The sequence below is a fragment of the Pseudoalteromonas sp. ABV4_021 genome (genome assembly GCF_056159365.1).
The window spans coordinates 2,390,891-2,852,263 of sequence record NZ_JBSWVB010000001.1 but is presented as its reverse complement, the minus strand read 5'-3'; the positions used below and the strand labels follow the sequence as shown (position 1 = coordinate 2,852,263).

Annotated in this window: 405 protein-coding genes, 4 tRNA genes, 6 rRNA genes, 1 other RNA gene, 3 pseudogenes and 2 riboswitches (2 of these 421 only partly in view); of the genes and pseudogenes, 268 read left to right on the top strand and 151 right to left on the bottom strand. The window is 40.9% G+C overall.

Annotated features, from left to right (window positions below; translation table 11 throughout):
• Both ACXAFE_RS13200 and ACXAFE_RS13195 read right to left on the bottom strand, forming a co-directional pair.
• Window position 1, bottom strand: a 1-nt sliver of a protein-coding gene (locus ACXAFE_RS13200) for a putative bifunctional diguanylate cyclase/phosphodiesterase (protein ID WP_475153356.1). It extends 2,222 nt beyond the left edge of the window; a 1-nt sliver of its 2,223-nt coding sequence is all that appears in the window; its start codon straddles the left edge of the window (only 1 of its three bases is visible, at window position 1); its stop codon lies off the left edge, out of view.
• Window positions 2-258: 257 nt separating this feature from the next.
• Window positions 259-1,146, bottom strand: a complete 888-nt coding sequence (locus ACXAFE_RS13195; protein WP_475153354.1) for a DMT family transporter — start codon at window positions 1,144-1,146, stop codon at window positions 259-261.
• Between the two features lie 338 nt (window positions 1,147-1,484).
• On the opposite strand from ACXAFE_RS13195, the gene ACXAFE_RS13190 reads away from it, so the two are divergent.
• From ACXAFE_RS13190 to ACXAFE_RS13180, 3 genes are all read left to right on the top strand, one after another.
• Complete coding sequence (locus tag ACXAFE_RS13190; RefSeq protein ID WP_336435743.1) at window positions 1,485-1,751, top strand: hypothetical protein; 267 nt, start codon at window positions 1,485-1,487, stop codon at window positions 1,749-1,751.
• 67 nt (window positions 1,752-1,818) lie between these two features.
• The gene (locus ACXAFE_RS13185; RefSeq protein ID WP_475153352.1) at window positions 1,819-3,048 is read left to right on the top strand and encodes an efflux RND transporter periplasmic adaptor subunit; all 1,230 of its coding nucleotides are present in this window, start codon (window positions 1,819-1,821) and stop codon (window positions 3,046-3,048) included.
• A 9-nt stretch (window positions 3,049-3,057) separates the two neighbouring features.
• A complete protein-coding gene (locus ACXAFE_RS13180) occupies window positions 3,058-6,159 on the top strand; it encodes an efflux RND transporter permease subunit (protein ID WP_475153350.1) in 3,102 nt (1,033 codons plus the stop codon).
• A 59-nt stretch (window positions 6,160-6,218) separates the two neighbouring features.
• Here ACXAFE_RS13180 and ACXAFE_RS13175 read toward each other — a convergent pair whose 3' ends face one another.
• On the bottom strand, window positions 6,219-8,933 hold the full coding sequence (locus ACXAFE_RS13175) for a choice-of-anchor B family protein (RefSeq protein ID WP_475153348.1): 2,715 nt from the start codon (window positions 8,931-8,933) through the stop codon (window positions 6,219-6,221).
• A gap of 97 nt (window positions 8,934-9,030) precedes the next feature.
• Between ACXAFE_RS13175 and ACXAFE_RS13170 the strand changes: the two genes are divergently transcribed.
• The 11 genes from ACXAFE_RS13170 to ACXAFE_RS13120 all read left to right on the top strand — a co-directional run bounded on the left by ACXAFE_RS13170 (window position 9,031) and on the right by ACXAFE_RS13120 (window position 21,659).
• Window positions 9,031-9,672 (top strand): MbnP family protein, encoded by a 642-nt coding sequence (locus ACXAFE_RS13170; RefSeq protein ID WP_475153347.1) that lies wholly within the window; start codon window positions 9,031-9,033, stop codon window positions 9,670-9,672.
• A gap of 1 nt (window position 9,673) precedes the next feature.
• Window positions 9,674-10,783: an MbnH family di-heme enzyme gene (locus ACXAFE_RS13165; RefSeq protein ID WP_475153345.1), complete on the top strand. Its 1,110-nt coding sequence runs from the start codon at window positions 9,674-9,676 to the stop codon at window positions 10,781-10,783.
• 88 nt (window positions 10,784-10,871) lie between these two features.
• Complete coding sequence (locus ACXAFE_RS13160; RefSeq protein WP_475153342.1) at window positions 10,872-11,918, top strand: proline racemase family protein; 1,047 nt, start codon at window positions 10,872-10,874, stop codon at window positions 11,916-11,918.
• Window positions 11,915-13,006 carry a M24 family metallopeptidase gene (locus ACXAFE_RS13155; protein ID WP_475153340.1) on the top strand — a complete coding sequence of 364 codons (1,092 nt, stop codon included), beginning with the start codon at window positions 11,915-11,917 and terminating at the stop codon, window positions 13,004-13,006. Before ACXAFE_RS13160 ends, ACXAFE_RS13155 begins: the two co-directional genes overlap by 4 nt.
• An 11-nt stretch (window positions 13,007-13,017) precedes the next feature.
• Window positions 13,018-13,959 carry a bifunctional Delta(1)-pyrroline-2-carboxylate/Delta(1)-piperideine-2-carboxylate reductase gene (gene lhpI, locus ACXAFE_RS13150; RefSeq protein ID WP_475153337.1) on the top strand — a complete coding sequence of 314 codons (942 nt, stop codon included), beginning with the start codon at window positions 13,018-13,020 and terminating at the stop codon, window positions 13,957-13,959.
• A gap of 13 nt (window positions 13,960-13,972) precedes the next feature.
• Complete coding sequence (locus tag ACXAFE_RS13145) at window positions 13,973-14,365, top strand: DUF3592 domain-containing protein (protein ID WP_475153334.1); 393 nt, start codon at window positions 13,973-13,975, stop codon at window positions 14,363-14,365.
• Between the two features lie 35 nt (window positions 14,366-14,400).
• Window positions 14,401-14,943 (top strand): transporter substrate-binding domain-containing protein, encoded by a 543-nt coding sequence (locus ACXAFE_RS13140; protein WP_475153333.1) that lies wholly within the window; start codon window positions 14,401-14,403, stop codon window positions 14,941-14,943.
• A gap of 18 nt (window positions 14,944-14,961) precedes the next feature.
• Complete coding sequence (locus ACXAFE_RS13135; protein WP_475153332.1) at window positions 14,962-15,195, top strand: hypothetical protein; 234 nt, start codon at window positions 14,962-14,964, stop codon at window positions 15,193-15,195.
• Window positions 15,196-15,393: 198 nt separating this feature from the next.
• On the top strand, window positions 15,394-17,991 hold the full coding sequence (gene acnB / locus ACXAFE_RS13130) for a bifunctional aconitate hydratase 2/2-methylisocitrate dehydratase (RefSeq protein WP_475153611.1): 2,598 nt from the start codon (window positions 15,394-15,396) through the stop codon (window positions 17,989-17,991).
• Window positions 17,992-18,187: 196 nt separating this feature from the next.
• Window positions 18,188-20,935: a metallophosphoesterase gene (locus tag ACXAFE_RS13125; protein ID WP_475153331.1), complete on the top strand. Its 2,748-nt coding sequence runs from the start codon at window positions 18,188-18,190 to the stop codon at window positions 20,933-20,935.
• Window positions 20,936-21,044: 109 nt separating this feature from the next.
• Window positions 21,045-21,659, top strand: coding sequence for a paraquat-inducible protein A (locus ACXAFE_RS13120; RefSeq protein ID WP_475153329.1), 615 nt, complete (start codon window positions 21,045-21,047; stop codon window positions 21,657-21,659).
• Here the strand turns inward: ACXAFE_RS13120 and ACXAFE_RS13115 are convergent.
• Window positions 21,656-22,252: an FMN-binding negative transcriptional regulator gene (locus ACXAFE_RS13115; protein ID WP_475153327.1), complete on the bottom strand. Its 597-nt coding sequence runs from the start codon at window positions 22,250-22,252 to the stop codon at window positions 21,656-21,658. The two genes, ACXAFE_RS13120 and ACXAFE_RS13115, sit on opposite strands and share 4 nt — an antisense overlap.
• Before the next feature lies 1 nt (window position 22,253).
• Window positions 22,254-22,835 (bottom strand): GNAT family N-acetyltransferase, encoded by a 582-nt coding sequence (locus ACXAFE_RS13110; RefSeq protein ID WP_475153325.1) that lies wholly within the window; start codon window positions 22,833-22,835, stop codon window positions 22,254-22,256.
• A 105-nt stretch (window positions 22,836-22,940) separates the two neighbouring features.
• On the opposite strand from ACXAFE_RS13110, the gene pdxR reads away from it, so the two are divergent.
• On the top strand, window positions 22,941-24,404 hold the full coding sequence (pdxR, locus tag ACXAFE_RS13105) for a MocR-like pyridoxine biosynthesis transcription factor PdxR (RefSeq protein ID WP_475153322.1): 1,464 nt from the start codon (window positions 22,941-22,943) through the stop codon (window positions 24,402-24,404).
• On the opposite strand, the gene ACXAFE_RS13100 is transcribed toward pdxR, so the two are convergent.
• The gene (locus ACXAFE_RS13100) at window positions 24,381-24,776 is read right to left on the bottom strand and encodes a hypothetical protein (protein WP_054978179.1); all 396 of its coding nucleotides are present in this window, start codon (window positions 24,774-24,776) and stop codon (window positions 24,381-24,383) included. The two genes, pdxR and ACXAFE_RS13100, sit on opposite strands and share 24 nt — an antisense overlap.
• A gap of 71 nt (window positions 24,777-24,847) precedes the next feature.
• Here ACXAFE_RS13100 and ACXAFE_RS13095 point away from each other — a divergent pair, with 71 nt between their 5' ends.
• Window positions 24,848-25,897 (top strand): flavin-containing monooxygenase, encoded by a 1,050-nt coding sequence (locus tag ACXAFE_RS13095; RefSeq protein ID WP_475153318.1) that lies wholly within the window; start codon window positions 24,848-24,850, stop codon window positions 25,895-25,897.
• Here ACXAFE_RS13095 and ACXAFE_RS13090 read toward each other — a convergent pair.
• Together ACXAFE_RS13090 and ACXAFE_RS13085 are read right to left on the bottom strand one after the other, a co-directional pair.
• Window positions 25,865-26,614: a helix-turn-helix domain-containing protein gene (locus tag ACXAFE_RS13090; RefSeq protein ID WP_475153316.1), complete on the bottom strand. Its 750-nt coding sequence runs from the start codon at window positions 26,612-26,614 to the stop codon at window positions 25,865-25,867. The genes ACXAFE_RS13095 and ACXAFE_RS13090 overlap by 33 nt on opposite strands.
• A complete protein-coding gene (locus tag ACXAFE_RS13085; protein ID WP_475153314.1) occupies window positions 26,611-27,966 on the bottom strand; it encodes an MBL fold metallo-hydrolase RNA specificity domain-containing protein in 1,356 nt (451 codons plus the stop codon). Before ACXAFE_RS13085 ends, ACXAFE_RS13090 begins: the two co-directional genes overlap by 4 nt.
• 165 nt (window positions 27,967-28,131) lie before the next feature.
• On the opposite strand from ACXAFE_RS13085, the gene ACXAFE_RS13080 reads away from it, so the two are divergent.
• Together ACXAFE_RS13080 and ACXAFE_RS13075 are read left to right on the top strand one after the other, a co-directional pair.
• Window positions 28,132-28,365: a hypothetical protein gene (locus tag ACXAFE_RS13080; protein ID WP_010561556.1), complete on the top strand. Its 234-nt coding sequence runs from the start codon at window positions 28,132-28,134 to the stop codon at window positions 28,363-28,365.
• A gap of 413 nt (window positions 28,366-28,778) precedes the next feature.
• The gene (locus ACXAFE_RS13075; RefSeq protein WP_475153311.1) at window positions 28,779-31,643 is read left to right on the top strand and encodes a TonB-dependent receptor plug domain-containing protein; all 2,865 of its coding nucleotides are present in this window, start codon (window positions 28,779-28,781) and stop codon (window positions 31,641-31,643) included.
• A gap of 97 nt (window positions 31,644-31,740) precedes the next feature.
• Here ACXAFE_RS13075 and ACXAFE_RS13070 read toward each other — a convergent pair whose 3' ends face one another.
• On the bottom strand, window positions 31,741-32,385 hold the full coding sequence (locus ACXAFE_RS13070; protein WP_475153309.1) for a DUF2959 domain-containing protein: 645 nt from the start codon (window positions 32,383-32,385) through the stop codon (window positions 31,741-31,743).
• A 76-nt stretch (window positions 32,386-32,461) separates the two neighbouring features.
• On the opposite strand from ACXAFE_RS13070, the gene ACXAFE_RS13065 reads away from it, so the two are divergent.
• Together ACXAFE_RS13065 and dtd are read left to right on the top strand one after the other, a co-directional pair.
• Window positions 32,462-33,355, top strand: a complete 894-nt coding sequence (locus ACXAFE_RS13065) for a virulence factor BrkB family protein (RefSeq protein WP_051320887.1) — start codon at window positions 32,462-32,464, stop codon at window positions 33,353-33,355.
• A 1-nt stretch (window position 33,356) separates the two neighbouring features.
• Window positions 33,357-33,794, top strand: coding sequence for a D-aminoacyl-tRNA deacylase (dtd, locus tag ACXAFE_RS13060; protein ID WP_475153307.1), 438 nt, complete (start codon window positions 33,357-33,359; stop codon window positions 33,792-33,794).
• Here dtd and ACXAFE_RS13055 read toward each other — a convergent pair.
• Window positions 33,783-34,451, bottom strand: coding sequence for a polyamine aminopropyltransferase (locus tag ACXAFE_RS13055; protein WP_475153304.1), 669 nt, complete (start codon window positions 34,449-34,451; stop codon window positions 33,783-33,785). The two genes, dtd and ACXAFE_RS13055, sit on opposite strands and share 12 nt — an antisense overlap.
• Window positions 34,452-34,576: 125 nt before the next feature.
• Here ACXAFE_RS13055 and ACXAFE_RS13050 point away from each other — a divergent pair, with 125 nt between their 5' ends.
• Window positions 34,577-35,476: a bifunctional GNAT family N-acetyltransferase/hotdog fold thioesterase gene (locus tag ACXAFE_RS13050; protein WP_010561564.1), complete on the top strand. Its 900-nt coding sequence runs from the start codon at window positions 34,577-34,579 to the stop codon at window positions 35,474-35,476.
• 31 nt (window positions 35,477-35,507) lie between these two features.
• Here ACXAFE_RS13050 and mgtE read toward each other — a convergent pair whose 3' ends face one another.
• The 12 genes from mgtE to ACXAFE_RS12990 form a co-directional block, all read right to left on the bottom strand.
• On the bottom strand, window positions 35,508-36,869 hold the full coding sequence (gene mgtE / locus ACXAFE_RS13045; RefSeq protein WP_475153302.1) for a magnesium transporter: 1,362 nt from the start codon (window positions 36,867-36,869) through the stop codon (window positions 35,508-35,510).
• Window positions 36,870-36,992: 123 nt separating this feature from the next.
• Window positions 36,993-37,265, bottom strand: a complete 273-nt coding sequence (locus ACXAFE_RS13040) for an HPr family phosphocarrier protein (protein WP_475153299.1) — start codon at window positions 37,263-37,265, stop codon at window positions 36,993-36,995.
• 15 nt (window positions 37,266-37,280) lie between these two features.
• Window positions 37,281-38,129, bottom strand: coding sequence for an RNase adapter RapZ (gene rapZ / locus ACXAFE_RS13035; RefSeq protein WP_475153297.1), 849 nt, complete (start codon window positions 38,127-38,129; stop codon window positions 37,281-37,283).
• A gap of 15 nt (window positions 38,130-38,144) precedes the next feature.
• The gene (gene ptsN, locus ACXAFE_RS13030; RefSeq protein ID WP_010561568.1) at window positions 38,145-38,600 is read right to left on the bottom strand and encodes a PTS IIA-like nitrogen regulatory protein PtsN; all 456 of its coding nucleotides are present in this window, start codon (window positions 38,598-38,600) and stop codon (window positions 38,145-38,147) included.
• Window position 38,601: 1 nt separating this feature from the next.
• Window positions 38,602-38,889 carry a ribosome hibernation promoting factor gene (gene hpf / locus ACXAFE_RS13025; protein ID WP_038638076.1) on the bottom strand — a complete coding sequence of 96 codons (288 nt, stop codon included), beginning with the start codon at window positions 38,887-38,889 and terminating at the stop codon, window positions 38,602-38,604.
• A gap of 22 nt (window positions 38,890-38,911) precedes the next feature.
• On the bottom strand, window positions 38,912-40,408 hold the full coding sequence (locus ACXAFE_RS13020) for an RNA polymerase factor sigma-54 (RefSeq protein ID WP_475153294.1): 1,497 nt from the start codon (window positions 40,406-40,408) through the stop codon (window positions 38,912-38,914).
• Between the two features lie 78 nt (window positions 40,409-40,486).
• A complete protein-coding gene (gene lptB, locus ACXAFE_RS13015; RefSeq protein WP_010561571.1) occupies window positions 40,487-41,212 on the bottom strand; it encodes an LPS export ABC transporter ATP-binding protein in 726 nt (241 codons plus the stop codon).
• Window positions 41,209-41,727, bottom strand: coding sequence for a lipopolysaccharide transport periplasmic protein LptA (gene lptA / locus ACXAFE_RS13010; protein WP_475153292.1), 519 nt, complete (start codon window positions 41,725-41,727; stop codon window positions 41,209-41,211). Before lptA ends, lptB begins: the two co-directional genes overlap by 4 nt.
• Before the next feature lies 1 nt (window position 41,728).
• Window positions 41,729-42,280: an LPS export ABC transporter periplasmic protein LptC gene (gene lptC, locus ACXAFE_RS13005; RefSeq protein ID WP_010561573.1), complete on the bottom strand. Its 552-nt coding sequence runs from the start codon at window positions 42,278-42,280 to the stop codon at window positions 41,729-41,731.
• Entirely contained in the window at window positions 42,280-42,852 is a 573-nt protein-coding gene (gene kdsC / locus ACXAFE_RS13000; RefSeq protein ID WP_475153288.1) for a 3-deoxy-manno-octulosonate-8-phosphatase KdsC, read from the bottom strand. The genes lptC and kdsC overlap by 1 nt, the downstream gene beginning before the upstream one ends.
• On the bottom strand, window positions 42,849-43,811 hold the full coding sequence (locus ACXAFE_RS12995; RefSeq protein WP_475153286.1) for a KpsF/GutQ family sugar-phosphate isomerase: 963 nt from the start codon (window positions 43,809-43,811) through the stop codon (window positions 42,849-42,851). Before ACXAFE_RS12995 ends, kdsC begins: the two co-directional genes overlap by 4 nt.
• 9 nt (window positions 43,812-43,820) lie before the next feature.
• A complete protein-coding gene (locus ACXAFE_RS12990) occupies window positions 43,821-44,804 on the bottom strand; it encodes a calcium/sodium antiporter (protein ID WP_475153284.1) in 984 nt (327 codons plus the stop codon).
• A 162-nt stretch (window positions 44,805-44,966) separates the two neighbouring features.
• Between ACXAFE_RS12990 and mlaF the strand changes: the two genes are divergently transcribed.
• Genes mlaF through murA form a run of 7 tightly spaced genes read left to right on the top strand, consistent with a single transcriptional unit; the run spans window position 44,967 to window position 49,571 of the window.
• Window positions 44,967-45,776, top strand: coding sequence for a phospholipid ABC transporter ATP-binding protein MlaF (mlaF, locus tag ACXAFE_RS12985; protein WP_475153282.1), 810 nt, complete (start codon window positions 44,967-44,969; stop codon window positions 45,774-45,776).
• Window positions 45,769-46,548: a lipid asymmetry maintenance ABC transporter permease subunit MlaE gene (gene mlaE, locus ACXAFE_RS12980; RefSeq protein ID WP_010561578.1), complete on the top strand. Its 780-nt coding sequence runs from the start codon at window positions 45,769-45,771 to the stop codon at window positions 46,546-46,548. The genes mlaF and mlaE overlap by 8 nt, the downstream gene beginning before the upstream one ends.
• 10 nt (window positions 46,549-46,558) lie before the next feature.
• Window positions 46,559-47,074 (top strand): outer membrane lipid asymmetry maintenance protein MlaD, encoded by a 516-nt coding sequence (gene mlaD / locus ACXAFE_RS12975; RefSeq protein ID WP_475153280.1) that lies wholly within the window; start codon window positions 46,559-46,561, stop codon window positions 47,072-47,074.
• A gap of 20 nt (window positions 47,075-47,094) precedes the next feature.
• On the top strand, window positions 47,095-47,754 hold the full coding sequence (locus tag ACXAFE_RS12970) for an MlaC/ttg2D family ABC transporter substrate-binding protein (RefSeq protein WP_021032995.1): 660 nt from the start codon (window positions 47,095-47,097) through the stop codon (window positions 47,752-47,754).
• A gap of 3 nt (window positions 47,755-47,757) precedes the next feature.
• Complete coding sequence (locus ACXAFE_RS12965; RefSeq protein WP_054978164.1) at window positions 47,758-48,042, top strand: STAS domain-containing protein; 285 nt, start codon at window positions 47,758-47,760, stop codon at window positions 48,040-48,042.
• A 5-nt stretch (window positions 48,043-48,047) separates the two neighbouring features.
• Window positions 48,048-48,302, top strand: coding sequence for a BolA family protein (locus ACXAFE_RS12960; RefSeq protein WP_475153274.1), 255 nt, complete (start codon window positions 48,048-48,050; stop codon window positions 48,300-48,302).
• A 9-nt stretch (window positions 48,303-48,311) separates the two neighbouring features.
• Entirely contained in the window at window positions 48,312-49,571 is a 1,260-nt protein-coding gene (murA, locus tag ACXAFE_RS12955) for a UDP-N-acetylglucosamine 1-carboxyvinyltransferase (RefSeq protein ID WP_475153271.1), read from the top strand.
• A 71-nt stretch (window positions 49,572-49,642) separates the two neighbouring features.
• Here the strand turns inward: murA and ACXAFE_RS12950 are convergent, their stop codons facing one another.
• The 3 genes from ACXAFE_RS12950 to ACXAFE_RS12940 all read right to left on the bottom strand — a co-directional run bounded on the left by ACXAFE_RS12950 (window position 49,643) and on the right by ACXAFE_RS12940 (window position 52,816).
• Window positions 49,643-50,719, bottom strand: coding sequence for a trypsin-like peptidase domain-containing protein (locus ACXAFE_RS12950; protein ID WP_475153267.1), 1,077 nt, complete (start codon window positions 50,717-50,719; stop codon window positions 49,643-49,645).
• Window positions 50,720-50,874: 155 nt separating this feature from the next.
• The gene (locus ACXAFE_RS12945) at window positions 50,875-52,239 is read right to left on the bottom strand and encodes a DegQ family serine endoprotease (protein ID WP_138629503.1); all 1,365 of its coding nucleotides are present in this window, start codon (window positions 52,237-52,239) and stop codon (window positions 50,875-50,877) included.
• 118 nt (window positions 52,240-52,357) lie between these two features.
• On the bottom strand, window positions 52,358-52,816 hold the full coding sequence (locus ACXAFE_RS12940; RefSeq protein WP_475153262.1) for a ZapG family protein: 459 nt from the start codon (window positions 52,814-52,816) through the stop codon (window positions 52,358-52,360).
• Between the two features lie 106 nt (window positions 52,817-52,922).
• On the opposite strand from ACXAFE_RS12940, the gene zapE reads away from it, so the two are divergent.
• On the top strand, window positions 52,923-54,017 hold the full coding sequence (gene zapE, locus ACXAFE_RS12935; protein ID WP_475153260.1) for a cell division protein ZapE: 1,095 nt from the start codon (window positions 52,923-52,925) through the stop codon (window positions 54,015-54,017).
• A gap of 46 nt (window positions 54,018-54,063) precedes the next feature.
• On the opposite strand, the gene ACXAFE_RS12930 is transcribed toward zapE, so the two are convergent.
• On the bottom strand, window positions 54,064-54,621 hold the full coding sequence (locus tag ACXAFE_RS12930; protein ID WP_475153256.1) for a hypothetical protein: 558 nt from the start codon (window positions 54,619-54,621) through the stop codon (window positions 54,064-54,066).
• Between the two features lie 541 nt (window positions 54,622-55,162).
• Here ACXAFE_RS12930 and ACXAFE_RS12925 point away from each other — a divergent pair.
• The 10 genes from ACXAFE_RS12925 to ACXAFE_RS12880 all read left to right on the top strand — a co-directional run bounded on the left by ACXAFE_RS12925 (window position 55,163) and on the right by ACXAFE_RS12880 (window position 64,844).
• Entirely contained in the window at window positions 55,163-55,705 is a 543-nt protein-coding gene (locus ACXAFE_RS12925; RefSeq protein WP_475153254.1) for an SEL1-like repeat protein, read from the top strand.
• A 396-nt stretch (window positions 55,706-56,101) separates the two neighbouring features.
• A complete protein-coding gene (locus ACXAFE_RS12920) occupies window positions 56,102-57,256 on the top strand; it encodes an IS30 family transposase (protein ID WP_475146905.1) in 1,155 nt (384 codons plus the stop codon).
• 330 nt (window positions 57,257-57,586) lie between these two features.
• A complete protein-coding gene (gene rplM, locus ACXAFE_RS12915; RefSeq protein ID WP_010561590.1) occupies window positions 57,587-58,015 on the top strand; it encodes a 50S ribosomal protein L13 in 429 nt (142 codons plus the stop codon).
• A 12-nt stretch (window positions 58,016-58,027) separates the two neighbouring features.
• Window positions 58,028-58,417, top strand: coding sequence for a 30S ribosomal protein S9 (rpsI, locus tag ACXAFE_RS12910; RefSeq protein ID WP_010561591.1), 390 nt, complete (start codon window positions 58,028-58,030; stop codon window positions 58,415-58,417).
• A 224-nt stretch (window positions 58,418-58,641) separates the two neighbouring features.
• Window positions 58,642-60,717, top strand: coding sequence for a TonB-dependent receptor plug domain-containing protein (locus ACXAFE_RS12905; protein ID WP_475153249.1), 2,076 nt, complete (start codon window positions 58,642-58,644; stop codon window positions 60,715-60,717).
• A gap of 414 nt (window positions 60,718-61,131) precedes the next feature.
• On the top strand, window positions 61,132-61,722 hold the full coding sequence (petA, locus tag ACXAFE_RS12900; RefSeq protein WP_010561593.1) for a ubiquinol-cytochrome c reductase iron-sulfur subunit: 591 nt from the start codon (window positions 61,132-61,134) through the stop codon (window positions 61,720-61,722).
• On the top strand, window positions 61,722-62,987 hold the full coding sequence (locus ACXAFE_RS12895; RefSeq protein ID WP_010561594.1) for a cytochrome b: 1,266 nt from the start codon (window positions 61,722-61,724) through the stop codon (window positions 62,985-62,987). Before petA ends, ACXAFE_RS12895 begins: the two co-directional genes overlap by 1 nt.
• On the top strand, window positions 62,984-63,721 hold the full coding sequence (locus ACXAFE_RS12890) for a cytochrome c1 (protein WP_040641442.1): 738 nt from the start codon (window positions 62,984-62,986) through the stop codon (window positions 63,719-63,721). The genes ACXAFE_RS12895 and ACXAFE_RS12890 overlap by 4 nt, the downstream gene beginning before the upstream one ends.
• Before the next feature lie 77 nt (window positions 63,722-63,798).
• On the top strand, window positions 63,799-64,422 hold the full coding sequence (gene sspA, locus ACXAFE_RS12885) for a stringent starvation protein SspA (protein ID WP_010561596.1): 624 nt from the start codon (window positions 63,799-63,801) through the stop codon (window positions 64,420-64,422).
• On the top strand, window positions 64,422-64,844 hold the full coding sequence (locus ACXAFE_RS12880; protein WP_010561597.1) for a ClpXP protease specificity-enhancing factor: 423 nt from the start codon (window positions 64,422-64,424) through the stop codon (window positions 64,842-64,844). Before sspA ends, ACXAFE_RS12880 begins: the two co-directional genes overlap by 1 nt.
• A 65-nt stretch (window positions 64,845-64,909) precedes the next feature.
• Here ACXAFE_RS12880 and ACXAFE_RS12875 read toward each other — a convergent pair whose 3' ends face one another.
• Genes ACXAFE_RS12875 through ACXAFE_RS12845 form a run of 7 tightly spaced genes read right to left on the bottom strand, consistent with a single transcriptional unit; the run spans window position 64,910 to window position 71,039 of the window.
• The gene (locus tag ACXAFE_RS12875; protein WP_475153243.1) at window positions 64,910-66,172 is read right to left on the bottom strand and encodes a TRAP transporter large permease; all 1,263 of its coding nucleotides are present in this window, start codon (window positions 66,170-66,172) and stop codon (window positions 64,910-64,912) included.
• Window positions 66,159-66,623, bottom strand: a complete 465-nt coding sequence (locus ACXAFE_RS12870; protein ID WP_158683613.1) for a TRAP transporter small permease — start codon at window positions 66,621-66,623, stop codon at window positions 66,159-66,161. Before ACXAFE_RS12870 ends, ACXAFE_RS12875 begins: the two co-directional genes overlap by 14 nt.
• A complete protein-coding gene (locus ACXAFE_RS12865) occupies window positions 66,613-67,578 on the bottom strand; it encodes a TRAP transporter substrate-binding protein (protein ID WP_475153239.1) in 966 nt (321 codons plus the stop codon). Before ACXAFE_RS12865 ends, ACXAFE_RS12870 begins: the two co-directional genes overlap by 11 nt.
• A gap of 44 nt (window positions 67,579-67,622) precedes the next feature.
• Window positions 67,623-68,186, bottom strand: a complete 564-nt coding sequence (gene dolP, locus ACXAFE_RS12860) for a division/outer membrane stress-associated lipid-binding lipoprotein (RefSeq protein ID WP_010561601.1) — start codon at window positions 68,184-68,186, stop codon at window positions 67,623-67,625.
• Window positions 68,186-68,773, bottom strand: a complete 588-nt coding sequence (locus ACXAFE_RS12855; RefSeq protein WP_010561602.1) for an SIS domain-containing protein — start codon at window positions 68,771-68,773, stop codon at window positions 68,186-68,188. Before ACXAFE_RS12855 ends, dolP begins: the two co-directional genes overlap by 1 nt.
• Window position 68,774: 1 nt before the next feature.
• Window positions 68,775-69,146: a YraN family protein gene (locus ACXAFE_RS12850; RefSeq protein ID WP_475153236.1), complete on the bottom strand. Its 372-nt coding sequence runs from the start codon at window positions 69,144-69,146 to the stop codon at window positions 68,775-68,777.
• A gap of 15 nt (window positions 69,147-69,161) precedes the next feature.
• Window positions 69,162-71,039, bottom strand: coding sequence for a penicillin-binding protein activator (locus ACXAFE_RS12845; protein ID WP_475153233.1), 1,878 nt, complete (start codon window positions 71,037-71,039; stop codon window positions 69,162-69,164).
• A gap of 63 nt (window positions 71,040-71,102) precedes the next feature.
• On the opposite strand from ACXAFE_RS12845, the gene rsmI reads away from it, so the two are divergent.
• The 3 genes from rsmI to rnpB all read left to right on the top strand — a co-directional run bounded on the left by rsmI (window position 71,103) and on the right by rnpB (window position 74,009).
• Window positions 71,103-71,984: a 16S rRNA (cytidine(1402)-2'-O)-methyltransferase gene (gene rsmI / locus ACXAFE_RS12840; protein WP_475153231.1), complete on the top strand. Its 882-nt coding sequence runs from the start codon at window positions 71,103-71,105 to the stop codon at window positions 71,982-71,984.
• Between the two features lie 75 nt (window positions 71,985-72,059).
• Window positions 72,060-73,559 carry an OmpA family protein gene (locus ACXAFE_RS12835; RefSeq protein WP_475153227.1) on the top strand — a complete coding sequence of 500 codons (1,500 nt, stop codon included), beginning with the start codon at window positions 72,060-72,062 and terminating at the stop codon, window positions 73,557-73,559.
• A gap of 72 nt (window positions 73,560-73,631) precedes the next feature.
• An RNA gene (gene rnpB, locus ACXAFE_RS12830) (RNase P RNA component class A) lies at window positions 73,632-74,009 on the top strand.
• Window positions 74,010-74,545: 536 nt separating this feature from the next.
• Here rnpB and ACXAFE_RS12825 read toward each other — a convergent pair.
• The 5 genes from ACXAFE_RS12825 to ACXAFE_RS12805 all read right to left on the bottom strand — a co-directional run bounded on the left by ACXAFE_RS12825 (window position 74,546) and on the right by ACXAFE_RS12805 (window position 80,072).
• Window positions 74,546-74,968 carry a group I truncated hemoglobin gene (locus ACXAFE_RS12825; RefSeq protein ID WP_475153225.1) on the bottom strand — a complete coding sequence of 141 codons (423 nt, stop codon included), beginning with the start codon at window positions 74,966-74,968 and terminating at the stop codon, window positions 74,546-74,548.
• Window positions 74,968-75,789 carry a DUF3034 family protein gene (locus ACXAFE_RS12820; protein ID WP_475153223.1) on the bottom strand — a complete coding sequence of 274 codons (822 nt, stop codon included), beginning with the start codon at window positions 75,787-75,789 and terminating at the stop codon, window positions 74,968-74,970. The genes ACXAFE_RS12825 and ACXAFE_RS12820 overlap by 1 nt, the downstream gene beginning before the upstream one ends.
• Window positions 75,773-78,103 carry a bifunctional diguanylate cyclase/phosphodiesterase gene (locus tag ACXAFE_RS12815; RefSeq protein WP_475153220.1) on the bottom strand — a complete coding sequence of 777 codons (2,331 nt, stop codon included), beginning with the start codon at window positions 78,101-78,103 and terminating at the stop codon, window positions 75,773-75,775. The genes ACXAFE_RS12820 and ACXAFE_RS12815 overlap by 17 nt, the downstream gene beginning before the upstream one ends.
• A complete protein-coding gene (locus ACXAFE_RS12810) occupies window positions 78,081-78,734 on the bottom strand; it encodes a methylamine utilization protein (RefSeq protein ID WP_475153218.1) in 654 nt (217 codons plus the stop codon). The genes ACXAFE_RS12815 and ACXAFE_RS12810 overlap by 23 nt, the downstream gene beginning before the upstream one ends.
• 153 nt (window positions 78,735-78,887) lie before the next feature.
• Window positions 78,888-80,072 (bottom strand): MFS transporter, encoded by a 1,185-nt coding sequence (locus tag ACXAFE_RS12805; protein ID WP_475153216.1) that lies wholly within the window; start codon window positions 80,070-80,072, stop codon window positions 78,888-78,890.
• Between the two features lie 114 nt (window positions 80,073-80,186).
• On the opposite strand from ACXAFE_RS12805, the gene ACXAFE_RS12800 reads away from it, so the two are divergent.
• The 4 genes from ACXAFE_RS12800 (at window position 80,187) to ACXAFE_RS12785 (ending at window position 85,499) form a co-directional block, all read left to right on the top strand.
• Window positions 80,187-81,074 carry a LysR substrate-binding domain-containing protein gene (locus ACXAFE_RS12800; RefSeq protein WP_475153214.1) on the top strand — a complete coding sequence of 296 codons (888 nt, stop codon included), beginning with the start codon at window positions 80,187-80,189 and terminating at the stop codon, window positions 81,072-81,074.
• 94 nt (window positions 81,075-81,168) lie between these two features.
• Window positions 81,169-81,846, top strand: coding sequence for a response regulator transcription factor (locus ACXAFE_RS12795; RefSeq protein ID WP_475153212.1), 678 nt, complete (start codon window positions 81,169-81,171; stop codon window positions 81,844-81,846).
• Window positions 81,843-83,180 (top strand): histidine kinase sensor domain-containing protein, encoded by a 1,338-nt coding sequence (locus tag ACXAFE_RS12790; RefSeq protein WP_475153209.1) that lies wholly within the window; start codon window positions 81,843-81,845, stop codon window positions 83,178-83,180. Before ACXAFE_RS12795 ends, ACXAFE_RS12790 begins: the two co-directional genes overlap by 4 nt.
• Before the next feature lie 174 nt (window positions 83,181-83,354).
• Complete coding sequence (locus ACXAFE_RS12785; RefSeq protein WP_475153207.1) at window positions 83,355-85,499, top strand: TonB-dependent receptor; 2,145 nt, start codon at window positions 83,355-83,357, stop codon at window positions 85,497-85,499.
• 142 nt (window positions 85,500-85,641) lie between these two features.
• On the opposite strand, the gene ACXAFE_RS12780 is transcribed toward ACXAFE_RS12785, so the two are convergent.
• From ACXAFE_RS12780 to glnA, 5 genes are all read right to left on the bottom strand, one after another.
• A complete protein-coding gene (locus ACXAFE_RS12780) occupies window positions 85,642-89,910 on the bottom strand; it encodes a PAS domain-containing protein (protein ID WP_475153203.1) in 4,269 nt (1,422 codons plus the stop codon).
• Between the two features lie 143 nt (window positions 89,911-90,053).
• Complete coding sequence (gene glnG, locus ACXAFE_RS12775) at window positions 90,054-91,448, bottom strand: nitrogen regulation protein NR(I) (RefSeq protein WP_475153201.1); 1,395 nt, start codon at window positions 91,446-91,448, stop codon at window positions 90,054-90,056.
• On the bottom strand, window positions 91,448-92,524 hold the full coding sequence (gene glnL, locus ACXAFE_RS12770) for a nitrogen regulation protein NR(II) (protein WP_475153199.1): 1,077 nt from the start codon (window positions 92,522-92,524) through the stop codon (window positions 91,448-91,450). The genes glnG and glnL overlap by 1 nt, the downstream gene beginning before the upstream one ends.
• Window positions 92,525-92,625: 101 nt before the next feature.
• Complete coding sequence (locus tag ACXAFE_RS12765) at window positions 92,626-93,156, bottom strand: DUF4124 domain-containing protein (protein ID WP_475153197.1); 531 nt, start codon at window positions 93,154-93,156, stop codon at window positions 92,626-92,628.
• A gap of 224 nt (window positions 93,157-93,380) precedes the next feature.
• Window positions 93,381-94,787 carry a glutamate--ammonia ligase gene (gene glnA / locus ACXAFE_RS12760; RefSeq protein ID WP_475153194.1) on the bottom strand — a complete coding sequence of 469 codons (1,407 nt, stop codon included), beginning with the start codon at window positions 94,785-94,787 and terminating at the stop codon, window positions 93,381-93,383.
• A 461-nt stretch (window positions 94,788-95,248) separates the two neighbouring features.
• On the opposite strand from glnA, the gene typA reads away from it, so the two are divergent.
• Window positions 95,249-97,075: a translational GTPase TypA gene (typA, locus tag ACXAFE_RS12755; RefSeq protein ID WP_475153192.1), complete on the top strand. Its 1,827-nt coding sequence runs from the start codon at window positions 95,249-95,251 to the stop codon at window positions 97,073-97,075.
• 241 nt (window positions 97,076-97,316) lie between these two features.
• Here the strand turns inward: typA and ACXAFE_RS12750 are convergent, their stop codons facing one another.
• The 5 genes from ACXAFE_RS12750 to dapA form a co-directional block, all read right to left on the bottom strand.
• Window positions 97,317-98,321 (bottom strand): phospholipase A, encoded by a 1,005-nt coding sequence (locus ACXAFE_RS12750; RefSeq protein ID WP_475153190.1) that lies wholly within the window; start codon window positions 98,319-98,321, stop codon window positions 97,317-97,319.
• Between the two features lie 108 nt (window positions 98,322-98,429).
• Window positions 98,430-99,542 (bottom strand): succinylglutamate desuccinylase/aspartoacylase family protein, encoded by a 1,113-nt coding sequence (locus ACXAFE_RS12745; RefSeq protein WP_475153188.1) that lies wholly within the window; start codon window positions 99,540-99,542, stop codon window positions 98,430-98,432.
• Between the two features lie 2 nt (window positions 99,543-99,544).
• Window positions 99,545-100,750, bottom strand: coding sequence for a PLP-dependent decarboxylase (locus tag ACXAFE_RS12740; protein WP_475153186.1), 1,206 nt, complete (start codon window positions 100,748-100,750; stop codon window positions 99,545-99,547).
• Window positions 100,750-101,490 (bottom strand): 2,3,4,5-tetrahydropyridine-2,6-dicarboxylate N-succinyltransferase, encoded by a 741-nt coding sequence (locus ACXAFE_RS12735; protein WP_475153183.1) that lies wholly within the window; start codon window positions 101,488-101,490, stop codon window positions 100,750-100,752. Before ACXAFE_RS12735 ends, ACXAFE_RS12740 begins: the two co-directional genes overlap by 1 nt.
• A gap of 12 nt (window positions 101,491-101,502) precedes the next feature.
• The gene (gene dapA, locus ACXAFE_RS12730) at window positions 101,503-102,384 is read right to left on the bottom strand and encodes a 4-hydroxy-tetrahydrodipicolinate synthase (RefSeq protein ID WP_475153181.1); all 882 of its coding nucleotides are present in this window, start codon (window positions 102,382-102,384) and stop codon (window positions 101,503-101,505) included.
• A 125-nt stretch (window positions 102,385-102,509) separates the two neighbouring features.
• A riboswitch (Lysine riboswitch) is annotated at window positions 102,510-102,704 on the bottom strand.
• Window positions 102,705-102,936: 232 nt separating this feature from the next.
• Between dapA and ACXAFE_RS12725 the strand changes: the two genes are divergently transcribed.
• Entirely contained in the window at window positions 102,937-103,818 is an 882-nt protein-coding gene (locus tag ACXAFE_RS12725; RefSeq protein ID WP_475153178.1) for a Solitary outer membrane autotransporter beta-barrel domain, read from the top strand.
• A gap of 187 nt (window positions 103,819-104,005) precedes the next feature.
• Window positions 104,006-105,055, top strand: a complete 1,050-nt coding sequence (locus ACXAFE_RS12720) for an energy transducer TonB (protein WP_475153174.1) — start codon at window positions 104,006-104,008, stop codon at window positions 105,053-105,055.
• 49 nt (window positions 105,056-105,104) lie between these two features.
• Here ACXAFE_RS12720 and ACXAFE_RS12715 read toward each other — a convergent pair whose 3' ends face one another.
• Window positions 105,105-105,725 (bottom strand): DUF4097 family beta strand repeat-containing protein, encoded by a 621-nt coding sequence (locus tag ACXAFE_RS12715; protein ID WP_100914240.1) that lies wholly within the window; start codon window positions 105,723-105,725, stop codon window positions 105,105-105,107.
• Between the two features lie 91 nt (window positions 105,726-105,816).
• The gene (locus ACXAFE_RS12710; protein WP_475153172.1) at window positions 105,817-106,713 is read right to left on the bottom strand and encodes a TraB/GumN family protein; all 897 of its coding nucleotides are present in this window, start codon (window positions 106,711-106,713) and stop codon (window positions 105,817-105,819) included.
• Window positions 106,714-107,241: 528 nt separating this feature from the next.
• Between ACXAFE_RS12710 and ilvG the strand changes: the two genes are divergently transcribed.
• The 8 genes from ilvG (at window position 107,242) to ACXAFE_RS12670 (ending at window position 116,224) form a co-directional block, all read left to right on the top strand.
• On the top strand, window positions 107,242-108,891 hold the full coding sequence (gene ilvG / locus ACXAFE_RS12705) for an acetolactate synthase 2 catalytic subunit (protein WP_475153169.1): 1,650 nt from the start codon (window positions 107,242-107,244) through the stop codon (window positions 108,889-108,891).
• On the top strand, window positions 108,888-109,136 hold the full coding sequence (gene ilvM / locus ACXAFE_RS12700) for an acetolactate synthase 2 small subunit (protein WP_010561632.1): 249 nt from the start codon (window positions 108,888-108,890) through the stop codon (window positions 109,134-109,136). Before ilvG ends, ilvM begins: the two co-directional genes overlap by 4 nt.
• Before the next feature lie 24 nt (window positions 109,137-109,160).
• The gene (locus ACXAFE_RS12695) at window positions 109,161-110,075 is read left to right on the top strand and encodes a branched-chain amino acid transaminase (protein WP_010561633.1); all 915 of its coding nucleotides are present in this window, start codon (window positions 109,161-109,163) and stop codon (window positions 110,073-110,075) included.
• A gap of 64 nt (window positions 110,076-110,139) precedes the next feature.
• Window positions 110,140-111,996, top strand: a complete 1,857-nt coding sequence (gene ilvD, locus ACXAFE_RS12690; protein WP_475153167.1) for a dihydroxy-acid dehydratase — start codon at window positions 110,140-110,142, stop codon at window positions 111,994-111,996.
• On the top strand, window positions 111,996-113,543 hold the full coding sequence (gene ilvA, locus ACXAFE_RS12685) for a threonine ammonia-lyase, biosynthetic (protein WP_475153165.1): 1,548 nt from the start codon (window positions 111,996-111,998) through the stop codon (window positions 113,541-113,543). The genes ilvD and ilvA overlap by 1 nt, the downstream gene beginning before the upstream one ends.
• Window positions 113,544-113,649: 106 nt before the next feature.
• Window positions 113,650-114,825: a methyltransferase gene (locus ACXAFE_RS12680; protein WP_475153162.1), complete on the top strand. Its 1,176-nt coding sequence runs from the start codon at window positions 113,650-113,652 to the stop codon at window positions 114,823-114,825.
• A 24-nt stretch (window positions 114,826-114,849) separates the two neighbouring features.
• A complete protein-coding gene (gene can, locus ACXAFE_RS12675) occupies window positions 114,850-115,500 on the top strand; it encodes a carbonate dehydratase (RefSeq protein ID WP_010561637.1) in 651 nt (216 codons plus the stop codon).
• Window positions 115,451-116,224: a substrate-binding periplasmic protein gene (locus ACXAFE_RS12670; protein ID WP_475153157.1), complete on the top strand. Its 774-nt coding sequence runs from the start codon at window positions 115,451-115,453 to the stop codon at window positions 116,222-116,224. The genes can and ACXAFE_RS12670 overlap by 50 nt, the downstream gene beginning before the upstream one ends.
• A gap of 8 nt (window positions 116,225-116,232) precedes the next feature.
• On the opposite strand, the gene ubiK is transcribed toward ACXAFE_RS12670, so the two are convergent.
• Window positions 116,233-116,493: a ubiquinone biosynthesis accessory factor UbiK gene (gene ubiK / locus ACXAFE_RS12665; protein ID WP_010561639.1), complete on the bottom strand. Its 261-nt coding sequence runs from the start codon at window positions 116,491-116,493 to the stop codon at window positions 116,233-116,235.
• Window positions 116,494-116,623: 130 nt separating this feature from the next.
• Between ubiK and rep the strand changes: the two genes are divergently transcribed.
• Window positions 116,624-118,636 (top strand): DNA helicase Rep, encoded by a 2,013-nt coding sequence (gene rep / locus ACXAFE_RS12660; RefSeq protein WP_475153154.1) that lies wholly within the window; start codon window positions 116,624-116,626, stop codon window positions 118,634-118,636.
• A 3-nt stretch (window positions 118,637-118,639) separates the two neighbouring features.
• Here the strand turns inward: rep and ACXAFE_RS12655 are convergent, their stop codons facing one another.
• From ACXAFE_RS12655 to elbB, 3 genes are all read right to left on the bottom strand, one after another.
• On the bottom strand, window positions 118,640-121,153 hold the full coding sequence (locus ACXAFE_RS12655; RefSeq protein ID WP_475153153.1) for a GAF domain-containing protein: 2,514 nt from the start codon (window positions 121,151-121,153) through the stop codon (window positions 118,640-118,642).
• A gap of 278 nt (window positions 121,154-121,431) precedes the next feature.
• On the bottom strand, window positions 121,432-121,827 hold the full coding sequence (locus tag ACXAFE_RS12650) for a c-type cytochrome (protein ID WP_010561642.1): 396 nt from the start codon (window positions 121,825-121,827) through the stop codon (window positions 121,432-121,434).
• A 156-nt stretch (window positions 121,828-121,983) separates the two neighbouring features.
• A complete protein-coding gene (elbB, locus tag ACXAFE_RS12645) occupies window positions 121,984-122,634 on the bottom strand; it encodes an isoprenoid biosynthesis glyoxalase ElbB (protein ID WP_475153150.1) in 651 nt (216 codons plus the stop codon).
• A gap of 492 nt (window positions 122,635-123,126) precedes the next feature.
• Here elbB and polA point away from each other — a divergent pair, with 492 nt between their 5' ends.
• On the top strand, window positions 123,127-125,865 hold the full coding sequence (gene polA / locus ACXAFE_RS12640; RefSeq protein ID WP_475153148.1) for a DNA polymerase I: 2,739 nt from the start codon (window positions 123,127-123,129) through the stop codon (window positions 125,863-125,865).
• Between the two features lie 282 nt (window positions 125,866-126,147).
• Here the strand turns inward: polA and yihA are convergent, their stop codons facing one another.
• Window positions 126,148-126,789, bottom strand: coding sequence for a ribosome biogenesis GTP-binding protein YihA/YsxC (yihA, locus tag ACXAFE_RS12635; protein ID WP_475153146.1), 642 nt, complete (start codon window positions 126,787-126,789; stop codon window positions 126,148-126,150).
• Between the two features lie 343 nt (window positions 126,790-127,132).
• Here yihA and ACXAFE_RS12630 point away from each other — a divergent pair, with 343 nt between their 5' ends.
• The 5 genes from ACXAFE_RS12630 (at window position 127,133) to hemN (ending at window position 131,600) form a co-directional block, all read left to right on the top strand.
• Entirely contained in the window at window positions 127,133-127,765 is a 633-nt protein-coding gene (locus tag ACXAFE_RS12630; RefSeq protein ID WP_054978105.1) for a c-type cytochrome, read from the top strand.
• 577 nt (window positions 127,766-128,342) lie between these two features.
• Window positions 128,343-128,990 (top strand): class I SAM-dependent methyltransferase, encoded by a 648-nt coding sequence (locus ACXAFE_RS12625; protein WP_475153143.1) that lies wholly within the window; start codon window positions 128,343-128,345, stop codon window positions 128,988-128,990.
• 36 nt (window positions 128,991-129,026) lie between these two features.
• A complete protein-coding gene (gene yihI, locus ACXAFE_RS12620; protein ID WP_100914228.1) occupies window positions 129,027-129,608 on the top strand; it encodes a Der GTPase-activating protein YihI in 582 nt (193 codons plus the stop codon).
• Window positions 129,608-130,111, top strand: a complete 504-nt coding sequence (locus ACXAFE_RS12615; RefSeq protein WP_010561649.1) for a DUF2489 domain-containing protein — start codon at window positions 129,608-129,610, stop codon at window positions 130,109-130,111. The genes yihI and ACXAFE_RS12615 overlap by 1 nt, the downstream gene beginning before the upstream one ends.
• A 118-nt stretch (window positions 130,112-130,229) precedes the next feature.
• Window positions 130,230-131,600: an oxygen-independent coproporphyrinogen III oxidase gene (gene hemN / locus ACXAFE_RS12610; protein ID WP_475153140.1), complete on the top strand. Its 1,371-nt coding sequence runs from the start codon at window positions 130,230-130,232 to the stop codon at window positions 131,598-131,600.
• A gap of 4 nt (window positions 131,601-131,604) precedes the next feature.
• Here the strand turns inward: hemN and ACXAFE_RS12605 are convergent, their stop codons facing one another.
• The 3 genes from ACXAFE_RS12605 to ACXAFE_RS12595 form a co-directional block, all read right to left on the bottom strand.
• On the bottom strand, window positions 131,605-132,096 hold the full coding sequence (locus ACXAFE_RS12605; RefSeq protein WP_475153138.1) for a DUF1285 domain-containing protein: 492 nt from the start codon (window positions 132,094-132,096) through the stop codon (window positions 131,605-131,607).
• Window positions 132,097-132,127: 31 nt separating this feature from the next.
• On the bottom strand, window positions 132,128-132,697 hold the full coding sequence (locus tag ACXAFE_RS12600; protein WP_475153136.1) for a YceI family protein: 570 nt from the start codon (window positions 132,695-132,697) through the stop codon (window positions 132,128-132,130).
• A gap of 68 nt (window positions 132,698-132,765) precedes the next feature.
• Window positions 132,766-133,233, bottom strand: a complete 468-nt coding sequence (locus ACXAFE_RS12595; protein WP_010561653.1) for a DciA family protein — start codon at window positions 133,231-133,233, stop codon at window positions 132,766-132,768.
• Between the two features lie 348 nt (window positions 133,234-133,581).
• Between ACXAFE_RS12595 and secA the strand changes: the two genes are divergently transcribed.
• The 11 genes from secA to ACXAFE_RS12540 all read left to right on the top strand — a co-directional run bounded on the left by secA (window position 133,582) and on the right by ACXAFE_RS12540 (window position 149,681).
• Complete coding sequence (gene secA / locus ACXAFE_RS12590; protein ID WP_054978098.1) at window positions 133,582-136,293, top strand: preprotein translocase subunit SecA; 2,712 nt, start codon at window positions 133,582-133,584, stop codon at window positions 136,291-136,293.
• A 68-nt stretch (window positions 136,294-136,361) separates the two neighbouring features.
• Window positions 136,362-136,751 carry an 8-oxo-dGTP diphosphatase MutT gene (mutT, locus tag ACXAFE_RS12585; protein ID WP_475153131.1) on the top strand — a complete coding sequence of 130 codons (390 nt, stop codon included), beginning with the start codon at window positions 136,362-136,364 and terminating at the stop codon, window positions 136,749-136,751.
• A gap of 143 nt (window positions 136,752-136,894) precedes the next feature.
• Window positions 136,895-138,583 carry a gamma-glutamyltransferase gene (ggt, locus tag ACXAFE_RS12580; RefSeq protein WP_475153128.1) on the top strand — a complete coding sequence of 563 codons (1,689 nt, stop codon included), beginning with the start codon at window positions 136,895-136,897 and terminating at the stop codon, window positions 138,581-138,583.
• Between the two features lie 203 nt (window positions 138,584-138,786).
• Window positions 138,787-141,372, top strand: a complete 2,586-nt coding sequence (locus ACXAFE_RS12575; RefSeq protein WP_475153126.1) for a family 20 glycosylhydrolase — start codon at window positions 138,787-138,789, stop codon at window positions 141,370-141,372.
• 312 nt (window positions 141,373-141,684) lie between these two features.
• On the top strand, window positions 141,685-142,995 hold the full coding sequence (gene nagP / locus ACXAFE_RS12570) for an N-acetylglucosamine MFS transporter NagP (RefSeq protein ID WP_475153122.1): 1,311 nt from the start codon (window positions 141,685-141,687) through the stop codon (window positions 142,993-142,995).
• 562 nt (window positions 142,996-143,557) lie between these two features.
• A 16S ribosomal RNA gene (locus tag ACXAFE_RS12565) occupies window positions 143,558-145,090 on the top strand.
• A gap of 76 nt (window positions 145,091-145,166) precedes the next feature.
• Window positions 145,167-145,243, top strand: a tRNA-Ile gene (locus tag ACXAFE_RS12560).
• A 46-nt stretch (window positions 145,244-145,289) separates the two neighbouring features.
• Window positions 145,290-145,365: transfer RNA gene (locus tag ACXAFE_RS12555), tRNA-Ala, on the top strand.
• Window positions 145,366-145,647: 282 nt separating this feature from the next.
• Window positions 145,648-148,530, top strand: a 23S ribosomal RNA gene (locus ACXAFE_RS12550).
• Window positions 148,531-148,732: 202 nt separating this feature from the next.
• Window positions 148,733-148,847 (top strand): 5S ribosomal RNA (gene rrf, locus ACXAFE_RS12545).
• Together the 16S, 23S and 5S rRNA genes with 2 tRNA genes alongside form the textbook arrangement of a ribosomal RNA operon.
• A gap of 174 nt (window positions 148,848-149,021) precedes the next feature.
• Complete coding sequence (locus ACXAFE_RS12540; protein WP_475153120.1) at window positions 149,022-149,681, top strand: substrate-binding periplasmic protein; 660 nt, start codon at window positions 149,022-149,024, stop codon at window positions 149,679-149,681.
• A gap of 33 nt (window positions 149,682-149,714) precedes the next feature.
• Here the strand turns inward: ACXAFE_RS12540 and ACXAFE_RS12535 are convergent, their stop codons facing one another.
• Complete coding sequence (locus ACXAFE_RS12535) at window positions 149,715-151,748, bottom strand: methyl-accepting chemotaxis protein (RefSeq protein ID WP_475153118.1); 2,034 nt, start codon at window positions 151,746-151,748, stop codon at window positions 149,715-149,717.
• Between the two features lie 112 nt (window positions 151,749-151,860).
• Here ACXAFE_RS12535 and ACXAFE_RS12530 point away from each other — a divergent pair, with 112 nt between their 5' ends.
• Complete coding sequence (locus ACXAFE_RS12530; protein ID WP_475153116.1) at window positions 151,861-152,652, top strand: NAD-dependent epimerase/dehydratase family protein; 792 nt, start codon at window positions 151,861-151,863, stop codon at window positions 152,650-152,652.
• A 19-nt stretch (window positions 152,653-152,671) separates the two neighbouring features.
• Here the strand turns inward: ACXAFE_RS12530 and hutC are convergent, their stop codons facing one another.
• Entirely contained in the window at window positions 152,672-153,379 is a 708-nt protein-coding gene (gene hutC / locus ACXAFE_RS12525; RefSeq protein ID WP_010562161.1) for a histidine utilization repressor, read from the bottom strand.
• A gap of 170 nt (window positions 153,380-153,549) precedes the next feature.
• On the opposite strand from hutC, the gene hutI reads away from it, so the two are divergent.
• A complete protein-coding gene (hutI, locus tag ACXAFE_RS12520; RefSeq protein ID WP_475153112.1) occupies window positions 153,550-154,803 on the top strand; it encodes an imidazolonepropionase in 1,254 nt (417 codons plus the stop codon).
• A gap of 24 nt (window positions 154,804-154,827) precedes the next feature.
• Window positions 154,828-156,630, top strand: a complete 1,803-nt coding sequence (locus ACXAFE_RS12515) for an EAL domain-containing protein (protein WP_475153110.1) — start codon at window positions 154,828-154,830, stop codon at window positions 156,628-156,630.
• 37 nt (window positions 156,631-156,667) lie between these two features.
• Here the strand turns inward: ACXAFE_RS12515 and ACXAFE_RS12510 are convergent, their stop codons facing one another.
• A complete protein-coding gene (locus ACXAFE_RS12510) occupies window positions 156,668-157,717 on the bottom strand; it encodes a formimidoylglutamase (RefSeq protein WP_475153107.1) in 1,050 nt (349 codons plus the stop codon).
• The gene (gene rraA / locus ACXAFE_RS12505) at window positions 157,710-158,210 is read right to left on the bottom strand and encodes a ribonuclease E activity regulator RraA (RefSeq protein ID WP_010562157.1); all 501 of its coding nucleotides are present in this window, start codon (window positions 158,208-158,210) and stop codon (window positions 157,710-157,712) included. Before rraA ends, ACXAFE_RS12510 begins: the two co-directional genes overlap by 8 nt.
• Before the next feature lie 324 nt (window positions 158,211-158,534).
• Here rraA and ACXAFE_RS12500 point away from each other — a divergent pair, with 324 nt between their 5' ends.
• The 3 genes from ACXAFE_RS12500 (at window position 158,535) to ACXAFE_RS12490 (ending at window position 162,047) form a co-directional block, all read left to right on the top strand.
• Window positions 158,535-159,044 (top strand): phosphatase PAP2 family protein, encoded by a 510-nt coding sequence (locus tag ACXAFE_RS12500; RefSeq protein WP_475153104.1) that lies wholly within the window; start codon window positions 158,535-158,537, stop codon window positions 159,042-159,044.
• Window positions 159,041-160,090 (top strand): MJ1255/VC2487 family glycosyltransferase, encoded by a 1,050-nt coding sequence (locus ACXAFE_RS12495; RefSeq protein WP_475153102.1) that lies wholly within the window; start codon window positions 159,041-159,043, stop codon window positions 160,088-160,090. The genes ACXAFE_RS12500 and ACXAFE_RS12495 overlap by 4 nt, the downstream gene beginning before the upstream one ends.
• Before the next feature lie 76 nt (window positions 160,091-160,166).
• Entirely contained in the window at window positions 160,167-162,047 is a 1,881-nt protein-coding gene (locus ACXAFE_RS12490) for a methyl-accepting chemotaxis protein (RefSeq protein WP_475153100.1), read from the top strand.
• Here the strand turns inward: ACXAFE_RS12490 and ACXAFE_RS12485 are convergent.
• The 5 genes from ACXAFE_RS12485 to priA form a co-directional block, all read right to left on the bottom strand.
• The gene (locus tag ACXAFE_RS12485; RefSeq protein WP_475153098.1) at window positions 162,037-162,405 is read right to left on the bottom strand and encodes a gamma-butyrobetaine hydroxylase family protein; all 369 of its coding nucleotides are present in this window, start codon (window positions 162,403-162,405) and stop codon (window positions 162,037-162,039) included. The two genes, ACXAFE_RS12490 and ACXAFE_RS12485, sit on opposite strands and share 11 nt — an antisense overlap.
• Before the next feature lie 63 nt (window positions 162,406-162,468).
• Complete coding sequence (gene hslU, locus ACXAFE_RS12480) at window positions 162,469-163,797, bottom strand: HslU--HslV peptidase ATPase subunit (protein WP_475153096.1); 1,329 nt, start codon at window positions 163,795-163,797, stop codon at window positions 162,469-162,471.
• 6 nt (window positions 163,798-163,803) lie between these two features.
• Entirely contained in the window at window positions 163,804-164,325 is a 522-nt protein-coding gene (gene hslV / locus ACXAFE_RS12475) for an ATP-dependent protease subunit HslV (protein ID WP_010562151.1), read from the bottom strand.
• A 131-nt stretch (window positions 164,326-164,456) separates the two neighbouring features.
• Window positions 164,457-164,978: an SPOR domain-containing protein gene (locus tag ACXAFE_RS12470; RefSeq protein ID WP_475153094.1), complete on the bottom strand. Its 522-nt coding sequence runs from the start codon at window positions 164,976-164,978 to the stop codon at window positions 164,457-164,459.
• A gap of 14 nt (window positions 164,979-164,992) precedes the next feature.
• Window positions 164,993-167,167 (bottom strand): primosomal protein N', encoded by a 2,175-nt coding sequence (priA, locus tag ACXAFE_RS12465; RefSeq protein ID WP_475153092.1) that lies wholly within the window; start codon window positions 167,165-167,167, stop codon window positions 164,993-164,995.
• Between the two features lie 211 nt (window positions 167,168-167,378).
• Between priA and rpmE the strand changes: the two genes are divergently transcribed.
• Window positions 167,379-167,594, top strand: a complete 216-nt coding sequence (gene rpmE, locus ACXAFE_RS12460; RefSeq protein ID WP_010562148.1) for a 50S ribosomal protein L31 — start codon at window positions 167,379-167,381, stop codon at window positions 167,592-167,594.
• A gap of 398 nt (window positions 167,595-167,992) precedes the next feature.
• A complete protein-coding gene (locus tag ACXAFE_RS12455; protein ID WP_054981139.1) occupies window positions 167,993-169,234 on the top strand; it encodes a malic enzyme-like NAD(P)-binding protein in 1,242 nt (413 codons plus the stop codon).
• Window positions 169,235-169,279: 45 nt separating this feature from the next.
• Here the strand turns inward: ACXAFE_RS12455 and metJ are convergent, their stop codons facing one another.
• On the bottom strand, window positions 169,280-169,603 hold the full coding sequence (metJ, locus tag ACXAFE_RS12450) for a met regulon transcriptional regulator MetJ (RefSeq protein WP_010562146.1): 324 nt from the start codon (window positions 169,601-169,603) through the stop codon (window positions 169,280-169,282).
• 190 nt (window positions 169,604-169,793) lie between these two features.
• Here metJ and metB point away from each other — a divergent pair, with 190 nt between their 5' ends.
• A complete protein-coding gene (gene metB / locus ACXAFE_RS12445) occupies window positions 169,794-171,014 on the top strand; it encodes a cystathionine gamma-synthase (protein WP_475153084.1) in 1,221 nt (406 codons plus the stop codon).
• 8 nt (window positions 171,015-171,022) lie between these two features.
• Window positions 171,023-173,359: a bifunctional aspartate kinase/homoserine dehydrogenase II gene (metL, locus tag ACXAFE_RS12440; RefSeq protein WP_475153080.1), complete on the top strand. Its 2,337-nt coding sequence runs from the start codon at window positions 171,023-171,025 to the stop codon at window positions 173,357-173,359.
• 99 nt (window positions 173,360-173,458) lie between these two features.
• On the opposite strand, the gene ACXAFE_RS12435 is transcribed toward metL, so the two are convergent.
• Complete coding sequence (locus ACXAFE_RS12435) at window positions 173,459-175,915, bottom strand: penicillin-binding protein 1A (protein ID WP_475153076.1); 2,457 nt, start codon at window positions 175,913-175,915, stop codon at window positions 173,459-173,461.
• A gap of 135 nt (window positions 175,916-176,050) precedes the next feature.
• Between ACXAFE_RS12435 and ACXAFE_RS12430 the strand changes: the two genes are divergently transcribed.
• From ACXAFE_RS12430 to ACXAFE_RS12390, 9 genes are all read left to right on the top strand, one after another.
• Window positions 176,051-177,130: a pilus assembly protein PilM gene (locus tag ACXAFE_RS12430; protein WP_054981143.1), complete on the top strand. Its 1,080-nt coding sequence runs from the start codon at window positions 176,051-176,053 to the stop codon at window positions 177,128-177,130.
• Window positions 177,118-177,684 (top strand): PilN domain-containing protein, encoded by a 567-nt coding sequence (locus ACXAFE_RS12425; protein ID WP_475153073.1) that lies wholly within the window; start codon window positions 177,118-177,120, stop codon window positions 177,682-177,684. Before ACXAFE_RS12430 ends, ACXAFE_RS12425 begins: the two co-directional genes overlap by 13 nt.
• Entirely contained in the window at window positions 177,681-178,286 is a 606-nt protein-coding gene (locus ACXAFE_RS12420) for a type IV pilus inner membrane component PilO (RefSeq protein WP_010562140.1), read from the top strand. The genes ACXAFE_RS12425 and ACXAFE_RS12420 overlap by 4 nt, the downstream gene beginning before the upstream one ends.
• Window positions 178,283-178,816, top strand: a complete 534-nt coding sequence (locus tag ACXAFE_RS12415; RefSeq protein WP_010562139.1) for a pilus assembly protein PilP — start codon at window positions 178,283-178,285, stop codon at window positions 178,814-178,816. Before ACXAFE_RS12420 ends, ACXAFE_RS12415 begins: the two co-directional genes overlap by 4 nt.
• Entirely contained in the window at window positions 178,803-180,887 is a 2,085-nt protein-coding gene (locus tag ACXAFE_RS12410) for a type IV pilus secretin PilQ (protein WP_475153070.1), read from the top strand. Before ACXAFE_RS12415 ends, ACXAFE_RS12410 begins: the two co-directional genes overlap by 14 nt.
• Window positions 180,888-181,029: 142 nt before the next feature.
• Window positions 181,030-181,548: a shikimate kinase AroK gene (gene aroK, locus ACXAFE_RS12405; protein WP_054981147.1), complete on the top strand. Its 519-nt coding sequence runs from the start codon at window positions 181,030-181,032 to the stop codon at window positions 181,546-181,548.
• Window positions 181,549-181,566: 18 nt separating this feature from the next.
• Window positions 181,567-182,646, top strand: coding sequence for a 3-dehydroquinate synthase (gene aroB / locus ACXAFE_RS12400; protein ID WP_475153068.1), 1,080 nt, complete (start codon window positions 181,567-181,569; stop codon window positions 182,644-182,646).
• A complete protein-coding gene (locus ACXAFE_RS12395; RefSeq protein ID WP_475153065.1) occupies window positions 182,636-183,934 on the top strand; it encodes an AAA family ATPase in 1,299 nt (432 codons plus the stop codon). The genes aroB and ACXAFE_RS12395 overlap by 11 nt, the downstream gene beginning before the upstream one ends.
• A gap of 77 nt (window positions 183,935-184,011) precedes the next feature.
• On the top strand, window positions 184,012-184,848 hold the full coding sequence (locus tag ACXAFE_RS12390; protein WP_475153061.1) for a Dam family site-specific DNA-(adenine-N6)-methyltransferase: 837 nt from the start codon (window positions 184,012-184,014) through the stop codon (window positions 184,846-184,848).
• On the opposite strand, the gene ACXAFE_RS12385 is transcribed toward ACXAFE_RS12390, so the two are convergent.
• Both ACXAFE_RS12385 and ACXAFE_RS12380 read right to left on the bottom strand, forming a co-directional pair.
• Window positions 184,845-185,015, bottom strand: a complete 171-nt coding sequence (locus tag ACXAFE_RS12385) for a DUF2970 domain-containing protein (protein WP_082428583.1) — start codon at window positions 185,013-185,015, stop codon at window positions 184,845-184,847. The two genes, ACXAFE_RS12390 and ACXAFE_RS12385, sit on opposite strands and share 4 nt — an antisense overlap.
• 11 nt (window positions 185,016-185,026) lie before the next feature.
• Window positions 185,027-185,338: a hypothetical protein gene (locus ACXAFE_RS12380; protein ID WP_475153054.1), complete on the bottom strand. Its 312-nt coding sequence runs from the start codon at window positions 185,336-185,338 to the stop codon at window positions 185,027-185,029.
• Between the two features lie 229 nt (window positions 185,339-185,567).
• On the opposite strand from ACXAFE_RS12380, the gene rpe reads away from it, so the two are divergent.
• From rpe to speD, 10 genes are all read left to right on the top strand, one after another.
• The gene (gene rpe, locus ACXAFE_RS12375; protein WP_475153050.1) at window positions 185,568-186,242 is read left to right on the top strand and encodes a ribulose-phosphate 3-epimerase; all 675 of its coding nucleotides are present in this window, start codon (window positions 185,568-185,570) and stop codon (window positions 186,240-186,242) included.
• 96 nt (window positions 186,243-186,338) lie between these two features.
• Complete coding sequence (gene trpS / locus ACXAFE_RS12370; RefSeq protein WP_010562130.1) at window positions 186,339-187,343, top strand: tryptophan--tRNA ligase; 1,005 nt, start codon at window positions 186,339-186,341, stop codon at window positions 187,341-187,343.
• A gap of 65 nt (window positions 187,344-187,408) precedes the next feature.
• Window positions 187,409-187,993 (top strand): anthranilate synthase component II, encoded by a 585-nt coding sequence (locus ACXAFE_RS12365; protein WP_475153047.1) that lies wholly within the window; start codon window positions 187,409-187,411, stop codon window positions 187,991-187,993.
• An 11-nt stretch (window positions 187,994-188,004) separates the two neighbouring features.
• Window positions 188,005-189,165 (top strand): HDOD domain-containing protein, encoded by a 1,161-nt coding sequence (locus ACXAFE_RS12360; protein WP_475153045.1) that lies wholly within the window; start codon window positions 188,005-188,007, stop codon window positions 189,163-189,165.
• 312 nt (window positions 189,166-189,477) lie between these two features.
• Window positions 189,478-190,683 (top strand): aspartate aminotransferase family protein, encoded by a 1,206-nt coding sequence (locus ACXAFE_RS12355; RefSeq protein ID WP_100914196.1) that lies wholly within the window; start codon window positions 189,478-189,480, stop codon window positions 190,681-190,683.
• A 60-nt stretch (window positions 190,684-190,743) separates the two neighbouring features.
• Window positions 190,744-191,766: an arginine N-succinyltransferase gene (astA, locus tag ACXAFE_RS12350; protein ID WP_237131579.1), complete on the top strand. Its 1,023-nt coding sequence runs from the start codon at window positions 190,744-190,746 to the stop codon at window positions 191,764-191,766.
• 19 nt (window positions 191,767-191,785) lie between these two features.
• Window positions 191,786-193,252: a succinylglutamate-semialdehyde dehydrogenase gene (gene astD, locus ACXAFE_RS12345; RefSeq protein ID WP_475153038.1), complete on the top strand. Its 1,467-nt coding sequence runs from the start codon at window positions 191,786-191,788 to the stop codon at window positions 193,250-193,252.
• A 321-nt stretch (window positions 193,253-193,573) separates the two neighbouring features.
• Window positions 193,574-193,912 carry a DUF3802 family protein gene (locus ACXAFE_RS12340; RefSeq protein ID WP_010562124.1) on the top strand — a complete coding sequence of 113 codons (339 nt, stop codon included), beginning with the start codon at window positions 193,574-193,576 and terminating at the stop codon, window positions 193,910-193,912.
• Between the two features lie 91 nt (window positions 193,913-194,003).
• A complete protein-coding gene (locus ACXAFE_RS12335; RefSeq protein WP_237131576.1) occupies window positions 194,004-194,408 on the top strand; it encodes an OsmC family protein in 405 nt (134 codons plus the stop codon).
• A 97-nt stretch (window positions 194,409-194,505) separates the two neighbouring features.
• Window positions 194,506-195,318 (top strand): adenosylmethionine decarboxylase, encoded by an 813-nt coding sequence (gene speD / locus ACXAFE_RS12330; RefSeq protein ID WP_100914192.1) that lies wholly within the window; start codon window positions 194,506-194,508, stop codon window positions 195,316-195,318.
• Window positions 195,319-195,360: 42 nt separating this feature from the next.
• Here the strand turns inward: speD and ACXAFE_RS12325 are convergent, their stop codons facing one another.
• Window positions 195,361-195,519, bottom strand: a complete 159-nt coding sequence (locus ACXAFE_RS12325; RefSeq protein WP_161805689.1) for a hypothetical protein — start codon at window positions 195,517-195,519, stop codon at window positions 195,361-195,363.
• A gap of 447 nt (window positions 195,520-195,966) precedes the next feature.
• Here ACXAFE_RS12325 and ACXAFE_RS12320 point away from each other — a divergent pair, with 447 nt between their 5' ends.
• From ACXAFE_RS12320 to ACXAFE_RS12310, 3 genes are all read left to right on the top strand, one after another.
• Window positions 195,967-196,380: a hypothetical protein gene (locus ACXAFE_RS12320; RefSeq protein WP_475153033.1), complete on the top strand. Its 414-nt coding sequence runs from the start codon at window positions 195,967-195,969 to the stop codon at window positions 196,378-196,380.
• Between the two features lie 72 nt (window positions 196,381-196,452).
• Window positions 196,453-196,797, top strand: coding sequence for a hypothetical protein (locus tag ACXAFE_RS12315; RefSeq protein WP_475153030.1), 345 nt, complete (start codon window positions 196,453-196,455; stop codon window positions 196,795-196,797).
• Window positions 196,798-196,805: 8 nt separating this feature from the next.
• Window positions 196,806-197,138, top strand: a complete 333-nt coding sequence (locus ACXAFE_RS12310) for a hypothetical protein (protein WP_475153026.1) — start codon at window positions 196,806-196,808, stop codon at window positions 197,136-197,138.
• 105 nt (window positions 197,139-197,243) lie between these two features.
• Here ACXAFE_RS12310 and ACXAFE_RS12305 read toward each other — a convergent pair.
• From ACXAFE_RS12305 to cutA, 6 genes are all read right to left on the bottom strand, one after another.
• A tRNA-Ile gene (locus tag ACXAFE_RS12305) sits at window positions 197,244-197,320 on the bottom strand.
• A gap of 193 nt (window positions 197,321-197,513) precedes the next feature.
• Window positions 197,514-198,854: an acetyl-CoA carboxylase biotin carboxylase subunit gene (accC, locus tag ACXAFE_RS12300; protein ID WP_475153025.1), complete on the bottom strand. Its 1,341-nt coding sequence runs from the start codon at window positions 198,852-198,854 to the stop codon at window positions 197,514-197,516.
• A 21-nt stretch (window positions 198,855-198,875) separates the two neighbouring features.
• Window positions 198,876-199,334: an acetyl-CoA carboxylase biotin carboxyl carrier protein gene (accB, locus tag ACXAFE_RS12295; protein ID WP_475153022.1), complete on the bottom strand. Its 459-nt coding sequence runs from the start codon at window positions 199,332-199,334 to the stop codon at window positions 198,876-198,878.
• A 40-nt stretch (window positions 199,335-199,374) separates the two neighbouring features.
• The gene (gene aroQ, locus ACXAFE_RS12290) at window positions 199,375-199,815 is read right to left on the bottom strand and encodes a type II 3-dehydroquinate dehydratase (RefSeq protein ID WP_475153019.1); all 441 of its coding nucleotides are present in this window, start codon (window positions 199,813-199,815) and stop codon (window positions 199,375-199,377) included.
• A 182-nt stretch (window positions 199,816-199,997) separates the two neighbouring features.
• Window positions 199,998-201,803 carry a protein-disulfide reductase DsbD gene (locus ACXAFE_RS12285; protein WP_475153016.1) on the bottom strand — a complete coding sequence of 602 codons (1,806 nt, stop codon included), beginning with the start codon at window positions 201,801-201,803 and terminating at the stop codon, window positions 199,998-200,000.
• Complete coding sequence (gene cutA / locus ACXAFE_RS12280; protein ID WP_475153013.1) at window positions 201,803-202,120, bottom strand: divalent-cation tolerance protein CutA; 318 nt, start codon at window positions 202,118-202,120, stop codon at window positions 201,803-201,805. Before cutA ends, ACXAFE_RS12285 begins: the two co-directional genes overlap by 1 nt.
• Before the next feature lie 180 nt (window positions 202,121-202,300).
• Between cutA and ACXAFE_RS12275 the strand changes: the two genes are divergently transcribed.
• The 4 genes from ACXAFE_RS12275 to ACXAFE_RS12260 all read left to right on the top strand — a co-directional run bounded on the left by ACXAFE_RS12275 (window position 202,301) and on the right by ACXAFE_RS12260 (window position 207,696).
• On the top strand, window positions 202,301-202,804 hold the full coding sequence (locus ACXAFE_RS12275) for an FxsA family protein (RefSeq protein WP_475153010.1): 504 nt from the start codon (window positions 202,301-202,303) through the stop codon (window positions 202,802-202,804).
• Window positions 202,805-202,926: 122 nt separating this feature from the next.
• Window positions 202,927-203,214 carry a co-chaperone GroES gene (locus ACXAFE_RS12270; protein ID WP_010562115.1) on the top strand — a complete coding sequence of 96 codons (288 nt, stop codon included), beginning with the start codon at window positions 202,927-202,929 and terminating at the stop codon, window positions 203,212-203,214.
• Between the two features lie 50 nt (window positions 203,215-203,264).
• The gene (gene groL, locus ACXAFE_RS12265) at window positions 203,265-204,911 is read left to right on the top strand and encodes a chaperonin GroEL (protein ID WP_475153006.1); all 1,647 of its coding nucleotides are present in this window, start codon (window positions 203,265-203,267) and stop codon (window positions 204,909-204,911) included.
• Window positions 204,912-205,320: 409 nt separating this feature from the next.
• A complete protein-coding gene (locus ACXAFE_RS12260; RefSeq protein WP_475153004.1) occupies window positions 205,321-207,696 on the top strand; it encodes a PAS domain-containing sensor histidine kinase in 2,376 nt (791 codons plus the stop codon).
• A 9-nt stretch (window positions 207,697-207,705) separates the two neighbouring features.
• Here ACXAFE_RS12260 and ACXAFE_RS12255 read toward each other — a convergent pair whose 3' ends face one another.
• Complete coding sequence (locus tag ACXAFE_RS12255; RefSeq protein ID WP_475153001.1) at window positions 207,706-210,120, bottom strand: EAL domain-containing protein; 2,415 nt, start codon at window positions 210,118-210,120, stop codon at window positions 207,706-207,708.
• 295 nt (window positions 210,121-210,415) lie between these two features.
• On the opposite strand from ACXAFE_RS12255, the gene ACXAFE_RS12250 reads away from it, so the two are divergent.
• Window positions 210,416-210,910 carry a DUF3016 domain-containing protein gene (locus ACXAFE_RS12250; protein ID WP_475152998.1) on the top strand — a complete coding sequence of 165 codons (495 nt, stop codon included), beginning with the start codon at window positions 210,416-210,418 and terminating at the stop codon, window positions 210,908-210,910.
• 30 nt (window positions 210,911-210,940) lie between these two features.
• Here ACXAFE_RS12250 and ACXAFE_RS12245 read toward each other — a convergent pair whose 3' ends face one another.
• Both ACXAFE_RS12245 and ACXAFE_RS12240 read right to left on the bottom strand, forming a co-directional pair.
• Window positions 210,941-211,255, bottom strand: a complete 315-nt coding sequence (locus ACXAFE_RS12245; protein ID WP_475152994.1) for a hypothetical protein — start codon at window positions 211,253-211,255, stop codon at window positions 210,941-210,943.
• Window positions 211,256-211,296: 41 nt separating this feature from the next.
• A complete protein-coding gene (locus ACXAFE_RS12240; protein ID WP_475152991.1) occupies window positions 211,297-211,590 on the bottom strand; it encodes a prephenate dehydrogenase in 294 nt (97 codons plus the stop codon).
• A gap of 69 nt (window positions 211,591-211,659) precedes the next feature.
• On the opposite strand from ACXAFE_RS12240, the gene ACXAFE_RS12235 reads away from it, so the two are divergent.
• A complete protein-coding gene (locus ACXAFE_RS12235) occupies window positions 211,660-211,866 on the top strand; it encodes a hypothetical protein (protein ID WP_475152989.1) in 207 nt (68 codons plus the stop codon).
• Between the two features lie 101 nt (window positions 211,867-211,967).
• Here the strand turns inward: ACXAFE_RS12235 and epmB are convergent, their stop codons facing one another.
• Window positions 211,968-212,987, bottom strand: coding sequence for an EF-P beta-lysylation protein EpmB (gene epmB, locus ACXAFE_RS12230; protein ID WP_475152985.1), 1,020 nt, complete (start codon window positions 212,985-212,987; stop codon window positions 211,968-211,970).
• A gap of 42 nt (window positions 212,988-213,029) precedes the next feature.
• Between epmB and efp the strand changes: the two genes are divergently transcribed.
• Together efp and epmA are read left to right on the top strand one after the other, a co-directional pair.
• Window positions 213,030-213,599 (top strand): elongation factor P, encoded by a 570-nt coding sequence (gene efp / locus ACXAFE_RS12225; protein ID WP_010562106.1) that lies wholly within the window; start codon window positions 213,030-213,032, stop codon window positions 213,597-213,599.
• A 75-nt stretch (window positions 213,600-213,674) separates the two neighbouring features.
• Window positions 213,675-214,646, top strand: a complete 972-nt coding sequence (gene epmA / locus ACXAFE_RS12220) for an elongation factor P--(R)-beta-lysine ligase (RefSeq protein WP_475152982.1) — start codon at window positions 213,675-213,677, stop codon at window positions 214,644-214,646.
• A gap of 68 nt (window positions 214,647-214,714) precedes the next feature.
• On the opposite strand, the gene ACXAFE_RS12215 is transcribed toward epmA, so the two are convergent.
• The 5 genes from ACXAFE_RS12215 to ACXAFE_RS12195 form a co-directional block, all read right to left on the bottom strand.
• Window positions 214,715-215,935 carry a methyl-accepting chemotaxis protein gene (locus ACXAFE_RS12215; protein WP_475152980.1) on the bottom strand — a complete coding sequence of 407 codons (1,221 nt, stop codon included), beginning with the start codon at window positions 215,933-215,935 and terminating at the stop codon, window positions 214,715-214,717.
• Window positions 215,936-215,963: 28 nt separating this feature from the next.
• Window positions 215,964-216,473: a hypothetical protein gene (locus ACXAFE_RS12210; protein ID WP_475152979.1), complete on the bottom strand. Its 510-nt coding sequence runs from the start codon at window positions 216,471-216,473 to the stop codon at window positions 215,964-215,966.
• A 42-nt stretch (window positions 216,474-216,515) separates the two neighbouring features.
• Window positions 216,516-217,211, bottom strand: a complete 696-nt coding sequence (locus tag ACXAFE_RS12205; RefSeq protein ID WP_054980315.1) for a glycerophosphodiester phosphodiesterase — start codon at window positions 217,209-217,211, stop codon at window positions 216,516-216,518.
• 262 nt (window positions 217,212-217,473) lie between these two features.
• A complete protein-coding gene (locus ACXAFE_RS12200) occupies window positions 217,474-218,349 on the bottom strand; it encodes a DMT family transporter (RefSeq protein ID WP_475152976.1) in 876 nt (291 codons plus the stop codon).
• Window positions 218,350-218,458: 109 nt separating this feature from the next.
• Window positions 218,459-218,534, bottom strand: a tRNA-Ala gene (locus ACXAFE_RS12195).
• A 141-nt stretch (window positions 218,535-218,675) separates the two neighbouring features.
• Here ACXAFE_RS12195 and ACXAFE_RS12190 point away from each other — a divergent pair.
• Genes ACXAFE_RS12190 through ACXAFE_RS12180 form a run of 3 tightly spaced genes read left to right on the top strand, consistent with a single transcriptional unit; the run spans window position 218,676 to window position 220,343 of the window.
• Window positions 218,676-219,464 carry a class I SAM-dependent methyltransferase gene (locus ACXAFE_RS12190; protein WP_475152974.1) on the top strand — a complete coding sequence of 263 codons (789 nt, stop codon included), beginning with the start codon at window positions 218,676-218,678 and terminating at the stop codon, window positions 219,462-219,464.
• Window positions 219,464-219,862: a hypothetical protein gene (locus ACXAFE_RS12185; protein WP_054980318.1), complete on the top strand. Its 399-nt coding sequence runs from the start codon at window positions 219,464-219,466 to the stop codon at window positions 219,860-219,862. Before ACXAFE_RS12190 ends, ACXAFE_RS12185 begins: the two co-directional genes overlap by 1 nt.
• Complete coding sequence (locus ACXAFE_RS12180; RefSeq protein WP_054980319.1) at window positions 219,855-220,343, top strand: prolyl-tRNA synthetase associated domain-containing protein; 489 nt, start codon at window positions 219,855-219,857, stop codon at window positions 220,341-220,343. The genes ACXAFE_RS12185 and ACXAFE_RS12180 overlap by 8 nt, the downstream gene beginning before the upstream one ends.
• Here the strand turns inward: ACXAFE_RS12180 and ACXAFE_RS12175 are convergent.
• Window positions 220,329-221,471: an MFS transporter gene (locus ACXAFE_RS12175; RefSeq protein ID WP_475152969.1), complete on the bottom strand. Its 1,143-nt coding sequence runs from the start codon at window positions 221,469-221,471 to the stop codon at window positions 220,329-220,331. The genes ACXAFE_RS12180 and ACXAFE_RS12175 overlap by 15 nt on opposite strands.
• Before the next feature lie 158 nt (window positions 221,472-221,629).
• Between ACXAFE_RS12175 and ACXAFE_RS12170 the strand changes: the two genes are divergently transcribed.
• The 3 genes from ACXAFE_RS12170 (at window position 221,630) to ACXAFE_RS12160 (ending at window position 224,009) form a co-directional block, all read left to right on the top strand.
• A complete protein-coding gene (locus ACXAFE_RS12170; protein WP_475152967.1) occupies window positions 221,630-222,172 on the top strand; it encodes a DUF2058 domain-containing protein in 543 nt (180 codons plus the stop codon).
• Window positions 222,173-222,469: 297 nt separating this feature from the next.
• A complete protein-coding gene (locus tag ACXAFE_RS12165) occupies window positions 222,470-222,742 on the top strand; it encodes a c-type cytochrome (RefSeq protein ID WP_394228488.1) in 273 nt (90 codons plus the stop codon).
• 82 nt (window positions 222,743-222,824) lie between these two features.
• Complete coding sequence (locus tag ACXAFE_RS12160) at window positions 222,825-224,009, top strand: BaiN/RdsA family NAD(P)/FAD-dependent oxidoreductase (RefSeq protein ID WP_475152965.1); 1,185 nt, start codon at window positions 222,825-222,827, stop codon at window positions 224,007-224,009.
• Between the two features lie 124 nt (window positions 224,010-224,133).
• Here the strand turns inward: ACXAFE_RS12160 and ACXAFE_RS12155 are convergent, their stop codons facing one another.
• On the bottom strand, window positions 224,134-224,832 hold the full coding sequence (locus ACXAFE_RS12155; RefSeq protein WP_475152963.1) for an NUDIX hydrolase: 699 nt from the start codon (window positions 224,830-224,832) through the stop codon (window positions 224,134-224,136).
• Between the two features lie 461 nt (window positions 224,833-225,293).
• Here ACXAFE_RS12155 and prs point away from each other — a divergent pair, with 461 nt between their 5' ends.
• The 5 genes from prs (at window position 225,294) to ACXAFE_RS12130 (ending at window position 231,300) form a co-directional block, all read left to right on the top strand.
• Window positions 225,294-226,148: a ribose-phosphate diphosphokinase gene (gene prs, locus ACXAFE_RS12150; protein ID WP_475152958.1), complete on the top strand. Its 855-nt coding sequence runs from the start codon at window positions 225,294-225,296 to the stop codon at window positions 226,146-226,148.
• Window positions 226,149-226,158: 10 nt separating this feature from the next.
• Window positions 226,159-227,754, top strand: a complete 1,596-nt coding sequence (locus ACXAFE_RS12145) for a nicotinate phosphoribosyltransferase (RefSeq protein ID WP_475152954.1) — start codon at window positions 226,159-226,161, stop codon at window positions 227,752-227,754.
• 542 nt (window positions 227,755-228,296) lie between these two features.
• Window positions 228,297-229,235, top strand: coding sequence for an HlyD family secretion protein (locus ACXAFE_RS12140; protein ID WP_475152953.1), 939 nt, complete (start codon window positions 228,297-228,299; stop codon window positions 229,233-229,235).
• A complete protein-coding gene (locus ACXAFE_RS12135) occupies window positions 229,232-230,161 on the top strand; it encodes an ABC transporter ATP-binding protein (protein ID WP_475152951.1) in 930 nt (309 codons plus the stop codon). The genes ACXAFE_RS12140 and ACXAFE_RS12135 overlap by 4 nt, the downstream gene beginning before the upstream one ends.
• Window positions 230,158-231,300: an ABC transporter permease gene (locus ACXAFE_RS12130; protein WP_475152948.1), complete on the top strand. Its 1,143-nt coding sequence runs from the start codon at window positions 230,158-230,160 to the stop codon at window positions 231,298-231,300. The genes ACXAFE_RS12135 and ACXAFE_RS12130 overlap by 4 nt, the downstream gene beginning before the upstream one ends.
• On the opposite strand, the gene ACXAFE_RS12125 is transcribed toward ACXAFE_RS12130, so the two are convergent.
• The 4 genes from ACXAFE_RS12125 to recQ all read right to left on the bottom strand — a co-directional run bounded on the left by ACXAFE_RS12125 (window position 231,297) and on the right by recQ (window position 236,586).
• Window positions 231,297-233,021: a BamA/TamA family outer membrane protein gene (locus ACXAFE_RS12125; protein WP_475152946.1), complete on the bottom strand. Its 1,725-nt coding sequence runs from the start codon at window positions 233,019-233,021 to the stop codon at window positions 231,297-231,299. The genes ACXAFE_RS12130 and ACXAFE_RS12125 overlap by 4 nt on opposite strands.
• Before the next feature lie 120 nt (window positions 233,022-233,141).
• Window positions 233,142-234,410, bottom strand: a complete 1,269-nt coding sequence (locus tag ACXAFE_RS12120; RefSeq protein WP_475152944.1) for a metal-dependent hydrolase family protein — start codon at window positions 234,408-234,410, stop codon at window positions 233,142-233,144.
• Between the two features lie 61 nt (window positions 234,411-234,471).
• Entirely contained in the window at window positions 234,472-234,747 is a 276-nt protein-coding gene (locus ACXAFE_RS12115; protein WP_475152942.1) for a DUF3630 family protein, read from the bottom strand.
• Window positions 234,748-234,762: 15 nt separating this feature from the next.
• A complete protein-coding gene (recQ, locus tag ACXAFE_RS12110) occupies window positions 234,763-236,586 on the bottom strand; it encodes a DNA helicase RecQ (protein ID WP_475152940.1) in 1,824 nt (607 codons plus the stop codon).
• Window positions 236,587-236,744: 158 nt separating this feature from the next.
• On the opposite strand from recQ, the gene rarD reads away from it, so the two are divergent.
• The gene (gene rarD / locus ACXAFE_RS12105; RefSeq protein WP_475152936.1) at window positions 236,745-237,632 is read left to right on the top strand and encodes an EamA family transporter RarD; all 888 of its coding nucleotides are present in this window, start codon (window positions 236,745-236,747) and stop codon (window positions 237,630-237,632) included.
• Here the strand turns inward: rarD and ACXAFE_RS12100 are convergent.
• Window positions 237,622-238,854, bottom strand: coding sequence for a GGDEF domain-containing response regulator (locus tag ACXAFE_RS12100; RefSeq protein ID WP_475152933.1), 1,233 nt, complete (start codon window positions 238,852-238,854; stop codon window positions 237,622-237,624). The genes rarD and ACXAFE_RS12100 overlap by 11 nt on opposite strands.
• A gap of 290 nt (window positions 238,855-239,144) precedes the next feature.
• Between ACXAFE_RS12100 and ACXAFE_RS12095 the strand changes: the two genes are divergently transcribed.
• Entirely contained in the window at window positions 239,145-240,080 is a 936-nt protein-coding gene (locus ACXAFE_RS12095) for a porin (RefSeq protein ID WP_010562084.1), read from the top strand.
• Window positions 240,081-240,162: 82 nt separating this feature from the next.
• Here the strand turns inward: ACXAFE_RS12095 and hemH are convergent, their stop codons facing one another.
• Window positions 240,163-241,182 (bottom strand): ferrochelatase, encoded by a 1,020-nt coding sequence (gene hemH, locus ACXAFE_RS12090; protein ID WP_475152930.1) that lies wholly within the window; start codon window positions 241,180-241,182, stop codon window positions 240,163-240,165.
• A 207-nt stretch (window positions 241,183-241,389) separates the two neighbouring features.
• On the opposite strand from hemH, the gene ACXAFE_RS12085 reads away from it, so the two are divergent.
• On the top strand, window positions 241,390-242,589 hold the full coding sequence (locus ACXAFE_RS12085) for an alkaline phosphatase family protein (RefSeq protein ID WP_475152928.1): 1,200 nt from the start codon (window positions 241,390-241,392) through the stop codon (window positions 242,587-242,589).
• Between the two features lie 446 nt (window positions 242,590-243,035).
• Here the strand turns inward: ACXAFE_RS12085 and ACXAFE_RS12080 are convergent, their stop codons facing one another.
• Window positions 243,036-244,340: an inosine/guanosine kinase gene (locus ACXAFE_RS12080; RefSeq protein ID WP_237131807.1), complete on the bottom strand. Its 1,305-nt coding sequence runs from the start codon at window positions 244,338-244,340 to the stop codon at window positions 243,036-243,038.
• Between the two features lie 181 nt (window positions 244,341-244,521).
• Here ACXAFE_RS12080 and tadA point away from each other — a divergent pair, with 181 nt between their 5' ends.
• On the top strand, window positions 244,522-245,022 hold the full coding sequence (gene tadA / locus ACXAFE_RS12075; protein ID WP_010562080.1) for a tRNA adenosine(34) deaminase TadA: 501 nt from the start codon (window positions 244,522-244,524) through the stop codon (window positions 245,020-245,022).
• Here tadA and ACXAFE_RS12070 read toward each other — a convergent pair.
• The gene (locus ACXAFE_RS12070; protein WP_157813511.1) at window positions 245,019-245,168 is read right to left on the bottom strand and encodes a hypothetical protein; all 150 of its coding nucleotides are present in this window, start codon (window positions 245,166-245,168) and stop codon (window positions 245,019-245,021) included. The two genes, tadA and ACXAFE_RS12070, sit on opposite strands and share 4 nt — an antisense overlap.
• 123 nt (window positions 245,169-245,291) lie before the next feature.
• Window positions 245,292-246,638, bottom strand: coding sequence for a membrane-bound lytic murein transglycosylase MltF (mltF, locus tag ACXAFE_RS12065; protein WP_475152925.1), 1,347 nt, complete (start codon window positions 246,636-246,638; stop codon window positions 245,292-245,294).
• 204 nt (window positions 246,639-246,842) lie between these two features.
• Between mltF and purL the strand changes: the two genes are divergently transcribed.
• From purL to ACXAFE_RS12045, 4 genes are all read left to right on the top strand, one after another.
• Window positions 246,843-250,727: a phosphoribosylformylglycinamidine synthase gene (gene purL / locus ACXAFE_RS12060; RefSeq protein ID WP_475152923.1), complete on the top strand. Its 3,885-nt coding sequence runs from the start codon at window positions 246,843-246,845 to the stop codon at window positions 250,725-250,727.
• A gap of 309 nt (window positions 250,728-251,036) precedes the next feature.
• A complete protein-coding gene (locus tag ACXAFE_RS12055; RefSeq protein WP_010562077.1) occupies window positions 251,037-251,261 on the top strand; it encodes a FeoA family protein in 225 nt (74 codons plus the stop codon).
• A gap of 14 nt (window positions 251,262-251,275) precedes the next feature.
• The gene (gene feoB, locus ACXAFE_RS12050; RefSeq protein WP_475152921.1) at window positions 251,276-253,081 is read left to right on the top strand and encodes a ferrous iron transporter B; all 1,806 of its coding nucleotides are present in this window, start codon (window positions 251,276-251,278) and stop codon (window positions 253,079-253,081) included.
• Window positions 253,082-253,271: 190 nt separating this feature from the next.
• Complete coding sequence (locus ACXAFE_RS12045) at window positions 253,272-253,781, top strand: DUF2780 domain-containing protein (RefSeq protein ID WP_475152919.1); 510 nt, start codon at window positions 253,272-253,274, stop codon at window positions 253,779-253,781.
• Between the two features lie 208 nt (window positions 253,782-253,989).
• Here ACXAFE_RS12045 and ACXAFE_RS12040 read toward each other — a convergent pair whose 3' ends face one another.
• The 4 genes from ACXAFE_RS12040 to ACXAFE_RS12025 form a co-directional block, all read right to left on the bottom strand.
• On the bottom strand, window positions 253,990-254,376 hold the full coding sequence (locus ACXAFE_RS12040; protein ID WP_475152914.1) for a hypothetical protein: 387 nt from the start codon (window positions 254,374-254,376) through the stop codon (window positions 253,990-253,992).
• Between the two features lie 41 nt (window positions 254,377-254,417).
• Entirely contained in the window at window positions 254,418-255,878 is a 1,461-nt protein-coding gene (locus ACXAFE_RS12035; RefSeq protein ID WP_475152910.1) for an NAD-dependent succinate-semialdehyde dehydrogenase, read from the bottom strand.
• Window positions 255,865-257,508 carry an FMN-binding glutamate synthase family protein gene (locus ACXAFE_RS12030; RefSeq protein WP_475152908.1) on the bottom strand — a complete coding sequence of 548 codons (1,644 nt, stop codon included), beginning with the start codon at window positions 257,506-257,508 and terminating at the stop codon, window positions 255,865-255,867. Before ACXAFE_RS12030 ends, ACXAFE_RS12035 begins: the two co-directional genes overlap by 14 nt.
• Before the next feature lie 198 nt (window positions 257,509-257,706).
• Entirely contained in the window at window positions 257,707-258,132 is a 426-nt protein-coding gene (locus ACXAFE_RS12025) for a hypothetical protein (protein ID WP_475152906.1), read from the bottom strand.
• A gap of 139 nt (window positions 258,133-258,271) precedes the next feature.
• On the opposite strand from ACXAFE_RS12025, the gene ACXAFE_RS12020 reads away from it, so the two are divergent.
• Window positions 258,272-258,811, top strand: a complete 540-nt coding sequence (locus ACXAFE_RS12020; protein WP_475152904.1) for a GNAT family N-acetyltransferase — start codon at window positions 258,272-258,274, stop codon at window positions 258,809-258,811.
• Window positions 258,812-259,286: 475 nt separating this feature from the next.
• On the opposite strand, the gene ACXAFE_RS12015 is transcribed toward ACXAFE_RS12020, so the two are convergent.
• The 4 genes from ACXAFE_RS12015 to ACXAFE_RS12000 form a co-directional block, all read right to left on the bottom strand.
• Window positions 259,287-259,583 carry a hypothetical protein gene (locus ACXAFE_RS12015; RefSeq protein WP_475152900.1) on the bottom strand — a complete coding sequence of 99 codons (297 nt, stop codon included), beginning with the start codon at window positions 259,581-259,583 and terminating at the stop codon, window positions 259,287-259,289.
• Window positions 259,584-259,623: 40 nt separating this feature from the next.
• Complete coding sequence (locus ACXAFE_RS12010; RefSeq protein ID WP_475152896.1) at window positions 259,624-260,115, bottom strand: hypothetical protein; 492 nt, start codon at window positions 260,113-260,115, stop codon at window positions 259,624-259,626.
• 30 nt (window positions 260,116-260,145) lie between these two features.
• Complete coding sequence (locus ACXAFE_RS12005; protein ID WP_475152894.1) at window positions 260,146-260,667, bottom strand: hypothetical protein; 522 nt, start codon at window positions 260,665-260,667, stop codon at window positions 260,146-260,148.
• A 96-nt stretch (window positions 260,668-260,763) separates the two neighbouring features.
• A complete protein-coding gene (locus tag ACXAFE_RS12000) occupies window positions 260,764-261,594 on the bottom strand; it encodes a TIR domain-containing protein (RefSeq protein WP_475152890.1) in 831 nt (276 codons plus the stop codon).
• A gap of 545 nt (window positions 261,595-262,139) precedes the next feature.
• Between ACXAFE_RS12000 and ACXAFE_RS11995 the strand changes: the two genes are divergently transcribed.
• The 5 genes from ACXAFE_RS11995 to ACXAFE_RS11975 all read left to right on the top strand — a co-directional run bounded on the left by ACXAFE_RS11995 (window position 262,140) and on the right by ACXAFE_RS11975 (window position 268,253).
• Complete coding sequence (locus ACXAFE_RS11995) at window positions 262,140-263,294, top strand: IS30 family transposase (RefSeq protein WP_475146905.1); 1,155 nt, start codon at window positions 262,140-262,142, stop codon at window positions 263,292-263,294.
• Between the two features lie 208 nt (window positions 263,295-263,502).
• The gene (locus ACXAFE_RS11990) at window positions 263,503-264,462 is read left to right on the top strand and encodes a ribonuclease Z (protein ID WP_475152888.1); all 960 of its coding nucleotides are present in this window, start codon (window positions 263,503-263,505) and stop codon (window positions 264,460-264,462) included.
• A 60-nt stretch (window positions 264,463-264,522) separates the two neighbouring features.
• Window positions 264,523-266,958, top strand: a complete 2,436-nt coding sequence (gene rnr, locus ACXAFE_RS11985) for a ribonuclease R (protein WP_475152886.1) — start codon at window positions 264,523-264,525, stop codon at window positions 266,956-266,958.
• A gap of 4 nt (window positions 266,959-266,962) precedes the next feature.
• Complete coding sequence (gene rlmB, locus ACXAFE_RS11980; RefSeq protein WP_010562064.1) at window positions 266,963-267,700, top strand: 23S rRNA (guanosine(2251)-2'-O)-methyltransferase RlmB; 738 nt, start codon at window positions 266,963-266,965, stop codon at window positions 267,698-267,700.
• 121 nt (window positions 267,701-267,821) lie between these two features.
• Window positions 267,822-268,253, top strand: a complete 432-nt coding sequence (locus ACXAFE_RS11975) for a BLUF domain-containing protein (RefSeq protein ID WP_475152881.1) — start codon at window positions 267,822-267,824, stop codon at window positions 268,251-268,253.
• Window positions 268,254-268,325: 72 nt separating this feature from the next.
• Here ACXAFE_RS11975 and ACXAFE_RS11970 read toward each other — a convergent pair whose 3' ends face one another.
• Window positions 268,326-271,103 (bottom strand): M16 family metallopeptidase, encoded by a 2,778-nt coding sequence (locus tag ACXAFE_RS11970; protein ID WP_475152876.1) that lies wholly within the window; start codon window positions 271,101-271,103, stop codon window positions 268,326-268,328.
• 366 nt (window positions 271,104-271,469) lie between these two features.
• Here ACXAFE_RS11970 and thiI point away from each other — a divergent pair, with 366 nt between their 5' ends.
• Window positions 271,470-272,930, top strand: a complete 1,461-nt coding sequence (gene thiI, locus ACXAFE_RS11965) for a tRNA uracil 4-sulfurtransferase ThiI (protein ID WP_054981462.1) — start codon at window positions 271,470-271,472, stop codon at window positions 272,928-272,930.
• On the opposite strand, the gene ACXAFE_RS11960 is transcribed toward thiI, so the two are convergent.
• On the bottom strand, window positions 272,908-273,819 hold the full coding sequence (locus ACXAFE_RS11960; RefSeq protein WP_475152871.1) for a ketopantoate reductase family protein: 912 nt from the start codon (window positions 273,817-273,819) through the stop codon (window positions 272,908-272,910). The two genes, thiI and ACXAFE_RS11960, sit on opposite strands and share 23 nt — an antisense overlap.
• Window positions 273,788-274,150 carry a VanZ family protein gene (locus ACXAFE_RS11955; protein ID WP_475152868.1) on the bottom strand — a complete coding sequence of 121 codons (363 nt, stop codon included), beginning with the start codon at window positions 274,148-274,150 and terminating at the stop codon, window positions 273,788-273,790. The genes ACXAFE_RS11960 and ACXAFE_RS11955 overlap by 32 nt, the downstream gene beginning before the upstream one ends.
• A 123-nt stretch (window positions 274,151-274,273) precedes the next feature.
• Here ACXAFE_RS11955 and ACXAFE_RS11950 point away from each other — a divergent pair, with 123 nt between their 5' ends.
• The gene (locus tag ACXAFE_RS11950) at window positions 274,274-274,756 is read left to right on the top strand and encodes a YajQ family cyclic di-GMP-binding protein (protein WP_054981465.1); all 483 of its coding nucleotides are present in this window, start codon (window positions 274,274-274,276) and stop codon (window positions 274,754-274,756) included.
• Window positions 274,757-275,158: 402 nt separating this feature from the next.
• A protein-coding gene (locus ACXAFE_RS11945; protein WP_475149860.1) for an IS3 family transposase occupies window positions 275,159-276,360 on the top strand; the annotation gives its coding sequence in 2 pieces (ribosomal slippage) (window positions 275,159-275,507 and window positions 275,507-276,360; 1,203 coding nt in all).
• Between the two features lie 41 nt (window positions 276,361-276,401).
• Here ACXAFE_RS11945 and ACXAFE_RS11940 read toward each other — a convergent pair.
• Window positions 276,402-279,656: a M6 family metalloprotease domain-containing protein gene (locus ACXAFE_RS11940; RefSeq protein WP_475152859.1), complete on the bottom strand. Its 3,255-nt coding sequence runs from the start codon at window positions 279,654-279,656 to the stop codon at window positions 276,402-276,404.
• 200 nt (window positions 279,657-279,856) lie between these two features.
• Window positions 279,857-280,016, top strand: a riboswitch (cobalamin riboswitch).
• Between the two features lie 34 nt (window positions 280,017-280,050).
• Here ACXAFE_RS11940 and ACXAFE_RS11935 point away from each other — a divergent pair.
• On the top strand, window positions 280,051-281,958 hold the full coding sequence (locus ACXAFE_RS11935) for a TonB-dependent receptor domain-containing protein (protein WP_475152857.1): 1,908 nt from the start codon (window positions 280,051-280,053) through the stop codon (window positions 281,956-281,958).
• 56 nt (window positions 281,959-282,014) lie between these two features.
• Here ACXAFE_RS11935 and msrA read toward each other — a convergent pair whose 3' ends face one another.
• The gene (msrA, locus tag ACXAFE_RS11930; protein WP_475152853.1) at window positions 282,015-282,539 is read right to left on the bottom strand and encodes a peptide-methionine (S)-S-oxide reductase MsrA; all 525 of its coding nucleotides are present in this window, start codon (window positions 282,537-282,539) and stop codon (window positions 282,015-282,017) included.
• Between the two features lie 65 nt (window positions 282,540-282,604).
• Between msrA and ACXAFE_RS11925 the strand changes: the two genes are divergently transcribed.
• Window positions 282,605-283,306 (top strand): SDR family NAD(P)-dependent oxidoreductase, encoded by a 702-nt coding sequence (locus ACXAFE_RS11925; RefSeq protein WP_475152850.1) that lies wholly within the window; start codon window positions 282,605-282,607, stop codon window positions 283,304-283,306.
• Between the two features lie 31 nt (window positions 283,307-283,337).
• Here the strand turns inward: ACXAFE_RS11925 and ACXAFE_RS11920 are convergent, their stop codons facing one another.
• Both ACXAFE_RS11920 and ACXAFE_RS11915 read right to left on the bottom strand, forming a co-directional pair.
• Window positions 283,338-286,427, bottom strand: a complete 3,090-nt coding sequence (locus ACXAFE_RS11920) for an efflux RND transporter permease subunit (protein ID WP_475152847.1) — start codon at window positions 286,425-286,427, stop codon at window positions 283,338-283,340.
• Window positions 286,424-287,485, bottom strand: coding sequence for an efflux RND transporter periplasmic adaptor subunit (locus ACXAFE_RS11915; RefSeq protein ID WP_475152842.1), 1,062 nt, complete (start codon window positions 287,483-287,485; stop codon window positions 286,424-286,426). The genes ACXAFE_RS11920 and ACXAFE_RS11915 overlap by 4 nt, the downstream gene beginning before the upstream one ends.
• A 222-nt stretch (window positions 287,486-287,707) precedes the next feature.
• On the opposite strand from ACXAFE_RS11915, the gene ACXAFE_RS11910 reads away from it, so the two are divergent.
• The 10 genes from ACXAFE_RS11910 (at window position 287,708) to rpmG (ending at window position 297,972) form a co-directional block, all read left to right on the top strand.
• Window positions 287,708-288,400, top strand: a complete 693-nt coding sequence (locus ACXAFE_RS11910; RefSeq protein WP_475152839.1) for a DUF2982 domain-containing protein — start codon at window positions 287,708-287,710, stop codon at window positions 288,398-288,400.
• Between the two features lie 75 nt (window positions 288,401-288,475).
• Window positions 288,476-288,808, top strand: a complete 333-nt coding sequence (locus tag ACXAFE_RS11905; protein ID WP_237131428.1) for a hypothetical protein — start codon at window positions 288,476-288,478, stop codon at window positions 288,806-288,808.
• A gap of 112 nt (window positions 288,809-288,920) precedes the next feature.
• Window positions 288,921-290,615, top strand: a complete 1,695-nt coding sequence (locus tag ACXAFE_RS11900) for an Lcl C-terminal domain-containing protein (RefSeq protein WP_475152832.1) — start codon at window positions 288,921-288,923, stop codon at window positions 290,613-290,615.
• A 13-nt stretch (window positions 290,616-290,628) separates the two neighbouring features.
• Window positions 290,629-291,150 (top strand): Lcl C-terminal domain-containing protein, encoded by a 522-nt coding sequence (locus tag ACXAFE_RS11895; RefSeq protein WP_475152830.1) that lies wholly within the window; start codon window positions 290,629-290,631, stop codon window positions 291,148-291,150.
• Between the two features lie 60 nt (window positions 291,151-291,210).
• The gene (locus ACXAFE_RS11890) at window positions 291,211-291,993 is read left to right on the top strand and encodes a YggN family protein (protein WP_475152827.1); all 783 of its coding nucleotides are present in this window, start codon (window positions 291,211-291,213) and stop codon (window positions 291,991-291,993) included.
• Entirely contained in the window at window positions 291,993-292,850 is an 858-nt protein-coding gene (locus tag ACXAFE_RS11885; RefSeq protein WP_475152822.1) for a sulfurtransferase, read from the top strand. Before ACXAFE_RS11890 ends, ACXAFE_RS11885 begins: the two co-directional genes overlap by 1 nt.
• A 163-nt stretch (window positions 292,851-293,013) precedes the next feature.
• Window positions 293,014-296,136 carry an efflux RND transporter permease subunit gene (locus ACXAFE_RS11880; RefSeq protein WP_475152817.1) on the top strand — a complete coding sequence of 1,041 codons (3,123 nt, stop codon included), beginning with the start codon at window positions 293,014-293,016 and terminating at the stop codon, window positions 296,134-296,136.
• Between the two features lie 11 nt (window positions 296,137-296,147).
• Window positions 296,148-297,206 carry an efflux RND transporter periplasmic adaptor subunit gene (locus tag ACXAFE_RS11875; protein ID WP_475152813.1) on the top strand — a complete coding sequence of 353 codons (1,059 nt, stop codon included), beginning with the start codon at window positions 296,148-296,150 and terminating at the stop codon, window positions 297,204-297,206.
• A 361-nt stretch (window positions 297,207-297,567) separates the two neighbouring features.
• Window positions 297,568-297,804 carry a 50S ribosomal protein L28 gene (rpmB, locus tag ACXAFE_RS11870; RefSeq protein WP_010562023.1) on the top strand — a complete coding sequence of 79 codons (237 nt, stop codon included), beginning with the start codon at window positions 297,568-297,570 and terminating at the stop codon, window positions 297,802-297,804.
• Window positions 297,805-297,816: 12 nt separating this feature from the next.
• Window positions 297,817-297,972 (top strand): 50S ribosomal protein L33, encoded by a 156-nt coding sequence (gene rpmG, locus ACXAFE_RS11865; protein ID WP_005493124.1) that lies wholly within the window; start codon window positions 297,817-297,819, stop codon window positions 297,970-297,972.
• Window positions 297,973-298,213: 241 nt separating this feature from the next.
• Here rpmG and ACXAFE_RS11860 read toward each other — a convergent pair whose 3' ends face one another.
• Both ACXAFE_RS11860 and ACXAFE_RS11855 read right to left on the bottom strand, forming a co-directional pair.
• Window positions 298,214-300,235, bottom strand: a complete 2,022-nt coding sequence (locus ACXAFE_RS11860) for a tetratricopeptide repeat-containing diguanylate cyclase (RefSeq protein ID WP_475152807.1) — start codon at window positions 300,233-300,235, stop codon at window positions 298,214-298,216.
• 126 nt (window positions 300,236-300,361) lie between these two features.
• Window positions 300,362-301,282: a manganese-dependent inorganic pyrophosphatase gene (locus ACXAFE_RS11855; RefSeq protein WP_475152803.1), complete on the bottom strand. Its 921-nt coding sequence runs from the start codon at window positions 301,280-301,282 to the stop codon at window positions 300,362-300,364.
• A gap of 166 nt (window positions 301,283-301,448) precedes the next feature.
• Here ACXAFE_RS11855 and ACXAFE_RS11850 point away from each other — a divergent pair, with 166 nt between their 5' ends.
• Window positions 301,449-301,910 carry a hypothetical protein gene (locus ACXAFE_RS11850; RefSeq protein WP_475152800.1) on the top strand — a complete coding sequence of 154 codons (462 nt, stop codon included), beginning with the start codon at window positions 301,449-301,451 and terminating at the stop codon, window positions 301,908-301,910.
• Between the two features lie 8 nt (window positions 301,911-301,918).
• Complete coding sequence (gene mutM / locus ACXAFE_RS11845; RefSeq protein WP_475152796.1) at window positions 301,919-302,728, top strand: bifunctional DNA-formamidopyrimidine glycosylase/DNA-(apurinic or apyrimidinic site) lyase; 810 nt, start codon at window positions 301,919-301,921, stop codon at window positions 302,726-302,728.
• A 36-nt stretch (window positions 302,729-302,764) separates the two neighbouring features.
• Here the strand turns inward: mutM and ACXAFE_RS11840 are convergent.
• From ACXAFE_RS11840 to ACXAFE_RS11825, 4 genes are all read right to left on the bottom strand, one after another.
• A protein-coding gene (locus ACXAFE_RS11840; RefSeq protein WP_475149860.1) for an IS3 family transposase occupies window positions 302,765-303,966 on the bottom strand; the annotation gives its coding sequence in 2 pieces (ribosomal slippage) (window positions 302,765-303,618 and window positions 303,618-303,966; 1,203 coding nt in all).
• Between the two features lie 101 nt (window positions 303,967-304,067).
• Window positions 304,068-304,568 (bottom strand): DUF3299 domain-containing protein, encoded by a 501-nt coding sequence (locus ACXAFE_RS11835; protein ID WP_138629960.1) that lies wholly within the window; start codon window positions 304,566-304,568, stop codon window positions 304,068-304,070.
• 7 nt (window positions 304,569-304,575) lie between these two features.
• On the bottom strand, window positions 304,576-305,934 hold the full coding sequence (locus ACXAFE_RS11830; protein WP_475152792.1) for an ABC transporter permease: 1,359 nt from the start codon (window positions 305,932-305,934) through the stop codon (window positions 304,576-304,578).
• Complete coding sequence (locus ACXAFE_RS11825; protein ID WP_475152788.1) at window positions 305,931-306,617, bottom strand: ABC transporter ATP-binding protein; 687 nt, start codon at window positions 306,615-306,617, stop codon at window positions 305,931-305,933. Before ACXAFE_RS11825 ends, ACXAFE_RS11830 begins: the two co-directional genes overlap by 4 nt.
• Window positions 306,618-306,816: 199 nt before the next feature.
• Here ACXAFE_RS11825 and ACXAFE_RS11820 point away from each other — a divergent pair, with 199 nt between their 5' ends.
• Window positions 306,817-307,917 carry a phosphoribosylaminoimidazolesuccinocarboxamide synthase gene (locus tag ACXAFE_RS11820; protein ID WP_475152783.1) on the top strand — a complete coding sequence of 367 codons (1,101 nt, stop codon included), beginning with the start codon at window positions 306,817-306,819 and terminating at the stop codon, window positions 307,915-307,917.
• Window positions 307,918-308,066: 149 nt separating this feature from the next.
• Entirely contained in the window at window positions 308,067-308,750 is a 684-nt protein-coding gene (locus ACXAFE_RS11815) for a CPBP family intramembrane glutamic endopeptidase (RefSeq protein ID WP_475152779.1), read from the top strand.
• A gap of 7 nt (window positions 308,751-308,757) precedes the next feature.
• Here ACXAFE_RS11815 and ACXAFE_RS11810 read toward each other — a convergent pair whose 3' ends face one another.
• From ACXAFE_RS11810 to ACXAFE_RS11795, 4 genes are all read right to left on the bottom strand, one after another.
• The gene (locus ACXAFE_RS11810) at window positions 308,758-309,948 is read right to left on the bottom strand and encodes a hypothetical protein (protein ID WP_475152775.1); all 1,191 of its coding nucleotides are present in this window, start codon (window positions 309,946-309,948) and stop codon (window positions 308,758-308,760) included.
• A 43-nt stretch (window positions 309,949-309,991) separates the two neighbouring features.
• A complete protein-coding gene (locus ACXAFE_RS11805) occupies window positions 309,992-312,349 on the bottom strand; it encodes an EAL domain-containing protein (RefSeq protein ID WP_475152770.1) in 2,358 nt (785 codons plus the stop codon).
• Window positions 312,350-312,355: 6 nt separating this feature from the next.
• Entirely contained in the window at window positions 312,356-313,009 is a 654-nt protein-coding gene (locus ACXAFE_RS11800; RefSeq protein ID WP_475152768.1) for a cupredoxin domain-containing protein, read from the bottom strand.
• A gap of 201 nt (window positions 313,010-313,210) precedes the next feature.
• Window positions 313,211-314,071, bottom strand: a complete 861-nt coding sequence (locus tag ACXAFE_RS11795; RefSeq protein ID WP_475152763.1) for a YicC/YloC family endoribonuclease — start codon at window positions 314,069-314,071, stop codon at window positions 313,211-313,213.
• A gap of 188 nt (window positions 314,072-314,259) precedes the next feature.
• Between ACXAFE_RS11795 and rph the strand changes: the two genes are divergently transcribed.
• From rph to ACXAFE_RS11710, 17 genes are all read left to right on the top strand, one after another.
• On the top strand, window positions 314,260-314,973 hold the full coding sequence (gene rph / locus ACXAFE_RS11790; protein WP_010561976.1) for a ribonuclease PH: 714 nt from the start codon (window positions 314,260-314,262) through the stop codon (window positions 314,971-314,973).
• 11 nt (window positions 314,974-314,984) lie between these two features.
• The gene (pyrE, locus tag ACXAFE_RS11785; RefSeq protein ID WP_475152759.1) at window positions 314,985-315,629 is read left to right on the top strand and encodes an orotate phosphoribosyltransferase; all 645 of its coding nucleotides are present in this window, start codon (window positions 314,985-314,987) and stop codon (window positions 315,627-315,629) included.
• Window positions 315,630-315,687: 58 nt separating this feature from the next.
• Window positions 315,688-316,071 (top strand): diacylglycerol kinase, encoded by a 384-nt coding sequence (locus ACXAFE_RS11780; protein WP_105170221.1) that lies wholly within the window; start codon window positions 315,688-315,690, stop codon window positions 316,069-316,071.
• 590 nt (window positions 316,072-316,661) lie between these two features.
• A 16S ribosomal RNA gene (locus ACXAFE_RS11775) occupies window positions 316,662-318,194 on the top strand.
• 283 nt (window positions 318,195-318,477) lie between these two features.
• Window positions 318,478-321,360, top strand: a 23S ribosomal RNA gene (locus ACXAFE_RS11770).
• Window positions 321,361-321,553: 193 nt separating this feature from the next.
• Window positions 321,554-321,668 (top strand): 5S ribosomal RNA (gene rrf, locus ACXAFE_RS11765).
• Between the two features lie 327 nt (window positions 321,669-321,995).
• On the top strand, window positions 321,996-322,160 hold the full coding sequence (locus ACXAFE_RS11760) for a hypothetical protein (protein ID WP_158523446.1): 165 nt from the start codon (window positions 321,996-321,998) through the stop codon (window positions 322,158-322,160).
• A gap of 332 nt (window positions 322,161-322,492) precedes the next feature.
• Window positions 322,493-324,535, top strand: coding sequence for a prolyl oligopeptidase family serine peptidase (locus tag ACXAFE_RS11755; RefSeq protein ID WP_475153610.1), 2,043 nt, complete (start codon window positions 322,493-322,495; stop codon window positions 324,533-324,535).
• A 147-nt stretch (window positions 324,536-324,682) separates the two neighbouring features.
• Entirely contained in the window at window positions 324,683-325,450 is a 768-nt protein-coding gene (locus tag ACXAFE_RS11750; RefSeq protein ID WP_475152754.1) for a class II aldolase/adducin family protein, read from the top strand.
• Between the two features lie 133 nt (window positions 325,451-325,583).
• Window positions 325,584-326,759 (top strand): mandelate racemase/muconate lactonizing enzyme family protein, encoded by a 1,176-nt coding sequence (locus ACXAFE_RS11745; protein WP_475152750.1) that lies wholly within the window; start codon window positions 325,584-325,586, stop codon window positions 326,757-326,759.
• Window positions 326,760-326,819: 60 nt separating this feature from the next.
• The gene (locus tag ACXAFE_RS11740; RefSeq protein ID WP_475152745.1) at window positions 326,820-327,575 is read left to right on the top strand and encodes a glycosyltransferase family 25 protein; all 756 of its coding nucleotides are present in this window, start codon (window positions 326,820-326,822) and stop codon (window positions 327,573-327,575) included.
• 114 nt (window positions 327,576-327,689) lie between these two features.
• Window positions 327,690-329,651, top strand: a complete 1,962-nt coding sequence (locus ACXAFE_RS11735; RefSeq protein ID WP_475152743.1) for a S1 family serine peptidase — start codon at window positions 327,690-327,692, stop codon at window positions 329,649-329,651.
• Window positions 329,652-329,699: 48 nt separating this feature from the next.
• Window positions 329,700-330,101, top strand: a complete 402-nt coding sequence (locus ACXAFE_RS11730; protein ID WP_475152741.1) for a hypothetical protein — start codon at window positions 329,700-329,702, stop codon at window positions 330,099-330,101.
• 54 nt (window positions 330,102-330,155) lie between these two features.
• A complete protein-coding gene (locus tag ACXAFE_RS11725) occupies window positions 330,156-331,703 on the top strand; it encodes a sensor histidine kinase (protein ID WP_475152738.1) in 1,548 nt (515 codons plus the stop codon).
• Window positions 331,703-332,089: a hypothetical protein gene (locus ACXAFE_RS11720; RefSeq protein ID WP_475152735.1), complete on the top strand. Its 387-nt coding sequence runs from the start codon at window positions 331,703-331,705 to the stop codon at window positions 332,087-332,089. The genes ACXAFE_RS11725 and ACXAFE_RS11720 overlap by 1 nt, the downstream gene beginning before the upstream one ends.
• On the top strand, window positions 332,076-333,476 hold the full coding sequence (locus tag ACXAFE_RS11715; protein WP_475152732.1) for a hypothetical protein: 1,401 nt from the start codon (window positions 332,076-332,078) through the stop codon (window positions 333,474-333,476). The genes ACXAFE_RS11720 and ACXAFE_RS11715 overlap by 14 nt, the downstream gene beginning before the upstream one ends.
• Before the next feature lie 11 nt (window positions 333,477-333,487).
• On the top strand, window positions 333,488-334,174 hold the full coding sequence (locus ACXAFE_RS11710; RefSeq protein ID WP_054979521.1) for a response regulator: 687 nt from the start codon (window positions 333,488-333,490) through the stop codon (window positions 334,172-334,174).
• 392 nt (window positions 334,175-334,566) lie between these two features.
• Here the strand turns inward: ACXAFE_RS11710 and gorA are convergent, their stop codons facing one another.
• Window positions 334,567-335,925, bottom strand: coding sequence for a glutathione-disulfide reductase (gene gorA / locus ACXAFE_RS11705; protein WP_475152726.1), 1,359 nt, complete (start codon window positions 335,923-335,925; stop codon window positions 334,567-334,569).
• 136 nt (window positions 335,926-336,061) lie between these two features.
• On the opposite strand from gorA, the gene prlC reads away from it, so the two are divergent.
• From prlC to alr, 20 genes are all read left to right on the top strand, one after another.
• The gene (gene prlC / locus ACXAFE_RS11700; RefSeq protein ID WP_475152723.1) at window positions 336,062-338,098 is read left to right on the top strand and encodes an oligopeptidase A; all 2,037 of its coding nucleotides are present in this window, start codon (window positions 336,062-336,064) and stop codon (window positions 338,096-338,098) included.
• 361 nt (window positions 338,099-338,459) lie between these two features.
• Window positions 338,460-339,668: a response regulator gene (locus tag ACXAFE_RS11695; protein WP_475152720.1), complete on the top strand. Its 1,209-nt coding sequence runs from the start codon at window positions 338,460-338,462 to the stop codon at window positions 339,666-339,668.
• Window positions 339,669-339,749: 81 nt separating this feature from the next.
• Window positions 339,750-340,526: a class I SAM-dependent methyltransferase gene (locus ACXAFE_RS11690; RefSeq protein WP_475152718.1), complete on the top strand. Its 777-nt coding sequence runs from the start codon at window positions 339,750-339,752 to the stop codon at window positions 340,524-340,526.
• Between the two features lie 46 nt (window positions 340,527-340,572).
• On the top strand, window positions 340,573-342,480 hold the full coding sequence (locus ACXAFE_RS11685) for a methyl-accepting chemotaxis protein (RefSeq protein WP_475152715.1): 1,908 nt from the start codon (window positions 340,573-340,575) through the stop codon (window positions 342,478-342,480).
• A 32-nt stretch (window positions 342,481-342,512) separates the two neighbouring features.
• Complete coding sequence (locus tag ACXAFE_RS11680) at window positions 342,513-342,986, top strand: redoxin family protein (protein WP_475152712.1); 474 nt, start codon at window positions 342,513-342,515, stop codon at window positions 342,984-342,986.
• Window positions 342,987-343,282: 296 nt separating this feature from the next.
• Entirely contained in the window at window positions 343,283-343,807 is a 525-nt protein-coding gene (ftnA, locus tag ACXAFE_RS11675; protein ID WP_054979528.1) for a non-heme ferritin, read from the top strand.
• A 297-nt stretch (window positions 343,808-344,104) separates the two neighbouring features.
• Window positions 344,105-344,446 (top strand): 30S ribosomal protein S6, encoded by a 342-nt coding sequence (gene rpsF / locus ACXAFE_RS11670; RefSeq protein WP_010561955.1) that lies wholly within the window; start codon window positions 344,105-344,107, stop codon window positions 344,444-344,446.
• A gap of 17 nt (window positions 344,447-344,463) precedes the next feature.
• Window positions 344,464-344,811: a primosomal replication protein N gene (priB, locus tag ACXAFE_RS11665; RefSeq protein WP_038637364.1), complete on the top strand. Its 348-nt coding sequence runs from the start codon at window positions 344,464-344,466 to the stop codon at window positions 344,809-344,811.
• The gene (gene rpsR, locus ACXAFE_RS11660; RefSeq protein ID WP_010561953.1) at window positions 344,786-345,013 is read left to right on the top strand and encodes a 30S ribosomal protein S18; all 228 of its coding nucleotides are present in this window, start codon (window positions 344,786-344,788) and stop codon (window positions 345,011-345,013) included. The genes priB and rpsR overlap by 26 nt, the downstream gene beginning before the upstream one ends.
• A gap of 36 nt (window positions 345,014-345,049) precedes the next feature.
• On the top strand, window positions 345,050-345,502 hold the full coding sequence (gene rplI / locus ACXAFE_RS11655) for a 50S ribosomal protein L9 (RefSeq protein ID WP_010561952.1): 453 nt from the start codon (window positions 345,050-345,052) through the stop codon (window positions 345,500-345,502).
• A gap of 263 nt (window positions 345,503-345,765) precedes the next feature.
• Window positions 345,766-346,104 (top strand): type IV pilin protein, encoded by a 339-nt coding sequence (locus ACXAFE_RS11650; protein ID WP_475152699.1) that lies wholly within the window; start codon window positions 345,766-345,768, stop codon window positions 346,102-346,104.
• A 2-nt stretch (window positions 346,105-346,106) separates the two neighbouring features.
• A complete protein-coding gene (locus tag ACXAFE_RS11645) occupies window positions 346,107-346,535 on the top strand; it encodes a GspH/FimT family pseudopilin (RefSeq protein ID WP_475152695.1) in 429 nt (142 codons plus the stop codon).
• Window positions 346,535-346,945 carry a type IV pilus modification PilV family protein gene (locus ACXAFE_RS11640; protein WP_475152693.1) on the top strand — a complete coding sequence of 137 codons (411 nt, stop codon included), beginning with the start codon at window positions 346,535-346,537 and terminating at the stop codon, window positions 346,943-346,945. Before ACXAFE_RS11645 ends, ACXAFE_RS11640 begins: the two co-directional genes overlap by 1 nt.
• Window positions 346,945-347,457 carry a PilW family protein gene (locus ACXAFE_RS11635; protein WP_475152689.1) on the top strand — a complete coding sequence of 171 codons (513 nt, stop codon included), beginning with the start codon at window positions 346,945-346,947 and terminating at the stop codon, window positions 347,455-347,457. Before ACXAFE_RS11640 ends, ACXAFE_RS11635 begins: the two co-directional genes overlap by 1 nt.
• The gene (locus tag ACXAFE_RS11630; RefSeq protein ID WP_475152686.1) at window positions 347,457-349,232 is read left to right on the top strand and encodes a pilus assembly PilX N-terminal domain-containing protein; all 1,776 of its coding nucleotides are present in this window, start codon (window positions 347,457-347,459) and stop codon (window positions 349,230-349,232) included. The genes ACXAFE_RS11635 and ACXAFE_RS11630 overlap by 1 nt, the downstream gene beginning before the upstream one ends.
• Window positions 349,233-349,375: 143 nt before the next feature.
• Window positions 349,376-349,945, top strand: coding sequence for an RNA polymerase sigma factor (locus tag ACXAFE_RS11625; RefSeq protein ID WP_010561946.1), 570 nt, complete (start codon window positions 349,376-349,378; stop codon window positions 349,943-349,945).
• Window positions 349,932-350,420, top strand: a complete 489-nt coding sequence (locus ACXAFE_RS11620; RefSeq protein WP_475152680.1) for a hypothetical protein — start codon at window positions 349,932-349,934, stop codon at window positions 350,418-350,420. Before ACXAFE_RS11625 ends, ACXAFE_RS11620 begins: the two co-directional genes overlap by 14 nt.
• Window positions 350,421-350,431: 11 nt before the next feature.
• Entirely contained in the window at window positions 350,432-351,373 is a 942-nt protein-coding gene (locus ACXAFE_RS11615; RefSeq protein ID WP_475152675.1) for a DUF4097 family beta strand repeat-containing protein, read from the top strand.
• A 94-nt stretch (window positions 351,374-351,467) separates the two neighbouring features.
• Complete coding sequence (dnaB, locus tag ACXAFE_RS11610) at window positions 351,468-352,847, top strand: replicative DNA helicase (protein WP_054979537.1); 1,380 nt, start codon at window positions 351,468-351,470, stop codon at window positions 352,845-352,847.
• Window positions 352,847-353,926, top strand: a complete 1,080-nt coding sequence (alr, locus tag ACXAFE_RS11605; RefSeq protein WP_475152666.1) for an alanine racemase — start codon at window positions 352,847-352,849, stop codon at window positions 353,924-353,926. The genes dnaB and alr overlap by 1 nt, the downstream gene beginning before the upstream one ends.
• A 26-nt stretch (window positions 353,927-353,952) precedes the next feature.
• Here the strand turns inward: alr and ACXAFE_RS11600 are convergent.
• Window positions 353,953-354,123: pseudogene (locus ACXAFE_RS11600) on the bottom strand (YjbQ family protein); the annotation flags it as partial.
• Between the two features lie 143 nt (window positions 354,124-354,266).
• Between ACXAFE_RS11600 and ACXAFE_RS11595 the strand changes: the two are divergent.
• From ACXAFE_RS11595 to ACXAFE_RS11575, 5 genes are read left to right on the top strand one after another with little or no spacing between them, the layout of a single operon-like run.
• Window positions 354,267-355,019: a hypothetical protein gene (locus ACXAFE_RS11595; protein WP_475152664.1), complete on the top strand. Its 753-nt coding sequence runs from the start codon at window positions 354,267-354,269 to the stop codon at window positions 355,017-355,019.
• The gene (locus ACXAFE_RS11590) at window positions 355,019-356,317 is read left to right on the top strand and encodes an SPL family radical SAM protein (protein ID WP_475152660.1); all 1,299 of its coding nucleotides are present in this window, start codon (window positions 355,019-355,021) and stop codon (window positions 356,315-356,317) included. Before ACXAFE_RS11595 ends, ACXAFE_RS11590 begins: the two co-directional genes overlap by 1 nt.
• 21 nt (window positions 356,318-356,338) lie before the next feature.
• A complete protein-coding gene (locus ACXAFE_RS11585) occupies window positions 356,339-356,614 on the top strand; it encodes a hypothetical protein (protein WP_475152655.1) in 276 nt (91 codons plus the stop codon).
• A gap of 29 nt (window positions 356,615-356,643) precedes the next feature.
• On the top strand, window positions 356,644-356,952 hold the full coding sequence (locus ACXAFE_RS11580) for a hypothetical protein (protein ID WP_475152652.1): 309 nt from the start codon (window positions 356,644-356,646) through the stop codon (window positions 356,950-356,952).
• Between the two features lie 2 nt (window positions 356,953-356,954).
• On the top strand, window positions 356,955-357,458 hold the full coding sequence (locus tag ACXAFE_RS11575) for a hypothetical protein (RefSeq protein ID WP_475152651.1): 504 nt from the start codon (window positions 356,955-356,957) through the stop codon (window positions 357,456-357,458).
• A 23-nt stretch (window positions 357,459-357,481) separates the two neighbouring features.
• On the opposite strand, the gene ACXAFE_RS11570 is transcribed toward ACXAFE_RS11575, so the two are convergent.
• Window positions 357,482-357,871 (bottom strand): transposase, encoded by a 390-nt coding sequence (locus ACXAFE_RS11570; RefSeq protein WP_475152648.1) that lies wholly within the window; start codon window positions 357,869-357,871, stop codon window positions 357,482-357,484.
• Here ACXAFE_RS11570 and ACXAFE_RS11565 point away from each other — a divergent pair.
• From ACXAFE_RS11565 to ACXAFE_RS11515, 11 genes and pseudogenes are all read left to right on the top strand, one after another.
• Window positions 357,853-358,173: a helix-turn-helix domain-containing protein gene (locus tag ACXAFE_RS11565; RefSeq protein WP_475152646.1), complete on the top strand. Its 321-nt coding sequence runs from the start codon at window positions 357,853-357,855 to the stop codon at window positions 358,171-358,173. The two genes, ACXAFE_RS11570 and ACXAFE_RS11565, sit on opposite strands and share 19 nt — an antisense overlap.
• Before the next feature lie 20 nt (window positions 358,174-358,193).
• A complete protein-coding gene (locus ACXAFE_RS11560) occupies window positions 358,194-358,625 on the top strand; it encodes a secondary thiamine-phosphate synthase enzyme YjbQ (protein ID WP_475152641.1) in 432 nt (143 codons plus the stop codon).
• A 63-nt stretch (window positions 358,626-358,688) separates the two neighbouring features.
• Window positions 358,689-359,792, top strand: coding sequence for an ABC-three component system protein (locus tag ACXAFE_RS11555; protein WP_475152636.1), 1,104 nt, complete (start codon window positions 358,689-358,691; stop codon window positions 359,790-359,792).
• Window positions 359,789-360,283, top strand: a complete 495-nt coding sequence (locus ACXAFE_RS11550) for an ABC-three component system middle component 2 (RefSeq protein WP_475152632.1) — start codon at window positions 359,789-359,791, stop codon at window positions 360,281-360,283. The genes ACXAFE_RS11555 and ACXAFE_RS11550 overlap by 4 nt, the downstream gene beginning before the upstream one ends.
• A gap of 1 nt (window position 360,284) precedes the next feature.
• Window positions 360,285-362,129 carry an AAA family ATPase gene (locus ACXAFE_RS11545; protein ID WP_475152629.1) on the top strand — a complete coding sequence of 615 codons (1,845 nt, stop codon included), beginning with the start codon at window positions 360,285-360,287 and terminating at the stop codon, window positions 362,127-362,129.
• 297 nt (window positions 362,130-362,426) lie between these two features.
• Window positions 362,427-363,889, top strand: a pseudogene (locus tag ACXAFE_RS11540) (IS1182 family transposase).
• 519 nt (window positions 363,890-364,408) lie between these two features.
• Entirely contained in the window at window positions 364,409-364,801 is a 393-nt protein-coding gene (locus ACXAFE_RS11535) for a TIR domain-containing protein (RefSeq protein WP_475152627.1), read from the top strand.
• Between the two features lie 10 nt (window positions 364,802-364,811).
• Window positions 364,812-365,684, top strand: coding sequence for a DUF4231 domain-containing protein (locus ACXAFE_RS11530; protein ID WP_475152623.1), 873 nt, complete (start codon window positions 364,812-364,814; stop codon window positions 365,682-365,684).
• A 94-nt stretch (window positions 365,685-365,778) separates the two neighbouring features.
• Window positions 365,779-366,372 (top strand): TIR domain-containing protein, encoded by a 594-nt coding sequence (locus ACXAFE_RS11525; protein WP_475152620.1) that lies wholly within the window; start codon window positions 365,779-365,781, stop codon window positions 366,370-366,372.
• Window positions 366,373-366,508: 136 nt separating this feature from the next.
• Window positions 366,509-366,919 carry a hypothetical protein gene (locus ACXAFE_RS11520; RefSeq protein ID WP_475152618.1) on the top strand — a complete coding sequence of 137 codons (411 nt, stop codon included), beginning with the start codon at window positions 366,509-366,511 and terminating at the stop codon, window positions 366,917-366,919.
• Window positions 366,920-367,259: 340 nt separating this feature from the next.
• Window positions 367,260-367,922: a YkgJ family cysteine cluster protein gene (locus ACXAFE_RS11515; RefSeq protein ID WP_475152615.1), complete on the top strand. Its 663-nt coding sequence runs from the start codon at window positions 367,260-367,262 to the stop codon at window positions 367,920-367,922.
• A 187-nt stretch (window positions 367,923-368,109) separates the two neighbouring features.
• Here ACXAFE_RS11515 and ACXAFE_RS11510 read toward each other — a convergent pair whose 3' ends face one another.
• From ACXAFE_RS11510 to ACXAFE_RS11480, 7 genes and pseudogenes are all read right to left on the bottom strand, one after another.
• Complete coding sequence (locus ACXAFE_RS11510) at window positions 368,110-368,430, bottom strand: hypothetical protein (protein ID WP_475152612.1); 321 nt, start codon at window positions 368,428-368,430, stop codon at window positions 368,110-368,112.
• Window positions 368,427-370,430, bottom strand: a complete 2,004-nt coding sequence (locus ACXAFE_RS11505) for a site-specific integrase (protein ID WP_475152609.1) — start codon at window positions 370,428-370,430, stop codon at window positions 368,427-368,429. The genes ACXAFE_RS11510 and ACXAFE_RS11505 overlap by 4 nt, the downstream gene beginning before the upstream one ends.
• Window positions 370,430-372,316, bottom strand: coding sequence for a hypothetical protein (locus ACXAFE_RS11500; RefSeq protein WP_475152602.1), 1,887 nt, complete (start codon window positions 372,314-372,316; stop codon window positions 370,430-370,432). Before ACXAFE_RS11500 ends, ACXAFE_RS11505 begins: the two co-directional genes overlap by 1 nt.
• Window positions 372,309-373,667, bottom strand: a complete 1,359-nt coding sequence (locus ACXAFE_RS11495) for a tyrosine-type recombinase/integrase (RefSeq protein WP_475152596.1) — start codon at window positions 373,665-373,667, stop codon at window positions 372,309-372,311. Before ACXAFE_RS11495 ends, ACXAFE_RS11500 begins: the two co-directional genes overlap by 8 nt.
• Window positions 373,668-373,774: 107 nt before the next feature.
• Window positions 373,775-374,035: pseudogene (locus ACXAFE_RS11490) on the bottom strand (secondary thiamine-phosphate synthase enzyme YjbQ); the annotation flags it as partial.
• A gap of 2 nt (window positions 374,036-374,037) precedes the next feature.
• Window positions 374,038-374,505: a chemotaxis protein CheX gene (locus tag ACXAFE_RS11485; RefSeq protein WP_475152591.1), complete on the bottom strand. Its 468-nt coding sequence runs from the start codon at window positions 374,503-374,505 to the stop codon at window positions 374,038-374,040.
• Between the two features lie 83 nt (window positions 374,506-374,588).
• Entirely contained in the window at window positions 374,589-375,020 is a 432-nt protein-coding gene (locus ACXAFE_RS11480) for a transcriptional repressor (protein ID WP_010561939.1), read from the bottom strand.
• Between the two features lie 151 nt (window positions 375,021-375,171).
• On the opposite strand from ACXAFE_RS11480, the gene dusA reads away from it, so the two are divergent.
• The 7 genes from dusA (at window position 375,172) to ACXAFE_RS11445 (ending at window position 380,617) form a co-directional block, all read left to right on the top strand.
• Window positions 375,172-376,134 (top strand): tRNA dihydrouridine(20/20a) synthase DusA, encoded by a 963-nt coding sequence (gene dusA / locus ACXAFE_RS11475; RefSeq protein WP_475152585.1) that lies wholly within the window; start codon window positions 375,172-375,174, stop codon window positions 376,132-376,134.
• 198 nt (window positions 376,135-376,332) lie between these two features.
• Window positions 376,333-376,494, top strand: coding sequence for a hypothetical protein (locus tag ACXAFE_RS11470; RefSeq protein ID WP_157813504.1), 162 nt, complete (start codon window positions 376,333-376,335; stop codon window positions 376,492-376,494).
• Between the two features lie 895 nt (window positions 376,495-377,389).
• Entirely contained in the window at window positions 377,390-378,058 is a 669-nt protein-coding gene (pspA, locus tag ACXAFE_RS11465) for a phage shock protein PspA (protein ID WP_475152577.1), read from the top strand.
• A gap of 8 nt (window positions 378,059-378,066) precedes the next feature.
• Window positions 378,067-378,273: a PspC domain-containing protein gene (locus ACXAFE_RS11460; protein ID WP_010561936.1), complete on the top strand. Its 207-nt coding sequence runs from the start codon at window positions 378,067-378,069 to the stop codon at window positions 378,271-378,273.
• A gap of 121 nt (window positions 378,274-378,394) precedes the next feature.
• Complete coding sequence (locus tag ACXAFE_RS11455) at window positions 378,395-378,856, top strand: copper chaperone PCu(A)C (RefSeq protein WP_475152569.1); 462 nt, start codon at window positions 378,395-378,397, stop codon at window positions 378,854-378,856.
• An 8-nt stretch (window positions 378,857-378,864) separates the two neighbouring features.
• On the top strand, window positions 378,865-379,848 hold the full coding sequence (locus ACXAFE_RS11450) for a DUF2333 family protein (RefSeq protein WP_100914034.1): 984 nt from the start codon (window positions 378,865-378,867) through the stop codon (window positions 379,846-379,848).
• A 4-nt stretch (window positions 379,849-379,852) separates the two neighbouring features.
• Window positions 379,853-380,617 (top strand): TIGR04219 family outer membrane beta-barrel protein, encoded by a 765-nt coding sequence (locus tag ACXAFE_RS11445; protein ID WP_054979544.1) that lies wholly within the window; start codon window positions 379,853-379,855, stop codon window positions 380,615-380,617.
• A 78-nt stretch (window positions 380,618-380,695) separates the two neighbouring features.
• Here the strand turns inward: ACXAFE_RS11445 and ACXAFE_RS11440 are convergent, their stop codons facing one another.
• A complete protein-coding gene (locus ACXAFE_RS11440; RefSeq protein ID WP_475152565.1) occupies window positions 380,696-381,577 on the bottom strand; it encodes a TIGR03899 family protein in 882 nt (293 codons plus the stop codon).
• Window positions 381,567-382,100, bottom strand: a complete 534-nt coding sequence (locus ACXAFE_RS11435; protein WP_475152561.1) for an SRPBCC family protein — start codon at window positions 382,098-382,100, stop codon at window positions 381,567-381,569. The genes ACXAFE_RS11440 and ACXAFE_RS11435 overlap by 11 nt, the downstream gene beginning before the upstream one ends.
• A 206-nt stretch (window positions 382,101-382,306) precedes the next feature.
• Between ACXAFE_RS11435 and ACXAFE_RS11430 the strand changes: the two genes are divergently transcribed.
• The gene (locus tag ACXAFE_RS11430) at window positions 382,307-384,493 is read left to right on the top strand and encodes a bifunctional diguanylate cyclase/phosphodiesterase (protein ID WP_475152558.1); all 2,187 of its coding nucleotides are present in this window, start codon (window positions 382,307-382,309) and stop codon (window positions 384,491-384,493) included.
• A 62-nt stretch (window positions 384,494-384,555) separates the two neighbouring features.
• Window positions 384,556-386,772 carry a YgiQ family radical SAM protein gene (locus tag ACXAFE_RS11425; RefSeq protein ID WP_475152556.1) on the top strand — a complete coding sequence of 739 codons (2,217 nt, stop codon included), beginning with the start codon at window positions 384,556-384,558 and terminating at the stop codon, window positions 386,770-386,772.
• A 172-nt stretch (window positions 386,773-386,944) separates the two neighbouring features.
• Here ACXAFE_RS11425 and ACXAFE_RS11420 read toward each other — a convergent pair whose 3' ends face one another.
• The 3 genes from ACXAFE_RS11420 to coaBC form a co-directional block, all read right to left on the bottom strand.
• Complete coding sequence (locus ACXAFE_RS11420) at window positions 386,945-389,725, bottom strand: S9 family peptidase (protein ID WP_475152554.1); 2,781 nt, start codon at window positions 389,723-389,725, stop codon at window positions 386,945-386,947.
• Between the two features lie 121 nt (window positions 389,726-389,846).
• On the bottom strand, window positions 389,847-390,434 hold the full coding sequence (slmA, locus tag ACXAFE_RS11415) for a nucleoid occlusion factor SlmA (RefSeq protein ID WP_010561927.1): 588 nt from the start codon (window positions 390,432-390,434) through the stop codon (window positions 389,847-389,849).
• A gap of 82 nt (window positions 390,435-390,516) precedes the next feature.
• Window positions 390,517-391,710 (bottom strand): bifunctional phosphopantothenoylcysteine decarboxylase/phosphopantothenate--cysteine ligase CoaBC, encoded by a 1,194-nt coding sequence (gene coaBC / locus ACXAFE_RS11410; protein ID WP_475152550.1) that lies wholly within the window; start codon window positions 391,708-391,710, stop codon window positions 390,517-390,519.
• A 109-nt stretch (window positions 391,711-391,819) separates the two neighbouring features.
• Here coaBC and radC point away from each other — a divergent pair, with 109 nt between their 5' ends.
• Window positions 391,820-392,494, top strand: coding sequence for a RadC family protein (radC, locus tag ACXAFE_RS11405; RefSeq protein WP_475152545.1), 675 nt, complete (start codon window positions 391,820-391,822; stop codon window positions 392,492-392,494).
• Between the two features lie 128 nt (window positions 392,495-392,622).
• Window positions 392,623-392,838: a bacterioferritin-associated ferredoxin gene (locus ACXAFE_RS11400; protein ID WP_010561924.1), complete on the top strand. Its 216-nt coding sequence runs from the start codon at window positions 392,623-392,625 to the stop codon at window positions 392,836-392,838.
• A gap of 75 nt (window positions 392,839-392,913) precedes the next feature.
• Here the strand turns inward: ACXAFE_RS11400 and ACXAFE_RS11395 are convergent, their stop codons facing one another.
• Window positions 392,914-393,882 (bottom strand): class 1 fructose-bisphosphatase, encoded by a 969-nt coding sequence (locus ACXAFE_RS11395; protein ID WP_237130896.1) that lies wholly within the window; start codon window positions 393,880-393,882, stop codon window positions 392,914-392,916.
• A 156-nt stretch (window positions 393,883-394,038) separates the two neighbouring features.
• Between ACXAFE_RS11395 and ACXAFE_RS11390 the strand changes: the two genes are divergently transcribed.
• The 6 genes from ACXAFE_RS11390 (at window position 394,039) to trmB (ending at window position 400,939) form a co-directional block, all read left to right on the top strand.
• The gene (locus tag ACXAFE_RS11390; RefSeq protein ID WP_475152538.1) at window positions 394,039-396,441 is read left to right on the top strand and encodes a zinc-dependent metalloprotease; all 2,403 of its coding nucleotides are present in this window, start codon (window positions 394,039-394,041) and stop codon (window positions 396,439-396,441) included.
• A gap of 118 nt (window positions 396,442-396,559) precedes the next feature.
• Window positions 396,560-397,903 carry a UDP-N-acetylmuramate:L-alanyl-gamma-D-glutamyl-meso-diaminopimelate ligase gene (gene mpl / locus ACXAFE_RS11385; RefSeq protein WP_475152535.1) on the top strand — a complete coding sequence of 448 codons (1,344 nt, stop codon included), beginning with the start codon at window positions 396,560-396,562 and terminating at the stop codon, window positions 397,901-397,903.
• 7 nt (window positions 397,904-397,910) lie between these two features.
• Complete coding sequence (locus ACXAFE_RS11380; protein WP_475152532.1) at window positions 397,911-398,537, top strand: flavin prenyltransferase UbiX; 627 nt, start codon at window positions 397,911-397,913, stop codon at window positions 398,535-398,537.
• Between the two features lie 32 nt (window positions 398,538-398,569).
• Complete coding sequence (locus tag ACXAFE_RS11375) at window positions 398,570-399,490, top strand: ABC transporter ATP-binding protein (RefSeq protein ID WP_054979556.1); 921 nt, start codon at window positions 398,570-398,572, stop codon at window positions 399,488-399,490.
• Between the two features lie 2 nt (window positions 399,491-399,492).
• Window positions 399,493-400,260, top strand: a complete 768-nt coding sequence (locus ACXAFE_RS11370) for an ABC transporter permease (protein WP_010561918.1) — start codon at window positions 399,493-399,495, stop codon at window positions 400,258-400,260.
• A 4-nt stretch (window positions 400,261-400,264) separates the two neighbouring features.
• The gene (gene trmB / locus ACXAFE_RS11365; RefSeq protein ID WP_475152526.1) at window positions 400,265-400,939 is read left to right on the top strand and encodes a tRNA (guanine(46)-N(7))-methyltransferase TrmB; all 675 of its coding nucleotides are present in this window, start codon (window positions 400,265-400,267) and stop codon (window positions 400,937-400,939) included.
• Here the strand turns inward: trmB and ACXAFE_RS11360 are convergent.
• A complete protein-coding gene (locus ACXAFE_RS11360; RefSeq protein WP_475152525.1) occupies window positions 400,926-402,800 on the bottom strand; it encodes an EAL domain-containing protein in 1,875 nt (624 codons plus the stop codon). The genes trmB and ACXAFE_RS11360 overlap by 14 nt on opposite strands.
• A 201-nt stretch (window positions 402,801-403,001) precedes the next feature.
• Here ACXAFE_RS11360 and panP point away from each other — a divergent pair, with 201 nt between their 5' ends.
• Window positions 403,002-404,675, top strand: coding sequence for a pyridoxal-dependent aspartate 1-decarboxylase PanP (gene panP, locus ACXAFE_RS11355; RefSeq protein ID WP_475153609.1), 1,674 nt, complete (start codon window positions 403,002-403,004; stop codon window positions 404,673-404,675).
• Between the two features lie 93 nt (window positions 404,676-404,768).
• On the opposite strand, the gene ACXAFE_RS11350 is transcribed toward panP, so the two are convergent.
• Window positions 404,769-405,275 (bottom strand): glycine cleavage system transcriptional repressor, encoded by a 507-nt coding sequence (locus tag ACXAFE_RS11350; RefSeq protein WP_054979560.1) that lies wholly within the window; start codon window positions 405,273-405,275, stop codon window positions 404,769-404,771.
• Between the two features lie 275 nt (window positions 405,276-405,550).
• Between ACXAFE_RS11350 and ACXAFE_RS11345 the strand changes: the two genes are divergently transcribed.
• From ACXAFE_RS11345 to ACXAFE_RS11300, 10 genes are all read left to right on the top strand, one after another.
• Window positions 405,551-407,791, top strand: coding sequence for an ABC transporter permease subunit (locus ACXAFE_RS11345; RefSeq protein ID WP_475152515.1), 2,241 nt, complete (start codon window positions 405,551-405,553; stop codon window positions 407,789-407,791).
• An 18-nt stretch (window positions 407,792-407,809) separates the two neighbouring features.
• The gene (gene pstA / locus ACXAFE_RS11340; protein WP_475152509.1) at window positions 407,810-409,459 is read left to right on the top strand and encodes a phosphate ABC transporter permease PstA; all 1,650 of its coding nucleotides are present in this window, start codon (window positions 407,810-407,812) and stop codon (window positions 409,457-409,459) included.
• Between the two features lie 39 nt (window positions 409,460-409,498).
• Window positions 409,499-410,326, top strand: coding sequence for a phosphate ABC transporter ATP-binding protein PstB (gene pstB, locus ACXAFE_RS11335; protein WP_010561911.1), 828 nt, complete (start codon window positions 409,499-409,501; stop codon window positions 410,324-410,326).
• An 11-nt stretch (window positions 410,327-410,337) separates the two neighbouring features.
• Window positions 410,338-411,048 (top strand): phosphate signaling complex protein PhoU, encoded by a 711-nt coding sequence (phoU, locus tag ACXAFE_RS11330; RefSeq protein WP_010561910.1) that lies wholly within the window; start codon window positions 410,338-410,340, stop codon window positions 411,046-411,048.
• 218 nt (window positions 411,049-411,266) lie between these two features.
• Complete coding sequence (locus ACXAFE_RS11325; RefSeq protein ID WP_010561909.1) at window positions 411,267-411,944, top strand: TIGR00153 family protein; 678 nt, start codon at window positions 411,267-411,269, stop codon at window positions 411,942-411,944.
• Window positions 411,945-411,980: 36 nt separating this feature from the next.
• Window positions 411,981-413,255, top strand: coding sequence for an inorganic phosphate transporter (locus tag ACXAFE_RS11320; protein ID WP_237130887.1), 1,275 nt, complete (start codon window positions 411,981-411,983; stop codon window positions 413,253-413,255).
• Between the two features lie 317 nt (window positions 413,256-413,572).
• The gene (locus ACXAFE_RS11315; RefSeq protein ID WP_336435519.1) at window positions 413,573-414,481 is read left to right on the top strand and encodes a hydrogen peroxide-inducible genes activator; all 909 of its coding nucleotides are present in this window, start codon (window positions 413,573-413,575) and stop codon (window positions 414,479-414,481) included.
• A gap of 78 nt (window positions 414,482-414,559) precedes the next feature.
• Window positions 414,560-415,108: an RNA polymerase sigma factor gene (locus tag ACXAFE_RS11310; RefSeq protein ID WP_475152495.1), complete on the top strand. Its 549-nt coding sequence runs from the start codon at window positions 414,560-414,562 to the stop codon at window positions 415,106-415,108.
• Complete coding sequence (locus tag ACXAFE_RS11305) at window positions 415,101-415,718, top strand: hypothetical protein (protein ID WP_475152490.1); 618 nt, start codon at window positions 415,101-415,103, stop codon at window positions 415,716-415,718. Before ACXAFE_RS11310 ends, ACXAFE_RS11305 begins: the two co-directional genes overlap by 8 nt.
• 2 nt (window positions 415,719-415,720) lie before the next feature.
• The gene (locus ACXAFE_RS11300) at window positions 415,721-416,599 is read left to right on the top strand and encodes a hypothetical protein (protein ID WP_475152486.1); all 879 of its coding nucleotides are present in this window, start codon (window positions 415,721-415,723) and stop codon (window positions 416,597-416,599) included.
• 49 nt (window positions 416,600-416,648) lie between these two features.
• On the opposite strand, the gene ACXAFE_RS11295 is transcribed toward ACXAFE_RS11300, so the two are convergent.
• Both ACXAFE_RS11295 and ACXAFE_RS11290 read right to left on the bottom strand, forming a co-directional pair.
• Window positions 416,649-416,855: a hypothetical protein gene (locus tag ACXAFE_RS11295; protein WP_010561903.1), complete on the bottom strand. Its 207-nt coding sequence runs from the start codon at window positions 416,853-416,855 to the stop codon at window positions 416,649-416,651.
• 128 nt (window positions 416,856-416,983) lie between these two features.
• Window positions 416,984-419,482 carry an EAL domain-containing protein gene (locus ACXAFE_RS11290; RefSeq protein ID WP_475152482.1) on the bottom strand — a complete coding sequence of 833 codons (2,499 nt, stop codon included), beginning with the start codon at window positions 419,480-419,482 and terminating at the stop codon, window positions 416,984-416,986.
• A 253-nt stretch (window positions 419,483-419,735) separates the two neighbouring features.
• On the opposite strand from ACXAFE_RS11290, the gene queA reads away from it, so the two are divergent.
• The 8 genes from queA (at window position 419,736) to ACXAFE_RS11250 (ending at window position 428,767) form a co-directional block, all read left to right on the top strand.
• The gene (queA, locus tag ACXAFE_RS11285) at window positions 419,736-420,773 is read left to right on the top strand and encodes a tRNA preQ1(34) S-adenosylmethionine ribosyltransferase-isomerase QueA (RefSeq protein WP_475152479.1); all 1,038 of its coding nucleotides are present in this window, start codon (window positions 419,736-419,738) and stop codon (window positions 420,771-420,773) included.
• A gap of 202 nt (window positions 420,774-420,975) precedes the next feature.
• Window positions 420,976-422,103 (top strand): tRNA guanosine(34) transglycosylase Tgt, encoded by a 1,128-nt coding sequence (gene tgt / locus ACXAFE_RS11280; RefSeq protein WP_475152478.1) that lies wholly within the window; start codon window positions 420,976-420,978, stop codon window positions 422,101-422,103.
• A gap of 22 nt (window positions 422,104-422,125) precedes the next feature.
• Window positions 422,126-422,461, top strand: a complete 336-nt coding sequence (yajC, locus tag ACXAFE_RS11275; RefSeq protein ID WP_054979570.1) for a preprotein translocase subunit YajC — start codon at window positions 422,126-422,128, stop codon at window positions 422,459-422,461.
• Between the two features lie 15 nt (window positions 422,462-422,476).
• Entirely contained in the window at window positions 422,477-424,336 is a 1,860-nt protein-coding gene (gene secD, locus ACXAFE_RS11270) for a protein translocase subunit SecD (protein WP_475152474.1), read from the top strand.
• 9 nt (window positions 424,337-424,345) lie between these two features.
• Window positions 424,346-425,287 (top strand): protein translocase subunit SecF, encoded by a 942-nt coding sequence (secF, locus tag ACXAFE_RS11265; protein ID WP_054979572.1) that lies wholly within the window; start codon window positions 424,346-424,348, stop codon window positions 425,285-425,287.
• A gap of 109 nt (window positions 425,288-425,396) precedes the next feature.
• Complete coding sequence (locus ACXAFE_RS11260) at window positions 425,397-425,930, top strand: hypothetical protein (RefSeq protein WP_475152471.1); 534 nt, start codon at window positions 425,397-425,399, stop codon at window positions 425,928-425,930.
• Between the two features lie 121 nt (window positions 425,931-426,051).
• Window positions 426,052-427,836, top strand: coding sequence for an EAL domain-containing protein (locus ACXAFE_RS11255; RefSeq protein ID WP_475152468.1), 1,785 nt, complete (start codon window positions 426,052-426,054; stop codon window positions 427,834-427,836).
• A gap of 91 nt (window positions 427,837-427,927) precedes the next feature.
• Entirely contained in the window at window positions 427,928-428,767 is an 840-nt protein-coding gene (locus ACXAFE_RS11250) for a type 2 periplasmic-binding domain-containing protein (RefSeq protein ID WP_475152466.1), read from the top strand.
• Window positions 428,768-428,814: 47 nt separating this feature from the next.
• Here the strand turns inward: ACXAFE_RS11250 and suhB are convergent, their stop codons facing one another.
• Window positions 428,815-429,618 carry an inositol-1-monophosphatase gene (gene suhB / locus ACXAFE_RS11245; RefSeq protein ID WP_054979576.1) on the bottom strand — a complete coding sequence of 268 codons (804 nt, stop codon included), beginning with the start codon at window positions 429,616-429,618 and terminating at the stop codon, window positions 428,815-428,817.
• A 252-nt stretch (window positions 429,619-429,870) separates the two neighbouring features.
• Here suhB and trmJ point away from each other — a divergent pair, with 252 nt between their 5' ends.
• From trmJ to ACXAFE_RS11185, 12 genes are all read left to right on the top strand, one after another.
• Window positions 429,871-430,611: a tRNA (cytosine(32)/uridine(32)-2'-O)-methyltransferase TrmJ gene (gene trmJ, locus ACXAFE_RS11240; protein WP_475152462.1), complete on the top strand. Its 741-nt coding sequence runs from the start codon at window positions 429,871-429,873 to the stop codon at window positions 430,609-430,611.
• Window positions 430,612-430,796: 185 nt separating this feature from the next.
• Window positions 430,797-431,297, top strand: coding sequence for a Fe-S cluster assembly transcriptional regulator IscR (gene iscR / locus ACXAFE_RS11235; RefSeq protein ID WP_010561891.1), 501 nt, complete (start codon window positions 430,797-430,799; stop codon window positions 431,295-431,297).
• A gap of 19 nt (window positions 431,298-431,316) precedes the next feature.
• Window positions 431,317-432,534, top strand: a complete 1,218-nt coding sequence (locus ACXAFE_RS11230; protein ID WP_199775868.1) for an IscS subfamily cysteine desulfurase — start codon at window positions 431,317-431,319, stop codon at window positions 432,532-432,534.
• A gap of 31 nt (window positions 432,535-432,565) precedes the next feature.
• A complete protein-coding gene (gene iscU, locus ACXAFE_RS11225) occupies window positions 432,566-432,949 on the top strand; it encodes a Fe-S cluster assembly scaffold IscU (RefSeq protein WP_054979579.1) in 384 nt (127 codons plus the stop codon).
• Between the two features lie 3 nt (window positions 432,950-432,952).
• Window positions 432,953-433,276, top strand: a complete 324-nt coding sequence (iscA, locus tag ACXAFE_RS11220) for an iron-sulfur cluster assembly protein IscA (protein ID WP_010561888.1) — start codon at window positions 432,953-432,955, stop codon at window positions 433,274-433,276.
• Between the two features lie 81 nt (window positions 433,277-433,357).
• Window positions 433,358-433,885, top strand: coding sequence for a co-chaperone HscB (gene hscB, locus ACXAFE_RS11215; protein ID WP_237130874.1), 528 nt, complete (start codon window positions 433,358-433,360; stop codon window positions 433,883-433,885).
• Between the two features lie 16 nt (window positions 433,886-433,901).
• Window positions 433,902-435,761: a Fe-S protein assembly chaperone HscA gene (gene hscA / locus ACXAFE_RS11210; protein ID WP_475152453.1), complete on the top strand. Its 1,860-nt coding sequence runs from the start codon at window positions 433,902-433,904 to the stop codon at window positions 435,759-435,761.
• Between the two features lies 1 nt (window position 435,762).
• Window positions 435,763-436,101: an ISC system 2Fe-2S type ferredoxin gene (gene fdx, locus ACXAFE_RS11205; RefSeq protein WP_475152450.1), complete on the top strand. Its 339-nt coding sequence runs from the start codon at window positions 435,763-435,765 to the stop codon at window positions 436,099-436,101.
• A gap of 130 nt (window positions 436,102-436,231) precedes the next feature.
• Entirely contained in the window at window positions 436,232-436,609 is a 378-nt protein-coding gene (locus ACXAFE_RS11200) for a SpoIIAA family protein (RefSeq protein ID WP_010561884.1), read from the top strand.
• 97 nt (window positions 436,610-436,706) lie between these two features.
• The gene (locus tag ACXAFE_RS11195) at window positions 436,707-437,603 is read left to right on the top strand and encodes an NTP transferase domain-containing protein (RefSeq protein ID WP_475152447.1); all 897 of its coding nucleotides are present in this window, start codon (window positions 436,707-436,709) and stop codon (window positions 437,601-437,603) included.
• Window positions 437,596-438,699, top strand: a complete 1,104-nt coding sequence (locus ACXAFE_RS11190; RefSeq protein WP_475152444.1) for a phosphotransferase enzyme family protein — start codon at window positions 437,596-437,598, stop codon at window positions 438,697-438,699. Before ACXAFE_RS11195 ends, ACXAFE_RS11190 begins: the two co-directional genes overlap by 8 nt.
• Window positions 438,700-438,840: 141 nt before the next feature.
• On the top strand, window positions 438,841-440,211 hold the full coding sequence (locus tag ACXAFE_RS11185; protein ID WP_475152438.1) for a Gfo/Idh/MocA family protein: 1,371 nt from the start codon (window positions 438,841-438,843) through the stop codon (window positions 440,209-440,211).
• 372 nt (window positions 440,212-440,583) lie between these two features.
• On the opposite strand, the gene ACXAFE_RS11180 is transcribed toward ACXAFE_RS11185, so the two are convergent.
• Both ACXAFE_RS11180 and purU read right to left on the bottom strand, forming a co-directional pair.
• Window positions 440,584-441,585: a hypothetical protein gene (locus ACXAFE_RS11180; RefSeq protein ID WP_475152435.1), complete on the bottom strand. Its 1,002-nt coding sequence runs from the start codon at window positions 441,583-441,585 to the stop codon at window positions 440,584-440,586.
• 574 nt (window positions 441,586-442,159) lie between these two features.
• On the bottom strand, window positions 442,160-442,993 hold the full coding sequence (purU, locus tag ACXAFE_RS11175; RefSeq protein WP_475152432.1) for a formyltetrahydrofolate deformylase: 834 nt from the start codon (window positions 442,991-442,993) through the stop codon (window positions 442,160-442,162).
• A 232-nt stretch (window positions 442,994-443,225) separates the two neighbouring features.
• On the opposite strand from purU, the gene ACXAFE_RS11170 reads away from it, so the two are divergent.
• Entirely contained in the window at window positions 443,226-443,831 is a 606-nt protein-coding gene (locus ACXAFE_RS11170) for an outer membrane beta-barrel protein (protein WP_475152429.1), read from the top strand.
• A gap of 73 nt (window positions 443,832-443,904) precedes the next feature.
• On the opposite strand, the gene ACXAFE_RS11165 is transcribed toward ACXAFE_RS11170, so the two are convergent.
• On the bottom strand, window positions 443,905-447,351 hold the full coding sequence (locus tag ACXAFE_RS11165) for a PAS domain-containing hybrid sensor histidine kinase/response regulator (protein WP_475152426.1): 3,447 nt from the start codon (window positions 447,349-447,351) through the stop codon (window positions 443,905-443,907).
• A 372-nt stretch (window positions 447,352-447,723) separates the two neighbouring features.
• Here ACXAFE_RS11165 and ACXAFE_RS11160 point away from each other — a divergent pair, with 372 nt between their 5' ends.
• The 4 genes from ACXAFE_RS11160 to ACXAFE_RS11145 all read left to right on the top strand — a co-directional run bounded on the left by ACXAFE_RS11160 (window position 447,724) and on the right by ACXAFE_RS11145 (window position 452,364).
• Complete coding sequence (locus tag ACXAFE_RS11160) at window positions 447,724-447,987, top strand: DUF4212 domain-containing protein (RefSeq protein WP_475152423.1); 264 nt, start codon at window positions 447,724-447,726, stop codon at window positions 447,985-447,987.
• Window positions 447,988-447,998: 11 nt separating this feature from the next.
• On the top strand, window positions 447,999-449,723 hold the full coding sequence (locus ACXAFE_RS11155) for a sodium:solute symporter family protein (protein ID WP_475152421.1): 1,725 nt from the start codon (window positions 447,999-448,001) through the stop codon (window positions 449,721-449,723).
• A 164-nt stretch (window positions 449,724-449,887) separates the two neighbouring features.
• Window positions 449,888-451,726 (top strand): putative nucleotidyltransferase substrate binding domain-containing protein, encoded by a 1,839-nt coding sequence (locus ACXAFE_RS11150; protein WP_475152415.1) that lies wholly within the window; start codon window positions 449,888-449,890, stop codon window positions 451,724-451,726.
• Complete coding sequence (locus ACXAFE_RS11145; RefSeq protein WP_475153608.1) at window positions 451,726-452,364, top strand: 3'-5' exonuclease; 639 nt, start codon at window positions 451,726-451,728, stop codon at window positions 452,362-452,364. The genes ACXAFE_RS11150 and ACXAFE_RS11145 overlap by 1 nt, the downstream gene beginning before the upstream one ends.
• Window positions 452,365-452,410: 46 nt before the next feature.
• Here ACXAFE_RS11145 and ACXAFE_RS11140 read toward each other — a convergent pair whose 3' ends face one another.
• From ACXAFE_RS11140 to ACXAFE_RS11125, 4 genes are read right to left on the bottom strand one after another with little or no spacing between them, the layout of a single operon-like run.
• Window positions 452,411-454,747 (bottom strand): TonB-dependent receptor, encoded by a 2,337-nt coding sequence (locus tag ACXAFE_RS11140; RefSeq protein ID WP_475152410.1) that lies wholly within the window; start codon window positions 454,745-454,747, stop codon window positions 452,411-452,413.
• A 34-nt stretch (window positions 454,748-454,781) separates the two neighbouring features.
• The gene (locus tag ACXAFE_RS11135) at window positions 454,782-456,383 is read right to left on the bottom strand and encodes a PepSY-associated TM helix domain-containing protein (protein ID WP_475152406.1); all 1,602 of its coding nucleotides are present in this window, start codon (window positions 456,381-456,383) and stop codon (window positions 454,782-454,784) included.
• A gap of 2 nt (window positions 456,384-456,385) precedes the next feature.
• Complete coding sequence (locus ACXAFE_RS11130; RefSeq protein WP_475152402.1) at window positions 456,386-456,640, bottom strand: hypothetical protein; 255 nt, start codon at window positions 456,638-456,640, stop codon at window positions 456,386-456,388.
• Window positions 456,630-456,860: a hypothetical protein gene (locus ACXAFE_RS11125; protein ID WP_475152398.1), complete on the bottom strand. Its 231-nt coding sequence runs from the start codon at window positions 456,858-456,860 to the stop codon at window positions 456,630-456,632. Before ACXAFE_RS11125 ends, ACXAFE_RS11130 begins: the two co-directional genes overlap by 11 nt.
• A 411-nt stretch (window positions 456,861-457,271) precedes the next feature.
• Between ACXAFE_RS11125 and ACXAFE_RS11120 the strand changes: the two genes are divergently transcribed.
• The 3 genes in view from ACXAFE_RS11120 to metH are tightly spaced (at most 8 nt apart) and all read left to right on the top strand, a layout consistent with a single transcriptional unit that may run on beyond the window.
• On the top strand, window positions 457,272-458,219 hold the full coding sequence (locus ACXAFE_RS11120) for a homoserine O-succinyltransferase (RefSeq protein WP_475153607.1): 948 nt from the start codon (window positions 457,272-457,274) through the stop codon (window positions 458,217-458,219).
• Complete coding sequence (locus tag ACXAFE_RS11115; RefSeq protein WP_475152396.1) at window positions 458,209-459,264, top strand: homocysteine S-methyltransferase family protein; 1,056 nt, start codon at window positions 458,209-458,211, stop codon at window positions 459,262-459,264. Before ACXAFE_RS11120 ends, ACXAFE_RS11115 begins: the two co-directional genes overlap by 11 nt.
• A gap of 8 nt (window positions 459,265-459,272) precedes the next feature.
• On the top strand, window positions 459,273-461,373 hold the 5' portion of the coding sequence (metH, locus tag ACXAFE_RS11110) for a methionine synthase (RefSeq protein WP_475152391.1). 515 nt of this gene lie beyond the right edge of the window; 2,101 of the gene's 2,616 nt are visible here — the first part of the coding sequence; its start codon is at window positions 459,273-459,275; the stop codon falls past the right edge of the window.

Sequence of the window (461,373 nt, the reverse complement as noted above, 5' to 3'; positions counted from 1 at the left end):
TAGCGACAAGCGTTGTTGCTAAAACAAAAATTAGTGCAACAATAATGATAAAGAGGCGGCCAAGAAAAGAGCTGTAAAAATGTTTTATTTCAGAAAAATCGTACATACATTAATGAAAAATGTTCCAATGCCTTGTTAGCAAGTTAAAACTTTTAGGGTTTTATAGTATATCAACAATAGGCTTGAAAGCCCTGTTTTAAATCAATCAAGTAATACAGATAACACTAACTGTAGCGCAATTGTGGCAGTTTTAACCTGCTAGCGTTTGGCTTTTACTAACTTTTGCATTGCCAAACCACACACTATAAAACCTAAACCTATAATCGTGGTGGAATGAATTGCTTCTCCCAACAAGGTGTAGATAAAGATAAGTGATAAAAACGGTGAAATAAAAATTAAGTTACTTACACTCGCTGTGTTTTCAGCTTTTTTCATTGCCATTAACCACAGCACAAACGTAATACCCATTTCAAATAACCCAACATATGCAGCGGCAAGCCACGCTTTACCTGTCGGTATTTGCCAAGCGTTTTGCCAAGTCAGTACTAAGGCAATAAACGGTAAGCCAATAGAAAAACAAATAAATAAGCTAATTACTGGTTTATCAGTATTTTTGGTACTAAAGATCCAATACAGCGCCCAAAGTAGAGTTGATAATAAAGCAAGCCCAACACCCAGCGGGCTTTCAAAATTAAGCTCAGTGAATTGCCCTTTTGTACTAATAATCAGCACACCTAAATAGGCAAAAAGCAATGCGGCAATATCAACTTTTCGCAGGCGTTGCCCGAGCATTGGCACTGCAAGCAAACTCAATGCAATCGCCCAAGTGTAATTGAGTGCCTGCGCTTGTTGCGCGGGTAGTAAATCATAAGCCTTAAATAAAATGAGGTAATATAAAAACGGATTAAGTATGCCTAATTTTAAATACAGTAAAGGTTTAGTTAAAAATGCCGTTTTGACGTGTTTGTAGTCACCGTTCACAAGTAAAAAAACAGCTAAAAACAACCAACTAAATGTCGAGGCATAAAACACCAATTGAAGCGGTGTAAGTTGCATCAATGCGAGTTTGAATGCAGTAGCTACCGTCGACCATAAAAAGACCGCTGATAATGCGTACAGAATTGCATGTTTTTGGTTTTTTACCATTAGCCGTTTATTTTATTGCAAAGGTGAAAATGAGTGTATGTATATTTTATAATATCTAGATGGCTATGTTAGTTAAATATGCTGATCGATATGGTTATTATTATGTTAAAAGCAGTATTTTAATTTCGAGCGCGCTGTTTTGGTATTGATCTTTAGTATCTTGGATCTGCGGATTTGCGTTATAAAACGAAGTTGCAGGAACAACAGGCATCACCTTGGGGCTAGCTAAGTTTTATACAATCACGTATACTTTTTGCGTTATGCGAATTTTATATTTAATGCTAATTTTCAGTGTTTTTCTAAATCCACTTGCAACAAACAGTATGCAAGGGGACGAAATGTCGTGCGCTGAAATGCATCAAGTAGAAAAAAGCATGGAAAGTTCAAATCACAGTTGTTGTGATGATAGTCAGATGCAGCAAGAAATGGTAAAGCATGATTGCGAAACCTGTAATGATTGCAGCGCGAAATGTCATACGTCGTGTTGTGTTTTTTCGGCATTTGCTTTTTCTGAGCCAATAGCAAAAGAGCTCGCTTATCTTACTATTGGGCTTTCAAACTACCCAACACCACTGCAAGTTAGCATTATACCGCCAATAGCTTAATTCAATTTTTTAAGCCGTATTTGTACCGTCAAATACACCTTATTTATTTGAATTGAGAACCCAATCTATGAAAAATTTATTAGTTATTTGCTTAGTGCTTTTTGCAAGCCTGAGTTTTGCCAACGTGTCATCGCCGAATTTGGTAAATGAATTGACACAGTCACCCGCTAAAAGCACCAAGTTTGTCTGTCCGATGCACAGCCATATCGTTAAAGATCACCCAGGTAAATGCCCTATTTGTGGCATGGACTTAGTGGAACTTTCTGCGCCTGAAAGTAGTGAAGAAGTGGCTATTTCAGTGTCAGGTCATACTCAGCAGAGCATGGCGTTAACTAAAGCCGCAGTTGAGCGCTCTACTTTATGGCGTTTTATTGAGACTTTTGGCAAGGTTGAGTATGACGAAAATGGCCTAACTCATATTCACCCAAGAGCAACGGGCTGGGTTGAGAACCTACAAGTAAAAACTTTAGGTGCACGCGTTAAAAAGGGTGAGTTACTTTATGAAATTTATGCACCTGAATTAATTGTTGCTCAAGACGATTATTTATCTCTGCTTAAAACAAATCCAACGAATAAAGGCCTAAAAGAACGTAGTCGCACACGTTTACGTTTATTAGGTATGTCTGAAAAACTAATCGACCAAGTTGAGAAAACTAAAGAGTCACTGTTTCGCGTGCCTTACTATGCGCCCCATGACGCGATAGTGTCTGAACTCGGCATTCGTGAAGGTATGTATGTGCAGCCAACCGTAAAGCTAATGACCTTGGCGGATCTTTCCGAGGTGTGGGTGTTAGCCGATGTGTTTGAGCATCAAATTGATTGGGTGGAAAATGGTAAGTGGGTTGAGTTTGACCTACCAGCGATTGGTGTGTACGCCATTGAAGGTAAGATTGAATATATCTATCCAGCGCTTGATCCTAAAACCCGTACATTAAAGGTTAGGTTGTCTTTAAATAATGAAAGCGGTTCATTTAAGCCAGATATGCTAGCGAATGTACGTATTTATGGTGGCCCCAAAGAAGATGTACTTAATATTCCCGTTGAAGCGCTTATTCGCACCGGTAAACAAAATCGCGTCGTTGTAGAGCAACACGATGGCACGTTTGTCTCTCGCGAAGTGATGGTGGGTATGGTTACCCAAGGCCGTGCTGAAATTATGCAAGGGCTAGCACAAGGTGAACAGGTGGTAACTTCTGGCCAATTCTTAATAGATAGCGAATCGAATATTCGCTCGGCTATTTTGAAAATGAGCCAAGATGGCAAACCAGCTAAAGCAATGCAGTCGCATCAACACTAGGAGGCGATTATGTTGCAGTGGATTATTCAAACCAGTTTAAAGTACAAAGTATTGGTGCTGTTATTAGCTGCCATGCTAGCGATTCTTGGTGTTTATTCAGTAAAACAAACACCGCTTGATGCCATTCCTGATTTATCGGATGTGCAGGTTATTGTTAAAACCAGCTTTCCGGGGCAAGCACCTGAAGTAGTTGAAGAGCAAGTAACTTATCCGTTATCAACCAGTTTAATGGCGGTACCAAAAGCAAAAACGGTGCGAGGTTTTAGCTTTTTTGGTGACTCTTACGTTTACATTATTTTTGAAGATGATACCGACTTGTATTGGGCGCGCTCGCGCGTGTTGGAATACCTAAACCAAGTTACCGCTAATTTGCCAAGTGATGCTAAGCCAACCTTAGGGCCAGATGCGTCAGGGGTCGGTTGGGTTTATCAATACGCTTTAATAGATAAAAGCGGCACACAAAACTTAGCCCAGTTACGTACTTTGCAAGATTGGTTTTTAAAGTATGAATTGCAGTCAGTGGCTGGAGTGAGTGAAATAGCTACCGTTGGTGGCATGGTGCAAAGTTATCAAGTGGTTGTGGAACCGCTTAGATTAATGCAGTACGGCGTAACACTCACACAAGTAAAGTTAGCAATCGAAAATGCCAATAGTGAGGTGGGCGGTTCGGTGCTTGAAATGGCAGAAGCCGAATACATGGTGCGCAGTCGCGGTTTTTTAACCGATTTAACTGCGTTTAAAGCCATTCCCTTAGGCATAATAAATGATGACGGTAGCCCGTTATTGCTAGAACATGTTGCGACTATTCGTTTGGGCCCGCAAATGCGCCGAGGCATTGCCGAATTAAACGGTGAAGGTGAAGTGGTTGGTGGCATCGTGGTGATGCGCGATGGCGAAAATGCACTAACAACCATTGCCAATGTGAAAGCTAAAATTGCGCAAATTACACCGAGCCTACCTGAAGGGGTTGAGATTGTAACGGTTTACGACCGTTCAAACTTAATTGAACGCTCGGTTGAAAACTTGCAGTCAAAACTCATTGAAGAAATGATTGTTGTTGCCTTGGTGTGCTTAGTATTTTTAATGCATGCACGCTCAACATTGGTGGCTGTGATTTGTTTACCGTTAGCGGTATTAGCGGGCTTTATTTTAATGCGCTTAATGGGCATTAATGCCAATATTATGAGCTTGGGTGGTATTGCGATTGCGATTGGTGCGTTAGTTGATGCAGCCATTGTTATGGTGGAAAACTGCCACAAACACCTTGAGCAGTATCGCGCTGAAACGGGCGAAAACGCTAAGGGAAAAGCGCGTTGGCAATTAGTAAGTAAAGCGGCTGTGGAAGTAGGGCCTGCGCTTTTCTTCTCGCTAATTTTAATTACGGTGAGCTTTATGCCGGTGTTTGCCCTTGAAGCACAAGAAGGGAAATTATTTAGTCCGCTTGCCTATACCAAAACTTTTGTAATGGCGGCTGCCGCACTGTTAAGCGTGACGTTAGTGCCTGTGTTAATGGGGTATTTGGTGCGCGGTAATATTCCAAATGAACAAAATAACTATCTAACCCGTGCGTTAGTAGCAATCTATCGCCCGATTTTAGACCTTTGCTTAAAAGTACCTAAATTTACGCTGTTGGTTGCTATTGTGATTGCGGCATCAAGTTATTACCCGCTTTCTAAATTAGGCAGTGAGTTTATGCCTGAGTTGGAAGAAGGGGATTTACTCTATATGCCAACCACGCTGCCGGGAGTTTCCATTGCGGAAGCGGGTGAAATACTACAACAAACCGACCGCTTAATTAAAACTCAGCCCGAGGTACTTAGCGTATTTGGTAAAGTAGGCCGTGCGGAAACCGCAACCGATCCTGCGCCGCTCACCATGCTTGAAACCACCATTCAGTTAAAAGCAAAAAGCGAGTGGCGCGAAGGAGTCACCCTTGAAACCATTATTGCTGAGTTGCAAGCAAGTGTGAATTTTCCGGGACTTGCCAATGCGTGGGTGCAGCCAATTAAAACCCGTATTGATATGCTATCAACAGGTGTTAAAACTCCAGTTGGTATTCAAATCTCGGGCGATGATTTAGCGCAAATTGAGCAAATAGGCCGTGATGTGGAACGCATTTTAGCGAATGTACCGGGTACGCTATCGGCGTATGCCGAACGTGCGCAGTCAGGGCGATATATTGATATATCACCAAGGCGCAAAGATGCTGCCAAATATGGTTTAAATATTGCTGATATTCAAAACCTTGTAAAACATGCGTTGGGTGGCGCTAATATTGGCCAGTCGGTGCAGGGCAAAGAGCGCTTTCCAATTAATTTGCGCTACCCACGCCGTTATCGTGACCAAATTGAAGAGCTAAAAACCTTACCGTTCTTATCGCCAACGGGCGCGTGGGTCACGCTAGAACAGGTTGCTGATATTGAGATTAAAGATGGCCCAGCGATGGTTAAAAGCGAAAATGGGCGCTTTATTGCGTGGACTTTTGTCGATTTAGCACCAGATACGGTTATTGGTGATTATATTGCGGCTGCTAAAGTGGCATTGGATAGTGAGTTGGTGCTGCCTGCCAAGCACAGTATTCGTTTTTCTGGCCAGTACGAATATATGGAAAGAGTTACCAGTAAATTGGAATTGCTGATCCCAATCACATTGGCGATTATTTTTATCATTCTCTACCTTGCATTCAATTCATCATTGCAGGCAACGTTAGTGATGTTAACACTGCCAGTGGCACTGGCGGGCTCATTGTGGTTTGTTTACTTGCTGGATTATCAATTATCCGTTGCGGTTGCGGTAGGTATGATTGCGCTTGCGGGTGTTGCGGCTGAATTCGGTGTCGTGATGCTGATTTACCTCAATCAGGCGTTAAAGCAACATAAGGATATTTTAACTGCTGTTAAACAGGGGTCGGTACAGCGCGTTCGCCCTAAAGCGATGACGGTACTGACTATCGTAATTGGTTTAACACCGATAATGTTAGGAAGTGGCACGGGCAGTGAGGTGATGCAAAAAATTGCAGCACCTATGCTTGGCGGTATGGTGATAAGTCCACTGGTTAGCATGTTGGTATTACCTTGTGCTTATTACTTGTTGTATCGCAATAAACAATAAACGCACCCCAACATAAAGCAAAAAAGCGCCGTTTGGCGCTTTTTTACTTTTGCTGTTTCTTATCTTCTACGAATCGCCAGAAGCGACATCAGTAGTAATAAGTAAATAGGAAAACTACCGCTCGATGAACCTGATTTTTCAGGCTCTGGTGGAGCAACAGGTGCAACAACGGTAATGGTTAACTCATCACTGTTGCTGGCGCCATGTTCATCGGTAGCAGTAAATGAAATGACGGCAGTTCCAGCGTCGCTAGTGGCAGAAATGCTAGGCGTTAAGCTGTCTTCATTGGCGATATTAATTGCAACACCAGATACTCGTTGCCACTGATAAGTCAGTTGTTCAGTGCGATCGTCCGTTGCTGTAGCTGCGTTTAGCACTGTGGTTGAGTTCGTCGCAATTTCAATATCGTTGCCAGCATACACTTCTGGGGCACTATTGCTGTCATCATCTGAAATGGTAATTTCAATCTGCTGATTGCTTAATAAGCTGTCATCATTATTGGTGAGTTTGATAAGAAAGCGTTCACTCTCTTCAATCGCTTGATCGTCCGTAATGCTAAAGCTGATAGCTTTATTCGCGGTATCACCGTCGCTCCAAGTTACCGTGCCGTTTTCAAATGAAATATCGTCATTGCTTGCTGTTAGGTATTCAATTTGGTAGTCAAAGGTAATTTGACCACGGCTGCCACCCATTCTGCTTAATTCAATATTTACGTCACCTGTTTTTTCAGAAAAAGTGCGGCTAGATTGAACAAAGCCTACTTTACCTTGGCTCGCGAGGCCATTAATGGTGACTTTCATAATGCGATTGTCACCGATTTCAAGGTTGCTTGATGCGTTATGCAAGCGAATATAAAAGTCTTTTAGTGATGTTTCACCGTTATCAGTAAGCGCCATACCAATTACTTTAGGTGTTGTATCGTTGGCTGCCCAAGTTAATGTTTGAGAGCTATTTCGTAGGTTCATATCACTATTAAGTAATGCGCTACCATTGATGATTTCAAATTCAACACTAGCTTCATCGTTAACTGCGGATGGCTTAGTGACGACAAGGCGCAGTTCATCACTGCGCTCAGCAATTAATTCGGTGCTTTCAAACGCTACATTAACGTTATTATCACGAGTGTTATCTTTTAATACGTACAAGCCGCTATTAATGTCGCTGATTAAAATATTGCCAGACGGTAAATAAGGATAAGCGCCCCAAGCACCATTAAATGATGGATTATCTGATGTTGGGAATGTATCAAAATAACCGACTTCTTGCGGATTGATTGGGTCACTAATATCTAAAATAGTTAAACCTCGTTCGTAATTAGACATGTAATAACGGTTGCCTTTAACAAAGCCGTTGTGGTCGATGGTGCGGTTATTACCGGTCCATTTACCAACAATCGTTGGTTGTGTTAAATCGGCTAAATCAAGAATACGAACTGTGGTATTTAAACCGCCTTTATTCTCATCAAACTCATCATGCACATACACGTAGCGTTTGTTTTCGTGCCACCAACCTGAATGAACATACTGGCTGCTACTATCGACATCATCATAGCCTACTTGTCCTAAACGTTCGGTATTGGCTGACTGTGTTGCATCCCAAATGCGAATTTCATTTTCATTAAAATCGATAAATACATCGCATACACCGCCGTTGGAATTAACGCAATCTCGTGTCGCTCGGGTGTCGTTTATCGACATGCTGGTGGCGTCATGAGTGTAGTTAGCCCGTGATGTTGAGCCAATATCAAAGCGTTTGCTGGGATTGTTGGGCGTTGTTAAGTCATAGGTAGTAAACGAGCCGCCATATTTATTTGACCCAACAATTTGCATTTTTGCAGATTGCCCATTGAGTGGCAGATTTAAACTGTAATCAACATTACTGATATACACATTGTGCGCGCTATTCACTGTGAAGTTAGTACCAGAAAGCGATACCGATGTGGGTAAGTTATTTAGGTTAATAATCTGCACGCCAGTGTTTGCTTCAGCTGTTACATAGGCGTACGCTTGATAGGCTTTTAATGATTGGTCGTAATATTGCAGCACTTTAATATCGCGCCATGTGGTATTTGCGCCAGCGACACGACCAACTAATGTTGGGTTTGTTGGATCGGCCAAACTGTATACGCGAATACCATCAGAGAACCCCATAATGGCGTATTCAATGCCGTTATTTAAGTCAACATGTCCCCAAATATCATTACCTGAGGTGTTTGCTGGTAATGGTACGTGGGCAACTAAATCTACATTGTTACAGGAATACGAACCAGCACGGCCATTTTCACATGCTGTGCTACTTTGCTGCTCAAAAAGCGCTTGATGACGCGCTAATTTTTGTTTTAGCTGTTTTGAAATCGTTAAGCTTTTAGTATCTGCTATCACGTTAAAACCAGCTTTTTGCAGCATGTCATGCAAGGCTATTGGTGCACCAACGATTTGTGTTTTGTTGCGATTAGGATTTTGTACTTGAAAGTGGTCAAAGCGGTTAAAACCGCCTAAAACAGGTACTAATTCGCTTTGTAAATAAAATAGCTCAGATTCATTTTTTAACTCGTATTGACCACTAGCGACCAATACTTTGTCACCTTTACTTGCTTGCGATACTGCGTAGGCGATGGATTTACATGGCCTGACGGGGTTGTTGCAGTCGCCTTTATCAATTCCGTTTTCGGTTACATAGCGGGCCTTATCATGTTCTGTATGTGCGATCGCGTTCAGGCTAGTAATGCTACTTGCCAAAGCAAGTGTTAGCAGTGTAAGTTTCTGAGTCATCATAACTTTGTTAGGATCCTGTTCCTGTATTAATTACAGTGTAACTAATCAATCAAGAGAGTAAACCACCTTGCTGCGGTCATTTTGTATACTTTTGTTAATGAGCTTTTTGTTTGCATGCAAAGAGCCATCGACCACTAAAATTGAATTTGTTGTAAAACAACATGGCGTTCAACAAACATGTGATGAGCGGCAAACACTCATGTGGTTTGTCTCAGAATTTGCATCAAAGACGGCAATCTCAATTAAGCCTAGTCATTTTTCATCAAACAGCGTTGCCTTAATTGGCGCAAGTTGTGAGAAAAGCAGTTGGCAAATAGAGCTTATGGCTAATGGTTTAGATGGAAAAAAGTTATCATTTACGATGGCGGTTCCGTTTAATGAAAATCACCTTAATCCACTTACTGCGGTATCACCACTTAACATCAGTGAAATGTTTTGGAGTTGGCAGCTGGGCCATAAATTTTTCCGCTTTGATGGCGACAATGACTTTGCTTTCCATTTAGGCAGTACCGGCTGTAAAAGCGCATCGCGATTACGCGCGCCAGCTGCACCGTGCACTTACCCAAACCGTTATCAGTTTGAGCTAGCTCAATTCGATGCGCAAAAACCAATTATTTTAGATTTGGATCGTTTACTTTCTGAGGTGGATCGTTCTCGCTCTTGTATGAGTGAGCAAGCCAATCCAACGTGTCAGCAACTATTTGCTAACTTAACAAGTAAGATATTTTATCAGGAATAATATGCGTCGTTCTTTACTGTTGTTGGCACTATTACTTGTTGGGTGTGGCGAGCCAAGTAAGCCCTATAAATGGCAATTACCTGAGGGTTTCCCAGAACCGCAAGTACCTTCAACGAATCCCATGAGTGATGCTAAAGTTGAACTTGGTCGTCACTTATTTTATGACAAAAACTTGTCAGCAAATGGACTGCAAAGCTGTGCGTCATGCCATCAGCAAGATAGGGCATTTGCCGAAATGATCCCAACTTCGATTGGTTCAACAGGTGAGCTACATCATCGCAATGCGCAGGCACTAGTAAATGTTGCTTACAATAAAACATTGACCTGGGCTCACTCTGAAATGACGGAATTAGAACAGCAAGTTTTGCTCCCGTTATTTGGTGAAACACCACTCGAAATGGGGGTGACAGGGCACGAAGAAGAAGTGTTAGCACGTTTTAATACGCCAGAGTACAACGCATTATTTGAGCGCGCTTTTAGTAATGAGGATGCGAGTTTCGATCATATAGTTAAAGCGCTCGCCAGTTTTACCCGTAGTTTGATTTCGTTTCAAAGCCGTTTTGATCAATATGCTTACGCTATGCAGGATGATGCACTGACAGCAAGCGAAATACGCGGCATGGATTTGTTTTTTTCAGAGCGTTTAGAGTGCCACCATTGCCATGGTGGTTTTAACTTTACGCAATCAACTACCCATAAAAAGCAGCAGTTAGACCGTCACCCATTTCATAATACAGGCCTTTATAATATTGATGGAAAAGGGGCTTTTCCGCTAAGTGATCAAGGCTTGTTTGCGATTACAGAAACGCCACAGGATATGGGAAAGTTTAGAGCGCCAACATTGCGTAATATCGCCTTAACAGCCCCTTATATGCACGATGGTAGTATACAAACGTTAGAGCAAGTAATTGATTTCTATGCCGATGCAGGACGTAATATTACAACTGGCAAGCATCGCGGTGATGGCCGTGAAAATCCATATAAAAGTGCATTTATTAAAGGTTTTCAGTTAACTGAACAAGAAAAACAAGACTTAGTGGCATTTCTACATACTTTAACTGACGAAAACTTTATTAAAAACAAAGCATTTAGTAACCCTTTCAAGCAATAACCGCACACTCCAGCGGGCTTTATATTGATTTTAATATTTTCAAAGGTATATTGTATGCAAATGTTGATTTCGATATAGAAAGCTAAGTATGAACACAAATGCGTTTGCTAATTGGCAACCAAGCAAAGTAATGCAGCAAATTACCACACTAGAAATGCACACAGGTGGTGAACCGTTACGCATTATTACATCGGGGTTCCCTACTTTAAAAGGCGATACCATTTTAGCAAAACGTCAGGATTGTTTAGCTAATCATGATGATTTACGAAAAGGCTTGATGTTTGAACCTCGCGGTCATGCAGATATGTATGGCGCATTGATTGTGGAACCCGAGCGCGATACCAGTGACTTAGGAGTGTTGTTTTTACATAACGAAGGCTACAGCACCATGTGTGGTCATGCCATTATTGCGCTATCTAAAGCAGCAATCGAGTCGGGTGTTGTCTGTAAACAAGAGGGCGTTAATCAGATTAACTTTGATGTGCCTTGTGGCCAAATTCGCTCATCAGTAACGGTTAATAATGGTGAAATCAGCGATATTCGCTTTTTAAATGTGCCTTCATTCTTAGCGCTACAAGCACAGCAAGTAGAAGTCGAAGGTCTAGGGACGGTGACTTTTGACTTAGCCTATGGCGGCGCGTTTTATGCCTATGTGGATGCGGATACAATCGGTTTGTCACTAAAACAAGATAACAGCAATCAAATTATTGATTGGGGTAAGCGTATTAAAAAAGCGGTGATTGCCAACACCGGCATTAACCACCCTTTTGAAGCTGATTTAAGCTTTTTGTACGGCACTATTTTTGTTTCGCATACCCAAATGGAACATCCAGATTCGCATAGCCGCAATGTGTGTATTTTTGCTGAAGGTGAGTTAGATCGCAGCCCAACAGGGTCGGGTGTAGCTGGGCGAGCAGCAATTCACTTTGCTAAAAACGAAATTGAAGCACAACAAGAGGTTGTGATTGAAAGTATTTTAGGCTCACAGTTCAGCGTTAAGGTAGTTGATACACTAGAATATGGTGATTACATGGCGGTGATCCCAGAAGTGAGTGGGAACGCCAATGTGGTGGGTAAAAACACTTTTTATTTTGATCAGAACGATGCATTAAACACAGGATTTATTTTCCGATGAATACCCCATTTTTATCACGCCAAGCGACGTTTCGCAGTTTATTAACGAGTTCACAACTCAATAGCGCATTGATTTTTGGTTACGAGAATATTCGCTATTTATCTGGTTTTAGCGGCCATGCCGCGTATTTAGTGATTAATCAAAAGAGTGGTTATTTAGTCACTGATTACCGTTACGCAGAGCAAGCTACAAACGAAAGCCAAGGCTTTGAAGTAATTTGTCGCGACCGTGATAACGAAACGTTAGGTCATTGCTTTAATCGCCTTATCGATCAAGGTGCTAAGCTCGGTTTTGAAGCTGATCACATTAATGTTGGGGCTTGGCAAGCGATAAATGCAGAGTTGTCAGTTGCACAATTAACACCAATACAAGGCGTTGTTGAGCGTATGCGCTCAGTAAAAGATGATTGGGAAGTGAAGCAAATTGAGCTTGCAGCAGCGATTGCCGACCAAGCACTTAACGAAACCTTGCCTTACTTTAAAACCGGAGCCAGTGAGCGCGATATTGCACTTGAGCTTGAATATCGCATGCAAAAGCTTGGCTCAAACGGTATGAGCTTTGACACAATTTTGTTGTTTGGCGAACGCACATCTTTGCCACATGGTATGCCAGGGGAGAGCAAACTCGCAGTTGGTGATTTTATTACCCTTGATTTTGGCGCAGTGATTAATGGTTATCGCTCTGATATGACGCGCAGCTATATTTATGGCGAAGCCAGTGAAAAACAACAATTGGTTTATCAAACCGTCGCTAATGCACAGGCTGCAGCTATGGCTGAAGTAGTTTCAGGTGTCGCTGCAACTAATGCATTAAAAGCGAGTCATCGAGTAATTGAAAATGCGGGATTTGCGGATTTTGCAGGCGAAGGATTAGGCCATGGCGTAGGGTTATTTTTACATGAATTTCCAATTATAAAACCTAACTGTGATTACCAACTTGAAGCCGGCAATGTCATTACAATTGAACCGGGAATTTATATTCCAAATTTTGGTGGTGTGCGTTTAGAGGATGATATTTTGGTTTCTGAAAATGGTTACAAGTTACTAACTCATGCTCCTAAACAAATGATTTTACCTGAAAGAGGTTAAGTGGATACGCCATGAAAATAATTGAAAAAGCACAGGTATTATCTAGTCTGACGTTTGATGCCTTAATTAATGCACTTAATACTAGTTTTGCCGGCAACTTTTTAATGCCACAGCGACAAGTGTTTGAATTACAGCCGGGTGATCCTTCTCATAATGCATTTGCTGTTTTACCTGCGTGGGATGAAGAGGTGATTGGCGTGAAATCCTTTACTTATTTCCCGCAAAATGGCGAGGCGGGTTTTGAGTCTTTATATTCAAAAATTATGTTATTTGACCGAGCGCATGGTGTACCGCTTGCGCTGGTGGATGGCACCAGTGTGACGCTTTGGCGTACCGCTGCGGTTTCTGCTCTGGCGGCACGTTATTTAGCACGTGAAGATGCTGAACATTTAGTGTTTTTTGGCAGCGGTAACCTTGCCAGTTATATGATTAAAGCGCATTTGTCAGTTCGCAATTACCGTAAAGTGACCATTATTGGCCGTAATCGCGACAAGGTAGATAGCTTGATTAGCCAGTTACAAAGCGAATTTAGTCACATTGCATTTGTTGCTGGGCAATCTGATAAAGAGACGATTGCAAGTGCCTGTACAATTAGTTGTGCAACAGGCTCACCAGAGCCGTTATTTGATGGTAGCTGGCTGAGTGCTGGTACGCATATTGACCTAATCGGCAACCACCACAAACATTGCCGAGAGTGCGATACGCAAACGGTAACACAAAGTGAGGTGTACGTGGATGGCCTAACAAACGTGTTAAATGAAGCGGGCGAGTTGTTAATTCCGATGGCTGAAGGAGCGTTTAGCCAACAGCAAGTAAAAGGTGAATTAGCCGATTTATGTGCTAATCGTGTTTTAGGCAGGCAGCAAGAAAACAGCATCACATTGTTTAAATCGGTAGGTACAGCACTTAGCGATCTTGTGGCTGCTAACCTCGTTTATAAGTTATCTAACTAAGTTGGGAATGGGCATGAAATTAGAGCTGTTATTGGTTGGCGGGTTGATATTGCTGTGGGGCTTAGAGCCATGGGGTTATTATTTTTTATGCCGTCAACGGAAACGCTCTTGGCGTGCTTGCGCGATAGAGAAAGCCACATTAGTTGGTTTACAAGATTTGATGCCATTTCATAGCTTTAAAGATAAACAAATGATGCTGCAATACTGCTTTGAACAAACTAAATATAGCGTGATTGTTGATTACGATAAGTCTTGTTTAACGGCACTGGAGAATAACCAAGAAGTGTTTATTTTTGTTGATCCTAGCAACCCAAGTAACGCTTTTTTATATCGCATGCCTAATCGTATCATCGCTTATTTATTTCCTTTAATCGGCACACTTTTATTTACGCTGGCACTCACCTAGACTAACAGTATTGTCTTCTTTTTATTGAACATGCGATGTGGCGAGGTTGGACAGGGCTTAGTTTTTTACTACTGATTGTTGTATTTGTGGCTACCCGCGTAAGTGCTGTTGAACTTGAAATGGTTGTTACAGAGCATTTTCCACCTTATCAAGTTAAATCAGGGGAAAAACTCGATGGCGTTGCTGTCGATATTGTTAAGGCATTACTGCGCCGAGAGCAAATCTCCACCGAGCATTTAGTATTGCCTTGGTCCCGTGCTTATCATATTGCTACCACAGAAAAAAACGTATTAATTTACTCAATGCGCCGAACGCAGAAACGTGAAAGTAGTTTTGAGTGGATTGGACCGGTTTTTCCAAATAGCTCAATGCTACAAAGCAAAAGCTCATTGTTTTTATGGCAATTAAAAGCACGTGAACAGGCAAACGTTACGATTCATTCAATGCAAAATCTAACCTTAGTCGTCGCAAGAGATGATTACATTATGGATGAAATTGTTGCACGCTATCAGTGGCCTGAAAAAAACGTAATGAAGGTAAGGCATTGGCCTGAAGCGATTAACGCACTTAAAGAATAGCGCGTAGATACGATTGTATTGCAGAAAAACAATTTAATCGCGCTTAGTAAGCAAATGGCGTTTGATTTAAACGATTTTGTGCCTGTTGTTGATTTGGGGCGTACTCCTCAGTTGTATGTTGCTCTTAGTAAGGGGTCTGATAAACAGCTAGTTGAGCGTTTACAGCAAAGCTTAGCGAGCTTACACGCTTCTGAAGAATATAATTTAATTGAACAGCAATGGCGTTCATCATTCATAAAAGTTAATTTTTAACCCCTTTCTATTCATGTTACTTATGATAAGCATAAACATGCTGGCCTTGGATCGTAATATAAAACCCTTATACTAAAGGTGAATAACTAACCAATACCTGACGCTTTTAATTAAAGTGCTACAGTTTATTAAAGTGCTTGAAGTCGTTCAAATACTCAAGCCATGTTAGGTATTTCACGTCACCAAGGAGGTATTATTGTGCTTCAAGAGTATCGTTTACATGTCGAGCAGCGTGCAGCTCAAGGTATAGTGCCAAAACCGTTAGATGCACAGCAAACCGCTGAACTTATCGAATTAATTAAAAACCCACCGGTTGGTGAAGATGAATTTATTTTAGATCTACTCGTTAATCGCGTACCGCCAGGTGTTGATGATGCGGCATACGTGAAAGCGGGGTTCTTAGCTGCGGTCGCTAAAGGTGAAGCATCATCGCCACTGATAACAAAAGAATACGCCGCTGAACTACTGGGTACCATGTTAGGTGGTTACAACATCGCCCCGATGATTGAATTACTAGACGTCGAATCGTTAGCGCCCATTGTGGCAAAAGGGTTATGCAAAACACTACTAATGTTTGATGCGTTTTACGATGTAGAGGAAAAGGCAAAAGCGGGTAACAAATATGCGCAACAAGTGATTGAGTCTTGGGCAAATGCTGAATGGTTCACCGACAGGCCCGCTGTTGCCGAGAAAATCTCTGTTACTGTGTTCAAAGTAACAGGCGAGACAAATACTGATGATTTATCTCCAGCGCCAGATGCGTGGTCACGTCCAGATATCCCACTACACGCGTTAGCAATGCTTAAAAACGAGCGTGAAGGTATAAAACCAGAAAAGCCGGGTGAAATTGGCCCTATCTCTCAACTTGAAGAGTTAAAAGCAAAAGGTTTGCCACTTGCGTATGTAGGTGATGTGGTAGGCACAGGTTCTTCTCGTAAATCCGCGACTAACTCAGTGCTTTGGTTTATGGGCGATGACATTCCATTCGTGCCTAACAAACGGGTTGGAGGAGTATGTTTAGGGGGGAAAATTGCCCCTATTTTCTTTAATACCATGGAAGATTCAGGCGCGTTACCAATTGAACTGCCCGTTGATGAATTAAATATGGGTGACCAAATTGATATTTACCCATATGAAGGCGTTGTTAAACGTTTTGGTACTGACGAAGTAATTTCTACGTTTGAACTTAAATCAGAAGTAATTCTTGATGAAGTACAAGCGGGCGGTCGTATTCCACTTATCATCGGTCGTGGTTTAACAGATAAAGCGCGTACGTCACTTGGTCTTGATCAAGAAACAATATTCCGTAAACCGGCAACTGCAGCCGATACAGGCAAAGGCTACACGCTAGCGCAAAAAATGGTGGGCAATGCGTGTGGCGTTAAAGGTGTACGTCCTGGTCAGTACTGTGAGCCGAAAATGACGACTGTTGGTTCACAAGACACTACAGGCCCAATGACACGTGATGAACTAAAAGACTTAGCATGCTTAGGCTTTTCTGCAGATTTAACCATGCAGTCGTTTTGTCATACTTCTGCCTACCCAAAACCAATTGATGTAAATACGCATCATACATTACCCGATTTCATTATGAATCGAGGAGGGGTATCGCTTCGCCCCGGTGACGGTATTATTCATTCGTGGCTAAACAGAATGCTGTTGCCTGATACCGTGGGAACGGGTGGTGATTCACATACACGTTTTCCTCTGGGTATTTCTTTCCCAGCAGGCTCTGGTGCGGTTGCTTTTGCCGCTGCAACGGGAGTGATGCCGCTCGATATGCCGGAGTCAGTATTAGTAAGGTTTAAAGGTGAAATGCAATCGGGCATTACGTTACGCGACCTAGTACATGCCATTCCTTACTATGCAATTCAACAAGGCTTATTAACGGTAGAGAAAAAAGGCAAAGTTAACGAGTTCTCAGGGCGAATTTTGGAAATTGAAGGGCTGGAGTATTTAACTGTTGAGCAGGCATTTGAACTGTCTGATGCATCAGCAGAGCGATCTGCGGCGGGATGTACCGTGAAGCTTTCACAGCAATCAATAGAAGAATACTTAAACTCGAACATTGTTATGCTTAAGTGGATGATCACAGAAGGCTATGGTGATGTACGCACTATTGAGCGTCGAATTACCAAAATGCAAGAATGGTTAGATAATCCAGAGCTTATGTCGGCGGATGTGGATGCAGAGTACGCCCATATCATTGAGATTGATTTAGCAGAAATCAAAGAGCCTATTTTATGTGCGCCAAACGATCCAGATGATGCGCGCCTGCTATCAGAGGTGCAAGGCGAAGAAATCAATGAAGTGTTTATTGGCTCGTGTATGACAAACATCGGCCATTTCCGTGCTGCAGGTAAGTTACTTGATAATTTTAAAGGCCAATTACCAACACGAATGTGGATTGCACCACCAACCAAAATGGACCGTGACCAGCTTACCGACGAAGGCTACTATGGCATTTATGGCCGTGTAGGGGCGCGCATTGAAACGCCAGGGTGCTCGTTATGTATGGGTAACCAAGCGCGAGTTGCAGACCAATCTACTGTGGTGTCTACTTCTACACGTAACTTTCCTAACCGCTTAGGTACGGGAGCAAATGTATTTTTAGCATCTGCCGAACTTGCTGCAGTAGCTGCAATTATAGGTAAATTACCTACGCCAGCTGAGTACCAAGAATACGCGACAATGATAAATGCAACAGCTGCTGATACATACCGGTACTTAAATTTTCATAGAATGCCGCACTATACTAAAAAAGCTGAGCAAGTGATTATTCAGCAAGCAGTGTAACGATTCAGCTGTGTAATTGAGTGTGATGGTTATAAAAGCCGATGTTATTTAGCATCGGCTTTTTGCATTTTAAGATAATTTAATTCTTTAAATCTGGGAATTTATTATTAGCTATGATGTAATATTTTCAATAATTGTTGTTAAATTAACCATTTGTTAATTTTCATAAATGCGAATTTAAACGCGAGGCAAGGAAGTGTATTTCAGAGTATTGCTATATGTGTTCAGCACATTGCTGTTGTTGGGTTGTGTAGGTGAAGGCGAAACTAGCAAATCAGTTAGTGAAGATGCGGCACAAACACCGGTACCCGTAGGTAGTGAAGGGGGAGTTATACGCTTTGATGGCACAGGCACTTTAGACCTAGAAGTTGGCGCTGTTGCCGATGGCTTGACACTGTCAGTTGATGTAGGGCAATCGCAAGCCTTTCCCGATGCGCAAAATTCGCTTTCGAAAGTGTATTCGATAACACCAATTGAAACCGCACTCTTTGATAAAGCGGATCTGACGATTCCATTACCAAGTGATTATCAAGCGGATCAGCAATATGTGCTGGCAAGACTTGTTAACAATACCTGGGTACCTAATTTTAATTCGAGAATCGAAGGTAATTTTATTAGCGCTGAAATTTATCACTTAGGTATATATAGCATTCGTAAATTGCCGAATGTTTCTACGTTTAAATCCATTGGCCCAACCTGTAATACAGCTGCTGTACAACAAACCATTCGTTTTGTGCATGTTGCTGATTTGCACTCGCGATTTGGTTATAAAGAGCGCTTATACAGCCGTTTGAAATCACTGCATTTAACTTCACTTGAAGAAAATCCTTACACTGTTTTTACTAATGGTGGTGATGACTATGAAAAAGGTAATGTAGCCGAGCAAGTATCTATGGGGCGCGCCTCGTCACTGGCGACACAAGCGATGGAGTTTGATGTACGTGTTGTTGGAAATCATGACTACGCTTGGGGAGAAGATGAACTACTTGCGTATGCTCAAGATGAAACAGCATTGGTGCTTGCGTCAAATACTCAGTACGTAGGCGATAAAGCCCCAGGGTTTCCGACACATAAATTTGGCATCATTGAGTTAGGGTGTGTCAAAGTTGGCTTTTTAGGTATGACATCAGGTCCATGGAATGAACTTGATAAAGAATACAAAGAACGCCCACTACCAGACTTTATTGATAATTTTGTAATGGATTATGAATTTACCGAAGTCGCTGAAGGCTTAGTACGTTTTTATGGTGAGCAAGTTGATTATCTTGTCATGGTCAGTCATTTAGGTTGGGTGGATGATCGCATTGCGCAAAACGTACCTGACATTAATTTAATTCTTGGTGGTCATAGCCATGATAAACCGCAGATCCATAGGTATAACGACAATCAATCGATTGTGATTGAACCCGATATTTATGGCATGGGCGCAACTGTGATTGATGTCGAATTTAACTTATTTGATAAAACGTCGCGCCCAGTACGTTTTGAAAATGACGAAATTCAAGTTGACACAATGGATATCAATACATTCCATGAACCGCTTGATAACAAAATAGCAGAGATTGTTAAAACCTATTTAGAAGATCCAAACTATAAAGTGGCGATTTCTGAAAATTACCCCGACCGCAATGACATTGAAAAAGTGCTAGCCGATGCGCTGATGTTTACTCACAAAGTAGATGCTGTTTTGTTGGGTGCTTATGACTTGGCAGATCCGTTTAGCTTGTATCCTTGGCAAGCTGGTGGTGTAACCCAGCAAGAATTACATGATGCGTTTCCGGTAGAGCGTCAGCCTTCGAATACATTGGGTTTTAATGCGGTTTACTCTGTTGAGGTGTCAGGTGCGGATTTAGAGTCTATGGTGGGTCAGCAGCCCCAGTGGCAATACTTTGGTGAGCAGCAATTTAATCCAGATAGCAGCTACACGGTAGCGCTTTATAAAGGTGCCGCACTAAACCCAACGTTATTTTTTAACGACATTAGTTTTAAAAACGCCACTGCACTAAATGATAGCTGGCGCGTAATTGAAGAATACGGCCGTTATCGAACCAGCCAATGCTTGCACTTAGACACAGATACACAATTAAATGCCTGTAAAGAAGATGAATTTATAACTCTTTGGCAGTTTGATAATAGCGAAGATCCATTTTTAGCGGACTATGGTCCATCGACCATGAAGTTGTTTAACCCTGATCGTAAAAGTTATAGCGATGAGGTGATTTTTGAAAAAATTTCGCAACTTGAAGAATCAATCCCAAGTCTTTCAGGTTTTGATGCAACTGTTATGAAGTTCCCACGCTTTAAAATAAACGAAGGCTTAAAAGTGCGCCATAACGTCGATGCCAACGGTGATTTTGTCGATCAAGGATTGGTGTCAGATTATTCATTGGTAATGGATATATTGTGGCCAAGTGAAAGTGTGGCGAAATACCGTCCGTTATTACAAACATCTCTAAATTACGAAAGTGAAATCGAAGACGAAAAAAAGGCAGAAATCCGCTTTGAATCAATAGAAGGAGAGCGCACAACTGGCGGCGTTGGATTTGATGGCTTTTGTGGTGAAATGTTACCAGACACTTGGTACAGAATTGCACTGGTATTTTATAGTGCTCCATTTGATGGCACCTTTAAAGTTTACATTAATGGTGAATTAGTCTGTGAGAAAACAGGTCGAAATATTACTGAGCGTTTTGCATTAGGCGAGCAATTTTTATTGCTAACCGATGGCACATGGGCAGCCCAACCAGGGTATTTAAATGCTGCGCTATTTGCTGGCCGAAGCTTAAGTGAAACGGAAATTAAAATGATGGGTGGACCATCAGCCAAAATGACGTTTTCGCAAGAAAAAGCCACAACCAGTGAAACAATTTTGCGTCATCAGCAAAGTGCACCAGGGCGACCGTATAATCCATGGCTTGAACAGCGCAATAAGTTCTTTAAATGAGTTAGTTGCGTTATAAGTTGCTTCGATTTATAACGCTTTTTAACAAATCAAATTAGCCGCACAATGTGTGTTGCGTTAAAGTCGGGAAAATTAATTTTTAAGAAGCATTATGAAAACAAAAATTAGCGCTGTTATTTTATTACTCGTGAGCATTGCCTTGCTAATCCCTGGGGTAACTCAGCCCGTGTTAACACTGCAAGGGAATATTGATAAAGCCAAAATTGTAGATGTGGGTATTACCATGCTTGCCGAAGAAGGCGATGGCAATACACGCAGCATGCTTCGTATGTTTTCGGGTATGCTTGGCCTTGATAAGTTAGAAGGTGAAGTGGAAGCCTATCGCAAAACCCGCAGTATTGTTGGCACCATTGAGGAACTTGCCAATAACAAAAACCATGTGGTGGCAGTATTAGTTGGGTTATTTGCGGTGATCATTCCATTTTTTAAACTGTTGATGCAGCTACTCAGTGTATTATTGCCCGCTAAAACTAAGCTCACTCGTTTGCTTAATACCGCTGCTTCTAAGCTTAGTAAGTGGAGTATGACTGACGTATTTGTGATTGCACTTATTGTTTCTTATTTGGCTGGCAATGCCGACGGGCAAATGGGCGATATGTTAAAAATGAAAGCCGAGCTAGGCATCGGCTTTTGGTTTTTTACTGCGTATTGTATTGTGGCAATTGCCTCTTCTCAGTTTGTAGAGCGCATTCATAAAGCCCGCTAATAAATCAATTCGGCAGAGTCTTTATCGCCACGAGCATAAAGGCTCTGTTTTATCTCTTCTCGCGTTTCGCTTGCCTCATCTTGACTTAGTTTGAAGTTACCAACGACTTCTGCAATCTCTATTTTAAACACCATTATGTACCTTAATGATTGCGATAGTTCATTCTCATCTACTTGAGAAAGTTGCCATTGCGTTACCAGTTTATCTTCAAATTGTGCTACTGAATAAGCCATTATCTCGCGCTTTTGTGAGGGCTTTGTAATAGGTTGTGCTGTGCCTTTTATCTCTAATTTGGCGTAATGCCATGTAGGTAAATAGACTTTTTCGGCATCATTGGGTGAAACATAACAGTCTGCACCATTAAAAAGACATTTTATGTTTAAAGGCTGCTTGGCAAGTAGCTTGGCAAGCGGGTTGTTTGCTGCCATGTGTCCCAATAAGTGCTGCTTTTTTTCATCTAGCACTAATGGAATGTGGCAAAGCTCAATGTCGCCTTGCGCGTTGTGATAAATCAAACTTGCCAGCGGAAACTTCTCAATGTGTGCTAACAGTCGAGCGAAGTCATTTTCGATATATTGGCGTGGTGGATACATATTATAACTTTGCCTCTAACTGTTGTTTTACATTTGGCCAAGTAGTGTGGGTGATACTAAATACTGCGCTATTACGATAGCTACCGTCAATCAACTTTCTATCTTGCCATGCGATGCCTTCAAATTGTGCGCCTAATCGAGCAATGGCATTTCGTGATTTTTGATTATTTTCATGGGTGCGAAGTTCTACCCGGGCTGCACCAAGTTGTTCAAATGCGTAGCTCAACAGTAAATATTTTGCATGTGTATTGATATGGCAACGTTGAAATTCAGGGGTAATAAACGTGTGGCCAATTTCAAGTTTTTCGTGATTAAAATCAAGGGCAAATAAGCGTGTGCTGCCCACCAGTTGATTACTTTTTTTATCAATAATCACTAACGGCAATTGCTTATCAGCTTGGTATTGCGCTGTTTTATTAAACCAATGCTCAAGCGTATCTTTATCTTTGCAGTAATTGCTAAGCACATATTGCCAAATTTTCGGGTTTTTCCCTGCTTGTAATAAATCATCTAAATGGTGGTGTTGCAGCTGTTGCAAAATGACTTTGTTAGTTTCAAATTGTGTTTGTGTTAATTGTTGCATGGTGACCTCATTCCAATTTCTTCATGCTTAATGAGGTGTATTAAAAAAGAAATCTGGTATAACGTTAACAACCAGTTTTTAATATTTATATAGACCAGAAATTAAATGCGCTTACTGACCATTTCATTTAATCCACATGAAAAGAAATACCTCGCCATTGCTGCGAGTATTCGAGAGGCCATTTTATCGGGTCAGTTAAAACCACAAGACCGATTGCCGGCAAGCAGGGACTTAGCAAATCAGCTCAATGTGAATCGTCATACAATTATGGCGGCCTGCGATGAGTTAGTGGCGCAAGGGTATTTAGAAAGTTTACCGCGTATTGGTTATCAAGTGGTTTCGGTCTTACCGGTAGAAGGCTGTATACCAAACGAATTGAGTGAAACTCAGCAATTTAATTTGGCTCACTTATTTAAATCGCCAAAAGCGAGTCTTTCTAACGCTGATTTTAACGTACGCTTTAATTTTGCTGGTGGATTACCAGATATAACTCAATTTTCAATGAAGGTATTTAAAAGCCACTTAAATACTGCGTTAAAACAGTTAGATCTGGGCAGTTTGCATTATCAGGGCACGCTCGGGAATGAAACATTACGTGAACAAATAAAGAAATACTTAGTAAGAGCGCGCGGTCTTTCATCTGGCGAAATATTAATAACCAATGGATCGCAAGAAGCATTGTTTATTGTCGCGCAAGCGGTGTTACAAGGCGGTGACAATGTGGCGCTTGAGCAACTTAGTTATCCGCCTGCATGCGCTGCGCTCAGCTCAAATGGTGCAAACCTGATTACCATTGAACAAGATGAGTTTGGTATAAAACCTGACAGCTTAAAGCGCGTGTTAGCGCATACGAAAATAAAGCTTTTGTATTTAACGCCGCTACACCAGTACCCAACAACAGTGACCTTATCGCCACAACGTCGCAGCCAAATATACCAATTAGCTCAGCAGCATGATTTTTTGATTTTAGAAGATGATTATGACCATGAGTTTCATTATCGCTGTTCACCGTTAGTACCAATGGCTGCAAATGACCCTGATGGGCGAGTCATTTATATCTCAACGTTTTCAAAAATTATGTTTGCAGGCGCGCGACTAGGCTATGTTTCGGCTCACCCGCAAGTTATTGAGTATTTGGCTAATAGTAAAAAAATCATCAACCACAAAACCGAGTGTGTGTTACAGCAAGCGGTGGCTAATTGGATGAGCGAAGGGGACTTTGAAAGACATCTTCGCAAAATGACGCAATTGTATTTAGCGAGAAGAGATCACCTTGTGTTGTTGTTAGAAGATTACAAGCAAACGGGTTACCCGATCACTTTTGCTGTTCCCGATGGGGGCATGGCTATTTGGCTTGGCTGCAAGCGTGATTTAACTGGTTTTACTGAGTTGGCACAGGCGCATGGAATATATATTCAATGTCAGCAAGACTTTAACTCACAAGTAACCAATTGTGATGAGCAAGGTTATCAGTATCTGCGTTTAGGGTTTGCCAGTATGGAAGAGCAAACCCGTTTAGAGGCGGTTAATGCATTAATGGCGTTATTATTCCCCGCTTTGGGTACTTAGCCAATTGAGTGCTTGCGCTTTATTATTGAAACATTGATGTGTTAGTCCTGCAGTAGGGTAAACATAGTCACACACTTGTTGTGTCATCGACCTTGTTACACAATGTTCAAGATTAACTGCGACGGCTTTGGCACTGGAGGCTTTCAAAAACTCAATGTGTGCATTTTGTGCATCTGGCGTTGGCAGTGCCTCGCCATGAATGTTAAGTAATACATCAAAATCAGTAATTTGCTGATTACGCACCATATCAATTAATTGCTCATGTAAATGCATAAAAAACTCAGCATTCCATGGCCCGGTTGTGTTTATTTCTAGCGTTTTTCCTTGCCAATTAAGGCTGACATCGCCATGCATTTTAAATTTTTCAAACATATAGCGTTTAAATTCAATTTTTAGTTTTGCTGTACCTCTATTCTAGCTGAGAGTTTTCAGTTGGAGTAGATATGAAACAAGCAATTATTGTTGGTGCAGGCCATGCTGGTTTAGCAACCGCCTATTTATTGAGGCAAAAGGGCTATCACAAAGTGGTTATTTTAGAAGCGTCAGATGCTGTAGGCAGTGCGTGGCGAAATCGTTATGAAGGGTTAACTTTGTTTACTTCTCGGCGCTATAGTCAGTTGCCAGGGTTGAATATATCTGGCAACGCAAGTGAGTACCCGTCAAAACAGGAGTTTGTTGAATATCTTGAACAATATGCTGCTGCCCTGTCATTAGATATTAGATTTGGCCGTAAAGTAGTTGATGTGCGAAAGGACACCGATGGCTTCACAGTAAATTGCAGTAATGGTGAAACCTACCAAAGCAAAATGCTGTTTGTATGTACTGGTGCATTTCAAATCCCTTATTCGTATCAGCTGGATAGTAACTCTTTTTATCACGGTAAAGTGTTTACGCCAGAATCTATTGGTGATCGACACTTAACCTGTGAAAACGAAAACTGGTTAGTGATTGGTGACGGTGCCAGTGGCCGGCAACTGGCAAAAATGTTAATTGAGAAGAATCAAGTATTTTTATCTATGGGCAAGGCGCGTTCTTTTTTGCCACAACGTTTATTGGGTAGGGATATTTTCTTTTGGTTAGATAAGCTCGGCCTGACTCGTCTAGGAAAACAACATTGGTTAGCGAAAAAAATGCGAAAGAAAGACCCATTTCCTGCAACTGGTAGTCGTAATCATCAGTTAGCTAAAGCTGAAATAACACTTTGTAAGCGCTTTAATTTGAATAAGTTAAATAGAGAAAAGCCAATAACACTTAGAGGGAAAGTGATAGATAAGGTGATAATTGCTACGGGCTATAAAAATGATTTTTCTTGGCTTAAAAGCTGTTTAGCGCAGCAAGCTAGCAATAAAGATATTTTTGATAAAGTATCCGATATATCGGGATTATATATCTTGTCTCAACCTTGGCTGAGCTCGCGTGGTTCGGGTTTAATTATGGGAATAGAGCATGATTTTAATTTATTAGACTTGCTCGAATGTGAGCCTTCCTTTTAATTGCTTTGGCTGTATGCCAAATAACTTTTTACATTCGCGGCTTAAATGTGCGGCATCACTAAACCCTACTTGATGAGCTGCTTTGGTTAAATCAAAGTCATTTGCGAGTAATGGTATTAAGCGTTTGAATCGTAAGTAACGTTGGTAACTTTTAAATGGCATGCCAATTTGCTCACTAAATAAATGTGATAATCGGCTTTGCGATAAATTAACTATTTTTGCTAATTGTGAAAGATTTAGCTGGGCGCTGTCACACTGCTCTAAGTGATTAAGTATTTTTGCAATACGCGGATCCGTGGGGGACTTTGCTTGGGCATGGTGGCATAAAATGCTATTTAAAAATTCAGTCATCGCATAATCAAAATTGCCTTTTTTATCAATAAAATATTGCCAAAGGTATTGCGATTTGGCCTGTTCAAAGCAGGTGTAAACATTGTTTTTATTTTTTTGGCAGTTAATAAGGTGAGTTAGCTTTTTACCAAGCACACTAAAGTTATCAATCAATATGGTGATGACCGGCTTATCACTTTTTAAAGTGTGCTTTACCTTACTTGCAATTATTAAGCAGTTTGTGGAAAGCGTTTTTTGGTCAAAAGTAATACTGGCTTGTGGCGACAATAAGTTAATTTGAATAAATTGATGGCTATGTTCATTTGCCATCAATTTATCATTAAATGCGATATAAAGACCTTGGTAGGCTAAAAATTGAGTTTTCAAAGTGCCACTTGTTCCAAATACTCAGCCACTTTGGCGTCAATGCCAAGTTGCTCCTTAATGTGGCAGCGCATTGCCTCACATGCACTGACTTCACCATGGTTAATATAAATTTGCTTTGGTAATGCTTCGCCTTGCTGCAACCAATTTAGAATATCTTGATAATCACCATGGGCCGAAAGTGAATCTAGGTTTAGAACATTTGCTTTTACATCAATATATTCGCCATGAATTTTTATTCTTTCGGCGCCATTAATAAGCGCTTCACCGCGTGTGCCTGCTGCTTGAAAGCCTAAAAATGCGACTGTGTGTTTATCATCTGGCAATAAACTTTTTAAGTGATGTAATACCCGCCCGCCGCTTGCCATGCCGCTTGCTGACACAATAATACAGGGTAGATTACGGCTATTTAGCATTTCCGACTCTTCTTGCGTTTTAACAAACTCTGTCATGTCATCAATCGCTTGGCATTGTTCTTTTGTTAGTTTGTGATGTTTGTGGGCTTTTTCATAAAGATCTGTGACCTTTATTGCCATCGGGCTATTGAGATAAACCGGTACATTCGGAATTCGCTGCTCTTTTTTTAGCTCAGCGATTAAATGCAAAATTAACTGTGCACGGCCAACGGCAAAAGAGGGCATAAGAAAAATACCACCACGCTTAAAGGTGTCATTTATTGCATCGGCGAGAATTTGCTTGGTGTCGGTTGCCGTATGACGTTTATCACCATATGTTGCCTCTACAACTAGTAAGTTACAGGGAGAAATCGGCTCTGGTGGATACATAATAGGGTCGTCTTGCCTACCAACATCTCCACTGAAAACTAACGTTTTACTTTTCGCGTTTAACTCGATACTTGAAGAGCCGAGAATGTGCCCATTTGGTTTTAAGTTAATTGTTATATTTGGCAAAATTTCAACATTGTGTTGAAAATCGAGCGGTACAAAAAGAGATAACGACTTTTTAGCATCATTTAATGTATACAGTGGTTCAGCGGGAGAGTGCTTAGAGAAGCGCTTTTTATTTGCATATTTTGCGTCTTCTTCTTGTAAAAAACCCGCATCAGGCAGTAATACTTCGCACAGTTTAAGTGTTTCGTGAGAGCAAAAAATAGGGCCTCTAAATCCTTGCTTGTATAAAAGTGGAATATAACCCGAATGGTCTATATGCGCGTGGGTTAATAAAACGGCATCTAGCTTAGTTACATCAAACGGAAGGGCTTGCCAGTTGCGAGTGCGATAGTTTTTTATGCCTTGGTAAAGGCCGCAATCAATTAAGATCTTTAGGTTTTCTACTTCCAGTAGGTGTTTTGAACCTGTAACTGTACTTGCTGCCCCGATAAATGTTAATTTCATGGCAAGCTCCATATTTAGTGTAATTAGCTCTATTTTAGTCAATCTTACTAATAATTAATTGTTAGCAAGATACTAAATTAAGCTAACATACTGAAAGTTATATTAATATATATTTGGCATAGAGTTTGATTTAAATTAAATAAATTGGAAATTTGAGAGGTTTATATGGCAGAACAAGGATCAGCAGGCAATGTAATCGCTGCTATTTGTAACGTGTTTTTCCCAGGTCTTGGGCAGTTGGTACAAGGGCGTATTGGCGCGGCACTGATATTTGCGATTGTTGTATTTGGTGGCTACGCTTTATGGTTTTTTGTTGTTCCAGCAATCATTGGCGGTATTTTCCACTTATGGGCAATAATTGATGCGGCTAAGTTTCGTAAAGTTGAAATATATCGTTGATGTTAATTAAAGTTTAAATTTTTGCATTTTAGTAAGGTGACGTTTTGGTTACCTTGCTAAAATTACGTATATTTGTTTTAAATTGTTAATTCCCACCTGTAGTAGTCTTATTTCATCCGGTTGTAACAGTATTAAATTCCACTTGATTGTAAATGGATGTAAACATCCTTTTGGTGTGTAAATTTTATTTTACCGTTTTTTAATGATGTAAGTGTTTGATTTTATTTATTTCCCTTTCTTTTTCTTATGGTTTTTATCTTAAATTTATAATAATGTTTTTTGTCGAATAGTACTCATGTTTTGTAATTTTTATGTTAAAACAGTGTTGTTCTAATTACATTTTGAAGCAAAGAGAAACATTTGCACGTAATTTGTAACATTTAACATTTAGAAAACTTCAGGGAAATCTCATTTTGAATAAATTAAACTTATTAGCATTGGGTGTTAAAACAGCCCTATTCGCTGGTGCAATGACTAGTTTTACAACTGTCGCTGCAGAAGAAGAAAAAAACGTTGAAAAAGAAAGTGTTGAACGTATTGAAGTAACAGGTTCTCGTATCAAGCGTCATGCTGAAATTGCACCGAATCCAGTAACAGTGATTGGTGGTGAGGAGCTTATTAATGCGGGTATTACCAACGTTGCGGATTTACTGCAAAACATTCCATCAAGTGCGCCAGGTTCAGCACCGACTACAACAACGAATACAATTTTCGGCGCCGGTATCAATACAACTGATTTACGTGAACTTGGCCCAGAGCGCACATTAGTACTTGTTAATGGTCGCCGTTTTGTCTCAGCAAGTACGAGTAACTCTTCAGTTAACTTAAATAACATCCCATCTTCGATGATCTCTCGAATTGAGGTTGTTCACGGTGGTGCTTCTGCTGTTTACGGTTCGGATGCGGTTGCTGGTGTTGTTAACATTATTCTGCGCGATTCATATGATGGTTTCAGCCTTGATTATAAAACTGAACAAACGCAGCAAGGTGGTGGTGATTCAGATTATTATTCACTTACCTTTGGTAATGAAGGCGATAAAACAAGCTATGTCGTAAACATGAGTTACAGTGAAATTGGTCAGTTGAAAGAGTCTGATCGTGATTTTATTGTAAACCCTGTAACTAGCTATAGAAACCCAGATAATACTGGCGGTGATGATGGTATTCCTGCACGTGTAATCTTAGGCAAGCAAACAAAGCTTGCGGTGTACGATAAAGCCGGTGATGCATTTTTACCAGGTGGTCACTATGTATTTGGTCCGAATGGTGAACTAGTGCCTTTTGATTATGGCGATGGTCTACTTCCACCACCAAATGGTTATTACACTACAGGTGGCGGTAATGGATATTCTTTCTTAGAAAATAGCTATATAGCAACACCTCTTGATCGTTTTAATACGTTTATTAATATTAATCATCAGCTAAGTGATGACCATGAGTTGTCATTTGAGTTAGCTGCGGGTGAAGATAACGCATATGCTGAAGCCTCACCAGTATTTATGCAAAAGCAAATTCGAGCGGACAACCCATTTTGGGATCCTGAAGCAAAAGCTCAGTTTGATGCTGCAGGATATGAAGCTAGTGACACTATTGGTGTATATAAGTTAGCTTCAGACTTTGGTAACCGTCGATATGAAGATGAGCGTACGTTTAACAATGCGACAATTGCTGTTGAAGGTATTATTTTTGACGAATATGACTATCAAGTTTATTTCCAGCGTGGCGAAAATAAAACACTTACACAATGGCATGGTGAGATCTTAGAGCAAAACTTAGATTATGCTTTAGATGCAGCAATGATTGATGGCTCAATTCAATGTGCTGTACGTGATGATGATGGTAATGTAGTAGGTTCACGCTTAGGCTGTTCACCAGTTAGCTTATTTGGTGAAGGTGCAGCATCACAGGCAGGATTAGATTATGTGACAACTACTGGCACATTAAATATGAAAAAAGCTCAAACAGTGTTTGGAGCTAGCTTATCAGGTTATGCATTTGAATTACCTGCTGGTGGCGTTGCATTTGCTGTTAGTGCTGAACATCGTAAAGAAGTTGGTGAGTCAATCCCTGGTGCAGGTATGGCTAACAACTTAATCTTTGGTAACTTTATTAATCCTTGGAAAGGCGAATTTACTGTTGACGAAGTGGGTTTAGAAGTTTCTGTACCTGTATTAGCTGATATGTTCCTAGCTCAAGAATTGACGGTGGATTTAGCAGCTCGTTATATGGATTATTCGAGTGTTGGTGCTAACTCTGCGTGGAAAGCTGGCTTCTCTTGGTCTGTAACTGATGAAGTTCGTATGCGTGGTTCTAAATCTAAATCGGTTAGGGCGCCAAACGTAGAGCAGCTTTACAGTGCAGGTGTTCAATCATTTGGTGGTTATGATGATCCATGTGATGCTTATAACATTGAAGAAGCAGATGCGGATGTTCGTCAAAATATTATCAATAACTGTAAAGCAGCTGGTATTCCAGTAGATGCTGATTGGAGACCTTCAGCAGATTGGCGTCAAGTTACTCCACCAAGTGTTAATGGTGGTAACCGTGCATTAACTGAAGAAACATCTGACGATACATTATTTGGTGTGATTTATACGCCTACTGAAGATCTAACCTTTATTGCTGACTATTGGAGCTTTAAAGTTGACGATGCGATCAACCGTTTAGGTCCTGCGACAGTTGTAGATAACTGTTATGAAGCATCTACTCTTGATAATGAATCGTGTGATTTAGTGACACGTGATCCAAATAACTTTGAAATCACAAACGTTGTTAATGCGCCATATAATGTTGCATCTTATGAGTTAAAAGGTGTGGACTTAGAGTCTTCATACAATCTTGACACATCATTTGGTGAATTTGATTTCCGTTTATTAGCGACTTACCTAGAGCACCGTGAGTTTATTGCGGATACGTTTGATAGTGGTTATGAGTTTAATCCAACAGTAGGTGAGCAGCGCTACCCTCGTTGGAAAGCTCGTTTAACAGCTGGTTATACGTATGATGACTTCTTCGTGCAGTTAACTGGTAACTACCGTCACTCTACAGTAGGTAACCGCGAGTGGACAATTGAGCAAACCAACTATAACGAAATTCCGTCTTACACCAAGTGGGATTTATATGCTCGCTATACAATTAATGAAACATTTGAAGTAAGGGGTGGTATTGATAACGTGTTTGATATTACACCACCAAGAAACCCATATTCATATGATAATGGAGAATTTTACGATGTATATGGTCGTACGTTCTCATTCGGTGTGAATGCACGTTTCTAATTTAATTAGAATGAAATAAAGTTAAAACGCCAGTTAATAACTGGCGTTTTTTGTTTGTAGCTTGCGTTTGTTTAAAGCTTAGCGATTGGTGAAGTGTCTACTTATTCATCTGCGCTATAAACTTATTTGAATCTGCAATGGATTTATTCATTTCGCTCATAAGTGTTTTAATATCGCGTTTTAATGTAGAAAACTCACCTTTTATTGCGGCAATTGCTTGCGCATTAAGGTTATGTTTTAAGTATAAAACGTTGTCGTTTAGTGCGGTTAAAACGGGTTCCATTTTGCTTTCAGAGCGGCGCATTGAACGTAATAATTGGTCAAACTGGCGCTTAGTGGCGGAAAGTTTCTTTTGGCTATCGCGTTTTAGTTTAGCGTTTGAATACTGTTCTAATTCTTCTTCCCACTCATCAAATAGCGCTTCTGCTACGTCTTCAACGGCATTAATTTTACTCGATACATCTTCAGCTGACTTTTTACTCGCCGAATAATCATCATTAAGTTGGTCGTAAACTTTTTGTAGCTCACCACCATCAAAATTAATTAATGTTGTTAAGCGCTCATAGGCTGATTGGAATTCTTCTTGAGAATCTTGTTGCGACTCTTTTGCTTCTTCTACACGGTCAATCAGAATGTCGCGCTTGTGAACACCTACGCTTTCCATTGCAGAGTAATAAGCTGTTTGACAGCCAGAAAGGGTTAATAAGCTTGTGGTTGCGACAGCGAGCAGTAATTTTTTCATAGTGTGTTCAATTCTCTTTATGCTTTCCATTATCTTGTTATTATATGGCAATATTTTTTTATTAGTAGCGCTTACGATGCAGAATAAAGTCGATTACTCCCAGATGTTTCAGCAATTTGGTAAAGCAATACGCTACGCCGCCTTTTGGTTTAAGGGGTATGGCAAACGTTGCTTAGATGACCAAATTACCGTCAATGCTGGTTATTTAGCCTATGTAACCTTGTTGTCATTGGTTCCAATGCTTGCTGTGGTATTTGCTATTTTTTCTGCGTTTCCTGTGTTTCAGGACTTTAGAGCGGTTATCGAAAATTTTATTTTTAATAACTTTGTACCAACGTCTTCAGAAACCATTAAAGAGCACATAGGTGCGTTTACTGGTAATGCGAGTCAAATGACGGCAATGGGTATTGGTTTTTTAATCGTTGTAGCGCTTTTTTTGATTCGTAATGTGGATGCAACGCTCAATCGTATTTGGCGCACGCAGAAGAAGCGCCCGGTTGTGATCTCGTTTGCGGTTTATTGGATGGTATTAACGCTTGGCCCGGTTTTATTGGGTGCAAGCTTAGGTATGACATCGTACCTTGTCAGCTTGGCAGCGTATGCCGATGAGGGGATCCCAGGTTTTAGCGGCTTTTTACTTGGCTTGCTACCTTACGTGATTTCTACTGCGGGTTTTATGCTGATTTACACCGTAGTACCTAATATTCGAGTGCCTATTAAAGCCTCCTTACCAGGCGCGATGTTTGCCGCACTGTTGTTTGAGCTTAGTAAAAAAGGGTTTGCTGCTTACGTAAGTAACTTCCCATCTTATGAAGTGATTTATGGGGCGCTAGCGACCATTCCTATTTTGTTTGTTTGGGTGTATCTGTCATGGATTGTTGTGTTATTAGGTGCTGAATTCACAGTGTCACTGCAACAGAGCTTTGGTGAGAGAAAGAAGCCGTTAATTGTTGAGCAAGAGGAAGAATAATATGCAAGGGTTAATTCAACGGGTGAGTGAAGCCAAAGTGGTCGTTGATGGAGAGGTTGTTGGTGAAATTGGTCAGGGTATTTTACTGCTGTTAGGGGTAGAAAAAGGCGATGATCAGCAAAAAGCCGATAAGCTATTGCACAAAGTATCTGGCTACCGCATTTTCTCCGATAGTGAAGGGAAAATGAATTTGAGCCTAAAAGATATCGGCGGTGATTTGTTAGTTGTTTCGCAATTTACACTAGCAGCCGATACTAAAAAAGGAATGCGTCCTAGCTTTTCGTCTGCAGCTGTACCTGCGCTCGGTGAAGAGTTATACGAATATTTTTTAAGCCAAGCTAAGCAAAGCTTAACAACAGTGCAAACAGGGCAATTTGGTGCTGATATGAAAGTGCATCTAGTGAACGATGGGCCAGTGACATTTCGTTTAGAAGTGTAAGTGCACTATTTTGTTGTTGTAGTCCTTAATTGCATAAATTGTCACATCCGCTTTAAATATACTCGTCAGTACAGTGCGCAACGAATTTAACTGTTGCGCGCTTTCACATATAAAATTAATAAATAAGTGCCGATTAGCGTCATCAACAAACAGCGACTTCACTCGTTGATAAAACTCGTGTTGAAACAGAAAAATAGGGCAGTCTTGCTTACTAAATAAATCAAGCACAATCCAATTATACGAGTTGGAAAACTGATAAGTTGTAATATCGCCGGCAATGAGATAGGAGGATTGTGGCAGTGACGCAAAATACTGCGTATATAACTCGATAATATCTTGGCTTTTCTCAATAGTAGTAATGTTGCAATGCGGGTAACTTGCATTGAGATAATTGCGAATTGCACCGCCACCTAATCCTACTTCTAATATATTGCTGGGTTCAGGTAAGGTTTGCCATAAGCTGGCTAATTGTTGCAAATGTGGCAGTAAAAATTGCTGAGGTTGTGTTAAATCGCTAACTGACTGTAATGTGTTATCTATTAATAGCCACCTAACATCCTCAAGCTGCCTGACGGTGCATGTGCCTATTGGCGTTTTTCTTAAGCAAACGAGGGTGCCAAGCATGTTTGCGTTATTTACAAAATCAATAGATACCACATTAAGCCCTTGTAAACGCGTTCAATATTAAGCTTAGGCTAATACCAAAGTGTTTACCATCGAGTGATTTTATATTGTGCATTTTTAGGTTAATCTGTTGCCAATTAAAATTATAAGGAGTCGCTATGTTACAAGTTACGACACCCCAAAGTAGTCAAGATTGGCAGGATTATTATCAACTTAGATGGCAGGTGCTACGCGCCCCTTGGCAGCAGCCTCGAGGTTCTGAGCAAGATGAGTTCGAGCAAGAAGCGGAACATCGTTTTATTAAAAATGAGCAAGGGCAAGTGCTAGGCGTTGCACGTTTGCATTGGAATACCGGTGAACAAGCGCAAGTGCGTTATATGGCGGTGAATAAAGATCATCGTGGTCATCACCTTGGCAGCCGTTTATTACATGAACTAGAAAAGCTTGCATGGCAGCAAGGCGCTAAAGAATTACTCTTGTTTGCTCGTGACAGAGCGGTCGATTTTTATAAGCGTCACGGTTATGTGGTCGTTGAAAAAGCGCACTTGATGTACGGCGATATTCAACATTGGAAAATGGTTAAAGTATGCCCGTCATGTCCTGGCTGGTTCCGTCGCCCTGAATGGACTAAGGTGCTGCAAAATACGTGGCGTGAGGATATTCCAATCAGCGATGCTATGGGCATTAAGGTTGAGAGTTATACTGATTGGCAATTTACTACGAGCGCTGAATTTAGTGCTAATCAAAACCTTCACGGTACAATGTTTGCCGGTTCTATTTATAGCCTTGCTACTTTAACAGGTTGGGGAGCAACTTATTTACATTTGAAAGAGATCGGAAGCGACGCTGCAATTGTGCTATCTGATGCAAGCATTAAATATCTCAAACCGTTAAAACAAGATCCTATCGGCAATGTTGATTTACATAAATGCTCAGGTGATCTTTCTAGCTTAGAGCAAGGTGAAAAAGCAGTTTACACAGTGCCAGTGCAAATTTTTGACGGTGAGCAACTGGTTGCTGAGTTTGTTGGCGAGTATACCTTACTGCCAAAGAAGTAGAACTAAGGTGATATAAGCGTAAGTGCTTATATCACGGTAGCAGGAAGTAGGTTGCAGTGCCAAGGAAGGCAAAAATACCTACTACATCTGTTACTGTTGTTAGAATTACCCCGCCAGCGAGTGCTGGGTCGATATCTAACTTCTTTAAGATAAGCGGAATTGTTACCCCGGCACAACCTGCGGCAAATAAATTCATAAACATCGCAAAGGCAATCACTAAACCGAGCGTGAAGTCCCACTGCCAAAGCGCTACTACCGAAGCAATTAACACTGCCCAAATCACACCATTGAGCATACCAATCGCTATTTCTTTACCAATTAGCCAACGCTGGTTGGCATCGTTAATGTGGCCAACAGCCATCCCGCGAATAACTAAGGTGAGCGTTTGGCTACCGGCAATCCCCCCCATTGAAGGCACAATGCCGTTAAGTACAGCTAAAATCGGTAATATACCTAACGTTGATTCGAAAAAACCTGCCACAAATGCAGCGAGGATAGCAGTAATTAAGTTTACGCCAAGCCACACCGAGCGGCGCTTGGTACTTTTTACAACGGGCGCGAAGGTGTCTTCTTCGTCATCAAGACCCGCCATACTCATCATACTGTGTTCGGCTTCTTCACGAATTACATCAACAATGTCATCGATGGTTATACGGCCAAGTAATTGGCTGTCTTCGTCGATAACTGGGGCTGAAATCCAGTTATGACGTTCGAATAATTGAGCAACTTCTGACTCACCCATGCTAACAGGGATGGCTTCAGATTCATTATCCATAACTTCACGTACAGTGAGTAACGGACTTTTTGTCAATAATGTCGCAAGCTGAATATCGCCTAAAAACTTGTTTTCTTTATCGACAACATAAAGCTCATCGGTACCTTCTGGTAATTCGCCTTTTAAGCGTAAATAACGCAAAACTACGTCAAGCGTGACATCAGGGCGAATCGTGATGGTATCGGTACTCATTAGAGCACCTGCGGTTTCTTCCTCATAAGATAAAACAAATGTCGCTCGCTCTTGATCTGTTTTATCCATTGAGCCCAATACTTCTTGGTATACGGTATCGGGTAAGCTACGTAACACTTCTGCAAGGTCATCATCATCCATTTCTTCCGTTGCAGCGGCAATTAGCGCAGGATCCATTTGCGCGATAATACCGTTACGCACATCTTCAGAAAGCTCTTCTAGGGTTTCACCTTGCAGATCAGGGTCAACCAATTGCCATAAAACAGTACGGCTTTTATGCGGTGAAGACTCCAACAATAAAGCAATATCACACGGTGGCATATGTGCTAACATGCGTCGAACATGCACAAACATGCCGCTACTTAGGGCTTTTGTAACCTCATGTAGTTGTGTTTGTGAGTAGTCTTGTTCTAGCGCTTCTGGCATGTTCACCCTATTATTTATTGAAGGTTGGAGTGAATGATTGCAACTCTTTGATTTATTAGAGTTAACTTACGTCTAATTTATTGTAGCATTATTGCAGAAAAATGTTTTAACTAAGTTAGCTGTTTATTCGCCTTCGTTAAACTTAGCTTGAATTAAATCGCCTATGGCAAGTAACGCTTGCTCTTGGTCTGGCCCCTCACAACGCACTAACACCTCTTTACCTTGCGAGCTTTCTAATAGCATTAAGCCCAATACACTATCAGCTTCAGCCGTTTTGCTACCTTGGGATAAACTAATTTTTGCATCAAATGCCATTGCGAGTTTTGCAAGTTGGGTTGCAGCGCGAGCATGCAGCCCTAACTTGTTTTCGATTAAAAAACGTTTTTCAACTGGCATAGTAGTCACTTCTGCTTATTTGCTTACTTGCTCACGATGGTGTGCTTTTACGTTTTTATGGTGTTTGGCGAAGCTATCAGCCAGTGTTTGCGCTAAATAAACTGAACGGTGTTGGCCGCCAGTACAACCAATTGCAACGGTTAAATAGCTACGGTTATTACGCTCTAAATGTGGTAACCAAGTTTCAATAAAGGTTTGCACTTGCCATGCAAATTTATGAACCACAGGCTGGCTAGAAAGGAAGTCGATCACTGGTTTGTCTAATCCTGTTAATGGCTTAAGTGCTGGTTCCCAATGCGGGTTAGGTAAAAAGCGGGCGTCAAAAACATAGTCAGCATGTTTTGGAATACCGTGCTTATAACCGAATGACTCAAACGTGATAATTAACTGATTTGATTTTTTACCGAGTACTTTCTCTCTTATGCTATCGGCAAGTTGGTGAACACTTAAGCCTGTTGTATCGATAAAAATATCTGCTTGCGAGGCGATAGGATCGAGCAGTTTTTTCTCCGCTTCAATTGCTTCTTCTAGGGAGATATTATTCAGTGATAACGGATGCAAGCGGCGCGTTTCTGAAAAGCGCTTAATTAGCGTGCTATCATCACTATCAAGGTAAAATAAGGTTGGCGTTGCAAAACCAGGTAAATAGTCGAGTACTTCTTCTATTTCCTCTGGCTCTTTAGTCATATTGCGAGCATCAACACTCACTGCAATTTTATCGTATTTATCTGAAACTGAGCGGATCAACGAAGGCAATAAATTAACAGGAATATTGTCGACAACATAATACCCGAGATCTTCTAATACTCTGAGTGCGACTGTTTTTCCTGAACCAGAACGACCACTGACTAAAATAAGTTGCACTTACATCTCCCTTAGTTAACTCGCCTCACTACTAATGATTTGATATAGCTGATGATTATTTTCAGCGTGACGTAGTTGACGGCAAAACTGCTTATCTTTTAGTTTATCAGCGATGGTGGCTAAAGTCTGCAAATGTTGCTGGCACTTTTGTTCTGGTATGAGCAGTACGATAAAAATATCAACATCTTTATCGTCAATAGCATCAAAGGGAATAGGTGACTGATTTACAATTAAAAAGCCAATGGTATTTTGTAGGCCATCAATGCGGCCATGAGGAATGGCGAGGCCTTTACCAATACCCGTGCTACCTAGTTTTTCGCGTTGCAGCAAGGCTTCAAGAAACTCTTGAGAAGTAATATCAGGTGCTTGCTGATGGGCAAGGTCGCTAATAAATTCAAACAGTCTTTTTTTGCTATTAAAAAGGACCGCGGTTTTAGCGCAGTCCTCAGCAATAATATCGGTTAATTTCATTTTAGTGGCGAGAAAGTTTCTCTTTGTGCTTAATTACTTGACGGTCTAGTTTATCGACCAAACCATCGATTGCTGCATACATATCTTGTTGTGCTTCAGATGCGAACAGTTCACCGCCATTAACGTGCATCGTTGCTTCTGCTTTTTGTGATAACTTTTCAACATCTAGAATAACGTGCACGTTATTTATGTGATCAAAATGCCTCTCTAGTTTTGCAAATTTGTTAGTGACATAGTCTCTTAAAGAATCAGTAATTTCTACGTGACGACCTGTTAAGTTTAATTGCATAAGCATTTTCCTTCTATTTGGTCTAGATCAGGCTCTTGCGCTGATTAGACGGTGGTATGGATAGCGACTCACGGTATTTTGCGATAGTGCGTCGCGCCACTTTAATTCCTTGTTCTGCTAGTAAATCGGTAATCTTGCTATCGCTTAATGGCTTAGCAGGATTTTCCGCCGCAACTAGCTTTTTGATCAGTGCTCGAATCGCGGTAGATGAACACTCACCCCCATTTTCCGTGCTAACGTGGCTTGAAAAAAAGTATTTAAGCTCGTAAATGCCACGTGGTGTATGCATGTATTTTTGCGTTGTTACACGCGAGATAGTCGATTCATGCATCTCGACCATTTCGGCAACGTCGTTTAAAACCATAGGCTTCATTGCTTCGTCACCATATTCAAAGAATGCCTGTTGTTGTTCAACAATGCAATTGGCTACTTTTAATAAAGTATCATTGCGACTTTCTAAGCTTTTAATAAACCATTTAGCCTCTTGCAAATGGTTGCGAATAAACTGGCTGTCAGTGCTTGATTTCATTGAGCGAGTAAGCGCAGCATATTGTTCATTCACGCGGATCTTTGGCATGCTATCGTTGTTTAAATCAACGCGCCAGCGTCCTTTAATTTTCTTTACTGAAACATCAGGAACAACATACTCTGGCTCTTCATGAATGATGCTTTCAGCTGGCTTTGGATTAAGGCTATGTATTAATGTTAAGACTTCTTTTAACTCAGGTTCTTTGAGTTTGGTCTTCTTCATTATGGTACGATAGTCTCTTAACCCCAAAAGTTCCATATGGTTTGAGATTACGCTCTTTGTTTCATTTAGCCAAGGGGTATTTTTGTCGTACTGATTGAGCTGGATCAATAAACATTCTTGTAACGAACGGGCAGCAATACCAACAGGATCAAAGAGTTGAACTCGTTTAAGCACAGCTTCAATTTCATCTAGTTCAATTTGCTCTTGGTCGTCAGATTGCTGTACCGCTTCTAAAATTTCTTCGCTACTTTGTGTTAAATAACCTGAATCGTCTACCGCTTCAACAATAGTGGTTGCGATCATCTCGTCGGTGTCGCTGAACGGCGTTAAGCGTAATTGCCACATTAAGTAATCTTGCAATGACTCGCTGGTTGAGCCTTGATATACAGTATCGTTATCAGGAGCTGGGGCGTTACTGACAGAAACAGGTGCGGCGCTGATATAATCATCCCACGACACATCCATAGCTAAATCGTCAGAGATATTCTCGTTGCTAAGTGCGTCGCTTGATTCAATTTCACTTTGGCTTGGCGCTGCTTCAACATCATCGCCGTTTAATGATTCGTCTTTGTTTGACTCAGTGTTTTCGTTGTTTTGTTTATCGTCACTGTAGTCAATGTCTTCTTCAAGTAAAGGATTGGCGTCAAGCGCTTCTTGAATTTCTTGCTGCAAATCTAACGTGCTCAGTTGCAGCAGGCGAATAGCCTGTTGCAATTGTGGAGTCATTGTTAGTTGCTGCCCAAGGCGAAGCTGTAAAGATTGCTTCATGTAGTTATTCTAATCCTTCTTTCGATTTCAAGCCGCTAGTTAACAATTCAATTCCAAATTCAAGGCCTATAACTATTACTATAGTCTGAATTGTTCACCTAGGTACACATCGCGTACTTTTTGGTTGTTTAAAACGTCTTCGGCCGTGCCTGATGCGATTAATTCGCCGTGAGAAACAATGTAGGCTTTCTCACATACATCTAAGGTTTCACGCACATTGTGGTCCGTTATTAATACGCCAATACCGCGATTTTTCAAATGCTCAATTATTTTCTTTATATCTATCACTGAAATAGGATCAACACCAGCAAAAGGTTCATCTAACAGGATAAATTTGGGGTTTGCGGCTAATGCGCGCGCAATTTCCACACGACGACGTTCACCGCCCGACAATGCCATACCCTGTGAATCTCGGATATGGCCAATGTTAAATTCTTCTAATAAATCATCGAGCGCTTCTTCGCGTTGCACACGATTAAGTTCTTTGCGTGTCTCTAGAATCGCCATGATGTTTTGATACACAGTAAGCTTTCTAAAAATCGACGATTCTTGCGGTAAATAGCCGATGCCTAAACGGGCGCGACTATGCATTGGTTGCAGTGTAATGTCATTATCATCAATGCGAATAACGCCATTGTCGCTCGGTACTAAACCAACAATCATGTAAAAGGTCGTTGTTTTACCGGCACCGTTAGGGCCAAGTAAACCAACAATACTGCCAGCTTTCACTTCTAAACCAACATTTTTTACCACTTGGCGTGATTTGTAACTTTTAGCCAGCTTTTCGGCAATTAATGTGCTCATTGTCCGCCTTGTTCATTTTGCGTATTGATGATGGTTTTTACTTGGTTAGTTGAGTTTTCAGCTTTTTTAGAGGTCACCGTTTCAGCTGCGCGATCATATATGATGGTATCTGCTGACATCATGTCGCCATTTTGTTGAAATTTAGCGCTACCAGACATTGTAAATAATGATTTAGCCACGTCGTAAGTGACTTTTTTAGCACTTGCGACAATGATTGACCCATCTTCTTGTTCAGCACTAAATTTTACCGGATCACCACTGGCAATAAGTAATTGCTGGTTATCACCTAACTCAGCTCGTTTATGTGCTTCAAGGTAATCGGCGGTGATGGTCATATTGCCATGCTTAATTTGTACATTATGGCGAAAAATACCGACATTTTCTTTTAAGCGAGCAGCTTGCTCATCGGCGTCAATCTCAAGTGGATGCTTAAGTTTGATCTGCTCAGCGATAGCGTGTCCACTTGTGATACACAAAGTGAAAGCTAGTCCAGCGATTGACAGTAAATTCGTCATGTTATTGGTCATAATAAGTGGTCTTTGTATGGTTTATTAACTTAATAACTTGCTCTTCTAAATTAGCATTGAGGCCTTGTCCTTTAATTTCAAGTCCCGGACCTGTCATTTTTACTTCGGATTGAGAAGTCATTAGTTTGCTATTAATTAAATATTCTACACTTGCCGCTTCAATTGTATTGAGCATGATATTTGGCGTTAGACTTTTGGCAATAACGTTTTGTTCCAAAATGAGCTTTTCGTTATTGTAGAGCGTGGCCTCATCGGCTGTGAGCTGCCACACACCTTGTTCTGAAAAAATAGTAAATTGTGGTTTTTCAAAGTGGGTAAAACCTAAATCTTGATACATCGACATTTTTCGCGCCATTACTTTATGGCTAACAGTACCAGATTCATTAAAGTTGGTTTGTTTTAAGTCGGTTGCAATGTAATCAGGAATACTGGCAACGTTTTCAACAATCGGTTTTGGTTCTTTAGGTGTAAAGAAGTAAGGCAACCAAAGCCAAACCATAGCAATGGTGAAAAGTATAGTAAGTGCAATACGCGCCGACATTAGCTGCTACTGCCTGCATGGCTGAGAGTTTTGTTTTGGCTCAGCATAATTAAATCGGTCAGTTCTCTTACGGCGCCAAAACCGCCTAGCATGGTAGTTTTATAATCAGCGATGCGTTTTACCAGAGGATGAGCATCATTGGTTGCTACGGCAAAGCCTACTAATTCCATTACGGGTAAATCAGGGCTATCGTCGCCAATATAAGCAATGTTTTCGTTATCAAGTGATAGCGTGTGTTTTAAGTTATTAAAAGCGACAATTTTATCTTCTTGCCCTTGATAGATATGCTGAACAGTAAGGCTTTTCATGCGGTTTTCCACAATCTTTGAGTTGCGCCCAGTAATTACCGCAACCTGTATGCCACTATTGATAAGCGACTTAATACCAAAACCATCTTTAGTGTGAAATGCTTTAAGTTCTTCGCCATCATTACCAAGGTAAATGCGACCATCAGAAAATACGCCATCGATATCACAAATTAACAGTTTAATTTTGTTTGCTTTTGCAAATACGTCAGCACTGGTTTGTGCATATAATTCGTTAAAAAGCTGTTGTGATGCAGTTAAACTCATAAAACACCTGCCTTAAGTAAATCCTGCATATTAAGTGCGCCAATAGGCTGTTGTTGCTGGTCAACTACAAGCAAACCGTTTATTTTCTTTTGTTCCATTATGTTTAAGGCTTCAGCAGCAAGCATCGATTCATTTGCTGTTGTACACTGTTTAGTCATCACTTCTGAAATAGCTGTAGCGTGAATATCAATGCGTTGTTCTAAAATCCGGCGTAGGTCACCATCGGTAAAAATACCTGAAAGTAATCCGTTATTGTCGACAACCGCTGTCATACCAAGCCCTTTGGCTGTCATTTCTAACAGAGCGTTTTTAACCGTTGTGTTTTCTGCAACCACAGGTAATGCTTCGCCGTGATGCATAATGTCTTTAAGCATTAACAATAGGCGCTTACCTAAGCTGCCGCCAGGGTGTGATAAAGCAAAGTCATCGGCGGTAAAGCCTTTTTCTTCAAGTAGTGCAACAGCAATTGCATCACCCATCGCTAAGGTTGCTGTAGTACTTGCTGTAGGTGCGAGTCCTAAAGGGCAGGCTTCTTCTGAAATGGCGATACAAATATGCACATTAGATTGTTGCGCAAGTGTTGAGTGTTGTTTGCCACTCATCCCCACGATTTTCGCGCCAATTCGCTTGATTACGGGGATCAGGTTAATCACTTCTGCGGTTTCACCTGAATTAGAGATCATTAATAACACATCATCTTGTGTGATCATGCCTAAGTCGCCGTGACTTGCTTCGCCTGGGTGGACAAAAAAAGCGGGTGTGCCAGTACTTGCTAATGTGGCAGCTATTTTATTACCGATATGACCCGATTTTCCCATACCAATGACAATAACTCGGCCTTTGCAGTCATACATTAACTGACACGCATTGCTAAAGTCATCGTTGATATATTGAGCGAGTTGCTCAATGGCATTTTTTTCGATTTCTAAAACGCGTTTACCGCGAGCAATAAAGTTCATGACTTAGCCTTAAGCGCTTACCGTTGAGAAAATAAGGTATTGATATCCTAAAAAGGCAGCTAACAACAAACCGCCTTCAACACGATTAATACGGCGTGAACCGCGAATACTCAAACTCATTGCAATAAGGGCTGCTGTTGCACCTAACATAATTAAGATATCGCGGCTTGATACTGCAGGATCAACGTTTGATGGATTAATAATGCCCGCAAGCGACAATACCGCTAACAGGTTAAAGATATTTGAGCCAATAATGTTACCTAGTGCTAAGTCGTCTTCATTTTTAAGTACGCCAGCAACACACGCCGCTAGTTCAGGTAAGCTGGTACCAATTGCAATAATAGTTAAGCCAATCACCAAATCGCTAATGCCGAACAACTTGGCGATATCGGTTGCTGATTCAATAATAAAATGTGAACTGATAGGTAAAATCGCCATGCCGATAACTAACCACATAAGAGCAATCGGTGTGCGTACATTGTCAGGTACTTCGTCACAGGCTTCGTCAACGAAGGGGTCGTGTTCGGCATTGGCTGCTTTGCTTTGTTTTACCGAGATAATGGTCACTGCAGCAATAAAAATGAAGAAACTCACCATCAGTGCAACGCCTTCTCCGAATGCTAAATAGTTATCCGATAAAATGTACCAAGCACCAAGGGATACTAGCATTACGACTGGCATTTCACGTTTTAGCGTACTCGATGACACACTCAGCGGGCGCAACAGTGCAGTAATACCAAGTACTAGCAGAATATTAGTAATATTTGAACCAACCGCGTTACCGACAGCAGTGTCTGTTTGTTTTGCAAGCGCCGCTTGCGCCGATACCATCATCTCTGGTGCCGATGAGCCCATCGCGACAATTGTTAAACCAATAATTAATGTTGGAATACCATAGTTCTTTGCCAGTGCAGCCGCACCAAAAACAAAGCGATCCGCACTCCAAACTAAGCCGACAAATCCTGCAATTAAAATAGCAATTGATAACAACATTATTGAATAAAAACCAAAATTTAGATAACACCAAATAATATCAAATCTGGATTTAAAACACAGCTTTTGTAAGTGTTATTACAAATATTTACTTTTTCATAGGTTTCACAACATTTTTAAAACGCTTAGAATACAGTGCGCAATTAATTCTAGGAGAGCGACTTGTCGCAAAGTTTAGTTGAAATAAAGGACGTTACCTTTTCTCGTGGCGATAGAGTGATTTATCAAAACATGAGCTTTAGCGTTCCTACAGGAAAAATCACCGCGATAATGGGACCAAGTGGTATTGGTAAAACAACCATGTTGCGTTTGATTGGTGGTCAGCTGAAACCCGATTCAGGCGACATTTTGTTTTCAGGTGAAAGTATTCCGAAAATGTCACGCAGCGAGCTATACCAAGCGCGTGAACGTATGAGCATGTTATTTCAAAGCGGCGCTTTATTTACTGATATGAGCGTGTTTGACAATATTGCTTTCCCACTTCGTGAACATACTAAACTGTCAGAAGATGTTATCCGTATTATCGTGTTAATGAAATTAGAAGCGGTTGGGTTACGTGGCGCGTGTAATTTAATGCCGTCAGAACTTTCAGGTGGTATGGCACGACGTGCGGCACTGGCACGGGCAATTGCGCTCGACCCCGAATTAATCATGTACGATGAGCCTTTTGCCGGACAAGACCCAATCTCAATGGGCGTGTTAGTTAAGTTAATCAAATCACTAAACCAAACGCTTAATATCACTTCTTTGGTGGTAACGCACGATGTGACAGAGGTAATGAGTATTGCGGATCATGTCGTGATTTTGGCGGATAAAGGAGTGATTGGTGAAGGTTCACCTGAACAGGTCGCTCAGTCAAAATCGCCATTAGTTCAACAGTTTTTACAAGGGCTATCTGACGGCCCTGTACCATTCCACTTTGATGCTGCGCCATACGAACAAGATTTATTAATGGGAAGCGAACGTGGTTAATACTATTCAAACAATCGGCCGCAATACACTAGACACATTGGCAGGTATAGGCCGTGCGCTAATTATGTTGTTAGGCGCTATTTTTAGTGTGCCAAATTTTAAAAAGGGCACACCATTATTGATAAAGCAACTTTATATGGTTGGCTTTTTATCACTGATTATTATTTTAGTATCTGGCCTTTTTATCGGCATGGTATTGGCATTACAAGGCTACACAGTATTGGTTGATTACGGTGCTGAAGACAGCCTTGGTCCATTGGTTGCGCTGAGTTTATTGCGAGAGTTAGGCCCCGTAGTTACAGCATTGTTATTTGCAGGTCGCGCAGGCAGCGCACTAACTGCCGAAATTGGTTTAATGAAGGCAACAGAACAGTTGACTAGTTTAGAAATGATGGCTGTAGATCCCCTAAAACGTGTGATTGCGCCACGTTTTTGGGCAGGCATGATTAGTATGCCGTTGCTTGCGATGATTTTCTCGGCGGTAGCGATTCTTGGTGCACACATTGTTGGTGTTGATTGGCTTGGTGTTGATTCAGGTAGTTTTTGGTCAATTATGCAGGCACAAGTATCGTTTGAAAAAGACATTTTAAATGGCGCAATTAAAGCTGTGGTATTTGCTTTTGTTGTGACTTGGATTGCACTTTATAAAGGCTACGATTGTGTACCAACTTCTGAAGGTATTAGTAAAGCAACAACAGAAACCGTAGTGCAGTCATCATTGGCAGTTTTGGGATTAGATTTTGTGCTAACAGCAATTATGTTTGGCGCGTAAAGGGTAAAAAATGAATTCGAAGAAAATTGAAATTTTAGTGGGATTTTTTGTATCGCTTGGTATTGCGGCAATTGTGATGCTGGCACTTAAAGTAGCGAATGCGGGCATGAGCGGAAATGGCGATACTTACAGCCTTTATGCAAAATTCGACAATATAGGCTCACTTAAAGTGCGTTCACCAATCAAGGTGGGTGGTGTTGTAGTGGGTCGTGTAGAAGCAATTAATTTAGACCCTACGGACTATGTTCCTGTTGTACACATGAAAATTGCGACAGAATACAGCAATTTTACCGAGACTACGTCGGTCAATATATTAACTTCAGGCATTCTTGGTGAGCAGTATTTAGGTATTAACCCAGGTGTGATTGCGCACAAAGATATGAATGGCGAGGATGAACTAAGTGAAATGTTTGGCCTCGAAGAAGTAAAGGCTTTAAAAGATGGTGACTTTATTACTGATACGAAATCAGCTCTGGTATTAGAAGAGCTTATTGGTCAGTTTTTGTTTAACCAAAGTAACGATTAATTAGGATTGTAATAGTTAAGATGATGAAATATTTATTTGCGATTTTACTGGTATTGGCATCGAGTGTATCAGTTGCTAAAGAAGTGGACGAAAGTAACCCGTATTTAATGGTGAGAACGGTTGCGGAGAATACCTTTGCTCGTATCACTCAAGATAAAGCGATTATTGAACAAGATAAAAACCATTTAAAAGTAGTGGTTGAGCAAGAGCTACTTCCTTATATCGATTATCGCTATGCGGCGCAGCGTGTGCTTGGTAGCTATATTTCTAAAGTGCGTAATATTAAAGATAAAGAAGAGCAAAAGGCGGAAATTGAAAACCTTAAACGCTTTATTGATGTATTTCGCGAATATTTAATTACGTCTTATGCGGGTATTTTTACGCAATATCGTGGTCAAGAAGTAGAATTTGCACCAGCTCAAGACTTTTCAGACGATAAGTTAGTGCTTGTTAAAACTAAAATTGTTGAATCAGGTAAGCCAGATATCAACATCGACTTTAAAGTACGCAAAACTAAATCAGGCGAATGGAAAGGTTTCGATATGTTACCTGAAGGCATTAGTTTATTAGATGCTAAGCAATCAGAGTTTCACGGTATTCTGCGAACAGAGGGCCTTGGTTACGTAATTGATATGCTAGATAAAAAGAGCAAGTTGCCAGTGCAATTTGCTGGTGAATAAGTAATGTCTTTACTTACGTTAAAAGCGGTTGATGACACAACTTATGTATTGAGTGGCGAGCTTAATCGCTACTCAGTACCGAGTGTTAAACTACCCAAAGTTCCAACTCAATCAACCCTAACGCTCGACTTGAGCGAGGTTGCTAAAGTTGACACTGCAGGCCTTGCTTGGCTCATCTATAATTTCTCACAATTGCAACGGAACAATATAAGCCTTAAACTTGTCCACTTACCTGAGCAACTCAAAAAGCTAATGCAATTGGGTCACGTAGAGAATTTATTTGAGTAGAGTTAATGGATCCTAAACAAGTCGAAGATATTTTATCGCAAGCATTATCGCTTGATTTTATTAAAGTAAAAGCCGAAGGCAGTCATTATGAATTGATTGTTGTAGGTCAGTGTTTTGCTGGCGCGTCGCGCGTTAAGCAGCAGCAAATGGTTTATGCGCCATTAATGGAAAAGATTTCTGACGGCACAATGCATGCCGTATCAATTAAAGCCTACACGCCAGAGCAATGGGAACGTGATCGCAAATTGATGATGCTATAGGTGGCATAAATGGATCAATTTGTTATTCAAGGCGGCAGCACTATCGCCGGAGAAGTGACTATTTCAGGCGCTAAAAACGCCGCACTTCCAATTTTATTTGCAGCAATCCTCGCTAACGGCAAAAGCCGTTTTACCAATGTACCGCGTTTGCGCGACATTAATACCACTGAAGCACTACTTTCAACATTAGGCGCTAAAGTTGAGTGGCAGCAAGATGATTTAATCGTTGATGGTGCGACTATAGATAAAGTGCTTGCTCCATACGAGCTTGTAAAGCAGATGCGCGCATCTGTTTTAGCATTAGGACCGTTATTGGCACGTTTTGGTGAGGCGCAGGTGTCGCTACCTGGCGGTTGTGCTATTGGTGCTCGTCCAGTTGACCTTCATATTTCAGGCCTTGAAAAAATGGGCGCTGAGATCACGGTAGAAGGCGGTTACATTAATGCCAAAGTAAACGGTCGCTTGAAAGGCGCTCACATCTTTATGGATGTGGTGAGTGTAGGTGCTACTGAAAACTTACTAATGGCGGCAACCTTAGCTGAAGGAGTCACTGTATTAGAAAACGCAGCACGCGAACCAGAAATCACCGACTTAGCTAAGTATCTAAGTGCTATGGGTGCGAAGATTTCAGGTGCAGGTTCGGATCGTATTGAAGTAACCGGTGTAGAGTCGCTAAAAGGTTGTCAGCATCGTATTTTGCCAGATCGCATCGAAACGGGTACTTACCTAGTTTCAGCGGCAATGGCAAAAGGCGAAGTGCTATGTCATGGCACTGACCACTTTAGTTTAGAGCCGGTTATTGAAAAGCTACGTGATGCTAATGCACATATTGAGCTTGCGGATAACAGTATTTACCTTGATATGCGTGGTCGCATGCCAAAAGCGGTTAATATTAAAACCTCTCCGCACCCAGGCTTTCCAACCGATATGCAAGCACAATTTACAGCGTTAAATGTGGTTGCTGAAGGTAGTGCAACGATTACTGAAACGATTTTCGAAAACCGTTTTATGCATGTGCCAGAGCTAAAGCGTATGGGTGCGAATATTCGCTTAGAAGGTAATACCGCAATTTGTGAGCACACTGAGCAACTTAGTGGCGCACAGGTAATGGCGACAGACCTTCGTGCTTCAGCGAGTCTGATACTGACAGGTGCGATTGCACAAGGTGAAACCGTGGTAGACCGCATCTACCATGTTGACCGAGGTTATCAGCGCATTGAAGATAAACTAGGTGGTTTAGGCGTTAAAATTAAGCGTCGCAAAGCTTAGTTAATCACCTAGATTATTGAAGAATCAAAAAAGGCCGCATATGCGGCCTTTTTGTTTATAGAGCTACTATTTTAGAACTGTAACTCACCAACCGTGACTGGCACTTCAATAACTTTACCTTCACGAATAATTGTAAAGTTTAATACGCTACCTGGAGGTGTGTTCGTTACTAATTCCAATGTTGTATTGGTATTCACGACTTTTTTACCGTCGATTTTTGTCACGATATCGTTGAGTTCAAAGCCGGCTTGCCATGCAGGTCCCAACGGGTCGAGGCGAGCAATGCGCATGCCGTATACAGGGGTGTGATTGTTTCTCACAAAACGACCTGAACTATCGACAGGGTCGGCATCAAAGCCAATATAGCCACGAATAACACGGCCATACTTAATTATTTTATCCATCACTTCTTTGGCAAGCGAGTAGGGCACAGCAAAGAAAATACCTTGCACTTCTAAATTGCGCGCATGCTTAAACTTAGCTGAGGTAATGCCCACTAGCGTACCGTTGGTATTAATCACTGCGCCACCCGAATTACCGGTATTAACCGCGGCATCCATTTGTAAAAAGCGGGTATGGCGGGTTTGCGCAATATTAGTTTTGTCGGTGGCACTAATAATGCCTTGCGTAATTGTTTGACCTAAGTTTAATGGATTACCAATTGCTAAAATGACGTCGCCCACTTGTGGAATAAAGTCGTTATTGGTTGGGATTTCCGGTAGATGCTCAGCGGTTATTTTTAATAATGCTAAATCCGTAGGTACGTCAAAACCAATAAGCTGTACATCAGTAAATTGTCGGCCATCGTTTAGTACAACTAAAATTTGGTCTGCGTTATTAATAACGTGATAGTTAGTGAGAATATAGCCTTTTTTGGACATGATAATGCCAGAGCCAAGCTCTCTTACAGGAGCTGATGGACGCAGGCTGCGAGGGCGATTGCTAACTGATTCTGAGTATATGTTCACAACTGCAGGCGATGCGGCTTTTACCGCGTTAGCAAAGCTTAAATGATTGGCATTAAGTGGCGCTTTATTTGTTGAAAGCTGTTCACGCAATAATTCTGGTGAAAATACCAATAGGTAGATAAAGGCAAAACCAAGTCCTAACAAAATAGGGGTAAGCAAAAACTGAAGCTTCTTTAACACGCTGCGCCGTTAATTATTATTTTCAAAGGGGGTTTATTGTGGCAAGAATATGACTATTCGGCAAGTTGCAGGTTTTTACATTAATCCATAAAAAACGCCCAAATTACTTTGGGCGTTTGGATTAGCAAGTTGTATGATTTTTTGAACAGCAGAGATTACTGAATTTGTACGTTAAAAATTCGAGATCCACGTTGCACTCGTAGGAAAATATAACCTTGTACATCTTCAACTGCCTTGGTTAAGTCGCGCACAGAATCTACACGGGTACGGTTAACCATTAAGATTACATCGCCTTCTTCTAACCCTACGCGTGCAGCTGGTGCGCGGTTAGAATCAATCGATTTAACTAAAACACCTTCTTTGCCATCGCTCGTTTCACCGGCTTCTAGCGTTGCACCCGTTAAATTGCGATGTAGTTTATCTGCCGAGGTTGCAACATCTGAAATCCCGCCAAGTTTAACCTTAACGGTTTTGCTCTTACCGTCACGAATAATTCCTAACTTAACAGTTTTACCTTCGCCAGCGGTTGCGATTTTACTGCGTAGCTCTAGGAAACTATGGATTTTCTTACCGTCGATACTGGTGATTACGTCATTCACCTTTAAACCCGCTTTTTCGGCAGGGCTATCTTCATCAACTGCGTTTACAAAAGCGCCTTGTTTGGTTTCTAGGTCAAATGCTTCTGCTACGCCTGCATTCACATCACCACCGCGAATACCTAAGCTACCACGGCGAACTTCACCGTATTCTAAAATTTGGTCTACAAGACTTTTCATCATGTTTGATGGAATCGCAAAACCAATACCAACGTTACCGCCAGAAGCGCCTAAAATTGCAGTGTTAATACCGATTAATTGACCGTTTAAATTTACCAGTGCACCGCCAGAGTTACCTTGGTTAATTGCCGCATCGGTTTGAATAAAGTCTTCGTAACCTTCAATGTTTAAGCCCGAGCGACCAAGCGCACTTACTATGCCTGAGGTTACTGTATGGCTGAGCCCAAATGGGTTACCAATCGCCACTGAAAAATCACCGACACGCAGCTCGTCTGAATCAGCCAGTTTTACTTCAGTTAAATCATCGCCTTCTACTTCAAGCAATGCGATATCAGACTGAGGATCGCTCCCAACTAGCTTGGCTTCAAATTCGCGGCCATCTTGTAAGGTTACAATAATTTTTTCAGCGTCTTGAATAACATGGTTGTTGGTAACAATATGACCATCTTTTGCGTCAATAATCACGCCAGAGCCTAAACCACTAAACGGGCGTTTTTCGGCGCGGGGCTGGCGCTGTGGGTTACCAAAAAAGAAATCAAACGGGTCAACGCGTTGGCGTACTTGTTTTGAACCAGATACGCGAATACTTACAACACCGGGGGTTACGCGTTCTAGCATAGGCGCTAGCGTTGGTAGTTGTTGTCCGTTAACCGAAACAGGTAATTTTGCATGGCTAATTGCCGGTGAAACTAAAAGAGTTGCAGATAGTATTGCTGCACTTAAAACAGTAAATTTAGTTTTCATAGTCAAAATAACGCTCCTTAAATCAAAAGGGTAGCTGATTTGCTTTTTCTTGTTAGCGGCAAACCAGCCAGTTACTTATAATGACTATGGGGTCAAAAAAAAGTTCATCAAGATGCGATTAAGCACTTTCTGTTTGCTTGTTTTCTGAGCTGTCACCTCTAAAAATACCCGATTCGCCAGTGACAAAGTCGGCTGGCGCTGCTTGTAATTCAGCGTTTCGTGCTAATAACTCAGAGCGAGTTTTGTCGTTATTACGTGTCTCAGATAAAATATCGGTGGCTTCTTGTGAGAAAAAAGGCACGACTTCAACATTTTTCTCAGCAACTAATAACTTGTTAGTTTCTTCCATATGCTTAACTAGCTGTACGTAACTGTCTTGCATTTTATTAACAAGTTTATTGGTGTGGGCAACGTGGTCGGCTACATCTTGTTTAAATTGCTCAAGGTCACCTTGTGCTTTTTCTACTTCTTTTTCGAGCTCATCATGTTCGTATTGACGTTTGGTAATTAGGCTTCCGATAAAAAAGCTAGCAACGGCAGTGACTACTAATAGGGTGATCCAAATGGCTGTACTCATACTATTAAGCCTTATAATTTTTCAAAATAGATAGTTTAAATATACGCTTTGATTGCGCTCGTGTTAATATTTTACATCAAAATTTAAGTAACGCTTTGTATTTATCATGACCCCTTGGCAAAAATATCAACAAGATTTAACTCGCGATGACTTCCACCATGATGCTGCGCAGGAAAATGCGGTGCGTCATTTGCAACGTTTGTACGACGATTTAACGGCACAGCCACCGGCTAAAAAAGGCTTTTTTGCCAGCCTTTTTTCAAAACAAGAAGTAAAGCCGATTAAAGGCCTGTATTTTTGGGGCGGGGTTGGGCGTGGTAAAACGTATTTGGTTGATACGTTTTTTGATTCGCTGCCATTTGAGCGCAAAATGCGAGTGCACTTTCACCGTTTTATGCACCGTGTACATGATGAATTAAAGCAGCTAAAAGACGTAAAAGATCCGCTTGAAAAGGTTGCTGATAAATTTAAAAGCGAAGCGGATATCATCTGCTTTGATGAATTCTTCGTGCAAGATATTACCGACGCCATGCTATTAGGCGGTTTAATGCAAGAGCTGTTTAAGCGCGGCATAGTACTCGTTGCTACATCCAATATTGTACCTGATGAGCTCTATCGCAATGGTTTACAGCGTGCCCGCTTTCTGCCAGCAATTGATTTAGTTAATGCGAATACTGAGGTGGTTAATGTTGATTCGGGCATTGATTACCGCTTGCGTACGCTCGAGCAAGCAGAAATCTATCACAGTCCTTTAGATGCGCAGGCAGATAAAAATTTATTTGAGTACTTCGATAAATTATCGCCTGAAGCCGGTTGCTTAGATAAGGTTATTGAAATTGAGGGACGTAATCTTGCGACGCGCAAAGAAGCTGACAGCATTGTGATGTTTGAATTTAAAGAGTTGTGCGAAACTGCGCGCAGCCAAGTTGATTACATGGAGCTCAGCCGTATTTATCACACAGTGTTGCTATCAAATGTAATTCATATGGGGTCGGAACATGCGAATGATGATGCGGCACGCCGCTTTATTGCATTAGTCGATGAGTTTTACGAGCGTAATGTTACGTTAATTATTTCTGCCATCGCACCATTAGAAGAACTTTACACTGGCGGTATTTTAGACTTTGAATTTAAGCGCTGTATTAGCCGCTTACAAGAAATGCAAAGCTTAGAGTATTTAGGGCGCGAGCATTTAGCTTAATCTACAAATAGAAGCGAGATCTGACGATCTCGTTTCTCAATACTATTTACTCTTGATTCAACTTTACGCTTTTTATTTTTATCCAGGCGTTACCGCCTTTCTCATCGGTTAGATTTGGCACAAAATAAAGTGCTGAAACATTGGTTTTTATAATGCCTTTATCCTTTGACCAGCTTGGCGTCCAATCTGGGCGGTTGAAATCATCTAAAGTTAACGTGTGCGTTTGCCATTGATTAGCACTTGGTAAAAGCGCTTGATAGTGGGCATAGCTTTTATCACCTTTTCCACCATAATCCTTCTGCGATAACTTAACCACTAATGGTTTATCGCTTTGATAGGTTAGTTCAATACTAGTAATACCGTTTAATGATTTATTCGGCAGATCGTAAATTAACTCCACCCACGAATTATTCAGAGCATCAACGCGGGGGACTCGGTTGAACGCTATGCCCACATACTCTTCTTTAACTAAGGGCTTTTCATAACTCGCAGTACTGCCATGCGGGTCTACAGCGTAACGCCATTGTTTCGCATCAAGAGCTTGATCTACATATAGCGCAGAGCTTGAAAATAGTATTGCTGTAAGTAGTGATTTTAAATACATGATCTTTTTCTTTTAGTGATTATTTTATGTGAGTAGCAATACAGGGGAGGTTGCTGGGTGAGAGTTGGATTGTAGGGGAAGTTAAGCTTTAGTAGAAGTAAGCGTTTAGTCGTAACGGTTGGGTTAGTTTGCAATTAACAGTTAGTGAGCCCTAGTGATTGGTTGTAGCTACTGAGTAGGTTGATACTTAGTCTGTCGCGCTGGCGACGGCAGCCAAAGGGAGGCTAACGCCGGTCTCCCCTTGGAACCCCTCGGCGTCCCGAAATCAAACTAATCTTCAAATAAGTTTTAAATGTGAACATAAACTCCATCAAGCAACATCCCTGTCGCTACATGGCTTGCTCGACCGCTTCGCTCCCTGTCTCGCATTATTCATTTAAAGCTTCATTTTCAGGTTTGTTTGATGGGCTAAAAACCCCAATGAATAAGGATTGTCTATAATGCCGCCAATCAGCTTAACTAACTGTCTGATTAATATTTGAATATTTTAAATAAGCAGTTAAAATTTTGCGGTTAAAAACTAGAAAGGGATTTAAATTCAATGAATCGTTATTTATTCGCTAGTATCTGTTTATTAATTTTATCAGGGTGCAAGTCTAACAACTCCGCAAGTATTCAAACTGAATCACAGTTATCACTTGAGTTGATGGAAATAAACGGCATTCAAAGTTACCAGAAGGGTGATTATGAAAATGCTTTAAGACTATTAAAAAAGCCTGCTACTTGGGGATATAAAGGTTCACAATACACTCTAGCTTTTATGTTTCTCAAGGGGCAGCATGTTCCTCAATCAACACTTATTGGAATGGGGTGGTTAGGTGTAGCAACTGAAGTTGAGACTGAAGAATGGTCAGAGCAATATCGACAGTTTTACGCAGCGGCTCCCGTTCAAATGAAAAGTGAAATTGATTCTATTGTTAATGAATATATTCGACGATACGGTATGAAAGCGCAAAATATTACTTGTAAAAAGGGTCCCACGATTCATACAAGAGCAGTAAGACATGTTTGTACTAAGTCTGATGCTATAAGCACAGTCTATGACATAGATTTAAAAGAAGAAGATGTAACGATTAAACAATAACTCTGAGGGGGTATATTATCCTAGAACCCTTTCATTAAACCTGAAAAAGGGATTTAAATGAATAATGCGAGACAGGGAACGAAGCGGTCGAGCTAGCCATATTTATGCTTGGGTGAATAGTGTCTTGAAACGAATAAGTTTCGGCTAGTCATTCCGTTTCAATCAAACCCGACAAGTGGGTTTTAATTGATAATACGAGGCAGGAAGCGCAGCGTGTCGAGTAAGTCATACTGAGATAGGGATATCGATTTATGACGTTTATCTTTAAATTTAAAGCTACTTTGAGGATTAAGTTTGATTGTACGGTCGCCTTTCTTTTGGTTACTTTATCTTTGGCGATGTAGATTCAATTAATCAGTGCAACACTTTATTTATTCATAAAAGTGGAGCCTGTTAATGAGTAATAGTTCAGCTGTTCGTTTTACCGATAAAGAAAAAGATGAAGTTTGGCGAAGATGGAAGTCTGGTGAATCTTTGAGTGCTATCGGCAATATATTGGGACGCAAAGCGCCTTCAATTTATCATGTTTTATCTAAATATGGTGGTGTAAAACGGTTTAAACGAAAACGCTCTAAGAATCATCTGTCTTTAAATGAACGAGAAGAAATATCACGAGGTATAGCTCAAAATAAGTCTTTTAGGGTAATTGCTAAAGAACTCAAACGAGCGCCTTCGTCTATAAGTAGAGAAGTATCACGTAACGGCGGTATTCATAAATACAGGGCTTGTGCCGCTGACGATAAAGCTTGGAAACGTGCTAAAAGACCTAAACTTTGTAAACTAAAATTAAATCAAGAACTCGCATTATTAATAGCTGATAAGTTAAAAAATTTGTGGTCACCTGAACAAATAGCTGGTTGGCTAAAGTTACAATACCCAAATGATAAGAGTTGGCACGTGTCTCACGAAACAATCTATAAAAGCTTATATATCCAAACTAGGGGAGTATTGAAAAAAGAGTTACTTAAATGCCTTCGCTCCAAGCCAAGAATAAGAGGAGCTAGAACTAAAGAAAAAAACCAAAGAGGTCATATTCAAGAGCTAATTTCAATTAGTGAACGCCCCGCTTCGATTGAAGATAGGGCTATACCAGGTCATTGGGAAGGTGACCTTATTGAAGGTAGTCAAAAAAGCTATATAGCAACATTAGTTGAAAGGCAAACTAGGTATGTATGTCTTGTTAAAGTAAAAAATAAAAGCACGCATAATGTCATTCCTCAACTAATAAAGCATGCTCAAAAATTACCTAGTAGTTTATATAAATCGTTGACTTGGGATCGAGGTACAGAGCTCAAAGGTCATAAAACGTTTTCAGAACAAACAAATATTGATGTGTACTTTTGCGATCCTCAAAGTCCTTGGCAACGAGGCTCAAATGAGAATACTAATAGATTGTTAAGACAATACTTCCCGAAGGGTACAAATTTATCAATATATTCTCAGGAGGAATTAGATGATGTAGCACAAGCACTTAATAGTCGACCGAGAAAAACTCTTGGATTTTGTACACCGTTAGACAAATTTAAAGAGTGTGTTGCATTGACTGATTGATCACACAGAAGCAAAGAAAAGTGACATGAGCCCCATGGATGGGGGTTGTTAAAATACAGAGAGGTAAAAGCTAAAATATTGCACTAGGTTAAAAATTCCGGTGTTCTCTGCGCAGCAGCCAAAAACCTTTATTTTCCTCAAATTATTAGTAGAAAAACTATCCAGCTCTTGCTATACTCCGCGTCCGCCACTTACCGTTCTACCTCGGTTAGTTTAGCCACAGCTGAGGGTTTTAAGTCTTGAGCTCGAAGGGGTTGAAGCAAGTGTAATAGAGCAGCAGAAATTTTTCTGCTTGTGGTTTTTAAATTGTAAACATTGGATTTTTAATAAATGAAAACGTTTGTTGCTAAGCCAGAATCTGTAAAACGTGACTGGTACGTAGTTGACGCTGAAGGCAAAACTTTAGGTCGTATCGCTACTGAAATCGCTCGCCGTCTACGCGGTAAGCATAAAGCTGAATATACTCCTCACGTAGATACTGGTGATTACATCATCGTTATTAACGCTGAGAAAGTTACTGTAACAGGTAACAAAACGACTGATAAAATGTACTATGCTCACACTGGTTTCCCAGGTGGTCTTAAGTCTATCACTTTCGATAAGCTTCAAGCTAAAAAGCCTGAAATGATCATCGAAAAAGCAGTTAAAGGTATGTTACCAAAAGGCCCTCTAGGTCGTGAAATGTACCGTAAACTAAAAGTATACGCAGGTTCAGAGCACGCACACGTTGCTCAACAGCCTCAAGTACTGGACATTTAAGGAGCATAACTCATGGCAAATCAATACTACGGTACAGGTCGTCGTAAAAGTTCAAGTGCTCGCGTATTCTTACGCCCAGGTACTGGCAACATCGTAATCAATCAACGTTCTATCGAAGAATACTTCGGTCGCGAAACTTCTCGCATGGTTGTTCGTCAGCCACTAGAGCTAGTTGAAATGACTGAAAAGTTTGACCTTTACATCACTGTTGAAGGTGGTGGTTCTACTGGTCAAGCGGGTGCTATCCGTCACGGTATTACTCGTGCGCTTATGGAGTTTGACGAGTCTCTTCGTTCTTCACTTCGTAAAGCTGGCTTCGTTACTCGCGACGCTCGTAAAGTTGAGCGTAAGAAAGTGGGTCTTAAGAAAGCACGTAAGAACACTCAATTCTCAAAACGTTAATTTTTTACGTTTACAAGAATTACAAAACCCGGGTTTATACTCGGGTTTTTTATTGCCTAAAATTCGTGTTTGTCAGCAAGTCACTACTTTTAAAAATTACTATTTAAAGGCTTTGTTACGGCACCCTACATTTCTCAACATTTTCCCACAGTCACTTACAGAGAGTAGGGGTATTATTTTCCGCGTTAACTTCTTACTCAACTAATCCGTATCAAGGAAGTGATATGACTTCATTTAAACCTATTTCTTTAGTTGCGCTGGCTGTGGCGAGTGTGTTTGCAACGAATGCCTTGGCCGAACAAGCTAAAGGCGAGCAAATTGAACGTATTCAAGTAGTATCGAAGCGTTCAAGTGTGCTTACTGAAATTACCGAAGATGCTGAAAAGCTGATTAATATGCCGGGTGCTTTGGGCGATCCTTTACTGGCTGTATATGCATTGCCTGGTGTAGTAGCGGCCGGAGGCTCTATGGGTGAACCCGCTGTACGTGGTTCGTCGCCAGATGATAATTACTTTGAAGTCGATTTTATGCCTGCTGGCTATATTTTCCACGACTTTGGCAGCTCGATTTTTAACAAGTACTTAGTGCAAGATTTTCGCCTTTATTCTGCGGGTTATGGCACTAGCTTTAGTGATGCAACTGGGGCGGTATTTGATGTCACACTGCGTAACCCAAAAAACCAAGATATTAAAACCACGCTTGATTTTACTATGTTTAAAGCGGGAGTTTTTGTTGAAGGTGCAATCACCGACGATATTTCATTTTATCTTTCTGGGCGAAAAAGCACGCTTCCGTTATTTTTCTCAGAAGGTGAGGAAATTGAAGATGAGGACGGTGAAAGTACGGGGATAACTGTAAATGACGCCCCCGATGACTATGATTACCAGAGTAAATTTGTTTGGGATATTAATAACAACAATGTGTTAAGTGTATTGTTTACTGGCGCAGAAGACAGTGCCGCAGCAAGTTTTAGTGAACGCGCAGATTTATCACTTAAGAATCCTGACTTTCAAGGCGATGCAGATTTTGCGCGTTCCTTCGATAGCCAAAATGTTATTTGGGACCATTATGGTAAAGGTTATCAAGCAAAAGTGGGGATTGGCTCGTTAACACATTCGGGTCGATTAGATTATGGGCGCAGCAAGCTAACACCCAAGGGATATTTTGAAGAAGAAAAAGAAGAGCTACTTACTTATAAAGGGCGTGTAAGTATAAATGTGGAGGGTGATGACTTACTTACATTTGACGCTGCTTATTTTGATAAAACGATAAGCTATGAATATGATACTTTTCTCTATGTCTGTACTGAATTAGATCCTGATTGCGAGCTTGCTAAAGGAGAGCGCATAGCAGGAAAAAGAGAAGTCGATATTGGTAGTTATTTTGTTGGCGCAAATTATCAGTACACGATAACCGACTCGTTAATTGCCGACATTGGCGTACAACATCAAAAAAATGATTACAGCGATGAGTCGTTTACTCACCCGCGTTTAGGATTGACCTATCACATTAATCAAGATCAATCAGTGTGGGTTAAATATGGTAGTTACAATCGCCTGCAAGATATTGGTACGATTTTAGAAGACACAGGTAACCCAAACTTAAAGTCGCAAACAGCAAATCAGTCGGTTGTTGGTTATCAGCAGTTTTTGGCGGATGACTGGAGTTGGTCAATTGAAACCTATTACAAAACCATGGATGACTTACCATTAGCACTGACTGAAAATGATGTGGATCAGCATTTACGTTATAGCAACGATGTAACGGGGCGTGCTTATGGTGTTGATTTGCTTATTAATAAAAACAAAACCGACCGTTGGTACGGCTGGATGAGTTTAAGTTATGGCAAAAGTGAACGTACGGATGAGCGCCGTGATATCACTCGCGACTACTATGCCGACACACCACTTGTGTTTAATATGGTGTTTAACTACCAAATTAGCGAACGCTGGAATGGTGGCTTTAACTTCACAGCGCGCAGTGGTCAATCTTACACACCTATTGTAGGTGTGCGTGAAAATCCTGAATTTGAGGGGAATTTTTTACCGGAATACGGCGAACCATTCTCTGAGCGTTTTGATGCTTATCACCGTTTAGATTTGCGCTTTGAACGCAAAACTGATTTTTTTGGGCTTGATGCGTTGCTGATTTTAGAAGTAATGAATTTATACGCTAAAGATAATACGGCATATATCGACCTTGATTACGCTAAGGTGAAGTCAACCGATGACTTGATTTTAAAAGAAGAGAGCGATGACTTTGAAATGCGCCCGTCAGTTGGTTTTAGTTTCACATTTTAGTCACAAATTAGTCTAAAGCGAGGAATTTCCTCGCTTATTTCATTGGTTAATCCTCCCGCAGGTTGCTATACTCTGGCATGCATCAAATGTGGCTCGAAAAGCATAATTTAGCGACTAATTACTTTGAATTTCACGCACACTTCTACGGAGTTTTGATCTCTATCAGGACACGCTCACTCAATTTTGGGTAAGCTCTGTAAAAGCACAGAATTTTCACAGTTTTAGGCTGTGTGTTCGTGATTTCAAATAAATCGAACTAAAATACAATTTAATTGTGCTTGAAGACCGGTATAACCTTGTTTTAATCAAGGCTTTTATTTATGATCGCACCTATTTTGTAAAGTCAAAATTTAAACTGCTGTAACTGATGTTCTCGATATGGCAAGTGTTGAGAATCATAGTGGAGATGAGTGGATGAGCAATGCGCCAGTAGACAATAGCCGCCGTCGCTTTCTAACTATCGCAACTTCTGTTGTTGGTGGTGTGGGAGCTGTAGGGGCTGCTGTTCCTTTTATCGCGTCGTGGAACCCAAGTGAGAGAGCAAAATCTGCAGGCGCGCCTGTAGAAGTTGATATTTCGAAGCTTGAGCCAGGACAATTAATTCGTGTTGAGTGGCGAGGTAAGCCTGTTTGGGTTATCAATCGTACACCAAAAATGCTTGAGCAGATGAAAGCTCACGAAGGTCAACTTCGTGATCCTAACTCTGAAGAGCCACAACAACCAGAGTTCGCACAAAATGCGTACCGTTCGCAAAAAGAGAATATCTTTGTTGCTGTTGGTATTTGTACTCACTTGGGTTGTTCACCAACTTTCCTTAACGGTGGTTTTGGTGAAAAGGTTGAAGGTACTGAAGATGGTTTCTTCTGTCCTTGTCATGGTTCTAAGTTTGATATGGCTGGCCGTGTTTTCCAAGCTGTACCAGCACCATTAAACCTAGAAATCCCTCCTTACACATTTATCGATGACACCACTATTTTAGTTGGTGGAGAAGAAGGGGCTGCGTAATGTTTGCGAATATTATCGATTGGATTGATCAGCGTATTCCGATGACTCGCGTTTGGAATATGCACATTGCACAATATCCTGCGCCAAAAAACTTTAACTTCTGGTACTTCTTTGGTTCATTAGCCATGTTAGTACTTGTTAACCAAATCGTAACGGGTATTTGGTTAACAATGAACTATGTTCCTTCAGCAGAAGGCGCGTTTGCTTCAGTTGAATACATCATGCGTGATGTAGAATACGGTTGGTTACTGCGTTATTTACACTCAACGGGTGCTTCTGCATTCTTCGTTGTTGTATACCTGCACATGTTCCGTGGCATGATCTACGGTTCTTACCAAAAACCACGTGAACTACTGTGGTTATTCGGTATGTTTATCTTCCTAGCGCTAATGGCTGAAGCATTTATGGGTTACTTACTACCTTGGGGACAAATGTCTTTCTGGGGTGCTCAGGTAATCATTTCACTATTCGGTGCGATTCCAGTGATTGGTGAAGACCTTACTCAGTGGATCCGTGGTGACTACGTAATTTCTGGTGCAACACTTAACCGCTTCTTCGCACTACACGTAATTGCGTTACCATTAGTACTTGTTATCTTAATTTTCTTACACATTATTGCACTTCACGAAGTGGGCTCTAATAACCCTGACGGCGTTGAAATTAAACGTAAGAAAGGCACTGTTGCTGAAGAAGATAAAGCTAAATTCAAATTCCATGAATATTACACAGATAAGAAAGATATCGTTGACGCGATTCCGTTCCACCCTTACTACACAGTAAAAGATATAGTGGGTGTAACAGGTTTCTTAATCTTGTTCTGCTGGGTTGTTTTCTTTGCGCCAGAGATGGGTGGTTTCTTCTTAGAAGCGCCGAACTTTGAAGCGGCAAACCCGTTGAAGACGCCTGAGCATATTTTCCCTGTTTGGTACTTCACACCATTCTACGCAATCCTACGTGCTATCCCTGATAAGCTACTAGGTGTAATCGCGATGGGTGCATCAATTGTTGTGCTTGCGTTACTACCTTGGATTGACCGTGGTAAAGTGAAATCAATTCGTTACCGTTGTGGCTTCCACAAGTTAAACATTGCTCAGTTTGTTGTTACTTTCATCATCCTAGGTTGGGTTGGTGCAACACCACAAACAGACTTTAAAACTGTGTTATCACAAATTACGACTGTAACTTACTTCATGTTCTTCGTATTACTGTTCTTCTACAGTAAAAACGAAAAGACTAAGCCAGTGCCAGAGAGGTTAACGAAATGATGAAAAAGCTAATTATTGGTTTATTCGCTTTGTTGCCTTCACTAACAATGGCAGCAGGCCCGTCGGTTCCACTTTTAGAAGCGAATCATGATTTAACGGACAAAGCATCGTTACAACGTGGTGCTAAAACGTTTATGAACTACTGCTTAGGTTGCCACCAAATGCAGTACCAGCGTTATGAGCGTACATTCCGTGATATCGGTATTCCTACTAAAGTGGGCGAAGAGCAACTTATTTTTGATGGTTCAAAAGTAGGTAGCCACATTCTTAACGCAATCGAACAAGACGATGCTGCAAAATGGTTTGGTGCTGCGCCACCAGATCTAACGTTAGTAGCACGTGTTCGTGGTGCAGATTGGATTTACACTTACCTGAAGTCTTTCTATGTTGATGAAAGTCGTCCATTTGGTGTAAACAACACTGTATTCCCATCGGTTGGTATGCCACACGTATTGCAAGAGTTGCAAGGTGTACCTACTGCGCGTTTCGAAGAAGTTGAAGAGCACGGCGTTAAAGTTAAGAAAGTTGTTGAAATTACGACTGATGGTTCAGGCGAAATGAGCGATGACGAGTACGACCAAGCGGTACGTGACTTAACTAACTTCTTAGCGTATGTTGGTGAACCAACACGTTTACAGTCAGAAGCGATTGGTTATAAGGTATTAGGTTTCCTAGTAATCCTGTTTATCCTAGCGTTCTTACTGAAGAAAGAATACTGGAGAGATGTGCATTAATTTGCACACTTTTTAGCACAAAATTTGTAATAGGGGCTTAAGCCCCTATTGCTGTTTTTAATATACTGGAGGAAAGCATGGCTGTAGCTGCCAATAAGCGCCCTGTGATGACACTGTTTTCTGGTGAAAACTGTATGTATAGCCACCAAGTGCGTATCGTACTTGCAGAGAAAGGCGTAAGTGTTGATATTCACCTAGCAGAAAAGGACAATTTGCCAGAAGCGTTACATGAAATTAACCCTTACGGCACTGTACCAACATTGATCGATCGTGAGCTTGGTTTATACGAAGCAAACATCATCATGGAATACCTTGACGAGCGTTTTCCTCACCCACCACTAATGCCTGTATACCCAGTTATGCGTGGTCGCAGCCGTTTAATGATGCACCGCATCGAAAATGACTGGTATAGCCTTGCTAAGAAAATTGAAGCAGGTGTTGATGTTGACGCGTCACGTCGTGAGTTAACAGAAGGTTTATTAGCGATTGCACCTATTTTTGGTGAAGCGCCTTACTTTATGAGCGAAGAGTTCAGCTTAATTGATTGTTACCTAGCACCACTACTATGGCGCTTACCTGAGTTCGGTATTGAACTTACAGGTCAAGGTAGCAAAGAGCTTAAAGACTACATGATGCGTTTATTTGAGCGTGAGTCGTTCCAAGCATCATTAACTGAAGCTGAGCGCGAGATTCGACTTTAATGACTTCTAATCGCCCTTATTTACTGAGAGCTTTCTTTGATTGGATTGTAGACAATCAATGTACACCGCATTTAGTGGTGAATGCTGAATTTCCAAATGTCACTGTGCCAATGCAGTTTGTACAAGACGGACAAATTGTATTGAACATTAACCCAAGTGCGGTTGCACAGTTTCATATGGATAATCATGAAGTAAGCTTTAATGCGCGTTTTGGTGGTCAACCAATGCGTGTGGTGGTACCAATTGGCGCCGTACTTGCTATTTACGCAAGAGAAAATGGCGAAGGTACAGTGTTTACCCCTGAAGACTTTTCAGAATATGAAGAACCAGCAGAGGTTGAATCACAAGAAACACCATCTGAGGGTGATGGTAATGATGAACCACCGAAAAAGCGTGGTTCGCATTTAAAGGTGGTTAAGTAATCGCAAAAAAAACCGGCAATAGCCGGTTTTTTTACAACTTGCAATTTTTACAATCTACGATATTGCTACCTTGTAACAATCTCTGGAAACATCACTAATAAACCAAGCATCAGCAACATAATCAAAAAGTACGGTAAGCAGGCTTTTGCCAGCTGAGCCAGAGAGGCGTTGGTGAGTGATTTTAAAACAAATAAGTTAAAGCCAATCGGCGGCGTAATTTGCGATATTTCTACCACCACAACCAAGTAAATACCAAACCAAATCAAGTCGATGCCAGCTAGCTCTACAATAGGTAAGAGTATGGCCGCGGTGAGCACAATAATCGAAATACCATCTAAAAATAACCCTAATAAAATAAACGCTAAGGTTAAATAGATTAGCAGTTGATAGTTACCAAGTTCTAGGCTGGCTATCCAAGTGGCAAGTGTTGCAGGTAATTGCAAAAAGCCCATTGCAATCGTAACAAAACTCGCACCGAGTAAAATCAGTAATATCATCGCTGTGGTCATCGCCGCATCAATTAAGCTTTGCTTAACCAGCTCTAGCGTCATTCGTTTTTTTGCTTTAATTAAAATAAAACTACCCACGATACCTAATGCCGCCGACTCACTGGGTGTTGCAAAGCCGAAGTAGATGGCAGCAATAACAAATGTGATTAGCGAAATAATTGGAAGTAACGTTAGTGGATTACCTGAGCTTGCAAGGAGTTGGCTTTTATCTACCGGTTTTAAGTAGCCGCGAATCGCAATATAAGTGGAAAACAGCGCTAATAAAATTAACCCGGGCAGAATGCCGGCAATAAATAGGTCAGCAATGGAAATGTCCGCAGCAACGCCATACACAATCAAAATAATCGATGGTGGAATTAGCAGTCCAAGAGTAGCAGAGCCAGCAAGTGAGCCATAAATGTCTTGCTCGTTATAACCGCGTTTTTTTAGCTCTGGAATAGTCATACGGCCAATTGTTGCGGCTGTCGCCGCAGAAGAGCCTGATAAAGCCGCAAAAATACCAGAACCAAACACGTTAATGTGCAAGTGTCCCCCCGGTAACTTTGCCAATATCGGGCTTAAACCATTAAATAAGTCATCGGCTACTTTGGCTTTATATAGTAGTTCGCCCATCCAAATAAATAGAGGTAAAGCGATTAATGACCACGGTGTTAAATGCGCAAATGCAGTGCCTGCAAATATCAGGTCGATAGCCGAATTGTTATTAAGAATAAGTGCTACCAAAGCAACGCCAATTAAACTATAACCAATCCAAACGCCTGTTAGCAGTAAAACGGCAAAAATAACCGCCAAAATAGCGCTAAGGTTAACTATGTCCACGTAGTACCTCCAATCCCTTAAATGCAATGGTAATAGTTGTTACGCAGCTGGCATAAGCCATAATAGCTTGAATGGGCCATTCTAAAATCGCAATCTCACCGCTCGACACTTCATGAAAATGGTAAGAGTCGATCGTTAGCTGAATACATGCATAGCTAATAAAGGTGCAAATTAAGGTCGCTGTTAAATAGCTAACTACTTGGGCGTAATGACTGAGATTAGGGTTGTCGAATTCAAACACCAGAGCCACACGAATATGTTTCTCTTGTTCAAAGCTATAGCCTAGCGCCAAGAAAAAACTGCTGATCAGCAAATATCCGCATATTTCATTGAGTGACGGAATGTACAAATTAAACAAACGCAATACGATTTGGCTGAGCACTAACAAAAAAATCGCAACGATGAGTAAAATGCTCACTTTCATGTTGAACGCATTTAATTTATTGAGCATTTTGTTGCTCCTTAAATTTTTGCAATACGTGTAACTCGCTTTGCGTTGCATTGAGTGCCCATTCTTGCGCCATGTTAGCGCCAACAATTTTTAAACTCTGCGATAAACTATCGCTCACAGGCGAAATAATCATGCCGTTATCCGCTAATAACTTAGTCATCTGTGTGGTTTGCTGCTCAGCTTGTTGCCATGCACGCTGCTGATATTTGTTCACGATTTGTTTCAGTTTCTGTTTTTGCGTTGGGGTTAACGATTGATACAAGGTATGGTTCATTAACACCATATTTTTTGGGATCCAGGCATTGATTGGTGTGTAATAGCGACTAAATTGCCATGCTCTGCTCGAAACTCCCGTCGCTGGCGAGGTGATCATTGCTTCAATCATACCGGTGGCAAATGCTTGTGCAATCTCAGCGCTTGAAACGGCGGTTGGGATCATTTTTAGGTGGTTTGCTAATTTTGCCGTCATTGCGCTATAGCTTCTAACCTTAAGGCCGCTTAGGTCGTTTGCAGTTTTGATTGCTTTACTGGTAAATAAGCCCTGTGGCGGCCAAGGGTTGGTAAATAACAGGTGTAATCCGTGCTCGGCAAATTGGCTGCGTAATTCAATGGCTTGTTGCTTAGCTAGTTGTTGAGCGCTGCTAAAATTTGTGGCTAAAAACGGTAAGTTGTCGAGTTGATAGATAGCACCATGATTGCTCAAACGAGCGATAAATATTTCACCAAGTTGTATTTGGTTTGTGCGCAGTGCACGGTAAATTTCATTGTGCTTATAAAGGCTTTCGCCACTATGAAAAACAATGTTAAGCCCTAATTCTTGATTGACTTCATCAGCAAATGCTTTGGTGATTTGGGTAACATAAACGCGTTCGCTATAAGGCGTAGCAAAATGCTGCTTGGCGTGTAATGTGAATACTGCAAATAGCAGTAGCGGTAAAATTAAATAATGGCGCATGTTTTTATTCTTATTTTTATAATAAAAAAGGCGCTAACAGCGCCTTAAAGGTATTCGAATACTTTTATTACTTTTTCGACTCCCGAAACATGACGGGCAACGTCGGCTGCTAAATTAGCTTCTTGTTCGGTAACGAGTCCCATTAAAAAGACTTCCCCGTTTTCGGTAATTACCTTGATATCATTAGCACTGACACTTTCTTCAGATACCAACATGGTTTTTACCTTTGAAGTTAGCCAAGTATCGTGTGTTTTGGTGCTAACACCTGTGATATTACCTATGCGAATTTGATTATGGATTTTTTCAACGCCACGAATTGGTTTTACAATCGCTTCGGCTTTCGCGCGCATTTCTGTGGTTGGTGTTTGGCCAATCAGTAATACGCGGCCATTTAAGCTCACCACAATAATATTGCTAAATTTAGCTAACTGCTCGTCGTCTTTTAATGCCAGTGTGGCTTTGATTTCAAGGTTGTTATCATCAATCTGTGTACCAAGCGTGCGGCGATCGGTTGCTGATGTTACTGCGCCCGCAGTACCAGCGACAATGGCAGCGCTACACCCTTGTAAAAGAACAATAGATGCAACAACAGCTAATTTAAATTTCATTAACTATCATCCTGTGGAAAAAGGGTTAAATCGATAAGCTCACTTAAGCAATGGATATTAAACAAGTGAGATTCGATAATTCGGCTCGGTCTTTTTGAGGGCACGCGTATTTCAACATCGTTTGGCCCTAATAGTCCTGCCAGCTCGCCACCATCATCACCACTTAATACAATTACTTGCATATCTTTGGTTAGAGCAGCTTCAACGGCGCTGATCACTTCTTTCTCGTTACCGGTTACCGTGATCACCACAAGCAAGTCACCGCTTTGTCCGTAGGCACGTACTTGGCGTGAAAAGCTTTCGTTGGCATCGGTTGTGGCATAGCTAGACAGGTGTGTTAATTCGTTGCTTAATGCAATTGCTGGCAAGCACGGGCGCTCAGTTTCATAAAAATTAACCAGCAAATTGGCAAAATGCGCTGCTAACATATGATTATTGCTGCCACCGCAACACAGTACTTTATTGCCATTAATTAGGCTTTGCACTATGGTAAATGCCGCGGCTTCTAAAGCGCTAGGTAATGCTTCACCAGCGGCAATTTGAGCTTGAATGCTTTCTGTGTATATTTCTTTAACGAGTTCTTGCATACTAAAATGCGCTTTTAATCCAAGTAAATTGTTCTGAGTTCTGCCCGCTTATTGCGACATAGTCGACTCTATATGGACAATCCTCTAGCCTATTTTGTTTCAAATAATAAAACAAGGTGCGTGTTAATTTTTGCTGTTTAGCGTGTGATAACGCGTTAATTGCACCGCCAAACGCCTCTGACTTGCGGTATTTAACTTCAACAAACACTAAAGTCTTACCGTCTTTCATTATTAAATCGAGTTCACCGTAACGGCAATTATAATTACGTGTTACTGGTGTTAAACCTTGTTTCTTTAAATATTGCTCAGCTTGTAGTTCGAAAAAGTTTCCCTTTTCTTTACTGTTTTTAAATAACTTAGAGGTCCATCCCATGCTATTCCTTTTGCCTTATAAAGTCGCTTCCTGCGTTTCTTGTTGGTGATTTTTAATAAATAACGGCGTTGGTTTTTGCGACTTAATATCGAGCGTTACGATTTGTTTTTCTCGATATTGTGCCCACTTTAATGCGCGTTCAATGTCGCCATCTTGATTGACCGTTAGATCACCTGTTAGGCCTGTTAATGTTTTGCCCGGCACCATTTGTAGTTGGCGCAATTGCGGAATTAACTTAACCGCATCAAAACCCATGGCGAACAACTGTTGCTCTAAGGTTGTGTGCTCAGGCCAGATTTGATCAAATTCACTGCGTAAAGACTGCTGTTCGCCTGTTAATGGCAGCATCCACGGAATTTCTGAAAAATACAAACCGGCTAAGTCTTTTTTGTCGGTTTTATCGGATTTAATATCGTGGCTACGCGAGCTGGCAAAAATAGGGATGCGTTTAGCAAAGGTTGAAATATTCACATCAAAAGACGGTTTCAGCAGTCGCGTTTGCGCGGCATCGGCAATAATATAAATCGCATCAATATCGCGGCGAGAACGTGTTTCTTCATGCAGCTTACCTCTGAACATTAGGCTGATTTCCCTAATGCGCTTTTTACTCTTGTCGACTTCAAGTAGCTCTTGCACCAGCTTTTGCATATCACGCTTGTTTGCATAAAAACCCACTTCCGGCTCATTATCAGAAAACTCCAACCACTGGTTGGTAAAATGGTTGGCTAATCGTTTACCTAAACGATTGCCCGGTGCAATAACAAGTGGCTTTTTAAACTCTTTATTTACAAAATGATAAACCGCTTGCGTTACTTCATGCTCAGGATTAAGTGCAAAGGCAAAGTGGTCAATTGACTCAAGTGCCTGTGGTGTGGTGTTAAGGTACATTGCAGGATAGGCATCGAGCGTTCCCGCTTGTTGTAACTTATCAATATTTTCTTTTAAAAGTGGGCCAATAACAAAATCAGGCGCAAGTTCATTTAGTTGCTCTGCAATTTGTTCTGCGCTCAATGCTGAATTAATAAAGTGTAATTCACGGTCAGGGTGTTTTTCTGATGCCGCTAAAATGCCAGCCTTTAATGATTGCGATAATGCTTTTTGCTTACTTTGATTGCTTGGCAAAATAATTGCGATGCGGTTCACATTAATTGGTTGCACATCGATAATCTGCTGCATGTTATCAGGCAGAGCAAAGCTTGCCGGGTGGTTTGAATAGGCATAATTCCACTTATTTAGCGCGGCTTGTAATGAGGTTGCATCACCAATATAAAGCTGGGTATAAAGTGCCAAGCTAACCCATCCTCGTTGAATGCTGTTACCAGAGTTAAGCTCTTCAAGCTGTTTAATGGAAAGTTGGTTTAATACTTGCCACAGTGCTTTATTTACTTTGTCTGCCTTAAAATCGTGTTTATTTGCGGTTTCTGACGCGCGAATTAAATACGGTGCCGCCTGATGAGGTAAGGCTTGAGCTGAGTATATATTGCCGTAAATTTCTTGGTGTAGAAAAAAATGCATTGGGGATGTGAGTTTGGCATTGAGCGACTCAAGCGTTTCTAATGCCGTGTGATAATCTTTTTGCTGGGTGTAAGCCAAGGCAATATAAAGCTGATTACGCACACTATCTGGGCTACCCGATTCGATTAATTGTTCGCAAATGGTAATAACAAGCTGCCAGTTTTGCTCTTCAATCGCACGGTCGCGCGCGGTATAAAGCAACTGAATCTTATCAAAATCACGTTTAGATAAGGCTTTTTGATACAAATCTTGTGCGCTGAATTCGACCTCAACAGCGGGCTTGGTTTTTACCGTTTCAACAACCGGTGTTTTTTCGGTTGTACTACACGCTGATAACAAGGAAAATATAGCTGTTAACCCTAATAGTTTTAGTCGCACGCTGATCTCAGTATTTTTCTATCCAATTAGGTCATATATTACAAACTGTTGTAGGAGAGCTCAATGGCAAATAGCCAGAAACCAACCGATTTAGGAACATCAAATCACCAAAGCGCTAAAGGGCAGTTATTTGTAGTAGCAACACCCATTGGTAATTTAGAGGATATTACGCAACGAGCACTCAGTGTTTTATCAAGCGTTGACATTATTGCAGCAGAAGACACGCGCCATACCAACAAGCTATTAAGCCACTTTTCAATTAAAGCAAAAGTGATTGCGGTACATGATCATAATGAAAAGCAAAAAGCGAGCGAGTTACTAGATTGGCTGGACCAAGGATTAAATGTGGCGCTTGTATCGGATGCAGGCACGCCGCTGATTAGCGATCCTGGTTATGCCGTGGTTAATTTATGTCGTGAAAAAGGCGCAAAAGTAAGCCCAATTCCAGGAGCATGTGCTGCGATTGCTGCCGTTTCATGTTCTGGCCTAGCGACAGATCGCTTTCAATTTATTGGTTTTACACCAGCTAAAAGCAAAGCGCGCCAAGAGTTTTTTATTGATGCATACAATTCAGGCATGACTAGCATTATGTACGAAAGTACACACCGTATTATGGCTAGCTTAGATGACTTAAAACTAGCGCTTGGTGATGAGCAAAAAGTGGTGTTGGCAAAAGAGTTAACTAAGAGCTTTGAAACTTTTTTTAGTGGCACAGTGGTGGAGTTAATCGATTTCTTAACAGAAGACACTGCACGGCAGAAAGGTGAAATTGTGTTAATGTTGCCTGGAAAACAAGCGGATAAAAATGCAATATCACCTGAGGCGATAAAACTGATTCAATTGCTACAAGCAGAAATGCCACTGAAAAAGGCTTGTGGTATCGCCGCAGACTATTTAGATTTAAAGAAAAACGCGCTATATAAAGCAATGCTTGAACTGGGGTAAAAACACATATTCACATGTAAAGCGCATTAACCGTGCGCTTTTAAATATTAAACAGCAATAGATTAAGGAAGATAGATGTTTAAAAAAGCACTCGCATATTCATGCGCACTCTTACCATTGGTCGCAATGGCCAGTTCAGATGGCTTAGTCGTGGCAAAAAACGATAGCGCCAAAACTCTTAGCAGTGCGCAATACGCGTATGTACCTATTGTAATAATGATGGACAATGAAGGTAAAAAATCCGTTGAAATTACAGGTCAATATAAGTCATATGTTCAAGAGCAAAAAGATCAGCCTAGCATCAGTTACTCGCATTACCTTGAAGAATTAGCAAATCACCTAATTGCAGACGGTTTTACGATTGCTACAAAATGTCTTACAGATTGCAGTACAAAACCTTACCTGAAAACGGTTGAAAACAGCTTTCGTTATAACAATATTTACCAATTAGGTTACCAAAATGTCATAAAAAATCGCTTTGGTTATCTTTCGGCGATAAAAGAAGAGAAAGGTGGTCGCCAAGCAATTCAAGTGTTTGCAAAAAATGATTATCGAGATGCATTAAAGTATACCTATGAACAGATTGTTGAAACGAAAATGCCAGATGTTGGTATATCCGTGGATAATAAATTCAAAATTAAGCCGCTTGATTTTTCGAGTTTAAAAGCACCAAAAAAAGATGCCAGAGGCAGTGCCGACCACCCAATGATAGAGCGCTTCCCTGGCAGTTATATTGTTCATTCAGCGGTTAATGATTTTGAGTCATACCCTTTAATAATTGGCCCGTATAAAAAGTCGATACCGACTAAAACAGTAAGTGGTAAAATTACGACGATTAACTACCGTATTAACAAGAAGGTTGGACCCTACGCGGTGCATCAGAATTACATTAATGCATTACAAAAAGCAGGGTTTAATTTAATTTATGAGTGCAGTGCTGCAGATTGTGGTAATAATATTCTTCGCGAAAACCTTCAAGACACAATTCATGCCAAGAATCACCGCTCAGATTTTTATAATTTGACCAGCAAGAGTCATTATTATTTGTTCAGCGCTGAGAAAGTGACACCTCAAGGTAAGATCTATGCAACCATTTATAATCTGCAGTATAGTGGTAAATTCGATGTAGAAATGGTGGTTGATATTATTGAAGAACGTGCAATGAGCCAAGTTGCACTTAATATTGATAGCGATACCCTAAGCAAGCAAATTCAAGCGACAGGCAGCGTGTCTTTGTATGGCATCGAATTTGATTTTGATAAGCACACACTAAAAGCCAGTTCAGATAAGCAACTAGCAGAAATTGCAGACTTTTTGAAAAACTCGAAGCAAGTATCTTTATATGTGGTGGGACACACAGATAACAAAGGACAATATGGTTACAATCATGATTTGTCTAAACGCCGTGCTGCAGAGGTGGTTAATACGCTGGTATCAAACTACAAAATTGATAAGCAACGTTTGACGCCTGTAGGTGTAGGCCCAGTTGCGCCAAAAGCAGCAAACGATACCGAGTCGAATATGCAGCAAAATAGACGTGTTGAACTAGTTTTAAAATCGCCGCAGTTTCTTTGAACTAAGATGAATGGTTTTGCGGGGGCGCTAATAAAACTAGCCCCAGACGTTAAAATCCGTATAATGGCGCCCTGAGTCAGCCAGATAATCGCTGCTTTATCGTTGTATCTTCGGATATACGGGTAAAGGGGAGGAAAGTCCGGGCTCCACAGGGCAGGGTGCCAGCTAACGGCTGGGAGGCGCGAGCCTACGACAAGTGCAGCAGAGAGAAGACCGCCAACTTCGGTTGGTAAGGGTGAAAGGGTGCGGTAAGAGCGCACCGGGCCACTGGTAACAGTTGGTTGCAAGGTAAACTCCACCCGGAGCAAGACCAAATAGGGTTCCATCTTTATTTATAAAGAACATGTGGCCCACATCGGAACCGGGTAGGTTGCTTGAGCTTAAGAGTGATTTTAAGCCTAGACGAATGATTATCCACGACAGAACCCGGCTTACCGGCTGACTCAACAAATTCAATAGAAGCCTCGGTTAACACCGAGGCTTTTTTATATGTGGATTATCTACTCCACTCGAATAAAACCAGCGGCTTATGGCTGACTCAACAAATGAATGGAAAAGCCCGAGTTTTATACTCGGGCTTTTTTATGTGTGGATTATCCACTCCACTCGAATAAAACCAGCGGCTTATGACTGATTCAACAAATGAATGGAAGGCTTAGGTTTTATACTTGGGCTTTTTTATTTGTGGGTTATCCACTCCACTCGAATAAAACCAGCGGCTTATGACTGACTCAACAAATTAATGGAAGGCTTAGGTTTTATACTTGGGCTTTTTACATGTGGATTATCCACTCCACTCAAATAAAACCAGCGACTTATGACTTACTCAACAAATTGATGGAAGGCTTAGGTTTTATACTTGGGCTTTTTTATGTGTGGATTATCCACTCCACTCAAATAAAACCAGCAGCTTATGGCTGACTCAACAAATTAATGGAAAAGCCCGAGCGTTTTAGCTTGGGCTTTTTTATGCGTGGAATTAACCACTAGCGCTTAATAATTTCAGCGCGATGCGGTGCGAGCTTTGCAAGTACTTGGTTTTGGACTGGGTAGCTTATGTTGTTGTCTTCCATCGCTTTTATCAGTAGCTCGACAATGCGGTTAAAGTCGGCTTCATTGATATTCATACCAGTGTGAATGTCGACCATATTATCGCCTTTATATTCGCAAGGGCCGCCTGTGGCATCGCATAAATGCGTAATGAATCCAGCGCGGAAGTGACTTACGCTGGCTTTGGCAAAGTAATGAAATACTTGCTCGTCACTGGCGATGTGTTTAATAAAACTATCAACAATGTTTTCTAATCCTTGCTCACCCTTTAATTGAGCATAGAGCGTTTGATTGGCGTTATGGGAAGCGCACGCTGTTAGCAAAACAACAGTAAAGAAAAGAGTTAAGAATTTAGTCATTAATAATACCCCGTGAGAGAAAGATACCAGCCACGTTGCTTTTCGATACCTGCAATTGTGCCCAAATTGATGTAAGCAGCGGTAACGCTGACATGTTTGTTTGGAAACCATGCGACAAACACATCATGCCAATCGTCTTCTTTTAACCCCAAATTATTTGGTTTTTGCCGATATTCAGTACCAATGGCAAGATGTTTATTGAGTAAGATAGCAACGGATGCCTCTAATTGAAGTCGATGGTCTTGTTGTGATCCACCAAAGCCAAGCAATCCCATTTCATTGGCGGTGGTGTGTCTGATTGTTGCATTCCACAATAGGTTGTAGCCAGCTACAGCACCTAGATGCAGTTTACTGGCAGCAAGGTAAAAATCGGTACCTGAATCATCTTTTGCACCAAGGGCGAAGGCAATGTCAGCTGTGTCGAGTTGTTTGTGTTGTATACCAAACGAAATCTGTGGGTAGCGACTGTAAACAAGGTCGCCGTAGAGCTTCACTTTAGCGCCATAAATCGATTGCTCAAGTGTTGTTGAAAGCGGCAGAACATCAAAGCGCTGCGCTGCGTAAGAGAACTCTACACGGTCATACAAGTTACCTTGTACGCCACAAGTACTCAATTCAAAATCATCGACATTTGCCTGCGTACAATATCCTGAAATCGACATTTCATCTTCGCTTGCGTAGCCTGCGAGTTGCGCCCATGGTACTAGGCCACCACCTGCAGAGCCTTCAATTTGAGATACACCGGGCGTTGCAAGCAGTTTACCGTTGGCATAACAGTGAGTGGTAATAAGTATTAAAACAATGCTAATGATTTTTGACATAGTGTGCGTACCATTCGTTGAGCTGCTGCGCTTTTTGCGGTTTAGCCAAGTAGTAACCTTGAATATAATCGCAGTTAAATTGGTTTAATAAATCCAGACTTTCTTTGTTTTCTACACCTTCTGCAACAACGCGCAACCCTAGTTTATGACCTAGGTTAATGGTTGACTCGACAATGTCTTGATCTTGTGATGATTCATTTAATTTAAGAATAAAGCACTTATCTATTTTTAGTTCATCAACGGGTAAGTTTTTTAGCTTAGCAAGAGATGATTGCCCAATGCCGTAGTCATCGACTGATATTTCAAAACCAAGTGATTTTAAATGGGTTAACTTAGCAATCACTAATGCTTCATTGTCGGCAATATCACGCTCCGTGAGCTCTAAAATAATACTCGAAGCGTCAACTGAGTAATGTGCAATCGTTTCTAATAAAAAATGTACAAATTGCTCATGTTGAATATCTTGCGCAGAAAGGTTAACTGACACATTGAAGTGAAGTCCTAGTTGGTTCCAGGCCTGTATTTGCTTTGCCGCTTGGCGAATAACCCACTGGGTTAAAGTCACAATAAGGCCCGATTGCTCTGCAAGGGCAATGAACAATTCGGGATTCACAAATTCATTGTTTTTATTGATCCAGCGAATAAGCGCTTCGGCTTTATCTACTTGTTTGGTCTTTAAATTAAGCTTAGGTTGATAGGTTAAAAATAAATTTCCGCTATCTTGCTCTAGCGCAAGCTTTAACTCTTCAATTAAATTCAACTTATATAGGTAAGCTTCGTCGTCACCATTTTGATAAAATTGTAAGGTGTTATTACTTTTTACTGCGTTTGCAGCCGCCATTGAGGCGCGGCGAATTAACTTTTCACCATCATTACCGTGCTCAATTGAGTTGGCGATGCCGTAATAAATTTGCAGTGATAAATCGATTCCCTCAAGATAAAAAGGACGCTCTAACTCGTTACGTAGTTGAGAAATAAAGCCATTGATTTGCTGCTCTTCTGAAATGGTAATGGCAACAATAAACTCATCAGCGTTAGGGCGTGACAGCAAGCAATGCTTGGGTGTTTGGCTTTGTTTATGAAAATTATCAAGTCTAGCGGCAATCTCTTTTAAAATTGTGTCACCATTAGTAATACCAATCGTATCGTTTAGTGCTTTAAAGCCTTTAATATTTAGGTTTATTAACGCGATGTGTATTTTCAACTGAAGCAATACGTTAACGTCGTTTATTATTTTGTAGCGGTTGTATAAGCCGGTGAGTAAATCTCGCTCAGCCTGATAGGTGATTTTTTCTTCCCGCTGCTTAATCGCACTGCTCATTAAGGTAAAACCGCCATACAGCTTTTCAAGTTCTCTTGGAAAGTGATTCTCGAGCTTAGGTACTAAAAAGTTACCATCACTGATGTTTTGTGTGACATCCATCAATTTATTAAGTGGCTGTGTAATGCGTTTCGATAAAATGCGCGATAGGCTAATGGCAATAAACAATACAAATAAAATAGCGAGTATGGTGGCGACAATAAGTCGTTTGATATCGCTATGCAGGGTATCAAGTGAGGCTGATAACACGGCGGAAATATTGTTAGTCGCAGTAATCTCAATAGGTTGATGGTAAAAAGACGCTGATGATAACAATAGACGAATACCTGTTAAGTTTTCGCCAAGTACATTTTCATTTGCGAGCACGTCTTTTGATAAGCTTGATTGAACAATGTGTTGATTGGCTAGGAACGTGATATCTAACGATAACAGTTCACGTAATTGCGATAAGGTATTCTGATCAATACGAAAACCAATTATCGCATAAGCAATAGTGCGTGGTGCTTTGACCGGAGCCAGTATAATTTGATAAATACTGTCGTTAATGACTAGCATTTGTGCATTAACGGCTTTTAGTGGAAGTGCATTAAGGTGGTTGCGAAGTTGCTCTGAAGAGTATGAGTTATTGTTACTCGCAATAAATTCACCATTAAGGTCAATTAACACCATAAGATCAGCTTTAATGCGCTGGCCATGGTTAAGTAGCGCACTTTGCAGTGTTTTGGTGTCTTGTGTGGCGACTGCCTGCTTAAAGCCAAAATCAGCGGTAAGTACGTTGGCTGATGTAACGAGCACTTGCTCTTGTTGTTTAAGATTTTGCTTAAGTACATTCTGGGCAAAATACATTTGTTGTTGTAATTGTTGCTCAACATAGCTTGCAGTGGTTAACCAATAATTAATCGTTAACAACAGAGTTGTCATTATAATCAGGTTGGCAGCAAGCCATGTAATTTGCGCACGTAGGCTAAGTTTAGTTAGTTGTTTTAAAAACATCTTCAAAACTGCCCGTTGCCTTTTCAGGTGAAACTGTTATCGCTAATTTTACAACGCCTTTTGCTTGTTTAAGTTTAGCAAGATCAATTGCTTGTTTATGACTTACGCCCTTTGCATTTCTCGGGTGCCAAAGCCACGCGCTTTTTATTTCAGACGGTGCTAAAGCGATAGTTGTTTCACCTTTTTCGTTCGACATATATACGTGATTATTATTGTGTACATATATGTAACCCACCATTGAATCATGAATATTACATCCCAGCACCACAACACCAGTATTTTCAAATATGATGGGTGACTTTGGTTGACCTGCATACAGCTTTAATTCAAACGGCTTTGCTTTAGAAAAAGAATAAACATGATGGCGAATATCATCGCTATTAGGAAAGCTAACATAGCTATTAATGGGGGCGGCAAGTACATGCGGCTCGAAAGCTTTATTGACTTGATCCATAACCAGAGGTTTTTTTGAGTTTGATTGTGGTGTTGGAGCTAAAACTTCAACTTCGATAATGGCATGTTCTAGTGCTTGGTTATTTTGATCTGCGATCTGCAGTGAAATGGTGGCACTTATATGAAAGGAAAATAATAAAGAACCAACTAAAAAGCAGTGTTTAATTAAAGCAAGCACGTCAATATTCTCTTAAAATTTTGCATACAAATAATACTAGTCAGATAAACCAGACGCGTCCAATGAATAACTAAAAAAATCAATTATTTTAAAGTCTTAGTTGTAATGGAACTATACCACGAAAAGACATGGTATAGTTGCTTTTTTTTGGGGTTATGTACTGAGGTTAGTATTAATGTTTGAACGTTGATCTAATCGGCCGCTGTAGCGAGTGACTAGCAACGCAAATGCAGAAATTAATGCGCTAATCCATGCGGTATCTTGCAATGTCAGCTGTTCCACAATAACGCCGCCTAAAATAGATCCCAAAGCAATGCCAATATTGAACGCTGCAATATTAAGACCTGACGCAACATCCACAGCATTTGGGGTAAACTTTTCGGCAAGCTTAACTACATAAACTTGTAATCCAGGTACATTACCAAATGCAAAAGCGCCCCAAATCAATACCGTAAATACAGCACCTATTTTCGATGTCATGGTGAACGTTAGAGCTAGTAAAATCAGTGTTAAGGCGCTAAAAATTATGGTTAAAGCATTAATCGGTCCTTTTTTATCGGCGAGTTTTCCACCGTAAATATTTCCAACAGCAACCGATACGCCATATACCAGCATAATCAAGCCGATCGTATTTGCTGAAAAACCACTTTCACTTTGTAAAATTGGAGCAAGGTAAGTAAATGCGGTGAAAGTGCCGCCATATCCTAAAATAGTCATTAAATATACTAACAACAATCGAGGTTGTACTAACACTTGAGCTTGCTCTTTTAAACGAGCAGGACGGCTTTGCTTAAGGTTTTTAGGTACCAGCAATGCGCTGCCAATAAGTGCGATTACGCCTAACGAAGAGACAACTAAAAAGGTTGCTCGCCAGCCAAAGTGTTGCCCTATCCAAGTGCCAAGTGGTACGCCTGTAACTAACGCTACCGTTAATCCGGTGAACATAATAGCTATGGCGCTGGCTTCTTTTTCTTTACTTACTAAGCTGGTGGCGATGGTCGAGCCAATAGAAAAGAACACACCATGTGCAAGGCCTGTTAATATTCGAGCGATTATTAAACTTTCATAGCTAGGTGCTTGCCACGCCAGCAAATTACCCACAACAAATAATGCCATTAAGCTAAGTAGCAAATATTTTCGATTCCATCGCCCTGTTAAGGCGGTTAAAACAGGCGCCCCAATTGCTACGCCAAATGCATAAAGGCTAACCAATAACCCTGCACTGGGCAAGCTAACCTGCAAATCGTTGGCAATGGTGGGCACGAGCCCGACAATCACAAATTCAGTTGTGCCTATAGCAAAGGCACTTAACGTTAACGCAAATAATGCTAACGGCATAAAGTTTCCTATTTTAGTTACCTACTAATGAGAGGACTATTGTGAGTGTTAATTTATTTGCAAAAAACAGCGGTAGTGACAAAATACTTTTGTTAAAAATGAAAAGGTGGGTGTATGTCTGTTTCTGCTAAAACTGAAGATTTAGAAGCATTTATAACAGTGGTTGATAGCGGTAGCTTTTCTACTGCAGCAAACTTACTTAATTTACAAGTAGCTAAAGTCTCTCGGGCGGTAACACGTTTAGAGCGAACTCTTGACGTAACCTTACTTAATCGCACCACAAGGCGATTAGAACTGACTGAAGAAGGGGCGCTTTTTTTGCGCCATGCGCGTGATGGCCTTAATGTTTTGGCTAAAGGCGAAGAGGCATTGCGTTTACTAAAACGTTCACCGTCGGGAAAGTTGCGAGTTGATGCTGCCAGCCCGTTTGTATTACATCAAATTGCACCGCTAATAAACGAATTTAGTGAGCTATATCCTGATATTCAGTTAGAGCTTACTAGCCACGACAGCATTATTGATTTACTCGAACATAAAACAGATATTGCGATTCGTATTGGTGAGTTAAGCGATTCAAATTTACATGCGCGTTTACTGGGAAAAAGTAAATTGCATATTGTGGCAAGCCCGAAATATTTAGCCACCGCAGCGCTTGAAGATAAGCAAATTGCTGCTCAAAATCATCGTTTAATTGGTTTTAGTGATGCGCCTCATTTAAATAGTTGGCCGCTTAAAAAGCCACAAAAACTGGATTTTGCGATCAGTGCTTCCAGCGGAGAAACGGTGCGACAATTGTGTATTGCAGGGCAGGGGTTAGCGTTACTTTCTCACTTTATGATTAAAGATGATTTAGCTGCGGGCCGTTTAGTGAGTGTATTTCACGATCACATTGTATCACCCAATAAACGCGAGAGCGTTCAGGCGGTGTATTATCGCAATAGTGCGGTGTCGTCGCGGATCTCGGTATTTCTTGACTTTATTTCGGCGCGGCTAAGTTTATAAAAGTAAAATCAACTCTTTGGAATTTACATTCGAAGTGCTGCACATTAAACTTATTAAATGAGATTAAAAATCATTTTGGTTAGCTGTTATAGTAATGAACATATTGCTCATTGAAGACGATAAAACGTTAAGTTGTTATCTAAAAGACATGTTAGTTAAATCGGGTTATCAAGTAGAGCAATGCTTTGATGGTGAAAGAGGCTTAATGTGCGCCCGTGAACATCGCTATCACTTAATCTTGCTGGACAAAATGCTGCCTAAACTGGATGGTGTTACATTATTAAAATCATTACGCGAGTTTAGCCAAGTTCCGGTGATTATGGTGTCTGCTCAAGGTGCTGAAGAAGAGCGCATCATTGGCTTATCGCATGGCGCAGATGACTATGTTGCAAAACCATTCAATGCTAAAGAATTGTTGTTAAGGGTTGAGAGCTTATTACGCAGAAGCCAAGTGAATAGTTTTACTAACATGGAATCCGAAATTAGCATCGATGGTTTGACTATTAACGCATCTTCTCAGCAAATCCAAGTGGATGGAAAACCACTCGAATTTACGCCGATTCAATTTAAATTATTATGGCAGCTGATCTCTAAACGAAATGTTGTGATCGATAAATCAGAGTTGTATCAATCCGTTCTTAACAGGCAATTAGGTGCGTACGATCGCAGTTTAGATATGCATTTAAGCCGTGTTAGGCGCAAGTTATCACAAGCAAATTGGCAAGGAGACCGCTTGCAAACGGTTCATGGAAAAGGGTATTGCTTTAAATGAAGCGTACCTTGTTATGGAAACTGTGTTTTATATTGGCTACAGGGCTGGTTAGCTTTTTTTACTTTTTACACATAGTTACGATAAAAACCGAAGAAGGCATGAGCTTCATCGCAGAGCAGCATCGCAACCAACTTAATGCGTGGGGAAGGCAGGCCGAAACACTATACTTAAAAGGGGATAAAGCTGCACTCCAAGCTTGGCTTGAAGCACTCAAACAACAAGAGAAAACATATGTGTCGATAGCGAGCTTTGAAGCATTACATATTGCAGGCGATACTTTAGATAAAGATGTTGTGGGGGCATATCACTTTGGCCGCAGTGTAGAGTGGAAAATTCATCTGTATTTTGATGAAAACCCAATTATGGAAGTGCCATTTACGCAAACACATGCAAGTTTGGTGATTCGTTTACCTGACTATATGCGTCCAGGCTCTTATTGGATAACAACTAAGTTTTTGCTGCAGATAATTACGCCAATGGCCTTGCTATTGTTGCTTTCAATAATGCTGTATCGCCACATTGTTACGCCGCTTCAACAGCTCGAAAAGGCCACATCAGAATTTAGCCGAGGTAATTTTTCGGTGCGGGTAGGTAAGTACCTCGGGCGACGCAAAGACGAGCTGGCAGATCTTGCGAAAACATTTGATACTATGGCAGCAAGAATCGGTGAACTTATTGGTAATCAGCGCCAATTGATCGCCGATTTATCGCATGAGTTAAGAACACCTCTCACCCGTTTAGATATTGCGGTAGCTAATTTTGAACATCTTGATGCCAGTGACCATTTGGCGCGTATTGAAAGGGAATCTAAGCATATTCGAAAGCTTGTTGAAGATAGCCTCACACTGGCATGGCTTGATAATGAAAAATTGATTTTACAACAAGAAAGTGTTGACCTGGTCGACTTACTTGATGTGTTAGTTGATGATGCGCGTTTTGAGTTCCCAGAACACCAATTAGAGCTGATTACACCAAATAATGCCATTGTTCATAACAGCAATCATCGCGCTTTGGCGCCTGCTATCGAAAATGTGATTCGTAATGCGTTAAGGTACACTCCTTCGCGTGGCCTTGTACAAATTTTGCTAACACTAAACGATAGTTATTATGTACTTGAAATAACTGATCAAGGACCGGGTATTCCAGAGCAATACTTAGAAAAAATATTTGAGCCATTTTTTAGATTGGATAAAGCGCGTATTGCAAATGGCGATAGCTTTGGTTTGGGGCTTGCACTTGCGAAGCGTCATTTAGCGAGTGTTAAAGCAAGGATCCACGCTAAAAATAAGTCTGAAAAGGGCTTAAAGGTGGTGATTATTATTCCCTGTGAATAGCGAGCAATCGCTTATCCGTTATTTTGATTTAACGCGTAACTCTGCAGTGCTGTGTGCCTTTATCCAACAAATAGCTACTTAATTGCAAATGTAACAATTGTAAAATTGCTATCCTAACATGGTCTAAATGGTAATAATTCCTATTATCTTTACTCGATGAAATAGAGAATTTCCATGCACATAAATAACCGCACTAAGAAGCAGTGCTTTGCCCTAAATACCTTTACGACTGTTTTGATTGGACTCGGCTGCTCACTGCAAGCTAATGCTAATCCAACTTCGCAAAAATTAGACGAAAAAATCGAAAAAATTATTGTTGTTGGTGCCACAACAAACTCTGAAATTACGCCTGAAGAAATAGAAAATTATCAAGCGAATGACCTAGAAGATATTTTCCGTCATACGCCTTCTGTAACAGTTGGTGGTTCGCTGGGAATTGCACAAAAAATATTTGTACGCGGTATGGAAGACTCTATGGTAAATATTACCGTAGATGGTGCACCACAGACTAGTACGCTATTTCACCATATTGGCCGTGTTTCAATCGAGCCCGAATTATTACGCAGTGTTGAAGTGCAGGCTGGTGCGGGTGAAGCTACCGCTGGTAGTGGCGCGGTTGGCGGAGCTATTCGTTTTAAAACTAAATCGGCAGAAGATATGCTAGCCGACGACGAAAAATTTGGTGCACTTGTGAAGGCGAGTTACTTTACAAATGATGGCCATAAAGAGAGCGTATCGCTATATGGTGAGGTGACAGAGTCGGTAAATGTATTAGCGTCTTATGTGAACGTTAGTCGCAACAATATGGATGATGGTGATGGAAAAGAAATCCCAGGTACCGCTGCCGATCAAACATTGGCTTTTGTTAAGTTAAATGCAGAGTTAACAGATAACCAAGAACTCACGGTTAGTTACGAAAAAAGAGAAGAAGAAGGGAAGTTTGGCAAGCAAACTAACTGGGCACCATTAGAAACTGATCCATTGTTCAAATCGTGGGGTGATCGTGAAACGGTAGTTGCAAATCATACTTGGTACTTAAATGCGCTGGTAAACTTTGAAACAACGCTGTACCAAACGGAATCGTCATTTAAACGAGAGCTTTATACATGGGATGCGTCAATTAAAACCACCGGTTTTGATATTCGCAATACAAGTGATCTAGGTGACCACTCAGTTACTTATGGCGTTGATTACAAGCAAGATAAAGTCGATTCGCAATCATACGCTGACTTCGGTGGCATTTATGCCGAAGAAGGCACTGTAATGGGGCTGTATGCGCAAGACCATTGGCAACTCACTGACGACTTACTACTAAGCTTTGGTGTACGTTATGATGCTTATGAACTTGATCATCAAGGCGAACAAGCAAACTGGGTTAAAGTAGACGGAGTATGGGTTGTTGAGACCGACGCGAACGGTAACCCGATTACATCGAGCTCGTCATTTTCAACAGAAAAGCAAGATGGTGTGAGCGCAAACCTTGGTTTTACCTATAACTTTACTGAAAGTCTAAAACTTACCGCTGGTTACGCTGAGGCGTTACGTGGACGCCAAGTCGCAGATGCATTTACCGTCGGTGAACTGACGCCCAATCCGGATTTAACAGCTGAAGAAGTCGATAACATAGAGATAGGATTAGGGTATAACGATACTACGTGGCTATTTGAAGTTTCATTGTATAACAGCACAATTAACGATGTGGTATTTGATAAGTTTAAAGGTCGTGAGGGCGTTTTTTATGAAAACATCGGTGATTTAGAAACGAAAGGCGCAGAGGTTGTAGCAGGTTATCAAGCAGATAACTTCGATGTGATTGTAAGTTATAACCATAACGATGTTGAACTAAATAATGTCGATTTTGTGTGGCCAGATGCAGCTGCGGAAAGTGGTTATCGCACGCGAACATTTGATGGCATTGAGTTAGCTGCTTATGAATATGGTGGGCTTGGTAATGCTGTTGGTGACTCCCTTAATGTGAATTTCAATTATTACTTGAATGAGCAGATAAAAATGGGCCTAAGCTTCCAGCATGTAGCAAGTTTAAATGATATTGAAGTATTTCACCGTTCGATTGAATTAGGCTGGATGACGGAATTAGAAACCGTTAATAAGCCTGGTTACAGCCTTGTCGACGCTTATGTAAGCTATGAGCCGTTAGAGAATTTACGTTTAGACTTGGCAGTGCAAAATTTATTGGATGAGTCGTATCGCAGTCATGGTAGTGTTGCGGATTATGGTCATATTCCAGGCTATGAAAGTGTGGTTGGTATTAAAGAGCCGGGTCGCGATATTCGCTTAAGCGCTTCGTATCGATTCTAGGCTAACTCATTTAGGTAACCTCAGGTTTGGATAAAAATAGTTGCAACCAAGTTGGTCTGCATAATTTGTTATACACATCTGAGGTTGCATATTACCTCAAGTTATAGAGTTAAATGTCTCGTTTTTTATGACATTATTCAATTTACCTTGGTGAAGAAAACAGTAAGTGCAGAGTATCTTTAACATCGTCAATTGAAATAGGCTTTGAAATATACTCATTCATACCAGCGTTAAGGCATTTTTCTTTATCGCCTTCCATCGCATTGGCGGTCATCGCAATAATGGTTGAGTGTTGATGTTGCTCACCACACCGGTTTTGTCGTATGGCGTTTGTTGCTTGGTAGCCATCCATTTCTGGCATTTGAATATCCATAAAAATAACATCATACGGTTGCGATCTATCTTTTAGCTTATTTACTGCATCAAGGCCGTTTTCAGCAATGTCACAGGTTAATTTAAGCTTTCCTAGTATACCTTTGGCAACCATTTGGTTTATCGGGTTATCTTCAACTAACAGTACATTAAGCTGCGGTAAAACGTCATTATTAGGTGAAGCTGGTGGGTTGTTAAGCTCATTAATATAGTGGCGTGTTAGCAGTGGTTTAGCGTGTTTTAACGGTTCGCCGTTATCAACAATTATCTGCAAGGCTGCGCGCAGATCCGCACTGGTCGCAGGTTTTGGAAAATAGCCATCAAAGCCAATCTTTGCAAAATGTTTAGCATCACCTTTGTGTTGCATTGAGGTCATCATAATTAACTTAATTGCAGCCAGCTCATTATCCGCTTTAAGCTCTTTAGCTAGCATTTCACCGCTCATTTTTGGCATTTGCATATCAAGTATCGCTACATCAAATAATTTATCGGTCCCTTTGAATGTATTGCATAGTGCTAAGGCTTCTTGTCCGTTTGAAAACGTAGTAACCTTGGCGCCCCAGTTTTTAAGCTGCTTTGCTAATATTTCACAGTTAGTTTCATTATCATCGACAACTAAAATATTTAACCCACTTATTGCTACATTAGGCTGAGAAAGCGAGCTTTGATTTGCCTTTTTAATACGTAAATTACAAACAAATTCGCTGCCTTCGTTTGTCGCACTGGTTAAGCTAATATCGCCATCCATGTGATTACATAACCGTTTTACGATAGCTAAACCAAGCCCGGTGCCGCCATAGTTGCGTGTGGTTGAAGAATCTTCTTGGCTGAATAGCTCAAACACATGTTGATGTTTTTCTTTGGAAATACCAATTCCGGTATCTTTTACCGCTAAGGTGAGGCGCCAATAGTGTTCATTATCATCTTGTAGAGCCGCGCTCACTATGACTTCACCCTGGTGAGTAAATTTAATGGCATTGCCGATTAAGTTACTCAGAATTTGACGAATTCGTCCGGGATCGCCGATTACGAAATGCTCATTTAAATTGACCGTATCTAAAATAAGCTCAAGCTGTTTTTGTTCTGCGCGGGTTGCAAATAACTCAACAAGTTCAGAAAGTAACAGGTGTAAATCAAATTGAATTTGTTCTAGTTCAAGCTTATCTGCTTCTATTTTTGAAAAATCGAGAATGTCGTTAATTAGAATTAATAGCGAGTTAGCACTATTCTTTGCAATGTTTAACCGGTGCGTTTGCTCATCTGTTAATGGGCTATCTAGCATTAACTCAAGCATGCCAATAACGCCATTCATCGGTGTTCGAATCTCATGACTCATACTGGCTAAAAACTCATCTTTGGCAATCATGGCGGCTTCAGCCTCAACTTTGGCTTTAGTAAGTGCTAACTCATTTTTAACACGCTCGGTTATATCGTAGTTTACACCGATCATATTGGATACTTGCCCGTTGCCATCAAGTTTATTGATTGCAGACGCTTTGATATAGCGTGTTTCACCTGCTGGTGTGATAATTCTAAATTCCGTATCAAACTTAGAATTGGTTTCCATGGCATGTGTAATTGCGGCCACGGCACTGGCTTTATCATCGGGGTGCAAACCATTTTCCCAAGCGTCGTACGCTCCAATAAAGCTATTTTGGTCAATACCATATAGCTTGAACATCCATTCGTCCCACTTTAGTTCTTGGGTCTGAACGTTGTAATCCCAAATACCTATGCCCGCGGAGTCTGCGGCAAGCGCCATGCGCTCATTCTTATCTTGAATTTCGAGTTCAGCTTGCTTCGACTGGTGAATATCGAGATGTGTACCGATCATCCGTTTTGGCGAACCATCGGCATGCCACTCAACTATTTTACCGGTGTCGAGTACCCAAACCCATTCGCCATTTTTATGTTTCATACGGGTTTCACAGCTATAGTGTTCGGCTTCTCCCTGCCAATGACGTTGTAATTGTTTTTCTGCTTTGGCTAAATCATCGGGGTGTAGCAAACTCATCCAAGTATCTACTGAGGTTGGTGCTAATTCATCAAGCGTGTAGCCAATCATGGTTGCCCAGCGATCATTAAAGGTTGTTTTTCCGCTATCAACGTCCCAATCCCAAATACCCACACTGGTAGATTGCAGCACAAACTGTAAGCGCTGGTTGGTATCGGTTAAATTGTCTCGCGCTAAAACTCGGTCGGTTATATCTTGGAATGAACCAAATACACGTAGGCATTGGCCGTTGAGCATTTCTGGTTTAGCGCGTGCCGCAACCCATTTCTCGTTGCCTTTAGCGGTGATTAGTTGCAACTCTTCTTGGAAAGGCGTGCCATGCTCAACTGCGTTTGCCATCAACTTGGCGATGCGGTCACGGTTTTCGCCAGGCTTGTAGTAGTCAATAGCTGTTTCAACTTGAGGCTCAAAATTGTCACTGACTTCGTGGATTTTCTTGGTCATTTGTGACCAATACAATGAATTGTTTGTTACGTTATATTCCCACGCGCCAATGAGCGCTTGTTCACTCATTTCTTCCATTAACTGACGCTGTGAAAGTAATTTGTTTTGTTGCGCTGTGCGCGTTAATTCAAAGCCAATCCAGTGGGCAAATAATCGGATCAACTCGAGATCGCTATTAGTAAACGGGTGAGATGAGGCATCAGGGCTTGAAAAGTTTAGTGTGCCAAAGCGCTTGCCGTCGACAAAAATAGGGCAGCCGATATAGCTTTCTAGGCCAAAATTTAAATAACAAGGATGCGTTGCAATTTCGCTTTTTGCAACATGATGAAATGCAATAGCTTGGTCAGCATTAAAGGTGTGAAAGCAGTAGGTATTCTCAAAATCAAATTGGTCATTTGGTGAAATTTCGTTATTTGGGCTTTTGGCGTACAGCACTTTATAGTTGTTTGAAATTTCACTTACTATGCCAAGCGGTAGCTGAAAAATATCACAACCGAGTGTTAGCAAGGCATTCATTTTATCATCGATGCTTGCATTGATATCACTGGTTATCTCATGTAGATGTTTAAACGCTAACTCGGCATGCTTTTGCTCCGTAATATCGTTTTGAATAATGATTGATGTGTCTTTTTGCGCATCATTGCTACGCAGCGGCACTATGGTGGTGCTGAACCAGTAAAAACGCCCATTTTTAGCCTTATTACATAGTTCGCCATGCCATACTGTGTGTTTTGTGATGGCATCGGTTATTTCTTGATAAAGGGCGTCATCATGGTAATAACTTCTGAGCGTACGCGTTGAATGGCCAATAATTTCATTTTGCTCATAACCATAAAAATGCGTGAACATTTTATTGCAGTACAAGATGTTCGTTTGGTTATCAACTCGCAAAACTGCAGAATGTTTATTGATTGCGAATTCAAAATCAGATGCTCGATTACGCTGCGTTAGCAGTTTAGAGTAGGTATCTGCAAGCCAAGATTGCGTTGGCTTTAGTATTGCTATCGCAAGTCCGATTAGGCATAGCAGCGAGCCAATCCAGGTAATATAAATCAGCTCATTCTGTTGTTGTTTATCAAGGATTGCTGCATTTTCAAATACACTCACTACTTGGTCTAATTGGGTAAGTATTTGGTCGGTTTTATCTGTCGCAAATAAGCTATTTTGCGATGTCGAAAGCGCTTTTCCTTGCGAGAGAGATAGCGCTGCATTAGCGTAAGCTTCAAGGGTTGCTTGCAGCTGATTATCAGCAAAGTATATCTGTTTAATCTGTTGCTGGGCGTTTTCGTCAAACAGCTCAAGTTGTTTTATTAGCAGGGTTTGATTACTTAATAGCTTTTCTGCAGCTTTCGCAAGTTGCTGTTGACGGTATTGGGTTGGCTCACGTTGAGTAAATAAAGCAATACGTTGCGACAACATTCGCTGCTCGCCGGCACTGTTTACAATACTGGCATAACTTTCTTGCTGCTGTTGTTGCAGAGTAATAATTAAAAACGCGCATGAAATGAGCACCGAAATTGCAAAAAGCGCCGTTTTATAACGCTTGGAAAAGTTAGTAAGTAAAGACTCCGTGCTAAGCATTCAACTTCCTGAGGCGGTGCTGTTGTATTTAGAACTTTAAATATTGCACTAAATGGCGCGTCTTGCCAGCGCAAAATGATTAAAAACAGGTGGTTACTTCAGATTTAAGTGCCTTTACTATTTTTTATCTAAACCTGAAGCAGTTAATCGATATTTAGCTCTTTAAGCTTACGGGTTAGGGTATTACGTCCCCAACCAATTAAATGCGCGGCATCTTGTTTGTGACCATTGCTGTGTTTAAGCGCGCTTTTGATAATTTGACTTTCAATCTTGTTTTGAATGTCTGGCCAAATATTGTGTTTGCCTTGTTTTAGCTCGTTTTCAAACCACACTTGAAATTGCTGTTGCCAGTTTGAATCATGACTATTGTCACTGTGGCTAACTTTTTCGGTAATTTCGCTGGGTAAATCTTCAACGCTAATCAGCTGACCTGGGGTCATAACCGTGAGCCAACGGCAGGTGTTTTCCAACTGGCGCACATTGCCCGGCCATGCAAATTCCATCATTTTATTGGCCGCTTCTTTAGACAGGATTTTGCTATCGACTTTGAGCTCTTTGGCACTGCGACTTAAAAAGTAGTTGGCTAATTTTTCAATATCGACGCTGCGTTCGCGCAGTGGCGGCAGTTTTAAGCGAACTACATTTAAGCGGTGAAATAAGTCTTCTCGGAATTTGCCTTCTCGGGCCAGTTTTTCGAGGTTTTGGTGGGTTGCGGCAATGATGCGTACATCCACCTTTATGCTTTGATGGCCACCAACACGATAAAACTCACCGTCGGCAAGCACACGTAGTAAACGAGTTTGCACATCCAGTGGCATATCACCTATTTCATCTAAAAACAGTGTACCGCCATTAGCTTGTTCAAAGCGGCCTTTACGCACGCTATCGGCACCGGTAAATGCCCCTTTTTCATGACCAAATAGCTCTGACTCAACTAAGTCTTTTGGAATTGCCGCCATATTAAGCGCTATAAAGGTTTTTTCACGACGTGGGCTGTGGTTATGCAGCGCGCCTGCAACCAGCTCTTTACCTGTACCGGATTCACCGTTGATAAGTACGCTCATGCTCGATGCGCTGAGTTTACCAATTGCTCTAAATACTTCCTGCATGGCAGGCGCTTCGCCAATAATATCGGGGGCTTTTTTCTCGACTTTTTTCGGCTTTACCTTAACGCGGGTGTTAGCGCGACATGCACTTTCAACAAGTGAAACAGCTTCATTTAAATCAAATGGTTTTGCTAAATATTCAAATGCCCCTTTTTGGAAAGCCTGTACAGCAGAATCGAGATCGGAGTGGGCGGTCATAATAATCACCGGCAAGCCAGGGTTTTGCTCAACAATATTTTCAAGCAATGACATGCCATCTTGGCCTGGCATGCGTACATCTGAAATCAGTACAGTTGGTTGATCGTATTCAAGTGCAGAGGCTGCCGCTTCTGCGCTGGCGAATGATTCGGTATTAAAACCTGCACGCTTAAGTGCTTTTTCTAGTACAAAGCGAATCGAAGCGTCATCGTCAACTAACCAAACGGTTTTCATTATGGCTTCTCCATAGACAGGGGTAGATAAATATTAAATTCGGTGTGGCCTGGCCAACTATCACATTCAATATAGCCTTGATGTTGGTCAATAAGTGTTTGTGCAATGGCTAGCCCTAAACCTGAGCCGCCATCTTTATTGGTGACCATAGGAAAAAATAGGGTTTCTTTTAGTGCTTCGTCAATGCCAGGGCCGTTGTCGATAACTTGAATGATGAGTGCATTTTTAAATGCCTTGTTATGCAAGCGTACATGGTGTTTAACGCGGGTTTTTAACGTTATAGTGCCAAGCTCTGCCAGTTTATTTAGCGCATGTTGCGCGTTTTTAACGATGTTGAGCAGTACTTGCTGAATTTTACCGTTATCGATAAACACATCGGGAATACTCGGATCGTAATCTTTAACGAGTTTTATTTTGTGTTGATTGTCTAACAAGCTTAGTTTTATCACTGACTCTAAGGTTTGGTGAATATTTATCCACTCTTTGTTTGGAAGCTGGTTTGGCCCAAGTAGTCGGTCAACAAGCTCAGTGAGACGATCGGCTTGTTCGATTATTAAGTTGGCGCATTGTTCGCGTTCTTGCTGGTCGCTTTCATATTGTAGTAATTGCGCTGCACCGCGAATACCACCTAACGGATTTTTAATTTCATGGGCGAGAGCACGGATTAAATTACGCGCTGCACTTTGTTGGTGCATTTGATGTGAAGCCTGATCATGCTTGAGCTCTTGGTTAAGTGAACGGCATTCAAGCAGCATTAAAATCTGGTTATCTAATTCGACGCGACGCGCAGAAAGGCTAATGGTTGCGTGTCGACCATCGTTAAATACCACGTTGGCGCGATGTTGAACGCAATCGTTACCACTGAGAAAGGTATTTTCTAAGATCTTATGCAGATCAATCGAGTGATAATGAAATAGTTGTTTAAAATTGGTTGTGACAATGCGTTTGGTACTGATGCCAAATAATTCGCTTGCGCTGGTATTTGCGTAGTGAAGTTTAAAGTCACCATCGACTAACAATACACAGCTTGTGAGATTTTCTAGTAGTTTAATGTAGCTGGATAAGTCTTTAAGCATCATTGCACCATTTTAGTGCGCTATTTTAATTAAAATCAATGTAAATTGATGTTTAATTAGAAAAAAGCAAGAAGCGTTCCGCAATGAGCTTATTTAGAGAGTTATTTTGCGATACTGCTTGCGCGGTGCATAAAGAAGGTGATTTGCTCGCTGGTTGCAACAGCATTACCTTTTTCATCAAATAGTTGCGCTTGAATTGTATGTGCGCCGCGGTCCACATTACGCATTACAAAAACCGATTTGGATTGCGGCGGGGTGTTGCGTTTGCCATTAAATAATAGCTGTACTTTATATTTGGGATTAAAGCTTGGTGTTATGCGAATGGAAACATGCAGTGAACCAGTATTATCACGAATCGTTTCTTCATGACTTGGCGATACAATCTCAATGCCGTATTCAATTTTTTTATTGGGGTCATCCGGTTTATCAAAGATGGATGTATCCGCTTTTTTCATGCTGGTTGCTTTATCGTCAGCTAAAGAGATCACTTTTGCACCCGGACGTTTCGTATCTGAGAATACTAAAACACCGTTCTCATCGCGCCACATATAAATTTCTTTCGCAGCGACGTTTGTTACCGGCAGTAACATGATAAAAATTAAAAGTGATAGCAGCGCGCTTCTAAAAGCCACATCAGCTCCTTGCTTAGATATGTTATTTTTATTTTAGTACTGAACGGACAAATTCGCCTGTTTTACAGAAAAACCAGCTACAAAATACCCAGCGAAACAATATGATAAGGTTCAGATAGTATAAATGTATAATATATATATTCATTTTTCCACAAAAAAAGCCCGCAGAACGGGCTTAGGAACACACATTGAAACAATAAATTGATTCTGGAGGCGTGAAATTATTACACGCTGTAGTACATTTCAAACTCAACTGGGTGAGTTGTACTGTTTAATTTTTCTACTTCTTGACTCTTAAGATTGATGTATGCATCGATTAAGTCGTCAGTGAATACACCGCCTTGAGTTAAGAACTCACGGTCAGCGTCAAGTGCTGCAAGTGCTTGGTCTAATGAAGCTGCAACAGTTGGGATTTCAGCTGCTTCTTCAGCTGGCAGATCGTATAGATCTTTATCCATTGCTTCACCTGGGTGGATCTTATTTTTAATACCGTCAAGGCCAGCCATTAACATTGCTGAGAATGCTAAATATGGGTTAGCTGTCGGATCTGGGAAGCGAACTTCGATACGACGTGCTTTTGCCGATGGTACTACTGGAATACGAATTGATGCAGAACGGTTACGTGCAGAGTATGCAAGCATTACCGGAGCTTCAAAACCAGGTACTAGACGCTTGTATGAGTTAGTTGACGCGTTGGCAAATGCATTGATTGCGCGAGCGTGCTTGATAATACCGCCGATGTAGTAAAGTGCTTCTTCAGAAAGACCGCCGTACTTGTCACCAGCGAAGATGTTTTGACCATCTTTAGCAAGTGATTGGTGACAGTGCATACCTGAACCGTTATCACCAACAATTGGCTTAGGCATAAATGTAGCCGTTTTACCGTAAAGGTGAGCCATGTTGTGAATAACGTATTTCATTTCTTGAATTTCGTCCGCTTTGATTACCATTGTATTGAAGCGAGTTGCAATTTCGTTTTGACCAGCTGTCGCTACTTCATGGTGGTGAGCTTCAACAACTTGACCTAATTCTTCTAGCACTAGACAAGTAGCTGAACGCCAGTCTTGTGATGAATCTACTGGTGCTACTGGGAAGTAACCGCCTTTAACACCCGGACGGTGACCTGAGTTGCCGCCTTCGTAGTCTTTGTCTGAGTTCCATGACGCTTCTTCAGCATCGATTTTGTACATAGAACCAGACATGTCAGTTTTGTATTTAACATCGTCAAATAGGAAGAATTCTGGCTCAGGACCGAAAAGTACAGTATCTGCGATACCAGTTGAACGCATGTATTCTTCTGCGCGTTTAGCAACAGAACGAGGGTCGCGCTCATAACCTTGTAGTGTTGAAGGCTCTACTACGTCACAACGTACGATTAGTGTTGCTTCTTCAGCAAAAGGGTCTAGTTTAGCTGAATCTGCATCTGGCATTAATACCATGTCTGATTCGTTAATGCCTTTCCAACCAGCAATTGAAGAACCATCGAACATTTTACCATCTTCAAAGAAATCTTCGTCAGCTTGGTGATGAGGAATAGAAACGTGCTGCTCTTTACCTTTTGTATCTGTAAAACGTAGGTCAACAAACTTAACGTCGTTTTCCTTGATAAACTGTAAAACCGTGTGTGACATAGTGTCCTCCAACCGTGTGTTGTTTTTAATTGTGAAATCGCTGTCTGTAAAGCGGCTTTTGTGCCAGTTTTATAACTTAATGAATATTAATGAGTTTTAGTAAATTCAATTTGCTCTGCACCATTTTGATGCACCAAAAAGATCCCTGCTTGCACTGGTATGGTGCGCGATAAAGTCTAGAAAATACGGCTAAAATCGCAAGGTCAAAATCGTTTTTTTAAAATAAACCAGTTATGTGACAAAAATATCGCAAAAATCAGCTATTTTTATTCTGTCTAAACTTTCATCTGTCACAGTAATAGGGGATAATATGCCACTTTTTTGCAGGCGCAGACCCTTTTTAGGTCATCATTAAGATGACATAAAAGGTGTTTAGCTTAGATTTTTAGCGGGCTTTGATGGGTATTGTGCCTATTAGATAATCCGTAGCTTCTATCCAGAGCACTAACTTGAGTAAAAATATGAGTATCGAAAAATTACGTAATATTGCGATTATCGCGCACGTTGACCACGGTAAAACAACACTAGTTGATAAGCTACTTGAGCAATCAGGTACACTAGAAACACGTGGCGGTAATGAAGAACGTGTAATGGATTCAAATGATATCGAGAAAGAGCGCGGTATTACAATCCTAGCTAAAAATACAGCAATCGAGTGGAATGACTACCACATTAATATCGTGGACACTCCGGGACACGCTGACTTCGGTGGTGAAGTAGAACGCGTTCTTTCAATGGTTGATTCAGTACTACTACTTGTTGATGCACAAGAAGGTCCAATGCCACAAACGCGTTTCGTAACGCAAAAAGCATTTGCATTAGGTCTTAAGCCTATCGTTGTTATCAACAAAATCGACAAGCCAGGCGCACGTCCTGATTGGGTTATGGACCAAGTATTCGATCTTTTCGATAACTTAGGTGCAACTGATGAACAGTTAGATTTCCAAGTTATTTACGCGTCAGCAATCAATGGTTGGGCAACGTTAGATCTAGATTCACCGTCAGACAACATGCAACCTATGTTTGAAGCAATTGTTGATCAAGTAGAAAAGCCAGATGCCGATCCTGAAGGCGCATTCCAAATGCAAATTTCACAGCTTGACTACAACTCATACATCGGTGTTATCGGTGTAGGTCGTATTAAGCGTGGTACGGTTAAAGTTAACCAGCAAGTAACGATTGTAGGTGCTGATGGCTCTAAGCGTAACGGTAAAGTAGGTCAGGTACTTACTTATTTAGGTCTTGATCGTCACGAAGCTGAACAAGCGCAAGCTGGCGACATCATCGCAATTACAGGTTTGGGTGAGCTTAAAATCTCAGACACAGTATGTGATGTAAACGCAGTTGAAGCACTTCCTGCACTTTCTGTTGATGAACCAACAGTAACTATGACGTTCTCTGTAAATACTTCACCTTTCTCAGGTCAAGAAGGTAAGTTCGTTACTTCACGTAACATTCTTGAGCGTTTACAAGCTGAACTAGTTCACAACGTAGCATTGCGTGTTGAAGAAACAGATAACCCAGATAGCTTCCGCGTATCAGGTCGTGGTGAACTTCACCTAGGTATTTTAATCGAGAACATGCGTCGTGAAGGTTACGAACTTGCAGTATCTCGTCCAGAAGTAATCCTTCGTGAAGTAGATGGTCAGTTAGAAGAACCATACGAAACAGTAACAGTTGACGTTGAAGAAGAGCACCAAGGTTCTATCATGGAACAACTTGGTCTGCGTAAAGCTGAAATGACTGATATGGCACCAGATGGTAAAGGCCGTATTCGTATGGACTTCATGATGCCTTCACGTGGTCTAATCGGTTTCCAAACTGACTTTATGACACTAACGTCTGGTTCAGGTTTAATGTACCACACGTTTGATCACTACGGTCCTCACAAAGGCGGTAACATTGGTCAGCGTAAGAACGGTGTACTTATTGCTAACGCAACAGGTAAAGCGCTTACTAACGCACTATTCAACCTACAAGACCGCGGTAAACTATTCATCGGTCACGGTGTAGAAGTATACGAAGGTATGATCATCGGTATTCACGCGCGTGATAACGACCTTACAGTTAATGCACTTAAAGGTAAGCAACTTACTAACGTTCGTGCATCAGGTACTGATGAAGCGCAAAACCTTGTGCCACCAATCATTATGTCTCTTGAGCAAGCGCTTGAGTTTATTGATGATGATGAACTAGTAGAAGTAACGCCAGAAAGCATTCGTATTCGTAAGAAGCTTCTTACGGAAAGCGAGCGTAAGCGTGCTAGCCGCGAATCGAAAAAAGCGTAATAGCGATTTCGTTTTGTAATAAAAAAACCAGCCTAGGCTGGTTTTTTTATGTTTGAAATTTAACGAAATGCTCTGATACCAATTCGCTTAAGTAGCTAATCATCCTAGCGGGCTAAATATCATGCTAACTGCGTTAGAATTTATCAATGTAGAACAACTACATAAGAAAAATTCCGCCTTGTTACCATTTCATTTATCCAGTGCTATCCCTGATCACATACTTAACAGAATTGGTATGGAATTATAAAAAGTCAGTTAATAAAATACCCACACCAAAGCGTTCAATGTGCTGGTTGTAATCAATCAAGCTTTCGCCATAACCATTGTAATATTGCGCGTAACCTCGTAACCGACCCCACGCAGGGAATGACCAATCAAGCTGTACAGCACCTTTGTTATCTGACTTTAAGTTGTTGCGTAACATTACGGTAAACTCATGTTCTTCGTAGCGATAAATCGTTGCAAACTCAAAGTGTCCCATGTAGTCATCAATATCTGGGTTGTCATCACCAGTTGGGTCATCTTCGTTGCGTCTTTCTTCTTCCGGAATGCGGTACCAAGGCCTAAAGCTAAAGACAAAGCCGTCTTGCTCCCAAAACAGGTTTGCATAAATTCGATTCCATGAACGTGAAAGGGGAATGTTGCGACCATTTGATTGGTGTTCAAAACCAAGCACTATGCCCATTTCGTCACCCCATAAACGATTTTCATCGTCTAGTAAATTCATCCAAAATACTTCAGGTTGATAGTTGGTTTCACGAAATGGTGATGAAATATCATTATTATAGAGTTGCCAATACGACTGCATGGTAAAACCAAAATAAAATGCTTGGTCGATATCAGACTTAACTTGGTATAGCGGCACTTTTAACGAAAGTTGAAACTTAGCCTCTAATTCATCTAAAGGCGCACCTTTGAGGTTAGGGTCGTTTTCTGCAGGCGTGTTTTTGGGGCGATCCATGTAAGTAACCGGTAGAATATAGTTGCGATTATGTGGCGTAATTACATTGGGGTTATTAGTGGTAACTTTTTCTCGGATAACGCGTTTATCAATTGCCGACATGTCATCCATATCTGTTATTTTCAAACACTTTTTCTTAACTTCAGCAAGCGTTTGCGAATCATCACCCGCAGCAAGTTCGTTAAGAATACATTGCTTGGCGAGTTCTTTTTCGGAAGTGTCATCGTTTGCAAATGCAAGCGAGCTGGCCAGTGAGAGTATTAAGCTAGAAGCTAAAAGGCGCATTAATTATATCCCTAAAATGAGTGAGCTTTTATTATAACCATTTTAGAAACATAAAAAAGGCGGCATATTTGCCGCCTTGTGCCCCAAAGGGGACTTCTCACGCAACTGTTACAATTCAAAGTAGTTTGTAAAAAATTTATAAAGCTCAGTACCTTGATTTACGCTGGCTGAAGCAAAGTGCAAAATTGCTATGCCATCTTGCTCTAGGGTAATTTCATTTAGTGGCTGCTCAGACAAATAGCGTTCCATACGTAAAATTTTGGCAATGGTATCGCCTGCTTTTACGTGACTACCGAGCGCTGATGTGTATTCAACCATGCCACCCATCGGGGCGTAATAAGCAAGATAATCATTTAAGTAACAGGCGTAGCGGGTAATGGCTTGTGGCTGGTAATGTGAATCTTGCAATGCTTCTTTATACGTTAAATAGCTTAGTATGCTATTTGCATCGTTAGCGGCTTCTGTCAGATCAATCTTTTCTTGAGATCCCAGTTCAACGGTAAAGGCTTCTACTAAAACGGGAATGTCGCGACCTGCTTTTTTATAGGTTTGGCTTAGTTGCCACCATGGACAAAAATTCGCTTCGTCCATTGCGCCATCAAATTCATTTGGAATAAGTAACACGTGCTCAATATCAAAATAACGGGCACTGTCTTTGGCATATTCTGGGCAATATAAATGCTTAGCTGAGATAGGACCTGTGTGTAGGTCGAGCACAATGTCTGCCTGATGCGCTAATTTTTGTAAGTTTAAAGCAATTCGCTTACCCGTATTGAGTGCGTAACTTGGCCCCTCTAAAATTTCGGTTGTTGCATTGATTAGGCGCGATTGAAACGCGCTTTTAATCGTTGCGATATCAGCATCCAAATATTCCGCAACAAAGCCATCGACCAAAGCCGAGTGGTTTTGATACATGCGGTTCCAGTTGGTCCCCGTAATTGGATCAAAGCGCCCTAAGGTAAACTCCCCCGATTTTTGATTACAACCAATAGGGTTTGCATAAGGCACTAAGGTAATGTTCGAAGCCAACGTCTCGCGCTTTAGCTTTTCAAGCAACTGATATATCACCGCGTTGCCTTGTACTTCTGCACCGTGCATATTGGCTTGAATATAAACATTTGGCCCTGTGCCATTTCCTTTAAGGCGATAAACCGGAATAGTCAGCGGTAAGCCGTTGGCAATTTCACCAACTTGAATGTTTTCTTGGGTGATTAGGTTCATAGTTACCTCAAGTAGTAATCAGCGCTTTCGCTTTGTCTGACACATGTTACGACGCCATTTTTTACGACAAATTCTGCTGGTAATTCATGGCATAAAAAGTACGGCATACTTTCAGTAAAGCCATACGCGCCACATTGGGCAAAAATAAGCCAGTCAGTGTCGTTAATATCGTTGGCTAATTCAAATTCGCCTAAGCTATCTAATGCTGTACAAAGCGGTCCGTGCACTAAATAGGGTTTAGTTTTGCTGTCTGTTTCACGCAATAACTCAGCAGGGAATGCCTGATTGGTAACCGCAGGGCGTAAAATGTGGTTAATACCGCCAGCAACAATGAGTTGATTAGCACCGTAGTTTTGCTTTTGTTCAACGACAGGATTGGCATAAAAACCCACTTCGCCAACCGCATAGCGACCGAGCTCCATCCAAAGCTCTTCGCAACCTACCGCATGCTTTATTGTTGCCAGTGCATCTACTAATTCTTGCCAGATAAGCTCTGTGCTTGATGCGCAATAAGGAATACCTAGGCCGCCGCCTAAATCTAAAATACGTAGTTCAAATCCGAGTTGCTTACTTAAACTTTGTAATGGTGCAATCATGGCACGCCAAAGCTCAGCTAGCTTCTCTGTGCTGAGCATATTGCCCCACTGAAAAATATGTAAACCAGCAAAGTCGAGCGATGGGTAATCGGCAATATTCAATGTGGCCCAGTCGTCACAGCCAAGCCCAAACGGCGTTAAGCTATCGCCACCTAGCGGGTTCTTTTCGCTATCAGGCCAGCGCAGCTGCACCCGCAATAAAATTCGCAGGGTTATGTTATGTTCACTCGCAGCTTGGTTTAACCATGTCACTTGGTTGTGACTTTCAGCAACAAAGGTGCGAACACCTTTGTTGAGAAAATGCTGGATCTGCTTTTTTGATTTTGCAGGTCCAGTGTTGAGCACACGTTTTGCGTCTATGTCTTGGGCTAAAACTTGATTTAGTTCGCCGCTGCTTGCTACATCAAAGTCAAAGCCACATTTATCCAACGTTTGGATGATCGCTGAAAGCGGGTTTGCTTTTACTGCGTACCAAAGCTTCACCACATTTTGTGACGTTAGCTGCGTTAAATGTGCTTCTAGCTTATCTAAATCGTATAGATAAAACGGCAGATCTGTTTGTTGGCAAAGCTCTGCAAGTAATTGACGTTGTGGTGTACTCAAAAAGCTCATTAACGTAAAGCCTCTTCCAGTTCTAATGATGCATCGCTTTGTTCATCACGATATTTAACGATAAGGGCACATGACATGCTTAAGCCTTGCTCACGACCCCATTCACTTGATGAAGGGCGTGAGCCAGGAATAACAATCGCATTTTCTGGAATTGGTTCGCCTTTTTCTAATACGCGCTCATTTACACAGTCATAAACAGGAATAGTCGCAGAAAGACGCACGCCCGGTGCAAGTACCGCACCTTTTTTAACGACCACACCTTCAACGATGACACAACCTGCGCCGATAAATGCATCATCTTCAATTACTACAGGGCTTGCGCCAACAGGCTCCAATACACCGCCAATTTGCACTGCAGCACTTAAATGTACGTTTTTACCAACTTGAGCACATGAGCCTACTAATGCATGGCTATCAACCATAGTGCCGGTGTCGATGTAGGCACCAATATTCACATAGGCTGGTGGCATAATTACTGTGCCGCTTGCAACATAGGCACCTGGGCGAATACTCGTACCGCCTGGCACCATACGTACACCTTCTTGTGCAGAAAAACCGCGTACAGCAAGGTTATCTTTATCTACAAAACCACCTGGAAATTCAGTATTAGTACCATTTTTGAAAACATCTAAAATGCCTTTTTTAACTTCAACGTTCGCGTGCCAATTACCATTTTCATCTTGGTTTGCTGCGCGTAAGGTGCCGTTTTCTAGGTTTTTTAATAGTTCTTGCCAGTTCATAGTACTTCTCTCTTAATTCCAAGATAAAATTGTTTGATTAGCAGCGAGAATTGCTGCAGGTGATTCCAGCTCATGATGGGTAAGCGGTGGACGTAAATTTGGGGTGTTGAGCTTGCCTTGCTGGTGCATTAGCACTTTTACCGGCACAGGGTTAGCTACTTCAAATAAGCTATTTACCGCGTCGCTCCAAGTAGTAAACAGGTTTGGTGTGCCTAAAAGTGATCTGCGAACAAACTCTGCGGTTTGTTTAGGCCATGCGTTGGCAGCAACCGACACTAAACCTTTTGCGCCAGCTTGGGCAAAATATGGCATTAAGGCATCATCGCCACTGTAAATAGCCACATTAGGATTGCTGCCTCTAAATACTTCAAATTTACTAATGTCACCACTGGCTTCTTTTAAAGCCCATAAGTTGGTGTGATGACTTAGTGCTGATAACAGTTCAGGAGCAAGTGCCACGGCGCTGCGTCCTGGCACGTTATACAACATGCAAGGAAGTTCTGTGGCACTGAGTAATGTACCAAACCACTGAATTTGGCCTTTAATGCCGGGTTTGGCGTAAAGTGGTGAACCTAGTAATAGTGCGTCAATCGGTTGTTGGTTACAGAATTCTAACCACTCAAGTTGTTGCGGTAAGTTGACCCCGCCTACAGCAACCATCAAAGGTACAGTCGGTGATAAATCACAGACAAAACGCACGATTTGCTGCTGCTCAGCGATGGTTAATGCTAAACCTTCACCTGTGCTGCCGAGTAATAAAATGCCATTGTTGGCATCTTGTTGATCTGCTACCAATTGCGCAAGATTGTCATAGTCAACTTCACCCGTCTCAGTGAAAGGCGTGACTAATGCAGTCCACAGCGGGTACTGCGTTAAATTAAATTGTGATTTCATCTCTAGCGAACTTAATATGTGTTCGAAGAAGGGATAAGAGAAAGGCTTAGTCCAGCTTCGAACAACTAAAAATTCGAAGAGCAATGGACTTAAAAAATAGATAAGGCGAATGGCCTTATTTTTCTAAGACCAGAAGCTCTCCACCAAACATATTTACTTAATACAAGTAATTGGTGACAGTCGCCGGGATTCAGCCCAAGCGCCCGAGATAAGTTATCAGCAAAAAAGCTTATCTCTCGGCGTTAATTCCCCTCATTCAGTGTCTTTGGAGTTTGCTCCCCTCAACTGAATTACCTGAATAACGCACCTCTTCCAGCCCTAAGTTAGCCGCTACTTTAAATAGCCACTAACGTAAAATAGGGTGATTGAGCGGCAATTGAAACATTTTGGACGTCTAAATGTCAATAAAATTTATTTTAGAGCACTGCAATCGCATGATGTTTAATGATATAACTAGCGGCTATTACTGTTGAAATTAAGTAAAAATAGTTAGTTGTGAGAAAGTTAGTATTTCTGTTATGCGTTTTTATAAGCTTGCCATGCTATGCATCGGTGAAAAAAGCCTATGAGGAATCGTTTGCGTCGTCGGTTGTATTAAGTGACTCTGACGTAGTGCGCTTTGGCTTTGGTAACTTTGACCCGGTAAATATTTTAGAGCAGCTCGGAGATGATGCAGGCGATAAAAGTGTTGATTTAAGAACTCAGCTACAAGTGTTTGCACTGCCTTATACCTACACGTTAGACGAAGATTCACGCATAAACATGCACTTTTCTTATATTTCACAGTCGCAAGACATATTGCTGGATGATGTGACCATTCCCGATGATAGCCATGATCAAATCTTCACCGCTTATGCCGATTATGAAACAGCGCTGTATCGTTACGATAATTGGTTGTTAGAATGCTCAATTGGTGCGCATGTGATGCATTACGACAATATTCACGACTACAACAGCCCTGAAAGCCGCGCCGCTAAGGCAGAAGTGGAAGGTATTTATTTTAATACAACTGCAAACTCAGTTTTAACCGATATGGGGTTAACTCTCAGTCGTAGAAAAGCCAGTCGTTGGGGACATTGGCTCGTTAAGTCGAGCTATAACCACTTTTTTGGTAAAGGATTTGGTGGTGATGATGCAACGCGTGATTCAACCCCATCAGGTTGGTATTTTGCGAATAGTGTTAGGGCAACAATAAAACTCGACCAAAAGTTAAAACATACCGAGTCAATTTATCTTAAATTTCAGCGTGTTGATTTGGGTGGAGACGCACGTAGCGCCTTTAGCACAGGTCATTATTACGAGTACGGTGGCGGCTTATTAATTGACACTCGGCCGTGGACATCTTGGTTTGATAATATCGGCATTGGCTTGCATTACAACGAGGGTAGTGTACTTAGTGGCGGCAGTATTGTAATCTACTTCAACGAAGAGTAACTCCAACTCACTGTAATCGTTATCATTCTAGTGAGCTTAACGCCATGCTAACTAGGCCTAAATTTATCGATGCAATGTAACTCTATGAGACAAATACCGTCTTATTAGCACTTCATTTATACAGCTCGATATTTGAAAATAGACGCAAAGAGTTGGTTAACGCCATAAATATAAAAGGACTTAGATAATGATTCTATTACCGCTTATAACGTTGTCTGCGAGTGCCTTGAGCGCAGCTGATACATCTGATTTAGCAAACAAAACTGAACAACTTCACTTAAATACCATTGTCAATGCTGAGGCAATTGAACGTGTGCCGCCTAAATATCCAATTAATGCTGCGCGTAACGGTAAAGAAGGTTGGGTGCAACTAAGTTTTGTAGTCGAACCTGATGGTTCAACATCTAATATTATTGTTGAAGATTCCTCTAATGAGGCATTTGAAAAGTATGCACTGCGCTCAATCAAAAAGTGGAAATACTCACCAGCCACTAAAGATGGTAAGCCAATTCAGCAATGTCGAAATCAAGTACAGTTGGACTTTAAATTAAGCAACACCCCCAAAGGTGCGTCAAAGTGGTTCTTTAGGCAATATCGTTTAGCAAATCGTTATCTTGGAGAAAATAAACTAGAAGATGCAAAAGAAATTGCTAAAAAAATTGAAGAAAAAGGGCGCTGGAATGCCTATGAAGATATGTATTATGCAATTCTTAACTCATTGATTGCAGAACAATCAAAAGATAACGAAGCCGAATTTAACGCGATTAAGAGTGTATTAGGATATCGCGAGTTGCAAAAAGAAAAGCAGTACAGTGCCTTTGCTGCGCGTGCATTTAGTTTAGCGGTAGAGCTACAGGAATATGGTGATGCGCGTTCGATTTTTACAACACTTAAAAGGCATTACCCTGAAAATGAAAAGTTAGCGATGCTTTCGCCTTACTACAATCAAGTAACGGCGTATTTAAAAAGTGACAAACCAATTATTATTAATGCACAAATAAGTAAGCGTGATTTTTGGAGTTATCAGCTCGAACGCAGTGCTTTTATCATTGATAATGTGGTTGGTAATTTAACTAATCTTGAAGTGCGTTGTGATAATCATCATTCACAATTTTTGGTTGAGTCAGGCAATAAATGGCAAATTCCTGAGTCTTGGGGAAGCTGTTTTGTGTATGTGTTTGGCGATACCAATGCTAAGTTCACATTGGCCGATGTTCACGGCGAACAAAAAATCTAAATAATAAAAAAGGCGCTTAATGCGCCTTTTTTATTACTTGTTGCGTATTTTATTTACGCACTTTGATATCACCCACACCTACTTCGGCTTCAATGCTGTGCTCGCCTGCGCCAGAGTAGCGTGTTTCAGAGCTTACAATATTACGTGTGCTTTCTAAGTCGCCACTAAAGCCTTTGATGCTAGTATCGCCTACACCCGTTGATAGTTCGATGCGCTTAAAGTCATCAAGTACAGTGTCGACACGAATTGAACCAACACCTACTTCTGCTTCAAGTGAGTTTTCAAGCTTTTCTACATCAATGCTGCCAACACCAATCTCAATGTCGATCGCTGCATGCTTTGGCACTTTTACAACCCATTCTTGACTTAAGTTTTCTTCGTCAATTTCAAGTGAGATGCGGTTATCACGAACGCGTTTACTTAGTTCTACATTTGATACATCACGGTTTTTTGAAAACCAACCTTCGTCTTTGCCTTCAATTTCAATTTCAATGCTAAGCTCGTTGCTATCTACTGTGATAATTTCGATGCTGCCCACAGGGAAATCAATCTCAAGATTTTGGCCTTGGTTTAATGTAAGAGTTTCAGTAATACGTTTTTCATCACCAGCGTAAAGATTAGTTGAGATACTTGCGGCGATTAATGTCATTGCTAACGCTAATTTTTTCATGATGATTATTCCTTTTGATGACTGCGCTTAATCAGTTTTAACTGTTTGTTATTTAGTTAGACGCAGGCATCAATTAAAAAGGTTTAAAAAATTATTTATTTTTTTTCGAAAGTTTAAATCCTTCCTTTTCAAGAAGCTTTAGTAAACCCTGTGGACCGTATAAATGAAGTGCGCCAACAGCAATAAAATGTGGCTGTTTGGTTAGAGGAGCCTTTAACTGATCTACCCAGTTGTTATTGCGATCAGTAAGCAGTACTTTTTCAGTTAACGCGCTGTAGCTGTCACCCGTAAAGGTCTCGCGGTAGTAGCTTTCAAGTGCGCTATCGTTGCCTCGTTTCCAGTTACCAATCAGACGATTAAAGTACTTATCCATATCAGCCAGTTCTTTTAAACCGTCTTCAATCATTTTGTTGTTATGTTTGCTAAATCCTTTAAACATGCCCATTTGTTGCTCTAGCGTTTCTAGTTGCATAATCGGAATTTGCAAACGTTGCGCGACATTCATCACTTGCTTGTCGATACCAAAGGAATCTTGGTAACCTGCTTTTTGGTATTCCATTAGGGTGATCTGTAGCATTACAGCGAAGGGTTGCATCTGCTGAAAAAGCTCCATACCAAGGCCTAACTTCGCCATATAACTGCTTAGCGCTTTGTAATTCTTAGCGGATAACTCAGACTGTAATGTTTTACCTGCAGGCAGCAGCATATAGTTCATCATTACTTGCTGCTGTTCTATTGGGTTCACCTTAGATAGATCAACCTCAACAACCAGTTTATCGGCTTTTTCAATCGCGCTTTTTACGTAGCTTGGTAATCCCGCCATTTGTTGATCACCCAAGTGCACAGTGCCAAGCAAATAAGATGTCACGCCATTTTTTTCAATTTTCCACAGGCTTGGGTTGATGTTGCTGTTTGCAAATACTGGTAGAGTTAAACCGAGTAACAAAATGGGTAGTAGCAGTATTCGTGTAATTAAGAAAAGTCGCATTGCAGATCCTTGCGTTAAGAATTAATTTTGCTTATCAGTGTACTTGATAGCGCAATATTAGTCTTTGCCTAATTATTAACAAAAAAGTTATAAGACTTTTAAAAATAAAGCGATATTCAAATAAGCGTTAGTCTTAGCATATACAATCTTTAAAATTGTATAAAATGGATTTTTTATTCTTTTTATATGTTTTTTTATGCTTATCTTGGTTTTAAGTTAATTCTATTGATTTAAAAATGCATAGATTTCTTGATTGACTTTTTTACTCATAAACGATACTAATAAAAAAGAAGCCAAGCAGACGAACGCTTGGCTATTTTGTAAAGAATTTATGGTTGCTTAAACACATGTTTAAAACAGTAAACGTACTAGTCCTAATTATTAACGTGGTGATTATTATTACCGCGGGGGCTTCGTAGTGCTGTAGCAAAAGTTAAGCATTGAGAGAGCCCCCGAACTGAAAAGTCCGGGGGCTTTTTTTTGGCAGTAAGAAAATGAGTAAGTAGTAAACATCACAGGGTAGAGAAAATGACAGGTGCAGAGTTAACAATCGATTTATTAGCCAAACATGGCGTGAAAGAGGTATTTGGATACCCTGGTGGTGCGATTATGCCAATTTACGATGCGCTGTATGGCTCGCCTGTTACTCACTATCTAACCCGTCATGAACAAGGCGCTGGTTTTGCCGCTGTTGGTTACGCAAGAAGCACAGGCAAACTGGGTGTTTGTTTTGCAACTTCAGGCCCTGGCGCGACAAACCTTATCACTGCACTTGCCGATGCCATGATGGATTCTGTACCACTGCTTGCAATTACCGGTCAAGTACCTACCGCGGCGATTGGCTCAGATGCCTTTCAAGAAGTCGATGTGTTGGGTATGTCGCTAAGCTGCACTAAACACAGCTACATGGTAGAACGAGCTGAAGATTTAGCCGAGGTTTTACAAGAAGCGATGCATTTAGCGCAATCAGGCCGACCAGGCCCCGTGCTTGTGGATATTCCAAAAGATATCCAAATGGGTGCTGTTAACTATCATCCTTGGCTTGCGGCAGATGACTACAAACCTGAATTGAGCCAATCGGAACTAACCAAAGCTAATGAACTACTAAGCCAAGTGAAAAAGCCACTGGCGTATGTGGGTGGCGGTGTACAAATGGCAGATGCACAAGATGAGCTAATGCAATTCTTAAAAGCGACTAATATGCCAGCGGTAAGCACATTAAAAGCGCTTGGTTCTGTGACACCCGATTATGCCTATAATCTCGGTATGTTGGGCATGCATGGCGGTCAAGCAGCGAACTTAGCAGTGCAAGAATGCGATTTGCTAGTGTGTATTGGTGCTCGTTTTGACGACCGTGTAACAGGTAACCTTGCTAAATTTGCCAGTAAAGCTAAGGTTATCCATTTAGATGTTGATGCTGCTGAGGTAGGTAAGCGTAAACCAGTTAATGCCTCACTGGTTGCTGATTTAAAAGATTCATTACCGCATTTAGCGACGCACAAAAGTAATCCAGAATGGTTGGCGCATATCAGTCACATGCAACAGCAATATGCATGGCGCTATGACTACCCTGGTGAAAAAGTATATGCCCCTTATTTATTAAACCGTTTAAGCCGTTTAATGCCAAATAATGGGGTAGTGTGCTGCGATGTTGGTCAGCACCAAATGTGGGTTGCGCAACATATGACGTTTTCGCATCCAAGTAATCATTTAAGCAGTGGGGGTGCAGGCACTATGGGCTTTGGTTTACCCGCCGCAATCGGTGCGCAAATCGCTCGTCCTAACGACTTTGTATTAACTGTTTCTGGCGATGGTTCAATCATGATGAACATTCAAGAGTTGGCCACAATTCGCCGCAACAACTTACCCGTTAAACTACTTATTTTAGATAACCAGCGTTTAGGTATGGTTAGACAGTGGCAGCAACTTTTCTTTGATGGTCGCTACAGTGAAACAAATCTTTCAGATAATCCTGACTTTGTACAATTAGCCGCTGTTTTTGGTATTCCGGGTGAAACCATCACCCATGCAAACCAAGTCGATGAGGCGATAGATAAATTAGTGGCGAGTGAAGGCCCTTATATTCTTCACGCGTGTATAGATGATAAAGAAAATGTTTGGCCATTAGTTCCGCCAGGCGCCGCAAATGATCAAATGCTAACTGAGGTGGCAAAATGAAGCACAACTTATCAATCGAAGTGAAACAACAAAGTATCGCATTAGAGCGGTTTTTACGTGTAACACGCCACCGCGGGTTTAATTTAACTTCAATGAACATTGAGACTAGCGAAGAAAAGTATATTGTAAATATGATGGTAGACAGTGACCGACCTATTTATTTATTAACACAACAATTAAAAAAGTTAGTTGAAGTAAACCAAGTTGAAATACTTGAACAACAATCGATAGCAGCAACTAGCTAATTATTATTTTTAAGGTTTTAGAGAATGTCAGATTTAATTTGGTTCAATGGCAAAATTATCCCACAAGAACAAGCAACTACTCACGTACTTAGTCATGCGCTGCACTATGGTAGCTCGGTATTTGAAGGTGTACGTGCATATGAAACGCCAAATGGTCCAGCTATTTTCCGTTTGCAAGACCACACCAAGCGTTTATTTGATTCAGCAAAAATTTACCGTATGCAAATCCCTTACACAGCTGATGAAATTAATGAAGCGTGTAAAGCAGCAGTACGTGAAAACGGTTTAAAAAATGCGTATCTACGTCCGTTTGCGTTTTTAGGCAATGTGGGATTAGGCGTAAATCCTAAATCTCATAAAGCGGACGTTGCCGTTGCTGCAATGGAATGGGGCACGTATTTAGGTGACGGCGCATTAGAAGCGGGCGTTGATGCGTGTGTTTCGTCATGGAACCGTTTAGCACCTAATACCATGCCAACAGCAGCAAAAGCTGGTGGTAACTATTTGTCATCGCAGCTAATTTCAGGTGAAGCAAAACGTAACGGTTACGTTGAAGGCATTGCACTTGATGTAAATGGTTACCTTAGTGAAGGTGCTGGCGAAAACCTATTTATTGTTAAAAATGGCGTAATCTATACGCCACCAACAACCGCTGCAATTCTGCCGGGTTTAACACGCGATACCATGATGTATCTTGCGAAAAAAGCGGGCTTTGAAGTACGTGAAGAATCAATTTCGCGTGAAGCGCTTTACCTTGCAGATGAGTTCTTTATGACAGGCACAGCAGCAGAAGTAACACCAGTGCGTAGCGTAGACCAAATTGAAATTGGTACAGGTAAGCGCGGTGAAATCACCGAGCAATTACAGCAAGCGTATTTTGATTTAGTGAAAGGCCAAACAGAAGATGAAAATGGCTGGTTAACACTAATCAACGAATAATAGAAAAACACGACATATTTATTGGGAATGAGGAATGGGGCAGAGCCCTAAAATGAGGTAAACCATGGCAAAATTAAGAAGTGCAACAACAACTGAAGGTCGTAAACGTGCTGGTGCTCGCGCATTGTGGCGTGCAACAGGGATGACAGATAAAGACTTTGGTAAACCCATTGTTGCTGTGGTGAACTCATATACCCAGTTTGTACCGGGTCATGTTCACTTAAATCAACTCAGTGAAATGATGGCAGAAACCATTCGTGATGCAGGCGGTGTACCGCGTGAATTCAATACTATTGCTATCGATGATGGTATCGCTATGGGTCATGGCGGTATGCTGTATTCATTGCCTTCACGTGACCTAATTGCAGACTCTGTTGAATACATGGTAAATGCACATTGTGCTGATGCAATGGTGTGTATTTCGAACTGTGACAAAATCACCCCAGGAATGTTGTTAGCTGCACTTCGCTTAAATATTCCGGTGATTTTTGTATCAGGTGGTCCAATGGAAGCGGGTAAAACGCGCCTTGCTGAAATTGATATCAAGCTCGATTTAGTTGATGCCATGGTAAAAGGTGCCGATCCATCGGTAAGCGATGAAGATTCAGATCAAGTTGAGCGCAGTGCTTGCCCAACCTGTGGTTCGTGCTCAGGTATGTTTACCGCTAACTCAATGAACTGTTTATTAGAGGCACTAGGTTTAGCGCTGCCTGGTAACGGTACCACATTAGCAACGCATAAAGACCGCAAACAACTTTATGTTGAAGCGGGTCGCCGTATTGTGGATTTATGTCGTAGCTACTACCGTGATGAAGATGATTCAGTACTACCTCGCAATATTGCCGATCGCAGCGCGTTTATCAATGCCATGACATTAGATATTGCAATGGGCGGTTCATCAAATACGGTATTACATATCATTGGAGCAGCGCAAGAAGCGGGTGTTGATTTTGATATGACTCATATCGATCAGCTGTCACGTCAAACACCTTTCTTATGTAAAGTAGCGCCAGCAACACCTGAATATCACATTGAAGATGTACACCGAGCAGGTGGCATTATGGGTATTCTTAATGAGCTTGGTAAAGCAGGCAAATTAGAACTAAATGCAGGCCATGTGGCTGGTGGCACTTTAGGCGAACTAATTGAAAAATGGGATGCCACTAACCCTGACAATAGCGCCGCGCAGAAATTCTATAAAGCGGGTCCTGCGGGTATTCGTACCACTAAGGCGATGAGCCAAGAAACACGCTGGCCTGAACTCGACCTAGACCGTGAAAATGGCTGTATTCGCAGTGCCCAACATGCGTTTAGTCAAGATGGTGGTTTAGCCGTGCTTTACGGCAACCTTGCGCCAGACGGTTGTATTGTTAAAACCGCTGGTGTTGCAGAAGGCATGTTGGTATTTAAGGGCACGGCGAAAGTATTCGAATCCCAAGATGATGCAGTTGACGGCATCTTAGGTGGTCAAATTGAAAAAGGGGATGTGGTTATCATCCGTTATGAAGGGCCTAAAGGTGGCCCTGGCATGCAAGAAATGTTGTACCCAACAAGTTACTTAAAGTCGATGGGTCTTGATAAAGATTGTGCGCTATTAACGGATGGACGCTTCTCTGGTGGTACATCGGGCTTATCAATTGGTCACGCATCTCCAGAAGCTGCTAGCCAAGGGGCAATCGCGTTGGTTGAAAACGGCGATGAAATCGTCATTGATATCACTAAGCGCAGCATTGATATGACTGTTAGCGACGAAGAGCTGGCAGCGCGCCATGAAAAGCAATTAGCCCGTGGTAAAGATGCCTACAAACCAGTAGATCGTGTACGTAGTGTAACACCAGCATTAAAAGCTTATGCGCTATTAGCAACCAGTGCTGATAAAGGCGCGGTACGCGACCTTAAAAAGTTAGAGGAGCTTAGTTAATGGTCTCCCAAGAGCTCGATTATTTTCGCGCTATTATCCAAGCCAACATGGAGCCCTTGGCAAAAGTAACGGAGGTCAGCCCTGTTACCAGCCTTGAGCAGAAACTTGGCAATCATATTTGGCTAAAGCGTGAAGATCAGCAGCCGGTATATTCGTTTAAATTACGCGGTGCGTATAACAAATTAAAGCAGTTACCAAAAGGCTCTCAAGTAGTTACCGCATCGGCAGGTAACCATGCTCAGGGTGTAGCACTTAGTGCCAGCCACCTTGGTCATACAGCACGTATTGTAATGCCAGTGACTACACCGGAAATCAAAGTAAACGCGGTGCGCAATCTAGGTGGCGAAGTGATTTTACATGGCCATCACTTTGATGCTGCGAATGCCTATGCACTGGAAATTGCTGAAAAAGAAGGTGCGGTGTTTGTACCACCGTTCGATGATAAAGATGTGATCATCGGGCAAGGTACCATTGCGCGCGAACTGATGCAGCAGTTGCCATTACTTGATGCGGTATTTATTCCGGTAGGCGGCGGTGGCTTATTGGCAGGTATGTCAATTTATTTAAAGTCATTGCGCCCAGACATCAAAGTGATCGGTGTTGAAGCTGAAGACAGTGCTTGTTTAAAAGCAGCTATGGAAGCTGGTGAACCGGTTGAACTTGAGCGCGTAGGCAGTTTTGCCGATGGTGTAGCGGTTAAAATCATTGGTAAAGAGACCTTTCGCTTAGCACAAAAGTACTGTGATGAAGTCATTACCGTTTCGAGTGATGAAATCTGCGCCGCGATGCAGGACATTTTTGTCTCAACCCGCGCTGTTGCCGAGCCATCAGGTGGTTTATCACTCGCAGGGCTTAAAAAATGGGTAGCACAAACGGGTTCAAAAGGTAAAAACCTTGCGGCAATTTTATCAGGTGCAAACCTTAACTTTGATCGATTGCGTTATGTGGCAGAGCGTACTGCGCTAGGTGAGCATAATGAAGCACTTTTAGCGGTAACTATTAAAGAAGAAAAAGGCAGTTTTAAAAGTTTCTGTAAGGCTTTAAATGGTCGCTCAATTACGGAATTTAATTACCGTTACACAGGCCCAGGCGATGCTGAGATTTTTGTTGGTGTTGGTTTGCGAAATGGTGAAGCAGAACTGGTGAGCTTAAAACAAGAGTTGACTGATAAAGGCTATGCTTTTGTTGATATGACCAATAACGAGCTTGCTAAATTGCATGTGCGTTATATGGTTGGCGGTAAACCGGGTGAGCAGCTATCAGAGCGCTTGTTCCGTTTTGAGTTTCCTGAATACCCTGGAGCGCTTGAGCGTTTTCTTGATACCTTAGGAGCAAATTGGAATATAAGTTTATTCCATTATCGCAATCATGGTGCCGCAACTGGAAATGTGTTGGCTGCATTTGAAGTGCCTGAACAAGATAACGCTGCCTTTAGTGAGCACTTACAACGTTTAGCTTATGCTTATCAAGAAGAAACAAACAATCCGTGCTATTTGCAGTTTTTGTCGAGTAAAGCACAAAAGCTCGCGCAGGTAGCAAACAGCTAACGTAAACAACTTATCTAAATGCCCCGGTTACCGGGGCATTTTCTATTCTGAACATCACAGCAAGATTTGCTATCATAGCGCTATTCAAACCTAGCCTGTGTTGAAGATGTCTCACACCGCACTTTTTACCGCAATTGATACGCTATTAACTAAAACACAAGCCTATTGGCAATGTATTGCTTTTGCATCGCGCGAAATACCTTGGCCGCATTTAACAGAAATCCTGCTGGCGTTATCTGACGATGATGTTGAAAAACTTGAAAGCAATCAAATTGAGTTGCAGCGTTACTTGGCAAATCTTATTCCTGAATTAGACAATGTTGAACGCTTGTTGCAACTGCCAAGCGCAAATAAGCAAATAGCTGAATTTCCGTTTTGGCTTACAAACGGTATTAAAGGCAACAAGATTGCACAATTAGAAAGCTTTGTGATGCAAACAGCAGAGCAAAATTTACCCCTGCTGGAGTGGTGTGCAGGAAAAGGGCATTTAGGGCGGTTATATCATTTTGCCCACAAGGTGCCGGTACAGAGCGTAGAAATACAGCCTCAGCTAGTGGCTAAAGGGCAACAGTTGGCACAGCAGTTTGGTTTAGATATAAAACTGGCTGAATTGGATGTTTTATCTGAACGTGCGGCAGATTATTTACAGCAACATCAACATGCAGTGGCACTTCATGCCTGTGGCGGGCTGCATCAAGCACTTATTAAGCATGGTGTTGCCAAGGGCACTAAATTAATGAGTATTTCACCGTGTTGTTATCACTTATTTCAGCAATCTGAACAGTATGAAGCAATGAGCAATATTGCTAAACAGTCTCAGGTTACTTTTACTGCCAGTGATTTAAAACTTGCGCTGCAAGAAACAGTTACCTCAGGTAAGCGTATTTTACGTTTACGCGAAACTGAAACAGTATGGCGCTTAGCATTTGACTGTTTACTTGATGATGTACTTGGAAAAGACAGCTATCTTCCGATGCCGTCCGCCAAAAAAGCGTTATTTAGTGGCGAATTTAGTGATTTTTGCAGATGGGCTGCTCAGCAAAAAAATATCACTTTACCAGAGCAAATAGATTATGCAGCTTATTTAGCAAAGGGCAGATTGCGACGTCAAGTTACGCAGCGTATAGAATTAGTGCGCCATGGCTTTAGGCGTTTAATTGAGCTTTGGTTGGTGCTTGATCGCGTTTTATATTTGGAGCAATTTGGCTACCGCGTTACACTCAGTGAGTTTTGTGAAAAGCAAATCACACCAAGAAATATACTAATTCAGGCAAAAGCCTAAAAACTATCAGGAACGCAAACACTGATGAATAAATTAGCGCATCTTTTTGTTAAGAATCGCTCGTGGGCAAAAGAAACAACGGATCGGGATCCTGAGTTTTTTAAGATTCTTTCAATGCAGCAAAATCCCGAATATTTATGGATAGGCTGTGCCGACTCCCGCGTACCCGCAAATGAGATAGTTGGCTTATTACCTGGCGAATTATTTGTTCATAGAAATGTAGCAAATATGGTAGTACATACCGACCATAACTGCTTGTCTGTACTACAATATGCAGTAGAGGTTTTAAAAGTTAAGCACATTATGGTGGTTGGCCACTATGGTTGTGGTGGCGTAAAAGCAGCGCTTGACGGCATTCGACTTGGTTTAATTGATAATTGGCTGCGTCATGTTGTCGATGCGCGCGATAAGTATGAGACTGAACTTAGTAGTTCTGTTAGTGAGCAGCAAAAGTTTGATCGCTTATGTGAAATAAACGTCATTGAGCAAGTGAAGAATGTGTGCCAAACAAATATCGTGATGGATGCGTGGGAAAGAGGGCAAGCATTAGAAGTCCATGGCTGGATTTATGGGTTGGCCGATGGCCATATTAGAGATTTAGAAACCAGCATTAATGGGGCGAACGATGTGGCAAAAATTTATAACAATGCCGTTCAAGGTGTGTTTAGTCGTTAGTGCGTATTTTGCGTTAACAGCTAATAATGCCTATGCCGAGCAAGTTGTACCACAAACGACAGAACAAAAAATAACACTGCGTTTTGCAGTGCCGCATTTTCCACCGTACATTTATTTAAATGAAAATAAAAAGCTTGCAGGGCAAGGTATTGTGCGTGTAACGCAAGTACTTAACAACTTGGAAGTGAACTACGAGTTTGAACTTGTTGCAAATTACGGTGTGGCGCTGCGTGAAATGCGAAGTGGCAACGTTGATGGTTTTTTCTTAGCGACGCAAAATCGTTTTCGCGACCGTATTGCAAAAATTAGCGATGCGGTACTCATTAATAATTGGAGCTGGTTTTATAAAACATCTAATGTAATTGATGTGAAACACAGCGGATTTCGCGAACAAGCAAAAATAGGCACTATTTTAAACACCAATACGCAGGTGTGGCTGCAAGATAATAATTATCCTATAGCAACTCTTAGTAACGATGTGGATACGCTAGTTGAAATGCTGTTAGCTGACCGACTAGATGCGGTGTTTTTATCGGAAAGTGTATTTGTTCATGCGTTATCAAAACGCTCGCAAAACCTTGATAATATAGCAAGTATTATTGAAGCAAGCAGAGATTTCTCTGTTTACTTTTCAAATAACTTTTTAGTAGAGCACCGCTGGTTTTTAGACGCATTCAACAGCGAGTTAGCAAAATTAAAAGCACAGGAAAAAGAAGCGCTTTAGCTTCTTTTTTATTCTGCGTCTTTATCGGCAAGCTTTGCTTCTAGCTCGTTCACACGTTGTTCTAAAATCGCCAATTTCTCGCGTGTTCTTAATAATACTTGGCTTTGTACCTCAAAATCTTCACGGCTAACAAAATCCATTTCACTTAATTTATTTTGAATAGCTTGTTTTGTTTTGCCTTCCAATGTATCTGCTAAGTTTTTAACACCTTGTGGCATGTTTTCAGTAATTTGCTTGGCAATTTCTTCAAGTTTAGCTGGGTTAATCATAGTCAAATTCTAGTAATAAAAACTGTGTTTAGTTTAACCCATCATGGCTTGCAGGCAAAGACAATCCTTGCGCCTGACATAGCTGCATTTTAAAATCCCTTTCTTTGTTGTATTAATGCAAGCGATTTTAATGAAACTCAATCCTAAACAAGATGAAGCGGTTAAATATATCAGTGGGCCATGCCTAGTACTGGCAGGCGCTGGCTCAGGTAAAACCCGTGTAATCACAAATAAAATTGCCTACTTAGTGCAAAAGTGCGAATACAAGGCACGCAATATTGCGGCGGTAACCTTTACCAATAAAGCCGCAAAAGAAATGCGTGAGCGTGTGGCACAAACACTGGGTAAGCAAGAAGCGAAAGGGTTATGGGTTTCTACGTTTCACACGCTTGGCTTGGAAATTGTTAAAAAAGAGCTGGATGCACTGGGATATAAACCAGGTTTTTCATTATTTGACGATCAAGACAGCAACAAACTCTTGGCTGATTTAACAGAACCCGAATTAAAAGGCGATAAAGACTTACTTAATCTGCTAAAAATGCAGATTTCTAATTGGAAAAATGACCTTATTTTGCCACAGCAAGCCATTGCCGAAGCCAGAGAGCAACAAAAAGTACAATTTGCTCAACTTTATGCGCGTTTTCAAAATCAATTACGCGCTTATAACGCGCTCGATTTTGATGATTTAATTATGATCCCAACTTTGCTGCTAAGCGCTAAACCAGAGGTGCGTGAACGCTGGCAAAATCGCTTTCGTTATTTGTTGGTGGATGAATATCAAGATACCAACACCAGCCAATACCAATTAGTTAAACTGTTAGTGGGCGAGCGAGCGCGCTTTACAGTTGTAGGCGATGATGACCAAAGTATCTATTCTTGGCGCGGGGCAAAACCACAAAACCTAGTGCTGTTGAGTAAAGACTTTCCCGGATTACGTTTAATTAAACTTGAGCAAAATTATCGTAGTGCGGGGCGTATTCTTAAATCAGCCAACATTCTTATTGCAAATAACCCGCACGTTTTTGATAAAAAGTTATTTAGTGAATTAGCTTATGGCGAACAGATTAAAGTTATTGCGACAAAAGATGAAGAGCATGAAGCTGAGAGAGTGGTTGCTGAGATTATTTCGCATAAATTTATGAAGCGCACCAGCTATAAAGATTACGCAATTTTGTATCGTGGTAATCACCAAGCAAGGGTATTTGAAAAAGCCTTAATGGGAAGCCATATTCCGTACAAAATTAGCGGTGGTATGTCGTTTTTCTCACGTGCAGAAATTAAAGACATTATGGCGTATTTAAGGTTGTTGGTGAATCAAGATGACGATAACGCCTTTTTACGTATCGTAAATACACCACGCCGTGAAATTGGTCCTATCACACTTGAGAAATTAGGATCGCTGGCGAATGAAAAGCACATTAGTTTGTTTGCTGCGTGTTTTGAGCCTGAATTATCATCGCACTTAGCTGGGCGTGGTTATAATGCGTTAATGGGTTTTGCCCGTTGGGTGGTTGAGCTTTCAGATCGTGCAACTCGCGGAGATACTCTTGAAGCTGTAAAAGACATGGTACGCGAGATTAATTACGAAGATTACTTGTATGAGACTTCAACCAGCGCTAAAGCTGCTGAAATGCGAATGAAGAACGTGTCGGAACTGTACCGATGGATCACCGATATGTTAGTTGGTAGCAGTGATAACCCGCCGCTGACCTTACCTGAAGTTGTGATGAAGCTAACACTGCGCGACATGCTTGAACGCAATGAAGAAGAAGACGAGTCAGATGCGGTGCAATTATTGACATTACACGCATCGAAAGGCTTGGAATATCCTTATGTGTTTATGGTAGGCATGGAAGAGGGATTGTTACCACACCAAACCAGCATTGATGAAGATAATGTTGAAGAAGAAAGGCGTTTAGCTTACGTAGGCATTACTCGTGCGCAACAAGAGCTGATTTTAACCTATGCAAAAGAGCGCAGAATGTTTGGTGAAACGGCAACGCCAGAGTTAAGTCGTTTTGTTGCTGAAATGCCACAAGATGATCTTGCTTACGAAATGCGAAAACAACCGCAAAACCAACAACAACGTATGGAAAAAGGCCAAGCGCGAGTTGCTAATTTACGCGCCATGTTAAAGAAATAACGTTTACTTTTTATTGGTTTTACTGAGCAGTGATTGGCTTTTATCGAACTGCGATAGCTGCTCAGAGCCTTGCGCCAGTGGGCTTAAGAATAAATTGATACCAAGTATTTTGAGTGCCGACTGAAAATTCACTATGGCAGGCCCGGTTGCAATAATTTCACACTTACTGCCTTTTGTAAGTGCAAGTAAGGCTGCAAGCTGTTGCTGCGCTACTTTCTCTGTAACTAATTTTCGACAAAAATTTAGCTCTAACTGCATAAAATCAAACTCCACGCAGGTTAGCTTTGCAAGATCGATCTGCTGACGAGCAACGTCAATAACACCTATTTTGAATCCCAATTTTTTGAGCTTTGCTAGATTATCAATTTGGGTCGTCGACATTTCTGCAAGATTACTGTCGTTAATTAACCAGCAAATATTATTTGCTGACTTACTTAATTCTTTGTAAAAACGATCAAATTCACGTGCCAAAATACTGGTATGCAGTTGCAAAAACACCGTACCATTTTGCACAACATGAGGGAGAATTTGATTTAATAAGTAATCGCAGTAATCAATTGCTGCATGCTGTTCTTGTAATAAGTGAGCAAGGGCTATTGTTGCACCTGATTCCAGTGTTAGTTGTGGATTGTAAAAAGTAGCGACACTGTGATCTTTATGCAGATCAATCACATTTGATTTAGCAAAACTCAGTTGCCCTGCGTTTATTTCTGTCGGGCAAATCAGGCTACTTCTTGGCTCTAGGTGTTCTGCACTGAGCTTTATGGTACCTTTACCTGATTTCTTCGCTTGATACATAGCACTGTCTGCGTCACGAATAATTTGGTCTGTGCTGGTATAGGCTTTGTTGCTGTATGCAATGCCAATGCTTGCCCCGCTTTTAATGCATAATTCATTAATACAAAAAGGTTTGTTCATTAATTTAATTATGCGCTTAGCGATAAGCTCAGCTTCGTCTATGTGCTGTAAATGGGTTAATAGAATAACAAATTCATCACCACCAAAACGTGCCAGTAAATCATGCTCTCGAATACAAGTAGAAAACTCATTAGCAGTCGATTTTAAAAATTTATCGCCAGCGTGATGACCGAGTGTGTCGTTGATGTCTTTAAAATTATCGAGATCGATAAACATCACAGCAAAGCCATGCGATTTATCTCGCTTGTGTCGTTGTAGGGTTTTATCTAATTGAGAAATAAACAAGCTTCGGTTTGCTAAGCCTGTTAAATTATCATGGTGGGCATCGTGAAATAACTGACGCTCGATTTTCTTACGCTCTTCAATTTGCAATTGCAAATGAATATTGGCTTGTTGTAATTCAGCGGTTTTTTCTTTTACTCGTTGCTCTAATTGATTATCTGCCAAGTGTTTTACGATTACATTGGAAATTTGCTCTGAGACAAATGAGATAAGCTCAATATCAGATTGTTTGTAGCTGTATTCGTGATTAAACGCCTGACAAGCCAATACTCCAATTACTTGTTGACGGTGATAAAGCGGCACGCCAATCCACGAAGTCGGTAAAGGAGAGTTATTAAATTTAGCGGGCAGCTCAACATGACCTTTTGCTACCTCATTTAATATACGGTTTTGGTCAAACAATTCCGTTTTACCTGAGCGAATAACAAATTCAGTTAACCCCTTAGAGAAGGTACGAGGTTGATAATCAACAGACATTTCATCTACAGCGTAGGGACAGTTGATTATATTTTCGCTGTGATCATAAAGCGCGATAAACAGGTTTTTAGCGAATACTTCTTCGTTAACAATATTGTGAACTCGCTCAAAGAAGTCTTGGTTATTAAGGCTTTTTGTCGCTAGCTTAGAAATTGCGTACAAAATATTTTGTTTGCGAATAGTATCTTGGTTTCGAGCAATTTCGCGGCTTAACTGCTCCGTGCGCTCAGCAACTTGTTGCGCCATATACTGGCGTTTTTTAACACGTTCAACCGCGGTACTAAAATAGAATGCGACGGTTTCAAATAGTGCTATTTGGCTATCATCAAACGGCTGATTTACATTATAGCTTTGTGTTGCCATAACGCCGATCACGCGACCGTCGTGATGGATTGGCACACCTAACCAGTATTCACAGGGCGTGCCCATAACACGGCATACACCTTTAATTTCGCAATCGGCAATTTGTTCTTTATTAAATAGTTTGGTTTTACCGGTTTTAAATACAAGTCCGGTAAGCGAATTATCGAGCATGCCAGTTTGTTGCGCTTGAATGGGTAAATGGATGCCATCGATCTCGTCGACAAAATAAGTAAGTTCGAGTTCGCCAATATCTGGGTTGAATAACACTACATAAAAGTTTCTACATGGCAGGCTGCTTTCTAAAATTTGCTGAATAGCGGGGTAGAGCAAGGTAAGTTCTGATACTTTACTTGCTTGTTCGGATAGTTGTAATAACGCAGTTTGCGTTTGCAAAGAGGTTTGATATTTCTTTACTAAACTTTTTAAGCGCTTTATTTTTCTTTGCTGTGAGCCGCTATCGGCATGAGCATCTTCCATTGCTATTTCTTATTATTAGGTAGAATTTATAGCAGTGTGAACCCAACCGAACCACACAGTTAATCACTGCCTATTTTTTAACCTTATTTTTCCATTTTTCGTTTTAAATAGCAATCTTGTCGATGAAATTGCTATAAATTGTAACTCATTGATAAATTTGGGTTTTTAAATAATTTGAATATTCTTTTTTATTCTAACTTGTGTTTTCTTAGTTATATAAATGTTAACCAATAAAAAAGCCGCTTAGTTAAGCGGCTCTTTTAAAATGCGTTTTATGCTTATTGGCCTTTTGCCATAAACTCGATTGCATCTTTAATTTCATCATCAGAACAGTTCATACATGTACCGCGAGGAGGCATTGCATTGAAACCATTAATTGCATGCTGCATTAGTACATCCATGCCTTTCGCCATGCGAGTATCCCAGTCAGCTTTTGTCTTTGGCGCGCCTAGAGCACCTGTACCGTGACAACCAAAACAACTTGCTTGATACACTTGTTGGCCAGTACGTGGACCTGTTGGCTCAGCAACAACTGGTTCTGCACCTGCTAAATAAACAGAGCCAACTGGAGCGATACGTTTCTTAATTGCTTCTTCAGTTAACGAGTTATCAAAAGGTGCTGCAACTGCGACAGTTGCACTCATCATTAGTAATGCTGCTGTTAATTTTTTCATTTTTTACTTGCTCACAAATTGAGGTGATCAATCACAATAGACGGAAATTAGCACAATTATAACGTTTGCTGCGAATTTATAAAATGGTTAGTTATGGCTATTTAGTCGTAAAATATGAAAAAGTTGCGCTAGCGCAACTTTTTCCTTTGTACAGGGTTAGATCATTTTTACTAATTGTGCGATGGCTTTTTCAATACCGCTCGCCGCTTCGCGAATATTGGTTGCTAACATATAAGCTGGTGTGCTGATTACTTTTGCACTTTCGTCGACAATAATATCGTCTACCGCACAGTTTTGGTGTGCTGCGCCTAATGCGTTAACGCCATTTGCTGTATCTAGGTCATTGCCAATGGTTGCAAGTGTGCCTGCGTCGTACACTTGTGGAATAATTGCCGGTGCAATACAAATATAGGCTGCCGGTTTTTTCGCATCAGCAAATGCACGACACGCGTTGGCAACGTCTTCATTGATCTCGCAATCAGCGCCTTTTAATGCGAAATCACACAAATTTTTCGCAGCGCCAAAACCACCAGGTAAAGCCAGTGCATCAAACTCCGAAATGTTGAGCTCTTTAAGATCCTTGATCTCGCCTCGCGCAATACGCGCAGATTCGACTAGTACGTTGCGTTTCTCAGGCATTTCGTCGCCAGTGATATGATTAATTACATGGTGTTGATCTATATTGGGTGCGAAACATTGGTAGCTTGCACCTTGCAGTTCAATATTTAACAGCGTTAATACTGCCTCATGAATTTCAGCGCCATCAAATACTCCACAGCCACTTAAAATCACTGCTATCTTTTTCATATATCTATTCCATATCTCAAGATTAGTTAAGCATTATATTCTAGCTATAAAGAAACGATGTAAATAAAAAAAAATTATAAAAAGATCGCTAGGATCTTTGATCTTTTATTGGTAGAGTAACTGCCCTGCTAAAGATTAGGATGTTCCTTGCCAAGCTTTAAGGATAAAAAGTTTAGCAGTTTCCACATCTTGGAAAATTAATAACAATAACAATACGCTAGTAAATTAGCCTTGTTAACCCATTGTATATTAACCAAAAAAATCAGATTCTCCATTTGTTCTTTCAAATTCGGGGAAGGCCCTGTTACATCTTTACTAACAAACTTATCCACAGGTTGTAACCAGTTGGCCTGAGGAATATTTCAACAATTCGTTTACTGCTTGCACTGCACTGATTATTTCTGTTGTTTATAGAGCTGAATTCTCGTTTTCTTATCGGGGATATGGCATGCTATCGGCAATTTATGTTTAATCGTTTTAAGGCGAGTGCTAATGGCTCAGATCCCTGAAAATCCGTTAATCTTGGTTGATGGTTCATCATACTTATTCCGTGCTTACCATGCTCCACCACATCTAACTAACTCAAAAGGTGAGGCTACCGGTGCTATCTATGGTGTAATTAATATGCTTAAGAGTTTAGTTAAGCAGTATTCGCCAAGTCATATGGTGGTGATCTTTGACGCCAAAGGTCCAACTTTTCGCAATGATATGTATTCTGAATACAAGGCAAACCGCCCACCGATGCCTGATGATTTGCGCACTCAGATTGAGCCTATTCACAATATTATTAAGGCAATGGGTTTACCGCTTATTAGCATTCCGGGTGTTGAAGCCGATGATGTAATTGGCACATTAGCGAAACGCGCGTCAGAACAAAAACGTCATGTACTTATTAGTACAGGCGATAAAGATATGGCGCAGTTAGTTGATGAGCATGTAACACTTATCAACACCATGACTAATACGATTATGGATCCTGCTGGAGTTGTCGATAAATTTGGTATTGGTCCTGAGTTAATCATCGATTATCTCGCATTAATGGGCGATAAAGTCGATAACATTCCGGGTGTGCCAGGTGTGGGCGAAAAAACGGCTCTTGCAATGCTGCAAGGACTCGGTTCTATTGATTCACTTTACGATAATTTAGACAAAATCGCAGATCTTGGTTTCCGTGGTTCAAAAACCATGTCGAAGAAACTAGAAGATAATAAAGAACAGCTTCAGCTTTCTTATGAGCTTGCAACGATTAAGTTGGATGTAGAGGTTGAGCAAAACTTGGATTCTTTCGAAGTCGCGGCGCCAAATACTGATGAATTGATCAAGCTTTATGGCGAGTGTGAATTTAAGCGTTGGTTAAGTGAATTACTTGATGGTGACACTGCACCTGCTGCGGAAGTTGAAGTGGCAACTAAACCCGTTGAAACAAATTACGAAACTATATTAACTGAAGCGCAGTTAGATAGTTGGGTTGCTAAATTACAAGCGGCAGATCTTTTCGCATTTGATACTGAAACCACCAGTCTTGATTACATGCAAGCTGATCTAGTCGGCATGAGCTTTGCGGTAACAGAAGCACAAGCAGCTTATTTGCCGCTTAAACATGATTATTTAGGTGCGCCAGCACAACTAAGTCATGAGCTAGTATTTGCTAAACTTGCGCCAATTTTAGCTGATGAAAATAAAGCGAAAGTAGGACAAAACCTTAAATACGATAAGAGCGTATTAGCGCGAGCGGGTATTGAACTTAATGGTATTCGTTTTGATACCATGCTTGAGTCTTACGTACTCAATAGTGTTGGTACTCGTCATGATATGGATTCACTTGCGCTAAAATATCTCGGCCATAAAAACATTAGTTTTGAAGAAATTGCAGGTAAAGGCAAAGGTCAGCTAACCTTCAATCAAATTGAGCTAGAAAAAGCGGCACCTTATGCGGCGGAAGATGCCGATATTACCCTGCGTTTGCATAATACGCTTTGGCCAATGTTAGAAAAAGAGCCTGAGCTAGTGGATGTTTTCAATTCAATCGAATTGCCATTGGTAAATGTGTTATCAGATATGGAACGTACCGGTGTTCATATTGATAGCCAAATGCTGGCACAGCAAAGTGTTGAAATTGCAGCGCGTCTTGAAGAGCTAGAAAAAGAAGCGTATGAGATTGCAGAAGAGGAGTTCAACCTAAGCTCAACCAAGCAATTACAAGGTATTCTGTTTGAAAAACTGGGCTTACCAGTATTAAAGAAAACACCAAAAGGTGCGCCGTCGACAGCGGAAGAAGTGCTGCAAGAACTTGCGCATGATTACCCGTTGCCTAAATTGATTATTGAGCACCGTGGTTTAGCTAAGCTCAAGTCAACGTATACTGATAAATTACCTAAAATGGTAGATGAAGTAACACAACGTGTGCATACTTCGTATCATCAAGCGGTTACCGCAACAGGTCGCTTAAGTTCAAGCGATCCTAACTTACAGAATATTCCGATTCGAAATGAAGCAGGTCGCCGAATTCGTCAGGCCTTTGTTGCGGCTCCTGGCAAATTAATAATGGCAGCTGACTACAGTCAAATAGAACTGCGTATTATGGCGCATTTATCGCAAGATAACGGCTTATTAAGTGCATTTGCTGAAGGTAAAGACGTTCACAGCGCAACGGCTGCGGAAGTATTTGGTGTACCACTTGAAACCGTAACATCTGATATGCGTCGTAAAGCTAAGGCTGTAAACTTCGGTCTAATTTACGGCATGAGCGCATTTGGCTTGTCACGACAATTAGATATCCCGCGTAATGAAGCACAACATTATATGGATACTTACTTTGAACGTTTCCCTGGTGTACTTGAGTATATGGAACGCACGCGTGAAGATGCCGCTGAAAAAGGTTACGTTAGTACCTTATTTGGTCGTCGTTTATATCTGCCAGATATTAAAGCGCGTAATGGTGCGCGTCGTAAAGCAGCTGAACGAGCGGCAATTAATGCGCCAATGCAGGGCACTGCTGCAGATATTATTAAGCGCGCAATGATCAATGTAGCTGGTTGGCTGAAAACGCAGTCGTCAGATGATATTGAAATGATCATGCAAGTTCACGATGAATTGGTGTTTGAAATTAACGCAGATAAAGTGGACGAATTTAGCGATAAAATTTGTTCATTGATGAGTGAAGCAGCGCAGTTAGACGTACCACTATTAGTGGAAGCTGATTCAGGTGACAACTGGGAGCAGGCTCACTAGTTTGCGCATCAATTAACAACAATTTTAAGTAGCCAATAATTAATGTTGGCTATTTTTTTATGTTAAATTTAAGTTTGCTGAATTTTAGCGCAGATTGTTACATTTCTTTGCAATTTGTCGCGATATAACTTTATTTTGCAAATCCGCTTTGTTAAAGTGCGCGCCGTCCTATAAGGACATCCTGTTGATGATGTATCTCTTACGGGGTACAGCGTTTTAATAGCTTCTCCCCAGATTGCTATACCCGGTTGGTTTTTACCAACCGGTTTTTTCTCAAACGTTTTATTCTTGCTCGTCTTGCTCTGGCGCTACTGCTTCAAGTTCACCTAAGTACCAAACATCCAGTGTTTTTGCCAATTCCGGTAAACCAATGCCTTTTAACGATGAAAACGCGTGAACAGTAATTTTGTCACTGAGCTCTTTTAACTCGCGGCGAACTTTTAGCACTTCACTTTTACGCTTGCCTTGCTTCAATTTGTCGGCTTTAGTAAGTAGCGCAAGAATCTCTAAATCACTTTCAACTGCCCAGTTAATAAGGTCCATATCAAGCTCTTTTAATGGATGACGAATATCCATTAAGACCACAATACCTTTTAAACTTTCACGCTTTTGCAGGTATTCACCCAGTGATTTTTGCCACTTCTTTTTCATTTCAAGTGGTACTTTAGCAAAACCATAACCGGGTAAGTCGATGATGCGCATATCTTCACCCAGCGAGAAGGTGTTGATTAGCTGGGTACGACCTGGTGTTTTACTTGTGCGCGCAAGTTTTTGATCGGTTAACGTGTTTAGCGCACTTGATTTACCCGCATTAGAACGACCTGCAAACGCAACTTCAACACCCGAATCAGCAGGCAGTTTAGTGATGTCTGGTGCACTTGTAATAAAGCTCGCTTTTGAATATTGAACCCGTGACTTTAGCAAGGTTAGCTCCTTAAAACGCTATCTTAAGATTAAAGGCGAATCCCTATTTTCAGAGATTTTTGCTACACTGCCTTTAACATATCTTTTATTTCTGGGCGCGTATTTTATACTAACAATAGCCAAATAAGTAATGCTTTGTCTTTTTTAATGGGCCAAATTAACCTTGAGAAAGATCAAAGAAATGCGCCTTTACGGAGTTTTTTAGTAAAAACCCCTATATTTTATATGTTTTATCAAGGCACAAGAGGTGTCAGATAAAATTTAATCGTGTAGAATATGGCTACTTTAGCTGGTATTCATTCCTGCTTGTCAGGTTTTAACAGGGTCGAAACAGAGAAATAGCATGAAAAAAATAGCTTTATCTTTAATGATGGTTGCTGGTGCGTTCAGCGTCAATCAAGCTGCTGCTTTTGAGGGCGATATAGAAGCTGGTAAAACAAAAGCTGCGACATGTGTTGCTTGTCACGGTGTAGATGGAAACAAACCTCTTCCTAATCACCCTAAACTTGCAGGTCAGCACGCTCAATACTTATTTAAGCAATTAAAAGAGTTTAAATTAGGTATGACATCAGGCGGTGCAGAAGGTCGAATGGACCCTGTAATGAGTGGTATGGCTATGCCACTATCAGAGCAAGATATGCGCGATATCGCGGCTTACTTTTCAAGTCTTAACATGGAACCAGGTAGCACACCAGAAGAAGTGGTTGAGCTAGGTGGTAAACTATACAAAGCAGGTGATGCGGAACGTGGTATTCCGGCATGTGCAGCATGTCACGGTCCTCGTGGTAACGGTACATCATTAGCGGGCTTCCCGAAAGTATCATTCCAAAATGCTGATTATGTAAAAGCGCAACTTGAGAAATTCCGCTCAGGTGATCGCAATAATGACCTAAATGGTATGATGCGCGATTTAGCGACAAAACTAACAGATAAGGACATTGAACTACTTTCTAAGTACGTTTCAGGTCTTCATTAATAACACTTATTCTTTTAAGTGATGAAAAAAGCAGCGAAAGCTGCTTTTTTTATACCTTAGTCTGTGAGATATATCTCACATTGCGAGTGAGACAATGACTAATGTTAACTGTAAGTTAATTCGCTATTTTGTCTCTGGTTATGGTTTAAGTGTCTGTTTTTTATTGTTAACACGATTTTTAAAGAAATCTTTTTTTATTTATTTTAGTTAAATTAGTTGTAACAAATTTATTAACAAGTAAATTATTCACCTGTCGCAAGGGACAAAAAAATAACAGGGAAAGCAGTAAAATACGGAAGTGCAGCGACAATTATGTGCGTAGGGGAAAGTAACCATAGGTTACATTAATGGACTGCTAAGAAAGCGTCAGGAAGACCGAAAATAAAAAAAGCACGGATGAAAATAATAAAAATACGGATAGTAAAATAATAATAATATTAGACTCGTTGGTTAAAACAGTCGAAGGGAGAAGTGTCATAAGACACTCAGATTAGTAAGCGGCAGAGATTCTCTGTCGCTTTTTTATTTGTCGAATAAAATTGCTATGATTACGGCAAATAAATTTCACGTTTAAACCATGTCTGAACCTTGTCCATTATGTCTGCATTCTAAAAGCACCTTTTATAGCGAAGACAAACGCAGAGCTTACTATCAATGTGAGTTATGTCAGTTAGTATTTGTTGCGCGCAACCAGTTAATTTCACTCGAACAAGAAAAACAAATCTACGATAGTCATGAAAACGATGTAAATGACACGGGCTATCAGAAGTTCCTGAGCCGCGCGTTAGCACCTTTGCTTCCAGAATTAGCAGAAGCTAGCCAGGGTCTTGATTTTGGTTGTGGACCGGGCCCTGCACTCGCCAAAATGCTCGCAGAGAAAGGTCACGCTACAGCGCTTTACGATATCTTCTATTATCCAAACACTGAGGTGTTAAATTGTCAGTACGACTTTGTAACCTGTACTGAGGTAATCGAACATTTAGCTAAGCCAAACGAAGTGTGGGCGCAACTACTGAACTTATTGAAGCCAAATGGCGTATTAGTTGTGATGACAAAGCTCGTCATCGACCAAGATAGATTTAAAAATTGGCATTACAAAAATGATATTACACATATCAATTTTTTTTCGCGGGCCACGTTTGATTATTTAGCACAGCACCATGGCTTATTACTGACATATCATGGTGATGACGTGATGCTATTTAAACAGTCAGCAATAGTGTAAAATAAGCTTAGTTTTGTAAAAATTTTAGATTTAATTATGACCAGAAAGAAAAAGTCACGCAAAATCGGTACCGGTGGCAACGGAAGCTTCCGCCTTAGCAAAGAGAAACTTGCCGAACTACGCGCTTTGAAAGAGCAGCGTGTTAAAAAGCGTACTGGTAATAAAGCGGGTACACGCAACGCACAAGATGCCTTAAATGAGCAGCAAGGTGCGGGTAAGCAACGCAAAGACAGTCGTTTAGGCAGTAAAAAGCCTATTAGTCTTGTGCCTGAAGCAGAGGTTACTCAGCAACAGCCAGAGTTTAAGCGTCATCTACAGCCGCAAGTAGAGTTGCGTAAAGTGGGTGAGCCTGAACTAACACCAGAGCAAGAGCTTGAGCAAATTGAAAACGATCAAAAGCTAATGTCGTTACTTGAGCGCCAAAATGCAGGTGAAGTGTTAGTAGGAAAAGACATCAAATACTTAAACGCAAAGGTAGAGCGTCACCAAGCACTTTGCGACTTGTTAGGTATTGAGGATGAAGATGAGTTTGACGACGAAGACATGCTTGACCAATTTATGTCAAACGATCTTGCCGATGAATGGTTGAGTGATGATGACGAGGAGGAGCTTAAGTAGTGAATGCTATTTGGGTTATCGCCATTATTATTGCCGCCGCTATTGTTGCAGGGTTAGCTTTTTACGCTGGTAAGTTGTTATTCCAACTGAAAGTGCAAAAAGAAAAGCAACAAGCGCAAATTGAAAAGCTAAAAGTTAAAGCGGCTGAACGCAATGCAAAAATTGCCGACAGCATTAACTTAATTGCACGCGCGATGAAAGAGAAACAGTGTGAGTATTCAGAAGGATGTTTACGTATTTGGGTGTTGATGTCGCAGTATCAATTCTCCGAAACAGTGGATCTTGAAACGGAATACCAGCACGTTTTCAAAATGTACGATGTGGTAAAGGAAATGCCGACCCACGATGCGCGTAAGAAATACAGTAAGAAAGAAGTTTTCCAAATGGATAGCAAGCGTTGGCGTGCTGAAAAAGAGCTTGAAGAAGGCATTTTGGCCGAAGCAGCTAAGCTAGAAGCTTACTTCCCAGCTGATCCGAATACCAAACACGTATTCGCTAACTAGCCACCTTATCTAATCTGTAAATAAAGCCAGCACTCGCTGGCTTTATTGTTTTGGATCAAAGCCGATTTCTCGTTCCTTTTGTACACTTGCTAAACCTTAATATTGTTAGGTTTCAGTCGTGCAAAATTTCGTTGAATGGGATAACTCCCTTATAAAGAAATACAATGTGTCAGGTCCTCGTTATACTTCGTATCCAACGGCGTTGTCGTTTGAGCCTGGCTTTTCTGTTGAATCGGTAACACAGGCGATCGCCAAAAGCGATAATACGCGCTTGTCGCTGTATATCCATGTACCGTTTTGTCACCAGCTTTGCTATTACTGCGGCTGTAATAAAATAATTACTCGCCACCAACATAAAGCAGATGTGTATTTAGACTTTTTAGAACAAGAAGCAAAAGCACAAGCAACCCTTTATAAAGACTACAAAATCGAGCAGTTGCATTTGGGTGGTGGTACACCCACGTTTTTAACAAAAGAACAAATGAGCCGTTTAATGGCGATTGTTAAAACGTATTTTAACTTTTCAGACCAAGTGCAAGCTGGAATTGAGATTGACCCACGCTCTTTACCTGAAGATATGCTTAGTCATTTACGCTCGCTTGGTTTTAATCGTGTGTCTTTTGGTATTCAAGATTTTAATGATGATGTGCAAAAGGCGGTAAACCGTGAACAATGTGCTGATAACGTTGCAAACTTGGTAACTGAAGCGCGCGAACTCGGTTTTTCTTCAGTGAATGCCGATATGATTTACGGCTTACCATTGCAAACGCCAGAGAGCTTTGAAGAAAGCATGGCGCGTTTAATCGCCTTGTCGCCTGATCGTGTTTCAGTATTTAACTATGCCCATTTACCTGACCGTTTTGCTGCACAGCGCAAAATTAAAGATGAGCAATTACCTAGCCCAGAGCATAAACTAACAATGTTTAAAAACACCTTGGCGCAAATGGTTGACGCTGGATACGTTAATATCGGCATGGATCATTTTGCAAAAAGCACGGATTCGTTGGCGATTGCGCAGCAACAAGGTAAATTGCACCGTAACTTCCAAGGCTACACCACACACGGTGAGTGTGACTTATTGGGTTTAGGAGCATCCTCTATTTCGCAAGTAGGCGATAGCATTTTCCAAAATCCAAAAGATCTGAAAGATTATTATCAAACCGTTGAAACGGCGGGTGTACCTGTTGTTAAAGGCCTAACGTTAACCACAGATGATAAAATTCGCGCATTTGTGATTAAAGAAATTATTTGTCACTTTAAGTTAAATTTCGCGGATGTTGAGCGCAGGTTTTCGATTAATTTCGCAGATTATTTTGCTGAAGAATTATCAGGTCTTTCGTGTTTTGCTGAAGATGGCATGATCTCATTAAACGATGAACAGCTTGTGGTGGAAAATAAAGGGCGCTTGTTTATTCGTAATATTTGTATGACCTTTGATGCGTACTTAAAACAACAAGTAAAGCTAACACGCTTCTCGCGAGTGATTTAAAAGTTTAACCAATAAAGAAGTCTTGGCCGCCAGAGCAAATAGCAAAGCGGCCTTTTTTTTGCTCTGAGATTTCAGCCCATTGATAAAATACATTACGTGACACTTTCGCCATTACACCATGATGTAAATGCAGGTAAGGCACATCATCGTTAATCTCTAAGGTGTGATTTTCACAAAGTACATACTCTCTCGCTAGATTATCGCAGCAAACAATAAAGCCGTCTTTTTGATACCAATGCGTAATTAGAAAAGGCGCATCTTCTACCTGAATGCGCATTTTCTCAACGGGTGTTTTTAAATAGTAGTGGCCTTGCTCTTTGGTTAACACCTTTGCAAATAGTTTTACCAAATTAATGCGATTGATTTTGCTTGCTTGGAAATACCAATCGCCATTGCGTTTGATAGTGATATCAATATCGCCACAACTTTCTGGCTGCCATGTTTCAAATGGTGCAATACTGGTTTCAATTTGTTGTGTTAATTCTGCAAGGTTCATTTTTGAACAAGACCTGTGTTTGCCGCAAAAATTACTTAGCGAAATGCAATACGAAAGTTACTGGAACAGCACGCGCGATATTGGGTAAGCCTGCTACTTTTTGCAGCGCTGCTACGCCTGTATCTAAATTAAAGTCACTGGCATTAATCACAACCGGTGTCATTGCGCTGACAAGTAAATCATCTTGGCTAGTACGGGCAACAAATACTTCGATTGAAAGTGTTTTTTCAATGCCATTTAGTGACAACGTAGCTGGTACTGAAAATACATGTGTCGGTGCGTTTTTCATTGCGGCAAGCTCTTTGCTCACATTGGCGCTTAACGTTAGTTTTGGAAATGCTTTAGTGTTGAATAGCATGCTTTGCATACGTTCATTGCGAATAGGGATATTAGTTTCAACCGACGTTAAGTCAATTTCTAGAGATAGTTTACCATCGTCAGCAATCGTGCCAGATAATGTTTTAAAGTGGTGTACTTCACCGATTGTGTCTTTTTTTACCGAGACAAAGCTGAGTTTTGAACTGTCGTTTTGTAGTTGCCACGCTGCGAGCGAACTAAAGCTTGTAGCCAGTAAAGCAATTGAAAAAAGTGATTTAAGCATAACGCATACCTAGGTTAGTAATAAAAATAATTGCGATTCTATAGTAACTTAACTATCGCTAAATTCCATTACCTATCTGCGAGCTTAGCGAGTTTTTCGAGTTTTAATCTAAGAGAGTCCGGTGCGTGCTGAGCAACTTCAAGCAGCGATTGCTGTGCACTTTTGGTTAGGCGTTTCTTCTCTTGGCTTTGCTGCTGTTGCTGGTTTGCTTGTAGGCTTTTTGCGCTGCGTGGCGATGTTTGAATTTTAATCTGGCACAACTCAGGCAAACCAAGGCGTCTAAAGTCACTGAGTAAGCTCATTTTCATATAGTTTAGGCGCATCGCAACTGCCGCTGATTGGGCGTTTAACACTAAGGTGCCATCTTGATAGTTTGCTATGGTGCACTTTTGTAGCATATTTTGATCAAGTATTTGTTCAAGCAAATTTTGTAATTGCTTGTTTTCTTGATTCTTATTTGAAAACTGCTGCAGCCGATTAGGAAGGTTAGTCAGTACATCCCCTAGCGGTTTAGGTGCAAACCTGTTTTTAGCCATGGTTAGATACCTCTTTTTTATTATTGTATTGGGCAAGAATAGTTACAGCAAGTAAAAAGCTGTAAATAAAGCAGAACAAAGGGCAAATTAAACTTGGCTCACTGTGATTAAACGAATAAAATATCGCCCTTGAATTTGGCAGTTTTGTCTCAATATATAGAAAAATATAGTTGTATCACACAAGGCTATATTGCTAGTTATCTCAAATAATGCAATTTCACTATTGTTAACGAGCCAGGTTTGGTCGGGTTAACTAGCAATATCGGTGCTCTGCTGATACTGTACGCACAATTAATTTGAAAAGTGGCATGGGTTTTGTCACTAAACTAAGGTTGTAACGGTTTTATCATGATAGCTAACTTACTTACCAAGATATTTGGTAGTCGCAATGATCGAATAATTAAAAACTTACGAAAAACGGTCGCGCAAATTAATGGATTAGAACAGCAATACGAAGGGCTGTCGGATGAAGAACTAAAAGCGAAAACAGCTGAGTTTCGTAAGCGTTATGATAATGGTGAAACCTTAGATTCATTTTTAGCTGAAGCATTTGCAGTTGTACGTGAAGCATCAAAGCGTGTTTATGGTATGCGCCATTTCGATGTACAGCTGATTGGTGGTATGGTTTTACACCAAGGTAAAATCTCTGAAATGCGTACTGGTGAAGGTAAAACCCTTACAGCAACTTTACCAGCATACTTACATGGTTTAACAGGTAAAGGTGTTCACGTTATTACGGTGAATGACTACCTTGCAAAACGTGATGCGGAAACAAACCGCGCACTTTTTGAATTCTTAGGTCTGACTGTTGGTTGCAACGTACCGGGCATGATGCCGCAGCAAAAGAAAGTGGCTTATGCTGCAGACATTACTTACGGTACAAACAACGAATTCGGTTTTGACTACTTACGTGACAATATGGCGTTTACGCCAGATGAACGTGTACAACGTCCTTTATACTACGCCGTAGTGGATGAGGTTGACTCAATCTTAATCGATGAAGCGCGTACGCCACTGATTATTTCTGGTCCTGCGGAAGATAGCTCTGAACTTTATCAACAAATTGATAAGCTCGTTCCAAGCCTAGAGCAGCAAGAAAAAGAAGACGAAGAAGGCGTTGAAGGTGATGGCGATTTCACGATTGATGAAAAAGCAAAGCAAGTACACCTTACAGAGCGTGGCCAAGTACGTGTTGAAGAACTACTTACCGAGCTAGGTTTAATTGATGAAGGTGATTCGCTTTATTCTGCTAATAACATCACATTATTAAGCCACGTATATGCAGCACTTCGTGCGCACAAGCTTTATCAAAAAGACGTTGATTACGTAGTAAAGGATGGCGATGTAATCATTGTTGATGAGCACACTGGCCGTACTATGGAAGGCCGTCGTTGGTCTGAAGGTTTACACCAAGCTGTTGAAGCAAAAGAAGGCGTAAGTATTCAAAACGAAAACCAAACGCTTGCATCAATCACGTTCCAGAATTACTTCCGTTTATACGATGTACTTGCAGGTATGACAGGTACAGCCGATACAGAAGCATTTGAGTTCCAGTCAATTTACGGTTTAGAAACCGTTGTTATTCCAACTAACAAGCCGATGGTACGTGATGATCGTGCGGATTTAGTTTATTTAACACAAGAAGAAAAGTACGAAGCAATTTTAGCGGACATTCGCGATTGCCAAGAGCGTGGTCAGCCTGTGCTTGTGGGTACTATTTCAATCGAAAGCTCTGAGTACTTATCGCAGTTTTTACGCAAAGAGAAAATTAAGCACAACGTACTTAATGCTAAGTTCCACCAACAAGAAGCTGAAATTGTAGCCAATGCTGGCCTTGCAGGCGCAGTAACCATTGCTACTAACATGGCGGGTCGTGGTACCGATATCGTGTTAGGTGGTAACTGGAAGCTGGAAGTTGAAAAACTTGAAAACCCATCTGATGAGCAAATTGCAAAGATTAAAGAAGAATGGCAAAAACGTCATGATGCAGTACTAGAAGCTGGCGGTTTACATATTATCGCTACTGAGCGTCATGAATCACGTCGTATTGATAACCAGTTACGTGGTCGTTCTGGTCGTCAAGGTGATGCGGGTTCAAGCCGTTTCTACCTATCAATGGAAGATGCACTAATGCGCATTTTCGCTGGCGAGCGCATGATGAATATGATGCGTAAACTCGGTATGCAACGTGGTGAAGCAATTGAACACCCGTGGGTAAACCGTGCAATTGAAAATGCACAGCGTAAAGTTGAAGCGCGTAACTTTGATATTCGTAAGCAACTACTTGAGTACGATGATGTAGCAAACGATCAACGTCGTGTTGTTTACACACAGCGTAATGAACTGCTTGAAGAAGGCGATATTTCAGAAACAATCACAGCAATTCGCTCGGATGTATTAAACGGTATTATCGATCAGTACATTCCACCACAATCACTTGCTGATATGTGGGATATTGCTGGCTTAGAAGATCGCTTACGTGCAGATTTCTTAGTTGAAATGCCGATTCAACAGTGGCTTGATGAAGACAATAAACTTTACGAAGAAAAACTTCGTGAGCGTATTGAAGAAGGTGTTACAGCGGCTTACAAACATAAAGAAGATCAAGTGGGTGCAGATGTACTACGCCACTTCGAAAAAGCAATTATGTTACAAACGCTTGACCAACATTGGAAAGATCACCTTGCTGCAATGGATCACTTACGTCAAGGTATCGGTCTGCGTGGTTATGCACAGAAGAATCCAAAGCAAGAGTACAAGCGTGAATCATTCGAATTGTTCTCTGACATGTTAGAAGCACTTAAAGTAGAAGTGGTTAGTATTCTTGCAAAAGTACAAGTACGTGCTGAAGAAGATGTTGAAGCGGTAGAAGAACGCCGTCGTCAGCAAGCAGAAAATACGCCAAAGCAATATCAACACGAAGAAGCGGAACACGTAGGTGGTGAAACACCTGAAGGTGCAGCGGTAACTGTTCGCAATGATGCAAAAGTAGGCCGTAACGAACCATGCCCATGTGGTTCAGGTAAAAAATACAAACAGTGTCACGGTAAATTAAGCTAATTGAACCAGACTCTGTTAAAAAAGCGACACTTAGATGTCGCTTTTTTTATGATTAAAGTGAGTGAAAAATGAAAAAACAAGTACATGTTGCAGTTGGTGTAATCAAAAAAGCTGACTTAATATTTATTGCAAAGCGTCACGATGCACAACATCAAGGCGGAAAATGGGAATTCCCAGGCGGTAAAGTAGAAGCGGGTGAAACAGTAACGCAAGCACTGGCAAGAGAACTAAACGAAGAAATCGGCATTGAAGTAAAATCTTCAATACCCTTTTTAGAAATTCACCATGACTACCCAGATAAATCAGTGCATCTTGATATTCACTTAGTAGAAGAGTTTGATGGGGAAGCGAGCCACCTTGAAGGGCAAGATCACAAATGGGTGGCTATTAGTGATTTAAATAATTATGAATTCCCAGCAGCTAATGTGGTGATTATCGAAAAGCTGCAATCAAACTAGTCCCCAACTTGGTAGCAAAGCATCTACGGCTTTGCTACCAACCTGCATTTTATCTACAGATCTTCTCTATTTACCTCGAATTATTGTTTCCTGTTCAGAAAAAGCGCTATGTTAGTTATCACCAGAACAACAGGATAATAATAATGAAATGGCTTAAACCCTCTTTACTGATTATCAGTTTGGCAATTCCTTCAATCGCCAGTGCTTACGATCGCATTACAGGTGAAATGTTTGCCAGTCGCTCAGAAGTCTTTGCTGAAAATGGTATGGCTGCAACGTCACAACCGTTAGCAACGCAAGTTGCACTCGATATTTTAAAAAAAGGTGGCAGTGCTGTGGATGCCGCGATTGCTGCAAATGCAGTATTGGGATTAGTTGAGCCAACTGGCTGCGGTATTGGCGGTGATTTATATGCCATTGTGTGGCAACAAAAAGAGCAAAAACTGCACGGGCTTAATGCATCGGGGCGTTCGCCGGCATCGTTAACGCTTGATATGCTAAAAGCACAAGGCGACAAGATCCCAAGTTATGGTCCTTTGCCGGTTTCGGTGCCAGGTGCAGTCGATGGCTGGTTTGAACTGCACAATAAATTTGGCAAATTGCCAATGGCTGAGTTATTAGCGCCAGCAATTAACTATGCTGAAACAGGCTTTCCAGTATCAGAGCTAATTGCTTACTACCTCGATAAAAGTGTTTCTGTTCGTGGAAAATATCCGGGCTTTAAAGAAGTCTTTATGCCAAACGGTCATATGCCTAAGAAAGGTGAAATTTTTAAGAACCCTGCACTTGCACAAACTTACCGCAAAATTGCGAAAGGCGGTCGCGATGCATTCTATAAAGGTGATATTGCAAAAGAAATCGATCGTTATATGAAAGCCAATGGCGGCTATTTGAGTTATCACGATTTAGCATCGCATAAAAGTAACTGGGTAGAACCAGTAAGTACTAACTATCGTGGTTATGATTTATGGGAGCTGCCACCGAATGGTCAGGGCATTGCCGCACTACAAATTTTAAATATTCTTGAAGACTATGACATTGCAAGTATGGGTTTTGATAGCCCTGAGTATGTTCACACTTTTGTGGAGGCTAAAAAATTAGCTTTTGCTGACCGCGCTAAATACTACGCTGACTCATCATTTAATGACATTCCAGTAAAACAATTGATTAGCAAAGAATACGCGGCAAAGCGCCGCAAGCTTATTGATGCCAATAAAGCGAGCAAGCAAGTGGATGCAGGGCCTGTAGAAGGGGATACCATTTATTTAACCACGGCTGATAAAGATGGCAACATGGTGTCACTTATTCAAAGTAACTATCGTGGTATGGGATCTGGTATGACACCGGAAAAGTTAGGGTTTGTTTTGCAAAATCGTGGTGAGCTATTTACCCTAGAAGATGACCACTTTAATGTTTATGCACCTAAAAAACGACCTTTTCATACTATTATTCCTGCCTTTGTCACCAAAGATGGCAAACCATATATCAGTTTTGGTGTGATGGGTGGTGCAACACAGCCGCAAATGCATGCGCAAATTCTAATTAATATGATTGATTTTGGCATGAACCTACAAGAAGCAGGCGACGCACCACGGATTTTACATACTGGTTCGTCACAGCCAACTGGCGAAGTTATGAGAAATGGTGGCTATGTCAGTCTTGAAGCTGGGTTTTCAGAAAAGACAAAACGTGAGCTGGTGAAAAAAGGACACACCCTTCAACATGCCGTAGGTCCTTACGGTGGTTATCAAGCCATTATGAAGCAACTTTCTAATGGTGTTTATGTGGGCGCATCTGAAACACGAAAAGACGGAATGGCTGCAGGCTATTAATCTTTTCAAGATGTTAGAGGTATTTTATGATGCCTCTAACATCCTGATTTTTAATTGTTTCAGATAAAATTAAGGTTTTTTTTAAACTGTTTTGATAGCGCTGTCATTAAATAGTCATTATGATTCCTAATAACAAAAACTAAAATTAACGCTTTCGCTGTCTAATGTTAGAAAGCGCACAATAAACAAGTAAAGGAAGTCTTATGCTTTTGAGAAAAACCATACTTGCTACAGCTTTATTAGCAACGCCTCTGTTTGCTAATGCCAAGCTATCGCAATCCGACATTAAACAATTTGCAGCCCAAGCGGATCTTAAATTTGGTGTCGTTGATAACTTTCATGATAATGACGGTGGCTACATTGGAAAAATCCAACTTAAAAACACCTCAAAAGTAGCTTTACCAAAAGGCGAAAGTAATTGGCAGCTGTATTTTCACAGTATTCGTAAAGTAAAAACCTCTGAAGTAAAAGGCATCGCTATTGAGCATGTGAATGGTGATTTGCATCGTTTAGTGCCAACTAAAGCATTCACCGGTCTAGCCGTAGGTGAAACATTAGCGCTTGAGTATGAAGCTGCAGCTTATATTGTGTCTTATTCTGATGTGATGCCACGTGCGTTTATCTCACTCAATAATAAAGAGGCAGAAGTATTTGCTAGTACAGATACTGAAGATCTAAAACAGTTTGTACTGCCAATAGTTGAAGAGCGTCAACTAAAGAAATTTAATACACCAAAAGATTTAAGTGTGATTGCCGACGCACAAAACCGTCATGCACTTAATATCAAAAACGAAAAATATACACCAAGCCAAAAAGATGCTTTAAAGCGTATTATTCCTAAGCCGCTTGATGTTGATTTCTCTCGTGGCGAAGTAACGCTTTCGTCAGATTGGGTTGTGAGCTATCAAGGTAGTTTAAAGCAAGAAGTAACAGTACTGCTTGATGATTTATCAAAACTATACGGCCTTAAATTAGAAGCGAATGCTGACCATATCTCAGTAGGTAAAAAGCCGCATTTATCTTTAAAAGTAGATAGTTCAATTCAAAACGGTGACGCTGAAAGCTATCAGTTAGAAATTGATAAAAACAAAATTACAGTTATTGGTAGTGATAATGCCGGTGTTTTTTATGGCTTGCAGTCATTATTAGCACTTTTCCCAGCAGACGCTAACGGCAGCGTTGAATTACCACGTGTAGAAATTAAAGATTCACCACGCTTTAGTTACCGCGGTATGCATTATGACAATGCACGTAACTTCCATGGTAAAGATGCAATGTTCAAGCTGGTTGAGCAAATGGCAAAATATAAGCTCAATACATTACATTGGCACTTTTCTGATGATGAAGGTTGGCGTTTAGAAATCCCATCGTTACCTGAGCTTGCAGAAATTGGTGGTGTGCGTTGCTTTGATTTATCTGAAGATTCTTGCTTATTGACTCAGCTAGGTACAGGTCCACATAAAGACGGTTCAGGTAATGGCTACTTAACAAAAGATGATTTTGTTGAATTATTAAAATTTGCCGCGGCACGTCATATTAAGATCATTCCTGAGGTAGAGTCGCCAGGTCATGCACGTGCATCGATTAAAGCAATGGAAGCGCGTTACCGTAAATTGATGAAAGCAGGCGATGAAGTGGGTGCGAAAGCATATTTATTAAGTGACCCAGAAGATAAGTCAAAATACATCACAGTACAGAATTACACAGATAACTCGATCAATGCGTGTATGGACTCAAGTTATAACTTTATGGAGAAAGTGACGTATGAGCTTCAACAAATGTATCGTGAAGCGGGTGTACGTTTAGAAAATCTGCATTTTGGTGGTGATGAAGTGGGTGCGGGTTCTTGGACTAATTCACCAGCGTGTCAAAAAATGTTTGAAGAGGCTGGTAATGGGGTTGCAGGTCCTGCCGACCTTAAGCCTTACTTTACCCAGCGCGTAGCAAAAATGCTTGCAAAACGTGGTATTGCTCCAGGTGCATGGGAAGATGGCTTAATGTATGACCGCGTGAATACATTTAACCGTGAAGAATTCCCAAATCCAGTATTTACAGCGAATGCTTGGGATAACATTTGGGAGTGGGGGGTTGCTGATCGTGCTTACCGTTTAGCAAACAATGACTATCAAGTTGTTTTATCGCATGGCACACATCTTTACTTTGACCACCCGTATGAAGCTCACCCAGAAGAACGTGGCTATTATTGGGCAACGCGCTTTATCAGTAATGAAAAAGCATTTGGTTATATGCCAGACAATGTATATGCTAATGCTGACTTCACCCGCACTGGTGAAGTTATCAAAAACCTAGAAGACTTAGTTGGCCGTCCATTACCTCAGCTTGAAAAGCCTGAAAATATTTTAGGTATGCAAGGTCAGGTATGGTCTGAAACTATCCGTACTGAAGATCAAGTACTGGCTATGTTGTTCCCACGCGTGTTAGCAGTAGCTGAACGCGCATGGTATAAAGCGCCATGGGAAGGTGAAAAGCCAGATGCACAAAAGCGTGCAAAAGATTGGATGACTTTCTCAGCGGCACTTGGCACGAAAGAATTAGCAAAGCTAGCTAAGTCTGGCGTTAAAGTTAATTTAGATGTGCCTGGCGGTGAAGTTAAAAACGGTAAACTCACTACAAGTGTGGCTACGGTTTACTTAGATGTTGAATACAGTGTTGACCAAGGAAAATCATGGCAAACATACCAACAACCAGTTAACGTAGGTGATACGCAAGTGTGGTTAAGAAGTTCATTAAATGATCAGGTTAAGAGTCGTATAACCACAATTAATTAACTAATTGTTATTAAAACTAAAGGGAGCGTTTGCTCCCTTTTTGTTCTAATTAATTCAAAATTCAAACTGGCAATATTTATTCAATTGAATTAAAGTAAAATGACAGCGCTATCATTTTTAAGGCTTAGGGGAAGCGCTAACTTCCATAAATTGCCGTATTCAAAGTGATTAGCGTTAATAATAAAACCAAGAAATAAACTGATTGCGTTAACTATTTATATAGTGCGTCTGAAAGATGAGGCTACTTAACGCAAATGGTATTTTCATAGCGTAAAGCTATGACATAAGATTAACTGCAACAAGAAGAAGTTTATGGAAGCAACAGTGGAAAACGAATCAAACAAAAAGAGTAGCCTAGTTCCAATGGCTATAGTGGCTACTCTATTTTTTATACTGGGTTTTGCTACATGGTTAAACGGTTCATTAATGCCGTACCTTCAGCAAGTTCTACAATTAACACCTTTCCAAGCGTCGTTAATTCTATTCTCTTTTTATATTGCAGTTACTTTCACTGCAATTCCATCAGCGGCAGTGATCCGTAAAGTAGGCTACAAAAATGGTATGGCATTAGGTATGGCTGTCATGATGGTTGCTGGTCTATTGTTTATTCCAGCAGCTAAGACGCAATTTTTTGCATTATTCCTATTCGCTCAACTGGTAATGGGAACAGGACAAACGCTTTTACAAACAGCAGTTAACCCTTATGTTGTTCGTTTAGGTCCCGAAGAGTCTGCGGCCGCACGTGTAAGTGTTATGGGGATTCTTAACAAAGGCGCAGGTGTTATTGCACCATTAGTATTCAGTGCATTAATTTTAAGTAATTTTACAGGGCTAACTGGCAAAGAGCTTACACAACAAGATATTGACATGATGGCTAATGGTTTGGTGCTACCTTATCTTGGTATGGCGGTATTTATTGGCGTACTAGCATTTGTTGTTACAAAACTGCCAATTCCTGAAATTGAAGATGAAGAAGAGTCTGACACTGAGAAAGGGCATGTAAAAGAAGCGCTTTCTCATCCACAATTGAAGTTTGGTGTGATTGCTATTTTTGTATATGTAGCTGTAGAAGTAATAGCGGCAGATACAATCGGATCTTTTGCGAGAGCGCTAGGTGTCGAAAATTATGCAGTAATGACTTCTTATACGATGGTTTGTATGGTGTTGGGTTATATTATTGGTATTGCACTGATCCCTCGTGTTATTTCTCAAGCCAAAGCATTATCGATTTCTGCGATACTTGGTTCAGTGTTAACTATCGGAATTTTAGTAAGTGATAGTTCTTCGACATCAATTGCGCAGGCTATCTTGGTTCCATTCGGTGGAGCTGAGTTACCGAATACACTAATTATTTTAGCCTTGCTTGGATTTGCAAATGCAATTGTGTGGCCAGCAGTATGGCCTTTAGCGTTATCTGGTTTAGGTAAACTAACAAGTGCAGGTTCAGCTTTACTAGTTATGGGTATAGCGGGTGGTGCATTTGGTCCTCTAGCATGGGGCTTGGCATCAGGTAGTGCTGGAACAGCAGAAGGCTTACAAAGTGGTTACATTGTAATGTTACCGTGTTACTTATTTATTCTTTTCTACGCGTTGAAAGGTCATAAGTTAAGAAAAGCTGACTGATTAATTTTTCATTAGTATTACACTCCCGTAAAACGCCAAACCTAAGTTTGGCGTTTTTTTATGCGCAAATGTAGCTCTTAAGTTAACGAAATGGCTGTTTTGAATATTAAACAATCAAACGATCAAAAAAGATCGTTTTTTTATAAAAAAGGGGTTGATCTGATTTTCGATCTGCCTATAATGCGCATCCACCGACACGGAGCACAGCAACAACAAACGCTGAGTTAAGTGAAGGAAAGTCAAACGGAAAGTTACTTTGAAAAATAATTAATTTTCTAGTTGACTTTAAAAGTGAAGCGGTTAATATGGCGCTCCACTTCGCAGTAAGAGATGCTGCACTGTTCTTTAAAAATTTAAGCAATCATCTGTGTGGGCACTCGTACAGATTAAGTTCTAACATACGCTTTTAAAGCGTAACAAAATTTAGACTTAATTGAACTGAGTGACCAACAGAAATAAACATAGTTTATTTCAGCACAGTCAATTCGTTCTTCTCTTTATTTATAGAGAGTAAGAACAAAATCAGAATTCATTGAGTCGGACGTAAGTCCAAAAACACTTTTAATTGAAGAGTTTGATCATGGCTCAGATTGAACGCTGGCGGCAGGCCTAACACATGCAAGTCGAGCGGTAACATTTCTAGCTTGCTAGAAGATGACGAGCGGCGGACGGGTGAGTAATGCTTGGGAACATGCCTTTAGGTGGGGGACAACCATTGGAAACGATGGCTAATACCGCATAATGTCTACGGACCAAAGGGGGCTTCGGCTCTCGCCTTTAGATTGGCCCAAGTGGGATTAGCTAGTTGGTGAGGTAATGGCTCACCAAGGCGACGATCCCTAGCTGGTTTGAGAGGATGATCAGCCACACTGGAACTGAGACACGGTCCAGACTCCTACGGGAGGCAGCAGTGGGGAATATTGCACAATGGGCGCAAGCCTGATGCAGCCATGCCGCGTGTGTGAAGAAGGCCTTCGGGTTGTAAAGCACTTTCAGTTGTGAGGAAAGGTTAGTAGTTAATACCTGCTAGCTGTGACGTTAGCAACAGAAGAAGCACCGGCTAACTCCGTGCCAGCAGCCGCGGTAATACGGAGGGTGCGAGCGTTAATCGGAATTACTGGGCGTAAAGCGTACGCAGGCGGTTTGTTAAGCGAGATGTGAAAGCCCCGGGCTCAACCTGGGAACTGCATTTCGAACTGGCAAACTAGAGTGTGATAGAGGGTGGTAGAATTTCAGGTGTAGCGGTGAAATGCGTAGAGATCTGAAGGAATACCGATGGCGAAGGCAGCCACCTGGGTCAACACTGACGCTCATGTACGAAAGCGTGGGGAGCAAACGGGATTAGATACCCCGGTAGTCCACGCCGTAAACGATGTCTACTAGGAGTTCGGTTTTTCGGAACTGTCTTCCAAAGCTAACGCATTAAGTAGACCGCCTGGGGAGTACGGCCGCAAGGTTAAAACTCAAATGAATTGACGGGGGCCCGCACAAGCGGTGGAGCATGTGGTTTAATTCGATGCAACGCGAAGAACCTTACCTACACTTGACATCCAGAGAACTTACTAGAGATAGTTTGGTGCCTTCGGGAACTCTGAGACAGGTGCTGCATGGCTGTCGTCAGCTCGTGTTGTGAGATGTTGGGTTAAGTCCCGCAACGAGCGCAACCCCTATCCTTAGTTGCCAGCGATTCGGTCGGGAACTCTAAGGAGACTGCCGGTGATAAACCGGAGGAAGGTGGGGACGACGTCAAGTCATCATGGCCCTTACGTGTAGGGCTACACACGTGCTACAATGGCGCATACAGAGTGCTGCGAACTCGCGAGAGTAAGCGAATCACTTAAAGTGCGTCGTAGTCCGGATTGGAGTCTGCAACTCGACTCCATGAAGTCGGAATCGCTAGTAATCGCGAATCAGAATGTCGCGGTGAATACGTTCCCGGGCCTTGTACACACCGCCCGTCACACCATGGGAGTGGGTTGCTCCAGAAGTAGGTAGCTTAACCTTAGGGAGGGCGCTTACCACGGAGTGATTCATGACTGGGGTGAAGTCGTAACAAGGTAGCCCTAGGGGAACCTGGGGCTGGATCACCTCCTTATACGATTTAGAACTTTTTGTTCGAAGTGTCCACACAGATGATTGTTAAATGATTGAGAACAACAATAATTGATTATGGGTCTGTAGCTCAGCTGGTTAGAGCGCACGCCTGATAAGCGTGAGGTCGGTAGTTCAAGTCTACTCAGACCCACCACTTTCTCCTCCCAGATTAAGTGGCTTACATAATCAACTTATATAGTGGGGCTATAGCTCAGCTGGGAGAGCGCCTGCCTTGCACGCAGGAGGTCAGCAGTTCGATCCTGCTTAGCTCCACCACTTTCTCTCTTCTCAAACCTAAATAAACTAACATCACAGTATGTTTAGTTTTGAGAAGTAATTCTCGATTGCTCTTTAAAAATTTGGAAAGCTGACAAACTTTAAATTAAGTACTTACTTAGTAAGTGCAATATTTAATTTAGAGTTCTCAAAATAAAGTAAAGAAAATATGCCGCATACTCTTTAATAAAGAATATGTTGGTATCTACTTTAGTATTCAATATTTAACTTCTGGCGGAGTTAAAAACTGTCTTTAGCAATACAAACCATTTTGGGTTGTATGGTTAAGTGACTAAGCGTATACGGTGGATGCCTTGGCAGTTGGAGGCGATGAAGGACGTATTAACTTGCGATAAGCCTAGTCAAGCTAGTAAAAAGCGCTTGAGACTAGGATTTCCGAATGGGGAAACCCACCACTTAGTGGTATCACTTACTGAATACATAGGTAAGTGAGGCGAACCGGGAGAACTGAAACATCTAAGTACCCCGAGGAAAAGAAATCAACCGAGATTCCGAAAGTAGCGGCGAGCGAAATCGGATTAGCCCTTAAGCTGTAATGTAGTTAGTGGAACATTCTGGAAAGTTTGACGATACAGGGTGATAGTCCCGTACACGAAAACTTATTTACAGTGAAATCGAGTAGGTCGGAGCACGTGAAACTTTGACTGAATATGGGGGGACCATCCTCCAAGGCTAAATACTCCCAACTGACCGATAGTGAACCAGTACCGTGAGGGAAAGGCGAAAAGAACCCCTGTGAGGGGAGTGAAATAGAACCTGAAACCGTATACGTACAAGCAGTAGGAGCAGATTCGTTCTGTGACTGCGTACCTTTTGTATAATGGGTCAGCGACTTATATTCAGTAGCGAGGTTAACCAATTAGGGGAGCCGTAGTGAAAGCGAGCGTTAACTGCGCGTTTAGTTGCTGGGTATAGACCCGAAACCCGGTGATCTAGCCATGGGCAGGTTGAAGGTCAGGTAACACTGACTGGAGGACCGAACCGACTATCGTTGAAAAGCTAGCGGATGACCTGTGGCTAGGAGTGAAAGGCTAATCAAACCGGGAGATAGCTGGTTCTCCCCGAAATCTATTTAGGTAGAGCCTCGGACGAATACTATTGGGGGTAGAGCACTGTTAAGGCTAGGGGGTCATCCCGACTTACCAACCCTTTGCAAACTCCGAATACCAATAAGTAATATCCGGGAGACACACGGCGGGTGCTAACGTCCGTCGTGGAGAGGGAAACAACCCAGACCGCCAGCTAAGGTCCCAAAGTGTATGTTAAGTGGGAAACGATGTGGAAAGGCCCAGACAGCCAGGAGGTTGGCTTAGAAGCAGCCATCCTTTAAAGAAAGCGTAATAGCTCACTGGTCGAGTCGGTCTGCGCGGAAGATGTAACGGGGCTAAACATACCACCGAAGCTGCGGCTGCGAATTTATTCGCGGGGTAGGGGAGCGTTCTGTAAGCTGTTGAAGGTGTGCCGGGAGGCATGCTGGAGGTATCAGAAGTGCGAATGCTGACATGAGTAACGATAAAGCGGGTGAAAAACCCGCTCGCCGGAAGACCAAGGGTTCCTATCCCATGCTAATCAGGGTAGGGTGAGTCGACCCCTAAGGCGAGGCCGAAAGGCGTAGTCGATGGGAAACGGGTTAATATTCCCGTACTTGGAATAATTGCGATGGGGGGACGGAGCAGGCTAAACAAGCATGGCGTTGGTTGTCCATGTGAAAGTATGTAGGCTTGAAACTTAGGTAAATCCGGGTTTCTTTAAGGCTGAGATACGAGACGAGCATCTACGGATGTGAAGTTGTTGATGCCATACTTCCAGGAAAAGCCTCTAAGCTTCAGATTATTTCGAATCGTACCCCAAACCGACACAGGTGGTCAGGTAGAGAATACTAAGGCGCTTGAGAGAACTCGGGTGAAGGAACTAGGCAAAATTGTACCGTAACTTCGGGAGAAGGTACGCTCTTATCTGTGATGAGACTTGCTCTCTAAGCGGACGAGAGTCGCAGTGACTAGGTGGCTGGGACTGTTTATTAAAAACACAGCACTCTGCAAAATCGAAAGATGACGTATAGGGTGTGACACCTGCCCGGTGCCGGAAGGTTAATTGATGGGGTTAGCTTCGGCGAAGCTCTTGATCGAAGCCCCGGTAAACGGCGGCCGTAACTATAACGGTCCTAAGGTAGCGAAATTCCTTGTCGGGTAAGTTCCGACCTGCACGAATGGTGTAACCATGGCCACGCTGTCTCCACCCGAGACTCAGTGAAATTGAAATCGCAGTGAAGATGCTGTGTACCCGCGGCTAGACGGAAAGACCCCGTGAACCTTTACTACAGCTTGGCACTGAACATTGACCCTACATGTGTAGGATAGGTGGGAGGCTTTGAAACACAGTCGCTAGATTGTGTGGAGCCGTCCTTGAAATACCACCCTTGTAGTGTTGATGTTCTAACATAGGCCCCTGAATCGGGGTTGTGGACAGTGCCTGGTGGGTAGTTTGACTGGGGCGGTCTCCTCCCAAAGAGTAACGGAGGAGCACGAAGGTTTGCTAAGTACGGTCGGACATCGTACGGTTAGTGTAATGGTAGAAGCAAGCTTAACTGCGAGACAGACACGTCGAGCAGGTACGAAAGTAGGTCATAGTGATCCGGTGGTTCTGAATGGAAGGGCCATCGCTCAACGGATAAAAGGTACTCCGGGGATAACAGGCTGATACCGCCCAAGAGTTCATATCGACGGCGGTGTTTGGCACCTCGATGTCGGCTCATCACATCCTGGGGCTGAAGTCGGTCCCAAGGGTATGGCTGTTCGCCATTTAAAGTGGTACGCGAGCTGGGTTTAGAACGTCGTGAGACAGTTCGGTCCCTATCTGCCGTGGGCGTTTGAGAATTGAGAGGGGCTGCTCCTAGTACGAGAGGACCGGAGTGGACGAACCGCTGGTGTTCGGGTTGTGATGCCAATTGCATTGCCCGGTAGCTACGTTCGGAATCGATAACCGCTGAAAGCATCTAAGCGGGAAGCGAGCCTCGAGATGAGTTCTCACTTTAACTTGAGTTAACTGAAGGGCCGTTGAAGACTACAACGTTGATAGGCAGGATGTGGAAGTGGTGTGAGCCATTAAGCTAACCTGTACTAATTACCCGTGAGGCTTAACCATACAACGCCAAAGTGGTTTAGACCCGCAGAAGTTGAATAGCTCGAAAAGAGCAAAGTACTAAAGTAGAAACTTTACGAATTGAGATAAAAGAAACAGTTTTCCGAATTTAAGCAAAGTGTGTCTCTTAACAACAAGTGTTAACAGATATGCACCTTGCGCAAATAAAATGGCTTCGCCATTGAACATTTGCACACAGAATTTGCTTGGTGACTATAGCGTTTTGGAACCACCTGACCCCATGCCGAACTCAGAAGTGAAACGAAACAGCGTCGATGATAGTGTGGGTTCGCCCATGTGAAAGTAGAACATCGCCAAGCTCCTAATTAAGTGAAAAGTCCGCTCATTGAGCGGGCTTTTTGCGTTTTATGGGTTTCACTTCATACTTAAGCGTCTAACCTAATATAATAATTTATTTATAATTCTGTATGCTAAGAGTTCTGTCACTCCTTTTATTATTTTGCTCATTTACATCAACTGCAAAGCAAATTGTTGTGTTAAGCAGTGAAGGGCCTCCACACACAATCAATGATGCTCAAAATAGTGGTATTGACCTAGATGTTGTAAGGGCGGTTTTAATGCGTCTTGGATACGATGTGAAGTTTCATTTTGTGCCATTAGGCCGTGCTGAATCGTTAGTTAAATCTAGTGCGTATGTAGCTATGGCACCCATTTTTGCGACAAGCGATGAGGAGCGGTTTTACGTTTCTCATCCTATTGTTAAGTATGCGCCTACGGTATTTTCGTTAAAAAAGAATAAATTAACACCGCAATATTTAAGTGATTTGGAAGGTCATTCGATTATTACTTTTCAAGGTGCTCCAGGCTATTTCGGTAAAGAGTTTGAATTGCTTAGTGAGCAAAATAACTATTTTGAATCACCGAGTATGAAGGTGATCCCTGAGTTAATTAGAAAGGGGCGTTATGACTATGCTGTGCTGGATAAGTATATTTTCTATTACTTTTATCGCTTTGTTGATAAACAGCGAGATCTTTCTTTATTTAAAGAGCATGCGTTGATCCCATCGGTAACTGCAAGTGCTGGGTTTTCGGATAAGTCGCTGCGCGATGAGTTTAATCGAGAATTAGCAATATTTTTGCTTGATGACGGTTATCGTAAGGTTGTGGAAAAGTATCTTGGTAAGTTGGAGTAAATGACGAAGCGCGCAACGCGCTCCGCCACGCTTTTATAATTTAAATTCGTTTACTGTTTTATTTAAATTACCAGCAAGGTTTCGTAATATCTGTGCTTCTCTTGCTAACTCATTAGCATGCTGTGATGTATTGTTAACTAACGAGTTAATTGAGCTTAAGTTATTATTAATATCCTCAGCGACGACAGTTTGCTCTTCTGTCGCGGTTGCAATTTGATGGTTTTGATCTTGAACTAAACTCACCGATGTTGAAATATCGGTAAAGGCTTGTAACACTTGTTGAGTTTTGTCACTTGAGCGTGATACTTGCTCTTTTCCTTGTTCCATCATTTGCGTTGCTTGCACTGCGATTTGCTGTAAGCGAGTGATCATATTACGAATGTCATCTGTTGACTCTTGGGTACGACTAGCAAGCGTTCTTACTTCATCTGCTACTACCGCAAAGCCTCTACCTTGTTCACCCGCTCTGGCAGCTTCTATGGCGGCGTTAAGGGCGAGCAGGTTAGTTTGTTCTGCGATGCTATTAATTACATCAACTACGCTGCCAATATTATTCGATTCTTGCTCCAGCCCTGACACAACTTCAGCGGCATTTTGAATATGCTCCGAGAGTGACTGCATTTCATGTTGTGCGGTATTTGAAAGCGTAACACCTTTGCTCGTTAATTGGTTTACTGAATCGGTGCCTTCGTTGGCTTGCTGCGCATTGCGTGATATTTCTAACACAGTTGCAGCCATTTCAGTTACCGCAGTGCTGACATTGTCTACTTCGTCTTTTTCTTGCAGGATTTCTTGGTGAGTTTCTTCAGATACTCGGCTTAATTCCGCTGAGGCACTATCAAGTTGAATTGATTGAGCGCGTGTATTAATAAGTAATGTTCGTAGCTTATCTATAAAGGTATTTACATGGTTTGCTAATTGGCCAACTTCGTCTTGGCTATCAACGCTAATGCGTTTGGTTAGGTCCCCTTCACCTGAAGCAATGTCTTGCATGGTTTCTGTTAGTGCTGAAATTGGTTTAACAATCATTTGTGTAGCGAAAAAAATCATCGCCATAATAATAGCCAGAATAATAATTACGCTTGATGTGGTAGCCCATGCCGCTTCTTTTACAGGCGTATTAATATAACTTTCAGGCACAAGCAAACCTAAATACCAATTCAAACTTGGTTTACTTAGCTCTAATCGTTGATATACAACAAAGTAAGTTTCACCATTGAGTGTTACTTGGCTATGCCCTGATTTTTGCTGTTTCATTTGACTGTTGAGTGCGGTAAAACCAGTGGTGTTTGGCATTTGTGACTCAAGAGCTGATAAGTCGTCTTTTGAAATGCCACGAGACTCATCTTCAATCACCGATAGGGTGTGTTTAGTGCGGTTTGATAAGTGTACGACTTTCTGTTCATGGTCGAGTAAAAAGCCATAGCCAACATTGTTAAATTGTATTTGTTCAATCATTTCTGCAATGTTGTTAAGTTTTAGGTCTACTCCACCTACACCAATTAGTTTTCGATTACTGTCATAAACGGTTTGTTGCACTACGGCTGATACGTTACCTGTAGTTAAATCAATAGCGAGAGGGCCAACATATAAGCCATCATGTTTTAGTGCGTCTTGCCACCAACCGCGTTTATACGCAAAGTACTCTGCGCCATTGTATTGTGTTGTGCGCTCATTTTCCTTGAAGTAAGCACCAGTATTCGCAGAGGCAAAAAAAGCGGAAAGAATATTGCTATCAGAACCACTAATTCTGATGAAGTCTTGGTTGATGGTGTTGTACCCTTGCGAGCTTTGATAATCAGCACCTCGCTCAGTCCAATTCGCAAACCATTCGACTAAATGAGGGTTGGTAACAAAGGTTTCTACAACGCGACCATATTGCGAAAAAAAGCCTTCAATATTAAGTTTTTCGGTTTTTAAATAGCTTTTTGCTTCAGACTCGACGGAGGCGCGTGACAGATTTGAAATATGGCTAACAAAATAAAAGGCTGAGAGTATAAGCAGTACAGTTATCGTACCACCAATTAGTAATAGGATTTTCTTTCTCAAGGATAAATTATTTAACATTCTTATACTTCCTGAGGGCTAAACAGTTGAATTTTTATCGATACAAAACCACGTAAGCAGACGCAAAATTATTGTTATATAATCGGATTTTGCTCTTAGACTCTATCTAGTAATGATTAATAATTCAAATAATGGCGTTGTAGTGGGGGCCGGTTGGCTAGGGCAGCCTTTGGCTAATAGTCTTGAAGCCGATGGTTGGCAGGTTGTTAGAACCAGTCGCCAAGCTAAAAATAAGCCTAACTGGGCGCAATTTAACCTTGAGCAAGGTGTTTGTGAGATTGATATTCCGCATGCTGTGTGGTTTTTCTGTATGCCTCCTGGTCGTACTCTAGAGGCTCAGCGCGCATATTCTCAGTACTTAACTGAGAGTTTAGCATTGGCTAAAGCACAACAGGCTAAACGCTTTGTATTTTGCTCTACAACCGGTGTTTATCCAACTAAAGCTCAAACTTATACAGAGCTAAGTGCGTTTGATGCATCAGCTGAAAAGCAATCGCGACTATTAGAAAATGAACAACAAGTGGCTGACAGTGGTTTGCATTATGTTATTGTTCGCTTAGGTGGGCTTATCGGTGAAAAGCGTCACCCAGGGCGTTTTTTAAGTGGCAAAACATTATCATCAAGCGCCAATGCGTTAGTAAATATGTTGCATCAAGATGATGCAGTCACTGGTTTATCATTTGTTGCGACGCATAACCTTACTTCGTCGATTGTTAATTTAGTAACGCCACATCATCCGACCAAGCAGGCGTTTTACGCAGAGGCTACTAAATTACTCGAAGTTGAAGGCGTGAACTTTGAAAAAAGTAATTTAGAAGAGCGTATTATCTCAAGTGATTTACTTGTAGAGCAGGGCTTTCAGTTTAAATACGATAACTTGTTTGAGGCCCTAAAACACTGCTAAAAAAAATCCTCGGTATTTCTTAGCGTTTAAATGTCAGGTGCCCGCCAAGGCGATATTTACTGCCCGGTGAAATAAGGCGAGTAAAGCTTACAACACCATTTGATGACCAAGTGCGACGAATGACTTGCAAACAAGGTTCTTCATTAAATAGCGATAGCCATTGGCTTATTTGTGGGCTTGGCATAATTGCTTCAACGGTGTGGCGCGCTTCGGTAAGTGGTGCCACTTCACATAAGTATTCGTGCGGCGTTACTTGTTCAAAGTTTTGCTGCAGATACCCTGGCGCAAATGCTGGGTTTACAAAACGCTCTTCGACTTGAATTGGTGTGCCGTTTTCAAGGTGTACAAGCACCGAACGATATACTAGGCTGTCTTGCTCAACGCCTAAAGCAATTGCGATTGGTGCAATTGCGGGCATTGATTCTAAAATTTCGGGAATACACTTATGTTCACTGCCACGCTCTTTGATTTCATCGGCAATATTACGAATTTCCAGCAAGTTAGACTGTGATTTAAAACTTGCGACAAAAGTACCTAATCCTTGTGTGCGGCTTAGAATACCAGCGTCTGTTAATTCACTAAGTGCCCGCCTTGCTGTCATACGGCTTACACTAAATTGTTCGGCGAGTTCATTTTCTGAGGCTACTCGGCTGTTCTCAGCCCATTCGCCTGATTTTATCTTGCCAATGATGTGTTGTTTGATTTGCGCGAATTTAGGTTGTGCCATAGTAACAGTGTTGTTGATTATTCAATTGTTTTAAGCCTTTTACCTAAGCATTAACGAGTAATCAAGCTATAGTTGATAAAAGATACAATGAAGATGGCATAATTGTATTGTATATACAAGTCTTCTTGGTAGACTTTCATTTTTATGAATAGATGTAATTTGAGTTAGTTATGACAGCCAATGATGTAAATGCGGCAGCGAAGCAGAGTTTTGATTTAGTGATCACCAATGTTCATATAGCAACCATGGATAGTGCAATAGACGATACTTATGGCACGGTGCTAAATGCTGCTTTGGGTATTAAAGGAGACAAAATTGCTTGGTGTGGAAATGCAACGGATTTTCCTGAGTTTGATAGTTTGCAAACCCCTGTAGTAAATGGTCATGGTAAATGGATTACGCCAAGCTTGATTGATTGTCATACTCATATTGTATGTGCTGGTAATCGTGCTAACGAATTTGAAATGCGTTTAAACGGTGCGAGCTATCAAGATATTGCAGCGCAAGGCGGTGGCATTATCTCAACAGTAAAAGCGACACGAGAGGCTGATCATGAAGCGCTATTTGTTAGCGCAAAAGATCGTTTAAATGCATTGTTGAATGAAGGTGTTACTACAGTTGAAATTAAGTCAGGCTACGGTTTAGATCTAGACAGTGAAATTAAAATGCTCGAGGTCGCAGAGCAACTAAATCAACATCACCCAATTGATGTGCAAAAAACGTTTCTTGGTGCGCACGCATTACCGCCAGAATATAAAGACAAAGCTGATGATTACATTACGTTAGTATGTGATGAAATGATGCCAAAAGTGGCTGAGCTTAACTTAGCCGATGCTGTAGATGCGTTTTGTGAGGGGGTTGGTTTTTCAAACGAACAAACTCGCCGTGTATTTGATGCAGCGAAAAAGCTTAATCTTCCTGTAAAACTTCATGCTGAACAGCTATCAAATTTGAAAGGTGCTCAATTGGTTGCAGAGTATAACGGGTTATCGGCGGATCATATTGAGTTTCTTGATGAATCGGGTGTTGTGGCAATGGCGCAAGCTAATACAGTCGCAGTGCTGCTACCAGGTGCTTTTTACTTTTTACGTGAGACACAATTACCGCCAATTGAGCTGCTGCGTAAACATAAAGTAGCTATGGCAATTGCAACCGATTTCAACCCTGGTACGTCACCTATTTGCTCGGTGCAATTAATGCTTAACATGGCATGTACACTGTTTAGATTGACTCCTGCTGAATCACTTGCAGGTGTTACGGTGAATGCAGCTCGCGCGCTGGGGTTAACGGACCGAGGCGTAATTAAAGTAGGACTAAACGCTGATTTTGTGCTCTGGGATATTGATTCTCCGGCTCAGTTATCGTATCAATATGGCGTCAACCCTTTGAAGGGACTATGGAAAGATGGTCAGCAATTAAAGTAGGGAGCTACTTCCTGTGAGAGGCGTATGAAAAAAGTAATAGCAGTGGGCGGTTTAACGCTTAGTTCGTTTTCACTGTTTGCAGCAACAGAAACGAGCATGTTTACATTTCCTAGTTTAGTGGCTGGGATGGTGCTTGTGAGCTGGTTGTTAGCGATTTTGCAAGCTGGCAATGCAGTGAATCGTGTGTTGGATATTTTGCTTGGCGTGGCAACGCTGGCATTTCTTTCAACGCATAACCTTGTTGCTATTATTATTTGCGCCTTGATTTTGCTAGCTGAATGCTATTTTTCGCAGCAAAAAAAAGCACAGCGTATGGCGTTATGGCTAAACGTTGTTAGTTTATTGCTATTCCTTGGCCTTTCAGTCGCTTTCTTTACAGATTACTTAAGTGGCGCTTGGCCACCTGTTGCAGTTGTATTTCACTATATTTTTGCCAACCTTGATACCTACTTTAGACGTGAAAAGCGCCTTAGAATAGCCCTGTCTTCGCAATTGCACACCAATGAAGCGCATAACGACAAACAGTTGCTACTTGAGCGCAGCTTATTTCTAAATGGCTATGACAATTGGCAAGCACAGTCGCTCAACCGTGTTTTGGTTTTAATTAAGCTTGAGGGGTTGGGTCAAATTAATCGTATGGTGGGCCATGACTTTGGCGATTTATTAATTGCTAAGCTCGGCAAAAAAATTAATGATGAATTAAATACCGGTGATGTACTGTCGTTATCATTATTTAATGAAGACGTGCAACTTTGTTATTTAGGTGGGGTTGATTTTGCCTTTGCCGTTGATACCAGTAATGAAGCGCATATTCATCAGCGTTTAATCCACCGAATATACGATGTAGTGCACAAACCTACACAAGTTGACAACATCGATTCTGAGCTCTCTTTACGAGCTGCGATTGTAGAAGACAAAAAACAATTAACAGCACAGCAGCTGCTTGCGCAAGCGCATTTAGCAATCGAGTTCACGTCAGAAATAGATTGGTTAATTACCTTCCACAAAGAGATTGCAGAGCGAGCAGACAAACGTAGACAGCTACTATCTGATTTATCAGTACTTGATTTTGATAAAGATTTTCAGCTTTATTTTCACCCGGTTATTGATATCGAAACAAATCAAATTTTGTTTATCGAGTTGCTGTTGCGTTGGCATCATCCAAAATTTGGTACTCTAGAGGCAAAACACTTTATTGATGAAATTAGTGCCGCGGGATTAACATTACCGGTTGCACGTTGGGTGTCAGAGAAAGCGGCTGAATTGGCGTTAGCAATTAAGCTTGAAGAGATTAATGTACCGATAAGCGTTAATTTATTTGGTAAAGAACTGCTGCAAGATGAGTTTATTGATCACCTTGCTGGTGTGCTAGTAGAGCACAGGTTAACCGAAGGCGATATTATTATCGAAGCGCCAGTGAATGTGTTTATGGGGTTGCCTGATTTTGGTGAATCGATTTTACGACGCCTTAAAGAAAATAACATTGCAGTGTGTTTAGACGACTTAGGTATTGAGCCATTGCAATTATCTAGATTGCCTCGTCTTGCGTTAAATTATGTCAAAGTTGATGGTTCAATCGTTAAAGAGCTAACTGAAAATGTAAATACGCGCAGTTTGTTAAGCGGCATTATTGATATGAGTAATAGCTTAGGTATTAAGGTAGTGTGTGAGGGTATCGAATCTGAAACTCAATATACCTATATCAATAGTATGAAGTGTCATGCGGCGCAAGGTTATTTATTCTCAAGACCATTACCGAATGTAGGCTTGTTGGGATGGTTAAAGCAGTGGCAAAAACGTCTTGCTAACGGTGAGCGCCCTTATTAGGCGCTCATTTTATTTGTAAATCAGTATTGTAAGCTAGTTAAGCTTCGCGACCACTTAAATAGCTGGCAACAAGTGCAGCTAAGATTTGTCCGGCCTCATTCATACCTTGGTTTACACCATTAGCATGCTCGCTTGGTGCAGCCTCACAAAGGTGCAAGTAGCGTGTGTATGGGTTTAGTGCTAATTGATAAACAAATTGCTCAGCTTCATACACTGCCAAACCGCAGTTGGTAAAGGCACTGACAGGCATATAAGAGATGCTATCAACATCGACCTCAATCCCCATAGGTAATTGATAGCCTTGCATCCGTGCAAGTGCGGCCTTATTTGCCTCGTTCAGGCTAAGCTCTTGTCTTACCTTAATCGCTTGATAAGAATCGTAAGAAAACCCTGCATCATGCATACGGTCAATGATGGCTTGGTTGTTCTTTAACTCATGCATAGCAATTACGTGATAGTCACGTAAGTAGTTTTGTTGATGTGCATAACTAAAGCCGTTGCCACTATGTCTGCCTTCAGTGGCTCGAAAGTCAGCATGAGGGTCTAAGTTTATGGCGCAACAGGTTTGTTGCGTACTTTCACTTAGTGCCTTGATAATAGGGTAGCAATTATTATGTCCGCCACCTATCACGATTGGCTCTAATCCCGCATCAAAAATCATTTGTAATATTGGACTGGCGATATCATCAATTTCACCGCACAGTGTGCGCAGTGTATCGAGCTCGGCTGGTACTTTGTTACTTAGCCCTTGGCCGCGTTTCATAATATCGGCACAATCGACTTCACCAAGTAACAATACTTTATTGCTGGCAATAAATTGGTTTGCTTGCAAGTTTAAAAACTTGCTCAGGAAGGCCTGCCAGCCAAGTTCGGCACCACCATTACCTAAATTGGCGCGAGGACCGATATCTTCCGGAATACCAACCAGAACGTACTTAATACCATAGGCAGATGCATCGGCGAGTGCATTTTCAATTGACTGTTGCTGATTAATAAACGAAATACTTTGCCAAACGCGCAGCTCACCAGCGCGCGCTTGACATAAATCAGCAATGCTTTGCTCGGTATATATCTTTAGCTTATTCATCTTCGTCTAAATCAATCGACAACTCTTCAGCAGAAAGAATGATGCCCGTGCTATCGGCATAGATGTAATCTCCTTCAAAGAAAGACACACCTGCAAAATTAACCGGAGCACCTAACTCACCATAACCTTCGCTGTCTGCCGCTACTGGAATAGATGCTACTGCTTGAATACCAATATCAAGCTCTTCAAGGTCGCTAACATGGCGAACACTGCCGTAAACAACCAATCCTTCCCAGTTGTTATCAAGTGCAAGTTCAGCAAGTTCAATATCAATTAATGCGCGGCGCGTAGAGCCGCCTCCATCGATTAACAGTACTTTGCCTGAACCATCCTGTGACAAAGTCTCTCGGATAAGTTGATTGTTCTCAAAACATTTTATTGTGGTAATTTGACCAGCAAAAGCAGTTGCGCCAGCAAAATTAACAAACAAAGGTTCTAGTACGTCGATGCTATCAGCAAACTGATCACACAGGTCTGATGTATTGATTTCCATATTAGCTCCAAGGGCTTAAATAGTTTTCTCAGTATACCCTGCAGCATGATTAATACAATTGATCTCGTATGGTTTTGTAAATGATTTATCTATGCTCGTTAGGTTTTATTGTGGGTTGTAGTCAGTGTGTTTAAGTTATTGATGTTTAGGTTTCTATAAATGGCCCGCAATGAATTAAACTGAATATAACTTCCGACAAATAACCTCTGTTATTGGCTGTCATAAATAGGTCATCAAACTTCCATCTTAATTACGTGAAACTGTCACCTGATTGTTACGTAGTGAATCTAAAGTCAAACTAACTCCTTGCAATCGAGAATTGCTATGCAAACCATTTCACAGTTAGACCGAAAAGCATTTTTTAAATTGTTTAATCACCAAGCGTCTAAACGCAGGTTATACGTCATAAAAGCGGTGTCAAAATTGGGAGATGGCTTTTTGTATTTACTTGTTGGAGCAGCATGCTATTTGATTGATACTGAAACCAGCAATTTAGCTTTATTTGCTTTGGCTTTAGGATTTTCAGTAGAGCGGCCTGTTTACTTCTTTTTGAAAAATACCTTAAAGCGTGAAAGACCTAGCCAGTCAATTGTCGAAGGCTTTGTAGTGCCAAGTGATCGCTTTAGTTTGCCCTCAGGACATAGCTCCGCTGCATGGCTGTTTGCCTGCGTTATTGCTTGGTATTTTCCTGAATTTAGTTACGTATTGTTGTTGGCAGTTGCCATTTCATTGTCACGCGTAATGCTTGGTGTGCACTATCCATGCGACATTATCGTAGGCGCTATACTGGGTACAGGGTTTGCGTTTGTAGGTATTTTCGGAGCTTCATTATGAAAATTTTATATGGAATTCAAGGCACTGGTAATGGGCATATTACACGTGCTCGGGCAATGGCAAAGTCATTCGCAAAAAGCAGTATTAAAGTGGATTACTTTTTTAGCGGCCGACCAGCAAATAAGTATTTTGACATGTCTGACTTTAATGACTACCAAATACGAGAAGGTTTCACTTTTGCCATCGAAAACGGCTGTGTAAATAAACTAAAAACCCTTAAAAACATTCGCGTTGGGCAATTTATACACGATGTTAAAAAATTTGATTTATCGGGCTATGACTTAGTTATTAACGATTTTGAGCCCATTTCAGCATGGGCAGCAAAACTTGCTAAAGTACCTTGCATTGGCATTAGTCACCAAGCTTCTTTTTTATCAAACAGAGTACCGTCGCAAGGGGCGACCTTGTTAACGCGTTTGGGTTTAAAGTTGTTTGCACCTGCAGATTGTTACTTGGGCGTTCACTGGTTTCCGTATCATCAAAATATTATTCCGCCATTTATTGAGCCAGTTAAAAGCTGGCAAAAAGACAACTTTATTGAAAATAAGATCTTAGTTTATTTACCTTTTGAGGACCCTAAGAAGATCATTGCGTTATTACAGCATTTTCCTGAATATGAGTTTTACTGCTATCACCCGCAATTAAACAACAAAAGCATTAATCATCACATTCATTTGCGCTCACCATGCCGGGTTGGTTTTCTAAATGATTTGGTCTCTGCCTCTGGCACGATAGGTAACGCGGGCTTTGAGTTATCAAGCGAAGCGCTGCGCTACGGTAAAAAGTTACTGCTAAAACCGCTCGATGGCCAATTTGAACAAGCGTCAAATGCATTTACCTTAGTCAATGCTGGGCTCGCTACTAGTATGTCTTGCTTAAATGCCGATGTAGTGGATGATTGGCTTTCGGTTAACAACAAACAGGCGATTAATTTTCCAAGCGATCCTAGTCCGTTAACCGACTGGATAGCAGCAGGGGCAAGTGATGTAAAAGGGCTATCAGATAACTTGTGGCAAAATATTCAGCTGCCAGCGTTTGCAAGCTAATCTACTTTTAGCACAATTTTATATAGCATCTATACTTTTATAAGCTTTCTAAAAATTATATGAAACAGAGGTTTATATGGAGCTGCTACAACGCTTAACAATCAAAGCTCGGCTACAGTTAAATGCTTTTTTTGTGGGTGCAGCAATGTTTATATTGCTGCTGGTGATTCTTTATGAAGCATCAGTGATGCTTAAGCTGAATACAGCGATTCAGTTAACAGAAGAACTGGCGATTCATGAAGGTGTTTTACGTAAACATGAAAAGAATTTTTTATTTTATAAAAACGTTGAATCGTTAGAGCAGTTCGATAATGAGTTTAAGTTACTGAAAAACAAATCAAGTAACTTACATTCACTATTACAAGAGCTTGATATATCAACCAAAACGCTAGCTGAATTGAACGGCATAATTGACCAATACAATGCCGACTTTAACGAGGTGGTGGCACTACAACGACGTATTGGTTTGCACCCGAAAGATGCAGCCTACGGTAATTTAAGGGCTGCAGTTCATCAAGTTGAAACTTTATTAAAGCAGCAAAATAACTATCAGTTACTCGCCGATATGTTGCAGTTACGCCGCAACGAGAAAGACTTTATGTTGCGCCTCGACAAAAAATATTTAACCCGCTTTAACAACAATATAAACGCTTTTAAAAGTAATATTCAGCAGGCTGATTTCGATTCGAGTTACCGCTCTGAATTACTAACATTACTCGAAACTTACCAACGGGAATTCTCAGCGTTAGTCTCAGCACAGGAAGCACTAGGGCTTGACTTAGAGTCAGGAGCTTTGGGGAAAATGGCAGCTAGTGTCGCGAAAAGTGATGTCTTGGTTGATCGAATGACAGCTGAAACAAAAGCGGCCATTGAGCAAAGCGCAGACTTCACCTCAACTGTGGCGATTATTATTTTTGTATTGTCAACGATTGTTGTAATGACGTTGGTTTATATGACTAGTCGCTCAATTATTTTACCTGTAAATAAGGTTTGCGAAGTAATTCATACTATCCGCAGTACAAATGATTTAACGCGCAGTTTGCAAAGTGCTGGTCAAGACGAAATTGCACGTATGACTGGTGATTTTGACTCCTTTATTAATGACTTTAAAAACCTTATTTTTGAGGTTAAGCAAGCGCTTGGTATTTTAAATTCGGCAACAGAAAACCTTGCTAATACCACAGCTGAAACCAGTGAAGGTATGCGTGAGCAACTGCATGAAGCGGACATGGTAGCCACAGCCGCGACTGAGATGCAGGCAACAATTCAAGATATTTCACACAATACTGAGGCGGCTGCTAAAAAAGCAGAGTCGACTAACGAAAGCGCAATGCAAGGTAAGCAAGAAGTTGATTCTACAGTAGCGCGTATCTCTGAATTGACTAATTCACTTACTCATGCGTCTGATGTTGTAACTCAACTTGAGCAAGATGCCGTAACAATTGGCTCTGTGCTTGATGTTATTCGTGGTATCGCTGAACAAACTAACTTACTTGCACTTAATGCGGCAATAGAGGCGGCGCGTGCAGGTGAGCAAGGGCGCGGCTTTGCGGTAGTTGCAGATGAAGTACGCTCATTGGCACAAAGAACGCAAGATTCAACACAAGAAATCGAGAGTATTATCTCTACATTACAACAGCGTACGCAAGAGGTTGTAAGTGTAATGGAGCGCTGTAAAACGCAGGGGAGTTCAAGTTCAGAGCAAGCAGTACAAGCGGGCACCTTGCTCTATTCGATTAGTGAAGATGTACAAACGATTATGGATATGAGCACGCAAATTGCCACGGCAATAGATGAGCAAAATCAGGTTGCGTCTGAAGTTAATAAAAACGTTATTAAAATTCGTGATATTGCGGAGCAAGCGGCAGCGCATTCAGAAACGAATGCACAAACCAGTGAAGAAGTGTCGACTCAGGCTGAAGTACTGCACAGAGCAATTGAAAAATTTAATGTGTAATCTTAATTGGGATCAAGGCGTCGCGAGACGCTTTGCCTTGTTTTAAGTTGGCTAAGTATGTTTGCCATAGCGCATCATGATTTTGAGCTAAGTGAAACAAATAATCCCAACTATAAAGCCCGGTATTATGACCATCGTTAAAAGTAATGCGTACAGCATAGTGACCGACTTGCTCTATCGCTTGTATGGTAACGTCTTTTTTGTTGGTTACTAAAATCGGTTTGCCATGACCTTGCACCTCTGCAGAAGGCGAATTAACACGTAAAAATTCGGGTGTAAATGTGTGCTGAGTTTGCCCGTCAAAATACACATCGAGCAAGTTTGAAGCACGGTGATAATGCAATTTAGAAACTAACATAAAATACCCAAATAAAAAGGCGCCAATGAGCGCCTTTTCTATTGTTATAAAAGACGAGTCAAATTATAAGATAAAACGACTTAAATCTTCATCTTTAACTAATTCACCTAAGAAACGCTCAACGTAGGCTGCATCTACAATCAGGCTTTCACCTGATTTTTCGCTCGCATCATATGAAATTTCTTCCATTAGTCGTTCCATTACGGTGTGTAATCGACGTGCACCGATGTTTTCGGTTTTTTCGTTTACTTGCCACGCAGCTTCCGCAATCTTAGTGATTGAGTCGTCACGGAACTCTACGTTAACACCTTCAGTGCCCATTAGCGCTTGATATTGCTCTGTAAGCGATGCGTGCGGTTCAGTTAAAATTCGCTCGAAATCAGATGAGGTAAGTGCTTCTAGTTCTACACGAATTGGTAAACGGCCTTGTAGCTCAGGAATCAAATCCGACGGTTTTGCCATTTGGAATGCACCTGATGCAATAAACAGAATATGGTCAGTTTTTACCATACCGTGTTTAGTATTTACCGTTGAGCCTTCCACAAGTGGCAGTAAGTCGCGCTGTACACCTTCACGGCTTACATCTGGACCTGATGATTCACCGCGCTTACAGATTTTGTCAATTTCATCAATAAACACAATACCATTTTGCTCAACAGCGTTGATCGCTTGCTCTTTTAGCTCTTCAGGGTTTACTAGCTTTGCAGCTTCTTCTTCAGTAAGTAGCTTAAACGCGTCCTTAATTTTTAGTTTACGCTTAGACTTTTTATCGCCACCCATGTTCTGGAACATGCTTTGTAGCTGATTAGTCATCTCTTCCATGCCTGGAGGTGCCATAATTTCAACGCCAACAGGCGCTTGAGAAACATCAATTTCGATTTCTTTATCGTCTAATTGACCTTCGCGCAATTTCTTGCGAAATGCTTGACGTGTTGCGTTATTTTCAGAATCTTGCGCTTGGCCCCATGCATCTTTTGCTGGTGGCAATAAGGCATCTAAAATGCGCTCTTCCGCGGCTTCTTCAGCTCTGAACTTATACTTTTCGGTTTGTTGTTCACGTGTCATCTTCACTGAAATATCAGCAAGATCGCGAATAATGGTTTCAACTTCTTTACCAACGTAACCTACTTCAGTGAATTTCGTTGCTTCAACTTTAATAAATGGCGCGTTAGCTAGTTTTGCTAAACGGCGTGCAATTTCAGTTTTACCTACACCCGTTGGGCCAATCATTAAAATATTCTTTGGCGTTACTTCACTGCGCAGCGCTTCGTCAAGTTGCATACGACGCCAGCGGTTACGAAGGGCAATCGCAACGGCTTTTTTAGCTTTGTTTTGACCAATGATGTGCTGGTCTAACTCATGTACAATTTCTCTTGGTGTCATTGCAGACATATTTAATTACCCCAGCTCTTCAATGGTTTGGAAGTTATTAGTGAAAACGCAGATATCGCCTGCAATTTTTAGGCTTTTTTCTACAATTTCGCGTGCACTTAAGTCGGTGTTTTCAAGTAATGCAGTTGCTGATGCCTGGGCGAAGTTGCCGCCACTGCCAATAGCGATTAGATCATGCTCAGGCTGCACTACATCGCCGTTACCTGTGATAATCAGTGATGCAGTTTCATCTGCGACGGCTAGTAGCGCTTCGAGTTTTCTTAATGCGCGGTCGGTTCGCCAATCTTTGGCCATTTCAACAGCCGCTTTGGTTAAGTGGCCCTGATGCATTTCGAGTTTGGTTTCAAAACGTTCAAATAGTGTAAAAGCGTCGGCTGTACCGCCCGCAAATCCGGCAAGTACTTTGCCGTTATAAAGACGACGCACTTTTTTTGCGTTGCCTTTCATTACTGTGTTGCCCAGTGAAACTTGGCCATCACCGCCAATCACTACTTTGCCTTCGCGGCGCACAGAAACTATCGTAGTCATAAATAAACCTTAGGTTTAATCTGTTAATTTCAATTGTTATTGATATGGGGAGTAAACAAAGGATTTCAAGGCTTGGCGAGGGAACTTGGTAGCAAAACAAAGCTACCAAGCTTAAATTTGTGTTAGTTGTGTTACTTAGGCATTAAATAAATGCGACAGCGAGAAATGCGCGCACGTTTAATCTGGTTGTTGGCACTTTCGGCAAGGCGCTTGGTGGCAAACGGTTCTATTTTTACGCGATACCATACACCATTTTTGCCTTCTGTACGGTCTACATCGGCAATGAGGCCGGTTTTAAATGCAATTTGTGCTTTTAACGCTTCCGCATCATCACGATTACGCAGTGATGCACATTGCATATAGTAGGGGCCTTTTTGCTCTTGTTCTGTAACTTCAACCTCAATGTTAGCATTTTCAATTTCTTCAATGAAATCGGGTTTTTTAGGTTTAGGCTTAGGTGCTTTTGTTTGTTCTTTGGCAACTTTTTGCTGCGATGCTTTTACATCACTATTGGTGGTAATAAAGTACAAGCCATAAATACCAGCCGACACTAAAACAACCGCGACTACTAACGCAGCAACAGGAAAAGGACGTTTGTTTGGGGCTGTTTTTTTAGGGGCACGTTTTTTATTTACGTAATCTCTTTGGGCCATTGTTTACTATTTTCTTATGCCATTGAAACTGGGTCGATATCGATACTCCAGCGGACCTTTGTTGCTAGCTTACTTTGACTTATGTAGCTAACAAGTTGATGTAGGTATAAGTGCAATTTTTTGCGCTCATTACCTAGAATATGGAGCTGGTAGCGGTATTTGCCTGCAATGCGCTCAAGTGCTGCAGGAACAGGTCCGAGCAATTGTATACCAGAAGGCAGTTGTTCTGGAATAAGGTCGTATAAAAAATTATTGATGTCGTTTAGCTTGTGCGATTCGCAACGAATGATTGCAAGACTCGTGTAGGGTGGTAGCAAGGTTTCTTCACGTTCACGCAACGCATAACGGGAGAAGTCTTGGTAGCCATTATTGATTAAGTCTTGTAATAGAGGGTGTTCTGGAAAATGCGTTTGGAGCAATACTGTGCCGGCTTCACCGCTACGCCCTGCGCGACCTGAAACTTGGGTAATTAATTGGGCTAGGTGCTCTGTAGCGCGAAAATCGTAAGAGTAGAGTCCGCTATCTACATCCATAATGACGACTAACGATACCTCACTAAAATGATGTCCTTTAGCAAGCATTTGCGTGCCAATTAAAATGCGCGGTTCGCCTTTGTTTATGTCGTGCAGTGCGCTTTCTAAACTGCCTTTTTTACGCGTTGAATCGCGGTCAACTCGGGTGATTGGGGTGTCGGGAAAGCTTTCCGCTAAAAACTCAGCAACTTGTTCTGTGCCTTGTCCTGCGGGGATAATTTGCGTACTACCGCAACTTGGACATTGTGTGGGAACATGCTCTTGCGCGCCGCAATGATGGCAAATTAAATTGCGAATATGTTTATGATAGGTGGCATTGGCGCTACAGCGTTGGCATTGACTTAACCAGCCACACTCGTGGCAAATAAGACTGGGTGAAAAACCTCTACGATTTAAAAACACCATAACTTGCTTACCTTTAGTAAGCTCTTTTTTGATGTAATCAAGCGTTGCAAGTGCAAGACCAGACTGCTGATGCTGTCCTCGCATATCAAGTAGCACATACTGATTATCGCTTTGTGTTTGCGCTCGCTCTGTTAATGTAAGTAGTTGGTATTTTTTGTTGATGGCATTTTGCACGCTTTCTAGTGAGGGCGTTGCGCTGCCTAAAATGAGTGGAATAGCTAGTTTAGCAGCACGAAAGCAAGCTAAATCACGGGCGTGGTAGCGCAATGAATCTTGCTGTTTAAATGATAAGTCGTGCTCTTCATCAACAATAATCATCGCGAGTTTGGCGAATGGTAAAAACACACTTGAGCGGGTGCCAATTACAATGGCAGCGCTTTGAGTTTGTGCTGCACGCCAAGTTGATAGACGTTCATTATCCGTCATTGCTGAATGCCAAAGCATAATAGGTACATTAGGAAAACGCCTACGAAAGCGGTTAACGGTTTGTGGCGTTAAGCCGATTTCGGGTACCAGTACTAATGCTTGTTTACCTTGTTGCAATGGCTTTTCCAGAGCTTGCAGATAAACTTCTGTTTTACCGCTGCCAGTTACACCTTCAAGCAAATAACAGCTATAGCCTGTAGCTTGATTAATTGCTGCAAGTGCAATGGCTTGTTCACGCTTAAGTTTGGGTTTATCGCCGATTGCGAGAGGTTTTGATTGCCAATCACGATTGTATTCAACCGTTTTCTCAATAATTGCTTTTTCCAGCAGTGATTTAACGGTCGCACTACTGAATCCGAGTGCGCTTAACTCGGTAACTGGCGTACTGCCCGAATCAACTAAATGCTCGATTAGTTGGCGCTGTTTTTTACCATTCACTGATGCATTTTCATCGGCCAGTTTAATGATAGGCACCGCAGACTTATCAATTGCTTCGCCTTTATTTAACAGAGTTGGTAGTGCAACTTGGTAGCACTCACCAAGCGGGTTTTGATAATAATGACTCGCAAATTCGATAAAGCTAATCATATGGCGATCAATAATCGCGTTGTTATCAATTAAACGTGAGATAGGTTTTAATTTGTCGAGAAATTCACTATTTGATTTTAACGCAACAACAATGCCGACAAGTTGCTGACGACCAAACTGAACTGCAACACGACAACCCACGGCAATATTAGTTTGAAACTGAGGTTCAACGAGATAATCAAAGTTACGGTAAAGCGGCACATTTAAGGCTATTTCTGCAACAACAGGCGTAGTCATTCTACTTTTATTTTTAGAGCGTATTTGTGGAAATTAAATCATGGCATTGTGTTTGCGGCTAGTGTTAAACAAAATTTATCTGAAGATGGTTAAAGATCTTGCTATTGGCATGTTAGTTGGCTAGAATTCGCGCCCTATATATTTTTGTTTAACAACGTATGGTGCCAGACTTCGGGTTTGGAGAGCGATGCGGCCTAATTAGAGGTTTACTATGAAAGAAGGTATCCACCCTAAGTACGAAGCAATCAATGCTACTTGTTCTTGTGGTAACAAATTCGAAACGCGTTCAACTCTTTGTAAAGACATCCACTTAGATGTTTGTTCAGAGTGTCACCCGTTCTACACTGGTAAGCAAAAAGTGCTTGATACAGGTGGTCGTGTTGATCGCTTCAACAAGCGTTTTGGCGCGCTTTCAAGCAAAAAATAAGAGCTATTTTAGTTCTTTCAAAAAAGCACCTAAGGGTGCTTTTTTTGTGCCTAAAATTTAATATGAATTTTTGTCATGTGATATGGTTTTTCTATGTCTTTTTATTCTAAATAGATGGCTATATACTGGATTATAGATAGCTTCAATATTCATTATTTTTACTATCTGTTGGCAAAATAGTAGCTGTCGAGTGTAAAAAATAGATGGTTGTGAATCTGGTCGGATCTGAATTAACTTCAATCTGGTAATGATTTAGCAGAAAATATCCACAAGCCTATTGTTGTAAATTCAACTATGGTCTTAGGTTAAGATATAACCGCATTTAACTTCTATTTACTCTAAATGCCGTACTATTAAACCAGTATCTCTCACTTTTAACATCGTAGGATAAGGCACGCATGTCTGACATAAGAGAAAAAGCGCTACAATACCATTCTGAACCCGTTCCTGGAAAAATCAGCATCGAATTAACCAAACCAGCAGAGACAGTTAATGATCTTGCATTAGCGTATAGCCCTGGTGTTGCTGAACCGGTTCGTGAGATCGCAGCAGATCCGAACAATGCATACAAATATACTGCAAAGGGTAATATGGTCGCTGTTATCTCAAACGGTACTGCAATTTTAGGTTTAGGTAATTTAGGGCCGCTTGCATCAAAACCTGTTATGGAAGGTAAGGCGTTATTATTTAAGCGTTTTGCTGGTTTAGATTCAATTGATATTGAAGTTAAGCACCGTACTACCGAAGACTTTATTAATACTGTAGAAAATATTGCAGATACTTTTGGTGGTATTAACCTGGAAGATATTAAAGCGCCAGAGTGTTTTGAAATTGAAAAAGCGCTTATTGAACGTTGTAGTGTGCCAGTATTCCATGATGACCAACACGGTACCGCAATTGTAACCGCGGCAGGCATGTTGAATGCGCTAGAGATTCAAGGTAAAAAGCTAAAAGATGCATTAATTGTATGTTTAGGTGCAGGTGCAGCAGCAATTGCATGTATGGAGCTGTTAATTAAATGTGGTGCACAACGTGAGCACATTTATATGCTTGATAGAAAAGGGGTTATTCATACGCGCCGTGATGACCTAAATGAATACAAAATGTTGTTTGCGAATAATACAGATAAGCGCACCTTACAAGATGTTATTGAAGAAGCAGACGTATTTGTGGGAGTTTCTGGCCCTGACTTATTGGCTCCTGAAGATCTAAAATTAATGGCAGATAAGCCTGTGGTATTTGCGTGTTCTAACCCTGATCCTGAAATTAAGCCTGAAGTAGCCAATGCTGCGCGCAATGATTTAATTATGGCTACAGGTCGTTCAGATTACCCTAACCAAGTTAACAACGTATTATGCTTCCCATTTATTTTCCGTGGTGCGCTTGATGTGCGCGCAACAGCGATCAATGACGAAATGAAAATTGCGGCGGTAAATGCGATTCGCGAAATTGCTAAAGAGCCGGTACCGCAAGAGGTATTGTCTGCGTCTGGTGAATCAAATCTTGAATTTGGTAAAGATTATATTATTCCTAAACCTATGGACCCGCGTTTGCTTCCACGTGTAGCGCGTGCGGTTGCAGAAGCAGCAGTTGAGTCGGGTGTTGCACAAATCGAAATGCCAGAAAACTACATGCTTTAACTGGGTTAAAAGCAAAAAAAACCTCAGCAAATGCTGAGGTTTTTTTTATTCATCTTCAAGCTCTGGAACCGGTAAGCCGCGTTCAGCAAGAATTTCTTTTACCCTTTGTGGAATATGCTCAGGGTTATCTTTTCTTAGATCTTCATCGTCAGGCAATGGCTGACCTGTAAACGCATGCAAAAATGCTTCACACAGTAGTTCGCTATTAGTTGCATGACGTAAGTTATTTACTTGTCTACGAGTGCGCTCGTCTGTCAGTACTTTCAATACGTTAAGTGGGATAGATACGGTAATTTTTTTCACTTGTTCTGATTTTTTACCGTGTTCTGCATATGGGTGAATATATTCACCGTTCCATTCAGTTGCCATAAAGTGTACTAGCCTATATCTGTTACGATTTAATTTTGACGATAGCCTGCATATTAAGAGGCAAAATTTTATCGTTTTAAAATATATAGTCAAATATCATTTATTTGGCTATATAGACGTGTAAAAGTTTTGACTTCCACTGTTTAGTGGTTTAACCTTTTAGACGTCTAAACATCTAAGTGGCAGAGTTATGAAGCAGAACAAACAAACAACCCTTGCTGTTCGCAATGGCATTACCGCAGATAAACACCATGGTGCGGTTGTTCCACCATTATATTTATCGACGACTTATTCGTTCGCCGATTTTGATAAAAAGCGTGACTATGATTATGGCCGTAGTGGCAATCCTAATCGCGATATTTTGGCTGATACGCTTGCTAAGCTAGAAGGTGGTGAAAAGGGGATTGTAACTGCAACAGGTATGGCTGCTGTTCACTTGTGCACACAAATTTTAACGCCAGAAGATACCATTTTAATTCCTCATGATTGCTATGGTGGCAGTTACCGTTTATTCACAAGCCTTGAAAAACGCGGTTTATTAAAGGTAGCGGTTGTCGACTTTACACAAGCGTCTTGCTATGAGCAGATTAAAGCCATTAAACCTAAGCTAGTGTGGATTGAAACGCCAAGTAACCCAGTTTTACGTTTAACTGATATTGCCAAAGTCGTGGAAGTTTCTCACTCGGTAGGGGCGTTAGTGGGAGCTGACAACACGTTTTTATCTCCAGCATTACAAAACCCAATTTCATTTGGCGTAGATATTGTGATCCACTCAACTACAAAATACATCAATGGCCACTCAGATGTTGTTGGTGGCGTGGTTATCACACGCACTGTTGAGTTAGGCGAAGAGCTCGCTTGGTGGGCAAATAATATTGGCATTACAGGTACGCCATTTGATGCGTATTTAACGCTGCGTGGTATTCGTACTTTAAATGTGCGCATTAAACAGCACCAAGAAAACGCATTTGCCATCGCACGTTACTTAGAGACCTGTGAGCATGTAGAGAAAGTTTATTACCCAGGCCTTGAAAGTCATCCACAACATGACTTAGCAAAAGCACAGCAAAAAGGTTTTGGTGGCATGGTGAGCTTTAGTATTAAAGGCACAATTGAAGATACGGCTAAATTTTTAACGAGTGTAGAGCAGTTCAGCCTCGCTGAATCACTTGGTGGCGTAGAGAGCTTAATTTGTCACCCGGCTACTATGACACACGCCGGCATGGCGCCTGAAGCGCGAATTAAAGCGGGCGTGAACGATACGTTAATTCGTATCTCTGTTGGTATTGAAGATGTTGAAGATTTAATCGCAGATCTCGAACAAGCATTTGCAAAAACAATTAACAAAGATGTCGCTGCTGGTGGAGAAAAAAGCACTCAATGCTGCGCTGCACGACCTGCATTGTGGTGATTATTTAAATGACAAAACAAGTATATAAATTTGGTGGGTCAAGCCTAAGCAGTGCTAAGCGCTACCATGCAGTTGCCAATATTTGTCAGCAACTAGCGTATGGCGATGCCATTGTTGTATCTGCTGCAGGTAAAACGACCGACACGCTTGTGCGCTTGTGGTCGTGTTATCACAATCAAGATCATAAAGGTGTTGGTGAGGTAATTGCGTTACTAAAAGATCACCAATGCGCACTAATTTCTGAATTACTGGGTGATAAAAGTGAAGTGTATGCTCACTTTATTGACGATATTAACGCAATCTCTCAACGTGCTGGCTGTGCTGAGTTAGAGCAGGCGTGGTTGCTTGCTCACGGTGAGCTGTGGTCTGCCCGTTTACTTGCGCATTATTTAAATAAGCAAGGGGTTGCTGCGACTCACTTTGATAGCCGAGAGCTATTTGTTGTTGCACAAAATAACCTTAAGCATCAAGAAAATACTGCACGCTGTCAGGCATTAAAGAGCGACCAACTTAATGTAGTGACAGGGTTTATCGCAAGTGATGAAGTGGGTAACACGGTGACGCTAGGCCGTAATGGTAGCGATTACAGTGCGACTTTGCTTGGTAAATATATCAATGCCAGCAGTGTTACAATTTGGACTGATACTCAAGGCGTTTACAGTACTGACCCACGTAAAGTAGAAAAGGCGGTTAAATACAATAAAATTAGCCAGCAGCAAGCGCAGCAACTCGCGCGATTAGGTAACCCTGTATTGCACGCTAAAACGCTGACACCATTAAAAGACAGCGATATTAAGTTAGTCGTTCGCAGTAGCTACGATAGCCATAGTGATGGCACGCAAGTGGTTGCTAACGAACAAGCGAAAGCAAAACGTTTTCTAACGACACTAGCCAGTGTTGATGTATTTCAACTTACTCATAACAATAAAGATAGCATTCGAGAGTTAAGCATTATTCTGCAGCATCCGCTTCAGCCGCTTGAGGTAGAGGGAAATACGTTACTGCTTGTACCAAGTCAGTTTGGCGAGCAAGTTGCGTCATATTATTTACAAGATGCGGTGCTTATTGAATCGAATGTTTCTGGTGTGGCAATCGTGAGCGAGGCCGGCAGTGAATCGCAGTTACTTGAAAGTGCAAAAGCATTATTAGAGAAGCAAAGCATGACATTACGTGATGCGTGGAGTCAAAATGGCTTTGCTATTTTACTTGGCGACCAGTTGCTTGAAAGCGATACGCTGTCATTATTACATGAAGAATTGATCACCGCTAAACAAGAATTAGCTGTGATTGTGGCGGGTGTTGGAAATGTTGGTGAAGTCTTTTTGTCACAGCTCAATGACCAGTTAGCGCGTCTAAATACCTTGTTACCAGTTAAGTTAGTAGGCTTATTGCGCTCAAGTACGAGTTTGTTAAATGGTCAGGGTATAGAGCTAGCAACAGCCAGTGCAAACTTCAAAAATAATGCAAAAGCGTCGTCACCTGAGCAGATTATCGAGTTTATTAAAGAGCTTGATTATGGTCATAAAGTGGTAATTGATATCACGGCAAGTGAAGCGTTTAGTAAGTTATACCCTGAATTTGCGTTGCACGATTGTCATATTATTTCAGCAAATAAATATGCGGGCACCGCAGAGCTAAATTGGTATGAAAATTTACGCCGCTTGCAGACAGAGAAAAATTTATTGTGGCGTTACAACACAAGTGTAGGCGCCGGTTTACCAATTAATTTTGCTTTAAAAGACCTGCAAAACTCAGGCGATAAAATCACTAAAATTAGTGGTGTGTTCTCGGGCACATTGTCTTGGTTAGGGGCAAATTATTCGCTCGATAAAAAGTTCTCAGATTTAGTTGAGCAAGCGCGAGAGCTGGGCTTTACTGAGCCTGATCCGCGTGAAGATCTTTCTGGCCGTGACGTACAAAGAAAATTACTTATTTTGGCGAGAGAGCTTGGTTTATCACTTGAACTAGACGACATTGAGTTATCGGCGTGGATGCCAAATGAGCTTGCCGAAGGGTCTTGGCAAGATGCATTAGCAAAACGTGAGTTACTTGATACATTTGTGGAAGAGCTCGCTCTCGATGCACAAAGAGAAGGTAAAACACTTAGGTATGTAGCTGAACTTGATACCACAACCTCACCTATTACGGCAAAAGTGGGGTTAAAAGCTGTTGCTCCGTCAGCTGCGGTAGCGACATTAACTCCGGGCGATAACATTTTTGTTATTAATAGTGTTTGGTATGCTGTCAACGCATTGATTATTCAAGGACCTGGAGCAGGACGCGAAGTTACCGCTGCGGGAGTGCATTCTGATTTATATTGGCTTTGCCATAAGCTATCAGAGTAATTAACCTTAACTCAGGGTAATTAATATTAAAAAGCCGCTAACACTGTTAGCGGCTTTTTTAATTTATATAAACTGATATATATAAATGAATTGATACCGTTAAAATAGCTCTTCAGTTGTTTTTCCTGAATCAGTCGTTGTTGTATAAGGGTCAAATAAATTCTGCACTTCTTGCTGAGTATACTGCGTTGGTGCTGTGCCCTTAATAAAATACTCAAATCGTGACGAGTTATCAGTTTTTTTAGTTAGTAACCCTGATTTACGGTCGATTCTTACAGAGACGAGCCCTTCAGGTTGTTCAATAGGTGCGCTAGGCATACCTCTTAGTGCTTCACGCATATAATCAAGCCATGCAGGCTGCGCCGTTCGTGCACCTGATTCACCGCCAGCAAATTGATTGCGACTTAAATTATTGTTGTAACTTACTCTACCTAAACGTTTGCCGGCATCATCAAAGCCGACCCATACAGTGGTAATTACTTGGCTGTTAAATCCTGAGAACCAAGTGTCTACAATATCGTTTGTAGTACCGGTTTTACCTGATAAGTCGTTACGTTTTAAATCTTTTGCACGCCAACCAGTGCCAAGCCAGCCTGGTTCTCCATAGATTGCAGTGTTCATCGCGTCGGCAATTAAAAAGGCATTTTGTTCGCTAATTACGCGAGGCGCGTAATGAAAGCTATCACGCACTTCTTCTGCGCTACACTGATTGCAAACTACTAACGGTTGAGATTTATATACGATGTTGCCTTCGGAATCTTCAATACGGTCAATAAAATATGGCTCAATTAAATGTCCGCCATTGGCAAACGTTGCCATACCACGCGCCACTTCTAAAGGTGTTAACGAAGCAGCACCGAGTGAAAGTGCCTCATGTGGTTTAATGTCTTCAGGTGAAAAGCCAAATTTCAATAAGTGGTCTACCGTATTGCGTGCACCAATGCCTCTAAGCAAGCGAACAGCAACAACGTTCTTTGATTGTGCTAAAGCACGGCGAACACGGATTGGCCCATCATAATTAGCAGGGCTGTTTTCTGGGCGCCATGCGATGCGTTGCGCAGAGTTCCAACTGTTTATTGGTGCATCGTTAATTATTGAGCCTAGCGAGTAGCCATGCTCAATTGCAGCGGAATAAAGGAATGGCTTAATGTTTGAACCCACTTGACGTTTTGCTTGGGTTGCGCGGTTGTATTGCGATAACTCGAAGCTATAACCACCAACAAGTGACTCAATTGCACCGGTTTGAGGGTTAAGAGACACTATTGCACTGCTCACGTCGGGCATTTGAGATAGTTTATATTGACCATCTTCATTTTGCTGCAGCCAAACGAACGCCCCTGGATAGAGTATATCTGAAGTTGTTTCAGGCGGCTTTCCTTGGCGTGAATGTGAAATGTATGGACGAGCCCACTTTAATCCGTCCCATGGAATTATGATTGAATTGCCGTTTTTAAGTACTGCATAAGCATTTTGCTCATCAATTTGCTCTACAACAGCTGCTTTTAAATATCCGATTTCATTTACTGATTCGAGATAAGAGAGGATTTCATTGCGTTGCCAAGCAGCGTCAGTTTCGGAGTTCCATAAATAAATGTTAACTCCTCTAAAACCATGGCGATGGTCATAGTTATGAATATTATCCATTAAAGCTTTTTGCGCTGCCGCTTGGTTTTTAGCTGTGATAGTTGCGTAGACTTTATAACCGTTGTTATAAGCACCGTCTAATCCGAAGCGCGCAACCATGTCTGCTCGAATCATTTCTGAAATATAAGGTGAAGAAAACTCGATTTCTGCACCATGTTTTTTCGCTGTTATTGGCGCTTTACTTGCTTCGTCAAATTGTGCTTGTGAAATGTATCCTTCAACTAACATACGAGAAAGAACAACGTTGCGGCGATGTTTTGCTCGAGTTGGATTACTTATAGGGTTTAATGATGAAGGGGCTTTTGGTAAACCAGCAATCATCGCAAGCTGTGGCAAATTAAGTTGATCTAAATCTTTGCCGTAGTAAACCTGCGCCGCTGCGCCAACACCAAATGCACGATGACCAAGCTCTATTTTATTAAGATAAAGTGCCAATATTTCATCTTTTGTCATTAGGCTTTCAATATGCAACGCAATAAAAATTTCTTTTATTTTTCGCATGTATGCTTTTTCGCGCGTTAGAAAGAAGTTACGCGCCGTTTGCATGGTAATGGTACTGGCACCTTGTTTCTTTTCACCTGTTGTTATTAGTACGATTGCAGAGCGGACAATGCCGATTGGGTCGATGCCGGGGTGATCGTAGAAACGGTTATCTTCAGTCGCGAGTATGGCGTTTAAAAAATCTTGCGGAATCTGATCTATCGTAACCGGAATACGTTTTTTTTCACCAAATTGGTTGATTAATTGGCCATCTTTGGTGAATACTTGCATAGGTGTTTGAAGTTGCACGTCTTTTAAAACGGCAACGCTGGGTAGTTCGGGCTTTACGTAAAAGTAAAGGATAACTACTGCAAAAGTACCAAGAATGGTACATATGATAATAAAACGTAAAAAGTTTTTTATAAAAGCCACAGAAAATTCCCGAGAATGGACTCCCAATTACAAGATAACACTGGTAGTATATCCTGATTAATTTTTGAATAAAATTTTTTCGCTAGATTTTATAAAGTTATTATAATTATAAAAAAAAGGATTAGCGTTAGGTTTATGATAGGTCAACTGTTTAAAAAACCACAGCCTCTGATGGTTGGTATTGATATTGGCTCTCACTCGGTTAAAGCCGTGCTATTAAGCCAAAAAGACACTCATTATCGACTTGAAGCGTTTGCTGTCGAGCCAATGCCTAAAGGGGCGATGGCTGAAAGGACGATCCAAGATATTGAAGCTGTTGGTCGTGTAATCAATAAAATTCGTAAAAAACTCCCCAAAAACATCTCAGAAGCGGCAACTGCAGTATCTGGTCAGGCGGTTATCACGAAAGTTATTTTTATGGATGTAGCCTTAACGGATGCTGAATTAGAATCTCAAATAGAAATTGAAGCGGATAGCTTGATTCCTTATCCACTTGACGAAGTGAGTTTAGATTTTGAAAAGCTTGATGTGAACGATGCTGATCCTTCAAAAGTGAACGTTTTACTTTCCGCTGCGCGTACTGAAAGTGTTGAAGCACGTGCCGGAGCCGTTGAATCAGGTGGGTTTGTACCTAAAGTTGTTGATGTTGAGGCGTATGCGTTAAGTCGTAACCTTGAATTGTGCTACGACTTCCTGCCAGAAGACGCTGCAAGCAAGGTTGTTGCCTTTATTGATGTAGGCGCAACGATGACGCTAATTAGCGTAACCCAGAACGGTGAGACGTTGTATACTCGAGATCAGGTTTTTGGTGGAGAACAATATACGCAAAGTATTGTTTCTTATTACAATAAGAGCTTCGATGAAGCGGAACTTGCAAAAACTTCTGGTGACTTACCACCAAACTATACGTTTGAAGTGTTAGCACCGTTCCAGACATCATTTTTGCAACAGGTTCGTCGTGCTATCCAAATGTTCTTAACCACAAGTGGTAAAGACCAAGTTGACTATATCGTATTATCTGGAGGTACCTCGTTAATCTCTGGCTTAGATAAGCTACTGATTGATGAGTTAGGTATTCATTCAGTCATTATGAATCCATTTGAAAAGATGGAGCTAGCACCGGGCGTGGACCGTGAATCTTTAGAGAAGAACCAAGCACAGTTAGCAGTAGCGACGGGCTTAGCACTAAGGAGTTTTTCACCATGCCACATATAAACCTCTTGGCGTGGCGTGATGCGTCGCGCAAGGAAGCACAAAAGCAGTTTATTACTATACTTGTGCTCGTTGTTATTGTTGCGTTTGGCAGTATGTTTGCACTTAGTATGTTCTACGGTGCATTAAAAGATGGCCAAAATGTGCGTAATAACTTCCTTACCTCAGAAATAGCATTACTTGATCAACGAATTAAAGATATTAACGAGCTAGATAAGCGAAAAGCCAGTTTGCAGCAGCGTATGCGCCTTATTGAAGAGTTACAGAGTAACCGAAATCTTGGTACACAGATTATGGACGAGGTTGCACTGGTAGTTCCTTCGGGCGTTTACTTAACAAGCTTAGAACGTCGCGACCGAGCGCTTCAAATCGTTGGTAAAAGTGAATCTCATAACCGTGTGTCTGCAATGTTACGTAAGCTTGAAGAGTCATATTTATTTGAAGATGCAATTATGCAAGTGATCGAAGCAGGCGACCAAGAGCTGCGTTTGCTTAACGATTTCAACTTAAGATTTAGAGTTAAACCGTTCGAAGAAATTAGCGAGGTTCAAAAATGAATATCGATTTAAAATCGCTAAATGAAATCGACTTAGATGAATTAGACCTAGAGAACGTCGGTAGTTGGCCACTTGCTGTTAAAGTGATCGTTTGTTGTATCGCAGCAGGTTTAGTTGCATTTTTTACATATTCAATGTTGGTTTCAAGTGAAATTGAAGCCTATGAAAGAGCGCAACAAAAAGAGCAGGAATTGCGAGCTTCTTATCGTCAAAAGTATGACGTAGCGAGTAAGTTAGAAATTTATCGTCAACAAATGGTTGAAATGGAAGAGAAGTTTTCACAGCTTTTAAAGCGTCTTCCTACTTCAAGTGAAACACCGGGCTTAATTGAAGATCTATCTTACATTGGAACATCAAGCGGTTTAACGTTCCATAAAGTTGAATGGATGCCAGAGATTGAAAAAGAGTTCTACACTGAGTTACCAATTAAAATCGAAGTGGTAGGTAGTTACCATGATTTTGGTGAGTTTGTAAGTAAAGTAGCTGAGTTACCTCGTATTATCAGCTTACATGACTTCACAATTGAAGGTGGAGAACAACAAGAGCAGTTAGAGTTTAGCGTTGTTGCTAAGACCTACCGCTACGAAGGGGAGCGCGAATGAAAAAATTAGCTATTTTAGCTTTGCCTCTAATTCTTAGTGGCTGCTTTGATGATTTAACAGAACAACAAGAATTTATTAATCAGGTGCGTGCTAATACTAATAATAACGTAGAGCCAATTCCTGAAATTAAGAACTTTAACCACTTTGCTTACACAGCCAGCGAAAAGCGAAGCCCTTTTGTAGCACCAAAACCAGAGGTTATTCAGGATCGATTATTGCAGGTGCAAAACTGCTTGCATCCTGATCCCCGTCGTAGAAAGGAGGCGTTAGAGCGCTTCCCGTTAGAAAATCTACAAATGCGTGGCACAATAGGCTCAGCAACAGAGCTGTTAGCACTTATTACAGCTCCTGATAACTCATTGCATGAAATTGGTGTTGGTGAGCGAATGGGACTATTTAATGGCAAGGTAACTCAGGTACAGAATGGCTTTATTGAGCTGCTAGAATTAATACCTGATGGTGCAGGATGTTGGAAAGAACGCCTGACGAAAGTGGAAATCGTGGAGGCAGGTAGCAATGCGTCAAGTTAATAATAAAGGGTTTAATAATATGCGATTAGCAGTAGGTCTACTTCGTAAAGGCTTTTCAACTTTACTAGCAGCAGGTTTATTGGTGCTTTCATTTGGGGCGTCGGCTGTTCCGCTGCTATATGATGTGCGCTATAACCCATTACTCGATGGTGAAACTGAAATCGAATTCGTATTTGATGAAGAAATTTATGTAGAACCAAAAATTCAGGTGTTTTCAGAACCAGCACGTATCGAATTATTTTTCGATGAGGCTGACTTTGAGGAAAACTTAACAGAAGTTTTGATTAACAAAGCCGGTGTTAAACGTGTTACTCATGCATTTGAAAATGATGGTTTTAAAGTAACTGTATTTTTAGATTATCTTAAAATTTATCAAACACGCGTAGATAAGAACCTTTTCTATTTACATGTAAGCGATAACCCAACGCAAGATGTAGCGGAAACTTCAGCAGTTGAAGATAGTTCAAGCTATATCAACAAAATTCAAGCAATTGATTTCCGTCGCGGTGAAAGTGGTGAAGCTCGCGTTATGATTTTCTTACAAGAAAACATGGCAGCTATCGATGTAAGTGAAAAGGCGGGTAAAATTGTTGCTGAGTTCCACAATACAGACATCCTTGATGATCTTCTTTATCAGTTAGATGTAATGGATTTTGGTACGGTAGTTAGCACTGTTGAAACATTTAAAGATGGTATTAATAGTCGTATTGTTATCGATACAACAACGGGCTTTGATTATAACTACCAACAATTGGATAATATCTTCACGTTAACAGTTGAAAAAGATGAATCAAAGCGCAGCTTCCTAGGTGATGGCAAAGATTACCAAGGTAAGCCGATGTCACTTAACTTCCAAGATATTTCTATTCGTCAAGTACTTCAAATTATTGCGCAATATAACAACTTCAACTTAGTAACAAGTGACTCAGTTGAAGGTAATATTACACTGCGTTTAGATGGTGTGCCTTGGGACCAAGCGCTTGATGTAGTACTTCGTATGAAGGGCCTTGATAAACGTATGGATGGTTCAATTTTGATGGTTGCACCAACAGAAGAGCTAGCGTCTCGTGAGGCTCGAGAGTTAGAAGTGAAACAGAAAGTTGCTGAGTTAGAACCTCTGTATAGTGAATATATTCAGTTAAACTACGCAAAGGCAAAAGACTTCTCTGAACTACTTAAGTTTGAAGGCAACAGTATTTTATCGAGTCGTGGCTCTGTTTCAGTGGATGAGCGTACAAATACACTTTTAATTAAAGATACTGCAGCCAGTATCGAAAGTGTTCGTCGCATGATTGAGAATCTAGATATTCCTGTTAAACAGGTTAAAATTGAATCTCGCATGGTAACCGTTCGTGATAATGTACAAGAAGATCTAGGTATTCGTTGGGGCTTTAGCGACCAGCAAAACTCTGATGGCGTATCAGGCACGCTTGAAGGCGCTAATAATATCGCGAATGGAATTATCCCTGCACTGAGTGACCGCTTGAATGTTAACTTACCAATTGCTAACCCAGCAGGTAGTATTGGTATTCACGTAGCTAAGCTTGCAGATGGCACTCTAATTGATCTAGAACTATCGGCGCTTGAACAAGAAAATAAAGCGGAAATCATTGCAAGCCCAAGTATTACTACGGCAAACCAAAAAGAAGCACGTATCGAGCAAGGTACTGAAATTCCTTATGTTCAAGCAGCTTCAAGTGGTGCAACAACGGTTGAGTTCAAAAAAGCTGTATTAAGCTTAGAGGTAACGCCACAAATTACACCTGATGATAAGATTATCTTAGATCTTGTTATCACTCAGGATACGCGTGGTGATACGGTACAAACACCAACAGGTCCAGCTGTGGCGATTGATACGCAAGAAATCCGCACACAAGTACTTGTTGATAATGGCCAAACCATTGTGTTAGGTGGTATTTATCAACAGCAGATTGTGAGTAACACTAAGAAAGTCCCTCTGTTAGGTGATATTCCTTACCTTGGTTACTTGTTCCAATCAAATAGTGAATTTAATGAGAAGAAAGAGTTGCTTATCTTTGTAACTCCTAAAATTCTCAATGATTCTTTGTAATTAAAAAGGGCTGAATGGCCCTTTTTAATGTATAACACTTGAAAACCTTGCCTGTTTGTTGAGATAATCCCTGCCTTACTTTTGGGGACCAGCTAATAAGCGGGGTTTTTTTTAATTTTAGAGTTCGTTTGTACTAAAAGATATGGCTGAAAAACGTAATATATTTCTAGTGGGCCCAATGGGCGCAGGTAAAAGCACTATTGGTCGTCACCTTGCAGACCAACTTCATTTAGAGTTTTTTGACTCAGACCAAGAGATCGAGCGTCGCACAGGTGCGGATATCGCTTGGGTTTTTGATATTGAAGGTGAAGAAGGGTTTCGTCGCAGAGAAGAATCTGTTATTTCCGACTTAACAGAAAAGCAAGGGATCGTACTAGCAACAGGCGGTGGCTCTATTATTAGTAAAGATGTACGTAATAAGTTATCTGCTCGTGGTATTGTTGTTTACTTAGAGACACCAATTGAGAAACAACTAGCGCGTACACAACGCGACAAGAAACGTCCGTTGCTTCAAACTGAAGAAGCGCCTAAAGATGTGTTAGTTCGTCTTGCTGATGAGCGCAACCCTCTTTACGCTGAAGTTTCAGATTTTGTTGTTCGTACTGATGAACAAAGTGCAAAAGTAGTTGCTAATCAAATTATCGAAAAGATAAATTTCTAAATATAAAAGGGGATGCGCATGCTTGAATTATCAGTTAATTTGGGTGAGCGCAGCTACCCGATTTATATTGCACAAAACAATCTTACCGACAGTCCAAATTTATCCAATATTTTGGCAGGTCGTAAAGTGGTGATTGTTTCAAATGAAACAATCGCTCCTATCTATCTGGATAAATTTACATCCCAATTACCAAATAATGACTTTCTCTCCTGCATCATTCCCGATGGTGAGCAATTTAAATCTCTAGAATACTTCGAATTCATTAATCGCTTTCTGTTAGAGCATAATTGTGGCCGTGATACTTGCCTTATTGCGCTTGGCGGAGGTGTGATTGGTGATCTTACTGGTTTTGTCGCTGCATGTTATCAACGTGGCGTTGACTTTATACAAGTCCCTACAACTTTACTTTCACAGGTGGATTCATCGGTTGGCGGGAAAACAGCGGTTAATCATCCGCTCGGTAAAAATATGATTGGTGCGTTTTACCAACCAAAAGCTGTTTATATCGATAACAACACACTTAATACGTTGCCAAGCAGGGAATTCGCTGCAGGTATCGCAGAAGTAATTAAATATGGTTTAATTTACGATGTTGATTTCTTTAAATACATTGAAGATAACGTCGCTGAAATTAAAGCACATAACTCAGAACAATTAAGCCAAATTATTTATCGTTGCTGTGAAATAAAAGCCGAAATCGTTGCACAAGATGAAAAAGAGGCAGGTTTACGTGCATTACTAAACCTTGGTCATACTTTTGGTCACGCAATTGAAGCAGAGATGGGATATGGTAATTGGTTACACGGCGAAGCAGTTGCAACTGGTATGATTTTAGCATCCCAATTAGCATACCTAAGAGGCAAGCTATCAGAGGCAGAATTGAAACGTATCGTAAACTTGATTGCAGAATTTGAATTGCCAGTTAGCGCACCAGCGTCAATGTCGTGTGCTGATTTTGTAAAACATATGGTTAAAGATAAGAAAAATAAGCAAGGCGTCATTCGTTTCATTATACCAAGCAAATTTGGTGGCTGTGAGCTAGTTGATGATGTTACGCCGCAAGAGCTAGAAGAGTTATTTAAGCTGCATGCAAACTAAAATATTGCCCAGTAGGCAAGCACTTGTTGATCGAATTGAACTGCAGTTTGCCTACGGTAATAATTTTATCTGTCTCATTTCAGAGGTTGGCCTTGGAAAAAGTTATCTTGCTGAGACATTCATTTCCGAAAAATTTACAGAGCATAACAAAGCTTATGTTAAAGCAACGCGCAGTGCGCAAGACCGTCACCTAATCGGGCAAATTATTGAGCAAAGCTTTTCAAATCCATTGATTGATTATGATCTGACTATAGTTGAAAACTTTATCGGGTTAACAGGTGAATCGATAGAGCCACTGCTGATTGTTATTGATGATGCTCACTTTATCAGTGATGATTTTGCAAATGAATTGTTTCAACTAACCGTATCTTACCAAGGTCAGATTCGTATTTTATTAACTTCAACACGACAGCTTCCAGTAGCTGAAGCGATTAACATGCATATTGAAGCATTAGATCAGATTGAAAGTCTAACGCTAATGAAAATGTATTTTAGTGATTTACCAAGTGTTGATGAACCTATTTTTAAAGCATTTATTGAAGCTTCTAATGGTAATCCTCTGCTACTATTAGCTTGGAAAAAAGATAACTCCGAGTTACAGGTAGCGATGCAAAAACGCAGTAGGCAATATAAAGTCTACCTTTTGTTAATTTGCATATTGATATTAATTGGGCTGTTAACTTCCTTAGCTTGGTACTTTTTTGATAAAAGGAATATTCAAGCTGCTTCAGTTAGCAATCAACCAACAACTGCAATTACTATTGAAGATGTTTCATCATCTAAACCTGTTGACTTAACAGCTAAACCCAACAAAACTTCTGGTCAGCCAGAGCAGCAGCCAGAGCAGCAGCCAGAGCAGCAGCCAGAGCAGCAGCCAGAGCAGCAGCCAGAGCAGCAGCCAGAGCAGCAGCCAGAGCAGCAGCCAGAGCAGCAGCCAGAGCAGCAGCCAGAGCAGCAGCCAGAGCAGCAGCCAGAGCAGCAGCCAAAAAACTCAACCGGTAACGAGTGGTTTATTGCACAGCCAGCAAATTATTTTACAATTCAGCTTATGGTGGTGCGCGATCTAGAAGTGATATCACAAACAGTTGAAAACCTGAATTTAGATAACACACATATATTTGAAATAAAGAGCAATCAAGCTAGTCTACATGGTTTAACGTATGGCTTATACAGCTCAATGGCAAAAGCACAAAAAGCGAGAGTAGAGCTACCAACAACGCTTTTAAAGCAGGGCGCGTTTGTCAAATCAGTAGGTAAAATTCAACAGCAAATTCAAGCAAATAACTAAAGCCATAGTTTACTAGTGTGAGCTAGTGTAGAATAGCTGCCCTCGACGTGAATTATAAACAATAAATACCAGCTAGCATGAACAAAAAAACACGCGCATTTTTAAAATGGGCAGGCGGCAAATACAGTTTAGTTGAAGAGCTTTCTAAGCGCTTACCAACAGCAGATACGTTAGTTGAGCCTTTTGTTGGTGCTGGTTCTGTTTTCCTAAATACGCAATTTAAGCATTATATTTTGAATGATATTAATGCAGATCTCATCAATCTCTACAACGAATTAAAAGATAATCCAGATGAGTTTATTGCCGATGCGCGGAAATTGTTTGTTGATGTAAATAATGATGCTGATGTTTATTATGAGTATCGTAAACAATTCAATGCGTCATCAGATGCCTATGAACGTGCGATTCTATTTTTATATATGAATCGTCACGGCTATAACGGCCTTTGCCGTTACAATAAAAAAGGCATATTCAACGTACCATTTGGCAAATATAAACGCCCCTATTTCCCTGAAAACGAATTGTATTTTTTTGCAGAAAAAGCGCAGCAAGCGACCTTTACTTGCTTAAACTACGAAGAAGTATTTCAAGCTATTCCGGAAAATGCGGTAATTTATTGCGATCCTCCTTATGTTCCCTTAAGCAAAACGGCGTCATTTACTAGTTATGCTAAAGGGGGCTTTGATCTAGACGATCAAGCTAACCTTGCTAATTTGGCTGAAAGTCAGGCGTTTAACCAAGGTAATTCCGTCTTAATTTCTAATCATGACACATTGTGGACACGTAAAATTTATGCGCAAGCTAGTCTTGATGTGATCCAAGTAAAACGCACAATTAGTCCGAAAGGAAATAAGCGTAATAAAGTGGGTGAGTTAATGGCGCTGTATAAAGCTGGCGTAGACTACGAGATTTAACTAACAACCAGCTGAACAACAAACGTAATTGTTAAAACAAAGGCGACTGTTAGTACAATCCCAAGCACAATTAAGTACCTTACCGATAAGTTTTTGAAGTGATGATGTTGCCGCTTGCTACTCTGTACGCCAAATAATGCAGCTAAAACGGCTTGTAAATACTGCATTATAACGTTCCTTATCTTATGTGAGTTGAATAATTCGCTTGTGCTTCTTTTTTACCCGACTCAAGTAGTTCAAGTAAGTCTAGATAATGAAATTGAGAACTGCGACTTTTTCCAATGAACCAAGAAAACCAGCTTTGATTCGCAGCCCTAGCTTGGCAGCTGCCAGTTGGGAAATATTCAGTACTCGCGACTTGGAGTTTTGAAGGGCAGTTACAGCCGTGTGATGTGGTGTTACTTTTTGCAATTAATGAATACGAAGCTGCAGAAAACACCGTAATAGTTGTTGCCAACGCCGTGTGTTTTATCCATTTGCTAAACATCATGTTCTGCCTCTTCCTATTAGTAACATGACTAAAGCTTAACCAAGTTTTAGGGACAAAACAACGGTAATTTAACGCAAAATACAACTACTCCATCTCAAATTATGTTATAAATGTTAACCATTTGTAAAGGTGAATTTTAAGAAAAAATAGGTTACAGTATGTGCTGCTTGTAATTGAGCAATTCTCTCTTCCCGTTCAATGTGTTAACAAAAAAATTTGAGGTAGTGTTATGTCGCAGTATTTAATTGCACCTTCTATTCTGTCAGCTGATTTCGCGCGTCTAGGTGAAGAAGTCGACAATGTTTTAAAAGCTGGTGCTGATGTGGTGCATTTCGATGTGATGGATAATCACTACGTACCCAATTTAACAATTGGCCCAATGGTGTGTAAGGCATTACGTGATTACGGAATTGAAGCGCCGATTGATGTACATTTAATGGTTAAACCAGTTGATACACTTATTCCAATGTTTGCCGACGCAGGTGCAAGCATAATTACATTCCACCCAGAAGCAAGCGAGCATGTAGACCGTACACTTTCATTAATCAAAGAACATGGTTGCAAAGCAGGCTTAGTACTAAACCCAGCAACACCGCTAAGTTGTCTAGAATATGTTATGGAAAAACTAGACGTTATTTTACTAATGTCAGTTAACCCAGGCTTTGGTGGACAAAAATTTATTCCAAATACACTTGATAAGCTGCGCGAAGTTCGCAAGTTGATCGATAAATCTGGCTACGATATTCGCTTAGAAATTGATGGTGGTGTAAATGTGAATAATATCGCAGAAATAGCTGAGGCGGGTGCAGACATGTTCGTTGCAGGTTCGGCAATTTTCAATCAGCCTGACTACAAGCACGTAATCGAGCAAATGCGTGAGCAACTGTCTCACGTAAAATCTTAAAAAATGTGAAATTCAGGTCGACAAATGCTTGCTTCCAATCTTGAAGCATTTAAAATTGTCGGCCTTATTTGTAAATTAATTTAGTAAAGGAAAATCATGACAAAGCCTGTAGTGTTAAGTGGCATTCAGCCCACCGGCGGTATGACAATTGGTAATTATATCGGTGCCATTAACCAGTGGCTTAAATTACAAGAAGATCATGATTGTTACTTTATGCTGGTTGATTTGCATGCGCTTACAGTTCGTCAAGAACCTGAAGTGTTAAAGCAACGTGTATTAGATGGTATTGCGCTTTATGCTGCGTGTGGCATTGATCCTGAAAAATCAGCGCTATTTGTACAATCACAAGTACCAGAGCACGCACAGCTTAGCTGGGTGTTAAACTGTTATGCACAAATGGGTGAGCTTAATCGCATGACGCAGTTTAAAGATAAGTCAGCTAAAAATGCGAATAACATTAATGTTGGTTTGTTTAGCTACCCAGTGTTACAAGCTGCAGATATTTTGCTGTATCAAGCGGATCAGGTGCCAGTAGGTGAAGATCAAAAGCAGCATTTAGAATTAACGCGCGATATCGCAACACGTTTTAATAATTTATATGGCGACGTATTTAAAATTCCAGAGCCATACATTCCTGAGTTTGGCGCACGCGTAATGAGCCTGCAAGATCCAACTAAGAAAATGTCAAAGTCTGACGACAATCCAAATGGTTACATCATGTTATTAGATGAACCTAAAAAGATTGAAAAGAAGCTTAAAAAAGCTGTTACCGATTCAGACGAACAAGCACGCATTTATTTTGACCCGCAAGAAAAAGCCGGTGTTTCAAACTTATTAACCTTGCTTTCTGTGGCAACAGGCAAATCGATTGAAGAGCTTGTACCAGCGTATGAAGATAAAATGTACGGCCACCTGAAAAAAGACACAGCTGAAGCTGTGGTTAGTATGATTGAGCCGATTCAAACGCGTTTTAAAGAAATTCGCGAAGACCAAACATTGCTTAACAGCATTATGAAATCTGGTGCTGAAAAAGCTGGTGCGCGTGCAGAAGCAACGCTTAAATCGGTTTACAATGCGTTAGGTATGATCCCACGTCCATAATCTTGGCCACATAATGCTAAGCAAGAGCCAGGTTTAGCCTGGCTTTTCTATACATAGGTGCATCCATGTTGTTAATGATCGATAACTACGATTCGTTTACTTATAACTTAGTGCAGTACTTCCAGCGCCTTGATGTTGATGTGAAAGTGGTGCGCAATGATGAGCTATCAGTTTCTGAAATAGCCAAGTTAAAACCGCAATATATTGTTATTTCACCTGGCCCATGCTCGCCAAACGAAGCAGGGATTTCGCTTGATGTTGTGCATCAACTAAAAGGCCAGCTGCCAATACTCGGAATTTGCCTTGGTCATCAAACGATCGCGCAAGCATTAGGTGCGAAAGTGGTACGAGCAAAACAAGTAATGCATGGTAAAACATCAAAAATAATCCATACTAATCAAGGTGTATTCACTAATTTGCCAAATCCATTAGAGGTTTGTCGTTATCACTCTTTAATCGTTGAAAAGCAAAGTTTACCAACAGATTTAAGTGTTACGGCGTGGAGCGTGGATGCAGATGGGCAACAAGACGAAATAATGGGTCTCAAGAATGAGAACTTGGCATTAGAAGGGGTTCAATTTCACCCTGAAGCCATTTTAACGCAATCTGGATTAGCACTACTAAACAACTTTATAACTACGTATCGGTAATCGTTTTTTACATGAATAAAGCGACAAAGCAAAAATGGCAAGCAGAAATGCTAATTGGTCGATTTCACGACTTATTGTTAGGTCAGCAATTTGCACAGCAGCAAATTGGTTATATTCATACACTCGATATTAATTACGGAGAGCCCCTACCGGTACGAAAGCTGCTAGAAGTTGAGCAAATTGCGGCAAAAGCCCGTGAAAAACAAGATTCTCGTAATCATCAATTTATTGCCGATGTAAATGCTGAACTGCACCAGCAAATCGAAGATGAAATTGATAAGTGCATGGATAATGTTGAATACATTTATAAAGAAATAATTCAAATTCAAGACAATATTCCTGCAACCTTAGACATTTTGGCGGTTAAATCAGCCTCGGTTGGTCGCATCGACCCACTTATCACCGATTTACATTGGTTAGGTGAGGAGATTCTTAAGTTTATTAATTTGCCACAATACCGTCCTGAAAAAGACCCAGCTAAAGCAGTAAGAGTCGATAATCCGTCGCTTGCGCTGCGTTATATTGGCCTTGAAAACTTAAAGCTGATTGTACCGACATTTTCATTAAAGCACTGGACACCTCACAGTACTGCGCCATTCCAAATGTTAAAACGCAAGCTATGGGAAACCGGTATGGCTGCGGGAATTGCATCGCGCAGTTTAGCTGAAGAAAAGGGAGAAGATGGCTACAGAGCATTCGTACTGGGAATGTTTCATGGTTTAGGAAATATGGCGTTAATTCGTCTCTATCTTCGACTATTTGATGCGCTGTGGGAGCAAAACTCCCGTGAAGCGCGCGAAAATGGTAATAAAGATCGCCATAGCGCGCTCTCAGAAATAAAACCTGAAGCCTTATTTTTACGAAACTTGATGGTAGAGAAAGGTGCGCGTTTGTCCTGTAAGTTGATAGAGCATATGAGCTTAAAATATCTTCCTATTGCGCAGGCTATGCATGATATCGCCGAGAATAAACCATTTGACGAGTGTTTACCGTTAGCGCAAACAGTATTGAAAGGGCGCGCATACAGTTATTATAAGTTTTTACAAAAACATACCTTAATCGAACCCGACGAAGCAAAAGCGCTGTTTACCCATTATCAATTTAGCGGCAAAGAACTCAAATTATTAGCAAGTACCAGCTTGCAGAATCTGCAATTACGCATTGAGCGATAATTATCCTTACTTTTTTCGTAATTTTTTACGCCTATTCATGCAATGTGAATAAATTTCACTAAACAAAGTAATTCACTAGCTTACATAGTGAAGTTTGGTAGCAGATAGGTGTGTTAAACAAAATAGTTATTCATATAACATGAAATATTATCCGAAAGCCTTGTATTTAAAGGTGTTAAGGCTATTTTTAAGGAAGACAGTAGGGGAATTTTCTGGAATAATGTCAGTCCGAATTTTGCCCGATTTAGCGGGCTTAGGTAACACAAAAGTGTAATAAAACCTTGTGTACCGAAAAATTAATGAGGAGTTAAAATGACAGTTTCAAGAGCATTATTTGACCAAGTAATGGTACCTAACTATTCGCCATCAGCGGTTATTCCGGTTAAAGGTGAAGGTTCACGAGTATGGGATCAACAAGATAACGAGTATGTCGACTTTGCCGGTGGCATCGCGGTTAACTGCTTAGGTCACTGTCATCCAGCGCTTGTTTCAGCATTGAAAGAGCAAGGTGAAAAATTATGGCACCTTTCAAATGTATGGGCTAATGAGCCAGCACTTCGCCTAGCTGAAAAGCTAACTAAAGCGACATTTGCAGATAAAGTATATTTTGCAAACTCAGGTGCAGAAGCTAACGAAGCTGCATTAAAGCTAGCGCGTCGTTGGGCACTTGATAATTTCGGTGCTGAAAAATCACAAATTATTTCATTTAATAAAGGTTTCCACGGTCGTACATTCTTCACCGTAACTGTAGGTGGTCAAGCGGCTTACTCAGATGGCTTTGGTCCTAAACCTGGCGACATCGCGCACGCTGACTACAATGACTTAGCATCATTAGAAGCGCTTATCTCAGATAACACCTGTGCAGTAATGCTTGAGCCACTGCAAGGCGAAGGTGGTGTTGTAAGCCCAACTAGCGAATTTATGCAAGGTGTACGCGCGCTATGTGATAAGCACAATGCGTTACTTATTTTTGATGAAGTACAGACTGGTGTAGGCCGTACAGGCGATTTATACGCTTACCAAGGCTTAGGTGTAACACCTGACATTTTATCTACAGCGAAAGCGCTAGGTGGTGGTTTCCCAATTGGTGCTATGCTTACAACAACTGAGATTGCTAAACACTTAAAAGTGGGTACGCATGGCTCGACATACGGCGGTAACCCGCTTGCATGTGCAGTAGCTGAAGCAGCATTTGATACCGTTAACACAAAAGAAGTACTTGAAGGTGTAACGGCTAAAGAAGCACTTTTCAAAGAGCTACTTGCTGAAATTAATGCTGAACACAACGTATTTGCAGAAGTACGTGGTAAAGGCTTGCTACTTGGCTTAGCGTTAACTGACGAATACAAAGGTCGCGCAAAAGAGTTTATGACAGCAGGTGTTGAGCACGGTGTTATGGCGCTTGTTGCCGGTGCAGACGTAATTCGCTTTACACCATCATTGGTAATTCCAGAAGCTGATATCCGCGAAGGTATGGCTCGCTTTGCAAAAGCAGTAGCACAGGTTGTTAAAGGCTAAGAGCAAAGACAGAAAAGCAGCACTTGGCTGCTTTTCTTAATTTTAATATAGGGGCTACTAATGATTATCGTTCGTCCGATTAAAAGCTCGGATTATCCAGCTTTAATGAAGATAGCTGAAGATTCAGGTCATGGCTTCACGTCTTTGCCACAAAATGAAGACCTGCTTAAGCGTAAAATAGCGCGCTCAGAGCAAAGCTTTAGCAAATCGGTTGCTCATCCTGAGGATGAGGGCTATTTGTTTGTAATGGAAGATTTGGCGACTGGCGAAGTTGTCGGTACATCTGCAATTGAAGCTGCAGTTGGCTTAGATGATGCCTTTTACCATTATCACTTAAGCAAGGTGATCCACTCGTCGCGTGAACTTAATGTTTACAAAGCGGTAGATATTCTTACCTTATGTAATGATTACACCGGTGCAACAGAGCTATGTACTTTGTACCTACAAGATCATTATCGTCAAGGTGGAAATGGTAAGTTATTATCAAAAATGCGTTTTATGTTTATGAATGCGCATGCAGAGCGCTTTGCGAGTAAAGTATTAGCTGAAATGCGCGGTGTATCTGATGAAAACGGCGAAAGCCCGTTTTGGCAATGGTTAGAAGAGCACTTCTTCTCAATGGATTTTCCAACGGCAGACTACCTGACAGGTATTGGCCAGAAAGTGTTTATTGCTGAATTAATGCCAAAATACCCAATTTATGTAAATTTACTTAGTAAAGATGCACAAGCGGTAATTGGTCAGGTACATGATAAAACCCGTCCAGCAATTGAGTTACTAAAAAGCGAAGGCTTCACGTTTAACGGCTATGTAGATATTTTTGATGCAGGGCCAACGGTAGAAGCAGATATTAGTAACATCAAAACAATCCGCGATTGCCAAAACCGCACTGTGGTAATTGGTGATATGGCACAAGGCTCAGAGACAAGTTTTATGCTGTCAAACCACAAGTTGGTTGACTTTAGAGCGTTACTATCGACAATGACCTTGGATGCAAACAGCGAGACAGTTACTTTGTCTGCTGAACTTGCAAATGCGCTACATGTTTCAGAAGGTGATGTGATCACTATCGCACCACTTTAAATAGTTAGGAGAAATTGAGATGACTCACGCCGCTCAGTTTATAAATGGCCAGTGGTTAGCTGGTGAAGGAGCTGAATTCAGCTCGTTAAACCCTGCAAAAGGGGAAGTAATTTGGTCAGCAACGGCTGCAACAGCAGAGCAAGTTGACGCAGCAATTAACGCAGCACGCGAAGCGTTTTATAGCTGGACAGATTTAACATTTGAACAGCGTTTAGAGATTGTTAAAAAGTTTGCTGAACAGCTTGCTGAAAATAAAGATGCGCTTGCCAAAGCCATTGCACTTGAAACGGGTAAACCGCTTTGGGAAACAGCAACAGAAGTTGGCGCAATGATCGGCAAAATCGGTATTTCTGAAAAAGCGTATTTAGAGCGCACAGGTACTGTTGAAAATCCAATGCCTCAAGGTCGTGCTGTAATTCGTCATAAAGCACACGGTGTTGTTGCGGTATTTGGTCCTTATAATTTCCCTGGTCATCTGCCTAACGGTCACATTGTTCCTGCATTACTTGCTGGTAACACAGTTATCTTTAAGCCATCAGAACTAACCCCTATGGTTGCCGAGTTAACTCTGCAATTGTGGGAAAAAGCGGGTCTACCTAAAGGTGTAATTAACCTAGTTCAAGGTGAAGTTGAAACAGGTAAGGCGCTAGCATCTCATCGTGGTATTGATGGTTTATTCTTTACTGGTTCATCGCGTACTGGTCATTTAATTCACCAGCAATACGGCGGCCAGCCAGGTAAGATTTTAGCGTTAGAGATGGGTGGTAATAACCCACTAATCGTTAAAGATGTTGCAGACACTAAAGCAGTTGTTCACGATATTATTCAATCAGCGTTTGTATCGAGCGGTCAGCGTTGTACATGTGCACGTAAGTTATTCTTACCTGCAGGTGAACAAGGCGATGTGATTTTGTCACAGCTAATTGAAGCAACTAAAGCAATTAAAGTTGGTTTTTACGACGATGAAGATCAACCGTTTATGGGTTCAATGATCTCAGAAGCCGCAGCTAAATCAATGATGGATGCACAAGCTCAGCTTCAGTCTCTAGGTGGTGAATCACTAATTGAAATGACACACACTGCAGGCACAGGTTTTGTTACACCAGCGATTATTGAGTGTTCAAATATTGCTGACTTCCCTGATGATGAGCATTTCGGTCCATTGTTAAAAGTATTCCGTTACACTGATTTCGATGCAGCTATCGATAAAGGTAACGATACTGACTACGGCCTTTCAGCAGGTTTATTAAGTGATAACGAAGCTGATTACGACCATTTCTTACGTCGTATCAGAGCGGGTATTGTTAACTGGAACCGTCCAATTACCGGTGCTTCAAGTGCTGCACCATTTGGTGGTATTGGTGCATCAGGTAACCACAGAGCAAGTGCATACTATGCAGCTGATTACTGTGCATACCCAGTTGCTTCGGTAGAGCTTGAAAAAGTAGCAATGCCAGCAACATTAAGCCCAGGCATTAAAATTTAGTAATAAGTTTTAACTATAAAAAAGCAGCGCAAGCTGCTTTTTTTATGTCTATAGTTATTGGAAGAAAGGTGATACCAATTTACTTAAATAGCTTACTTTTTTTGGCTATTTAGGTGAAGAGCGAATTGCGCTGAAATTTATTGATGTAGCCTAGCTACATTAAAAATTCGCGTTGCGAACATTTGAGTTAATCAGTGTAATAGCTAAACACATAATTAGCAGAGTTGGTATTAGAAGTAATAAAAAAGTGCAGGGTAGTATTTATTTAACTAATCTGCTTAAAATAGTCATATCAAATACACGTAGTAGGTAGATAAATAAATGGTAATTGATCAGCAAGGTTATGATGAGCTTATCATGTACTTAACAGAACACTTATCCTTGTTCGAAAAGCCAGGGGAAGTTCGACCAGGCGCGCCTACAGTAATGGCATTGATTGAAGATGATATTGCTGAGCAAATCATTAATTTTTGCATGCAGCATGAAGACTTAAGTGTTGATGACCGCAGTGTGATTATGCGTGAAGTTGACGGTATTGTGTACGATCTACAGGAAGTGCTATCGGGCGTTGTTAATCAACCTGTTACGATTGAACAACATGCCTTTATTGATGAGTTTTCAGGGCTCGTTAAAAACTTATTTGATTCAGCTGTTTCCTAGCTATATTCACACTGTTAGTTAGCGCTTTTTATTGCTATCTTGTGTTGCTTACATACAATCGTTTGTAGATTAATAAACAAGAGTGTAAACAATGCAAGCAAATGTGAAATGGGTCGACGGAGATACCTTTGTTGGGCTTTCTAACTCGGGCCACAATGTGGTGTTTGATACAGGCAGTGATAGCGCTGCGCCAAGCCCTATGGAAATGGTTTTAATGTCAGCAGGCTGCTGTTCTTCTGTTGATGTTGTTAGCATTTTAAATAAAGCAAAACAGAACTTTTCCAACCTTGAAGTAAAACTCTCTGCAGAGCGTGCAGAAACAACTCCACGAGTTTTTACTAAAATTAACCTACACTTTGTAGTTACTGGTAAAGATGTGTCTGAAAAACATCTTTCACGTGCAATTAGCTTGTCGGCTGAAAAGTACTGTTCAGTAGCACTTATGCTAGATAAAACAGTTAATATTACACACAGTTACGAGATCATTGAAGAATAGCAAAAATAGTACTTTTTCGCGGGGGGATTTTCATATAAAATCCGCCCTCTTCAAAAGCGAAATCGCGATTATTTTATACAATTGAGGGTGGTTTATAGTGCCAAAGCCATTTAAAAAGCTAAAGTTACACGGTTTTAATAACTTAACAAAAAGCCTTAGTTTTAGTATTTATGACGTGTGTTATGCAAAGACACCACAACAACGTAAAGAATACATTGAATACATTGATGAACAGTATAGTGCTGAACGCCTAACCGATATTTTAGGTGAAGTAGTTGATATCATCGGTGCAAATATTCTAAACGTTGCTCGCCAGGACTACGACCCTCAAGGTGCTAGTGTAACTATTCTTATCTCTGAAGAGCCGGTAGCCGATGCGACCGCTCAGCAAGAAGAACCTGGTCCATTACCAGACTCAGTTGTTGCACACTTAGATAAAAGCCATATTTGTGTACACACATACCCTGAGGAGCATCCTCATGACGGTATTTGTACTTTCCGAGCGGATATTGAAGTATCAACTTGTGGTGTTATCTCACCACTTAAGGCGTTGAACTTTTTAATTCACTCATTAGAATCCGATGTTGTAACAATCGATTACCGTGTGCGCGGCTTTACGCGTGACGTAGACGGCAAAAAGCATTATATCGATCATGATATTCATTCAATTCAGAACTTTATGACTGAAGACACGCAAGACGCGTATCAAATGATTGACGTGAACGTATACCAAGAAAACTTGTTCCATACCAAAATGATGCTTAAAGAAACCGACTTAAATGCGTACTTATTCGGTATTACAACAGATGATTTATCTGAAGATGAGCAGCAGGAAATTCGTCACAAGCTTTCACGCGAAATGCATGAAATATTTTATGGTAGAAATTACCCAGCAGATTCTGCATTTTAAAAAAGGCGCTTTAAGCGCCTTTTTTATTCCAATAATCCAGTATTACTCTGGTGGCTTAGTTGGTCTTTGAGGTTTATCTTTTGGATTTGACCCCATAATTTCAGCACCACCAACATCTGAAAGTATTGCACCTGTATCCGTGTCCATAGCTATGCCACTCGCTTGTAACTGCAGTGTGAAATATAGAATTAAGCTTATCATTCCGCATCCTTATTATAAATTCTGTTCTAAATGTTTGCTGCTACCCAAAAAGAGTACTTAGTTGTTATCTAAGTAAATTTATAGTTGCTCATTTTTTGTTCTGCGTCTACATCTTAATCAGCTGAAATATAAACAAATGTAAACGGGTTGCTATTTTTATTGCCGGGTTGAGGTGGTTGATAGCCGTAGTTAAATATTTCTACTAAGCAGATAAAAATGATTTGAAAACACAAATAGCTAGACGATGTGTGTTTGGTGCGAATATTCGAGAGTTAGTATAGGAAAAAGTGCTAAAAAGTTACAGCAGATAAACTTAACATGATGATACCCTAACTCATGTGAACTATTTTAATTGACAATGAAAAAATTATGGCTAACCTAGTTTTTCTGGTAGATTTTTAACCAATAAAATTATATTTCAATAAACATTTTTAAAAGGATATAAAAATGCGAATAATAATACTATTTATTGCTTTTCTATCTGTTTCATCATTTGCTTCTGATGAAACCGATTATCAAAATCTAGGTTATCACTACGAAATCTGTAATTCGTGTACATCTGAAACTCAATTTGAAAGTGTAGCAATGAAAGAAACGCCTATGGGTAAAGTTGTTGTGGCAAATTTAAATTCGGGAGCCATTTATGCTTATAAAGTGAAAACAGATAGAGAGCCGGGGTTTGAGATGCATTGGGCACTTCCTACCAATGTTCCTACAGAGGCTAGTGATGCTACTCAAAAGATCACGTCTTGGTTTAATCAGATGGAACAGCAATCAGGAAAACCAATAGATAGAAACAACCCTATTCTCCCTATTTTAATCCCTAGCTCCATTAATGGTGCTGATACAAGTAATGCATGAACTGTTATTACAAATATATCTTCATCAGATGCAGTATCAAATTATGCTAGACAAAAATCTATTCAGACATTAATGGATTTATTATCAACGGGCTTTAAATTGATTGTATTAAAGTTGAACATTACTGTTACAACGCAGTTTAGTGATGGTTCCACTGCTGAGTGGGTGCTTGTTAACCCGTTAGAAAGCAAACAGCCATATAGATATATCAATGGCACAGCCAAAGATAAGAATAATCAGCCTATTAGCAACAATGCTACTGGTGCAGCTGATTGGGGAGGACATGAGAACTGGTCAAACTATGGTTCCGGTAGTGGCGGTGGAACCATTCGAACGACATGTAAATCTTATACAATAAATTATTCATTTGGTAGGACTGGCACAGGTTCTGTCTGTTGGTATACATATACACCATAGGATAACTTATGAAGCAGTTATTTAAATATATTTTATCATTTGTTTTAGGAGCAATAGCAGCAAGCTTTGTTTCTTATAACATGTTGTATGGCTCGTTGCTCTATAGTCAGCTCCACAGCAGTATATTGTTTTATGAGAGATTGGATCAAAATAATAAAGAAGAGTTAAAAAATAACTTAGTCAACGTTTTGATTCCAATAGAATTATGTCGAGCTAATAATTTAATAAATAGCCCCTTATTTATTAAACAAGAATACTTAAACAGAGAAATTGAGAAAGCGTTTAATATTCTGGGGAGCTCGGATACTAGTAGAGATAGTTATTGTTCTTCTAGAATATAACAAAGCTGTAAATGTACTGGAGTAAAGAGGGCTTAGGTAAAAAAGGTTAAATGATAGAATAGTTTTAATATTCTAATGTGAAGTAATAGATGGGATTATTTAAAATGGTGGCCCCACCTGGACTCGAACCAGGGACCTAACGATTATGAGTCGTGTGCTCTAACCAACTGAGCTATAGGGCCATTTAAGATGCGTTAGTTATAGTTACGTAATAACTAAGCGGTGAGAAGTATAAGAACTTTTAATTGCCTTGTCACTAGCCAATAGGGTAAAAAATGTATTTTATGAATCAATTGATTATTAAATGTTCGCAACTGTACAAGTCAAAATTAGAGAAATAAAAAAGCCAGCAATTGCTGGCTTTTTTCTAAGGATTTACAACCCTAATTTCTTCTCTAAATAGTGGATGTTTGTGCCACCATTATGGAAGTTTTCATCAGCAAGAATTTTCTTGTGAAGTGGGGTGTTGGTTTTTATACCATCAATTACAAGCTCGTTCAGTGCATTTTTAGCACGTGAAATCGCTACGTCACGGTTTTCACCGTAAGTAATAAGCTTACCAATCATTGAATCGTAATGCGGTGGTACTGAGTAGTCAGCGTAAATGTGGCTGTCCCAGCGAATACCTAAGCCGCCAGCAGGATGGAATCGTGTGATTTTACCTGGTGACGGAATAAAAGTTTCAGGGTCTTCCGCATTGATACGACATTCAATCGCATGGCCGCGAATAACAATATCATCCTGAGTAATTGATAATGGTTGGCCAGCTGCAATTTTTAGCTGTTCTTTAATCAGATCGATGCCAGTAACCATTTCAGTTACTGGGTGCTCTACCTGAATACGTGTATTCATTTCAATAAAGTAGAACTCACCATTTTCGTATAAGAACTCAAACGTACCTGCGCCGCGATAGCCAATTTCAATACATGCACGTGTACAACGTTCACCAATGTTTTTACGCATTTCAGCCGTAATACCTGGTGCTGGCGCTTCTTCTACCACTTTTTGGTGGCGACGTTGCATTGAGCAATCACGCTCACCTAAGTGAACCGCATTGCCTTGACCGTCAGCAAGAACTTGAATTTCAATGTGACGTGGGTTTTCAAGGAATTTCTCCATGTAAACAACGCCATTATTGAAGAATTGCTTCGCTTCTGTTTGCGTTAATGCAATTGAATCAATTAGCTCTTCTTCGCTACGCACTACACGCATACCACGACCACCGCCGCCGCCAGCAGCTTTGATGATTACAGGGTAACCAATGCGTTTTGCGATTTGTTTGTTGCGCTCGCCGTCGTCTGTAAGTGGGCCATCAGAACCTGGAACACAAGGAACGCCGGCTTTACGCATAGCGTCGATTGCTGAAACCTTGTCACCCATCATGCGAATAGTGTCGCCTTTAGGGCCAATGAAAATAAAACCACTTTGCTCTACTTGATCAGCAAAGTCTGCATTTTCTGATAGGAAACCGTAACCTGGGTGAATTGCTACTGCATCAGTTACTTCTGCTGCCGCAATGATACGTGTTGTATCTAAATAGCTTTCAGATGCAGGTGGTTTACCAATACAAATGGTTTCATCTGCAAGTAAAACGTGTTTTAGGTCTTTATCTGCAGTTGAGTGCACAGCAACAGTTTTTATACCGAGCTCTTTACATGCACGCAGCACACGCAGGGCGATTTCGCCGCGGTTTGCAATTACAACTTTATCTAACATAAGGGTTGCCTTCTGCGTGTATTATTCGATTACAAATAGAGGTTGGTCGAACTCAACAGCATCTTCGTTATCAACTAAGATTGCTTTAACAACACCCGCTTTATCAGATTCAATTTGGTTCATCATCTTCATTGCTTCTACGATACATAGTGTATCGCCAACACTTACTGTGTCGCCAACTTCAACGTATGATGCCGCTTCAGGTGAAGATGCACGGTAGAATGTACCTACCATTGGAGATTTAACTTGGTGACCTGAAACAGCTGCAGGTGCTGCTGATTCTTCAGCTGCAACAGGCGCCGCTGCCGGAGCTGCTACTGGCGCAGCAGCAGGAGCCGCAGCGTAATGAACTGGAGCAGCCATTGGTGCAGAGCTATGACGATTAATACGTACCGACTCTTCACCTTCCGTGATTTCTAATTCAGCAATACCTGATTCTTCAACAAGTTCAATAAGCTTTTTGATTTTGCGAATATCCATTCTAACGACCCGCCTTATAATATTTTATTTAAATGTGTGTTTAGCGATCGGCCAAGATAGCGTCTAATGCCATTTTGTAACCGTTCGCACCAAATCCGCAAAGAACGCCTTTTGCAACATCACTAAAGTAGGAGTGATGGCGAAACGCTTCTCTTTGATAAATATTTGTCAGATGTACCTCAATAAAAGGAATCGCTACACTGAGTAATGCGTCGCGCAGTGCTACGCTGGTATGCGTAAATGCAGCAGGGTTAATAATAATAAAATCAACCTGTTCAAATGCTGAATGAATCGTAGAGATTAATTCGGCTTCGCTATTACTTTGAAAGTGCGTCAGTGCCACGTTGTTTGAATCTGCGTACTGAGTTAAGTGTTGCATTATTTCAGCTAATGTTTGCGCACCATATATTTCAGGTTCGCGTTTGCCCAACATGTTTAAATTTGGGCCATTTAATACTAAAACTCGTAAACGTGCAGTCATCTTTCGTGAACTTCCTATTAAATCATTGAGGTTTGCTATTTTTCATAAAATCCACGTTTAACTTAAGGTTAGTTGTGGTAAATAGCAAGTTTTTCTCACGATGGCGTATTATTATAGAGAGTTCGCAGAATATAGCAGCAAAATACTGGTCTAATCAGCGGGTACTGATTAGACCGAGGTAATTAAAATTTATTAGAAAGGGCGCTTAAGTGGGCTGAAAATTCATCAGCACTTTGAAAACCAGTAACACGATGGTCAGGTAACTCTTCACCTTGACGGTCAAAGAATAAAATTGTTGGCAAGCCGAATACATCAAAGCGTTCCATAAAAGCGATAGTGGTATCATTTGATTCTGTTAAATCAGCTTGAATTAATACATAGTCTTTAAACGCTGCTTGCACGTCAGCATCTGGGAAGGTGTACTTTTCGAACTCTTTACAGGCAACACACCAGTCAGCGTATAAATCAAACATCACAAGCTTTCCTTGTGCTGCTGCTTTACTCACTTCTGCATCTAGCTCTTCTAAATTAGTAACGTGAATAAACTGGCCGTGTACATCAGCAGATGTATTTGCTGTTATTTTCACAGAGTCAGATGGCCAAATTTGTTGGCTAATTGACGTAAGTGCGCTAAAAACCATTACAAACGAAACTAACCAGAGCGCAGTTTTGCCTTTGTTATTTGTGGTAAGGGTATGCCAATAATAAAGGTAAACCCCAGTTACCAATAATAAGCCTGAACCAATCATTACAATAATATGCCAAGGTACGATGCGCTCTAATAAAATCAGCGGCACCATTAACATAATAAAGCCGAATAAGGTTTTTACTTGCTCCATCCAAGCGCCCGCTTTTGGTAATAACTTACCGCCAGAGGTGCCTAATAATAGTAATGGAATCCCCATACCAAGGCTAAGCACATAAAGTGTAATACCACCCACAAAGTAATCACCGCTTTGTGCAACATACAATAATGCAGCAGACAGTGGCGCTGTAGTGCATGGCGAGGCGATTAAACCAGACAATACACCCATCATAAATACACCAAGGTAGTTGCCCGATTTTTGATTATTCGATAATTGCGTTAAGCGCGTCATCCAACTTTCTGGCAATTTGAATTCATATAAGCCAAACATCGAAAGTGCTAACAACACAAATAAAATGCTAAAGCTAATCAGTACTGCAGGGTGCTGAATATATCCTTGTACTTGCCCGCCAAGTGATGCCACCACTAAACCAAGTAGCGCATAGGTAATCGCCATACCTTGCACATAGACAAAAGATAAAGTGAACGCGCGTTTAGTTGATAACCCTTGTTGGCCTGCAATTAAACTCGACAGAATCGGGAACATTGGGAATACACAGGGTGTAAAGGCCAGTGTTAAACCCAGTACAAAAAAGATGGCTAAATTAGTAACTAAGCTTTGCTGATTTAATTTATCAGTAAGTGATAACTCACCGTTAGATTTATCTGAGATCGTTACTGGTGCTTCTGAAATACTACCGTTTGTAGTTTTGTCAGCTGATGAACTTTGAAATGCCGTTAGTGGAATTTCCACAATCACAGGTTGATAACATAACCCCGCTTCTGCACAGCCTTGGTAGCGCACTTTTACGTAAGCACCCTCTACTACATTATCGAGTTTAGAAACCGTAGTAAGCTCGTTGAAATACACTTGCGTTTTACCAAAGTACTCATCCTCGTGGTCAGTACCTTTAGGTAATTTTGGTAAGGTTAAATCAGCGCCTTTAGCGACAAATTCGAGTTTTTCTTTATAAAGGTAGTAACCATCAGCAATATCCCAGCCTATAAATAAGGTTGAGCCTTGCTGATCAAAGTCAATTTTGAATGCTTCATCGACTTTTAAAAACTGAGGTTGATTGGTTTTTATAAGATCATTAAAGGTGGTATTGGCGTTTGCCGGTTGACCTAAAAAGGCAAAAAGGGTGTTTAGTAACAACACACAGCCAAAAGTTATAAAGCGCATTACGCGAGTACCTCATCTATCCAGCTAAAATATTCGTCATTGCCATCGGTGATATTAATCACTTGAATTTCTGGCACATCATACGGGTGGATCTGTTTTAATGTGTCGATTAATACGTGAGTTTTAGCCGCTTGGGTTTTTATAAACAGCTTAATTTCCGCATCTTGCGCTATTTTACCTTGCCACATATAAAAGGATTCAATTTGTGGTAAGACATTCACACAGGCAGCAAGTTTCTTTTCTAATAGTGTTTTTGCAATGGCATGTGCGTCATTCTTTTTTGCGCACGTTGTTAGCACTAATTGATAATTAGCCATACTGAACCTTCAGAAAATGTGTAAGTCTCACATTTTATACATTAAATATCGTTAATGATCATTAAAACAGGGTGATTAGATAACAGCGAAAAGATTGATTCTGTAAGCTGAATTTTCTCTAAGCTTGAATTAAGACCTGAAAACCCCAATATTCATTTCATCTATTTTTAAGGAAGCGCTATGTTTAAAGCCTTATTTTTTCTTTTTATTGTTATCCCGATTGTTGAAATAGCCCTACTTATTCAGGTAAGCGAAGTGATTGGCGGCTGGAGTACCATTGCGCTTGTTATTGTAACTGCTTTTGTTGGTGCTAAATTAGTAAAGCAACAGGGCACAGATGCACTGAAAAATGTGCAAGTTCAAATGGCGCAAGGGCAAATGCCAGCAGAAGAGTTATTTGCGGGCTTATGCGTGATTATTGCCGGTGTGTTGCTATTAACACCTGGCATTATGACCGACATCATCGGCTTTTTGTTACTAACCCCAGTTGTGCGCAAACGCCTTGCAGCTAATTTAATGTCGCAAGCTAAGGTGAAAATGACCAATCCACAGCAAGGTGGTGGTTTTTATTACTCACCATACACTCATACTCAAACACCAAAGCACGACCAATTTAACGAGACTAATATTCAATCAAATAAACCGTCTAATACATTAGAGGGTGAGTTTGAACGAAAAGACTAAAAAATTTGCAATTAACCCCTTGGGATCTATTTTTTAATCCCCATAAATTGCATAACTAACTTTTTTGGGCCACAACGGCCTTATTTCTGAGATAGAAAATTAAATCAGGAGAAAAACCCATAATGAACATTCGTCCATTACATGATCGCGTTATCGTAAAGCGTCTTGAAGAAGAAACTAAATCAGCAGGCGGTATCGTACTTACAGGTTCGGCTGCCGAAAAATCTTCACGTGGTGAAGTTGTTGCAGCGGGCAATGGCCGCGTGTTAGAGAACGGCGAAGTGCGTGCACTAGAAGTTAAGGCTGGTGACACAGTGCTTTTCGGCTCTTACGTAGAAAAAACTGAAAAAATCGACGGTCAAGAATACTTGATCATGCGTGAAGACAATATCCTAGGTATTGTTGGTTAATTTTTCGTTTCTAAATTATCGGTTTTAACAGAATTTTAAGGAATTAAATCATGACAGCAAAAGACGTACGTTTTGCAGGTGATGCTCGCGCTAAAATGCTTGCGGGTGTAAATGTATTAGCAGATGCAGTTAAAGTTACGCTTGGTCCAAAAGGCCGTAACGTTGTTTTAGATAAGTCATTCGGCTCTCCAGTAATTACTAAAGATGGTGTATCAGTTGCAAAAGAAATCGAACTTGAAGACAAGTTCGAAAACATGGGTGCACAAATGGTTAAAGAAGTTGCATCTAAAGCAAATGATGCTGCGGGTGACGGTACGACGACAGCAACAGTACTTGCACAATCAATCGTAAATGAAGGTCTTAAGTCAGTGGCTGCGGGCATGAACCCAATGGATCTTAAGCGCGGTATTGATAAAGCAGTAGTTGCAGCGGTAGAAGAGCTTAAAGCACTATCTGTTCCGTGTGCAGACACAAAAGCAATTGCACAAGTTGGTACGATTTCAGCTAACTCAGATACTGAAATTGGTGACATCATTGCAAATGCAATGGAGCGCGTTGGTCGTGAGTCAGGTGTTATCACTGTTGAAGATGGTCAAGCACTTGAAAACGAACTAGACGTAGTTGAAGGTATGCAGTTTGACCGCGGTTACTTATCGCCTTACTTCATCAACAATGCTGAGAAAGGTGTAGTTGAACTAGATAGCCCATTTATTCTACTTGTAGACAAAAAAGTATCTAATATTCGCGAGCTTCTACCAACACTTGAAGCTGTAGCAAAAGCAAGCAAGCCGCTACTTATTATTGCTGAAGACCTAGAAGGCGAAGCACTAGCAACACTCGTTGTTAACAACATGCGCGGTATCGTGAAAGTTGCAGCGGTTAAAGCACCTGGTTTTGGCGACCGTCGTAAAGCAATGTTACAAGACATCGCAATTCTAACTGGCGGTACAGTAATCTCTGAAGAAGTGGGTCTTGATCTAGAAAAAGCACAGCTTGAAGATTTAGGTTCAGCGAAGCGTGTAGTTATCACTAAAGATGATACAACTATTATCGATGGTGTTGGCGAGCAAGGTGCAATCGACGCACGTGTTAACCAAATCAAAGCACAAATCGAAGAAGCAACGTCTGACTACGACAAAGAAAAGCTTCAAGAGCGTCAAGCTAAACTAGCTGGTGGTGTTGCAGTAATCAAAGTAGGTGCTGCTACTGAAGTTGAAATGAAAGAGAAGAAAGACCGCGTAGAAGATGCATTACATGCAACTCGCGCAGCGGTTGAAGAAGGTGTTGTACCAGGTGGTGGTGTTGCACTAGTACGTGTTGCTAGCAAAATCGAAAACCTAACAGGTGATAACGAAGATCAAAACCATGGTATTAAAGTTGCACTTCGTGCAATGGAAGCACCACTTCGTCAAATCGTTTCTAACGCAGGTGATGAAGCATCTGTAGTTGTTAACGCAGTAAAAGCAGGTGAAGGTAACTACGGTTATAACGCTGCAACTGGTGAATACAACGATATGATTGAAATGGGTATTCTTGACCCAACAAAAGTAACGCGTTCAGCATTACAATTTGCTGCATCAATTGCAGGTCTTATGATCACTACTGAAGCAATGGTTGCAGAAATTCCGCAAGATGCACCAGCTGCACCAGATATGGGCGGCATGGGCGGCATGGGCGGTATGGGTGGAATGATGTAGTCATCGCTCAAGTTACCAACTTGTCAAAAAAAGCCAGCGCAATGCGCTGGCTTTTTTATTGCGCTAAAAAATTGATTTAATTTATAAAGTTACCAATACTTATTAGTCGAACTTTCTAGGGTCTGTTGACCTTTTAAGTTCGTTTTTGCAGCAGTTTGATTGGGGTTTATACAAGGCAGAGGCTACGTGGCATAGTTATTCTATGTGAGTCAGCCGATAACACAGTAGAAAACCCAATCAAGCGTTGCCGAACGGTTCTTTTGAGCGCACTTTTCTCATTGTTGCTCGATATTCGCTTAGGTTGCTAGGCCACACATCAAGCGCCGCGATAAAAGCACGCTCAAAAAGAACAAAAATAGAACAGCAAAGATCAACAGACCCTAGTAAACGGAACTTTAGGATAAGCGCAATGACCAAGTCTGCTAAAATTAATCTCATTCTGTTGCTTTCAATACTGTGTAATATTCTTGTACTGAGCACTACTTTTTATGATGCACATAAGTTAAAGCAAGAGCAGGCACGGTTATCGCAAATAGTTACAGACAATACAGAACTACTCATCAAACTACATGAATTAGAGCGCACGGTTGGCTATTCTGGCTTTATCCATCATTTTAAAAATTATGTTATTCGCAGAGATCATCAATACTTTCACGATGCAAAAGAAAGCTATGTAAAAGCACAGCGATTGATGCAAGAAATACGTGAAATGTCATCTGAATCGGACGTTGTACAAAACTTAGCTTTGCTTGAAGCCACATTAAACGAATATAACTTTAATCTCGAAAAGCATTTTTCATCGCCCGAGCAACTAACTGTTGATGAATTAGATAGCCTTGTGAAAGTGGATGATACATTAGCCGCGAATGCAGTTAATAATATTGTTGAAAAGGTCTTACCAAAAATACGTCAGTCAAATAATACTTTTTTAAATCGTATTGAAACTCAGCTTTTTTATAGCTATTTAACCTCTGCCATGATTTGTTTAGTGATTATTATGTTCACTGGATTAGTGATTTGGCATATCAATAAGCTAAACCAATCGGTTGGTAAATTTGGTAAACTGTTTGATGCATCACCAGACGGTATTATTCACGCTGATAATCGTGGCAAGGTGCTTGCGGCCAATAATGCTGCACAATCGCTATTTGGATACTCTCAAAGTGAGTTTTCCGATAAGTTCATCGAAGATCTTATGGCGCGTGAGTTAAAAGAGAAGCACCAAGGATATCGCAAAGAGTTTACGAAAGAGACTCAGTCAAAGAATATGCTGGACCGACGTAGTGTTTACGGTATTGATAAAGATAATCAACGAATTCCTTTACAAATAGCCATTGGCAGCTTCTTAGAAAACGATGAGTATCAAAGCGTCAGTATTCTGAGAGATATGCGAGAGATTGCTGGGTTAAATCAAGAGCTAAAGTTCCTGAGCTCTATCATCAATGGCTTGTCATCATATGTTGTGATTATTAATGAGCAAGGAGAGGTGATTACTGCCAATTATGAGTTGCAAAATGATGCGGATGAGCAAAGTATTGAACTCACCAATACTCAGGCATGGAAACGTGATCCAACTACTAAAAAACAACTGCAAAGCGCCATAGAAAAACTGAAAAGCACAGGTATAGAACAGCGTTTTGATAGTCAAATTTGGGTCGATGAGCAGTTTTTCACTGTTGATGTTGTGGTTGCTAATCTTGATACTCAGTCAGAAACGGCTTCCAATATTATTTGCTCTGCACATGATATTAGCGAGCGTAAGTATTTTGAACAGCAGTTGCTTGAGAATGAAGAGCGTTTCAAGCTGGTTGTAAACCATGTATCTGAGGGGATTATTTTACTCAATAAGCAAGGGCGTATTGAATGGTTGAATGCTAAAGCCATTGCGATGTTGTCGCCGTTTACACAGGGGTTAAGCCCATGTAATTTTATTGATGTATTTACGGAGAAAGATCAGCTAGAAATTGCCAGTATAATTAATGATCTAACCACGCAAAGCCCAACAAGCGAACCATTCCAGGCGCTACTTGCGTTAGATAATGAATCGTTACCCGTTGAAGTATGTATTACGCGTTATGCAGATAATATGGAAATCAACTATTTAGCGACAATATCTGATGTGTCTGAGTTACTGGCTGCGAATGACAGATTAAGCAAAATGCTTGAAGAGAAAAGTATTCTGCTCAATGAAATTCATCACCGCGTAAAAAACAACTTACAAGTGATAACCAGTTTATTGAAGCTACAACAGCAACACGTGCCAGAAAGTGTTGCAAACGAGTTATTGGCCTGTCAGCAGCGCATACGTTCAGTTGCGCTGGTACACCAATTACTTTATGAGCAAGAGAATAGCTCTAAAATTAACTTTGTAGAGTACACCGCTAAGTTGGCACAATTAATTCTTTTAGATGGTATTAACCACGCGCCTTACAAGGTAGAGCTTCAGCTACCTAACCAAGCGATTTACTTGCCAATTAGTATTATGGTGCCGATTGGCTTTGTTATAAATGAAGTACTAACGAATATTCAAAAGCATGCTTTTCCTGAAGGTGCAGAAAAAGGGTTGATCACAATTTTTGCCGAAGAAGTGGAAGAAAGATTGGATTTATCCATCAAAGATAACGGAGTGGGCTTTGATTTGGAGCAATTCAATAGCGCTAGTTCGCTTGGTCATACGCTTATAGGATTATTTACCAAACAGGCAAATGGTACAATAAAGGTAGAGAGTGAGCTTGGAAAACACTCTCACTTTGAGTTCCATTTTGACCTATCGTATGCGAAGTAAATTACTGGATTATTGTTCATCTACTGCAAAGTGTTGTTGAGATGCACTATGCGATTGACCACCTAGCAGTGACAAAAACAGTGATAATGGCATTGGCTTAGCATGATAAAACCCTTGCTGATGAATCGCAGGGTCTTGTGCGAAGTACTCGCTTTGTTTTGCCGATTCAATGCCTTCTACAACAACTTTATAGCCTAAAGACTTACTTAAATTCACCATGTGTTCGCATACTTTTCGTGCTTTGCTATCATCAGGGATCCCTTCAATAAAAACTCTATCAATTTTTAATATATCAAGATCAAACTGTTGTAGTAGTTCTAATGATGAGTAGCCTCGCCCGAAATCATCGAGTGCGATGGAAAAACCAATTTCTCGTAACCGTTCAATATTTTTAATTGCAGGTGTATCAGTCAATGCCGTTTCGGTGATTTCTAATGTTATGTTGTTAGGTGAAACGTGCTTACTGCTAATAATCTCTTCAAATTTTGCAGGTAGAGACGGATGAGAAAGTTGTTTAGCTGATAGATTTAAACCTAGCTTTATATCAGTAAAGCCTGCGTTACTTAAATGCTCAATCGCATCGCATACTTTTTTAAGCATGAGCTCACCAAGTGGAAAAATAAGCCAGCTTGATTCTGCGATTGGAATAAAGTCATTGGGCGAAATAAACCCCGTTGCTTTGTCACGCCAGCGGCAAAGCCCTTCAGCACTTGATATTTCGCCTTTATTATCAAATATGGGCTGTAACCAAAGTTCTAACAGCTCATTTTCAATGGCAAGCTTTAAGCCTTGCTCTAAAAACAATTGATACTGGGCTGAGCTTCCCATATCTTCTTGGTAAAAACGAAAATCATTTTTACCGCCATTTTTTGCCGCGTACATGGCGATGTCTGCTCGTTTCATAAGATCAGATGTATCACTAATAGTATCGTCCCACTGTGCAATACCAATTGAGCATGTAAGAGAAATAGAAACATCTTTGCATTTAAATGGTTCTGAAATTGCTTTATTTATTGAATTAGCAATTTTACTAACGTCGCAGTCTGTAAGCTGGCCATCTAGCATTAACACAAACTCATCACCTCCATGACGTATCATAATGTCAGAAGAGCGGAATATATGTTTAAGTCGCCATGCAAATTCGGCCAAGATAACGTCACCGTATGAATGTCCGTAGGTGTCGTTGATGAGTTTAAAAGAATCAAGGTCAATAAACATAAGCGTAAATTTACCTGAATCAAAGAACTCTTGCGGATTAGCAAATGCGCGATTCATATAAGTGCGATTATACATGCCGGTGAGTTCATCACGGTAGGCTTGGTATTGTAGTTTGCGTTCAGCCATTTTTAATTCTGAAATATCGGTAACTATCATTACCAATTCATCACTTTGGTCTCGATGAGATATTAATTTGCCATTAACCAGTGCGTAAAATAATTCGCCAGATTCAGTTTTAAAGGTTTCTTCTCGCCGTGAACAGAGCTCTTCCCAAGGCTGTTGGTTAATATCTTCAGCGCGCTCTCGTTTAACAATGGCGTGATAGTTTTTGTTAATCAATTGAGATAGCGGGTACCCAATTAATTTGCAAAAAGCTGGGTTTGCTTTGGTAATCTCACAGTCTTTATTGAGTACTAAAATGCCATCTGCAATATGGCTGAATACAGACTTTGATACTTTTAACTCACGAATATAGGTTTCAGTTTCGGTAACGTCTTTCATTGCGCCTATTGGCGTTTCACCACCTTGTAGCTTGATATCGCTGGTATAGACTTCGAACCAATATTGTTCATCGCTAAGAGGCGACTTAATTCGGATTTTTTGATTGGACTTTTGCCCTTCTTTTAACAGCGATTCAACTTTCCATTTGTCTTGCTCATGTACCATGCTAATAAATTCATTAAATGGTAGCGGGCTTAAATGACCGAAGTATTTTTGTAGCATTTCGGTACCTGTAAATACTAAATGTTCTGCTTCAGGGTTGTATTCCCATACATTAAGGTTGGCAGCTTCAATTGCGAGTTTAAGTCGCGCTTCCGATGAGGTTATTTCATCTTCATAACGAAAGCGATTAAGTGCTGTTTCAATAACGGCTCTTACTTCTCTAAGGTTGTAGGGTTTTACAATATAACCAATAGGATTTGCGGAATTTGCAGACTCGATAATGTCATCATTGGCATATGCAGTAACATAAATAATAGGAATATTTTTTATGGCATTGATTTTTTTGGCAGCATTAATACCACTGCCGCCCGATTCAAGATTGATATCCATTAAAACAAGGTTTGGGTTTTTCTCTGTGAACAGGGCGAGTGCCTCATCTTCACTATTGGCAATACCCACAACCTCGTAACCTAGTGACTCAAGCTCGATCTTAAGGCTTAATGCAACAATCTGTTCGTCTTCAACAATTAATAACGAACTCATAACTCTATCCTTTTAATTAACTTACACCTGTCGCTACTATGTCTAATTAAGCGAATTAATTATCGACATCTGTTTAAGTTTAGTTGGTTTAAATTGATTCTCCAACTTATGCCACTAAAACTGATATAAAACATACTTTTGTCGATTAAAGTTAGTGCTAATCTAGAGTTAATTTTTTACAATAATTATGAAAATATTATGTGTTAAGCGTATATTAAGTGTTTGGATAGATAATAAATATAAATTGACATAGCGAGTGACCCTTTACACTTGCCAGTTCTCTAGGAGCATACTAATGAAATTAGCTAAGGTACTATTATTAAGTGTTGTAACAATTTCACCGTTCTCAGTATTTGCAGGTGAGGCAAGTGTAACGTTTGGGAAGTTTAACGATTTCACTGACGTGCGAGCAGCAAACGAAACACGTGGTGGTTATCACAAACGAATTGAAAAGCAATTTACCAAGCATTTTCAAGAGTTAGCTGAGAAGTTACCTGAAGGCTACAAGTTGGGTGTGACAATCAACGATATTGATCTCGCTGGCGATGTGCGTTTTGGCGGTGGCAGAGAAATGCGTATTGTTAAACCAATTCATTTTCCAAAGCTTAAATTTAGTTATGCGTTAACTGATGTCAATGGCAAGCTGGTGGATAAAGGTGATGCTGAATTAAAAGACATGAGCTTTATGGATAAAATTCGTCGTGGTCGAGACGAAGAATTTATGCACGAAAAGCGTCTTATTACAGATTGGTTTGAAGACCAATTATTATCAAAAATCGACACCAACTAATCGTTCGTCGTTTAAGAAAAAATAGCGGCGCTATAATAGTGCCGCTATTTCTTTGTAGAGTTTACTTGCTTGGGACTCAGTTAAGTTTCCAGCTGCTTTAGATTGACCTACTGAGCTAGAGACTCTCACAACATCGCTGCTAACTTGTACTGGCTGCTGCCGATTAATCAATTCTGATTGTTGCTGCCTCTCTCTTGCAGCATCAGAAATTTTTACGACGTCTTGAGTAAATTCACCGTAAATTGAGCTAGCCGATACCTTCTCACTCAAGGATGAGCTTTGACTTGACTGTATATTACTTAAGGTAATTTCTGTACCTGCAGTAAGTGGCGTAGCAATCGACATAACAAAATATGTAGAGGATGTGTGCCTAAATTATAGTCAATTTATTTGAAGCTGGCTAATAATTGATGCAAATGCTGCATCTTAATTACGGTGCTTTTAAGCATCGCTTGGTCAATATCATCTTGCGTTGACAAGATCTCTACGTCACTTGCAACTTCTAGCACGTAAGGTTTAAAGCGCTTTGCTTCGATAGCAAAACCACTTTCGCTGTTAAACAAGGTTGAGAATTTACCTTTGCCTTGTTGTTGTAAGGAATCTAATTTGCTATCTGCATCAATAGCTTGGCGATATAGTACTTTTAGATTGTTGTTTAGTTCAGAAATAATCGAATTCATAGTATAAAATAACTAAAGATTAAATATAAATTGCCGATATAATAGCACAGTTAACTGAGGTGAGTGACCATGCAGATTTCAAGTCCAGTTCAAAATGTAACAGCAAGTGCAGATAGTTCAGAAGTAATTAGTGCCAAACTCGTCAAGAATCAGGTAATAGCTCAAGGGCAACAGGCGTTGGCTCTGATCGATTCAGCCGCAATGCCTGCGCAAACACAAAATAGAGCTAGTTCACCAACAGCAACACTCGGTAATAATATCGATGTCTACGTTTAATGGCTGCATTGTTGTTTGTTAAATTGGGCGGTTACCGTTTGTTGTTAAACGATTCTATCGCCTAGGGCTATCGTTTAACGCTACAACTAATTGAAAGCCACCTAAAAATCATAAAGTCCTAAATCTAATGGCGTTTTACTTTTTTCTCCGCCAACTTCACGTACTAGTTTGGGTACTAAAAAGCCGGGCAACTCAGTCAATAATTCACGATGTAGTGCGATTGCGTCGGCATCGGTAATTGCAAAGTGGTGGGCGCCTTGTACTTTGTCTAACACGTGCAAATAATACGGTAATACATCCGCTTCAAATAAACGTTCAGAAAGCAAAATTTGTGCAGCGACTGTGTCATTAATGCTTTTTAATAATACCGCTTGATTTAATAGGGTATAACCCGCGTGTTTTACGGCGATAAGCTGCTTTTTTAATACGTCGTCAATTTCATTCGCATGGTTAATATGCGTTACTAAAATCAATTTGAGTCGAGTGTTTGCGGGAATTGCTAAGAATGCTTCCGTAATACGTGCAGGGATCACCACCGGCAATCGTGAGTGAATGCGCATACGTGTTACATGGTTAATAGCCTCTAGCTTTTCAACAAACCACATTAATGCTTCATCATTAGCCATTAGTGGGTCGCCGCCACTTAAAATCACTTCATTTATTTCGGGATGCTTTGCTATGTAATCAAGAGCACTCAGTAAGCTTTGTTTATTTTGGTGATTATCTTGATAAGGGAAGTGTCTGCGAAAGCAATAACGGCAGTTTACAGCGCAACCACCACGAAAAATAAGTAACACTCTCGATTTATATTTGTGTAGCAGGCCTGGGGTTTGGTTGTTTTGTTCTTCTAGTGGGTCGCTTGTGTAACCTGGGTGCGTTTCAAACTCATTCGCAAGTGGTAAAACTTGTTTAAGTAATGGATCGTTTAGATTACCTTTTTCCATTCGTGATACAAATGGAAGTGGTACTCTCATAGCAAATAGCTTTCTCGCGGCAATGTCGTCTGATAAATTTTTTGAGTCAATTTCCAGTAACTTAAGCAGTATTTTGGGGTCGGAAATGGCATTTGCTAATTCTTTTTGCCAGTTAGTATGCAAATTTGCTTCAATTCTTTGTATCATTAGCCGATCAATTATGTAAAAAATTTTGCGATAGAGGAAACGATGGCGAATTATAGCACCAATGAGTTCAAGGGCGGCCTAAAATTTATGTTAGATGGCGAGCCGTGTTCAATTCTTGAAAACGAAGTTGTAAAACCGGGTAAAGGCCAAGCATTTAATCGTGTAAAGGTACGTAAACTTATCTCTGGTAAAGTGTTAGAAAAAACATTTAAATCAGGTGAAAGTGTTGAAGCTGCAGATGTTATGGATATCGAGCTAGATTATCTATACACAGATGGCGAGTTCTGGCATTTCATGAATAATGAAACGTTTGAGCAAGTTGCTGCTGACGAAAAAGCAGTTGGCGATAGCGTTAAATGGTTAGTTGAAAACAACACTTGTACCATTACTCTTTGGAACGGTAACCCAATCTCAATTACGCCACCAAACTTTGTTGAGCTAGAGATCACAGACACAGATCCTGGTCTGAAAGGTGATACTGCTGGTACAGGTGGTAAGCCTGCTACTTTAACAACAGGTGCGGTTGTACGTGTTCCTCTGTTTGTTCAAATCGGTGAAGTAATAAAAGTTGATACACGCTCGGGCGAATACGTTGGTCGTGCGCAAAAATAAATTCTGATTTTATTTCGAAGAAAATCCCAGCGCTAGCTGGGATTTTTGTTTACGCCATAATTAAGAGTAACCATCATGACAGTCCAATGGCAGCCAAGTGCATCAATCGAAAACTTAAACGCGCGGGCAAAAATTATTAAAGCGATTCGTGAATTTTTCTACCAAAGAAATGTAATGGAGGTAGAAACGCCAAGTTTATCGCAGGCAAGTGTTACCGATATTCACTTAGCAAGTTTTAGTACCCAGTTTGTCGGTCCCGGATTTGCTAAAGGCCTACCACTTTATCTGCAAACATCGCCGGAATTTGCCATGAAGCGATTGCTTGCTGCTGGCTCTGGCGCGATTTTTCAGTTGGCAAAAGCGTTTCGTAACGAAGAAGCCGGTCGTCATCATAATCCAGAATTTACAATGCTAGAGTGGTATCGACCTAACTTTAACGCAGCGCAGTTAATGGATGAAATTGATGACTTAATGATGAGTTTATTAGAGTGTGAAGCAGCAGAGCGTATCACTTATCAAGACGCTTTTTTAACGCTTTTAAACTGTGATCCGCTCACCGCATCTATCGAAGAGCTTTCTGCGCTTGCCGCAGAACAAGGGTTTGAACATATTGCTGCGCAAGAAAACGATAAAGATACTTTGTTACAGCTGCTATTTTGTATGTGTATTGAACCCAAAATAGGTCAGCAAACCCCTTGTTTTGTGTATCATTTCCCTGCATCACAAGCGGCACTCGCTAAACTAAATAGCGCAGATTCTCGCGTGGCAGAGCGTTTTGAGTTGTACTTTAAAGGAATGGAGTTGGCAAATGGCTTCGATGAACTTACCGAGGGTTCTGAGCAGCGACAGCGCTTTGTTGACGATAATCAAAAGCGAGCATCGCAAGGTTTGCCAGAGGTTGCTATTGATGAGCGATTTTTAGCGGCGCTTGATAATGGTTTGCCACAGTGCTCAGGTGTTGCATTAGGAGTGGATAGGCTAATTATGTTGGCACTTGGCGCCGAGCGTATATCAGAGGTATTAGCTTTTGATGTTGAGAGGGCTTAACCCTCTCTTATCAGTGCTAGTTTTTAAAGTATCAAAACTCTTGCTGGTTTGGTAATCCATCGCTTAGGCTAAATAAACTGTTCGAGATCTTTTTTGGTATCGGATGTTTGACACTGTAGCTCTCTACTATTTTCATTGGCGTTAGTAATTTTATCTTTCGCCATATGGCCGAGTTCGACAATTTGTTGCACCGAGGAATGCGTTTGTTGTTGTGTATGTTCCAGCTGATGCACCGCCGCAACAATTTCTTGTAACTGTGATTGGTTGCTTTCTAATTCTTTAGTCATTTGGCTAAACACATCATTGGTATTGGCTATTGAACTTTCAGCACTGCTCGATTGCTCAATTAACTGCTCAGTTTCACGGTTGGTTTCACCAACAAGCGTATTCATTTGATTAATAAAATCATTAATTTGGCGAGTTGCATCGTTAACTTTTACTGATAATGAACGCACTTCATCTGCTACCACAGCAAAGCCACGACCGGCTTCACCTGCGCGTGCAGCCTCAATTGCGGCATTAAGCGCCAATAGGTTAGTTTGGTCTGAAAACTCTTCAACCATAGTGAGGATTTTTCGAATGTTGTCTGAGTTTTCTTTTAAGCCACCCACGGTTGTGGCGAAGCTACCTAGTAATTCGGTCATGCGCTGAATTTTAGTTACTAGGTTTCCAATTTCATTGGCGGAGGTATGAACTTTACTCAGATTTTCAACATTCGCATCAAAGGTCATTTGGGTATTTTGCGAAATTTGATTTAGGCTTTGGCTCACTTCTTCACTGGCGGTAAAGATCGTATTACTAAGTGCTAACTGTTGTTCGCCAATTCGATTGGTTTCAGTCATCGACTTAGTCACATTTTGATTGGTCATTTCAGCAAGTTCTGCTTTTTCATACACTTGTTTTAATAGCGCTTCTAAACGCGAAACAAAGGTGTTGTACTGTTCGCTGAGTTCGCGAAACTCATCAAAGGTAAATTGTGGTAAATGGGTTGCTAAATCAGCACCTTTTTCATTGATATCTGTCAGTGTTTTCTTTAATGCATTGATCGGGCGCACAATTAAAAAGTGCATGTAAAAGCAGGTAAAAAAGAAACTGCCAACACTGATTAACGCGATAAACCAATAGCTCATATCAATATGGCCATTATCAGTCAGCTCTTGGTACAGCCAAATTAATGTAATAACTTGAAAGGCAAACAGAAAGCTCAAATTGCCAAAAATTTTGCGTGTTAATGTAAAGAAAAAGGTTTTTTCAATTTTTTCGTATAATTGCATATATAAAGAACTCATTTTGCATGCCTTAAATGACCTTTACCCTTTAAAAAAGCTCAACATCATCATCGTGCTGTTGTTGTTCTAATTGACGATGTAATTCAAGCGCTTGCTGTTTGGTTTTACCATCCATAATTGCTTGAAATATTTGATGTTCAGATTCCATTGAATAACTATTTTTTAATTGGGTGCGCAATCCTTGCCACTTATCTTCATCGGCTAAGTTATCATTATCTTGAATCAAATGACTCAATTGGTCCATCGTTTGCTGAATATGTGACAATTGTTGTGTCAGCCTATCGTAAAACTGGAACGCCATAACCCCATTGTTTACACTGTGCTGTATTTGTTGGTGTAATTCATCTAATTTCGACGAAGTGCTTTTTTCATTTTCAAGTTTGCTGCAAATGTCGGCAAGGTTTTGAAAAACTCGGCTTAACTCTAATATATCTTGATCGCTTTGATTCAGGCTTAGCGTTAATTGTGTATTGCATAAAAGAAGTAGGCGGGATGCTTCACTGCGAAAGCAAAATAAATCTTGCTGTTGTTGGTCCATTAAATGCCCCTAGGTAACTAAGCTATATGCTTATAGTTAGGATTACTTTTGCAACAGAAAGCTTTGTGCTTTAGAGGGGTAATTAGTAAAAATGCCATCTACACCAAGCGCAAGCATATCGTTAATATCTTCCTGTTTATCTACAGTATAGGCAAAAACCTTTAAGTTTCTTGTTTTTGCATCGGCAACGTACTCGCAGTTAATAAAATTTTTATCCACATGTACGCTGTAGGCATTTAACCGTTCAGCAAATTCACAATACCCCAGCGGAATAGAGCCGGTTAATGCACCTATTTTTACCCAAGGCAATTGTTGTTTAAGCCATTTTAGCTGGTGATGATCAAAAGAGGATATTAGAAGGTTTTCACGTGTTAGCAGCCCTGCTTGAACTTGTTGTTCGATTAGTTTGACCAGTTTATCGAGTGCGAAGGTGTGTTTGAGTTCTAGGTTTAATAACGTTTGATTATTAACCCATTGAAATACTTCTTCAATGCTTGGTACGGTTTGTCCATTACCTGCATCATATTGTTGCACTTCTGCAAGTGTGAGTTTGTTAACTTTTCCTCGCCCACTGGTTGTTCTATCAAGCCAAGTATCGTGAATAACGGCAAAACCATCGAGCGTACTTTGTAAGTCAATTTCAATGCCATCAACACCCAATTCCAACGCCGCTAATATCGCTGAGCGAGTGTTTTCAGGATACAAACCACTGGCGCCTCGGTGGGCAAAAACTTTCATGTACTAACCCTTCTTGCTCTTAGTCAAAAGTTTATCTCGCACTCAACTTACCACAGCTTAACGGTTAAATTGCACAATTACTTTGAAATCAATCAAGGTTTTCTACATCTGTTGAAAGCTAAATCGCAATTCACTTCATTAGCTAATCATTCTAGCTAGGTTGTTTGCTAATAGCGTTCCCGTTTACCTGTACTAAGCAATAGCTAAAATTCAGCTTTGCGGGGTGTTTATTTATGCTCACAGGCTTGGCTGAATTAGTAATTTATAATTTTGCCGCTTTAGCTTGTTTGTTAACTAGATAAGTTTCAAAAAATGCGCCACTAATCACCAACGAGCCACCAATTAATGTCGTCAGTGTAATCTTTTCGTGTAGAAGTAAAAATGCGAAAAAACTGGCATATAAGGGCTGCAAGCAGGAAATTAAGCCTGCGGTTTTAGCACTTAAATGAGCAAGACTTGCTGCAAACAAAGCGTGTGGGGTTGCGGTAAACACTACACCAACAAGTAACAGTAAATAAAGGTCGTGTTGCGATACTTGGTTCAGGGGCACTTCAATAAATGCGCATAACATTATGCTTGCAACAAGGGTTTGATAAAGCATCGTTTGTGGCCCAGAGTAGCCCATAAAAAAGCGTTTATGTAAAATATTACGCAGGGCAAATAAAAAGCCCGAGAACATACCCGTTACTATGCCAAGGGTAACTTGATTACCAAGGCTTGCTTCCGGTACAAGCAAGTAAATACCAAGTAACACCATCATGGCAATAAACACATCTTGCATATGAGGGAGACGCTTTGAAAACAGAGGCTCCATAAAGACGGTCATCACAGGGTAGGTAAAAAATGCGATGATGCCTATGGTGATGCCGGCCATTTGCATACCAGCAAAATACGTCACCCAATGTAGGCCAACAACCACGCCAAGGAGCAAGGCAACACCGTAATCTTTTGTCTGTTTTAACAAAATAGCTTGGCGTGTAAAAAGTAAAAAGGCAAACAAAGCAATTGCAGCTACAGCGGTGCGATAAACGGTGATATCTAGCGCGTTAAGACCAATTAATTTGGCAAACAGTGCAGTGCCACCAAACAATAAAACGGCAGAGTGTAAAAAGGTTAAGCTTTGCTTTTCAGGGGACATAATAAGCAGAAAAAAGAATAATTTGCCGCATTATATCAAGATAAATTTAGCGAGAGATTTTTATTTGAAATACTTGGTATTGAATTTAAAAATAAGAGAGGTTGGAAAGTGGTGGAGCTAAGCAGGATCGAACTGCTGACCTCCTGCGTGCAAGGCAGGCGCTCTCCCAGCTGAGCTATAGCCCCACATTCCAAAAAAGGACATTCAAACCATATTGCGTTTGAACGGGCAGAACTTTAATTTTTTTTCTGTCACTGGTCAAGTATTTTTTGTAGCATAAAAGATAATTTTCACTTGTTTGCACATTTATTGTGCGAGAGAGACCGATGGATATTAAAAACTATAACAATCATGCATGGAATAAACAGGTTGAAGCAAATAATGAGTGGACTCAACCTGTCACGACTGAACAAGTAGATGCAGCACGAAAAGGTGAGTGGTCAATTGTTTTAACACCACATAAGAGTGTGCCTCATAACTGGTTTGGTGACCTTAAAGGCAAAAAAGTATTGTGTCTTGCTTCGGGTGGTGGTCAGCAAGGACCTATCTTAGCGGCTGCGGGTGCTAATGTAACCGTATTTGATTTATCTGAAAATCAACTTGCGCAAGATGCGCAGGTTGCTAAGCGCGATGGCCTAACGTTAACAACCGTTAAGGGTGATATGACAGACTTGAGCTGTTTTGAAAATGAAAGCTTTGATTTAATTTTCCACCCTTGTTCTAATAATTTTGTGCCAGACATTTCTAATTTATGGTCAGAAGCTGCACGTGTTTTAAAAGAAAATGGGCGTTTACTAAGCGGCTTTATTAACCCAGCAGCGTATATCTTTGATTGGTTCGAAGCTGAAAAAGGCATTACTAAAGTAAGGCACAAGTTACCCTTTAGTGACATTAATAACTTAACCCAAGCAGAGCTAGCACTGCTAAAAGAGCAAGATGAGCCATTGGTGTTTAGCCACTCATTTGAAGAGCAAATTAAAGGCCAGCTAGATAACGGTTTAGTGTTGGTCGATATGTTCGAAGATGATTGGCATTCAATGGCGTTTTCTGAATATTTCCCGCCAACCATGGCATGTTTAACGATTAAGTTGCCACAAGCAGTATGGAATCTTTAATGAAGCAAATAATTTTAACGGTGCTGGGCGCTACTTTGTTAAGTGGCTGTGCAAAATCAGCGCCAGAGCCTGAAGATTTTGAGATAGTTAACGAGCAGCTAAGAACCATAACAGGCAATGACGGTGCAAAGTTATTTTCATATTTAGTTACGGTAAAAGCCGGTTCTCAAAAGTTAATAAATAAAAAGCGCCGCTTAACAAAATCAGAAATGCGCACTTTGTTAAAACAAGAGAATTTTATTGATTCATCATCACTTAAACTCGATCTAGAAGATAAAGCTGCACTACAACTTGATGCTGAATTAAAAAAGAAAAACTACTGCCAAGATAGTTATCAAATTGAAGAAGTTAAATGGCGCGATTACAGCGTGAGGTTAAGCGGGCGCTGCGATGAGTGATATTGCGTTTCTTGAAAAGGTGTTTAGCGAGCTGGCAATTGACTGTGAAAAAATATCACATCCGCCACTTCATACCGCAGTAGAGGCAGATCGTCTGTTGTTGGAACGCCCCGGAACGCGCTTAAAAAATTTATTCTTACGCGATAATTACGGCAAGCGACACTTTTTGCTCATTACGTCACCTAATAAACAGGTCGATTTAAAAGCTTTATCAAAATCACAAGAATTGTCACGTTTGGGCTTTGCTTCAAATGAACGTTTAGCAAAATACTTAGGTGTAAAACCTGGGTGTGTTTCCATGTTGGCGCTTTTAAATGATGCTGAAAATGCGGTGCAACTATGGGTGGATGATGCGATATGGCAATCTGATTTGTTTCATTGCCATCCTTTTGATAATACACAAACTTGGTTAATGCAAAAAAGCGACTTACTTAAAGTGTTTGAATATTCCAACCACAGTGTTGAGCTAGTGAGTTTGTAAGCGTTTAAATTTAGCTACCAGTAAGCCTGAGACTACACACATCAGTAGCAAGGTCATTAAAAACGCACTTTTGCCAGCGTGCTGATAAATAAGCCCTGGCAAAAATGACCCCAGCGTACCGCCACAATAATAAAAAGATACATACAGTCCATTAGTCAGCGAGCTAGGCGCATAACTGATTTGGTTAAGTAAAGCGGAGGCGCTGGCATGAATAATAAACATCGCGCCACAAAACACCGTAAAACCGATAAAAAAGAGCGTAAACGTGGGTGAAAATAAGCTTGTAATACTGAGCCCATAAACCACAAAGCTAATCACTAATAAATTAACTTTACCTTGCGTGAGGTTTTGTAAACGGGTGCTTAATAATGAAAAGCAAGCACCTAAAAGGTAGCCTGAATACACCAAACCAATATCTTTTGAGCTAGTGAACTTATAATCGTTTTGCAAAATAAAAGGTAAGTAATTTAATAGCGCGGTAAAGCAGAAAAACATGCCAAATACGGCGCAGTAAAGGTACAAAGTGCTGCCTTTAGTTACCTTATGTAAATTCTCTTTTAGTGATGCTGGTACGTTTCTTTGACCGACATAATCACGCACTTTTTTATTGGCAAGACTAAGTGATAACAGCACTAATACAATTGCGAGCAAATAAAAATAAACCTGCCAATAGGTGTATTCGCTTATTGAAGCGCTGGCAACGCGTCCTAAAAAACCACCCGCAATTGTGCTTAAAATATAACTTGTGACTGCTTTACTCAAAAAGCTGTAGCGATAATGTTCGCCAATATACGATGTCATTGCGGTGAGCGCCGCTGGCAGCAGTAAACCTTGTAAAAACCGAATTATAAGTAAGTGCTGAAACGTTTGCGATAAAGGTAATAACGCACAGCTAATACCCAATAAAAACAGTGCTATTTTTAATAGGGAGAGCGAGTTTATACGAAGTAGTAGATAACCATAAACTAATGGCGCAACCGCCAATGGCAGCATAGTCACGGTCATTAGCAAGCCCGCCTGCGCAGACGTTAGCTGGTATGACTTTGCCAGTAAAGGCAAAATTGGCTGTGGCCCATATAATACAAAAAACGTAAAGACCGAGCACAAAAGTAAATGTATAAACTTCATGGTGAGAGAGGGTTGTTTATAACGGCCAAATTGTATCGTATTTTTAACTGCTTAACCTTAGTTTAAGCTAACTTTTCCTTGATTTAGGTTATGCTGGCTTCACATCTGGTGAATGGCTGTTATAAAATAACGCTAATACTTTTATAAGAGAATTAATCATGGGTTCATTACAAGATCAGTTGATAAAAGCAGGCCTTACTACTGAGCATAATATGAAGGTTGCTAAATCAGAAAAGCGTAAACAAAACAAAAAGAAGAAGAAAAAAGGCGCAACCAGTAACCCAACCGATTTGCAAAAGCATATTGAGCAAACTAAAGCTGATCAAGCTAAAAAAGCAGCTGAAGTAAATGCGCAGAAGCAGGCCGAACTAAAAGAAAAAGAGCAGGTAGCTCGCGTTAAACAAATTCTAGAGCATCATAACCAAGATGAGATTAGTGGTGATGTTACCTTTAACTTTACCTTTGAAAGCAAAATCAAAGAACTTGAAGTTAATGAGATTACTCACAAACAACTGGTAAAAGGTTTGTTGGCTATTTGCTACTTAGAGGGCAAATTCTATGTACTACCTGATGAACCTGCACGCAAAATTGCAGAGGTAGACGAAAAGTATATTGTACTGCATGCCGAGCCAGAAAAAGATCAAAAGGATGAAGATGATCCTTACGCAGACTTTGAAATACCAGACGACATTATGTGGTAATCCTCTGTTTAAAAAATGCCTCATTGATTGAGGCATTTTTGTTTGTGGTTACGTAAATAAATTTGATCAAACGCAAGGTAACGTTCGCTTAGCGACTCAATCTTGCATGCTTGTTTGTTTTTTATACGGCTTTACCTTTACAAAACAGTATGAAAGTGGTCTACAATAGGTTAGTGCGAGTTTAACTTGTTGATTCAACAGTATATTGCAATTGAGAATCATTTACCGTCGAGATGGAATTATAATATGAATAAACTTTCAAAAACGCTCAGTGTAGCGGCTTTAACACTTGTGGGCATGGCGTCAGGCAATGCAATCGCAGCGGATGGTGCAGCACTTTATACAGCTAAAATGTGCCAAACGTGTCATGGGGCTGAAGGTAAAGCGCCAATTATGCCGCTTTATCCTAAACTTGCAGGTCAAAACAAAGAGTACGCTCTTGCTCAAATGAAAGACATTAAATCAGGCAAGCGCAACAATGGCATGGCTTCAGCAATGAAAGCGATGGTTGCTAATGTTACTGATGAAGAGCTAGAAGCAATTGCTGATTATTTATCTAAAGTAAAATAATCGTTTAATTGATTCAAAAAGCCGCAGATGCGGCTTTTTTTGTTTATAATGCGCGGCCAAAATAGCGAAGTGGATAATAAAAATGGTTCAGGTTGATGTATTGGTTATAGGGGCAGGTGCCGCTGGTTTAATGTGCGCCGCACAAGCAGGTTACCGTGGACGCTCTGTAACCGTGATTGATATGGGTAAAAAACCGGGCCGTAAAATCCTGATCAGCGGTGGCGGCCGTTGTAATTTTACCAACGAAAATGCATCACCAGAAAATTATCTGTGTACTAATCCGCACTTTGTTAAATCGTGTTTAAGCCGTTATACCCAACATGACTTTATTGAACTCGTTGATCGCCATGGTCTTGCCTATCATCACAAAACACTGGGTCAGCTATTTTGCGATAACTCAGCGCAAGATATTGTCGATATTTTATTAACCGAATGCGAATGGGCTGGGGTGACAATTCAATTGCGCCAAGAAGTGCTTAGCGTGGAAAAAACAAAGAATGGCTTTACCGTAATTACCAGTGAAGCAAGCTATAGCTGTGAATCGCTGGTGGTGGCTTCTGGTGGTTTAACTATGCCAAAACTAGGCGCCACACCAATCGGTTATAAAATTGCGCAGCAGTTTGATTTAGATGTATTGCCAACAATGGCTGCTTTAGTGCCTTTTACGCTGCATCAGCACGATAAGGTACGTTTTGAAGCTTTATCGGGTATTAGTGTACCAAGTGTTGTGACAGCAGACGACGGCACACAGTTTAAAGAAAATATCTTGTTTACGCACCGTGGCTTATCGGGGCCAGCAATACTGCAGATCTCATCGTTTTGGCGTGGGGGTCAGGCGGTATCAATCAACCTATTGCCAGAGCTAGAACTTGCGGGTGAAATTCATACACAACGTCAATCTAATGGCCAAAAATCACTTAAAAATATGCTTGGAAGTGTGTTGCCAAAGCGTTTTATTGAAATTTTAGTAACTGGTGGTGATATTCCTGATAAAGCGATTAATCAGTTATCTCATACTGAAATTGAACAATTATCTGATTTTATTCATAACTGGAAAATAAAACCAAATGGAACAGAGGGTTATAGGACCGCTGAAGTTACTTTAGGTGGTGTGAATAGCGCCGAATTAAGCTCTAAAACATTTGAAACGAATAAAGTTAAAGGGCTTTATTTTATTGGTGAAGTCACCGAAGTAACCGGTTGGCTAGGGGGGTATAATTTCCAGTATGCGTGGAGTTCAGGCTGGGCGTGCGGCCAAGCCTGTTAAGTGTTTTCGTGGGATAGTTTCGAAGACAAGAAGCTCTTATTTAACGCGGTACAGCAAGCTAACTAAATAAGAAGTATAAGAATATTTTTGTCTTCGGTAAGTTGAATCACATCTATTCCTTAAGTCATACACTCAAATTGCGTTCAAAGTTCACGATATCGACACCAGGCTTAACCTTATAAAGTTGAGCTAATCTACCCCCCGATTTGACTTTTTCATCAAGCACTTCAAACATTTCTACAGCTTCAATGCGTCTTATTAGGCTTTTTCTTTGAATTGTTTTACCGATTATCGCTTCGATAACAGACTTTAATTGGCTAACGGTAAAGTATTCTGGCAAGCAATAGACTGGAACCATTGAGTAAAGAGCTTTTTGTTGCAATCGCTCTTTTGCCTGCTCAATTATATGCTTGTGATCGAAAGCAACAGATAAATCTGCAATTTGCTTAATATCAACCCATTGTGCATCTTCAACAGTATCAATGTGATATGAAACGTCTTGTTCCGCTACCAGAGCAAAATAAACCAAGGTAACACTAAAACCTCTAGGATCTCGATTAATACCGGAAAAAGTTCGGAGTTGCTCTAAGTATTGTGGAGCTACGCTTGTTTTCTCTTTTAGTTTTCTTAGGGCGGTCAGATCTGTTGAATCGTCAATATCTACGTCAACAAAACCGCCAGGAAGACCCCATCTCCCAAGGAAAGGTTCGTTGGCTCGCTTTACCATAAGTACTTTTAACGAATTACCAATTACTGTGAATAACGCACTGTCTACAGTAAATAATGGGTTTTTGAATTCATTAATATCGTATGATTTATTCATTTTATATGGTCGAATACGGTTAATGTCTTTGTGACACTTTAAGGTAAAGTCTTATTGATATCAATATAAAATTTATTTGAAAACTAAGAACATTTCCTCTTGATGCATATTTGTTTAGGCGCATTCGATGAGTAAGGAGAAAATCGTGTTTGGTAGAGCCACAGAAAGAGTTTCATTAACGATGACAAGAATAACGTTATCTTTTCAGGTGGAATAGAACAAGACGTAGTGGATTTCAACGCCGTTGTCATCGTTAGTATTGCTGACAGCTCTTGAGTAGGAAACTTGATCACGGGACATTAATTAATTCAGTCAGTATTAGAAAACTAACAATTACAGTTACACTCATTGCCACTTTAAAAACACATAGTGTCATAAGGACATAAATTTTTATTGACTAGCATAACCTGCTTTGTTAAATTGAATAGTGTCCTTGAGACATAAATTAAAAGGAAATTTAAATGAAAGTATTTAGCTATGATTCAGCAGGAAATAAATCATTAGTAAACTATGACAGTTTTACGTTTTCTGGCGGTGAAGAACATGTTCGTTTTGAACAGATAGATTATTCTGAGTCAGTAAAAATTGAAATATTTGAGCGTCTTACCCACTCTTCGAAGCTTGTTAAATTAATGATGGCAGTTGATGCGCTTAAAAGACTTTCATTTAATAATGTACCAATCGAATTGGTGATCCCTTATTTTCCATACGCTCGCCAAGATAGAGTCTGTGTAGAAGGCGAAGCTTTAGGGGCTTCTGTCATGGCTAACTTCATAAATAGCTTAGGTTTTACCAAAGTTACGATTTGGGATGCTCACAGTGATGTATCTCCCGCACTAATCAACAATGTAGTTAATGTGCCACAAATTGATTTATTGAAGCGGTGTGAAGAATTATGCAAACGTCTGGCTACCGGTGAGTTGATCTTAGTATCTCCAGACGCCGGTGCTAGCAAAAAAACATTAAAAATTGCTGAGCAATTCAATGGTGAACCAGAAGTTATCCAGGCACAAAAGCAAAGAAATCTTAAAACGGGTGAAATTCTCAAAACCGAGATAATAGGTAATGTAAATAACAATAATGTACTTATTGTTGACGATATTTGTGATGGTGGCAGAACCTTTATAGAACTCGCTAAGGTATTAAAAAATAACGGGGCAAATGAAGTATCACTCTTCATCACTCACGGCATTTTTTCAAAAGGATTAGATGTGTTTGACGGCTTAATTGACGCCATTTATACGACTGATTCTTTTAGAGCAAAACACGAATTTATAAATAACAACAAAACAAAATTACAAGTTATCGAGATGTAAGGAGAACATGATGACTATTACAGCTGCAAGTATGCAAAAAGACGTTTATAAAGAATTCCACAGCCGTGCTTATCACCCAGATGTTAGTGAAGTTTATGCAAACTATACATCTAGAAGCGGTAAATTAAGTAATGTTGAAAATAACGATAAGGTTGCTTTTGTTGGTCTTCAATATTTCATAAAAAGTTATTTACAAGAAGAGTGGGATGAGTTTTTTAAAGCAGAAAAGAGTGAAGCAGTAGCTAATCATAAACGCATCATGAGCTCTATGCTTGGTTATCCCGTTAATGTTAAATACTTGGAAGATCTTCATGACTTAGGATATTTGCCGTTAAGAATAAAAGCCCTTCCAGAAGGCTCGCTTGTTCCTTATTTAGTACCACCGATCACAGTAGTTAACACCAAAGAAGGTTTTCAGTGGTTAACCAATATGATCGAAACAGTACTTAGCTGTGAAAACTGGCCAATACAAACCAGTGCTACAACGTCAGTTGCTTATTTAAAAGTATTTAAAGAATTCGCTGAAAAAACAGGGCTGCCTCAAGATTTTGTTCCATTCCAAGGGCATGATTTCAGCTTTAGAGGAATGTTTGGCAAGCATGCTGCTGCTATGAGCGGATTTGGGCACTTAGCTTCAGGTTTAGTTGGTACAGATACAATTCCGGCAGTACTTTTCGCTGAGAAATACTATGGCGCAAATGTTGATAAAGAGCTGGTTGGCTGCTCAGTTGATGCAACTGAACACTCTGTTACTTGTTCTTGGATTATGGAAGGTGAAATTGAATTCTTTAAATATTTAATGAGAGAACAATCACCAACCGGTATCTTAAGTGTCGTGTCTGATACCTGGGATTTCTGGACGCTAGTAACTGAATATCTACCAAAACTAAAAGACGAGATCATGGCTCGTGATGGAACTCTTGTTATCCGTCCAGACTCAGGTGATCCCGTAAAAATTCTAACGGGATATAAGATTTCTCCAGTATCAGAATACAGTGAGCTATTCGAAAACCTGGAAGAAGCAGAGCAAGATGTCCGTAAAAACGGATATGAAGCATATCGTTGGAACGGTGAATACTTCGGTTTTGAACAAGACCAAACTATCCCGCTGATGTTTTGTGAGGTAAAAGGACTTATTGAATGTTTATGGGACACCTTTGGTGGCACAACAACAGATAAAGGATTCAAATTATTAGATGAGCACATTGGCGCTATTTACGGTGATGCAATAACACTAGTTCGCCAACGTCAAATACTACAGCGCTTAGCGGATAAAGGGTTTGCTTCAAAAGTCGTACTAGGTATTGGTTCATATAGCTATCAATATGTGACACGAGACACACATGGCTCAGCAGTGAAAGCTACCAGTGTGGTTAAAAATGGAGAGCGAGTAGCTATATTCAAAGATCCAAAAACAGATACGAAGAAAAAATCAGCTAAAGGTTTGTTGAAAATTGACAGAGTCGATGGCGAATTAACCTTATTCGATAATGTCACTGAACAAGAAGAGTCTGAAGGATTACTTGAAGTCGTTTTTGAAAACGGTAAATTGATAAAAGAAACGACTTTAGCTCAAATTAGAGATCTCATTAATAATCAAATTTAAGTTGTTCACTATTTGCAGCCTACACACTAACATTCGGTAAGGCTGCAAATTGTTTTAAGGTTAATAATTTAAATAACATGTCATTCTTCATAGCCAAAGAATGAATCGATTCAAAGTTACTTATACAAAGTTCTGAGAATCAATAGTGCCCGTGAATACTCAAGCATATTAGTTCCTAACTTGGCATGGGGGATAAATCCATCGTGACCTATCGAAGCTCAAACTATTTTGCTTTCGGCAAGCGGTAGTCATCTTCTTAAAGTATTCTAAAAGAGCATTGCTGTACCGAGAAATGTGTACGATTTTGCATCTTATTTTGATTATATTGACGTTTTCAAAGAGGCACTTTTTCAGAACAAAAAGCGTAAATCAGCAGACAAAGATATTCTTATCCTTTTTTACTCAGAGTATTAATGAACAAACTTGATGTGACCCATGTTTGCTCATTAAAAACATGCCTTTCACAATTTAAATAGTTTATTTTTCACGTTTTTTTGTTAGCTTAAAGACTCGCCTTTATTTTTGATAGGGAGTTCAGGCAGATGAAAGCATGGCTTAGTATTTTCGTGTTCGTTTTATTAGCTGGGTGCAGTGATGAGCAGAGTGTTGCTCTTGGCACGTTAGAGCGAGATCGCATAACCCATTCGGCAACAGTAAATGAGGTGTTGATTGCGTTGCCAGTAGCGCGTGGCAGTATGGTTAAACAAGGGGATGTGCTAGCGCAATTAGATAATACTAAGCAATTAGCCCGTGTTGCCAAAGTAAAAGCCGATTTAGAGTCTGCGAATGCACATTTTATTAAACTTAAAAACGGTGCGCGCGAAGAAGAAGTAGCAAGAGCGCAAGCCGCGCTTGCTGCTAATAAAGCTAACTTGCTAGAGGCGCAGCAGAACTACCACCGTGCGGTTGAAATTGTGGCAAAAGATCTCGCACCTAAAATCAGCCTAGACAGTGCAAAAGCCAATTTAGATGCAGCAACTGCCAATGTTGAAGCGGCAAAACAGCAACTCACTGAACTTACTAACGGCACGCGAGTGGAAGATTTACAAGTCGCCGCTGCAAATGTAAAAGCGCAGCAAGCGTTACTTAGCGCAGAAGAAAAATTACTAAGCGAACTTAATATCACTGCAACCCGTGATGGCGTTTTGGATAACTTACCTTGGAACTTAGGCGAGCGGGTTACGTTAGGTAGCCCTGTCGCGATTGTGCTTGCTGGCGAAGCGCCTTTCGCGCGTATTTATTTGCCACAACAAGCGCGGGCAAAACTAAAAGTGGGCGATAACCTACAGCTTGTTATTGCAGAGCAATCAGGGCAAATAAATGGCACTGTGCGTTGGCTTTCCCATGAAGCTGCTTTTACCCCGTATTATGGTCTAAATCAGTATGACCGTACCCGTTTAATGTACCTTGCTGAAGTCCAGTTACCATCAAAATACAAAGATTTACCCTCTGGCTTGCCGGTTGAGGCAAGGTTGCCATGAGTGACGCGGTTATAAATGCTAATGGATTAACCAAACAGTTTGGTGAAGTAACCGCTGTTAATCAGCTTGATTTAACCATAAACAAAGGCGAAGTTTACGGTTTTTTAGGGCCCAATGGTTGCGGTAAAACCACGGCAATTCGTATGCTAACCGGGCTTTTAATGCCCACAAGTGGCGATGTTTCGGTACTTGGTTTATCACTGCCAAAACAAGCTAATTTACTGCGTTATAAAATTGGCTATATGACGCAAAAATTCTCACTTTATGATGATTTAACGGTAGCAGAAAATCTTGCGTTTTTAGCGGATGCGTACAGTTTAAAAGGCCAGTATAAACGAAGCCGTATTGATGAGTTGTTAACAATTTATGATTTAGCAGCAAGAGCAAATCAACTTGCCGGCAGTATGAGTGGCGGGCAAAAGCAGCGCTTAGCCTTAGCTGGCGCTACCATTCATAAGCCTGAATTACTTTTTTTAGATGAACCAACCTCAGCAGTAGACCCAGAAAATCGCCGCGATTTTTGGGAGAAGCTATTTGATTTAAGTGATTTGGGCACCAGTATTTTGGTCTCAACTCATTACATGGATGAAGCCGAGCGCTGCCATAAATTGGCAATTTTAGAAAAAGGCATTAAACGTGCCGATGATTCGCCAGAACAGTTAATGGCTAATCTAAATTGCCAAGTATTTGAAGTAGAGGTGAAAAACTCACGCAGCACTAAATGCAGCTTAGAATCACACAAGAATATTCATTCTGCGACTCAGCTTGGCGCAAGGCTTAGGGTACTTGTTGATAATTCAGTTAATGATGCTGAAACTTGGCTTTTGCAATTTGACGATGTAGTTGCCGCTAAAGCGGTACGCCCAAATCTTGAAGATGTGTTTGTTAGTGTAACGGGTGAGCGCAATCGGGAGCAAACGGTATGAATCCATCTCGTATTTTTTCGATTGTTAAAAAAGAGCTGCTTCAGCTAAAGCGCGACAAAACTACTTTTGCCATGGTGGTGATGATCCCTTTAGTGCAATTGTTATTATTTGGTTTTGCGATTAATACGCAAATTCGTGATATTCCCGTTGCGGTGGTAGATCAAAGTAATTCGGCGCTTGGTCGCGTACTTACACAAACGGTTGAAGCCAGTCAAACGGTTACAGTGGTTGCAAAATACTCCAATGTTAGCTTGGCGGAAAAAGCCATGGCGCAAGCGAAAGTAAGAGCTGTTTTAGTTATTCCACGTGACGTTGCTGAGCGTCTTTCTCGCCATCAAGCGCTTGGCAGCGCAACGCCAAATTCAAGTAATTACCAGCTGGTTAGGCCGATTGGACAATGGCTGGTGGACGGCTCCGACACCATGATTACAGGGGCAATTAAAGGGCTTGCCAATATGCCGCTCGGTGAATTAATGAAGCAGCCTGTTAATCGTCAAGTCACCACCTTTGCGGTAACGCCATATTACAATCCTGCCCAGCGCAGTGTCGTGAATATTGTGCCGGGGTTAGTTGGTGTTATTTTGACTATGACCATGGTGATGTTTACCTCGGCGGCAATTGTGCGCGAGCGAGAGCGCGGCAATTTAGAAATGCTAATTAATACACCAATTAGCTCGTTTGAGTTGATGCTTGCGAAGATTATTCCATTTATTTTTATTGGCGCACTGCAAGTAACCATTATTTTATCGCTGGGTTATCTAGTATTTGATGTCAAAGTTGTGGGGTCGCTATTACAGCTTGCGCTGATGACCTTGTTGTTTATCTCGGCCAGCTTGGTATTAGGGTTAATCATTTCAACCATTGCAAAATCGCAACTGCAAGCCATGCAATTAACGGTATTTGTGTTGTTACCGTCTATTTTACTCTCAGGCTTTATGTTCCCGTATGAAGGCATGCCGGAAGTCGCGCAGTATATTGCCGAAGGCTTACCAGCAACCCATTACATTAGAGCTATGCGGGCGATTGTACTGCGCGATGTGGAAGTTAGTGAAATGACCTATGATGCCCTTTGGTTAATGGGTTTTACGTTAGTTGGTTTGATCATTGCGTCATTGCGTTTTAAAAAGCGGTTAGATTAAAAACGATTTTTAACTTTAATCACCCATTGTACCGTATCGATTTCGTCGTCTTTATCGAGTGGGAAGGCAAGGTCGATATGAATGACGGTTTTTGCAGTTGCGCGGCTTGGCGCTAAGCGTAAGCCAATGCCCGCGTCTTTTAAAAATTGGCCATTTTCGCCGTTGTTTTTATCGGGAAACCAAGCGCGACCCACATCAAAAAACACAGCACCACCTACTTTAAACAGTTGCAGTAAGTGATACTCCCAGTAATAGCGCTTTTCAAGATTGAGCAACACAGAGCGGTCGCCCATTTGATAGTGTAGTGGATAACCTCTAAGGCCTGTATCACCGCCTAGAGTCAGTTGCTGGTCAGCTGTTAGGTTGCCACCATAGCGCAGCGAAAGATTAGCAAACCATGCACGGTAGCTGCTGCTATTGTAGAGAAAATTGGTATCTAAGTAGGCGTGTAGATTTTCGCTTTTTTGTTGTTCTGTGTTCCAATAGCCATGCACTCCGGTGTATAAGCGCCACAGCATACTATCATTTAAATGAAACGCTTTTTCGGCGCTGGCTTCAAGTACAACACGGCTATCGTCATCAGCAAGGCTTTCATCTGAATAGCCGAGTCGGGCAAATACATTCCAACCTAAATTTAAATCTTCAGTACGGCCAATTGAGTCAAAGTTGCTCAAGGTAATGTATCTATCTTCAATTAGCTGATAGCCAAGCCAAGGATAATTAAGCGAGCGATCTTTCGCTAATGGCAAAGTGGTTTCAGCGATTTGTTCAAACTTAAAGTCTTCTTGTTGCCAGCCCACAAGCCAACGGTTCGTCCAGCTGCCCAGTTTACTGCCTTGACCATAGAATACTTGGTTAATTTGATTCTCTTGTTTGAATTCCGATACCACATCACCGCGATAATAAAGCGGTAACTCTTTTGTATCATCTAAGGTAACGGCACCATAACTTTGCTGTGATGCGAGTGAATAAAAGGGGAGTTTAAAGTCTAAATAGATGCGTTCACCATCGTCATTATCGCTAAATTCAAAACGGCTACGATAGCGGCTGCCCCATATATTTGGGTCATCATAGATAAAAGTATAACCAGTGCGATCAGCATCGCTGCGCCAGGAAAGCGAAACGCGTTTACCTAAACCAAGCAAGTTTGTATCGCGAAAACCAAGTTGCGTTTTATCCTCGCCACCGCTGCGGCTATAGCTTATTTCTGGGGTGAGGGTCCACAACTCTTTGGTGGTGATTGTAACCACAATATTGTCATCACAATCACGTTCAGCTTCAATTTTAGCATCGTATAAATAACGTGCATCACGCAAAATACGTTCAGATTCACGTAGCAGTTGTTGGTCGTATTTATCACCTTGTTGAAACAGCAGTTGCTGTAAAATAACGTGTTCTTTGGTGACGATATTAAGTGTATTTAAACCACGAAATAAAAAGTTATCTTCTTTAGGGTTGCTGGTATCAAAAATATTATGTCGAACGAGTCGAATATCGCTAATGATCGCATTGGGTGCATCAGGTAATTTAGAATTATCAATGCTTTCAATATCAAAGTTACTTTTACGCTCTTTTGGCTGGTCAGTAAGCCATTGGCATTGGCTTAAGGAAAAAATATCCGACTTAGACGTGGCGTCTGCTTGCGCTTCGCAATAGCCATAAAATGGTACTAAAACAAGGCAAAAAAGTGCGCTAGAACGGCTAAATTTTAATACAGACATAACGCTCCTTTTTACTTGGGTTTATTTTAATTCTATACCATTAATTTTAGTCTTGCAGAAATTAAAGCAAATAAAAAGCAGCCAATGGCTGCTTATAACTGATTAAAATATAATAATTTATTACTTAACTACTTGGCCTGAACGCATTACGAAAGTAACGTCCATTAACTGCTGTATATCCTGCAATGGCGAGGCTTTAGTGGCGATAATGTCGGCAAATTTACCGCTTTCGATTGTGCCCAGCTGACTTTCTAAACCAAGCAATTTAGCACTGTTAATTGTAGCCGATTTGAGCACTTGTTTTGCTGGCATTCCGGCTTCAACCATCAGTACGGCTTCACGCGCGTTGGTACCGTGTTTTGATACCCCGCTATCGGTACCATAGGCAATGTTTACACCGGCTTTATAGGCATTAAAAAAATTACCTTTCATATCGTTGCCAACGCGAATTGCCTTAGCCTTTATTGCATCGCTCATAAAGTTAGAGTTATTTGCCATTTCAACAACGGTCTCACCAGCAAGCAAAGTAGGCACTAAATAGGCGCCCGTTTTCTTAAACAGTTTATAGGCTTTTTTGCCCGCATAAGAGCCATGTTCGACACTGGCAACACCGGACTCAAGTGCGGCAATAATGCCATCTTCTTGGTGAGCGTGTGCTGCTACTTTTCTACCCATGGTGCTTGCGGCTTTCACTACTTGATCAAGCTCATCGTCTTCCATTTGTTGGCCAGTACCGGTTGCACGGTCTGTTAATACGCCGCCTGTAGCTGCAACTTTAATCCAGTCAGCACCATACTTTATGGCGTGACGCGTTGCACGGCGACAATCATAAGGGCCATCGCAGGTAGTTTTTGAGGCAAATTTATCCAGCATTTCATGGTGCACGCCACTGCTATCAAGGTGACCACCCGTTATTGCTACACCACCTGCCGCAATAATACGCGGCCCTTCAAGCCAGCCTTTGTTTATGGCATCACGCAGGGCATACATATATTGCGGATCGGAACCAAGATCACGCACTGTAGTAAAACCGGCTTGTAACGTTTTTTTGGCGTAATGGGCACTGCGCATACCGACTAGTTCCGGTGATACTTTGGCAATTTCTGCGTCGTTGTTTGGTCCTAACTCAAACTGCAAATGCACGTGCATATCCATTAAGCCTGGCATTACAAAGCTGTCAGATAAGTCGATCAATGTTTGTTCATTGCTGGCTTGTTGAAAGCCAGCTTGAATACTGACGATTTTGTCGTCTTCAATAATAATAGTTTGCTTTGAAAGCGGTGTTTTATCGGCGTGGACCAGTAGTTCGCCTGCGTGAATAAGGGTCTGTGCTGCAAAGCAGTTTGGAACAGCGAATAAGGCGAGCGTGAGTAACGATTTTTTAAACATGGCTATTGTTCTTATTGTTATGTTTTACCTCACGCTAGCATGGTGAAAAGTAATGTCAAAACTAAAGCGATGAATAGAGCTCGGGTAATAAATCGAGGTCTTGCTGACTGTCGCTATTAATCCAAATGCTTTGACTATAGTGTTCAAAGTTTAAATTAAATGAAGTGTTTTTAAATTTGAAACGCATTAAGTGGCGGTCGGCACCTTGTTCAAATTCTAACGATGAAATCGCATCATTGTGAAGGTAAATACTTGCCCACAGATCAAATTCTTCATCATCTGGCAGTTCAACTGGGGTAATTAAAATATGGTCTGAGAAAAGGGCTTTGCTAGTCATTATATGCTCCAATAATTAGCTGGTTAAATGCATACGAATGGCATTCATAAAGTAGGCGCCATATTTATTGAGTTTGGTAAATCCAACCCCTGATACTTTTAAGAATTCGGCATCGCTGGTTGGCATCTTTTGCGCCATTTCAGCAAGCGTAGCATCACTGAATACCACATAAGGTGGTACGTCTTCTGCGTCAGCCAGTTCTTTACGCAAGCCGCGAAGTTTGGCAAATAGCTTTTTATCGTAGTTAAAGCGTGCGAGTTTGTCTTTGTAAACGTGTTTCACTTCAAGTCGCGGCTCGGCTAACTGTAGGGCAAAGTCACCTTTTAATACTGGGCGAGCTGCTTCTGTTAAGCGTAAACTAGATGATTGCGTGATATCTTGATGTAATAATCCGTGGTGAATAAGTTGACGCAAAATACTCAGCCAATATTCAACTGATTTATCTTTGCCAAGACCAAAAGTTGAAAGTTGGTCGTGTTGGTTTTCGCGAATACGAATGGTATTGGCGCCACGTAAAACTTCAATTACATAACCCATACCAAACTTTTGCTCGACGCGATAAACACAGCTTAATGCTTTTTGAGCCAGCTCAGTACCGTCAAATTGTTTTGGCGGATTTAAGCAAATATCACAGTTACCGCAAGGCTTGCCTTGATACTCAGAAAAATAGTTAAGCAGTATTTGGCGGCGACAGGTTTGCGCTTCAGCAAAACTGGCCATGGCATTAAAGCGCTGTTCTTCTACTTTGCGACGTTGCTCGTCTGGAATATCATCAAAAAAACGTTTTACGCGCGGCACATCGGCAGGGTCAAAGTACATAATGGCTTCGGCTGATAGACCATCACGGCCAGCGCGACCGGTCTCTTGATAGTACGACTCGATGTTTTTAGGAATATCGTAGTGAATAACAAAACGCACATTGGGTTTATTAATTCCCATACCAAAGGCAACTGTCGCCACGACGATATGAATATCGTCGCGAGCAAAGGCATTTTGCACAAATGTACGCTGTTCATTTTCAAGCCCTGCATGATAAGACGCTGCGTTATAACCCGCATCAACGAGCTTTTCAGCTATGTCGTCAACGCGCTTCCGGCTTGAGCAATAAATAATGCCGCTTTGTCCTTTTTGCTCTTTTAAAAAGCGCATTAACTGACTAAGCGGTTTGAATTTTTCTTCAATAGTGTAACGGATATTGGGGCGGTCAAAACTACCCGTATAAATATGGGCGTTAGTAAGACCCAGTTGCATCACAATATCGTTACGCGTGGCAATATCTGCCGTTGCTGTGAGTGCCATAATAGGAATATGGCTAAAGCGTTGTTTAAGCTGCCCTAAACGATAGTAATGAGGCCTAAAATCATGGCCCCAGTGCGACACACAGTGCGCTTCATCTATGGCAAACAAACCAATATTTAAATGCTGTAAGCGGGTACTAAAATCGTCAGTAAGCAGTCGCTCAGGTGCTACATATAAAATTTTAATTTGGCCTTGGTGCAGGCCTTGATAAATTAATTGCTGCTCTTCGCGCGATTGGCTGTTGTTAATGTATGCCGCTGCAACACCTTGTGCTTTTAGCTGTGCCACTTGATCTTGCATCAGGGAAATAAGCGGCGATACCACAATGGTAATACCGGGTAACAGTAATGCAGGTACTTGGTAACATAATGATTTACCACCACCGGTTGGCATCAAAACCAAACAATCTTGACCATCAAGCACGGCGTCAATGACTTGCTCTTGCCCAGCACGAAATTGCTTATAGCCAAATACTGAACTTAATACGCTGTGAGGCGTTTGTTGCTGCATTACTGGTTGGGTCGCTTGTTGATTTTCCATTACATTAAGGTGTATTTGATTGGCATTATGTTATCTGCATTGACTTACAAAGCATGCAATTTAGCGAGCGCTAATTCTAAAGTCTTTTTATCGCGCTGTCTTTACTTAAATTGAGCAGATCCCTAAACTGGCGCTCCCTGAGTTGTTGAGTGATTGATATGCAAAGTCAAAAGCAAGGCGTTATTTTTGCCATCGCTGCATTTTTAATGTGGGGGCTCGCCCCAATTTATTTTAAGGCAATAGATCATGTTGCCGCGATGGAAATATTATTGCACCGTGTGGTGTGGTCAGTTTTATTCTTATTAGTAATTCTTACGGTAGTTAAAAAATGGCGTTCGGTTAAAAGTGCGTTGTTTAATGTGAAAACTGCAGGCTGGTTATTGCTGAGCGCCGCGTTACTTGGTTTTAACTGGGGGCTGTTTATTTGGTCGGTAAATAATAACCATATGTTAGATGCCAGCTTAGGTTACTACATCAATCCGTTGTTAAATGTGTTGCTGGGTGTGTTGTTTTTATCAGAACGTTTACGCAGATTGCAGCTTGTTGCGGTTGTACTGGCGGTAACTGGCGTGGTTGTTCAGCTTGTTAGCTTTGGCTCGTTTCCAGTTATTGCGTTTAGCTTAGCAAGCTCGTTTGCGCTTTATGGGTTAATTCGTAAGAAACTACCGGTAGATACCTTACCAGGTTTGTTGATTGAATCGTTATTTATGTTGCCTGTAGCGATAATTTATTGGTGGGGGTTAGATACACCAACCAGTGATTTAACCAGTAATAGCGTATCGCTTAATTTATTGTTAATTAGTGCAGGTATTGTGACTACGCTGCCACTACTGTGTTTCACAGCGGCTGCGCGTCGTATTCAATATTCAACTTTAGGCTTTTTCCAGTACATTGGGCCAAGCCTAATGTTTATTTTGGCTGTACTGTTTTATGGTGAAACCTTTAGTGCCGACCGCATGGTAACCTTTGGTTTTATTTGGTCTGCACTCGCGCTATTTAGTTATGACTCGTACCGTAACGCAAAGCGCGTAGCGGTTAACCCATAATAACGCGGTTTCTGCCTTGCTCTTTTGCTTGATACAGGCACAAATCAGCAAGCTTTAACATTTCATCTGTACTCTGTGTATCTTTTACGGTTACCCCAATCGAAATGGTTACACAGAGTGTTTGATTTGCACAATCAATTTGCAGCTGACTAACGGTTTCTCTAAATTGCTCAAGCAGTGCTTGATTGTCTTTGTGGTTTTCATCTATAAACAACACGGCAAACTCTTCACCACCTAAGCGAGCAACTAAGTGATCTTTGCCAAACATGGTATCTAATAAACGTGATACTTCTTTTAGTACGATATCACCAGCATCGTGGCCATAGTTATCGTTTACTGCTTTAAAATGGTCGATATCGAGCATTGCTACTTGGTGTGCAAATTTTTGTCTTTTCAATAAGCTATTTGCTTGCTCAAAGAAATAACGGCGGTTTGGTAGGCCGGTTAAGTAATCCGAATTAGCCTGACGACGAATGGTGGCAATGTTTTCTTGCATATCCAAGTTTTGGCTTACGCGACAATAAAACTCTTCTGGGTAAAAGGGTTTACGCAGGTAATCATCGGCGCCATTTTTTAAAAAATTAGCCGATACGCGATTATCATCAGTACCAGAAATTCCAATAATTACTTTATCTTCAGAATTGAATTTTTCGCGAATTTTACGGGTTAAGGTAACGCCATCCATGTTTGGCATTTCATTGTCAGAAATAATCACTTTGATATCGTCAAACTGCGCAAGCTTTTCAAGTGCCGATACACCGTCTTCGGCTTCGGCAATTAAATATTTGTGTCTTAACAAATAGCTTTTAATCAGTTTGCGTGTGTTTCTTGAGTCATCAACAATAAGCACGCGCACATTTTCATTGCGCGGCAAGCGTTTAAGCTGTGTTTCTAGGTAAGTGTATGCTTGGCGGCTCTCTTTGGTGATGTAATCAACAACTGGGTATTGCATGACAGTATCACGGGTTTTGTCGTCTAATTTTCCAGTCATTACAATCGTTGGGATTGATGCGCCAATCGTTAATGGAATGGCTTCACCATTTGATGCATCAGGTAGAACATAATCGACAACTGCGCAGAAGTAATCATTTACTTCAATCAAATCAATAGCGGATGCTAAGCTATCGGCAATATCGACTTGATAACCAATTCTAAGTGCAACATGACGTTGTATTTTAGAAATTGAGGGATTGTCTTCAATTAACAATAGTTTAGGCTGCACTTTACTTCATTGTAGTTGTTTCAATTATATTTTTTAGTTTAGTGGCATAAACAAACTCTGTGAAGATATTTTGCTAATTTATTGTTCCTATACATAAACATGACAGCTAAATGTCACTTTTCTTAATGTGATTATTGGTGCTCAGGTGTTGTTTTTGTTGGTAGGTGACAATTTGAATACAGAAAAATGAAAAAAAGTTTCAAGTGTAATATTTCTGTCACGTATTGATGACACACTGCGCCTCGTTCAAATTGATTACAAATATATTTCACTCATTTAGAGGTTTTCACATGAAAAATGTTAAGGCTCCCCTTGCTTTATCTTTACTAGCTGCACTTTCAGCACCTGCAATGGCTGATGTAAACGTTTACGGTAAAGCGAATGTTACAGTACAAAATAGCGATGAAGGCGAAGGCTCTTTTACTGAAATTAAAAGCAACGCGTCTCGTTTTGGTGTAAAAGGCAGTGAGACACTTAGTGAAGAGTCAGGCTTAAAAGTTGTTTATAAGCTTGAGTGGCAAGTTGATATGTCAGATGCTTCAAACAGCAGTGATGACCATCTTAAGTCACGTAACCAATACGTTGGTTTACAAGGCGGTTTTGGTGAAGTATTAATCGGTCGTAACGACACAGCATTAAAGCAATCACAAGGTAAACTAGACCTATTCAACGACCTTGAAGGCGATATCAAAAACGTATTCAAAGGTGAAAATCGTATGGGTGATTCAATCACTTATAAAACACCTAAGTTTAACGGTTTCCAAGTTATTGGCTCTGTAATTGCTGAAGATTCAGCTGACGCTGATAATGGTTACTCAGCAGCAGTAACCTATGGTGATAAAGGCCTTAAAAAATCTGCGATTTACGCATCTGTTGCGGTAGATAGCGAAGTAAAAGGTTATGACGTTGTTCGTGGTTCAATTCACGGTAAAGTAGCGGGTGTTAAGCTAGGTGCAATGTACCAAACACAAGAAAAAATCGACGGCTCTGAGTCAGCAGATGGTTTCTTAGTTAATGCAGCATATAAAATTAACGACTACACATTAAAAGCACAATACCAAGTACTTGAGTTTGATGCGGATGCTGATGACAAAGTAGCAACGTCTGTTGGTGTTGATTACAAGCTTAACAAAAACGCTAAGCTATTCGCTTTCTACACTAAGCAAGAGAAAGACGAAACGACAGATAACGATTACCTAGCGATTGGTATGGAATACAAGTTCTAATCGAGCTTATATTGCTAACAATAATTTAGGTAAAGAAAAACCCAGCTAGTGCTGGGTTTTTTGTTGTTTATACAGTAGTAAATTACAAATGCTGCTTTATGATTTCATAAAAAGCGGCAATATGATCATCGCGGTCATTTAATGCTGGTATATAACGGTAGTGTTCACCGCCAGCATGTTCAAAAATTTCACGATTTTCATCTTCTAGTTCTTCTAATGTTTCCAAGCAGTCAGAGCTGAATGCAGGGCTAGCAATGGCAATGTTCTTAATGCCATCTTCTTTTGCTAGTTTTTCAAGGGTTTCATCGGTGTAAGGCTTTAACCATTCCGCTTTACCAAAACGACTTTGGAAGGTGGTGATTACGTCGTCTTTGTTAAGTCCTAACTTTTCTACCACTAAACGGCTGGTCATTTGGCAAAAGCAATAATACGGATCGCCTTTTTCTAGGAAAAACTTAGGTGTGCCATGGTAGCTAAGTACTAATTTTTCAGGCATACCATGTTTATCTAAATCTTCTTTAATGCTGGCGGCAAGGGCATCAATATAGTACGGGTTGTCTTGATAACCGTTAATAAAATGCAGCTCAGGTACCCAGCGCCAGTCAACAAGTTCACGACTAATGGCATCATAAGTTGAGCCGGTAGTTGAACCGCTGTATTGCGGATATAAAGGCAATACAACAATTTTTTGATAGCCTTTTTCACGAATCTCTTCGAGCACTGATTTAATTGATGGGTTACCGTAGCGCATGGCTAAGAATACTTCGGCGTGATCTAGGCCTTTGTCTTTAAGTAAAGTTGCTAGCTTCGCTTGCTGTTTTTTACTGTAAACCAATAATGGTGAACCGTGTTCAGTCCAAATACCGGCGTAAAGTTTCGCCGAACGTTTTGGGCGAATACGTAAAATAATGCCGTGCAGAATAATTTTCCAAAGCACACGCGGAATTTCAACAATGCGTGGATCAGATAAAAACTCAGCTAAATAGGTTCTAAGCGCCTTTGCTGTGGGTGCATCTGGGCTGCCTAAGTTAGTGAGTAAAACGGCTGTTTTTTTATGAAATCGTTTATGCGGTTCTTCAGTGACGGCAGTGAATCGAGACACGGTAACCCTTACTTAATTAGCTAAATTAAAAAGATTGTATCAAATCTTTTTGGAAAATTGCCCACATTACGTTGTGTTAGCTATTTAAGATCAATTTTTGATAAATAACTCGAGCTTACGTTAAATAAATATAGCTGAGGACAAATAGCCTAGACTTTTGTAATTCAACAAGTTTAGATGGAACAAATTACTACACAAGCAAAGCAAATGAAAAAAATAGCTGTTTTACTTCTCGTTGTTTTAAGTGCCTTAAGCACGCCTGTGTTTGCCAAAGAGCAAACCGTTGTTTTGATTTCCCTTGATGGTTTTCGCTGGGATTATATTGAAAAACACCAAGCAAAGAATTTAGCAAAAATTGCTAAAGCAGGGGTTCGTGCAGAGCGTATGATTCCGGTTTACCCAACTAAAACATTTCCAAATCATATTTCAATAATTACCGGCTTACAGCCCGCTAATCACGGCATAATTGATAATAAATTTTGTGATAGAAATCGTAAAGAATGCTACAGCATGGGCAAAGGGCGTAACGACAGTACCTGGCTAAATGGAACACCACTTTGGAACCTTGCTGAAATGCAAGGTGTTAAAGCGGCAACTTATTTCTGGCCAGAATCAGACGCGCGCTTTAATGGTCGTACACCAAGTTATTTTTATCACTACTCGCAACATAGCGATTATCAGCGCCGCGTAGACCAAATTGTAGACTGGCTTAGTTTGCCAAAGTCACAGCGCCCGCGTTTTGTTGCAGCTTATTTTTCATTAGTTGATTCAATGGGCCATGATTTTGGCCCTAACGCACAGCAAACATTTGATGCCGTACAAAAAATGGATGCATTAATTGCCCAATTGGATAAGCGCTTAGCTGAGCTGAATGATCTTAATATTAATTTAGTTTTAGTATCCGATCACGGTATGTCACAAGTTGATCCAAAGCAGACCATTGAAATTAACTTGCTGGGTTTGTCTAAAGATGATTTTCTTATTAAGAACTCAGGAACTCGTGTGCAAATTTATATTAAGCCAAACTCATTTGTGTCTATCGAGAAAACGAAAGCGCAGCTCGTAGCAAATGCGAAAGGACGTTATAGCGTACTTGATAAAAATACACTAGCGAGTCGCGGTGTTAAGTTTGGTGCTCGAGATGCTGATATTATTATTGAAACCACTGCACCAAAAACATTCTCATTTGAAGGAGAGTCCGATTATTTAGGCACGCATGGTTATGCCTACACTCAAGAAATGGGGGCATTATTTATAGCGAAAGGACCTGCATTTAAACAAAATACGTCTATTGCTGAGTTTCCTAATCTAGATGTTTACCCAACAATTGCGAAAGTACTTGGCTTAAAAATACTTTCACCGGTAGATGGTGATGGCAAAAGCTTGGAAAGTGCACTTGCTCAATAAAGGCCGTAATAGCCACTTCGCTGAAGTATGTAAGCAGATTTAGCCGACTTAAATAATGCGTTATTTGAGTAAACAGGCATTAAGCGCAGAAGCTAGGTTAAATACTTTATTTTTTGCAATAACTTTCCATAAAATGAATTTAATTAGTATGAATTAAGCAAAGGTTAAGTTTAAAAAGGCTAAAGTAAGCTTAAGTTCCAATCTCCCTTGGACTTTATTTCCCTTGTTGTTTTTATACAAGCTTTGCCCGCTAACTTTAGCGGGCTTTTTTATGTCTGTTGGAAAGTTTGCTTAGTTAAAAATGTAGGAGTTGACAGAGTTAAGCTAAGGTTAAGTTAGTAAACTTATACTAAAAACCAGTTCCCAATCTCCAAAAGTACTGAGTTTAACTTGGTAACAAAAAGCCCGCATATTGTAGCGGGCTTTTTATTGGACATAACGCGGGATTATTGTTCCCAGTAAGCTTGTTGCAAGCTGTCTTCTCGTTCAGGCAAGCCGCGCGTTAAACGTGGCGAATGCTGCACTAGTACCTCATAGCTTACACGGTTAGCATATTTACTGATTTGTGAAAGTGATGAATAGGTAAGCGCATTGATTTCATGCTTACTTGAGGTCGGAACATTTAATTGGTGGTACACATTAGCGCTAATATCGTGAAGTACTGCGGCCAGTGCGCCATCACCTGCGCCATTGGTATTTTTAATGCTGTCAGGCCCCCCCATGTAAGGTGCGGTGTGAGTGTAAATTTTAACTGGATTTTTACAGTCTTTACGACGCATCGCGCGTGAAAATTCAAATTTATTAAAATCAGGAATGCTGCCAGGCATTAATTGGTGCTCTGTTGGGCGTTTCCAACAGTCATCAATGTAGCTAGCTAAGAACATGCCTTGGGCGCCAGCAGTACAAATTACCATATCAACCCAATCAAGTGCTTTATCAGCGGCTAATAGCGGGTCTTCGAAGCCGGTAATGGCAAGGCCTTCTTCTTCGTTCATAGCTAATATGTCAACGTGATCGTTAACGAAGTTTTGCCACCACTCTGGGTCTTGCTCAATTAAGAATTTGGTACCTAAGCTCAGCACAACAGGTACATTTGCTGCGTTTGCGTATTCAACGGCTTTTAACGCTGCTTCGGTCATGGTGTCTTCACCTGTAGTACGCATTAAATAAGCAGAAATAACTAAAGCAGACGAGTTAGCAATAAGCTCTTGGGAAATGGATTCAGGACGTAGGCGGTTCATTAAACCAGGACTGATAGCGAAAGTACGTTCGCCACTTTCATCGATAAGTGTAAAACAACGACCAATTGGGCCATCAACCGGTTGTAGATGTTCTAAATCTACGCGGGTTGAGGTTTTACTAACGAAGCGATAAGCATAACTGCCAATTTTGATATTTTCGCACATCACACCAAGCAGTACTGAACGGTCGTCTGATAACACTGAGTAATTGTGCATGGTGTTACCAATAGTGCCGCCTGCAAATTCGTAGTCGATCATGTCATGATCTTTTAAGCGTGCATAGAGAGCGTTGGTGGTGTCATCATCCATTACTTGCGACATGCCGCGGTGCAGGCCAAACTCGTTGAGAAAGGCTTGATCAACTTTGGCTTCTATATCAACCACAATTTGGTCAATACCCACTATGTAATTACGTGCAAGCTTGCTGTCTTGTGTGATCACGTTCGTTAACGGATCTTTATCTTCCACTGGAAAGTAGTGTTTTTGTCTGCGTCGTCCAGGAAATTTCATCTTGTTTCTACATTGCTTTGGCGTCGTGCAAAATGGCGGCGGATTATAGCCTAAAAAATAATTGAATAACTATGACATTAGCCCTTTATTTTAAAAAATTCTAAGAAAAAGAGATAACAATGCATGAATCTTTTTAACTTGGTAAAATATTTAAGGTGTTTATAAATCAACCTGAGTAAGTATGTACCCTGAATTTAGCGATGAATATTGGATGATTGAGGCGCTTAAACGTGCTGATATTGCCGAGCAACATGGAGAAATACCGGTTGGTGCCATTGTTGTAAAAGACAACCAGATTATTGCTGAGGGGTATAATTTATCAATTACACAGCATGATCCATCGGCCCATGCTGAGATGATGGCAATTCGCCAAGCTGGCAAGCACATTGAAAACTATCGTATGCTCGATTGTACGTTATACGTCACTTTGGAACCTTGCTCTATGTGCGCAGGGTTGTTGGTGCATAGCCGTATAAAGCGTTTGGTATTTGGCGCACATGATGAAAAAACAGGTTCAGCGGGCAGCATTATGGACTTAACTCGCCACGAAAAGCTCAATCATCAAATAGATGTAACTAGCGGGGTTTTAGCGGAAGTGTGCAGTGAAAAACTGTCGGCATTTTTTAAAAAACGCCGCGCAGAAATAAAAGCCGCTAAAAAAGCGGCAAAAGGTGAAAGCTAGCTCGCTTCAGCTTCCACCAATAAATTAAATGCTCTGCGACGTTCAAGAACTTTACGATGGGTGTTGCGTCTTGCAATGCGGCGACGAATAGCACACGTGTTAACCGTACTGCGTTTTACTTTGAATTTTCTACGCGTTCTTAGCATAGGTTCTCCTTAAAAAGGTGAGAGTGGAGAAGGGTAATTGGCTAAAGCCCTTATCTCTCGATAAGTTTATTAATAAATTATGACACTTATATGACATTCACCACGGTGAATTCAACTATCGTGTTACTCATCTTGGTTTTCATCAAGCCAAACGAGTGTGTCGTAATAGCGGCGAATATTATCGACATATTTAACGGCGACATCGCCACGGGCAAACCCGTATCTTGTTTGGCGATAGTAGCGCTTTTTAATCAGTAACGGTAAATGTTTTTTCACATCTGCCCATTTGTCGGCATCGCCGCCCGCTTTTTCAGTTAGCACGCGGGCATCTTCCATATGACCAAAACCCACATTGTAAGCGGCAAGCGCAAGCCAAGTGCGGTCTGGCTCTTTTATGCGTTCGGGTACGCGATTAATTAATTTTTCTAAATAGATGCCGCCACCACGAATATTTTGTTCGGGTTCAAGGCGGTTTTTAACACCCACCGATTTTGCAGTGGGCAAGGTCAACATCATAATACCGCGTACGCCAGTTGGCGATTTGGCACGTGGGTCCCACATCGATTCTTGATAACTGACTGCTGCCAGTAAGCGCCAATCAAGGCTGCGTGAATATTGCTTAAACCAATCTCGGTATTTAGGTAATACATCACGAACTGCTTCTATATAAGCAAGAGTATTGATGTAGTTAAACTGACGAACGTGGCCAAAATATTTTTCTTCTAGGTTTTGTAATAGGCCCGTTGAGCGTGCATAACCAAAAAACTCAATCGCCATTGCATATAAACTGTCGTCATCATTTTGTTGTAGCATCCAAGCGACCGGTTCTTCACGGGTTACCGAAAAGGCAATACTAAGCTCAGGGTGATAGCGACGAAATAACGCCAAAGTGTGCGAGTCAGCAATGGTGTAAGCGAATTTGCCATCAATAATGCCTTGTAATAATTCGGCTTCATCAAACTCTTCGGTTTCAACCCATTGTAAGTTTTCAAAATTGGCTTTTGCTTTTAATAAACTGGCAGCATGAGCACTTTTGGCAATAACAGTAACGGGGGCATCTAGCTGTGAAAAATTACGCGGCCTTTTACGCCCTTGTTTATAAACGAGCTTTTGACTGATTGAGCGGTATTGCGGCGCAAAACGGTATTTATTTAAACGCGACTTATTTAGGGTAAGGCCTGAGGCGAGAATATCGATTTGTCCTTTTTCTAGCTTGTTAAGCATGTCTTTAATTGAGAAAAAAGGAATGATTTCGAGTTCTGCGTCAATAAAGTTTGCGAATGCTTTGGCGAGCTCATATTCAAAACCGAGCTCACCATTGGCACTAATATAGTAAGTACTTTCGCCGGCAAGAGTGCCGATACGAACTTTATCTTTTTGTTTAATTTGGCCGAGGTGTGTTTCTGCGACAGGCTCTGAGCATGCTGCCAGCAAAAAAATAACCAGTGTAATTACAACGCGTTTTAGCACTCAAATCCTAAAATAACTAACCCCTACAAGCTTGTTATAACAGATAAAGTCCCGATCGTCACGAGGACTAATGTCCTATACATGAAATTAGAATTTGCCTATTTTTGTCTATTTTTTGATTTTTATTTAAATCTCATGTCATTTTCCACTATAATGTGCGCCCATAAATCTTCGTTCAATCCTTAACCCCGGATGAAAATACCTATGTTGATCCTACGTGGTGCACCTGCACTTTCTGATTTTAAAGTTCAAAAGATCCTTAAAACCTGCGCTGACGCCAATTTACCAGTGACTGGTGTTTACGCTGAGTTTATGCATTTTGCTGATTTAACAGCAGAACTTTCAGAGTCTGAGTTAGACAAACTAAATAAGCTATTAAAGTATGGGCCGACCATTACTGAACATACGCCTGAAGGTGCGCTCATTTTAGTGACGCCGCGCATTGGTACCATTTCTCCATGGGCATCAAAGGCAACTGATATTGCTAACAACTGTGGTTTAGACAAAGTACACCGTGTTGAACGTGGTATTGCTTACTATGTTGAAGGCGACCTAAACGCGCAGCAGCTAAATGACGTTGCTAAGCTAGTTCATGACCGTATGACAGAGTCTGTGCATAACAGCCTTGAAGATGCTGGTCAGTTATTCCGCGTTGAAGAGCCGCGTCCAATGTCATCAGTAGACATTCTTGGTGGTGGTCGTGAAGCACTTGTGATTGCAAACGTAGAGCAAGGTTTCGCGCTAGCTGACGACGAAATTGACTACCTAGTAGAAAACTTCACTAAACTAGGTCGTAACCCGAACGACATCGAATTATTCATGTTCGCACAGGCGAACTCTGAGCACTGTCGTCATAAAATCTTTAACGCTGATTGGACAATCGACGGCGTAGAGCAGCCTAAGTCGCTGTTCAAAATGATCAAAAACACATTCGAAACGCACCCTGAAAACGTACTGTCTGCTTATAAAGATAACGCAGCAGTAATGAAGGGTTCTAAAGCGGGTCGTTTCTTCCCAAATAAAGAAGGCGAGTACAGCTACAATCAAGAGAACATTGAAATCTTGATGAAAGTTGAAACGCACAACCACCCAACTGCAATTGCACCATTCTCTGGCGCATCAACCGGTTCTGGTGGTGAAATTCGTGACGAAGGCGCAACAGGCCGTGGTTCTAAGCCAAAAGCAGGTCTAGTTGGTTTTACCGTATCTAACCTTCGTATTCCAGGTTTTGAGCAGCCGTGGGAAACTAACTTCGGCAAGCCTGGTCGTATTGTTGATGCACTAGACATCATGATTGATGGCCCACTAGGTGGTGCGGCGTTCAACAACGAATTTGGTCGTCCTAACCTACTTGGTTATTTCCGTACTTACGAAGAAAAAGTTAACAGCCACAATGGTGAAGAGGTACGTGGTTACCACAAGCCAATCATGCTTGCAGGTGGTCTTGGTAACATCCGTACTGAGCATGTTCAAAAAGGTGAGATCCCAGTTGGCGCTAAGCTAGTTGCATTAGGTGGCCCTGCGATGAACATTGGTCTTGGTGGTGGTGCTGCTTCATCAATGGCATCTGGTCAGTCAAACGAAGACTTAGATTTTGCTTCTGTACAGCGTGAAAACCCAGAGATGGAACGTCGTTGTCAGGAAGTTATCGACAAATGTTGGCAGCTTGGTGACGAAAACCCAATCGCGTTTATCCACGATGTGGGCGCGGGTGGTCTTTCAAACGCATTCCCTGAGCTTGTAGACGATGGTGGCCGTGGTGGTAAATTCCAACTACGTAACATCCCGAACGATGAGCCGGGCATGGCACCACACGAAATTTGGTGTAACGAATCACAAGAACGTTATGTATTGGCAGTAGCGGCAGAAGACTTCGCACGTTTTGAAGAAATCTGTAAACGTGAGCGCGCGCAGTACGCTGTAATTGGTGAAGCAACAGAAGAACGTCATCTAACAGTTGCTGATAGCCACTTTGATAACAACCCGGTAGACCTTCCACTTGAAGTTCTACTTGGTAAAGCACCTAAGATGCACCGTGACGTTGAGTCAAAAAAGGTATCTGGTGAAGCACTAAACACAAATAGCATCGACGTAGAGGAAGCGGCTAAGCGTTTACTTCGTCTACCAACTATTGCTGAGAAAACATTCCTTATCACCATTGGTGACCGTACGGTGACAGGTCTAGTGGCACGTGACCAAATGGTTGGCCCTTGGCAGGTACCAGTAGCAAACTGTGCTGTAACAGCAGCTGCGTTTGATACTTACCATGGTGAAGCAATGTCAATGGGTGAGCGTACACCTGCAGCACTTCTAAACTACGGTGCATCAGCACGTTTAGCAGTAGCAGAAGCGTTAACGAACATTGCTGGCGCAAACATTGGTGGTCTTGAGAACATCAAGCTATCTGCAAACTGGATGGCAGCAGCAGGTCACCCGGGTGAAGACGCAGGTCTTTACGAAGCAGTAAAAGCTGTGGGTGAAGAGTTATGTCCAGCGCTTGGTCTAACGATCCCAGTTGGTAAAGACTCAATGTCGATGAAGACAACATGGCAAGATGATGGTGAAGACAAAGCGGTTACGGCACCTCTTTCTCTAGTAATCACAGCATTTGGTCGTGTAGAAGACATTCGTAAAACAGTCACGCCTCAGCTTCGTACAGATAAAGGTGACTCAAGCCTAATCCTAGTTGATTTAGGTGCAGGTCAAAACCGTATGGGTGCATCAAGCCTTGCACAGGTTTACAAGCAGCTTGGTGACAAGACGCCTGACGTTGATAGCCCTGAGCTATTAAAAGGCTTCTATGAAGCGATGCAAGCACTTGTAGCTGACGAGAAGTTACTTGCTTACCACGACCGTTCAGACGGTGGTTTATTCACAACGGTAGCTGAAATGGCATTCGCAGGTCGCACTGGTGTGACTGTGAATCTTGATAGCCTAACAGGCTCTGACATCGAAGCACTTTACAACGAAGAGCTAGGTGCAGTGATTCAGGTTCGCAATGACGACCTTGCAGCAGTTGAAGCTGTGTTAGCTGATAACGGCCTTGCGGCAATTTGCCATACTATCGGTGCATTAAACACTGATGACAAAGTTATCTTCAACCGTGGTGGCGAAGTTGTACTTGCAAATACACGTACTGAACTACGTACTATTTGGGCTGAGACAACTTACAAGATGCAAGCACTTCGTGATAACCCAGAGTGTGCTAAGCAAGAATTTGATGCGAAGTTTGACGAAAAAGATCCAGGTCTTAACGTAAAACTAAGCTTTGACCTAAACGAAGACGTAGCTGCACCTTACATTGCAACAGGTGCTAAGCCTAAGATGGCAATCCTTCGTGAGCAAGGTGTTAACTCACACGTTGAAATGGCAGCAGCATTTAACCGTGCAGGCTTTGCTGCAGTAGACGTACACATGAGTGACATCCTTGAAGGTCGCTTGACACTAGAAGAGTTCAAAGGCCTTGTAGCATGTGGTGGTTTCTCTTACGGTGACGTACTAGGTGCTGGTGAAGGTTGGGCTAAGTCTATTCTATTTAATGATATGGCACGCGATCAGTTCCAAACATTCTTTGAGCGTCAAGACACGTTCAGCTTAGGTGTGTGTAACGGTTGTCAGATGCTATCAACTCTGAAAGAGCTTATCCCAGGTACTGAGCACTGGCCACGTTTTGTAACTAACAAATCAGAGCGTTTTGAAGCACGTTTCAGCCTTGTAGAAGTACAAGAAAGCCCGTCAGTATTCTTCCAAGGTATGGCTGGCTCTCGTATGCCAATCGCAGTATCTCACGGTGAAGGTCATGCTGAGTTTTCAAACGACGCAGCAGTGAAAGCAGCACTTGAGTCTGGCACTGTTGCAGTTCAGTACGTTGATAACTTTGGTAAGCCAACAACGCAATACCCGAACAACCCGAATGGTTCACCAGAAGGTATTACAGGTATTACATCAACGGACGGTCGTGCAACAGTAATGATGCCACACCCAGAGCGTGTATTCCGTGCAGTTGCTAACTCTTGGCACCCAGATGAGTGGAAAGAAGATAGCCCATGGATGCGCATGTTCCGCAATGCACGTAAGAACGTTGGGTAAAACACGACCGAAACGAAGTTTCGCAGCGTGTTTTACGCGAGTCATGGATGACGAGCCGGGCCACAGCTTCAGGATGAATTAGTCTGCACTGCCTCAATTTGATTTAATTGAAAGGTCACTTCGGTGACCTTTTTTATTATCTAAAATAAATATTTAAGTAAAATAAGATTAGTAACTTTTACTGGGTTTTAATTTAATTAATAAATTAATTTTTATTTATATAAAGTTTAGATAAATATTCAAATTGCATTGAGCTTTGTTGTAGAAAAGCGCATACTGGCGGCAAATATTTAACTGCGAATAAGTATCATGACGATTTGTGATGTTCCCGTAAAACAACAGGCGACAATAGCGCGTTTGTGTCCAAGTTTAGATTCCGCCGTCGCTCAACGACTAGAGGAAATGGGGTTCGCTGAAAATGCGTTAATAACCTGCATACGTCGCACACCGTTCAATGGTCCCATTGTTTATCAAGTGGGGGATTGTGTTTACTCACTCGAACCTGCAATAGCTAAACGTATTTACATCGCATAAACCGTAAGAAACTCATGAAACGAATTTTATTAGTTGGTAAGCCCAACTGTGGTAAAAGTTTGCTTTTTAATCAGTTAACAGGCTTAAAGCAAAAAGTTGCCAACTTTCCAGGTGTTACAGTCGAGCTTAAAAGTGGTCAATTTAATGACTTTGAAGTAGTCGATTTTCCAGGTACCTATTCGCTAAATACGCTTTCAAAAGATGAGCAGATCGCAGTTGAAAAGCTAAATGAGGCGATTAATCAAGACGACACCGAAGTGATTGTAAATGTACTAGACGCAACGCGATTAGAGCGCAGTTTGGTATTTGCATTGCAAGTGCAGCATTTAGCGCAGCAACATAATAAAAAGGTTGTGTTTGCACTTAACTTAATTGATGAATTACAGCGCTTTAATCATCAAATAGATGTCGCACAACTCGCTAAAGATTTGAATGCCCCGGTATTTGCTTTGTCAGCAAAAACCCTTACTGGTGTAACTGAATTTCAAAAAGGCTTAGTTGAAATTGCTAAAGCACCTTTTCAGCAAAACCTCCATTCAGACCCTAGTAAAAACGTGCAAAGTGCTAAAGCGCTTGCAAAAAAATATGCAATTGCCAGCGATATTGTGCTTAAAAAGCAAAATGTTATCGATAATTTTTTGTTAAATAGCGTGTTTGGTGTTGTGGCATTTTTTACAATTATGTTTTTATTGTTTCAGAGCATTTTCACATGGGCTGCGCCGTTAATGGATGGCGTAGAAATGCTTATTGGTGATACCGCCGCGCTTGTTACAGGCTTATTGCCAAGCGGCATGATGCAAGACTTTACGGCAGATGCTTTGTTTGGTGGTGTTGGTTCTTTTTTAGTATTTGTGCCGCAAATAATGGTGCTCACTTTTATTATCGGGTTACTGGAAGATAGTGGCTACCTTGCGCGCGCTGCGTTAATTTGCCATAAGCCTTTGAGCTTCTTTGGTTTGTCTGGTCGTAGCTTTATTCCTTACCTATCAGCACATGCCTGCGCGATACCTGCAATTATGGCCGCCAGAACCATAGAGTCACCGCGTAAACGCCTGATCACTATGATGACCATTCCCTTGATGTCATGCTCTGCGAGATTGCCGGTTTATGCCTTGTTAGTTGCGGTATTTATTCCGGCAGATCACACAGTACTTGGTGTCTTTAACTTACAAGGTACCGCATTTTTTGCCCTGTATTTATTTGGTATTGTGATGGCGCTGATCGTAAGTGCATTATTAAGTAAATCTAAAATTACAGAGCAGAACCAGTCTGAAATGCCATTTATTTTAGAACTGCCAACTTACCGTATGCCCCATTGGAAGCCACTAATGCACCGTGTTTTGAACAGTGGTATTTATTTTATTAAACGCGCCGCACCGGTTATTTTTATGGTGTCTGTGGTGATTTGGGTGCTGGGTTATTTTCCGAAAAATGCTGATTTAGAGCACTCGTTACTTGGTCAATTTGGTCAGTTTATCGCACCAGTGTTTGAACCACTTGGTGTAGATTGGCGCTATGGTGTGGCAATCATGATGTCGTTTTTGGCGCGAGAAGTATTTGTTGGTGCGTTAGGCACACTGTACGGCATGGAAGGCGCTGATGAAAATATTGCAGGGCTAGCATCACAAATTATGGCAGATGGCTTACCACTTGGTACTGGCATTGGTTTAATGTTGTTTTATGTAGTGGCATTACAATGTGTAGCAACCGTGGCAACGATAAAAGCGGAAATGGGTAACGCTAAACTCGCATGGGCTTTATTTGTGCTGTATGGATTAGTTGCGTATTGCTTAGCTGCACTCGCCCATTACTTTATATAAACACCTTACTTTATGCATTAGGGCCTATTTTCATGGCTCCTTGTCAACCCTTAGGTGCGTTACCGAGTCGATGTTGTGATTCAGTTTTAGGTTGAAGTTCCAGAGCGAATTAAATTAATGACTTTTTAATCCCTTAGTTGTTAGTATTACGCTTTACCTAAATCGGTTAAACCCTTATTGGAAGTAATTAATGAAAAAATTAACTTTAGTTGTAATGGTAACGGGCGCGTTTTACGCTAATTCTGTGAGTGCGGTTGATTTAAAAAGCACGTTAAATACTGCTGTAGCGAACCAAACAGCAGAAAAAACAACATCAAATGCCTTAGTAAAATATGCATCTGAACAATTGGGTTTATCTGAAGATATCATTGGTTCAGGCATGGGCGCGTTGCTCAAAGTAGCAAAAGATCATGTTAGCCCTGAAAACTTTGCCTTGATTAGTCAAGCATTACCAAATACTAACGGGCTGATCAGTGAAGCGCCTAAATCGTCAATGTCTTCACTAACTTCAATGCTAGGCAAAGGTGGCGATAAAGGCAAACAAGCAGCAAGCCTAGGTTATTTGGATAGTTCGTTTGAAAGCATTGGTATTCCAAAAGAGCAAGTTCCTTTGCTAGTAAACTCATTGGTTGGCTACATGGCGAATAACGGATACAGCAAAGAAGCTAACTTGTTAAAGCAAGGTTTAAGCTTTTTATAAATTTAAAATCATAATAAAAAAGGCCATTATGGCCTTTTTTATTTAAACAGGGTTTGTGTGTAATACCAATTCTGTTAAGTATGTGATCAGGGATAGCGCTGGATAAATGAAATGGTAACAAGGCGGAATTTTTCTTATGTAGTTGTTCTACATTGATAAATTCTAACGCAGTTAGCATGATATTTAGCCCGCTAGGATGATTAGCTACTTAAGTGAATTGGTATAAACGCTTTTCTCGCCATATTTTTAGGTAAAATAACCCGAGAGTCAGCTCGGTGGTTATTGCTAAGAAAATCCCCACACCTGCATTACCTAGCGTAAATTCAATACTCCCCAGTATTGCCAAGCCAAACATAATCACCATAAAACTCAAGCTAACAGCTAGCTGTGTGGTGCTGTTTGATATGTTGCGCATTTGCCAAGATACCAATGCAAGCCCAAGAAACAGAATACTTGCTCTACGTCCCATAAAATAGGTTGTATCGCTGGCTTCAATATTAAATAGATAAAAAAGCAGCTCAGGTATTCCCATTAGGGCGACTGAAAGTAACACCGCGATTAACGCCGTGATGGCTGATAATTTATAAAAACTCATAATTCATCTCCTTTGAAAGTAAACACTAGTAGTGCGAGTTATTAGCTTGATAAATTACCGAAACACAAATACTTAGTTTCAAGGTAGTCATCTAGGCCAACTTTCGATCCCTCTCGGCCGTAACCGGACTGTTTTACGCCACCAAATGGGGCGGCGGCATTTGAAATAACGCCCTCATTAATGCCAAGCATGCCAAACTTTAATTGATTGGCTGCGCGCATAATGCGATTAATGTTTTGGCTATAAAAATAAGCGGCAAGGCCATACTCAGTATCGTTAGCGAGATTGATAGCGGTTTGTTCATCATCAAAGCTAAAAATAGTGGCTACGGGGCCAAAAATCTCGTTTTGTGCAATCTCCATGGTGTTGTTGCAGTTGGTTAAAATCGTTGCTGGGTAGCCTGTTGCACTTGCTTCACCTTGGTAGTGAGTATGTGCGCCTTCACTTAGCGCTGTATTAACTAATTGTGTGACTTTATCGATTGCGGCTTGGTTAATAAGCGGGCCAAGTTGCACATCGTTAAGGCCATTTCCTTGTTTTAACTGCTTTAACTTTTCTGTGAAGATGGCTAAAAACGACTGTTTAATGGATTCGGCAAGATAAATACGATTGGCGCACACACAGGTTTGCCCTGCATTTCTAAATTTTGCTGCAATTAACCCAGTTGCTGCTGCCTCTAAATCAGCATCGTCAAAAACAATAAACGGAGCATTACCGCCAAGCTCCATCGAAACGCGTTTTACCGTTGATGCGGCTTGCTTGGTGAGTAATTTACCCACAGCTGTGGAACCGGTAAAGCTAAACTTGGCAATATCTGGGTGGGTTGTTAACACCTCGCCAATGGCTTTAGCATTAGTACCCACAACCACATTAAAAGCACCTTTTGGTATGCCTGCCTGTTGGCTTAATTCAGCCATTGCTAGCGCACTTAAAGGCGTTAACTCTGATGGCTTCACAATAAAACAACAGCCTGCAGCAAGTGCAGCTGCGGCTTTTCGGGTGATCATCGCATTAGGGAAATTCCAAGGTGTAATCGCCGCAACAACACCAACAGGGTGTTTTGTTACAATTACTTGCTGAGAATTACTTAGCGCAGGAATGGTATCGCCGTAAACTCGCTTGGCTTCTTCGCAAAACCACTCAATATAACTAATGCCATATTCAATTTCGCCGCGCGCTTCCGCCAGCGGTTTGCCTTGCTCTAAAGTGAGTAATAGCGCTAAATCGTCAAGATTTTCTGTTAATAATTCGCCCCACTTTTTAAGTTGAGTTGCTCGTTCGTAGGCGGTGGTACTTTGCCATGCGTGCTGAGCGCTTTTGGCGGCAGAAACCGCATCTTCAACTTGCGTTATCTCAATATCATCAACCTGCAGTAGTGACTCATTGTTAAAAGGATTAACAACGTCAAATGAGCTATTTGATGATAACCACGAGCCGTTAACGAAACTACTTTGTTTAATCAGTGATTGGTTTTTTAACTGCGATAAATTAGGTGTTGTCACGTACTAACTCCTGTGGTTTCAAAATAGTCTCGTCGTATACGTAAAAATGCTCGCTAGAGGCTTGTTGCCACCAAATACTCCAATTGCCAAGTGGCCTATCTTCCAGTATCTCACCTTTGCGTAACGGTTTTATTAAGCTGCCAACCGACATTAGCAAGCCGTATGGCGTTCTGCGTTTTACCATTTGTGGTAGTAGTTTATCGGGGTCGTCTAACCCCATGCTACCGAGTAATTCATAAAAGGCGTGTAGGGTATTTTTATGAAAGTTTTTAACTCGCTCACTTTTACTTTTAACATCAATTGCTTTTGCGCGCGCAGGATCTTGTGTGGCAATGCCTGTTGGGCATTCATTAGTGTTACAACTGCGTGATTGAATGCAGCCTAATGCCATCATCATGGTTCGCGCTGCGTTCACAGCGTCTGCACCAATTGCTAGTTTTGCTAATAGATCGAATGCCGAAGCGGTTTTACCAGAGGCAATAATGCTGATTCTATCGCGAATACCAACGCCAATTAATGCGTTATGAATAAGGTAAACACTTTCAAGGCAGGTCATGCCTAAGCGGTTTGAAAATTCAACGGGCGCAGCACCTGTGCCACCCTCAGCGCCATCAACGGTAATAAAATCGGGGTAAATATCCAGTTCTAACATGGCTTTACAGATTGCCAAAAACTCCGCAGGGTTGCCTAAGCAAAGTTTAAAGCCAACAGGTTTGCCTTGGCTAAGGTCGCGTAATTCAGCCACAAAGTTAAGTAACTCTTTTGGCGTTTTGCACTTGGGATGCGCCGCTGGCGATATACAGTCTTTATCTTGGTCCACCAATCGAATACGTGCTATTTCGTCGGTAATTTTTGCTTTAGGTAATACACCACCATGGCCTGGTTTTGCACCTTGCGATAGCTTTATTTCAATCATTTTAACTTGCGGCAATGCGCTTTTAGTGCGAAATACTTCACGGTCAAAGTCGCCACTTTGTGTACGACACGAAAATAGTCCCGAACCGATTTGCCAAACAATGTCGCCACCGTGTTTTAGGTGATAAGGGCTGAGCCCGCCTTCACCAGTATTGTGGTAAAAACTACCTTTATGGGCACCTAAGTTAAGCGCTTCGATGGCATTTTTACTTAACGAACCAAAACTCATTGCAGAAATATTTAAGCGAGATGCCGAGTAGGGCTGTTTGCAATCTGGACCACCAATTAGCGTGCGCTTATACTCTTCTTTTACGTCACATGGCGAAAGTGAGTGCCATAAGCTTAAATAATTATCTTCCAGTAAGTCGCGCTGTGTACCAAAAGCGATTGTATCGCGCACCGACTTTGAACGTTGATATACTAGTGAGCGTTGTTCTCGGTTAAAGGGTTTTTCTTCGGTGTCGTTGGCAATAAAGTACTGCTGTATTTCAACGCGAAAGGACTCTAAAAAATAGCGAATGTAAGCAACAACTGGGTACAACCGGTTTAAATTACGCTTAGAGAAAAAGATATCGAAAAAGCCGATGGCGCTGTATAAAAGGGTTAAAACAAACAGTGAAAAGGTCAGATCATCTGTGTGGTATTGCCATAAAAAAAAGGTAGTTGCGTTTCCTAAGGTGAGTATCAACCAATAGGTTTTTTGCATAATAGTCATGTAGTTTACTCTTATTTTGCTGACGGATGCGTATAAGAGATAAAGGATTGACGCGAGACGACTAATTTGGGCAACCCTTGCACTCGTCTCTAATTTTGCATAATAACGTGGTCTTTGTCACTGAAAGAAAAAGGAAACCGCATTGGTTTCCTTTTATTCAGAAAGGGTTGGGTTCTGAATTAAAATAAGATGTGCCGCTTAGCGAGCAAGTTTACGCCAAACTTCCGTTTCTTCTGTGCCATTCACCAATCCTTTGTGATGCCAGTAAATAACTTCTTGGCCGTGTTCTTGTTTGGTTTCAAGCCAACCTTTAAAGGTAAACACTTTACCTTGGTGCTCATTTGAAGTGCCTTTTTCAATATGCTCGCTGTAGCTATCGCCGTCTATGGTAAACTTACCGGCTAAATACCCTAAAAATTCGCCTTGCTGCATATTGTTTAAGGCAAATTTATCGCCTTTCACGGTTTTGATTGCCACAAGTGTTGCGTTATCTGCTTTTAGTACTTCACCTGATGGCGTTTTGTATTCACCTTTAATAAATTGCCAATCACCTTCATATTGATGGGCAATGGCATTTGATACAAAAAGTGCGAATGCTAGGCATAGTCCTTTAATTAAATTCATTGGTATTTCCTGTTATTAATGTTTGGTAACAGTTAATACTAAAGGCCTTTTAAAAAGTAGTGTTAGAATCACAAATCAGAAAAAAATAAGAAAAATTCAGCCCAAAAATCACATTAATTACCGCTCAGGAGTATAAAAAATGCAGCCATCATCTTCACGTCTTAAATATTCATTTATCACTGATAAAGATATCGATGATTTATTTGAGCTCGACCAAGACCCTGCGGTAATGAAATATTTAAATGGTGGTAAGCCAACCACGATGGAAGAAAAGCACACAGTGTTTTTACCGCGTATGGCAAAGTATGCCAATAAAGAAAAAGGTTGGGGTCTTTGGAAAGTTAACATTAAAGAGTCAGGTGAGTTTATTGGCTGGATTTTAGTAAGGCCAATGCATTTCTTTAATGATGAAACCGATACTCAGTGGCATAACCTTGAACTAGGTTGGCGTTTTAAGCAAAGCTCATGGGGTAAAGGGTATGCAACCGAAGCTGCTAATGCCCTAGTTGAGCAAATTGCGTTAATGCCTGAGTACACGCATATTAGTGCAATTGCGTTAAAAGAGAATGTAGGCTCTATTGGCGTAATGGAAAAGCTCGGAATGAGGTTTGTAAAAGAGTACATGCATAGCGATCCGCTAGGGGATATTCCAGCAGTGCATTATGAAAGGGAACTTTGATTATTTGATGTTGTTTGCTGAGAATGTTATCAGCTGTTATTTAGATTGACCCTGTGTCAGAATCTCATATTGGTGGCGTTTAGTCTTTGCTACTGTACAAATTTGAAAGCGTATTTGTCGCGCTGGCGACGGCAGCTTCCTTGCTTTTATCTAGCGCCATCCATGGCGCTCTCTTGTTCATTTTTGTTACACGACAAAAACGAACCAAAAAACGTGCCCCAAAATCAAACTGACTCTTCAAACATAATTTAAATGTGAACATAAACGCCATAAATCGGCATCCATGCCTCAGTATGGCTTGCTCGACCGCTTCGCGCCCTGTCTCGCATTATTCATTTAAATAATGTTTTCAGGTTTGATTAAGGGGTATGGAGTGAATCGGTATACCTGCTTCTAAAGACAGTTTAGTGCCATCAACTGCCATCCGTAGAGTCCCGCACTGTAATGGCTTCTTATGTGGCGTCTACACTAAACCTTACCGCCCAAAGTAGTGGCTTGCATCAGAACTTACCACTTCAATGCTTTTTATTTTGTCCTTCAATTTCAAAATGATTTTATCACTGGAAACCGAAACAACGTCTACAAAATTAAATTGTTCACCCAAATCGCCAGGGGCTTCAGAACACCAGCCAACTTTTTTGGATTGACACATATAGAGTTTATCCTCTTCAATTTTGAGAAAGAATCGCCATGTAGTGTCAGCAATAAGGTAGTTATCATTGTGCCCAGATTTAATATTTTCAAAAAGAATTTCTTCTTCGTCAAAGGTCATCTACTTTCCATAGCTATATAACGCCCCAAGCGCGACAATATTACGAATCCGACTGACTTGGTTTGTTAGGTGAACATTTATTAACTTTTGCCAAACCTAAGTCAATATGTGCCACGATGTAACCGTACTCTTTTTTTGACAGTTCATCAGATTTATACATTTGTTTAGCTAAGTCGTGATTCCATCTGGCTCCACATGGTGGACTGGGAATTGATGTGTCAATATCTAAAAGGTGTACTTCTTTCACCGTTCCGCCTTTTTTCACGACACTTTTTGCACACAAGCTAAGTGAATATTCTACTGCGTACTTATCAACCCACGGGTTCCCAGTAAATTCCACATCACAAGCTAGCTTTCTATCACCATTTTTATCCAAGTAATAAAGTTGACCTGTTGTACACCCATTTAGAAGTAAAAGAACAAAAAATATAAAAGACTTCGATGCATTCAATGGTTTTCCCCGTTCACCTAACGACCGCATAAAATGCGGATAATGCTTGGCTAAAATTAGCGAAGAATGAGCGCCAGCCAAGCGTTTTTCGTCCTTGCCATAATTGGCTTGTTAGCTGTTTTTTGTAACTTTTCTCTTAATTGACATATTCAATATATAAAAACCTAAATATGCGAACATAATAGGCAAATACCAATATTGAACAGACTCTAGAAGTAAAACACTGCTTATCATTGAAAGAATAAAAAAGCTTACAAATGTGACTCGATACAAAATGTCTAAAATGAAACTTTTTTCAATATCTTTGTATATATTGTAATTTCCATGAAAAAAACCGAACTTAAATATTTTACGAACTAAAAAACTCAGAATCCAATAACCTGCAACAGCTAGCAGCACAAATGCTGCTACATTTAGGTCTTCGTTTGACATCAGCATGCCAAGGCGTCTTGCTACAAAAAATACACATGCTAAAAAGAAAACCAAGGTAGATGACTTCCAGATAAAGATCAGTGAGCAACCAAGAAATCGATTATATACATCTTCTTCTGAGTAGGGCATGAATTCAGATTGCTCAGCTTTTTGCTTAGAAGAAAGGTGGCATAAATAGTACCAAAAATTAATTAGCTCCATCTAAACTCCGAGATAATATTGAAACAGCTAACTCCTGTATTTGCGGCTGATTTGAAGTGCAGCGAAAATCAGTCTGATAACATGTGCTTGTTAGCACTAGAATGGCACATCACTTTTAAAGCCTCGCAGAGCTCCAGGATTCTTTGGCAGAAGGACGTCCTCATTCTGCAAAAGCACATCGACTCCCATCTCGGTAATTGAGTAAGCATAAAAGTCGTAGCCATCTTGATGATCAGTTTCTATTGTTTTGCTCAAATACCCCATTCTCTCAAGCTTTATTAATGATATTTGTATGGCCGCTTCGCTTGTACCGCGAAAACTATTTGAAATTCTATGAAACGGTAAGCCCACAGGGTCTGCAGTATGGCTTTGTAAGCAAGCTGCTAAAAACTTATAGTCTTGTTCCTTGAGTTCATAGCTCGATGGATTGGCAATTATTTTTTTAGATTCTGAGAGGCTTTCATGATTAATTAGGCCTAGCCTTTCTACTTCTGCTTTTATAAGTGAACAAGCTCGATTAGTTGCTGATACCAAATCACTATCAGAACGATTGGCGTCGTAATCAGCAGGGGTTACTCCCAATAAATCAGTTGGAAGGTGCATATCTATATTGCGGGGCTTTAATATGAACGAACGAGATTTGCCGATTGCCCCCACGAATAAACCCATTTCAAAGATTACGTTATCTCTTACCACGTGTTCATTTCTACTTCGGATCGTTGCTATATCGTCTGGAGCAAAAATAAAGAGTGCAAAATCTACAAAGGATGATTTCTCTACAAGATCATCAATTGCTGAAGATGAAAGTTTGAATGTACCATTTTTCCATAAAGTGACTTCAAATTCATGATCCAAATTTACATTTACTGCCTCTGCAACCGATAAGCTCTCAACAGATGAAGCTATAAATAACCTTGGTTTTCTCAACTTAATATCTCCATTCTCGGTTGAGTACTACAATTTAATATCGACCCATTGGGTCGTTTTTCTACCGAGCCATGGGTTATTTTTATCATTGTACCAGTTCTACCACACTAACTAACTTGTTGCTACAGATAAACTTTTAATCATTTTAGAAATTATGAAAAGGATAAAAACGACCAAATGGGTCGTTTTCCTGAATATAGGAGAAACTCATAGCAACTGGACATAAAATCAGTGTTGAAAACTAATTCACTAATGACAGCTATTCGCTCAATTGCGACCTTGAAGGCTGTTGCTGAGATTACCATCCGCTTATATCAAACCCGAAAATCAAGTTTGAATTGATAATGCAAGACAGGGAGCGAAGCGGTCGAGCAAGCCATGCTGAGGCATGGATGCTGATTCATGGCGTTTATCATAAAATTCAAATTTGTTTTGAGGATTAAGTTTGATAGTGCGGTCGCCTTTCTTTTGGTTACTTTATCTTTGGCTGTAGATTCAATTAATCAGTGCAACACTTTATTTATTCATAAAAGTGGAGCCTGTTAATGAGTAATAGTTCAGCTGTTCGTTTTACCGATAAAGAAAAAGATGAAGTTTGGCGAAGATGGAAGTCTGGTGAATCTTTGAGTGCTATCGGCAATATATTGGGACGCAAAGCGCCTTCAATTTATCATGTTTTATCTAAATATGGTGGTGTAAAACGGTTTAAACGAAAACGCTCTAAGAATCATCTGTCTTTAAATGAACGAGAAGAAATATCACGAGGTATAGCTCAAAATAAGTCTTTTAGGGTAATTGCTAAAGAACTCAAACGAGCGCCTTCGTCTATAAGTAGAGAAGTATCACGTAACGGCGGTATTCATAAATACAGGGCTTGTGCCGCTGACGATAAAGCTTGGAAACGTGCTAAAAGACCTAAACTTTGTAAACTAAAATTAAATCAAGAACTCGCATTATTAATAGCTGATAAGTTAAAAAATTTGTGGTCACCTGAACAAATAGCTGGTTGGCTAAAGTTACAATACCCAAATGATAAGAGTTGGCACGTGTCTCACGAAACAATCTATAAAAGCTTATATATCCAAACTAGGGGAGTATTGAAAAAAGAGTTACTTAAATGCCTTCGCTCCAAGCCAAGAATAAGAGGAGCTAGAACTAAAGAAAAAAACCAAAGAGGTCATATTCAAGAGCTAATTTCAATTAGTGAACGCCCCGCTTCGATTGAAGATAGGGCTATACCAGGTCATTGGGAAGGTGACCTTATTGAAGGTAGTCAAAAAAGCTATATAGCAACATTAGTTGAAAGGCAAACTAGGTATGTATGTCTTGTTAAAGTAAAAAATAAAAGCACGCATAATGTCATTCCTCAACTAATAAAGCATGCTCAAAAATTACCTAGTAGTTTATATAAATCGTTGACTTGGGATCGAGGTACAGAGCTCAAAGGTCATAAAACGTTTTCAGAACAAACAAATATTGATGTGTACTTTTGCGATCCTCAAAGTCCTTGGCAACGAGGCTCAAATGAGAATACTAATAGATTGTTAAGACAATACTTCCCGAAGGGTACAAATTTATCAATATATTCTCAGGAGGAATTAGATGATGTAGCACAAGCACTTAATAGTCGACCGAGAAAAACTCTTGGATTTTGTACACCGTTAGACAAATTTAAAGAGTGTGTTGCATTGACTGATTGATCACACAGCGACAAAGAAAAGTAACATGGAGCCCATGGATGGGCTTTATGAAATACAGGGAGGTAAAATAAGCTTATAAGGCAGATACTATATGGAATAAATACAAATGCTTAATAAAATTACATCAAGCCAAACTCTCCACCAATTCCATCCCCAATCAATCTCCTCTACAATTTAACCAATAACTCCAACACCATAGGCTAATAATTTGAAAATTCACTTTTTAGGCACTTCGTCAGCATGTCCGTCACTTAATCGTAATGTGAGTGCCACTGCGGTGAGTTTTGACTCGACTAAGTCGTGGCTGCTGGTGGATTGTGGTGAGGGAACGCAGCATCAAATTTTAAAAAGTGAACTGGCGAGCTATCACTTATCAGTAATTTTAATTACCCATTTACATGGTGATCATTGTTATGGCTTGCCGGGGCTAATTGCCTCTATTTCGTTGGCGGGGCGAAAAGAGCCTGTGCATTTAGTGGCGCCAAAAGCAGTGATTGATTTTGTATTAAGCGCACTTAAATTCACCCAAATGGAAACGGGGTTTGAGTTAATTTGCAGTGAGATTGAAGCGATAGAACATGCACTAAATTTTAGTTTTTGTCAGGTGTCTATTCACTCGTTAAAACACCGCGTACCAAGTGTTGCCTTTAAAATCGCGGAGCAAAATATTCCGCGAAAACTGCATCTTGAAAAGTTGGCTAATGACGGTGTTGCAACGGGCAGCCATTTTAATGTGCTGCAAAAAGGAAGCGATGTGGAATACCAAGGTAAGTTATTACATGCCGAAGAATATACTTTTCCTAGCTGGCAACCGCGCAAGGTGATTATTTGTGGCGACAATGAAAAGCCTAAATTACTGGCCGATGCGGTTGAAGATATCGATTTACTGGTGCACGAAGCCACGTTTACTCACAGTGATTTACATAAAGTTGGGCTGCATACCGGGCATAGTGATGCCAAGCGCATTGCTGAATTTGCCGAGTTATACCATATTCCGCGCATTGCGCTGTTTCATTTTTCAAGCCGCTACCATGGCGAAGGCGTGCTGGAACCGCTAGAAAACGAGGCTAAAAGCCACTACACCGGCGATTTAGTGTTGGCTTTTGATGGTTTAGTCGTTGAAATTGACAAACAAAAGCGCGTGCAAAGCGACTTGTCACAGAAATGACCTGTCACCCAGTGGCTAAATGGTTTAAAATAAAAGCACTTTCATAGATAGTGCGAATTCATGCCGAAAAAAGATCCTTATTTAGACCGCGAACAACAAAAATACGACAATCCAGTGCCGAGCCGAGAGTTTATTCTTGAGCATATCAGCAACCGAACTAAACCTGCCAACTTTGCCGATTTATGTGGCGAACTAAACGTGTTTGAAGAAGAGCGTCAAATCGCTTTAAAACGCCGTTTACGCGCAATGGAGCGCGATGGTCAGCTGCTATTCAATAAATCAAAATGTTACTGCATTCCTGATAAAGTCGGTTTGGTAAAAGGTAAAGTGATTGGACATCGCGAAGGATTTGGCTTTTTAGAGCTAGATGAAGGCGGTAAAGATTGGTTTATTCCAAAACACCAAATGGAGCAAGTGCTGCACGGCGACCGTGTATTAGCAAAGCCAGCTAGTTTTGGTAAAAACGGTAAATGCGATGCACGAATTGTACGTGTGCTTGAAGGTGAAAGAGCGCCGATTATTGGTCGTTTTTTCCGTGAGCATGGTATGGCAGTTGTGGTAGCGGAAGATCCGCGCATTAGCCAAGATATTATGATTTTGCCGGGCTTTGAAGGTGATGCTAAGCACAATCAAATGGTGCAAATTGAAATTACCCAGCGCCCAAGCAAGCGTATGAACGCACTTGGTAAAGTAATTGATGTGCTTGGTGAGCATATGGCGCCGGGTATGGAAATTGAAGTTGCGCTGCGTAATCACGATATTCCAAATCAATGGCCAAAAGATCTTGAGCAGCAAATTGCTGGTCTAACCGATGAAGTGCTTGAAAAAGACAAAGAAGGGCGCATTGATTTACGTCATTTACCACTGGTAACGATAGACGGCGAAGACGCACGCGACTTTGATGATGCGGTATTTTGTGAAGCGAAAAAGTCAGGTGGTTGGCGTTTATGGGTCGCGATCGCTGATGTATCGCACTATGTTAGCAAAAACAGCCCATTAGACCGTGAAGCAATTCAACGGGGTAACTCGGTGTACTTCCCGTCAGAAGTCATTCCAATGCTACCAAAAGTGCTGTCTAACGGGTTATGTAGTTTAAACCCAAAAGTAGATCGCCTGTGTATGGTGGCTGAAATGACGGTATCGCAAACAGGTAAACTGTCGGGCTATCGTTTTTACCAAGCAGTAATGAATTCGCATGCGCGCTTAACTTACACCAAAGTAGGTGAGTTACTTGGCGGTGATGAAAGTGCATTGGGTGAAGAAAATGCAGCGCTTGTGCCGCATATTCGTGAATTACACTTAATGTATAAAACGCTGAAAGCGGCGCGTTTAGAGCGCGGCGCAATTGAGTTTGAAACCAAAGAACCTAAATTTATTTTTAATGCGCAGCGTAAAATCGAATCAATTGTGGCACTGAGCCGCAACGATGCACATAAACTGATTGAAGAGTGCATGATTTTAGCGAACGTTGCTGCAGCTAAGTTATTAGAAAAACACGAAGCGCCAGCGCTTTACCGTGTGCATGATGAGCCTGATCCTGAAAAGCTAATGAACTTTAGCCAGTTTTTAGGTGAGCTGGGTATTGAAGTTACTATGCCGCAAGAGCCAACGCCAAAAGAAGTTGGCGAGTTATTTGACCGTTTAGAAAAACGCCCTGAAATTGAGCTTATTCAAACCATGTTGTTACGCTCAATGAAGCAAGCGGTGTATCAGGCAGATAATATAGGTCACTTTGGTTTGGCATTAAAAGCCTATGCACACTTTACCTCGCCAATTCGTCGTTATCCTGATTTAGTTGTGCATCGCGCAATTAAAGCCGTTATCAAAGAGCAGGGGCAAAAAACATCGGGTGAATATGCCTATATTCAAGATGAGGTCGATCAGCTAGGTGAGCAGTGTTCGATGACCGAACGCCGCGCTGACGATGCGACTCGTGAAGTGGCTGATTGGCTGAAGTGCGAATTTATGCAGGACCGTGTAGGTGATGTATTTAGTGGTGTTATTTCATCGGTAACGAACTTTGGCTTATTTGTGCGCTTAGATGATTTATACATTGATGGCATGGTGCATGTTACGTCACTTGGTAATGACTACTATCATTTTGATGGTAAAAAACATTGTTTAATTGGTGAAAACAGCCGTAAAGTTTTCCGTATGGGTGATCAAATTGACGTGCAAGTAGCTTCTGTTAGCCTTGATGACCGCCGTATTAATTTAACGCTAGGTGAAGAAATAAGGCAAGACCGTTATTCACGCCGTCGTGCTCAAAAAGCCGTAAATGAAGCAACCAGTGTGCGCGACCAACTGCGTGCAGGTGCGATTCCGGATAAAGGCAAAGGTAAGGGCAAGGGCAAACCAAAACCTGCTGGTAAATCATCAGGTAAGCCGACCAAGAAAAGCAAAGCAGGTAAAAAGTCTGCTAGCAAAACCAAATCAAAAGCTTCGGCTGCTAAAAAGCGTCCGGGTAAAAATGCAAGAAAACGTGCTAAGAGCTAATTAAATGAGTAACGAATTAATTTTTGGCTTTCATTCAGTGGAAGCAATTTTAAATAAAGAACCTGAACGCTTTATCGAAATTTATGCGCTAAAAGGCCGCGAAGATAAACGCCTCAATCCAATTATTAACCTAGCGCGTCAATTCGGTGTATCAATTCAATTTATGCAGCGTAAAGCACTCGATGATAAAGCCAAGGGTGAACAGCACCAGGGGATTATTGCCCGCGTAAAAGAGGGTAAAAAGTACAACGAGAAAGATCTCGATCAGATAATTGCCAATAGCGACACGCCGTTTTTATTAGTACTTGATGGCGTAACCGACCCGCATAACTTAGGTGCGTGTTTACGTAATGCTGATGCAGCAGGTGTAGATGCGATTATTGTACCGAAAGACAAGTCAGCTAAACTGAATGGCACAGCGCGTAAAGTTGCCTGTGGTGCGGCAGAAACGGTTCCTTTAGTGCAGGTAACAAACCTTGCGCGTACCTTGCGTGATATTAAAGAAATGGGTGTTTGGGTTGTTGGTACTGCAGGTGAAACAGACGTTGAAGTATTTGATGCTAAATTAACCGGCCCAATGGCAATTGTGATGGGCGCAGAAGGCTCAGGTATGCGTCGCTTAACCCGTGAGCACTGCGATGAGCTGGTTAAAATACCAATGGTTGGTACAGTTTCAAGCTTAAATGTATCAGTGGCAACGGGCATTTGTTTGTTTGAAGTACTGCGCCAACGACGCGCGTAAATATAGTTTACTCGCTTGGTAAAAAGGTCGCTTAGCGGCCTTTTTTTGTTTATAAACAGTGACCTTTTTAAGATAACAGTCTATATATTTTAAAGTTGAACTTTAAGCCATGGAACTATTTATGTCACTGCACCAATTAATTTATCAAAGTAGAGAAACTCGCACGCTTTCAAATCAAGATTTTTCAGATATTTTAGAGGTAGCTCGCACGTTTAATGAAAGCCAAGGCATTACCGGGTGCCTTTTTTATAACGGCGGTTGGTTGCTACAGGTGCTAGAAGGTGAACAAAGTACAATAGATTCGCTGTATCAAAAAATTGCGCGTGATGAGCGTCATAAAGACTGTAATTTGATGTATTTTGAACCCGTTGAAAAACGTGTTTTTTCCAAGTGGACAATGGGCATGATTAATTTAGAAACAGAAAAAAATAGCAAATACAGCGATCTAAAATCTGCGATGGATGAGTTTAAAACTGGTAAGGTTGCGGTGCCATTGGCGATTAAGTTGTTTAGAATATTTACCCACGACTTCACACCAAAATCTGTTAGTTAATAAGTTGTTGTCCTAATTTCAATAAAAAAGCCGCGTAGTTGCGGCTTTATAAATTAATACTTACCTATTTCGTTAATCTTCTAGGTAAACAATTTCACCTAAGTTAAGTGATTCAAGTTCCGCTTTAATTTTTGCCACATCACCCACAATAACCCAAGTCATTTGGTCTTGTTTGATAAGGCTTTTAGCTTGTTGTTTCACGTCATTAAGTGTGGTGTTTTTTACTTTTGAACCATATTGCTCAAGGTCAGATACATCTTTGCCTCGTTTATATGCGCTTGATAGCGAGCCAAGTAACGACCACTTTTTCTCGTAACGGCCTGGTAGTTTAGCAACCTTGTTACTGACAACTTTATTTAGCTCTTCGTCAGTGGCTGGTTTTTTACCAGTGTAGTTTTCTAGCTCTTTTAAAATCTCTTGAATCGACTCTTTGGTTTTGTCGGTTTGCACTGGCGCATAAACAAAGAAAGGAGATTGGCCTTTATAGTTTAGCAATGCAGAGCGAGCACCGTATGACCAACCTTTATCTTCACGCAGATTCATATTAATACGTGACGTAAATGAACCGCCAATAATGGTGTTCATAATATCCAGCTTAATATCTTGATCAGTAGCTAAGCTATTGCGATCTGGGCCAAGTAAACCGGCAACAATCAGTGATTGTGGTGTATCTGGCTTGTCGAGAACATATACTTTAGCTGTTTGCGCCGGTGTTACCTGCGTTAAGCTTACCGTAGGTTTTGCAGAATTTGGCGCCTGCCAGTCTGCTAACGTAGTATTTAGTGTTGCGGTTAGCTCATCCATTGAAATATCGCCAACCACAACTAAGCGAGCGTTATCAGGGCGTAACCAAGTGTTTTTGTAATTAACTAGGTCGTCACGAGTGAAGCTGTTAACGGTTGCTGCATAACCCGAGCCAGTTAAAGGTTGCGAATATGCGTGATTTTCGCCGTATAAACGCGGTGGCAGCTCACGCAATGCATTGCTCATTGGTGTTGATTTTTCTTTTTTGATGCCATCAATTGTAAGTTTACGAATACGCTCAATATCTTGCTCGTTAAATGCAGGATTAAGTATCGCTTGTGAAAATAACTCAGCACTGCGCTGCCAATTCACTTTTAATGCACTTAAACTTACATCAGCGTTATCTAAGCTTGCACCTGAATAAAGTGACGCGCCAATTTTTTCTAGTTCTGCAGCAAGCTCTAAGCTTGATAACTCATTGGTGCCTTCGCGCAGCATTTTCATTGTAAAGAGCGCAAGGCCAGCTTTATCGTCGGTAGTCGATGAGAAGCCACCGTCAAAATTAAGTTCCATATTAATACTTGGCGTGTCAGAACGCTGTGCTAACACAACTTCTAAGCCGTTGTTTAGGCGTGCTGTTTGCACTTCAGGTAGCTTAAGTTCTGGTAATAAATCAACGCTTGGTACTTTACTTCTATCTGCGCCTGTTTGGTTGTGTGAAAGCTTTTCAAACGGTTCGATTGTTAGTACAAAATCACCATCAGTTAACCATTTTTTACCTGCTTGTTGAATATCAGCAGGAGTTGCGGCGTTTTGAATCGCCTGCTGCTTTTTATAGAAAACAGGGTCGCCATGGTACACCATGCCTGATGCTAGAATGTCTGACTTACCACCAAAACCACCAACGCCTTCAACATTTTTTACCCAGCTTGCCGCGTTTGAGAATTTTATACGGTTTAGTTCTTCACTTGTTGGGCCTTCATTCAGTAGTTTCGCAAGTTCTTCATCAATAATCGCTTCTACTTCGTTTAAGTCTGCACCCGGTAGCGTATCAACACCAATCATAATTTGACCCGCCATAGTGCGAGTGTAGTTAAAGGCAAATGCCATTGATGCTTTTTGCTCTTGATAGACTAGGCGCTTATACAGACGACTGTTTTTTCCACCGGCAAGTACATCTGCAAGCAGTGATAAATACTCGCTATCAGCGGTACCTTTTTCAGCGGTATTCCATACTTTAACAATACGAGGACTCGGCACGCGGTCTTGCATTGTCATGCGTTTAGTACCAGTGCGCTTAGCAACCCATGCATCAATTTGCGCAACAGGCTTACCTGGCTTGATGTCGCCAAAGTACTTGTTCGCTTTTTCTTTAGCAGTTGCCACGTCAATGTCGCCAGCAAGCACTAATACGGCATTGTTAGGGCCATAATAATCTTTAAACCACTGGTGCACATCATCAAGTGACGCCGCATTTAAATCTTCCATTGAACCGATAACAGACCACGAGTAAGGGTGACCTTTCGGGAATGTATTCTCCGCTACTGCTCCCCACATTTTGCCATAAGGGCGCGCTTCACCTTGGCGTTTTTCATTTTGTACAACACCGCGTTGTTCATCGAGTTTTTCTTGGGTAATGGCGCCAAGCAAGTGACCCATACGATCAGATTCCATCCAAAGCGCCATATCTAATGCCGTCGTTGGTACGTTTTGGAAGTAGTTTGTACGGTCGTTGTTTGTAGTACCGTTTTGTTCAGTCGCACCGGCCTTTTCGAATGGACCAAAATACTCATCGTTATAGTTTTCTGTACCGTTAAACATTAAGTGCTCGAATAAATGGGCAAAACCTGTTTTGCCTAACTTTTCATGCTTTGAGCCAACGTTATACCAAACGTTTACAGCGACAATCGGTGCTTTTCGGTCTGTGTGAACAATGACTTTTAAGCCATTATCCAGTGTAAAAGAGTCATAACTTACGTCAACACTCGGTAAGTTAATTGCAGCGCTAGTTGATTGCGCTTGAGTCGAAGAAGAGGTTGTACTGTTACAGCCTGAAAGCGCTAAAGATACAGCGACGGTAAGCGCCGTTAAAGTGAGTTTTTGCATTAATACTATCCTTAGAAAATTAGAAAGTGTTGCACTGAAATGCATGGCGTTATTTTACTTTTTATGCTGTGGGCTCTAATAGCAAACGCTAAGCGCTGTTAGTTGTTAGGAAAACTAATTGTCACGCCCTGATTTATTCCATTAAAGACAACGGCATTACGCTACAGTAACAACTTAGGTCAATATGCCTTTGGCTATAAAACACTAAGCGAAATTGAATTGCAAGGCTATGATTTAACAGATGTAAACAGCTTGGAAACGAGACAGAACACATAGCAGATATAACTAGCGTGCTTAAACTAAACTTTCAACAAGGGACTGAGTCTTGGTATAATAGTAAATTCACTGTCGCTTTGAGAATGATGTATGTTCAAGTTTATTGTTAAATTACACCCAGAAATATCGATTAAAAGTAAATCGGTTCGCAAACGTTTTACCAAGCTTTTAGCATCGAACGTTAAAAACATGGTTATTCGCGTTCATGAAGATGCGAAAGTAATTCAAAACTGGGACAACATCGTAGTGATGTGTAAAAGCCAAGATGAAGAAGTTCGCCTTGGTTTAATCGATACCCTAAAGCGCGTGCCGGGTATTGTGCAATTTATTGAAGTACAAGAAACCACCTTTGAATCGTTAGATGATATTTACCAAGTTGCACTTGAACTTAACAAAGAGCGTTTAAAAGGCAAAACCTTCTGCGTACGTTGTAAACGCCAAGGTAAGCACGATTTTACCTCAAGCGACGTAGAGCGTTACGTTGGTGGTGGTTTAAATCAGAATGTTGAAGGTGCACAGGTAAAACTGCAAAAACCTGAAATCACGGTAAAAGTAGAAGTTAAAAACGAATTTGCTTACATCATTAAAGAAACGCACTTTGGTTTAGGTGGCTTCCCGCTTCCTACTCAAGAAGATGTGTTAAGTTTAATGTCGGGTGGTTTTGACTCAGGCGTTGCGAGTTATTTAATGATGCGTAAAGGTGCGCGTACTCACTTCTTATTCTTTAATTTAGGTGGCGCAACACACGAGATTGGTGTGAAACAAGCCAGCTATTATTTATGGAAACAATTTAGCTCGACACACCGCGTGAAATTTATCAAAGTAGACTTTGAACCTGTTGTTGCTGAAATTCTAGAAAACATCGAAAACAGCCAAATGGGCGTGGTACTTAAACGTATGATGATGCGTGCTGGTAGCGCAATTGCGCAAAAACTTGGCATTGATGCGTTAGTAACCGGTGAAAGTTTAGGTCAGGTATCGAGTCAAACATTAGCAAACTTAAATGTGATTGACCGCGTGACTGAAACGCTAATTTTACGCCCGCTTATTCAACACGATAAGCAAGAAATTATCGATATTGCTCGTAGCATTGGTACCTCTGAAATGGCTGAAGCTATGCCTGAGTTCTGTGGCGTTATTTCTAAAAAGCCAACGGTAAAAGCAAAGCTTGATAAAATTATCGCGGAAGAAGAAAACTTCGATTTTGACGTGCTTGATACCGTTGTAAATAATGCACGTATTATGTGCATTAAAGAGATTGAAGCGGAAACTAAAGAAGAAGTTAAAGAAGCGGAATCGGCAGCTGAATTACCAAAAGGCGCGATCGTGATTGATATTCGCTCGCCGGAAGAAGAAGACAACGACCCGCTAGAGCTTGATGGTATTGAAGTTAAACACTTACCGTTTTATAAGTTAGCAACACAATTTGGTGATTTACCAAAAGGTGAAGACTATTACCTCTATTGTAAAAAGGGTGTAATGAGCCAATTACAAGCGCTGATCTTACATGAAGAAGGCTACACTAACGTTAAGGTGTACCGTCCTGAATAAGCGCTAAAAAGCGAGAGTTAAACGGGGTTGAATAGCGATATTCAGCCCCTTTTTTATGGATGTAACCACAGATACTGTCGATTTCGCTTTGCTGCTGTTTAAACACGTCGCGATTCATTGAAGAGTAGTTTTGCGAAGTTGCGCGCATTACCCTGTAGGCACTTTCAAGCGCGCTACTGAGCGATATTTCCACCCCTTCTTTATTTGCAATAAACACCGCTTCATTGAGCAAACCGATAATATCGCTGGCATATTGTGGTGCGATAAGCGCGCCATTCTTAACTTGATACGTCGCAGTTAATGGGTTTATCGCAATATTAATAATCAATTTTTGCCACAGCAATGCGTTAATGTTTTGCTCTATGGTGATATTTGGTATGGCTGTTAAAAGATGCTCGATTGTTGGTGTTTTTTCGGTGTTAGCGTTTAATGCGCCAATAAAACTAGCGCCAAAGCCAGTGTGTGCTATCGCAAAATCTGCGTGCTTAAGTGCAGCCATGCTGGTGGTTAAGAAAAACAGATTTTGTGTTGCGAGCGCTTGGTTAATTGCCGTCAAGTTGGGCATGCCATTATGGCTCAATATCACGGTGGCGCGGCTGCTTATTTTATGTTGCAGTTGAGCTAAAACGTCTGCGACTTGGTAAGACTTGGTTGGAATAAAGAGGTTGTCGATAGCGTCTATTTCATCAATCGTTACGGCTTCGAGCGAGAATGTTTCAACAGATTGGTCAAGCGCTGTAACCGTTATGTGCGCTGAGTTTTTGGTTTTGCAGCGTACAATCAGTTTGATATCAAATGCTGTGCGCAGCAATCGGGCGAACAATAAGCCAATGGCACCGTGGCCAACAATATACAGCTTAGGCTTGTTCACTTTGTTTCGCTTTTGCATAGCGTTTATGCCATACAGCACTGATGATTAAGTAACTAAGAATACCTGCAACATCAGCAACAAAATCAGCAAATGAAGCTTGGCGATGAGGAAGCATGCCTTGCACATATTCCACACCAGCACCATACGCTGCCAAAATTACGATATATAACCAGAACGGGGCTTTTACCGCGCGTTTTAAAAAGCCTGTTAATACAAAAAACACAACGAAGTGAGCAACCTTATCGATGTGCGAAATACTAACTAGCGATGACTTTACTTCTTTAAAAAAGAGCAGGCTGCAGGCAATAATAAATACAATAAACAATGCCTGATAAATACGTCGGCTCACACAAAACTTCCTCAAAATCACGAATTTCGAGTATAACAAATAGCATTGCGTGAAAATATGAAAAATTTGTAAGTTTAATTATGCGCTTTATAATCGCACCATTAGCACATTACGGAGATAACTATGCCTTCATTTGATATCGTTTCTGAAGTGGAAATGACTGAAGCAAAAAACGCGGTTGATAATTCAAATCGTGAATTAGATACGCGTTACGATTTTAGAGGTGTTGAAGCCTCATTTGAATTTGGTAAAGAAATTATCACGATGAAAGCTGATTCTGATTTTCAGCTTAATCAGATGTTTGATATTTTAGCGGCAAAAGCAGTAAAGCGCGGCTTAGATGTAAAAAGCTTTGAAGTAAAAGATGTGGTTCACACAGGTAAAACGTATTCTCAGCAAGTGTTTATCAAGCAGGGTATTGAAAAAGATATTGCCAAAAAAATTGTGAAGCTGATTAAAGATTCAAAAGTAAAAGTACAGTCTGCGATTCAAGGTGAAGAAGTGCGCGTAACAGGTAAAAAACGCGATGACTTACAAGCAATTATGCAACTCGTTCGCGAAGCTGAATTAGGGCAACCGTTCCAGTTTAAAAATTTCCGCGATTAGTAGAGCGTGCCGAACTTTACTGCATGATTTTGCAGCAATATTTGCACAATTTGTACAAGGCATCACGATTGACGTGTAGTTATTCTACATAAAAGAGCGATAACGCCGTAGAAATACTGCAAATGTGCTGCCAGTAGGGTTCAACCCAAAACACCCTGCTCTTTGTTGCTGGCTTTTGACGCAGACCACTATGCCTGCAAGCCAACGCCTCGATCAGAATGCTTTGGATGTGAACAAATTTCATACCGAAAAGGTCAGCACGCTCTAGGTGGATTTTCAAAATCACCAATTGTTTTAGCGGTTTAAATCAAAAAAAAGAGCCACATTTATGGCTCTTTTTTTATGGATTTGACCAGTCCTAAATACGGTTGACACTTTTCCAACTTAAATTTGGAGAATGTTATGAACCCTATATCTAAGAGAACTCAAAAAGATTATTCACTTGCCTTTAAATTATCAATTGTGGAAAAAGTAGAAAAAGGCGAGTGTACATACAAACAAGCGCAAGACCACTATGGTATCCAAGGTGCTTCAACAGTTTTAGTTTGGCTTCGTAAGCATGGTCGACTAGATTGGAGTAAGGGAACACCTAATCACATGAGTGAGGCTACCGGTATGTCAGAGCCTAAAGATTTAACACCAGAGCAAAAGATTAAAGCCCTTGAGAAAGAGTTAGAAGATACCAAGTTAAAAGCCGAGTTCTTCGAGAAAATTGTCGATGTGCTTGATAAAGACTTTGGGGTACGTATCACAAAAAAGCAACGCGACAGGTTGTTGAATCAAAAGTCATAGCCAAACTGTCAGTGACCAAGGCGTGTAAGTACTTGGGTATAACACGACAAGCTTATTATAAACGCTGTAAAGTGGCGGTAATAAAAGAGCAGTTTGAGCAACGAGTATTATCGTTCGTAAAGGCACAGCGGATGACTCATCCTCGCATTGGTACCAGAAAGTTACAGTACATAATGCAACAGTCAGAGCTACACATTGGCCGAGACCACTTGTTTGCCTTACTGAGAGTAAACCGCTTATTAGTGCTAACTAAGCGCGCCTATCACCGAACAACACAGAGTCTGCATCGATTTTATAAACACCCAAACATCATAAAAGATGGGATTGAATTAACTCGTCCAGAGCAATTATGGGTGGCGGATATCACTTACCTGCCAACGAAAGAATGCGAGTCCTATCTAAGTCTAGTAACAGATGCTTACTCTAGAAAAATAGTGGGTTATAGCCTAAGTGATAATTTAAAAACGAGTTCAGTAAAACAGGCGTTTAAACAAGCGTTAAAAAATAGAAAAGTCACTTCACCTCTTATCCATCATTCAGATAGAGGTATTCAATATTGCTCACATGAATACCAACGCATACACGAAGAATATGGCATAACGTGCTCAATGACAGATGGATATGACTGCTACCAAAATGCCTTGGCGGAACGCGTAAACGGTATACTGAAAAACGAGTATTTACTGACAAAGCCTAATAACTTGGAAGAAGCTGCGAAAATGGTGAAACAATCCATTGATATCTATAATCAAAGAAGGCCACACACGGCTTTAAAATACAAAACGCCCGATGAAGTGCATCGAGCGTTTTAATATTAAAAGTGTCAACCCATGCTAGGATGGGTCAATTAATCTTAACTTCGTCTGCGTAAGCTAATTAGAGTGAGAAGCCCTAACATTGCAAATAAACTACCGCTTGAAGAACTTGATGTTGCTTCAGCAGTTGGAGGAGCAATGTTTTTAACAGTTACTTGAACACTTGCTGTGCTCGTTAGTAATTGGTCGCTCACTGTAACTTCAAATGTAAGTACTTGATCGCTATCAACGCTAGGTGTTGTGAAAACTAAGTTTGCCTCATCTGTACTGGTTAAATTCACTGCCGGACCACTGGTTTGTTTCCAGTTGTAATAGAGTTCATCACCATCTGGGTCGCTCGACTCTGCGGTTAACGTGACCGTTGCACCTTCATTTACTGATATATCATTACCGATTGTAACTACCGGCGCTTGATTTGAGCGCTTGATGTCAATTGAAATATGAACACCTGAAGAGCCCTTACCGTCAGATACTGACACAAACAACTTAATAGCGGTATCACTTGCTACATCTGGTGCTGTAAAGCTAAGTGTGTTGCTGGCATTACCTGCTAAATCAATTGCAGGGCCTGAGATTTGTTGCCACTCATAGGTTAGTGCATCGCCGTCTTCATCTGTCGCTGAGACGGAAATAGTCACTAGCTCATTAGCTAATACTGATTGAGGTGCATCAATTTCGACAACTGGAAGCTTATTTACATTGATAACGTTTACAGTGATGTATGCGGTTGTACTACCTTTGCCATCATCTGCTGTGAGCGAGAATGTTAAGCTTTCGTCTGCTTGCACTTGCGGTGCGGTAAAGTTTAGGTTTGCACTTGTGCTATCTGCAATTGACACTTCGGTACCTGATATTTGCTGCCAAGCTAGCGTGATAGGATCGTTATCAGCATCGCTCACAGTTGCGCTTAGCGCCACAGCTTCACCTTCGGTAACATAATGAGTGGTTTCAAGTTGAATAATCGGTAGCAGGTTGTTGTCTACCGTGTCTTCAACTTCAAGGTAATCAAGGTAATGTGAAATCAGCGCAGACTTACTGCCAGCAGATAAATGACTTAGTGAGCAAGTATTCACAATTAGTTTGCTGTTATTGATAGCACCTTGAATGCCACACGGGCCAAACTCATTTTTCCATTTACCTTCAATGTCATCATAAAACACACCTTTCGCGTTAAGAAAGGTTGTTGCATTTTGTTGTGTAATAAACTCAGAGCTTGGCGGTGAGATGCTATCCTCAGCAATGATAGTTTGGCTGACGGTTTGCCCATTATTAAGCGCGATACTTTCCACTTGCTCAACACGAACATCAGCGCTGGTTACCGTTAAATCGAGTGCATTGCTAAGTTCAGGCGATAGGCTAAGGACATTTTCACCGGCAATAATAAGCTTGCTGTTAAAGCGCGAGTAGTTATCAATAAATGATACTTCTTCACTGCTTGCTTTACGGTCACGGCCGAATGCTTGCAGTGTGCCATCGTCGAGTCTATTCCAGGGCGTGCGAGACTCACCAAAATCAACAGAGACAAATTTAAAATTGGTGCTGGTTAGCGGGAATAGAAAGTCTGAATAGTAAACTGGTAAGGTCAAGCTATCGTAAACTTGTTTTGTTTCGGCATTTAATGAATGATCTAAATGAAAGTGCACTGCTGAAGATTCACCGTTGTATGCGAATACTTTCAAGTATTCAGCGCTTTTATAACCTTCTGCGGTAACGGCATTTAACTGCAAGTTTAGTTGGCCATTCTCAGTAATAAGCTCTGCAAAATTCACTTCAAATGGTGTAGATAGTGTTTTTTTAAGTTCGCCGTTAATTAACAATTCAATATGATCAACTTGAGATAAGTCGTCACTGCTAATGGTTGCTTGTGCATTATGTGCTATCAGTGATTTATCACTAATAGAACCGACCGAAATCGTCGCAATGCTAGGGTAAACCTGTGCATTAAACGTAGCGCTATTGCCATCGGTATTGAGGTTTTGAATGTCTACGCCGGTATGTTTTGCGGCATAGTTTTTACTCGCTGGCAGGGTTAAAGGTGAAAAGCTATCGCCCGTAGTAAATACATCGTTTTCATCAGCGTAGGCCGCAGCTAGCTCAATTTCATTTAAGTTATCAGCTTGAATAAGGCGAATAAGTTTGTTGTCAGAGTAGCTATTATCGTTGGCAAAGTAGCCCCAGCTATTGAGCTCTGAATTTATGTGCCAAATATTTAAACCTTCAGCGCTTAAGTTTAGGTCGTTACCGCTTCTATCACGGTATTGCACAATAAAATATTCGTCGTATTTATTGGTGGCACTTGTGTCGCTGCGTAAAATAAGCGCATCTTGGTTAGTTGATGTGGCTGAAAGTTGATAGTTGGTATCTGAAGTTGATGCAAACTGTGGCGTCAGCCAGCCAAGCGCAAATTTACTAAATGCACTGTGATCTGAACTGTTATTATCCATCATATCCATACCACCTGTACCACCACGTGGACCAATGCTGTCGTCGTAATCGTAGTAATCAGGCAGGCCAAGTGCATGGCCGGTTTCATGAATAAGTACAAGCGGCGAAAATGCTTGTCCTTCCGAATAGGCCAGCCATTGCCATGAAATTGTGCTGATGGTTTTACCATCGACGGTAAATGAATTGTCGCCAAAACCTGAGAAAGTACCCCACCAAAGGCTTGCCCATTCGCCAGGAGGGCCCGTCCAAATCACTGCAACGTAATCGATGTCGCCGTCGCCGTCGTTATCGTATTGGCTAAAGTCATGGCCAAGCGCATCATGGTGTTCAATTGCTTCTTTGATGATTTGCTGCTTTACCTCTGCGGCATTTGTGCCATCGTCAAGCGGGCGGTTGTAATCGGTTTTATACCAATCAAGTACGTTACCTTGAATATCAAGTTTGTTATATGACGAACGCTGGTAAAATGCGCGGTGGCTTTCAAACGGGAAACTGCTGGCGTTGCCCTCACCAAAAATTTTACTGTTAATTGCGCTTTGAGAGTTGCTTTCATTGTGTAAGTAATCGGGAAATTCAACTAGTAGCACCAACATTTTAGGCGTGCCTAAACTTGGAAAATACCCTTCAAATGGGTTTGCTTCATCTGCTTTATTTTGCATTGTTCGCAGTTGCGGCAAATGGTGTAAACGCTGGTGGTTACCATATGATTTTGCTTGCAAAGCGCGCTGGCTAAGCGTTTTTTCGGCTTTATAGCGTTTTAGCTGCTCTTGCGTGGGCGGTTGTAATGCACTTACGTGTAGAGTCAAAAATGCACTACAGGCAAGAAGTACCTTAGTTAACTGTTTCATAGTTGAATCCGTTACAAATCTATTGTCACTGTGTGAGTAATAAAGTTTACTCCTAAATGACCTTTTATAGAAACAATAAGGGAACAGTTTATCAGCTGTTTTTAGCGGTTTAGACTTCTAAAATTGACATTTTCACTTATCCCCTCCACAATACGCGCCTAAATTTATAGCCTATTGGTGCCGTTAAATTTTTGCTCTTTCGCTTCAGTAAAATAGCGGGTCAAACATAACAACGGATAATCGGGAAGTTGGTGCATAAGTCTTTGCCTTATTAAGTCCAACGCTGCCCCCGCAACGGTGATGTATTTTGTATTAAATAAAATGCTCAGCCCGGAGACCGGCCAATTGGTTTCTTAAAACGATTAACATTGTGCGGTGGGCACAAGGGGATAATATGTATCACAAATCTAAGTTAGGTTTGGCGCTTAGCCTTGCCTTGTCTTCTTCATTCGTTGCAGCTAACACAACTGATGCTCAAACACAGCATGATATTGAAACTATTGTTGTTACCGCGAATAAGCTTGAGCAATCAATTGACCAAACTCTGGCAAGCGTGCAAGTTATTGACCGTGCGCAAATTGAGCAATTAAATGTGCGTGATGTGTTAAGTGTGTTAGAAACGCAAGCGGGCATTCAAGTAAACCGTAACGGTGGGCAAGGGCAAAATGCGAGCCTGTTTGTACGTGGCTTAGAATCTCGTTACTCGCTTATTTTAATTGATGGTGTGCGCGTAGGCTCAGCAACCTTAGGTTATAAAAGCTTATCAACGTTGCCATTAAATGCAGTTGAGCGTATTGAAGTAGTAAAAGGCTCTCGCGCAGCACAATATGGTTCTGATGCGTTAGCGGGTGTTATTAATATTATTACGCGTCAATCACAAGGTCACAGCATTGCATTAACAACGGGTTCAAATAGTTACGCGAGCTTAGAAGGCACGTCACGTTTTACTACAGAATACGTGGATATCGCGCTGAATGCAGGTTATGAGCGCACAGAAGGGTTTGACGTATTGGAAAACGATGCAACAAACTTTGCAGATCCAGATAAAGACAGTTACGACAACTTAAACCTAGGGCTAAACCTTACTCATAATAATGAATTGTTAGGTAGATTAGGTTTTATTGCTCAGTATTCAACGGGCGAAGTAGAGTTTGATAATTATTTTGATTATCAAGAGTCTACATTAGATAAAACCGAATATGAAAACTATCATGTAAATGCTAATTGGTTTAAACAGTTAGGTGACTCTAGCCATAAAGTAGATGTTGCGTTTAGCCAAGATCAAGATGATACGTTTGGCACTAAACCAACTAGCCGCTTTGCAACAGAGCGTGTACAGCTAGATTATTTATCGACATATCAGTTATCTGAGCAAATCGACTTTAATGGCGGCTTAAACTGGCATCAAGACAAGATTGATACAACGAGCAGTTATGATGAAAAAAGTCGCAATGCTTATGCAGCATTTGGTGGCGCGTACTACGATGACGGCAACTTTTTAGCTAATGTGGCTGTGCGTCATGATGATTATGATGAAGTTGGATCTGAGCAAACGTATAACATTGCGGGTGGTATTTACCTGCATCAAGACGCGGTACTGCGTGTAAGTCAAAGCTCTGGCTTTAAAGCACCTACGTTCAACGACTTATACTACCCAGGTTCAGGTAACCCAGAACTTGAAGCTGAAACATCAGTTAACCGTGAGCTTGGCTTACGTATTGATTTTGATAGCTTAAGTGTGGATGTTGCGGCATTTCGTAACGAGCTAACCAATAAAATTGCGTGGGCACCAGCACCAACAGCGGATAACCCATATCGTTGGTCACCATTTAACATTGCCGAAGCTCGTTATGAAGGCGTAGAGCTAACCACCAATTTTGCTTTTTACGGTTTTGATAACACCCTTAATGTAAGCTATATCGACGCGCAGAAAGTGGATAACTCACCAACCGCTCTTGAAAAATATAGTGACTTACCATTTGTTGCAAAAGAAAATGTACGTTACAGCATCGCTAAGCAGTGGCAAGATTTAGATATTAATTTAAGTGTTGCGTATCAATCAGAGCAAAAATCGACGCTGATTAATAAAATCCCATCGCGCATTGTGTGGGACTTAGCTGCAAACTATCAAATTCAACAGCAATTAACCGTGAGTGCTCGCATCGAAAATCTATTTGATAAAGAGTACATTCCAAGTCAAGGTTATGGCGTAGATATCGATGGCGATTGGGTAAATGATGCGTTTTACCACTACAACGAAATTGGTCGTCAGTTATTTGTTGGTATCGCGTACGATTTTTAATCGTGTGATTTAACTGCGATTCATTTTGTAAAAAAAGCCGCAAGTTGCGGCTTTTTTTATTGCGTTAGTAATGCCTCATAATTAGCTGAGAACTTAGCTAATTTAGGACCAATCATAATACTGCAATAAGGTTGATTAGGGTTATCGCGGTAATAGTCTTGGTGATATGTTTCAGCACTATAAAAAAGTGTCGCAGGGCTTAGCTCAGTGACAATTTTGTCTGCAAAAAGTGCTTGCTGACTTGCCAGCATTTTTAAGCTCGCTAGCTTTTGAACATCATCAAGATAAAAAATAACACTGCGGTATTGTGTACCTACATCATTACCTTGGCGGTTTAATTGTGTTGGATCGTGTAACTCAAAAAAGATTTGTAATAGTGTTGAGTAGCTAATGACTTGCTCATCAAATTCAATTTTCACCACTTCGGCATGACCGGATAAGCCGGTACAAATATCTTGATAAGTTGGGTTATCTAAATGACCACCACTGTAACCTGATAGCACCGATTGCACGCCTTTTAAACGGCGAAATGCCGCATCAATACACCAAAAGCAGCCACCACCAAAAATTGCTGTTTGCATTATTGTTTAATCTATTTTCTTGTTAGTTGCGTAAAGATTAATACAGTTAGACAAGGGACGGCAAGATGAAACAAAGTTTAATTATTGGGGCGGGCGGCATAGGTTTGGCTGTTGCTGAGCTGTTAAGCCAACAAGACGACGAACACAACATTACCATTATTTCTAGCAACCCGACTCTTGTAAGCGATAAACGCTTTAATGTGTTGTTAGTCGAAAACCACAATGAACAGCAGGTAGCAAGCTGTTTAGCGACATTATCAATTAAGTTCGATTATGTCTTTTGTTGTTTGGGTTTATTGCATCAAGAGGAAATTCAACCCGAAAAAAATCTATCACAATGGCGTGTTGATTCGGCAATGGCATTAATGCAAGCCAACGCATTTGCACCGCTCACCTACTTAGTACATTTACAAAAATCACTGGCAAAAGAGTGTAAATTGGCATTTTTATCAGCGCGAGTTGGCAGCATAAGCGATAACCGCTTAGGTGGTTGGTACAGTTACCGTATGGCTAAAGCGGCACTTAATATGGCAATCAAAACCGCGAGTGTGGAACTGGCTCGAAGTAGCAATAAGGTGTGTGTGATTGCCTTTCATCCAGGCACAACTGATACCAAGTTGTCGAAACCATTTCAACGTAATGTACCGGAAAATAAATTGTTTACTGCACAATTTAGCGCGGAATGTTTAATTCGCTTAATGTTTCAGGTTAATGAAAAAGACAGTGGAAAATTCTTTGCGTGGGATGGGCAAGAAATAGAGTGGTAGCTAAGTTTAGAGTAGCTACCACTCGGTAGTTTTATAGCGGATGATCGCTGGCTTGATCGTTAATTGCTTTCTCAGTGGTTTCTGGCGATTGTGTGTTACGCGCCAGCATGTAATACGCACTTGGAATAACAAATAGTGTTAGCAAGGTTGCCACAACCACACCGGTTAAAATAACAATACCAATAACCATACGGCTTTCAGACCCTGGACCAGATGCCAACACCAGTGGTACCGAGCTCATTACTGTGGTTAAAGAGGTCATAATAATTGGGCGTAGGCGCTGTTTTGATGCGCTGATTAAAGCCTCGTTAAAGGCAATGCCTTTATCACGTAGTTGGTTCGCAAATTCAACGATTAAAATACCGTTTTTCGCGCTTAATCCTATCAACATTACAATACCAATTTGGCTGTAAATATTAAGGCTGGAATCGGTAAAGAATAACCCAGTTAGTGCGCCAACTAAGCCAAGTGGTACTGTAAGCATAATTACTAACGGGTGCACAAAGCTCTCAAATTGCGCTGCAAGTACTAAGAAAGTAACCGTGAGCGCTAAAATAAACACATAGGTCATTGCTGATGCGCCTTCGTAGAACATTTGCGATTCGCCTTTGTAATCAATCGCGCCTTCAATGTCGTTTTCTTCCATTGCCACTTGGTTTAGGAAATCAAGTGCTTCAGCTAGTGAGTAATCAGCTGCAAGGTTGGCGCTAATGGTAATAGCGCGCATACGGTTATAACGGTTTAATCGCGCAGCCGTTGCTTGCTCATCAATTGAAATTAAGCTATCCAGTGGCACTAAATCATTGTTACGTGATTTTAGATAAATCGACGAAATATTCTTAGGGTCTGAAAAGTCCGCTTTAGTGCCTTTTAAAATTACATCGTATTCTTCACCGCGATCAATAAACGTGGTGACTCGGCGCTGACCTAGCATAGATTCAAGAGTGCGACCAATTTGCGAAATGCTAATGCCCAGATCTGCCGCTTTATTCTTATCAATACTGACTAAAAACTGCGGAAAGGTCTCTTTGTAATCGTGGTCAAGACGCACTAGCCCTTTATTTTCACGGGCACGGGCTAGAATACGGTCACGCCAATCGGCCAGTTCTTCGTAGCTGTTACCTTGCAATACAAACTCAACCGGGCGACTGTTACCACGCCCGCCAACACCAGAGCGCATAATGGCAAAGGCGCGCACATCGGTAACATCGGTTAATTTACCGCTAATTTCGCCCATTACTTGCCATGTATCGCGTTTGCGTTCGTCCCAATCGGCCATACCCACAATAGCAACACCGCCACGGCCACCCCAGCCAGGAACACGAATAAGTACGCGACTTAACTCACCATTTTCTTGGTACGGCATCAGCTTTTCTTCAATCTGAGCCATGTTTTGTGCGTTATTTTCGTAGCTTGCGCCCTCAGGACCATTCATCATTATAAAGAAAGTACCGCGGTCTTCTTTTGGAGTGAGTTCCGATGGCAATTGTTTAAATAGTAAGTAACTGGCAAGACCCGCAAAAATAAGAAGTAGCAACATACTTTTGCTACTAGCCACGTTGTTACGCAGTAAATTTTCGTAGCCGTTTTCAACTTTGCCAAATAGTGCATCAATTTTATGACTAAACTTGGATGCTTTTTCACTTGGCTTTAAAACTTTAGAGCACAGCGCTGGCGATAATGTGAGTGCGGTTAAGCTTGAGAAAATTACCGCTGCGCTGGTGGCCATAGCAAATTCAGTAAATAAGCTACCAATTCGACCTTCCATAAAGACTAACGGCACAAATACCGACACCAGTACTAATGTCGTTGCAACAATCGCAAAGCCGACTTCACGTGCACCGCGATAGGCCGCAAGCAGTGGCGGCTCACCAAGTTCAACACGGCGGTGAATGTTTTCAAGCATTACAATGGCATCATCTACCACTAAACCAATTGCCAGTACTAAGGCGAGTAAGGTAAGTAAGTTAATTGAGTAACCCATGCCGTAAAGAAAAGTAAAGCTACCAATCAGCGCAACAGGTACGGTAATTGCCGGAATAAGGGTTGCGCGCACGCTACCTAAGAATAAAAAGATAACCGCAACCACTAACGCCATTGCAATAGCGAGTGTGCGATATACCTCAGAAATCGACTCACGGATAAAAATAGATGAATCGTAACTGTCTTGAATGGTGGTGCCTTCAGGTAATGAACGCTTAATTTTTTCTATTTCTTCGCGTGCTTTTTCAACTACGGTTAAGGTGTTAGCTTTGGCTTGCTTAACAATACCAAGGCCTATCATGTCTTTGCCGTTACCGCGAAATAGGTTTTCTTCATCAACTGCTTCAAGTTTTACGTTAGCCACTTCTTTTAAACGCACTAAGTAACCACTGTCACCGCGTTTTATTACTAAGTTTTGAAAGTCACTTTGCGATTTATAGCTGCGCGCAATACGCACGGTGAAATCGCGATCTACCGATTCAATTTCACCGGCTGGTAATTCAACGTTTTCTTGACGTAGTACGCGCTCAATTTCATCAGCGGTAACCCCTTTAGCGGCCATTGCATCACGGTTTAACCACACTTTCATCGAATATTCGCGTTGACCACCAAGGCGCACATTGGCTACGCCATCTACGACCGCAAGCCTATCAACAATATAACGCTGGGCGTAATCAGACAGTTGCAATGAATTCATTGATGTACTGTTTAATACAAACCATGCAATTGGGCTTTCATCGCTGTCGGATTTTGACACTTCGGGCGGGCGTACTTGCTCGGGTAAGCTATCAAGAGCGCGTGAAACACGTTCGCGTACATCGTTGGCAGCCGCATCAATATCACGGTCAATATTAAATTCAATGGTAATGTTTGAGCGCCCATTTCGGCTTGAAGAGTTAATACTTTTAACACCTTCAATACCTGAAATACGGTTTTCTAATACTTGGGTAATTTTGGTTTCGATAACCTCAGAAGAAGCACCTGTGTAGCTAGTGCTTACTGACACAATTGGTGTATCAATATCTGGGTACTCTCTTAGCGGAAGCATTGAAAATGCAACTAAACCAAAAGTAAGTAGCAGTAAGTTTATTACGGTTGCAAAGACCGGGCGTTTAACTGAAATGTCGGTTAAAATCATTTCAGCATCTCCTTAATCGTTACTTGGCTATTTGGTCTGACTTTAATAATACCTTCAGTAACAATCTGTTCGCCTTCGCTTAAACCGCTGCCAATGGCAACCCAACCACCGCGGCGCAGGCCAATGGTGACTTGACGTTTCTCAATTACGTTATCGTTAATGACATAAACAAAGTGTTTGTCTTGCTGTGGAATAAGCGACTTCTCAGGCACCATCAAGGTGTTTTCTGCGCTTAACTCTAATTGCGTGTAAAGCAGCATGCCAGTGCGTAGCATGTTATCTTTGTTATCAAAGTTAGCGGTAATTTTTACGCTGCGTGTTGCGGCATCAATACGGCTGGCAATGTGCGACACTGTACCGCTGAAGGTTTTTGTTGGATAAGCTGGGCTTGTTGCGGTAACTGTCATACCAATGGCGATTTGTGCGAGGTATTTCTCTGGTACATTAAAATCGGTTTTAATCACGCTGGTATCATCCAAAGTGGTGATTTCTGTACTGGTATTTACAAAGGTACCTGTAGATACTTCTCGCAAGCCAAGTTTGCCGCTAAATGGGGCGTATAGCTTCATTTCAGCAAGTTTAATTTTAGCGCTAGCCAGTTGTGTTTTGGTTGCCTCATAGCTTGCCTCTTGCTCATCAAGTGCAGAGCGTGCAGTTGCTTGTGTTTTTGCCAGCTGTTGTAAACGCTTTAATTTGCGGTTCTCTTCTTTTAACAGAATTTCAAGTTCTTCAACGCGGGTTTTCTCTTCGGCATCTTGAAGTTCAACCAGCAACTGGCCTTTTTTAACGGTGTCGCCATCATCAAAAAAGATATTTTTAATATAGTCGGATTGTGCGCTAACGAGCGTTACCGCTTGATTTGCACGCGCAGTACCAAGCGATTCGATAATATTTGCTTGGCGGCTAATTGCCACTTGATGCGCCTGTACTGGTGTTGCGTTTGCATTTCGCTTGTTTTGTTGTCCTTGCGATTCAGGTAAATACAAATAAATGCATAAACCGAATAAAACAAAACAGATGAGGGGGAATAATGCTTTACCAGATTGTTTTGCGTGCATAAAAGTTTCTCGTAAGTGTTCAGGGCTCACTATTCTACTAAACAGTTTAGAACTTGTGCGTGCTAGGTATCGTATAATATTGTGAATTAAACGTGTTTTTTTCCGGGAGTACGTAGAATTTATGAAAAATAAAAGTAAAAATTGCCCATATTGCAAACAGCTAAGAGCAGCATTAATTTGGGGTGTTTTAATGGCATGTTTATATTTTAGTGTGTGGGGCTAATGGCAAAGCGTTTAAAAGTAGCTGCATCGGCGCATAAATACGGTGGCGAGTTTTTGGTTGCCGGTAGCATTGTGCTGGTGCTGGTATTGTTGTTCGTTAAATTAAAGCCTGAACCCATCTCTATTTTTGATGTGGCGGTAGTGATTGGCGCCTTGTTTGCAATGTTTATCGGATATTTTAAATTATCAGAACCACGCTATAATTTAGTATTGAGCAACAATGGTTTAGTGTTTTATCATCGCTACGGCAAAGTGCGTATTTCTCGCGATAATATCGCTGAAGTAGGGCAAGTCAGCATTGCAAATGATGACCAGTTCATTGAGCTTTCGTGCTTGGGGTTACGGCTTAAGTCAATCGCGCCACTAATTAAGCGTATGCCACCAAGGTTGGCACTTAAGCTAATTATGGAGCAGCGCAACTGGCTAATTGCAGGCATTAAAGTTAAATGGCCGTTAGGTAATGTGCCGGATGATTGGCTAATTGAGGCGAATCAGTATCAAGATAAGTTTGAATCCAATGGTTTACTCGCCATGATGAGCCATCGTCTTGAGCATTTTAACGAGCTTTATGGCTATCATTTTTTGATATCCTATAATTACTTTGATCGCCCAGCAGATGAATTTGTGAATTTATTGCAACACTGGTTGCGAGATCCCGAGAAAACGATAGAAAAATATAGTAACATCAAATAGAAAGATAGTTATAAGCGCAAATTTTTGAATTTAAAGTCATTAAGGTTTGCGTTGTGTAAATCGGAAAGGCTGAACATGACAGATGACAGAGCATATGTGAAAAGTGGTCGCAACACCATAATTCATAAAGAAAAAAAGTTTGATTTAGTGATTGTTAATGGGGATGGCCATCCTAAGATTAGAGTGACAGCTTTTGGTTTACAGCCTTTCAAAGAAAGCCTGCCGCGCAACCGCCGAGAAGCTAAAGAGCGTTATTTAGAGGTTGTTCAAATAGGCTCGCAAGATGTATTTGGTGAGGAAAAACAGCTCCTTTTTTTACAAGCACTGGATGGCCGAGAGTATAAAGTTGATTACTCAAAGGTAGGTACAAAACTGTTTGTGCGTGTTCATCAAGAAAGTTACATGTAGCTCAGAACGATTATTTTATTTCTAAAAAAGCAGTCATAGTTGAAAAATTATGGCTGCTTTTTTGCATTAAATTTTTCTATTTTAGAAAACGACTTTTTATTAGGTGTTATTTATGACCATAGGAAAACAGCATTCCGTATTGCTCACTTGCTTAAGTGCCATGTTAGTACTGGGGTGTGGTGGCGGTTCAGGTTCATCTAACGATGACAATACCAGCGCGCCTTTGTCTGTTAATGCCGGAAGTGATATTGCACTCGATGAGAAACTCACGTTTTCAGTTAATGCGGTTGCGAGCCCTGAAGGTGGTACGTTTACTTGGCGCCAGTTAAGTGGGCCGCAAATAGAAGGGTTTCCACTGGAGGGAGCAAAGCAAGAAATTATCGCGCCCGATGTAAAACAAGATCAATCAATTGAGTTATCAGTTGAATATGTTGCGCCAGATAACCGTACGGTAAGCGATAACTTAGTGGTATCGATTAACTCAGTTAATTTATTACCCGTTGTCTCAATTAAGCAAACTGCGCCGACCAGCTTACCGTCGCAATATGGCGATATTATTGTATTGTCTAGCAGTAACTCATTTGATCCAGATGAAAATGGTCAATTAGTCAGTTATTTGTGGCAACAAGTTGCAGGAGCGGCAATTCCCATTGCCGATAAAACATCTGCTGATTTAACATTTACACACCCATTGCTCGCCCAAAATGACGAAGTAGCGTTTCGCTTGACCATTACTGACGATGAAGGTGGTCAGCAATCTAACGAGTTAGCGCTAACCTTACAAAAAAGTAATCAACTAATTTTTGCTAACGCCGGAGCAAACCAAAGCGCGCAAGAATTTTCCACGGTTACCTTAGATGCAAGCGCTTCAACCAGTGTTGATGGTAGTTTTAGTTGTAATTGGGTTCAGCAATCAGGTGTAACAGTTACGCTCGATAATAGCGATGTGTGTCAAACTCAGTTTATTGTGCCAGATGTTGATGCCCCTGAAAGCCTTATATTTGAGCTAACGGTAACTGATAGCGCCAATCGCACTGACAGTGCACAAACGCAAGTACTTGCAGAACCAAAAGCTCTTGGCTTAATTAATGACAGTGGAATGAATCGCTGTTTTGATAACAGCAAAGAGTTAATTAACTGTGTTTCAACTGAATTCCCAATGCAGGATGCAGCGCTTGGCCGCGACATTCATGCCGGGTTACTTGATAAAGTTGGCAGCGGCCCCGAGGCATTTGATTTTACCAAGCTTGATCAGTTTGCCGGAGAATTGCCAGACAATGCCATTAACTTTAGTTGTGTAAGAGATAATATTTCAGGGTTAATTTGGGAAGTTAAGCAGCCCAGTACTGGCACATTACCTAATACGCAATTGCGCGAGGCGCAAAACACTTATAGTTGGTATTTAACAACGGTTAATAATGGTGGTTTTGCTGGAGTAGAGGCGCCCGCACAAGTTTCTTGCCCAAGTACAGTTAATTGTGGTCTTGATCAGTATGTAACTGAGGTTAATGAGATTAACTATTGTGGAGGTAATAATTGGCGAGTACCAACCCATAGTGAGCTAAGCTCGCTACTGCATTTTGGTCTGCAGGGCTCGGGCAGTGTGTTGATCTCTGATTTTTTCCCGCACTCGGCAACACTCGCAATTGATGGTGTACTTCCGTATTGGACAATGCAAACCAGTGCTGAAGGTGGGCAAAGCGCATTTGCTTGGGCGATTGATATGTTTTCAGGTAAAGACATTGGTTATCCTAAACAAAACCTTGGCTACATACGTTTAGTGCGAGACACCAGTAATGATGATTAATAAAGAGGGTACTATGCGTATTTTTAGTCAATTATCGATTATTGTGGCTACAACTATTTTTGCATGTTCTGCTAATGCGCAAGTATGTGTTGGTAATATTCCTAGCACGTCACCAACAGCGCAATTTACGGTAAATGCAGATGGCACCGCGATTGATAATTCAACCGGCCTGATGTGGATGCGCTGTAGTATTGGCCAATCTTGGGATGCGACTAATAGCACCTGCACCGGTGGCACTGAGCAGTTAACTTGGCAACAAGCCTTGCTAGTTGCAGCAGATTATCAATACGCTGGCTTTGACGATTGGCAGTTGCCGAATGTTAAAGAGTTAAGTTCGCTTGTTGAACGTCAGTGCGTTGATGCGGCAATTAATAATGTTGTATTTCCAGCAACATTGGCGCAAAACTATTGGACCAACACAAGCGGTGTTGGCAGTATTACTCAAGCATGGGCTGTTGCCTTTTATAGCGGTAAATCAAACCTAAGGAGCAAAACCTCAGATGTGCACTTGCGTTTAATGCGCTATGCGAAATGATTTGGTATCTACCTCGTTAGTTTGATAATCTTGTTGAGTTATCTTTGGGGTAGAATTGTTATGAAGTTGGTGCGATTTTGGGTCTTTTTGATTACAAGTTTACTGTTTTCAAATGCTTCGTTGGCTGATGAATTATGTGATGTTGAGCTCGGACATGGCTTAATTATTACTAATGATGTTATTCGCATTGTCGATAAAGGGCAAACCAATGTGCAGATAAATAACGACACTCAGTTGTTTATTCGCGGCCGTTGGGTTGAGCTTAACGATGAAGAGATGCAAGTTTTAAAAGAATACAGCAAAGGGTTACGCAGTACGGTACCTGAACTGGTTAAACTTGCTACCGACGGTGTTAATTTAGGCTTGTCAGCAATTGAACAAGTGGTTACAGGCTTTACTGATAAAGAGCCAGAAGTATTAAAAGATCAACTAAAGTACGTTGAAATTGCCCTAAAAGATAAGTTTAAAGCGGGCGATGACTTTTTCTATATCGCACCACAATCCCTTTCTAAATTAGATGATTTTTTTGAAAAAGAAATCAGCCAAAAAATTCACTCTGCTGTGCATGGTTCGCTCGGCGCTATTTTAGTTGCGCTTGGTGATGCATTTGAATCAAATGAAGGCAATATCGAGCAGAAAATCACAGGTATGGGTGAGCGTATTGATATTATCGCCAGCGAAATCGATAAGTCATTACAAAAGAAAGTTGTGCAGCTCGAACAAAAAGCGAATCAATATTGCGGTTGTTTACGCACCTTAAATGAGACTGAAGACAAGCTACAACAGCTAGTACCAGAACTTGCTGATTTTGATTTAGTACAAGTAAAAGGATTGAGTTTGTAATGGCTAATTCAGTATTTGATAACACTGATTTTCAAGTGGATTGTACTTGGTTAAAGCAACACCTCGATGACACTAACTTAGTTGTTCTTGATGCCAGTATGGATAATCCGGTAAATAAATTAAAAGATCAAAGCTGTGGGGTGATCCCAGGAGCAATACGTTTCGACTTTAGTAAACATATTGTAGATGTAACCGCAACATCACCTAATACCATGCCAAGTGCGCACGTTTTTGAAGATAAAATACAGCAGTTAGGAATTAATCAAGATTCGCATCTGGTTGTATATGATAAACAAGGTTTGTTCTCTGCAGCGCGCGCTTGGTTTATGTTTAAAACCATGGGCTTTGATAATATTGCTATTTTACGTGGCGGCTTACCGGCATGGCAGCAACAGGGTTTTGAAGTTGTTGAAAATTACGCGATACCAACAGCGAAAGGTAACTTTAAAGTTCAGCATGATAAGCAACTATTTGTTGATAAGCACTATGTACTAAATGCAATTAACAATGACGATATTCAAATTGTTGATGCGAGAGGTTATGGGCGCTTTAGCGGACAAGAAGCAGAACCGCGTGAAGGGATGCGCAGTGGCCATATTCCAAATTCGCTCAACTTACATTACGCCAGCTTGCTCGAACAAGGCGAGTTGTTAGAGAAAGCGACACTCAAACAACTTTTTAACGAACTTGTTCCTGCACCTAAAGAATTTATATTTAGTTGTGGATCAGGTGTAACCGCGTGTATTTTAGCATTAGCCGCCGAGGTTGCGGGGTTTGATAATGTGAAAGTGTACGATGGCAGTTGGAGCGAATGGGGTAAAGATAAGCTGTTACCAATCGATACTGTGTCAAACTAAATCATATAATAAAACTAATTTTTAGATGATTTAGTTTGTTTCTATGTCATTTATCTTAGTTCCTTGTGTGTTCAACTTTTCGAAATATTTACACACAATTTACAACTAGCAATGATGGTACAAACAACTAGACTACACCTAGTTATACCCCTGTATTATCATTATGAATATCACACGAAGCTCCTTAAAAAACCCAGCCAGCGTGCTGGTGATTTTAGTGCTAATTATGCTGTTTGGCACAATTAGTATCTTTAAACTACCTATCCAATTAACCCCCGATATCGAGCAACCACAAATCACGATTATTTCAGGCTGGCGCCAAGCTGCCCCAGAAGAAATCGAGTCTGTGATCATCGAACCGTTAGAAAATGCGGTAAAAAACACACCTGGTGCGCTTGAAGTTAATACGCAAATTAATCAAGGGCAGGGGTTTATTAATTTAACCTTTGCCGTTGGCAGCGATATGCAAGAGGCGATGCTAAATGTGCTAAACAGCTTAAATCAAGCACCGCCTTTGCCTTTAGATGCCATGGACCCAATTGTTACGGCAGGTGGTAATGCCGGCCCTGGCTCCGGTGGGCCAACCGCAGCAACGTTGTTGGTGGTACCTACTGAAAGTAGTGGCCATCTCGATATGGCACGTTATCAAAAACAAATTGATGAATTAATTCAACCGCGTTTAGCTAAAATCCCCGGTGTGGCATTTGTTAACTTGGCGAGTGAGCGGCCACGTGAATTACGCGTTACTTTTGACCCTCATAAAGCGGCCGCATTGGGTATTAGTTTAAGCCAAATTAGCCAAACCTTAGCGTCGTCAACCGACACTTCAGGTGGTATTGCCGATGTTGGCCGTCGTCAATATACCGTACGTTTTACTGGGCAATATGATTTAGATAATATGGCGCAGATGCGCATTGGCTATTCAGGTGAGCGTGCTATTTTCTTAGGCGATGTAGCTAAAATTGAAAATACCGTAACAGACCGCCGTGCAATGACGCTGCGAAACGGTAAACCTGCGTATTACATTACGCTTACCCGTGCCAATGAATCGAATACTGTTGCGGTACTAGATGAGCTGAATGCCACAATTAAAGAGTTGAATGAAGGTATATTAGCCCAAGAAGGCTTGGCGATTGAATTAAGCTACGACGCATCTGTGCATATTCGTAACGCATTACAGTTAGTAAAAAGTAATCTTGGTTTAGGTGTGCTATTGGCCTGCGGCATTTTGTGGTTGTTTTTCAGAGGTTGGCGTACAACGTTAATTATTGCATCGACAATTCCAGTATCGTTAATGGTGGCTTTTTTAGCGCTAAGTATTTTTAACCGCAGTTTAAATGTGGTGTCGTTGGCAGGATTGGCGTTTGCTGTAGGTTTAGTGCTTGATGCTGCGATTATTGTGCAAGAAAATATCACGCGATTAATGCAAGCAGGTACGGCACGAAAGCAAGCCGTGTTAAAAGGCGCAGTGCAAGTAAGTGGTGCGCTATTTGCCTCTACCGCAACCAGTGTGGCGATTTTCCTACCAATTTTATTTATGGCGGGTATTGAAGGTCAGCTCTTTTCAGATTTAGCGTTAACGCTTTCTATTGCGGTAATTGCCTCATTAATTAGTGCTATCAGTATTATTCCTATTGCCAGTAAATATTTACTCAGCAATGAAAATAACGACGATAAATTTCACGCCTACTGGCGTAGATTAACTAATTTAATTATGCGACTTACTAGCACTCATACTAAGCAAGTTTCTTGGGTGGTAGGATTGTTAGGTGGCGCGGTGCTGGTGACATATACCTTAGTGCCGCAAACAGACTTTATGCCGCGCGCACCAACTGATGGCTTCTTTTATAGTTTAGTAACACCAGCCGGTGCCAATATTGATTATATGGAAGAGGAGCTGGCTGAGAAAGTAAAACAGCGCTTAATGCCTTATTACTTAGGTGAAAAATCACCTGCAATTAAAGATTTTAATTTCTATGTGTTTGGTTCAAATGCGGGTGGCTTTATTTATTCTGCCGATGCTCAGCGCGTAGAAGAGTTAATGCAAGTTGCTCGCGAGGAAATATTTGCAGAGCTGCCCGATACTCAAGTCTTCTTATTTAGAGGCTCGATGATCCAAGTAGCAAATGGGGGCAACGGCCGCACTTTAAGTATCGACTTGCAGGGCTCTGATATGGAGCAATTGATGTCTACTGCGCAATTCGCTCTTGCTGAAGTAAAAAAAGCTATGCCAGAAGCAATGGCGCAGCCGCAACCCTCTCTTAATATGGCTGAGCCAGAACTGCGACTCACGCCAAATGATAGACGCATTACGCAAGCGGGTTTAACACGCCGAGATGTTGCAAGTGCGGTGCAAGCCTTTACCAGCGGTATGTTTATTAGCGAATATTTTGACGGTAACGAACGCATGAACGTGATTTTGCGTGCTAATCCATGGCAAAGCCCTGAAGAACTAGCGAGTTTACCTATCACAACACCATTGGCAGGTGTGCAAACGCTGGGTGAGCTAGCCACTATTGAGCGAACCGTAGGACCATCTCAATTACGCCGTGTAAATGGCTATCGTACTGTTAGTATTCAAATTACGCCGCCAAATGATATGAGTTTACAACAGGCGCAAAAAATACTTACTGAACAAGTGATGCCAGTTGTGCGTGAAAACTTACCTCGTTCAGCGAACGCGATTTTGGCGGGTAATGCGCAAAAAATGAATTCAGCAATTGAAGAAATGGCCCGCAACTTTGTGCTGGCGCTATTTATTTTATTTTTGTTGATGACGGCGCTGTTTAAATCGGCTCGTGATAGTTTGCTTGTTCTGTTAGTGATGCCTCTGGCCGTAGCGGGCGGCATATTGGCACTGGCTGTGCTCAATGTTGTGAGTTTTCAGTCACTCGATTTATTGACCATGATTGGCTTTATTATTTTACTCGGGCTGGTTGTAAACAATGCGATTTTATTAGTAGATCAAACTCGCCAAGGCGAACGTGATGGTTTATCACGCCGTGAAGCGGTTGAAAATGCAGTACTTATTCGTGCAAGACCGGTTTACTTAAGTACCTTAACCAGTTTATTTGGCATGTTGCCACTGATGATAATGCCGGGTGTTGGCTCGGAGATTTATCGTGGACTGGCGACAGTAATTGTTGGCGGCATGGCAATTAGTGCCATGTTTACCTTAATTTTAATGCCAAGTTTATTACTACTAGGTAAACAAACGCCACCGCAATTAAAACAAGCAAATACTAAAAACGATAAAACACAATTAGATCTGGTTGCTAATAAGTAGGGGATACCAAGATGAATAAACCATTAAATACGCTGTTAGTTGCTTCATCGCTGTTGGTTGCACCTTTATATGCATTACCAACGGTTGCGGTTAAATTGGTCGAACAAGCGCCACTTGTTCAAACCGTGGCTTTGAACGGCACCTTAAGAGGTAAAGGCGATGTTGATTTAACTGTTGGCACCGCGGGTAAGCTTAGTTTTGTTGCAGAGCCTGGTGCTAAGATAAAGCAAGGTGATGTGATAGCGCGAATTGAAATGCTACCGCTTGAATTAGAAGCGGCAGAGCAGCGCATTATGATTAAGCGTGCTGAAGTTAATTTAACTTATCAACGCCAAGAGCTTGAGCGGCTAAAAAAATTAGCTAAGACCAGCAGTGCAGCGGCAAACCAAGTTGATTTAGTACAAAGTCAGCATGACTTAGCACTCACCGATATTGAGCTGGCAAAAGTGAAGCTGAAACAAATTGAAGATCGCATGGCGCGAGCGACAGTGGTTGCACCATTTGACGGCATAGTCAGCAAACGCTTTTTATTAGCTGGCAGTGATGCAAGCCGTGCCGATAAGTTGGTGCATTTTATTGATATCAATAACTTGGAAGTACGCTTTTATGCACCGGTAAAGTACTTGGCATATGCAGCGGTTGGCCAAAACGTTAGCTTAAGTAGCGGCAGCTTTGATAATTTGCAAACCGGTAAGGCAAGGGTAAGCGCAGTTATTCCAGCCACAGATTCGCGCTCGCAGACATTTGAAGTGCGCGCTAAGCTGGTCAAAAACAATAAAATGAGTTGGGCCAGCGGCCAACTTGTTGATGTTGATTTTAATATTGAAAAAACACAACCAAGCTTATTAGTTGAGCGTGATGCGCTTATTTTAAGAAAAGCAGGTGTTCATGTTGTAAAAATACAAGATGACAATAAAGCACAACAAGTTGCCGTGGAAGTTGGCCAAGGGCAAGGCAGTAAAGTTGAAGTGCGTCCTGTAACATTGGAGCAATTAAAACTAGGCGATAAAGTTGCGACCAGAGGCGCTGAAAGACTCACATCAGGACAAGAAGTGTTAGTGCAAGAGTAAGCTTAATTAAAAACTTTGACACAAAGTGAGAAAATTTATTGTCACTTTGTACCTTTGCTTACGAAATTAGTTGGCTAATTTAGCTCTATTTGTAAAAAGAAAACTCGAAAAAACAGGCTGTTTTGCTTAATTCGCGGAAATAGTGAAAATAAAAGCAAGTTTTACTTTCCCTCGGGGCAAGAGATCACTATAATTAGCCGCTATAAAATTTACACATGAGCTGAACTAAAGATCGGGTTTCTTGATCTTAGCCTGTATTTGCTGTATAAAGAGCGCCCTTTGATTAATTCCGGGGCAGAAACGTACACAAACCTCGGAAGAAATGATTTAGCTCGAGCGAAGTTATTGGAGATAAATAGACATGTCTAAAGTCTGTCAAGTTACAGGTAAGCGTCCAGCGGTAGGTAACCACCGTTCACACGCTCGCAATGCGACTAAGCGTCGTTTTTTACCTAACCTACAAACTCACCGTTTTTGGGTTGAAAGCGAAAAGCGTTTCGTTACATTACGTACTACTACTAAAGGTATGCGTATTATCGATAAGAAAGGCATCGACGCGGTATTAGTTGATATCCGTGCTCGCGGCGAAAAAGTATAAGGAGCTTGAGTCATGCGTGATAAGATCCGTTTAGTTTCTACTGCTGGTACTGGTTATTTCTACACTACCGACAAAAACAAGCGTAACATGCCTGAAAAAATGGAAATCAAAAAGTACGATCCAAAAGTACGTAAACACGTGATTTTCAAAGAAGCAAAAATCAAGTAATTGTGATTTGCTGAAAGAATTAAAAAAACCCGAGTTTATCTCGGGTTTTTTATTGCCTGAATTTTAAGCCAGCTTAATTTAATAATACCCACTCGCTTAAGTAAGTGTTTTATTTTTACGTTGTAAAGTAGCGTTAATGACGGGAGAAGTTTTGCTATTGAGTGGTTCTAATTGGGAATTGGCATCATCAAGTGTTTAACTTTAACAATGCTTGAGATGTTAGTAGATTATAGCTTTCAGCTCATTTCTTATTGCGACTGGTAACAGTCTTACTTACAATCATATCGTAGTTATTAATCACACTTGCTAGGTTGATTTGATACAAATCTAATAGTTCACCTTGATTTCGTCCCGCCTGCTTTGCTTTGTATAGTGCTTGATCTGCAAGTTCTAGGGCAAAGTCTAATGTTGTCTCATCATAAATATTGACGTTGGAAGCAGCACCAATTGATACCGAAATTGAAACGTTATGCAGCTCAAATGTAATGGGTTCTGAATTAGTGATAGCTAATAGTTTTTTTATAAGCTGAGCATCAGCTTCTAGGTTGCTATTTTCAATCACCAGTAAAAATTCTTCACCACCCATACGAATCAGATTATCTTGCTGGCGAATGGATTGCCGAATGCGCTGGCAAAATTGTTTCAGTACCTGGTCGCCACAGGCGTGGCCATAGGTATCGTTGAGTGATTTAAAGTGGTCAATATCAAGGGCGAATAAGCTAAAGCTAACTTCAGGTACATTCAGCATACGCTCGCGCTGTTGTACTTCAAAAAAGCGACGGTTTAAACCTTGGGTAAGCGGATCGATAAAGCGTTCTTCATTGAGCTTAGTATTGTGTTTGGTTAGCTTTTTATTGGATGTATTTAGCTTGCGATAAAAAAACGACAAAATAATAAAGGCCAACAAAGTGATAACAGCACTTAATACCCATATTCGTTTTTGCAATGACTTGTTTTCAATTTCAGTATTTTTGCGCTGATTATCAAACGCTAATTGCTCAATTTCTTGATCCTTTTGTGCCACCTCGTAAAGCTCTTTAATGCGTAGCATACGGCTCTCGCGTTCGGTGTTAAATATTTTATCGCTCAGTTCTTTGTAGCGCAGCTGTGCTTTATATGCTGCTTCAAAATTTTCAATGCTGGCCATCGCTTCCGACCAAGATTTATAGTTATCTGCCAACAAGCTAATCATTTTATACTCTTCAAAATAGCTATTGCCTTTATCGAAGTACTCTTGAGCTAGGTCGAGCTGATTTAAATAAACATTATTAATCGCCATAATTGAGTAGGCGTGCGCAGCGAGGGTTTGATAGTCACTTTGTTGTGCATATTGCAGCGTCTTTTCTGCGTAGTCATTTGAAAGCGCAAGCTCGCCTTCAGTAAAGGCAATTGCAGCTAAATTGCTGTAAATTTCGTGAATGGCATCTTGGTTTTCAAGCTTTTTAGCTTGTTCAATAGCGTCTAGGTAAATGGCTTTTGCTTGCGCTGTATTACCTTGGCTATTCAGAATAAACCCTCTATTTTGATACAGACCTAAAATGGCATTTTGTTGGTCAACACTTTTATACCAATCAATCGCCCATTGATTATTTATTAATGCGTCGTCAAAAAAACCTAGCTCTGCTTCTGAAATTGCGATAATGGCTCTGCTGGTGGCTTCTCGGTAATTGTCTTTATTAACGTTAGCAATGGTCATTGCTAATTTTGCTGCCTCAATTGCCGCCGAGTGCCTGCCTGTATCTTGTGCCATCATGGCAAAGCTGATGGCAATCCAGTATTTAAGCACAGGTGTTTGTGCATTGAGTGCATAGTTAAATGATTGCTCAATGTAGAGATCGTATTGCTTAGCATCTTTTTCAAAATAATAGCGCCAAGATTTACAAAAGCTGGTCGCTGCAGAAATAGCGGGATCTGAGGCTGAGCTGATAGTCAGTGCCAGTAAACTTTGTTCTGTTTGTTGGTAGGCATCTTGTTGGTTATTCACCAGTTCAAGATAGCAGCGGTAACTTAATAAGTAGGCGAGGTCGTTTAAATTATTTGTCGGATTTTGTTCATTAAACTGATTCAGCGCAGCCAGCATTTCAAGGTTGTCTTGATTGTGTTTAATCGAAAGCTGTTCAATGCGACTTTCGTAATTAGAGAATATTAAGTTACTTTGCTTTTGAATGTGTGCGCTAATATTTTGCTGTGTGGCTTGCTCTGTCTCTGTCGCATCAAGCGCAGCTGCAAATAAAACACAAAACAAAAATACTATTAATGGCATCGCAAACTTAACTAATTACATTTACATAAGCATAGAGCTTAATTGATAGCTTGCATAGCGAAATAGCGCTTTATCTTAAGCATTAAAAAAGGCGCTAAACGCGCCTTTTTTGTTACTAAAGCTTAATTAAGCGAATGCATCTTGTAGTGGTGGTACAACTTGCTTCTTGCGGCTTAGTACGCCATCTAACCATACACGGCTTTGCTCTGGTGCAACACCGTAAGCACGCTCAACAATGCCTTCGTCATCAGACGCGATGAGCATTTGTGAACCTTCTTTCATGATATCTGTAAGTAGTAAGAATACAGAATGACGGCTGCCTTCTTCTTTAAGCTTTGCAATATCTGCTTCAAGATCAGCTTTGATGTCGTCGAATACCGCTAGGTCGATAACTTCTAACTGACCGATACCGACTAGGTTACCGTTCATATTGAAGTCTTTAAAATCACGCATAACTAGGTCGCGAGCTGGTGTGCCTTCAACTGCAGACTTAACTTTAAACATGTCCATGCCGAATGCTTTGTAGTCTTCGATACCTGCAATTTCAGCTAATACTTCAACACATTTAATGTCAGCAGTAGTACAAGTTGGTGACTTAAAGATAACCGTGTCAGATAGGATTGCACCTAACATAAGGCCCGCGATGTTCTTTGGAATTTCAACACTGTAGAAGTCATACATCATCTTGATGATGGTGTTTGAACAACCTACAGGACGGATCCAACACTCAAGCGGTGTAGATGTCGTTAAATCGCCCAGTTTGTGGTGGTCAACAACACCCACAACCGTTGCTTCATCAATATCATCTGGTGCTTGTGTTTTTTCAGTGTGGTCTACAATGTAAACCTCTTCACCTGCGTAGCTCATTTTAAGCTCAGGTGCTTCAAAACCAAATGTGTCTAAAATGAACTGAGTTTCAGGTGATACATCGCCTAAACGTGTTGCGATTGCTGCTTCACCAATTTGATTCTTTAAATATGCAAGTGCAATTGCACCGCAGATAGAATCTGAATCAGGGATCTTATGACCCACTACATACATTGCCATGGACGGAACTCCTTAAATTTTGGCGCATAGTTTAGCAAAAAAATGACCTTTTAACAGCGACAGAAATTACTCATTTGGTATTACTTATACACTACCTAAACTGATGCTAAAACTGCTTGTTTCATATAGACTTAGTAATACTGTAATACGCGCGTTTAGGATCGAAATGATTAGGCTTGGAAGAACTGGCTGGAATAATGTAATTATTTTCGCCATGCTGCTAATGATTTTTTTGTTTAATGGACTGCATCATAAGATTATCTCGACGTCTGATGATGAGGCTACTCAACCATTGTTACCACCCAATAGCGCGGTACTGACCTATCAATACAGTGATTTCAAAATTGAGCGTATCGGTACGAGTTGGCGCACTAATAAGCAGCTAAATCTTGATATTGAATTGCTTGATTTAAACTGGCGTCAAGCAAGTGGTGAGATGATACCGATAGTTGATGACAAGTCCTCGGCACTCTCAACTGTGGAACTTTACATTGCAGGTTATGATCGCAGTTTGGTGTTTGATGTATTTACTACGCCAGATGGCTGTTTTGTTGATGACAATCAAGCGCGTCGTTTAAAATTAGATAAACAAACCTGCAATCAGTTATTTCCTACAACGGAGTTTTAGAGTTTTTTATGCCTGAATTACCAGAAGTTGAAGTAAGCCGTTTAGGCATTACGCCACATATGCTAAACCAAACGGTGAAACAAGTGCGCGTGCATCAAGCACAATTGCGTTGGCCGGTGCCAGATGGTGTTTATCAACTTGAAGGTAACGTAATTACAGACATTAGCCGCCGCGCAAAATACCTAATGATTAGTGTGGATACTGGCAGTGTTATTTTACACTTAGGCATGTCTGGTAACTTGAGGGTGGTTGATAATTCTGTACCACTCAAAAAGCATGATCACATCGAAATAGAGCTCGAAAATGGCAAAGTGCTACGCTTAAATGATCCTCGTCGTTTTGGCGCTTGTTTATGGCAAGCAGCGGGTGAAGTTCATAGCAGCTTATTGAAATTAGGCCCAGAACCATTAACCGACGAATTTGATGCTGATTATTTGTATGAAAAATCCCGTCAAAAGCAAACTGCAATAAAACAGTTTTTGATGGATAACAGCGTGGTTGTAGGGGTTGGAAATATTTACGCCAATGAATCTTTGTTTAAAGCAGGCATTCATCCTAAACGTGCGGCTGGCAAAGTCTCTAAAAAGCGTTACCAACAATTAGTGCCTATCGTAAAGCAAACGTTAGCGGATGCCATTGAACAGGGTGGCACAACACTGAAAGACTTTGCTCAAACTGATGGCAAGCCAGGCTATTTTGCACAGAAGTTATTGGTGTATGGGCGTAAAGGTGAGCCGTGTGTAACCTGCAAAGAGCCGCTGCTCGAAATACGCCAAGGACAACGCAGTACGGTATATTGTAAAAATTGTCAGAAATAGAGTGACCCATCCTAGCATGGGTTGACACTTTTAATATTAAAACGCTCGATGCACTTCATCGGGCGTTTTGTATTTTAAAGCCGTGTGTGGCCTTCTTTGATTATAGATATCAATGGATTGTTTCACCATTTTCGCAGCTTCTTCCAAGTTATTAGGCTTTGTCAGTAAATACTCGTTTTTCAGTATACCGTTTACGCGTTCCGCCAAGGCATTTTGGTAGCAGTCATATCCATCTGTCATTGAGCACGTTATGCCATATTCTTCGTGTATGCGTTGGTATTCATGTGAGCAATATTGAATACCTCTATCTGAATGATGGATAAGAGGTGAAGTGACTTTTCTATTTTTTAACGCTTGTTTAAACGCCTGTTTTACTGAACTCGTTTTTAAATTATCACTTAGGCTATAACCCACTATTTTTCTAGAGTAAGCATCTGTTACTAGACTTAGATAGGACTCGCATTCTTTCGTTGGCAGGTAAGTGATATCCGCCACCCATAATTGCTCTGGACGAGTTAATTCAATCCCATCTTTTATGATGTTTGGGTGTTTATAAAATCGATGCAGACTCTGTGTTGTTCGGTGATAGGCGCGCTTAGTTAGCACTAATAAGCGGTTTACTCTCAGTAAGGCAAACAAGTGGTCTCGGCCAATGTGTAGCTCTGACTGTTGCATTATGTACTGTAACTTTCTGGTACCAATGCGAGGATGAGTCATCCGCTGTGCCTTTACGAACGATAATACTCGTTGCTCAAACTGCTCTTTTATTACCGCCACTTTACAGCGTTTATAATAAGCTTGTCGTGTTATACCCAAGTACTTACACGCCTTGGTCACTGACAGTTTGGCTATGACTTTTGATTCAACAACCTGTCGCGTTGCTTTTTTGTGATACGTACCCCAAAGTCTTTATCAAGCACATCGACAATTTTCTCGAAGAACTCGGCTTTTAACTTGGTATCTTCTAACTCTTTCTCAAGGGCTTTAATCTTTTGCTCTGGTGTTAAATCTTTAGGCTCTGACATACCGGTAGCCTCACTCATGTGATTAGGTGTTCCCTTACTCCAATCTAGTCGACCATGCTTACGAAGCCAAACTAAAACTGTTGAAGCACCTTGGATACCATAGTGGTCTTGCGCTTGTTTGTATGTACACTCGCCTTTTTCTACTTTTTCCACAATTGATAATTTAAAGGCAAGTGAATAATCTTTTTGAGTTCTCTTAGATATAGGGTTCATAACATTCTCCAAATTTAAGTTGGAAAAGTGTCAACCGTATTTAGGACTGGTCAGAGTTAAAACAAAAAAGGCGCCGTAGCGCCTTTTTTGTTTAGACGTATTTAAAGGTCAAATGGCGCAACGCCTACACCTTCGATGCGATAACCCACTTTAGCCAGTTCACCTTCCCAGCTTTCGGTTTTCATTTTACCGGTGACAGAAATGGCATCGTAAAGGCTTTCAATTGGCACACCATCTTTAAAGGTTACATGCACAATTTGGTTTGGTGGCGGCGGTGGTACATGAATACAGGCGCCAAAATAAGGTACTAATAAAAATTCAGTGATGACTTCATCATTGCCTTCAAGTGGCACCACAAAACCAGGTAATGTCACCATGGTATTATTCAGCTCTTTTACAATAGGCGCGTTTAAATCGGGTTGCACCCAGTTAGCTTCAGAGTTTTCATTGTGTGCAGCTTGCCCTTCAACTGGTGATGATGAATAGCCTTTAGGAATGAGGTCTTCCCAGTAAAGCTCTTTTGCTTTTCCATTGGCAAACAGCTGATTACTTAATAACGTTATTAAGGCAAAAAAAGTAAACAATAGCGAATGTCGTTTCATATAATTCTCAAACTTTTATGGTTAAGCCATCGCTCAATGCGTAACGATATGCTTTGTAAGCAGGTAAACAACCAAATAAGGTGCCAAGCAAAATAATACCAGCCAATAAACTCATTTGATATTGGCTAAGTGCCATAAGCTGCAAGTGAATACCACTAATGCTGCCAAGCATATTAGCAAGCAACGCGATTACAAGATAATAAAATGCGATGGCCAGCAGGGTAGCACACACTGTGATTAATAGTGCTTCTAACCCGAGCAAAGTAAATATGGTACGTGGCGAAGCGCCCACTGAGCGTAAAATCGCAAGCTCGCGGCGGCGCTGGCTTAAACTTGCTAATAAATTAGTCAACATGCCAAGTAAAGCAATAACGACAACAGCCCCCGAGATAACCAATAACGCTTTTTCAAATACACCGACCACTTCCCATAGTTGGCGCAAAGTAAACTTTGGCATAATCGCCAGCAGTGGCTCTTCTTTGTATTGGCTGATATTACGTTGTAGTTGCAGTGCAAAAATTGGACTTTTTAGGCCTAATAAAAATGCGCTGATCTGTTTTGGTTGGCCGGTGAGTTCCGCATTTGATAGGGCAGGCAGTTTGTTATGTTCATCGCTTTGTTCGCTGTGGTGTTGATGATCATCATGGTGGTCATGGTCATGGTCATGGTCATGGTTATGGTTATGATGTTCATCTGCTTGATGCTTTTTGCTAATGCTGGGCGCTGTTGCTGAGCCATGAATATTATCAATTGCAACGAGTGGCACATGCACACTGTTATCAACCGCCGTGCCGGTGGCCGCTAATATACCCACAACTTTAAATGGGTGATCGTCATGATGGTGAAAACTGGTATTGCCAGCACCATGCGACAGTACAATCGAGTCACCTAAATGGTAATGCAGTTTTTTAGCTACATTGCTGCCAAGCACCACATGATTTACTTGTTCAAAAGCGTGCCCTTTTGAGAATGTGAGGTTTTGCTTATTGGCATAACGGTAATGAGTAAAGTAGTCATTATTGGTACCAATAACGCTAAAACCTCTGTGGCTATCGCCAAGTGAAAGTGGAATTGCCCATTTTACTGAGCGCTTGCTAGTAATATCTTGATAGCTTTTGAAGCTTAAATTGTTAGTTGGGTGACCTATGCGAAATACCGAAAAAAGTAATAATTCAGTGCTACCGGTGCGGGCACCGACAATTAAATCGGTACCTGATACCGTATTATTAAAGCTCGCTTTAGCATCAACACGGGCACGTTCAATTAGCAGTAAAAGTGTAATACTTAGGGCAATCGCGATGGTGGTTATCGCAATACTTGAAAAACGATTTAGTAAGCTTTTGCGTGAGAGGGTTAACAAGTTCATAGTGCTTGCTCCTGCATAAAACTTGAAAGCGCAACTTGCCTATCAAATAAATTAGCAAGGGTTTGGTCATGGCTGACAAACAAAATACTGGTTTGATTATTATTAGCTTGCTCAAAAAGCTGATAAATAAACTCTTCTCGGGCGTCGTTATCAAGGGCTGAAGTTGGCTCATCGGCAATGATTAGCTCAGGTTCACCGAGCAAGGCGCGTGCTGCGGCAACGCGTTGTTGTTGCCCGATGCTTAGTTGACTGACTGGCTTGGCAATATTTTGTTCACTTAAACCAAGCGCCATTAATAATGTTGTCGCTCCTTTTTTGACACTGCCGTATTTTACAGTGGCTTTTTCAGTACGTATTTTTGAGAACTCACACCCTAGAGTCACGTTTTCGGTCGCCGATAAAAAAGGGATTAAATTAAATTGCTGAAAAACATAACCAATATGATCTGCGCGAAAGCGGTCTTTTTGTTTTTGTGACAGAGTAGAAAAAGCGGTGTCTAAAATCGAGATTGAGCCGCTGTTTTGCTGTTGCACCCCGGTAATTAGCGAAAGCAAAGTTGATTTACCACTGCCGCTTGGGCCGTAAATAAACACATGTTCGCCTTTTGCTAAGGCAAAATCATGCAGTACAAATAGACTGCGAGCACCTGGGTAAGAAAAAGTGAGATTGTTTATCGCTAACATGACTGCGCAAAATTAGTTTACATTGGTGTGATACTATAACAACAACACCTTGAAACCAATCTTTTGCGATAGCGATTCATGCGCTTGCTTTTTTTGTTCAATTATTGAGTTTAGAGTGACTTTTCACTAAAATTGGCGCACCCCAATTTAGAGCGTATAACGCGCTTTTCTAGTATCAAAAATATCTTTTGGAGTTTCCATGAGTTCATATAAGGTTTTGGACGTAAATGACGATTTACCGATCCGTACCAAAGGTAAGGTTCACAGCGGTAAAGTTCGCAGTGTTTATTGGTTAACTGAGCAAGACAGCGTTCGCTTAATCGAAGAAAAAGGTTACAACATTCCAAAAGATACACCACTCGCATTGATGGTTATTTCAGACCGTATTTCAGCGTTTGACTGTATTTGGCAAGGTGAAAATGGCCTAAACGGTGTGCCAGGTAAAGGTATTGCACTTAACTCAGTGGCATCTCACTGGTTTAAATTATTTGACGAAGCAGGCCTTGCTGGTAACCACATTGTTGATATTCCACACCCTTATGTATGGATTGTACGTAAAGCTGAAACCGTTCGCGTTGAAGCAATTGCACGCCAATACATTACGGGTAGCATGTGGCGCGATTATGCAAAAGGCGTTCGCAACTTCTGTGGTATTGAGTTACCAGAAGGCCTTGAAGCAAATCAAAAGTTAAACGACGTACTTATTACACCTTCAACCAAAGGTATTATTACTGATGTGCCAGAAGTGCCGCCAGTTGATGATGTAAACATTACACGCAAAAACATTACTGATAACTTAGCGGCATTTAACTTTAAATCAGAAGCGGATGTAGCGCAGTACGAAAAGTTACTAACAGAAGGTTTTGCTTTAATTAGTAAGCAATTAGCTGAGCTTGACCAAATTTTTGTCGATACTAAATTTGAGTTTGGTTATGTAGATGAAGTTGATGGTTCTCAAAAACTAATTTATATCGATGAAGTTGGTACACCAGATTCATCACGTATTTGGGATGGACCTGCTTACCGTGATGGTAAAATTGTTGAAAACTCAAAAGAGGGTTTCCGTCAGTTATTAATTAATAACGTGCCGGACAGCGATGTGTTACTTAATAAAGATCGCATGGACGAACGTGAAGAACTTGCTAAAGGTTATAAACTACCGGTCGATGTGATGATGCAAGTGTCAGATACTTATGTTGGTATTGCGAGTAAAATTGTCGGTAAACAATTAGAAATCCCAAGCGACCCGCGTCAAGAAGTGATCGATATTCTTGATAAAGAGTATGGTCTAATCGACTAAGCTTTAATGCGCCTTAATAACCTTATTTAGGGCGCTCTATAATATATCGCCTATTTTTATCTCACTAAACTCATTTAACTTAGTCATTTCACATTAAATTCATTAAATTCTTAACGTGCCTTTCTATACTGTAATAGGAGGGCACGCTATTGAAACTCGATCCTACCCGTTGGGCACCTAAGCATTATTACAAACGCATTTTGATTTGCGAATTTGTATTTTTATTCTTTTGTTTACCCGTATTTTTATATTTTGTACGCGATGTGATCGCACCTTACTTACTGCTTTTTTTAGTATCGGTAGTAGGGTGGTGTGTTTTACTGTTGTTAAGTGACCCGCGTTTTAAGCGTTTTCGCCTTTGGAATCCGGTACAGCTTAAATTATCGCTCGATAGGGTAGTTGCTACTTTTTTAGTTGCGGCGCTATTGATGATGATAGCTAGTTGGTATTTTACGCCCCAATGGTTCTTTACGTTACCCACGCAACAAACTAAATGGTGGTTCTTACTGTTAATTCTTTACCCTATTTTTTCAGCTTGGCCGCAGGAAGTGATTTTTCGTACCTTTATGTTTCATCGTTATAAACGAGTCTTTAAAAGTAAGCAGTTACGCGCATACTTAAGTGCTACAAGTTTTGCATTGGCACATTTACTCTTTGCGAATTGGATAGCGGTGGTGGGGGCTTTTATTGCTGGTTTAGTATTTTCATTTACCTATATTCATTCACGCAGCACCTTGTTAGTGGTAGTTGAGCATAGTTTATGGGGATGTTGGTTATTTACTGCTGGGCTCGGCATGTATTTTGATAGCACAATGCGTTTATACGGTGAATAAATCACGTTTAATGTTTGAAGTAATAGCGGTAACCAATTTGATATTGGCTTTCTTTTTTATCTATCGCTTGGTTTACATACCAGCGCGAAGGGCGCGTTGAATCGATATAGTTATACTCAGTTAGAATAAATGATTGTTTAGAGAGCTTATAGCGATAAGCGAGTGAAAAAGCATTACCTTGCTCGTTGTTGTTATCACCCCAAATGTTATCTAAATCATCCACATTAAAGTGCTCAAAACGTGCTGCAATATGATGGTTTGACCAAAAGTGACGTAGCATTACAAATGCGTTGTCGAAATCATTATCAACCACTTTTTCTTGGTATGGTGATGTCATGTAAGTATTGCCTTTCATATACTGGGCAATGACTTCCCACTCTTTCGCAAAACGGTATTTCAACGCTGAATGAATAAATTCTGTTGTCCATGTGTACTGACCATTTTCAACAATGCCTTCTTTAGCAAAGTTATCGTAATAGCCTAAGTTGAATTTAAGTTTATTTGCGTACTTCCAATTGGCTGAAACATGCAAACCAAAGCGGTCATCAAGTTCTAAAAAAGGATCTGATTCAGCGGCTTGTGCAGCGAGTTTTTGTTGGCGTGCAGGAAAGTCTTGTACAATTAATTTCTCATGTAGCAAGGTTTGGCGACTACCAACAGTCCAACCGTGCCACGCTAGCATTGCACCCGCAGGATCGTTGTTTTTAAAAAGCGAAATATCGCCTGAAAAATTATGCTTAGAACCTGAGAATTTCCCCAACTTTTCAAGTGATAGGTTTATGCCGGTATTTCGAAGTTCCTCACCAACCCAATTATTTAAACTGCTAGAGGTTAATGTATGGGGGGTAGACCAAGCGGTAGCTACATTTTCAAAACTAATCGTTGGATAGAAAACTCCGAGTTTTGATTTTATTCGCCAGCCATTACTTGAGGGCAGGCCTTTGTAACTAACAAAGCCTTCGGTTATACCAATGGCACTATTACCTTTGTTAGCAAATGCGTTAGCGACTAATGTTGCAGACCATGTTGAATTAAATTCCAAATTAAGATTGGCACCTAACTGTCCGAGTGCTATTCCAAAGCCATCGTCAAAGCGAAATTTTCCATAATCACCTGATAAATAGCTATTACCATCATCGCTTGTTACATGATAAGCCCTTAAATCAATTAGCCCTTTTATATTTGCATCTACGGCCAATAATTGGCTGCTTGTGCATAAAAGGGAAGTAGGTAAAAGGCTTTTAATCAAGGACTTTCGCATGTGCTTTTGTCTGTTTTTTATAGTTAGATTGAGATAACCATGCCTCAAATTCATGAGCGGGTAATGGTTTACTAATAAAGTATCCTTGTGCTAATTCACATCCTTGAGATTGAAGAAATAGTAATGTGGCTTCGTCTTCAATACCTTCCGCAACAACCGATAACCCCATATTATGTGCAAGTTCAATGGTTGATTTGACTATGATTTGATCATTTTTATTATCGAGCAAATGCTGTACAAAGGAGCGATCTATTTTTAGCTCTTGCACTGGCAGTTGTTTTAATTGCGCGAGTGACGAATATCCCGTGCCGTAATCATCTATCGATAATTTAAAGCCGCTTTGATTTAGGTAGTTCAATACTTCGGTCGCCTTTTCAGGATCATCCACAACGGCATCTTCGGTAACTTCTAAAGTAATCGCGCAATCGGTTAATTGATGTTGCTGTTTTAACGAGATTACATAATCTGGATAGGACTTATCTAATATATTTTCGGCAGAAATATTTATCGCAATATTGATGTGGACTCCATTTGATTGCCACGCCAAATATTGATTAATTGCCGCATTCGTTACCCAGCGAGTTAATGCATCCATTTGCCCGGTTTTTTCTGCAATGCCAATAAAACTATCTGGTGGAATTAAGCCTTTTTCAGGATGTTGCCATCTTACCAAGGCTTCAACGTGGCTTATCTCCATTGTTTTTAACGAAAGCTTTGGCTGAAAAAACAGAGTGAGTTGGTCTTGTTCGATGGCTGTTCGTAAATTATTAGTTAAGAACAGGCGTTCAATGGCATTTTGGTCAAAAATTGGGTCATAGATTTGGAATGCTTTTTTGTTGTTTTTGGCGCGTTGAATTGCCACATTGGATTTTTGTAATAATTCGGCCACAGAACAGTTTGGGTGTTGCGACGCAACAACAACACCAAAGGTAAATTGCAGGTGCAAATGAATGTTTTGAAATTGGCATTGCATTGTTAATGCTGATTGCAATGTGTCGATTAATGTGTCGATGTTTTGGTTTTCAATTAGGAGTACAAAATTTTCGTTACCTAAGTGATAACAATCAAAGTCATGTGGTGTGTTTTCAATACGATTCGCAACCTCATTGATGACATAGTCACTCGCCTGATAACCGAGGGTTTCGGCGATTTCTTCCGCTCTTAAAATACTCAGTTGTACAATTAAAAAGTCATGCTTAGATGTTTGACGTTTTTCAATTGCAGTAACAAGTGCATTTCGATTAGGTAAATGTGTTAGTTGGTCATGAAAGGCTTGAAAGCTAATTGTTTTCTCGCGCGAAATAATCGCTTTTGTCATGTCATTAAATTCATTAGAAAGTTGCTTTAACTCTCGGCTACCCGATACATTTACGATTCCATCGTAATTACCTTTGGAAATTGATTTTACTTGGCTTATCAGGCTTTTGATTGGGCGGGTAATGCCTCTTGCAATGGCAATTGCGCCAAACGTCGATAGAAGAACCGTAATAAAAACTAGCAAAGCTAACCGCGGCCATTGGATATCAATACTTTTTAATAAATCTGCACGAGACTCAAACAGCACCGCTGAAATATACCCATTGTCGGTGTTGCCGAGTTCTATGCGGTTATACAAATATTGATTTTCAGTATCGGCAATTATGCGTTTAAATACGTCAGCTTTTATTGGGTAGTTATCTTCATCTGAGCTGGCAATAACTTGGTAGTGTTTGCCATCAAAGCTGGCAAACCCAATATTTACGTTGGTCAAGGTAGCGAGTTCGTTAGCTAGTGCGTTATTAATCAAATAACCGAAACCTACCCAACCAACAATGCGAGAGCCACTTTTTATAGGCGCAAAACTCAGTTGATAAAGCAAATCGTCAATAAAGACCAGTTGCGCAGTTTCTTGCTGTAAAAAGCTGGTGGGTTGGCTAAAAGGTTCACCTTGTCCTTTGCCTACTCGCACTTTTACTATTCCTTCATCGTTTGTGTAAGTAACTAGCTGCGCAAAAACGATACCTTTGTTATTGACCGCCATTGCAAGGTCGCTATCAATGCGTTTTCGGTGATTGTTTAGGGCAACTAAAAAGCTTTTTGTATCTTCGTCTAATACAGATTTTAGGCCATAGTCTTTTGCTGCTGTTTCAGCAAATGCAGAGAGGTAATAGCGGCGATTATTAAACTGTGTTTCAAATATATTAGATGCATTGCTTAAGCGATTGTTTAATTGGGTACTCTCAAGCTTTACATTGGTGTGATAGGTAAAGTAGAAGCTAACCAGTTGCACGAGCAATAGTAAAAATAAGAACAATATTAAAATTTTACTTTGTAAACTGCGCACTTTGAAAAGTCTCATAGTCGATTAGTACTCTTCTAAAAATTCAAATTCTTCTTGCCCAACTTGTTTGGGAATGGGGAGTAGCGGTTTAGTTAGGGTTAATGTCAGTGTTTTTTTATCTGTGCTTAGCAAATGGCTTTCGGTTATTTGATGTGATGGTGTATCAAGTTGAGGATGCCAAACTGAAATATCATATTGGCCTGAGTTTTTTACTGTAAATACGGCGCTACCGTTTGTGTTTGTTTTAGTAAAGTATGGTGTGTCGACAACCAATATGTAACCACTCATCCAATCATGAATGTTGCATCCCATTGCAACCTCTTCGGCTGCATTCATATCAGAGATATGTTTTGAATCACCCGCTTTTAACTTGAATTCAAATCGATTTTTACCTGACACAGAGTAAATATGATGGGTAATATCATCTTTATTTGAGAAAACAACCTTTTGCCCCTTCTGCATCACGGTAATATAGGGCGTAAACTTTTTACCTTGCTGATCAATGACCAATTTTTGGTTGTTGCGTGGTAAATCGGCTACCCCAGCTTTTGGCGTTACAAATACGACGACTTTGTTTACAGCGTTATTATTTTTATCAACGACGTTCACCATGAGCTCGAGTGCATTAGCTTCACTAAATGTTGTAACCGCTGACAATAAAAGTAATAAGTACCTCAAAAGATTTTCCCCATGCAATAACAAGCCCATTCCAAATTATTTGTTAATGTTGAAAAGTGATTTTATGAGCTAAAAGTAAGTTTAGACCCGTTTATAGCTAGAGCGAGGTTTTAAGGAAAAAATTGCAAGATTTATTAATAATATAAAAAAAGCCAATCGGTATTCAATTGGCTTTTTCGATATAGTAAATGTAAAAAGAGATTACTCGATATTCTGAATTTGCTCGCGCATTTGTTCAATAAGTACTTTTAACTCAACTGCTGCGTTGGTCACTTCAGTATTAATAGACTTTGATGCGAGTGTATTTGCTTCACGGTTAAACTCTTGCATCATAAAATCTAAACGACGACCACATGCGCCACCTTTTTTCAGGATTTTACGTGTTTCTTTAACGTGCGACTGTAGTCGGTCAAGCTCTTCTGCTACATCTTGCTTTTGTGCAAGATAAATCAGTTCTTGCTCAAGGCGATTTTGATCAATCTCAGCTTTTAATTCTTCTAAACGGTTCGTTAGTTTTTCACGTTGCCATTTCATTACTTCTGGCATTTGTCCGTTTACAATTTCAACTTGATCAATAATCGCTGTTAAGCGGGTATCTATCATGGTTTCAAGGTTTGAACCTTCAGAGGCACGCGCATCAATAAAATCAGAAACAGTTTTATCAAAACCACTTAGCAATTCTGTTTGCACTGAATCCATATCCATTTCTTCAGCTTCCATCACACCAGGCCAACGAAGAATGTCCATCGGACTGATTTCGCCATCAATTTGTTCTTGTAGCCAAGTTGCATTTTTCATAATTTGCTTAGCTAACGCTTGATTGATTTTCATCTCGCCAACATGCGCAGGATTGGCATTAAATTTAAGTGACACTTCTACTTTACCGCGCTGCAATTGCTTGCGTAGTTTTTCACGGATAACAGGCTCTAGTGCTCTAAATTGTTCTGGTAGACGAATAAAGGTTTCTAAGTATCTTTGGTTAACAGAGCGAATTTCCCAAACGCCGTTACCCCAGTCACCTTTAACTTCATGGCGAGCGTAGGCTGTCATACTATGGATCATGTGCGGTTTCCTAAGTTTTTAGAAATGATAATTTATGCTTGGTCGCATTATAGCGGAAGTTGTTAAGCAGCTTACAGTAAATTTTATCTGATAAAAATATAAAGACTGTGCCTTTTATGACTTTTCCCATAGCGATTCGAACAATTAGTTCTTATAATATGCCAAATCTTGAATAGTGAGGATATCCAATGCGTCCTAGTGAACGAACGCCTAACCAAATTCGCCCAGTTTCTTTTACTCGTAATTATACAATGCATGCTGAAGGTTCAGTATTAGTTGAGTTCGGCAATACCAAGGTATTGTGTACTGCAACAGTTGAAGCAGGTGTGCCGCGCTTTATGAAAGGGCAAGGTAAAGGTTGGATCACGGCTGAATACGGTATGCTACCGCGTTCAACTCACAGCCGTTGTGGTCGTGAAGCTGCAAAAGGTAAGCAAGGTGGCCGCACTATGGAAATCCAACGTCTGATTGCACGTTCGTTACGTGCAGCCGTTGACTTAGCAGCGCTTGGCGAAAATACAATTACGATTGATTGTGATGTTATTCAAGCTGATGGTGGTACACGTACTGCTTCAATTAGTGGTGCATGTGTTGCATTAGTTGATGCACTTACCTATATGCGTACCAAAGGCATGATCAACGCTAACCCACTTAAGCATATGATTGCTGCAATTTCGGTGGGTATCTATAACGGTGAAGCGGTAACGGATCTTGAATATTTAGAAGATTCAGAAGCTGAAACGGATATGAATGTAATTATGACTGAAACAGGTAAGTTCATTGAAGTGCAAGGTACAGCAGAAGGCGAACCGTTCTCATATGACGAATTAACTGACTTACTTGAATTAGCGAAGCATTCAATTCGCGAAATCATTGACATGCAAAAGCAAGCGTTAGCGTAATAGGGCACAACATGAAAGATTATCAAAAAGAGTTTATTGAATTTGCACTTGAGAAGCAGGTGCTTAAGTTTGGTGAGTTTACACTTAAGTCTGGCCGTACTAGCCCTTACTTCTTTAATGCTGGTTTATTTAATACTGGTCGTGACCTAGCACGTTTAGGCCGCTTTTATGCAGCTGCATTACAAGATTCTGGTATTGATTTCGATGTGTTATTTGGCCCTGCTTATAAAGGTATTCCAATTGCGACAACAACAGCAGTTGCATTAGCAGACCATCATGACCGTGATGTGCCTTACTGCTTTAACCGTAAAGAGAAAAAAGATCACGGTGAAGGCGGTACATTAGTAGGTTCTGCACTTGAAGGTAAAATCATGCTGGTGGATGACGTTATCACGGCAGGTACTGCAATTCGTGAATCAATGGAAATCATTACTGCGAATGGTGCTGACTTATCAGGTGTACTGATTGCGCTTGATCGCCAAGAAAAAGGTAAAGCTGAGCTATCTGCTATTCAGGAAGTTGAGCGTGACTTTAATACACAGGTAATTTCAATTGTTAAGCTAGCTGATCTTATTACTTATCTTGAACAAAAAGGTGATATGTCTGAGCACTTAGCATCGGTTAAAGCTTATCGCGACCAATACGGTGTAGCGTAATAACCTAAAAGTTTGATATAAAACCCCGATTATCGGGGTTTTTTTATGGATAAATACAATGAGCGAAATAAATAAACCAAATGGTGGCGGGTTACAGCGCGTATTTAAAGCCAGCTACTGTTCTTACTTAGGTATTAAAGCCGCTATAAAAGAAGAAGCAGCATTTCGCCAAGAACTGCTTTTGGCAATTGTGATGTTTCCGGCATCATTTTGGTTGGCGCAAGATTTGATTCATTGGGCTGTGTTAGTTTCAGTGCTGTTATTAGTACTAATAGTAGAATTATTAAATTCAGCAATAGAAGCATTAACTGATCGCGTAAGCACAGAAAGACATGTTTTATCTGGTCGAGCAAAAGATATGGGCTCAGCTGCGGTTACGTTTTCACTATTAATCGTCGGTATCGTCTGGGGTGTCAGTCTTTATATAAAGATCTTTGCTTAATTTACTATGGTGTAAAATTAGCCACTTCTTAAGTTATCTGGCTTTAAAAGTGATAAATATGTAACGAAAGTTGCAAATTATAGTGGTTTTGTACGTATTTCACCCAAACGATCCAAAAAACTAAAAAAAGTTTGAAATAGGGGTTGATCCAAATTCGGATCTCTCTATAATGCGCCTCCACCAACACGGGGAACGACGCAGCATAGCAGCGAATCACGAGTTGGTTGAGTCAAGTAAAACTGAGTTTTGAAAGTTTTCAAAATAAAAAGAAAATAATCAAAATTAAGTGTTGACAAAAAAATAGGAAAGCGTAACATACGCAGCCCTAACAGCGACGAAGCGTCGCGGCAAACACAAGATTGTTTGCACTGTTCTTTAAAAATTTAAGCAATCATCTGTGTGGGCACTCGTGCAGATTAAGTTCTAACATACGCTTTTAGCGTAACAAAATTTAGACTTAATTAAACTGAGTGACCAACGGAAATAAACATAGTTTATTTCAGCACAGTCAATTCGTTCTTCTCTTTATTTGTAGAGAGTAAGAACAAAATCAGAATTCATTGAGTCGGACGTAAGTCCAAAAACACTTTTAATTGAAGAGTTTGATCATGGCTCAGATTGAACGCTGGCGGCAGGCCTAACACATGCAAGTCGAGCGGTAACATTTCTAGCTTGCTAGAAGATGACGAGCGGCGGACGGGTGAGTAATGCTTGGGAACATGCCTTTAGGTGGGGGACAACCATTGGAAACGATGGCTAATACCGCATAATGTCTACGGACCAAAGGGGGCTTCGGCTCTCGCCTTTAGATTGGCCCAAGTGGGATTAGCTAGTTGGTGAGGTAATGGCTCACCAAGGCGACGATCCCTAGCTGGTTTGAGAGGATGATCAGCCACACTGGAACTGAGACACGGTCCAGACTCCTACGGGAGGCAGCAGTGGGGAATATTGCACAATGGGCGCAAGCCTGATGCAGCCATGCCGCGTGTGTGAAGAAGGCCTTCGGGTTGTAAAGCACTTTCAGTTGTGAGGAAAGGTTAGTAGTTAATACCTGCTAGCTGTGACGTTAGCAACAGAAGAAGCACCGGCTAACTCCGTGCCAGCAGCCGCGGTAATACGGAGGGTGCGAGCGTTAATCGGAATTACTGGGCGTAAAGCGTACGCAGGCGGTTTGTTAAGCGAGATGTGAAAGCCCCGGGCTCAACCTGGGAACTGCATTTCGAACTGGCAAACTAGAGTGTGATAGAGGGTGGTAGAATTTCAGGTGTAGCGGTGAAATGCGTAGAGATCTGAAGGAATACCGATGGCGAAGGCAGCCACCTGGGTCAACACTGACGCTCATGTACGAAAGCGTGGGGAGCAAACGGGATTAGATACCCCGGTAGTCCACGCCGTAAACGATGTCTACTAGGAGTTCGGTTTTTCGGAACTGTCTTCCAAAGCTAACGCATTAAGTAGACCGCCTGGGGAGTACGGCCGCAAGGTTAAAACTCAAATGAATTGACGGGGGCCCGCACAAGCGGTGGAGCATGTGGTTTAATTCGATGCAACGCGAAGAACCTTACCTACACTTGACATCCAGAGAACTTACTAGAGATAGTTTGGTGCCTTCGGGAACTCTGAGACAGGTGCTGCATGGCTGTCGTCAGCTCGTGTTGTGAGATGTTGGGTTAAGTCCCGCAACGAGCGCAACCCCTATCCTTAGTTGCCAGCGATTCGGTCGGGAACTCTAAGGAGACTGCCGGTGATAAACCGGAGGAAGGTGGGGACGACGTCAAGTCATCATGGCCCTTACGTGTAGGGCTACACACGTGCTACAATGGCGCATACAGAGTGCTGCGAACTCGCGAGAGTAAGCGAATCACTTAAAGTGCGTCGTAGTCCGGATTGGAGTCTGCAACTCGACTCCATGAAGTCGGAATCGCTAGTAATCGCGAATCAGAATGTCGCGGTGAATACGTTCCCGGGCCTTGTACACACCGCCCGTCACACCATGGGAGTGGGTTGCTCCAGAAGTAGGTAGCTTAACCTTAGGGAGGGCGCTTACCACGGAGTGATTCATGACTGGGGTGAAGTCGTAACAAGGTAGCCCTAGGGGAACCTGGGGCTGGATCACCTCCTTATACGATTTAGAACTTTTTGTTCGAAGTGTCCACACAGATGATTGTTAGCTAAGCAAACGCTTAGTTAATTTGCTCTTTAAAAATTTGGAAAGCTGACAAACTTTAAATTAAGTACTTACTTAGTAAGTGCATTATTTAATTTAGAGTTCTCAAAATAAAGTAAAGAAAATATGCCGCATACTCTTTAATAAAGAATATGTTGGTATCTACTTTAGTATTCAATATTTAACTTCTGTCGGAGTTAAAAACTGTCTTTGACGATACAAACCATTTTGGGTTGTATGGTTAAGTGACTAAGCGTATACGGTGGATGCCTTGGCAGTTGGAGGCGATGAAGGACGTATTAACTTGCGATAAGCCTAGTCAAGCTAGTAAAAAGCGCTTGAGACTAGGATTTCCGAATGGGGAAACCCACCACTTAGTGGTATCACTTACTGAATACATAGGTAAGTGAGGCGAACCGGGAGAACTGAAACATCTAAGTACCCCGAGGAAAAGAAATCAACCGAGATTCCGAAAGTAGCGGCGAGCGAAATCGGATTAGCCCTTAAGCTGTAATGTAGTTAGTGGAACATTCTGGAAAGTTTGACGATACAGGGTGATAGTCCCGTACACGAAAACTTATTTACAGTGAAATCGAGTAGGTCGGAGCACGTGAAACTTTGACTGAATATGGGGGGACCATCCTCCAAGGCTAAATACTCCCAACTGACCGATAGTGAACCAGTACCGTGAGGGAAAGGCGAAAAGAACCCCTGTGAGGGGAGTGAAATAGAACCTGAAACCGTATACGTACAAGCAGTAGGAGCAGATTCGTTCTGTGACTGCGTACCTTTTGTATAATGGGTCAGCGACTTATATTCAGTAGCGAGGTTAACCAATTAGGGGAGCCGTAGTGAAAGCGAGCGTTAACTGCGCGTTTAGTTGCTGGGTATAGACCCGAAACCCGGTGATCTAGCCATGGGCAGGTTGAAGGTCAGGTAACACTGACTGGAGGACCGAACCGACTATCGTTGAAAAGCTAGCGGATGACCTGTGGCTAGGAGTGAAAGGCTAATCAAACCGGGAGATAGCTGGTTCTCCCCGAAATCTATTTAGGTAGAGCCTCGGACGAATACTATTGGGGGTAGAGCACTGTTAAGGCTAGGGGGTCATCCCGACTTACCAACCCTTTGCAAACTCCGAATACCAATAAGTAATATCCGGGAGACACACGGCGGGTGCTAACGTCCGTCGTGGAGAGGGAAACAACCCAGACCGCCAGCTAAGGTCCCAAAGTGTATGTTAAGTGGGAAACGATGTGGAAAGGCCCAGACAGCCAGGAGGTTGGCTTAGAAGCAGCCATCCTTTAAAGAAAGCGTAATAGCTCACTGGTCGAGTCGGTCTGCGCGGAAGATGTAACGGGGCTAAACATACCACCGAAGCTGCGGCTGCGAATTTATTCGCGGGGTAGGGGAGCGTTCTGTAAGCTGTTGAAGGTGTGCCGGGAGGCATGCTGGAGGTATCAGAAGTGCGAATGCTGACATGAGTAACGATAAAGCGGGTGAAAAACCCGCTCGCCGGAAGACCAAGGGTTCCTATCCCATGCTAATCAGGGTAGGGTGAGTCGACCCCTAAGGCGAGGCCGAAAGGCGTAGTCGATGGGAAACGGGTTAATATTCCCGTACTTGGAATAATTGCGATGGGGGGACGGAGCAGGCTAAACAAGCATGGCGTTGGTTGTCCATGTGAAAGTATGTAGGCTTGAAACTTAGGTAAATCCGGGTTTCTTTAAGGCTGAGATACGAGACGAGCATCTACGGATGTGAAGTTGTTGATGCCATACTTCCAGGAAAAGCCTCTAAGCTTCAGATTATTTCGAATCGTACCCCAAACCGACACAGGTGGTCAGGTAGAGAATACTAAGGCGCTTGAGAGAACTCGGGTGAAGGAACTAGGCAAAATTGTACCGTAACTTCGGGAGAAGGTACGCTCTTATCTGTGATGAGACTTGCTCTCTAAGCGGACGAGAGTCGCAGTGACTAGGTGGCTGGGACTGTTTATTAAAAACACAGCACTCTGCAAAATCGAAAGATGACGTATAGGGTGTGACACCTGCCCGGTGCCGGAAGGTTAATTGATGGGGTTAGCTTCGGCGAAGCTCTTGATCGAAGCCCCGGTAAACGGCGGCCGTAACTATAACGGTCCTAAGGTAGCGAAATTCCTTGTCGGGTAAGTTCCGACCTGCACGAATGGTGTAACCATGGCCACGCTGTCTCCACCCGAGACTCAGTGAAATTGAAATCGCAGTGAAGATGCTGTGTACCCGCGGCTAGACGGAAAGACCCCGTGAACCTTTACTACAGCTTGGCACTGAACATTGACCCTACATGTGTAGGATAGGTGGGAGGCTTTGAAACACAGTCGCTAGATTGTGTGGAGCCGTCCTTGAAATACCACCCTTGTAGTGTTGATGTTCTAACATAGGCCCCTGAATCGGGGTTGTGGACAGTGCCTGGTGGGTAGTTTGACTGGGGCGGTCTCCTCCCAAAGAGTAACGGAGGAGCACGAAGGTTTGCTAAGTACGGTCGGACATCGTACGGTTAGTGTAATGGTAGAAGCAAGCTTAACTGCGAGACAGACACGTCGAGCAGGTACGAAAGTAGGTCATAGTGATCCGGTGGTTCTGAATGGAAGGGCCATCGCTCAACGGATAAAAGGTACTCCGGGGATAACAGGCTGATACCGCCCAAGAGTTCATATCGACGGCGGTGTTTGGCACCTCGATGTCGGCTCATCACATCCTGGGGCTGAAGTCGGTCCCAAGGGTATGGCTGTTCGCCATTTAAAGTGGTACGCGAGCTGGGTTTAGAACGTCGTGAGACAGTTCGGTCCCTATCTGCCGTGGGCGTTTGAGAATTGAGAGGGGCTGCTCCTAGTACGAGAGGACCGGAGTGGACGAACCGCTGGTGTTCGGGTTGTGATGCCAATTGCATTGCCCGGTAGCTACGTTCGGAATCGATAACCGCTGAAAGCATCTAAGCGGGAAGCGAGCCTCGAGATGAGTTCTCACTTTAACTTGAGTTAACTGAAGGGCCGTTGAAGACTACAACGTTGATAGGCAGGATGTGGAAGTGGTGTGAGCCATTAAGCTAACCTGTACTAATTACCCGTGAGGCTTAACCATACAACGCCAAAGTGGTTTAGACCCGCAGAAGTTGAATAGATTAAGTTACTAAAGTAGATAACTTTACGATTGAGATAAAAGAAACAGCTTTCCGAATTTAAGCAAAGTGTGTCTCTTAACAACAAGTGTTAACAGATATGCACCTTGCGCAAATAAAATGGCTGCGCCATTGAACATTTGCACACAGAATTTGCTTGGTGACTATAGCGTTTTGGAACCACCTGACCCCATGCCGAACTCAGAAGTGAAACGAAACAGCGTCGATGATAGTGTGGGTTCGCCCATGTGAAAGTAGAACATTGCCAAGCTCCTAATTAAGTAAAAAGCCCGCTCAATGAGCGGGCTTTTTGCGTTTTAGACACTAAACGATTTTAGCATTAAGCAACCAAACTTCAGAATATTGCTGAACCCTGAATCATTTAACGATATTAAATGTAAGATATTTCCTACTTTGCTGCACGAAAGCGGCTTTTTGTTCTTGGTAATGTCCTGAGTTAAAACTCTAATTTATTGAATCAATTGGTTTTTTATAATTATTACAAAGTAGTTACAGTTAGTTATTGAATTTAAATGCTTTTGCTTTGATCTAGGTTAATTACACTATAGATATTGAAAGGCTAGGGAGAGGCTGACAAATGGAACATTTTGAACAAGATATTAAAGGTATAGAAGAAAATAGAATTCGCTTTTATACCGCCTGCCTAGAAACATTTTCTCAATTTGATTATAACGATCCTTATTTAGAGCAGATCAAGCAAGATATTGAACGTCTTAAAAACAAGTCTTGCCAAAAAGATTAGTGTACAGCGAGTTTGGGGACTCGTTTCAGCCAAGGCTCACGCCTTGGCTTTTTTATTGCTAATTAGCTGTTTAACAGTAAATAATTGTAAAAATATGATGTGATAATCCTCTACTTTATTGATTTATATATAATTGGATTTGATCTTGTTTGCTGGACAATAAACTAATAATTCCATATGTTAGTGAGTTAAATATACTCTAGGGAATTATCATGATTAAAAAAGCACTCGCACTTGCTGTGTGCACAGCGTTAGTTGGCTGTGGCGCTGAAAAAAGTGAAGAATCGGTTCAAGTTGAAAACAAAACTGAGCAAACAGTTACACCAACAGCTTTGACTTATCCTGAAACTAAAAAGGGTGAAGTTGTAGATACTTACTTCGATACGCAAGTTGCTGATCCATACCGTTGGTTAGAAGACGATATGAGCGACGAGACAGCACAGTGGGTTAAAACGCAAAACAAAGTAACGTTTGATTACCTTGCTCAAATTCCTTACCGCGAAAAGCTAAAAGAGCGTTTAACTAAGTTAATGGACTACGAAAAAGTAAGTGCGCCATTTAAAGAAGGCAAATACACTTATTTTTACAAAAATGATGGCTTACAAAACCAATATGTTATTTATCGCCAAATTGAAGGTGGTGAGCCGGAAGTATTCTTAGATCCAAACACATTCAGTGACGATGGTACAACTTCTTTAGCGGGTATTACTTTCTCTAAAGATGGTTCATTAGCAGCATATCAAATCTCTGAAGGCGGCAGTGACTGGCGCAAAGTTATTATTATTGATGTTGAAACTAAGAAGCAAATTGAAGACACCTTAGTTGACGTTAAATTCAGTGGCCTGTCATGGGTTGGTAATGAAGGCTTTTATTACTCAAGTTACGATAAGCCAGAAGGCAGTGAGCTGTCAGCGAAAACAGACCAGCATAAACTTTACTTCCATAAGTTAGGCACAAAGCAAGCTGACGACAAAGTTGTGTTTGGTGGTACAGATGCACAGAAGCATCGTTATGTTGGTGGTTATGTAACTGAAGACGATAAATACTTATTGATTTCAGCTGCAGTATCAACGTCGGGCAACAAGCTTTTCATTAAAGATTTATCTAAGCCTGATAGCAAGTTAGAAACCATTTTAGACCACACTAACTCAGATACTCAGGTTATTGAGAACGAAGGCTCTAAACTTTATTTAGTAACTAACCTAGATGCACCAAATAAGCGCATTGTAACGGTTGATGCTGCTAAGCCAACACCAGATAACTGGAAGGACTTAATCCCTGAAACTGAAAACGTGTTAAACGTTTCAACGGGTGGTGGCTACATTTTTGCACGCTACATGGTTGATGCAATTTCTAAAGTACAGCAATACGACAAGAGCGGTAAGCTTGTTCGTGATATCGAACTACCAGGCGTAGGTACTGCAGGTGGTTTTGGCGGTGAGAAAGAAGATAGTGAGCTGTACTATTCATTCACTAACTATAAAACACCAGGCACAACATTTAAATTTAATGTAGAGACTGGTAAGAGCGAAGTGTACCGCAAGTCAGGTGCAGACTTCGATCCTGCGCAATTTGAATCTAAGCAAGTATTCTATAAGTCAAAAGATGGTACAGAAGTACCGATGATCTTAACATATAAGAAAGGCTTAAAGCTTGATGGTTCTAACCCAACTATTTTATACGGTTACGGTGGTTTTAATGTAAGTTTAACACCACGCTTTAGCCCAACGCGCGCGGCATGGTTAGAGCAAGGTGGTATTTACGCGGTTGCGAACCTTCGTGGTGGCGGTGAATACGGTAAGAAATGGCACAAAGCGGGTACGCAATTACAAAAGCAAAATGTATTTGATGACTTTATTGCTGCTGCTGAGTATCTAATTGCTGAAAATTACACATCGAGCGAAAAGCTAGCGGTAAATGGTGGCTCTAATGGTGGTCTACTTGTAGGTGCTGTTATGACACAACGCCCTGAGCTATTCAAAGTTGCGTTACCAGCAGTAGGTGTATTAGACATGCTTCGTTACCACACATTCACAGCGGGTGCTGGTTGGGCGTATGACTATGGTACAGCAGAACAAAGCAAAGAAATGTTCGAGTACCTAAAAGCCTATTCACCTGTTCACAATGTGAAAGAGGGTGTTGAATACCCAGCTACTATGGTAACAACGGGCGATCATGATGACCGCGTAGTGCCAGCGCACTCATTTAAGTTTGCAGCTGAGCTTCAAGACAAGCAAGCAGGTGCTAACCCTACACTTATCCGCATTGAAACTAATGCAGGCCATGGTGCGGGTACGCCTACAAGCAAAATCATTGAACAATATGCTGATATTTATGGCTTTACACTTTACAACATGGGTGTGAAAAAGCTGTAATCAGGACTATTATTGATACACGAAAAAGCGCAAACTTGTTTTGCGCTTTTTTTTTTGCATAAAACTCAGAATTCTTTGGCTTAGATCATTGCCACCTATGGCTTGCTAATTTAGACTTCTATACATCTAACGAATTAGGACTTATCCATGTTTGCATTACCTGAAATAAACCTCAAAGGCAAAGTGTCAGATGAAGAATGGCAGTTACGCGTTGACCTTGCAGCTTGTTACCGTTTAGCCCATTACTACGGCTGGGACGATACTATTTATACCCATATTTCAGCTCGGTTACCTGGTAAAGATGAGTATCTAGTAAATGCGTTTGGTTTAACTTTTGATGAGATTACGGCATCAAACTTGGTAAAAGTGAACCTACAAGGTGAAATCCTTGATGACTCGCCGTTTGAGATTAACCCAGCTGGTTTTACTATTCACAGCGCGATTCACGAAGTGCGTCACGATGCGCAATGTGTTATTCATTTGCATACCAACGAAACCATTGTGGTATCAAGCTTAGAGGGAGGCTTAAAGCCGATTTCACAGCATGCAATGTTCCCACTGAGCAATATTGCTTACCACGGTTATGAAGGCCTCGCGGTAAATGCTGAGGAAAAAGCTCGCCTGCAAGCTGATTTAGGTAACGCGCATACGTTAATGCTACCAAATCATGGGGCATTAACCTTGGGTTCTTCGATTGGTGAAGCCTTTATGCGTTGGGCTGATTTACAACGTGCCTGTGAAATTCAAGTGATGGCGCTTTCAACTAGCCAGCCACTTATTGCCATTGACCAGAAAATTCTAGATACGGTAAAAGATCAGCAAAATAAAGTGCACACAGGTAGTACAGGTGGTCAAAAATCTTGGCCAGCAATGCGTCGTTTAGCGTATCGCATCGATCCTAGCTTTACAGAATAATTCGCAAACAAACATTAAAGTACTTCCAGGTTTGAAGTACTTTTTTAAATCTCTAAACCTTTGCAAAGTGCAAAGTGCAAAGTGCAAAGTAAAAATTAAACGTTTGGCAACAATAATTAGGAGCCCAACAAATATGAAAGTAACTCGCGTCGAAGTGTTTGATACCCATTGCCCTGAGCGTCCGCAATGGAACCCCGTTTTTGTTCGTATTCATACGGACGAAGGAATTTCAGGTGTTGGTGAAGCAGGTCTTGCTTATGATCTAGGCCACAGTGCAGCAGCAAATATGATTAAAGAATTTGCTGAAGCGTTTTTAATAGGTTTTGACCCTTTCCAAACTGAAAAATTATGGTCGCGTATGCTGCGTGAAAGTTTTTGGGGTTTAGGTGGCGGCCCAGTGGTGTATGCTGCGATGAGTGCGATTGATACTGCACTTTGGGACATCAAAGGTAAAGCCCTTAACTTACCTGTTTATCAACTGCTAGGTGGTAAGGTAAATGACAAACTTCGCACTTATGCATCGCAATTACAGTTTGATTGGGATGATGAGTTTAAAGCGCTAGTACAACCGCAAGAATACGCAGAAGCCGCATTAAAAGCGATTGCTGAAGGTTATGACGCAGTTAAAGTTGACCCAATTCAATACGATAAAGATGGCAATACGTATTATGACCGTACGAAAATTATTTCTCGTGGTGAAATGAAGCTTTATCGCGCACGTATGGCGGCTATTCGTGAAGCGGTTGGCGATGAAGTGGATATTATTTTTGAATGTCATAGCTTACCAGGTGCAACAACGGCAATTCAGCTAGGTGAAATTGCTGAAGAGTTTGATTGCATGTATTACGAAGAGCCAGTGAACTACTTAAATCACTCGCTACACGCTAAAGTAGCCGACAAAGTAGCAGTGCCAATTGCCGGTGGCGAACGTTTATATAATCGTTGGGGTGTACGACCATACCTTGAAGATCAAAGTGTTGATGTATTACAACCTGATATTGGTTTGTGCGGTGGTTTTACCGAAACCAAAAAAGTGTGTGATTACGCGGATATTTTTGATGTGCGTATTCAAGCGCATGTATGCGGCGGCCCTGTTGCAACTGCGGCATCACTGCACCTTGAAACAGCCATTCCAAACTTTTTAATTCATGAGCATCACACCTATGCAATTAAAAAGTGGAACCGCGAATTATGTATTCAAGATCCGCAGCCAAAAAATGGTTTCTTCGAAGTATCAGAAGCGCCAGGTATTGGCATTGAACTAAACGATGAAGTAATTATGAAATCGCCACGTATTGAGATTAAATAAAACTGTAAACTAAGCTCACTATAATCGGGAATACCCAGCTGTTAGATTGGCGTTTTTACAATGCTAAACCAACCTAAAGTATTCCTGATTAATCTTGATAAAAGCACTGAGCGCTTTAAAAAAAGCAGTGAACGATTAACGGCACAAAATATTCAATTTGAACGCATCCCAGCCATTGACGGCACAAAACTTACAAACGCTGAAATTCAAGCGCATTATTCATCGCAATTAAATTCAAAACAGTATTACCGCAACCTTGGCTATGGTGAGATTGGCTGCTTTTTAAGTCATCGCTTGGCGTGGCAAAAAATTGTTGAACAAAAGCTGCATTATGCAATCGTGTTGGAAGATGACTTTAAACTAGCGGATGATCTCAGCGCAGTATTTAGCACCATCGAATCGCTAAAGTTTGACTGGCAACTATTAAAACTTGCCGCTTATCAAAATCGTACCCGACCTATCAAAGCAACAAAGCAAGTTAATGAGCAATTTGAGCTAGTACTTCATAAGAAGCCGCTCACAGGCTGTTGTGCGCAAGCAATTACTTTTCATGCGGCCAAACAACTTTTAGCGATTACCGAACAATTTGGTTGCCCTGTTGATACGCAAATTCAGCGCACGTGGCAAACGGGTGTATCTGTTTATTCGCTTATGCCTTTTATGATTGAGCAAGATGGTAAAGTGGGTAGTGAAATTACCGCAGCATGTCAAAATCAAGTAATTAAAAAGCACTTTTTTAAACGAAAGTACCAACAATTAACGGATGGGATTAATCATTACAAGCAAACCCAAATTGCATTATCAGAACTAATATAATGATTCAATTAGGTTTAAGTTAGCCCTACATAAAACTACATTTCTTTAATATTGTCATGTTGCAAAAAGGTTTCTAATCAGTTTCAAGATATGATGAAAAGTATAGGAAATGTTATGAAAAAAGTTGCGTTACCTTTCGCACTTGCAGGCTTGGCAGTAATTAATATGCCAGTTGTTGCTGCAGAGAAAGTCAATTTAGTTAAGCCAAAATCATTTAACCAAAACACACCACGTATTATTAACGGTAAGCCTGCTACTCAAGGTGATTACCCGTTTATGACCTCACTTATTTCAGCACAGGCTGAGGGTATTTCGCCATTTTGTGGTGCGTCTTTTATTGGTGGTCGTTATGTACTAACTGCATCGCATTGTATTGAAGGTTCTGCCGCTGAAAACATGCACGTTTGGATTGGCGGGTATGACACAACTAAACCTGAGTCTGGTAAGCGTGTTAGTGTTGCTCAAATTTATGAACATGAAAACTACGGTGACATAGGTCTTAATAACGATATTGCAATTATTGAGCTTACAGAAGAAGTAACGGACGTTACGCCAATCAAGTTAATGACGCCAGAGATTGAAGCGATTTTAAAAGATGGCTCTGAATTGACTGTTATGGGCTGGGGTAATATGAACCCTAACAGTGAAGCTGCTCCAGAGTATCCAGAAATTTTACAAGAAGTAAAAGTGCCACTTTATAACCGTGAACAATGTATTGCCGATTACACACAAGACGGTGAAACGGGCATTACGGATAATATGATCTGTGCCGGTTTTGTTGAGGGTGGTAAAGATTCGTGTCAGGGCGATAGTGGCGGCCCGCTTATCTTTAAACATGAAGAGCAGTGGTATCAAGCGGGTGTTGTAAGCTTTGGTAATGGTTGTGCAGCGCCAAATGCACCTGGTGTATATGCACGTGTTGCAAACTATAACGATTGGGTTGAAGCGAAAAAGTCAGGCGTTTCATACAAACAAATAAACCGCCAAGGTTTTGTTGAGCAAACTTTTAACGAGCAAGCGACATTTAATATTAAAAATGTAGGCAGCGATAATTTTATGGTGACCAATGCCGCTGTTGTTGGCGCAGAAGGAGTTGAACTTGCTGAAGTTGAAAAAAACTTATGTGACGGAAAAACACTTTCGCTCGATCAAAGCTGTGATATCAAAGTACGTGTTAAAACAAATGCACCGGGCAATGCGGGTTTTGCATTAAGAGTAAGCACAAATGATGCCGTTAACAAAGAAGCAATCATTTTCTACGGCGCGAATGTACTTGAGCAAGAGTCTGCGAATATGAATGAAATTGTTGGTAGCAATAATGATCGCGTTAAATGGTGGAGTGGTGGTGAGTTAGCGTGGCAGGCGCAAACAAATAAAGCATCGCAAGGTGACTCTGCAATGGCAAGCGGCGATATCACTCACTTTCAACAAAGTGTTTTACTTGCAACGATTGATAACGACCGTGTTGAGAAGTTTAACTTTAAGCACTTAGTATCGTCAGAGACTGATTGGGACTTTTTAACGGTTCGTCACAACAATCAAGTAATTTTACGAGCATCCGGTGTTGATAATACAGAATTCACAGCACAAGAAGTTACGTTAACAGAAGGTGTGGATCGTATCGCGATTATTTATACCAAGGATGAAACGGACTTTGATGAGGTAGGTGACGATAAAGCATATATTGACGAAGTGTCGACAGTACTTAAAAATACCGCGCCACAAAGTAAAGTTAAACAAGCCACAATCACAGTGGAAGAAGCGAAAGGTTTTGTACTCGATGCCAGTGAGAGCAGTGATGCAGAAGGCGACTCACTAACTTATAAGTGGGAAGTGACCGAAGGAACAATTGCCATTGCAGATGCGACAAAAGCAGTTATTAACCTTACCGCGCCAGCATACAAAGATGCTAAATCGCTTACATTTAAAGTAACAGTGACTGACCAATTTGGTGCAAATAGCAGTAAAACGGTTCAGGTTACCATTAATAAAAAGCCTAAGCGTAGTAGCGGTAGCACAGGTATTATGTTGTTATTAGCTGGTTTTGCTTTCGCAGCACGTCGAAAATTAGCGTAAACATTTAAATTTGGAGAAGCCAGCTAGTTTAGCTGGCTTGACTATATTATGAAGCAATTACATATCACTCTTTCTGCATTATTAATGACGCTATTTACATCAGCGTGTAGTAGCACGGCATTATCTGAAACAATGACTGAACAAGAGCTCAATAATCTAGAAAAAATATACAGCTTTAATGCCAAAGCCGAGTATATTTCGTTTGTGGTAAAATCAACAGGTTGCACAAGCAAAGACGATTTTGAGTTATTACAGCAAGAAGCTAAAGGTGTGTACGAGTTTGCGCTAAAGCGCAATAAAGCGGATCTTTGTCGTGCGATGCCAAGAGCATATCCTGTAACTTTTAAGTTACCTGAGGCGATAGACTCAATTGACTTAATTAAAGTTTTAAATCCGCGCTATGACAATGAGGCGCAAAAAGCAGCTAAACGCACGCGTAAGCAAGGGTAGCATTAGACTAATTTAAATTGGTATTTCACTCTGCTGGTATCGTTAGGAGATCATTTGCAGACGTTATTTTTACGTATTTATGGTTCGGTTATTTTAGCAGTAAGCTTGGTCTTACTGCTTTCCTACCTTGTATTTTCTTCGGTGAACCAATACCGTTACCAGCAGCATTTGGCTGAGCAACTATCTGGCACCTTGTACCTACTCAAGCAGGGTATTAATCGACAAACTAACACTGCAAACCGTGAACGTTGGCTCGAGTTAGTTGCGTCGCTTATGAATGTATCGCTTAGTTTAGTCGATAAACCACCGAATCTAAATAAAGTCAGTATCTCTACCAATGTTCACGCCAATAATGGTTACATTGTTGAATATCCAATTAACGATACTCATTTATTAACCATGCATTTAAATGGCGTGAGTGAGCAAATTGCCACTGGCACAGCATTTTTATTACTTAATGAAATAGGCCTATACAGTGCGCAACAGCGCCAAGCTGCATTTGATGCCATCAGCAATCAATTTCATTACCCGATTAACCGGGTTAATGAGGCGAGCCAATTGCTCGATAGTGAGCAATTAGAGCGTTTAGCGCGTGGCGAAATGGTTATTGTTTGGCAAACTGAATTTGATAGCAGCTTGTCGTTTGATATTTATGCGCCTTGGGGTAACTCTCAAGACTTACTTAAATTAGGCACAATCAAAGTATTTGAACAATATCCCAACTGGCTGTTAATCTCAGGGTTTATTGCCGTGCTAAGTGTATTAGCTGTGGTGATATTATTTATTATCCGCTTGTTGGTTAAGCGATTAACTTATATTCAAGATAAAGTAGATGCTATTGAACCTGAGCTAATACAAGCAGAAGAAATGCCACAAAACCTCGATGTGATTAACCAGTTAACTTGGAAAATCGATCAAATGGCACTGCGGATCACACGCTTAATTGAGCAAAAACACCAAATGTTGCGCGCTGTATCCCATGACTTACGAACCCCTTTATCAAAAGCGCAATTTAGGCTCGAAACATTAAATATTCAATTGGGTGTCGATAACGCCTTAATCGCACAAACTAAAGCTGACCTAAATCAGCTTAACTTATTAATTAGTGACTTACTTAGCTATGAAAAGCTCACTGATAACAAAGCAATAGTTAAAGAAAATGTCGCGTTAAATTCGTTTGTGCTCGCAATTGTGCAAGGAATGCAAATAGTCTTTCCTCACATTAAATTTACCTTTCAAGCACAACAAGAGTATGCGCTAAACATCAATAAACAGCTTTTTACACGCATGCTCGAAAATTTACTTAATAATGCCGCGCGCTTTGCAAAAGAATCGGTAACGGTTCAACTAATAAATCATCAGCAAAATATTGTGTTAGATGTAATTGATGATGGCCCCGGTGTTGATGAGCAAAGTAAACAGCACATCTTTGAGCCGTTTTACCAGCAAGATCAAAGCCGCAGTAATAAAACTTCCGGTTATGGATTGGGTTTGGCCATAGTACAGCAAATTGCATCACAACATGATGCAGATATCATTTTGATTGATACGCAAGTGGGCGCTCACTTTAGTGTTCACTTCCAGCTTAAAGGGAGTGAATAATGAGAGCGCTATTTTTCCTTTTATGCCTGCTTAATGCATCTTCCATATTTGCTGCGCAACCGCCTAAAAAAGAGCCGGAAAATACAACGAGTAACAAAGCGCTTAAACCACAAAACGACAGTAAAAATGCAATTGACTGGGGTGATTGGGATAAAAAATTTCAACCTCAGCAGCGTTATGGTGTTGGCATTAAAGGCAAATTACAAAATGCGATCAGTGAGTTAGATAAAAGTAACTTACTTAATGATACAAGCGGTGTTTCAAGTATGCCGAAAACGCCCACTGATAAAAATAAAAAGCGAAAAGACATCAAGAAAATGAAGCAAGAACTCAAGGCGCTTGAAGAAAAAGTAAAACAAGAGATTGAAAGCGATGAAGACTATTAAATTATTTAAGTTTGCGATTGCTCACCTATTATTGGCGCAGATAATTAATCCGTGTTTTGCAAGCGATAAAAATCAACCGCTTAGTGCGTTCGAGCAAGCAATGCTGCACAATGAGCGCGGTGAATGGCTTGAAGCTGAAACACTGCTTAGCTATCAATTATCGCAAAACCCGATGCAGCACCGCGTGCGTTTAGAGCTGGCATTAACGCAAATGCAATTGGGCAAATTTTACGTGGCAAAAGAGCACCTATTAAGTTTAAAACAAGTAACTGAATTGCCCGAAAACGTGCGCTTTAATATTGATATTATGCTTAATGAGATTAACGCTAAATCGCAGCTTACCGAGGTTGAACCATCACAAAGCCAGTGGGGACTTATTGGCACACTTGCTACCGGATACGATGACAACGTTCGCTTTAGCTTTGGAGACTATTTTTTAGATGATGACCCGTACTTAGATAGTTTTTACTTTGTATTACCTAATGGCAAAGAATATTTTATTTCTCAAAAAGGCTATTTGTATAGTTTGGATGGCGAAATTGTGATGCCCGAAGAACTCGGTATAGACATTTCCCCGTTTCTTGAAAAGCCAAATTCAATGTTTGTTGAATCGGCAGCCATTATAAATTACAGCTATTTGGGCGAGCAGGTAAATTGGAAAAACAATCTGCTGATCCGTAATATCGATAATGCTGATTTTAGTGATTACGATAAACTGCTATTTAAACTCGACTCTGAACTAGCATGGCCGCTGGCAAGTGATAAAGAAATTGCCTTGCAATTTGAACAGCGAAATCAGTTTAGAGGTGGCGAGCCACAAATTACATCGAGTGCATTAACATTAGGCTATCGTCTATTTTCAAAAAGTAGTGAGTGGTACATGTATGGTCAGTACATGGACAGAAGTTTTAAAACCATAGAAGTGCAGTTTGGAGACTTTTCATATACCAATTATGGTTTTGATAATAAGTCTTGGGCGGCTGGTGTTGAATGGAATAAACTTTTTTACAACAATCAATTGTTAGCTAAAGTACAATTTGAATTAAAGAGCAATGACGCAAGCGATGGGCTTAATTATTTAGGCGCTATTTTAAAAACTGCGTTAGTTTATCAGTTAGATGATAAATGGAGTGTTGCGGGTTATGTGAACTTTTTTCAGCAAGATTACAGTAAAAGTGATTTAGTCGAAGCTTACGGATTAGATGAAAATAGCGACTTGGCAGCCATTGATAAAAGCTTACGTATTGGTTCTAAAGTTGATTATCAAATTAATCAACAGCTCTCAGTATTTGTTTCAGCAGATTGGGGCGAGCGCTCGTCAGATATTTACTGGGGTGTGCAAAGTAATACAGTGCGAGCAAAGCTAGGGTTTAACTTCGAATTTTAAAGTGGCATTAAATGGAAAAATATAATCTGATAATTGTTGAAGATGATGCGGAGTTGGCGAGTTTAACACAGTCGTTTTTTCAGCAGTTCGAGTTTAATTGTACTGTGATAAGCGAAGGACAAACCGCAGTACAACAGATTATTGCCGAGCAACCAGATTTAGTATTACTGGATTTAATGCTGCCAGATATCGATGGTATGCAAGTATTCCAACAAATAAAACCAGCTTACACTGGTAAAGTAGCTATGTTAACTGCGCGAGGTGACACCATTGATCAGGTGCTGGGTTTAGAGTTTGGTGCGGACGACTATATTTCTAAGCCAATTGAGCCGCGTTTATTATTAGCAAAGTGTCGCGCCTTATTGCGCCGAGAAGTGGGCGTTGAAGTAACGAAAGAGCAGGGCATTTCATTTAACGATATCACTATCAATAAGCATAAGCGTGAAGTCAAAAAGGGGAATTGCGTATTGGAATTCGCGGCTCCCGAGTATGATTTATTGCTTTTGCTGGTGGAGCATAGTGGTGAAGTGATAACGCGAGATACTATCTTCAAAACGCTTTGGGGCATTGATTATGATGGTCAAAATCGCCAGGTAGATATTTATATTTCATCGATTCGCAGTAAGTTAGAAAGCGACCCAAATCAGCCAAGCATAATTAAAACTGTGCGTTCTAAAGGCTATTTATTTACAGGATAATTTCATTTGATGTGAAAACGAAAAGGGTATCAAGTGATACCCTTTTTTGTTTTTCGAGTAGCGTTAGAGCGACTTTTTACTTAGTTCCTAACGCATTGTCTCAAATTACTCAGTTCTTAACGCATTGTCACAAACTCTTCTGAACCGGTTGGGTGAGAGCCGCACGAAAATAGCGAATACGTGGAGCTATTTTAGGCTCGAACGCGAGACAATGGACGTCGAGCCGGAATATCGCGTCAGGACGACTTCACACTCAGCTTTTAACGCATTGTCACAAATTCTTCTGAACCGGTTGGGCGAGAGAGAACCGAAACGAAGTTTCGCAGTCTCTCGAACGCTTTTCAAGGATGAAAAGCCGGAATATCGCGTCAGGACGACTTCCCACTCAGTTCCTAACGCATTGTCACAAATTCTTCTGAACCGGTTGGGTGTATCGCCACAACCGAATCAAAATCTGCTTTGGTTGCACCCATCTTCATGGCAACACCAAAACCTTGGATCATTTCATCAACAGCAAAACCAATGCCGTGCAAGCCAACGATTTTCTCGTTAGGGCCTTGGCACACTAGTTTCATTTTACATGGTTGGCGGTGCTGAGTTACTGCGGTGTACATTGCGGTAAAGCTTGATGTGTATACTTTAATATCATCATCACCAAATTGTTCAAGGGCCTCTGTTTCAGTTAAACCAATAGTGCCAATTGGTGGGTGACTAAATACTACTGTTGGTACTAAGTTATAGTCCATTTTGGCGTTTGGCATTTCAGGGTTAAATAAGCGCTCAGACAATAAACGGCCAGCTTTAACAGCCACAGGGGTAAGCTCAATACCGTTTTCAATTATATCGCCTACGGCGTAAACGCCTTCAGCTGTGGTATTTTGAAACTCATCCACTTTTACGTGGCCTGATTCAGTTAATTCAACACCAGCTGCTGCAATATTGATTTTATCGGTAGTTGGCTGACGACCAATCGCCCAAATAACTTGGTCAACATTAACGCTGTTACCATTTTCAAAATGCAGTGTTAAAGAACCATCTGATTCTTTAGTAACTTCTTTTGGTGTAGCGTTAGTGTGAAGTGTTGGACCTTCTGACTCAATCACTTCCATTAAAGTATCAACAATGAGTGGATCGAATGTACGAAGCGGTGTATCTCGGCGAACGCATAAATGCGTTTCAGTGCCTAAACCGTGCATTACGCCTGCAAGTTCAACTGCAATATAACCTGCACCTACTACTGCTACACGTTTAGGCTGCTCTTTTAATTCAAAAAAGCCATTTGAGTCGATACCGTATTCAGCACCAGGAATATTTGGAATGCTCGGACGTCCCCCAACAGCAACTAGAATATGGTCGGCAGTGTAGTGCTCACCATTTACTTCAATGGTTTTGTTATCTACAAATTTAGCGAAACCTTGAATTACGGTAACGCCATTTTTTGCTAGGTAATTATCATAGCCGTTGTGAATTCGGCCAATGTAAGCCTCGCGGCTTTCAAGTAATTTAGACCAGTTAAATTCTTTAATTTCTACATCAAAGCCATAGTCAGGTGCATAAAGTTTGATTGCCTCAGCAACTTGCGCGCCATGCCACATTACTTTTTTAGGAACACAGCCAACATTTACACATGTACCACCTAGCGGGCCTGCTTCTACTAGGGCGACGTTTGCACCGCGCATTGCTGCTCGGTTTGCTGATGCAATACCACCACTGCCACCGCCGATAGCGATATAATCAAAATGCTTTGCCATTTGAAGTTCCTTAATTTTTTAAATCTTTATTTTATCAGATATAGGTATTCTAACCGATAACACAATAGCCTAACTTGCAATTTTTATCGATTGCCCCAATCTAAATTAACAATGACAAATTAATAAGAAGCGTTTTATGACTAATCCATTAATTGGCCTTGAAGGGTTACCACCATTTTCACAGATTAAACCTGAGCACATTGTGCCTGCATTAAAACAGGGTATTGCGGATTGTAAGCAAACGATTGAGCAAGTATTAGCGCAAGAGTCGTATACTTGGGATAACTTTATTGTGCCACTGGATGAAGTCGACGATAAATTAACGCGTCTTTGGTCTCCAGTGTCGCATATGCACTCAGTAGTAAACAGCGAAGAGCTGCGCGCAGCCTATGATGAGTGTTTACCGCTTATCTCGGAATATTCTACCTTTGTTGGTCAACATCAAGGGTTATTCTTAGCAACGAAAGCGATTGCTGAAAGCGATGAGTTTGCAAACCTTTCTGAGGCACAGCAAAAAGCGATTAATAATAGCTTGCGTGATTTTAAACTTTCGGGCATTGCATTGCCTGAAGAAAAGCAGAAACGTTACGGTGAAATTGTTGCGCGTCTTTCTGAGCTTGCAGCTAAGTTTGGCAATAATGTGATGGATGCCACACTTGCTTGGCAAAAACACATTACAGATGAAGCGGATTTAGCGGGTTTACCAGAATCAGCGATAGCCTTGGCAAAACACACAGCTGAAAGTAAAGAGCTAGAAGGCTGGTTATTTAACCTCGACTTCCCATCGTATTTACCTGTTATGACCCATGCGGATAACCGTGAATTACGTAAAGAAACTTATATTGCATTTAGCACCAGAGCATCTGATCAAGGGCCTAATGCCGGTGAGTTTGATAACAGCGCTATTATGGCTGAAGAACTTGCACTGCGTCATGAGCTGGCGCAATTACTCGATTTTGAAAACTTTGCTGATAAATCACTGGCAACTAAAATGGCAGAATCGCCACAGCAAGTGTTCGACTTTTTAAATGATCTTGCAGCAAAATCAAAACCACAAGCACAAACTGAGCTTGCTGAACTGACGGCCTACGCAAACGAAAAACACGGTATTAGCAAGTTAGAAGCCTGGGATTACACCTATTACAGTGAAAAGCTTAAGCAGGAAAAATACGCCATTTCAGATGAAATTTTGCGCCCATACTTCCCTGAAAACAAAGTGCTAAGTGGTTTGTTTGAAACCGTAAACCGTTTATTTGGTATTAAGGTTAAAGAAGTGCAAGGTGTTGATACTTGGCATAAAGATGTTCGCTTTTTTGAAATTTTTGATAGCAGCGGCGCGAAACGCGGTTCATTCTATTTAGACTTATATGCGCGCGACCATAAGCGCGGTGGCGCGTGGATGGACGACTGTATAGGCCGTAAAGTGCGTGCTAATGGTGACGTACAATTGCCTGTGGCTTATTTGGTATGTAACTTCAATAAACCGGTTGGTGACAAACCAGCGTTATTTACACACTACGAAGTAACCACTTTATTCCATGAATTTGGTCATGGTATTCATCATATGCTAACGCAAGTTGATGTGGGTGCTGTTTCGGGCATAAATGGTGTGGCGTGGGATGCGGTTGAATTACCAAGTCAATTTTTAGAAAACTGGTGTTATGAAGAAGATGCACTTGCATTTATTTCAGGTCACTATGAAACTGGTGAACCACTGCCGAAGGATTTGCTCGATAAATTGCTAGCGGCTAAAAACTATCAATCAGCAATGATGATGATTCGTCAATTAGAGTTCTCATTATTTGATTTTCATATTCATGCAGATTACAACCCAGCAAATGGCGATGAAATCCAAACGATTTTAAATAAAGTGCGTGACCAAGTATCAGTTGTTAAAGCGCCGGAGTTTAATCGTTTTCAACATGGCTTTAGTCATATTTTTGCTGGTGGTTACTCGGCAGGATATTATTCATATAAATGGGCAGAAGTACTTTCAGCTGATGCGTTCTCTCGTTTTGAAGAAGAAGGCATTTTTAATGCAACAACAGGCCAATCATTCTTAAATAATGTATTAGAAATGGGAGGTTCAAAAGAGCCTATGGAACTATTTGTTGCATTTAGAGGGCGAGAGGCAAATGTGGATGCCTTGCTGCGCCATAGCGGTATTCAATAAATCTAGGGTCTGTTGACCTTTCAAGTTCGTTTTTGCAGCAGTTTGATTGGGTTTTATACAAGGCAGAGGCTGCGTGGCATAGTTATTTTATGTGAGTCAGCCGATAACACAGTAGAAAACCCAATCAAGCGCTGCCGAACGGTTCTTTTGAGCGCACTTTTCTCATTGTTGCTCGATATTCGCTTAGATTACTAGGCCACACATCGAGCGCCGCGATAAAAGCACGCTCAAACAGAACAAAAATAGAACAGCAAAGGTCAACAGACCCTAAAAAGCCGCTAAAATTTAGCGGCTTTTTTTATGCATTTCATTTGGTTAAGTCTATGCTTAATTTTAGCTAATAAATAATATAGGTTTAGGCATGTTAACCAGTGTACTTGCTATTGATGATGACAAGCTAATCCACCAAATAATCGAAAAAACGCTCACCGATAATAACCAAGTAAGTCATGCATATAATGGTGAAGAGGGCATTAAAATGGCAAGGGATACTCATCCCGATATCATTTTGCTCGATGTTGAAATGCCAGGCATTAATGGGTTTGAAGTATGTAGCAAGTTAAAACAACAACGTGATACGCAAGATATTCCAATCATGTTCTTATCGTCGCGGAGCTCTCTTGAAGAGCGCATCAAAGGCTATAATTCTGGTGCAGATGATTACATCGTTAAACCATTTGAAACTGAAGAATTATTAGCGCGCATTAAAGTACTTCACCAATATAAAAAGCAATCACAATCATTAAAGCAAGATATAGAACAAGCGCAAAATACCGCTGCAATCGCAATGACTGATTACAGCGATATGGGGCGCGCTATGCGGTATGTAAGTCAAACTTATGGTGTTAAGTCTCTTACGCGCCTTTCTGAGTGTTTATTTGAATTTTTTTCACCGCTTAATTTAAATGTTGTCACAGCGTTTTGGTTTGAAAGTGGTAATGAGTTTTTCTCCAACAATAGTGCAGTATGCCCTCTTGAAAAGGAGCTGATGCTAAACGCAAAAGAAGGTGAGCGGTTTATCGACTTTGGTTCGCGCACAATTATTAACTACCCGAATGTCTCTTTATTAGTAAAAAACATGCCTGTAGATGACGCGCCACTGTATGGTCGTTATAAAGATTTGTTTCCACATATTTTGGAAGCAACAAACGCCAAACTTGGTACACTCGAATTGCATAATCAGTTATCGGAACAAGCGCAACAAATCACCAAAACGTTTGAATTGGTCGATAGCACATTACGCGCGCAGCTACAAAGCTTGTATTACAATAGTAAAGTATCGGTGCAGTTAATCGAAACCCTATACCAGCGCTTTTGTGATACTGTACCGCGGTTGGCGTTAGAGTCAGATCAAGAAGAATACATTTTAGGTTCGGTGGAAGAGACTGTAGAGAATTTACGCCACCATTTAACCGTTGGAGATGAAATTCAAAGTTCATTTAATGAAGTGATGACATACCTTGATCACATTATGAAAGAGCGTGAAAAAATACTTGAAAGGCTCGAGCAAGAACAACAAAGAGAAGAAATTAACGAAATTACGTCGCAGGACGATATTGAGCTATTTTAACAAGTTTGCATTATTCGCGTATAAAAATACTTTGCTAATCACTATAATGTTGTCATCTCAATATTTAGCAATGGATTTTCTGTGTTAATTGCTAACAGCATTCCTGAACAAAAAGACTACCTTGAACAGCTTGATAAGCGCTTTGCGTTATCTGAATGGTTATCGAGCAATCCGTTATTTTCCCTACATTATGATCACGATGGATTGGCATTAAGCAAAAATGATGAGCCAAAATTGGGGGCGATTCGTGTTGATTTTGTAACAGGTGCCGCTGCACACAGACGTAAATTTGGTGGTGGTAAAGGGCAGGCTATCGCTAAAGCAATTGGTTTAAACAAGGGCAAAGGCATCACACCGCATGTACTTGATGGCACAGCCGGACTGGGGCGTGATGGTTTTGTTTTGGCATCGCTTGGCTGTACAGTGACGTTACATGAGCGTCACCCAGTTGTTGCTGCACTTCTATTTGATGGCTTAGAGCGCGCGTATCTTGATGCCGAAATTGGCCGTTGGATGAGCGAGCGTATGAAAATGGCATTCGGTTCGAGTCACCAGTTGTTGCCAGATACTCATAGCGAAATTGACGTAGTGTACCTTGATCCCATGTTTCCACACCGTGAAAAATCAGCCGCGGTGAAAAAAGAAATGCGGGTGTTTCAATCATTAGTTGGTTCTGATTTAGATGCTGATGAATTGTTAGCGCCTGCGTACCAGTTAGCATCGAAACGCGTTGTGGTAAAACGCCCTGATTACGCGCCCTTTTTAGCTGAAAAAACGCCGTCGATGCAAATCAAAACTAAGAAAAATCGCTTTGACGTTTATGTCAAAGCAGCGATGACTGAAACAAAAATGTCATAATAAAGTCATATACTCGTAGAGCAAGTTAATAGATTTAGAGTGCCCTATGCGCGTTTCAAGTTTTACCCGATTACTTTTAGTCGTTTTAAGTGCCATCAGTATTGCGCTTGCTGCTGTACTTTTGTGGGCAAGCCAAACAATAAACACCCTTAATCAACAAACCGTTTCGTACAATCAGCTTAAAAATAAGGTTATAGTCGACTTAGCGAATAGCCTGCAAGATTATTTAACTTATGGTGATAATCAGTACCTCACCTTGGCAAAGTCACATATTGAATCGGTTGAACAAAAATTAAGGATTTTACCGGCCTCTATTTCCTCCTCTTTGCAATTGCAATTAACACAGCTGCAAAGTGGCATTGACGGAAAATACTTGGCACTGGGCAAGTTAAGCGGTAATAAAAATGCATTGATTGATCATGCGCTCAATGAAATGGCGGATTATGCCAGCGCTTTAAGTCAGTACGCGCAAAAAGCGCAAAGCTCAAATGATAAGACTCGTTTTTATGTATTGGCAAATGCCTACCAAACGAATGTCGTGCAACTGGTTATCGCATTGAAAGAAAACAATTTAGAAAGTACCAATTTGGTACTCGATGAACTGACACGAATTGCACAAGAGATTGAAAACCTTCCTCTATTAGGTGTTTTTGATCCTAATGTTGATGAAGATGAATTAATGCTAACGGGCGATGAGCCGGAAGACCTTGGTGAAGAGATCCAAGCTGAATTGGTTAGTTTACCCAATCGTTTGCCAAAAGAGTTGGCAAATACCAAGCGTTTAAATGAACAACGTGAGTTGGGAATTTCATCACTTCGAGAAGAAATTAGTACGTTAACTGATAGCATTCTAACCGCTGAAAAACAATTGCGTGATGAGCAGACATTAGTCGAAGAGCGTGTGTTTTATATCTTGTTAGTGGCGGTTGTTGGGTTATTTGTAATTGCTGCTATGGTCTATTTTACACAAAGAAAGCAAGTGCTTACACCTGTAAGGGCGCTCAGAGACGCATTTTCAAAGTTAATTGAAAACGATAATTTAGAGCATATTCATACAGATAACCAAAAAACCGAAATGGGTGAAATTGCACAGTACTTTAATCAGTTGATTGAAAAACAAAAATTAGAAGCACAAGAACGCGCTGAAACTTTGCAACTAGTGAGCGACTTTTTAGCAAATATGAGTGAGCAACTTAAAGTAATGCTAACGGCGTCAGAGCAATCGATAGATGAAGTTGTGCAAAGTGAAACTCTGTTGAGTCAAGTGACAGAAATTGGTGAACAAGTAAACGAGATTAATGGCACGGTAAAAAATAATGCGGAACTGACATTCAGTGCAATGGAAACCAGTGTAAGTCAATCTGAGTCGATGCTGGTGGCGAGTAACAAGACCCAACAACAAGTGCAATCGGGTATGGATTCGATGGACCAGTTACTAAAAGGCGTAAGCGATGTGGCGTCTGTTCTCGAAGTTATCAACTCCATCGCTGAGCAAACCAATTTACTTGCGCTTAATGCCGCGATTGAGTCGGCGCGCGCAGGCGAACATGGACGAGGATTTGCCGTGGTCGCCGATGAAGTAAGGCAACTCGCGAAGCAAACACAAAGCTCATTGCAAAGCATAAAACAACAGTTAGATGGCTTAACGTTAAGTTCACAGCAGGTTTCGCAACAAATGGGCGAACTAGCAGAAAACGCAAGCCAGCAAACAGAGTCGGCAACACAACTAAAAGAAACCGCAAGTAGTGTTGCGGATAATGCGCTATCCGCCTCTGAAGTGGCAAATCAAGCAAGTAGTTTTGCCCTTGAGCAAAGTAATTATTTGAATGAGTTTTCGCGCGCGATGGCACAGCTTAAAACGCGTGTGCAGCAATCAAATGCGCAAGTACAAGTAATACAAAGTGATTTAGAGCAGAAGATGGTTCAAATTCGTCATTCTTTAGGTCTACAATAGTGGGTATTCGCCAACAATTGGAAGACACAAATATGATTGAAACGAACCAAACACTGCCAAACCATACATTTAACCTATTAACTGAAAATGGTATGACTACGCCATCGACTGCTGATTTATTCGCAAATCAAAAAGTAGTGATGTTTGCAGTACCGGGTGCATTTACTCCAACCTGTTCAGCAAGGCATTTACCGGGTTTTGTTGAGAATTTTGATGCATTTAAAGAGAAAGGAATTGACCGCATTATTTGTATCTCAGTTAATGATGCGTTTGTGATGAAGGCGTGGGGCGATGCACAGAACGCAGCGAATATTGATATGTTGGCAGATGGTGATGGCGCATTTACTAAAGCCTTAGGGCTAGGTAAAGAGACTGGTGTATTTGGTGGTTATCGTTCACAGCGTTACGCCATGCTTGTTGAAAATCAAACTGTTACTCAATTGTGGCTAGAAGAGCCTAAAGCATTTGAAATTTCGAATGCAGAGGCTGTTCTAACGAATCTTTGAAACAAATAAGACTTGTTTTTATTACCCTTTTATTCACGTTTTTCTTTAATTAAATTAAGCAGTTAAATGCCTTGCATTTGGCTGCTTAACGCTTACAATGCGGACTTTTAAACCAATTCTGTTACGTGTGTATTTAAATACAGCGCAGCATAAATGAAATACTAACAAAGCGATATTGCTCTTATGGTGTTATTTAACATCGATAAGCTTAGGGCAGTTAGTATTTATTCAATCTGTTAGTTCTTAGCAATTAAATGAATTGGTATCAGTTAATCTATTTCGTCGTGGAGTCAGTTATGTTAGCACCTACAATGGTTGAAAAATTAAACGAGCAAATCAATTTAGAGTTTTATTCATCAAACCTTTATTTACAAATGAGTGCATGGTGTGAAGATAAAGGGTTTGAAGGCGCGGCAGAATTACTGCGTAAGCATGCGTTAGAAGAAATGGATCATATGAATCGCTTGTTCACTTATGTGAGTGAAACTGGCGCGATGCCAATTTTAGGTTCGATTGCTGCGCCACCACATGAGTTTGCGTCGTTAGGTGATGTGTTTCGCGAAACACTGGAGCACGAGTGTCAAATCACCAAAGCAATTAATGAATTAACGCACGTTGCGTTTACCACCCATGACTATTCAACATTTAACTTTTTACAGTGGTATGTTGCTGAACAACATGAAGAAGAAAAGCTGTTTAAAGGTATTTTAGACAAAATTGAATTAGTAGGCGAAGACGGTAAAGCATTATTCTGGATTGATAAAGATCTTGCTGAGCTTGCGAAAAAAGGCACTACTTCAATTATGGAACCAGGCGCTTAATAAGTCTGTTGTTATAGGGGGGAAGGTTTCAGAAGCTTTGCTGAACCCTGAACCCTGAACCCTGAACCCTGAACCCTGAACCCTGAACCCTGAACCCTGAACCCTGAACCCTGAACCCTGAACCCTGAACCCTGAACCCTGAACCCTGAACCCTGAAATTCTCTTAAAAAATCTATTTGCACTCTGCAATCAATGTGCGTAAAATGTGCGCTCTTTCGACCAATTAAACTTTGTTTTCCTTGCCTTAAACCGACCGGTCGAAACGGTACGAGGCTAAATTAACCGTAAGGAATACCCATGCGTCATTACGAAATCGTATTCATGGTTCACCCAGACCAAAGTGAGCAAGTTCCTGGTATGATCGAGCGTTATACTGGTTCTATCACTGAAGCTGGTGGTCAAATTCACCGTTTAGAAGACTGGGGTCGTCGTCAACTGGCTTACCCAATCGAAAAGCTTCACAAAGCACACTATGTTCTAATGAACGTTGAAGCACCAACTGAAGTAATCAACGAGCTTGAAACTTCTTTCCGCTACAACGATGCAGTACTACGTAACCTAGTTATGCGTACTAAAAATGCTGTAACTGAAGCTTCTCCTCTTGCTAAAGAAGAGAAGAAAGAAGCTGCAGAAGCTTAATCGTTTTTGAGACTTGTATGACTGATAACCAGTTCGTTTTGTCTGGCACGGTTTGTAAAAAACCTAAATTCAGTCAAAGCCCAGCCGGAATACCACACTGCATTTTTGTGTTAGAACACAAATCAACGCAAATGGAAGCAGGACTTAATCGTAGTAGTTATGTTCGCATTCAAGTGGTTGCCAGTGGCGAAGGCTTAAAACAACAAACTCAAGATATTGATATGGGCACGCAACTTACTGTACGCGGTTTTATTAACCGTCACGAAGGCCGAAATGGCGTGAGTCAGTTAGTGTTACATGCTCATCATATTGAAAGAATTACTATTGGAGATTTATCTCATGGCACGTTACTTCAGACGTCGTAAGTTCTGCCGCTTCAAAGCGGAAGGCGTACAACAAATCGATTATAAAGATCTAGCTACTCTTAAAAACTACATCACAGAAAGTGGCAAAATCGTACCTAGCCGTATCACAGGTACTAGCGCTAAATATCAGCGTCAACTAGCTGCAGCTATCAAGCGCGCACGCTACTTAGCCCTTCTTCCATACACTGACTTACATAAGTAAGCAGCGGTTTAACTAGTTTTTAAAAGGTGTAGAGACATGCAAGTTATTCTACTAGATAAAATCGGTAACCTTGGTGCGCTTGGCGACCAAGTTTCTGTAAAAGCAGGTTACGCACGTAACTTCCTTTTCCCTAAAGGCAAAGCAGTTCCAGCAACTAAAGCTAACATTGAATCTTTCGAAGCACGTCGTGCTGAGTTAGAAGCTAAAGTAGCTGAAGAACTAGCAGCATCACAAGCTCGTGCAGAGAAACTTGAAGCGTTAGCTGAAGTTACTCTTGTATCTAAAGCTGGTGACGAAGGTAAGCTATTCGGTTCTATCGGTACTCGCGATATTGCTGATGCTATCACAGCTGTAGGCCTAGAAGTTGCTAAATCAGAAGTTCGTCTACCTAACGGTACTATCCGTGAAACAGGTGAATTCGATGTAGCTATCCAGCTTCACTCAGAAGTAACAACTACTATTAAAGTAATTGTTATCGCTGAAGCTTAATCAAGTTTCTTGATTAGTAAAAAAACCGAGCATTTGCTCGGTTTTTTTTATGCCTGTAATTCCCTCCTTGCTGACTCCTTTATCACGCCTAAGTGTTCATTTACATTTACAAAAAGAAATTAACATATAACTGAAAGGTATTGATTTGCATGAATATTGCGCGATAATGACAGCGTTGTCATATTTTGACGTGTATTTTAGGGGGATACAAAGTGAGAAAAAGGCACTTACTTAAAGGGAATGGTTTTACGTTAGTAGAACTGATGATTACAGTTACAATAATTGGTGTGTTGGTTGCGGTTGCATTGCCATCTTATGGGCATTATGTAAAAGATGGCAGAAGGGCTGACGCACAACAGTATTTAATGCAGCAAGCTGGGGTACTTGAGCGTAATTATACACGCTTAGGGCGTTACCCTAACGCCAATGAAATTACCTTTGAAGCATCAGATTATTATACCTACTCATATTCACCTAATGGCAATACCCAATATAATTTAACAGCCACTCCAAAAGGAGCGCAACGAGGTGATAAGTGTGGCTCTCTGTCAATTAATCATCGCGGAGTCACCAACGCAGCTATAAACACCTGTTGGAGTTAAGCATGCGCTCAAAACTAGGCTTTACCTTAATTGAGCTTATGACTGTTCTCTCCATAGTCGCTATTTTAGCGGCTACCGCAACACCAAGCTTTTCAAAGTTTATAAAGCAAGACCGTATTGTAACAACTGCAAATGAGGTGATGAGCACTTTTAAAGTGGCACGAAGCGAAGCTGTAAAACAAGAGAAAACGGTAACACTAACAGCGAATGGTTCGCAGTGGTTAGCAAGTATCGACAATGTTGTTTTTGCTACTTTTAACAATGATCAAAGTGGCGTACGTATTGTTGGAATGGATACTCAAACAATTACTCCAACCGGAGAGTCACCAGTAACCAATATAGAAATAGCAGACGGTGATAGCCAAACTACGGATCGTTGTTTTCGCGTTTATTTGAGTGGTCAGAGCAAAATTGAAAAAGGAAGTTGTTAATGAAAGGGAAAGACAACAATAAACGATTTAATCAGCAGGGATTTTCGTTGATAGAAGTTATTATTGCATTAGTGGTATCGAGTTTTGCCATATTAGGTATGGCAGCCGGGCAACTACAGTCATTAAAATATGCTTCTAATTCATTTGATTATACGTTATCGCTGTTGCAAGCAAATAACGCGGTAGAGCAAACGTGGGTTAATTTATGTGATTTGCAAAAAGGTACTGTCGGCTTTGCTGATGTGACCCCGGAAACTCAGTTTAATAAGTTTACTATTGATTATACTAATAACTTTAATAGCGATAATTTTCGCGTTGGTGTGCAGTGGAATGATGATCGTTTAACCGATAACTTGGCAAACCGTGTTGAGATAGAGGCAAGCTTCCCTGATATTTCAGGAGGTTGCTAATGAGATTACAACGTGGTTTTACGCTTGTTGAGTTAATGATATCGCTCGCAATTAGTGCGTTTTTAATGTCAGGTATCGCATTTGCGTATTCAGCATTAAGTCAATCTGTAGATACGTCGAAAGAGCTTGAAAATGCACAAGAGGTTTTAAGGTATAGCTCAGAAGTATTTACTAGAAGCTTAAAGCAAACAAAAACAACGCCAAATACCCCTAATGCAAATACCATTGTGGTTCAACAAGAAACCTTAGGCTCAACCGCTTGCAATAGCAGCAAACCAGCTGTGCCGTTTAGTGAAACATTTACCTTAGTTGACAATCAGCTGCGCTGTAGAGTCAACGCGGGAGATGAAGAAGTCTTACTAACGGGTTTGCAAGATATTAGTTATCGCATAAATGGAAATTTGGTAGAGGTTACTGTTACACCAGAAAATTTAAATGTGGATATGCTCGCAAATGGATTTCGAATAGATATTGCGCTGAGTGGCAAGATACTGGAAGAGGCATTGAACTAATGAATAATCAAAAAGGTTTTACCTTAATCTCAGTCATGATTTTAACTACCATGACAAGCATCATCGTATTAAATTCATTACGAGATAATGTTATCCAAGAAAGATTAACTGGCAATTATCAAAAGAAAATGAATGCTCGTTTAGTATCTGAAAAGGGGATTTTTGAAACCCATAAATTACTACAAGATAAAATTAACAATAACCCGAATATCTCCAAAGACGATATTATCAGGGTTGGTGAAGAAGGTAGTGGAAATGTATCTGGTAGTGCAAGTATAGATGACATGGCTTTCAACGCGAAAGTTTCACAAAACAGCGATGGCTTAATTGAAATTAGAAGTTTGGGTAGTCGCTACGAAGGCTTGAATAATACAGTCGCTTTATTTGATTATATTCAATCAATCGATAAGAGTTTTCCGTTTGAACAGTTTTTAGTTGGTTGTAGTGGTGTTGGTGTTAAAGCGGGCGGCAGTGTAAACAGTTATGACTCACGAGATCCAACACTTGATTATTCAAATAAAGCGAATATTTCAACGTTGAACAAAAACTCTGATGTGCTAATCGACGGTGGCGCTTTAGTTTGGGGCGATGTAACAACAACGGGCACTATATCGGTTACAGGCGGAACCAGTGTTGCAGGAACACTACACGCAAACAGTGACATAACGATATCTGGAGGCTCAGGTGTTGAAATGCCTGTAGGTACAATTGAAGGAACTCGTGTTACCGAAGATATTTTAACGAAAGGGTCCGTTGATTTTGTCGGTGGTGTAGGTGGCGTGGTGCGTGCGGAAGGTAATCTGAGTTATGGAACTGCATCAACTACCTTTATAAGTAATCTGAATAATGAAGAGTTTGCATTAAAGTATAGTGGTGCAAATTTGAGCACTAATGATGAGTCTGATACACCGAGAGATAACGATGGAACATTATTGTCGCATGCAAAGTTTAAACAGACAGTGTCGGTTGCTGAGGTTGAAGCGGTAGATCCTAACAACATCAAACCCGAAGATTTAAAGAATCCAAAGAAGTCGTGTGATTTTTTACAGATTACGTCTGAGTTCTCCCATATTTTAAATGGTATGGGCAGTTTTGATGATTTAGATCTATCAAGGTGGGATAGTCGTTTTGAGCTGTCATCTCAAAGTGGAAGTTATATTCGTGGCGGCAGTAGTAGTTATTCACCTGTGTCTAAGCATGTTTTTGGTACCACTCAAAGCATCTTTTTCTTTAACAACGTAGAGATTAATGGCGGTCGACTTGTTTTTAAGAAATCAGACAATAACTTAGATAATGAGACAATTCACGTATTCGTTAAAGGTGATTGGAATTACTCCGCGAACGGTGGTTCACAGATTGAAATTCAGGAGGGGGTTTCAGTCGTTGTTTATATTCTTGGCAAAGCAGTATTTAAAAAACCTTTTGCGTCCGATAGCAGTGAAGGCTTCAGACAAGCTTCAAAAACACCAAGCTTTACAATTTATTCGGCCTATAATGACAAAGCCAGTAATTCATTAAACTGCCAAAGGCCAAGAGGTCCTTGGGGAGTGGAAATGTCTGGAACGGGGGATATGTATGGTGTTATTTACTCTCCTTATTCAGATGTGTTTATCGGCTCATCAACAGTATTTAAAGGGGCTATAAGGGCAAATACTATTACAGCATGTGGCGCAGGCTCGATTCATTACGACGTTGCTTTAGGTGAGTATTCTGTCGGTGATGGTGACGGTGGTGGTACGTCCAGACTAGTCTTCAAAGGCTGGCGCTACTTATAATCTTAGATAACTATCTATTAAAACGCTCTTTTTTAAAGGGCGTTTTATTTTTCTCAAAAAAATTTATTTTCATTTAAACCTTTCCAAACCCTTCTTACGTCTAATAAAGTAATCAACAAGAAAACAACACTAGGGAAGTAAATGTGTTAATTGATGCAGAGCAGCGTTTTGTAAAAGAACAAGAAGCAAACTTTGATCTGCAGTTAATCGAAAAAGTGAATATGGGCGATAGGCAAGCATTCCATGACTTGTATAACCGTCACTATAAACGCGTTTTTGCACTTACTTTACGTTTAACCGCAAATGAAAGCCTTGCTGAGGAAGCACTTCAAGAAGTGTTTGTTCAACTATGGCAAAAGCTATCGAGTTTTGATGGCAAAGCAAAATTTACTACCTGGTTACACAGTGTAGCGGCAAATATCACTATTAGTTATTTGCGTCGGCAAACCAATTGGTTGCAAAAAGTTGTCAGTTTTGAACAGGCGGGTATGCCAGAACAAGAAGTGGATATGTGCCACGGTTTAAACGGATTAGATAAATACATAGTGCGACTACCAGAAAAAGCGCGACTTGTATTTGTATTGTTCGCGGTAGAAGGGTATCGCCACGAAGAAATTGCAGAACAGCTAAATATGGCTGTGGGCTCTTCTAAAGCGCAGTACCACAGAGCACGTAGTTTATTAAAAGAGTGGATGAGTAATGAAACAGACTAATTTAGACAAAATGCTAGATGAAGCAGTTGCTCAATTGCCAACTGAGGTTAGCCCTAAAAAAGATTTATGGCAAGGCGTGGAAAACGCGATTGCTAATCAGCCAACACAGACGAATAAAAAGTCTCATGTTTGGCAGCAAGTTACCGCGTTAGCTGCGTGTATGTGTTTAGGTTTATTGAGTTATCAAGTGTTCTTTAACCAACAAAGCAGCCAATATGAGGCGGGCTTAAAAGCGATGACGCAAACCTTTAAACATGAAAAGCAAGCCTTGCTTGTAAAGTACAGCGATCAAAAAGCCCTTGCTGATAATTGGCAAGCGCAATTAGCAGAGTTAGAAGAAGCAGAAAAAGCGATTAAGTTAGCGTTAGAAAATGAGCCAGAAAACGCCACATTACTAAGAATGCTGTCGCAAGTTTACCAGCAACAACTCGATTTAATTAACAAGGTTCATGAGCCTAGCTGGCAACGAATTTAAGGGGAAGTGTTATGAAATTATTAGCTTTTGTTTGTAGTAGTTTATTATCGTTTTCATTGATGGCCGGCGAGCTTATCGATAAAACCATCGATGTACCAAGCAATAACAAAATATATATTGAAAATGATCAAGGCGAAATTATCCTAAAAGGCTGGGATAAGCAGCAAATGCAAGTTTCGGGTACCCTTGATGACCGGGCTGATGGTTATATCTTCCGTAACAAAAAAGGCGGACGTACCGAGTTTATTGTGGAAATGCCAAATCATTACAGTCGTAAAGACGGTAAAGGTTCTAAACTCACCATCTTTGTACCAAAAACACATTTAATCAATATCGAAAGTGTAAACGCCGACATGGATATCGCAGAGCTTAGCGCAGGCATTGTACTGGATACGGTAAATGGTGATATTGATATTCAAGATGTTACGGGGCGTATCAATCTTGATACCGTAAATGGCGACATTAAATCGCACAATCTGAATGGTCAAATTCGTATTGAAACGGTTAATGGTGATATTCGTGATACCAATTCGCAAGGCAGTATGCGTGTTGAAGCAGTTAATGGTGATTTAACAAGTGATACCAAGAGTAAAGACATTCGTATTGAAAGCGTTAATGGTGATGTAGAAATCAACGCACACACGATTAAAGACTTTGAAATTACGACAGTAGGCGGTGAAGTTGAAGTGACAATGCAAGCACTTAGCCGTGGCGCCAATATTCAAGCTGAAACGGTTAACGGTGATATTCTGTTCAAATTACCGCATGACTTATCAGCAGATGTTGAAATAGCTGCTCACGCTGGCGGTAAAATTAGAAATGGTCTATCAAAAGATAAACCTAAAAAAGCAAAATACGGCCCATCAAGTTCGCTAGAATTTCAACTGAAAGACGGTGATGTTGAAATCGAAATCGACACAGTAAATGGCCGTATTGAGTTAAAATACAATTAATCATCGCGCATATTTAATAAAGCCCAGCTCAATGCTGGGTTTTTTTATTGGTTCTGGTTAGAATAGCTAGATTCTCTTCGAGTTAAATCCAGTCATGGCAAAAGCAGATAAACAATTAGATACCTTAAAAGTCCCTCCGCATTCAATTGAAGCTGAACAGTCTGTGTTGGGCGGCCTAATGCTTGATAATGAAGCATGGGACCGTGTTGCCGAGCGTGTTGTAGCGCAAGATTTTTATACCCGCACGCACAAGCTTATTTTTGAAGCGATGGAAAAGCTAGTTGAAAGCGGTCACCCCATTGATTTAATCACTATTTCTGAAACATTAGAAAAAACCAACGAGCTGGATTCTATTGGTGGATTTGCTTATCTAGGCGAAATTGCTAAAAACACGCCAAGTGCTGCGAACATTAATGCTTACGCTGAAATTGTACGCGAGCGTGCAGTCGTTCGTGAAATGATCCATGTGGCCAATGAAATTGCTGATGCAGGTTATAACCCTGAAGGGCGAGATAGCCACGACTTACTCGATTTAGCTGAAACCAAAGTATTTAAAATTGCTGAGCAACGTACAAAAAGCTCAGATGGTCCGCAGAATATTCATAATATTCTGGAAAAAACCATCGACAAAATTGAAGAGTTATATCAATCGCCACAAGACGGTGTTACGGGTGTAAGTACTGGCTACAGCGATTTAGACAAAATGACGGCAGGTATGCAACCGTCAGACTTAATTATTGTTGCCGCCCGTCCTTCAATGGGTAAAACCACCTTTGCCATGAACCTTGCAGAACATGCTGCTATGACGCAAGACAAGCCAACGCTTATTTTCTCGCTAGAGATGCCGTCAGAGCAGATCATGATGAGGATGCTGGCATCCCTTGGCCGTATTAACCAAACCAAAGTGCGTACCGGTCAGCTAGATGATGATGATTGGGCGCGTTTATCGTCCACCATGGGATTGTTAATTGAAAAAGGCAAAATGTTTGTCGATGACTCATCAGGCCTAACACCTACCGAATTGCGTTCACGTGCGCGTCGTATCGCTCGTGATCATGGCGGTATTAGTATGATTATGGTGGATTACCTTCAGCTCATGCGAGTGCCAAGTTTACAAGACAACCGAACATTAGAAATCGCCGAAATTTCACGCTCACTCAAAGCCTTAGCAAAAGAGCTTGAATGTCCGGTTATTGCGCTGTCTCAGTTGAACCGTACACTAGAGCAACGTGCTGATAAACGTCCAATCAACTCCGACTTACGTGAATCGGGGTCAATCGAGCAGGATGCCGACTTAATCATGTTTATTTATCGTGATGAAGTTTATAACGAAGATTCAACTGATAAGGGCGTCGCTGAAATTATCATTGGAAAGCAGCGTAATGGTCCTATTGGTAAAGTACGCTTAACCTTCCAAGGTCAATTCTCGCGATTTGATAACTACGCGGGACCTGCAGTGGATGATGAGTATTAATGCGACTCGCTTGCGCCGAAATCAATTTAACAGCGTTAAATCATAATCTAGCGCGAGTAAAAGAGCTTGCGCCGGGCGCGCGCATTATGGCTGTGTTAAAAGCCAATGCTTATGGTCATGGTTTAGTGACTATTGCGCAAAGCCTAGTTGACGCAGACGCTTTTGCGGTTGCCAGAATCGACGAAGCTTTGGCGTTGCGTGCAGGTGGTGTAATTAAACCAATCGTGTTGCTAGAAGGGGTTTTTCGCGCGGAAGATTTAGCGATTGCAGCAACCAGTAACTTTAATGTTGTGGTGCATGATGAAGCACAGCTGGTTATGCTTGAAAACGCAAAGCTTGCAAGCCCAATAACCGCATGGTTAAAACTTGATACCGGCATGCACCGTTTAGGAATTGAGCCAAGCCAGTGTAATGATATGTACATGCGTTTAGAGCGCTGCAATAGTGTGGCTGAAAATATTAAGTTAATGACCCATTTTGCCTGCGCAGACGATCTTGACGACGGTAAAACGACTGAGCAAATGGCGCTCTTTTTCGATAGTATTAAAGGCAAAAATAACGAATTGTGCTTGGCAAATTCAGCAGGTATTGTTGGTTGGCCAAATAGTCATTGTGAGTGGGTTAGACCTGGCTTAATGCTTTATGGTGTATCACCAATGATCGATTCAACAGGGCGAGATCATCAATTAATCGCAGTAATGCGATTAACCAGTAGTATTATTGCTATTCGTGATGTAAAAGCGGGTGAAACGGTTGGTTATGGCAGTGCCTGGCGTGCAGCGAGCGATACTCGAATTGGTGTGGTAGCAATGGGTTATGGCGACGGTTACCCAAGACATGCGCCAAATGGCACGCCAGTGATGATTCAAGGTAAACGCTTTGCGATTGTTGGTCGTGTGTCGATGGATATGATCACCGTAGAACTTGGCGATGACGACTCAGTAGCGCTAGGTGATGAAGTAGAGTTATGGGGACCAAATTTGCCAGTTGAGCAAATTGCGCAGTTTGCAACGACTATTCCTTACGAGCTTCTATGCAACATAACCCCTCGGGTTGAATATAAGTATATCCAAGAATAGTTTTATTTTGCAGCTAAGTGCGAGGTTTAGAATACCTCTCCCTGTATTGTAGCGACTAAGGTGCGAGCACCTCCGTAATCTCTGTGTTCACCGAGATAAATACCTTGCCACGTGCCCATATTAAGCTGACCATTAGCAATGGGAATTGAGATACTCGAACCCAGAGTGCTTGCCTTAATGTGCGCTGGCATATCATCAGTACACAGTAGTTTGATATTAGTGGACTATCTAATTGATTGTTTTTTGGTATAGTTAGTATAGTCAGCATAAAGCCATTTGAGCTTTTAAAAATGGACAGTTAATAAACAATGAAGTCACAAATAATTATTAATGAGACTGAATGATGTGGAAAAAATGTAATGAGCTCTTGTTCAATAAGCGTTGGGAAGAATATAAGCAGTTTTTCCAATTAGAAATTTTTCGTTACTTAGTGATGTGGTTTTCAATTGTTCCAATAATTGCAGGAATTATTGCTCAATTACCTGATCCATTGAATATTCAAATTGGACACCAAATCTACCCTGTTCAACTTACGCTACCCTTTAATTGGCAGCTTCTGTGGCTATCATCTTTTTTCTTTGTTTTAGCTTTACTTATATACAAGGTTCGTTGTCCTAATTTTATTCATCGTTATAACAAATATTCAGATTATGCTGCTCATAACCATGATCCTCGATGGCTAACTACACAGGTTTATGATTTACTTGAATTTATAGGGGAGAAGCAGGACCAAAGGGATAAGCTTATTAAAAGGTTATATGATAAAAGTTATTTGAATGAAGTTGTTGACAGTGATGAAAATGTTCTTAGTCATACAGACACAAAAGTCGAAGCGCAACAAACTACAATTAGAATTCTCTATCAAAATAAAATATACAAATTTGGAATGCCTATTAACTCGCATGCAGAAGATGTTGAAAGGAGTGTGTTTTGGGAAGTTTTCGGAAGTTATTCAGCCACTAGGATCTGGGCAAGAAACACAATACAAGTCTTACTGTTAATATCTCTAATTTTATTTTTAGTATCTTTGCTGCAACATATTATAAAGGGTGGGGTTTTCGTAATGCATTGGATTGGTAGCTTTTTTAATTAATGGGTAACTACAAATATTATGCTGGCCTGACTAGCCAAGTAGGGTTTTGTGCAACTCCCTTGCGGCTTGATCCTTTTAATAAATGCCAATATGGTTGTGGATATTGCTATGCATCCACCCGACAGGGATTTGGTCGTTCTCAAGAATTTAAAGTTAGTGCCCCTGAAAGCTTAGCTAAACGTTTAAAGAGAGTGAAAGAGGGCAAAGTATCATCGGCATTAGATGAATTGATTTCGAAGAATGTCCCTTTTCAGTTGGGAGGGATGTCTGATCCCTTCATGCGAATGGAAAATAAATTATCGGTCACCTTGAGCTACTTAGAAATTCTAAAAGAATATAATTACCCTTACATTATTAGTACGAAAAGTAACTTAGTGGCGGAGCCAAGGTATTTAGAGTTAGTTTCTAACTCAAATTGTTATGTTCGTTTTTCTATTACGGTAATAGATAATAAAAATAGAAAACTTGTCGATAAAGGGTGTCCTTCAGTTGATAAAATATCAGCTGCAGCAAAAGTTCTGGCAGAAAGAGGTATATCTACATCATTCCGCTTCCAACCTATCATTCCAGGGTTCGAGTATTGTTTTGAACAACTTTTAGATATAGCGGTAAGTTCGGGTGTGAAGCATATTTCTGCTGAGTATCTTAAAGTTCCTCTTGACGCAAATGTTAAATTCTCACGTGAACTAAAGAATGTTCTAGGGGGTAACCCTATTCAGTTTTATAAGGAACATGGGGCTAAAAAATTCGGTAGAGAGTATAACTTACCTCTCAGTTATAGAGGGAGTCATTTGGCTAAGATGTCGCGGGAAGCAAGGCAATATGGGTTAACATTTGGGTTTGCTGATAATGATCTATTAGTTCATTCTGATGGTAAGGCTTGCTGTGGAGCGTCAGATTTATATTTAAAGGACTCAAATTTCTTTGAAGCTAATATCACTTGGCTTGCTAAGAGAAAGAATTATGGAGAAAAGATATTTTTCTCTGACTACTTGGAAGGCTGGATCCCTAAGAAAGCTATTTCAACGTATTTAAATTCAAAATCTCGAATAAATATTATGGATTCAGATGTACCAGAGTGGCTGCATTACTTGAAGGCTATGTGGAAGGGAGAGCTTGGAATATATAGTCCGAACTATTTCGATGGTATTGAGACTACAGAAGACTTTGATGAGCAAGGACTTCCAATATATGTTCGAGCTGAATCTAATTTTGAGAAAATTTATAGTAAAAAAATTGCTAACAATACATTTAATTTTGAGGCACAGTTGTCGATTCCATCAGTTAGTATTTTATGAATATAAAAGGACTTAAAAAATATGGCTAAGAGAAAATCTAGTATTGAAGAGCTATTTGATGCTCTATTCGATATGACGGGTTTTATTTGGCAAGTTGGTGCTGTTGTGACAGCTATCCTAATCCTTGTTTCAATACGCTCTTTCATTTGGCTCAGTGAAGTTAGAACTCAAGACTCAGCAGCTGCAACTTTGATTTTTGAACATTTTAGTTGGGTGTTCTATGCAATACCTATATTGATAGGGTTTGTTGCTTGGCTATTTGCTCTCAAAACTTATCAAACTTACCAAAAGCGCTAGTAACTTAGCAAAAGCTAATAGGGATTAATATGAGGTTGTTTGTAAAGGATCATAACGGCATAAAAAGACACTTAAATACCAGCGCTGTTTCTAGACAGGAGCTTGCAGCAAAGCTGGGAGGGCAAGTGTTTGTAATTGATGGGAACAGTTACCATGTTAGCCAAGTTACCGCTGAAAAGTCTTCGGAAGCGATAGCTGCGTCCGCTGTTATTGGTGGAGCTATGGGTTTAGTAGGTGGTATGCCTGGGGTATTAATCGGTGGTGCTTTAGGTGCTCTGTTTGGCAATGAAACAGAAAAAAAAGAATTGGCTCAAATAGCCGCTTTTAATAGGAGTTGAAAATGAAAAGAATCGATTTCAACTCCCTGATGGCATTAATTTTTGTGGGTGTATTAGCTACGTTAGCTTATTTTTTTCAAGATGCTTTAAAAAGTAACCTTAGAGTTATTTTAGAAGGTGGGCTTTTAGAGGTGTTTCTAGTTATATCTGTTGCTGTAGTGGTACTTTTACATTCTTTAAAGGTTAATGAACGCGATGAAAACTCCCCTTTAATATTTAAAAGTGGGTTCAAGCCCCTTGATGTGTTTCTTACAGTTGGAACTTATGTAGCAATCACTTCTACAGCATGTTCTTTACTAGAAGGGGCATATATTCAACAGGTTTTTGGCGTTGAATACTTTACTAAGTTTGGAGAGCTAGATATCAACGTATTAATAGGGGTGTCAGCACTGCTAATGTGGTATGTAATTTTTCATATGTATAAAATGCTAAAAGAGCTTTTGTTTATACCTGAAGAGGTTTCCACTTTGCCAGACGGCGCTAGTGAGAAGAGTGCTTTAGATTAGTATTAAATATAGGCCACAGAGTGCTAAGTTTTGTTTTGCTCTTTAGCAATTATAGTCATAGCTTGGAGTAAAACATTTCTCTCTTGCGAGAGTCTCGCCATGTCCTTCTCTAACCTATTGAGAATAAACTTTTCTTTCCTTTTAGCTTTTTGCTGATCCTCATCTTTAAGCCATCTGTGAAGAGTGCTAGCAGATATATTATTTCTCCTAGCAACTTCTGCTATAGGCTTACCTTTTTTTGAAATCTGACTAATGAGTTCTTTTTTGAAGTCTAGAGGATAACTTTTACCCATAATTAATTGTCGATACAAATTGAACTTAGGATTCCTAAGTATACATGCTAAGATTAAACTTAGAAAATCTAAGTATGTATATTTCTCTTTATGATTAGCTATTGTCTTTTTCCAATCCATTCTCATATCGTCTTAAGGAAGCTCGAACCAAAACCGGAATATCTCAAAAAGAGTTGGGAATTAGAATCGGTATGGAGCCAAGTTCAGCGAGTGGTCGTATGAACCATTACGAAAAAGGACGGCACTTCCCCGATATCTCGACATTAAAACGCCTAGCAGATGCCCTAGATGTTCCACTTAATTACTTTTTTTGTGAGTCGGATGACATGGCAAAGTTAGTACTGAGTTTTCATGCTTTAACTGAGATCCAGAAGAGAGAGCTTTTGGAAGAACTTAATAGCAGTGACAAATCTTTGGAATAATTCAATTACAGGTATTCAATATGTGGGTTCAAAAAGAAGTTAAACTAAAGCCGAGAAGTAGAGGGTTCCATCTAATTACTGGTGAGATTATTGATCAACTGCCAGAGCTTGCCTCATTTGAAGTAGGTATGTGTAATATCTTCTTGCAGCATACTTCCGCTTCTTTAACTATTAATGAAAATGCAGATCCAACCGTAAGAGAAGATTTCGAAAACTATTTTTTGCGCAGTGTACCAGAGGGCGAGCCTTACTATAAGCATACGTACGAGGGGAGTGATGATCTTCCTGCTCATTTGAAGAGCAGTATTCTTGGCTGTAGTGTGAACATACCTGTTACAAAGGGCCGTTTGAATATAGGAGTATGGCAGGGAGTTTATCTTGGTGAGCATCGAGAAAATACAGGTGGGCGATCGATAGTTATTACTCTTAGCGGGGGGTCACTTAACTCTTAAAGTTTTTAGAATAATTGCAGAAAAATTTAATCTCACAAAATGGTTAACAAAAGGAAAAGTTAAATGGCACGCCCCAGTTTAAAGGGACTTGAGTTGAGCCCTCCTGATAATGAAGACTCTGGAGGTTTCACCTCTTCGGCTCAGGCAAGAAGCGGAAAATTGATCCCTCCTAGACAGCATTTATTACTTATTTCTGCGGATGACTGGGAAGTGTTTGTGGCAGAGTGGGGGTTGTTTCAAAAAGATAAATATCATCTTGTAACTAAAATGGGTGGAGCGAACGACTTTGGTATAGATGTCGCCTGCTTTAAATCGGATAAAGGGTTTGAAGGCCCTTGGGATAACTTTCAGTGTAAGTATTACAAAGGTGAGCCTTTAGCACCGAGTACTGCGATCCCTGAAATAGGAAAGATACTATGGCACATATATTCTAAAAAAATTAGTTGCCCTGAAAATTATTATTTTTTTGCCCCAAAAGACTGCGGTCCATCACTTAAAAAATTACTTCTCGACTCTTCTTTGCTCAAAGAAAAGCTAAAAAATGATTGGGATAGTTCCTGTGCTACATCTATAACCACGAAGAAAGAAATCTCTTTGGAAGGTGACTTCTTACTTTTTGTGAATAATTTCGATTTTAGTATCTTTAAATATAAACCTGTAGAACAAGTGATTGAAGAGCATAGAGCCACTCCTTATTTCATCACTCGGTTTGGAGGAGGAATGAAAAATAGGCCTCAGGTTGATTCACCTCCTGAAAAGTACGCTGAAGCAGAGTCTAAATATATTACACAGCTCTTTGAAGCGTATTCGGATTATCTGAAAATTCCTCCAGAAAAATTTGATGTGAACATAGAGGAAGCTTTGCTTGAGCATTTTAACCGCCAACGTGAGGCTTTTTATTCAGCTGAATCGTTAAGAGCTTTTGCGAGGGACACTGTACTGCCAGGGACATTTACTGCACTTCAAAAAGATATATATCATGGTGTGATAGATATAGCGCAGGATGATTGGGACGATAGTTATAAGCGAGTTAAAGAAACTCTTAGGGAATCGAAGCTTGTACCTATTGAATCGAACGGATTATTTGAAGTAGTGAGAGTAACTGACAGATACGGTATTTGCCATCAGTTAGTAAATGACCAGAAAATGAAATGGGTTAAAAAATGAATAGTATTTCACCTGACTTTGTATTCAATAGCCCTTTAGAAACAGGGGTACGCTCTTTGTCGATTCTGACAGTTGAACCCTCAACTAGATTTGATCTTCAGCAATTAACCGCCTTCGATTATTTGGTTGTTCATTCCGGGGGGCTTAAAGGGGGGCCTGTTAGTCTGCACCCAGATACTCCAAACCAAGCGGGAGAACTTGTCATTCGGAGGAGCTTAGTGGAGAAGGGCTTACTATTGATGGAATATAAAAACCTAGTTTCAAAACTGAGCTTGGATGATGGTTTTTTTTATGAAGCTACAGAGCTTGCTTGTGTTTTTATTGAGTCACTAACAAATGAATATATTAGAGAGTTGACCTATCGCGCGAGGTGGGTAGTAGAAAAATATGGGTGCGACCAAGCCCTAGAGGATGCTTTTAATTTTTCACTCGAGAATTGGTCAAAACAGTTTCAGTTTGTTGAGTGGCCTTTAAATAAAAGGGAGTTTTAAAGTGGAATTAAGGTTTTTAGTATTTTCTGGTCCCCATAAAGATAAAGCAAAAGTTAGCTTCGGAGCGGGACTAAATATAATTTATGGTCCATCCAACACCGGAAAGTCATCAATAGTGGACGCGATTGATTTTATGTTTGGACGCGAACGCTCATTAGATGAGAAAGCAGAGCATGAAGGCTATGACAGGGTCTTATTAGGATTGAATATATCTGATGGGAGAGATTTCACTCTTGTGAGGAGTCTTCTGGGGGATGTTATAGAGTGTTACTCAGGCCTTCATGATGAAAAACCTAATGAAAGTAGCCCAGAAATACTTCGACTTAAAAAGGCAACAAAAAAGCACCGAACAATTAGTGAGTTTCTATTTAGTGAATTAAAAATAGGAGCTAAAAAACTAAGGAAAAACGCAAAAAATCAAGTCGTTAGTCTTACTTTAAGGAATTCAATTGCTTTAGCATTGGTTGATGAAACTGAAATTCAGAAAAAGGGATCACCATACTTTCACAATGGCTTTACGAAGATCACTGAGGAAGCATCTAGATTAAAGTTCTTTTTAACAGGTGTGGATGATAGCTCTTTGCTTCCAGAAGAAACAGAAAAAAAAGTATTATCTAAAAGTGCAAAAGTTGAAATATTGAATGAACTCATTAAAGAGACTACGAGTGAAATCGAAGCAAAGTTTTCGTCTGTGTCGACATATAGCGAATTGGTAGAACAAAGCAAAAAATTAAATACAACAATCGATTTCTCAAGTGATGAAATTGAAAATTTGGAGAAGCAATTTGAAACTCTCAAGGAATCTAAACATTCTATACAGGATCAAAACTACAAAAATGATGAGCGCTTAAACGAAGTCTCGGTAATGTTAAAACGCTTCGAACTTCTAGAAAATAAGTACAGTAGTGACATTGCTCGGCTCGAAAATATAAGTGAAGTGGGGACTCTTTTTGCAGCTCTACCGAAAAGTAAATGCCCGCTCTGTGGCAGTACTCAAGCCGATATCCATTTACATGAGGGGTGTGATGAGAACGTTGAACCTATAATTAAAGCTGCCGTATCGGAACAAAGTAAATTGATATCTTTAAAATCAGGACTCACACCTGCCATTGAGGGGTTGAGGGCTGAGCATATTGCGCTTAGGGAGAAGCGAACGCGTAATATCGAGGAGTTGGATAGTATAGATGCCAGATTTGTTAATATTAGCCAAGAAATTAGAGCTAGGAAATTCAATTACAATGAGCTGGTCGAAAAGAAAATTGAGGTTAATAATGGTTTGAGACTGTGGGAACAAAAGCATACCCTACAGACCAAGATAGATGATTTAACAAATGAAACTGAGAAATTGTACACTCCTTCGGATTCAAAAGCGGAAAACTCGCTTCCAACAAGTGCCTTATATAATCTATCAAACTCAGTAAAATATTTGTTGAATAGCTGGGATTTCCCTATGTCTAGCGATGTTCATTTTGACAAAGAAACGAAAGATTTTGTTATAAATGGCAAACATAGGAGCAGTAATGGTAAAGGCTTCAGAGCACTTACACATGCAGCTGCTTCCTTGGGATTAATGAAGTTTCTCGAGGATAATACGCAGCTCCCTCATTTCGGGTTTGTATTATTGGACTCTCCGCTTCTTGCATACGAAAAGCCAGATGACAATGAAGATGATTTGTCTGGAACAGATGTGAATTTAAAGTTTTTTGATTCTTTATCTAAATGGAAATCTAAGCAAATCATCATTATTGAAAATAAAAAGTCCATGCCTGAGGCATACAAAACTGGTGAGCAAATAACTCAATTCACAGGTAATGATGAAGGACGCTGGGGTTTTTTCCCTAGGTAACTTTTGTTGAGATGAATATAAGGTCAGATCCTTTACGGTCAAAAGAGGTATCCAGTTCGAATTCTATTTTTTATTTGATCTACTAGAGAAGTTTAAGGTGTAGTAGCTCATATCTGATCTGACAGTATGCGCAAATAGGTTTAGGCTTTATCTGACAGGCAGTTATGAGCGCAGGCTGTGTGAAAACTCTGTTCACCTTTTGGTCTAAACACCTGCTGTTTATGATCAAACAGTCTAATTAATAGTCACGTTAATTGATATAATAATCAGCAAGTTAATGTTGGAGATTAGCTGATTATGTCTAACCATATAAAGAGACAAAGCCGTACTCAAGCCACGCTATTTCCTGAAGTTCTGGATGACTTCATTGCTGAAGATAACCCAGTTCGTGTTATTGATGTATTTGTAGATGAACTCAATTTGGAGCAAATGGGGTTTAATCGAGTTATTGCTAAACGCACAGGCCGTCCTGGTTATCATCCTGCCACCATTTTAAAGCTATACATATACGGTTACCTCAATCGCATCCAGTCTTCTAGACGATTAGAAACGGAAGCCAATAGAAATATAGAACTCATCTGGCTATTGGAACGCTTAAAGCCTGACTTCAAAACCATAGCTGATTTCAGACGTGACAATGCTGAAGGTATTAAACAAGCCTGTAGTCACTTCGTTGCCATATGCCGAGAAATGGGTATGTTCAGTGAAGGTAAAGTGGCAATTGATGGCAGTAAGTTTAAAGCCGTTAACAGCAAGCCAAACAACTTTACGCCTCAAAAAGCTAAAGACCATATTGACCGAGTTGAAGCCAGTATCGAAAAATACCTCAAGCAGTTGGATGAAGTTGATACTGAAGAAGTACCAGAGAAAAAAGTACAAGTAATGAAAGATAAGCTAGCTTGGCTAAAAAAGCGCTTAGGTGAGCTACAAGAAATCAAACAGGTCGTAGAAGCTCACCCAGATAAATAGATATCACTAACCGACCCAGATGCAAGACTGCTCAAAACTAGAAACATGGAGCGCCAAGTCTGTTACAACATTCAAAGTGCGGTAGACACCAAGCATCACTTGATTGTTTATCACGATGTTACCAACACAAATGAGCGAGGTGAATTAGCGAGGTGAATTAGCGAGGTGAATTAGCGAGAGTAACAAAATTAACTCAACAGGCTTTAAACCGAACTGATATTACCGTTCTGGCCGACAAAGGTTATTACAGCCGTAAAGATGTTAAGGCTACCCTCGATTTAGGAGCCAATCCACTGGTGCCTAAAACGGATACATCAGGTAATGCTAAAAAAGGACTGTTTACTCGTTCACAATTTAAGTATGACAGTGATAGAGATTTATATGTTTGCCATGCAAACCAAGAGCTTCCTAAAAGCCGCAGAGGTTGGGATGATGGGTTGGAACAAGACTTCTACTACAGCATATTAAAATGCAGGGAATGTGACGTTAGAGAGAAATGTACTACATCTAAAAAAGAACCAAGAAAAATGAGACGCTGGGTTCATGAAACGGAAGTTGAAGCAATGTTGGCTCGGCTTGACGATGCACCAGACACGCCCGTTATTCGCAAGCAAACAGTTGAACATCCTTTTGGTACAATCAAAATGTGGATGGGAGCAACACACTTCTTAACTCGTCGATTCAAAAATGTGAGTACCGAAATGAATCTTCATGTTTTGGCTTATAATATGAAGCGAATGATATCGATTATGGGTGTTCAAGGCTTAAATAAAGCAATCAGGGAGTTATAGAATCAATAACTTCGCTCGCGCACAGAAAATAATGCTTCTAAGAAAAAATATCGCGATAGAAATCTTCTTCGAAGATTTCTTACAACGCAGAAAAGCAAAACTGTTTTCACACAGCCTGAGCGAACAGCGGTCATTGATAAAACTAACGTCATTACACACATTGCATTACGAAGATCCACTTTTGTTCATGAACATGGCACGTTATGTAAAATCATATTTGGCTCAATTATGTAGATGTAAAAAAACAACTGATTGATACTTAATGCTAAAAATTGAAAATTAAAATCACATAACGGTCCTCTAATGGCACGATTAAGTAATGGCTCGTTTATCTAAATCCAATTTTACATTGATAGGGCAAAAAACTACTGGTAATCTACTGAAAATATTAAATAAATAATTTATTGGCGTGCAAATATTAGGTTGTGGATAACTTTCTTAAATCGAAATGCGCATTAATAAGCTGTTATACCAATCACAGAGGCTAATGGCTCTCTCAAAGTAAGGAGATAAAAACAGATGCCAAACGTTGTTTTTTTTAGTTACAAGGAAGAAGATCGTGGAGTTGTTCTTACAATTAAGGGGCGTGCGGTAAATACTCGATATTCATCTCTCAATTTTCGTGTTAAAGACTTATTAAAAAGGTGGCAAACAGAAAATGAGAGTGTAATTAAGCAAGCTATATCCAAAAGTACAACTGGCACATCGAGAACTATTGTTTTTGTCGGTGCTGATACCTGGAAAAGCTATTGGGTACCACATGAGGTTCAAATGACATTGGATAGAGGTAAGCCTGTTTATGCAATAAGACTTAACGGTGTCCAAGGAAAAATACCTAGCTGTTTGTCCCAAAATGGCATAAAGGTATACCCATGGAGCGAGGCCAATCTGCAAGCTTTAGCTACAATGTAGGAGGCTTTCTTTGGAACATCAGGATTATCCCGGTTTATATAGAGCAGCAGATTCTGCCTCAGCTAAAGCACAATCGGCTTATCTACGCTCATTCCAATGGCATATTGTTACTCTCATTACGGGGGCTGCGCTTGCAGTAAATCCTGTACCAACTGCGCTGTACTCGTTAGTAAACGCGGGTGTATTTCTAGCAGCTCTTGGAATATCAGTGCTAATAGCTGCAAAACGGTACGAAAAGTCATGGTACAGCGCTCGAGCGGTAGCTGAGTCGGTGAAAACATCAACTTGGCGATACATGATGCGAGCAGAACCTTTTTTAGATGCAACATCTGTCGGCGAAGTCAATAATGTTTTTCGGCGTTTGCTTGAGGGGATATTATCTTCAAATAATCAAATTGGTGATTTGCTTGGGGGAGATGACTGTGCTCGAGATCAAATTACTCAATTTATGCGCGATACAAGGGCGAAGCCAATTGAAGAAAGACGGCAGCTTTACCTGGCAAGTAGAATTAGAGAACAAAGAACCTGGTATGCAGAAAAGTCAAAATACAATAAAAAAAGAAGCACCTTTTTTTTCGTATTACTGGTTATGCTTCAGGTAATTGCCGTTGGCTTAGTTCTATCAAGAATTGCATTCCCTGAATGGAAAATATGGCCTACAGAAGTTTTTGTGGTCGCTGCTGGTTCCGTAACAGCATGGATGCAATTAAAACGGTTTCAAGAAATTGGTACAGCATATGCGCTCACAGCGCACGAAATTGGAATAATCGAGAGCAAAATCACTGAGCCAGATACTGACGAATTATTCTCTGAATTCGTTAGAGACGCGGAAAATGCCTTTTCAAGAGAGCACACCCAGTGGATTGCTAAGGTTGAGCACTAGATAGGTATAACAAGTTGCTGCACTCGGATAAATTACTCACTGCGCTCGCAATTTACCGGTGAGCAAAGCGTTAGGCAAATAAGAAGGATTTCACATGAAGTACGATATTTTCATTTCTCATGCATCAGAAGACAAAGATGATTTTGTCAGACCTTTAGCTATTGCGTTAATAGAAAAAGGTTTCAAAGTTTGGTACGACGAGTTATCACTGGATGTAGGGGATTCGCTTCGCCAGTCTATTGACAAAGGTTTAAAAAACTCGCGGTTTGGGTTGGTTATTTTGAGCGAGAAGTTCATAGAGAAAAAATGGGCTGAATATGAATTAAATAGCTTTGTTAGCAAAGCTATTTCCAGTGAAGATAAAGTAATTTTGCCTATTTGGCACAAAATTTCTCATGCTGAGGTTGCTGATTTTTCTTTAGCTCTCTCTGATAAAGTGGCTTTGAATAGTTCAATGCCATTAGAACTCATAGTTGCCAAGCTAGCTAAAGTTGTTGGGAACCCAAGAAGACCAGATCATCCTTTTCCGGGGGGGCCGTGGGTAAAAGAACCGTGCCCAGAGTGCGGAAAAGATGCAAATCATATTGGTTATGAAACGACAACTCCCTCGGGTGCATACGATATCGATTGGGTTGAGTGTCAAGAATGTGGCTACATTAGCGATAAAAATTACGTACAGATTGCCTAACAAACAATTTAAGAGGGATTCACAACGCTTGGTACTTTTGCTTCTACTTCAAATTTAGTGTTTACGGTACCATGCGTTAGGTTGGGTGGTGGCGTTGTTCACCCTTTAATTGGGCGCCAGGTAAAAAGGTAACTCTTTGAATATTTTTAATTTTTCTATATTAGCTATTGCGCTGGTTTTAGCAGGGTGTACAACAGGACAACTGTTTTACTTAGATAAAAATGGTGACAAGAAGCTAGCTTGTGATGTTGAGTTTACAGGTCTCCCGTGGATAGATAAGTATGCGGTAGAATACTCACTTAGCTTGTGTGCAAAAAATGTTGTGAAAAAAGGTGGTACGATTGAAGAAATACACCTTTTAGATATTGATACATCAATTCTCAGCCCGCCATGTGGAGCCAAATGGAATCACGAACTAGCTAAAAAAATGTACAAATCAGATGAGCTTTCTAAAAAAGAGTACGGTTATATCGTGGCACATATTGATTTGGGTTTAGCAAAAGTTAATCAATGTTCACCTAACAAACCAAGTCAGTCGGATTCATAACATTGTCGTTGCTTGGGGCGTTACGAATGACAGTTGTTGGCACAAAACGGAAGTAACCCTCTGAATTTAATTATGTATCCGACAGTAATGAGCGAGTAACGGACGTTTAGATTTTTTAACCCCTTACTTTTCAGCCTCTGAATCTAGACCTTTCCCCCATATTCAAGAGAATGCGCAAATTGCGCACTTTTATCTTTCTCAAAAAATTAACCAGATGTATTTTTAATAATACTGGCAACTAGTTATCAACTTTGTTAAAACTAAAGCATTCAGAAAAGTGCGCGATTGCAAATCAGCAATTTGCGCACTATTAAATTGTTAAAGTTCAAGGAGAGTTTGGGTGTTAAATCCACAGGAACAGTCGATAATACAAAAATTAGTTGTTACAACGCAGAAAGAATATAAAAATAAATTAAGAAGTAACAATAATAGTATTTACGCAATAAACCTTACCTCAGATCTTCATTCAAAGATTGATGATACTGTAAAAGAAGCGAAAAGCTTTGGTGTTCGCTTTGGATGTGAAAATGGTTGTAGTTATTGTTGCACTCTAAGAGTTGAAGCTCTAGCTCCTGAAATATTCTACATTGCTAAAAAATTAAAAAGCACTCTACCTAGCGAAAAATTATCAAGGCTAATTGAAGATCTTAATGCGTATTCTGCTAAGGCCGAAGGTTTATCACAAATAGAACATCAAATTCCATGTCCCATGTTAGCTGACGGCAAATGTACTATTTACGAGTTCAGACCAGCTATGTGTAGAAAGTTTAACTCTCTTGATGCTGAAGTTTGCAAAGACCCTTTTGCTGAAGTGCCAGAACACAAAGGTGTTGCTATGAAAAGTGCTGCTAAAATGCACGGAGTAATGGCAGCATATGCAAATAAAAAGTTATCGGCTGATCCTCATGAATTAGGTCAAGCCTTGTATATTGCACTCACAGATAAAAGTGCAGAAAAAAAATGGTTCAAAGGTGCAAGTCTATTTGCTCCATTACCAGAGTAAATGAACTCTAACAAGCCATTACAGTAGCGGGACTGCTAACAGCTTGCTCGGTTCCGCTTCGCTTCACATTTTAGCAAGCTATTATCAGCCCCTGAATGGGGCGTTACGAATGACAGTTGTTGGCACATATGTGACTGTCAGATTTGATCGAATTCTACTATTCAAATTTGACAGTTCAAGTTAAGGCCTATTTATGTAAAGTCTTCAAAAGCATCAGATTTTCAGCAAGAACTGCTTCATATTTCTCTCGGTATTCGAGCACTTTTTGTTTTTCTTTCGATAGCTTTGCTTCAAGTTCGAGAATTGCTGAAGGCTTTGATTCTTTCGCTCGATCAATTTCGGAAATCAGGGCTTTAAAGATAGGTCTAGATCTTTTAATGCTTCCTTTTTTTCGCCCTGCTTCGATTGCTACTGCATCATTCGTGATCTTGGTGCCTTTTGGAACATTTATAGGCGTACCAGATTTTAGACGTTCTAGTGCCTCGAAATAGTCTAGAATAGCGCTCATTGCCTTCTCCTAATATAGTTTTGCATTCTTTTAAGATCGAGTAACTGTTCATGCTCAAACTTGTATTCAATTGAAGATGGTTGAAGGGTTTTAACAAAAGACTCAAAGTGGGTTATTGTGTTTTCAAGCTTACTAGGTTTAATGACCGCTTTATCACAATCTACACAAGCAGAAACTGCTCGCAAAGCTCTTTTGTTACATTGAGTTGTTGAAAGGCATGCTCCTAAAGGAGTAGGGGTGTAAGCTATTAGCCCCTGTTTAAACTTTTTTATTATTTCTTCACGTTTAACAATATAGGGATTTTTTATATTTTCTCCTTTGTAGTACTTTTCAATATATCTCCCTGACGTTCCCTCTAATCTCTCTGTAGAGCCTAATATGTCCTTTATAAAAATTAATGCATCAGCAACGGGTTTTACACTGTTGATTTCCGCTATGAAATGCTCCTTGTTGTCTTGCATAAAGAAACTCAGTTGTGCGCCGGAGCCTTTCGCATAAAACAGCGTCATCTGGTTAGTTAAATGTTTTAGCTGTTGTTTTAACGAAGGTAGAGAGACCAATCCAGATTGGGCTATGTAAAAAGCTAAGCTACGCCTGAACTGGTGTGTAGCCAGAGGCCAAGTTTTTCCTAATTTATATTTCTCTTCTATGGACCAATTTCTCGTTGGACATAACATATTCAGCTCGGCTAAGTCTTCTTCTTGAATTACTAAATCTCCCTCAAAAAGCAGCAATAGCTTCGCAAGTTCCTGGCTTGATTGAAATGAGCTGACAGAATCAGTATCGATAGAAAAGAAAGTACGGCCAATATGGCTGACGTTTGTGAATAGGTAGAGTGAATTCGGGTTATTTATATTGCAGGCCTCTGCGACTGAAGCTGTGATCCGCTTACAAAGATTTATTCCATTGATGGCTTCTGGTGCAATGATCCACCTAGATTTTTTAGCGGACCTTGATAGCTTTGTGGTTATTCCTTCAAGAAAGTAAAATTTTTTACCATCATATGTATCCTCTTTTAGACAGTCATATTTCAAAGATATGACCTCGCTCCTTCTCATCCCTGAATATAAATGGACTTGAATTCTAACAATATTTTGGATTAATTTTATGAAGCTGGAGAGCTGTGCCATCGACTTCACATTGAAATGATTAAAGAGCACAGCTAATTGGAATTCGCCAACTGCTTTGTTAAAAGTCGGACGGTAATTTCTGGGTTTCCCGCAGTTATTTGCTTCAAAGTATTCATACTGTGTTGTTTCTGATCTCCCTAGCAGGCGATCGCGTTGGACAGTATCAATAAAGTTAAGCAGGTTATCTTTATGTTCTAATATAAGTTCAAGTTTACTATTTAATACCGTGATAACTCTAGAATATAGCCTTGAGGGAATAACTGCTGTCTGAACTATTTCCTCGTAGTTCTTAGGTGTATGGTGTGCAAGAAAAAGTACAAACTCTTTATCTATAGGTTTAAGTCCAGTTCGTTTTTCCCCTAGAGTAATCAAGCAACTTAATAAGCAAGGAAAAATTCTCAGAGCTTTCGCTGGAAAGGAGGAAAGTTCATTTTTCATAAGGCTTTCGCTTTGAATGAAATCAAAGAGTGAGTATTCCTTATGCTCAATAGTTTTCAGTATCGTCCTAATTAATACGGAGTAAGCAATCACTGTGGCCACAGATTTTATACTATTGTTTCCCTGATTTGGCGCTAGGTAGATGATTATGAATATCAACCATTTGTAACACTCTACGTTTTTTTCATACGTATCATTATCTTTAGTACTCCATGATTTAAAATGGATTCTAGTGTTTCCAAGGAGAGTTAATTTGTATGGTGATAAGTCCCAGCAATCATCACCATATTTTGATAAAACCTTCCCGTCCTCCTCTCGACTAATTACAAATTCATTTGTTGGTCTAGGGTATTCAGATATGCTTTTTAGCATAGGGTTGTAGTTGTCAGGTTCACCGCCTATTTCGTAAATACTGGATTGGTAAGTTGGCATTAAATTGCTCCAATTGATGAGAGAAGATCTAATTTTTTCTGCCAGTAAGGAGAGAGGTCTTCGCGGCTAATCATTTTTTTTATTTCATCTAAGTCATCATTACTTATCAACTGCTTATTTATGGCTTCATTGACTAGCTCATCAACCCTAAAAAGCACCTCTGAAAACAGTTCGTCAAAATGCTCTTTAGAGCTAGCTAATTGTTTTGTCTCTAGGATTACGTACTTCATACTCAATAATTTATGAATATCTTCTTTATCGGCGTGGTAAGCATAATGCTCGCAGAATAAGCAGAGCTCAAAAGATTTACAGTCTGGCTTAATTGAAGAGTGGCTAGTTTCTGGGTTGTTTAAATCAGTGCAATTCCCTGACGGTGTTGGTGTAGCCACAAGCTCTGCGCGATGGACTAGTCTTTCATAGAATTTTTGAAATTCTTGTGTGGCGATCCCAATTGAAACATTTCCATAGCTTTTTAGGAGAGTTGTAGGTGTGTTCTGGAGTAGTTCGGATGTTGTTTTTATATCTCCCTGAGTTTGTTCTAATGCTTTGACACCTTTGTATGCTCTCCAACCCCTGGGAGGAATCGGTTTACATCCTAGCAGAGGACCTAATTGCTTTCTTGTTAGATCAGTTAGGTAGTCTCGATTCATTCCCTTGAGGGTAATTTTTCCATTGAAGTGACATACAAATAGTTTGGGGTAATAGCTTCCATCGAGAATGAAATTTCTCAGCTTCAAGAAAAGCTTGAAAGTCGGGAGAAATGTGCTGGTTATTTCGAAATTCTGGGTTTTGCCTCCAGCACGGTGTTTTATGGTCTTAAAGCCTTGGCTTGTATTTTTTGTTATGAACTCTTCGGACCAAGTCATATTGAAAGCTTGTTTTGAGTTCATCCCAGTATTTGCTAGAAACAAATTGTAAAAAGCTGCTTGAGCGTAGTTGAATAAGAAAATACGAATGTAATGTCGTGGGGTCGTATTTACTTGATGCTTTAGAGTTATTGCATTTTTGACGGCGGTTTGCGCAGAATATTTTTTCCTGGCTCCATCGTAAAAGTGCTCTATTTCTTCGGGTTGTGAAATCCGTCCATTAGTGTAGTCGTATGCATAATATTTCTTTGGCCAGTTTTGCCTTGATTTGAGCATTGCATCAGTAGCGAAAATTTTTTTTTGCGGCATCAGCCAAATTGAGTGACTTGCAAGTTCTAATAAGTAAGGCATAGGCATTTGGTTAATTAGAATAGAAGATACTTGTTTCAAGATTAGTTCGTAGCACTTGAGTTGATACATCACGTCTTCATTCAGTGGCGAGATTGTTGAGTTGACCGAACTCATGTTCTTTTTAAGTAGAACAATGCCTTCAATGAGCATTGATTGATCTACACCTAGGCTGGAAGCAAGCCATTTAATTGCATAGTTTTGATTAGTAACAGCGGTCAAGATGCTTCTGGAATGTGTCCTAAGAAGTCTTTTCTGATATTCAATAAAAGCAACTACAGTAGTATTTGCATTTTTTACATCGCTAAAAAAAAGGCTGTTTCCAGAGCTGTCACACCAATCAATAAAGCGTTCGAAATTTTTTAGCTCTTGAATTAGGGAGGGCTCTTTTTTTCCTGAGCTAAGCTCAATGATTATCTTATCAAGCAAGCTCTCTATTCTTAGTTTTCTATGGCTCAGAAGACTGTCAAAGCGAACGAGTCTTCGGTTAGAGTTTTCTCTTTGGCGGTTTTGATAACACCATGCTCCAATGTCTAGGGGGTTGGCTAGACTTTCAAATTTAATAGCTAGTGTTGAGTAATCAAAAATATTTACAGTGTCCGAAAGTGCCCCTTGGATCAGATCTTTGATGTTGATTACCGTTAATTTTCGGTTATTAAAACCATTAGGCATTGTCGGCTAGTTCCCTAAGGAAGTTTTCATAGTTGTTTTGCGCTTGGGTTAGGTGCTTATTTTTGACGCGGTAATTAAGGTAGCCCTCGGTTGTTTCAAGCTTTTGGTGACCCATTCGCTCTCGAACTAGCATTAGTAAGTCAAATCGAGAAATGTCACCTTGCTCTAAGTTATCAGTAAATTGCTCTATCAAGTTAAGTCCAAATGTAGCTCTTAGATCATGAAATCTAAATTTAAAATCATGTCCTATCTTTTGAAGTTCTGTAGATAAAGTCGCTTTTATGAATTGTCTGATAGCATCCCCCCGTGGAGGGGATCTATATGACGCTATTTGAGGGTCCTTCTCAGAGATGTAATAAGGTTTTCCACTTTTGGTTAAAAACAAATATTGGGATTGTTCATCATCTTTATAATGCGGAGAGTTAGCTTTACGGTTGATAGCTCTTGGAGATTGCGCATAAGTAATCAGCTTTTCCATCACCCATAGAGGGATAAAGATAGTCATACGTTTGTTAAACTTAGTTTCGACTAATGTGGAGTTGCCTGCATGTACTATACAGAGGCCCATATATGTATTCGATAAGCTTAAGTCTCCGCGCCTTATAGTACATACGCTCTGAATTCTAGCTCCAGAAGTCAGGGCAATTAGAAAGATGAGAGTCATTTCAATATTTCCACACGCGTTTAAAGCAATGGCTAGACTTCGTTGCTCCGATTTTGTTAGAGGTTTTAGTTTTCCGCCGTCATTAATGCCATCAGTTGCATATTGCTCCTGCACTCTAAGCGATAGATCTGTTTTTATTACTGATTTAGATTGAGAGAAGCCAAAGTTGTCATGGAAAGCAATAAACCTTTCGGACTCGTTCCAAGGAGGATACTCAGGTTGAAATGTTGGTTGCTTTAGTAGCCAACGATAAAAGCCGATAATGCTACTCATTTTTCGTTTGGCTGTACTGGTAGCTATGTTCATATTTCTGATTTCTTCAACCAAATAGGCTCTAAATCTGTAAGTGGGTCTGTTTATTCTTCGCTTGGGGAAAAAGTCATGACTAATTCCTTCAGTATCAAGAAACCGTTTAAACGTTACTAGATCGTTTGCGATTGACTCTAAGGTTTTTGGGCTGGGGGTATTGATATTCTCTAGTTTACTAAGTAGATAAAGATTTGCTGGAGGCCAAGGAATTCCGGACTCTGTAATAATTACAGGAAAGTGGGAGTAGCTAGCAATAGGGAAGTTATCAGCTTCAGCTTTTTCAACTGTGAAGGAGGAGTTATCAAAAGCAAGGTTGCTTTTTATCTTGGGTTTATAGAGCGTCAACACACGTAACACTACTTTTGAGACTGCGGACATTAGCGGCCTTAAAGTGGATTGTTAATCTAGTCAGTCTAGTGCAAGGCTAAAGGTTGTCCATTTTTTGAACTTCTAATATTCGCTAAAGTTAATTAACTATAGTGTACATCATCACCTTCGTAATCATGTTGATAATAACTTTGACCTTGCGGTACAAATTTATTGAAATGAGTTTCCATATCAATACGCACGGTTGGATCGGCGTTTTCGTTAATCGTTAAACTAGCAGATGTATGCTGTATAAATAGGTGCAGTATGCCAATGCGATAATTGCGCAGTTCAGCAAGGTGACGCGTAATTTCAGCGTCTATTAAATGAAAACCTCGCGCACGAGGTTTTAATTGAAAGCTTTTTTGTTGCCAACTCATGATTATAGTTTGTCGAAACAAACCTCAATATGTGCTGCACCGAAATCCGAAGAAAACGGCATAATAAGTTTAGGACCTTCACATTTATGCGTAATAGTGTGGTCTTTACCTGATACAACAACGGGCGTTGCCATATCAAATTCGTAGCCCTTGTCGCCTAGTAAGTTTTTAGCACCACCGGCAACCATATTGGTAATTTCACCAACCATGTCGGTGACTTCTTCATTTATTTTTTCAGGGCGTTCACCGAGCATACGCTCCATAATAGTCATGGCGAGTTCGCCATCAAAGGTAATAGACAAAGAGCCTTTTGTTTGTGGGCCCACCATGCCGATTAAGCCTGATACATCGCCAACAGCCACTTCTGTTTTCTTTATTTTGGGCTTGCCCGGCGTCAGATCTGTTTGTGCCATTGTTGATAACACATTGAGTAAAGAAGAAATAAATGGGTTTATGAATTCTACATTCATGTTTTAGTCCGGTTCCGTTTTTAGGCGTATAACATCTATAATTCAAGAATGAAGTTGCGATTTTTGCAAACTAATTCTGATATTTATTGACACTTAGCGCAAATACCACGCGCTTCAATCGTTTGAGTTACAACTTTAAAACCCAAATCTGTCGCTTGATTGTTCAGCTCGTGCGCAATTGCGTGAGAATGAAGCTCTTCAACATGGCCGCATTTTTCGCAAATGAGTAACTGAACTGGATGAGTATGTTCAAAATGATGGCACAGCATAAATGCATTAGTGCTTTCAATTTTGTGAATAAAGCCCATTTCGGCTAAGAAATCGAGCGCTCTATAGATTGTAGCTGGTTTTGCATTAGGCTCAGTTTGCTTTAATTGCTCTAGCAAATCATAAGCGCCAACACCTGATTGAGTGCCAGCCAATAAGCGAAAAACTTTCTCGCGAATTGTCGTAAAGCGAACCCCTTTGTCGTTGCAAACGACTTTTGCTTTTTCTGTTAATGCTTCAACTGTCATAAAATTGTTCCTCGATATCAAAGTCATCTTACCACAATCAATTTAACTATTTGTAGTTAAGTCTTTATGCAAATCCGTCTTTTATGAATATAAATTGAGCAAAGGCGAAAAATCGAGTAGAATCGCGACCCCATATTTACTGAGGTGTAGCGTGAATAGACGTTTTTCTGTAGCCCCAATGCTCGATTGGACAGATAGGCATTGTCGTACTTTCCATCGACAATTAACAAAGCATTCAGTGTTGTACACTGAAATGATTACAACTGGTGCAATTATTTTTGGCAAAGGTGACTATTTACATTTTGGCCAACATGAGCAACCAGTGGCATTACAATTGGGTGGTTCCGATCCAAAAGCATTAGCAGAATGCGCAAAACGTGCAGACCAGTTTGGTTATCAAGAGATTAATTTAAACGTCGGGTGCCCATCTGATCGTGTGCAAAATGGTCGCTTTGGTGCCTGTTTGATGGCTGAACCTCAGTTGGTGGCTGAATGTATTTCGGCGATGAAAGCTGAAACAGACGTACCTGTTACCGTTAAAACGCGTATCGGAATCGACGAGCAAGACTCATACGAGTTCTTAACGGCATTAATTGATGCTAATTATAATGTGGGTTGTCGTGATTTTATCATCCATGCACGTAAAGCGTGGTTACAAGGTTTAAGCCCGAAAGAAAACCGTGAAATCCCGCCGCTCGATTATGAGCGTGTTTATCAACTTAAGCGTGATTTTAGTGATTGTCATATTTCACTAAACGGTGGCGTAAAAACCATTGATGAATGTTTAACACACTTACAGCATATTGATGGTGTAATGGTTGGACGTGAAGCATATGCCAATCCATATATGCTGGCTGAAGTTGATAAGCTAATTTATGGTGATGAGCAAAGTACAATGTTGACTCGCCACCAAGTGGTGCGCAATATGTTTGATTATATAGAATCAGAAATGACACAAGGTGCAAATTTTTGGCATGTTGTAAGGCATATGCTGGGTATTTTCCAAGGCCAGCCAGGAGCACGTTCATACCGTCGTCATCTTTCTGAAAATGGTCATAAAAAAGATGCCCAAATTTCATTACTGGAAGAAGCGCTGGCGTTTGTTCCTGAGTAATATCCCGAAATAGGGAAACCCCAATTCCGTATTTGGGAAAATTAAAAGCTAAATATTGGTTAAATTAACCAGTGTTTGGCTTTTTTTTTATTTGTTAGACTGGTGTTTTTTATTATTTTCTTTTAAATCAAATGATTATGTTTTTGGCATGCTCTTTGTTATGTATTACGTACGATTCTTAATATTTAACCGAACGTTATGTTAGCAAAAATAGTTACTACAGCGTTGTTACTGATCAGTTTACTTCTGCAATCTGTACTTGCAACGCAAGCAGAGCAACAAGCGCAGCTTGAGCAGGTGTGTGAGCAAGTACCGAGTGTGGCTAACTTATTGCAATTGAAGTGCGAAAAAGGAGCTTAAAATGTTGGACTTACTTGATTTATTTAGCCTGTTTTTATTACCAGTTGTTAGTTTATTAGTGACAGTGGGTGTGTGGCACGGATTTATTGGGCAACGTGGTCAAACTCTTTTTAAATAATTAACCTGCGGCTTTATTTCATATTTAAGCTCGTAATCTTTTTTAATCCTTAATCTGCGAATTTCTCCCCTTTTGGGGCAGCTCTAATACGTTTGGAATTACACCTGACGTTTTAGCCATTACATATACCTTCTCTATAGAAGCTTGTTTGCAATTAATCCCGTTGTTGATGCATTCAATAGCGTTATCAATAGTGCGTTATTTACTTAGTTGCGGTCGTAATTTTTAATTGATTGTTATCGTAAAACAGTGCCTTGTAATCTTTTTGATTTAATCCTCTACTTAGCGCTAGCTTTAAAATAACGCGCTTAAATCTTCGTAGAATGTTAGAACGTGTTGCTCTTTGTTGCCTATTTCTGCAGCAGTTTGTTTGCCCCTTAGATAAGGCAGAGTGACTGCAGTGTAGCACTCTACATAAATGAACGATAACGCAGTATAAAAGCCAAACAAGCGCTGCCCAACAGGTTCAACCCAAAGCTTTTTGCTCTTTGTTGTTGCTTCTTGACTTAGCCCGCTAAGCCTACAAAGCAACGCCGCGATCAAAAATCTTTGGATTTGAACAGAATTTAGACCACAAAGGTCAACACGCTCTGGTTAAATAAAATTTTAATTATTAGTTAAATTAACCAATATTGTGGTTAATTTAACTACTTCAAAACGTCCCATAAACTTAGGTTGATTTTAAGTGTTTGTATTTACTGCTTTTGTTTGTTTTGGCACAATGATTGGAATGGATAACTGTAAGAGAAAAATATCAGTCATCAACAGGAGAGAGTTATGGGCATTTTTACTCGATTAACCGACATTATCCAAGCAAATGTATCAGCAGCCTTAGACCGTGCAGAAGATCCAGAAAAACTAGTGCGCCTAATGGTACAAGAAATGGAAGAAGCGCTAGTAGAGTTACGTACTACATCGGCAAGCTTGATAGCTGAAAAGAAAACACTGCAGCGCAAGTTAACCAAACAGCAATCATCAGCAGACTATTGGCATGCTCAAGCTGAAAAAGCATTGCAAAAAGAGCGTGAAGATCTTGCGAAAGCAGCACTTGCTGAAAAGCAAAAAGCAAATAAAGAAATCGATGGGATTCAACCAGAAATTGATCGTATTGATGAAGTGCTAAGTAAAGTTGCGCAAGATAGTAATTCATTGCATCAAAAGCTAACGCAAGCAAAGGGTAAACTAAAAGAGTACCAAATTCGTTCGCAGTCAGCAGAAGTTAGAGTGAAAGCTAAATCACAGCTTCATAGTGAGCAAATTGACCGGGCGCTAGAGCGTTTTAACGAAATCGAATACAAAGTGGACCGCATTGAAGCACAAATTGAGTCTTACGAAGTAACTCAGAGTTCGAACCTTAAAACGCAGTTTGACGAGTTAGAAAAAGACGATGCACTAGATGAAGAGCTAGCAGCATTGAAAGCGCAAGTTGCTAAAAAAGCAGCGTAGGAGGGGTTATGAAATCTCATATACATAACGGCAGTTTTTACAAAGACAGACTAAACAAAAAAGTGTCGGGCGTGTGCGCAGGTCTTGCTCTTGGTAATAGTTTACCAATCTGGAGTGTAAGATTAGCTGCAGTGGCAGCGTTGTTGGTTTTTCCTGTCGCAACTTTGCTCGCTTATTTTGTTGCAGCAACAGTACTGCCAGCACGCTATTATTAATTTTTTACTCAGGGGGGCTGGACCTAACCGCTCCCCCTAAAATTTACAATAATTAATAATTTTCAGGTACTTTTTGCATCTTCCTCTGTAGTATACTGAATCAAAGCATGGAGGGATTTTGATGTTTAAGCGCTATCTATTAATTATTATTTCAGTTTTTTCTTTTTCACTTGCAGCCAATCAAATTACAGTATCTGACTTTACTGTTCGCGAGTTTATTCCCGGAGCGCCATCAAGCGTTGGGTATTTTCAGCTTGCTAATCACACGAACCAAGATCAAGTGCTTACTTCAGTCAGCATTGAAAAATTGGGTCGTGTTGAGATCCATAATCATGTGCAGAAAAATGGCATGATGAGTATGGTTAAACTAGAAAAATTGCCAATCGACGCACATTCTACAGCGATGTTTCAATCAGGTGGTTTGCACCTTATGCTGTTTTCACCTAAATCTAAATTAATTAAAGGTGAATCGCTAAGTGCTACATTTAATTTTGCATCTGGTTTAACGGTAAACGGTAAAGCGACGGTTGTAGGCATTAATGAAAGCGTTGAGAATGCGCATCAGCATCACCACCATCACTAGGAGGGGATATGCAACATAAAGGTAAAATTGCAGCTGCGGTTGCATTTGTTTTCTTATTTTTTTATCTAATCGCGGTTTATTGGAGTATTGAACCCGATATATTTAACGTGCAAGAGCGCGCTGAAAATGCGGCTAAACAAGAACAGCAGCAAGTGGTTACTGGTTACGTTACTACAACTGCCGTAATTGAAGTTGCCAGCACATTGTTAGATAAGCCAGGTGGCTATTTAACTAATGATGTAATGCCACCTTCAGTAATGATGGATAACATGCCGTCATGGGAATTTGGTGTGTTGGAAATGACCCGTGATATCACGTTGGCAATGCGTAAAGATTTTAGTCGCTCTCAGTCTCAATCAACGGAACACCCTGAGCTTAAAGCTGCACAGCCGCAGTTTAATATCAATTCAACCGCATGGATTTTACCAAGTGCGGAAGATGAGTATCAAAAGGGTATAGACGCATTAATTCGTTACCGTAAAGATATCGCAAATCCGGTAGATTCTAGCGCGCAATTTTATGCACGAGCTGACAATTTACGTGCCTACCTAAAAGAGGTGGAAAAGCGTTTAGGTAGTTTAAGCATGCGTTTAAGCAGTAGCGTAGGGCAAGATAAAATTAACACTGATCTTGCCGGTGATACAGCTGCGCGTCGCGCAAGTTATGCGCCATCACACCAATTGGTTAAAACGCCTTGGTTAGAAATCGATAATGTATTATATGAAGCACGCGGTGCGAGTTGGGCGCTGTTACATTTTTTTGCGGCCATTGAAACCGACTTTGCCGATGTGTTAGAAAAGAAAAATGCACGTGTTAGCGTTAAACAAATTATGCGCGAATTGGAAGCAACACAAGAAACAGTTTGGAGCCCAATGGTGTTAAACGGCAGTGGCTTTGGTTTTGTCGCAAATCACTCATTAGTAATGGCAAATTATTTATCGCGCGCGAATGCCGCGATTATTGAATTATCAGAATTACTCTCTCAGGGATAACTTAATGAAAAAAATGATGTTTGGTGCAGCACTAATTGCTGCCGCAATGGTACCACAGGCTAAAGCAGACACTTTGTTAGGCCTGTATGTTGGTGGTGATTATTGGGCTGCACAAACCGATGGTGCGCTAGGTACGTCGAGCGATATGCAAAGCTTCAATTTTGAAGATAAAGAATACGGCAGTTACTATGCTGCGCTTGAGCACCCAATCCCGCTAGTACCAAATGTAAAATTAAAATACACCCAATTAGAATTAGCAGCCGATGCCAATTTAAACACTTCGTTTGGCTTTGGTGACAAAGTATTTAAAGTTAACTCAACAGTTACAGGCGACAGTGATTTAAGCCATGTTGATTACGTACTTTATTACGAAATCTTCGATAACGACTTGGTGTCGATTGATTTAGGCTTATCTGCTAAACAGTTTGATGGCTATGTAGCGGTTAAAGGCGATCAACAAGGGTCAAACTTTGGTGAAGAGTCGGTTGATTTTAATGGTTTTATTCCTATGGCTTATGGTGCTGTGCAGTTTGGTTTACCGTTTACGGGATTAAGCGCATTTGCTGAAGGCCAGCTATTAGCAATTGGTGATAGCAAAATTCAAGATTATCAAGTAGGTGTTGCGTGGGAGTTTATCGATAATATGGCGGTGGATGTTGCTATTAAAGCAGGTTACCGTGCAATGTTACTTGAACTAGATGACGTTGATGATATTTACACAGATATCGACGTTGATGGTGTATTTGCGGGCTTACAAATCCACTTCTAATAGAATACCCGTATCTGAATTTGGTTTACGCTAGTAAATATCTGGGTTTACCAAGTTCATACTATAGTTTTGCCAGCGTTAACTGTTGGCAAAACTCACATCAAAGCTCTTATCTAATGCTTTTTTCAGGCACTCTAAATATTGATTACTGAGTTTATTGCTGGTTAATCGCGCTAGCGAAAACCCTGTTTGGGTAAACTTATAGTAAGTTAAAATACAGCCTTGACGTTTAGCTGTTAGGGTTAAAGTACCGTTGGCAAAGCTTAATGTTTGGCTTTCGCCTCGTTCAAATGCTTTAGATTCAATCTCTTGCTGATAAATTAACTCAATGTCGATAAGTGTTAAAATATCGGGATAGTTGAGTCCGGCGCTACTTAAGTTCACGTAGTTTTTTTTATGCGGATTTAAAAAGTTAAGCAAACTTGGCGCAAGATAGCTGCCGGTAATTATTTGGTGAAACCCATCGCTTGCCGATTTACCCGCACACCCTGTTGCCAATTGTAATACGTCAGCTTCTTTTGGCGTGATGTGTTTAAGCGTGATCAAACTCTTATACGAAAATGATCCCGGATTAATCACTTCACCAGCAAGTACTTTCGCCCATAGCTTTTGAATATTGCTATTACTAGTATCTTCGGCCAGTTCTAAAAAGCGCTCAATCCAATCAGGGTCCGGCTCACCTTGTGAGGTTACAGGCGGGCAGTAGTGTTGTGCTAATCCAAGAATCGATTCAATATTTGTCTGTTTTCGAACGAGTGCAAGCTTACGGCGTTTTTGTGCGCGTTGCAGTGTGCTTTCGGTGCTATTGTAATTTGGTAGTGGATTAAGGGTCTTAGAAACACTGTCTTGTTCAAGGTGTTTTGATGCTTGCTCTGCGTTTACTTTATTGTGTTCTACACCCACTTTGCTTTTAATTATCTTTGCAAGGTGTTGTTGTGCCGTAATCGGTTTAATTGGCATCTTGTTGTTCCATCTTTTGACTTTTGCAAAGCGAGTTTAAATTTCGTAACCCTAAATCAATCGCGTCCTGCATTTTATATCTGTGGTATTGAGTTAATAAACTACCCACTAGCGGGGTATTAATGCCACCTTCAATAGCCCAGCTTATTTGTAATTTATTGGCAAATGGCTTGGCAACAAAGTGACCAATATTAGTATGGTGGTCAATAATACTGGTGTAAGAAATGCTGTTATTACTAATCGCTGTTACCGTCATTTCACCAATGCGCTCGCCGCTTTGCCACTTTAAATAGGCGCCAATCTTATTACTGTTAGCAAGCTCTAACTCTTGCCATGTTTTTTCGTACGTTGCCCACGGTGTCCACAAGTGCCACTTAGCTAAATCCAACACCCAGCTTTGAAATTGCGGTTGCTGACAGTGACTTGTTATGGTTTTTTCAATGGTATAGCGATTTGGCAATAAAGCGCTGGTTATTGCAATTACCAAAACTATGCTAAACAAGGTGCGAATTAAGTACCGCATTTGGCTCCGTATTTTCAGAAAACACTATAGTTATCATAGTATTTTTAAACATTCTAATTAATAGTCTATACTAGGTAAGTGGCTGATGCTAACGTTGCTTTAGTAATGAGAACAACTGGCTAGTGGATAGCAAGTTTAACCAATAAGAAAAAATATATAGTGACCAGAGAAAGAGTTCAAAGGTCTTGTGACGACGTAGAGGTTTCATGACACAACCTGCCGAAGAACAGTTTTTATTCTTGAATGAAGATGATAACGAAACCCCCGAGCAGTACTCTGGTTTTTGGGAAGTTTTGATAGTAGATGACGAGCCTGAAGTGCACTCCGTTACACAGCTGGCGCTGTCAGGTTTATCGTTTTGGAATAAACAACTCAGATTTCATCACGCTTACAGTGGTGAAGAAGCTGTCAAAACGCTAACTGAAATCCCCAATATTTCAGTGGTTTTGCTCGACGTGGTAATGGAAACCGACGACGCCGGATTAGTAACGGTTAAACGTATTCGCGAAGAGTTAAATAATTCACAATTAAGAATTATATTACGTACAGGTCAACCGGGTTACGCACCGGAAGAAAATATCATTCGCGAATATGATATTAATGACTACAAAACAAAAACCGAACTGACACGCGCTAAGTTAGTAACCTCATTAGTGTCAGCGCTTCGCTCCTACCAGCAGCTGTGTGAATTATCTGAACACAATACAGGTTTAGAGAGAGTGCTTGATGCCGCAAAGTCGATAAATGGTTTAGAAGATTTAAGTGCTTTTGCGTCACAAGTTATTGAGCAAATAGCTAAGTTGTTAGATGGCACGGGTGACGGTGTGATTGTGAGTGCTGAGGGCGGGCGTTCCGCTGTGCTTGGTGGCAGTGCTGAATACAAAGGAGCTGTTTGGCAAGGTATAGAACAAATAGATAACAGCCGAGCACTCGGTGTATTGCAACAAACATTGGCAAGTAAAACTCATCAAGTTGACGAGCACGACAGCTGCTTTTTTGTTGAAGATGATAAATCGCAGTTTGCGATTTATCTTGAAACCAAAGAAATGGTGCATGAGCAGCAGATTAAACTTATTGAAATCTTTTTGCAGAATGTGTCATCCGCATTTAAAAATGTCAGAATGCTCAGTGAGCTGCGCGACGCTGCTTATAAAGATAAACTCACCAAGCTACCAAATCGTAACGACTTTATAAATCAAATTGGCCGTTTTTACTCAGATAATAATAACGACTTCTCTCTTTACTTTATTGATATAGCTGACTTTTCATCAATTAATAATGGTTTAGGGCAAGATGTCGGCGATTTACTATTACAAGCGGTAGCAACGCGAATTCAAGAAGATGTAATTGGCATTCGTTATTTTGCGCGCATTGGTGCGGATGTGTTTGCAGCATTAGTTGAGTCCGATAAAGTGGCGCCTGAGTCGCTCAATCATATATTGTCTTTGCCTTTTCATGCCGGTGAACATTTATTGCCAGTTAACTTCCACTTGGGCGTCTGCGAGCAGCAGTACTTCTATAAAGATGGAAAAGAAACACTCAAGGCTTGTTATATCGCGCTTAATTTAGGTAAAAAACACTTAAGATTTAACTACGAATATTATCTACCAGAAATGGAAGATAAAATGGCGTGGCAGCTTGGGGTGTTAAAAGAACTACGTCATGATTTTAGTGAGCATAAGTTGGCTGTCTGGTATCAACCGCAAATTTGTTTAGCAACACGTGAAGTAATTGGTTGCGAAGCATTATTAAGATGGCCAAACGAGCAGGGCAGTTTTATTTCTCCGGCGATTTTTGTGCCCTTAGCGGAGCAATCAGGGTTAATTTTACCAATTGGTCAATGGGTGTTAGAGCAAGCTTGTATAACGCAAAAGCAGCTATTAGAACTTGGTTTTGATATGCGTATTGCAGTGAATGTTTCGGTGCCGCAATTTCGTGATCCTCAGTTTGTGAGCAAAGTAAAAAACACGTTAGCAGATCACCAAATAAATCCTCATAAAATTGAGTTAGAAGTGACTGAAAGCATTGTGATGGATGAGCCTGAAATTGTGGTTGAAGCACTAACTGAGCTAAAAGAGCATGGTTTAGAAATTGCGATTGATGACTTTGGCACAGGCTTTTCGTCATTGTCATACCTTAAAAAGCTGCCGCTTAACCGCATTAAAATAGACAGAGCTTTTGTAAAAGACATTCCTGAAGACAGTGGTGCCATTGCTGAGTTAATTGTATCACTGGGTAAAAAGCTTGGTTTAAACACCATTGCTGAAGGAATTGAGAATGAAGATCAGGCGAGTTGTTTGCGCCTAATGGGCTGTGAAGAGGCGCAGGGCTTTATGTTTGCAAAGCCAATGCCGTATGAAGAACTCAAACAATTTTTGCTGGCTAAAAAATAAACACTAGAGGCTAGCGGTAAACTCAGCTATAATTTGCGGCCATTTTATTCTAGGGGCATTTTATGGCTGCTTTATCAGCAGAGCGTAGTCTTTTTTCATATCCAAAATATTGGGCCGAGTGTTACGGTCCATCGCCTTTTTTACCAACCAGCAGAGAAGAAATGGATGCCCTTGGTTGGGATTCGTGTGACATTATTATTGTAACGGGTGATGCTTATGTTGATCACCCAAGCTTTGGCATGGCTGTAATTGGCCGTGTGCTTGAAGCACAGGGCTTTCGTGTCGGTATTATTTCACAGCCAGACTGGTCATCAAAAGATGCCTTTATGTCGCTTGGAAAACCCAATTTATTTTACGGTGTAACCGCTGGTAATATGGACTCGATGATCAACCGTTATACCGCAGAAAAGCGTTTACGCCATGATGATGCGTATACGGCCGGTAATATTGGTGGTAAACGCCCTGATCGCGCGGTGATTGTATATAGCCAGCGTTGTAAAGAAGCTTATAAAGATGTGCCAGTGGTTATCGGTGGAATTGAAGCAAGTTTACGCCGTATTGCCCATTTTGATTATTGGTCTGAAAAGGTACGTCGTAGCGTTATTTTTGACGCCAAAGCGGATATTTTAATTTACGGTAATGCAGAAAGGCCGCTTGTTGAAGTGGCGCACGGTATTGCTGCGGGTAAAAGCATGGATGAAATGCATGACATTCGTGGTACTGCGGTTATTCGTAAAGAGCCATTAACTGGCTGGCGCGGTTCAGATTCCACTGCTATTGACAAAATCGGCAAGATAGACCCAATTCCAAATCCTTATGGTGCAGATGACGTAGGTTGTAGCAAATCAGAATTTAAACAAGCGGGTATTGAGCTAGGCGCTGAAGCTAAGCCTATTACTATTCAGCCGCCGCGCTTAAAACCGTGGGAAAAAGTGTATGTAAAGCTGCCAGCTTATGAGCAGGTAAGTGTAAATAAACCGCTGTATGCGCATGCGTCACGCATTTTACACCAAGAAACCAACCCAGGTTGTGCTCGAGCGCTTTTTCAGCGCCATGGTGACCGTTCGGTTTGGGTGAACCCTCCGGCGTTTCCACTCGAAACACAAGAGATGGATGATGTATTTGGTTTACCATATCAGCGTGTTCCTCACCCAAGCTATGGTGATGAGAAAATTCCTGCTTACGATATGATTAAAACCTCGGTCAATATAATGCGAGGCTGTTTTGGTGGCTGTTCATTCTGTTCAATTACAGAGCATGAAGGGCGTATTATTCAAAGCCGTTCAGAGCAATCAATTATTGATGAAATTGAACAAATTCGTGACAAAGTACCGGGTTTTACAGGTGTTATTTCTGATCTTGGCGGCCCAACAGCCAATATGTACAAATTGCGCTGTAAAAGTAAAAAAGCAGAAAGCACTTGTCGTCGTTTATCGTGTGTTTTCCCTGATATTTGTAAGCATATGGATACTGACCAAACGCCAACGGTAAACTTGTATCGCAAAGCGCGTGAAGTTGAAGGTGTGAAGAAAGTATTAATTGCATCAGGTGTGCGTTATGACTTAGCAATTGAAGATCCTAACTATGTTAAAGAGTTAGTGACACATCATGTTGGCGGCTACTTAAAAATTGCTCCAGAACATACTGAAAATGGCCCTTTATCTAAAATGATGAAACCGGGCATGGGCACGTATGATCGCTTTAAAGAGCTTTTCGAAAAGTACTCAAAAGAAGCGGGTAAAAAACAGTATCTAATACCGTATTTTATCTCTGCTCACCCAGGTACAACCGATTTGGATATGGTCAATATGGCATTATGGCTAAAACGCCATGATTTCAAATTAGATCAAGTACAAAACTTTTACCCGTCGCCGATGGCAAATGCCACTACCATTTACCATACCGAGATGAATTCGCTTAAGAATATTAAGAACAACACGGAAGTTGTTAGTGTGCCAAAAGGCGCGCGTCAGCGTCGCTTGCATAAAGCGATTCTGCGCTATCACGATCCTGCCGGTTGGCCAATGATCCGTGAGGCATTAAAGAAAATGGGTAAGGCGAACCTTATTGGTAATGGCCCTAACTGTTTAGTGCCTGCAGAATCAAGAGATGAGCAACGTAAGTCTAGTCACAGTAAAGGTGGTAGGCCTGCACTGTCTCGCCATACGGGTTTTGGTCAGTTTAATAAAGCAAATACAAAGCCTAAGGTGGGTGGCAATAAGTCACGAGGTGGTAAATCTGCAAACTTTAGTAAGAGCAGAAAAAAAGCCAGCTCGTAAGAGTTGGCTTTTGAATGTTACTTTACTCAATCGGAATTCCCTTCCTGAAAACAACTATACGGTTTTTAGCTTAAGCTAAACTGAATAACTTAAGCTTAGGTTAAATAACTCAAGTTCAGCTTAAACAAAAAATGGCGAGCTAATAGCTCGCCATTTTAGTATTTAAATTAGATTACTCTTTCTCAAATGGCACGCCATTTTGCATCCATTTTGGTGCTGGCTTATCTTTAAGGTGGTGATCAAAGTATTCCATCATACGAATCGAGAAATCTACTTGGTTCGGAAACTTCTTCAAGTGGTGTGGTTCACCTTCGTATTGTAAGAAAATCACATCTTTACCTGCACGGCGAAGCGCTAAATAGTATTGAATACCTTCCTGCCACGGCACAGCGCCATCTTTATCACCAAACATAATCATAATTGGTGTATTCACTTTATCGGCGAAGAACACCGGTGAGTTTTCAATATATAAATCCAAACCATCAAACAAGTCTTTGCCAATGCGGCTTTGTCCTGTTTCGTATTGGAATTGACGTGCAAGGCCAGATTTTAAACGAATGCCACTGTATGCACTGGTCATGTTTGATACTGGTGCACCCGATACAACCGCTTTAAACATATCCGTTTGCGTTACCATAAAGGCACTTTGGTAACCGGCCCATGAGTGACCTTGTAAACCAATTTTGTCTTTGTCTGCCACACCCATATCAATCAGTTTTTGTGCTGCGTTGATCATAGTCTGAGTCGATGATTTACCTGGGTGACCAATCTCAAAACGAATATCAGGTAAGAAAATAGCGTAACCGTTTGAAGTAAACATTGGGAAGTTCGGTCTGTGGTTTAACTCCATTTTCGGGAAGTCATACATGCGTTGGCTCATATAACGGTAGAAATAAATTACTACTGGCACTTTATCGCCTTTTTTATAGCCTGCCGGTTTAATTAACACGCCTTGTAAATCTTCACCGTCAAACCCTTTGTACTTTACAAGTTCAGGTTTACTTGCCCATGCAAAATTCTCTTTTTGTGGGTTCAGGTCAGTTAATTTTGTTGAGGTGGAAAGCGACGTATTGCTTACCCAAAAATCAGGAAACTCATGATAGCTTTGACGCGTATAAATTAACGTATCGGCATGTTTCGCTTTTTTTACTAGGTCAAAACGCGCTTCGCCTGTTAGAACCTGTTCCAGCTGGTTGTTAGCTAAATTAAGCTTAGCAACGCCCGTTTGTTTGTTATCTAGGTTAAAGCTTGAAAGTAATAACGTATCGTTTAAATCAAAAGATAGTTTGTTTTTATCTAAGTTTTTAACGCGATAACGTGTTTCGCTTTTATAACCATGGGTTAAACGCGCGCCTTGTTGTGTGTTTACATCAAATGCCCAAATATCATATTTGTCATAGACATAAAGGGTACTGCTATCGCTGCTCCAGCCAGCAAAACCATAGCCAGGTTGTTCACTTGGATAATCATGTTGGTCATCGCCAAACGTTGCACGAATGCCTTTGGTTATCGCATTAAGCTTGGCGTCTTTGAGTGATTTAAGCTGAACTTGGCCTTTATCGAAGTAAGCAGCAAATTGACCATTAGGTGAAAGCGTCGGACGTGCGCGGGTATTTTCGCTAATTTTAACGCTGTTACCTGTTTTAGTATCTACTGCGTAGTAATCTGCAAAGAAACCGTCATACATAATTTTGTGAAGATGCGGTTTATTACTGTAGCCAAGTAAAAATTGCTTTTCTGTATGCAGGCTTACATCCCTTACAATCTCAGTTTCGAGCTGTACGGCTTTATCGCTGTTTAAATGAAATACCGCTTGGTAATGGCGATTTTTATTCTTTTCATTCCATTGCTTAATTTCGCGCGGCTTTATTTCGGCATCTTTGTGATGCCATACTTTTAGCCCTTTTTGGTCGCGAATAACATCGTAATCATAAAGATCGTTTTGCTCTTTGTACTTTTTCTTTTCGATTTTTTCCGAAAGCATTGGGCGCGTCTCAAAATAAAGGCGCTCGCCAGTTTCAGACCATTTTAATTTAGCCGTTTTACCGATAAACCAATTCTCGATAGGCGTTTCGATTTGTTTTAATTGGTTGTTTTCACTGTGCCATAAGTAAAGTGAATGTTCACGACGACGCTTATCATCATTAACGTAATTACCGACCGAAAGCGCTAGAACATCATTAACTGGGTGCCATACGAGTTTGTTAGCTGCAACGCCAGGCTCAGCAAATAAGCTGCTCATTTCAAAATTTGGCAGAGCGATTTGGCTAATGGCGTTTTTATCGCCTTCTTTGCTTACTTGGCTTACAACAAGTTGCGTGCTGCTTGGTGCAATGGCGTAAGTAAGCACGTTTTCAATTGAATGCGTTTTATTGTTTGTTAAGTTCACAATGTTAAGGGTGTAAACTTTATCTTTTTTATCCGCTTTTAATTTCGCGTCTTTATCGTCTTTGTCTTTTGATGTTTTATCTGCTTTTTTATCACTTTCGGCTTCGTCTTTTTTCTTAACTTCAGTGCGGTAAGCCAGCCAGTTTCCATCATTTGAAATAACAAAGTCTTCAACACGCTCAAAGGTGATAACCTTGCCTGTTTCGCTATTTACTAACGATAAATCATTTTTTAGTTTTTTCTTTTTATCTTTTGATGCACTTTCACTGGCTAGTAAGTCTGGTTTAACAGTAAACGCGACCCATTTCTCATTTTCATTAATAACCGGTGATGTACCTCGCTCAACGCTTGCAAGTAGCGCCTTGTTATTTAGCGTGTAAACCTGTCCTTCGCTGTTACCGCGATAAGGGCTTGCGCTAAATGCGAGTAAATTTCCCTGCTCTGAAAGTTGGGTAGATTTTGCGTATTTAAAATCAAATACGTCTTTAAATTGAAGAGGTTCGCTGGCGCTTAATGCAAAACTGGTTGCTAACGCTAAGCTTGAAAGTGTAAACGCGAGTTTCATTAATGATTACCTAGTGCTAATTATTAGCTCTAGTGTAAACAGAAACCAAAAAGAAGAAAGAGAATGCGATAAGTCGCAAAATAGCGCGTTGAAGTAAAACATATACTTCAACGCGAGGGGGTTAGTGCCAAGCTAAGGTGAAAAGCGACCACTGTGCGTCAAATTGCGCGGTTGGTTTTGCTTTAAAATCAGAGCGCACAAACTGGTTCATTTTACCTTCAACGTAGGCTAAAAGTAGATTTGCTAACTGTTCTTCTGCAAGGGTAAACGTTTTACCTTCACGTAGCTTACGTTCGCGTAATACTTGCTTTAGTTGCGTTTCTAGCTTTTCAAATAAACCTTGAATACGTTCACGTAAACGCTCTTGTTCACCTTGCAGTGCATCACCGGTAAGAATGCGCGTAATGCCTGGGTTTTTTTCAGCAAAGCTCAGAAGTAACAATAAAATATTGTGAATACGGCTATGGGTGTCTTTTTCTTTTTCTAAGATAAGATTGATATTGGAAAGCAGGGCATTTTCAATAAACTCGATTAAGCCTTCAAACATACGTGCTTTGCTTGGAAAGTGGCGGTAAAGCGCCGCTTCTGAAACACCTACCTCAGTGGCTAGTTTAGCCGTGGTGATACGCTGTCCTGGACTGGTTTCAAGCATTTGCGCAAGTGCTTGTAAGATTTCTTCCTTGCGATTACTACGTTTTGTGGCAGGCATTTTTATCCCTTACTTCTTATCATTATTATCAACCTCAAGAGGCGCATATCTTAATTACTTATGATTTTAGATGCCAGTTTTTTTACTTTTTAGCCGCGAGTTTTGACGCGATTTCTTTCAATATTAAATGGCTAATTTGTTGTTTCGATTGCAGTGATAAATGGCGTTCACCCTCCGGCCAAAATAGTGTCATGGCATTGTTTTCACTATTAAAACCAATGCTAGAATCAGACACATCGTTGGCGCAAATCATATCGAGATTTTTATTTTTTAGTTTGCCTTTGGCGTAGTTAGCAACATCGTTGGTTTCGGCTGCAAAGCCTACTGTAAACGGGCGATTTGCTTTGAGTGCAGCAACTGAGGCAATAATGTCAGGGTTTTTGCTGAGCTCAATGGTCATGGTATCGCCCTGTTTTTTAATTTTATTATTTGCAGTCGTTGTTGCCTTGTAATCGGCAACAGCTGCGCAGCCAATAAATACATCTGAATTAACTGCTAACTCCATGGCTGCATCATGCATTTGCTGTGCGCTTTCTACATCAAAACGATTTACTTCACTCGGTGTGGTTAAATTCACAGGGCCACTAATTAGGTTTACATTAGCTCCTAGCGCTTTTGCAGCACGCGCTAGTGAAAAGCCCATCTTTCCTGAGCTGTGATTAGAGATAAAACGTACAGGGTCAAGCGCTTCACGGGTTGGACCCGCAGTGATAGTCACGGTTTTACCTGCAAGTAGTGGGGTATCTTCGCGCATTAAACACAGCTCAACCAGTTCGTTAGGCTCTAACATGCGGCCTTTACCCACATCGCCACAGGCTTGTTCACCACTGGCAGGTCCCCAAATAGACACACCATATTCACTTAATTTTTGTAAGTTTTGCTGGGTTGCAGGGTGGGCGTACATTTGCTGATTCATTGCCGGTGCAATCGCTACTTTTGCTGGTGTTGCGAGTACCAAGGTGGTTAACAGATCGTCGGCCATACCATGGGCCATTTTAGCTATGGTGTTAGCGCTGGCTGGGGCAATTAAAATAAGGTCAGCCCATTTAGCAAATTCAATATGGCCCATTGCCGCTTCTGCCGCAGGGTCAAGTAAGGATGTCGAAGCTGGGTTTCCTGATACAGCTTGCATGGTAAGCGGGGTTATAAACTGTTGCGCAGAGTCGGTCATTACCACTTTAACTTGCGCCCCGTTTTCGGTTAAACGCCTTGTTAATTCAGCACATTTATAAGCAGCAATACCGCCCGTAATTCCCAATACAATTTTCTTCGACATAATATTTAATGGCATGTTTTAAATTAACTAAACCATACCATTTTCCATAATTTTTGGCGAGGCTGGCTATACTAATAAAATGATTTCAAACGTTAACATGGACCGTTAAATGCAAATAAATCAAATGCCCATAGAGGCAAGACCAAGAGAAAAGTTATTAAGTAAAGGCGCTAGTAGTTTAACCGATGCCGAGCTGCTGGCGATTTTCTTACGTACTGGTATTAAAGGGCTTAACGCCATTGAGTTAGCCGATATGTTGCTTAAACAACAAGGCTCACTTGGTCAGCTCTTTTCATTGGAATGTGATTCATTCTGCCAACAATTAGGGCTGGGGCCCGCAAAATATGTGCAGCTGCAAGCCGTGCTTGAATTAAGTAAACGTTTTTTTGCTGAGCAACTTCAGCGTGAAGCCGTATTTGATTCGCCTTATTCGGTAATTAACTACTTAAAGTGCGAACTACAAAAAGAGCATAAAGAATGTTTTTACCTACTGTTACTCGATAGCCAAAATAGGCTCATTAAATCGGTAAATCTATTTCAAGGCACCATTAATGCAGCATCGGTTTACCCACGAGAAGTTGTTACTACGGTATTAAAATACAACGCGGCAAATGTAATTTTGGCACATAACCACCCAAGTGGCATTGCTGAACCTTCAGAGGCAGATAAATTAATAACTAAGCGATTATCAGATGCACTTGGTTTGATTGATGTGAGTATTTTAGATCACATTATAATTGCAGCAGGTAATACTCATTCGTTTGCTGAGCATGGTCAAATTTAAAGGTAAAAAGTGAGTTTATTAATGCTTTTTTGTAAATAGCTGTTTTTACAGTTATTAATATTATTGAAAATTATTCTCAATAGCATTAAAATTTGTAGTGTAATTAATTTTGAAAGCACTCACTTATTATGTACGTTTGTATTTGTCATGCAGTTACTGAAAAACAGATTAAGCAGGCCGTAACCGATGGTATGGATTCGATGCGTGATGTGCGTGGCTGTTTAGGTGTAGGTAGCCAATGCGGTAAATGTGTATGTCATGCAAAAGATGTCATCACGCAGTCACAGCAAGAATTAGCTATTAAAGTAAGTGTTGATTACACCAGTTGCCAAAAAGTGGCTTAATTCAGAATATGAGATTTCTAAATTAAAAAAAAACCGCGTAAATCGCGGTTTTTTATTACTCAAAATAAAGTCTGTTTACTTGTGATAATCCAAGCAAATTTCCACTTCATTTTTTGAACCCATAGTAACCGCAACGCGCTGGTGAATTTCTTGCGGTTCAATATCTAAAATACGGTCAAGGCCTGCATATGCAACGCCGCCAGCTTGTTCTACTAGCATTGCCATTGGATTTGCTTCATAAAGTAAGCGTAGCTTGAATGGCTTTTCCGGGTTTTTCGTGTCTTCAGGGTAAGTAAATAAACCGCCGCGACATAATAAGCGGTGCACATCACCTACCATGCAGGCAATCCAACGCATATTGAAGTTTTTCTTGCGTGGGCCTTCTTCGCCAGCAAGGCAATCAGCAATATAGTTTTGCATTGGTGCTAGCCAATGGCGCTGATTTGATGCATTAATTGCGAATTCTTTAGTATCTTCAGGAATAGCTACTTTATCTTCAGTAAGTAAGAAACTGCCGTGCGTTCTATCTAATGTGAATAAACGCGTACCTTTACCAATGGTGAGCGCCAACATAGTAGATGGTCCATACAGTACATAACCTGCAGCCACTTGGTGCTTGCCTGCCTGCATGAAAATGCTTTGATCATCGGCGGCTTTATCTTTTGGCGCTTTCATAATTGAGAAGATAGTGCCAACTAACGAGTTAATATCGGTATTTGATGAACCATCAAGTGGGTCAAATGCAACGATATATTCAGCATCTGGGTTGCCAGCAACAGTATAATCTTCTTCTTCAGACGCGATGGCTTTTACGTAGCCAGACTCAAGTAGAATATCTTTAAGTAACTGGTTCGATAAAACATCAAGCTTCTTTTGCGTTTCACCTTGAATGTTTTCGTCTAAGGTTGAACCTAAAACACCTGATAATTCACCTTGGCTTACGCGGAATGAAATTTCTTTACAAGCAGCAAGAATCGTTCTGATCAATGATAAAAGATCACGAGGACAGCCGTCTTCGATCAATACTGGTGGAAGTCTACGCATTTTATATTCCTGACTAATAGCTTATTGCCACATAAAGTGAGAGGGTGGCAACAGGCAACCTTTCGGCAGCGCTCAGTTAAATTTGTATACAATTGTGCATTAGCTTGTGTATGATTTAAGCACCATGCACCATTGATAATGAAATAACAAAGAAAGATGCAAAGATTAGTACAACCATTTCTGCTGATCTGTGCTTTGTTACTGTTAAGTATACCAAAAGCGCAGGCAACCCTGAAACCCATTGAATCATTTACTCGCGAAATGAATCGTTATCCGGGTTATTTTACTTTTTATTACGATAATGCTTCGGGCAAGGTTTACTTAGAAGTAAATAAATTAAACCATGAATTTCTGCTGCAATTAAGCATGCCTTACGGCTTAGGGTCAAATGATATCGGTCTTGATCGCGGCCAGTTAGGTGATACTAAAATTGTGCAGTTTGAAAAACATGGTAACAAACTTTTATTAAAACAAAATAATACTTACTACCGTGCAAACAGTAAAAATAAGGCTGAACAGCAAAGTATTCGTGAAGCATTTGCTTCTAGCGTATTGCACGGTTTTGAAATCAAAGCTGCGAGCAATGAGCGGACTTTAATTGATTACACACCGTATTTATTATCCGATGTACATGGCGTTTCAAGAACGTTAGCGAGTCGAAATCAAGGAAGCTTTAGCTTAGATAAAAGTAAAAGTGCTGTTTATATGCCGCGCTCTAAGTCGTTTGCTAAAAATACAGAGTTAGAAGCGATTGTTAGCTTTAACGGCACAAAGCCGGGTAAATACATAAAACAAATAGCACCAGATCCTTACGCTATTTCAGTACATTTACACCACTCATTTATTGAATTACCGGACGATGGCTTTAAACCACGTAAATTCCACCCGCAATCGGGTTTTTGGAGCGAAGAATACAAAGACTATGCAGCGCCATTATCTGAGTCTATGTATGTGCGTTATATTCCAAAACATCGTTTAGCGAAAAAAGATCCAACCGCTGAAATTTCAGAAGCCGTTAAACCGATTGTTTACTACCTCGACCCAGGTGTGCCCGAACCGGTAAAAACAGCCTTACTCGATGGTGCAAAATGGTGGCAGGCAGCCTTTGAAGCGGCAGGTTATAAAAATGCTTACCAAGTAAAAATGCTACCTGAAAATGCAGACCCTATGGATATTCGTTATAACGTGATCCAATGGGTACACCGTGCAACCCGTGGTTGGTCATATGGTTCAAGTGTTATCGACCCGCGCACAGGTGAAATTATTAAAGGTCATGTAACCCTTGGTTCACTGCGTGTACGCCAAGATATTCTAATTGCAGAAGCACTAGCAGCACCTTATTTAAAAGGTGATGAAAGTGCAGAAAAACTGCATGCGATGGCGCTAGACCGTATTCGCCAGTTGAGTGCCCATGAAGTAGGTCATACTTTAGGTATTGCACATAATTTTTCTGCATCAGTAAAAGACCGCGCATCGGTGATGGATTATCCGCATCCGTTAGTGAGCTTTAATGATGATGGCAGCTTTAATACTGAAAACGGCTATGGCAAAGGCTTAGGTGTGTGGGATATTCAAGTTGTGAAGTATGGCTACTCTGATTTTCCAATTTTGAGCGAAGCAAAAGAGCTTGAAAAAATCTTAGCGGAAAATAAGCGCCTTGGCCTTGAGTTTATTTCCGATAGCGATGCACGGGCGAAAGGCGGTGCACATCCAACAGCACATTTATGGGATAACGGTGATAATCCAAGTCAAGAATTGTTGCGAGTGCTTTCTATTCGTGAAAAAGCGATGTCGAAGTTTGGCATTCATAATATTAAAAATGGCACGGCACTATCGCAGCTAGAAGAAGTGTTTATTCCACTTTATTTATTCCATCGTTATCAAACAGAAGCAGCAGTTAAATTGATTGCGGGTGTTGATTACGACTACGAATTACGAAGTGGTGATACTTTTAATGGTAACAAGCTTGTTGATGTTGCTAAACAAAAAGAAGCACTAAGTGCGCTATTAACAACGCTTGAAGCGGACCAATTAGTGGTGCCTGAGCACATACTTAATGTTATTATACCAAAAGCGTATGGAGAATACAAAACTCGCGAAAGCTTAATTGGCCGCACTGGTTTAACACTTGACCCATTAGCATTACCGGAAGTTTCAGCAAATCATTCACTCTCTTTATTGTTAAATTCACAGCGTCTAAATCGTTTACATTTCCAAGCGATGCGAGATAGTAAACAGTTAAGCGCGCGCAATGTGTTATTTCAACTTAGTGAGCAAGTGTTTTTCAGTAACCAAAAGCAAGGCATGTTGCACCAAGTTGCACAGCGCATTCAAATGGTAACGGCATATCATTTAGTAAAAACTGCATTAAGTGATAAAACTGACCCTGAAGTACAGGCTGAACTAGCAGGGCAAATTGAATTTATAGCCCGTAAATTTGCCCGTACTAATGATAACTTTAAGAAATACCTTGCGAATATCTTATTTAAATCGTTAGAAGAGGGTCAATGGCAAGGTCACTTTAAGCCATTGGCGATGCCGCCGGGTTCACCTATTTAACACCTAAATAGTAAGTTATGGCATACTAAGCCCATTAGCGAAATCTAATGGGCTTTTTTATTGAACTGTTAATCTATTTAAAGCTCATATCGAATTTATACGACAAGAATCAACAACAATGCATATTCATATTTTAGGTATTTGCGGCACCTTTATGGGGGGCATCGCAGCCATTGCAAAATCGTTGGGCCATAAAGTTACTGGCTCAGATCAAAACGTTTACCCACCAATGAGTACTCAGCTTGAGTCTTTAGGCATTGAGCTTATTCAAGGTTACGATGTTGCCCAGTTAAAACCACAACCAGATATCGTGGTAATTGGTAATGCCATGAGTCGCGGTAATCCATGTGTTGAATATGTGCTTGAAAATCGTATTCCATATACTTCCGGCCCTGAGTGGTTAAAACATAATGTATTGCAAGATGCATGGGTGCTGGCGGTGTCAGGTACTCATGGCAAAACCACTACAGCAAGCATGCTTGCTTGGGTATTAGAATATGCAGGCCTTGATCCAAGTTTTTTAATTGGTGGTGTAGTACAAAACTTTGGCCTGTCGGCGCGCATTGGCAAAACACCGTTTTTTGTCATTGAAGCAGATGAATATGACACCGCGTTTTTTGATAAGCGTAGTAAGTTTGTACACTACTTACCGCGTACTTTAATTCTGAATAACCTTGAATTTGACCACGCTGATATTTTTGAAAATTTAGCGGCAATTCAAAAGCAGTTCCATCACTTATTACGCATAGTCCCTGGGCAGGGGAAAGTGATTTGGCCAAGCGATGATGTGAATATTCAGCAAGTGATAGAAAAAGGTTGTTGGAGTGAGCAAGAGCAACTTGGCAATGACTGGGATTATCAACTTATAAACGCCGATGGCAGTGAGTTTGATGTGCTGCTCGGTGGCGATATCGTTGGGCGTGTGAACTGGCAAGCAATTGGCGAACATAATGTTAAAAACGCTTTAATGACGATTGCAGCAGCGCGTCATGTGGGAATTCCTATTGAAACCTCGATTGCAGCGCTGGCTGAGTTTATTTCACCAAAGCGTCGTATGGAATTAAAAGGCGAGGTTGCGGGCATTAAGCTCTACGATGATTTCGCCCATCATCCAACTGCTATTAAAACGACTTTAGCTGGGCTTAGAGCAAAAGTGGGCCAAGCGAGAATTTTTGCCGTATTAGAACCACGTTCTAATACAATGAAAATGGGCGTACATCAAAATACACTATTAGCGTCGCTTGAAAATGCCGACGATGTGATTTTATTTGAGCCAGAGAACCTAAGCTGGTCACTCAAAGGGGCTGCCAATAAGGCTGGCGCTCTATGTTTTAACAGCACCGATGAGATCATTAAAACGCTACTTGAAAAAGCAACTGCCGGCGACCATATATTGGTAATGAGTAATGGTGGCTTTGAAAATATTCATAATCGTATTTTAGATGCGCTCGCCAACAAATAGGCTTTTTATGACGCAAAACCATGAATTTAATGAAACCATAACCGTTGCACTTAGCGGTGCTTCAGGCATGCCGTATGGTTTAAAACTAATTGAAACGCTAATTTCGTTAAATCACCAAGTATTCGTTTTGGTATCGAGCGCGGCCCGCGTGGTGCTTGATACGGAATCAGATGTGAAACTATCGGGTAACGAAGAAAAGGCAACAGAGCAATTATCTAGCTTATTCAATGCCAAGCCAAATCAGCTTAAAGCCTTTGGCAAAGATAATTGGTTTAGCCCTGTGGCATCGGGCAGTGCAGCACCTAAGAAGATGATTGTGTGCCCGTGTAGTGCAGGCACTGTATCGGCAATTAGCCATGGCGCATCTGATAACTTATTAGAACGTGCTGCGGATGTAGTGATTAAAGAAAAAGGCCAATTAATGCTGGTGGTGCGCGAAACACCGCTTAGTGCGATTCACCTTGAAAATATGCATAAGCTGGCGCAACTAGGTGTAACTATTATGCCCGCAGCACCTGGGTTTTATCATAACCCTAGCTCAATTGATGACTTGGTTAACTTTATGGTGGCGCGTATTTTAGACCATTTATCTATTGAGCATACGCTGGCTAAACGTTGGGGCTACGGCTGCTAATTAATCCATCCAAAATTGGAACGCAAAATACAATGACAAAAGCTCTCGAAATTGTTGGTTTAGAAAAAACCTACAGTAACGGTGTTCAAGCTGTTAAAGGAATTGATTTAACGGTCGAAAAAGGCGACTTTTTTGCGCTTTTAGGTGCTAATGGTGCTGGCAAATCGACCACAATTGGCGTGATTTCTTCGCTAGTTAATAAAACCAAAGGCACGGTAAAGGTCTTCGGTCATGATATTGATACTGACCTTGGCAAGGCTAAAACTAATTTAGGGTTAGTGCCACAGGAATTTAACTTTAGCCAATTTGAAACACTTAACCAAATTCTTGTTAACCAAGCCGGTTACTATGGCGTGCCACGCGCAGAGGCGCACAAGCGTGCTGATGAACTGCTTGCACAACTTGGCCTTGCGGATAAAAAAGATAAGCAAGCGCGCACCTTATCAGGTGGTATGAAACGCCGTTTAATGATTGCGCGTGCGTTAATGCACAAACCGCAACTGCTGATTTTAGATGAACCTACCGCGGGTGTAGATATTGAGCTGCGCCGTTCGATGTGGGAATTTTTAAAAGAAATTAATCAGCAAGGCGTCACCATCATTCTCACTACGCATTACCTTGAAGAAGCTGAAATGCTCTGCAAAAACATCGCGATTATCGATAAAGGCCAAATTATTGAAGACACCAATATGAAATCGTTATTGGCAAAGCTTGATAAAGAAACCTTTATTCTTGATTTAAAGCAGCCAACATCGGCATTTTCACTCGATGGTTACACAACTCGCGAGATTGACGACCATACCATCGAAGTGGATGTGGAGAAATCTCAAGGGTTAAATGGTGTATTTGATGCGTTAAGTGCATCAGGTAATACAGTGCTAAGTATGCGTAATAAGGCGAATCGCTTAGAAGAACTGTTTGTTGCGATTGTTGAAAAGGGGCGTGAGCAATAGTTATGAGTAGTCAATTTACTGCATTAAAAACACTGTGGATCAAAGAGTGTATTCGCTTTACCCGTATCTGGGTACAAACCTTAGTACCGCCAGCAATTACCATGTCACTGTACTTTGTTATTTTTGGCAACCTAATTGGTTCTCGCATCGGTGATATGGGTGGCTTTAACTATATGGAGTTTATTGTACCGGGTCTGATCATGATGTCGGTGATTACTAATTCTTATTCTAATGTGGCATCGAGCTTCTATTCAACGAAATTTCAAAAAAGCATTGAGGAGCTGCTAGTTTCGCCAGTGCCTACCTATATAATTGTATTAGGCTATATGGGCGGCGGTATGGCACGCGGCCTATGCGTTGGCATTATCGTAACTATTTTGTCGCTGTTTTTTGTTGATATTCAAATTCATAATGTTGCCGTTATTTTTGCCACAGTATTACTTACCGCAGCCGTGTTTGCACTTGGTGGTTTAATTAATGCGGTATACGCCAATAGCTTTGACGATATCAGTATCATCCCCACCTTTGTTTTAACGCCGCTAACCTATTTAGGTGGCGTGTTTTACTCAATCACCTTGTTACCTGATTTTTGGCAAGGCGTTTCACAATTTAATCCAATTATTTATATGGTTAATGCATTTAGGTACGGCTTTTTAGGTGTATCTGATGTAGATATCACAACGGCATTTGCAGTAATTATTGCGTTTATCAGTGCGTTATTTGCTGTTGCATACCGTTTAATTGATAAAGGGGTTGGCATTCGCCACTAAAATTATGTCTGACGCAAATTCAAGAAGTATTAGTTCGAATCAACAAGGACTAAATGAAAAGTTAGAAGAAGTGGTACGTAAGCACCTAAGTTCTGAGTTTAAGAAGCCGATTGCAGCGCATACGCAAACGGCTTTTGATGAAGTCAATAAGAAGGTACAGCAGTTCGCAGGGCCGATTATTCTCGATTCATGCTGCGGTGTAGGTGAAAGCACCGCTAATTTAGCGCGCAAGCACCCAGATGCCTTAGTTATAGGCATTGATAAGTCGGCACATCGTATTGAAAAACATGATGTTGAATACAAGCAAACTGAAAACGGCCAGTACTTATTGGTACGTGCAGATTTAAATGACTTTTGGCGCTTAGTGGTTGAGCATCAATGGCAAGTGACACATCATTACTTGTTGTATCCAAACCCGTGGCCTAAAGCTAAGCATTTAGGGCGCCGTTGGCATGGAGCACCTGTATTTCCTTATATTGTGAAAATTGGTGGTCAACTTGAGCTAAGAAGTAATTGGCAAACCTATGTTGATGAGTTTGCGTTTGCCCTTGGTTTAGCTGGCGTGGATGTGTCTGTATCGCCATATAGTGCAGACACAGCAATTACCCCATTTGAGCGAAAATACTGGGCCAGTGGTCAACAAAGCCACCGACTGAAAGTTGACCTTAACTCGCTTTAGCAGTTTGTGATATGTGAGCCAGCTCTCGAGCTGGCTTTGCGTAGTAAAAGCCCTGCACGTATTTAATGCCCGCTTTTGCGAGTTTATCTGCAACGAGTTTGTTTTCAACGCCTTCTGCAATCAAGGTTAAGTTCACTTCCTTAGCAAAATTGGCAATGTGTTGAATAAATAAAAACACTTCATCGTCTTTGGTTATTTGTGAGACTAAAGAGCGATCGATTTTCAAGCCATCGACTTCTAGTTTAAGAATATTCGAAATATTAGAATAGCCAGTTCCAAAGTCATCGATAAAGACCTTAGCACCGTGTCTTCTTACCATTTCTACAAAGCCTTTGATTTCCGTTAGGTTGGCAATCGCTTCAGTTTCGATAAGCTCAAATGAAATATGGTGCGGTGTAGGGTAGCGCTTTAATTCATCATCAAGAAATTGCGCCAGGCTTGGGTCTAACATATCTTGCGCGGTTAAATTCATGCTCCAGCATAAATTAGTTTGGCGAAAGCGCTTAACGCAACCAAGAAAAACCATGCGAGTTAATTGCCCATCCATGCGACTGCGATTTACGACAGATAAAAAGTAATCAGGCTCATATAAAGCATCGTTAATCTTAATGCGTGCTAAGCCTTCGTACATTAAGGTTTCGTTACCGTCGATAGTGAGTATTGGCTGAAAGTGCGCTTCAACTTGGCCATTTTTAAATGCTTCTCGTACATCTTTGGCAATTTTTAAGTTGTGCTGATATTGATTTTTAATAATGTTCATTGCATCGGAGTAAAACACCACAAGCTCACGACTACGCTTAGCTTGTTCAACCGCAATACGTGCATTTTCAACTAACAGTGTTTTATTGCCAGTGGCAATACCGGCACATAAGGTCACGTAGATAAATGGGTCATATAATAAAGGCGCATTTTTATTGAGATTTTCGACGAGTTTTAAACAGGCATTGCTGTCCAAGTTGGGCGATAGCAATGCTATTTTATTGCTAGATAAGCGATACAGGTGACATTCTGTGCTTTTTAACTTATTTAAACGTGCCAGCAGTTTTTGCATTACCTCATCACCAATGTGGGAGCCGTAAAAACCGTTAATATCTTCAAGGTTGCTAACTAATACTATGGCCAATTGCATGTGCAGTGGTGAATGGCTTTGCAGTTTTCTTTCTAGCGCAATATGATTTGCGTAGCCCGTAACGGGATCGCGGGTTAAGTTTTGTTTTAGTAAATAAATGTAAGCGCTGCCCACTAAAGTTGCAATAAAGAAAAAGAAACTTGCGGTGATTACCGCTTGGGTAACACTTGCTGCCAGCTGTTCATTTAAATCTTTAATGGTGATGTCGGCGCCAGTTAAATAGGTGCGCCCGTCTTTTGCTTGAAACGGTAAAAATATGGTGCGGAAATGGCCCCACTGATCTTCTGAATGCTCAAATAAAGGCTCTGTTGAATAAAACGCTTTAACGTTTAATTGTGTCGCTTCAGGGTAAAGATCATAAAAATAAGTAAGCTTATTGTTTTTAATATCCTCGTTAGTATAACTAGATGCGGAGAAGTAAACTTGATCGCCTTCTTTTATCATCGCGTATACGTATTCGAGTTCGAGCTTGCTGGCAAACTCAGAGAGTTGTTTGCTTTTTAATAGGTAGCTTTTTTCATCAATGTGGTCTGGGCCGGTAATATTGTCGTGGTATTCGTCACCAAGAATAAATTTAACACTTTGTGCTGCGTTTAAGAGTTTAGCATCCACCTCTTTTAAAATGTCGTTGTAGGTGTGTGAATAAACGTAATAAACATAGCCGCCAAGGCTTGCTAAAAACAGTACGCCCGCAAAAAAAAGCCAACGAATTCCTTGATTTGAATAATACATGCGCATCCTTGCCAAAAACTAATTTTTGCCGCAATTGAAAAATACTGCTTTACTGTATAGCAAGCAAAGGGTTATGTTGTTTTGAAACACCTTATAATAGTCAATTTAGTGTGTTTTTTACAGCAGTAGATGGAGATATTGTGCAAATTGCGAGACTTTTTCTTGTAATTGAAGTAGAGTTGACAGCCTTTTTTTATGAATATGTTTGAACACTTTTTGGGTAAAGTGAGTAGTATGGTTGATGAAACACGTCAAGCAGTGCGCCCAGCAATAGCGTCTGAAGAAAGCTTAATGCGAATTTTTACGGTGCCAGAGGCGCCGGGCTCGACTTTGGCTAAAATTGAGCAAGAAATATCTAGTAACTTAGCAGGCTTTCTTAACGAAAATATTGCAGCGGTTGAAAAACCTTTGCATGAAATTGAAAAAGATTTCCAAGCTGCAAATATTCCTGAAGAACCTCGTTTTGTATCTGAACACGCCCAAGAGTTAATGGAAAAGCTGGTGGCGCATTCAGTACACACGTCAGCACCGAGTTTTATTGGTCATATGACTTCGGCCTTACCGCATTTTGTTTTACCTCTGTCAAAGTTGATGGTGGGGTTAAACCAAAATCTGGTAAAAATTGAAACATCTAAAGCATTTACACCATTAGAACGTCAAGTATTGGGTATGATGCACCATATGGTTTACGGCAAAGATGATGCCTTTTACCGTAAGTGGATGCACAATGCCAAAAATGCTTTGGGTGCATTTTGTTCAGGCGGCACGGTTGCCAATATTTCAGCACTTTGGGTTGCGCGCAATAAGCTGCTTAAACCCGATGGCGATTTTAATGGCATAAATAGCGATGGTTTAGTTGCGGCTATGATGCATTATGGCTACAAAGGCTTAGCTATTTTAGTTTCAGAGCGTGGCCACTATTCACTTGGTAAAGCTGCTGATGTGTTAGGCATCGGTCGCAGCAATATTGTATCTATCGAAACAGATCATAATAACCGTGTTGATGTTGCTAAAATGCGTGAAAAGGCTAACGAATTAGCTGAAAAAGGCATTAAGGTGATGGCAATTGTTGGCGTTGCAGGCACAACTGAAACCGGCAATATTGACCCGCTAAATGAAATGGCCGACCTAGCTGAGGAAATCAATTGTCATTTTCATATTGATGCCGCTTGGGGTGGTGCAACATTGCTGTCCAATAATGCGCGTGGGTTATTAGCTGGTTGCGAACGTGCCGATTCAATTACCATAGATGCGCATAAGCAAATGTATGTGCCTATGGGCGCAGGCATTGTGCTTTTCAAAGAGCCAGATACTGTCAATGTGGTAGAACATCACGCTGAATATATCTTACGTAAAGGCTCGAAAGATTTAGGCTCACATACCCTTGAAGGTAGTCGCCCGGGTATGGCGATGTTAGTGCATGCGTGTTTATCAATTATTGGTCGCAAAGGCTATGAAATGTTAATTGATAAAAGCCTTGAAAAAGCGCGCTATTTTGCCGAACTTATTAAGCAAACAGATGACTTTGAACTGGTTACTGAACCAGAACTTTGCTTGTTAACATATCGTTATGTACCAGAAAAAATTAAAGAAGTACTTAAAACGGCAGATGAACAAACTAAGTTAGATATTTACGCAGCACTTAATCGTTTTACGGCGAGCATGCAAAAACGTCAGCGTGAAGCAGGCCGCTCATTTGTATCACGTACACGTTTAACACCATATCAGTACGATAATTTACCGACAGTGGTATTTCGCGTTGTATTAGCAAATCCGCTTACATCAAATCAAATATTGCATGATATTTTAGCGGAGCAGCGAGAGTTGGCTGGTAAAGATCCAATATTTAAAAAGTATTTAGCGAAATATTTATAATTTAGGGCTGTGAATTTTTTATGAAAAAGGGAGCATTTGCTCCCTTTTTTACGTTTTTATTTAACCTGAACTCGGATGAGATAATCGTAAACCCTAAGCTTCGGTTTCAATATCCACAATCAAGTCAGACGTAATAGACTCGAGCGCTTCAACCACATCATCTTTACTTAAACCGGCAGGCAATTCTACCCGGGCTTCTGCGTTAAACAGAGGTACACCCCAATTAGGCGCGCTTTGTTGCTTTGAGTTAAAGTGAATAATTGAGGCGCCTTTATGGCGTAGCACACTTGAAAGCTCTTGTACTATACCCGGTCTGTCATTGCTGGTAATAACAAAGTTAAGCTGTTGACTTGTGTCGGTTACTTGTTCTTGTCCTGCTTCAATTTTTACTTCGAGATCGGGAATGGCGTGAATTGCGCCCTCGAGTGCCGATAAATGTTCTTCAGGTACTTCTAACTGCAAAATTCCGGCAAAGTGGCCACAAAGGTGGCTTAAATTACTGGCTAACCAATTGCCATGGTTAGCTAAAACCGCTGAGGATAGTTCATCTACTAGACCTGAGCGGTCAGGACCAATAATTGTTAATACTAACTGCTTCATATACTTGTCTCGTTATCTAATTAGCGCAACCCTCTCTACACAAATTAAGAAATAATTGTTAGCTAATTCAAAGGATTAAATGGAGGTGTAGAGCTGTTTAAGTATTGATGATTGCCTGCCTTTTGTCCAATTTATTTTGTCAAATTTTGTTAAATAATCGGTGTAACTTTTTGGTCATAAAAACGAAATATTTCACTCTCTGTAACATTTCTGTCATCTTGACAAAATATAATGCACGCCAACTAAATCCTAATTCTATTTGTAAGGGCCAATGGATGAGTTCCAATCCGCCAAGTGTTGAATTCAATACTAATAGAAACAGACTGATCAAAGATAAAGTCGCCAAATACAGTATTACGGCAGGTGGTACATTAGTACTTGTTGCCTTATTGTTGATCTTCTTTTATCTGTTGTATGTAGTACAGCCTATTTTCGCGTCGTCACATGTTGAAGTGAGAAATCAATTTGCTTTACCTGAAACGCAAGAGTACGTTGCGGCAGGTATGGAAGAGCAAGGTGAAATCGCTTATTTGTTCACACCAACTGGCGAGCTAAGTTACTACACCATTAAAGGTGAGAAATTCGGCACTAAGTTAACAAGCTTTAATGTGGAATTTGATGCACCGGTAACCAGCTTTGCGCGCACTGCACCGCACCAGGCGATGTATGCTTATGGTCTTGAAAATGGCGCAATTAAAGTTGTGAACCCGAAATTTGAAGTAGGATTTGCTAACAATAGCCGTACCATTAAGCCAAGTATTGCGTATCCACTAGGTGAAAGTGAAGTGATGATTGATGACGAAGGTGCATCAATTCGTAAATTTGCGTTCAGCTATGTTGCCGATGATAATCAACTTGGTGTACTTGCATTAACCGGTGATCAACGCTTGCTGTTTAGCATGCTAGCAGCAGAAGAAAATATGTTCTCTGGTGAAATGGAATGGTCAAGTGAAACCGCGGAAATTCCTGTTGAAGGCAAAGTGGATGAATTATTAATTTCACCTGACTTTAGCCGTGCATTTGTGCGTGTTGCTAATAAAGTTTATATCTATAATACGCGTGACATTGAAGATATTACGCGTATTCAAGTACTTGCCGCGAATCAAGAGAATGCCAACCTAGTTAAAATGCAATTATTGTCAGGCGCTAACTCATTAATGTTAGTTAACGACAACGGTGAAATTTCACAGTGGTTTGAAATTAATGGTGATTCGGGTCGTAAGTTCGCCAAAATCCGTGCTTTTGCAAGTGGTGATAAAGAAATTTCAGGGCTTTACAGTGAATTCTATCGCCGTACATTCTTTAGCACTAATAACCAAGGTGATTTATCGCTTTATTACACTACCAGTGAAAACAAGCTGTGGTCGGGTAAGGTAGCAGACGCGGGAATTGATTTCTTTGCGGTGTCACCACGCTCAAACGCAGCATTAATGCTGGCGGGCAATCAACTCATTGTTGTTGATATTGAAAATGAGCACCCTGAAGTATCTTGGTCGGCATTATGGCAAGAAGTATGGTACGAAGGTTACCCTGAGCCTGCTTACATTTGGCAGTCTACATCGGCAAGTGATGATTTCGAAGCTAAGTTATCGTTAGTACCAATCTCATTCGGTACAATTAAAGCGGCAATGTATGCGATGCTATTTGCGGTACCGATTGCGCTTTCTGCTGCTATCTACACAGCCTATTTTATGTCGCCTGAACAGCGTCGAATCGTTAAGCCAACGGTTGAAATTATGGAAGCATTACCAACCGTAATTTTAGGTTTCTTAGCAGGTCTTTGGTTGGCACCTCTGATTGAATCTCACTTACCTGCAATTATGCTGATTTTAGTATTAACGCCATTGGCGATAATACTCACAGCATTCTTCTGGCAAAATTTACCAGAATCGATTCGCCACAAAGTGCCAGACGGTAGCCACTCAATCTTACTTATTCCAGTGGTATTGCTAGCAGGTTATATCTCGTTTGCACTGAGCCCTGCGGTAGAGCTTTGGGTATTTGATGGTGATGTACGTCGTTATATTACCAACGAGTTAGGCATTGATTTTGACCAACGTAACTCGTTAGTTGTGGGTATTGCGATGGGCTTTGCGGTTATTCCAACGATTTTCTCAATTGCTGAAGATGCGGTATTTAGTGTACCTAAGCACTTATCGAATGGCTCGCTTGCACTTGGTGCAACGCAGTGGCAAACGCTTGTTCGCGTAGTATTGCTAACAGCAAGCCCAGGTATTTTCTCGGCAGTGATGATGGGTTTAGGCCGTGCGGTTGGTGAAACCATGATTGTATTGATGGCAACAGGTAATACGCCGATTATGGATTGGAGTATTTTCCAAGGTATGCGTACGCTTGCAGCAAACATTGCGGTAGAAATGCCAGAATCAGAAGTAGGCAGCACGCACTACCGCATCTTATTCTTAGCAGCGTTTGTACTGTTTATATTCACCTTTATCTTTAACACGATTGCTGAATTTGTTCGTCAGCGTTTACGTGAAAAGTATAGTTCACTGTAAGGTTAGGAGATTTAATAAATGAAGCAGTGGTTTAAATCTGGCTCACCTTGGATCTGGATGACAGGTGGTGCAGTAAGTATCAGCTTAATCTCGGTAATTGGCCTACTGGCAATGATTGCAGGTCGTGGTTTAGGGTTCTTTTGGCCGTCAGAAGTAACGCAATTTGAAATGCACCGTGGTGACGTGAAAGAAACCGTTATCGGTGAAATCTACGACCGTGAGATGGTTCCCGTTGAGCGCTTAAAAGCAGCGAATGTTGATTTACACGGTTTTACGGGTGAAGAAGTAGAACGTTTACTGATTAAAACAGGTAACCGTGAATACGTAGACCTAGATTTCCGTTGGATTTTAGCAACGGATATTATTGAGCAATCTACCCCGAGCCAATTAGCGGTATTTGAGCGTAGTAAAAACGGTAACTTTTACGGTTACATTGAAAGTGTGATCAAAGACGGCAAAGTTGTCGCTGAAGCGCAAAAGTTAATTGAGCTAGAACAACTTGTAGAGCGCGCAGTTGAACTTAATGAATCGGCACTTGATTTGCAAAACGGCCCAATTGGTCATATAAACTACGATCTGGAACGTTTGCGTTTAAAAGAAAAAGCGCTCGACCTTAAAGGCGAATTAACACACGAAAAAGTGGCGGAGTTTGAAGCTCAGCGTAAAGACTATCGTGAGCAATACTTGGTGCTTGAAAAAGAGCTGTTTAAGTTTCGTGATGCGGCAAAGCGCGACCAAGTTATTGTAAAAGATATGCGTGGTGAGTTAGTAACGATTCCACTTTACCAAGTGCTGGACGTAACACTACCAAATGATATGGGCTTAATGGCTAAATTAGGTCATTACTTCAAGCAAATTGGTAAGTTTGTTAGCGATGACCCACGTGAAGCGAATACCGAAGGCGGTGTATTCCCAGCGATTTTCGGTACCGTATTTATGGTTATGTTAATGGCGGTAATCGTAACGCCGTTTGGTGTAGTTGCCGCGATTTACTTACACGAATATGCAGCGAAAAATTCTATCACTAAAATGATTCGTATCGCGGTAATTAACCTTGCCGGTGTACCATCGATTGTTTACGGTGTATTTGGTTTAGGTTTCTTTGTTTACATGCTAGGTGGTAGCATTGACCAATTATTCTACCCTGAAGCATTACCAGGCCCAACGTTTGGTACGCCAGGTGTAATTTGGTCAGCACTGACATTAGCAATTTTAACTTTACCGGTTGTTATTGTATCAACGGAAGAAGGTTTATCACGTATTCCAAGTTCAGTTCGTCAAGGCTCATTAGCACTTGGGGCCACTAAAGCTGAAACTATTTGGCGTATTATTGTACCAATGGCAAGCCCTGCAATTATGACAGGTTTAATTCTTGCGGTTGCACGTGCAGCAGGTGAAGTAGCACCACTGATGTTAGTTGGTGTGGTAAAAATGGCGCCAACACTGCCAGTTGATATGAACTTCCCGTTTGTACACTTAGATAGAAAGTTTATGCACTTAGGTTTCCACATCTATGATGTTGGTTTCCAAAGCCCGAATGTTGAAGCGGCACGCCCGCTAGTTTATGCCACAGCGTTTTTACTTGTGGCGGTAATTGTGGCACTGAATATCACAGCAATTGGTATTCGTAACCACTTACGCGAAAAATTTAGGTCGTTAGAACATTAATTGTTCTGCGGTGATAAAAGTTTAATAGGTTTAGTAAAAATGATTACTGTTGCTCCAGAAATAAATCAATCTGCAACTGGCTTACAGCTTGATTTAGAAAACTTATCGGCAGAACAAACTGCTCTTGAAATTAAAGACTTAGACCTTTACTACGGTGACAAACAAGCGCTGAGCAATATCAGCATGAAAATTCCAAAGGGTCAGGTAACTGCATTTATCGGTCCTTCAGGTTGTGGTAAGTCAACGTTATTACGTTGTATTAACCGCATGAATGACTTAGTTGATACGTGTCGTATCGATGGTCAAATCTTGCTACATAACCAGAATATTTATGACAAAAGTGTAGATGTTGCAGCGCTTCGCCGTAACGTTGGTATGGTATTCCAGCGTCCAAACCCATTCCCTAAATCAATTTATGAGAATGTGGTTTATGGCCTACGCTTACAAGGTGTAAAAGACAAACGTAAATTAGACGAAGTAGTTGAATCGTCACTACGTGGCGCTGCACTTTGGGACGAAGTAAAAGACCGTTTGCACGACAGCGCATTTGGTTTATCAGGTGGTCAGCAACAGCGTTTGGTTATTGCTCGTGCAATTGCAATTGAACCTGAAGTACTACTGTTAGATGAACCAACATCGGCACTTGACCCAATTTCAACATTGGTAATCGAAGAGCTAATCAACGATTTAAAAAATAAGTACACAGTTGTAATTGTTACGCATAACATGCAACAAGCGGCACGTGTGTCTGACCAAACTGCGTTTATGTATATGGGTGAACTAATCGAATACTCTGATACAAATACGCTATTCACTACGCCGAAGAAAAAGAAAACTGAAGATTACATTACAGGTCGTTACGGGTAAGGATTAAAGTTATGGATCATAATATTTCAAAGCATATTTCAGGTAACTTTAACCAAGAACTTGAAAACGTTCGCAACCATGTTTTAGCGATGGGTGGATTGGTAGAGCAGCAATTAAACTCTGCGCTTGATGCGGTAAATGACAGTAATGCGGAGCTTGCGAAAAAAGTTGAGCACGGCGATTACAAAGTAAACGCAATGGAAGTGAGTATTGACGAAGAATGTACACGCATTATTGCGAAGCGTCAGCCAGCGGCAAGTGACTTACGTTTAGTTGTGGCGATTGCAAAAACCATTGCTGATTTAGAGCGCATTGGCGATGAAGCGCGTCGTATTGCAAAAGTAGCACTTGAATCAACCGCGAAAGATCAGCAAGGCTTGCTGGGTAATATCGACAATATGGGTCGTCACGTATCACAAATGTTGCACGATGTTCTGGATGCATTTGCCCGAATGGATGCCGAAGCTGCATTTCGTGTGCACAAAGAAGATGCCAAAGTTGACCGCGAATATGAAGCGTTAACACGTCAAATCATGACTTACATGATGGAAGATCCGCGCTCAATTCCAAAGGTTATGGATTTGGTGTGGTCAGTACGCTCACTTGAGCGCATCGGTGACCGTTGTCAGAACATCGCTGAGTACGTAATTTATTTTGTAAAAGGCAAGGACATTCGTCATACCTCGCAAGACGATATCGAGCGAGATATTATTGGTAAATAAGTTAAGTAACTATTTTAAAAGGGTAAAAGCGGTTTCGCTTTTACCCTTTTTTGCTTTGGTATTGATAACTTTTTTAGTCTATTAACTAGCGTAAATTTAATTGTTTGATAATCTAAGTTAAGGAATTTCAACTTACTGTAATACTTGTATGTTAAAGCCTTTCCTCGCTTGGCTGATTCCTGTAAAATTTGCGCGCTTTTAAAATTTAAGGGTCAATTATGGCTAGTAATGCATTTTTAGGGGTTTTTGCGAAATCTCCTATCAAACCAATTGAAGAACACATAAAAATTGTTCATCAAGCCAGTGCTTTGTTAACGACTTTTTTTCAACATGCGTTTAATAAAGAGTGGGAACAAGCATCTGAGATCCGCATTAATATTCGCGATTTAGAACGCAAAGCAGATGTACTTAAGCGTGACATTCGTTTGCAACTTCCTCGTGGATTATTCCTGCCAGTTGAGCGTACAGATCTTCTTGAACTGATCACTCAACAAGACAAAATTGCTAATAAGGCTAAGGACATAGCTGGTCGTGTACTTGGCCGCGAAATGGAAATCCCTGAGCAAATCCAAGCTGATTTTATTACTTACCTAAATCGCTGCATCGACGCGACAAAACAAGCTTCTAAAGCCATCAATGAACTTGATGAGTTATTAGAAACGGGTTTCCGTGGTCGTGAAGTGACATTAGTTGAAAACATGCTAGAAGAGCTCGACGCAATTGAGCGTGACACCGATGAAATGCAAATCACTTTGCGTCGTCAGTTACGTGAAATCGAAAATGAATTAAACCCAATCGATGTAATGTTCTTATACAAAATTCTCGAGTGGGTAGGTGACTTAGCAGATATCGCTGAACGTGTTGGTTCACGTTTAGAGCTGATGCTAGCACGTTAATTAAATTAATATAAAAATTAAGTTAAAGGTTACTTGATGGATATTATTGCAAATTACGGCACCACTTTGGTGATGATTGCTGCCGTAGTGGGATTTATCATGGCGTATGGTATTGGTGCAAACGACGTTGCCAATGCAATGGGTACGTCAGTTGGCTCAAAAGCGCTAACAATTAAGCAAGCGATTATTATCGCAATGATTTTTGAATTCGCTGGTGCATATCTTGCCGGTGGTGAGGTTACATCAACGATACGTAAAGGCATTATCGACTCGTCGGCATTTGTTGCCATACCAGAGTCATTAGTGATCGGTATGATTTCAGCGCTATTAGCTGCTGGTGTATGGTTACTTGTTGCGTCATATTTAGGTTGGCCTGTATCAACAACACACTCAATTATTGGTGCAATTGTTGGTTTCGCATTGGTTGCGGTAGGCTCTGAAGCGATTCAATGGGGTAAAGTAGCGGGTATCGTAGGTAGTTGGATTGTTACACCTGCTATTTCAGGCTTTATTGCTTACCTTATCTTTATGAGTGCACAGAAACTAATTTTTGATACTGACTCACCACTTAACAATGCAAAGCGCTTTGTGCCTATGTACATGGGTCTTGCAGCGTTTGTTATGGCGTTAGTAACAATCAAAAAAGGCTTAAAGCATATCGGTTTAGACCTTGGTACAGTAATGGGTTACGGTATCGCAATCGGTGCTGCTGTTTTAGTCGCGCTGTTAGGTAAAGTATTGATCGCTCGTCTTAAAATGGACCCTGCAGCTGACAAAGAAATGCAATTTAACAATGTTGAGAAAGTATTCGCTATCTTAATGATTGTAACTGCATGTTGTATGGCGTTTGCACACGGATCAAACGATGTAGCAAATGCGATTGGTCCACTTGCTGCGGTAGTGAGCATTGTTGAGCACAACGGTGAAATTGTTAAGAAATCGTCACTCGTTTGGTGGATTTTACCACTAGGTGGTTTAGGTATTGTTATCGGTCTTGCGATTCTTGGTAAGAAAGTAATTAAAACCATTGGTGAAGGTATTACGCACTTAACACCAAGCCGTGGTTTTGCTGCAGAGCTTGCGGCTGCATCAACGGTTGTTATTGCATCAGGCACAGGCTTACCAATTTCAACGACACAAACGTTAGTAGGTGCGGTACTAGGTGTTGGTATGGCCCGAGGTATTGCGGCACTTAATTTAGGTGTTGTAAGAAATATCGTTGTTTCTTGGGTTATTACCTTGCCAGTAGGCGCGGTATTAGCTATTGTTATCTACTATGTATTGGCGGCTATTTTTGGCCTTCAAGTGTAAAGACTTTTAGCTTGAAAAGACCCCATATGCGATACGCAATGGGGTCTTTTTTTGTCTGAAATTTGTATATAGCAGCTTGCTAATCAAGTTAGCGGTTCACATAGCGCGCTTACAGCGCTGTAATTTTACCGTTGTAACATAGCGTTAAAAGATAAATTCAATCTTGTTTGCTTCATTTCACTAGGCTTTATTTGCTCATTTATTTAACAGAGTTATTAGCATTCGCAATTAATTGATTAAATCTCAGTGACATAATTGATTTTCCATTGTTAATTTGTTTTTATCGTTATTAATTTGAATATTAATCGGTTATTACGATGAAAAACCTTCCTAGCATTAAGCAGCTGCAATACTTGCTTGCAGTACATCAGCATCAGCATTTCGGCCGCGCTGCAGAAGCCTGTTTTATTGGTCAATCTACCTTAAGTAGCGCAATTCAAAATCTTGAAGAAACACTCGGGTGTCAGCTAATTGAGCGTGAAAACCGCAGTATTATGTTTACCTCGATTGGTGAAGAAGTGGTTGAGCGAGCGCGCAAGATAATCGACGACACAATTAGTGTAAAAGAGCTTACAAAAAGCTTTTTAAACCCACTCCAAGGGCATTTAACCATAGGTATTATTCCTACGGTTGCAAGTTTTATTGCGGCTGATTTATACCACTTATGTGCAAAAGAGTTTCCTGAACTTGAGTTGGTTTTAATTGAAGATACTAGCGATAACTTATTGGACAAATTAGAAAAAGGTCAAGTTGATGTAGCGCTATTGGCATTGCCTTATAATACCAACAAGTTTCATACCCATATTTTAGCACAAGACCCATTTAATATTGTAAGGCACAAGGATTATCAAGCGGCTGAAGGTGTGGTTGATTTTAACTTGTTGCCACCATCATCGGTGTTTTTGCTAGAGCGCGAACATTGCCTAACCGATCATGCACTGAGTGCGTGCCATTTGAGTAAAAGTGAATGTATAAACCCCTTTGAAGCAGCAAGTTTGCATACCTTACTAAGTATGGTTGAGCGTCAACTTGGTGTGACCTTTCTACCGCAAATGGCAATTAATGCGGGCATTTTATCTCATAAACCTATGGTGTTTAGCGCTGCGCAAGATACTGCTTATCGTGATATTGGTATTTTATGGCGCAAGACGTCAGGTCGCATACGCGACTTCCGCTTACTGTGCGATAAATTAAAGCCGTTCTTTACTGAAAAATGTGCACGATAAAATAATTTTAAATTTTTAAAACTATTTTCAGCACTCGCTCGACTATATAAGCAGAGAAACAAAACTCTTGGGGAATATGTGTTCTTTCAAAGTGAAAAAGGGTTAATCAAAAAAGCGCAACAAGGTGATAAACGCGCATGGCTTAATTTAGTAAAACAATACGAAAAGCCGATTTATCACACTTGCTTGCGTATGGTGAGTAACCCAGACGACGCACTCGAAATCATGCAAGAAAGCTTTATGAGTATTTATCGTTCGCTCGATAACTACCGTTTTGAGTCGAGTTTTAAAACGTGGGCTATCGCAATTACCAATCGCCGTTGTGTGGAGTTTTATCGTGCTAAAAAGGTACTCGATGAAGAAAAGCAAGAAATGCTGATAGCGGATATGCAAGAACCAGAATCTGCTGATTTGATGTTGCTTATGGCGCAGCAAAATAAGCAAGTTTTACAGCTTTTAAATGGCTTACCTTGGACGCAAAAGGAAGTGGTGGAATTAAAGTTTTTTCAGCACTTTACGTTTGAACAAATTGCACAGCAACTTGATGTATCAACTAATACGGTTAAATCGCGGTTGTATACGGCGTTGTCCAAATTGCGCCAAGAACTGGAGGTGTTAAATGGCTAACGTAGAAAGTATTTTTGAAAAATGGCTGGAAACAGGTGAACTTACACCAAGTGAGCGTCAATTGCTTGAACAAGATGCTGTTTATGCAGAAATGCTCGAAAACAGTGAGACTTGGCAGTCGCTTTCGGCAAAGTATCAAGAAACGCCCGTTCCACAGTGGAATCGAGAAGCCACTTGGTTTGAGAAAACGAACGATGGTGCAAAGAGCAATCGTTTTGCAGCTTGGTTTGCACCAGCAGCTTTAGCCTGCTCAGTTTTAATGTGCTCGCTGGTTATTATGCGTGCTGAAGTAAGTGTTTCAGATAGTGGCTTTGCGATTAATTTTGCAGAGCAACAAAAGCAAGCTCCAACAGTCACTTATGAGCAACTGCAAACCCTTTTGGCTGAGCAGCAGACAAATACCGCACAGGCGACTTATGCATTGGTTAAAGAGGCCATAGAGCAGGGGCGTTTGGAGCGCAAAGAAGATATTGGCGCCTTGGTTGCCGATTTAAACCGAGTCCGTCAACAAGATCAGGCGTTGATTCGCCTGCAATTAAACGAATTGGCACAACAGGTTGAGCAACAACCACAGTCATCAATTGCCAAAAACCACTCATGGGAGAATTAATCATGAAAACGAAAGCAAGCTTATTGATTTCACTCGCATTACTTTCTGGTCATGTTGTTGCCAATACACCAGCAAACAATATGGTCGCTAAAAGCCAAAAAGAAATCACCATTATGAATAATATCTTAAAGGCATCACTTAACGCGGAACCCGGTATTAAGGTGCGCCAAATTAATGGTGCTTATCTCGCAGACCAAGGCTATGTCTTTAGTATTAGTGCATCGGGGTTATCTGGTGGCTTCGGAAGCTGGAAACGTTTTTTTCTTGAACCTGATATCGAGTTTCATGATGAGGACGTGATGATCCGTGCAGAAGAGATGCGCATTGAAGCGGCTAACGAAGCGTATCATGTAGCGATGGAGGCACTACGAGAGTCTTCTGAAAAAATCCGTGAGTTTGCTCAGCAAGAGCGTGAAATTGAATTTCAGTTACGAGAAGTAGAGCGTGCTCGCCGAGATTTAGATTTAGAGCGCAGACACGCACTGAAAGATAAAGAAGAAAAGTCGGTTAAAAAGGAAATCGAAAAGCTCGAAGCAAAGATAGCCAAACTTGAAAAAGAAAAAGAGCAGGTGCGTGACAAACGTGACGATGCGCAAGATAAAATAAAATCGACGACCAAAGAAAAGCATAAAAAAGTTGCTGAAACTAGAAAGCAAAATATTCGTGTTGCGAGCCAAACTCTGGCGCAAACCTTATGTGATTATGGTGCTGGACTTAAAAGCTTAAGTAAAAATCACTATGTTAACTTTATTATTGATAACGCGACGGGTAATAAAGAAGATCTTGTTTTTGTTTATAGCAAAGCGAAGATTAATCAGTGTGTTGTGGGTGATATTGATGCGGAAAAACTACTTGCGAGTGCGCAAAGTTATACGTTTTAAGTTTAACAGTACGCAATAAATTCACAGTAAGTAAACACAAAAAAGCCGCTTAACTCGCGGCTTTAGAATTTAATAAGCTTTCAGCTTTCACGTTAGGTAAAAATAGTAAATACACTAACACGACAAGGTTAAAATAAGGAATCGCACCTAGCCCAGCAAAAATTGCTTTAGGGTAGCCTTTTTCACTGGCTTTAAAGTAACAAAAGTAGCAAATCAGGACATTCGCAATTAGCAGTAAAATAATAAACAGAGCCATCGTCCCTCCCGTTTTTATGCAAAATCACTCTCAAATGAAATGATTTTTCTGTATGTCCATATAAAACCAGTTTAGCTTAATCTTTGGGCGAATTCCTATTGTTTTGTTAATTTGATTTGTAAAAATTGTTAAGCGATTGAGTTTTCAGAAGTGTTTTTTAGCTTTTTAATTTCAATCGCCGGCATCGGTTTACCAATAAAGTAACCTTGTGCGTAGTCAACACCAATTTCTTTAAGTAATTCAAAGGTTTCTTGATCTTCCACGTACTCGGCAACACAGGTTTTACCGAGTGAATGACTGATGTCTTTAATGGCGTTAACCAGCGCCTTATCAATGTTATCTTGGGTCATATCTTTGACAAATGAACCATCAATTTTTACTTGATTCGCAGGCAATTGTTTTAGGTAGCTAAAGGTACTAAAACCTGTGCCAAAGTCATCAATCGAGAACTGACAGCCAATTTTTTGCAGCTGGGTGATCATCGCCGTGGTTGCGACTAGGTTGCTAATACTCGCTGATTCTGTAATTTCAAAAGTGAGTCTATCAGGGCTTACATTATGCAGCTTCAAACTTTGCGCTATGGTGTTTAACAGATTGGCGTTGTTAAAGGCTTGTGCAGAAAGGTTGATTGCGACTTTGTTTAATTCAGGGTATTCACCTAATAACGCGATAGTTTTTTCTATCACATTTTGATCGAGTAAATCGATATCAGTCACTAGCTCTAATGATGGAATAAACTGGTTCGGATAAATAATTTCATCATTTACAATTAAACGAACAAGCGCTTCATAATAACTGACTTTTTGCTCTTTGTAGCACCATATTGGCTGAAAGTGCATGGTAAGGCTTTGTGCTTTAAGCGCTTCTTTTACACTGTGAGCCCATGTTATTCCCGATAGTAACTGCTTACTTTTTGCATCTGAATCTGAATAACAATGAACGATATTACGGCCACGGCTTTTAGCAACGTACAGCGCAATATCCGCTTGCTTTAAGCATTCGCTGGCATCACTGTTTTTACTGTCAATTTGCGTTAAACCAATTGAGCAGCTAATTGAATAGCTTTGCTCACCAAAGCGAAAGCTCTGATTTTCAATAGTTTGACATAAACTTTCACCAATCATGTGGGCGTCGAGTAAATCGGTATTTTCTAAAATAATGGCAAATTCATCGCCACCTAAACGACACACCAATGCATCGCCAGAAACACATTGCTCAAATAACTCTGCAACTTTTTGCAGTACTTTGTCGCCTTGTTGATGGCCTTGTGAGTCATTAATAATTTTGAAGTGGTCTAGATCGATATAGAGCAATGCGTGCTGTTGGCCGTTAGATACGTTTTGGCAAAATAGATTGAGCTGTTGGTCAAAGAAATAGCGGTTGTGCAAATTGGTCAGTGTATCGTGATGGGCTAAATGTTGTAGGCTAAATTCAGCCTGTTTTCGTTCATCAATGTTATCGATACTTAGCGTGATATTACTTTTAGCTTGTCGCTCTTTAATTGATTGCAACTTGCACTCAATCCAAATTTGGTGGCCAAGTTTATGATTTATTTGTAGTTCTAGTTTGTCTTTACTGCCAGGCTTCATATTAATTGCACAAATGAGCTTTTCGAGCTTTTCCGCCTCAGGTCGAGGGAAAAAGCTGGCGAGCGGTTTACCTAGGCTAGATTGCAATCGATTACCGGTTAGGGCTTCCCAAGCGGGATTCAAAAAACAAATATTATGGGCTTGGTCAATTTCAATTACCGAGGTATTTAAGTGCATTAAAATACGTTGGTGGGCAGAGAATAAGTCTTTATAACCTTGTTGGCTTTTACTGAGCAGTTCTACTTTCTCAGCGAATTCATCATAGCTCACCATAAAATCTTCGCGTCGCGCAGCCTGCTCACATACTTTATTAATAATGTTGTGATTAAACGGCAAGCGAATAAAGTCGGTAACACCTAATAGCAGTAGTTGTTCTGCAAAATCAGCATCTTGACTATCAATAATGGTTACAACCGCTTGGTTAGGTTTATGAATACGTAATTGCTGCAAAAAGTTATTTACGCGCTCAAAGCTGCCATGGGTAGCATCAACAAGGACGATGGCGTAGTTATATTGCTGGATTAACGTTTGCGCATCGGCGCAGTTATCGGTTGTGCTGATGGCAAAACCAAGCTCTAGATCATGGCGAATTTGTGCAGCGCGTTGTTCGTTAGATTCAACCAGTAATAGCGGTAACCGGCTGCTTTTATCGGTGTGCTCAGATAAAATATTAGCGAGTAAATGGGGTAGTTTGTTTAATTTGTCGTGCTGTAAAATGGCATCAATACCATACGCGCGAGCGGTTGTTTCAGCAATGCGTTCACAATAGGTAGGAGGTATTAATACGATAGGTGTATTTTTTGCAGTTGCCAGTAAGCCTGAGCGCACCATGCGTGAAAAGCGCCAACCATCAATTTCGCCAATTGCAAGATCGGTGATAATTAGGTTGAAAGAGTGCTTCTTCAGTAAATCGAGTGCCTCTAAACTATTACCCTTTAGCTCAATATCAAATACATCGACATTTTTTAATGCATCAACTAGCTGAGTTGATAGCTTAATGTCTGGTGTCACTACCAGCAACTTAAGCTTATTCGGCATTTAAACTGCACCTCTAAATCAGTTCACCACTCCTTGGTAAGTTTGATTTTCAAATGCCAAAAGATACCTAGTTTAGATAGTTAACTCAAGTAAATTTGGTATTTTACTCACCCGTTGATTCTTAAACTTTAACATTCAGTAGGTTATATTTTGCGCGGCCTGTTTTCCTTGATTTAAATCATCACTAACACTAGAATCGGCGCGACTTTAACCAAGTATGCCCTGAGTACTAATAACCAAGTGAGACTGACGAATGCGTGTTGCTGATTTTAACTTTGAATTACCCGATGAACTAATTGCTCGATTTCCAATGGAAGATCGCACAGCAAGTCGCTTGTTAAAGCTTGAAGGTAATAGTGGCGAAATCACACACCATACGTTTGCTGATGTATTAGATTTTATCAATCCAAACGACCTGATTATCTTTAATAATACTAAAGTAATTCCTGCACGCATGTTTGGTCAAAAAGCCTCAGGCGGTAAGGTAGAGGTGTTAGTAGAGCGTGTAGTAGATAAACACACGGTGCTTGCTCACGTACGCGCTAATAAATCACCTAAAGTTGGTAACGAGCTCATTTTAGAAGAAACGGCAACTGCGATAATGCAAGGTCGCCAAGGTGAGTTATTTGAGCTGAAGTTCGAAGGGGAAGAGGGCGTACTAGATATTTTAGACCGTATTGGTCATATGCCACTGCCGCCATATATTGACCGCCCTGATAACGAGAAAGACCGCAATCGCTATCAAACTGTTTACGGTGAAAAGCCGGGCGCAGTAGCAGCGCCAACAGCGGGTCTTCATTTTGACGATGCTCTACTCGCGAAGTTAAAAGGCAAGGGCGTTGATTTAGGTTTTGTAACCCTGCATGTAGGGGCGGGTACGTTCCAGCCAATGCGCGTTGATAAAATAGAAGATCACCATATGCATTCTGAGTACATTGAAGTGCCAGAGCAAGTGGTTGCACAAATTAAAGCATGTCGTGAACGCGGTGGTCGTGTTGTTGCTGTGGGCACAACGTCAATGCGCTCATTAGAGTCGGCAGCAATGAAATCAGAAGGTGAGCTTGCACCGTTTTATGGTGATACGGATATTTTCATCTTTCCTGGATACGAATTTCAGGTGGTAGATGCGATGATCACTAACTTTCACCTTCCTGAATCGACACTAATAATGCTAGTGAGTGCGTTTGCTGGACAAGAGAATATTATGAATGCCTATAACACTGCAATTGAAGAAAAATACCGCTTTTTCTCATATGGTGATGCAATGTTCTTAACCAAAAAAGACATTTAGTACACCACTTAAAAACACGACGCGATGTAACTCTGTTACATCGCTTTGCACGTAAATCTCACTTTCCACTTTTATTTCTGTTATCTCATCCCTATATCCATAGTATTGTGCTGTCAAAGCAGGTAAAATCGACCGATTATTTTACGCTCAATTGATGAGGTTGAGTAAAAGTTGGACTGTTTTTCCGGCATTTGAGGTTTTTATGAAATTTGAATTAGATAATACAGATGGCAAAGCGCGTCGCGGCCGTTTGATCTTTGACCGTGGTGTAGTAGAGACACCTGCATTTATGCCTGTAGGTACTTACGGTACCGTTAAAGGTATGACCCCTGAAGAGTTAAAAGGTACCGGTGCAGAAATTTGCCTAGGTAATACCTTTCACTTAATGCTTCGCCCAGGTACTGAAATCATCAAACAACACGGTGATTTACATGACTTTATGGGGTGGGATAAACCAATTCTTACCGACTCAGGCGGTTTCCAAGTATTCAGCTTAGGCGAAATGCGTAAAATTTCGGAAGAAGGCGTAATGTTCCGCTCACCGGTAAACGGCGAGAAAATCATGCTGTCGCCAGAAAAAGCAATGCAAGTGCAGCGCGACCTAGGTTCAGATATCGTGATGATTTTTGACGAATGTACACCGTATCCTGCAACAGAAAAAGAAGCGCGTGACTCGATGGAGTTATCGCTGCGCTGGGCAAAACGTTCGAAAGAAGGTCACGGTGATAACCCATCAGCATTATTCGGTATTATTCAGGGTGGTATGTACCCTGAACTGCGTGAAATTTCGCAAAAAGGTTTAGAAGAAATCGGTTTTGATGGTTATGCACTGGGTGGTTTATCAGTAGGTGAACCAAAAGAAGACATGATTAATATTCTTGACCACTGCGCTTACAAAATGCCCCAAGATAAGCCGCGTTACCTAATGGGCGTAGGCAAGCCGGAAGATTTAGTTGAAGCGGTTCGTCGTGGTATTGATATGTTTGACTGTGTAATGCCAACACGTAATGCGCGTAACGGTCACTTATTTATTACTGGTGGCGTAATTAAAATCCGTAACGCAGTGCATAAAACGGATACAGGCCCACTTGATCCAGAGTGTGATTGCCATACTTGTGAGAACTTCTCACGCGCTTATTTACATCACCTAGATAAGTGTAATGAAATTTTAGGGGCTCGTTTAAATACGATCCACAACTTACGTTATTACCAACGTGTTATGGAAGGGCTTCGCAATGCCATTGCTGAGAACAAACTAGAAGAGTTTGTTGCAGACTTCTATGCGCGTCGTGGTATGCCGGTACCTGAATTAAAACAAATTGAAGACTAATAAAATTTAAGAGGAATTAACCATGAGTTTATTTATCTCAAGTGCGCATGCAAGTGCGGGTGCGCCACCTGCTGGTGGCGGCATGGAAATGCTAATCATGCTAGGTATTTTTGGTTTGGTATTTTATTTCCTAATTTACCGTCCACAAGCAAAGCGTGTTAAAGAGCACAAGAGCCTAATGTCAGCATTGGCGAAAGGTGATGAAGTACTTACTGCTGGCGGTTTAGTAGGTAAAATCGTGAAAGTATCTGACGACAAAGATTTTGTTGTTGTTGCGCTTAACGACCAAGCTAACGTAACAGTGCAAAAAGGTTCAATTTCAGCTGTGCTGCCTAAAGGCACAATGAAAGCACTTTAATCAAAGGAATAAGTTGTGATTAATAAGTACCCATTATGGAAGTACTTGATGGTGGTAGCAGTTGTATTGCTTGGTATGCTTTACGCTGCACCAAATATGTACGGTAGTGATCCTGCCGTACAAATTTCAGGTGCGCGAGGTGCTGTGATTGAAACAGCGGATCTCGACAAAGTAAAAACAATTTTAACGAACGATGGATTTGATGCTAAATCAATCAAACTAGAAAATGAGCAAATCTTAATTCGTTTTAATGATGTAGAAACACAGTTAAAAGCGAAAGACCAACTAAGCGACAGTCTAGGCGCTAACTATATCGCTGCTATAAACTCTGCTCCTTCAACGCCGGCATGGCTTGAAAATTTGGGCGGTGCGCCGATGAAGTTAGGCTTAGATTTACGCGGTGGTGTTGAGTTTACGATGGAAGTTGATATGCGTACTGCTATCAATAACCAGTTAAAGCAGATGCAGCAAGATTTCCGCTCTGATTTACGTGAGCAGAAAATTCGCTACCGCAGCATTCGTGAAGTAGCAAACGCCGATCGCGTGCAATTAGTTTTCCGTAATGAAGAAGACAAAGACGCCGCTGAGCGTTATTTGCAAAAGAACAATCCTAGCCTTGAGTTTCGCGATGACCGCAGCAATGAGCTAGCGTTCACTGCGCGTTTAACTGAAGCTAAGTTAAAAGAAATCCGTGATTACGCGATTTCACAAAACTTAATCATTATTCGTAAGCGTATTAACCAAATTGGTGTTGCAGAACCAAATGTTCAGCGTCAAGGACAAGAGCGTATTTTGGTGCAATTACCGGGTATTCAAGACCCTGCACGTGCGAAAGAGATTTTAGGTTCAGCAGCAACGCTTGAACTTCGCATGGTTGACCAAGATAACGACGTACGTGATGCATTAGCAGGTCGTATGCCGCCAGGCTCAGAAGTAATCAACGATCAGTTTGGTCGTCCAGTACTTTTGAAAAAGCGCGTAATGCTTGAAGGTTCTCATATTACCGGTGCACAAGCGGGTTATGACCAATACCAGCGTCCGCAAGTTAGTTTACAACTAGATAGCAAAGGTGGCTCAAAAATGGCTGCGTTTACTAAAGACGAAGTTGGTAATTTAATGGCGATTGTGTTCATCGAATACCGTCCGTCGGGCAAGGTAGATGAAAACGGTAAAGCGTTACCACCAATCAAACACGAAGAAGTGATTAACCAAGCAACTATTAATGAGCGCTTAGGTCGCCGTTTCCAAATTACCGGTATTGATACACCAGCAAAAGCGCAGCATTTATCTGAAATGTTACGTGCAGGTGCACTTGTTGCGCCAATTCAAATTGTTGCTGAAAGTACCATAGGTCCAAGCATGGGTGCAGAAAACGTTGAAAAAGGGATTACTGCGGTAGTGCTTGGTTTTGTTTTCGTACTGGTATTTATGCTGCTTTACTACAAAGGTTTTGGCATGATCGCAAACATTGCACTGGGCTTAAACTTAGTATTAATCGTTGGCGCAATGTCTGTGCTTGCCGGTGCAACGCTTACCTTACCGGGTATCGCCGGTATCGTACTTACCGTTGGTATGGCGGTTGATGCGAACGTGCTTATTTTTGAACGTATTCGTGAAGAATTAGCTGAAGGTCGTAGTCCTCAACAAGCAATTCACCATGGTTACGACAGTGCATTTAGCACCATTTTTGATGCCAATATCACAACGTTAATTGCAGCCGTGATCTTGTACGCAATTGGTACGGGTCCTATTCAAGGCTTCGCAATCACTCTTGCTATCGGTATTGTAACGTCAATGTTCACTGCGATTGTTGGTACGCGTGCGATTGTTAACGCGTTAGTCGGCGGTAAGCGCATTGAGAAGTTATCTATCTAGGAGAGTGTGATGCAATTATTAAAGTTAAATGAAACACTTAAGTTTATGTCATTGCGCAAAGCAGCAATGACAATTTCAACTCTGCTGATTATCGCTTCATTTGTTTCGTTTTTTACCAAAGGTATGAACTTTGGTTTAGATTTTACCGGTGGTACAACGGTTGAAGTTGGCTTTGAACAAGCCGCTGACCTTAAGGTTGTGCGTTCATCGCTACATGAAAATGGCTTCCCTGATGCACAGGTACAGCTATTTGGTTCAAGTAAGGACGTAAAAATTCGTCTTGAGCCACGTGAAGGTGAAAAAGCCGACATGATCAGTAACCAAGTACTCGAGATTCTTGAACAAACAGGCCAAAAAGTTGAGATCCGCTCAATTGAGTTTGTTGGTCCAAGCGTTGGTGAAGACCTTAAAGAGCAAGGTGGTTTAGCGATGTTAACAGCGCTAATTTGTATTTTGCTTTACGTCGCACTGCGCTTTGAATGGCGTTTTGCAATTGGTGCGGTAGCAGCACTTGCGCACGATGTTCTATTAACTGTGGGTTTATTCTCAGTATTAGGTTTACCGTTTGATTTAACTGTATTAGCAGCGGTACTTGCGGTTATAGGTTACTCACTCAACGATACCATTGTTGTGTCGGACCGTATTCGTGAGAACTTCCGTAAAATCCGTATCGACGATACTATTGAGATTGTTGATATTTCACTAACGCAAACGTTAAACCGTACGTTAGTAACATCGATTACAACCATCTTAGTACTTGTGGCGCTTTTTGTATGGGGCGGTGAAACCATTCATGGCTTCGCAACTGCATTACTATTTGGTGTATTTATTGGTACTTACTCGTCTGTATACGTAGCAAGCTCTGTTGCAGTAATGATGGGCATCAGCAAAGAAGATCTAATCCCTGAAGAAGTTGAGAAAGAAGGTGCTGAATTTGATAATATGCCATAATTATTTGGTAATTTTGTAATAATTCTGAAAAAGGCCGGTGTTAACACTGGCCTTTTTTTTTGTCTTTAGTATGATACTGAAAATGATAAACATTCTCAAAGGCATTAAAATGAAAAAGCTAACTGTACTTGCTAGTTTTGCAGCAATGACACTTTTAACAGCATGTGGTGATAAACAACAAACTAACGCCGAAGCGGTAGCAAAAGCACCTACAGCTAATCAAGCGTTAGCAGACTACAAAGAGGGTGCTAAAACACTAGTGACAATGATTAAAGAAGCAAAACCAGATACTGAAATCGCTGCAAAGTCAGCTGAGCTAGTGGCGGGTTCTAAAACAATCATTACGCAGTTTATAAATAAACATCCAAAGTGTACTGAGTATTTAACAGCGCTTAACAATGCGGCGGACATTATTCCAACCTTACCGCTAGAAGAGATCGAGTCAGGTTATCATGAAGACGGTAAACTGCCTAAGTTTGACGACCCTAACTGTTACCATGCGAAGGACTTACTAGTGCATCCTGCAACGGTACAAGCAATGGCGGCAATGGGGATTACCACTGCAGAACTACGTGAAAGTGCAGAAATGGAAATTATTGAAGTTATTGCACACTTTTCTCAGGTTGAAAAAGCATTAAACTAACCTAAATTTCAAAAGGTTGTGATTATAAAGTGAAATAATTGCAACCTTTTCTGATACTTAGCTTCTGAAATAATTCTGTCATTATCTCTTGATATATTCGCCATCCGTAAAGAGGTGAATTATGCAAAACTTGAAACAATCGATCAGCCTTAAAGCGATTCTGTCAAAGCGACAGGTCACAACGCTGTTTCAACCCATTCTTGATATTGAAAAAGAAACGGTGCTCGGCTACGAAGCTTTGTCGCGAGGCCCTGAAAATTCAAGTTTATTTAGTCCTGTCGAACTCTTTGCCCAAGCTGAAAAAGATGCCTGCCTTTCAGAATTAGAGCTTCTTTGTCGTGAAAAAGCCATTGAAAACTTTGTTGCCCAAGGGCTGCCTGGGAAATTGTTTATCAATGTAAGTCCGTCTGCATTACTAGAAGCCGCGCATCCAAAAGGTGAAACTTTGCAACTGCTTGCTAAGCACGGCTTAGCCACATCACGGGTTGTGATTGAGATTACTGAGCGGGAGCCGCTTGCACAAAGCGATCTATTATTTGAAGCGATTAAACATTACCGTGATTTAGGTTTGCATATTGCGATTGATGACTTTGGTTCGGGTTACAGCGGGCTAAAACAGTGGTCTGAACTAAAACCTGACATCGTTAAAATTGATCGTTACTTTATCGACCACTGCGATAAAAGTGTGGTGAAAAAAGAATTTTTACGCTCTATTTTAGAGCTGGCAAAAATCACTAATACCCGAGTAATAGCTGAAGGTATAGAACGCACGCAAGAATTAACACTGTTAAAAAATCTGGGTGTTGAACTAGCACAAGGCTTTTTGCTTGAACGCCCGGTACTTTCGCCGTGTCAGAGTTTTGCTGAATGCATTGCAGCGCAAAAATTAGTGGATATGCCACGTAATACGAAAGACGATTCCCCTTTTATTGGCAATTTATTACTAAGCCAGCAGTCTATTTTTGTCACGACCAATTGCGGTGTGGCGAAGAAGTATTTCGAGCAAGATAAGTTATTGCAAAGCCTGGTGGTGCTTAATCAAGATAATCGACCCGTTGGCATATTACACCGAGATCAACTTGCCGAAATATTTTCGTCAACCTATGGCGCGGCGCTACACTCTAAGCGCTCAGTCGATGAGGTTATGGATCACCAACCTTTAGTGGTTGATAGATTGACAGCGTTGGACTCGGTGAGTCAAAAAATTACTGACTCTGATTTTGATATACGTCGCTATATTATTGTGACACAAGAAGGGCAATACGTCGGTGTTGTTGCTATTCGCGATATTCTAAAACACATTACTGACGAGAAAATTAAAAACGCGCAGCATGCCAATCCGTTAACCATGTTGCCGGGTAATGTGGCAATTAATGATAATATTGAACGGCGTTTAAATGCGCGACAAGATTTCGAACTGGCCTATATCGATTTAAATCACTTTAAGCAGTTTAACGACCTTTATGGTTATGCCAGTGGTGACATGGTAATTAAACTACTTGCTGAAATTTGCCGCCAAGTGTGTAATCAAAAAGACTGCTTTATTGGTCATATTGGTGGCGATGATTTTATGCTGGTGTGTCCTAGTGACTTAGGCGAAGCGCTGTGTCGTAAAATAATATCTGAGTTTGAAACCGCTGTTAGAGCCTATTTTACGCCAGAGCATGTTGCGGCAGGGGGCTATTGGGCAACCAACCGCGAGGGTGAAAAGAAGTTTGTGCCCTTGCTAACCTTGTCTATTGGTTTAGTTAATCCTGATATTGAGCACTGCGAAAATAGCCATCAAGTGGCAGCGCTGGCAACCGATGCTAAAAAGGAAGCGAAGCGTTTTGTAACCAGTCACTTGTTTATTTGCAAACGCCGTCGCCCGACCATGGCGATAGTCAGACTACCGGTAGCAAAATAATTTATTCGTGGCGATTGAAAAACAATCGCTTTACCTAAGCAATAACTTGTTTTAACTTACTATTACTTGAGCTATGTTTGGGGCAAGTAATATGAGAATAAATGTACCATATTGTTTTATAGCGCTTATTTCACTTTCAACCTGCTCAGTCGCAGCAACAGAAATTGTGAAAGTTGCCAAAGAGCAGCGTAAGCTATACCCAAGAGATGATTACATTGTTAGCCTACTAGAGTTGGCGCTGGCCAATCAGCCTTACCAATTACAACATGTGCCTGTACACCCACACCAACAGCGTACTTTACTAAAACTCAGCCAAGGTGATGTAGATATTCATTGGGGTATGACGAGTCCTGACCGCGAAGCCATTGCCACCGCAATTCCAATTCCTATTTTTAAAGGGTTGATTGGTAAACGTATTGCGTTGATTAAAGATGATCGGCAAAGTGACTTTATTGCAATTGATAGCGATAAGCTAAAGCAGTTTACTGCGGTTCAGGGACACGATTGGCCCGATACTAAAATTCTTGCGCAAAATGGCTACCGAGTAAAAGCATTTGCGCATTATAAAGCCATGTTTACTTTAGTCTCTCGTGGGCAGGTGGATTATTTCCCACGCTCTGTCATTGAAATTCAAGATGAACTAGCAGAGTTTAAGCCACTTGGTTTGGCGATAGAGACAGCACATTTGATACATTATCCTGCGGCATTCTACTTTTTTGTAAATAAAGAAAAAACGGCGTTAGCCAACGCACTGCAAACAGGGTTAACAGAAATGATTGCTGATGGTCGATTTGATAAGTTGTTTGATGATTATTTTGCTGAAGGGCTGAGCCAATTAAACTTAGCGAAGCGCAACATACATTTTTTAGAAAATGACTATTTTACAAATACAGCGCTGTTGCAAAATCAGGCGCTTTGGTACAAAAAATAAGGAAGCAATGTGCTTCCTTATTTATAAAACCTAGTTAAAGCATGCAATTATTTAAGTAATGCATCGCTTAAATGTGGACGAAGTTCTTTCACAATCGCTTGTGCAAGCTTTGGTGCGCCACATACAATATTACCTGACTTATCTTGGTTGTTGCCGCCAGCAAAATCTGTTACTAAGCCACCTGCTTCTTTAACAAGTAGTTGACCTGCTGCAGTATCCCATGGCTTTAATCCAATTTCGAAGAAACCATCAACACGACCCGCTGCAACATAAGCTAAATCTAGCGCTGCAGAACCTGCGCGGCGCATATCTGCTGTATGAACGAATAATGCACTGAATGCATTCATGTATTCTTCAATGTGATGCTTTTGCTTAAATGGGAAGCCCGTTGCTAGCACAGTACCTGAAAGGTCATTTGCCTTATTTACGCGAATACGCTTGCTGTTAAGCTGTGCGCCTTGGCCGCGTGTAGCTGTGAATAATTCACCACGAATTGGATCGTAAACAACCGCTTGCTCTGTACGGCCTTTCACTTTTAATGCAATAGATACTGCGAAGTGTGGAATGCCCTTGATGAAGTTAGTTGTGCCATCAAGTGGATCGATAACCCAAAGGTAATCAGCGTCGCTGCCAAGTTGTTGACCTAGCTCTTCGCCGACAATGCTATGCTTAGGGTAAGACTTTAAAATAGTGTCGCGAATCATCGCTTCCGCGTCTTTGTCTACGTTAGTTACAAAGTCGTTGCTACCTTTTTGAAGTACTTCAACTTTATCTTTCTCTTCAAATTTTTGAAGAATAACTTTACCTGCATTTCGCGCAGCGCGAACCGCAATGTTTAACATTGGATGCATAGCTTTACCTTTAGGTTTTAAAAGAACTCATTAACTACTAAGTTGTGCCTTAATTTGGTCACCCCTCAGTTCAGCCGCGCTATTTTAGCGACTTTTTTGCGGTTGTAAACCAAAATAATAAATTTAATCTCTGGTTAACAATTAATCAAACTGGTGTGCTAAAAAATCGCTAATCGCGGTGTAATAGTCGAAATTTAATGATGAGTAGGCTAAAATCCGCGCCAGATAAAATTTCAGAGTTTAGAACGTAACATGACGCTAGATAAAATTCGTATTGTACTGGTTAATACTTCGCACACAGGTAACATTGGTTCAGTTGCTCGTGCAATGAAAACAATGGGCTTTAGCAAGCTTTATTTAGTTGATCCTGTTAACCCTGTCGATAGTCATGCAAGTGCACTTGCAGCAGGAGCAACCGATGTACTAGGTAATGCGGTAGTTGTTGATACCTTGCAAGAGGCGATTGCTGATTGTAATACCGTGATTGGCACCAGTGCGCGCTCACGTACTTTATCTTGGCCAATGGTTAACCCAGTTGAGTGTGGCGAAAAATTGCTTGCTGGTACAGAACAAAAAGGTGATGTAGCGCTTGTATTTGGTCGTGAAAATAGCGGCTTAACGAATGAAGAGCTGCAACTGTGTAATTTCCACGTATGTATTGCAGCTAACCCTGAATACTCGTCGCTGAACCTTGCTATGGCTGTGCAAACCCTGTGTTATGAAACACGTATGCGCTACCTTGCCAAAGGCGAACAACAAATTGAGCAAGATGATGCGGTATACCCAAGCTCTGAACAGATGGAACTTTTCTACCAACATTTAGAAAAAACTTTGTCAGACACGGGCTTTATTATCAAACAACACCCAGGTCAAGTAATGACTAAGCTACGCCGTTTATTTAATCGTGCACGCCCAGAAGAGCAAGAGCTTAACATTCTGCGCGGGATTTTAACCTCGATTGATAAATCGGTTGTGAAAAAAGACAGCGAATAGCTTAAAGACAATACTTGACTAATTTACTCAGGTAATTAAAATAATACTTGAGTAAATTACTAGGTTATTCTGTTCTAGCTTATATATAGCAAGACTAAAGAATAACCTAAGTGTGAACAATAAATACTTGACTATCTTAGTCAGGTAATTAAAATTCGCACTCTTATTGATGATGGGGGCTTAGCATGAAATTAACGTCGAAAGGTCGATATGCAGTAACTGCACTATTAGACGTGGCGCTTCATACTAAAATTGGCCCAGTTCCCCTCGCTGAAATTTCAGAACGACAAGACATTTCACTCTCATACCTTGAGCAGTTATTTTCGCGTTTGCGCAAGCAAGATTTAGTACGCTCTGTTCGTGGTCCTGGCGGTGGTTACTTACTAGGTAAGGAAGCCTCAGAGATTTCAGTTGGCGATATCATATCTGCAGTCAATGAATCGGTAGATGCCACACGTTGTGGTGGTGAAGGCGATTGCCAAAATGGTGTTCGCTGCTTAACACACTCGCTTTGGAGTGAATTGAGTCAGCGCATCGAAGAATTTTTAAACAGTATTACGTTAGCTGAGTTAGTTGCCAAAAAAGATGTGCAACAAGTTGCTGGTCGCCAAGACCAAACGGTTGAAAAAGCCGTTGAAAATTCACTCAGTCAGCTTGAAAATATCAACATTAGTTGCCAAATGTAGCAATTCGGAGCAAGTAAATATGAAGTTACCAATTTATTTAGATTATGCCGCCACAACACCTGTCGATCCGCGTGTAGCTGACGCTATGATGCAGTGTCTAACAATGGATGGCAATTTTGGTAACCCTGCGTCACGTTCTCACCGTTTTGGTTGGCAAGCTGAAGAAGCAGTTGATCAAGCGCGCCACGACATTGCTGAATTAATCAATGCAGACCCGCGTGAAATCGTTTTCACATCAGGTGCTACAGAATCAAACAACTTGGCAATTAAAGGTGCTGCTAATTTCTACGCGAAAAAAGGCAAGCACGTAATCACAGTTAAAACTGAACACAAAGCCGTATTAGATACATGTCGTGAACTTGAGCGTCAAGGCTTTGAAGTTACTTATATGGACGTTGAAGAAAACGGCTTACTAGACCTTAAGAAGCTTGAAGCTGCAATGCGTGATGACACTGTGCTTGTGAGCGTAATGCACGTAAATAACGAGCTAGGTGTAGTACAAGATATCGCAACAATTGGCGAAATGTGTCGCGAACGTAAAATCATGTTCCATGTTGATGGTGCGCAAAGCGCAGGTAAAGTAAAAATCGACATGCAAGCACTTAAAGTAGATTTCATGTCTTTCTCTGGTCATAAAGTGTATGGCCCGAAAGGTATTGGTGCACTTTATGTTCGTCGTAAGCCACGTGCGCGTTTAGAAGCACAAATGCACGGTGGTGGTCATGAGCGTGGTATGCGCTCAGGTACACTGGCAACACACCAAATCGTCGGTATGGGTCAGGCGTTCAAAGTTGCAAATGAAGATTTTGATAAAGATCACGCACACATCAGTGCACTGCGTAAGCGTTTGATTGATGGCATTATGTCGGATATCGAAGAAGTTTACTTTAACGGTACACCAGAGCAATCAGTACCAGGTATTGTAAATATCTCATTCAACTATGTTGAAGGTGAGTCATTACTTATGGCACTTAAAGATATCGCGGTATCTTCAGGTTCTGCATGTACATCGGCAAGTTTAGAACCATCTTACGTATTACGTGCGCTAGGCCGTAACGACGAATTAGCACATAGCTCAATTCGTTTCAGCATTGGTCGTTTCACGACTGAAGAAGAGATTGATTACACTGTTCAGCTAATCAAAGACTCTATTGGCCGTTTGCGCGAAATGTCTCCTTTATGGGAAATGTATAAAGAAGGCGTTGATTTAGAGTCTGTTGAGTGGACACACCACTAATTAAATGAATTGGGTATTGAGGTAACAAGCAATGGCATATAGTGACAAAGTAATTGACCATGTAGAGAATCCACGTAACGTAGGTTCTTTAGACAAGAATGACCCAAGTGTTGCAACGGGTATGGTTGGCGCACCAGCGTGTGGTGACGTAATGAAGTTGCAAATTAAGGTATCTGACGATGGCATCATCGAAGATGCAAAATTTAAAACCTATGGTTGTGGTAGCGCGATTGCATCGTCATCACTAGTAACTGAATGGGTTAAAGGTAAAAGCCTAGACGAAGCGGGTGAAATCAAAAACACTGATATCACAGCGGAACTAGAATTACCGCCAGTTAAAATTCACTGTTCAATTTTAGCGGAAGATGCAATCCAAGCAGCGATTGCGGATTACAAAAAAAAGCACGGTGAATAATTTATGGCGATTACTTTAACAGATGCAGCCGCTGATCGCGTACGCTCATTTTTAACCAATCGCGGTAAAGGTCTTGGCCTGCGCGTTGGTGTTAAAACAACAGGGTGCTCAGGCCTTGCCTATGTACTTGAGTTTGTTGATGAGTTAGCGGAAGGCGATGAAACCTTTGAACATAACGGTGTAACCGTCATTGTTGATGGTAAAAGCCTAGTGTACATCGACGGCACTGAGCTGGACTTTGTTAAAGAAGGCCTAAATGAAGGGTTTAAATTTAACAACCCGAATCAAAATGGTGAGTGTGGTTGCGGCGAAAGCTTTACCGTATAACCCTTACTATTTGATCTAATTTATTAAGCCCTGCAATTGCGGGGCTTGTGTGCAATTAAGAGCGAGGATTTTTTCGTTACTATGAAATACTTTGAGTTATTTGCAATCCCTGTTCAATTTGATGTTGATCTCAACACTGTTAACGCACGCTATCTCGAACTGCAAAAAATTCTTCACCCTGATCGTCATGCCAGTTTAGGCGCACAGCAACAACTGCTTGCGGTACAAAAAACGGCAGAATTAAACGACGCATTACAGGTTCTCAAGCAGCCGCTAAAACGCGCAGAATACATGCTAGCAGAAAAGCATATTGATATTCGTGCTGAGCAACAAACTTTGCAAGATCCTGAGTTTTTAATGCAGCAGATGGAGCTGCGAGAAGAGCTAAGCGAGATCACTGACGCAGCAGACCCTGAAGCAGCAATTGCACAGTTTGAAAATCACGTAAAAGAACTTCATAAAGATTATTACGCAGAGCTTAAAAAGCACATTGATAGTGACGACCAAGAGCAGCTTAAAATTGCCGCAGATATAGTACGCAAGCTTAAATTTATTTATAAGTTACGAGAAGAATTAGAGCGCATTGAAGATTCGCTTTTCGACGACTAATTAGGACGCGAGAAACATGTTACTCCAAATAGCAGAACCAGGCCAAAGTGCATCACCACATGAGCACAAATTAGCAGTTGGCATTGACTTAGGAACCACAAACTCGCTGGTTGCAACAGTACAAAGTGGCGAAACCAAAGTACTGCCAGACTTAATGGGCAAAACAATTTTGCCATCAGCCATTCATTATGGTGATAACACAATTACTGTTGGCGAAAAAGCCAAAGTAGATGCACCGTTAGACGCTGCCAATACACTAATTTCGGTAAAACGTTTTCTTGGCAAATCATTCCAAGAAATCAGCCAAATTGCCGATCAACTGCCATACCAATTTAGCAACGACGATGACGTATTAGCAATTCAGACACGTCAGGGCAACATTAATCCAATTCAAGCGTCGAGCGAGATTCTAAAAGCGCTAAAAGCGCGTGCAATGGATAGCTTCGGCGGTGAAGAAATTACTGGCGCGGTGATAACTGTTCCGGCGTATTTTGATGATGCACAGCGTCAGGGCACGAAAGATGCCGCAGAACTAGCTGGCTTAAATGTACTGCGTTTACTTAACGAACCAACTGCCGCTGCGGTTGCTTACGGTTTAGATTCAGGTAAAGAAGGTGTTATCGCAGTTTACGATTTAGGTGGCGGTACCTTTGATGTGTCAATTCTGCGTTTGAATAAAGGCGTATTTGAAGTATTGGCAACAGGCGGTGACTCGGCACTTGGTGGCGATGACTTTGACGCACTGTTGGTGAATTACTTTAAAGAGCAAACAGGCATTAACGCACCTAATGCCGATACCCTGCGTTTATTTATGGAAAAAGCGCGCGCATGTAAAGAAGCGCTTACCAGTTACAATCTGGTAAACGTTGGTTTAGATTTAGGCGAACAGCAGTTTAAAATTGAAGTAACGAAAGAGTTCTTTAATGAATTAGCACAAGGCCTTGTGAAAAAGACATTACGTGCATCGCGCCGAGCCTTGAAAGATGCGGGTGTTGAAAAAGAAGACGTGCTTGAAGTTGTAATGGTTGGCGGCTCTACACGCATGCCAATCGTCCGTGAGCAAGTAGGTGAGTTTTTTGGTAAAGAGCCACTTACTTCAATTGACCCAGACCAAGTTGTTGCTTTAGGAGCGGCAATTCAAGCCGACATCTTAGTAGGTAATAAACCTGATTCAGATATGTTACTGCTTGATGTATTACCGCTTTCACTCGGTTTAGAAACCATGGGTGGCTTGGTTGAGAAAATCATTCCACGCAACACCACTATTCCTGTTGCTCGTGCACAAGAGTTTACTACGTTCAAAGATGGCCAAACGGCAATGTCGCTGCATGTGCTGCAAGGTGAACGTGAACTGGTAGATGATTGCCGCTCACTGGCAAAATTTAGCTTAAAAGGTATTCCACCAATGGCGGCGGGTGCGGCGCATATTCGTGTAACTTTTAAAGTGGATGCAGACGGTCTTCTAAGCGTGAGTGCAATGGAAAAATCCACTGGTGTACAGTCTGAAATTCAAGTCAAACCGTCATTTGGTTTATCAGATAACCAAGTTGCTGATATGATTAAATCGTCGTTGGTTAATGCTAAAGACGATATGCAAGCACGTATGCTAAAAGAGCAACAAGTTGAAGCGCTACGAGTGATTGAAGCATTAAATGCATCGCTTGAACAAAGTGGTCACTTACTTTCAACTGATGAAAAAAGCGAATTAGAAAGCGAAATCAGCAAATTAGCGGTACTTCGCGAAACGGCGACAACGCCAGACCAACTAAAATCAGCCATTGAAGCCATAGATAAAGCAAGCAGTGAGTTTGCATCGCGCCGTATGGATGATTCAATTAAACAGGCTTTAACTGGCCAGTCGGTAGATGAGGTTTAATATGCCACAAATTATTTTCTTACCACATGAAGAACTTTGTCCAGAAGGCGCGGCAATTGAAGCACCTTCTGGCGAAACTGTACTTGATGTTGCGCTTAAAAATGGTATTTCAATTCCACATGCGTGTGAAAAGTCATGTGCATGTACTACATGCCATTTAATCGTGCGTGAAGGTTTTGATTCGCTTGAAGAAAGTGATGAACTTGAAGATGATATGCTGGATAAAGCATGGGGCTTAGAGCCTGAATCTCGTCTTGGCTGTCAGGCAATCATCGCAGATGAAGACCTAGTTGTGGAAATTCCAAAGTACAATTTAAATATTGTAAACGAAGAACACTAATTACACAGCGATTAATGTTTTAGAAAAGCGCTCTTTGAGCGCTTTTTTATTGCCTGAAATTTGTCTAATATCAAAGATGCTTGAATCTGTTTTGTTTAATCTAAAACTATAACTAAGAGCGGGAAAGCTTATGAAACCACATGGGATCAGTATTGGTTTAAGTCGTGTTAAATCGACATTCTTTATTCATATTCGCGCATTTGGCACACTGCAACATGATGACTATCAGTACATGGTGCCCACCATTGAATCAGCGCTTAGTGAAGTAACACAGCCCAAACTGAATGTTTTAATTGATATTACCGAGCTGGATGGCTGGACCATGAATGCTGCGTGGGATGATTTTAAGTTCGGTATGAAACACCGTCGAGAATTCGAAAAAATCGCCGTTATTTGCTCACATCGTTGGCAAAAAGGGGTTATGCATGTTTCAAATTGGTTTATGCCGGGCGAAATTGAGTCGTTCAATAATCATCACGATGCATTGGTTTGGTTGGAGCAAGCATAAAACCCTGGTGACTTAGCGTGCGAAATTAGTTAATGCAATTGCGTAAAAAGCCTTGTAGAATTTATTTTTTGTTTAGATTAGTCATTCTGTAATATTCATGATGCATGGAAGTCGCGGTAATATCGCATCAAACTCGCTTATTTCTCCAAAAGACGTCAGCTTAGTGATTCTCGCAGGCGGTCTCGGGCGACGTTTTGGTGGCAATAAACAGCTTGCCGTTGTACCGGGTATTGAAAAAACGCTGCTTGAACTCAGTATTTCTGATGCGTTTAATGCCGGAATACGCCATGTGGTGTTAGTTGTTAATGCTGCAATTAAGCAAACCGTTGAGGCTCAAATACTGCCCCGTTTGCATCCAGAGTTAACAGTTGATATTGCCGTACAATCGATTTCGGATGTGCCACCACATTACAAAGGCATGTTTTCTGAGCGTGAAAAGCCATGGGGAACAGGTCATGCCTTACTCGCTGCGAAACCATTTGTAAAAGCACATTGCGTGGTGATAACCGCAGATGATTATTATGGAAAATCAGCCTTTAGTACCTTACTAGCAAACTGGCATAATAATGGCACATGGCGTTTATTGGGTTACCCATTAGCGAGCACACTAACAGAGCAAGGCGGTGTAAATCGCGGGATTTGTGAGCTTTCAGGCTCACAGCTAAACAAAATTACCGAAGTTTTAAATATTGATGCGGATCTTCGTGGTGAAACCGTTTCTGGTGAGCAGGTTAACCTGTCACCAAACACCTACGCATCAATGACCATTTGGGCACTGGGTTTTGAAATATTCAACCAATTAGAAGATGGCTTTATCGCGTTTTTAAAACAGTATGACAGCGCTATCAATAGCGAGTTTTTTCTACCAGACCAAATCCAGTATTTAGTTGCGCAGCACGCGCAAGTTGTCGAGTTATTACCTGCCAAGGACTGCTGGCTGGGTGTAACCTATAGCGATGATTTAGCGCGCGTTGCTCAGCAATTAAATGAGTAAATATGAGCAGTTGCAAGAGATTACAATGACGTATCAAGAGCAAGCCTTGGCCTTATCTAACCAATATGGGTTGGGGCAAACAGGCATTTCAATTAAGCCAATTGGCAGTGGTCACATTAATACCACGCTACTTTTAAGTTCACCCGATAAGCATTTAGTGGTGCAAAAGCTAAATACCCAAGTGTTTCCGGATTCACAGGCCTTGGTATCAAATGCGCGCAAAATTGAAAAGCACTTGACCAAAAAAGCGCAAAAAAACGCGTATGATCTCGATGTAATTAAGCATGTAGCAACCCAAGATGAAACGCATTTAGTGCGCCTTAATGGCGACACGTGGCGCGCACTTGAATTTATAGGCGGCAGCTATAGTGAAGATGTGGTTGAATCGAGTGAAAAAGCAAAAATTGCTGCGGGTGCTTTTGGTCAGTTTGCAAAAGCACTGAATGATTTTGAAGCCGATTCCCTTAAAACCGTGATCCCAGACTTTCATAATCTTGCAATGCGCGTTAATGCGTTAGAAGAGGCGGTTTCTGCCGATAAAGTGGCACGTGTGAATATCTGTGCAGCAGAAATTGAATTTTGCCAACAGCAACGTCAGCTGCTCGACGAAATAGCTGAAATAGTGCCAGACTTACCCGTACGCGCATGCCACAATGATACTAAAATCAACAATATGCTGTTTTGTAAAAAGTCAGATCAAGCCAAGGCTGTAATTGATTTAGATACCTGTATGCCAGGTTATTGGATGTTTGATTTTGGCGATATGGTACGTACTTTTTGCTCACCAGAAGCGGAAGACTCAACTAACTTAGATAAAGTAAAAGTACGTGAGCATATTTTTGCGTCAATCGTTGAGGGCTACGTAGAGCCGCTTAAAAATGTCTTGTCTGAAAAAGAAAAGCAAAGCTTTTGGCTTGGCGCTAAGGTGATGAGCTTTATGATTGGCGTGCGCTTTTTAACAGATTATTTAGATGGCGATAACTATTTTACCATTCACCGCGACAATCATAATCTAGACCGCGCGCGTAATCAGTTTGCACTGTATAAAGACTTACTTAAAAAAGAGCAAACACTTAAAGAAATTTTGTTCAAATAAGTTTGTATTAATGAAAGGCAGCCTAGCTGCCTTTTTTGTTTTTAAAGTTAACGCTTTTATTAATCGCATTGTTTTGCCCTGAAATAAGCAATGAGATATTAATACTGAATACTAAAAATAGTACGTTCAAAGGAAATACACATGAAAAATATGGATCGTCGCGGTTTTTTAAAAGCCGCAACTGTCACAGCTGCTGCGGGTTTAACCGCTGCATGCGCAACGTCAAATAATCAATTTACACCAGCAAAACAGCAGGGCAAAAGTGTAATTGGCTTAATTGCGCCCAAAATGGATGTGGTACGTGTTGGTTTTATTGGTGTGGGTCAGCGCGGCTATGGCCATGTTAAACGCATGAGCCATATTGAAGGCGCTGAAATTGTTGCGATTTGTGATAACCACCAAGAAGTGCTTGAGCGCTCAGCGAAATTTCTAACTGACAACGGTCATAAACAGCCGGCACTTTATGGTAATGGCGAATATGCTTACCGTGAAATGCTAGGCCGCCAAGATATCGATATTGTAATTATTTCAACGCCTTGGAAATGGCATGCGCCAATGGCAATCGAGTCGATGGAAAGTGGTAAACATGCGTTTGTTGAAGTGCCGCTAGCCACCACAGTAGAAGAAATGTGGGACATTGTTAATACAGCTGAGCGCACGCAAAAGAACTGTATGATGATGGAAAATGTGAACTATGGCCGCGATGAGTTAATGGTGCTGAACATGGTTCGCCAAGGACTCTTCGGTGAGTTACTGCACGGTGAAGCGGCTTATATTCATGAGCTGCGCTGGCAAATGAAAGAGCTTGAAACTAAAACAGGTTCATGGCGTACGGGCTGGCATTCAAAGCGTAACGGAAATCTCTATCCAACTCATGGTTTAGGGCCTGTGTCACAATATATGAATATTAACCGTGGCGACCGTTTTGATTATCTTACTTCAATGAGCTCACCGGCACTTGGCCGCGCACTTTATGCACAAAAAGAGTTTCCAGCGGATCATCAGCGTAACAAGTTAAACTACATTAATGGCGATATCAGCACTACGCTGATCAAAACAGTGAAAGGCCGTACGATTATGGTACAGCACGATACCACAACGCCGCGCCCGTATTCTCGTCATAATCTAATTCAAGGCACAAACGGTGTTTTTGCAGGCTTCCCAAATCGCATCGCGTTGGAAGAGGGCGGTAGCGGTAATTTCCACGAATGGGATTACGATATGCAATCTTGGTACGATAAATTCGACCATCCACTATGGGTTAAAATGGGTAAAGAAGCGGAGCGCAATGGCGGTCATGGCGGCATGGATTTTTTAATGTTCTGGCGCATGATTTACTGCTTACGTAATGGTGAACCACTCGATCAAGATGTCTACGATGGCGCTGCATGGTCGGTGATTAGCCCACTCAGTGCTGAATCACTCAATAATCGTGCAAAGTCAGTAGATATTCCTGACTTTACGCGTGGTGCATGGCAGAGCGCAGAGCCGTTAGGGATAGTGAAGGTTTAATAACATTTGAAGCAGGGAAAGTGTGACAGCTTCCCTGCATTTATCTTACGCCATCCATGGCGTCCTCTTGTTCATTTTTGTTGCACGACAAAAACGAACCAAAAAACGTGCCCCAAAATCAAACTATTCTTCAAACACAATTTAAAAATGAACATAAACGCCATGAAGCAACGTCCCTTTTGAACATGGCTTGCTCGACCGCTTCGCTCCCTGTCTCGCATTATTCATTTAAATTCTGTTTTCAGGTTTGATTTAATGGGTGAGGGAGTGAATCTAAACACCTGACTCAATAGCAGGTTAGAGCCAAAAGCGGTCGGATGTTGTTCGAAGAATTTAATCCCATTCGAATGCAAAGAACTTTTAATAGTTTTACTACTGCAAATCCCCATTTTTAGGCTTTCCAAATTTATCAAAGTCCCTTTTATTAACCCATTTTTGACTACTCCAATCTGCCCATACTAGCTGTTTCAATTTTTTCCATTCTTCCTTTCCTTGACCGCTATTCCACTCTTTATGGGCTTTAGCAAAAATGGTAGTCACTCGTTCAGGCAAGTAATCCTCTATAGTTTCAACAAATTCAGTGAAGTCTTCTGCCACTTTTATTTTAATAGGTAAATATTGCTCTTTATTTTCTAATACATCTCTAAAACAATATATAGATGCGGTTAATGCCAAATCAGGATTATGTATTTCAATGACTTCAGCCGTCTCAATATACGAAGCAATGGAGCGCAAGTAACTGCTATACCCGTTATAATAATGTTTTGGACTCGGGTAGGGGCTAATTACTAGATAAAATGAGTTTACAAGAAAGTCATTTGCAATATTTTGTACATACTTTTTTTTATCTTTACTTAGCTCATATTGAATATCATTTTGTAATGCTTCTCCATGTAAAAATTTGAAAAGAAGCAGCTCTCTTCCAGCCAAAGGAAGTTCGTCTTTGATTCTCGGTGTGAATGGTGAATGATATCTTCCTGCACATTCTAAGTAACACTCTCTAGCTTGTTTCAACTCCTTCTGCCATATTTCTTCTTTACGCTTTTTAACCTGCTCAATTATATACCTATACATCTCTTCAGTTTGAATAGGGCTAAATAGCATTAATAGAAATACTCTTCCGTGAATACCGCCCAAAGCACAATCAAACTCCGAACTAACATTGCGAGATTCTTTGTAATCTTTCGCTAAATATCCATTTGTGTTATTAAAATCTAGGTTTCCCGTCAAAAAGAAGTCTTTTAGTTTTGCACGCTCTTCTTTATCTCTTGGGCTATAGCAATCAACAACTGGCTCGATGAGCTTCCACTGCTTTTTTCTCGCTTTAAACCATTGTTCATTTTCGTTTTGCCAACCAGCTAAATATTTATCCATTAAAAATACTCTTCAAAAGAATCCATTTGAACTAAGAAAATAGGTTATTTGATTCAGTGAGTTAAGTAAATAAATTGATTACAAAGTTAGCATTATTGTATTCCAGTTTAACGACCGTTGATCGCTCAAAGCTGATATTGAAAAGCGTTGCTTAGGTCTTTCGTCACCCCTTTAATCAAACCTGAAAGCAAAATTTAAATGAATAATGCGAGACAGGGAGCGAAGCGGTCGAGCAAGCCATGTAGCGACAGGGATGTTGCTTGATGGCGTTTATGTTCAGATTTAAATTATGTTTGAAGAGTTAGTTTGATTTAGGGGCGCCGAGGGATTCCAAAGGGAGACCGGCGATAGCCTTCCTTTGGCTGTCGTCGCCAGCGCGACAAACAAAGATTCAAGTTATAACAATTCATCCATGAAGCTGGGTTACATCGGTCATCCTTGAACTCATTTCAAAGTAAAGCGAACTTCGTTTCGGTTACTTTTCATCTTTGGCCGCTGTCGAAAACAGCGACAAATAATGTATCGAATATTAATCAGTGCTAAGGATTAACGTTGAAGCAATTACTTGGAATAGTTACTTAAACACCACCGTTTTATTACCATTAATAAATATCCGTTGCTCAGCGGCCCATTGTAGGGCGCGGCAGAATACGTTTTTTTCTACATCGCGGCCAAGTGCAGCTAGCTTTTCGGCATTTTGTGCGTGGTTTACATGGCAAATATCTTGTTCGATGATCGGGCCCTCGTCGAGTTCATCGGTAACAAAGTGCGCGGTGGCCCCTATCATTTTTACGCCTCGCTGGAATGCTTGGTGATAGGGTTTTGCACCAATAAAAGCGGGTAAAAAGGAGTGATGAATATTAATTATTTTACCGCTGAACTTGGCCACAAATTCAGGGCTTAAAATACGCATATACTTGGCAAGACCAATTAAATCGGGGTTAAACTCGTTAATTTTTTCAGCCACTTTGGCGTCGTGTTGTTCGCGTGTTAGGCCGTCATGACTAATGCAATAAAATGGTATATCAAAGCCTTTTACTAGCGGCTCTAGGTCTGGATAATTAGCGATTACCGCTTGAACCTCCACATTCATGGCGTTTTCAAAGCATTTTAATAACACACCGCCTAAACAGTGTGCTTCTTTGGTGGCAAGTAACACCACTTTAGCTTTCTCTTCGCCTTTTAAACTGATGTTTGAGCCGTCAGGTAATAGATGAATGAGCTGTTCAACAAGGTGATTATTGTCAAAGTCACCTTGCAGTGCGGTTCGCATAAAAAAGCGATGATTTTCTCGGTCAACAAATTCGTCGTTGCGAATAACATTAAGCTTATGCTCAAAACAGAGATTAGTTATTTTAGCGATGAGTCCTGGTTCATCGGGGCATTGTGCAAGCAGTACTTTTTTCATGGTTCCTCATTCCAGACAGCAAAAGTAATGATTGTATATTTATATAATTTTATTATGTAATCAATAAATAAAATTAATATTTATTGTGTGGTGAGCAATTTTACAAAAAAGTAGCATGAATAAGGTTAATAGGCGTTAAAGAGGTTTAACTATTTCTGACAATTGCTTACAACTTATTGTCGTTAAGCGCACTAAACTAGCCGTAATCTCATTTTGAAAAGGAAGCACAATAATGGCAGTTTCTAATTTTACACGTGCGTTGCTGGCACTTTCTCTTATCTCATCGTCATCGGTGTTTGCTAATGGTTCTGAACAAGCTGAACTTAAAAAGCATACGTTCGGTGGAAAAATCGCAACGGGTAGCGTTGAGTTATATGATTTACCTGATGAAGATTATACAAATGTGTACTCTTACTATAACTATAAATTTAATCAAAATTTTTCACTCGAAGTTGGTTTAAATTTTGGTATGGATGCCAGTGATTGGGAGTGCGACGATTTTGATGATGGCTTTACCTGTCGCGACCGCAATGATTCAATGTTTAACATTGGCGCCGATGAATTAGAGGTCACTAACTTTGTCATTGCAGGTAAAGGAACATTACCTTTGTCTCAGCGCAATAGTCTTTACGCTAAAGTTGGTGCTAACTTCTATGACTATGAAATTTCAAGAGATGATCGTACGTTTATTGATGATTCGGGCACAGGTGTTTACCTTGAAGGTGGTTGGCAGTACGTGTGGGACTTTGGTTTAGGAATGGACGCAGGCGTACAGTATTTTGATATGGGTGATTTAGATTCTGTATCGTTTGCTGTAGGTGTTAGTTATCAGTTTTAATTACTAGTGTTAATTAGTTAACTCTATTTAGGGTTAAAAAATTAAATAGGCCGGCGTTTTGCCGGCCTATTATTTAACGGCTTGTATGCTTTATTAATGCTTTGAGTTTTGCTGGTTTTACAGGCTTACTCAAGTAGTGAATGTTTTGCTCTTTAGTGCTGCGTTTTAGTTCATCATCTCTTACCGCAGTGATTAATACCGCAGGAATACTTTCTTGCCACTGCTCACGTAATTGCGCAATTAAACTAACGCCATCCATTTCATGACTGAGTTGGTAGTCCATTAAAATTAAATCTGGCTTAGCTTGGTTTTGCGCATAATTTAATACATCGTCTACTTTATTAAAGGCAGAATAACGGCAACCCCATTTGCTCATTAACGTGCCCATCGCATCTAAGTTTTCTTGCTCATCATCAACGATTAATACATTAAGGGTTTGCTTATTATCAAGCTTAACTTTGTTAGTTGATTTTTCTTGCACTAGTTTGCTGTCGCCATAAGGCACTTCCAGCGCAAAGCAACTGCCTTTGTTTGGTGTTGATTTAAGCTCTAGGGTTAACGACATTAAATCGGCCATACGTTTTACCACGCCTAAACCAAGCCCTAACCCTTTATTGTCGTTACTTTGTACGCGGTAGAAGTCGTTAAAGACTTTTGCTTGTTCTACTTCGCTGATACCTGGGCCTGTATCCCATACTTCAATACGTAGGCTGTGTTTTCGCTTTCGACAAGCCACTAGCACTTTACCGCTTTCGGTATATTTCACGGCATTTGATACTAGATTCTGAATAATTCGGCGCAGATAAGTGGTGTCGGCATGCACTACAGCATCATTGCTGCGCACTTTAAAATCGAGCCCTTTTTCTTTGCTGAGAATAACGTATTCATTACTCAGCGGCGCTAAAATATCGTTAATCGGGAAGTGGCGAGGCGTCGGCGTCATTGCGCCTTGCTCTAACTTAGCTATTTCTAATAACCCCGACATTAAATGCACGGTTGAATCAAGGCTATCGCCAAGTTTTTCCATGGTACTGAGGTTGCTGTTAGAGAGTTCTGTTTGGTCAACAGCCGCCAGATAAAGCCTTGCCGCATTAAGTGGCTGTAAAATATCGTGCGACGCGAGCGCTAAAAAGCGGGTTTTACTGTCATTGGCTTTTTCGGCTTCTAGTTTGGCTTGGTTAAGCTGTTTTTCGGTTTCGATTCGCTTTTCAATTTGCGCTTCTAAATCTTCATTGATTGAACGAATTTCTAGCGTACGTGCCTCAATGCGATTCTCTAAATCAATATTCACTTCTTCAAGCGCATTTTGCGTTTCAATGTGTGTGGTAATATCTGAGAAACAGGTAACAAAACCACCATCAGGCAGTGGGTTACCTATCATTTCAATTACTTGGCCGTTGCGTCTGCGACGAATAAAATGGTGTGAGCTGCCGTTACGTAAGTGTTGCACACGTTTTTGCACTTGTGCGTCAATTTCGCCTGGTCCACATTCACCTTTACTCACATTATGACGAATCACTTCTTCAATAGGTTGGCCGACTTCCAAGAAGCCTTCGGGGTATTCAAACAGTTCCGTGTAACGCTTGTTCCACGCTACTAACTTCAGATTTCTGTCTACAACTGAAATGCCATGGCTTAGATTTTCCAGCGAGGTAAACAATAAGTTTTGATTAAATTGAATGGCTTGTGTGGTTTCATCGAAAAAGTTAACTACTTCTTCAAACGCCATTTGCTTACCAGAAATTACCGCACCAATTAATACGCGTGCAGACGATGCGCCGAGTACACCGGTAAGGGCTCTTTCACAAAAATCGACAAAGTCAGTTGTCGGTGTATCGTTATCGTCAGCAAAATCGTGTCGCATGGTATAGCGCACAATTAATTGCTTAGAGCGCTGAATACCTAAAAAGGTTTGTAGCAGTACTTTAAGGTCGTACACCGTGGCGTTAATTTGTTTGCTATGATGTTTAGCAAGTTTTAGCTGCTCTTTTGGCTTCACAAATGCAGCTGCCTGTATTCTATCGACTAAACGCTCGTTGGCACCCAGTGAAAACGCGATATAACACACAACATTGGCAATCAGCGCAATAAACGTACCTTGAGTGATTACACTTTGCTGCATTGCGGTGTTAGTGGTTACGGCACCTTCAAATAGCGGTAGCATTAAAAACAGTAACCAACAGGCAAACCCAGCTAGTAAGCCGGCGTAAACACCGTAGGCGTGGCCTTTGCGCCAATAAAGACCACCGACAACCGCAGGGATTAGTTGAGTCACTAATGAAAATGCCACTAGGCCCATACTCGCCAAAGCAGCTTGGTTGCCGAACAATTGTTGATAAAGGTAAGAAAGCCCTAAAATAACCGCAATGGTAAAACGTCGTGTTAATAAAATTCGGCGTTTATAGCTGGTAGTGATCAGGTTACGTTTAAATTTACGACGTAGCATTAAAGGTAGCACAACATCGTTTGAGATCATGGTGCTCAGTGTAAGCGTAGCAACTACAATCATGGCGATGGCCGCTGACAGACCGCCAATAAATACAAACGTTGATAACAAGGTACTTTGTTGTGCAAGGGGCAGTGCTAATACAAAGCTGTCGGCTGCAACATTACCACCAATTTGAGGGTGCATTGCTGCGGTTGCAATTGGAATAATAATGCCCGCCGTAAGTAATAAATACAGTGGAAATGCCCAGCGTGCGGTTTTTAAATGGCTAATATCTTGGTTATCTACAACGGTTACATGGAATTGGCGCGGCAAACAAATAACCGCAGCGGCTGCCATTAATGACTGCGCGACAAAGTTAAAGCTAAAAAAGTCTTCTTTTTGCCATTGGCCAAAAGCGATTTGGGTAACAAAGTAATCCCACATGCCATCTTGGTAATGCGTAAAAACATAATAAGACAATCCCGCAACTGCACCGAGCGCAAGCAGTTTAACTGCTGATTCAAAGGCCACTGCCAACATTAAACCTGAGCGATATTCGGTTACATCCACTTTGCGCGTACCAAAGTAAATGGCGAAAATTGCCATAATCAAGGTGCCCATTAAGGCCATCATACTGCCAGATATTTCGCTGTCGCTTTGCAGTAATACAAAGCTGGTGCTAAGCGCCTTCAGCTGCAGTGCGATGTAAGGAATAGTTGCAAGCAGTGCAATAAAGGTCACTAAAATTGCTGTGAGCTGACGTTTTCCGTAGCGCGCAGAAATAAAGTCAGCAATGGTCGTGATATTTTGTTTTTTACTAACCAATATCATCTTGCGCAAAAAGCCGTGACCTAAAATAAACAGCAGTGCAGGGCCCAATAGAATGGGCAGGTAACTCCAACCTGAATTAGCGGCTGTGCCTACAGCGCCATAAAAGGTCCAAGAGGTGCAGTAAATACCTAAAGCAAATGAGTAAACAAAGGGGTGGTGACTAATTTTCTTGGCCAGAGGTGTGGTTTTATCTCCCCAGTTAGCAAGCCAAAATAGAATGCCAACATAGGCCAAAGCGACGAAAATTAGCGCAATTGTCATGGTTACTCTTGTTATTCTTCTTAATTGATACGCTAATTTATCACTTTTTAATGAAACTGTGCATCTCAATCACAATTACCCCAACAGCTTGAATTTACAGGCTGAGTGTCATTATTAATAACGATGTTCGACTAATGTCTTAACATAATGGGAAATTAGGTGGTTACGTTTACGTAAACGTAACTTTGGTGTGCTTTAAAGCCTTATTTTTACTCGCTTTCGTTTAAATTATGGTCATTTTTTACCTTTAGTAGGTAGTTAAGTTAATAAATTGTTACGACTAAGGTCGCACTTTAATCTTTTATGTGCGTTGCTAGAGTCAATGATGACGATTAATTAACGTGCAACTTTGCATGACTAGGGGATATAAAAATGGCTTTTAAAGATAATGATCAAGCCAAAGCATATTGGAGTGAAAACCTTTTGCTAGTAATAAAACTACTAGCCGTTTGGTTTGTAGTTTCGTTTGGCTGCGGCATTTTATTTGTCGATGCGCTTAACGAAATCCGTTTCTTTGGTTTTAAATTAGGTTTCTGGTTCTCTCAGCAGGGCGCCATTTATACCTTTGTTGCCCTGATTTTTGTTTACGTATACAAGATGGCTGCGTTAGACAAAAAGTACGGCGTTGACGAGTAAGGAGAATAATAATGGACGTTCAAACGCTAACTTTTATTATCGTAGGTGCAAGCTTTGCAATGTATATCGCCATTGCAATTTGGGCGCGTGCGGGATCAACCAAAGAATTCTACGTTGCCGGTGGTGGTGTACCGCCTGTTGCAAATGGTATGGCTACAGCAGCTGACTGGATGAGTGCTGCGTCATTTATCTCAATGGCGGGTATTATCTCGTTCGTAGGTTACGATGGCGGTGTTTACCTAATGGGTTGGACAGGTGGTTATGTGCTACTAGCCCTTTGTTTAGCGCCATATTTACGTAAGTTTGGTAAATTCACTGTGCCAGATTTCATTGGTGACCGTTATTACTCGCAAACAGCGCGTACGGTAGCGGTTATCTGTGCAATCTTTATCTGCTTTACTTATATTGCAGGCCAAATGCGCGGTGTAGGTGTTGTATTCTCTCGCTTCTTAGAAGTTGATATCGAAACCGGTGTTTACATTGGTATGGTAATCGTATTCTTCTATGCAGTATTAGGTGGTATGAAAGGTATCACTTATACGCAAGTAGCTCAGTACTGTGTACTTGTTTTTGCATACCTAGTACCAGCTATCTTTATCTCATTGATGATGACAGGTCACGTACTACCACAAACAGGTTTTGGTGCAACATTAACTGATGGCTCAGGAATGTATGTACTTGATAAACTCGATGGACTCAGCACCGAACTCGGGTTTGCCCAGTATACCGAAGGGTCTAAATCGATGATCGATGTATTCGCAATTACTGCTGCGTTAATGGTAGGTACTGCGGGTCTTCCTCATGTAATCGTACGTTTCTTCACTGTGCCTCGCGTAAAAGACACGCGTATTTCAGCGGCATGGACATTAGTATTTATCGCAATTGTTTACACTACAGCTCCTGCGGTTGCATCGTTCGCCCGTGTAAACCTTATCGATACTATTAATGGTAAAGACGGCAGTGGTACAGAGTACGCAGAGGCACCAGCGTGGGTTAAAAACTGGGAGCGTACTGGCCTAATTACATTCAATGATAAGAATGGAGACGGCAAAATGCAGTACTCTGCAGGTAAAATTGAAGATCCTAGCAGTGCTAACGAAGTTAAGATTGACCGCGACATCATGGTACTAGCGAACCCAGAAATTGCTGACTTACCAGCATGGGTAATCGCATTAGTAGCAGCGGGTGGTATTGCAGCGGCATTATCAACAACAGCAGGTCTGTTATTGGTTATTTCAACTTCGGTATCGCATGACTTACTTAAACGTACCTTTAAGCCAAACATTAGCGATAAACAAGAGTTAATGGCAGCACGCCTTGCTGCGATGGTGGCGATTGCGGTGTCGGCTTACTTTGGTATTAACCCGCCAGGGTTTGTGGCCTCGGTGGTGGCATTTGCCTTCGGCTTAGCGGCGGCGAGTTTCTTCCCAGCAATTATTATGGGTATTTTCTCGAAGCGCATGAATAAAGAAGGTGCGATTGCCGGTATGGTTTGTGGTATTGGTTTTACTGCGGCGTACATTATCTACTTCAAGTTCGTAAGCCCTGACCTTAACTCTGCTGAGAACTGGTTATTTGGTATCTCACCTGAGGGTATCGGTATGATTGGTATGCTAGTTAACTTTGCTGTTGCAATTGCGGTTCAGAAAGTTACCAGCGAAACACCAGAAGAAGTACAGCAAATGGTTGAAGATATTCGTAACCCGAAAGGGTCAAGTGCAGCGCATGCTCACTAAACAACCAACAGTTTGAGCTGAATCAAAAATCAAACTCAATGCCCGACTATAGTCGGGCTTTTTTTTGTTTATTGCTCTGCTAGAGTCAAATGACAGAGGTGAGTTGCCTTAAGGGATGAGCAAGCGCACCTTTTTCAGGCTGTACACAGTTAAGGAGAGTAACCATGGCATTTGAGCTTAATGAAGTAGCACGTTTTGTTAAAGCGCAAGCACCGTTTAGTGATCTAGAATCCAGTGCCACTGAGTACTTTATTAAAAGCCTTGAAGCGGTTTATTTAACACCAGAAAATCAAAACCAATGGCTAAACTCAAATGCACCCTGCTTGTTTTTAATTCGCTCTGGCTTGTATGATATTTTAGATAGCAGTGGTGAAGTGGTTGCGCGTTTATCTGAAGGCGATTATTTTGGCTACCCATCGCTATTAACTGGCGAGCCTATTAGTAATCGATTAGAAGTGCAAAACGAAGGCATTGTATATCTGCTCAGCCAAACTCATTGGGATTATCTGCGCGAACACTATAAAGCATTTGCACAGCATTTTGTGCGTGCTCATGCTAATCGCCTACTCAGTGTGAATTATAAAAAACGCAGCGATGATTGGTCGAGCAAACGCATAAGTGAAATTATGAAGCAAGGTGCCGTGACAGCGGGCCCTGAAACTAAAATTAGCGATGCCGCCAAAACCATGAGTCAATTTGGTGTTTCATCGCTTATGATCACTGAAAATACCAAGCTGGTGGGAGTAATTACCGACCGCGATTTACGTAATCGCGTACTCGCAGAAGGACGTAGCCCGAACGATGTGGTTGCAACCATTATGACCACAAAGCCAAAGCATGTGTTTGAGCACAACCGTGTATTCTCTGCATTTCATTTAATGCTAAAGCAAAATATTCATCATTTACCTGTGCTTGATGAATCACATCAACCCTTGGGTATGATCACTGCAACCGATTTGTTGCGCCAGCAAAAATCTGACCCAGTACAACTTATTGGCCGTATTTATAAAGCCGAAAGTGTCGCTGATATTAAGCGCTATGCACTGGAAGTGCCCGAGTTATTGCGAGGATTTTCAGACAAAGTAGAAGATACTAGCTTAATTGGTAAATTACTTAGCGGTATCACCGATGCCATGACGACGCGTTTAATTCAATTATTTCAAACGCAAAATGGCACAGCGCCAACGCCGTTTAGTTGGATCTGCTTTGGTTCGCAAGCACGTGAAGAGCAAACATTACATTCAGACCAAGATAACGGTTTATTGCTGCCAGACAACCTGTCGCAAACGGAGCTAGATTACTTTAAAGCGTTAGGCGAGTTTGTTTGTGACAACCTAATTGCGTGCGGTATTAAAGAATGCCCTGGTGGTATTATGGCAAGTCGTGATGCATGCCGTATGGGGCTTTCTGCATGGTTAAACCAATTTGGTTCATGGATTAAAAGCCCATCGCCGCAGGCTATTTTAAACTGCAAAATCTTTTTTGATATTCGTTTTGTTGATGGCTCTGAAAGTTTGTTCGAAGCATTTAGTAAAGGCATATTAGCGACTACTAAAAATCAGATATTTTTTGCCTCAATGGCAACGGATATTAATACTAACTCGGTGCCTATCGGTTTATTTAATCAGTTTAAACTAGAAAAAGATAAGCAAAAACATACGTATATTGATTTAAAAAAGCGTGGTGTGGCAATTATTAATGATATTGTGCGCCTTTATGCGCTGCATCATAATGTTACCGCTGCTAATACCTTAGAGCGCTTAAGTGCGTTGTCTAAACAACAGCAAGTGAGTAAAAAAGATATCTATGATTTAAAAGATTGTTGGCGCTACCTTACGCAGCTGCGTTTAAACGTACAGTTACAGCAAAAAGGGTTACCGGCTAATTGTATCGACCCAGAAGATTTAACCTCACTTGAACGCCACCAATTAAAAGAGGCGTTTTATTTAATTAAACAAGCACAGCAAGCGGCCGCCTTTAAGTTTGCTAGAGGCAGTTTATGATGGGAATACTTGAATCAATTAAGCGCTTTTTTGTGTTACCCGAAAAAGACAATGACATATTAAAAAGTAACTGTTTTAAGATGGACTATTTAGTTATTGATTTAGAGTTAACCGGGCTTAATGCAAAACAAGATGAAATTGTCTCGATTGCGTGGGTGCCAATTAGTCATCAACGTATTCAAATTGGTCAATGTCAGCACTTTATTAATAATCAGGTGAATAATTTAAATCAAAGCCCTGTGTTTCACGGCATTGATAATACAACGATTGCGGCAGGTGTACCGTTAAATGAGGCGCTTAAAGCGTTAAATGAGCTACTTGACGATAAAGTATTAATATTTCATAACCAACAGCTTGATTGGGGATTTTTACGTATCGCGTTTAATAAAGCGGGTTTATTGCACAAGCCTTTAGCAATACTCGATACTATGAATATTGAACATAAACGCCTTGCTCGCCAAGGGCATGTAATTGCGCAAGATAGCTTAACCTTAAGCAGTTGTCGCGAGCGCTATCGTTTGCCCGAATACAGTTGTCATAATGCACTTACTGATGCTATGGCCACCGCTGAGTTGTTTTTAGCGCAAGCAAATCAAATTAGCCGTGGTAAACCACTATTAGTTAAACACTTAATGTAAAAAAGGGAAGTGTTAATCACTTCCCCTGCAAGATAGTTACACGCGCTTAAAAGCTAGCAGTAAAACTTAAACTTAATTGGCGAGGTTGGCCAAGGGTTTTATTGTTGGTGCGCGCACCACGTGCGTCATACACTTTATCCGTTAGGTTTTTCGCCGATAGTTGAATATCGTAATTTTCCCACTGATAACCAATACGCGCATTTATTAACGTACGCGCGTCATTTTGCGGCACATAGTTTTCGCCCCACAGGTTTTTCATTTCATTACTATTTTGATACATGGTATCGGCTAACGCGCTGTCTTGGTAGTTTGCATCAGCAGATAGATATAAACCAAAATCAGTGTGGTAACTTGCGGCTAAGTTTGCCGTCCATTCAGGTGAATCCGCAAATGGCTGACCTTTTAAATCAAGCGTCGGTTCGCCTGGAATAGCAACTAAAAACTCTTCAAACTCGGTTTTAGCACGGCCAAAGCCTGCAGTTAGCGTTAAGTTATTCGTTGGGTAGTAGAATAGTTCAAACTCAAACCCTTGCACCGTCGACTTACCAGCATTTGTGGTTTCTCTGTCGTATTGATTGCCCGACAGCTGCACGCTAACCTGTTGATCTTGCCAATCTAGATAGAACACATTGGCATTCGTCACTAAAGTGCCGTCTAGCCAAGTTGAGCGCAGTGAAAGCTCGTAGTTATCGGTAAATTCAGGGTCGTAGGTAAAGAGTGTGGCTCGTGCTGAGTTGGTGCCGACACCACCAGAGCGGTAACCTTGTTGGTAGGTAAAGCTGGTGGTGATGTTATCGGTTAGGTGGTAACTTGCGCCTAACTTCGGCAGCACTTCGTTAAATGTTTTTGACGTTAAAGGCTCATTTTGTGACGCTTGACTTGCCATATTAAGCAGCTTCGCATTAATACCAGCTACAAGTTGGGCAAACATCGGGTTTGCCGCATAATCGCTTGGGTTTGGTAGCAAGTGTGCATTGCCAATGCCATAGGCTTGCTCAGTCGCATTGGCTTGTTTTTCTTGGTCCCAGCGAATGCCAGCAAACACATCAAATTGGTCATTTATACTGTAAGTAAAATCAACAAAAACAGCAGTGTTGGTAATTTCACGATATAAATTTGAATAGGTATCTAGCAGTACAGGGTCAACAGGTGCGTAAAGCGCTAATACCTGATCGGCAACCGCCTGTGGTAAACCTAACCCGCCATTTTCTGGTGCAGCTACCAGCAACGTTGGCACGCCAAGTTGACTAAAGCTGGCACTACGATTACCAATCGCTTTATCTTTTACTTCTAAATTTGAATAATACGTGCCAATAATCCCTTTTAAATTATCGTATTCAAACGTCAGTTTTAGCTCTTGGGTTAAGGTCTCGTCAGAACGTTTATCGTGCAGTTGTGCAATCGGTAATGGCGATGCATCACCATCCCATTCGTAACCATACTGCATATCTGAATAAGTTGTGATTGCTGTTGCCGACCAAATATCGTTAATGTAGTAATCTAGATTTAATACCACTAAGTCTGAATCGGTAAATTCCCATGTTGGGTCATTAAAGTTTACTTTTCGGTAATCGTTAGCGTAACTTGGGTGCGCGTCTGTCCATACAACGCCCATTTCTGTTTCAGACTTGCTGTAACTTAAAATCGCTGAAAAATCTTCAATCGGTTCAAATAGTAGTTTAAAGCGATACAGGTTTGAGTTTGAAAAGTCAGAGTTTTCGTTGTTGCGCGCAATATTTTCAATAACGCCGTCATAGTCTCTATCTTCGGCGGTAAAGCGAAACGCTAATACATCATCAATTAAGCTACCACCAGCGGCGATCGCTAATTCTTGTTGCCCATTTTCACCTAATATCACGCGCCCTTTAGCGCTGTATTCATATGCTGGGTCGTAGGTATTCACAACAATTGCACCAGCAAGGGCGTTGCGACCTTGTAGTGTCGATTGCGGGCCGCGTAATACTTCCACTTGGCTTACATCCCAAGTAGAAAAACCGCCTTGTTGAATCTCTCGCATTGGTAATGGCGCACCGTCAACATAAACGCTGGTTAAAAAGCTGTTACCACCACCAGATACATTAAAAGAGTCGATACCACGAATTGTAAAGCCACCTACGCCAACTTCGCCAGTCACATTAGGCACAACAGATAGAGCATCGTAAAGGTTATTTAGCTTTTGCTCTTCCAGTACTTTGTTGGTGATTACGGCTACACTGGCAGGTGTTTCTTGCAAAGTGCGGTCAATTTTTTGGCCAGTAACAATAATCTTTTCAATATCATTGTCGTCTTCAGCCATAGTTAATGGTGAAACAATCAAGCTGGTCGCTAGTGCATATTTTACTGCAGCCGTTACAGCATTGGTTCTACGTTTAACAGTAAACATATCGTCCTTTTTAGTATGTAGTTGTGTGAATAATTTATTGAGTAGTTAATTCAGTAACACTTGGTTGTGTTTGAGTGCTTTTAAACGCGGCTTTTTTCACTACTTGTTTTGCTGCAAAAAAGCAAATACCACTGAGCAGCAATAAGATGCTTTGCGTAATCACAACATCAAATTTGTGTTCTGCTAGTTGTTGCGCCGTTGCGCTAGGCAGTAAAACCCAATCTAGTATGACAGCAAGGGCAAATATTGCGCCGCTCAGTTGCAATGAATATTGATTGAATTTCGCGTTATGTTTGATTAATTGAGCAAGAACTAACATCAGCAAAAATGACGCAAATACGCTGTTTTCGATAATCTCAGCACGCGTTGTTATCTCAATTGGTATTATTCGTGCAGCACTAAAGCCCACAGCAATGGCAAAGATAAAGCCAATAAAGCCACCGCTTGTCATTCGCGTGACAAAATTAAGAGAGCGCTGACTTTGATTACGCTGTTTTGCACGTTTTTCTAGCCACATTAAATTGCCGGTTAAAATTACATAACAGGTTGCTAAGCCGAGCAAAAAGAAAGCTAACCGTAAACCGTAGCCAGCAAAATCGCCAAAGTGCAAACGGGCAATTACACCTAAACCACTGCGCACGGCATTATCGTAGTTGTCTTTAGTAAGATAGATTTGTTGTTGATTACTTAGTTGGTAATGTACTGCGGTTTCAGTGGCAAATCTGTCTTGCTTTTGCCCTGTAAAAATCGCGACGGCGCTTTCATCGCCAAAGTGCTCAATCATAATGCGGTCAATGATTGCGTTATCCATGTCTTTTTCTGCCATTGCACGCAATCTGTCGATGCCGTTCATCGTCATTTTGTTGTCGATGATATCAATATGGGGTTCGTTAAATCCTGCTGCCGCGAGTAGCTTTTGTTGGTCGCCTTGGTACAACACAAGGGCATAAGAAATTTGGTAGACAATCACTAAATTAAAAACTAATCCGGTGAAGGCATACATCACATGAAACGGCAGTCCCATGGTGCCAATAATATTATGCGCGTCTAACCACTTGTCTTTATTGCCATCTTTACGGTATTGAAAGAAGTTTTTGAAAAGCTTGCGCCAATGAATAAGTAACCCGCTAAGCACCGCAACAAAAAAGAACAGGGTAATGATCCCAACAAAATATAAGCCAATGCGGCCAAGGCCTAAATTGTAATGAAGTTGGTAAACGAAGTTACCGAAATCCATGGTATCGGCATTACCAATAATTTCGCCGCTCTGTGCATCAAGCATAATATGCACATCGCTATGATCTTCTCCTGTTTTTGGGTCGGTACCTTCAATGTTTTTTGCAAAGTAAGCTTCTATATACGGTGAATGTTCGGTTGGCGGTAATAAATAAAACCTGTGGTCGACATATACATCATATTGCTTATTAATGGTCGCAATTGCGTTATCGTAACTTACGTTTTGAGAGTTTGTGGAGACCGTTTGATTTGCATGTATTGGTAGTTTTTCCCATGCCACAATATTTTCGCGAAATAAGCTAATTGAACCGGCAAAAAATACAATGAATAACACGATAGATATAACAAGACCTATCCATGCATGTGCATTAGTTAATGATTTCAGAGTTTTATTATTCATTATTATTGACTCATCAAAAGAATAACGTTGAGTAAGCAAGAGGGGATAAGAACAAAGCTAATGTTTTTGGCGGCTTTGCGTGCTTTTTCAAATGCGTAACTCCACACCAGTACGCCCGCCCAAATAGGGAATGCCAACACCAAGCCTGAAATAAGCCTAACGTCTTCCGCTAATGGCAAAATCAAATTTAAATTGAGCACGATTGAGATTGATAACAAAAGACCAAAAAAGAAGCCAATTAACGTTTTAGGCCACATAGCTCACCCCCGCTAAAACGAATAGTGATACCACAACGGGTGCATTGAAACGCCAAATGTTTTTTGTATAAGTGCTTAAAATTGTGTGGCTTACCAGCGCAAGCATTAATGCGACAAAGGCCGCCAGTAGCGAAGATGCAAGCGCAAAAGACAGCGAGAAAATGGCAACACCAATAAAATAGCCAATAACTAATAAAAAATTGGCAATAGATTTATTCATTGGTTTACTGAGCAGTAGTTGTTTTTCACTGCCTAAATAACAGGCTAGGCATCCAAGCCAGATTGGGATAATTGCTAAAAAGCTCATTATAATGTAAATGATATTGATTTTTATTCGATCCTAATGCTGTTTTTTATTTGTCGCAACACTTGTTATTCGAAAAATGTAAAAAATTATTAAAATCAAAAGCATTAGTTAAAAGTTGATTTAAACGATGGGAGCGTAATGGTGACTTTTACAAAGCACTTATTATGAAATGAGAGGTGGATTTGTCGGTAGGAGTACGGTTGGCGTATTTTTCACTTTAATCTTAAATGGACATCTAAACATCTGGAGCTTGATATTTCCGGCTATCCGTTCATAATTAGCGTCAGGTTAAACCCAATTTACCATAGTAATAAGGATACAATGATGCCAATCACAGTGCGCGATCAATTGCCCGCCATTAATACATTAAGGCAAGAAAATGTGTTTGTAATGCCACAAAGCCGTGCGCAAACACAAGAGATCCGCCCAATGCGATTAGCCATTTTAAACCTGATGCCAAACAAGGTTGAGACTGAAGTGCAGTTTATTCGTTTGCTGGCTAATTCGCCGCTTCAGGTAAATGTGGAGTTGCTGCGTTTAGATACTCACCGTAGCAAAAATACCTCTGAGCAACACCTTGATATGTTCTATAAGTATTTCTCAGAAGTTAAAAACGAAAACTACGATGCCATGATTGTGACTGGTGCGCCATTGGCACACCTAGAATATAGTGATGTGGCTTATTGGCAAGAGCTGAAAGAGATTTTCGACTGGGCTGAGCAACATGTTACTTCTACCTTGTTTTCGTGCTGGGCTGCTCATGCAGGGCTATTTCATCACTATGGATTGAAGCGCAAACTTAAAGCGAAAAAGCTTTGCGGTGTGTTTAAACATCAACGTTACTTTGAACATGCAGCGTTAACACGCGGTTTTGACGATGAATTCTTAGTGCCACATTCGCGCTATGGCCATATTAATGAAGCTGATATTGCAAACCACAGCCAGCTTGAGGTGGTTGCAGGTTCGCCAGAGGTCGGTGCGTTTTTAATTAAGAATAAATCCGGTTCGCAGGTGTATTTAACTGGTCACCCAGAATACGATGCAGATACTTTGAACAAAGAGTACCTACGCGACCTAGAAAAAGCAGAAAATGCACCTAAGCCAAATAATTATTTTCCTAATGATGATGCCAGCGCCAAACCAAGTAAAACTTGGCAGAGCCACGCCTTTTTATTATTTTCAAATTGGTTAAACTACTACGTTTATCAAACCACGCCATACGATATTAATTTAGTCAGCCAAGACGTAAGGACTAACAACTATGCCGAATAAATCACAGCAGTTAACCACTGCATTAAAAGCGCGTATTCATATTCTTGATGGTGCAATGGGCACCATGATCCAGAAATACAAACTGGAAGAAGAAGATTACCGCGGTGACCGCTTTGCAAATTGGCATGTGTTAGTTAAGGGCAATAATGACTTACTCAGTTTAACCCAGCCACAGATCATTGAACAAATTCATCGTGAATACCTTGCGGCAGGCGCTGATATTATTGAAACCAATACCTTTAACGCGACCACCATTTCAATGGAAGACTATGAAATGGCCAGCTTAAGCCGTGAAATCAATCTTGAATCGGCAAAACTGGCGCGTAAAGTGTGTGATGAATTTGAAGCACAAGACCCAACAAAACCGCGTTATGTTGCAGGTGTGCTTGGTCCAACATCAAAAACCTGTTCTATTTCGCCAGATGTAAACGATCCTGGTTTTAGAAACATTACCTTTGATGCTCTTGTTGAAGCCTATATTGAATCAACACTGGCATTGATTGAAGGTGGCGCGGATTTAATTCTGATTGAGACTATTTTCGATACGCTTAATTCAAAAGCAGCGGCTTTTGCAGTAGAAGAAGCGTTTGAGCGCGCAGGTGTTACCTTGCCTGTAATGATTTCAGGCACCATTACTGATGCTTCAGGCCGAACTTTATCAGGCCAAACAACTGAGGCATTCTACAATTCTATTCGTCATATTAAACCTATTTCAATTGGCCTTAATTGTGCCCTTGGGCCAGATTTATTGCGCCAATATGTAGAAGAGTTATCGCGTGTGTGTGAAACCTTTGTGTCGGTTCACCCTAACGCAGGCTTACCGAACGAATTTGGTGAATACGATTTAGAAGCTGATGAAATGGCAAAAGAGATTATTGATTGGGCAGAGTCAGGCTTTATTAATATTGTCGGTGGCTGTTGTGGCACCACGCCTGAGCATATTAATGCGATGTATCAAGGCACAAAAAATGTAGCACCGCGCCAATTACCTGAAATTGAAGTGCGCATGCGTTTAGCTGGCCTTGAAGCCTGTAATTTAAACTAGGAGCAAACATGACAAGCAGTACAGCAGTATTTACCAATGTTGGTGAACGTACCAATGTTACGGGTTCAGCCCGTTTCAAACGTTTAATCCTAGAAGAAGATTACGAAACCGCACTGGAAGTTGCCCGTGAGCAAGTAGAGAACGGCGCGCAAATTATTGATATCAACATGGATGAAGCCATGTTGGACTCAAAAGCGGCAATGGTACGCTTTTTAAATCTAATTGCGTCAGAGCCAGATATCTCTCGTGTACCAATTATGGTCGACTCATCGAAGTGGGAGGTAATTGAAGCAGGCTTGAAGTGCATTCAAGGTAAAGCAATTGTTAACTCAATTTCACTTAAAGAAGGTGAAGAGCCATTTATTAAGCAAGCTAAAATCATTAAGCGTTTTGGTGCAGCTGCGGTTGTTATGGCGTTTGATGAAACAGGGCAAGCCGAAACGGCCGACCGTAAGTTTGAAATCTGTCAGCGTTCGTACCGTATTCTAGTCGACCAATTAGGTTTTCCACCAGAAGATATTATTTTTGACCCGAATATTTTTGCGGTAGCCACGGGTATTGAAGAACACGACAACTATGCTGTTGAGTTTATTGAAGGCACACGCCGCATTAAACAAAACTTACCGCACTGTAAAGTGTCGGGCGGTGTATCAAACGTATCTTTCTCATTCCGTGGTAATAACCCGGTGCGTGAAGCCATTCACTCGGTATTTTTATATCACGCCATTAAAGCGGGAATGGACATGGGTATCGTAAATGCGGGTCAGCTTGCAGTTTATGATGATATTCCAAAAGAGCTGCGCGATGCAGTTGAAGACGTAGTATTAAATACCGACCCTGAAGCGGGTGAGCGCTTAGTTGAACTTGCACCTAAATACTCAGGGCAAGGCGTTGAAGCGAAAAAAGAAGATTTAGAATGGCGCAGCTGGCCTGTTGCAAAACGTTTAGAGCATGCCCTTGTTAAAGGTATTACGGAATTTATTGACGAAGATACCGAAGAAGCTCGCCAACAAGCTGATAAACCAATTCAAGTAATTGAAGGTCCATTAATGGATGGTATGAACGTCGTCGGTGACCTGTTTGGTGCTGGTAAAATGTTCTTACCACAGGTTGTTAAATCGGCGCGGGTGATGAAGCGCGCAGTTGCCTACCTTGACCCATATATTGAAGCGGAAAAAGAAGAAGGCGCTACCAACGGTAAAATCCTAATGGCTACCGTGAAAGGTGATGTACACGACATTGGTAAAAACATTGTGGGTGTTGTGTTGCAATGTAATAACTACGAAGTGATCGACCTTGGGGTAATGGTACCTGCGGAAACTATATTGCGCACTGCCATTGAAGAGAAAGTCGATATTATTGGTCTTTCTGGCCTGATTACGCCATCGCTTGATGAAATGGTGCATGTGGCAAAAGAAATGACGCGCCAAGGGTTTGATATTCCTTTATTAATTGGTGGTGCAACCACATCAAAAGCGCATACTGCGGTTAAAATTGAACCGGAATATGACAAAGGCGTGGTGTATGTTAATAACGCTTCGCGTGCAGTTGGTGTGGCGTCAAGCTTGTTAAGTAAAACACAAAAGCCCGAGTTTTTAGCAAAAACGACTGCTGAGTATGAAAAAGTGCGTGAGCAACAAGCGCGTAAACGCCCACGCTCAAAACCAGTTACACTTGCCGCAGCTCGTGCTAATAGCGCACCAATTGATTTTGTAAATTACACGCCGCCTGTGCCAAAGCAGATTGGTGTAACAGAGTTTAAAGATGTTTCGATTGAGACTCTGCGTGAATATATCGATTGGACGCCATTTTTTATGACCTGGTCGCTTGCTGGTAAATACCCGCGCATTTTAGAAGATGAAATTGTGGGGGAAGAGGCAAAGCAACTATTTAAAGATGCTAACGAGATGCTCGATGATTTAGCGTCGTCAAACAAGCTGCAGCCGTTAGGCGTGATGGGTATCTTCCCTGCTAACCGTGTGGAAGATGATATTGAAATATACACCGATGAATCGCGCACTGAAGTGCTTGTGACAAGTTGTCAACTACGTCAGCAAACCGAGAAAAAAGACTTCCCGAACTATTGTTTAGCTGATTATATCGCGCCAA

Coding starts and splice junctions, on each gene's coding strand:
- ACXAFE_RS13195 (WP_475153354.1), bottom strand. CDS start 1,146: ATGGTAAAAAACCAAAAACATGCAATTCTGTACGCATTATCAGCGGTC.
- ACXAFE_RS13190 (WP_336435743.1), top strand. CDS start 1,485: ATGTCGTGCGCTGAAATGCATCAAGTAGAAAAAAGCATGGAAAGTTCA.
- ACXAFE_RS13185 (WP_475153352.1), top strand. CDS start 1,819: ATGAAAAATTTATTAGTTATTTGCTTAGTGCTTTTTGCAAGCCTGAGT.
- ACXAFE_RS13180 (WP_475153350.1), top strand. CDS start 3,058: ATGTTGCAGTGGATTATTCAAACCAGTTTAAAGTACAAAGTATTGGTG.
- ACXAFE_RS13175 (WP_475153348.1), bottom strand. CDS start 8,933: ATGATGACTCAGAAACTTACACTGCTAACACTTGCTTTGGCAAGTAGC.
- ACXAFE_RS13170 (WP_475153347.1), top strand. CDS start 9,031: ATGAGCTTTTTGTTTGCATGCAAAGAGCCATCGACCACTAAAATTGAA.
- ACXAFE_RS13165 (WP_475153345.1), top strand. CDS start 9,674: ATGCGTCGTTCTTTACTGTTGTTGGCACTATTACTTGTTGGGTGTGGC.
- ACXAFE_RS13160 (WP_475153342.1), top strand. CDS start 10,872: ATGAACACAAATGCGTTTGCTAATTGGCAACCAAGCAAAGTAATGCAG.
- ACXAFE_RS13155 (WP_475153340.1), top strand. CDS start 11,915: ATGAATACCCCATTTTTATCACGCCAAGCGACGTTTCGCAGTTTATTA.
- lhpI (WP_475153337.1), top strand. CDS start 13,018: ATGAAAATAATTGAAAAAGCACAGGTATTATCTAGTCTGACGTTTGAT.
- ACXAFE_RS13145 (WP_475153334.1), top strand. CDS start 13,973: ATGAAATTAGAGCTGTTATTGGTTGGCGGGTTGATATTGCTGTGGGGC.
- ACXAFE_RS13140 (WP_475153333.1), top strand. CDS start 14,401: ATGTGGCGAGGTTGGACAGGGCTTAGTTTTTTACTACTGATTGTTGTA.
- ACXAFE_RS13120 (WP_475153329.1), top strand. CDS start 21,045: ATGAAAACAAAAATTAGCGCTGTTATTTTATTACTCGTGAGCATTGCC.
- ACXAFE_RS13115 (WP_475153327.1), bottom strand. CDS start 22,252: ATGTATCCACCACGCCAATATATCGAAAATGACTTCGCTCGACTGTTA.
- ACXAFE_RS13110 (WP_475153325.1), bottom strand. CDS start 22,835: ATGCAACAATTAACACAAACACAATTTGAAACTAACAAAGTCATTTTG.
- pdxR (WP_475153322.1), top strand. CDS start 22,941: ATGCGCTTACTGACCATTTCATTTAATCCACATGAAAAGAAATACCTC.
- ACXAFE_RS13100 (WP_054978179.1), bottom strand. CDS start 24,776: ATGTTTGAAAAATTTAAAATGCATGGCGATGTCAGCCTTAATTGGCAA.
- ACXAFE_RS13095 (WP_475153318.1), top strand. CDS start 24,848: ATGAAACAAGCAATTATTGTTGGTGCAGGCCATGCTGGTTTAGCAACC.
- ACXAFE_RS13085 (WP_475153314.1), bottom strand. CDS start 27,966: ATGAAATTAACATTTATCGGGGCAGCAAGTACAGTTACAGGTTCAAAA.
- ACXAFE_RS13080 (WP_010561556.1), top strand. CDS start 28,132: ATGGCAGAACAAGGATCAGCAGGCAATGTAATCGCTGCTATTTGTAAC.
- ACXAFE_RS13070 (WP_475153309.1), bottom strand. CDS start 32,385: ATGAAAAAATTACTGCTCGCTGTCGCAACCACAAGCTTATTAACCCTT.
- ACXAFE_RS13065 (WP_051320887.1), top strand. CDS start 32,462: ATGCAGAATAAAGTCGATTACTCCCAGATGTTTCAGCAATTTGGTAAA.
- dtd (WP_475153307.1), top strand. CDS start 33,357: ATGCAAGGGTTAATTCAACGGGTGAGTGAAGCCAAAGTGGTCGTTGAT.
- ACXAFE_RS13050 (WP_010561564.1), top strand. CDS start 34,577: ATGTTACAAGTTACGACACCCCAAAGTAGTCAAGATTGGCAGGATTAT.
- mgtE (WP_475153302.1), bottom strand. CDS start 36,869: ATGCCAGAAGCGCTAGAACAAGACTACTCACAAACACAACTACATGAG.
- ACXAFE_RS13040 (WP_475153299.1), bottom strand. CDS start 37,265: ATGCCAGTTGAAAAACGTTTTTTAATCGAAAACAAGTTAGGGCTGCAT.
- ptsN (WP_010561568.1), bottom strand. CDS start 38,600: ATGAAATTAACCGATATTATTGCTGAGGACTGCGCTAAAACCGCGGTC.
- hpf (WP_038638076.1), bottom strand. CDS start 38,889: ATGCAATTAAACTTAACAGGTCGTCACGTAGAAATTACTGATTCTTTA.
- ACXAFE_RS13020 (WP_475153294.1), bottom strand. CDS start 40,408: ATGAAGCAATCTTTACAGCTTCGCCTTGGGCAGCAACTAACAATGACT.
- lptB (WP_010561571.1), bottom strand. CDS start 41,212: ATGAGCACATTAATTGCCGAAAAGCTGGCTAAAAGTTACAAATCACGC.
- lptA (WP_475153292.1), bottom strand. CDS start 41,727: ATGACGAATTTACTGTCAATCGCTGGACTAGCTTTCACTTTGTGTATC.
- lptC (WP_010561573.1), bottom strand. CDS start 42,280: ATGTCGGCGCGTATTGCACTTACTATACTTTTCACCATTGCTATGGTT.
- kdsC (WP_475153288.1), bottom strand. CDS start 42,852: ATGAGTTTAACTGCATCACAACAGCTTTTTAACGAATTATATGCACAA.
- ACXAFE_RS12995 (WP_475153286.1), bottom strand. CDS start 43,811: ATGAACTTTATTGCTCGCGGTAAACGCGTTTTAGAAATCGAAAAAAAT.
- ACXAFE_RS12990 (WP_475153284.1), bottom strand. CDS start 44,804: ATGTTGTTATCAATTGCTATTTTAATTGCAGGATTTGTCGGCTTAGTT.
- mlaD (WP_475153280.1), top strand. CDS start 46,559: ATGAATTCGAAGAAAATTGAAATTTTAGTGGGATTTTTTGTATCGCTT.
- ACXAFE_RS12970 (WP_021032995.1), top strand. CDS start 47,095: ATGATGAAATATTTATTTGCGATTTTACTGGTATTGGCATCGAGTGTA.
- ACXAFE_RS12965 (WP_054978164.1), top strand. CDS start 47,758: ATGTCTTTACTTACGTTAAAAGCGGTTGATGACACAACTTATGTATTG.
- ACXAFE_RS12960 (WP_475153274.1), top strand. CDS start 48,048: ATGGATCCTAAACAAGTCGAAGATATTTTATCGCAAGCATTATCGCTT.
- murA (WP_475153271.1), top strand. CDS start 48,312: ATGGATCAATTTGTTATTCAAGGCGGCAGCACTATCGCCGGAGAAGTG.
- ACXAFE_RS12945 (WP_138629503.1), bottom strand. CDS start 52,239: ATGAAAACTAAATTTACTGTTTTAAGTGCAGCAATACTATCTGCAACT.
- ACXAFE_RS12940 (WP_475153262.1), bottom strand. CDS start 52,816: ATGAGTACAGCCATTTGGATCACCCTATTAGTAGTCACTGCCGTTGCT.
- zapE (WP_475153260.1), top strand. CDS start 52,923: ATGACCCCTTGGCAAAAATATCAACAAGATTTAACTCGCGATGACTTC.
- ACXAFE_RS12930 (WP_475153256.1), bottom strand. CDS start 54,621: ATGTATTTAAAATCACTACTTACAGCAATACTATTTTCAAGCTCTGCG.
- ACXAFE_RS12925 (WP_475153254.1), top strand. CDS start 55,163: ATGAATCGTTATTTATTCGCTAGTATCTGTTTATTAATTTTATCAGGG.
- ACXAFE_RS12920 (WP_475146905.1), top strand. CDS start 56,102: ATGAGTAATAGTTCAGCTGTTCGTTTTACCGATAAAGAAAAAGATGAA.
- rplM (WP_010561590.1), top strand. CDS start 57,587: ATGAAAACGTTTGTTGCTAAGCCAGAATCTGTAAAACGTGACTGGTAC.
- rpsI (WP_010561591.1), top strand. CDS start 58,028: ATGGCAAATCAATACTACGGTACAGGTCGTCGTAAAAGTTCAAGTGCT.
- ACXAFE_RS12905 (WP_475153249.1), top strand. CDS start 58,642: ATGACTTCATTTAAACCTATTTCTTTAGTTGCGCTGGCTGTGGCGAGT.
- petA (WP_010561593.1), top strand. CDS start 61,132: ATGAGCAATGCGCCAGTAGACAATAGCCGCCGTCGCTTTCTAACTATC.
- ACXAFE_RS12895 (WP_010561594.1), top strand. CDS start 61,722: ATGTTTGCGAATATTATCGATTGGATTGATCAGCGTATTCCGATGACT.
- ACXAFE_RS12890 (WP_040641442.1), top strand. CDS start 62,984: ATGATGAAAAAGCTAATTATTGGTTTATTCGCTTTGTTGCCTTCACTA.
- sspA (WP_010561596.1), top strand. CDS start 63,799: ATGGCTGTAGCTGCCAATAAGCGCCCTGTGATGACACTGTTTTCTGGT.
- ACXAFE_RS12880 (WP_010561597.1), top strand. CDS start 64,422: ATGACTTCTAATCGCCCTTATTTACTGAGAGCTTTCTTTGATTGGATT.
- ACXAFE_RS12870 (WP_158683613.1), bottom strand. CDS start 66,623: ATGCTCAATAAATTAAATGCGTTCAACATGAAAGTGAGCATTTTACTC.
- ACXAFE_RS12865 (WP_475153239.1), bottom strand. CDS start 67,578: ATGCGCCATTATTTAATTTTACCGCTACTGCTATTTGCAGTATTCACA.
- dolP (WP_010561601.1), bottom strand. CDS start 68,186: ATGAAATTTAAATTAGCTGTTGTTGCATCTATTGTTCTTTTACAAGGG.
- ACXAFE_RS12855 (WP_010561602.1), bottom strand. CDS start 68,773: ATGCAAGAACTCGTTAAAGAAATATACACAGAAAGCATTCAAGCTCAA.
- ACXAFE_RS12850 (WP_475153236.1), bottom strand. CDS start 69,146: ATGGGATGGACCTCTAAGTTATTTAAAAACAGTAAAGAAAAGGGAAAC.
- rsmI (WP_475153231.1), top strand. CDS start 71,103: ATGGCAAATAGCCAGAAACCAACCGATTTAGGAACATCAAATCACCAA.
- ACXAFE_RS12835 (WP_475153227.1), top strand. CDS start 72,060: ATGTTTAAAAAAGCACTCGCATATTCATGCGCACTCTTACCATTGGTC.
- ACXAFE_RS12825 (WP_475153225.1), bottom strand. CDS start 74,968: ATGACTAAATTCTTAACTCTTTTCTTTACTGTTGTTTTGCTAACAGCG.
- ACXAFE_RS12820 (WP_475153223.1), bottom strand. CDS start 75,789: ATGTCAAAAATCATTAGCATTGTTTTAATACTTATTACCACTCACTGT.
- ACXAFE_RS12815 (WP_475153220.1), bottom strand. CDS start 78,103: ATGTTTTTAAAACAACTAACTAAACTTAGCCTACGTGCGCAAATTACA.
- ACXAFE_RS12805 (WP_475153216.1), bottom strand. CDS start 80,072: ATGCCGTTAGCATTATTTGCGTTAACGTTAAGTGCCTTTGCTATAGGC.
- ACXAFE_RS12800 (WP_475153214.1), top strand. CDS start 80,187: ATGTCTGTTTCTGCTAAAACTGAAGATTTAGAAGCATTTATAACAGTG.
- ACXAFE_RS12795 (WP_475153212.1), top strand. CDS start 81,169: ATGAACATATTGCTCATTGAAGACGATAAAACGTTAAGTTGTTATCTA.
- ACXAFE_RS12790 (WP_475153209.1), top strand. CDS start 81,843: ATGAAGCGTACCTTGTTATGGAAACTGTGTTTTATATTGGCTACAGGG.
- ACXAFE_RS12785 (WP_475153207.1), top strand. CDS start 83,355: ATGCACATAAATAACCGCACTAAGAAGCAGTGCTTTGCCCTAAATACC.
- ACXAFE_RS12780 (WP_475153203.1), bottom strand. CDS start 89,910: ATGCTTAGCACGGAGTCTTTACTTACTAACTTTTCCAAGCGTTATAAA.
- glnG (WP_475153201.1), bottom strand. CDS start 91,448: ATGAAAACCGTTTGGTTAGTTGACGATGACGCTTCGATTCGCTTTGTA.
- glnL (WP_475153199.1), bottom strand. CDS start 92,524: ATGCTTAAAGACTTATCCAGCTACATTAAACTACTAGAAAATCTCACA.
- glnA (WP_475153194.1), bottom strand. CDS start 94,787: ATGTCACACACGGTTTTACAGTTTATCAAGGAAAACGACGTTAAGTTT.
- typA (WP_475153192.1), top strand. CDS start 95,249: ATGAGTATCGAAAAATTACGTAATATTGCGATTATCGCGCACGTTGAC.
- ACXAFE_RS12750 (WP_475153190.1), bottom strand. CDS start 98,321: ATGCGCCTTTTAGCTTCTAGCTTAATACTCTCACTGGCCAGCTCGCTT.
- ACXAFE_RS12745 (WP_475153188.1), bottom strand. CDS start 99,542: ATGAACCTAATCACCCAAGAAAACATTCAAGTTGGTGAAATTGCCAAC.
- ACXAFE_RS12740 (WP_475153186.1), bottom strand. CDS start 100,750: ATGAGCTTTTTGAGTACACCACAACGTCAATTACTTGCAGAGCTTTGC.
- ACXAFE_RS12735 (WP_475153183.1), bottom strand. CDS start 101,490: ATGAACTGGCAAGAACTATTAAAAAACCTAGAAAACGGCACCTTACGC.
- dapA (WP_475153181.1), bottom strand. CDS start 102,384: ATGAAATCACAATTTAATTTAACGCAGTACCCGCTGTGGACTGCATTA.
- ACXAFE_RS12720 (WP_475153174.1), top strand. CDS start 104,006: ATGATTCTATTACCGCTTATAACGTTGTCTGCGAGTGCCTTGAGCGCA.
- ACXAFE_RS12715 (WP_100914240.1), bottom strand. CDS start 105,725: ATGAAAAAATTAGCGTTAGCAATGACATTAATCGCCGCAAGTATCTCA.
- ACXAFE_RS12710 (WP_475153172.1), bottom strand. CDS start 106,713: ATGCGACTTTTCTTAATTACACGAATACTGCTACTACCCATTTTGTTA.
- ilvG (WP_475153169.1), top strand. CDS start 107,242: ATGACAGGTGCAGAGTTAACAATCGATTTATTAGCCAAACATGGCGTG.
- ilvM (WP_010561632.1), top strand. CDS start 108,888: ATGAAGCACAACTTATCAATCGAAGTGAAACAACAAAGTATCGCATTA.
- ACXAFE_RS12695 (WP_010561633.1), top strand. CDS start 109,161: ATGTCAGATTTAATTTGGTTCAATGGCAAAATTATCCCACAAGAACAA.
- ilvD (WP_475153167.1), top strand. CDS start 110,140: ATGGCAAAATTAAGAAGTGCAACAACAACTGAAGGTCGTAAACGTGCT.
- ilvA (WP_475153165.1), top strand. CDS start 111,996: ATGGTCTCCCAAGAGCTCGATTATTTTCGCGCTATTATCCAAGCCAAC.
- ACXAFE_RS12680 (WP_475153162.1), top strand. CDS start 113,650: ATGTCTCACACCGCACTTTTTACCGCAATTGATACGCTATTAACTAAA.
- can (WP_010561637.1), top strand. CDS start 114,850: ATGAATAAATTAGCGCATCTTTTTGTTAAGAATCGCTCGTGGGCAAAA.
- ACXAFE_RS12670 (WP_475153157.1), top strand. CDS start 115,451: ATGTGGCAAAAATTTATAACAATGCCGTTCAAGGTGTGTTTAGTCGTT.
- ubiK (WP_010561639.1), bottom strand. CDS start 116,493: ATGATTAACCCAGCTAAACTTGAAGAAATTGCCAAGCAAATTACTGAA.
- rep (WP_475153154.1), top strand. CDS start 116,624: ATGAAACTCAATCCTAAACAAGATGAAGCGGTTAAATATATCAGTGGG.
- ACXAFE_RS12655 (WP_475153153.1), bottom strand. CDS start 121,153: ATGGAAGATGCTCATGCCGATAGCGGCTCACAGCAAAGAAAAATAAAG.
- ACXAFE_RS12650 (WP_010561642.1), bottom strand. CDS start 121,827: ATGAAAAAATTAACAGCAGCATTACTAATGATGAGTGCAACTGTCGCA.
- elbB (WP_475153150.1), bottom strand. CDS start 122,634: ATGAAAAAGATAGCAGTGATTTTAAGTGGCTGTGGAGTATTTGATGGC.
- polA (WP_475153148.1), top strand. CDS start 123,127: ATGGCTCAGATCCCTGAAAATCCGTTAATCTTGGTTGATGGTTCATCA.
- ACXAFE_RS12630 (WP_054978105.1), top strand. CDS start 127,133: ATGAAAAAAATAGCTTTATCTTTAATGATGGTTGCTGGTGCGTTCAGC.
- ACXAFE_RS12625 (WP_475153143.1), top strand. CDS start 128,343: ATGTCTGAACCTTGTCCATTATGTCTGCATTCTAAAAGCACCTTTTAT.
- yihI (WP_100914228.1), top strand. CDS start 129,027: ATGACCAGAAAGAAAAAGTCACGCAAAATCGGTACCGGTGGCAACGGA.
- ACXAFE_RS12605 (WP_475153138.1), bottom strand. CDS start 132,096: ATGAACCTTGCAGAATTAACACAACAAATTGAAACCAGTATTGCACCA.
- ACXAFE_RS12600 (WP_475153136.1), bottom strand. CDS start 132,697: ATGCTTAAATCACTTTTTTCAATTGCTTTACTGGCTACAAGCTTTAGT.
- ACXAFE_RS12595 (WP_010561653.1), bottom strand. CDS start 133,233: ATGGCTAAAAACAGGTTTGCACCTAAACCGCTAGGGGATGTACTGACT.
- secA (WP_054978098.1), top strand. CDS start 133,582: ATGATAGCTAACTTACTTACCAAGATATTTGGTAGTCGCAATGATCGA.
- mutT (WP_475153131.1), top strand. CDS start 136,362: ATGAAAAAACAAGTACATGTTGCAGTTGGTGTAATCAAAAAAGCTGAC.
- ggt (WP_475153128.1), top strand. CDS start 136,895: ATGAAATGGCTTAAACCCTCTTTACTGATTATCAGTTTGGCAATTCCT.
- ACXAFE_RS12575 (WP_475153126.1), top strand. CDS start 138,787: ATGCTTTTGAGAAAAACCATACTTGCTACAGCTTTATTAGCAACGCCT.
- nagP (WP_475153122.1), top strand. CDS start 141,685: ATGGAAGCAACAGTGGAAAACGAATCAAACAAAAAGAGTAGCCTAGTT.
- ACXAFE_RS12535 (WP_475153118.1), bottom strand. CDS start 151,748: ATGTTAAATAATTTATCCTTGAGAAAGAAAATCCTATTACTAATTGGT.
- ACXAFE_RS12530 (WP_475153116.1), top strand. CDS start 151,861: ATGATTAATAATTCAAATAATGGCGTTGTAGTGGGGGCCGGTTGGCTA.
- hutC (WP_010562161.1), bottom strand. CDS start 153,379: ATGGCACAACCTAAATTCGCGCAAATCAAACAACACATCATTGGCAAG.
- hutI (WP_475153112.1), top strand. CDS start 153,550: ATGACAGCCAATGATGTAAATGCGGCAGCGAAGCAGAGTTTTGATTTA.
- ACXAFE_RS12515 (WP_475153110.1), top strand. CDS start 154,828: ATGAAAAAAGTAATAGCAGTGGGCGGTTTAACGCTTAGTTCGTTTTCA.
- ACXAFE_RS12510 (WP_475153107.1), bottom strand. CDS start 157,717: ATGAATAAGCTAAAGATATATACCGAGCAAAGCATTGCTGATTTATGT.
- rraA (WP_010562157.1), bottom strand. CDS start 158,210: ATGGAAATCAATACATCAGACCTGTGTGATCAGTTTGCTGATAGCATC.
- ACXAFE_RS12500 (WP_475153104.1), top strand. CDS start 158,535: ATGCAAACCATTTCACAGTTAGACCGAAAAGCATTTTTTAAATTGTTT.
- ACXAFE_RS12495 (WP_475153102.1), top strand. CDS start 159,041: ATGAAAATTTTATATGGAATTCAAGGCACTGGTAATGGGCATATTACA.
- ACXAFE_RS12490 (WP_475153100.1), top strand. CDS start 160,167: ATGGAGCTGCTACAACGCTTAACAATCAAAGCTCGGCTACAGTTAAAT.
- ACXAFE_RS12485 (WP_475153098.1), bottom strand. CDS start 162,405: ATGTTAGTTTCTAAATTGCATTATCACCGTGCTTCAAACTTGCTCGAT.
- hslU (WP_475153096.1), bottom strand. CDS start 163,797: ATGTCTGCAATGACACCAAGAGAAATTGTACATGAGTTAGACCAGCAC.
- hslV (WP_010562151.1), bottom strand. CDS start 164,325: ATGACTACGATAGTTTCTGTGCGCCGCGAAGGCAAAGTAGTGATTGGC.
- ACXAFE_RS12470 (WP_475153094.1), bottom strand. CDS start 164,978: ATGGCCCAAAGAGATTACGTAAATAAAAAACGTGCCCCTAAAAAAACA.
- priA (WP_475153092.1), bottom strand. CDS start 167,167: ATGACTACGCCTGTTGTTGCAGAAATAGCCTTAAATGTGCCGCTTTAC.
- rpmE (WP_010562148.1), top strand. CDS start 167,379: ATGAAAGAAGGTATCCACCCTAAGTACGAAGCAATCAATGCTACTTGT.
- ACXAFE_RS12455 (WP_054981139.1), top strand. CDS start 167,993: ATGTCTGACATAAGAGAAAAAGCGCTACAATACCATTCTGAACCCGTT.
- metJ (WP_010562146.1), bottom strand. CDS start 169,603: ATGGCAACTGAATGGAACGGTGAATATATTCACCCATATGCAGAACAC.
- metB (WP_475153084.1), top strand. CDS start 169,794: ATGAAGCAGAACAAACAAACAACCCTTGCTGTTCGCAATGGCATTACC.
- metL (WP_475153080.1), top strand. CDS start 171,023: ATGACAAAACAAGTATATAAATTTGGTGGGTCAAGCCTAAGCAGTGCT.
- ACXAFE_RS12430 (WP_054981143.1), top strand. CDS start 176,051: ATGATAGGTCAACTGTTTAAAAAACCACAGCCTCTGATGGTTGGTATT.
- ACXAFE_RS12425 (WP_475153073.1), top strand. CDS start 177,118: ATGCCACATATAAACCTCTTGGCGTGGCGTGATGCGTCGCGCAAGGAA.
- ACXAFE_RS12420 (WP_010562140.1), top strand. CDS start 177,681: ATGAATATCGATTTAAAATCGCTAAATGAAATCGACTTAGATGAATTA.
- ACXAFE_RS12415 (WP_010562139.1), top strand. CDS start 178,283: ATGAAAAAATTAGCTATTTTAGCTTTGCCTCTAATTCTTAGTGGCTGC.
- ACXAFE_RS12410 (WP_475153070.1), top strand. CDS start 178,803: ATGCGTCAAGTTAATAATAAAGGGTTTAATAATATGCGATTAGCAGTA.
- aroK (WP_054981147.1), top strand. CDS start 181,030: ATGGCTGAAAAACGTAATATATTTCTAGTGGGCCCAATGGGCGCAGGT.
- aroB (WP_475153068.1), top strand. CDS start 181,567: ATGCTTGAATTATCAGTTAATTTGGGTGAGCGCAGCTACCCGATTTAT.
- ACXAFE_RS12395 (WP_475153065.1), top strand. CDS start 182,636: ATGCAAACTAAAATATTGCCCAGTAGGCAAGCACTTGTTGATCGAATT.
- ACXAFE_RS12390 (WP_475153061.1), top strand. CDS start 184,012: ATGAACAAAAAAACACGCGCATTTTTAAAATGGGCAGGCGGCAAATAC.
- ACXAFE_RS12385 (WP_082428583.1), bottom strand. CDS start 185,015: ATGCAGTATTTACAAGCCGTTTTAGCTGCATTATTTGGCGTACAGAGT.
- ACXAFE_RS12380 (WP_475153054.1), bottom strand. CDS start 185,338: ATGATGTTTAGCAAATGGATAAAACACACGGCGTTGGCAACAACTATT.
- rpe (WP_475153050.1), top strand. CDS start 185,568: ATGTCGCAGTATTTAATTGCACCTTCTATTCTGTCAGCTGATTTCGCG.
- trpS (WP_010562130.1), top strand. CDS start 186,339: ATGACAAAGCCTGTAGTGTTAAGTGGCATTCAGCCCACCGGCGGTATG.
- ACXAFE_RS12365 (WP_475153047.1), top strand. CDS start 187,409: ATGTTGTTAATGATCGATAACTACGATTCGTTTACTTATAACTTAGTG.
- ACXAFE_RS12360 (WP_475153045.1), top strand. CDS start 188,005: ATGAATAAAGCGACAAAGCAAAAATGGCAAGCAGAAATGCTAATTGGT.
- ACXAFE_RS12355 (WP_100914196.1), top strand. CDS start 189,478: ATGACAGTTTCAAGAGCATTATTTGACCAAGTAATGGTACCTAACTAT.
- astA (WP_237131579.1), top strand. CDS start 190,744: ATGATTATCGTTCGTCCGATTAAAAGCTCGGATTATCCAGCTTTAATG.
- astD (WP_475153038.1), top strand. CDS start 191,786: ATGACTCACGCCGCTCAGTTTATAAATGGCCAGTGGTTAGCTGGTGAA.
- ACXAFE_RS12340 (WP_010562124.1), top strand. CDS start 193,574: ATGGTAATTGATCAGCAAGGTTATGATGAGCTTATCATGTACTTAACA.
- ACXAFE_RS12335 (WP_237131576.1), top strand. CDS start 194,004: ATGCAAGCAAATGTGAAATGGGTCGACGGAGATACCTTTGTTGGGCTT.
- ACXAFE_RS12325 (WP_161805689.1), bottom strand. CDS start 195,519: ATGATAAGCTTAATTCTATATTTCACACTGCAGTTACAAGCGAGTGGC.
- ACXAFE_RS12320 (WP_475153033.1), top strand. CDS start 195,967: ATGCGAATAATAATACTATTTATTGCTTTTCTATCTGTTTCATCATTT.
- ACXAFE_RS12315 (WP_475153030.1), top strand. CDS start 196,453: ATGGATTTATTATCAACGGGCTTTAAATTGATTGTATTAAAGTTGAAC.
- ACXAFE_RS12310 (WP_475153026.1), top strand. CDS start 196,806: ATGAAGCAGTTATTTAAATATATTTTATCATTTGTTTTAGGAGCAATA.
- accC (WP_475153025.1), bottom strand. CDS start 198,854: ATGTTAGATAAAGTTGTAATTGCAAACCGCGGCGAAATCGCCCTGCGT.
- accB (WP_475153022.1), bottom strand. CDS start 199,334: ATGGATATTCGCAAAATCAAAAAGCTTATTGAACTTGTTGAAGAATCA.
- aroQ (WP_475153019.1), bottom strand. CDS start 199,815: ATGACTGCACGTTTACGAGTTTTAGTATTAAATGGCCCAAATTTAAAC.
- ACXAFE_RS12285 (WP_475153016.1), bottom strand. CDS start 201,803: ATGCGCTTTATAACTTTTGGCTGTGTGTTGTTACTAAACACCCTTTTT.
- cutA (WP_475153013.1), bottom strand. CDS start 202,120: ATGGCTAATTATCAATTAGTGCTAACAACGTGCGCAAAAAAGAATGAC.
- ACXAFE_RS12275 (WP_475153010.1), top strand. CDS start 202,301: ATGTTTAAAGCCTTATTTTTTCTTTTTATTGTTATCCCGATTGTTGAA.
- ACXAFE_RS12270 (WP_010562115.1), top strand. CDS start 202,927: ATGAACATTCGTCCATTACATGATCGCGTTATCGTAAAGCGTCTTGAA.
- groL (WP_475153006.1), top strand. CDS start 203,265: ATGACAGCAAAAGACGTACGTTTTGCAGGTGATGCTCGCGCTAAAATG.
- ACXAFE_RS12260 (WP_475153004.1), top strand. CDS start 205,321: ATGACCAAGTCTGCTAAAATTAATCTCATTCTGTTGCTTTCAATACTG.
- ACXAFE_RS12255 (WP_475153001.1), bottom strand. CDS start 210,120: ATGAGTTCGTTATTAATTGTTGAAGACGAACAGATTGTTGCATTAAGC.
- ACXAFE_RS12250 (WP_475152998.1), top strand. CDS start 210,416: ATGAAATTAGCTAAGGTACTATTATTAAGTGTTGTAACAATTTCACCG.
- ACXAFE_RS12245 (WP_475152994.1), bottom strand. CDS start 211,255: ATGTCGATTGCTACGCCACTTACTGCAGGTACAGAAATTACCTTAAGT.
- ACXAFE_RS12240 (WP_475152991.1), bottom strand. CDS start 211,590: ATGAATTCGATTATTTCTGAACTAAACAACAATCTAAAAGTACTATAT.
- ACXAFE_RS12235 (WP_475152989.1), top strand. CDS start 211,660: ATGCAGATTTCAAGTCCAGTTCAAAATGTAACAGCAAGTGCAGATAGT.
- epmB (WP_475152985.1), bottom strand. CDS start 212,987: ATGATACAAAGAATTGAAGCAAATTTGCATACTAACTGGCAAAAAGAA.
- efp (WP_010562106.1), top strand. CDS start 213,030: ATGGCGAATTATAGCACCAATGAGTTCAAGGGCGGCCTAAAATTTATG.
- epmA (WP_475152982.1), top strand. CDS start 213,675: ATGACAGTCCAATGGCAGCCAAGTGCATCAATCGAAAACTTAAACGCG.
- ACXAFE_RS12215 (WP_475152980.1), bottom strand. CDS start 215,935: ATGAGTTCTTTATATATGCAATTATACGAAAAAATTGAAAAAACCTTT.
- ACXAFE_RS12210 (WP_475152979.1), bottom strand. CDS start 216,473: ATGGACCAACAACAGCAAGATTTATTTTGCTTTCGCAGTGAAGCATCC.
- ACXAFE_RS12205 (WP_054980315.1), bottom strand. CDS start 217,211: ATGAAAGTTTTTGCCCACCGAGGCGCCAGTGGTTTGTATCCTGAAAAC.
- ACXAFE_RS12200 (WP_475152976.1), bottom strand. CDS start 218,349: ATGTCCCCTGAAAAGCAAAGCTTAACCTTTTTACACTCTGCCGTTTTA.
- ACXAFE_RS12190 (WP_475152974.1), top strand. CDS start 218,676: ATGGATATTAAAAACTATAACAATCATGCATGGAATAAACAGGTTGAA.
- ACXAFE_RS12185 (WP_054980318.1), top strand. CDS start 219,464: ATGAAGCAAATAATTTTAACGGTGCTGGGCGCTACTTTGTTAAGTGGC.
- ACXAFE_RS12180 (WP_054980319.1), top strand. CDS start 219,855: ATGAGTGATATTGCGTTTCTTGAAAAGGTGTTTAGCGAGCTGGCAATT.
- ACXAFE_RS12175 (WP_475152969.1), bottom strand. CDS start 221,471: ATGAAGTTTATACATTTACTTTTGTGCTCGGTCTTTACGTTTTTTGTA.
- ACXAFE_RS12170 (WP_475152967.1), top strand. CDS start 221,630: ATGGGTTCATTACAAGATCAGTTGATAAAAGCAGGCCTTACTACTGAG.
- ACXAFE_RS12165 (WP_394228488.1), top strand. CDS start 222,470: ATGGCGTCAGGCAATGCAATCGCAGCGGATGGTGCAGCACTTTATACA.
- ACXAFE_RS12160 (WP_475152965.1), top strand. CDS start 222,825: ATGGTTCAGGTTGATGTATTGGTTATAGGGGCAGGTGCCGCTGGTTTA.
- ACXAFE_RS12155 (WP_475152963.1), bottom strand. CDS start 224,832: ATGAATAAATCATACGATATTAATGAATTCAAAAACCCATTATTTACT.
- prs (WP_475152958.1), top strand. CDS start 225,294: ATGAAAGTATTTAGCTATGATTCAGCAGGAAATAAATCATTAGTAAAC.
- ACXAFE_RS12145 (WP_475152954.1), top strand. CDS start 226,159: ATGACTATTACAGCTGCAAGTATGCAAAAAGACGTTTATAAAGAATTC.
- ACXAFE_RS12140 (WP_475152953.1), top strand. CDS start 228,297: ATGAAAGCATGGCTTAGTATTTTCGTGTTCGTTTTATTAGCTGGGTGC.
- ACXAFE_RS12135 (WP_475152951.1), top strand. CDS start 229,232: ATGAGTGACGCGGTTATAAATGCTAATGGATTAACCAAACAGTTTGGT.
- ACXAFE_RS12130 (WP_475152948.1), top strand. CDS start 230,158: ATGAATCCATCTCGTATTTTTTCGATTGTTAAAAAAGAGCTGCTTCAG.
- ACXAFE_RS12125 (WP_475152946.1), bottom strand. CDS start 233,021: ATGTCTGTATTAAAATTTAGCCGTTCTAGCGCACTTTTTTGCCTTGTT.
- ACXAFE_RS12120 (WP_475152944.1), bottom strand. CDS start 234,410: ATGTTTAAAAAATCGTTACTCACGCTCGCCTTATTCGCTGTTCCAAAC.
- ACXAFE_RS12115 (WP_475152942.1), bottom strand. CDS start 234,747: ATGACTAGCAAAGCCCTTTTCTCAGACCATATTTTAATTACCCCAGTT.
- recQ (WP_475152940.1), bottom strand. CDS start 236,586: ATGGAAAATCAACAAGCGACCCAACCAGTAATGCAGCAACAAACGCCT.
- rarD (WP_475152936.1), top strand. CDS start 236,745: ATGCAAAGTCAAAAGCAAGGCGTTATTTTTGCCATCGCTGCATTTTTA.
- ACXAFE_RS12095 (WP_010562084.1), top strand. CDS start 239,145: ATGAAAAATGTTAAGGCTCCCCTTGCTTTATCTTTACTAGCTGCACTT.
- ACXAFE_RS12085 (WP_475152928.1), top strand. CDS start 241,390: ATGAAAAAAATAGCTGTTTTACTTCTCGTTGTTTTAAGTGCCTTAAGC.
- ACXAFE_RS12080 (WP_237131807.1), bottom strand. CDS start 244,340: ATGAAATTTCCTGGACGACGCAGACAAAAACACTACTTTCCAGTGGAA.
- tadA (WP_010562080.1), top strand. CDS start 244,522: ATGTACCCTGAATTTAGCGATGAATATTGGATGATTGAGGCGCTTAAA.
- ACXAFE_RS12070 (WP_157813511.1), bottom strand. CDS start 245,168: ATGCTAAGAACGCGTAGAAAATTCAAAGTAAAACGCAGTACGGTTAAC.
- purL (WP_475152923.1), top strand. CDS start 246,843: ATGTTGATCCTACGTGGTGCACCTGCACTTTCTGATTTTAAAGTTCAA.
- ACXAFE_RS12055 (WP_010562077.1), top strand. CDS start 251,037: ATGACGATTTGTGATGTTCCCGTAAAACAACAGGCGACAATAGCGCGT.
- feoB (WP_475152921.1), top strand. CDS start 251,276: ATGAAACGAATTTTATTAGTTGGTAAGCCCAACTGTGGTAAAAGTTTG.
- ACXAFE_RS12045 (WP_475152919.1), top strand. CDS start 253,272: ATGAAAAAATTAACTTTAGTTGTAATGGTAACGGGCGCGTTTTACGCT.
- ACXAFE_RS12040 (WP_475152914.1), bottom strand. CDS start 254,376: ATGAGTTTTTATAAATTATCAGCCATCACGGCGTTAATCGCGGTGTTA.
- ACXAFE_RS12030 (WP_475152908.1), bottom strand. CDS start 257,508: ATGACTATTATGCAAAAAACCTATTGGTTGATACTCACCTTAGGAAAC.
- ACXAFE_RS12025 (WP_475152906.1), bottom strand. CDS start 258,132: ATGAATTTAATTAAAGGACTATGCCTAGCATTCGCACTTTTTGTATCA.
- ACXAFE_RS12020 (WP_475152904.1), top strand. CDS start 258,272: ATGCAGCCATCATCTTCACGTCTTAAATATTCATTTATCACTGATAAA.
- ACXAFE_RS12015 (WP_475152900.1), bottom strand. CDS start 259,583: ATGACCTTTGACGAAGAAGAAATTCTTTTTGAAAATATTAAATCTGGG.
- ACXAFE_RS12005 (WP_475152894.1), bottom strand. CDS start 260,667: ATGGAGCTAATTAATTTTTGGTACTATTTATGCCACCTTTCTTCTAAG.
- ACXAFE_RS11995 (WP_475146905.1), top strand. CDS start 262,140: ATGAGTAATAGTTCAGCTGTTCGTTTTACCGATAAAGAAAAAGATGAA.
- rnr (WP_475152886.1), top strand. CDS start 264,523: ATGCCGAAAAAAGATCCTTATTTAGACCGCGAACAACAAAAATACGAC.
- rlmB (WP_010562064.1), top strand. CDS start 266,963: ATGAGTAACGAATTAATTTTTGGCTTTCATTCAGTGGAAGCAATTTTA.
- ACXAFE_RS11975 (WP_475152881.1), top strand. CDS start 267,822: ATGTCACTGCACCAATTAATTTATCAAAGTAGAGAAACTCGCACGCTT.
- ACXAFE_RS11970 (WP_475152876.1), bottom strand. CDS start 271,103: ATGCAAAAACTCACTTTAACGGCGCTTACCGTCGCTGTATCTTTAGCG.
- thiI (WP_054981462.1), top strand. CDS start 271,470: ATGTTCAAGTTTATTGTTAAATTACACCCAGAAATATCGATTAAAAGT.
- ACXAFE_RS11960 (WP_475152871.1), bottom strand. CDS start 273,819: ATGCAAAAGCGAAACAAAGTGAACAAGCCTAAGCTGTATATTGTTGGC.
- ACXAFE_RS11950 (WP_054981465.1), top strand. CDS start 274,274: ATGCCTTCATTTGATATCGTTTCTGAAGTGGAAATGACTGAAGCAAAA.
- ACXAFE_RS11940 (WP_475152859.1), bottom strand. CDS start 279,656: ATGAAACAGTTAACTAAGGTACTTCTTGCCTGTAGTGCATTTTTGACT.
- ACXAFE_RS11935 (WP_475152857.1), top strand. CDS start 280,051: ATGTATCACAAATCTAAGTTAGGTTTGGCGCTTAGCCTTGCCTTGTCT.
- msrA (WP_475152853.1), bottom strand. CDS start 282,539: ATGCAAACAGCAATTTTTGGTGGTGGCTGCTTTTGGTGTATTGATGCG.
- ACXAFE_RS11925 (WP_475152850.1), top strand. CDS start 282,605: ATGAAACAAAGTTTAATTATTGGGGCGGGCGGCATAGGTTTGGCTGTT.
- ACXAFE_RS11920 (WP_475152847.1), bottom strand. CDS start 286,427: ATGATTTTAACCGACATTTCAGTTAAACGCCCGGTCTTTGCAACCGTA.
- ACXAFE_RS11915 (WP_475152842.1), bottom strand. CDS start 287,485: ATGCACGCAAAACAATCTGGTAAAGCATTATTCCCCCTCATCTGTTTT.
- ACXAFE_RS11910 (WP_475152839.1), top strand. CDS start 287,708: ATGGCAAAGCGTTTAAAAGTAGCTGCATCGGCGCATAAATACGGTGGC.
- ACXAFE_RS11905 (WP_237131428.1), top strand. CDS start 288,476: ATGACAGATGACAGAGCATATGTGAAAAGTGGTCGCAACACCATAATT.
- ACXAFE_RS11900 (WP_475152832.1), top strand. CDS start 288,921: ATGACCATAGGAAAACAGCATTCCGTATTGCTCACTTGCTTAAGTGCC.
- ACXAFE_RS11895 (WP_475152830.1), top strand. CDS start 290,629: ATGCGTATTTTTAGTCAATTATCGATTATTGTGGCTACAACTATTTTT.
- ACXAFE_RS11890 (WP_475152827.1), top strand. CDS start 291,211: ATGAAGTTGGTGCGATTTTGGGTCTTTTTGATTACAAGTTTACTGTTT.
- ACXAFE_RS11885 (WP_475152822.1), top strand. CDS start 291,993: ATGGCTAATTCAGTATTTGATAACACTGATTTTCAAGTGGATTGTACT.
- ACXAFE_RS11880 (WP_475152817.1), top strand. CDS start 293,014: ATGAATATCACACGAAGCTCCTTAAAAAACCCAGCCAGCGTGCTGGTG.
- ACXAFE_RS11875 (WP_475152813.1), top strand. CDS start 296,148: ATGAATAAACCATTAAATACGCTGTTAGTTGCTTCATCGCTGTTGGTT.
- rpmB (WP_010562023.1), top strand. CDS start 297,568: ATGTCTAAAGTCTGTCAAGTTACAGGTAAGCGTCCAGCGGTAGGTAAC.
- rpmG (WP_005493124.1), top strand. CDS start 297,817: ATGCGTGATAAGATCCGTTTAGTTTCTACTGCTGGTACTGGTTATTTC.
- ACXAFE_RS11860 (WP_475152807.1), bottom strand. CDS start 300,235: ATGCCATTAATAGTATTTTTGTTTTGTGTTTTATTTGCAGCTGCGCTT.
- ACXAFE_RS11855 (WP_475152803.1), bottom strand. CDS start 301,282: ATGGCAATGTATGTAGTGGGTCATAAGATCCCTGATTCAGATTCTATC.
- ACXAFE_RS11850 (WP_475152800.1), top strand. CDS start 301,449: ATGATTAGGCTTGGAAGAACTGGCTGGAATAATGTAATTATTTTCGCC.
- mutM (WP_475152796.1), top strand. CDS start 301,919: ATGCCTGAATTACCAGAAGTTGAAGTAAGCCGTTTAGGCATTACGCCA.
- ACXAFE_RS11835 (WP_138629960.1), bottom strand. CDS start 304,568: ATGAAACGACATTCGCTATTGTTTACTTTTTTTGCCTTAATAACGTTA.
- ACXAFE_RS11830 (WP_475152792.1), bottom strand. CDS start 305,934: ATGAACTTGTTAACCCTCTCACGCAAAAGCTTACTAAATCGTTTTTCA.
- ACXAFE_RS11825 (WP_475152788.1), bottom strand. CDS start 306,617: ATGTTAGCGATAAACAATCTCACTTTTTCTTACCCAGGTGCTCGCAGT.
- ACXAFE_RS11820 (WP_475152783.1), top strand. CDS start 306,817: ATGAGTTCATATAAGGTTTTGGACGTAAATGACGATTTACCGATCCGT.
- ACXAFE_RS11805 (WP_475152770.1), bottom strand. CDS start 312,349: ATGAGACTTTTCAAAGTGCGCAGTTTACAAAGTAAAATTTTAATATTG.
- ACXAFE_RS11795 (WP_475152763.1), bottom strand. CDS start 314,071: ATGATCCATAGTATGACAGCCTACGCTCGCCATGAAGTTAAAGGTGAC.
- rph (WP_010561976.1), top strand. CDS start 314,260: ATGCGTCCTAGTGAACGAACGCCTAACCAAATTCGCCCAGTTTCTTTT.
- pyrE (WP_475152759.1), top strand. CDS start 314,985: ATGAAAGATTATCAAAAAGAGTTTATTGAATTTGCACTTGAGAAGCAG.
- ACXAFE_RS11780 (WP_105170221.1), top strand. CDS start 315,688: ATGAGCGAAATAAATAAACCAAATGGTGGCGGGTTACAGCGCGTATTT.
- ACXAFE_RS11760 (WP_158523446.1), top strand. CDS start 321,996: ATGGAACATTTTGAACAAGATATTAAAGGTATAGAAGAAAATAGAATT.
- ACXAFE_RS11750 (WP_475152754.1), top strand. CDS start 324,683: ATGTTTGCATTACCTGAAATAAACCTCAAAGGCAAAGTGTCAGATGAA.
- ACXAFE_RS11745 (WP_475152750.1), top strand. CDS start 325,584: ATGAAAGTAACTCGCGTCGAAGTGTTTGATACCCATTGCCCTGAGCGT.
- ACXAFE_RS11740 (WP_475152745.1), top strand. CDS start 326,820: ATGCTAAACCAACCTAAAGTATTCCTGATTAATCTTGATAAAAGCACT.
- ACXAFE_RS11735 (WP_475152743.1), top strand. CDS start 327,690: ATGAAAAAAGTTGCGTTACCTTTCGCACTTGCAGGCTTGGCAGTAATT.
- ACXAFE_RS11730 (WP_475152741.1), top strand. CDS start 329,700: ATGAAGCAATTACATATCACTCTTTCTGCATTATTAATGACGCTATTT.
- ACXAFE_RS11720 (WP_475152735.1), top strand. CDS start 331,703: ATGAGAGCGCTATTTTTCCTTTTATGCCTGCTTAATGCATCTTCCATA.
- ACXAFE_RS11715 (WP_475152732.1), top strand. CDS start 332,076: ATGAAGACTATTAAATTATTTAAGTTTGCGATTGCTCACCTATTATTG.
- ACXAFE_RS11710 (WP_054979521.1), top strand. CDS start 333,488: ATGGAAAAATATAATCTGATAATTGTTGAAGATGATGCGGAGTTGGCG.
- gorA (WP_475152726.1), bottom strand. CDS start 335,925: ATGGCAAAGCATTTTGATTATATCGCTATCGGCGGTGGCAGTGGTGGT.
- prlC (WP_475152723.1), top strand. CDS start 336,062: ATGACTAATCCATTAATTGGCCTTGAAGGGTTACCACCATTTTCACAG.
- ACXAFE_RS11695 (WP_475152720.1), top strand. CDS start 338,460: ATGTTAACCAGTGTACTTGCTATTGATGATGACAAGCTAATCCACCAA.
- ACXAFE_RS11685 (WP_475152715.1), top strand. CDS start 340,573: ATGCGCGTTTCAAGTTTTACCCGATTACTTTTAGTCGTTTTAAGTGCC.
- ACXAFE_RS11680 (WP_475152712.1), top strand. CDS start 342,513: ATGATTGAAACGAACCAAACACTGCCAAACCATACATTTAACCTATTA.
- ftnA (WP_054979528.1), top strand. CDS start 343,283: ATGTTAGCACCTACAATGGTTGAAAAATTAAACGAGCAAATCAATTTA.
- rpsF (WP_010561955.1), top strand. CDS start 344,105: ATGCGTCATTACGAAATCGTATTCATGGTTCACCCAGACCAAAGTGAG.
- priB (WP_038637364.1), top strand. CDS start 344,464: ATGACTGATAACCAGTTCGTTTTGTCTGGCACGGTTTGTAAAAAACCT.
- rpsR (WP_010561953.1), top strand. CDS start 344,786: ATGGCACGTTACTTCAGACGTCGTAAGTTCTGCCGCTTCAAAGCGGAA.
- rplI (WP_010561952.1), top strand. CDS start 345,050: ATGCAAGTTATTCTACTAGATAAAATCGGTAACCTTGGTGCGCTTGGC.
- ACXAFE_RS11650 (WP_475152699.1), top strand. CDS start 345,766: ATGATTACAGTTACAATAATTGGTGTGTTGGTTGCGGTTGCATTGCCA.
- ACXAFE_RS11645 (WP_475152695.1), top strand. CDS start 346,107: ATGCGCTCAAAACTAGGCTTTACCTTAATTGAGCTTATGACTGTTCTC.
- ACXAFE_RS11640 (WP_475152693.1), top strand. CDS start 346,535: ATGAAAGGGAAAGACAACAATAAACGATTTAATCAGCAGGGATTTTCG.
- ACXAFE_RS11635 (WP_475152689.1), top strand. CDS start 346,945: ATGAGATTACAACGTGGTTTTACGCTTGTTGAGTTAATGATATCGCTC.
- ACXAFE_RS11630 (WP_475152686.1), top strand. CDS start 347,457: ATGAATAATCAAAAAGGTTTTACCTTAATCTCAGTCATGATTTTAACT.
- ACXAFE_RS11620 (WP_475152680.1), top strand. CDS start 349,932: ATGAAACAGACTAATTTAGACAAAATGCTAGATGAAGCAGTTGCTCAA.
- ACXAFE_RS11615 (WP_475152675.1), top strand. CDS start 350,432: ATGAAATTATTAGCTTTTGTTTGTAGTAGTTTATTATCGTTTTCATTG.
- dnaB (WP_054979537.1), top strand. CDS start 351,468: ATGGCAAAAGCAGATAAACAATTAGATACCTTAAAAGTCCCTCCGCAT.
- alr (WP_475152666.1), top strand. CDS start 352,847: ATGCGACTCGCTTGCGCCGAAATCAATTTAACAGCGTTAAATCATAAT.
- ACXAFE_RS11595 (WP_475152664.1), top strand. CDS start 354,267: ATGATGTGGAAAAAATGTAATGAGCTCTTGTTCAATAAGCGTTGGGAA.
- ACXAFE_RS11590 (WP_475152660.1), top strand. CDS start 355,019: ATGGGTAACTACAAATATTATGCTGGCCTGACTAGCCAAGTAGGGTTT.
- ACXAFE_RS11585 (WP_475152655.1), top strand. CDS start 356,339: ATGGCTAAGAGAAAATCTAGTATTGAAGAGCTATTTGATGCTCTATTC.
- ACXAFE_RS11580 (WP_475152652.1), top strand. CDS start 356,644: ATGAGGTTGTTTGTAAAGGATCATAACGGCATAAAAAGACACTTAAAT.
- ACXAFE_RS11575 (WP_475152651.1), top strand. CDS start 356,955: ATGAAAAGAATCGATTTCAACTCCCTGATGGCATTAATTTTTGTGGGT.
- ACXAFE_RS11570 (WP_475152648.1), bottom strand. CDS start 357,871: ATGGATTGGAAAAAGACAATAGCTAATCATAAAGAGAAATATACATAC.
- ACXAFE_RS11560 (WP_475152641.1), top strand. CDS start 358,194: ATGTGGGTTCAAAAAGAAGTTAAACTAAAGCCGAGAAGTAGAGGGTTC.
- ACXAFE_RS11555 (WP_475152636.1), top strand. CDS start 358,689: ATGGCACGCCCCAGTTTAAAGGGACTTGAGTTGAGCCCTCCTGATAAT.
- ACXAFE_RS11550 (WP_475152632.1), top strand. CDS start 359,789: ATGAATAGTATTTCACCTGACTTTGTATTCAATAGCCCTTTAGAAACA.
- ACXAFE_RS11535 (WP_475152627.1), top strand. CDS start 364,409: ATGCCAAACGTTGTTTTTTTTAGTTACAAGGAAGAAGATCGTGGAGTT.
- ACXAFE_RS11525 (WP_475152620.1), top strand. CDS start 365,779: ATGAAGTACGATATTTTCATTTCTCATGCATCAGAAGACAAAGATGAT.
- ACXAFE_RS11510 (WP_475152612.1), bottom strand. CDS start 368,430: ATGAGCGCTATTCTAGACTATTTCGAGGCACTAGAACGTCTAAAATCT.
- ACXAFE_RS11505 (WP_475152609.1), bottom strand. CDS start 370,430: ATGCCAACTTACCAATCCAGTATTTACGAAATAGGCGGTGAACCTGAC.
- ACXAFE_RS11500 (WP_475152602.1), bottom strand. CDS start 372,316: ATGCCTAATGGTTTTAATAACCGAAAATTAACGGTAATCAACATCAAA.
- ACXAFE_RS11495 (WP_475152596.1), bottom strand. CDS start 373,667: ATGTCCGCAGTCTCAAAAGTAGTGTTACGTGTGTTGACGCTCTATAAA.
- ACXAFE_RS11485 (WP_475152591.1), bottom strand. CDS start 374,505: ATGAATGTAGAATTCATAAACCCATTTATTTCTTCTTTACTCAATGTG.
- ACXAFE_RS11480 (WP_010561939.1), bottom strand. CDS start 375,020: ATGACAGTTGAAGCATTAACAGAAAAAGCAAAAGTCGTTTGCAACGAC.
- ACXAFE_RS11470 (WP_157813504.1), top strand. CDS start 376,333: ATGTTAGCAAAAATAGTTACTACAGCGTTGTTACTGATCAGTTTACTT.
- pspA (WP_475152577.1), top strand. CDS start 377,390: ATGGGCATTTTTACTCGATTAACCGACATTATCCAAGCAAATGTATCA.
- ACXAFE_RS11460 (WP_010561936.1), top strand. CDS start 378,067: ATGAAATCTCATATACATAACGGCAGTTTTTACAAAGACAGACTAAAC.
- ACXAFE_RS11455 (WP_475152569.1), top strand. CDS start 378,395: ATGTTTAAGCGCTATCTATTAATTATTATTTCAGTTTTTTCTTTTTCA.
- ACXAFE_RS11450 (WP_100914034.1), top strand. CDS start 378,865: ATGCAACATAAAGGTAAAATTGCAGCTGCGGTTGCATTTGTTTTCTTA.
- ACXAFE_RS11445 (WP_054979544.1), top strand. CDS start 379,853: ATGAAAAAAATGATGTTTGGTGCAGCACTAATTGCTGCCGCAATGGTA.
- ACXAFE_RS11440 (WP_475152565.1), bottom strand. CDS start 381,577: ATGCCAATTAAACCGATTACGGCACAACAACACCTTGCAAAGATAATT.
- ACXAFE_RS11435 (WP_475152561.1), bottom strand. CDS start 382,100: ATGCGGTACTTAATTCGCACCTTGTTTAGCATAGTTTTGGTAATTGCA.
- ACXAFE_RS11430 (WP_475152558.1), top strand. CDS start 382,307: ATGACACAACCTGCCGAAGAACAGTTTTTATTCTTGAATGAAGATGAT.
- ACXAFE_RS11425 (WP_475152556.1), top strand. CDS start 384,556: ATGGCTGCTTTATCAGCAGAGCGTAGTCTTTTTTCATATCCAAAATAT.
- ACXAFE_RS11420 (WP_475152554.1), bottom strand. CDS start 389,725: ATGAAACTCGCGTTTACACTTTCAAGCTTAGCGTTAGCAACCAGTTTT.
- slmA (WP_010561927.1), bottom strand. CDS start 390,434: ATGCCTGCCACAAAACGTAGTAATCGCAAGGAAGAAATCTTACAAGCA.
- coaBC (WP_475152550.1), bottom strand. CDS start 391,710: ATGTCGAAGAAAATTGTATTGGGAATTACGGGCGGTATTGCTGCTTAT.
- radC (WP_475152545.1), top strand. CDS start 391,820: ATGCAAATAAATCAAATGCCCATAGAGGCAAGACCAAGAGAAAAGTTA.
- ACXAFE_RS11400 (WP_010561924.1), top strand. CDS start 392,623: ATGTACGTTTGTATTTGTCATGCAGTTACTGAAAAACAGATTAAGCAG.
- ACXAFE_RS11395 (WP_237130896.1), bottom strand. CDS start 393,882: ATGCGTAGACTTCCACCAGTATTGATCGAAGACGGCTGTCCTCGTGAT.
- ACXAFE_RS11390 (WP_475152538.1), top strand. CDS start 394,039: ATGCAAAGATTAGTACAACCATTTCTGCTGATCTGTGCTTTGTTACTG.
- mpl (WP_475152535.1), top strand. CDS start 396,560: ATGCATATTCATATTTTAGGTATTTGCGGCACCTTTATGGGGGGCATC.
- ACXAFE_RS11380 (WP_475152532.1), top strand. CDS start 397,911: ATGACGCAAAACCATGAATTTAATGAAACCATAACCGTTGCACTTAGC.
- ACXAFE_RS11375 (WP_054979556.1), top strand. CDS start 398,570: ATGACAAAAGCTCTCGAAATTGTTGGTTTAGAAAAAACCTACAGTAAC.
- ACXAFE_RS11370 (WP_010561918.1), top strand. CDS start 399,493: ATGAGTAGTCAATTTACTGCATTAAAAACACTGTGGATCAAAGAGTGT.
- trmB (WP_475152526.1), top strand. CDS start 400,265: ATGTCTGACGCAAATTCAAGAAGTATTAGTTCGAATCAACAAGGACTA.
- ACXAFE_RS11360 (WP_475152525.1), bottom strand. CDS start 402,800: ATGTATTATTCAAATCAAGGAATTCGTTGGCTTTTTTTTGCGGGCGTA.
- panP (WP_475153609.1), top strand. CDS start 403,002: ATGTTTGAACACTTTTTGGGTAAAGTGAGTAGTATGGTTGATGAAACA.
- ACXAFE_RS11350 (WP_054979560.1), bottom strand. CDS start 405,275: ATGAAGCAGTTAGTATTAACAATTATTGGTCCTGACCGCTCAGGTCTA.
- ACXAFE_RS11345 (WP_475152515.1), top strand. CDS start 405,551: ATGAGTTCCAATCCGCCAAGTGTTGAATTCAATACTAATAGAAACAGA.
- pstA (WP_475152509.1), top strand. CDS start 407,810: ATGAAGCAGTGGTTTAAATCTGGCTCACCTTGGATCTGGATGACAGGT.
- pstB (WP_010561911.1), top strand. CDS start 409,499: ATGATTACTGTTGCTCCAGAAATAAATCAATCTGCAACTGGCTTACAG.
- phoU (WP_010561910.1), top strand. CDS start 410,338: ATGGATCATAATATTTCAAAGCATATTTCAGGTAACTTTAACCAAGAA.
- ACXAFE_RS11325 (WP_010561909.1), top strand. CDS start 411,267: ATGGCTAGTAATGCATTTTTAGGGGTTTTTGCGAAATCTCCTATCAAA.
- ACXAFE_RS11320 (WP_237130887.1), top strand. CDS start 411,981: ATGGATATTATTGCAAATTACGGCACCACTTTGGTGATGATTGCTGCC.
- ACXAFE_RS11315 (WP_336435519.1), top strand. CDS start 413,573: ATGAAAAACCTTCCTAGCATTAAGCAGCTGCAATACTTGCTTGCAGTA.
- ACXAFE_RS11305 (WP_475152490.1), top strand. CDS start 415,101: ATGGCTAACGTAGAAAGTATTTTTGAAAAATGGCTGGAAACAGGTGAA.
- ACXAFE_RS11300 (WP_475152486.1), top strand. CDS start 415,721: ATGAAAACGAAAGCAAGCTTATTGATTTCACTCGCATTACTTTCTGGT.
- ACXAFE_RS11295 (WP_010561903.1), bottom strand. CDS start 416,855: ATGGCTCTGTTTATTATTTTACTGCTAATTGCGAATGTCCTGATTTGC.
- ACXAFE_RS11290 (WP_475152482.1), bottom strand. CDS start 419,482: ATGCCGAATAAGCTTAAGTTGCTGGTAGTGACACCAGACATTAAGCTA.
- queA (WP_475152479.1), top strand. CDS start 419,736: ATGCGTGTTGCTGATTTTAACTTTGAATTACCCGATGAACTAATTGCT.
- tgt (WP_475152478.1), top strand. CDS start 420,976: ATGAAATTTGAATTAGATAATACAGATGGCAAAGCGCGTCGCGGCCGT.
- yajC (WP_054979570.1), top strand. CDS start 422,126: ATGAGTTTATTTATCTCAAGTGCGCATGCAAGTGCGGGTGCGCCACCT.
- secF (WP_054979572.1), top strand. CDS start 424,346: ATGCAATTATTAAAGTTAAATGAAACACTTAAGTTTATGTCATTGCGC.
- ACXAFE_RS11260 (WP_475152471.1), top strand. CDS start 425,397: ATGAAAAAGCTAACTGTACTTGCTAGTTTTGCAGCAATGACACTTTTA.
- ACXAFE_RS11255 (WP_475152468.1), top strand. CDS start 426,052: ATGCAAAACTTGAAACAATCGATCAGCCTTAAAGCGATTCTGTCAAAG.
- ACXAFE_RS11250 (WP_475152466.1), top strand. CDS start 427,928: ATGAGAATAAATGTACCATATTGTTTTATAGCGCTTATTTCACTTTCA.
- suhB (WP_054979576.1), bottom strand. CDS start 429,618: ATGCATCCAATGTTAAACATTGCGGTTCGCGCTGCGCGAAATGCAGGT.
- trmJ (WP_475152462.1), top strand. CDS start 429,871: ATGACGCTAGATAAAATTCGTATTGTACTGGTTAATACTTCGCACACA.
- iscR (WP_010561891.1), top strand. CDS start 430,797: ATGAAATTAACGTCGAAAGGTCGATATGCAGTAACTGCACTATTAGAC.
- ACXAFE_RS11230 (WP_199775868.1), top strand. CDS start 431,317: ATGAAGTTACCAATTTATTTAGATTATGCCGCCACAACACCTGTCGAT.
- iscU (WP_054979579.1), top strand. CDS start 432,566: ATGGCATATAGTGACAAAGTAATTGACCATGTAGAGAATCCACGTAAC.
- iscA (WP_010561888.1), top strand. CDS start 432,953: ATGGCGATTACTTTAACAGATGCAGCCGCTGATCGCGTACGCTCATTT.
- hscB (WP_237130874.1), top strand. CDS start 433,358: ATGAAATACTTTGAGTTATTTGCAATCCCTGTTCAATTTGATGTTGAT.
- hscA (WP_475152453.1), top strand. CDS start 433,902: ATGTTACTCCAAATAGCAGAACCAGGCCAAAGTGCATCACCACATGAG.
- fdx (WP_475152450.1), top strand. CDS start 435,763: ATGCCACAAATTATTTTCTTACCACATGAAGAACTTTGTCCAGAAGGC.
- ACXAFE_RS11200 (WP_010561884.1), top strand. CDS start 436,232: ATGAAACCACATGGGATCAGTATTGGTTTAAGTCGTGTTAAATCGACA.
- ACXAFE_RS11195 (WP_475152447.1), top strand. CDS start 436,707: ATGATGCATGGAAGTCGCGGTAATATCGCATCAAACTCGCTTATTTCT.
- ACXAFE_RS11190 (WP_475152444.1), top strand. CDS start 437,596: ATGAGTAAATATGAGCAGTTGCAAGAGATTACAATGACGTATCAAGAG.
- ACXAFE_RS11185 (WP_475152438.1), top strand. CDS start 438,841: ATGAAAAATATGGATCGTCGCGGTTTTTTAAAAGCCGCAACTGTCACA.
- ACXAFE_RS11180 (WP_475152435.1), bottom strand. CDS start 441,585: ATGGATAAATATTTAGCTGGTTGGCAAAACGAAAATGAACAATGGTTT.
- purU (WP_475152432.1), bottom strand. CDS start 442,993: ATGAAAAAAGTACTGCTTGCACAATGCCCCGATGAACCAGGACTCATC.
- ACXAFE_RS11170 (WP_475152429.1), top strand. CDS start 443,226: ATGGCAGTTTCTAATTTTACACGTGCGTTGCTGGCACTTTCTCTTATC.
- ACXAFE_RS11165 (WP_475152426.1), bottom strand. CDS start 447,351: ATGACAATTGCGCTAATTTTCGTCGCTTTGGCCTATGTTGGCATTCTA.
- ACXAFE_RS11160 (WP_475152423.1), top strand. CDS start 447,724: ATGGCTTTTAAAGATAATGATCAAGCCAAAGCATATTGGAGTGAAAAC.
- ACXAFE_RS11155 (WP_475152421.1), top strand. CDS start 447,999: ATGGACGTTCAAACGCTAACTTTTATTATCGTAGGTGCAAGCTTTGCA.
- ACXAFE_RS11150 (WP_475152415.1), top strand. CDS start 449,888: ATGGCATTTGAGCTTAATGAAGTAGCACGTTTTGTTAAAGCGCAAGCA.
- ACXAFE_RS11145 (WP_475153608.1), top strand. CDS start 451,726: ATGGGAATACTTGAATCAATTAAGCGCTTTTTTGTGTTACCCGAAAAA.
- ACXAFE_RS11140 (WP_475152410.1), bottom strand. CDS start 454,747: ATGTTTACTGTTAAACGTAGAACCAATGCTGTAACGGCTGCAGTAAAA.
- ACXAFE_RS11135 (WP_475152406.1), bottom strand. CDS start 456,383: ATGAATAATAAAACTCTGAAATCATTAACTAATGCACATGCATGGATA.
- ACXAFE_RS11130 (WP_475152402.1), bottom strand. CDS start 456,640: ATGTGGCCTAAAACGTTAATTGGCTTCTTTTTTGGTCTTTTGTTATCA.
- ACXAFE_RS11125 (WP_475152398.1), bottom strand. CDS start 456,860: ATGAATAAATCTATTGCCAATTTTTTATTAGTTATTGGCTATTTTATT.
- ACXAFE_RS11120 (WP_475153607.1), top strand. CDS start 457,272: ATGCCAATCACAGTGCGCGATCAATTGCCCGCCATTAATACATTAAGG.
- ACXAFE_RS11115 (WP_475152396.1), top strand. CDS start 458,209: ATGCCGAATAAATCACAGCAGTTAACCACTGCATTAAAAGCGCGTATT.